Here is a 461,373-nt window from a genome sequence, read left to right as displayed (position 1 = left end):
CTGTCCACTTGTAATAAGATTCAACACAAGTGATGACTTCTCTATCCCAGTCATAACTGATGCCAAGTTTCTTGATCTGTCCCCTTATTGTGTTGATGTTCTTCATAGTCCAGTCCTGTGGATGGATCTTTCTTTCGATCGCAGCGTTTTCCGCAGGTAGACCAAAGGCATCATATCCAAAAGGATGCAATACGTTGTAGCCGCACATTCTCTTATAACGAGCTACAGCATCACCGATGACGTAATTCTTCACATGACCTACGTGCATTGTCCCTGAAGGGTATGGGAACATCACAAGCATGTAGTATTTTGGCAGCTCTGAATACTGCGGTGTTTTGAACATGCCTTTTTCTTCCCAAAAACTCTGCCACCTTGGCTCTATTTCCGCTGGATCATATTTAGGCACAAAACCACCTCCGGTTACTTGAAAGAGATTATAGCACTTAATTTCTCAAAAAGTTTGCTAAAAGCTTTATATCTATGACTGATTTTGTGCTTTTCTTCACCCATTTCACCAAAGGTCATCTCGTATCCATCTGGTACGAAAATCGGATCATAGCCAAAGCCGCTTGTTCCTCTTATTGCCTCAGCTATCGAGCCTTCGACAACACCTTCACAGCAAAGTGAGAGCTTTTCCACCGGATCATGATAAGCAGCTACACAGACAAATCTTGCCTTTCTGTCAGATTTTCCTTGAAGCATCCTTAGAATGAACCTCATCTTCTCTTCATAAGATTGACCTTCCATGAATCTAGCTGAGTGCACACCTGGAAAGCCATCAAGTGAGTCGATCATCAGTCCTGAATCATCGGCTATAGTCTGTGTTCTGGTGAGGTTCGCATAGAAGATAGCTTTTTTCAGAGCATTTTCAACAAATGTGTTGCCATCTTCGGTTGGTTGCACCTTCAAGTTGAAATCATCGAGAGACAGCACCTGAACTCCGTCGGGTAAGAATCTTTTTATTTCTTCAACCTTGTGTTTGTTCATCGTGGCGATCAGAAACATTTTATCTCCTCCAGCTTTTTCTTGAAAGAAGCCGGGTCATTTTTGAAGATTCCATACCCCATCACCAATATTTCTGCACCGTTGCAAACTACCTTTTGGACGGTTTCTTCGTTTATGCCACCGTCGACCATTATCTTCGTCTTCAACTGTCTTTCTTTTATCATCTTCGAAAGCTTACGCAACTTTCCAACTGTTGTCTCGATGAACCTTTGCCCAGAGAAACCAGGATTAACCGTCATCACCAGAACACCGTCTATATCACTCAGTATTTCAGAAAGGAGTTCTATAGGAGTGTGTGGGTTCAACGCAACGTACGCTTGCGCCCCTTTATCTTTGATCTGATAGATCGTTCTGTGAAGGTGTAGACATGCTTCATAATGGATGGTTACAATCGAGGCACCTGCCTCGACAAATCTTTCAACATACTTCTGAGGTTCAACGATCATCAAGTGGGCGTCTATGGGCAGGTTAGTAGACCGCTTCACCGCTTCGAGTAGTGGTAATCCAAAGGTTATGTTCGGTACGAAGACGCCATCCATGACGTCCAAGTGAACCATGTCTATGTATGGTTCAACCCTTTTGATTTCATCGTTGAGTCTAGAAAGGTCACATGCCAATATAGAGGCTGAAATCATTGTCATCGTTCCATCACTTCCCTAAAAATCTGCAAATAGTTTTCATACCTGCTCTTAGCAATTTTGCCTTCTTGTACTAACTCCTTCACCTTACATCCTGGTTCGTCTATGTGGTTGCAATCCTTGAAGAGGCAACTGTTGTTTTCTGCGATCTCAGGAAAATAAAACTTCAAATTCTCTGGCTTTATGTGATCTATTTCGATCAGAGAAAATCCAGGTGTGTCTACCACGAGTCCGCCAAAAGGCAATCGAATAAGCTCTGCACTCGTCGTTGTATGTTTTCCTCTGTCTGTTCTCTGAGATATATCTTGCGTTCTCAAGTTTATCCCTGGACTGATGCAGTTCAACAAGCTGCTTTTGCCAACACCGGAAAGCCCAGCGAAAACAGACAATCTATCCTTGAAATGATCTTTCAGTTCTTCTATGCCTTCTTTAGTTTTGACACTTGTACATATCACTGGATAAATTTTTGAATAGACATCAACGAAATATCGCTTGATTTCTCTTTCGGGTCCTTCGAGGAGATCTATCTTGTTCAGAACGATCAGGGCGTTGAGCTTTGCTTCTTCTACAAGAACAAGAAGCTTGTCGAAAACAAGTAGTGGCACCTCGGGCTTCTTGATCGTGTAGACACACACCACCTGATCAACGTTGGCGACTCTCGGTTTTGCCAGCTCATTCTTCCTTTTCAGAATCGATTCCACCACACCTTTGTCTTGCACCTTTGTGTATTCAACTATATCACCCACAATGGGACGCACCTCTTGGACTCTGAAACGACCCCTCAGATAACAACTGATTCGTTCTCCGGTTTTGATATCCTCGACGATCAAGGCATTTGACATGAATTTCACAACGATACCCCTATTTCTCAGAAATGATCAACTCCTCTGGTTCACCTGAATCTACTAAAATCGAAATCTCTTCACCTCGTTTCAGTGATTTCCCAACAGGTGGATAGATACCCATCACCCTACCATCGGTGCCTTTGAAGGGCATCTCCACTACCCTGACCTGAAAACCAATCTTCGAAAGTATCTGAACTGCGCTCTCCTTTGGTGCTCCGATGAGATCTGGAATCACAAACAACTCCGGTTCGCCAAGAAACAGTATTATTGCCCTGTTCTTTCTAACTGTCTGACCAGCGTTGGGAAAAGTGTGATCAACGACACCAGTACCGAAGGTCTTATCGACCTTCAGTCCAATCTCTTTTAACACTTCGATTGCTTGATCGACCTTCAATCCTTTAACATCTGGTATCTTCACTACTTCAGGGCGTATCGAAAAGCAAACTAAGAATATAGCTGCTCCAACAATGATACCGAGGATGAAATAAAAAGCGAATGAAAGGATTCTCTTCATCAATGAAGATTTCTTATTCTCAGTTGCCCGCATGCAGCTTCGATGTCCGCCCCTTTCTCGTACCTCACTTCTGCCTCAATGCCGTGATCGATTAAGAGTTCCTTGAATCTGTTTATCTTCCACTGAGTTGGTTTTTCCAACCCAGTGACAACTGGGTTTATAGGTATCAAGTTGACAAAAACTTTCATGCCGCTGAGTAATCTCGCAAGTCTTCTCGCATCTTCATCGAAGTCATTGAATTCCTTGATGAGGATATACTCTATCGTTACTCTGCGATCTGATTTTTCTTGATATAATCTCGCGGCGTGAAGGATCTCTTCGATAGAGTACTTTTTGTTCATGGGAATAATCTTGTCTCTCTTCTCATCGCTAGCAGCGTGCAAAGATATCGCTAAATTCAAATCCAACCCTTCTCCGGCAAGCTGCAAGATCTTATCTGGAATTCCTACAGTGCTTATGGTTATTCTTCTCACACCTAAGTTCTTAGTCCTTTCGTGTATCAGTATCCTGATACTCTTCAGCACATTCTCGTAATTCAAGAGCGGTTCTCCCATACCCATGTACACGATATTTCTCACAGTCTGTTTTGAATCTGCTTCAATCGCTAGAACCTGAGAGACTATCTCGGCAGCCGATAGATTTCTCACAAAACCACTTTGACCTGTCGCACAAAAGGCGCACTTGACAGGACATCCTACCTGTGTCGATATGCAAGCTGTTGCATATCCTTCGTGAAACAGAAGAACAGATTCTATAGTGTTGCCGTCTTCGAGTTGGTACAGATACTTTGTAGTGCTATCCAGAGACGAGACTCTTTTAGTGATAATCTGAGGCAGTGGAACAGAAAAGTTTTCTTTCAGCAACTGCCTGTGTTGCTTGGAGATGTTCGTCATTTCTTCAAAGACAAAGACGTGTTTTTTATAGAGCCAATCCAATATCTGATCTGCTCGATATCTTTCCACACCGAGCTTTCTTATCACTTCCACCAACTCTTCGTATGTCATCCCGAGAATATTCAGAAGAACTCACCTCACGGATTCAATTATAAGACCAAAATTTCACAATTTGTTGAGAGTTTCAAGATCTTAAAGTTATCGAGACGCAGGAGTTCTGAACCACCACACGGTGATATGTGCTCTTAGCGGTATAGATGGAGTGGCTTTGCGCAATCTTCTGTTGTACTATTCTCTGAATAGAGTATAATGCAACAGGAGGTGTAAACCTTGACGGTAGAAGAAGCCAAATTGCTCAGTAGAAAGATTATGGAGGCAGGGGAATCACCGCTCTTAGTTGGCCATTTCGGCGTAGGCAAGACAGATATCGCGAGAGAAATAGCCCAAGAGACCAACAGAAAGCTCATCATCTTAGTCCTTTCGCAAATGGAACCAGGGGATTTAATAGGACTTCCATCCCGGCAGAACGACCAAACGGTCTTCCTTAGGCCAGATTGGTGGCCCGAAGATGGTAATGCGATAATTCTCCTTGATGAGATAAATCGTGCTCACAGGTCCATCAGAAACGCCATCATGCAACTTGTAATAGATAAGAGAATTCATAACCACATTCTCCCTGAGGGAATTTGGATCATGGCTACGATGAACCCACCAGACGATGAATACGATCAGGCTGATCTCATAACCGATCCTGCCTTCATCTCACGCTTTTTCGTATTGGATATCTCGCCATCTTTGCAGGAATGGCAAAGATGGGCAAGACAAAATCACGTTGAGGAGAACATAATTCGCTTTGTACAAGAATATCCTGAGTTTCTCTACACACACTCTCCGATGTCGCTGAGAGTTGAGCTCAGACCAAGTCCCAGAAGTTGGTACAAACTCAGCAATGTCCTCAGGACATTGAACGAGGATGAGCGAAGAAAATACGGCTATACCATAGCAAGTGGAATACTCGGTCCTGAAGCAGCCAAGGCATTTGTGAGTTTCGGCTACGATAAATCGGTGCCTGCGCCCCAACGTGTTTTGTTGGAAGGAATACAAAATGCTTTGAAGGACAATTTTGATCAGGCAAATTCGCTGACATTGCGTTTGATAGATTACTTCTCCAAATTGGATGAACAGACCGTTGAATTGCTTCAATCTCAGATCAGCACAGTTGCAAAGAATATAAGTGAACTCGTGTCGATCCTCCCGAGGGATTCATTCTATGCGATAATGAGGTACATCACCGACAGAGCTCAAAGTAGTGACAACAACTCTGGATTCTTCGAAAAGCTCGTAGAGAAACTTGCAACCTTTGAGCAAGTGAGGTCAGTTCTCGATGAAATCTGATTTTGAAAGCATTGCATTGGATTTAGGAAGAAGATCGCCCTTTTACCTCTATCTTTTGCTCAACATCTCGCGCGTACCATCAAGAGATGTCAGAAACGTCGAGCTATCTTTCTCACAAGATTCGAGGACGGTTCTTTATTACAACCCAGAGTGGGTCTTGAGCAGAGATCCCGATTTTGTCCAAGCAATGTTGGTTCATCAATTGATGCATCTGATAAACCTCCATTTTCTCATAAAGCCGAAGAGCAACGCAGATAGGATGATATGGGACTTAGCAATGGATGCGGCAATCAACCAGTATATACCACAGCTTTCAGCCTTTGGGGTGCCTTTGAATCTTTTGATTGAGGAAGGACACGGTGTTGATAATGAGAGACTGTTTGTCTTACCACCAGATTGGATGCCGGATAAAAGTGCTGAAGAGTACCATAAGTGGATATTACAGAGAATGGAAGAACTCAAGAGATTTGACATCGTTCCCGTGGCAGAACTCAGAGAACAGTTCTCTGACAACCACGAAGGACTCTTCAAATCAGAGAACATAGACATGATTCTCGAGTTGAACAGGAGTAACTTGAGTAAAGCCTTCAACATCTATGGTTCCGAATTACCTTCAGGGGTGAAAAGATTGGTCGAACTTTCGATATCAAGGCCTCTTTTGAATTGGCGAGATAGGATAAGGAATTTCGCAGGCGTTTCGGAGTATGGAGAAAGGTATGCAACTGTCCTCAAACCCAACAGAAGGTATGAAGGACAACCCGGTTGGAAAACCTCACACACAGCGAAGATAGCCATAGTGGTCGATACAAGTGGCAGCATAATAAACGAAGAACTGGACGATTTTTTCTCAGAAATAGAGGCACTTTCAAGGTATGTCGATACAGATCTTGTATTAGTTCAAGTAGATCGTGCCGTGAATCTTGAGATCAGATACTCAAAGGGCACTTATAAGAATATGGAAATTGTGGGTGGTGGTGAAACAGATCTTCAACCTGCCATTGACTATCTTCAAGATCAACACCGTCCAGAAGGTGTGATAATCTTCACAGATGGTTACACCAACCTTCCTTCTGTGAAAAGACGTGTTTTGTTTGTGCTGTCAAAACATCACAGCGAAGAGTTCGTCAACGAAGCTCGAAAGATTTACGGTCGATCGAGTGTGGTGATCTTGCAATGAAAGCAATTGGTCCAGATCACATAATCAAAACCCTCAAGGAAAACATAAAAGAACTGCCAGTTGAAGAAGCTGTCTTCGAACTTGAGAGCTACAGAGAAAGGTTAGATCAATACCAAAGACATGTCTTTCTTTCAGTCGCTTCCTCACAGGAAAACTTTTCTCTCTTTTCGATAATCGACACAGAGGGTAGATACGCTCTGGGTTTGTCAATAGTCGATCCTTTTGAAAAAAACCTGATGATCTACAGCTCGACGGTAGATTGTGAGCTTCTCGAAAAACTCTATCAGCATCTTTTCAGTGTCAAACCAGACCCTGTGAAGTCTGGTATCATCAGACTTCCATTTCAGAGCAAAGTACTCGCCGTCGTTGGTGTTGAAGAACTTCTGCACAGAGAAATCTTAAAAGAAAAGGTCTACGGGACAGAGAACTTCTCATTTGCCGAACGAATAGACCAAGAAGATTTTGAGAACCTCAGAACGTTGAATGGAAAGAAAATAGACTTTTGCACGGTTCATCTGTTAAACGATCACATCGTCTGTGTTCTCACACTGCCAGAGGACTTCAATCCAGATCATGCTCCGTTACTTGCAGAGATATCAAGAATGTACAGAAAAAGATATGGCGTGCCCTATCAGGGCAATGTTGGGAAATTAAAAAGGTTTTCATCGATCCTCACGGCGTTTTTGGTTTCGTACGAGAGTTTTTTGAATGGCTATGATGTGGAGCAAAGTTGTGCTGAGTTATGCATCAGGGTCAGAAAGGCTTACAAGTGTATCATTGATCTCGAAAATTCCTCACAATGACAAATCTACCCTTTTGGTCCTCTATTCTCACGAATTCATCAAAGACTGAGAGAAACAACTTCGCACTCATTCTTGATAAAGCCGAGCGAAGCCTATGTGGAGAAACTTCCACCTGAAATGGTTTACTGACACCCATTTGGAGTTCTGCTTTGTACTGAACGGTGCCATAAGAGCCATAGAAATCGATCTGTTTGCCACTTCCAGTTATTCTCAAAGGCGTGTCTTTGGGTAGAAGCCAAGCAGCCTTCGATACAAACTTTCCAAAGGCTGAGTACAGCTGTTCAGGTTTCTGTTGAGTTGTGACTATCTGTTGAATCTCCTTTTGATGCGTGCTGTTTTCACCGCATATCTGCATTGCAAAGTCTTCAGATATCAAACTGAGCCACGCATCACCTACTGCCAGAGTCATTGGACCATCTCTTTGATAAACCTTGAGTGCTTTTACGACATGTCTGCTGCTCATGTAGGGAATCGAAAAAGCAAAATCGCCTTTGACGCTGTTTTGAATCTTGCACAAGCTCACTATTGTTTTCGAAGAAGCGATCAGCAAAAGAGAATCGTCGAATGATTCTATCTGTGTCATATCCCCTTCTTCCAGCGCTGCTGTAACAAAATCGAGAAATATCATGAACTCTCTGATCTTCATCGTTGCAACTTCTTTGAACGGTTTCATATGCTCTCTTTCCTTCGGCTGAGAGACCCTTATTCGAAGGGTTTCTTGGTAACCGTGTAAAACAATCTGATCGCCCAAAACTTGGATTTCGACTTCCTCAGCCTTTTCACCGACCAAAAAACCCTTCAAAAGCTTCAGTGGAACCTGAACCTCACCGTAAAAAGGTTCACAATTGGTGATCTTCATCCACGCGGTGACACACCCATCGGTAACCTTCAGGACAAGACCGTTTTTGTAAGATAGAAAGACATTTCCAAAACTGTACTCCGAAGAGCCCATGATCTTGTCACAAAATCTCAGCCAGTGAGCCAACGAAGCTGTTCTGACAAGTACTTTCAATCACTTCACCACCGTGCGAATTATAACATCTATCAGTTCTTCAAAATTCATCCCTGCTGCCTTTGCAGAAGCCGGAAGATCACTCAGATCTGTGAGACCTGGTATGGTGTTCAGTTCAAGCACGTAGAAAACGTTGTCCTTGAGTATGCCATCAACTCTGGCGAATCCTTCGCATTCACACATTTCATATGCCTTGAGTGCAGACTTTGTCACCCGATCTTCTTCTTGCTTGGACAAAGGTGCCGGTAGGATAAACTCTGTCATCTGTGGGGTGTACTTTGCAATGTAATCGTAAAATCTCCTTTTCGGCTTCAGTTCGAGAATTGGTAATACCTGTGGTTTTCCATCCATCTCCAGTATGGAAACAGTCAATTCCCTGCCCTGTATATATCTCTGCACTATCATTTCTCCGTATCTCGAGAGCTCTTCAAATAATGCTTGGTAAAGTTCTTCTCCATCATCGCATATGTGGACACCTATACTTGAACCTTCTCTCCTGGGTTTGACGACACACGGATAGCCAAAGGGTGATTCTCTAAGGGGTGTAGTTGTGAGAGTGTACTCGGGATATTCAACGGCGCCATTCAAAGTGCGATATGTCATGACTTTGTCGAAACAAATAGCGCTCGAAAGCACCTTTGATCCTGTATACTTTATGCCAAGCCAATCAAGAATGGCCTGGATCACGCCATCTTCTCCAAACTGCCCATGAAGGGCATTGAAAACGAGATCGAATTTCTTGAGCTCTGGGGCAATCTGAAGAAAATCTCCGTTCACATCAACTGCAACTGCTTCATGACCGAGTTTTCTCAGCGCTTTGAGCACATTTTCTCCACTCTTCAACGATATCGGTCTTTCACGTGATACTCCACCGAGTAATACAGCTATTTTCACATGAGATGCTCCTTTCCCTATAGAGTATTTTACAAAACTTCCGCCAGAATGCCTTCGATTTCAATCGAATGATGAATGGTGGTTTAATTTCTTCCCGTTTGTGCTATGATTTAAGCAAACCGGAGGAGATGTTAGGTGCAGACAGTAGCTATCAAAATAAAGCTTCTACCTCCTAATAAAGGCAAGCTTGAGAAGCTGGTACGTATGCTGGACACGTATCATTAAGCTTGCTCTTGGTTCTTGGAGCAGGCTGAAAAAATAAAGACTACTAGTCGGGCACATTTGAACCGAGCGACCTACAAAGAGGCATGCAAACTGTTCGATCTCAACCGAGCTACGCTCCAATGTGCTATGCTTAAAGCACTGTCTGTCTACCGATCTTACATTTCTCAAAAGAAAAAGGGCAAAAAAGCCAGCTTTCCTGATTTCAAAAAAGCGGTTCCGGTAATGGTGCGACAGGATTGCTACTCACTTGACCAGCTTCCTTCTGGCACGTGGGTCATCAAATTTCCAGTTTCCTCAGGCAGAAGTCAGATAACTGTACCTTTCTTTGCTTCTGCATACCACGTTAAAAAGCTTCAGGACCTGGCAGGAGGTTCCTGCCGTCAAGGATCCATGGAGATATGGCAAAACAAAAAGGTGAGTGGTACGTCTCTGTATCACTGATTTATGAAACACATATGGAAGAGCCAGGCGGTATAATTGGGGTCGATTTTGGCATAGTAAAGCTTGCCGTATTGTCCAACAACGTGTTCTTCAATGGTCGTCAAATCAGGTGGCGAAAAGAACGTTGGGCAGAGCGACGCAAAGCACTCCAAAAAGCAGGTCGGCTTGCTCGTGTTAAAAAGGAAGCAGGGCATGAGCGCAGGTGGATGCAGTATATCAACCACTGTATCTCCAAACGTATTGTAGGAATTGCAAAAGCCGAAAGTAAAGCCATTGCTTTGGAGAACTTGCGTGGAATCCGTGAACGAGTTAAAGGTTCCAAGAAATTCAACCGTATGATGTCGGGTTGGAATTTTCGAGAGTTAGCTTCATTCATCGAGTACAAAGCTGCTTTTGCTGGAATACCAGTAATCTACGTCGACCCCAAGGAAACTTCCAGAACCTGCCCAAAATGTAGGAATGTTTCCAGGTACAATCGAAAGACACAGGGCTGGTTCAAATGCACAAAATGTGGCTACCAGTCAGATGCTGACAGGGTGGGAGCATTGAACATAGTCGCCAAAGCGCTCGATGCTCTTGGAGCAAGACTCTGGGAGAAAGGGGAGTGTGACACCCCCAAAGGCCAAGGTGATGATCCGGATCATCCGGGGAATGCTGGCCAACCTGTGGCAAAAGCTACCATCCTACGAGTGGATGCCTCCTAATTAATTAGGAGGAGGATGTCACAGCCCTTGGGAATGTTATACAATACACTGTGTGATGAAGTACATAAAGACATTCGTTCTCATCGTGATGATTTTCTTTCTTCTATACGCGTGCGTAACATATGAGCCCACAGATCTGCCAGGCGATCTACAGATCAGGTATATCGCCATAATGTACAAATATGGTCCATTTCTCGATATGCAGAGAATCGAAGCACTTTTGGAGCAGGATAGTTACGATGACGATGTCTTGGCGTATTACCAATACTTCAAAAGCTCAGTTGAACTATCAGATCTCAAAGTCATTGAAAAAGCAGAAATATATGATACCAGGATAAAAGATTACATCAGAGAGCACTTGCCATCAAATCATTCAGAGGAAGTTCTGTTCTTAGACAATTTTGACGACTCTGTACCAGTAACGATCGAACTCTTAGAGTCTCAGAAAGACGAGAAACTTTCAGAAAGAATCTGCAATCTCTTGATGAGAGATTGGCAGAGAAAAGGCTTGTTCAGAGTTTGGTATGAAGAATTCTACGAAGATCAGCTTTCTGAAGAGCAGATGAAAAGATACGCCGAATTGTTGACGCGAGTAGCCTATGGCTATTCATCGACGACAGTTGAAAGAGTTCATGAAACTTCATCGACCTTCTATCGAGATTCTGTTGATCTATCAAAGATTCCACCTGAACTCTTGTTGGCGATCGCTTACAAAGAATCGAGACTCTTTCCAGCTTCTTTCAGAGCAGAGATATATCAGGATAACATACAGGCTGTTTCGTGGGGTTTGTGTCATATTCTGATCGATGCCGACACATTAGCTCTGAGTTACGCTGACATAGGTGACCAGAAGATTGACAAGAGAACCTTTGAACTGATCAATTATTACTATTTCAGTGGTGCTTTGAACGAAATCGACTTGATCCAGCTGAAGGGAAATCTCTTGGTCAGTTTGATACAGCTTGCTTTGATATACGAAAATCTCGAGCAGAAAATGACTTTTTGATCATAAGCTATTGATTGGTAAAGAACTCTGTGATATCATGAAATTGCGAGCAACGAGAAAAAGCATCTTGAAAAATCCTTAGGTTTGTGGTATAATATAATTTGTCTGGCCCCATAGGATAATGGCTAGTCCATCGGATTCTCAGTCCGAAGGTCCGGGTTCGATTCCCGGTGGGGCTGCCAGAGTTCAAAAAGCGGCTGAAAAAGCCGCTTTTTTCTTTGAAGCAACCTTCGAGGCAAATCTTTCTTGACATGATATAATTCAGATAGAACAGATCTACTTTTCGGGAGGTGGTTAGATGAGTCAGGGTATATCGAATCAAGGAAAAAAACAGATGATAAAGGACATAATAAGAGAACTTCACAAGGGAATGACGCCTCAAGAGGCAAAAGAGAAGTTTGTAAAAGAAATAGGTTCCATTACATCTTTTGAGATCGCCCAGATAGAACAAGAGCTGATAAATGAAGGAGTTCCTGTTGATGAAATCAAGCGATTCTGTAACGTTCACGCCTTGCTCTTTGAAAGCATACTCTCTGAAAGTCTCAAAAATGTAGACTATCCTGTTCATCCCGTAAACCTTTTGAAACAAGAAAACCAACAGATCAAAGGGCTTACTGAAAGAATCAAGCGAGTAATCCAAGAAAATGATATTGACAAGTTGAAAGATTTACTCGAGCAACTGAGTAAAGTTGATCTCCACTATGCCGCAAAAGAACACTTGCTTTTCCCTTATCTTGAAAAACATGGATTCATGGGACCATCAAAGGTCGTGTGGGGAAAACACAACGATATAAGATCGATGATGAAAGAAGCAATTGCGAATTTCAAAGAGACTGAATTAGAGGATTATCTGAAAAAATACCTCGAGCCACTGATTGAGGAGATCGATTCGATGATCTTCAAAGAAGAAAACATACTCTTCCCAACGGCTCTCGAGATGCTCTCACCTCAAGAGTGGGTTGATATCTTGAAGGAGATGAAAGAGACTGGTTTTGCCTTTGTAAAACTGCCAGCCACGCTTGACAAATTGATCGATGAGTTTGAGAAGAGTCTCTCGATTAATCCAACGGTCGAAAACGATGAGGTGATTTTTGAAACCGGAAAGCTTTCACTCACCGAACTTGAATCGATACTCAACACGATGCCTGTGGATATAACTTTTGTCGATGTTGATGATAAAGTCAAATACTTTTCAAAATCAAAAGATCGGATTTTCTTAAGGACAAAAAGTGTAATTGGTCGCGAAGTACGCAACTGTCACCCACCGCAAAGTGTTGACAGGGTTATGCAGATAATAGAATGGTTCAAGAAGGGTGAAAAGGATTCAGTAGACTTCTGGATAAACTTCAAAGGTAGGTTCATCTACATAAGGTATTTCGCAGTGAGAGACAAAGACGGCAAGTACCTTGGTACTCTTGAAGTGACACAAGACATCACGCAGATAAGAGATCTGAAAGGAGAAAAAAGACTTGCAGATTAAAGAGATAGACCTTGATAAGAGTATCTTTGAACTGACAGATGAATATCCAGAATTAATAGATATACTTGCACAGATGGGTTTTGTCGGAGTAAAAAACCCACTGCTGAGAAACACAGTTGGGCGAGTGATGACCCTAAGGGAAGGTTGTAAGAAACAGAACAAAGACCTGAATTATGTTGTTCAAGAGTTGAAAAGAAAAGGTTTTTCTGTCAAAGGTTTATGAATTACAAACAGATCAAGGAGGTGTGTTTGTGAGGTATCTGTTACAGGTACCAGATATCTCCTGCAATCATTGCAAGATGAGGATATCGAGAAAACTTGAAGAAATGGGTATCAAAAACTATGAGATCGATCTATCGAAGAAGACAGTTTTGCTTGAAACAGAAGACGTTCAGAAGGTGATTGACGAACTGGCGAAGATAGACTATCCGGTGAAAGAATTTCATGAAGTATGACTATTGACAGAACGAATTTCTGCTGATATCATACTTGCTAAGAAACTCATGGGGGTATAAAGGTTGAAAAACAGTTTTTGCACAAAGAAATTCAATGAGAAGGTAGTTTTGAGCATTCTCAGACGGACTAAGGGCCGGTGGGTGTTAAACGGCACTTAGTCCGTCTTTGCTTTTACAGCACCCACACGGCCATATCAGAAATGATATGGCCGTTTTTTTTAGCAGAAAGGAGGAAAGATTGTGGAGAAGGAAAAAGTGATACTTGCCTACAGTGGTGGATTGGATACTTCTGTGATTCTCAAATGGCTTTGCGAGAGAAATTTCGAAGTAATCGCTTACGTGGCAAATGTGGGACAACAGGAAGACTTTCAGCAGATTGAGGAAAAGGCACTCAAAACAGGCGCAGTGAAGGTTTATGTTGAAGATCTCAGAAGAGAATTCGTAACCCAATTCATCTTTGTTGCTCTTATGGGCAACGCTGTGTACGAAGGAAGATACCTACTCGGCACATCGCTTGCCAGACCTCTGATCGCCAAGAGACAAGTCGAGATAGCTTTAATGGAGGAGGCACAATATCTCGCTCATGGTGCAACAGGAAAGGGGAATGACCAAGTCAGATTTGAATTAACCTATGCTGCACTTGCCCCTCAGCTCAAAGTGATTTCTCCATGGAAGGACCCAGAGTTTCTATCGCACTTCAAAGGAAGAACCGATCTGATAAATTACGCAAAAAAGAAAGGCATACCCGTGAAGGCGAGTGCAGAAAAACCTTACAGTGAAGATGAAAATCTAATGCACATATCTCACGAAGCAGGTATGCTTGAAGATCCATCGATGAAAGCCGATGAATCGATTTTCAACAGAACAGTCTCACCCAAAGAGGCGCCTGACCAAGAGACCGTTCTGCAGATTCATTTCAAAGATGGAGTACCAATTAAGATCTTAAATTTGAACGACTCTACAGAGAAAGAAGACCCGTTGGAGATCTTTGAGTATCTGAACAAAGTCGGTGCGCAAAATGGCGTTGGAAGAGTTGATATGGTGGAAAACAGATTCATCGGTATAAAGTCGCGCGGTGTCTATGAGACTCCTGGTGCTACGATTCTCTGGATTGCCCACAGAGATCTTGAAGGTATCGCTATGGACAAAGAGGTTATGCATCTGAGGGATATGCTCGCTCCTAAGTTCTCCGAACTGATTTACAACGGTTTTTGGTTTTCTCCAGAAATGGATTTCCTACTCAGTGCTTTCAAGAAATCCCAGGAAGGAATCGATGGTGTTGTAACGGTAAGCATTTACAAAGGAAATGTCATGCCGATCAGCAGGTATTCACCAACTTCTCTTTACAATCAGGCTCTGTCGAGTATGGATGTTGAAGGTGGTTTTGACTCAACGGATTCAAAAGGTTTCATAAATATTCATGCGATAAGGCTCAAAGCGCACAACGTGGTTTTGAGGGAAAAGGATCCATACGCTTGGAGAAAGGGGATAGTGAATGTCTGAAAAGTTGTGGCAAAAGGGTTATGAGATAGATAAACTCGTCGAAGGATTCACCGTTGGTAGAGACTACATCGTAGATATGGCGTTGATTCGTTATGACATCGTTGCTTCTACAGCACATGCGAAGATGCTTTTGAAGATGGGGTACATCACGCAAGAAGAATTTCATGGAATAGGAAGTGCGCTTGAGGAACTCTCAGATTTGATCGAGCAAGGAAAGTTCCAAATAAAACCTGAAGAAGAAGATTGTCACACCGCGATAGAGAACTTCTTAGTTCAAAAACTTGGTGACACCGGGAAAAAGATTCACATGGCAAGATCGAGGAACGACCAAGTTCTAACGGCACTGAGAATGCTTTACAAAGATCAGTTGAAACAGATCAAAGAGGCTGTTGAAGATTTGATGAAAGCTGTCGGGAATTTTTCAAAAAGGTACGCCAAGGTTACTTTTGCAGGTTTTACACATACCAGAAAGGCTATGCCGACGAACTTTCGAAGTTGGGCAACGGCACTTCGCGATGCACTGAAAGACGATTTGAAATTGCTCTCTGTGGTGTACGAGCTGATCGATCAATCTCCTTTGGGAACCGGTGCAGGTTACGGACTACCAATACCCACAGATAGGAAATTGACTGCCAAGGAACTCGGTTTTAAGAAAATTCAGCGAAATCCCATCTATACCCAACTGAGCCGAGGAAAGTTCGAGTACTTGATATTGCATCTTTTGTCTCAGATCACCTACGATCTGAACAGATTTGCGAGTGACATAATCTTCTTTTCCCTGCCTGACATAGGCTATATCGAACTACCGAAGGAACTGTGCACAGGTAGTTCAATAATGCCCCAGAAATTGAATCCAGATCCATTAGAACTGATCAGGGCATATCACAGTGTTATCGTCTCGAGAATGATTGAATGCTCAATGATCACATCGAATCTGATAACTGGTTATCACAGAGATCTTCAACTTCTCAAAGAGATAGTAATCGATAGCTTTCAAGACGTTAAAGACCTCCTTGCCGTCATGAAAAAAGTTTTCGAAAAACTTCGAGTCAACAGAATCAGTTGTTTCAACAGTCTGACAGACGAAGTCTTGGCTACACAAAGAGTATACGAATTAGTCAAACAAGGAGTACCTTTCAGGGACGCTTACAGGTTGATAGCCAAGGAATTAGGTGGTGGTGAAAAGTGAAGCTGAGAGTTGGGATCATAGGAGCCACTGGTTACACAGGCTTTGAGCTTTTGAGAATTTTGAAGAATCATCCCTACACACAGATTGCCTATCTTGGTTCAAGAAGCTATTCTGGCAAACTGACTGAAGAACTCTTTCCTTTCACCATAGATGAGAACTTGCTTGAGGAAATCGATGCCAACAAGGTTAGAGAAAGATGTGACATTCTTTTCACTGCACTGCCATCAGGTACGAGTTATGAATTCGTCAAAGAACTTGGAAATCTCAAAGTGATCGATCTTGGTGCGGATTTCAGATTCGAAGATGCTGCTGTCTATGAAAAGTGGTATTCAAAGAAGCTCGTCGATTATGATCCGGGCAAAAGAGCTTATGGATTGGTAGAGATCTTCAGAGATCGCATCAAACAAGTTAATGTAGTAGGAAACCCCGGTTGTTATCCAACCTGTGTGCTGCTTTCATTGGCTCCAATCTTGAAAGAAGGTTTAGTGCTGAAAGATGAGATCTACGTTGATGCGAAATCAGGTGTTTCGGGAGCTGGAAGAAAAGAGGAATCAGAATACTCCTTCTGTGAAATTGATGAAGGCACGAAAGCTTACAATCCTGCCAATCACAGACATGTTCCTGAAATGGAGGAACAGATCAAAAAAATCTGTGGTAAACGATACCACATCACTTTTGTACCTCACTTAGTTCCGATGGTCAGAGGCATCTTGAGCACGGTGTATTTGAAGACAGATCTGACATCGAAGGAAGCCTATGAACTCTACCTTGAGTTCTACAAGAACGAAAAATTCATTCATGTACTCAAACCAGGAGTCTACCCATCAACAAAATGGAGTTATGCATCAAACCACTTCTTCATCTCGTTTGCGAAAGACGATCGTACTAATACCTTGATCTTAATTGGCGTTTTGGACAATTTAGTCAAAGGTGCTTCTGGTCAAGCAGTACAGAACATGAACCTTCTTTTCTCCTTACCAGAAGACTCTGGAATTGATTACAACCCAATCTATCCATGAAAGGAGGAAGATAATGGTTCTGAGTGTACCGAAAGGCTTCAAGTTTGTAGGGATTTACTGCGGAATCAAGAAGTGTAAGAAAGACCTGGCAATTGCATTTTCACAAACAATGTGTACAGCGTGTGGTATGTTCACAACGAATACAGTCAAGGCTGCGCCTGTGATCTATGACAAAGAAGTATTAGAACAAAACCCAGAAGGTATAAGGGCTGTTGTTGTGAACAGTGGTAATGCTAACGCCTGTACAGGTGAGGAAGGAGCCAAAAATGTTGTAAGAATGGCTAAAAAGGTAGCAGAAGAACTTGGAATAGAACCACAGAGCGTTGTCGTTGCGTCTACGGGTGTAATCGGTGTGCAATTGCCTATCGAGAAGATAGAAAATGGCATGCAGAAGGCTGTCAGTTTGCTTCAAGATGATCCGATACAGTTTGCAGAAGCAATAATGACTACCGATACGGCAATCAAATTGAGTTACCGCGAAGTGGAATTGAAAGGGAAAACTGTTAGAATTCTTGGGATTGCAAAAGGTTCTGGAATGATTCACCCCAATCTTGCTACAATGCTCTCTTTCATTTTCACAGACGCGAAGATCTCACACAACGCCTTGAAAAAGATTCTGAAAAACTCCGTTGACAAGAGCTATAACATGATCGATGTCGACAGAGACACGAGTACGAACGACAGTGTCATAGTGCTTGCCAATGGCATGGCGCAAAATGAAGAAATAGTAGAAGGGACAGAACAGTACTGTCATTTTGAAAATGCTTTTGATGAGGTCAACATTGAGCTCGCAAGAAAGATAGTTGAAGACGGTGAAGGAGCCACTAAGTTGATTCAAGTTGAAGTGATCAACGCATCTGATGAAGAGAGTGCCAAAAAGATAGCAAGGAGCGTAGTTTCCTCAAACCTCGTGAAGACAGCGATCTATGGCGAAGATCCAAACTGGGGAAGGATTATTGCCGCAGCTGGTTACTCAGGCATGGTCTTCGATATCTCAAAGGTAGATCTTCATCTGTCCAATGGAAGAAAAAGTATAACTGTTTTTCAAAACGGTAAAGGTGTCTACTTCGACGAGCAAATTGCAAAACAGATACTCAGTTCCACAAAGATTTTCTTGAAGATTGATATGAACTGCGGGAATTCAAAAGCAACCGCTTGGGGTTGTGATTTGACTGAGAAATACATTCAAATCAACGGGAGGTATAGGACATGAGAGAAAAACTGCAGGTACTTTTTGAAATTCTGCCATTTCTGAGAGAGTTTCACAACAGAATTTTCGTGATAAAGATCGGTGGAAATGTGGTGAAAAATGAAGATTCAAAAAAGCTCTTTGCAAAGAGTGTAGTACTCCTGAAGTACATGGGCATAAAGCCCGTTGTGGTTCATGGTGGTGGACCTGAGATCACGCAGATGATGAATCAACTCGGAATGAAGGTGGCTTTCAGCAATGGTTACAGAGTAACAGATGAAAAAACTATGCATGTGGTTGAAATGGTTCTCGGAAAGATGAACAAAGAGATAGTTACGAGCCTGAACAATGAAGGAGCGAAAGCCGTTGGGATTTCTGGAAAGGACGCAAGTTTCTTGTTTACTTCAAAGGACTTGAGCAATGGTGACATAGGTTATGTTGGAAAAATCGAGAAGGTTGACACAGAACTTGTCGAGGTTCTCTTGAGCAAAGACTACATACCCGTGATAGCACCCATCGGCTTTGGTGAAGAAGGTAGATCTTACAACATAAATGCCGACACAGCAGCTGCCGAGATAGCAAAAAGTCTGTGCGCCGAGAAACTGTTGCTTCTCACAGACGTCGACGGTGTTCTTAAAGATGGAAAACTGATCAGCTATCTTACAGTTAGAGACGCACAGCTCTTGCTGGAAGAAAAGGTTGTGGAAGGTGGCATGATACCCAAGATACAATGTGCTATCGATGCCTTGAGATCGAATGTGAGAAGCGTACACATCATAAATGGAAATGATCATCTGTCGTTGCTCTTGGAAGTTTTTACACTCGAAGGTGTTGGAACGATGATCAAAAACGGCTGAGAGGGTGAAAAAAATGAATCATTTGATGAATACCTACAGTAGATTTCAGATCGTGCTCGAACATGGAAAGGGCACACTGGTGTGGGATAGAGAAGGCAAGCTGTATCTTGATTTCGCTGCGGGTATTGCCGTGAATATTCTGGGGCATTCACATCCAATAGTACTCAAAGCCCTCAAAGACCAAGCGAAGAAGCTAATACACTGCTCAAATCTATATTGGAATGAGCCACAGATGAAACTTGCGACTATCTTATCTGAAAACTCCATAGGTGGCAAAGTGTTCTTCGCAAACAGCGGTACAGAGGCAAACGAAGCTGCGATAAAACTTGCGAGAAAGTATGGAAGAAGGATCTCACCCGAGAAATATAGAATTCTCTCCGCAAAAGATTCTTTTCATGGTAGAACATATGGTTCTTTGAGTGCCACCGGTCAAGAAAAATATCAAAGAGATTTCACACCGCTTGTGAATGGCTTTGACTACTTTGAGTTCAACAACATCGATTCTCTGAGGTTGAAAATCTCCAAGGAAGTCTGTGCCGTGATAGTTGAACCCATACAAGGCGAAAGTGGTATTCAAGTTGCCACAAAGACCTTTCTACAGGAAGTTAGAAAACTGTGCGATGAATTTGACGCCTTGTTGATCTTTGATGAAGTTCAATCTGGTATGGGAAGAACGGGGAAACTCTTCGCTTTCGATCATTACGGTGTGAAACCAGATGTACTCACTTTGGCAAAGGGTCTTGGTGGCGGGATACCCATCGGTGCTGTGATTGCAAGCGAGAGAGCTGATGTCTTTGAGCCTGGCGATCATGGTTCAACCTTTGGTGGTAACCCACTTGCTTGCAGCGTCGGCATTGCTGTAATGGAAAGTCTCCTCACCGAGGGCTTTCTTGAGAGAGTCCAAGAACTTGGGAATTCTTTGAAGAAGGGACTGCAAGAGGTGAAAAAGCGATACCAGGAGAAAGTAAAGGATATAAGAGGAATTGGTTTGATGATTGGAATTGAGCTGAACAATATCTCAGCAAAGGATTTCGCAGAAAGGTGTGTTCAAAATGGGCTCTTAGTAGCTGTGGCGGGGAACAACACGATCAGATTATTACCGCCTCTCACAGTCAAAAAGAGTCAGATGAAGGAAGCTATTCAGGTCATCAGAAAAACCTTGGAGGAATTTTGAGATGAAGAGGGCTTTGTTAGTTCTCGAGGATGGAAGCTATTTCTACGGAAGTAGTTTCGCTGCTGAGGGTGAGGTCTTCGGTGAACTGGTTTTCAACACGGCCATGACGGGTTATCAAGAAGTGCTCACTGATCCCTCCTACACTGGACAAATTGTCATCATGTCCTATCCAGAGATTGGTATCTACGGAATAAACGATTCAGACATGGAATCAAATACTGTCAAGGTTGCAGGTTTTGTAGTCTACAGGAATGTCGAGAAACCTTCGAATCACAGAGCAACAAAGTCTCTTGTTGATTATCTGAGGGAAAATAAGATAGTAGCCATCGAAGGTATTGATACACGAATGCTCATAAGAAAGATAAGAGACAAAGGTGTGGTAAACGGTGCAATATCCACACAGGACTTAGACCCCATCTCTTTGGCTGGTAAGTTGAAGTTCATGCAGAAGATAGACGACATCGATCTTGTAAAGAATGTCTCCGTAGAGGTCGTTGAAGACAGTCATCATGAGTACGGTTGGAAAGTGGCAGTTGTAGATTGTGGTTGCAAGAAAGGCATAATAAGAGAGCTCGAGAGGCTTGGAGCCTCAGTTGTTTTGCTGCCGTATACAATCGATTTTGAAGATCTCAAAAGACTCAAAGTCAATGGGGTGTTGGTTTCGAATGGTCCTGGGAATCCTGCGGTTCTTGACAGAACTATAGTACTCATAAAGCAGATCCTCGCGCACAGAATGCCTCTTGCTGGAATATGTTTAGGGCATCAACTGTTGGCACTTGCAGTTGGAGCAAGCACTTACAAGATGAAATTTGGGCATCGAGGAACCAATCATCCTGTGAAAGATCTTGAAACACAAAAAGTCATGATAACAACTCAGAATCACGGTTTCGCAGTAGATCCAGAGAGTATTGGTATCGATGGAATAAAGAACAAAGATCAAGATCCTGGTTTTGTTTTTGAAAAAACACAGAGCCTCAAAGATCTTGTGGGCAAGAGCACGGAGGGATTCAGAGTCAAGATAACTCATCTGTCTTTGAACGACGGCACAGTTGAAGGGCTCAAGTTAGTTGATTACCCTGCCTTCTGTGTCCAATTTCATCCGGAAGCATCTGCTGGCCCGCATGATGCGAAAGATTTCTTTGTAGATTTCATGAGGCTTGTTCTTTCGAGGTGATCGAATGCCGAAGAGAAACGATATACACAGAATACTGGTAATAGGATCAGGTCCCATAACGATAGGACAGGCTGCGGAGTTCGATTACTCTGGTACTCAAGCTTTGAAGGCACTCAAGGAGGTTGGTTATGAGGTTGTTGTTGTCAATTCGAATTCCGCAACGATAATGACAGATCCAGATCTATCTGATGCAGTTTATATAGAACCTCTGACAGTTGAGTATGTAGAAAAAGTCATAGAAAAAGAAAAAGTGGATGCGCTTCTCGCTACACTCGGTGGTCAAACGGCTTTGAATCTTGCCGTTGAACTTCACGAAAAAGGTATTTTGGAAAAGCACAAAGTCAAATTGATCGGTGTGGATGTAGAAACAATACGCTTGGCAGAAGACAGAGAACTGTTCAAAGAGGCGATGAAAAAATCAGGCTTAGAAGTCCTGAAAAGTAGGGTGGTCTCAAAGATCACAGATGCTCTTGAGGTTGCACAAGAGTTGGGTTACCCAGTGGTCATCAGACCGAGTTTCACCCTCGGCGGAACAGGCGGAGGCATAGCTTACAACACAGAAGAACTCAAGACAATTGTGGCAAACGGGTTGATTGAAAGTCCGTCTCACACAGTGCTGATTGAAGAGTCTGTAATTGGATGGAAAGAATATGAACTTGAAGTGATGAGAGACAGTAAATCGAATTTCATCGTCGTCTGCCCTATAGAGAACTTTGATCCCATGGGAATTCACACCGGTGATTCAATCACCGTAGCTCCAATGCAGACCTTGAGCGATGTTGAATATCAGCAGATGAGAGATACGGCAAAGAAGGCTTTAGATGCGATTGGTATTAAAACAGGGGGATGTAATATCCAGTTTGCGGTAGAACCTGAGACCGGAAGAATGGTGGTCATAGAGATGAACCCAAGGGTTTCGAGATCTTCAGCTCTCGCTTCAAAGGCAACGGGATACCCTATTGCGAAACTCGCTGCTCTCACTGCAGTTGGCTTTAATCTCGATGAGATAATGAATTACATCACAACCAAGACAACGGCAGCCTTTGAACCTTCCATAGACTACGTTGTTGTCAAAATACCGAGATTTCAAGTGGAAAAGTTCCCAGGCGCAGATCCAAAATTGAACACACAGATGAAATCGGTAGGAGAGATAATGGCGATAGGTAGGACTTTCAAAGAGGCTTTGGGAAAGGCTATCAGATCCCTTGAATTAGACATCACACCAAAGCTCGATCTTGAACATCTGAGAGAGTATCTGGCAAATCCCACTGCAGATAGAATTTCGTACATCTTTGCTGCTTTTAGAAAAGGAATCTCTGTCGAAGAAGTCTATCGTCTAACGCGTATCGATAGATGGTTCTTGAATGAAATAAAGCAGATCATGGATTTTGAGAAAGATCTCAGAAAAGATGGCATGAAAGATCCCTCTTTGTTGAAAAAAGCAAAACAGTGGGGGTTTTCAGACAGAGAACTTGCTGAGATCTTCAACTGTGACGAAAAAGATGTCCGTCAGTTCAGAAAAATTCATGGCATCAGGCCTGTCTACAAGATGGTTGACACCTGTGCAGGTGAATTTGAGGCGAGTACTGCTTATTTCTATTCAACGTACAACGGTTCTGAGAATGAAATGGTTCTCAGTGAGAGGAAAAAGATTATTGTTCTGGGTTCGGGGCCAAACAGAATAGGGCAAGGAATAGAATTTGATTACGCGAATGTCCACGCCGTTTGGGCTTTTCAAGAAGAAGGCTATGAAGTCGTAATGATCAATTCGAATCCAGAGACTGTATCCACTGATTACGACATCTCAGATAGACTCTATTTTGAACCGTTAACCGTTGAGGATATTCTTGAAATAATTGACAATGAAAGACCTCAAGGCGTTGTCATTTCCTTTGGAGGACAGACTCCGCTGAAGATAGCCAGTGAACTGGTAAGAGAGGGAGTTAAACTCATAGGAACAACCTTTGAGCTCGTTGAGGTCACTGAAAACAGAGAGAGGTTTGCCAAGCTACTCGAAGAACTGCATTTGAAAACGCCGCCCTTTGCCGTTGTCACATGCGTTGAAGATGCTTTGAGATCAGCAAAGACGATAAACTACCCTGTGCTTGTCAGACCGAGCTATGTACTTGGTGGCAGAGCTATGGCAGTCGTAGATTCTGAGCAAGAACTGATCAAGTACGTAACACAAGCCGCTCTTGTCTCACCTGGATATCCCCTGATAATAGACAAATTTTTGGAAGATGCCACCGAACTCGATGTGGATCTGCTGTCCGATGGTGAGAATGTCTGGATAGCGGGTTTGATGGAACAAATAGAAGAGGCTGGTGTACACTCAGGTGATTCGGCCTGTGTCCTGCCTCCTGTTAGTCTATCCGAAGATATGATTTCGTCGATAGAGTCGACAATCTATAGATTGGTGAAAGCGTTGAAGCTCATTGGACCAGCAAATGTTCAACTGGCTATCAAGAACGAGCAGATATACATACTCGAATTAAATCCAAGGGCTTCGAGAACTTTTCCTTTCGTGAGTAAGGCAATAGGGATACCAATAGCAAAACTGGCAGCGAAAGTGTTACTTGGGAGAAAGTTGATCGATTTGTTGTCAGAGTACTGGCCCTATCCCACAAGATATAGATACGCAGACCTCTTGGATGGTAGTGGGATCTTGCCCACACCTTGGCCCAGATATTATTCGGTCAAGGAAGTGGTCATTCCGTTCAACAGATTCCCTGGAACTGATACGCTACTTGGACCCGAGATGCGTTCCACTGGTGAAGTCATGGGAATTGGTGAAGATTTTGCTGAAGCCTTCGCAAAGGCTCAGATATCTGCTTTCAGTCCTCTACCCAAAAAGGCAATTCTTGTGACCGTGAGGGATAGAGACAAGAGAGAGATCATACCGCTGGTGTCATACCTCTACGATCTTGGATTCGAAATCTATGCAACCAATGGTACTTCAAGATCGCTGAATTCTGCAGGAATACCGGCTAAGTATGTGCCAAAGGTTGGGGAAGGTAGGCCAGATGTCATTGACCTCATCGAACAGAGAAAAGTGGATTTAGTTTTGATAACTCAATCGCCTAACAGAACTCGAGATAGTTTACAAGACAAGATAGGCTTAAGAGCCTCATTGAACTTTGAGGACAAGCGTAGCCTGGGATACAAAATAAGAACTTGTGCAGTGAAAAACAAAGTGCCATACCTCACAACAATAGAAGCTTTTAGGGCGGAGATCTCTGCTATCAGAAAATCCAAAGTCAACGGTATTTTCGAGGTGAGAGAACTGAAAAAGTTGTACGGGAAATAGCTCAGCCGACTGTTTTTAGTTCTGAATGTCAACGGAAACGAAAAATGTGGTTTAATATAATTAATACTATAAAAAGGCAGTTGGCGATTGTGAGGTGGATAGTAAAGCAGGTTGATCAGCAACAAATTGAGTTGCTGTGTAACAGTCTAACGATAAGTCCATTTCTTGCCAGATTACTCATCAACAGAGGTTTTAAGGAACCCCAGCAGGTTTTTGAGTTTCTGAACCCGAATATAGCTCATCTGCACGATCCTTTCTTACTCAAAGATATGGACCGTGCCGTTCTTCTTTTGCTGAAAGCCAAGAGTGAAGATTTGCCCGTGCTGGTCTACGGAGACTACGACGTGGATGGAATAACAGGAGTGGCAGTCCTGAAGGAATTTCTCGAACGATTCGGCTGGAGAACGGAGTATTACATCCCAAAAAGGATGGATGAAGGTTACGGGATACAACCCTCTGTTATAGATCAATTTTGTAGAAAATCTAAAGGAATAATTGTTACTGTAGATTGTGGTATCACAGCTTTTGAAGCTATCGATTTTGCGAACTCACTCGGATGTCCTGTAATTGTGACCGACCACCATGAAGTGGGTGAAGAACTCCCAAGAGCCGCAGCGATCATAGATCCAAAAAGGCCAGATGATCCTTATCCCTTCAAAGATCTCGCTGGTGTGAGTGTAGCTTTCAAATTGATATGTGCGCTTGCACAAGAGCTTGGGATTGAAAGAGAACAATTCTTCGATCTCCTTGAGTTAGTTGCACTTGGTACTGTGGCAGATATGGTCAAATTAGTCGATGAGAACCGTTTCATAGTGAAGGAAGGTTTACGCAGGCTCAGAAATACTAAGAGACCTGGCTTATCTTTGCTTTTTGCGAGGCTTGGTATTGTTGAACCAGACTCACGTGATATAGGCTATAGAGTAGCACCTAAACTGAACGCAGCTGGGAGGTTAGACTCAGCCGACGACGCTTTTCAACTGCTCATAGCTCAAGATATAACAGTTGCAGAGAGGTTAGTAGACCTACTTTTCGAGTACAACACCGCACGTCAGGAAATAGAGGCAGATATCTTTGCGCACGCTGTTGAACAGATAGAGGAATATGAATTACAAAAGGATCCATTGATCGTCGTCAGGGGCAGTGGTTGGCATGTAGGGGTTATTGGCATCGTCGCAACGAGACTGGTTCATCGGTATGGTAGGCCTGTGATGGTCATCTCGGAATCTGAAGATATTGCTCGTGGTTCTGCAAGGAGTGTACCGGAAATCAATTTGATCGAACTGCTACAGCCTCTGTCGTCTCATTTCAAAGAATTCGGTGGTCATCCTTTGGCAGTTGGTTTCAGCTTGAGCAGTGACAGTATAGACAGCTTCATTGAAGCTTTGAGGAGTTGCAAGATACCAGTCAGAGAAACCTTTGACGTGATAGAGGTTGATCATGAAATCCAGTTAGAGCAAATAAACGATCAGATGTTGTTAGACATGCAGATGCTCGAGCCTTTTGGGCACGGTAACCCCGAACCGATCTTTCTATCTAAGAACATATCTGCAGAATTTTTGAGAACTTTTGGACAGAGTCATTCAAATGTGAAGATGGGATTTGTCATCAACGGTCGGAAGATTGAGGCTCTCGGTTTTGGATTGGGTTATTTGTTGGAAAAACCGAGCTATGAATCGACGAATTTGGATATAGTCTTCAGCATAAGGAATGGCAGAGGTTCCTTATCGCTGAACGTCATAGATCTCTCTCTTCCCAAGAAGAGCTGTCAATCTACTGAAGAGAATGAAATCGCGCAGAGATGGCTGCACTTTGATCGTCTCTTTTCTGAACTGAAGCCTGGAAGATTCTTTATACTCGATCTGAGAACAAGAAACGCTTTTCTCTTATGGCTGAAAGAAAAAGTCGATCTTAAGTGTGCTGTGATTTCAATAAACAACATCGTTTCATCACACGTTCACCAGAGTCTTTTGAGACATGTTCAAGGTAAGTTATCTTATGCGAATTCACTCAACAGGAATAGTCTTGAGAGATTCACCTTCATGACAGTTTCATATTTCTTGGATGAAAAGGACAGAATAATGAGTCAGTATGATTTGTTTGTCGTGAATGAATTAGCGCATTTCAAAGTTTTTCAGCAGAACCGCCAAATTTCCGAATTTCTACAACTTGTGAGGGAAAATATCGACAAGTTCGTCGCACTGAGTGTTAAGAACCCAGACGATCTGCTCAACTTTGCCACTGCAGTTGGTTTCGAAACAGCCTATGAGAAGTCTTTGAAGCCGAATTACGGGCTTACTGACCTTTCTGGAGACATTGATTCGGTTATCAACGATGCTTCTTGTTTCTTATTCTCCGACCAACGCAAGCTCGCAGAGTTTTTCAAGAGATTCAAAGACAGATGGAAGGACAAAGAAGTGATCATATACTCACACACATTGAGACCAGGTCAACGTCTCAATGTTGTTAACTGTCTCAAGAAGAAGAAATTCGGAAAACTAATAAGTTCGACGAATACCGACGGTTTACCAACCATGCTTGGTCAAGAAGCAGAGATCGCGATTATTGATGCGCCGTTCACCTTGTTTGAAATACTCGATGTCCTTTCTACCGATGGTGACAATCAGCTTCTCGATCTGTGCTTTACGAGCGAAAGTGTGAAAGAAAGAGAAGCAGACTTGGAGGAACTCTTTCCCTCTGAAAAGATACTCGATGAAATATTGACCAAGATCAGAGGCGAAAGAATAAACCAACGTGATCTGAATGAAATACTCGTTGAGTCTGGTTATCTCAAAACTCAGTCTTATGCGAAGATAATTATGAGCATTCTCAGAGACTTGGGTGCAACATTTGTTGGTGAAGAAATAATACTGAGTCATCTGCGTTTTTCAAGAAAGCCCGTGAGGATAATGGAAAGAGAACTTGAATTTGCCTATTTTGAAGGCATAACAAAACCTTTGCTGACTCAGCGTGTTAAAGGTATCTACAGAGCCTTGGCAAATGTGAAAACGGTGATCTGATGTTTCTGGCAATAGATTATGGTGAGGCAAGGTGTGGCTTAGCCTTAGGCGAAAAACTAGTTGCAAAGCTATGGACTGTCCAAAGAGAAAAGCTTTTTTCGGAGCTCTCTAAGTTCCCAGATGTTGAAGCCTATGTGGTTGGACTACCGTTCTCAATGAGTGGAAGATATTCAAAGCAGACATTCAGAGTCATAGCTTTCGCAGAGAAACTCCACAAGAAGTATGGTAAGTCTGTCTACATGATCGATGAAAGATTGAGCAGCAAGATCTTCAAGGGTAGTAAGGATGTTGACCGTCTGAGTGCGGCGGAAATCTTTGATAGGTTCATCTCTTCGGATCGCAATCGATACGAGATAAAACCACCGTCAAGGTTGAACGATGAAAAGATCGCTGAGTTGAAAAGCTTGGTTGGGAAGATCTTGATAGCCAATCTTTCCGACACCAGAGTTGCCAGAGATGAAGATTGCGTTGTCTATCAGGTTGATCCATATTACGCATACTTGTTTTACAAGCGTGGTTTTCACGTGGAGAGAGACCGCACACAGTTGGAAAACTCAGCACCATTTGATATCATCGTTGCAGGAGGGGATTGCGAGGAGTTCAGAGTTTTTCTAAGACCCTCTGGTAAAATTCTGTGCCTGTAGCTCAAACGGATAGAGCGCTGGACTCCGGATCCAGAGGTTGCGGGTTCAACTCCCGCCAGGCACACCAAAGTATCTCCTCAAATGATGCAGGAGAGTTCAAGGAGGTCGTTCTGATGCCAAAAGGTGACTTGGGCATAGATCTTGGTACGGCAAGTTTCATCGTTTATCAAAGAGGGAAAGGCATAGTGATCTTCGAACCATCTGTCGTTGCAATTTCTGAAAAAACAGGCGAGATAGTCGCGATCGGTGAAGAGGCTAAAAAGATGCTCGGCAAGACTCCAGATTACTATAGAGCAGTTAAGCCGATGAAAGATGGAGTCATTGCCGATTATAAGACTATTGAAGCTGTAATCAAAGAATTCATAAATCGCACTGTGAAGAAGTCATTTCTTTTCAAACCAGAACTTGTGATAGGAATTCCCACAAAAGCCACGAGTGTCGAAAAGAGGGCTGTCTTCGAGGCTGCATTGAATGCTGGAGCAAGAAAGGTACATGTCATTTCCGAGCCGCTTGCTGCAGCGATTGGTGCTGGGATCGAGGTGACGAAATCAGAAGGAAGTATGGTCGTCGACATTGGTGGTGGAACGACAGATATTGCAGTGATAAGTCTTGGTGGTGTTGTCGTTGGTGACTCGATAAAAATAGCCGGTGATGCAATGGATGAAGCAATCGTCAGGCATGTGAGAAGAAAATATGGTTTGGTGATAGGTGAACCCACCGCAGAGAGTGTGAAGATAAAAATAGGAAAAGTTCATCATTCCATGGAAACATATGAAATGGAAATCAAAGGAAGAGATGCGGTAACGGGTCTGCCGAGAACGGACAAGATAAATTCAGAGGACGTAATGGAGACACTCAAGCCGCTCATTGAAACGATCATAGGAAGGATAAAGATGGTCTTGGAGAAAACTCCACCGGAACTGGCAGCCGACATCATAAACCAAGGAATCATTCTAACAGGTGGAGGTGCGCTTACAAGAGGTCTTGACTTGCTGATGTCTGAGGAACTCGGAGTCAAGACAATCATAGCCGAGGATCCAATAACATGTGTGGCAAAAGGCACTGGAATATTGCTTGATGATCCTGAACTTTTGAAGGTTGTTGCGACTTCTTATACGAGGTGATTTGGTGATAAGGGGTATCTATTCTGCAGCAATGGGGATGTTACTCGACGTGGCAAAGCTCGATACGACGGCAAACAATCTTGCGAATATCGAGACCACTGGTTACAAGAAGGACAGAACCACCTTCAGAGCTTACGATGATAGAGCGATTTACGCATTGCCTAACAGAAATCAACCTATTGGCAACTTAACCTATAGCGCCGTTCTGGATGATGTTTACCTTGATACCTCTCGTGGGATATTTCAGCAGACGTCCAATCCACTTGACCTTGCAATAGACTCTGATGGTTATTTTGGGTTAATTGGACAGAATGCTATCTACTACACTCGAGCTGGGAACTTCAAGTTAGACACTGAAGGATATCTTGTGAACGCCGATGGACTGAGGTTGATGGACCAAGACGGTCAGCCAATAAGGTTTTCAGACGGTTTCAACATCGATCAGGATGGTTATGTCAAAGACAGGTTCAACAATGTTGTGACAAGAGTTGCTGTATTCATCTTTGAAGATCCTTCGAATCTCAGAAAGGTTGGCTACACACTTTTTGAACCAACTGAGGAGAGTGGCGAGCCAGTTGCCGCACAAGATTTTAGGATTTTGTCCGGCTATGTGGAACTATCAAATGTAAACGCCCTTATGGAGATGACAAAACTGATCGAAGCTCAGAGACATCTTGAAATATCGCAGAAGGTTGTTGTAGCAGAAGATGAGATGCTGTCCAAGCTGATGAACCAAGTAGGTTCTTTGAGATAACAGGAGGTGCTCTAAGATGATGGTTTCACTGTACTCAGCGGCAACTGGAATGTGGGCACAACAGTACAAACTTGATACAGTCTCGAACAATCTTGCCAACGTTGATACAACGAGTTACAAAAAAGTTCGTGCGGAGTTTCAAGATCTTGTGTACCAATACTACAAGAACGCTGGTACTCCCACAGCTGTCAACTCAACTATACCAACAGGTATCTACTTTGGTCATGGTGCGAGATTAGCAGCGACAACAAGGATCTTTTCCTTGGGCAGCATGGAACACACTGGAAACGCACTCGATGTTGCGATAACTGGTGATGGTTTCTTCCGCATACAGTTGCAAGATGGTAGGACTGCCTATACCAGAGATGGTTCTTTCAAGATAGACAGTCAGGGTACAGTTGTTACTGCTAATGGATTGGCATTGATTCCGAATATCGTTGTACCGGCTGATGCAGTGGCGATCAACATCTCTCCTGATGGAATTTTCTCAGTGGAAATGCAAGATGGAACCATACAGAACCTTGGTACGATAACACTTGTGAGATTTGTGAATCCTTCTGGTTTGAAATCGATTGGTGACAACCTCTTTATGGATACAACAGCTTCCGGTGAAGCGATAGAAGGTACGCCTAATCAAGATGGTTTTGGAGCCCTCCAGCAAGGTTATCTTGAGAAATCAAACGTAGACGTGGTCAAGGAAATGGTGGACATGATCACAGCTCAGAGGGCTTATGAGCTGAATGCAAGAACGATACAAACTGCTGACAGTATGCTCCAAACCGTTTCCACACTCAAGAGGTAGTTCTTTCTTTTTGCGGATGCGCATCCGCCTTTCTCTGATTGAGAAAGGGTGGAAGAAGTGAAAAAGTTTATATTGGTCTTTTTGATTGTTGCATCATTGGTTTTTGGTAACGATCTCTCTCAAAGTTTGAAGAAGTCCATTGAAAGCTATTTGTTATTGCAACTTGGCAAAGATGCGACCGTTACCAACGTTCAATTCAAGAGCAACCCTCCTCAAGCTGATAATTTTGAGATACTTTCTTGGAGCCTTTCCAACGGCAAAGCAAGTCTTCTCATCAAACTGTTTCACAATGAATCTTTTTCAGGATATCTTCAAGCTACCGCTGAAGTCATGATCTTAAGGAATATTGTCGTCGCTTGTAGAACGATAAAGAGCGGTGAAATGATATCCCAAAACGATGTAGTTTTAGCACTGGTCAATGTCCTGAACTTGAGAGCACAGTTTACCGAGAAAGAAGAACTGGTCGTTGGAAAGATTGCTAAGAAGATGTTCAGAGAAGGCGAGCCAATAGACCTGACCTACACGGCAAAGGCGCCAGATGTCAAGGCAGGTCAGACATTATTGGCAACGGCGCAGATTGGCTCGGTTGCCGTAACAACATTCGTCAGGCTTCTTCACGATGCAAACTTTGGTGATCTAATAAAGGCGAGAAATATATCGACCGGACTACTGATACAGGGTGTACTGAAGGAAGATATGACTGTACATGTCATGGGGAGTTGAAAAGATGAAGAAATTTCTGATCGTTTTTCTCCTATTGCAAGTCATGGTTAGTTTAGGTAGTTCTCTGTGGAATACTTCAACGAATAATCAATTCAAAAACATCATTGCTGATCGCAAGGCAAGCAGAATTGGGGATATAGTAACGATTGTTGTGAAAGAGACACCAAAGATAAATTCTGCCAGCCAAGACACAGCTTTTGAAAACGCCTTGCTGAACCTTTTCACTGGTGCGGTGAAGAACATAACTCAGTTTGATCTTTCTAAATTCATACCCATAAACAACAACTCAACGAAAGAAAGATCAGCTGAGATGAGTTCGACGGTTACACTCACAATTTCTGCCGTTGTTGTTGATCTTCAGAATGGTAACCTCGTTGTGGAAGGCAACAAGAAGCTCAAAGTTGGCGAACAATTGAGTGAGATAATGATAAGGGGAACTATAAGACCAGACGACATAGCTTCAAATAACACCGTTGATTCCTCGAAGATTGCGAACTGCCAGATATGGGTGAACGGTCAACTGGTCTTCAGACAGAACCCAGATCAAGAATCCTGGCTTGATTACATACTTTCAGCGATAGCTAAGTGGTTCTTGTGAGGTGAGATGATGAGGAAGATCTCGCTGATTTTCATTGTTCTTGCTTTCACACAGATCTTTGGTGCTACTCGCATAAAAGACATAGCGATTTTTAGAGGGGCACGCGATAACCAACTCTTCGGAGTTGGTGTAGTAGTTGGCTTGAATGGCAGTGGTGATTCTGGTAAGGTTAACTCAACGCTGTTGTCAAATATGGCAAGGACATTCAACATAAGCATAGAATCAACCGATCTGAAAACGAGAAATAGCGCTCTTGTCATGGTTTTGGCAGATATCCCGCCTTTTTACAAAGAGGGTATGAGATTGGATGTGATTGTGGCTTCGATCGGGGATGCGAAGTCCTTGGAAGGAGGCTTCTTGGTTCAAACGCCATTGTACGGTGCGGATGGGAACGTCTATGCAGTAGCTCAAGGAAATGTTGGTCTTGGTGGAGTCGATGTGAAGGTCTCTGCAAACTTGCAAAACAAGTACAAAGTTGTGGGCTATATTCCAAATGGTGCAATAGTCGAAAAAGAGATTCCCTTTGATTTTGTTGACTCAAACACCGTGACCATTTTGCTGAGAAGACCTGATTTTACCACAGCCGCGAGAGTAGCTCAGGCTATAAACACAACCTTCGACAGAAAGATCGCTAAGGCAATCGATGCTTCTTCGATAAAAACACAGGTTCCCTCTGGCTTCGAGGACGATGTCGTTACCTTTTTGTCTCTCGTCGAAGAGATAGAGGTTTCAGTTGATCAACCGGCAAAGGTTGTCATTAACGAGAAGACTGGAACCGTTGTTTTTGGTGGTAATGTCAAGGTATTGGACTTCACACTTTCATATGGCATTTTCAACATAAGCGTGAAGAATGGGAAAGTAGTCTCAGAGGGACAAACCGATGCAACGATATCGTCGTTGGTGGAGGCTCTCAAAAGTCTTGGTGCGAAACCGCAGGATATCATAGCCATTCTACAGACGATGCACAATGCCGGTGTACTGCTTGCTGATTTGGTGGTGATGTGATGGTTTCCCCTGTGAATCTGCAACGGAAAGATCCTCTGTGGAATGCCTGTTCTGAGTTCGTTGGATCGATCTTCTACGACGTTTTCAAGAAAATGTACAACTCAATCCCACAATCTGACTTGATACACAAGAGTTCGGCAGAGAAATGGTACACTGATATGCTGCTGTACGAGTATTCGAAAGAGGCTGCGAAAAGTGATCTCAAACCACTTGTGGATATGATTTACAAGAAACTTGCGGTGAACACCTATCGCTGAGAAGTCAAACTCTTTTCAGTCAATTGTTTGACCAGTTCATTTTCGAGTAGTTTCGTGATCAACTCATCGAGATCACCGTCTAAAACGTCTTTTAATCTGTAGATTGTGTAGTTTATTCGATGGTCGGTTACTCGATTCTGAGGGAAATTGTAGGTCCTTATTTTTTCACTTCTTTCTGCATTGCCTATCTGGTTTTTTCTCTGTTGAGACAGTTCTGTGGAAATTTTTTCTTGTTCAATCTCATACAGCTTTGCACGGAGTATTGATAGAGCCTTTTCGCGATTCTGATGTTGCGATCTCTCACTTTGGCACGAGACAATCAAACCAGTCGGAAGGTGAGTAATTCTCACCGCGGACTCAGTTTTGTTGACATATTGTCCGCCATGACCAGAGGCTTTGAAAGTATCAACTCTTATTTCCTTTGGATCTATGTGAATTTCGACATCTGAAACTTCAGGCAGAACAGCGACTGTCGCCGTCGAGGTGTGGATTCTTCCAGAAGATTCAGTCACAGGAATTCTCTGCACTCTGTGAACACCACTCTCAAGCCGGAGAAGTTTGTAAGCCGATCTCCCCTTTATCAGAAAGACGATTTCCTTGAAGCCGCCAAGTCCAGTGTCATGAAAATCATAAAGCTCAACTTCCCAACCCTTTCTTTCTGCAAATCTTGTGTACATACGGTACAAGTCAGAGGCAAACAAAGCCGCCTCCTCTCCGCCTGTACCAGCCCTAATCTCTACGATCACATTGTTGTAGTCTTTGGTTGGAAGAAGTTGCGAGATCAGTTGAGCCATCTTTCTTTCGTACTCTCTTTTTGCCTTTTCAAGTTCACCTTCAAGAGTGGGATCTTCTTGGAGAGCTTGTTGCCAGAAATCGATTTCTTCAGATGCAGATTGCAATTGTTGATAGGTATAGAGTATTTCTTTCAGATTTGAATACTCAACAGACAGGGATTTTATCTGCTCAGGCTGAAGGTGTGAGTTTGCCAGTTCCTTTTCAAGCTCGCTCACTCTCTCTACGATCCTCTTAACAGCTGAATCTATTATGTCTATCATCCTATCCTTCTCCTCATTTCCTCTGGATTTCTCGCATACTCGTAGATCTGTTCTTTGCTGATGAAACCGTTTGCATACGCTCTGAAAAGTGCGTCATCAAAGAGAACCATTCCTTGTTTTGCACTGGTTTGCATAATGGACTCTATCTGGTGGAGTTTGTTTTCTCTTATCAAGTTTTTGACTGCAGCAGTGCCAACGAGAATTTCCAGAAGGGGAACCATTCCTTTGCCATCAGCACGGGGCAGTAGTCTTTGATAGATTATTGCAACGAGCGTGTTCGCAAGCTGAAGTGCAATCTGTTTTTGTTGATGCGCCGGAAAGACATCTATGACCCTTTCCGGTGCACTTGCTGCACTGTTTGTGTGAATTGTGCTGAAAACCAAATGACCCGTTTCTGCCGCAGTGAGTGCAAGTGCCATCGTTTCAAGATCTCTCATTTCACCAACGAGTATCACATCGGGATCTTGCCTCAAGGCGTATTTCAGACCATCGTAAAAGCTGTTCGTATCCTGACCAAGTTCTCTTTGGTGTATAAACGATTTTTTATTGGTGAAAAGGTATTCGATAGGATCTTCTATTGTGATGATGTGATACGGATGATTCTCGTTAATGTAGTCTATCATCGCTGCAAGAGTGGTTGATTTTCCACTACCAGTTGGTCCAGCAACGAGTATTAAACCAGAATCCCTTTCGGTGAAATCTTTCAATATTTCTGGTAAGCCAAGTTCTCCGAAAGTTCTGATCTTTCTGGTTATCAACCTCAAAGCGAGCGCGGGTTTACGCCTTTCGTAATACAAATTGCCGCGTACCCTAACTTGATCTCCAACACTGAAAGCAAAATCGATTTCTCTCTTGCTGAAGTCCGGTTTGAAGTCAATCTTTTCAAACAGTGACTCTATTGCTGACATGAGATCGATTTCACTGACAACACCGAAATTTTCTTGGGCGATCAGAAGTCCATTTATTCTGTACACAGGAGGACTGTCTGCACACAGATGAATATCAGATGCCTTCTTGCTGAAGGCATCTGTTACTAAACCAGAAAGCTCTATCATTCGCTTTCATCCTTTCTGCGATCTCAAAATGCTCGCACACCTTGGACAGGTGGTTGGGAACTCTTGATCATGCCCAGTCAGTGGGTGGTACTTCCAGCATCTATCGCATTTTTCACCCAAAGCCTTCTGCACTTCAACTTCAAGTTCACCGTCAGCATCGTGAACCTCTACCTGTGATACAATGAAAAGTTCCTCCAAGTGCTGGGCATACTTTTCAAGCAACGTGCGGATTTTCTCGGAATTTGACCTTATCACAACTTTTGCATCTAATGAATGACCGATCACACCAGATTGCCTCACTTCTTCAAGCGCTTTCAATACGTGGTCACGAACCTTCATGAGCTCTTCAAAGTCATTCATCACTTCCTGATCAATCCATTTTTCTTGATATTCTGGCCATCTCTCAACCTGAACGGTCAAAAACTTTTCTCGCTGGCACTTGAAGTGTTCATAGGCTTCTTCACAGGTGAAAGCGAGAATAGGTGAGAGCATGACCAAGAGTGACTTCAATATGTGGTACAGAACCGTCTGAGCTGACCTTCTTGCCAAAGAATTCTTTGATTCTACATAGAGTCTGTCTTTTATTATGTCCAGATAAACGGCACTCAGCTCAACAGAACAATACTTCACCAGAATGTTGTAAACCTTGGAAAACTCATAACTTTCATAGGACTCAGTTACGTTTTTGATGATCTCCTGAAGTCTGCCCATTGCCCATTTGTCTATCGGCAACAACTGATCGAATGAAACCAGATCCATCTGCGAAAAGTCGTCCAGATTGCCTAAAAGATATCTGAATGTGTTCCTGATCTTTTTGTAGACCTCAACCTGCTGCATTATTATGTTTTGAGATATTCGTATATCGTTGAAATAGTCACTGCTCGCAAGCCAAAGTCTGAGCACATCGGCACCGTATTTCGAGCAGACTTCAAGCGGATCAACCACATTACCGAGCGACTTACTCATCTTTTTTCCTTCTTCATCTTTTATGAAGCCGTGTGTCAAGACTGTTTTGTACGGGGGCGTATCGTGTTTGACTACCGACAAAACTAACGATGAGTTAAACCAACCTCTGTGCTGATCACTTCCCTCAAGGTACATATCAGCTGGGAAGGTAAGTTCTGGCCGAGTTGTCAAAACTGCCTCAAAGGATGAACCAGAGTCTATCCACACATCAAGGGTGTCGAAAGTCTTCTTGAGTTTCGTTGAGCCACATCTTGGACAGACATATCCTTCTGGCAAGAGTTCTCTTTCTTCCATCTCGAACCAGGCATTTGTGCCCTTTTCTTTGACTATCTGTGCAAAGTGGTGAATGATCTTCACATCGAGAATTGCTTCTTGGCAATCTTCACATTTGAAAGCCGGAATGGGAGTACCCCAAACACGTTGTCTTGAGATACACCAGTCTGGTCTTTCTTCCATCATTGCGGTGATTCTGTTCTTTCCCCAGGCTGGAATCCACCTCACCTTGTCTATGTTTTTGATAACCTCATTTCTCAGATTATTCTTCTCGACCGAGACAAACCACTGTTCCGTTGCTCTAAAGATAACGGGCTTCTTGCATCTCCAGCAGTGCGGGTAAGAGTGTGTTATCCTGGTCTCTTTCAACAGAGAACCGTTTTTCTTCAAGTCTTCCGTTATTATCTTATTTGCCTTTTCGATGTGCATTCCGGCATATTTTCCAGCCTCTTGAGTGAAAACGCCGTTCTCATCAACTGGTGATATGACATCAAGCCCATGGACGAGATGGCCGTACTGATAGTCTTCCTCACCATGACCTGGTGCAATGTGAACACAACCAGTGCCAGTCTCCATGTCCACGAAATCAGCAACGATTATACGAGAAACTCTGTCAAACAGAGGATGAACAGCCAGCTTCCCTTCAAGTGAACTGCCATCAAAACTCTGTATTACCTCGTAATTCTCAACGTTCATCTCGCTCATCGCGCTGCCTAAAAGCTTTTCTGCCAAGATCCAAACTTCGTTGCCAACACGAACCTTCACGTATCTGTGATCTGGGTGAACTGCGATGCCAGTGTTTCCAGGAAGTGTCCAAGGTGTAGTTGTCCAAATCACTATATACTCGTCAGAGTCTTTCATCTTGAACTTCACATATATCGATGGAGATGAATGATCATGGTATTCTATCTCGGCTTGAGCCAGCGCCGTACGACAGTTGTGACACCACAAGACGGGTTTTCTTGCCCTGTAGACATAACCTTCAGCGACAAGTTTCTCAAAGACCTCGTAGATCTTGTACTCGTACTCCGGTGTGAGTGTTGCGTAGTAGTTCTTCCAGTCACCGATAACTCCAAGTCTCTGAAATTGCTTTTTCTGTATTTCTATTTGCTCTCGTGCGAACTTTTCACACGCCTTTCTGATTTCCGTCGGCGTCATTGATCTAACCTTTTCACCGAGTTTCGTTGTTACTTTGTGCTCGATGGGCAAACCATGAGTGTCCCATCCTGGGACATAAGGTGATCTGAAACCTCTCAAAACTTTGTATCTCACAACGACATCTTTCAAAATCTTGTTCATAGCCGTTCCAATGTGGATATCTCCGTTGGCGTAGGGTGGTCCATCGTGAAGAACAAAGGTGGGACTGTTCTCTCTTTGTCTTTGCACGTACTCATATACATTCATCTTTTCCCATCTTTCAAGAATGCTCGGCTCCTTCTCAACAAGATTTGCACGCATTGGAAAATTGGTATTTGGAAGATTCAGAGTTTGTCTGTATTCCAAAACAGCACCTCCTCACATCTGCAACAACTTTGCTATCGTCTCTTTCAATTCTGTCATATCTGCCGATTTGATCACATAGGCATCGGCTGCCCAAGAGGCAAGGTCGTATTTGTAATGTGAATATGCTGTCAGAAGTACTATTCTCAAGCCTGGAAACTTCTGCCTCAATGTGCCAGCAAGCTCGATACCACTTTTCCCAGGCATCTCTACGTCTATCGTTGCCAATTCAAAGTTATCTTTTTCGAACTTTTCAAGTGCCTCGTCAGCGTTCGAAGCGGTTTCAACATCATACCCAAGATCTTTGAGTTCTTCGCTGATCAACAGTCTTATGTTCTCTTCATCATCGACTACCAGAATTCGCGTTTTGCTCACCTTTATCCCTCCTTTTCAAAGGTAACTCAAAACAGAAGACAGTACCATCGGGCTTCGGCTCAGCCCAGATTCTCCCAGAATGTTCATCTTCAATGATCTTCTTACAGATCGCCAAACCAAGCCCGGTACCATAAGTCTTTGTGGTATAAAACGGCACGAAGATCTTTCTGAGCACATCTTCTGATATTGGTTCACCTGTATTGAAGACAGACACTATGACCTTGTCATTGTCATGTTGAGTCCTCAAGACAATCTTACCATTTTGTGGAGTAGCTTCTAAGGCATTTTGCACAAGGTTTACTAGAACCCTCTTTATTCTATTTCTATCGGCTTCAACCTCCGGTACGATAGATAGATGAGTTTCTATTGATACATTGGCTTTATTCGCCTTTTCCTGCATGAGCAAAACTACTTCCTCTAAGAGATCGTTGATCTGAAATGTGCTCAGATCTATCTTCCTGATGTTTCTACTGAACTCGAGTATCTCAGAAACTATATTCTCCAGGTTTTCTACTTCACTGGTGAGTATGCTCACATATTTCTCGCGTGCTTTGGGATCGTCAATGTTTTTCTTCAGTCTGTTGAGAAAACCGCCTATGACTGTTATTGGGTTGCGGAGTTCATGTGCAACCCTTGCAGACATCTCCCCAAGAAGAGCCAACTTTTCCTTGTCTTTTCTCTCTTGTTCGAGTTTGTACTGTTGAGTCATATCCTCAAGAGTGACTATTACGCCGTTCATAGTAGAGTTGTTCAAATCCCACAATGGAGAATACTTAGTATCGAAAAACCTTTCACCACTCGGTGTCTCTACTCTGTACCTTGCAAGCGTTATTGTTTCTCCTTTTTCGAAGACCTTCATTGCCACTTCAAAGATGTTTTCAAAAGCCTCTCCAAAATCAAGGTAAGAACTTCCAATAACTCTTTCCTTCGGTAAGCCCAACAACTGCTCCACCCTCTTGTTGCACTCTATCACTCGTCCAGACCTATCCAGAACGATAACGGCTGTTGTGAGGTTCTGCAGGATACTCTCGCTGAACTTTCTGAGATAATCGATCATATTCTTCTGTTGTTCGAGGCTTTCTGTTTTTCTTCTCAGTTCCTCATAGTTCATGGCATTCTCTATTGCAAGTCCTGCACTGTCAGCTACAACTCTCAGAACTTCGATATCTGCATCATTTATCGGTGATCTGGTATATCTGTTGTCCAGAATCAGGACTCCGATTGTGTCCCATCGTCCCACCAACGGAACGACAACAAACTCATCGACTTCGAGCACGTTCAGAAGGTCTTTGATAGAATCTTCCATACTCTTTGCGAGAGCTGGTGTGATATGGATGAGTCTTCTTCTCAGGACAGCTCTCTCGAACACAGGATGATCTTTGTATGTGAAAACCTTCCCTTCGATTTTCTTAGTCAAGCCTTTGCTTGTGTCAAGCATGAGTGCCTCTTCTCTTAGAAATTGGGAAAAATCACCGTAATTCATTGCTCTTCTCTCAGCTTCTTTCCAGATCTCAGTGATGTTGTCACTGCTGTCAGGACCAAGCCACATTCTTCCGAGGAGAGATTCTGTCTTTCTATCTCTAAGCAAGAGCAGAGCTCTGTTAAAGCCAAGACCTCTTCCAGATGTCAGTCCAAGGAGGAGGGTTTTGTAGACATTGTTCGGATCGTAGTTGGCTCTCATAGCGTTGCTGATGCCGTGGACCAAATCCATCTTCTTAAGGTACGTCTGTTGTTGTTGAATGAGTTCTTCGTAGCTTTTTGTGTAATTTCTCAATCTCTCGATCTCTCTCTTGAGATTCTCCTGATATTCGAGTCTCGTATAAGCAAGGGCTATACGACGTGAAAATTCATGGAGCACCGACAAGTCAAGTTCATCAAAACTGTACTGAGTTCTGTAACCTTCCACTGCTGTCTTATTGATGGCTATGAGAACACCTATTATTCTCTCTTTGAGCTTCACGGACGCGGCGACAAATGATTTTACAGTTGTGCTCAGAAAATCTATTTGGACCTTTACATCGAGGACACCGCTTTCGGCTCTCTCTACCCTGCTGAAAAACGGATGTGATTGGGGAGCTTTTTCAAAGAGTAGCTGATCCTTACTGATGCCAGAAGCCCCACGAAAGACATAGTTGTCATCAGTTTTTTCGAAAAAAATTACAATATCTGCGCCCAAGACCCTTGCCACCGTTCGCACCATTTCATCGGTGAATTCTTCACGAGTCTCAAAACTATAGAACACGTTTGTAAGCTCGCTCATTGCGTGATATCTTTGGCTGATGTTCTGTAACTCTATAAGCTTACCAACCCACCAAAGAGAAAAACCTAACTCGTCTACAAGAGAATTCACCTTCTGAAGACTCTGTGGCTCTTCCAAAAGAACTGCACCCAAAAGGTTTTCGTTGTACAAGACCTTTATGACATGGCCATGTTCATGCAGGGCTTTTAAAGAAACCTTCGCAAGGCCAACCTTTTCTTTTTTATCTGTTGTTCCAACAAGTCTGAAGTGGTCTTTCTGTCTTTCGTAAATCAAGATATCGCATTTTCTTGCCTCGGCAGTTGAGCAGATCACCTGTGCGATTTGGTTCATACTATCTGTGTTGTAACCCTTTTGATAGAACTCATAAACCAACTCGAAAATCCTCAAAGCATCAGCCTCCTGAACTCTTCAAGAAGATGTTCCACATGTGAACCAGCCCAATAGACCCTACCACAAACAGGACAGCTGTAGAACTCGTTCTGTGTTTGTTGAACATAAAGTGGCACTCTGTCTTTCACTCGCTCAAGATTAACCGGCTCAAGTACTGCGTTACACAAGCTGCATCTTGACATCTTAGCACCTTGATTCAAATCGTAGTACAACAAAAGCTCTGACAATTGATCACGCCAGTTGTCAGACTTTATGAGGACAGTCCTCAGAGATCTTTTCGACGCAGCAGAGTGTAAAGATCTATCCCTTGTTATTAGAATTCTACCTGTTTGTTTACACAGAATCAAGATTTCTCGTTCATCAACATCCGAGAGATAGATCGTATCAAAACCCAACAGTCTCAACTTCTTTGCGAGTTTTCCTAACATCCTGTCAGCGAAAAACATGTGCCTTTCATCCCCAAATCTTTGCAAGGTAATTATACTCGAAAGATTTAGAAAAAGTTTGCCGTTGAGAGTTGCGTTTCAGACCAATTATATGATCAGTTGTACGATCATTTGAACTGTAGCAGTTATCAAGTCAATTCTTCTTGTTGCTGAACATAGGACACATATTGTATAATCATTTAGACTCTTACACAAGGAGGGAAGGTCTATGAGAAGTAAGCTCTTAGTGGTTGCGTTGGTGGCTTTAGCTTTTGTTGTCTTTGCCGGCGAAGTTACTATCTGGAGTTGGAGAGCCCAAGATGCCGAGGTCTGGAAACAAGTTGAAGCAGAGCTCAGAAAGATGGGGAAGGACATCAAGATCAATTTCATGGCATTTGCGCCAACTGAATATGACGCAAAGGTCAACCTCTCTTTGCAGACAAACACAGGTCCGGATATTGTCTATTCAAGAAGGATCACCCCAGGTGGCACCTATCCTCTGATCGACAACGGTTTGTATCTTCCAATCGATGAAGTAGTGGATTTTGCCAATTTTCCAGCAGAGGTTTTGAAGTTTGTTACTTACAAAGGCAAGAAGTACGGTATACCTTTTGCGGTACAAGTGATTGGTATCTTCTACAACAAAGAGTACTACGACAAATTCAAACTTAAAGAACCAGAGACTTGGGACGAACTTGTTGAAAACGCAAAGGTTCTCAAGAAAAACGGCATAACTCCTTTCTTTGTCTCTGGTAAGGAAGCGTGGTCACTGGCTATGCAGCATGCAATGTGTGGTGTCAGTGTGCTTGGACCAGAATGGATAAAGAAGTTGACAGATGGCGAGACGAACTTCCTCGATCCGAAATTCACCGACTTGAACAAGAGATTGAATGACCTGAAGGTTTATTACCAAGATGGATTTCTTGCCAATTCAACTACTGACCAAGACGCGGCTTTCGCCTTCGGTCAAGCAGCGATGGTTTTCTACGGGATCTGGGGCTACCAAAACTGGAGAAATCTCAATCCAGACATCAAAGTTGGTTACTTCATGGTGCCCCCAGTTAGTAAGGACCAGAGACCTTATGCTTATATTTATATGGATGGAGCAATCACACTCACTTCGAATGTGAAGAACAAAGCCGATGCCATCGAGGTTCTTAAGTTCTGTGCTACTCCAAAGTTCGGTACGATCTTTTCCAATGTGACTTACAACATACCTGCTGTTTCTGGCGCAACGTTGCCGAAAGATCCTTTGTTTGAGGAAATAATGGACACCTATGTCAATCATGCCTCACCTTACGTCTACTGGGTAGGTTCTGTCTTTATCACAAAGAAGCCAGATCTGTACAACGATGTTCTGAGCCCTGGCATGCAAGAACTCTACGCAGGAAAGATCACACCTGAAGAACTCTCTAAGAAAGCACAAGATGCTATATCTCAGTGGTACGAACCTTTGATGAAAAAGTAATCTGAGCCCCAGCCGAGGCTGGGGCTTTCTCAAGGGGTGCTCGTGATGAAGGTCAAACTCAAGTACATCTTGCTCTTTGTGATCCCAGCAATGTTCTTTTACACACTCTTTGTGATCTATCCGCTTTTCGACAGTTTGCGTCTGAGTTTCTACAGTTGGCGTGGTGTTGGACCCAAGCTGTTCGTTGGTTTCAAAAACTACAAGGACATGTTCTCGGGAGGTTTCTCCAAAGAAGTTTTCAACGCCTTGGGTCATAACATCTATTTCTTTTTCCTCGTATCTGCCTTTGAATTGGGACTCGGTTTTCTGATTGCCTTGCTTCTTGCAAGTAAGATAAAAGGAACGAAGATTTTCAGAACCGTTGTTTATCTGCCGAACATGATTCCTCTTGTCATGGTCGGTTTCATGTGGAGTCTGTTCTTACATCCGCAGATAGGACTTGTCAATCAATTTCTCAAGGCAGTTGGCCTTGGTTCTCTCGCTCGTCCTTGGTTGGGTGACCCGAATCTGGCTTTGACTACGATTATCATGGTTAACGTGTGGAGGAATCTTGGCTTTTATGTCTTGGTGATCTTGGCTTCGATCTTGAACATATCTCCAGATTTGATCGAGGCAGCATACATCGATGGTGCGAGTAACTGGAAGATCAGCTGGAAGATAATCTTTCCGCTAACAGTCCCAACTTTCAGAACACTCTTGATTTTGCTTTTCATAGGTAGTTTCAACGTCTTTGACATGATCTACGCACTCGAAGGAGTTCAAGCGGGTCCTTTCAGATCGACGGATGTACTTGGAACAGTCTTTTACAGAACGGCTTTTGGTGGTCTTGGGAGTGCTTACACAGACATGGGACTCGGTGCAGCCGTTACTGTTTTCATCTTTATGATAGTGATGCCGATGTCTATTCTCTATGTTTATCTTGTTGAAAGAAGGGATCGAAGATGATGAGATTCAGCAGATTCTACAAATTTCTTGCATATCTCGTTCTGTCTATCTATGCGTTCATAATTGCTGGTCCCTTTTTCATGATTATCATGAACTCTCTCAAATCGATGAGGGAGTTGTTCTTAAGACCTTTCTCTCTGCCCACGAAATTCATGTATCAGAACTACATTCAGGCTTGGCAAAGGGCTTCAATTGCTCGAGGCTATCTCAACAGTGCCATAATTGCTGTAGTTTCAGTGATCACCGTTGTGATTTTGGCTTCTATGTTTGCTTATATGATCTCAAAATATGAGTTTAAGGGCAGAAGATATCTTTTCTTGTATTCCATGCTTGGTCTGGCTCTGCCAGCAAGGCTTGCTGTTATACCTATCTTTCTTTTGCTCAGGTCTTTGGGTCTAACCAACTCGCTGCTCGGATTGATAGTGGTTTACAGCTCTGTCAACATTCCTTTCTCTGCCTTCATACTCAAGAACTTCATGGATTCGGTTCCAAACGAACTGTGCGAAGCTGCCAGAATAGACGGCGCTTCCGTTGCAAAGATCTACAGCAAGGTAGTTCTTCCACTCGTAAAACCCGCTCTATCGATCGTTGCGATCGTTACCTTTGTGAACGTGTGGAACGACTTTTTCTTTCCACTGATACTTATAAACGACAAATCAAAGGCGACTATCACACTTGCTGTGTCGATATTCTTTGGTGAATACTCCACTCAATGGCACCTTCTGTTTTCTGGATTAGCACTCTCGATCGCACCCACTGTAATTCTGTTTTTGATATTCTCTCAGTATTTCATCGCTGGGATGACGCAAGGAGCCATAAAGTGAGGTGGGCGTGTGAAGTTGGGATTGGAAGTCTTTCTTGAAGAGTACTGTGAAAACTATAAAAATGCCAGGATAGGACTTGTTACTAATTCAACAGGTATAGACAGCTCTTTGAGAAGAAACATCGATCTCCTTCTCGAGAAGGGCTTGAAAGTTGTAAGACTTTTTGGACCAGAACATGGAGTCTTCGGAGCAGCTCCAGATGGTGTGAAGGTGAGTGATTTTGTTGAACCAAGGTACAAAATACCAGTTCACTCACTCTATGGTGAGAATCTCAGACCCACTCCAGAGATGCTCAAAGATTTGGATATTATGATCTACGACATTCAAGATGTCGGGCTGAGGTTTTACACCTACATCTACACGATGGCATACTGCATGGAAGAATGTGCAAAGCAAGGCATAAAGTTCATAGTTCTGGACAGACCAAACCCTATTTCCTGTAAAATAGAAGGTCCTGCTATCAAGAAAGACCTTGAGAGCTTCGTTGGTGGTTACAATCTTGTACTGCGATATGGACTGACAGTTGGAGAACTTGCAATCTATTTGAACCAGACCTTCCAGATGAATGCAGATCTTCTCGTAGTACCCATGAAAGGCTATCTTAGATCTCTTTACTACGACGAGACTGGCTTGCTTTGGAACACACCTTCTCCGAATCTTCCATCTCTTGAACACACTATTCTCTACGCCGGTTTTTGTCTTTTTGAAGGAGTTAATGTATCTGTGGGAAGAGGAACCGTTCATCCTTTCAAATACATTGGTGCCCCATGGATAGATTCTCAGAGGTTATACAAAGAGATCAAAAAGTTTGGTCATGAAGGTGTTGCCTTCAGAGAAAGGATCTTTGTACCAGCTGCCTTCAAACTGCAAAATCAAGTGTGCAATGGCTTGGAGTTCTTCGTCACCGACAAGAACAGAATAAAACCTTTGAGTATTGCTGTCGATCTCATATCTGTGCTCAAGCGAATTCACCGTGAAGAGTTTTCATGGGACACTTACTATCATGACGAGACAGAGAGATATTATTTTGATCTTCTACTCGGTGATGATCTCTACAGGAACGCAATCGAAGATGGTGCAACATCGAAAGACTTCGAGCCTCTCTGGGAGAAGGCGGCTCAACAGTTCTACAGCAGCAGTAAAAGGTACTATTTGTACTAAAAAAGGAATAGGAAAACTTGGACTGGGAACTGCTGAAAGATCGGTTCCCTTTTTTCTTTTTGGACAAAACCATAGGGATGGTAAGCCTTGCAAACGATCTATCTGTGTGATAACATACAATAAACAACCTTAAAAAGCTAAGAAACGGAGGTATGCCTATGTCTGTTGTCTACTTTACCGATCTTACAACCAATGGGAAGATGAACTTGCTGAAGAAACTTGAAGTACTCTTAGAGAAGGTAGAACTCCACAAAACTGTCAGACAGAACAACTTTGTTGCTGTAAAACTGCACTTTGGTGAGTATGGAAACCTTGCCTTCATAAGACCTCAGTATGTCAAGGTTGTGGTTGATCAAATAAAGAAGTACGGTGGCAAACCATTCCTAACAGATTCAAATACGCTTTACAGAGGTCGTAGATCGAATGCCGTTGATCATCTGCTCAATGCATATTTGAATGGTTTCACGCTCGATGTCACTGGTGCACCAGTCGTCATAGCCGACGGTTTAAGAGGCTCAGACGAAGTGAAGATCAATATCAACAAAACTTACGTGAAAGAAGCAAAGATCGGTTCTGCAATAGCTTTGGCAGACTCGCTCGTTGTGCTGACACATTTTAAGGGACACGAACAGACAGGTTTTGGAGGAACCATAAAAAACGTGGGAATGGGAAGTGCATCGAGGGCAGGTAAGCTTGAACAGCATTCGGAGTCAAAGCCTTATGTTGAGTCAGAAAACTGTATAGCGTGCCGAATGTGTGAAAGAAACTGTCCTGTTGGAGCGATAACTGTCTCAAAGGTCGCCGTTATAGATTACACCAGGTGTATCGGCTGTGGTCAGTGCATAGCGATGTGCAATTACGGCGCGATCTTGCCAAAGTGGGACAATTCTTCCGAACTCTTGAGCAAGAAAATGGTTGAATACACTTACGCAGTTCTCAAAGACAAGCCGGCTGTTTTCGTATCTTTCATCACCGACATCTCTCCTGATTGCGATTGCTGGAATACGAACAGACCTGCTGTCGCTCCAAACATAGGTATCGCAGCGAGTACAGATCCGGTAGCTCTCGATCAAGCCTGCATTGATCTTGTACTTAAGGTTACTGGGAAGGACCCATTTCTTGAAGTTCATCCAAAGGTCTCTTGGGAAACACAACTCGAGTACGCCGAAGAAATAGGCTTGGGCAGCAGAAAATATGAACTTATAAAAGTGGCTTGCAACGTACTTTGATGTGAACTACCACCACTTATAGAAGTAGTGGCTTCGTGGTCAAGGCAACTACTGTTACCGAATTCCACACGCTCAAAGGGCTTCCCCGAAATATCAATTCATCTTAGCCAAACTCTTTACTTGGATAGTGTTATCATAACCGAAACTGAGTATCTATCAGCGGCAATTCATCTCCATCTTACAGAAGATGGAGATTTCTTGCCGAGGTACCGTTAAACTCTTGAGCCGCTGGCTGGGTCAAAAAAGAGTAGATTCTCTTCTTTGATCTTTAGAAAAACCTTTTGCTTGTAGCTGAATCTTTCTGCTTGCGAACAGATTGTTTTGACAATCCTACCTGATACCAGTACAGTTATGAAAACCTCTCTACCCATTGGCTCAATTGTGTAAATCTCTGCTGGTATGCTGATAGCTCCATCAGCAAGCCTGTCTGTGATTTCGACATGTTCTGGTCTGAAACCAATTATGACTTCGCTGAGATTCTTTAATCTTTTGTGGAGTCTTTCTGTAATTTGAATTTGCAGTTCGTCGATTCTCAAAGATGCCTCTCCGTTCTTCCTTTGCAACAATGCATTCAGGAGGTTCATTGGGGGATTACCCAAAAAGGACGCAACAAAGGTGTGTGCAGGGTTGTTGTAGACCTCCTCTGGTGATCCCAGCTGTACCAACTTGCCGTTGTTTATTATTGCGATTCTGTCAGCGATGGCAAGTGCTTCTGCTTGGTCGTGAGTAACATAGATCGACGTGATCTGAAGATCCTTCTGAAGTCTCTTTATCTCGGCGCGCACGTTCAATCTGAGCAGGGCGTCTAAGTTGCTAAGTGGTTCATCGAAGAGCAAAACTCTTGGCTCTTTGATCAAAGCCCTTGCGATCGCAACGCGCTGCTGCTGTCCACCTGAGAGCTGCCAAGGGTACCTGTCCAAAAGAGCATCGATCTTGAGCATAGTTGCGACTTGTCGAACCTTCTCATCTACATGAACTTTGTTGATCTTTTTCAGTGTGAGCGGAAAGGCTATATTCTCATAGACCTTCATGTGTGGATACAACGCCCAATTTTGAAAGACTAAACCTATGTTTCGATCTTTGGGATTTGTCTTTGTAACCTCAAGATCGTCAAAGAAGATTCTGCCAGCAGTAGGCTTGTATATACCAGCTATTAAGTACATCAGGGTGGTCTTTCCACTGCCAGAAGGACCCAAGAGAACCAAAAACTCTCCATCTTCAATTTGTAAAGATATTTCATCGAGTGCTGTGAATTTACCAAATCTCTTACTGATCTTTTCCAAAACAACGCGAGCCAAAGAGTTTCACCTCCTAATTCCACCTGCATAAACTTTGAACAGCAACTGTTGTGAAAAAACATAAAACAAAACGGTGGGAAGAAGATAAAAAGTCGCAGCGGCAGCGAGTAAGGGCATGTACGCGACCTCTGTTTCAAGATTGGACTCTATAAAGGTTGCCAAGGTCTTGTCTATCAAGAAGGTTCTCACATATATTATGTCCTGCCAACCTGCGAGTAAACTCAAAGGGACTGTCTTGGCTTTGGAGAACACCCACCAACTGGTCGATGAAGTTTTGGAGGTTGTAGAAGCTGTGTCCAGCGAAAAGATCAGGCTACTCATCGATCTTGGACATCTTTACCTCAGATGCAATGGTGATCGATTCAGATTTCTCGAGCAGATCGAACTGGGTCTTAAAAAGTCAGTCGAAATACACGTACACGACAACTTTGGTAAGCAAGCAGAGGATCTTGATGAGAAAATCACACAAAACCTCCATTTTGCTTATCTGTACGGTGTTGGTGACTTGCATCTGCCTTTGGGACTTGGAACGATACCATACGACGAAGTCTTTACTGTGCTCAGAAAAAGCTTTGATGGCTTTGCTGTTTTGGAGATCAACGATTTGAACAGATTCAAGATGGATATACCAAACTCACTTTCTTTGTTGCGGGAGAAGCTTTGTCTTTCGAAAAGCAGTTAATTCATTCAAATGTACCTTTGACAAGAATCTCTTTATCTTTCATCAAAAGCTTTCCCTTTGCGATCACTGTGTCGATCCTTAGGTCTTTGTCAAGCAACAGGATATCTGCGTCTTTTCCTGGGGAGATAGAACCTTTCGTATGAAGTTTCAATATTCGTGCCGGGTTCTCAGTGATCGACTTGAGTGCCTTTTCAAGAGCAACACCATTCTCCACAGCGGCTTTGAAGTTCTCGTAAACAGATACAACACGTCCTACATCGAGTCCAACAAACTCTTTCTTCTCGTTGAATCTGGGTAGACTTCCTTGTCCATCAGAGCTCATCGTGACTTGATCTTCAAAACCTTGTTCTATGTACTCTTTCAATGCCTTCGACGCCTGAAGATCTTCCTCAAGCAACGCCCCCGTGCTGGTTGTAAAGTCGACAAATCCTCCTTTTTCAACCCATTTCATTGCCTCTCTCAAGAGTTTGTTGTTTCTGTTTATATGTGTTGGAAGAAACTGAGTGATTGGGATTTCTGTTTTATCAACGATTTCACAGATTAGATCGAGCATCGAACTGCCGTCGCCAAGATGAAGATTCACTATTCCAGCCTTACCAGACAAAATACCACCAACTCGTGAATCTGCTGCCAATCTTTTGAGTTCTTCAAAGGTTGGTTGCGATGATCTGTGATCAGAGATGGCTATTTCACCAGCACCAATGACTTTATCGATCAAGATCAAGTCTTGCAACAGACTACCCGTGAAAGTCACAATTGGAACTCTGTATGAACCAGAATAAATATAGCTGGTCACACCTTCTTCTTCAAGTGCCTTTGCCTTTGCGTACAGAGAGTTCAAATTCCTTGTGACGCCGTCAGTACCAAGGCATCCAACAACGGTGGTTATTCCGCCTTTGACAAGATCAGAAAAGGGTAGTTCAGGTGTCCTGGTTCTAAAGCCTCCCTCTCCGCCGCCACCGATGATGTGAACATGTGAGTCTATAAAACCAGGAACAGCAATTTTGTCAGAACCATCCAAGATCTCAACATAGATTCCAGCGAGGACTATATCTTTTTCGATTGCAACTATTTTATCGTGAGCAAGCAAAATATCCTTCTTGCCCAACGGTTTTGGAGAGAAAACTTGCACATCTTTGATGATCTTTATCACGCTATCACCTAAGCCATAAGGTTCATCTGGGCTTTGAGAAAGTTCTCAGTGGCTATTCTCACAAGCTTAAGACTCAGCCCACTCTGTTGGTAGAGCATGAAATTCAGTATCTGCACCATTTGATCTTTACTCATAGCTTGAGCAACTTCACCCTTCACTTGACTGACGACTTGAGGATAGGTCACAGTTCCTGTGGAACCAACACGGCTTACTTCCAACAAAACCACCTCATTATCATATCGGAAGATTCTTCAACCTTCTTGAGTTATTCTACCCTTTGAGTGCCCCTTGGGTCAAACCTTGAACGATATACTTCTGTGCCACAGCGAAGATTAAGACAGTCGGTATCAATCCAACGACAATACCAGCCGCCATGACATTCCATTGAATGCCAGCCTTTGAAACGAAAGAATACAGAGCTACTGGCACCGTCATTTTGCTGTCGCTGTGCAAGAACAAAACGGCTGTGAAGACCTCATTCCAACTGTTGACAAAACAGAAACTGAATAACGCACTGATATTCGGTACGAAAACAGGAACTATCACTTTCATCAGAGCACCAAAACGCGTGCAACCATCTATCCAAGCAGCTTCTTCTATTTCTCTTGGTAGTGATTTGAAAAAAGCACGCGCCATAATCGTTCCAAAAGCCACACCGAAACCGGTGTAGATAATTACAATACTCAGAAGAGTGTTCGTCAGTTTCAACCTTGAAAACATTGTGAACTGAGGAATCATCAAAAGATATGTTGGGAGCATCTGAACAAAGAAAAGCATCAGCAACAGAAAATGTTTCATTCTGAATTGATATCTTGAAAGAACATAACCACTCATGAGAGAAAAGAATGTTGAAAACATTGCTGAAAACGAGGCTACAAGAAAGCTGTTCTTGAAGTACACATGAAATCTTGCGAAACTGAAAAGATACCTGTACGCATCAAAGGTAATTCTTGAAGGCAGATACTTTATCGGGAAGGTGTAGACTTCATCGACTGGCTTAACAGATGTGAGCACAATCCACGAAAGTGGAAAAAGCGCCACAAGCAGATAGATCAGGAGTCCGATAACCCTGAGTGTACGCATAACCTTGTTGATCTTCACAGCTCGAATGCTCCTTTTTCAGTTGTTGTCAGATACACAATTGAGAAAACGAGTAAAATCGACGTGATTATCATTCCCAATGCAGATGCTTTACCGAAATTGTTCTGATAATAAACGATGTTTATCATTTGCACCGAGAGTATGTTCGTGGCGCCAGCTGGACCACCCCTTGTTGTCCCATAGATGATATCTGGAAAGTTCATCACCCAGATGATTCTGAGCAAAACGGTACTGAATATTGTAGGTTTCACATAGGGTATAGTTATCCTTATCAATTTGCTCCATACTCCTGCACCATCTATCTGGGCTGCTTCGTAGAGTTCCTTTGGTATCGATTGCAACGCTGCGAGAAGCATTATTGCAAAAAAAGGTATTCCGTACCAGACATTTATCGCAATCACAGAAAACATGGCAAACTTTGGATCTGAAAGAAAACTTATCGGTTTGTTGATCAGATGGAGTCTCATCAGAATATCATTCAGTATACCAAATTGCCCATTCAAGATCCAGGACCACAGCAAACCGATTGCGAAACCGGATAGTGCCCATGGGTAGAAAACAAGACCCATGTACAATCCTCTTCCTCTGAAGGGTTTTGTCAGGAGTAAAGCCAAAATGAAACCAAACAGGAGTTGGAAGAATACCGAAAATGCTATCCAGATGATTGTGTTGAACAAGAGATTCCAGAAGCTTGGATCGCCCAAAACAGATCGGTAATTATCCAAGCCAACAAATCTCGGTCTGTTAAGGTTGAAGACTGTCAATCTCTGAAATGAAATTACCCCCCCACGCACGAGGGGGTAAAGGTTTATGAATAGAATCAATACAAGAGTTGGCAACAACATCAAGAAGATCCAGAACTTCAGCGTTTTCACTACTTACCAAGCCCTGCCTTTTTCCAAAAATCAGCCCACTGTTTCAACGCTGCTTCTGGTTTCATCTTGCCAAGCAAAACCTGCTGCATTGTTGTTTCATGAAGTTCATTCCACTCACTCCAAGCTTCATTATCGAGTGGATACTTGGTGAACTGATAGTGTAAGTTGTCCTCAAACATTACCTTCCAACCATTGAAAGTCTCACTCTTGAAGTAGGGATCTATTTCATAGACCCTCTTATCTACAGGCAGGGCGCCATAATCTCTGCACCAGAAAGCGTTGATTTCAGGAGAGTTGAAGAATTCGAGAAACTTCCAAGCCAAATCTTTGTTCTTCGAGTAACTTGTGATACCCCATCCGGCAAAACCAATCGTTGGGTAAGCCTTTCCACCCTTTCCAACTGGCAGAGGGGCTGTACTGTATTTCTCTCTGCCGAGGAGTTCGTTGAGCAAGCCGACGGTGTCTGGATCTTGGAACAAGTATGGTGTAATGCCAGAGACGAAAGAGTTCACTTGCTCGTCAAATCCCCAGTTTATTGAATCCTTTGGAGCTGTCTTGAAGAGTTCCAAGTAGAAATTCATTCCATCAAGGGCTCTTCTGTCTTCAAAGATGAGTTTGCCGTCTCTTGTCAAATACATGCAGTCTGGGTCTATATCGTTGAAGAAGGAAGTCATAACAATGTCGATGAATGCTGTTGGATAACCCTTGCCTCGAAAATCAAAACCGTACTGGTTCTGTTCAGGCTTAGTGATAGTCTTACAATAATTCAAGAGTTCATCCATTGTCTTCGGTGCATCGACCAAGTTGTACCTCGAAGTAATGTCTGGTCTGTAAAAAAGCGTTTTGACGTAGATGGCATTTGGCAGTAGGTAGGCGGTGTTCTTATAAGTACGAGCTGCTTCCAAAACTCCAGATACAAGGTTTTTTGTCAGTTCAGAATTTGCCAGATATGCTTCCAGAGAGAGCAACTTTCCCATACTTGCGAGAGCGCTCAAAGACCAGTCTCCCACCTCAACAATGTCGAGTGGTTCCTCCGCACTCACCATCAGATAGATCTTCTGATAGGCAGTCTCGTACGGTGGTGATATCAATTCGATCTTCACACCGGGGTTCTTTGATTCAAATTGAGAAATGATCTGCTCCAAAACCTTTGTACGAAGAGGACTTGTGAAAACTTGGATCACTCTCAGCGTGACCGCTTCACCGAACAAGAATGAGATACTGACAATGCAAGTTATGAAAATCACCCAAAATCTGCGCACCGAAATCACCTCCAACAATGCATATTATAAGACATTCAGCCGTTCATTCTAAATGAAAATCATGAGCGCGAGAAGATACTCTGATCTTAAGACGTTGTTGAACATAAATACATACGTTGTTCACTGAAAGATACACAGAGTCTGTTACTATGGTAGTGCTGTTGAAAGGAAGTAAAGCTTTGAACGTTCCAAAGAAAGTGATTTCAAAGGCGACGATAACGATCTTTTTGCTTACAGCGTTCCATGGTGTGGTATTGTTGCTGGAACTTAAGACAAATCTTTATGTTCTTATAGCTGGTGTACTACTGCTTTTGCCAATAGTCCACGGTGCGGCTGCTTGGAAATTGATTGGCGGAATCATCTTATCGGCTGCAAGTTTCTTTGTGTTTTTCGTTGGATATTCCTACGTTCTATCCTTTCATGAATTTCTCATCAGTGTGATTGGCTATTCAATCGTTGGTTTGAGCTTGGGCTCAGTCTTTAGATATGTACAAGGTCAAAAGATACTTCTTGAACAGGGCGAAGAGAAATACAGAAAACTCTCAGAGCTACTGAAAGTCTATTTTGACTCGGTACAAATTGCTGTTGTTGTGCTTGACAGCGAGGGAAGAGTGAACTTCATCAACACAAAAGGCTGCCAGTTACTTGGATACCCACAGCAACAGATTTTGGGTAAAGATTGGTGTGAGAACTTTGTTCCGAAAGAAACAGCTAAGGAATTGAAAGATTACTTGAACAGGCTGACAGTTAACAAACAACAATTCTGTGATTATCACGAAAATCCCATAATGACTAAGGGCGGCGAAGAAAGACTCATTCTCTGGCACAACACAGTACTTCGAGATGATGCGAATAATTCAGTTAGCTTGTTGAGCAGTGGGCAGGACATCACAGAACTGAAGCAAACAAAATGGCAGCTTGAAGAACAGCTGAGAATTGCAAAAGTGTTGTATTTAGCAGCAGAAGAATTGATAACAGAAGAATTCGATACAGAGAAGAGAGCTCAAAGGCTTTCAAGAATATGTGTTGAAGAACTCGGAGCGTCTCTCGCGTGGGTTGGTTATGCAGCGGCAGACAGAAGTGTGAGAATAGTTGGGCATTTTCCAAAAGATCATCCGTATCTTGAAAACATGAAGGTCCGTTGGGACGATAGCCCATATGCAAATACTGCGGCAGGTAGATCGATAAAGACACGAAAGAGTCAAGTTGTGGAGGATATTTTCAGCGAGTTCAGAGATGAGACTCTCGAAACTTGGCGAGAAAAGGGAGCTTTCTTTGGCTTCAAAAGGATTGGAGCTTTCCCACTGATGACCCCAGAAGGAGTGCTTGGCACTTTGGTTCTCTACAGTGATGAAGATGATTTTTTCAGTTCTCAGAAGATGGATCAGTTCCAAACACTTGCACACGTTGCTGCGGCGTCGTTGGAAAATGTCAAACTCTTTGAGCAGTTGCAAAGAAGATTCTCCAGAATGGAAGCACTACACAGAATAGACAGAGCGATCAGTACAAGCTCTGATTTGAATGTGACGCTCTCTGTGGTGTTGGATCAAGTTATCAGCGAGCTCAGAGCAGACGCTTCAGAGATTTTCTTGTTCAATCCGCATACATTGAAACTCGAACTGATTGCCTCAAAGGGGTTTCATGCTCCACCAGCTGTCGGGTTTACTTTGAAACTCGGTGAAGCCTTAGCGGGTGAGGTAGCGTTACGAGCTTCCATACTGAGAAAAGAGGAGCTAAGAACTATACAGGAGAGGTTGCAGAACTCTCCATTGGGAAGGCTCATAGTGCAGGAAGATTTTAGATATTACATTGGAGTTCCTCTGATAGCAAAAGAGCAACTGCTTGGAGTTCTTGAAATATTCAACCGCTCGATTTTGCAAGATGATCCCGAATGGTTTGAATACTTGCAGATACTTTCTCAACAGGCAGCCATTGCGATAGAAAACGCAAAATTATTTGAGAAAATCCGTGAGACTAACTTGGAACTTCTTCAAGCGTACGAGACGACGATTGAAGGATGGGTGTATGCACTCGATATGAGGGACAAGGAAACAGAAGGGCACACCGAAAGAGTTAGCGAATTGACTTTGAGGTTGGCAAAAGAAATGAGACTACAAGATGAGAAAATTGTGCATATAAAGCGTGGAGCACTGCTGCACGATATAGGCAAGATGGCTATACCAGACCACATATTACTGAAGCCAGGAAAGCTGACCGACGAAGAATGGGAGATAATGAAAAAGCATCCCGTTTATGCACACGAAATGTTGTCAAAGATAGATTACTTGAGACCGGCTCTCGAGATACCGTATTGTCATCACGAAAGATTCAATGGTACAGGATATCCAAGAGGATTGAAAGGCGAAGAGATACCGCTTTCTGCGAGGATCTTCGCGGTCGTTGACGTCTACGATGCGCTCACCAGCGATAGACCCTATCGAAAGGCTTGGAGCAAAGAAGCGGCCATCGAGTACATAAGGAAGGAAAGTGGAAAGCAGTTCGATCCCAAGGTCGTCGAAGTGTTCTTGAAGGTAATCGAAGAAACCTAAAGCACGATCCTTTTCACAGAAAAACAACCGCGCGCGACGAGGTCATTCTTTGGAGTCTCTCATTCTCGTTCGAGCAGTGCGAAGAGCAACCAAGCGGGAACAGCCACGATGGTTTCATCCTTGAAGAGTGTTTCTTGAGTGACTATCAAGCCTTTGTTGAAGACCTTCCTCATGCCCAGATAATCGGACCGAGTTATTCTGCTTTGGTACTTCACTTCGATCGGTACCAGCTCGCCGTTGCATTCGCAGACGAAGTCAACCTCGTTGCCGCGCTCCGAGTACCAATAGTAAGGTCCGTTATAAAGGTTCAGACCTTCTTGGGACAAATCGCTGTCTCTCAGAATGTGTCTGAGCGTGAACATCTCTATCAAGTGGGGAAGGGGGATCTCTCTGTTGCTGATCTCAGTTACGATCTCGGCGACTATTCTGTCACTCGGATAGACCTTTTTCTGCTTTTTCACTCTGAGAACTTTTTCCGACACGTCGACAAAGAAGACATTGGCGACGATGAAGCTGTATCCAAGGTACTCAAAGTACTTCTGAACGGTATCGACGCTGTCTATACGACCAGAGAAGATGTCAACCAACGAATTCCAAGAGAACCTTTGTCCCACGATGTCTGGAAGTTTTCTGAGTATCTCGAGCACTCTCGTGCGGGACTTCAAGTACTTCTCGGCGTCTCCGAGCACGAAATCTCGGTACACGCTCTTGGTACTTTCACTGATCCTGCCCTCTTTAAAGAAGTCGTCTATGACCTTCGGAAAGCCGCCCGTTTGCAGATACTTCGAGAAGTACTCCTTGACGAACGCATATCTCGACAGATACGTCTTCAACTCTTCTTCTGCTAGAGACAGTATCTCCAGCAAAGACTTGGCTTCGACGTCCACTTTCAAGCTTCTAAGAAATTCTCTGAAGGTGATCGGCATGTAGACCAAATTTTTTCCCAACCCTCTTCTACCTGGGAGTCTCTCACTCGATTTCTTCAAGTCGTACGACGACGAACCAGTGAGGATGATCAAGCAGTTGTCCAACAGCCCGATATCCGTAAGATATTTGATCGACGACTGCCAGTCTTCGATCGCTGTCACCTCATCGATGAAGAGATATCTGATCTGTCCAGGACTCGTGCTGAAAATCTGAAAATACGCCTTTATCGTTTCTATGAGCTCGAATCTGTCTTTGATGCCATCGCACGTGAGGAAGAAGATCCTCGACGGATCAACACCGTTCTCGATGAGCTGTCTCATGTAGAGCTTCAAAAAGGTGGTTTTTCCAACCTGTCGGGGACCTCTCAGCACGTAGATACCGAGGTTGTTCGAGGCTATCTCACGAAACAACTTCTCCGGATAATAGCGAAAGATGCCCTTTTCGAACGACACAATGTGACGATCTGAAAAGATCGCCTTTGGATCTCGCCACCAGGGATTCATCAAATACAGCTCGTCACTTCGCATCCAGATTCCCCCACAGTGATTTTACCCCACGACGTTCGAATTTGTCAATTTCATTCGATAAAACCGTACGAGTTTATCGAGTGAAATCGACAAAAATCAACAGTTGTCAAAACATCATGGCAATTTGAAAGCAGAAGATACGAGCATTTTTCAAGATTAGTATCTTCCCACTGAAAATCTCGACGCTGTGTGTTCAATACCTTCTTGTACAATGTCTTTGTATCACCAAAGATGAATTGCTCATACCATTTTTCCAAACAAAAAAGCTTGCGGTGTGTCTTTCAGTACTATTCGAATATGAACGGTCCATCTGTGAGTACATACTGTTTGAACTTCTTCATCAATATCTTTGTTGTTGGACCTGGCTTGCCGTCGTTTATGATCCTTCCATCCACCTTAACAACAGGCATTATCTCCGCCGCGGTGCCTGTCAAGAAGCATTCGTCTGCGTTGTAAAGATCAAACTGTGTGAACAGGCTTTCTTGCACAACGATGTTTTCTTCTCTTGCCAGATCCATCACGGTGTTGCGTGTAATGCCTTCCAAGATACCTATGTGGGCAGGTGGAGTGATCAATCTGTTCTTCTTGACGATAAAGATGTTTTCCCCAGTAGCCTCAGTCACATAACCGTCTTGACTGAGCATGATCGCCTCTGGAACATTGCACAGGTTTGCTTCTATCTTCGCCAGCACGTTGTTGAGATAGTTCAAAGACTTGATCCTCGGGCTGGTGGCTTCGTTCAAGTTGCGCCTCGTAGATGCAGTGACAGCTTCGATGCCATCTTCATAGAGCGAACTGGGAAACAGAGCGAGTGGAGCAGCTATACAAAAGATCGTAGGTTTTGGGCACTTTCTTGGATCCAAACTCAGATCGGTTCCTTCTCCTCTCGTGACCACTAATCGGATGTAGGCTTCTCTTAGGTTGTTTCTCCTCAATGTCTCAAGGACGATCTGCGCCATCTCTTTCTTGTCGATGGGAATCTTCAGCAGAATCGCCTTTGCCGATTCGTACAATCTGTCGATGTGCTGCTCCAATTTGAAGACGCGATTATTGTAAGCCCTAATACCTTCGAAGACACCATCACCGTAAAGAACGCCCCTGTCGAAGACCGAAATGCGCGCCTCTTCCTTTTTGAGGAATTGTCCATCCAGATAGGCGACCAGAGACATTTCTGCACCTCCACATGCGAGAGTAATTGCTGAAATTCTATACAAAAAGTGTGTATCTGTCAAGGATTGACTGCGAGTTTGCTCGTGGTATAATGTTTTTAAAATTTAGCTCAGCACAAATGTGTGGGGGAATCCGCATGGATACGGTGAAAATAGCCCTTCTTGGTTTTGGAACCGTCGGCAGGGGAGTTCACAAAGTTTTGGAAAGCCAGAGGCAGAAGATCGCCAAGAGCTGTGGTGCGAACATCGAAATAAAGAAAATTCTCGTGAGAAACGTGCAGAAATATCGGTCCACGTTTTCGAACATTTCGAATCTTTTCACCGACGATCCACACCAGATTCTTGAAGATCCCGAAACAGCGATCGTTGTAGAAGTGATGGGTGGCATCAAACCAGCGTTTGATTACGTGATCGAAGCGATGAAGAACGGTAAGAGTGTCGTCACAGCCAACAAAGATATGATCGCAGAGTGTGGCAGAGCGTTGTTTGAGACTCAGAGAAAGTTCACAGTAGATCTTTTCTTCGAAGCGAGTGTCGCCGGTGCGATACCCATCGTGAAGGTCTTGAAGGAAAGCTTGGCTGGTGATGAGATAAGAGAAATCATCGGCATTGTGAACGGCACGACGAACTACATACTCTCTAAGATGTCTTTTCATTCAGTGGATTACCAAGATGCCCTGAAAGAGGCTCAGCAAAATGGTTACGCTGAAGCAGATCCAACGTCGGATGTGGAAGGTTACGATGCCGCAAGGAAGTTGGCTATTCTGTCGTCCATAGCCTTCAACTCGCGGATCGTGTTCAAAGACGTCTACGTTGAGGGAATAAGCAAGATCACACCGATCGACATAAGATACGCGCACGAATTTGGAGGGGTCATAAAGCTTCTGGCGATCGCCAAACGAAACGAAGAAGGCATAGAACTTCGAGTGCATCCGACGATCATTCCCTCCTCTCATCCTCTGGCTGCGGTGAACGACGTTTTCAACGCCATTTTTGTTGAAGCGAATGCCGCAGGTGAGCTAATGTTCTATGGTAAAGGTGCAGGACAGCTGCCGACAGCGAGTGCGGTGGTTGGCAACATCGTCGAAGCAATCAACAACCTTCTGCACAAAGACAGAGGAAGGATCGGCTGCACGTGTTACAAGCAAGAACCCTTGATATCCATTGAAGAGATCGTGACGAAGTACTACATCAGACTGCTCGTGGATGATAAACCCGGAGTCTTGGCATCGGTTGCGGGTGCTTTTGGTAGAAATTCTGTCAGCATCGAGTCTGTGATACAGAAGCGCCGCTTGGGTGAGCTTGCCGAAGTGGTCATCATCACGCACCGAGCGAAAGAGAAAGATCTTCAAAACACAGTCTCATTGCTCAAAACTTTGCCAATCGTAAGGCAGATCGGAAACGTGATCCGAGTCGAGGGGGATTTCTGATGCGCTGGGAAGGTGTTTTGAAAGCATATAAAGAATACTTACCGATCACTGAAAAAACACCCATACTGACGCTCAACGAAGGCAATACACCTTTGATCTATGCAAAACACATTTCACAGCTCGTTGGAGCGATGGTCTATCTGAAGTTCGAAGGCACGAACCCTACAGGTTCTTTCAAAGACCGTGGTATGGTGTTTGCCGTAGCCAAAGCGCTGGAAGAAGGGGCACGAGCTGTTATATGCGCTTCAACGGGTAACACCTCGGCATCTGCCGCCGCCTACGCGGCTCGAGCGAACTTGAAGTGCATCGTTTTGATCCCACAGGGCAAGATCGCTCTGGGAAAACTGGCGCAGGCGTTGTTCTACGGTGCGAAGGTCGTAGCGATAAAGGGCAACTTCGATGAAGCTTTAAAGCTCGTTAGAGAGATAGGCAAGAACTTTCCCATAGCGATCGTGAACTCGATCAACCCTTACAGAATAGAAGGACAAAAAACAGCTGCCTTTGAGGTCTGCGATGCACTCGAAAGATCACCGGACTATCTCTTCATACCTGTGGGAAATGCTGGCAACATCACAGCATATTGGAAGGGATTCAAAGAGTATTTCGAACTGAAGAAGATCAAAGAGTTACCAAAGATGATGGGTTTTGAAGCCGAAGGTGCAGCTGCAATAGTCAAAGGTGAACCAATACCAAATCCTGAAACGATAGCCACAGCGATTAGGATAGGAAATCCTGCGAGCTGGCAGCAGGCAGTGGCAGCAGCCAACGAATCCAACGGCGAGATTTCCTGTGTGAGCGACGATGAAATCATAGATGCGTACCGTTTGATAGCCCAAAAAGAAGGCATCATGGCTGAACCGGCATCTGCGGCGAGTGTGGCAGGTTTGCTGAAATACCACCGAAAGAATGGTTTCAAACCAACTGACGTCGTTGTCGCAGTTTTGACGGGTCATGGTTTGAAAGATCCAGACAACGCCTTGAAGTTCACCTTAAACGAGCCGATCGAGGTTGAGCCTTCTTACGAAGAAGTTCTGAGGGTGATCCAATGATAAAGGTCCGTGTGCCGGCAACGTCAGCCAACCTTGGTTCTGGGTTCGATACGATCGGTATGGCGCTCTCCATCTTTAACGAGGTGTGTGTCGAAGAATCGAAGAGATTGGAAATCGAAGTCATCGGCGAAGGTGAAGACAAGATATCCAAGGATGAAGACAACTTGGTCTATTGTGCGTTTTATAAGGTATTCGAAAAAGTTAAAAAGAAGCCCGAGGGTGTCAAATTCACTTTGAAGAACGAAATTCCACTTGCACGCGGTCTTGGGAGCAGTTCGGCGGCGATCGTGGCTGGCTTGGTGGCTGCGAATGTCTGCCTTGGTTTCCCACTGAGCCCAGAGGAACTCTTGAAATTGGCGGTGGCTTTGGAAGGTCATCCGGACAACGTCGCAGCGGCGCTCTTTGGGGGTGTAACCATATGCACCCAACATCCAGAGCTTCGGTGCGTGAAGCTGCCGATTCCTGATCTCGACGTGGTGCTTGCTATTCCAGACTTTGAAGTAAAGACTTCAGAAGCTCGAAAGATTCTGCCAAAGAAGATACCGTTCGAAGACGCAAAAACAAATATTGCGAGCGTTGCTTTTCTCGTCACAGCCCTTTTCACAGAGCAATACGAACTTTTGAGAATCGGAATGCAAGACAGAGTTCATCAGCCGTATCGAAGCAAGCTCGTACCAGGTTTTTACGAGATCTTAGAGTGTGCAAGGCAAGCCGGTGCTTTGGGTGTAGCTTTGAGTGGCAGTGGTTCAACAATCATAGCTTTCACAAGATCTGCTCGAACCGTTGCACAAGCGATGGAAGAGATTTTTAAAAGTTATGGAATCAACGCAAGAACACTTACAGCTCGACCACAAGATAGAGGTGCGCTCGAGTTGATAGAACTTCAAGAATGAGAAAGATCGATTTGCTGAACAAAGGCAAGGTACAATCTCGCAAAGAAAACATGAATTGATGAAGCAAACCAGCGATTCAGAATCTGTAATTGATCTTCAGAGAAATCGGTACACTCAGAGACCTAAGAGATAGATCTCGTGTCAAGATGCTCAGATCGTGAAATCTGACGTTTATTCCCATTCCCACCGAAAACTGCTCGCTCAGCTGCCAGAGAAAATCTAACTTTCCAGTGTAGATCCATCCTTGAAAGTTGCTCGTTCCTGAGATACCAAATCCTGCAAGACTACCTGTCGGGCCAACGAGCACATATTGTACACCACCGCTCAACTTGCAAACAACGTCAAGAAAATCAAATGCAAAACTCGGAGCTATCCCAACACAGAGCAGACTCGAATCCACCGAACCAAGGTCTGTCTTGATACTCATATTCAAATACGCAAAACTCACGCCCATTCTTAAGCCTCTTTGCAATCCATAATCAAAGCCAATCTGCATGCCGTAATCTGTCATAGCACTTATGGGTTTGTTCTCGGGAGTGTAAAGTTCACTGTATAGAGAAAAACCCAGTGATGAATCAAACCAAAAATGAATCTCTGCAACAGACAGCGTGGACAAGATCATTAAAGAAATCACTAAGATCTTTTTCACAGTTCATACCCCCTACAGAAGATATTACCACCCCACGGTCTATTTTTCTACACCGTTTTTCCCTTTTGAGGGGGTTATGCCAAGTCATGAAAGATCTCTGAAGTATACTGGTTGTGCAGAACTTCCTACTAAGAAACATATGACTTTCGTATTCATTTGAATCTAAGCTGGAAAACTGAAGATTAAAGCCTCCCTTTCGGGAGGCTCACTCTTCAGAAAATGGGCTGGAGCTTAGGATAGTGAAGCAGCTCCGTTGCAGATCCCGTACCACCTATGAATACAGTGAAGAAATAAGCCTTTGTTTCGTTGACTATCGTTATCATAGGCAAAGATATGCTCGTTATCGTTGAATCTTCTGTTTGTAGCTGGGCAATTATCCTGTAAACCTTGTCAACAAATGCTGGCGGATCATTGATGATGTAAGGAGGGATCGATTTCACGTCGTGTTCGACAACCGAAAGAACTGTAAAATCAACAGCCGTCGCTGGCTTAGAAAAATTTAACACTAAGACAAGGCCACCAATATCTAGAGCACCTTCAATCACTTCCGAGTCATTTTCATCACCCTCAGGAATGTAGATGAATCTTTTTACCAACTCCAAGAGCTCCGTTGGACTGCTGTCTGGATCTGGAAGCTCCTCACCCAGGATATCTATCACGGACTCTAACAAGTCTTTTGCCAAATTCTCTTTAGTAGCACCCGATGGAAGAAAGGGTTGACAACCTGCCAAGATCAACAGTCCAGCAATCACAGCTACTAACAGGACAGCCTTCATCCTATCACCCCCTTGCACAGATTGTGCCTATTATATACCAAAAGATGCGGCGTGTGAATATCAAATGATAACTATGAAAGTACTGTCTTGCTAAGTTGAAGTCTTTCTACTTCTTGTCTTCGGGATATCGAAGAGAAAGCTTTCATGACGGTCAGAATGATCTCACTGCACACCAGAGCAAAAGCGATCGATATCTTTTCAATGAACTTCCCCTGATCACAACGATTCACTTTGGCTTGAGCGATTTCTTTATGACTGAGCTCATTCACGAAATCTGCCTATTTTGAGGATCTTTGCGATATTTGCGTCTGGATCGATGAGTGGTTTTAATCTTGGCTGGGCGCAGGTCATAACGGTGGTCACTCCAGGTCCGTGACCTGCATACTTGCAGTCGCTGTGAATCACCACACCTATCGTTGCTGCACCCCTTCTGTAGCATCTGCCAAAGGCGTTGTCATGGTCTTGAATGTAGACTATATCTCCGAACCTTAACTTATCCAGACCATACTCCTTCAGAGTCTTTTCATCGGCAGTCATTATGTCGTAGTCACCTGTGCCCATACTCGTTGAACCTATACCCGAACCCATCAAGAACGATGGTACAACGGCTACAACTGGTATCTGCAAATTTCCGTCGCTCTCTGTGATTCCCATTTTCTCCAACAGATTTGGATCGATGTTGTAAACAAAGACGTCAGGATAATCAAGAAGTTTTAAGCCCTGTCCAAAGGCTTTGATCAAGATCTTGTCATCGAGCGTGAGTTTCTCAAGTACTTCATCGGCAAAGTCTACAAGAACATGCTCTGCCCCGCCGTGATGACCTGTCACGACGCCTTTTGCGCCCTTGGCATCACCTGTGACTATTCTTGCTTCATTTCCAATGCATGCATAAAAGTTGTAACCTCTGTTTGGTCCAGAATCTCTCTTGTCTTGATCCAAGATCGTAGAAACTCCAGGCTCCACGTGGTCCACTTCCCAACCGAAGGCACAGTCTCCGACCTTCACATTGTAGGTGATGCCCCCAGTCCCTGGCAACATGAAAGGCTTTCCATCGTGTGAGACACTGTGCCTGCCAGAATGCTCGGGTTTGACGATTGTACCTTGAACCGAGATCATTACGAGTCTATCTTTGTTCGTTCTCATATGAACACCTCCATTGATATACTACCAGATTTGTTCGAAGATCGAAGCATTCTCTTTGGTATGATCTGTACTGGAGGGAGATAGTTGACCGATCTGTTGCTGCAGATATACCGTACTCTTTTTGATATGTACGGACCTCAAGGCTGGTGGCCTGCGGAGAGTTGGTTTGAAGTTGTGGTCGGAGCCATTCTGACTCAGAACACCTCTTGGAAGAACGTTGAAAAGGTGATATCGAATCTGAAGCGAAATGGATTACTGAAACCTGAAAGACTCTTTTCGCTCTCAAAAGAAGAGATAGCAGCTTTAATAAAACCAGCGGGTTTCTACAATCTGAAAGCTAATAGACTAAAGAACTTGATGGATCTCTTGAACAAGTACAACTTTGATTTTGACAATCTTTCAAAGAAGCTCACGAGAGAAGAACTGCTCTCTGTGAAAGGTGTTGGAAAAGAGAGCTGTGATTCAATTTTGCTCTACGCATTCAACAGACCCATCTTTGTTGTCGACAGCTACACAAGACGAATCTTCAGCAGACTGGCGGTTGTGAAACCAGAAGATGATTACGACGAGATTCAAAAGCTCTTTCAGCTAATACCTCAAAATGTTGAAATCTACAAAGAATACCACGCCTTGATAGTCAAGCATGCAAAGGAGCTATGCACCAAAAACAAACCAAAGTGCCCATCATGTCCTATCAAGAACCACTGCAGATACCTCATTCAGCCTCTATAGACCTATGTTTTTAGAATCCAAAGTTTCGAGCAAATGAAAAGAGGCACTCGCGTGCCCCCAGGATTTCACATTTTGAAAACAGACACTATCTCTGCCAGTCTCTGTGCAATTTGAGCCATCTGCTCACCAGTAGCGCTCAACTGCGATGCGCCTTTTGCTTGATCCTTCATCGCCGTATCTATCTCACTCAAACCAGTCGCTATCTGAGTGACAGACTTTGTCGCGGTGTCCATTGCACTACTCATCTCTTCTGCCGCCGCACTCATTTCCTGTGAACTTGCTGCCAGATTTTCTATCATTCCAGTGATCTCTTTGACTTCTCTCAGGATATTCACCAACTCATCGCTGACCACAACGGCTTGGTCAGAGACCTGCGCAACCCTGTCGACGGTCTTACGGCTTTCTTCGTCTGCGTGTAGCGAGCCTTGTTGTATCTGATTCAAGATCTGTCCTATCTTGTCTGTTGCCTTTTTACTCTCCTCTGCAAGCTTTCTTATCTCGTCTGCTACTACAGCAAAGCCTCTTCCTGCCTCTCCTGCTCTGGCTGCCTCTATCGCTGCGTTCAACGCCAATAGATTCGTCTGCTCTGCTATGGAGTTTATCGTCTGTACTATCTCACCTATGTTCTTTGCATCTTCTGCCAGCTGAGCCACGGTCTTCTGTGTCAGAGCGACACTGTCTTTGGCTTGGTTTATCATGCTCGTTATCAGTTTCACAGCCTGTTCACCTTTGTCTGCTGCAGATTTCACCGAAGAGGCCTTTTCAGTGAGGTTCTGCGCCGCTTTTGATACGTTCTGTGCGCTGGCTGCCACTTCTTCCACACCGCTGGTGACTTGCTCTATCGAAGCGGATGTGTTCTGCGCAGACTTGTTGATGTCATCAACTTTCGCTGAGATTTCTTCCACAGAGGCAGAGAATTCTTCCGCGGTTGAAGCAAGAGTCTGAGACATCTTGGTTGCACTCATAGAATCTTCTCTGATCTTCAGCATCGACTCTCTCAGAGAGTGTTTCATCTTTCTCAGTGATTCTGAGATCATTCCTATTTCATCTTTCGAGTTGATCTCAAAATCAACGGTCAGATCACCCGCTGCAAACTTGTCTATACCAGATGCCAAAGACACGAGCGGTTTTGAAAGGTAGTTCCTCGAGATGAGGATGCCAAAGACAAGTCCACCGACGATCGCTGCAGCAGATATTATTAAAAGTAGTTGAACCAACCTGTTCGAAGAGGCATAGAGGATGCTCTCGTACACGCCTGCGTTCAAAATCCAGCCGTTGCTCAGTTTCGTGAAGACCACAGCCCTTTTGATTTTGTCAATCTCGTAGGTCAAGAAGATCGTTTTTTGTGTAGAATCTCTCGCTGTTTTGAACCAGCTCTCCGCGGAGAAATCCCTTCCAAGAAGTTCCTTGAGTGTGTGAAACAGAGTTTTTCCCTGCGGATTGAAGATGCCAACGAAATAACCTTCTTCGAGTCCCTTTCGGATGAGATCAACGACCTTGTCGGTCTTCACAACCAGCGCAGCTGCACCGACGACTTTGCCGTCGACTTTCACGGCCTTGGTGAAGGCAAAGACGTCTGAACCTGTGTCTGAATGTTTGTAAGGTTCTGTAATCGAGACTCGATCTGGATTCGTCATCGCCAGTTTGTACCAATCGCGCGTTCTTGGATCGTAGTTTGCTTCTCTGGTCTGAACATTCCTGAAGAACCTGCCGTCCTCGAATCCAACTTGAGCGAATTCGACATCTTCAAAGTCTTTCTTGAGCTCAACGAGGAACTGCAACAGTTCTTTCTCGTTCTCTTGACTCGGATTTCTGTAATACTTTGCAATCGCCTCTTCTTCGGCGAGAAGCTCAGTCACCTCTATGTGTTGAGTGAAGAAGGCTTCGACAGCGTCTGCTTTGCTCACGCACACAGCTTCTAAGTTTCCTCTTGCCAGGTTGTTGACGATGTTGCGGGATTGTAGGATCGAGACCAATGACAGTATAGCCATTGGTGCTACTGCACTGATGAGGATGAGAACCAAGATCTTGCCTGAGATTTTCAGATTTTTCATCTACATCCCTCCAAAAAGTAGTATTATATGTAGTATTACATGTTGCAATTTATAATTTATCACATTATAGATCGTCAAGGATCTTCAGGAAACAAGTGAAAAGAAACTAACGAGTATGAAGAAAGATCTCATCGAAACATCTTTTGTGCGCATATATCTACAACAACGATAATGACTCTGTTTACCATAACAAACTTCATTTTTGGTCACAGATGCGATGATGTTTCTGATCTTGGTTTTGATAGATCTACTGAGCTACTTTATTGTCTTTGCTGTGTGTTGCAGAGCGGTGTAGAACGTAACACTCAAGCTGGTACTTGCGAATCTTTCTCATTTGTGGTATAAATAATGTTGCAGATCCAAGATTCAGGAGAGGTGGCCGAGCGGTCTAAGGCGCACGCCTGGAGAGCGTGTGGTGGGCAAAACCCACCCGTGGGTTCAAATCCCACCCTCTCCGCCAAGGTACCGGGACAGATGTCCCGGTTTTTCAGTAGAGGTGATCTTTATGCAAGAGGTCATTGAGAAGCTTAAGCCTGTTGTGGAAGAGATGCTCAGGAACATGGGACTTGAGCTGTTTGATATCTCTTTTAGACGCCAGAAGGGTAGCTGGGTGCTGAAGGTTGTGATTGACAATCTGGAAGGTTATGTGAGCATTCAACAATGTGAGCAAGTTTCAAAGCGGTTGGGTGATTATCTTGATCTTTACGATCTGATAGAGCACAGTTATCTTTTAGAGGTCTCTTCACCTGGACTCGATAGACCCATGAGAGGTATTCAAGACTACAAAAGATTCGTTGGGAGATTAGCGAAATTTTGGCTCAATGACGGTAGATTCGTGATGGGACACATAAAAGAAGCAGATGAATCAAAGATTGTCGTACAGACTCAACAAGAAGAGATCTCTTTTGAGCCAGGAGAAGTGAAAAGGAGTAAGCTCGAGGTTGAATTTTAGGGAGGTGAAGCTATGAACCTTGGACTTTTGGATGCACTTGACCAGCTTGAAGAGGAAAAGGGCATATCTAAGGATGAGATCATACAGATACTCGAAAAGGCTCTTGTCAGTGCGTACAAGAAGAACTTTGGCAGTGCGAGAAACGTCGATGTCAGGATAGATCGGATGACCGGTGATATTCAGCTCTTTCAGGTTTTCGATATCGTTGAAAAGGTGGAAGATCCTCTGACACAGATAACTCTTGACGAAGCCAGAAAGCAAGATCCTCTTGCTGAGATCGGAAAGAAGATCTACAAGAAGATGAGCGTGAAGAACTTTGGCAGGATCGCTGCTCAGACCGCAAAGCAAGTACTCATTCAAAGGATTAGAGAACTGGAAAAGGAAAGACAGTACGAACACTACTCAGGACTTGCTGGCAGTGTTATCACCGCTGAGGTCATAAGAGTTACTGCAGATTGGGCTGATGTCAGGGTAGGAAAGATAGAAACAAGACTTCCAAAAAAGGAATGGATTGACAACGAGAATATTAAACCAGGTGACTTGATAAAAGTTTATGTGGGAAGCGTTTTGAAAGACAAGAAGGGGCCGAAGATCCTCGTGAGCAGGGCATTACCGGAGTTTGTAGCAGGTCTGTTAAAGCTTGAGGTACCCGAGGTTGAAAATGGTATAGTACAGATTAAGGCGATTGCGAGGGAACCTGGTGTGAGAACAAAGATCGCGGTGATCTCTACAAACCCACAGGTCGATCCTGTCGGAGCTTGTATCGGAGAAGGAGGCAGTCGCATAGTTGCAATTCTCAAAGAACTCAAAGGAGAAAAGGTCGACATCTTCAGATGGTCTGAAGATCCAAGACAACTCATTGCCAACGCACTTGCTCCAGCTTCGGCGACCAATGTGGAGATACTTGATTACGAGAGAAAAGCCGCTCGCGTCTTGGTACCACCAACGCAACTGTCGTTGGCGATAGGTAAAGGTGGTCAGAATGCCCGACTCGCAGTCAAATTGACTGGGTGGAAGATAGACATAAAGCCAGTAATGAATTTGTGAGAGGAGGATTTAGGTGATCTACGAATCTTTGAGAAAAGAGCTTCGTTCGAAGAAGTATAGAATGACCGCTCAAAGAGAGATAGTTTTGAAGATCTTTGCAGAATCTGGTGAAAAACACCTTGGTGCTGAGGATGTGTACAGAAGACTGATGGAAAAAAGGTACAGAATCAGTAAAGCCACCGTCTACAGAACTGTAGAACTTCTCTCAAAACTTGGCTTTCTTCGAAGACTCGAGTTTGGTGAAGGGGTTTACAGGTATGAGTTGGCAGCACCTGACTCTGAAACACTCCACCAACACATAATTTGTAAGACATGCGGAGAGATTGTGGAAATTGATGAAAGAACTGTGAAGGATCTTGTCAAGAGTGTTGAGGAAAAGACAGGCTATTTGATAAACGACTACGATATAAAGTTCTACGGCTTATGTCCGAAGTGCCAGAAAAGAAAGAGCATTAGCGCTGAGAACAGGGCATAACCGAATAGCCCTAAGGACAAGGTAGGAAGATTGGCAGTAAGCTCTATCATCTTGTTCAAGATGAAAATGAAGGGTGTTGCGCCAATCAGAGCAACCTGACCGAGTTTCTCGAATCCCATACCTCTGAACAATATCGATACAAAACCTGCCCAAAGTGTAGGGATCACGAGAAAGGTGGCTGGGATACTGGTGAGCGGTGCGAGCAGGTTGATTGTCGAGAAAAGGCTTAGGAACGGTGCAACACCCATGAAAGCTGCCGACGAAACGAGTAAACCCTGTAAGAGCGTCTTCTTAGTTTTGATTCTTTCATGAAAGATCAATATCGAAGTTGTAGCAGAGTAGCTCATCAGAAATGACGGTGAGAGGATCGAATACGGTTCAAGAAGAAGGTTTATCGTTCCCACCAACCCAATCACGTTGAGTGGTTCTATTGGGTAATCAACGATCTTAAAGAAATTCCAGATGATCAGCATGATCGATGCCCTGAAGGCTGAAGGAGTTGGACCAGTGGAAAGGGCAAAGAGTAAGGCGATCAGAGTGCTTATACTTCTTCTGAAGAAAAATCTGTAGGTGAAGAAACTCACCAGAAGTTCACAAAAGGTGTAGATTATACCCACATGAAGACCAGAAACGGCAAATAAATGTGCAAGACCGCTGTTTCTGAGTTGTTCAGAGTCTGCTGCATCGAACTCCCCATCGCTGAATAAGAGACCGTTCATGATCTTTCCAGTGCTGCCAAGTGTTTGAACTGTGAATTGTTTGTTGGCTTCTTTCATCTCTTGAAGTAACGAGAGAACTTTTGTAAAACCGCTTAGGGTTTGTTCGACACCTGCACAGAAGATGGGTTCAACTGTATAAACTGGATAACGAAAGGCTTTTGAGAGCCTACCAAAGATGTAGACCTGTTGTCCTGCTTTCAATTCCTTTGAATTCACCCTAACTTGGTGGTTTGAAGACCGCCAACCATCTTTCGTGAGAACTCTTACATTCGTGATGATCACGTAATTTGACTTCTTTATACTGACCAATCCAACGAGTTCCACTTGCTTGTTCTCGATCGTTGCCGTTCCAAGAAGCGCGCCTAAGATAACACAAAAACCGTAGATTTTGAAATGAGTGCCTTTGAGAAAAAGAAAGGGTAGAAAAAAGATGACGACTAAAAAGACTGGGGTGAACAAAACCCCAGTCGAAAAGCCCAAAAAAGTAATGAGCCAGAAATATTTCATGCACCGAATTTTTCAAGTCTCAGAGCGTGTGCGAGCATTAAGGACATAGCATCTACTGCGTAGATGGTGCCTATACTTCCTTTTGCACATTCGAATTCATCAAATGACTTGCTTAGACCCTTTCTGGTGAAGGGTGAATAGATCATGAATGGAACAGGATGCCAGCTGTGAGATTTCAACACTGCAGGTGTAGAATGATCACCTGTGACGGCGAGTACATCTGGTTTTAGCGATAGTATCTGCGGTATGATTTTGTCTACTTCTTCGATGACATGAACCTTTGAATCGAAGTCTCCATCTTCTCCGTATGAATCGGTCTTTTTAACGTGGAAATAGAAGAAATCATAGTCTTTCCAGATCTCTTCAAGAGTTTTGACCTCGTCTTGAATCGTTGACCCAGTTTCTACAACCTCCATACCAACCAACTTCGCAATGCCTTTGTACATTGGGTATGTGGCGATTGCCGCTGCACGCAGTTTGTACACCTGCGGAAATTGAGGCAACCTTGGGTACTTGGAAAAGCCTCTGATCAGGGCAAAGTTCATCTTTGGTTCATCCTGAAGAACTTTGGCGATCTCTTTCATCAATTGGTTTACTACCTCGGAGGTTCTTTTTGCTTCAGAAACCAATGGCTCGGTGAAAAGAATTGGCTTTCCTTCCTTCTGAGGGTCGGCATCACTCAGTCGATCATCGAGTCCTTCACCAGTCAGCTTGACTACAAATCGATGTTCCTTGCCTGCATAGAAGGTTATCTTGACACCGTTTATCTCTTTTATGGAACCAGCGAGTTTTTCAACGACCTTTGAACTTTCTTCTGTAGATGGTCTGCCAGCCCTTCTGTCGACTACGATGCCGTCCTTGACGGTTGCAAAGTTGGCTCTCGCAACGACATCTTTTGCCTCCACAGGCACGTTTGAACCAAGTGCTTCGAGAATACCTCTACCAATCTGGTATTTCACAGGATCGTAACCGAAGAGTGCCAAATGTCCTGGTCCGCTCCCTGGAGTAATACCTGCCAGAACGGGGATTGTCTGTCCAAGATCAGATTGGGTGGCGAGGTTATCGAGGTTAAAGGTCTGTGCTTGCTGTAATGGAGTTTTGCCATCTTTCGGCAAATCACCTATTCCATCCATCACCAGAAGAACGATCTTCGTCTGCGCAGGCTGTACGATCTCCTTGAGAAGTTCTTGTCTGTCGTAATTCACCTATATCACCTCCACTGCATGCGGAAGATTGTATACAGATCTTTCAAAAGACCATCTTCGATCTCTTTTGGAACTTCCATCGATAGGGCTTTCAGAAGTTCTATGAAAAGATCACTCCCTTTTTCTGGTTTCAAATTCAAATCTTCAAAGGAAAAACTCTCCTCTTCGATTCGAGAGACTCTCTTTGCAAATTCCCAGTGATATTCTTGTAGGTCTGAAACAACCTCTTGCAGAAAAACAGACAGATCGAAATAACCATTTGACTTTATGTGAAACAGAACCCTCGTCAAGCCAATCGCTACTGCGAGCATTATGCCACTTCCGTAGAGCGCAACGGCAGTTTTTGTCACATTCTTTTCGATCTCTATAGGATCTCTTGGAGTTGCGAGCATCACGGCTACTAAGATTTCTAACCAACGAACCGTGTCGATTGAAGTATCTTGTGAAGGTATAAGACCTTGCCGCAAAACCTCAATTCGTTCACCATCACGAATAAAATGAGCCAATCTTTGAACGTCTATCTGAGAACCAATCATAGATGATCTTACAGTTTTCACTTTTTCTTCCATGAAATGCGGCACGACTATGGAACCATCCCATTGTCTCAAGAATGAAATCAGATCGTCTATTCTGGCTCTGTAATCCTGTGAGAGATCTTTTGAAAGGGACAACGCTTCGTCTTTATCAACAAAGAAGGTTAGAAGAACTTGGTTGAAGAGCACAGATTGTTCGTCGCTGAGTTCTTTGGTTTTGTCTATGATTTCCTTTGCTTCTTCATAAAAACCAAGTCTTCTAAGCATGAGTGCGTATTCATTCAAAAAAGAGGGATTCTCTGGCTCTTTATCGACAAGCTTTTTCAGAAGATTCATTGCCTCGAAGTGCTTTCCGAGTTTGGAAAGAGTGTAGCTCAAGTTAAAGGCAACAGCAGAATCATTTGGTGTAAGGTTCAAGGCTTTTCTCAGAGCTTTCTCTGCGTGTTCGAATCTCTGCAAGATATTACAAGCAACGCCAAGTCTTGAATAGGCTTGAGAGAACTCAGAATCCAGCTGTGTGATCACTTGGTAAAAATCGCAGGCTTGACGTATCTCTCCCATCTCCATATAACAATCACCTATTCTCAAAAGCGGCAAGAGAAAGGTTTTCTCAAGCTCGAAGGCTCTTTGATACTGCATTATGGCATCTTCAAACTCTTTCTTAGCCATCAGAATGTTTCCAAGTTCATAGTAGCCGAGTACAAAGTTCTGATTCTTTGCCACGCTCGATCTGATCAAGATTTCAGCGGCTTCGTAGTCCTTCAGCTTCGCTGCGATCAAACCTCTGAAAAAGTCATATCTGTAGTCCTTGATCAATCTACCTGCCTTTTCTAACCATTCTTCTGCGCCCTTCAGATCGTCGTTGTTCAGTGCCACCTTCACCTTTTCATAGTAGAAGTAGACCAAATAGGATTCATAGTAAGGATCCTTTGAGATTTCATATTGCGCTTCAAGTCCACGAATGACAACATCAATAGGTATTTGGTTCGTATCGACGATGGTTGGGAAATCATCTACGAGCACCGGTAGCTTGACTGGAAGATTTGATTTCTTCGCTTTTTCTGGATCAAGTGGTAGATAAACTATCGCTTTGATGCTCTTCGACCTCCTCGGGAACTTCAAAGCTGAGTCTTCCAAACTTTCCCTGGGCTATCGAGTTGAAGAAATTCACCAATGCCCTCTCGGTATCGGGTAAACCACCTTTGGCAAGCATCTTTCTTTCCAATGCGTATCCTTCCAGAAATCTCTGCAGATCACTTTCTTGGATCTTCACGAGGTGAGCGTATATTTCAAAAGCCTTTTGCACAATCTGTGGTGGAACCATATCCACCGTCAAACTTCCAACCAAAAGCAGTTTTGCTGCTAACTCTTTACTCCAAAGCTTTGGTAAAAGAAGCCCAGGGGTATCGAGAACTCTGAATCTATCGGTGACGGAAAACCATTGTAGTCCTTTTGTTATACCTGGCATCGCACCAACTCGAGCAGATCGGCTACCTTTGAGTTTGTTTATCAAAGTTGATTTCCCAACATTTGGAACACCAACTACCATGATTAAACCATTTTTCTGAACGTGCTCACCAACAAACTCAACAATTTCATCGGTGGTAGTACTCTTGTCAAGGACAAAAACGTGCTGTCCCAATCTTTCAAAGAAATCTTTCCATCGGCTTGTTACTTCGCCAGCAGCCAAATCCGATTTTCCCATGACGATAACGTTTTTCTTTGCCTTTATGGGCTGATGGGTGTAAGCATGTGTAGCCATAGGGGCTCTCGCATCCAAGAGCTCGACAACCAAATCTATGTGCTTCTTGATCTCTTCAATCGTCCTCGACGCCTTAGCCATGTGCCCTGGGTACCACACAGACAAACCTCCTTAAAGATTGTATACCAACATCTGTTTTTTCACACTCAGATGATAGAATCGAAACGGAGGGATTGGTTTGAGAGTCTTGGGGTTGATCTTGGCTGGTGGGCAAAGTGAGGCGCTCGGTCCTTTAGTTTCAAAAAGGGCAAGTGCAGCATTACCAGTCTTCGGTAAATACCGCGCAATCGATTTCACTTTGAGCAACATGGTCAATGCCGGCATCAGAAAAGTTGGGGTTCTGACGCAGTACAACCCCAGAAGTTTGATGGATCATCTTGGTTCCGGCAAAGAATGGGACTTAGATAGAAAAAACGGAGGTTTGTTCATGTTGCAGCCATATGTCAGTCAGGAGGGTTATTACTGGTACAAGGGAACAGCAGATGCCATCTTTCAGAACATGACATTACTCAGAAGAGGCGAAGAAGATTACGTACTCATAGGTTCAGGTGATCACATATACAAGATAGACTTTTCAGAGGTCTTTGACTTTCATCTGTCAAATGGAGCGGACATAACGCTTTTAGTGAAAGAGATGGATGAAAGCTACAACCTATCGCAGTATGGAATTGTCGAGTTGGCGGGCAATAGAATCGTGAGCATCGTAGAGAAACCTCAACAGCCGAAGACGAAGATTGGTTTTCTCGGAATTTACTTCATGAACAAATATCTGCTCATGGAACTCCTGTACAACTATGCCACAAAAGGTGAAACAGATCTTCTGAACATCGTTATCTCACAACTCGATAGACTCAAGGTTTGTGGTTACCTCTTTGATGGTTACTGGAGAAATGTGAAAAAGGGTGTCTCAGAGTACTATCGCACAAACATGGATGGTTTGAAGAAAGAGATACGTGAAGAACTTTTCTACAGGCATGGTAAGATCTATACAAAACTGAAGGACTTCCCACCTCCTAAGATTGGAGGAACCGCTCTCGTCAAGAACTGCATAGTCTCAGACGGCTGTGTCGTCAACGGTACAGTTGAGAACTCTATACTGTTCAGGGGAGTCTTTGTGAAGGCAGGAGCCATTGTGGAAAACTCTGTCATCATGCAGGACACAGTTATTGAAGAGGGTGCGGTCGTGAAGAATGCCATACTCGACAAAGAGGTTTTGATAAGACAAGAATCTCGCTTGGTTGGAAGAGATTCGATAGCTGTTCTTGAAAAAAGAGCAGTCCTGTGAGGTGGTCTGAATGAGACAGGTACTCGCTCTGATCTTGGCTGGAGGTCATGGCAAGAGGTTGGGAGTTCTGACAGAAAAGATTGCAAAGCCGGCGGTTCCATTCGGTGGAAAGTACAGGTTGATCGACTTCACTCTGAGTAACTGCGTCAACTCTGGGATATATCAAGTAGGAGTTCTAACGCAGTATCGTCCACATTTGCTGAACAATCACATCAACATAGGAAGACCATGGGATTTGGACAGAAAGAAGGGAGGAATAACGATACTACCTCCCTATCTCGGTGGTGTCTCAGGTTGGTACAAAGGCACTGCAAATGCGGTCTATCAGAATATTGAGTACGTGGATTCAGCCAATCCTGATTTTGTTCTGATCCTGTCAGGTGATCATGTCTACGCAATGGATTACAACGACATCATAGATTTTCACATACTCAAAGGTGCGGAGGGCACTATAGCTTGTATGGAAGTTCCCATAGAAGAGGCGAGCAGATTTGGCATCATGATAACGGATTTGGAGGCGAAAATAATCGATTTTGAAGAAAAACCGGCAAAACCACGTTCCAATCTGGCTTCACTTGGCATCTATGTCTTCAACTGGAATTTTCTGAAAGAATACCTGATGAAAGACGAAAACGATGGATCGAGTACTCATGACTTTGGTCACGATGTTATACCAAGAATGATAGATGAAGGCAGGAGGATATACGCCTACAGATTCAGTGGATACTGGCGAGATGTTGGTACGATAAGATCTTACTGGGAGAGCAATTTGGAGCTCACCAGACCTATTCCTCCCTTGAATCTCTACGATCGACATTGGCGTTTTTATACGCAAACCGAGGAGATGCCACCTGCTTATTGTGCACCAACATCGAAGATTGTCAATTCAATCGTCAGTGAAGGTTGTGAGATTCATGGAACAGTTGAGAACAGTGTGATCTTTCAAGGTGTACGCATAGGTGAAAATACCGTTGTCAGAAACAGCGTTGTCATGACTAGCACCAATATCGGTAGAGATTGTCTGATCTCTGAGAGCGTCATCGCAGAACGTGTTAACATAGGTGATCAAGTGATGATAGGTCAAGGCGAGCCTGCTCCAAGTGAGCTAGACAAAGAAGTGTACAACGACCAAATAACTGTTGTGGGTATGTACTCAAGGATACCGAGTGGTCTTTCTATTGGGAAAAACTGTGTCATCGGGATTGGTGTCTCTGAAAGAGATTTCACTTCCAACGTTCTCCATTCAGGTGGTTATGTGCTCAGTAGGGAGTGAATGGCTTTGGACTTCTACTTTGTCAAGTATCGCCTTAAGAGTCGTGTGACGGCTGAGGAAGGTATAGGCTTCTTTTTTGGAAAAGCCAATGAAGAACCCGAATACGACCTTGTGATCGTGCCAAGTAGGCATGCAAATTATCTGAGCGTAGATCTTTCTTTGGAGTACACCAGCTTCATGAAGTTATTCAACGAGGTTAAGAACAGGGTGTTTGCACAGATTCCGGAAAGCTCTGACCTGTCTCGGGAGTTTCTCACTTATCTGAGGAACTATGTTACCAGAAAAGGTTCTCAAATCTTTGGGGCAGAAATAACTGCGGCAGTAAGGGATAACGATGCAGATCTTGTTCAGTACATCATCTCGGAAATCTTCAAAGAATGGGCACCGAAGATCGAGATTACTGTTGACTTCAAGCAAGTGAACTATGAGGAAATATCTGCCGAGAATTTCATGCAACTGTGGGAAGAATTCGACGATGAAGGATTAGCCGAGGTGATAAAAAGACCTGACGTAGCAGATCTACCAGAGATCTTCCCACTCGTTGATCCCGTCAGAGGAAGAACACTTGCAGAATTCGATCTTGGTGATCAGTTGTTCTTTGTTGTGCTGAATGTTAGAAAACCAGAGAACCTTGAGAGGTTGAAAACCCTTTATCCCAAACACTTCACAGAGAGAGGGAATGTACTGCCGCTTGCAGGAACTCTCTTAGGGAAAGAATTGCTGAAGGGAAAGAGAAGGGAGTATTTTTTGGTAAAGGTCGACATAGGCGAGGGGATGATAGGAAGAGGCATTATACCAAAGTCTGTAAAGATAATGTCAGAGATGAACAGATATCAAGAGAAAGTCGATTCAGTTCAGCAAAGAAAATGGGATGAGAAAATTGCTGAGATGGTCAAAGAGGGTAGTCAAGAGAAAGAAAAGAAGTTGGAACAGCACCAGACAAGAGTACCAAAGGAAAGTCACAAATCTGATTTTCTCTTGGCTTTTTTGATGAGTTTGTTGCTTCTGGGAATTGTACTGATTGTCTCATATTTCTTCATGGAATTTTAGATATTCTCTGTGAAAATCATGTCAACTAAGGTATATGGGACTATGAAAGGATTTCTGATACTCGATGTAGTGGTTGGTTTATTTTTGATCAGTCTTGTTGCTGCCTTGGCTTTTTGGTTTGTATCGAATCAGAAGAATCTTTTGAACAAGGCATACGAGATGGATTTGGCGAGACGTACCGCCGTGAATCTCTTGGCGAGAAGGTTGGTCAAAGCGGAAGAAGATGTTTTACAGATGAATGGTTTTGAAATAGAATGCACAAATGATACAATCGATTTGAGGTCAAGCGAAAAGGTCTACAGATATCGAGTCGGAGATGATACGAATTGATACTCAGAGCATCAGTTGGTACCCTGTGCAAGCTGGGGATGCACGCGGGAAGTAAGCTGGAACTTTCGACAGCATATTTGATGCTCGATGGAAGGTGTCAGTTCAACTGTCTGTACTGCACTCATGCCCTCTCTTCGCAGAGCGACCAAAGGTTCTTGAGTCGCGTAACTTGGAAGGAGATCGATCCTGACAGATTGATTGAATCACTGAAAAACAGCGATTTCAAGAGAATATGCGTCCAAACTGTTTCCTACAAAGGTTATCGAAAGGATCTTTGCGACCTCATGGTTTTGTTATCCAAAATCAACAAGCCAATATCTGTTTCGGTGAGACCAACTGATTTTGAAGAAGTCAAAGGTTGTTTTGATTTAGGTGCTGACAGAGTTGGAATAGCTATCGACGTTCCAACAGAGAGGCTTTTCACAAGGATCAGAGGTGGCAATTTCCGAAAATTCATAGAGCTCATAGAAAACTCTTCAAGAGTCTTTGAAGGAAGAATATCGACACACATAATCGTTGGTCTGGGCGAGACCGACTTTGAAATAGTCAGTACGATGAAGAAAATGTATGACCTCAACGTTCAAGTCGGTCTTTTTGCCTTCACTCCGATCAGAGGTACGGCACTTTACGGCATACAGAAGCCATCCCTTCAAAGATACAGGAAGATACAGTTGGCTCGCTATTTCATATTCTCTGGTAGATCTGATCTGATTGTCTTAGATGGAGACTGGATTGTTGGCTTTAAGGAAATCCCTCATGATGCGCTCAAAGCCTTTCTGACGAGTGGTTGTCCAGACTGTTCACGCCCGTATTACAGTGAACAACCTGGTCAACCGCTTTACAACATACATTCTGCAGAACTGCTTTCAAATGTTGATTTGATGCGGGAGGTGAAATAGTGAGGTTGCTGAGTTTCAGAGGTGGTATTCACCCACCAGAGAAGAAGGAACTTGCCAAAGAATCAAAGTTGATCTACATCGATCCACCGGAGATCGTCTATGTTTTTCTGTCCAATCACGCTGGAGCACCTGCAAAGTGTTTGGTCAAGGAGAACGACTCGGTGAAAACAGGGCAGGTTATTGGGGAACCAGGAGGTTTTATCTCGGCATACCTTCATTCCCCCGTGACCGGTGTTGTGAAAAAGATCGACAAGATCTACCATCCAATACAAGGTCGTCCGATGGAAACGGTGGTGATCGAGAGAACCTCACAAGACGAATGGCAGTACTTAGAGCATCCAGATTGGGAGAACCTTTCGAAAGAACAGTTGCTCGAGGTCGTTAAGAAGGCAGGTATAGTCGGACTTGGCGGTGCGATGTTCCCGACTCACGTTAAGCTGAACCCACCGGCGAACAAGAAGATCGACACCTTCATAGTGAATGCAGCTGAGTGTGAGCCTTATCTGACGGTGGATTACAGACTGATGCTTGAAAGATACCATGATCTCATACTTGGAATAAAGATAGTGATGAAAATACTTCAGGTTCAAAAGGCTTACATAGGCATCGAATCAAATAAAACAGATGTCTTTAACCAGCTGAAATCTGCTCTGGACTCTGAGGAAATAGAGCTCAAACTCCTCAAGACCAAGTATCCACAAGGTGCTGAAAAACAGTTGATATACGCTATCACTGGTAGGAAGGTACCAGTTGGAGGCCTTCCTATGGATGTTGGCGTGGTAGTTCAAAATGTTCAGACTGTCATTGCCATAAAGGAAGCTGTCGTCGATAGAAAACCTCTCATTCAGAGAGCGATAACGATAAGCGGTGAAGGTGTGAATAAGCCGGTAAATCTGATTGCGAGAATCGGCACGAAGATCGAAGAGCTGCTGCAATATGCTGGTGGACTGAAAGAAGAAACAGAGAGAGTGATCCTTGGTGGACCAATGACGGGCATATCGGTAAACAGAGTGGATATACCCATAATGAAAGGAACAAGTGGCATAACGGCTTTACTGAAAGAAAAAGAGTACACCCAGAAAGCCTGTATAAGGTGTACGAAATGTGTCATTGCCTGTCCTATGGACTTACAGCCTTATCTTCTCTATCTGCTCGCAAACAAGAGAAAATACGACGAAGCAGTTGAAGAGGGACTTTTGAGTTGCATCGAATGTGGTTCATGTGCTTACGTGTGTCCGTCGAAGATAGATCATGTGAGGGCTATAAAACTTGCCAAGAAGGTCTATCAAGCATTGAGAGGTGGTAAGAAATGAAACTCGTCGTCAAAGATGCTCCACACCTTCGAAGCGATGATTCTGTGAGAAAGATAATGATCGATGTTCTGATCGCATTGGCTCCAGCCATTGCAGGTGCTGCACTGTTCTTTGGTTGGTATGCTTTGTTTCTGTGTGTCTTTGGTGCTGTTGTTGCTGAACTAATCGAGTGGTTCATAGTGAGAGTTCTGAGAAACCAGAAAGAGTTCAAGCCAGATTTCAGTGCCGCGGTGACAGGAGCTCTGCTTGCAATGAATCTCCCCCCAACGGCACCGTGGTGGCTTTTGCTCATAGGTTTGCTGGTTGCCATAGGTGTTGCAAAACACGCTTTCGGTGGAATTGGTCAAAATATCTTCAATCCCGCACTCGTTGGCAGGGTCTTTCTCTTGATCTCTTTCCCAGCTCTCATGACTAAGTGGATTAATCCGGTGATGAGTTTTTCTCGTTCTCCTTGGGATGTAATGACTTCGGCGACACCTCTTGGTGTTCTGAAACAGCAAGGATTTTCAAGAGCCATAGACACCTTCAGTTACACTGATCTGTTCATGGGTAACATTGGCGGATGCATAGGCGAAACGAGTGCACTGCTCTTAATAATAGGTTTCATCTATTTGCTGTACAAAGGAAGAGTCAATCCTATCATTCCTCTGTCGTACATAGGTACTGTTTTTCTGTTCTCTGGTTTGTTCTATTTTGTGAACGCTCAGAGATTTGGAACACCTCTTTATCACATTCTCAGTGGGGGTTTGTTCCTTGGAGCTCTGTTCATGGCAACCGATATGGTTACAAGTCCTATGACTTTGAAAGGTCAAGCTGTCTTTGGTGTTGGATGTGGTCTTGTGACAATGATAATCAGATATTTTGCGGGTTATCCAGAGGGGGTTTCTTTGGCAATACTTCTGATGAATTCAGTGACTCCACTCATAGATCGCGTCTTCAAGCCTAAGGTCTTCGGAGAGGTGAAAACATGAGAGAGCACATCAAAATGGGTTTCATACTGCTGATATATTGTGCGGTAGCCGGTTTCTCACTCGGTTTGGTCTATACGATAACAAAAGACAGAATAGCGATTACCGAACTTGGAAAGAAATTCGAGGCGATAGAGAGAGTACTCAAAGATGAAAACGGTCGCTATATAGTACCAATCGAAACAGTTAAGAGTACTGTTGCAAAGGCTAAAGATGGATCTCAGGTTATCTTTGAAGATCGAAATGGTAAGGTTTACTCACCGGTATATCAATTTGAATCCGATATGGGCAACGTCTATGTCTTGAGTGGTTCTGCCATAGGTTACGGTGGAGCTGTCTCTGTTGTTGCAAGCTTTGTCAAAAAGCCGGAAGGTTTCATGTTGTTCTCGATCAGCGTGACAGATTTTTCTCAAGAAACACCTGGTCTTGGTGCGAAGATACAGGAGGAGGAAATTCAGAAAAGATTCTACCCAATGGAACCGTCTTCACTTGAAAACGGTGTGAGAGTTGATAAAGATGCCAACATGACTGGCGCAACCGTTGAAGAAGCAAAGGCGAAAGGCGTGGCTAAGGTGAGCGACGTGATGACCGGTGCAACAATCACACCAAGGGCAGTCGCAAATGCGATCAACGCGATGCTTTCCTATTTGAAGTCGGGGGTGAAATGAAATGAGTTCACTAAAGGAATTCACAAAAGGTTTCTTCAAGGAAAACCCCACCTATGTGCAAGTACTCGGGATGTGTCCAACATTGGCAGTTACGACTAATGCCATAAATGGACTTGGAATGGGTCTTGCAGCCACGAGTGTTTTAGCACTTTCAAATATCGCGATCTCTTCGATTAGAAAAAGTGTGCCAAAAAACTTGAGAATACCAATCTTCATAACCCTCATAGCAACCTTTGTCACAATACTCGATCTTTTGATGCACGCCTTTATCTATGATCTGTGGAAGACACTTGGACTTTTCATCCCTCTCATTGTGGTGAACTGTATAATAATGGGACGCGCCGAGGCTTTCGCTTCGAAGAATGGTATATGGGCTTCATTCTTGGATGGTCTTGGAGTTGGACTTGGTTTCACTGGTTCTTTGGTGCTCTTGGGGAGTATCAGAGAACTATTGGGAAACGGGACTATCTTTGGCATTCAGCTTTGGGGTAAAGCCTTCAATGTTTTCGTTATGATACTACCACCTGGTGGGTACATGACACTTGGACTTCTGGCTGCATTGTTCGCTTTCATAGGCTTGAAGCGTAAGCAGAGGGGTGAGCAGAAATGAGAGTCTTCCTCATACTCTTTTCTGCACTACTGGTGAACAACTATGTTTTCATAAGATTTCTTGGGATCTGTCCATTCCTCGGCGTTTCAAAAAAGATGGACACTGCCGTTGGAATGGGCTTTGCCGCTACCTTTGTGCTTGTGATGTCTTCAGTGATCACCTGGTTTGTCAACAAATTGCTCATCGCTTTGGGCGTACAGTTTCTGCAGATTGTCACCTTCATACTCGTCATAGCGACCTTTGTTCAGTTTGTCGAATTCTTTCTCAAAAAGAACAGCCCTGGTCTGTACGAAGCACTCGGAATATACCTACCTCTCATCACGACCAACTGTATTATTCTCGGTGTTGCAATCTTGAACGCACAGGCAAATTACTCTTTGCTTGAAGCAGTTTTTCATGCACTTGGTGCTGGAATAGGATTTCTCCTTGCTTTAGTCATCTTTGCAGGCATTAGAGAGAGGCTTGAACTTTATGATGTACCAAAACCGTTCGAAGGACTTCCCATGGCTTTGATACTCGCTTCGATTATCTCGATGGCGTTCATGGGTTTCCAAGGCTTGATAAAGATGTGAGGTGATAGAATGCTCGTTCTGTACTCGACAGTTTTGCTGAGCATCCTCGGTTTTGCCTTTGGTACATTTCTCGCTTACTCTGCCAAGAAATTCGAAGTGAAAGAAGATCCAAGGGTGGAGATGATAAAAGAAGTTCTTTCAGGTGCTAACTGTGGTGCATGTGGCTATGCCGGTTGTGAAGCCTATGCAAAAGCAGTAGTCGCCGGCAAGGCAACCTATGACATGTGTATACCCGGAAGGCCCTCTGGTGTGGCAGACAAGATAAAGGAGATCATGCAAAAGAATGCTCCCAATTGAGATCTTTGCGCTTTCTTATTTTGGTAGATTCTCATTAGAGGAGATTGAGAATCTCACAAAGTCGTACGGTTCGATCTCGGAGCTTTTAGAATCTGAATTCATGGGATTCAACGAGCGCTTCAAAGCACGCTATGATGAGAAGTTCGTTGAAGAGCAGGAAAGAAAGGTTGAACAGCTCGGTGTAAAGCTCGTGACTTTCTGGGATGAGGATTATCCAAAGTTGCTGAGGAGCTCTATTGCGCCACCTGCCGTCCTTTTTTGCTTAGGCGATATTAAACTTCTAAACGAAAACTGTGTGGCTGTTGTCGGAACTAGAAGGCTAACAAGTTATGGAAAGGTTGTGACAAAGAGAATTGTGACTGATCTTGTGAAAGCAAATCTTGTTGTTGTGAGTGGAATGGCTTTGGGCGTTGACAGTGAGGTACATAGAGTAGTTCTTGAAAACGATGGAAAGACCGTTGCGGTACTCGGCACTGGTGTCGATGTGTGTTATCCGTCCTCTAACAGACTCATCTACCAGAGGATACTGAGAAATGGATGTGTGGTCAGTGAGTATCCACTTGGTACAAAGGCTGCAAAACAAAACTTCCCTGCTCGAAACAGAATTATCGCAGGCATCTGCAGAGCAACGATAGTCACCGAAGCTCCTGTGGACAGCGGTGCTTTGATCACAGCAAGAATGGCTGCTGAGATTGGCAGGGACGTCTTTGCGGTACCAGGAGATATAGACAGAGTCATGAGTGAAGGCTGTAATTGGCTTTTGAAGATGGGTGCAATTCCTTTGACAGATTCTTCTCAGATATTGGAGTACTACGGTGTGAATCTTCGAAAAGATCAGACAAGAGACGAATTTCTTCAACTTTTCACAGATGGTCCTCTTCTTGCTGAAGAGATAGCCGAGAGATTGAAGATGGATCTCTCGCAAGTTCTTTCGAAGTTGACAGAGTACGAACTGAGTGGTTCCGTGGTGAAGTTACCCTCGGGACATTATAATAAACTTTGAGGAGGGAGTTCCGTGAAGATACTCGTTGTGAACTGTGGAAGTTCATCGGTGAAGTATCAATTCATCGATATGCAAGGTGAAAAGGTGCTCTGCAAAGGTCTTGCCGAGAGAGTTGGCATTGAGGGTAGCAGGCTTGTTCATCGCGTCAACGCGGATAAACACGTGATTGAAAAGCCTATGAAGGACCACGAGGAAGCTTTGAAGTTGATATTGGAAGTCTTGCTTGATCCTGAAATTGGTGTGATAAAGGATCTCTCTGAAATCTCTGCTGTTGGTCACAGGGTTGTCCACGGCGCCGAACGTTTTGCAAGTTCTGTTCTGATCGACGACGAAGTCATGAAGGTCTTAGAAGATAACGTCCATCTTGCACCGTTACACAACCCGCCGAACATCATGGGAATTCGTGCTGTGCAAAAACTCTTGCCAAATGTCCCCAACGTTGGAGTCTTCGACACCGCTTTTCACCAATCGATGCCCAAGAAAGCTTTCTTGTACCCAATACCTTATGAATTCTATGAAAAATACAGAATAAGAAGATACGGTTTCCATGGCACGAGCCACAGATATGTCTCCAGAAGGGCAGCCGAGATACTGGGAAGAGATTATTATGACTTCAAAGTGATCACCTGCCACTTGGGTAACGGTGCGTCGATAGCAGCGGTCAGGCACGGCAGATCTGTTGACACCTCGATGGGCTTTACACCACTTGAAGGTGTAGTAATGGGAACGAGATCTGGAGACATAGATCCGGCAATTGTGATCTACATGCAGCAAAATCTTGGCATGCCGGTGGATAAGGTCTATGATCTTCTGAACAAAAAGAGTGGAATGCTTGGTTTAGCAGAGCTCAGCTCCGACATGAGAGATATCGAAGATGCAGCTTGCGCTGGAAATGAAAAGGCTCAGATGGCTCTGGATATATACGTTTACAGAATAGCCAAGTACATCGGTGCCTACGCGGCGGCAATGAACGGCGTTGATGCCATAGTTTTCACCGCCGGTGTGGGAGAAAACTCACCGTACGTACGCGAAAAGGTGTGTACGTACCTTGGTTTCTTGGGTGTGAAAATCGACAGGACGTTGAACGATGTCAAAGGAGTTGAAAGAATCATCAGCACACCAGATTCGAAAGTCGCCGTTGTGGTAGTTCCCACCGACGAAGAACTCGTAATAGCAAGGGATACGAAGAAGATCGTCGAAAGTGGTATAAAGGAACTCAAACTCTTTTGAGAACGATTGGGGGCTCGACGAGTAATTCGATGCCCCCATTTTTCACTCCTTTGAGTAGAAAAAATTGTGCGTTTTTCTGCGGATTTCCATAGATTGGTAACAGTCTTTTCGGTTGGAGCTTTCTTTCGAGAAACTCACTCAACCAGAAAACTATATGAGTTGGCGGCAGTATATAGACGAATGTGCCTTTGTTTCTGAGCAGATATCCCGTTGCATCTATGAACTGCCTTGCGGTTTGAATGTCACAGCTTCTTGTACTACTTCTCAGAAGATCTGGGCTCGGTATGCTCGTCAGGTGATGCGGTGGGTTTGCGACGACCATGTCGAAAGATTCTGCCTTGAAAACACTCGTCACTTCTGAACAAGAGAGGTTGTAGACGATCATCTTTTCTCGCAAGTTGTTCATTTCAACTGTTCTCTGTGCCAGACTGGCAAGAAATCTGTCCTTTTCGAGAGCTACCACGTTTCGCTTGTACGTCAAGGCAATATAGGCTGAGACAACGCCTGTTGCTGCACCAAGCTCGATGACCATCTTCTGGGCTTTGGTGGGCTTAGCGTACCAAGCCAAAAGTGCGGTTGCGTGAGTTGGACGGTATGATCTGCCTGCATCGGGTAACTTGATCGCTTTCAAAAGGTTTTCGTCGAAGTCACATGGCAAGGATCTCTGACCTTCCAACTTTGATTACCTCTCCTCGAAATTCAGTCTTGGAAAGTCTGACCCTCGAGTCTTTCACATACATCGCCGTGGTGGAAGTGATCTTATTTGCAAAACTGTTGAAAACAGAATAGCCAGAGATCGTTACTGCAATATCACCACTGAATTCGGTACTACGGGCTCTCAATATCGAGTAGTCTTGAACTTGGACACATCTGCTTCCAGAGATCCAGCTATCGATGAGTTCAACAACCGAAAGATTGCTGACGAAGAGTGGAAGATCTTGTGAGTAGACTGAAGTTGAATAAAGCCTACCTTTTGAAAGACTCGAGACGTTCAAGTGATTCAGCTTTGAGTCTTTCACCACGAACTGTGAAGTGTTTTTGATCAAGAGTTTTCCAATATTACATGAGTTGATCCAAAGTTTCCCGACATTTGTCATCTCGATCATCTGTGCTCGTACATCTTTCAGAGATATCGCTGCTGCTCTGGTGATTGAGACAGTTGCCTTTGAAAGATCGGTATTTGAAATCCATACCATGGAAGACCCTGCGATTACCACATTCGTCTCTATTCTTGCTCCGATGAACGCAACTCTTCCTTCATCGGCTATGGTCAACTTGCCGTAGCCGGCTATCTTCGAACCGCTTTCGGCTATGAGTGTGCCTTTGAGTATCAATTCGCACCCTTGAGGTATCTTCAGTGTGGCATTCTGTTTTAGCAGTACTGTCTCAGATGATGGAATGACTACCTTGCCAAAGACATTGTACTCACCAGATTCAAAGATGCCACTGCTGAAGGTTATGAGATTTCCAGCCGAGATTCTCGCAGTAGTTTTCACTGAATAGTGCAGAGCAGGAAAGCTTTCATTACCAGCAGTATCTAAGTCACAGACAAAGGAAAAATCTCTCTCTAACTGGTTCTTCTTGAGGTCTTCTTGTTTCATTTCACTGTTCGTCATGTAATAAACACGATGCGTACGATCGGAGAATATCTTACCTGATTGAATACTCGGTGTTGGTGGTATCTGCGGAACGACGGTGAATCTGTAGGTTTTATCAATTACATTCGAACCGCTATCTCTACAAACCACCCTGAGTCTGTGTTCGCCGGAATGCAGCAAAAAGGTATCTATCACAATCGATCTGTTTTCCAGAACATCAGTTCTCTTACCATCTACATAAGCTCTTATTGTCAACTTGGAAAGATCGTCCCAGTCGTCTATTAGTGACAGAGGAAGAACTACTCTATCTGCAGGCAGATATGCCGGAACACTCAGTGACAGCTTTGGAGGTTGATCTTTTATCGCACTGATTTTCATTTCGATTTGAGTTTGTTCTTTGCCATCTTTCACTGGTGTTAACTTTATGTCCGTCTCTGATCCTTTTTGCCATGGTATTCTGATGTTTTGGGCATCCACCTCGAAGGTAATCTGGTCGATCGTTATCTTAAGTGAATCGTAAGATTCAACTCCTGTTATGATCAAATGAGATTGTTCGAAATAATAGCCCACCGAGAACAACGAGGAAGAAATCAACAGTATCGCCAAAAGCAACTTATTCACACTCAAGCTCCTCCTCAATCATCTGTTTTCTGTACATTCGTGAATACATTTGCTCATTTGCCATCAATTCCTCGTGAGTTCCCATCTCAACGATCTTGCCATCGTCTAAAACCACTATTAGATCGGCATCTCTGAGTACCTTAAGCCTATGAGTTATGACGATCATTGTCTTTTCTCTGTAATTCTCTCTCAAGGCGCTTATGATCTTTTCTTCTGTCTCTGGATCAACCGCAGAAAGACAGTCATCGAAGATCAAGAGGTCTCTTTCTGTGTAAAGCGCTCTGGCTATCGTGACTCTCTGTTTCTGCCCACCGGAAAGCGTGACACCTCTTTCACCTACAATGGTGTCGTAACCTTCTGGAAATTTCTCTATTTCACTGTGAACGGAAGCAAGTTTTGCATAGTTAACGACCTTGTCCAGTTCGATATTCTGCTGTGCAAAGGCAATATTTTTCTTGATCTGGTCTGAGAAAAGGAAAGATTCTTGAGGTACAAAGGCGATCAAGCTTCTAAGATTCGTTGATGATATATCGTTGATATCGACACCGTTGATGAAAACCTTTCCTCTTTCAACGGGATACAACTTTGCAAGAACTCTCACCAAAGTGGATTTTCCACTTCCAACGGTGCCTACTATGCCAACCATATCTCCCTTTCTAAAGGAAAGGTTAATCTCTTTGAGCACATCTCTGTTTGTCCCTGGGTAACGGTATGTGAGGTCTCTGAACTCTATCTTTTCGATCGCGCTTATTCTCACGGGAATTTCAGGCTCATCAATTTGAGGTTTCTGTTTGACTATCTCCATCAGCCTTTCATGAGAAGCGCGGCCACGCTGAATCATGTTCAAAACCCAACCAAGTGCCATCATGGGCCATGTGAGCATACCCAGATAGGAATTGAAAGCGACGAATTCTCCGAGTGTCACCAAGCCGTTTATAACCATTTTCCCACCAAAACTCAAGGCGAGAACTTGCGACATAGCTGCAAAAAAGGTCATTAATGGGAAAAAGAGCGAAGAAACCCTTGCAAGGGACATCGCGCTCTCGTAATTCCTCATAGATCTGTCGTTGAACATCTGGTGGATTCGATCGTTGGCTGAGAAGCTTTTGATGATCCTGACACCTAAAATGGTTTCCTCGGTCAATTCGCTGAGCGATGAATATTCTTTCTGCACTTGCATGAACCTTCTGTGTATCATTCTGCCGAAAAACAGTGCTATGAAAGCGAGACCTGGCAAGGGGATAGTCGACAGCCATGTGAGGCGCCAGTTGACTGTTCTTCCCATGAAGATCAAGGTCATTATTGCCATGAAGGTCGCATCAACAGACAGCACAACACCTTGTGCTAATGCCATTCTCACAGCCTGTAGATCGTTGGTGAGTTTTGCCATCAGATCTCCACTACGGTTTTGGTCGAAATAACCCGGTGTGAGAGATAACAGCTTTTCGAACAGAAAGTTTCTCGAGATGTACTCAAATCGCCTCGAGGCACCTATGATGAAATATCTCCAGAAAAACCTCAAGATCGCCATGCCCAACGCAATGCCCATTATCCAAGATATCATCAAAGAGATCATACTCTGATCTGGTTGAGGTTGTTTCAGCTGATCTACTACACGCCCTATCAACCTTGGGATGAAAAGCTGAGACAAATCAACCAGCACCAGAACGAAGATTCCGATCACATAGTGGTGCCAGTACCTTTTCAAGAAACTCTTTATCATTTCAGTGTCACCTTCCAATGAAATTGCCTATTCGTTTGATGCCCTCTTTGAGAAGTTCTTCGCTGGTTGCAAAAGACAGTCTCACAAAACCTGGGGCATTGAAAGCAGAACCAGGCACCAGTGCAACATGCTCTTTGTTCAAAAGATTCATGCAGAAATTCACATCATCCTCGTCAAACTCCCTGACATCAACCAGTACGTAGAAAGCACCCTCCGGTCTGCGATACTTCAATCGAAAGTCAGAAAGTAGCGAGCATACCAGATCCCTTCGTTCTTTGAATCGCGCCTTCATGTAAGAAGTGTCGACCTCAAAAGCCTTCAAAGCAGCATACTGGGTAATGCTGTTTATATTCGAAGTCAAGTGAGCTTGTACCTTTGCTGCTGCCTTTGCAATCTGCGTTGGCGCGACAAGATAACCTATTCTCCAACCGGTCATTGAATGAGATTTGGAAAAGGCATTGACCAAAACAGTTCTGTCGCCTTTGGTTATTGCGAACAAAGAAAGATGTTCTTGATCGTAAACCAACGGCTCGTAGACTTCATCACTTATGATCAACAGATCGTGTTCTTTCGCTATCTCATAAATTCCAAGAAGGGTCTTTTCATCGTAGACAGCCCCTGTCGGGTTGTTCGGGCTATTGATGATTATCGCCCTTGTTTGCTTTCTAACAGCTTTTTCGATCTCATCAGGCTTGGGTATAAAACCCTCTTCGAAATCTGTCTGCACGTGCACCGCTTTACCACCCAGCAACAAAACCATTGGTTCATAGCTAACCCAACATGGATCGATCAAGATCACTTCATCTGACTGGTTCACAACAGTTGCCAGTACGTTGAATATCGCTTGTTTCCCACCATTGCAAACTACCACCTGTTCTGGCGTACAGCTCACACCAAATCTCCGAGCTACATGATCTGCTATAGCCTTGCGAAGTTCAGGTATTCCAGAAGAATCGGTGTACTTGGTCAGTCCCATATTGAGTGCTTCGATTGCAGCCTCCACTATGGGTTGAGGGGTTGGAAAGTCTGGTTCACCCGCTGTAAGGTTTACCACATTCACACCCTTCTTTTTGAGCTCTTGAGCAAGTGCGTTGACCTCAAGGGTTTTTGAGGTAGGCATGGAAGAAACATTTGTTGAAATGCGCATCTCTAAAACCTCCTGGTTTTTCATTCATCAACAAGTGATATTATAACACTATGGGGGTGAATTGACTTGTTACCCTTCGAAGAACTGATCAACAATGCAAATCAACATTTATGGCTTTTGTTGGACAGCTGGTATGTTGTGATACCGATCTGTGTTTTCTTGATCTTCGCTGCAAAGTTCGTTGAGAGAGTTGCTGTTAGCCTTTTTGGTTTTCTGCTGGGCGGTTTTGTAGTCTATCCAATCCTTTATGATCGATTCGAAGTTTTCAGAAATTGGGTTAACGACTCTCAGATTGCGCAATATGTAGCTTTTTTCGTCATTGGAATCGCTTGTGCGATCGCGCTCTATGTGCTCTTCAAAGTCTTTGTGTTCTTAGTGGGTTTCTTTGCAGCTGCAGGTGTAGTTTACTATCTTGCAGACTTTCTGGTGAAAAGATTTGAGATCCTGCCGAAGATGAACGACTTTGTTCAGCAAAACTGGTTTCCAATATTGTTGGGCATATGTGCGATCTTTGGAGTTATAGCAGGACTATTCGCCATGAGGAGAAGCTCCTCGATCATAGCAATACTGAGTCTTTTGGCAGCATCGATAATTCTCGCAGTAGAAGCAATCGGTTGGGTCTATTATCTCGCCTCAAAAGACGTGGAAAAAACCGTTGAACTCTTTTCCACAGTCTATGGTTTGGCAGTCTTGATTGTTATCTGCCTTGTTTTCTTTTCTTTTGGAATATATCTGAACTTTGCCAAAAAGAGAAAGAAAATCGAAAAGAACTCTGATTAATCTTGCTTTATCACCAAGACCCTGAATACACCAGCCTTTGAAAGTTCTTCACCGAGGTCTTTCTTTCTCGTCACATAGACTTTGTACGGGTCAACACTTTGTGGAAGTGCCTCCACACTGATCGAGTTTGGATCGTTTTTCAGCACAAAGTTCGCCTCTTCATCTGTAACGAACAAGATCATTCTTTCCCCTTGAAAATCATCTTTTCTTTTCAAATACTGTTGGAAATCTTCTTCGACTTCTTGATAGACATACCGCAGAACCTGTGCAAAGGTACTCGCCGGAAGATATCCAGGCAGATAAACCAAAGGAGATGCTTCGGCTGTAAAAAACCATGTTACTGGAACGCTGTTTACTTGAAAGGCTGAGAAGAGTTCAGAATAACTCATTGGCTTTCCAAAAGCCGATGTCTTCTTTCCATAATCGAAAAGCGCTTCTGCAAAGATGTAGTTTGCATATATCAATTGTTTGACTGTTTTGTCTGTAAGGGTTTCGTCCTTCAATTTCTTGCAGTATGGGCAGGTTGATGTGGTGAAGAGTATTGCAAATTTCTTCTGTTCGATTCTCGCCAGACGTACTGCCACGTCTAAGTCTGAAAACAGAATCGATTGACTGAGTAATACAGTTGCAACCACCAGAATTAAGAAAACCGATTTACTTCTCATGTGATCACCTCTTTCATATGAAGAATCTGCCGAGCAGTATCATCGTGCCAATGAAAAACAACAAAGCCGATGCTGCATACTTTAGAAGTTTCTCCCAAACAGGTGTTTTCAGAGTGACCTTCGTGAACAACTTCGAGATGAGACCACCGATACTGAGAAATGGAATCGAGATTCCAAGCGAATAAATGAACAACATGAAAGCACCTTTGAGAGCACTTGCTTTAATAGAGGCTATTATCAAGATAGAAGCAAGCACAGGACTTGCACAGGGTATCCACACAAGACCGATTCCAACACCTATGCCGACTCCAGCCAGAAAGCCTCCAGATTTGAAGCGATAAAGGTTTAGCCCTTTGAATTTGAGAAATTGAATTTGAAACAAGAAAAGCACAGCCATCAGCAAGATCACAGAGCCAGCAAGGTATCTCATGATTGTGCGATCGATCAGCAAACCAAAGGATCCGCTGAGCGCACCTAAGGCTGAAAAAGTTGCTGAAAGGCCTACAAAGAAACCAACTATTCTCAGAAAGGACTTGACCCCTTTTTCAGAGATCAACAGAGCGATGAAAGTTGGTATCAACGGTATTGCACAAGGGCTGAAGAATGACAGAAAACCATGTACAAAAGCAGTGAGTATATCTACTTGAGTGATAGAGATTGCCATACTATTCCTCCAAATTCAGACTGTATTTGTCTAAATTATACCATAACGTTTTTGTTCAACGCAAGGAGAATTTTGGTTGTCTAAAGAATGATCAACGTGGTAAGATATAACAAGAAAAGCATTCAGTGGAGGTGAAAGTTCATGAAGAAGGTTCTCTTAGCAGTTACACTGCTTGTTGCGGCTCTTGTTTATGCGCAGAGTTTCTCTGATGTTCCGGTCAATCACTGGGCATACGAGGCTGTGACGACACTCTCTAAGTTAGGGATAGTTTCGGGGATGCCAGATGGTACTTTCCAAGGTAACAACCCAATGACACGCTATCAAGTTGCTGTGGCTTTGAAAAAACTTCTCGATTACCTCACTCAACAGATGGAGAAGACAACATCTGCTGCAGATCTACAGACTTTGATCAAGAGAATCTCTGCTGTTGAAGACCTTGTCAGTACAGCTCTCAACAGAGCACAAAAAAGCTCCGAACAGATTGCAGCAACAGATCAGACACTTCAAACAGTTCTAGCAGAGATCTCGAATCTCAAATCGACGGTCGTTGAGATTGCACAGGTAAAGAAAGATATGCCCACGATGATTGCGGCATCTGAAAACAAGATGCTGACGATGTACAATCAACTTTCTTCAAAGGTTTCACAGGTTGAAAAGAGTGTTTCGGATCTACAAGCACAGATTTCTTCACAAGTCATGGCACAGCTCAAAGGGAACATAGATTCGATCAACGCAAATCTCTCTTCACTCAGCAGCAAAGTAGATTCGCTCTCTGCCAGAATAGACAGTGTTGCAAAATCCATCGATCCAGTCAAAACAGATCTCGCAACACTTGGCAAGAGAATCGATGCAGTTGAAAGCAATATTCAGGTGCTTCTGACACTCAGAAAGAGCTTCAGTGATCTTGAATCAAGGGTTGCAGCGCTCGAAACAAAGGTAGCCAGCGACATTGACTCTCTCAAGAAGGCACTAAACACAACGACGAATCAGTACGACGCAAGACTCTCGCTCCTCGAGGGGCAGGTCGCATCACTTGCAACAGATGTCGAAAAAATCAAGAAAGATGTTCAGGATGCCGCACAAGCCGCTAAGAAGGTCTCGGTACTCGAAGGCAACGTCAGTACAATCGCAGGACAGGTTGTCTCTTTGAACCAGAAGACCTCTCAGCACGATCAAGACATAGCGGCACTCAAGAAGACGGTAGACAGCAAACCGTGGAAGAGCGATATTGATTCAGCCACTGTGCAGCTTTCAAAGAAGATCGATGATGTCTACAACATGGCTTTGATAGGCGTTATTGCTGGTGCTGCTGGTGCTGTTCTCGGGTTGCTCGGTATGTTCATGGGTCAGTAGTTTGAAACTCTTGTGAGAAAGGACCCTTCGGGGTCCTTTTTTCATGGAAATAAGGTAAACTCATCACAAGGGGGTGTTTCTGTGTTCGTCAAAGATGTTATGACTACAGAGGTGATAACGATTTCACCAGAGGCAACTTTCTCTGAAGCGATGGATTTGATAAGACAGAAGGGAATAAGGAGATTGCCGGTGGTGAAAAACAACAAAGTCGTTGGCATCATCACAGAGAAAGATCTGCTGTCTGCCTCGCCTTCACAGGCAACAACCTTAGATGTGTGGGAACTCACGAATCTTTTGAGCAGACTTAAGGTGAAACAGATCATGAAAAGTGATGTAGTACACGTACATCCCAATACACCAATCGAAGATGCCGCAAAGCTCATGAGTGATAGAAAGATAGGTTCATTGGTCGTGCTGCAAGAAGAAAAACTCGTGGGAATCATTACAGAATCTGATATCTTCAAAGTTTTCATCAACATGCTTGGAGCAAGAGAGCAAGGTTTAAGGTATGTCTTGAGAGTTCAGAACGTTCCTGGCATTTTGTCCAGAATACTTTATTTGATGTACCAATGCGGAGGGGATTTGATCTCTGTCACAACTTATGAAAAATCGCAGGAAGAGTACAACGTGGTCATAAAGGTTCGTAACATGAATAGGCAAGATTTTGAACGAAGGTTCTTAGAGGGTATACCGTCTGCTTCAATACTCGACGTGAAAGAAAGCTAAAGGGGGCAGACGCCCCCTTTGTTCACTGAATGGGCCTAAGCGTTGTGCTCACCGAAACACTCTTTCTGTCCACTTTCAACGTGATGAGCTCTGCATAATACCCACCTTTGATCAACACCAATTGGTAGGTTCCATAGTCAAGATCCAGTTTGAGTGGTGTCATACCTTTGAGATAGCCGTTGATGTAAACAAGAGCATTACTCGGTGAACTGTTGATCGAGACCGTTCCAACCTTTTGTATAGGCTCGAGTGTGAGCGTCACATTCTTCGTTTCATTCGGTGCAACCCGAAGTTCGGTTTTGGCATCTTCGTAATCTGGTAAGCTTGCAACGACAGTGTGAGTGACATTTGCATCAACCTCAACTCTCAAACCATTCGGACCGGCTACACCCGCATATCTGCCGTTCACATAGACAGAGGCGTTCACTGGATTGGTGAAGATGTTTAGAAAACCAGTTCTTGGTATGGGTACGAGTGTGATATCAACCCTTCTTGTCTCTCCAGAGGAAAGATTCACATTAACGGCCGCTTCCTGGTAATTTGCGAGCTGTGCGATGATCGTATGCAGTCCTGGATCGACTTCAACACTCAAGCCTGTAGAGCGTGTCACTCCAACGTAGTTGCCATCAACGTAGATCGCTGCCCCTGTGGGTGTGCTGAAGATGTTCAAAACACCTTTTCTGATAATTGGCACTAATGTCAAATCGATCCTTCTGACCTCACCTGGGTCAACGGTCACTATAGAGCTGGCATCTTGGTAGTTTGTGAGCCTTGCTGTGATTGTGTAGGTGCCAGGTGCCACGCTGATGCTCAAACCAGCTGGTCCTGCCGTACCTCTCAGCTGGTTGTTCACGTAGATCGAAGCACCACTTGGAGAAGTGAAGATATTCAAAGTGGCTTGCTCAGCCCTCAATGTGAGGTTGATCGTTTTTGTTTCACCTGGTGCTATCGAAAAGCTCTGCTGAGCTGCCGTATAACCTGCCATCGTTGCAAGAACTGTGTGCTGTCCTGGTTGAACCTCCACTTGAAGTGGACTGACACCGATGTAAGCACCATCGAGGAATACTTGAGCTCCAGCTGGCGTGGTGTTTATGTTGAGTATCGTCTTCTGAATGAAATTGCCTGTGACAACAACAGTCCTTCCGGCTGTGACGAAGAAGGTCTCCGTTATAACATTGTTCTGCCAGTAGAAGGTTGCAAAGTGCTGACCTTCATCGAGTTCAACTCGTGCTGGAGTTCTGCCAATGTACTTTCCATCCACATAGACGTAGGCACCAGTTGGATTGGATTCAAGCTGTGCAATGCCAGTCCTTGCGGCTCTTCCGACGTAGAAGTATGTGATGTCGCTTGCCCACTCACCAGTCAGATAAGGGATGATCTGTCTTTGGACATAACTCTCTGCATCCTGTGAAAGCATGGGGAATGACTGAGTCGTGCCAAGGTTCTTCAGCTGTTGAATGATTGGAAGAAAGGTTGTCGAAGCTATGATCTGAATGAACTCCTTGCCTTCTGGTGGTGAGACCTTGAAAGAGTAAAGATTCGATATGGGAAGTTTGTAAGTTACGTTCGGAGCGATGTAGTTGTTCGAATCGTACTTGTTCGGGAACAAAAGCGTGATCTTTCCATCAGTGCGAATGTCGTAGATGAGAACATAACAGCTCTTGTTTGCTTTGAAGAAGATGTTCAGCGACTCGTTCTCTTGATAGACAGAGCCTTCCGGTTTGTTCAGCCACACCTTGACCTCAAGCTCGCTCGGCTGTGGAACGATTATGATGTTTTTGAGTTGCATATCTGCAAAGACAAAGCTTGCGATCAGCAAAGCTAAGAGTACCACAAATGCCTTCTTCATCTATATCCCCCCTTCATGGGTGTATAGGGTATATGACTCGTGCATCGACAACTTTGTCATCATCGATTCTAAAGAACGCAAAGCCCTTGTTTGTGATCGAAGACATATTCTTGGGAACGACGAAAGCATTCCAGTCACGATCAACTTGAACCTTTGTGACTTTGTAGACTTGATTTGTAGTGTCCTTTTCGAATTCAACAAGGACATAATTAGTTTTAGTTACTTTCGCCTGTCTATCCTCACCTATGTACAAGTCCCAGTTGAGCGATTCATCGAGCCGCAGATACATGATCAAGGTGCCTGAGAAGGTCGTTTTACTCGCGCTGATCGTATTTTTAATTTGGTCTAATTGGTCTAACCCAGTGCCATAATTTCCAATATACTCATTGTTTAGATAAACATTCTTGTCAGCTACTGGTGGATATTCAGGAGATTCAAAAACAGTCATTCTTTCATTAAAGTCCTCTGGCTCATTATCAAAATCATACCAAAGCATCAATATATCCTGTGAATCACACCAGCTGGCGAGATTTCTTAGAGTGGTATCTACATTATTCGCCGTGACTTCTACGATGTTGTGAGCAACGCTCGCTATGGTTGTTAGTATTGATCCACACGAACTGAGTATTAAGATGCCAATCAATGCGGCTATGAGTAAAAGCCATTTTAAACCTTTCATTGAACCACCCCCTCGAGGTTTTCACCTCATCTGTAGGTGAAAGAGTAAATCATCTTTGCTCCTTTTCGATAGACGAAGATCGCTACAAAATCTCCTTGTTTGATCTTGCTGACGATTCCATTCCAGTCACTCACGGAGTTGATCGGATAGTTCTTGCCGTTGACAGCAAGTTGATAGATCACATCTGCCTTCTGAATCTGTGAAAGGGTTTTTGATTCTCTTACAATGACACCGCTGAGCGAAGCAGGCAGTGAATAGCTTTCTCTGTCAGAATCGGTGATTTCATCTATGACTATTCCAACGAATTCCTGAGCCGCCTGTGTTGTCTGAGTGCTTTCGTCTGTAGATGCACCGAGTGTGACCTTCAAGGTGATCTCTTTGCCAGATCTGTTGACAACTATTGTTACGACATCACCAGGTACATGGCTGTGTATCAACGAAACGAGTTCTGAGTCGCTTGCCACCGAAATGTTGTCAAACTTCACAACCACGTCGTTCTCCCTCAGCCCTGCCTTTTCAGCCGGAGAGTTTTCGAGCACCTGAACTATCAACACACCTTGGTTTGTTTTCAAACCCATTGCCTTTGCGAGGTTTTCCGTCACAGTCATCAACCTGACTCCAAGGTACGCCTTTTGTGTCTTTCCCGTCTCAATGAGCTGGTTTACAAATCTCTTGACTGTGTTTATTGGTATTGCAAAACCGAGGTTCACCGCTTCCGTTGGATTGATGATCGCTGTGTTAATGCCGATCACCTGACCATGAATGTTCAGCAGAGGTCCACCGCTGTTGCCAGGGTTGATCGCAGCATCCGTTTGTATCAAATTCGTGTAATATCCAGAGCCGTCTGGTTTTGGAATGCGCCTACCGGTTGCGCTCACAACACCTATGGTAACGGTGTGCTGAAAACCAAGTGGGTTTCCAATCGCAATCGCCCATTCACCGATCTTCAGGGTATCGGAGTCACCGAATTCCAACACCGGCAATTCTCTGTCGGGTTTGATTTTCAAAACGGCGATGTCGAGTTCTGTATCTCCACCTATGTACTCTGCTTTGTAGTTCTTACCATCCAGCAAGGTGATTGTTATCTCCTTAGCGCCATTTACGACGTGTTCGTTGGTCAATATGTAGCCATTCTTGTCAAAGATGAAGCCAGAACCCAGGCTTGTACTCTGCTGTGTGCCACCGAACGGGTTGTAGCCAAACCAACGCTTGAAGAACTCCTCCATGAATGGATCGAAGTAAGGCGATGTGGTGTACTTGACTGCTTCTACCTTCACCACAGCTGGAGCACACTGTTCAACCACCGCTACCACTGGACTCTGATAATCTGGATTCAGATAAGCAAAAGTCACCAGAGTGGTCAGCAAGATCACAAAGACCATCAAAGATTTTCTCATGTGCAACACCTCCTACTCTGACTGTCTTCAATCCATTCGACTACCTCATTGTTACATCCGTTCATTAGAAAAGTATTAAAGAACTCCTCGATCATCTCTCTGGCTTGACTCTCTGTGTTTGCTTTTGTGAACCTCTCCCTAAACTCTCTGGCTCCTTTTATTCCGTGCGTGTACCCGGCTACAAATTGGCGCATCTTGTACACAGATCTTTCACCTTCTTCCTCAACTTGCATCTTCAAGTGCTTCAAAAACATCTGTTCTATCTCTGGCACAGAAGGTGTTCTGCCTTGAACAATCTGTGCAAAGATCCAAGGTTTTCTCAGAGCACCGCGGGCTATCAGAACAGCTTGGGCACCAGATCTCTCAATGGCTTCTCTTACATCTTCTGGCTCGTAGATATCTCCGCTTATTGCCGTTGGTAGAGTGTATTTTGAGAGCTTCAAGTCCCAGTAAGCTTCTCCTGAATACTGTTGCACGACGGTTCTTCCATGAACTTCGACTGCATCTGCGCCTGCTTTTATGCAGGTGTTGAGTATTGCATCCAGTTCATTTTCTTCAAAGCCAACTCTGACTTTAACAGTAACAGGAACCTTCACCGCTGTCTTGACACTCTGTATGATCCTCTCAAGTCTTTGCAGATCCCTCAGAAGGGCGCCACCTGAACCTTTTTTGATCACCTTTTTCACGGGACATGCGGCGTTTATATCGATCCATTTTGCGTATGGTTCGACTATCTGTGCCGCTTGAGCCATCTTAAAAGGGTCGTTACCAAAAAGCTGCACGGCGACGTTAATCTCATCCTTAGGAAGCATCTTTTCAACTACTTTGAAGTTTCTCAGTACACTCTCGGCACTGATCATCTCCGTAAAGGAGAACTCTGCACCCCACATGGTGCAGATCTTCCTGAAGGCTCTATTCGTGATGCCAGACATCGGAGCGATACCTACGATTCCAGGGTAACTAAAACTGGTAATATTCGATCACCTGCTTTTCTATTCTTGAATCCACCATACCTTTTATCGATTTTCTCTCTCTGACTCTCTTTCTTATCTCTGTCGAAGACAACTGAATTAGAGGTGCTTGTAGGAAAATGATCTGTTCGTAGAACTCTTTGAGTACCTCTCTTGCATGCATTTCATGAGGTCTATTGCAATATCTCGGGTAGACCACAAAATGACAGATCTTCAGCAGTTCTTCGTAGTTGTACCACTTTTCGATGTAAGACAATGTGTCTTCACCTGTTACGAAATATGGTTTTGTGTTGTGAATCTGAGAGAAATGCAAAACGGTGTAGAAAGAATAAGAGATATCCTGGCGGGTTTTTTCGTAATCGCTGACGATTATTCGCTGGTCTTCAAAGATGATTTTACACCATTCAAACCTCAAATCATAGGGAGCGAGGTCGTTCGGTTTGTGTGGTGGAATATAGGTTGGTATAATGTAGAGCCTCTGCAGATTCAGAAGTTCTACGGCGAACTGTGCAACGATAAGATGTCCTGTGTGTGGTGGGTTGAAAGAACCACCAAAGATCCCTATTCTATTCTCTGTATTCAAAACTGTGGTTCCCAATCCAGACAGTATCACCATCTTTTGCCCCCATCTCTCTAAGTTTCTCGCTTAAACCGTTTTTCTCGAGTATCTCCAAAAACCTTGCAACTGCGTCTCTCTGGTCCAAAGAGTATCTGCTCAACCAGTTTTCAACTTGCTGCGAGTAGATCTCGTAACCGTCGGTTGTCTTTCTTATCTGAAAATCGAATTTCTCTTCTATCTTCCTGTGAACGGGTTTTGGCTTTTCAAAGGCTGGAATGAACTCCTTTTCGAGCGACAGTTTACTTTTGCCAACCATTTCAAAGATCCTCTTTTTCAAAACCTCGATGTTCAATCTGAGCAAAGCAGAGACAGGATATACCTTTTGATTGGCGTGTTTCTCGAGGGCTGAGATTCTCTCCTGCAACTGCTTTTCATCTAAAAGATCGATCTTGTTTGCCACTAAGATCTGTGGTTTCTCGCTCAGCTTCTGACTGTACTTGTGCAGTTCATCGATGATGGTGTCGTAGTCTTTCAGAAAATCTCTGCCTTCAGAGCACGAGATGTCCACCACGTGAACCAAGACACCGCATCGCTCGATATGCCTCAAAAAAAGATTTCCAAGTCCAGCACCCTCACTGGCTTTTTCTATTAAGCCGGGGATATCAGCCAAGAGGAATTCATGCGTTTGATCTATCTTCACCACTCCCAAGTTTGGTATCAAGGTGGTGAAAGGATAATCTGCGATTTTGGGTTTTGCGTTGCTCATTGCCGCTATCAAAGAGGACTTGCCAACATTTGGAAAACCTATCAACCCTGCGTCTGCCAACAATTTGAGTTCGAGTTCAAGCCATCTGGATTCTCCTTCGTCTCCTTTTTCTGCTATCCGCGGTGCCCTTAGAACACTCGTTGTGAAATGGAGATTTCCGCGTCCTCCTTTTCCACCACGTGCAACACAGACCATCATGCCCGGTTTATCGAGATCTGCCAGAATTTCACCACTTTCAGCATCTTTCACCACTGTGCCAACCGGCACGTCTATGATGAGATCCTTACCGCTCTTGCCCGATTGCTTTTTTCCTTTACCGTTTTGTCCATCCTCCGCCACGAACTTCTTCTGGTGTTTGAAGTTCAGCAATGTCGAGAGATTGAGATTGGCACGCAAGATGACAAACCCACCATCTCCACCATCTCCACCATCTGGTCCTCCCTTTGGAACATATTTTTCTCTTCTGAAACTCACCACGCCATCTCCGCCGTCGCCGGCTTTGACGAATATTCTAACCTTGTCGACGAAATCTTCCCTCTGCAAGAAGATCACCTCTTTTGCGATCTGATTTTACTACACAACCCGGCAAATGGTCGTCTAAAGGGAGGGTGATATAATTCTACCGATGGGTGAAGACAGAGAACTCTGCGAATACAGATTTGATGAACCATTGAACAAACATACGAGTTTCAAAATCGGTGGCTGTGCGAGAATCTTTGTTCAGCCAAAGACGACGCAAGCTCTTCTTTGTGCTTTGCAGAACTTTCAACAGGCAAGACTCCTTGCAAAAGGTACCAACGTTTTACCTCCTGATGAAGGTGTTGAATCGGTTGTGAGTACACTTGGGCTGAGCAGATACCAGCTGAACGGTGATCTGATCGAGAGTGAGCCGGGCGTTCTGCTCTCTACACTGTGCAAGGCAGCTGCACGAGAGGGATTGTCTGGACTGGAGTTTGCCTATGGGATACCTGGCACAATCGGTGGTGCCGTATACATGAACGCCGGCGCCTATGGTGGTGAGATTGGCGAAATCGTTGAATATGTCGAGGCTTATAACGGCAACGAGGTTTTCAGACTCGACAGATCGCAGATGGAGTTTTCATACAGATCGAGTGTCTTCAAGAAAACGGGCTGGGTCATCTTGAAGGTTGTATTGAGATTACGTCGCGCAGATCGTGAAAAGATCGAAAAGACGATGGAAGAGATTATGAGAAAACGAATTTCGACACAACCATTGGATCTACCGAGTGCCGGTAGTGTTTTCAAAAGACCAAGACAGGATTTCTACGTTGGCAAGGTCATCGAACAGCTTGGGTTGAAAGGCTTTCGAATCGGTGATGCGCAGATTTCTACCAAACATGCCGGGTTTATCGTCAATCTTGGTAATGCCAAGGCAAGTGATGTTAAGCAGCTCATAGGTGTTGTTCAAAAAAGGGTCTATGAGAACTATGCGGTACACCTTGAACCAGAGGTGGAGATCTGGTGAAGCAACCTTTTGGTATATTGGAAGAATCAACAGCAAAGTTGAATGTGCAACGTTCTCAGTTTTATTCCCATATCTTTGAGATCGACACCGTGATGCAGGCGAAGGAGAAGATAAAAAGGCTTTCAAAGTCATACAGCGATGCGACGCACCTCTGCTGGGCTCTCAGGGTCCTTGAAAAAGAACTGGTGGAACTTTGTTCAGATGGTGGAGAGCCCAAAGGCACAGCGGGTTTTCCTATTCTGAACGTGCTGAAAGAACATGACCTGATAAACGTTTGCTGCGTTGTGATAAGGTACTTTGGTGGTGTCAAGCTCGGTGTTCGCGGTCTTATCGATGCCTACTCTGAAGCGGCACGCCTTGCCGTGAGAAGCGTCAAGATAGTGCCTTTGACGAAACTTTTTGAACACACCTTTTTCTGCAAATACGATCAGCTCGGTGAAGTACTCAGGATCATCAGACAAGCAGATGGCAAGATTGAGAGAATAGAGCAAGGTGAAATAGTCACAGTGCAAGCCCTTCTGAATGAGAAGATCGAGCGGTTTGATCCGCAAATCGTTGAGAAGCTGGTGAAGATGTTGTGAGAATTGAAAAGTTTTTGCTGATAACATTGACTGTCTTTGCCTTTCTGTTCTTGATGAGTTTTCAAGCCTATCGTTCAGTTCAACAAAGATTAAACAGGTATGAGAAGCTTACTAAAGCTTACGAGCTGTATTGCCTTGGAAAGTACGAGGAATTTTCTAAGTACGTCGATCAGCACAGGCTCAAAGAGCTGTCATACCTTCTCGGCTCGATCAAAGATCAAAGCTTTCAAAAAGATTACCTTACAGCGCTGAAGGAGTTCAACCTTGGTAACTTTGCCTCTGCGGCAGAACTTTTCAAAAAGGCATTGGCTCAGATAGATCGAAAGGACACGCGCTATGGTGAAGTACTCTATTATCTGTCTCTATCTTTGGCAAACGGCAATAGGTTTCAAGAAGCCAAGATCGAACTTGCAAATTTTCTGGATCTCGAAGCTTCGGTTTACAGAGAAAGAGCTTTGTTACTTTTGATCGATCTTTACAAAAAGACAGGTGAGTTATCGAAAGCCCAGCAGGTGGAGAAAATACTTCAGGAGGTGAAGAAATGAGAGAGCTCTTTGGAACCGATGGGATAAGGGGCATTTTCAACGAAGACTTGACAGAAGATTTAGCCTACAAGGTGGGATTGACGATCGGTGAAATGCACTCAGATGGCAAGTTCTTGGTTGTACGCGACACGCGTGAATCAGGTGTTGCCTTAGAACAAGCAATCGCCAAGGGAATTGCGAAAAAGGGGGCAACAGTACTTTTGGGGGGAGTTCTTCCAACACCTGCGGCGGCACTGATAACAAAGGTAAAGAATTGGTTTGGCGTTGTGATATCTGCTTCACACAATCCCTATTACTACAACGGTATAAAACTGATGAAGGCGGGCTTCAAACTCGCAGATGAAGAAGAAGCACAAATTGAAAGTAGACTTACACAAATAACTGATTCTGCACTTTACAGTTCGGGCGAGATCGTTGAATTCCCTGAGGCCGAGGAACTCTATGTGCAGATGATCAGCCAACTCTTCGCAGATCTTGATTTCAGTGGTGTTTCAGTAGCAGTAGATGCTTCCAACGGCGCTGCCTATAGAACAACACCAACTGTCTTAGAAAAACTTGGCATGAGGGTTGTCTGCTATTACAACGAACCAGACGGAAGGAATATAAATGAAAACTGTGGTTCATTGCATCCAGAATCTTTAGCACAGAAGATCTCTGGATTCGACATCGGTGTACTTCACGACGGTGATGCAGATAGATGTATTCTTCTGAGTAAAGATGCTAAAGAGATCAGCGGTGACAAGATCATGGGCGTTGTTGCTCTATCGATGAAAAAGGAAGGTAGGTTGCAAAACGATCTTCTCGTTGCAACGATCATGAGCAATTTGGGTCTTGAGTTGTTTTTGAAAGAACACGGCATCGGAATGATCAGAACAAAGGTGGGAGATCGTTATGTGCTCGAAGAGATGCTCAAATCCAAAGCAAATATCGGTGGTGAAAGATCTGGGCACATAATCTTTTTGGACAGATCGACTACGGGAGATGGTTTGATAACGGCTTTGGAGTTCATCAAGGTGATGATCCTATCTGGGAAGGATTCTTCCGAATTAGAAGCCCAGGTTGTCGACCTACCTCAACACATGGTGAACGTTGAAGTCGATGACAAAAGGATCGCAGATCATCCGAAATTAAAAGAAAAGGTTTCTCAGTTGCAACAAAGCGGTTTTAGAATCGTTGTAAGGGCATCGGGGACAGAACGGGTCGTAAGGGTTATGGCAGAGGGACAAGATCTTCTGAAAACCAAAATGATCGCAGAAGAGATAGCCGACATGGTGAGGTCCTTAGGAGGTGCTCAAAGAAGGTGAAGACACATGAAGGTTGGTATCTGTGTCGGTTCGAGCAGTGTATCTGTTTACTCCGATGTGAACTCACCACTTTGGATACAGCACAACGGAGATCCAATAAGTGCCGTACGCAAGATTCTTGAAGAACTGCCAGATCGACTGCAGATTGCCTTCACAGGAAGAAAGCTCCGGAAGTCTTTCAATGCACCTTCGATCTCTGAATCTGAGGCATGTGAGATAGCCTATTCTCAATTGAAGAACAAATACACAGGTTATGACGCCATTGTCTCAGCCGGTGGAGAAAACTTCGTTCTGTACAAACTCGACAAAGATGGGCACATAAACGGTGTTTACACTGGTAACAAGTGTGCTTCTGGAACAGGAGAATTCTTTCTTCAACAACTCAAGCGAATGGGTATAAGTTTAGAAGAGATACCCTTGATGAGTTACGATGGACTCTACAAGCTCTCGTCGAGATGTACAGTCTTTTGCAAAAGTGATTGCACACATGCGTTGAATAAAGGAGTTCCCAAGCAGATGGTTTTGAACGGCTTGGGGAAGGTTATGGCTGACAAAATACTCCAGCTGGTTCATTCAGCACACGTCAGAAAGATACTGCTCATTGGAGGCACAACAAAGAACCTTTTGATGTTGAAGAATCTCGAAGGACAGATCGAGTTCACAGTGCCAGAAGAGTCCACTTACTTTGAGGCATTTGGAGCCTACGCGTGGATCAGTAGAAAAAAGTCATGGCTTTTGGAAAAATCGCGTATACTCTCGGCAAAGATCCCGTCTGCTTTCTCAAGACACTTGCCGCTGTTACATTTTGCTTCGATGGTCGAGTTCAAAAGGACGGAGAGAGCAGAAGCAAGGGCAAGTGACGAATGTATTCTGGGTGTTGATGCCGGTTCAACGACAACCAAAGCTGTTTTGATGAGAATCAGCGATAAGAAAATACTTGCGAGTAGTTACTTGAGAACGCTCGGTGATCCTGTGAATGCCTCAAGAAAGTGTTATACAGAGCTCCTTCAGCAGTTATCGGTTCCGGTGAAGATCGTTGCTGTTGGTGTTACTGGTTCAGGTAGAAAGGTCGTTGGGCTCCATGTTGGGACAACTGCCGTTTACAACGAAATCATGGCACACGCAAAGGCAGCGGCATTTTTTGATCCACAAGTGGACACAATCTTTGAGATAGGAGGGCAAGATGCCAAGTACACATATCTGAATGAGGGTGTACCGTACGACTATGCGATGAACGAAGCTTGTTCGGCTGGCACCGGTTCATTCTTGGAAGAAGCTGCGCGTGAATCTTTGGGGATCGAGTACACACAGATCGCTGATTACGCACTGAACGGTAAGAACCCTCCTAATTTCAGTGATCAATGTGCCGCCTTCATAAACAGTGACATCAAAACAGCAATTCAAGAGCAGATTTCGGCAGAGGATATCTGTGCGGGACTTGTCTATTCTGTCTGTATGAATTACATCAATCGAGTGAAAGGGAACAGACCAGTTGGCAAGAAACTGTTTGTTCAAGGTGGAACTTGCTACAACAAAGCCATTCCTTACGCAATGGCGGCACTAACAGGCAAGAAGGTGATCGTGCCTCCAGAACCGGGTTTGATGGGTGCTTATGGTGTTGCACTGATGACGCTCGAAAATCTCGAGAAACAGATCATAAAACCAAAAGATTACGATCTCAAAGAACTTGCAGATCGTCAGGTGAAGTATCTAAAGCCGTTCATCTGTTCTGGAGGAAAGAACAGATGTGATAGGAAATGCACGATAAGCGTTGTACAAATAAATGATAAGAGACTGTTCTTTGGCGGAGCTTGCAATATGTACGAAAACATCAGAGAAAAGAAAGAGGATACAGACGAATTGGACTTTTTGAGAAAAAGAGAAGAGTCGCTTTACAGACTCCCCCAAGCAGCCGCTTCAGGTAAAAAAATTGGTATGAGCAAATCTTTTGCAATGAACAGCCTGTTCCCGTTTTTCTCTCAGTTCTTTGCATGGCTCGGTTTTCAGGTAGTATTACCTGATGAACCAGATGAAAAAGGCAGTGAAAGGATGGGAGCAGAGTTCTGCTTTCCTGTTGAACAATCGCATGGTTTTGTGCTCTCTCTACTCAAGAAAAAGCCGGATTTCATCTTTATACCAAGGATAAGGGCAATCAAAGTGAGAAATTCTCGCAGCAATGGTGTTTTCTGCCCATTTGTTCAAAGTGAGGTCGACTGGCTGAAGGCTGATCTTCAAGAACTCAGAGATTACAATTTGCTTACATGCAATATCGATTTCAGTGAATCACAACAAAAGATTTTGACTTCCCTTCGTGAAATGCTAAAGCCGCTTGGTGTTTCAAAAGCAGATGTTAAGAAGGCTTTTGACAGCGCAATGAAATCGCAGACTAACTTCGAACAAGGGTTAAAAGAGATGGGTAAGGCTTTTCTTGAAGAAGTAGCAAAAAGAAAGATCGGCATCGTTATCTTCGGCAGGCCCTATAACGCCTTTCTCAGCTATGCCAACCTTGGTGTTCCCAGAAAGATATCCAGCTACGGTTATCCAGTTGCAAGCTTTGATCTCTTGCCCTTTGAGGAGAAGCCTGGTTACGAAAATATGTATTGGGCTTGGGGCGAGATGATCCTCAAGGCGGCACAGTTTGTCAGAGAACATCCTAATCTCTATGCGGTTTATATAACGAATTTTAGCTGTGGTCCGGATTCCTTTGTGCTCTCTTACTTCAAAGATGTGATGAAAGACAAACCAGCTCTGATACTCGAGCTGGATAGCCATACGGCAGATGCTGGCATAGAAACGCGAATTGAAGCATTTCTCGATGTCATCAGGTACAGAAAGGAAAAGGCGTACTCAGAGTTGGCGTATCAACCTTTGGGTGTTGAGATAGGCAAAAAAGGTGTTTACATACGAAAGGATGGTGAGAAAATCCCATGGACAAACAGTCGTGTTCGGCTCGTTTTCCCAACGATGGGTGCATTTGGAGCTTCTTGCTTGGCTGCGGCAATCGAACATTTTGGCGTGAGGACGCATGTCTGTCCACCAATTGGTGAAATGGAGTACAAATTGGGCAGAGGAAATTCCCTTTCGAAAGAGTGCCTACCGCTACAGCTAACGCTCGGCAGTTTGATCAGATACCTCTCTGAGAGAAAATCACAGGACGAGATAACGCTGTATTTCATGCCACAAACCTCTGGACCTTGTCGTTTTGGTCAGTACAACGTTTACATGAAGCTGTGGCTGAGGCAGAACGAGATCTCCAACACGGCACTATTGTCTTTGAACTCTGAGAACGCCTACGGTGGTCTGGGAATATCTTTCACTTTGAGAGCTTGGATTGCGGTCTTGATATCAGATCTCTACTCTAACATAGAAAAGTCTTTATTAACGCTTCATCCAGATAAGAGTGCGTCGATGGAAATGGTCAGAAGCCACGAACAACGGATAATCGACGCGCTCAGAAAGTACCCTTTGAGTGGTATCTTCAAAGTTTTGAGAGAAATATCAGACGAACTTGCGGCGCTCAGTTTGTCCGAAAGATATCTTCGCTCGCCCAAGGTTTTGTTGACTGGTGAGATATACGTCAGATGGGATGAATTCAGCAGAAGGAGACTTGAAGAGATCTTTGCTTCAGAAGAAATTGTCCTTCAGATATCGCCAATTCATGAATGGATCTATTACACAGATTACATATTTCTCAAAAGACTGACGAGCAAAAACTCAACTGCCTTTGATCGTGTTAAGAAGAGAATCGAGATATCTGTGAAAAGGTACTTCGAGAGAAAGTTGAAAGCCATCTTCTCAAAGGCGGGATTGTGCGATACGAGAATCTTGAATGTGAGGCAAATCGTGGAAAATGCTTCTTCATCCTTGAACCCGAGATTGACTGGAGAGGCGATTTTGACTGTGGGGAGCACTTTGACAGAGATTGGTGAGCATTACGACGGAGTTATATCGATAGGACCGTTTGGATGCATGCCTAGTCGGATAGCCGAGTCTATAATAAAGAGTGAGCTTGAAAGGAGAAAAACAGCTTCCTCAGAGATCTTGCCTTTTGTTTCATTGGAAGTAGATGGTAATCCATTCACACCTTCTGTAGAAGCGAAGGTTGATTCTTTCATAGCACAGGTCAAGGCAGCCAAGGGTAGAATATGAACTGTAGGTGGTTGAATTGAGCACAATAGTGCTTTCCGGCGATGCAACGGTTTTGAAAGATGAACACGTTAAGAGAATGGCTCTCGAGCGAGGGCTGACGAGAATAAGATTGGACATCGAAGACGCAGCAAGATCAACTGAAATCTTCAACCAGAACAATTTGTTCTCTCAGAATTTTCTTATAGACGTCGTTGATTTCGATGACTGGAAAAAAGATGACCAAAAGCAGTTGATAGAGAGGATAGAGAATACCACGATGCCAGTGATTTTGAGATCTCTGAAGACGATAAAGGGCTTTGAGTCTTTAGATTTCTCGTTGCCCAAACCTTGGGAACGCGAAAGGTGGATTGAGTACGTCGAAGAAAGACTTCGTGCGCATTCTATGTCTTTTGAAAAATGTGCTGCTGAAGAAATCTTCCAAATGGTCGGTCCAGATGATTTGTTGATCGAAAGAGAGATAGAAAAGCTCGCATGTATAGGGGAAAAGGTGACGCTGAATTTGGTCAAGGAGATAGTCTTTAATCATTCAAAGATTCAGATGGACGAGCTCTGTTTTGCGATTTCATCGGCAGACAAAAGCTCAGCTCACAAGATTTTGTCGAAGATTCTTTCCCACGTAGAACCTGTTTTGATACTGAACAGCTTGATCAGGTACTTCATCGACCTTTACAAGATAGTCGTCTTCGCCGACAAGCGATCTTCATATTCGTGGGTTTACATAAAAGACCTCTCACAGAGACTCGATGTACCAGTAGTGAGAGCTGCAAAGATGATGGGTTTTGTTTTCAAAGGTCAACCACCAACTGTGAATCATCTTCAGCTCTACGATGTGGAGAAAGTTGAATCGATACTCAACCAACTTCAGCTCTTAGACAAAGAACTGAAGTCCTCTGAAAACAAAACAATCCCCATCTATCTCTTCGTTGACTCTGTTGCTCAGTTGACAGGTGGTCAGAATTGAAAAAGATAATCTTCCGAATGCGGCGAAACAATCGTTACAGTCTGATACCACTCGTCGCTGCTGTGCACGATCGACTTGGAAATGTTCAGATCTTCTTAGCAGAAGATTTGCAAGAAATCTTAAAAATAGAACCTCCCGCTGTTGTTGCTTATTCTTTCATGAGCTTTGATCTCGATGAGATGAAGAATGAGATAGAACTTCTGCACTCGAGGAACTACACTCTGATTGCCGGTGGTCCACATGTCACGGCGAGATCATCGGAACTTCTGAAACTCGGTTTCGATCACCTTTTCATTGGTGATGGCGAACAGAATCTCATAAGATTCCTTGAAGGCGAGGAACAACCAGTCTTTGACGGTGTGAGTGAAAGAGTATCGCTTGACGACTATCCTCCTTTTTGCGCAGAACTTGATCTCTTCATGCCAATCGAGATAACCAGAGGATGCGCGTTCAATTGTGCTTATTGTCAGACACCTTTTATCGGTGGTCACAAGCCGAGGCATAGGAGTGTTGAGCAGATAGTTTACTACTGTCAGATAGGACTTAAGAAACACAGAGTTGTGGCACGATTCATCTCACCTAATTCCTTTGGTTATGGATCGATCGATGGAATAAGACCAAGTGCAGAACTCATAGATACCCTACTCTTTGAGCTGAAGAAGATCGGTATGAGAGAGATATATTTTGGCACCTTTCCTTCTGATGTTAGGCCCGAGTCGGTCAACGGTGAGGTCTTGAAAGTGATCAAGAAGTATGTTAACAACAGATCGATAATCGTCGGAGCTCAGAGTGGCAGTGAAGAGATACTCAAAAAGATTCACAGAGGCCATTCTGCTGAAGAGCTTCTTAGGGCAGTTGAACTCATTCTGGAACATGGTTTCACACCTCATGTTGACTTCATATTTGGTTTTCCTTTTGAAACAGACGACGACAGGCAAAAGACTCTCTCGTTGATAGAAAAACTCATCGAAATGGGTTGCAAGATCCATGCACACACCTTTATGCCACTCCCTGGAACAGAACTCGAAAAGGTTGGCAGTGCCATCATGCCAGAGTGGTTCAGAAAAAGAATAGCCCAACTTTCAGCAAAAGGCAAACTCGATGGCTATTGGCAGAAACAACAGCAGCTTTCACAAAAGATGGCAAATCGATGATCTTTTGCTCAAGATTTTGTGAACTCTTATTAACTATGAATCTCTTTCATCGTGTTACAATCACAACGGAGGGAGAGAAAGTTGGCAGAGAAATTTTGTTCTTTTTGCGGAAGACCTGCAAGTCAAGTGAACAAACTCATCGCTGGACCAAATGCTTACATCTGTGATGAGTGTGTAGAGCTCTTTCACGATCTTCTCGTAACAGATAAGAGAGTGAAAAGAGAGAAAAAGCGGCAGTTGCCTAAGCCAGCTGAAATAAAAGCTGAGCTTGATAAATACGTGATCGGGCAAGAAAGGGCAAAGAGGGTTATATCCGTTGCTGTTTATAACCACTATAAGAGAGTGTTCTTTGGTGTTAATGGTGATGATGTTGAGATAGAGAAATCCAACATAATGTTGATTGGACCTACAGGCAGCGGCAAGACGCTCATTGCAAGAGTATTAGCCAAGATACTCGACGTACCCTTCGCCATAGCAGATGCGACACCGTTGACGGAGGCGGGTTATGTGGGTGAAGACGTTGAAAACGTGATACTCAGACTTTTGGAGGTTGCACACTTCGACATAGAGAGAACTCAGTACGGCATCATTTACATAGATGAAATCGACAAAATTGCGCGCAAATCTCCTAACCCTTCTATCACAAGAGACGTCTCGGGTGAGGGCGTTCAACAGGCTTTGCTGAAGATCGTAGAAGGAACTATTGCAAATGTGCCGCCTCAGGGAGGTAGAAAGCACCCCTATCAGGAGTTCATAAAGGTGGACACTACGAACATTCTTTTCATCGTTGGTGGTGCCTTTAATGGCCTCGAGGAGATAGTCAAGCGAAGGATTCAGGATTCATCGATGGGTTTTGGTGCTCAGATAAAGAGCAAAAAGAAGATGAGACTTGGTGAAATTATTTCACATGTAACTCCTGATGACCTTGTGCAGTATGGAATGATACCGGAGTTTGTAGGACGATTCCCGGTGATAGCAACGCTTGATGACCTTGATGAGGAAGATTTGGTGAGAATACTCAATGAGCCAAAGAATGCAATCATAAAACAGTACAAAAAACTGTTGGAACTTGAAAACATAGAGTTGGAGATAACAAATGATGCATTGTACGCAATAGCTCGTAAAGCGCTTCAGAAGGGTACTGGGGCAAGGGCTTTGAAGAGCGTCTTTGAAGAAGTGATGATAGATGTGATGTTTGAACTTCCTTCCTCTAAGGATGTCGAGAAGGTCATAGTGACTCGCGAAGCGGTTGAAGGGATTGAAAAACCGAGGTTAATCATGAGGGAGATAGCTTGAAGTGCCTTTAGTCTTAGCGATCGAAACATCTTGTGACGAAACATCTGTTGCAATTTTGGAAAATGGCACGATTCTCTCAAATATTGTTCTATCACAAGTGCAGATTCACCAAAGATTCGGTGGAGTCGTTCCGGAGATCGCAGCCAGACATCATCTGAAGAACCTTCCGATCATCTACGATCAGGCTGTTGAAGAGGCTCGTGTGAATGTCAATGAGTTGGACGCTGTGGCGGTGACGGTAGGTCCTGGTCTAATAGGTGCCCTGCTCGTTGGACTATCTTTCGCCAAAGGATTAGCTGTTTCTCTAAGCAAACCGTTGGTCGGTGTGAATCATCTGCTTGGTCACGTTCATGCAGCACACTTGGCTTTTGAACAGCTGAAACCTCCATACGTTGCGTTGCTTGTCTCTGGGGGTCATACGGAGCTTTTGGTTTTTGAGAAATCATCACTTGAACCAAAAGTGCTTGGTAAGACCTTGGACGATGCGGCTGGTGAAGCCTTTGACAAGGTTGCAAGACTTCTGAAAATAGGTTATCCTGGTGGTCCCGCGATCGAAAGAATCTCAAAAGATGCAAACCCAGACAGGTATCGCTTTCCAAGGGCAATGACCGAGGCAAAGAACTTTGATTTCAGTTTTTCTGGTTTGAAGACTTCCGTTTTATATTTGATGCAAAAAGAGAGAATTGTCGACATCGCAGATCTCGCTGCCTCTTTTCAAGAAGCGGTCGTTGATATTTTAGTGGAGAAGACCATTAGAGCTTTACAGAGAACTGAAATTCGAAAACTCGTTGTCACTGGAGGGGTTGCTTCCAATTCGAGGCTCAGAGAGAAACTCACTCAAAAGGCTCAAGAGATCGGCTTTGAACTCTATATTCCACCAAAGAATCTGTGTACCGATAACGCGGCGATGATAGCAAAAGCCGCAACAGAAATGCTGAACAAAGGAATCTTTTCTTCGCTCAGCGCGAATGCTGACCCTGCTCTTTCTTTTTGAAGAGCTTCTGCTTGACTCTGCTCGCTTTTTCACCCAAGAGCAATGTGTGACCACTGTCGATGATTATTGCACTCTTTGCTTGAGCACCGTAAGTTAGATTCAGCATCTTGTTTGAGAAACTTGCTGTTTCGCGCATTTGTTTCGCCATCAAGTTGTTGATCGGTATGACTGCCTTGATTCTGTCTTTGTTCACGTAAACTCCTCTGGTTACTTGGACGAACATTTTATCCCTCTTCTCAGAACCAATCTCTCATCACAAAATGCATTGGCTTCCCATCTTGTTTGAGCATCTTGTGATTGACTATTCTGCCGTTATAAATGAAATGGTCTCCGGACTCAAACCTTCCGACCAGTTCACATTCGAAATAAGCAAGAACTCCATCGATCACTGGCAGTTGAAGCTTTTCACTTCTTGACCAGAGAACTTTCGAGAACTTATCAAAACTTCTACTCGAATTGTAACCGAAAATCTCTGCGACCTGACGCTGGGTTTCGTCCAAAACCTGAACGATGAATTTCCCACTTTTGTTGATCAACTGTGCTGTTTGTCTGCTTGGTCCAAGTGACACCGCAAGCATGGGTGGATCAAAAGAAGATTGCATAACCCATGCAGCTGTCAAGCCTGCCATCTGATTTTCAAACTGTGTTGACACAATGTAAACACCCTGTACCAAATAGTCAAAGGCATTCTTAGCCACCAGATCACCTTCTTAATATATATTAGCATCAAAGGGGGTGGTTTCAGTGAATGTTGTCATCAGTGTCAGAAATCTGAAGAAATATTACGGCACGACAAAAGCTGTAGATGGTATCGATTTCGATGTAGCAGAAGGAGAAGTCGTTGCTCTTCTTGGACCAAACGGTGCAGGAAAAACAACTACCGTTGAAATAATAGAGGGGCTCAGAAAAAAGGACGGTGGGGAGATCTACTACTTTGGAAAGAAGGTCGATCGAGTCGATCAGAGTATCAAGTCACAAATAGGAGTACAGCTTCAGAAAACGGCGTTTTTCGAGTATCTCACTGTGCGTGAGACGATAGAACTTTTCGCTGGACTGTACAACGTTAAGACACAGAAAGATCAAGTAGAGAGATTGATGGATCTTGTTTCACTGAAAGAAAAGGCAAAGAGCAGAGTTAAAAATCTCTCAGGAGGGCAACTTCAAAGATTAGCACTTGTTGTGGCATTGGTTAACGATCCAAAGGTTTTGTTTTTGGACGAACCAACGACTGGGTTAGACCCACAGGCGCGAAGGCATGTATGGGAGTTAGTCGAAGAATTGAAACAAAAAGGAAAGACTATCTTTTTGACCACCCACTACATGGAAGAAGCCGAGAAACTTGCAGACAGAGTGCTCATAATGGATCATGGAAAGGTTATAGCTCAGGGAACGGTGAAGGAACTCGTCAGATCGCTTTCGATGGATAGTTACGTGGAGTTCACGACCGATAATTCATCGATTCTTATCAAGGAGATTCCGAATATCAAAGAAATTGACCACGACAAACTGATTCTCCCAACGACAGATGTCGAAGAGACCATTCACATGCTATTGGTGAGAGCAAGATCACTCAATGTGCTGATCGACAATATCGCCATTAGGAGACCAAATCTAGAGGATGTCTTTCTGAATCTAACAGGTCGCCGCCTCAGAGATTGAGGTGATTGAAGATGAAGATCATAAAACTCTCGAGAGCATTGCTGTTGAACGATATTCGCGAATTCAATGGTTTTTTCTGGCCCTTTGTGTTCCCTTTGATTCTCTTTTTCATACTCACATCTGTCTTTTCTGGTGCCTATTCAGATGGCGGAGTGACTTTCAAGTTGGGTGTTGTAAAAGAGGTAGAGCTTTCTGGCTTTGGAAAAATCTTGGATCAAGTGCTTGGTTCGATAAGCCCAGATCCTTTTCAAATAACGTATTTTGAAGACCTTGAAGAAGCAAGGAAAAACCTTCAAACGAAAAAGATCGATTTGATACTGAAAATTCCCAAAGATTTCAACATGGCTTTGGCGAGGGTTATGTTGTTTTCACAGGGTGTCGCCAATCTGGAATTCTATGCACGCGCAAACTCGGTGGAATCAGAGATGGCAAAAAGAATATTGCAATCGATCTTGGGAACCATAGACCTTGAGATCTCAAAACAAAAAATCGCCCGAAGTGGAGGTAACTATACACAGGTGAACTTCGAATTGATTCCCGTCCAAAAACAGACTCAAAACGAGAAATTTCACTATCCAACCTATATCTTTCCGGCTGTGATACTGATGTCTGTTCTATCGCTGGGATTTTTCAATCTGCCCCTTGGTTTGATTTACAACCGTGAGTCAGGCATTAACAAGCGACTTTACTCTACTCCAGTGAGATCGCTTGAATATCTTTCATCATTCGGTTTGAGTGTTTTCTTCTCAATGGTACTCTCAAGTGTAATCATCTATGCAATGGGCTTGGCAATCTACAAAGTGAGTAACCTTGTTTTGTCTGCAGGCTTTATCTTAAAGTTGCTCTTTTCAATCGTGGTCTCTTTCAGCATTGGAATTACGGTTGTGTCAGTTTGCAGACGGTTTTCAACTGCTATAGTTACTGTACAGATCCTATACCAACTGATGATGTTCTTGGGAGGGTTTTACTTTCCAGTCTTGAACCTCAACATGCCAGTTTTCATAAGGGCTATAGCCTATGTACTCCCAACGACCTACCTCGCTGAGAATCTCAGGTATTCATTGCATCAAGGTGTTTATACTTTCTCACAGTTTCAGCTTTGGGCAGTCCCACTGGCGTGGGTTGCAGTTTCGATCGTTGCTTTTGCATTCAGTTTCAAGAAGGTGATGGGGTATGAATAGGCAGTTATTCGCGTTCTTAAAGGCTTATTCCGCAGAGTCAGTCAGAAATCTCCTTTCCCTGTTCTTCACAGTCTTTTTTCCTGTTGTTTTTCTTCTCATCTTCGGCTTTCTCTTCAGTGAAGAATCTTCTTACAGAAGAACGATGGGTATCTGTGCAGATGATGAAAGAATTACTTCTGCTCTACAAGAGATTGGCAGCTGGGATTTGGTTATCTACGATGATGAACAAAACCTGCAGAAGCAGATAAAGGATGGCAAACTTTCAATGGGGATAGTTGTTACAGGAGAGAAGGCAATTCTTTACTACCAAAAAAGCCCATCTCTGATGGGCGAAGTAAAGATGATTGAAATGTCGGCGAGAAACATTATAGAAAAAACCATGAACAATTCGGTGAATTTCATTCAAATTGATACAATCGAGGTGAAGGAAACAAAAAAAGAGATATCTGATTTTGATTACATGATGATGGGCGTTATCGCTCTGTCGCTCTTTTCCAACGGAATGTTCTCGATGATAACTGTCTTCGGTAATTACAGAAAGAAAGGTGTCCTCAGGAGAGTTTCACTGACTTGTGCAAAACCTATCACTGTTGTGCTAAGCGTTTCGGTGATAAGAATGCTTTTGAGTTTTCTTTCTCTTGTCGTCGTTCTCTTGCTTTGCCGAGTAGTCTTTAATAGCGAGATAGAGTTCAATTGGCTCTTGTTGATTCCAACAGTTGTTTCTGTCACTCTCGGCATGATGGCTATCGGCATAATAATTGTGTCCTTGTTCAGAAATCCGAATGCTGCTTCCAATGTTGGTTCAGTTCTCAACACAGTTATGGTCTTTTTCTCGGGTGTTTATTTTCCAATAACTTTCATGCCAGATTACATAAGGTGGATTGCGTACATCTTGCCTGTCAAATATGCCGCAGATCTTGTTCGTTATAGTGCAGACGCTCAGAATATGAATTTGGGACTCTTTCTGATCGCAAATACCATCTTCTTTTTTTGTGGGATTTTGGCTCTGTGGTTCTCAGCTAAAAAACTTGTAGAATCTGAATGAAGGAGGTTGAACTGCTGTGAACTGTGTGAACAAAGAGAGAAATCTTAAGAATTGCAACTGTTCCTATCCTGGATGTCCCAGGAAGGGTATTTGTTGTGAATGTCTCGCCTATCACAGGGCACATGGTGAATTGCCTGCTTGCTACTTTTCGAAAGAAGATGAGAAAAGTTGGGATAGATCGATTGAGAACTTCATTTCTAAGCACAGATGAAAAGTGGGAGCTTCTTCTACCTTATTCATTGCATACATATGCGACAGGTCAAAATCTTTCGAAAGAGTAGAATAACCCCAAGGATATGATGCTACATGGCGTGTACACGCAAGCCCAGGCTTTCTTTCCATTATATAATTTACGGACCCAAAGATGCTAAGAAACAGAGGAAGGCTCGATCAAAAGAGCAAAAGCGGATTTTTCGTGAGATGGATTTTGATCACAAGCACTTAGGCGTTCAATTCACCTGTTTGTTACATTTTGTTATTGCCGATGAAATGGCTGTGAGTACTTGACTTTTCTTCGATTTTCTGTCAAAATACAAAAGTGTTGGGGACGTGGTGCAGTCTGGTCAGCATGCCGGTCTGTCACACCGGTGGCCGCGGGTTCAAGTCCCGTCGTCCCCGCCAGAGGGAGGCAAATGCCTCCCTTTTGTGCTATAATTGTTGAAGAGGTGGGCTGGTGAGGTTTCTTCTTGGAAGACAGATTGTTCTGAAGGAATTCTATTACACCGATCTGGTAATATCTTGGGTTGAAGAGCCTGTCGCTGGAGCATCCAATTACCTCATAGGAAATGACAGAGGATATATGTACGTGGCTGCGAACTCTGATGAATTGCATTACGGCGGAGATTTTGATTTCCTGACAACACCCTTTGGTAAGATTGCAGTCATCTGTTGCACAAAACCAGTCCATTGGCAAATGATACACGATGCGAAAAAGGCTGAAGTTATCCTGACTGTTGTCTTTCAGAATGCGAGTACTGTATCTGATCTGCTCTTGTCCAAAGCGATATGTTGGGGATCAAGTAGGGAATTCAATCTGCCAATTGCACTTTTGGTGAACCGCGCAGACACATTGCAGTATCAGTTTTCAGTACCTGGTCAGGGAAAGGATCACTCGGGTCTGGTCATTGATTCCACAGCAAGTTGTATGATAGACATGAATGTCTCTAAAACTGAAAGTGGGCTTTTCTTCAGCGTTAGAAGCTTCGCTGAGGGTTGACTTAGATGGGCCTAACCAGATTTTTGCTCTCGCTTTTACTTCCAAACTTTCAGCTTCAAAAATCACTCAGAAACCTTGTACAGCCAGGCGCGGTGAAAAGAGCTAAAGGCGTTGTAAAAGCCGCGGTTATCCAGATGGAATACTCTCCTGTTTCCAACGTCAGTGGATTCATAGCGCTGATTAATCGATTTCTCATAAAGATGACCGACTTTGGCCCTGATATCGTTGTTTTTCCACATCTGATGGACAGTTTTCTCTTTCGCGTTTTTCCACTCTTTCTGCTCATCGGAACACGTCACCATGCCAAAGCGATAAGGGAGACATCAAGAACGACAAGCGAAATATGTGAGAGAACAATGGCTGAGTTTTCGAAAATCTGGAACTGCACAGTTGTCTTTGGAACTACTCAAGGTCACAAGGTCTATCACGTTGGAAATAGACAAAGCCATATTTTGGAAACCAAGGAATACAAAATGGCAGTGGTCTCACATAGAACTCTCAACAACAGCATCCAATTGGATCGCTTGGTATCAAGCGGGGTGAGAATAATAGCGACTCCAGGCTTTGGTGTGGCTGATTACAGTGATTGGGATGAGAGATATCACATGTGGGCTCATTCGCAGATGGTGGGTTTCTATGGTCTTTGGTCAGCTGTGTCTGGCAGATTTCTTGGTAAAGATTTGAAGGCTCGAGCCTGTGTCACCGCACCGATACCTATAACGAATTCACTTGATGGCTACATAGTGAAGAATAGCTCTACAACTGGTGATACAGTGTTATTGGCTGAACTCGATATGAACAAGATTGAATCCTTTGTGCAATCAAGGAAGTTCCCAACTCTTCATTATTCTAAGGACTAATGGTTGAGTAGAAATTCATCCCAAAGGGTATCCTCTGCAAACTGTGTTGAACTGTACTGTAATCTTGTGACGTCTTCTTTATTCGCTGGAAAAAAGACACTCATCCCAAGAGATGTTGGCAACTCCTCTGACAGATACCTGTACACAACAACTTCATTGAACTTCTCTAAGGTTTCTGTAGCTTGCATCTTTTCGAGTACTTGGCCAAGGTCATATAAATGAAAGTAGCTACTGTATGTCGTGATGCTTGACAGATTCGGCAAATCTTGTGGCAGCGGGCTTAAGAAAGTGTTTAAGGAGTTTATCGCCTCATCGACTCTGGATGTCTCATAAACTGCCAGAGATGTTGCATAGCTCTTTGAGTAATAATAATTCTTGTAATAATCAATTGCCGCTTTTGAAAAATCCACCGGCGATTTGTTGCTCACATCGGCGAGAAATCCATAGTCAAAACCATCAGCTGGAATATCATTAGGCGAAGCCAAGATGAAATCCGCTATCTCTTTGAGAGCGTATATCACTTCGACTGATCCCATCAAGCAGGCGTCCATACCAAAGACGTCCCAGCTGCCTTTGACGTTTTTTGCTATCTCATCGATTGTGAGAAAATCTTTACTCTGATCGTCATAGGAGATTCCTTTTGTTGAATAATCGCTCGGAGGAATGTCTATCCAAGACAGTCCATGATTCCAAATGATCAATGCCTTACGATCTGAATCGAGTGAACTGAATCTTTCGGTGAATGACTTGAGAAGATCACCATCTCCGCTGTTGATTTCACCACTGGGTTCTATCTTATAAATCGTTCTTAAGTCCGTTAAGATGTACAAGCCGTCCTTTGAAGGTTCACGACTGTCCCACAGAATCGCCACCGAGACATCATCTGCAGCCTTAACTATTTCCTGCAAATCTGTTTGAACGTATGTATCAAGATTGTTGTCAGAACAGATCCACAGAAAGATGAACCACGAAGGTTTTTTCAGTTGCAACTGTTTTGTCTCTTCTACTAACCCACTCTGTACTGTGATCTGCTTTGTACCACTTTCTGCAAAGTAAATCGGAACCGTTGCATAGCCAGAATCATCGGTCGTGTAATCTACATCATTCACCTTTATAGTTGTATTGGCTATCAAGAAACCAAAGGCGTTCTTAACACCTATCTTCACAAAATGAACCTTTCCGGCGTAGAGGTTTTCCGGGAAACGGTATACAAAAGCAGAGGGCACAGAGATATTCGTACAACCGTGAAGAAATGGTAAGAGCACTACGAAAAGAATAATGATCCTCTTCATGGCTCTACGAACCTATACGCCTGAGCGAAAAGTCCAAAGAGACCACCGGTATGAATGAACAGTACTCTTTGTCCTTTTTTCGAGAGCTGCAACATACCTCTGAAAGTTTTGGCTGTGTAGACTGGGTCTAATATTAGACCTTCATTTGCCGCGACGATTCTTATGCAGTCCAAATCTGGTTCTGTTGGAACAGCATATGCAGGTCCACTGAATTCATCCACTATTTTTATCTGATCTGTGGGAAGATCAATCTTTATACTGTATTCCTTTAGCTGTTCGACGGTCTGTCTGACTTTCTCGACGAATTTTTCAGAAGAGGTCTTGGTGACATTTATGCCTATGACTGGTATATCATAGCCCATGTAACGAAGCCCTGCGATCAGTCCAGCATAGGTACCACCACTTCCAACGGCACAGTAGATTGCATCGAAATTTCTCAGATCAAGCTGAGTTGCTATTTCTCCGGCTGCATAGACATATCCCATAGCACCGAGTGCATTGGAACCACCTTCGGGTATTGTGTAAACTCTGAGACCTCTCCTTTCGAAGTCTTCTTTGTACTTTTCATAAACCTCTTCGATCTGTGCGTACTGTTGGACCGTTACTGTTATCAACTCAGCACCAAGGAGTTTATCGATTAAGAGATTTCCTTCAGGAACTCTTTGGTTGTAAACTTTTAGAAATTCCATATCATCTATCGAAAGAGCCTTAATGATCCTCTCGCTCAACGAACTCCTCGGTTCTGCCTGGGTTTCTCTGAGAAACAGAACAGGTTTCAAACCACATTTCACAGCCAGGTGAGCCGTTGCTCTGGCGTGGTTTGACTGCATGCCACCGCAAGTGAAGACGACATCACATCTCTTTTTCAAAGCGTCTGCGAGTAAGAACTCAAGTTTTCTGATCTTATTACCGCTCGAAATGAGCTCAGTCATATCATCTCTCTTGACAAAAATCTCTCTCTCGTACTGGCGGCTGATCTTTGGCAGAAATTCAACAGGTGTTGGTAGCTTTGCAAAATTCAACTTCATCTCACATCACCTCTAATTCTTTCTGAAGTAGCAGAAGCAATTCATTCCAGCTCACATTACTCTTGAGCATACCTCGTTTCACACCACCTCCGCCTGAGCAAGACAGACTTTCCTTTAATTTGGATATGAGTTTTGAGCAGTCAAAGTCCTTCGAGGCAAATTGATAACCTTCAGATGTTTTGCAGATCAAAAGATCGGTTGTAAAATACTTTGCCAACGCATTGGCTACTTCGTCAAATCCTTCATAAAAAGAGATTCTGTATCTTCCCATCTGTTGTGTAGGTAAGGTATTACAGATATTCTTCGCCAACTCTTCAGCAAGACGGTTTATCAGGGAAGCTTGATCTTTTATCTTTTCGAGCAAGCCGAAGACTCTTTCTTTCATTTCGTCTACAGAACTTGTCAGTAACTTCGATAGTTCTCTGAGAACGAGGACCCTTTTGGCATAGTCTGACAACGCTCTATTTCCTGCCAAGAAATAGACTCTGGTTAACGTGCCCTTGGCTTTTTCCCAGGCGACTACCTTCACTATGCCTATCTCACCAGTGTTCTTCACGTGAAAACCACCACAAGCTGAAAGATCAAAATCACCTATTTTCACAACTCTGACCAGTTCACCAATCTTATCACTCAATGATTTCCTAAGATCCATCTTTTCTGCTGTTTCCCTGTCGGTGTGGATTATCTGAACTTCGATACACGATCTTACAACCTTGTTCGCGAGTGACTCTGACTCTTCAAGGGCTTCAATGGTCAGCTGAGGAAGGTCAAGATCGATCGTAGAGAACTCTTCACCCATGTGGAAACTAATTGTTCTTGCCTGAATAGTTTTCAAAAACGCTGCAGATAATATGTGTTGTGCTGTGTGTTGTATGGCTATATCCAACCTTCTTGACTCATCAACGCTGTATTCGTACTCTCCCGGTTCTATGGGTCTGTCCAACAGGTGAACTATCTCAGTTCCCCTTTCTTCTACCTTGAAGACCTTTGCAGAGCCTATCTTTCCACGATCACCCAGTTGACCGCCTTTACCGTCTGGGTAAAACGGACTCTCATCACTCAATGCATAGAAATTCCCATTTTCTTCATATACTCTTTTGACATTGATCACAACCCAAAGCCTCCTTTAGCTGTAGAATATGTTCAGATCGCGAACAAAGGAGGTCGTTCTGTGACTGTACTCTCAGTACTGACTTCACTTGCATCGGTAGTCTTATTTCAGCGTTTAACAAAACAACTGATCATTTCTATGATAGCAGGTTTTTTGGTCTTTGCGTTCGTCAACTGGCAGGTAATCTTGCATCTTCCTATGATCTTTCTGAACTCCGTCAGGGATCCTTCTTTCATAACACTTCTACCCAGTGTTTTTCTCATATATTTTCTCGGTGAACTCATGGCTGCCTCACAGGATGCAGAAAGATTTTCACAGTCAGTTCAGAGGTTATTTCAAAGCTCCAAATCTGCAGCGGCTTTCATGCCGGCAGTAGTAGGGCTTATGCCAATGCCTGCTGGAGCGATGTTTACAGCGCCGATCGTCGACCAAATTGGTTTGCAGATGAATGCCTTAGACAAGACTGCTGTTAACTATTGGTTCCGTCATTCTCTTGAGTTCTTTTGGCCCGTCTATCCGGCTATGTACCTTCTTGCGAGTTTGACCGGTACACCCTTGGGAATGATCTCAGTCAAGTTGTTTCCCCTATTTTTGGTCTCCTTTCTCATAGGCTGGGTCTATCTGAACGGTTTTACTCTGCCAAAGGTCAGAAATATCTCTGCGCAGGATTGGAAAAATCTCTGGCCTCTTCTTGTGATCCTATCAACTGGTTTCATGATACTTGTGTTCAAATTAGAAGGCTGGCTTTCTCTGTTGATAGCCTGTACTTTTTACGCGTTGGTCCGTGTCCAAGTTATTCTAAAAGCGCTTGCGAACTCTGTGAGGAAACTCGATATCTTTCCCATACTTCTTGTCGTCTTTCTCTACAAACATTCGATGATCGATCTTGGAATTGGGCAGAGAATGAGTGAAGAACTTTCCAAGTCTGGTTTTAGTGTTTTACTGATCGCCATCTCACTGCCTTTGGTTATCGGAATGTCCACGGGAATAACCAGTGCCGCTCTTGGTGTTTGTCTTCCCATTGTGCTCGCAATGCAAGCTGACCATCTGGCTATGATCACCTATATTTTCTCGGTGATAGGCGTTCTTCTTTCACCCGTTCATCTTTGCTTAGTCTTGACTTGCCAGTATTTCAAAGTGGACTTTCTGCGAGTGCTACGAAGGGTTTTTGTACCGATTGTAGTTACATCGATCGCTGGTCTTCTGCTGTATTCTTGGTAGGGAGGTGCAGAACTTGACTCGGTTTGTCGGGAAGATGTTTCCAAAACAATCGCCGTTAAAGCTTTTGTTCGAACATGCTTTGGTCACTAAGAAGGCTGCAGAGTTCATACTGCCAGCTTTGAGAAATTACTTTGAAAATCATCCGATTGACGAGATATGTAGAGAAGTTGATGTACTTGAAGACAAGGCAGATGAACTCAAGATACAGATCAGAGAAAGTTACTCAAAATTGAAATTCGTCTACTTTGACAGAACTGATATGTTGATCATTCTTCACGAAGAAGATGCTGTGATAGACGCGGTTGACGATTTTCTCAAGTCTTTGACACTCAACAAGTTTGAGAAACCGCTTACCAAGGAAATCAAAGACTTGATCTTTGAACTTGCAGAGAGCACTCGTGACAGCGTTCAGATGATGGTTAAAGCCGTAGGAGATTTGCAGAATTTGGTAGAATCATCATTCGCTCCTTCCATAGCTTTGGCCGAAGACAAGCTCGCGACGAAGGTTGAAACGAATGAGTCACAGACAGACAAACTGTCTCTCGAACTGGGCAGGAAGATCTTCTCGATGAAAAACACAATTCACCCTGTAGATTTGTATTTCCTTGAGAAGCTCGTTAGACTCCTTGCACGAGTGGCAGATCACGCCGAGAATGTGGCAGAGAGAATTCGTATGATAACTCACATTTGAGGAGGTAAGATCATGTCGATCTTACTTGCTTTTGCAAGTGGTTTCGCTATGGCATTTGCCATAGGGGCAAACGATGTCGCGAATTCAATGGCAACGGCTGTGGGTGCCAAAGCGATCAGTCCAAAACAAGCGGTTATAATCGCCTCCTTCTTGGAGTTTCTTGGAGCAGTTCTGTTTGGTTCTCATGTTACTTCCACCATCACTAAGGGCATCGTCAAGCCAGAAGTCGTGGCAGATCCCAAAGTGCTGTTGATCGGTGCCTTTGCTGCACTGCTCTCTTCTTCAGTATGGATTCTGGCTGCGACTATCTGGGGGATGCCCGTTTCAACAACGCATTCTATCGTCGGTGGCATGGCAGGCTTTGGTATAGCGGCGGCAGGATGGCAAGCTGTGAACTGGAAGGTGATGGTATCGATAGTCTCAAGTTGGGTGCTCTCGCCGCTCGCCGGAGGATTACTCGCTTACTCAATCTTCAAGTTGATATCGTTTTTCGTGCTCAGGAGACCTTCACCGTCTAATGCCGTCAAGAAGGCTGGACCAGTGGTAATATGGTGTACTTTTTTCATCATAATATACCTTTTGAACGTGAAAACAATTAAATTGAATCAAAGAAACAGTCTCATTCTCGGTCTAATCTTTGCAACTTGTGCAGGGATAATCGGTTATTTGATTTTGAAGAGATACTACAAGAGAAGAACGAGTGATTATGAATTTGTGGAATACATCTTCAAACGCCTTCAAGTCATGACCAGTTGCTATGTGAGTTTTTCGCATGGAGCTAACGATGTGGCAAATGCCGTTGGTCCAATCGCAGTGATCTACTGGGTAATCAAGACAAACAGCATCTCTTCAAAGGTGGAAGTCCCAATTTGGATACTGATGTTCGGAGGCTTAGGCATTTCGTTAGGTGTTCTTTTTCTTGGCTACAGGGTTATGAAGACAATAGGAACTGACATTACAGAGTTGAACAACACAAGAGGATTTTGCATAGACTTTTCAACTGCGTCTACTGTACTACTCTCTTCGATCTTTGGACTTCCTGTCTCAACCACTCATATAGTTGTAGGTTCTGTAGTTGGCGTCGGCATGGCTCGTGGCATAGAGGTGGTCAATGTGGGTGTGCTTAAGAACATAGTTTTTTCTTGGATAATGACTGTGCCGCTTGCCGCGGGATTGTCTGCCCTTCTGTTCAAGGTGTTTGAAAGGATCATTTAAAACTTCTCCTGAAGACTACCATTTGTATAAAACCAATCGAGCCAGTCAAGATGACCATCATCTGGGCTAATGAAAGCTCAATTTGACCTTTTAGAAGCACAAAGCAAAGAACGAGAAAAAACATCGTTCCACCGACCATCAAGTGTGCATCTATCCTTTGAGGGTTTTTCTTAGAATCAATTATGCCAAAAAGGTATATCAGCGTGAAGATGAGAATGCACAAGGAAAGCATCCAGTCAATTTTTAGAAAGAGCGAGAAAGAAATCAATCCCAAAGCAGTGTCAATAATCAGCATAAATCTTCTCACAGTAAAAGACCTCCCAAGACCTTAGTAATGTAGGCTAAAAGATAGGCAACTGAGAAACTGTAGAGAATTGAAATCAAAAGGTACTTCTTACCAGCTTCGGCAGATATTGTTCCTAAAGTTGCAAAACAAGGTATGTAAGCCATCACGAAAACTATCAGAGCTAAAGCAGTGGCTGGGCTGAAAGAATTAGCCAAAGTAGTTGTGAAAGATTCTTCTCCTCCAAAACCAAAGAACATACCCAAGGCAGAGACTACAACCTCCTTGGCTGCAACTCCAAAGACCAGCGCAGTACTGATTCGCCAATCAAAACCAAGAGGTTTCATGACCCACGATATGGTCCTGCCAACGTAAGATGCAAGGGATTTCGAAGGCTCTCCATTCGCAGGAAAGTAACTTGCAGCCCAAAGAGCAACGGAAGCTAAAAAGATTATCGTACCGGCCTTCACTAAGAAGTGTTTACCCCTGTGCCAGACATAGAGTAAGAGATTTCTTGGTTTGGGCATACGATACCTCGGGAGTTCAAGTGTCAGAAACCCTGGCTCACCTTTGAAGAGAATCTTGTTCAGAAAGACTGCACTGAGGAGTGCCACAGCAGCGCTCAGCAAGTAAACAAAGAAGACGACCAAACCTTTGTTTTTCTCGAAGAAAACACTTGCGATCAAGAGGTAAACTGGAAGTCTCGCGCTACATGAGATGAACGGAACCGTCAGAACTGCAACAGTTCTCTCACGCTGGTCTGATATGCCTCTTGTTGACATTATCGCCGGAACAGAACAACCAAATCCGAGCAAGAAGGACATAAAAGACCTGCCAGAAAGTTTGAGTTTGTACATTATTCTGTCAACTACAAAAGCTGCTCTGGGCAGGTAACCTGACTCCTCCATGATACCAAGCATCAGAAAGAGAGCAAAGATATTCGGAACAAAGACCAATATTGCTCCAACACCAGAGATGATTCCATCGGCAATCAAAGAAGCAAGCATTTCATTCTTCAAAAAACCCCTCGTGAGGTCAGCAAAACTGCCAAGGAGGGCTTCAATGAGATCTGAGATTGGTTGAACGATCTCAAAGGATACCGTGAATGTCATGTACATCAAGGCAAGGAATATAGGTATCCCTATGTATTTGTGTGTCAGCACGTGATCTAAAGCCTCACTCATCGTCAACTCTGAACCTGGAGCTTTGAAAGTCTCTTTGAGGATCAAATCGATGTGCTTGTATCTCTCTTGAGCAATCTTCTCTCTAAGAATGCCGTTCGGCAGGTTATCTTGTCCAATTAATTTCACAGTCTCTGGATCACCTTCAAGATACTTTTCAGAGAGCCACCTCAGCGGAAATGTCTTCAAAGAAGGTTTTGTTTGGAGGATCAACTGCATTTCATTTATCTTCTCTTCTATTTCTGGATCGTAGACGAAGTGAAAGTTTTTCTTTTCAGAAGATGCGGTTTTCAAAATTGTATCGAAAAGTTCCTCGATTCCTTCACCAGTCACAGCACTTGTTAGAATAACAGGAACACCAGTGTGTTTTGCCAGTTCTTGTTTATCGATATGAACACCTTGTTTTCGAGCCTCGTCTATCGCGTTCACCACCAAGATTATCTTCGTATCGAGTCCTGCAGCCTCAAGAAACAGATATAGTCCTTGTTTCATAGCCAGGGCATCTACAACAACTATCAAAACATCCGGTGTCCTGTACAGAAGGTAGTCTCTTGCTATCTTTTCATCCATACTGAAAGAGGACAAGCTGTACGTGCCTGGCAGATCGATGAATTCCATTTTCACGCCTCGCCAGTTTCTGATTCCTTCCTTTACCTCAACTGTGACACCTGCCCAGTTCGCAACGTACTGTCTCATTCCAGTCAAAGCATTGAAAAGACTGGTTTTGCCAACATTTGGGTTTCCACACAAGGCTACACGAAGAGCCATCTTACAACCTCCTCAACAACACGCGAGCTGCGATGCCAAAACCAACTGTGAACTGTCCTCTTTCTGTCCTTATTTTCATCGGAGCCACAACCTGCACAGTCTTACCTTCCACTACGCCCATCTTGGACAGTTTATTCTGAAAGGCTGCTCCACCAAATAGATCGATTACCTCGTAAATGCCTTCGGTGGCAGAAGAGAGAGTGATTAAGTTGTTATCGAGCTCCACCTCTATCTCTCTTGCACTGTCATTTCGCAGTGTTATGAGCTTGTCCATGACCAAATAGACCCTGGGATCACCCAGTGGAGCACTTCTGACGACCTTCACATAAGTACCTGGGATGAAACCAAGAGAGACAAGCCTTGAACCTATTGGAGTCTCTGGCACAGATTGTACCTTTGCAGAAAATCCAACTGGAACCTCCAACAGAGACACAGAGCCACCCCCTTATTGAGATTCATTCTCAATAAGAATAATATCAATTTGCATGAGAAAATTCAAGTGGTGAGTGTGTTAAAGATTTTAGTATCTTGCGATATGCGACAGCTCGGTACAGTAGAATTATCTGAGGAGGTATTGGGTTTGGATCTCTCGCTTAAAGCAAAGCTGGCACCCAACAGACCAGGTGTATATGTTTTCTACGGTTGTGGCGGCGAATATCTATACGTGGGGAAAGCAAAAAAACTTCGCAACAGACTGCTTTCTTATTTCAGGGAATCAACACACAGAGAAAACAAGAAAGTTGAAAGACTGATTCACGAAGCTCATGAACTGGATTACACACTCGTTTCTAATGAAAGAGAGGCTCTATTGCTCGAAGCTACTCTTATCTTTGAACACAAACCGAAGTACAACGTCATGCTTAAGGAAACGGAATTCTATCCGTACATAGAAATAACAAAAGAAGAGTTCCCAACTTTGAGAATTGTGCGCAGAAGGCTTTCAAATGGTGAATACTACGGACCATACACCAATGTGAGGTTTGTCAGAGATCTATTGGACTTTCTTCAACAAGTCTATCATTTCAGAACCTGCCAGAGAGATTTGACAAAACAATCCAAGCCATGCATGGATTTCTACATGCATCGATGTGAAGCACCATGTGCAGATCAGATTTCCAAAGAAGACTATGAGAAAATGGCGATTGAACCGATAAGAGAGTTCCTCAAAGGCGATGTTTCTCCAACGATGGAACTCATCGAGCAAAAGATGAAAAGACATGCACAGATGATGGATTTCGAGAACGCAGCGAAGTACAGAGATCTTCTTTTCAAATTCGAAAAAGTGATGGAAAAACAAGGAGTGGTGCTTGAACAATTTAGAAATTTAGATGTCATTGGCAGGGTAAAAGATCTATATGTTCTTTTCAGAATTCGTAGCGGTCACATGCTTGCCAAGCTTGTTTACGAAATGGATTCCGCAGATATCAAGGACTTCGTCTTCAATTATTACATGGTGAACAAGAACGATCTTCCACCTGCCATAATACTGCAGAGAAAGATCGATTTAGACCTACCAGTTTACTGTGGTAGACCACGAGACGAAGCCGAGCAGAATCTGTTGAACAAAGCCATTGAAAACGCGAAGAGTGAGTTGACGGTTAGAAGCATAAGGAAAGATTCATTGGATTCACTCATGAAAATTCTATCTCTTTCGAAATACCCGCATCGAATAGAGGGCTTCGATGTTGCACATCTTCAAGGTGGAACAACTGTAGCATCAGTTGTCGTCTTTCTTGACGGAACCCCATACAAAAGAGACTACAGACACTACAATTTTGGAAACAAAAGGATAGATGATTTTGGAACTATCAGAGAGCTTGTAAAAAGGAGATACTCGAAATATCCATTGCCTGATTTGATATTTGTCGACGGGGGAGTGGGGCAGGTCAGGGCAGTGAAGATGGCGCTTCAAGAGATTGGTAAGGATTGTGATGTTGTGGGGCTTGCCAAAGAGCATGAGATCGTTTGTACAGCAGAAGGTGAACTGTTTCTGAGTTTAGACAGTCCTATTTTGAGGATATTGGTTTCAATAAGAGATGAAGCACACAGATTCGCAAACACCTTTCACAGAAGATTGAGAACGAAAGATGCTCTCATTTCAATTCTCGATGAAATACCGGGTGTAGGTCCAAAAAGAAAGAAAAAACTCATTGAAGTCTTTAAAAGTATTGATCGATTAAAATCTTCAACTGTTGAAGAAATTGCAGAGGTTTTGGGTAGTAGAAAACTCGCAGAAGTGATACTCTCAAAGATATGAGGTGGTACTATGAGAACTGCTTTGTACCTCTTGTTATTACTCGGTGTTTTCTGTGCAGCCATAGGCATAGTCATGGCTTTGGCATATGGTCTGTTCCTGTATGTCGCTCCCATTTTCAAAGACGCCTTTGGCTTGAGTTTTCACACCTCAAGGTGGTTTTTCTTTGTTGTCTTATTGACGATTTCTTCGGGTCTATGTACCAGTTTTTACAGTCTAGCAAAGGCAAACGACGACAACTACATGATATTTCTATCCTTTGCCTTGATATCAAATGGTTTTTCGCTCGCAGTGCAACTCTTCAGAATGATCGTTCACGGTTTTGCGTGGATTGGTGTTGAGTTAGCTGGCAAATCTGGAGATATCAGGGCTGTGCAGCTTCTGTCGATGGGCTTTCTCGTTTTCACGTTGCTCAACTTTGTGCTCTGTTTGAGCATCCTTAGAGAGGAGAAGTTGTCTCGTTGAGGGTTCTGGGAATAATCGTCGAATACAATCCATTTCACAACGGACACTTGCACCATCTGAAGGCTGCTAAGGAGCTCGTCAAGCCAGATTACACTGTTGCGGTAATGAGTGGGAACTTCTGTCAAAGAGGAGAGCCGGCGATCATAGATAAGTTCTCAAGAGCTCAAATAGCACTTCTCAACGGTGTAGATGTTGTTTTTGAACTGCCGTTTGTTTTTGCGATTCAAGATGCTGGTGGTTTTGCAAAAGGAGCAGTCTGGCTCTTAGAACGCACAAAGGTCGTAACAGATATCGTCTTCGGTAGTGAGTCGGCAAACCTTGATTTTCTCACCAAGATTGCAACGGTAATGATTCAACAACCTGAGCCATTTCCTGCGTTGATGAGGGAAGAACTGAAGAAAGGAAATTCTTTCCCGAATGCCAGAAAATATGCGTTGTTAAGGTATTTTGAAGTGACGAAAGAGATGGACCCCAAGGAAGTTCTCAAGATAGAGAAATCTAATGATATCCTTGGTATCGAATACATCAGATCTTTGATGGAACTGAGAAGTGAGATAAAAGTTCGCGTGGTAAAGAGAGTAGGTGCAGAGGATCACGACATATCATTTAAGGGAAAGTTTTCGAGCGCAACTGCGATAAGGAAAATGATAGTTGACGGCCAGTGGGAGAAAGTTTCACAAGCCGTCCCCGAGACAAGTTTGAAGATAATCTACAAGGAACTCAACGAAGGCAGAGGACCTGTGACATTAGACCAGTTAGAACAGGTGATACTCGCCCAAGTGAGACTCTCTAACAGAGACAAATTACAGCAACTCTATGGATTCAGCGAAGGTATTGATCTGAGATTCGTAGAATGCGCCATGAAATCTGGTGAATTGCAGCAGTTCTTTGAATGTGTCAAAGCTAAACGTTTTACCATGAGTAAAATCAGAAGATTGGCACTTTATGCACTCTTTGAGGTTTCTCAAGAGTTCCTAGATCGATGCAACGAAGTTGGACCACAGTATCTAAGAGTTCTTGGCTTCACTACCAAAGGTAGAGAGCTGTTGTCTTTCATAAAGAAAAAATCAACTGTTCCGGTCCTTTCTGTCTGTTCAATGTACAAGAAGGTTATAGAAAAGGCTCTCAAGGACAAATCGGGTAGATTCATTATCGATCCTCGTTTATTTGAAAATCAGTTGCTCATGGATGTGAAGTCGACATCAATTCATTCTCTGTTGTTTCCAAACAAATCCGAAAGGTCCGCAGAGAGAGACTTTCGTGTACCACCCGTGATCGTCACATGATAGGAGGGTAGTGACATGATAGGTTACGTACAGGTCTACACTGGTAACGGTAAGGGCAAAACAACGGCAGCCCTGGGATTGACACTCAGGGCGGTTGGTAGCGGTTTGAAGGTTTACATTGCACAGTTTATGAAGGGAATGGACTATGGGGAACTGCATTCTTTGAAACTTTTGCCGAATGTGACGATCGAGAGATTCGGCAAGCCATCATTCATTCATGGAAAGCCTGATGAAGAAGACATCAGAATCGCTGCTGAAGGTCTGAAAAGGGTGAAAGAAATTCTCACCACTGGTGAGTACGACATAGTGATCTTAGACGAGGCAAACGTTGCATGCTATCTTGGACTGTTTTCTGCCGAGCAACTCGTTGAGGTTGTTCAATCGAGAACCCCATCAACTGAGGTGATCGTCACCGGTAGATATGCACCTGAGGAACTTCTGGAAATTGCAGACCTTGTGACAGAAATGAAAGAGGTCAAACATTACTACCAAAAGGGAGTTTTGGCAAGGAAAGGCATTGAGTACTGAGTTTTGTGAAAACTTTGAGTTGCTGTTTTTATGAGATCTATCTTTTGATATAAAATTCCATTAGGTGAGATTGTGTATTTGTTGATCACGCTCTTCGGTAGGATGACGATACTCGGAGTGACTATCTTCTTTGCTCTACAGTTCTACAAGACGAAGAAGTCCTTTGTCAAATTGTTTGAAGGAAATAAACCGATTGTTCTGGGTGTCTTTGGTGGTCTTTTCGGAGTTCTGGGGACTATCTTGGGACTGCCGTACAAGGGTGCGATCATAAACTATCGAGATATAGGAGTCATAGTCGCCTCACTTTACGGCGGTCTGCCGGCATCTCTGCTCAGCAGCTCTATTGCCTCCTCTCACAGATTCTTCTTGGGAGGTCCATCTGGCTTTGCGTGCGCTGTTGGCACACTCTGTGCTGGTCTCTTCTCAACCAGTCTCAGAGGCTGGTACCTGCGTTCTAAGGAGAAAGTTATTCTCGGCAGTCTCATATCTGCCTTTTCGGAGCTTGTTCATCTTTTTGTCGCATATTTCCTTATTATACCGCGCTCACTGGCAGCAGACATCGTTTTGAATGCATTGGCACCGATGGTGATAACCAACGCTTTTGGTGTGGCACTGATATTGGCACTCACGAAATTCACTGAGCAGGCTGTCAAAGATGCTTCATCGAAGGTATTTTCAACAACCCTTGCCGTGGCAGAAGACGCAGTGAAGACCATTGAGGAGCCGAGTACGGCAAACATACAAAGGTTCGCCGAGAAGCTTTCAACTATTCTTGGAGTTGAGAAGTTGATAATTGATTTTGATGAAAGAACTTCACGGCAGGAAAGCAACTGTCCTGTTAGGGCATGCATTGCGTTGAAAAGCAGAGGTAGGACAATAGGTAGGTTGATGGTTCTGAACAATACGGAACTACAGGAAGAACAGACTTTAATGTTGAGGGAGATAGCAAAATTCATCGAAATGGTTGTCGTGGCGGCAAGAGCAGTTAAAGAGTCGATACTCGCACGCGAAGCACAGATGAGAGATTTTGCTTCAAAGCTTGGTCCTCACTTTTTGTTCAATACCCTTGCGAGCATAAGATATCTCATAAGAAATGATGATGAAAATGCAGTGAAGATGGTTGACGAATTATCTGAACTGCTCAGGTATTACTTCAAAAACAAAGAATCTCTCGTAACACTCAGCGAAGAGCTGAGAATGATTGAATATTACCTTTCGATAATGAAGCTCAGATACGGAGATTCATTGGTTTATGAAATAGATATTCCAGAAGATTTGAAAGATCAACAGGTTCCAACAATGATTCTGCAACCGATCGTGGAAAATGCTGTAGAGTATGGAGCGAGGGATGGTAAGATCTCAGTAAAAGTCAAAGTGAGTTCAAAAGATAGTGAACTGATACTGAGGGTTTCTGACAAGGGTATGGGCATGAAGTCTGCGCAGAAAGGTATTGGAATGACTCTTGTAGAAGCACGGCTACGCAATCTGTACGGGGACAGGGCAAGAGTGGAATACAAGAATAAAGATGGATTAACTGTCACGATAACTATACCAATGGAGGGGGCTCATGATAAGAGTCGCTATATTAGAAGACGAGCAATTAGCTCGTGAGAGTATCGTTCAGATGGTGTCGAAATATCCTGAACTTAAGCTCGTTGGTGTCTTTGCCTCGCCAAGGGAATTCTTGAGACGTCTGACAGAGTTTGATGTTGCGTTCGTCGATATAAAACTACCTTCAGAATCTGGAATAAACATCGCCAAGAAAATCAATAAGATAGGTATAGTTTTTGTAACCGCATACGAAGAATACGCCGCACAAGCTTTTGAAATAGGAGCAATAGATTATCTTGTCAAACCTGTTAGAGAAGAAAGGTTCAAACTTTGTGTTGAAAGAATACTTCAAGCCTATTCACGTCCTCTCTTAAAGTTGCCCGTGCGTGACGGTAAAGATGTTCTCATGCTCGATTTTGAAAAGCTCTTTTACATCGAAGCCTTTGGTAAAAAATGTGTTGTCATGACCCTCGATGGGGAATATGAAGTGTATCACTGGGGTATTAGTGAACTTGAAAGAAGACTACCCAAGAACTTTCTAAGAGTTCATAAATCGTACATATGTAATTTGAACAAGGTTAAGAGGCTAATTCGCCTTCCGAATATGCAAATAGAACTCGAAAATGGTTATGTGATACCTGTTTCAAGAATGTATCAAAGAGTTGTCAAGTCTTCTCTCTTCGTGTGAGGTTCGTTTTTTTGCCATTCATTCCCTACAGTTGCCTTTCGATCCTTCGAATATCCTCCACCTTCATACAATGATAGTTGAATTCTTTAAAAAAACGGAGGTGATCTTTAATGAACTCGTTGGTCCTCGCAATAATAGCTTTCATAGGCTACATAGTTGCGTACAACACCTATGGTAAATGGCTTGCACAGAAGCTTTTTGGTTTGAAGGACACAAACCGCGTACCTTCTAAGGAATTCAAAGACGGTGTCGATTACGTTCCAACCAGGAGGCACATCTTGCTCGGACACCATTTCACTACGATTGCTGGAACCGGTCCCATAGTTGGTCCAGCAATAGGTGTTATATGGGGATGGCTACCAGCATTTTTGTGGGTCTTTCTGGGTCCTATATTTGCCGGTGGAGTGCATGACTTTGTCTCACTGGTCATCTCATCAAGACACGGTGGCAAGACCATAGGAGAGATGACAAAAGGCATCGTCTCGAACAGGGTTGGAATAATCTTTCTGATCCTGATACAGTTCCTGCTGTGGATCGTTCTGGCGGTATTTGCTATGATAATGGGTATTTTGTTCAATATGTATCCACAAAGTGTCCTGTCAATTTGGATGGAGATACCAATTGCCATGTGGATAGGTTACATGGTTTATAAGAAGGGCAAGAAAGATACCGTCTACTCGATCATAGGTCTCATTCTGCTTTATGTCTTTGCAGTGATAGGAATTTACTTGCCGTTGAAAATGCCGCAGATCGGTGGTGTTTCTCCGATCGTCTCGTGGATAGTCATTCTTCTGGCTTACAGTTACTTTGCATCCGTTCTACCAGTGCAGACGCTGCTGCAGCCTCGTGATTACATAAACTCTCACGAGCTGTTAGTATTGATGGCTGCGTTGTTCTTAGGTACACTCGTTGCAAGGCCACAAGTCGTTGCACCTGCTTATCAACAAGCGGCTGGTGCACCAAATCTATGGCCACTCTTGTTTGTCACAATTGCCTGTGGCGCCATAAGTGGTTTTCACAGCCTTGCCTCTTCAGGGACAACGGTCAAACAGCTTGAAAAAGAGACAGATGCGCAGTTCGTTGGTTATGGAGGAATGCTTCTTGAAGGTTCGTTGTCTATTCTGATAATAATTGCGGTAACAGCGGGAATCGGAATGTACGGTGCGGGGAGTGCAGGGTACCTGAAATACTATTCTTCTTGGTCGACGACTGCTGGCGCAGGGCTGGCTGCTCAATTGAAGGCCATTGTTGAAGGAGCTTCTAATTTGATGAATGCAATAGGCATTCCAAAGCAATTGGGAGCAACGCTGATGGCTATCTTTGTGGTTTCTTTTGCTGGGACAACATTAGACTCTGCTACAAGAATACAACGTTTCGGACTCGAGGAATTGTTTAAAGGCAAAGACATGAAACCAATTGGTCCTTTTAAGAACAGGTATTTCACAACCTTCATTGTGGTTCTGGCAGCTTTCGCGCTTTGTATGGTTTCGCCAGATGGCAGGGGCGCCATGAAACTTTGGCCAGTCTTCGGAGCTTTGAACCAACTTTTAGCAGGTCTTGCATTGATGATTGCAACTGTTTATCTCGCCAAGAAGAGAAAACCGATCTGGCCAACCTTGCTTCCGATGATTTTCATGTTGACGGCTACTATCTGGGCAACGGTACTGAATATCAAGACCTATTATTTGGCGAAAAACTGGTTACTTGTGTTCATAGCCACAGTGACACTGATCATAGCTGTATGGATGATAGTAGAAGCCTTCATCTCCACGGTAATGGCTTACAAGAAAAAATACGTTTACCAAGAAGAGTTCACAAAGAGTGGTGTAGCAGGTCAACATGTTCATATAGACTAACATAGAATTGCTGTCGCGGGCAGGCTCTTGCCTGCCCTTATTTTTCGAGATGAGAGAAAAGGTTTCTTTAGATGAATTTCATGGATTTCGTGAAACTACTTTGATTGGGAAAATATTTCATCACCTTGAATGCCTGCTGGGACTATTTGAAATCGAAATAATAATTTCAATTCTTTGTTGCTCTTGCCTTTCAGAGTGGTAGTATAATGAATTTTGCTGAGCTTTGACGAATAGAAGTTGACAAATTGCCGTTTTTATTATAGAATCGGCATTTGGTGTGTCGTTGAAGGGAGGATACAGATGCCGACAATAAATCAGTTGATCAGGCTTCGAAGATCTCAGAAAATTGAAAAGTCGAAGGCACCAGCTTTACAGGGCAATCCCCAGAAGCGTGGTGTGTGTATTCGTGTCACAACCATGACGCCAAAGAAACCAAACTCAGCTCTGAGAAAGATCGCAAGAGTCAGACTGTCTAATGGTACAGAAGTAACTGCGTACATACCTGGTATTGGGCATAACCTGCAGGAACATTCTGTTGTTCTTGTTAGAGGCGGAAGGGTTAAGGATCTTCCGGGTATCAGGTACAAGATTATACGCGGTACTCTCGACACCGCAGGTGTCGAAAACAGAAAACAGTCACGTAGCAAATATGGTGCAAAGAGATCAAAGAAGTAGTTTTGGGAGGATGATCTAATGAGAAGGCGAAGAGCAGAAGTCAGAGAGGCATCTCCTGACCCCGTGTACAAAGATGTGCTTGTTGCAAAACTCATAAACAAGATCATGTGGGATGGTAAGAAAGCAGTTGCTCAGAAAATAGTTTACGACGCTCTGGATTACGTAAAGGAAAAATCTGGCAAAGATCCTCTGGAGGTATTCCAAAAGGCAATGGAGAATGTCAAACCTGTTTTGGAGGTCAGACCAAGACGTGTTGGTGGAGCGACTTACCAAGTTCCCGTTGAGGTTCAGGAGCCCAGAAAAACCTCTTTGGCACTCAGATGGGTGATCAACGCCGCCAGATCGAAAAGAGGAAAACCGATGTATATAAGACTTGGCGATGAGATTCTTGCTTCTTATCAAGGTACTGGTGTTGCAGTGAAGAAGAGAGAAGACACACATAAAATGGCGGAGGCGAACAGGGCATTTGCCCACTTACGGTGGTGAAAGGAAAGATCATGATAGAAGTCGATGCGCTTTATGTTTCGCTGGACAGGTTACGCAATATCGGAATAATGGCTCATATAGATGCCGGTAAGACGACGACAACAGAGCGTATTCTGTACTATACTGGCCGTAAACATGCGCTTGGTAGCGTTGATGAAGGTACCGCCACGATGGATTGGATGGAGCAGGAAAAGGAACGTGGAATAACGATTACCGCTGCGGCTACCACTTGTTTCTGGAAAGATCATCGAATCAATATAATTGATACGCCCGGCCATGTGGATTTTACCATTGAAGTGGAAAGAGCTCTAAGAGTTCTCGATGGAGCAGTTGCTGTTTTCGACGCAACAGCTGGTGTGGAGCCACAGACAGAAACTGTGTGGCGCCAGGCGCAGAAGTATGGTGTACCGCGAATAGCTTTTATGAACAAAATGGATAAAACCGGAGCAGATTTCTTCATGGCAATGAAGACAATGGTTGATAGACTTCATGCAAGGCCGATAGCTATACAGATTCCCATAGGTAGTGAAAGAGATTTCGCGGGTGTTGTAGATCTCGTTAGAATGAAAGCAATCACTTGGCTGAGTGAAGATGGTAGCGAACTGTCGATCTCAGAAATACCAGATGATATGTTTGATTTTGCTGAAGAAATGCGAGAAGAGATGATTTCTTTACTCGCCGAAGAAGATGAAGAGCTGATGGAGTTGTACCTTGAAGAAAAAGATATATCTGTAGAAAAGATAAAACGTGCTCTGAGAAAGGCAACGATAAACAACAGACTCGTTCCAGTTTTGTGCGGAGCTGCAGCTAGAAACAAGGGAATACAGCCTTTACTTGATGCAATAGTAGACTATTTGCCTTCACCATTGGACATTCCGCCTGCAAAGGGATTGACTCTCACAGGAGAGGAAGTGGAAGTCCTACCTACAGTAGAAGGCGACTTTGCAGGGCTTGCATTCAAAATACAGACAGATCCATATGTTGGTAAGCTCACATATGTTAGGGTGTATTCAGGAAAACTGGAGAAAGGAACTTATATCTACAACTCAACAAAACAAGTTCGCGAGCGTGTTGCCCGACTGATGTTCATGCACGCGGACAAGAGGGAGGATGTCAACTACGCAAGAGCTGGAGACATAGTCGCGTTGATAGGTTTGAGAAGCACAACTACGGGTGACACTCTCTGCACACAGGAAAAGCCAATTCTGCTTGAAAAGATAGATTTCCCAGATCCAGTGATCTCAATCGCAATAGAGCCGGTTACTCACGATGATGAAGAAAAGATGGTAAAAGCAGTAAGTGCGTTATCTGAAGAAGATCCGACTCTCAAAGTTAACGTTGACAAAGAGACTGGACAAGTTGTGTTGTCGGGTATGGGAGAACTTCATCTTGAGATCATCACAGATCGACTCAAGAGGGAGTTCGGCGTAAATGTTAGAATAGGTAGACCTCAAGTCGCGTACAAGGAAACCATAAGACAAGCAGCAGAAGCTGAGGGAAAGTACATCAGACAAACAGGTGGTAGAGGACAATACGGACATGTTATAATGAGATTCGAGCCGTTGCCCTTAGACGGTGAAAAGCATTTTGAATTCGTTAACAAAACGGTTGGAGGTGTGATACCTAAGGAGTATATCCCGGCTGTTGAAGAAGGTGTAAGGGAAGCAATGGAGACTGGTGTCTTGGCAGGTTATCCGATGATCTGTGTCAGAGCGGTTTTACTGGATGGTTCGTATCACGAGGTTGATTCATCGGAAATTGCCTTCAAGATAGCAGCAAGTCTTGCTTTCAAGAATGCCATGAGAGCTTGTCAGCTGATTTTGTTAGAGCCGGTGATGCGACTCGAGATAATCACACCTGAAGAATACCTCGGTGGGATCATAGCGGACCTGAATGCAAGAAGGGCACAGGTTGAATCTTTGGAAAGTCGAGTCAATCATAGGGTTGTGAGAGCATTTGTACCTCTGTCTGAGTTGTTTGGCTATGCCACAACACTCAGATCTCTGAGCCAAGGAAGGGCAACTCACATAGCTCAGTTTTCTCATTACAAAGAGGTACCTGATAGAGTTATCGAAAAGATACTGAAGGCTGTTTAGGTGTGAAGGAGGGAGAATGAATGGCAAAGGAAAAATTCGTGAGAACAAAGCCACATGTCAACGTTGGTACCATTGGACACATAGACCATGGAAAGACCACGCTGACAGCGGCGATTACAAAGTATCTCTCGTTCAAGAATCTTGCTTACTATGTTCCGTACGATCAAATCGACAAAGCACCTGAAGAAAAGGCTAGAGGAATCACTATTAACATCACGCACGTTGAGTACCAAACAGAAAAAAGACATTACGCACACATTGACTGTCCTGGTCACGCAGACTACATAAAGAACATGATCACTGGTGCGGCTCAGATGGACGGAGCAATCCTTGTTGTTGCAGCAACAGATGGACCAATGCCTCAGACACGCGAGCACGTTCTGTTGGCAAGACAGGTTAACGTTCCAGCTATGGTTGTCTTTCTGAACAAGGTTGATGCTGTTGATGATAAGGAATTGGTTGATTTGGTCGAAATGGAAGTTAGAGATCTTCTCACGAAGTACGAATTCCCAGGCGATGAGGTTCCAGTCATAAGAGGTTCTGCCTTGCTCGCTATGGAAGGACCAATGAATCCAAACGATCCTGTTTACAAACCTATTCAAGAACTCTTGGACGCGCTTGACAACTACATACCTGATCCACTCCGTGAAGTTGATAAACCATTCCTAATGGCTGTTGAGGACATCTTCTCAATCACCGGAAGAGGAACGGTGGCAACGGGTAGAATCGAGCGCGGAAGAATTAGACCTGGCGAGGAAGTGGAGATCGTTGGACAGAGTTACGAGATCAAGAAGACAGTTGTCACGAGTGTTGAGATGTTCAGAAAAGAACTCGACGAGGGAATTGCTGGTGACAACGTTGGTTGTCTTTTGAGAGGTGTTGACAAAGACGAAATCGAACGCGGACAAGTTCTCGCTGCTCCTGGTTCAATCACACCTCATACAACCTTCAAAGCCAACGTGTACGTTCTGAAGAAAGAAGAAGGTGGAAGACACACACCATTCATGAAAGGTTACAGACCACAGTTCTTCATCAGAACAGCTGATGTCACTGGTGAAATCGTTGAACTTGGGAACAACGCAGAAATGGTCATGCCTGGTGATAACGCTATTTTGACGATCAAACTCATATACCCAATAGCGATTGAAAAAGGTATGCGCTTCGCAATAAGAGAAGGCGGTAAGACAGTTGGAGCAGGTGTTGTCGCTGAGATCATAGAGTAGTTGCCGGGTAGGGAGCTATGCTCCCTACCCTTTTCGCAAAGAAGGAGGGAACGAAATTTATGCCTGGACAGAAAATCAGGATAAAACTTAAAGCTTACGACCATGAAGTTCTCGACGAATCTGCTAAGAAGATTGTTGAGGTGGCAAAATCAACGAACGCAAAGATATCAGGGCCAATACCGTTGCCCACGGAGAGGTCTTTGTACGTTGTCTTGAGATCGCCTCATAAACACAAAGACTCCAGAGAACAGTTTGAAAAACGCGTTCACAAAAGATTGATAGACATAATTGAACCATCTCCGAAAACAATCGACGCCTTGATGAAGATAAACCTCCCAGCAGGGGTCGACGTGGAGATCAAACTCTAATCGTCGGAGGTGTACTAAGATGAAGATGCTCCTTGGTAGAAAGATAGGAATGACTCGTTTATTCAACAACAACACAGTCGTGCCAGTTACAGTAATTCAGGCTGGACCGTGCTATGTTGTTCAGAAGAAAACCGTTCAAGTTGATGGCTACTGTGCAGTTCAACTTGGTTTTGAAGAGACCAAAAACTTGAACAAACCACTTGAAGGACACTTTAAAAAAGTTCAGTTGAAACCCATGAGGTTCCTCAGAGAAATGAGATTGACAGATGAAAAGGAGCTTGGATCGTATGAAATCGGTCAACAGATAAAGGTTGATCAATTCCAAGTTGGCGAGAAAGTTGATGTGATTGGCTGGACAAAAGGAAGAGGGTTCTCAGGAGCAATGAAGCGTTGGGGATTCTCTGGTGGTCCATCTGCACACGGTTCGAAATTTCACAGAGAACTTGGCTCACTTGGACAGCATACAGAACCAGCAAAGATTTTCAAAGGTAAGAAAATGCCTGGAAGGTATGGCAACGAGCGTGTCACCACACACAATCTTGAAGTAGTCAAACTCGATGCTGACAACAATCTAATAGTACTCAAAGGCTCAGTCCCAGGTGCGAGGGGAAGTCTGGTACTCATCAGGAGTCCCAGGAAAACCCGAAAATGAACCATGAGGAGGAATAAAAGATGGCTCTTGTAGATCTTTACAACATGAAGGGTCAAAAGATAGGGACCCAAGAATTGAAAGACGAAGTCTTCAACATTGAGCCCAACCTTGATGTTATCTGGAGATATGTAGATTATCAACTATCTTTACGAAGATCGGGGACTGCTTCGACTAAGACTCGCGCAGAAGTAAGCGGTGGTGGAAGAAAACCTTGGGCACAGAAACACACAGGGCGCGCAAGACACGGTTCGATAAGATCACCCATTTGGAGACATGGTGGAGTTGCTCACGGTCCTAAACCGAGAGATTGGTCAAAGAGTCTGCCTAAGAAAATGAAGAAGCTTGCTTTGAGATCTGCTCTATCACAGAGATTTAGAGAGGGCAACATAATTGTTGTCGATGACATAAAGTTTGATACACCCAAAGCCAAGAACATGAGGCAGCTGATTGAGAACTTGCAGTTGAAAGATAAGAAGGTTTTGTTTGTCTTGCCATGGAAGAAACCAGAGTATGAACATGTGAAGCTGTCTTGTCGAAACATATCTGGCTTGAAGGCAATCATCGCGGACAATCCTGGAGCAACACGCGAAGATGAAACGGCAGTTAGAATAGATGGATTGAATGTTTATGATATCGTGAATCACGAGAAAATAGTTCTCACTCGAGATATGGTTACCAAGATCGAGGAGGTGCTGGGATGAACCAGCAAAAACTCACACCTTATGACGTGTTGATAAGGCCCTTATTGACTGAGAAGACTACAGCTGCAAGAGAGGATAGAAAGTACGCCTTTGAGATCAACCCACTGGCGAATAGAGTCCTTGTCAAGAATGCAGTTGAAACATTGTTCAAGGTTAAAGTGGAGAAGGTGAACATATCTGTTTGCAAACCCAAACCTAAGAGAAGAGGCAGGTTTGAAGGCAGAACGAGGGAATGGAAAAAAGCGATAGTCACCTTAAAAGAAGGATACACCATAAAAGAGCTCGAGGGTCAGCAGTGAGAGAGGTGAAAAACCATGGGTTTGAAGAAGTATAAACCAACGTCGCCTGGTATTCGTTTCATGTTGACGCCAGATTTTTCAGAGGTTACTAAGAAACAACCAGAGAAGTCTTTGCTCTCACCATTGAAGAAGAGTGGTGGACGTAATCATTATGGAAGAATCACCGTGAGATTTAGAGGTGGAGGGCATAAGAGAAAATATCGTGTGATAGACTTCAAAAGGGATAAGACAGGAGTACCTGCGAAGGTTGCTTCTATTGAGTACGATCCGAATAGATCTGCTAGAATTGCTTTGCTTGTGTATGCTGATGGTGAAAAGCGTTACATCTTGGCACCAAATGGCCTTCAGGTCGGAGATATGCTCATGAGTGGTCCCGATGCGGAAATCAGAGTTGGGAACGCTCTGCCTTTAGAGAACATTCCATTGGGAACTATGATTCACAACATTGAGGTGAGGCCAGGCTCTGGAGGTAAGATCGCGAGATCTGCTGGTGTTTCCTGTCAGCTCATGGCAAGAGAGGGCAACTACGCCCTTCTGAAGATGCCATCTGGCGAACTGAGAAAGATACACGTGAAATGTTATGCAACGATTGGCATTGTCAGCAATGAAGATCACAAGAACGAAGTCTCTGGTAAGGCAGGTAGAACGCGTTGGCTTGGCAGAAAACCACATGTTCGCGCCATGGTTATGAACCCCGTTGACCATCCAATGGGTGGTGGTGAAGGAAGAGGTAAGGGACAACACCCAGTCACACCTTGGGGTGTACCAACTAAAGGATACAAGACCAGACGTGGTCGAAGACCTTCAGACAGGTTTATCGTAAGAAGACGCAATCAGGCATGAGGAGGTGTGACGGATGGCACGTTCTCAGAAAAAGGGACCGTATGTTGATATCAAGTTGCTGAAAAAGATCAGATTGCTCAACGAGAGTGGAGAAAAGAAGATCATAAAGACTTGGAGCAGAGCTTCAACAATAGTTCCTGAGATGGTTGGTCACACGATAGCCGTTCACAACGGTCTGAAACATGTGCCGATATACATAACTGAGAACATGGTCGGACACAGGCTTGGAGAATTCGCACCAACGAGGAGATTTGGTGGCCATGCTGAGAAAAAAGCTGCAACAAAGGGTCAGGTGAAATGAGGAGGGAACTGTAATGAGTGCAGAAGCCGGCACAAAAAGGCCCAAGAGGTCTGTGCAGTACAGACAGAGAGCGGAAGAGAATAAGTCTGTTGAAGTAAAAGCCAAGGGTCGCTATCTGAAATCCTCTCCGAGAAAGGTGAGGACCGTGATCAATGCGATTCGCGGTAAGGATGTTGGCGAGGCTTTCCAGATACTTGAAATGTCTCCCAAAAAGGCAGCAAGGCTTGTGGAAAAGGTTCTCAAGTCTGCTGTTGCAAATGCTGAAAACAACGCGAAACTCAGCAGCGATACGCTTTATGTTTCACACTGCGTTGTCGATGATGGACCAAGATTCAAGAGAATTTGGCCACGCGGTAGAGGAAGGGCTGACATCATTCAGAGAAGAATGTGTCATATTACCATAGCGGTTAAGAGTAAAGAGACGAAAGCTTAGAGAGGTGATACGGTGGGTCAGAAAGTACATCCCAGAGGTTTTAGGCTTGGAGTTAGCGCTGACTGGCAGGCAAAGTGGTTCAACGAAAAGAATTACGCTATATGGCTAAAGGAAGATGAGCAGATCAGAAAGATAGTCAAGGATGTCTACAATCAAGCTGGTATCAGTGAAGTCTTCATAGAAAGACCTGATAACGAGAGTGTCACAGTAACGATCAAAACGGCAAGGCCCGGTGTCATAATAGGGAAAAAGGGTACTGAAATAGGAAAGCTTCGAGAAGATCTTGAGAGATCTCTTAACAGGAGAGTCGTTGTCAATGTAGAAGAAATAAAAACGCCCGAGACTGATGCAAAACTCGTTGCCGAGAACATTGCAAGTAGGATAGAAAAAAGAGCCTCGTACAAGAGGGCGATGAAGCGTGCCCTTTCAGACGCCTTCAGAAAAGGTGCCGTCGGTATGAAAGTGATGGTATCAGGTAGACTCGCAGGTGCGGAAATTGCACGACGTGAATGGTACCTGAGTGGTAGATTACCACTTCAGACAGTCAAAGCCGTTGTTGACTACGGCGTTGCTACCGCAAGAACGAAGTACGGAACGATAGGAATAAAAGTTTGGATATACAGAGGAGACGTGCAGATTTAGTACAAGGAGGTTTTCAAGATGTTGATGCCCAAGAGAGTGAAATACAGGAAACAACAACGTGGACGAATGCGAGGAACAGCAAAGGGTGGTGCAACTGTAACTTTCGGTGATTGGGGACTGAAAGCACTCGCTCCAGCATGGATAACCTCGCAACAGATAGAGGCAGGTCGTATAGCCATAATGAGAGTCATGAAAAAGAGCGGAAAACTGTGGATCAGAGTTTTTCCCGATAAACCATACACAAAGAAGCCTGCAGAGACAAGACAGGGTAAGGGAAAGGGCAACGTAGAAGGATGGGTTAGCGTTGTCAAGCCAGGCAAGATACTCTTCGAAATAGCTGGTGTCGAAGAAAATGTCGCGAAAGAAGCTCTTATGTATGCGGCGAGTAAGCTGCCAATACCTACGAAGATAGTCTCTCGTTCACATATCGGAGGTGAGGCTGTATGAAGGCAGCCGAGATCCGAAATTACACCGACGAGGAATTGAGGAAGCTCTTAGAGGAAAAGAAGAAACAGTTAATGGATCTGAGATTTCAGCACGCAATGGGCCAACTGCGAAATACCGCACAGATTAGCGAATTGAGACGAGATATAGCAAGAATCAAGACAATTCTTCGCGAAAGAGAACTTGGAGTAAGGAGGTAGTTGACTTATGCCAAAGAAGAGACTCACAGGTATTGTCGTGAGCGATAAAATGAATAAAACAGTTGTTGTTAGAGTGACAAGAAAATTCGAACACCCGAAATACAAGAAAGCCATTGAAAGATCGAAAAAATACCATGCTCACGATGAAAATAATGAGTGCAAGATAGGTGACATGGTTGTCATTGAAGAAACAAGACCACTCAGCAAAACAAAGAGTTGGCGAGTTGTCGAGATATTGAAAAAACAAATCGTTACTGGTGAGATACCCAGTTCCGAGGAGAGTGAAGGAATATGATCCAAGTCGAAAGCTATCTCGATGTTGCAGACAACTCAGGTGCCAAGAAACTTCGGGTCATAAGGGTTATGGGTGGTTTTCATAAAAAGTATGGAACTGTAGGTGATGTAGTGGTTTGTTCCGTGAGAGATGTTGTACCGAACACTGCTATCAAGAAGGGTGAAGTAGTTAAGGCTGTGATCGTGAGAACGAGGAAGCCAGTGAGAAGACCTGATGGTACCTACATCAGATTCGATGATAACGCAGCTGTTTTGATCGATAAATTCAACGAACCACGAGGTACTCGAGTTTTTGGTCCTGTGGCAAGAGAGATTCGTGAGAAGGGATACATGAAGATAATCTCGCTTGCCCCCGAAGTACTGTGAGAGGTGAGCTGGCATGAGAATAAAGAAAGATGATCTTGTACAAGTGATATTGGGAAAGGACAAAGGTAAAAGAGGAAAGGTACTCAAAGTAATCCCCAGAGAGAAAAAAGTGCTTGTCCAGGGTGTAAACATAATGAAAAGGCATCAGAGACCGATACCACAACTCAGAGAAGGTGGAATCATAGAGCGTGAGGGAGCAATCTATGCTTCCAAGGTGATGCTTGTCTGTCCCAGTTGTGATAAACCTACACGTGTTGGTCTGAAACTCTTAGAAGACGGTACAAAGGTCAGATTCTGCAAGAAGTGCGGTGAAGTCATAGATAAGGCGTGAGGAGGAATCCAAAGATGGGTACTCAGTACATCCCACTGAAGGAGAAGTACGAAAAGGAAGTTGTACCGAAACTCATCAAAGAGTTCAATTACAGGAATATACACCAGGTTCCGAGATTGGAGAAAATAGTTATAAATATGGGAATTGGTGAAGGCTCAAGGAATGCCGAAATTCTGAACAGGCATATGAAAGAACTCGCAGCGATAACTGGCCAGAAACCGGTTATTACAAAGGCGAAGAAGAGTATTTCAAACTTCAAAGTGAGAAAAGGTATGAATGTTGGGCTGAAGGTGACACTCCGTGGATTGAGGATGTGGAATTTCCTGTACAAACTTGGAAACATAGTGCTACCGAAAGTGAGAGATTTCAGAGGGTTGAATCCGAACTCCTTTGATGGTCGAGGTAATTACAGCTTTGGACTCACAGAGCAGTTTGTTTTTCCAGAGATAACACCAGATCAAGCCCCGAGAACACAGGGAATGGATATCATAATAGTGACGACTGCAAAGACAGATCCTGAAGCTTTGAGATTGCTCGAGCTTCTTGGTTTGCCTTTCAAGCATTGAGAGGAGGTATAAGATGCCAAGAAAAGGGATCATAGAGAGGTGGAAAAGGCCGAAAAAATTCAAAGTTCGCGAATATACAAGATGTTCAATGTGTGGCAGACCTAAAGCAGTTTATCGTGAATTTGGTTTGTGCAGAGTTTGCTTCAGAAAGATGGTTCTTGAAGGCAAACTCCCTGGTGTCAAAAAGGCAAGCTGGTAAAGGGAGGGAGAAAGATGTGGAGTGACCCGATAGCTGACATGCTCACGAGAATAAGGAACGCAAATGTAGTTTTTAAAGATTATGTGGACGTTCCTGCTTCGAATATGAAGAAAGCGATATGCGAGATTTTGAAGAAGGAAGGGTTTATCCAAGATTATAAATACATAGAAGACGGAAAACAAGGAATCCTGAGAATACACATGAAATACAAGGGTCAAAGAAGGAGCAGAGAGAGAGTCATTAAAGGGATCGTCAGGGTTTCCAAACCTGGTAGACGACTCTATGTAGCAAAGGATGAGATACCAAAGGTGAAGAACGGTATAGGTATAGCTATTCTCACAACTTCAAAAGGCATCTTGACCGACAAGGAAGCGCGAAGCCTTGGAGTTGGAGGAGAGATCATCGCTTACGTCTGGTAAGGAGGTGATTGGTATGTCGAGACTTGGAAAGAAACCCATAATAGTACCAACAGGTGTGCAGGTTCAAATAGAAGGAAACACCATAACCGTAAAGGGACCGAAGGGTACTCTTCAACGTAGCTTCCCCGAGTACGTAAAGGTTACTTTAGAGGACAAGAAAATTCACGTCGATCAGAATGAAGAAGTTATAGTTCGCAAGTCCCAGAGAAAGATCCTTAAGACATATCAAGGCACGTACTGGTCTTTGATAAGAAGTATGGTTGATGGAGTGACGAAAGGTTTTGAAAAACAACTCGAGATTGTTGGCGTTGGATACAGAGCACAAACACAGGGAAACAAACTCTCTTTGCAGGTTGGTTATACACATCCCGTTGTTCTTGAACCACCAGTGAATGTAACTGTTGAAACACCTGCTCCGAACGTGATACTGGTCAAAGGTATAGACAAAGAAAAAGTAGGACACTTTGCAGCACAGATCAGGTCGTTCAGAAAGGTCAACGTCTACACAGGAAAGGGTATCAAGTACAAGGATGAAGTGGTAATTCGTAAAGAAGGTAAGAAAAAATAAAGGGGGCATATAGTGTGATAAAGAAACTGGACAGAAGAACACAAAGATTAAGGAGACACTTGAGAATAAGGAAAAAGGTCTTTGGCACACCAGAAAAACCAAGGCTTTCAATCTTTAGGAGTGAAAAACATATCTATGCTCAGTTGATAGACGATACAAAGGGGCACACGATTCTTTCGGCATCTACACTTGACCCAGAGTTGAAGCAGAAGATAACTAAGACTTACAATAGAGAAGCTGCGAGAGAGGTTGGAAAGCTGATCGCTCAGCGTGCCCTTGCAAAAGGTATAGATCAAGTGGTCTTCGATCGTGGAGGATTCAAATTTCACGGACGAGTTAAAGAGCTTGCCGATGCTGCCAGAGAAACCGGCCTGAAGTTCTGAGGAGGTGCAGGGATAGATGGATGAAATACTCGAAGAAGAATTGATAAAGAGAGAATCGGAGGAATTTGAAGAACGAATAGTTGAAATAAAGCGCACTGCCAAGGTTACGAAGGGTGGCAAAACGCTGAGTTTTCGAGTTCTCGCAGTTGTTGGAAACAGGAAGGGTAAGGTTGGAGTAGGACTAGGGAAAGCGAGAGAGGTTCCAGAGGCGATCAGAAAAGCGATTAGTGCGGCACGCGCATCTATAGTCGATGTTCCACTTTACAAGAGCACAATACCTCATGAGGTTGTTGGAAAACAAGATGCATCGAAAGTACTGCTGAAACCTGCCGCACCCGGTACTGGTATCATCGCAGGCAGCACTGTGAGAGCAGTTGTTGAGTTGGCTGGTATACAGAATATATTGACCAAATCACTCGGCTCGTCTACAGCTGTCAATTTGGCTCTCGCTACACTGAATGGTCTGAAAGCCTTAGTTTCTCCAGATAAGGCTGCCAAAATGCGCGACGTGACGATAAGTCAAATCTTGCGCGGGGCAAGAAAGGAGGTCTGAGGATGTCCAAGATTTCGATTGAGTTGATCAGAAGCCCAGTTGGATACAAATACGATCAAAGAGAGACTGTGAAAGCGCTCGGTTTAAGAAAACTTCACGACGTAGTTGTAAAGGAAGACAATCCTCAGATCAGAGGAATGATAAGTAAGATCAAGCACTTGGTTTGTGTGAAAGAGTTAGAAGAGAAGGAGGAATAAGCTATGCTAAAACTTGAAGATCTCAAGCCAACTCCGGGTTCGGTGAGAAAACCCAAGAGAGTTGGGCGTGGAATTGGCTCAGGGCTTGGCAAAACTGGTGGAAGAGGACACAAGGGTCAGAAATCCAGGGGTTCTGGAAAGGTTCATCTGTGGTTAGAAGGTGGACAGACCCCACTTCATAGAAGACTGCCAAAGGTAGGTTTCAAGAGCTTCACACACAAAAATTATGCTGTGGTGAATCTCAGAATGCTCGAAGAGAGATTCGAAACAAATGAAGAAGTCACCCCAGAGACACTTGTCAGAAAAGGTTTAGTCAAAGACATAAAAGACGGGATAAAAATACTCGGTAATGGTGAACTGACAAAACCACTTACGGTCAAAGCTCACGCATTCAGCAAGACCGCCAAGAAGGCAATAGAGATGGTTGGTGGTAAGGCAGAGGTGATATAGCGTGTGGAAAGCGCTGCAGAACGCCTTCAGGATACCTGAATTGCGGGATAGGATTTTGTTCACGATTGCTACTTTGATCGTTTTCAGGCTTGGTATCTATATTCCCATTCCAGGGATAAACATCCAGGCTTGGGGCGAAGCCTTTAAGAGATTCGGTGAAACAGCTGCAGGAGGTATACTGAGTTTCTACGATGTTTTCACAGGCGGTGCTTTGGAAAACTTTTCTATCTTTGCCATGAGCGTGACTCCATATATCAACGCATCGATCGTGTTACAACTTCTGTCTTCTGTGATACCGAAACTTCGTGACATGCTCAGAGAGGGCGAAGAGGGAAGAAAGAAATTTGCCCAGTACACACGTAACTTAACGGTTTTGTTGGGTGCTTTTCAGTCATTCATAGTTTCCTTCAGCCTTGTCAGGCAAAATCCAGATATAGTTTCTTACGGTATCAATCCCTTTGCGTTCGTGATGATTTCGACTGTCTCGATGCTTGCTGGAACAATGTTTTTGCTGTGGCTTGGTGACAGAATTACCGAGAAGGGCATAGGCAATGGTATTTCTATATTGATCTTTGCTGGTATAGTGGCAAGATACCCAAATTACTTTGCCAGAATCTTGCTTGGAAGGCTCAACATCTTTGGATGGATTTTCCTCGTCGCGATTGCTTTGGTAACAGTTGCCGGTGTGATATACGTGCAGCAAGCCGAAAGACGTATTACCATACAGTATGCAACTCGAGTGACTGGTAGAAGGGTTTACGGTGGTGCATCCACCTATATACCTGTGAAGGTCAACCAAGGTGGAGTGATACCCATAATCTTTGCAAGTGCAATACTGATGATCCCAGCTGCAATAGCACAGATGGCAAACTGGGATTTTCTGAGGCGCTTACTTGGACCTGGTAGTGCTATGTACATCATATTGTATGGTGTCCTGGTTTTCTTCTTCACATACTTTTACAGTGTTGTTGTGTTCGATCCACATGATGTCTCAGAAAACGTGAGAAAATATGGAGGATTCATACCCGGTATAAGACCAGGGAAACCAACAGAAGAGTACATACAGAAGATAGTCAACAGAGTAACCTTCATGGGTGCTGTTTTCTTGGTTGTCATTGCCTTACTGCCCCATTTGGTTGAAGGTGTCACCAAAGTTGACATAGTAATAGGAGGTACGTCGACTCTGATCGCAGTTGGTGTGGCATTGGATGTTTTGCAACAGATGGAAGCCCACCTGATCATGAGGCATTATGAGGGTTTCATCAAGAAGGGGAGGATAAAAGGAAGATGAGATTGGTCTTGCTTGGGGCACCAGGAGCAGGAAAGGGTACGCTCGCCAAGGATTTGGTAAATCATCTGAACATACCTCACATTTCAACAGGAGATATGTTCAGAGAAGCTGTGGCTGCTGGCACGGAGTTGGGGCGAAAGGTTCAAAGTATCATTCAGTCTGGTGCACTTGTTCCGGATGAAATCGTTAACCAAGTTGTGGAGGAAAGATTGAAAAAAGATGACTGCCGAAGTGGATTCATATTCGACGGTTATCCAAGAACAGTTCCGCAGGCTGTCACACTGGACGAAATTCTATCTAAGATATCTGCAAAACTCGATGCAGTGATTTCATTAGAAATAAGTGAAGAGGTTGTTGTCAAAAGACTTACGAACAGAAGAGTTTGTCCGAAATGCGGCAGAATATACAACATGATTTCGATGCCACCCAAAAACGATGAACTTTGTGACGATTGCCAGGTCAAAGTTGTGGTTCGGGACGATGATAGAGAGGAGGTAGTAAGAAGGAGATATCGTCTCTATCATGAGTTGACCGAACCTTTAGTTGATTACTACCGCAAGAAAGGGATCTTAATTCAAGTGAATTCAGAGGTCGATCATCAGGACCTGGTCAAGAAGGTACTTGATAGATTAGAAAAGGTGAGAACTTGATAAGGGTTAAATCCGAAGCAGAGCTTCAAAATATGTCAGTTGCTTGTCGTGCGGTTGCTGCTGTACTAAACGAAGTCAAAGATATCGTGCGCGAAGGTGCTAATGCCCGTGATATTGAGGATTTTGTTCTCGCCAAATTCAGGGAAATGAATGTAAAACCTGCTTTCAAGGGATACAGAGGTTATAAGTATGCAACTTGTGTCTCGGTGAACGAGGAAGTTTTACACGGTGCACCGTTGAGGAGTAAAGTCTTCGCAAGAGGAGATTTGGTTTCGATCGACGTTGGTGCTGTGTATGACAGTTATTACGGTGATGGTGCCATTACATACGTGGTAGGAGATGTGGATGAAGTTGGTAAAAGATTGATGGAAACAGGACAAAAGGCACTTGAAAGGGCAATATCCGTTGTGAAAGATGGAGTTAGAGTAGGCGATATCTCTTATGCGATACAGAGTTTCGTCGAGTCAAATGGTTTTAACGTCATCAGAGACTACGTAGGGCATGGCATAGGAAGGCAACTTCATGAAGAGCCGGAGATACCGAATTACGGAAAGCCAGGGACTGGTGTGAAACTCTCATCGGGTATGACTTTGGCAATAGAAGTAATGATCTGTGAAGGAGATTGGCAGGTATCAACGCTCGATGATGGATGGACTGTTGTAATGACAGATGGGAAGAGAAGCGTGCACTTTGAACACACTATCCTTGTTACCGATGACGGTGTGCGTGTTCTAACACAGTTCTAAGAGGTGGTGAAATGCCGAAGGAAGATGTTATAAAAATGGAAGGAACGATAACAGAAGCACGAAGAAACGCAACTTTTTTGGTGGAACTTGACAACGGACACAAGATTCTTGCCCAAGTCTCGGGAAGAATGCGCAAGAATTTCATAAGACTTTTTCCAGGTGATAGGGTTGTAGTCGAACTTTCGATATATGATCTTTCAAAAGGACGGATTGTCTATAGAAAGAAGCTGGACAAAAAAGGAGAGGAAGATGAAGAAAGGAGCTGATGAAATATGAAAGTGAGATCTTCCGTGAAGAAGAGATGTGAACATTGTCAAATCGTTCGTCGTAGAGGTCGTGTTCTGATCGTATGCAAGGCAAACCCGAAGCACAATCAGAAGCAAGGCTGAAGGCAAGGAGGGAAATGAATGGCGCGTGTCATGGGTGTGGAGTTACCTGGAAATAAAAAATGTTTTGTCGCCCTGACTTATCTCTACGGTGTCGGTAAGACAAGAGCCTTTGAAATCCTGAAGAACACAGGTGTTGATCCAGACAAGAGAGTCAAAGATCTCACTGACGAAGAGGTCAGCAAGATAACCAAGTTCATTCAGGATCATTACAAGGTTGAGGGCGAACTCAAGACAGAAGTGAACAGAAACATAAAGAGATTGATCGACATCGGCTGTTACAGAGGATTGAGACACAAACTTGGATTGCCAGTCAGGGGTCAGAGGACTCGTTCCAACGCCAGGACTAGAAAAGGGCCGAGACCAAGTAGGATAAAGACGAAGAAGAAGGAACAAGCAGTCTGATACAGGAGGGTTGATTATGGCGAAGAGATCAGAAGGAAAGAAAAAGAGGAAGATCTTAACTGACAAGGGAATCGTTCACATAAAGTCTACTTTTAACAACACTATAGTGACTCTGTCTGACGCTGACGGTTCGACTATACTTTGGGCAAGCAGTGGTACAGTAGGTTTTGAGGGTACCCGAAAGGGAACGCCTTATGCTGCTCAGCTTGCTGCTGACAAAGTTGCTAAGGAAGCCTTGAGACTTGGCATTAAGCGTGTTGATGTCTTGGTTAAGGGTCCCGGCTCTGGTCGTGAAGCGGCTATCAGGACGCTTCAAGCAGCCGGTCTTGAAGTGGACAACATAAAAGATGTAACGCCTATACCTTTCAACGGCTGCAGACCGAAGAAGAAACGCAGAGTTTAAGGGAGGGAATGCAATGGCAAGATACACTGGACCAGCTTGCAGGTTGTGTCGTAGAGAAGCGATGAAACTCTATTTGAAAGGCGAAAGATGTTTTACTGATCACTGTCCTTTCGATAGAAGATCTTATGCACCAGGTGATCACGGACGTCAACGTGGAAAACTCTCGCAGTACGGGACACAGTTACGTGCAAAGCAGGTTATGAAAAGAATATACGGTATTGTGGAAAGACAGTTCGAGCGCTACTTTGAAAAAGCTTTGAGAATGTCAGGTGACACTCGAGAGAATCTTGTGAGACTTGTAGAATCACGCGTGGACAATGTCGTTTACAGAATGGGATTTGCCATTAACAGAAAACAAGCCAGGCAGCTAGTCACTCATGGGCACTTCTTGATAAACGGTGTGAAGGTGGATGTTCCTTCTTACAGATTGAAACCAGGTGATGTAGTTGAAGTCAGTGAGAAGAGCAGATCGTTGAACGTTATCAAAGAAGCCTTGGAGACATCCAAAGACAGGACAAAGGTACCATGGGTCGAAGTAGAAACTGAATCGTACAGAGGCACATTTGTAAGATTTCCGAATCTTGAGGAAGTAACAGATCTGCCAGTAGATGTTCAAGCAATAGTGGAATTCTACTCGAGGTGATCTGTGTGATCGGATACGTGGTTCCTAAGAAACTGAAGATAGAAGAAGAAAGGGCAGAGGCTGAATATTATTATGCCAGGTATGCATTTGGACCAATGGAAAAGGGGTTTGGTACGACTATTGGAAATGCACTAAGGCGTGTTTTGCTTTCCTCAATCCCATCTATTGCTATTGTGGGAATTAAATTCATAAAGCCAGAAAAATACCACGAATTCGACACGATTTCTGGCGTGAAGGAAGATATTTTAGAGATAACGATGAACCTGAAAAGGGTTCAACTAAGAGCAGAGATTCCCATAAAAGAAAAGGTAAAGCTTGTCGTCGAGAAAAAAGGACCCGGTTTACTAACCGCAGGTGATATCAAAGTTCCAGCTGGAATCGAGGTGGCAAACCCATCTCTAAAGATAGCTACTCTCGATGAAGAGGCTGATCTCTTCTTTGAACTGTATGCCCAAGCTGGGAAAGGATTTGTACCAGCCAATGAACTGGAAGAACATCCCGATATTGGTTGGATTCCAATTGATGGAGTCTTTTCACCCGTGATGAAAGTGAATTTCAAAGTGGAAAGTGCAAGGGTAGAGAAACGGACCGATTACGACAAGATGATTCTGGAAATATGGACAAAGAAGACTATATTCCCAAACGAAGCTTTGAAGAGAGCCGTAGAGGTTTTAACAAATCATCTGCAGATCATCACAGAGTCCTTGCCGGGAGATTTTGTACCGCTTACAGCAGAGTTCGTCACTGTTTCTCATGAGGAAGCAAAACCTGAACAAGAGGTGAGCGAAGAGGAAGCAGTTTACTCAAGAAAGATCGATGAACTTGATCTGACCATAAGATCACTGAACTGTTTGAGAAGAGACAAAATCGAAACTATTGGAGATCTGATGAAACGAACTGAGCAAGATCTCCTGAAGATCAAGAATTTCGGTCCAAAGTCGCTTGAAGAAATAAAGCAGAAGCTTATGGAGAAATTTGGTCTCACGCTCAAAAAAGGAGGCTGAGTTATGAGACACAGAATGCTGAAGAACAAGATAGGAACATATGGCAGTCATACTCGCTCTCTTTTGAAAAACCAGATGAGAGAGTTGGTTGAACACAAGAGTATTGTGACTACCATCACCAAAGCAAAAGTAGTCCAAAGGGCTTTTGAGAAAATCATGACGAAGGCTGTTAAAGCATCGAAACTCGAAAAGAAAGATAGCGTTTCCCTCAGAAGGCAGATAGATTACTATCTCAGCGATAGAAGATTGACAAACAAACTTGTTGATGAAATAGCAAAACCTCTTGAGAAAACGAGTGGTTTCACGAGAATCGTACGCATTGGAAAGAGACGTGGCGATGCAGCCGAAATGGTCTTGCTTCAAATTGTAGAAAAACAGTGAGGAAGATCCCCCCACCGAGGGGGTTTCCTTTTTTCAAATCACTTGACTAAATGATGTTTATCTGGTAAATTCTATGTGTAACCCTTTCGTGTGAAATCCAGCCCTTTTGAGTGTTTTAATCTTCGTTTTGAACTGACGAAAACATTTAGCATGGAGGTGTTTTTCCTTGGTAAACAGCAACGATCAAGAGAAAGGCGAAAGCATTACTGTCAAAATTGATGACCTCGAACGGATGACAATCAAGGAACTGTACGATCTAGCCAAGAAGTACGACATACCTAGATACACAAGTATGAGGAAACGTGACTTGATCTTCTCGATACTCGAAGCTCAAGCAAAATCACACGGATTGTTCTTTGGCACGGGTGTCTTGGAGATTCATCCTGATGGCTACGGTTTCCTCAGAAGTGGGGACAACTTGCTGCCTAGTGCAAATGATATTTATATATCTCAGTCTCAGATCAGAAAATTCAATCTCAACACCGGAGATATCATATCGGGGATCATAAGACCACCAAAAGAAAGTGAGAAGTTCTTCGCAATGATAAAGATTGAAGCAGTCAACTTCAGACCACCAGAAGCAACGAGCGAAAGAGTGAACTTCGAGAACCTCACTCCCGATTACCCAAAAGAGAGATTCGTACTTGAGACCTCAAGAGATATCGTCTCAACAAGACTGATCGACATCTTCGCACCAACAGGTAAGGGCCAACGCGCAATGATAGTCGCTCCTCCAAAGGCTGGTAAAACAACTTTGCTCAAGGAGATAGCCAATGGCATTGCAGCAAACCACCCAGAAACACACAGAATAGTCCTACTGATAGATGAGCGACCAGAAGAAGTCACAGACATACGAGAGTCTGTTAACGCACAGGTTATCGCGGCACCATTCGACATGGCACCCGACAAACAAATAAAGGTTGCCGAACTCACCCTTGAGATGGCAAAGAGATTGGTTGAGTACGGCCACGATGTTGTGATCTTGCTTGACAGTTTGACCAGACTTGCAAGGGTCTACAACATACATGTGCCGCCCAGTGGAAAGTTACTCAGCGGTGGAGTGGACCCAGCGGCTCTTTACAAGCCTAAGCACTTTTTCGGCGCAGCAAGAAACACACGTGAAGGTGGAAGTTTGACGATCATCGCAACAACTCTGATCGAAACTGGTTCGAAGATGGATGAGGTGATCTTTGAAGAATTCAAAGGCACTGGTAACATGGAACTCGTTCTCTCAAGACAGCTTGCCAACAAGAGAATCTTTCCTGCCATAAATCTCCAGCTTTCAGGAACACGAAAAGAAGAGCTGTTGTTAAGTGAAGATGTTCTCAAGAAAATGTGGATACTCAGAAGAGTTTTAAGTGGTATGACAGAAGAAGAGGGGCTGAACTTTATTTTAAGAAAACTTCAAGAAACAGAATCGAATGAAGACTTCCTTGCTCTAATCGACCAGCAGAAGGTAAAATATTAGTCGGAGGTAGAGCCCTTGAAGGTCATAGGAATAGATCTTGGTGGGACCAACTTTGCAGTTGGATTGGTAAATGAGACTGGAGAAATTCTTGATCGCATCGAAGGCAAAACAAAGGTTCAAGAAGGACCTGAAGCAGTTGCAAAAAGATTAGCAGAGGCGGTAGTCAAAGTACGTGGCTCTGCAGATGTTTCTGCTGTGGGTGTAGGTTCTCCTGGTAGTGTGGATCACAAAAGAGGCGTTGTGAAGTTTTCTCCCAACTTCCCTGGTTGGCACGATTTTCCCTTGGCTGATGAAATCAAAAAATACACCAACTTAGAAGTTTTTGTTGAAAACGATGCTAATGCGTATGCACTTGGCGAAAATACCTTTGGTGTTGGCAAGGGCTTCGAACATCTCGTGTGTCTAACGCTTGGGACAGGTATTGGTGGCGGTGTGATCACACATGGAGTGCTTTTGAGAGGGAGCACGGGTATCGGTGCCGAGTTGGGACATATGAATGTGATCCCCAACGGTCCAAAGTGCGGTTGCGGCTCAAATGGTTGTCTTGAAGCGCTTGCCTCTGCCACTGCGATGAAAAAATTCGTACTCGACGGTTATGAAAGACACACCAATTCATCGTTGTTTAGAGATAAAAATCCAGATCAAGTTACACCAAAGGATATCTTCGAACATGCCAGGAGTGGTGATCAATTTGCTCTGAGTATATTCAACACCGTTACGGAAGCTTTGGCAGTGGCGATAGGTACTTTGGTGAACATCTTCAATCCACAACTTGTGATTCTTGGTGGAGGCATAGCGAATGCAGGCGATTTCTTATTGAATCCTGTGCTTGAGAGATCAAAAAACTATGTTCTGCCAACGATGCTGGGTACTTATCAAGTGAAGTTGAGTCAACTCGGTAAGGATGCAGGCATCTTGGGCGCTGCCTCGATTGTTATCGAAAGGAAGGCAAAAGGTTGAGGATTCTGCTTGTTTCTGATTTACATGTGCCTGTTAGACTATCGACCTTACCCAACTCACTGCTGAATTTACTACAAGAGGCTGATATGACAATAGCTTGTGGTGATTTTGTTGATCTCGATACGGTTTTGACTCTGAAAACGTATTCCAGGCAATTCCACGGCGTTCACGGCAATATGGATTATGCAGATGTGAAAGAATACCTGCCTTCACAAACCCTGGTTCAGATTGATTCATTGATGATAGGTATCTGTCATGGTTGGGGTGCACCACATCAGATACGTGAGAGAATTCTTTCCACCTTCAAAAACAAGCCACAGATAGTCTTTTATGGTCATACTCATTCCGCAGATGATTCCTTCGTTGAATCTGTGAGATTCATAAACCCTGGTGCGCTTTGCGATGGAAGTTTTGCATTAGTTGATATATGCGTGGACCAATTGAGAGTAAATTTCAACAGATTGTAGACAACATAGTATCGGAAATCAGAGCTTTTGTCCCAGAAAGACTAGTGGTTGCTTTCTCAGCTGGAGAGGATAGCTCACTCGTCGCTGCTCTTGCAAAAATAGCACTTGGCAGTGAGAAAGTTGAACTAATCACAGTAGATTGGGGTCCGTTCATGTACGACAACGCAAGATCTGGAGCGATGAAGGTGGCTCAAGAACTTGGGCTGAGACACACCTTTATAAACGGTCAGCGAAGACAATCGGAGGTCTGGCGTCATGGTCCAAGTTGTAACATGTGTACTCGCTATGCCAAACTTGATCTCATCCTTTCCATTAGAGGAGACTTTGTGGTTGCGACAGGCTCAAATCTCTCAGACAGTTGGGGCAAGAACGGCGTGAAAATGAACGGCAGAGTCTATTCGCCTTTGAAAGATTTAGACAAAGATACGATCAGACTCTTGATCGATTATCTTGGTATCAAGCCGATGAAAATAGGTGAGTCTACACAACGCGAAGGGTGTAAACTCAAGCATCTTCTGAAGATGCTTGTAAGTACTTCCTATCATGGTGATGCCGTTGATCGATCGAACGAAGTGTTGCTCAAATTTCTGAGGGAAATCGATTACAGACATACAGTAGCAAATGTTAAGATAATCGGACCTCTCTCTAAGAATATCGCTTTGGTGAATGTCTTACCACATCTGAATGATTCACAATCAAATGAGTTGATCCGAAGAATGAAAGATGTGAAAACGATAGAAGAGATAGAGATCTTGAAAAAGCCAGTGAAACTTAAAGTTCTTCTCAATCCATCTTTGTACAACAATCCGGTAGCAAGAACAAGTGTTTTTCATGGTTTCATCGAAAAAGATTTCGCTGTTCCTGTGAGAACAGAATGGATCAAATCCGAAAACTCACGTTTGAGAACCTTTCAAGTAGTGGGATTTGAATATGACCATCGATGATCTTCTCAAAAGACTGAAAGACAGAGATGTCTTGATAATTGTTCCAACTGAACACGATGCTCATCTGTTGGCATCGAAATACAATTTTCTGTACTTTCCATCGCACGACGTCTTTCCATTTGAAGAGATTTCTGTGTCCTTTTCGGTGAGAAGAAATCGAATAGAGGTTCTGTGGGGACTGCTGAACGGTTCGCGCGAGGTAATAGTCAGTACACTTCATGCAATCAGTAGAAAAACGTTTTCTCCAGAGCAACTCAGAAAGTTTTCGAGAACTTTGAAAATTGGGGACAGGTTGTACGATTTTGGAAAATACCTCTATGAACTTGGTTATGAAAGAGCTTTCCTTGTAAGGACTCAGGGGGAATTCTCAGTTCGCGGTGATATCATCGACTTCTTTGGTCCACTGTATGACAAACCAGTTCGCGTAGAGTTGTTCGGAGACATGATAGAGAGCCTCAGGTTCTTCGATGCTGTTTCGCAACGTTCTATCATGCCAGTCGACGAAATCACCTTGCTTCCCGCACGTGAGTACGTTGGTGATCTTCATTCCTTCGACACAGTACCTGGTAAGGCAGGCTCGAATTCCACGATCTTCGAATATGCTGATTTTCGTGTTCTAGTAGCAGACTTTGACAGATGCCAAGAGGAGTTCGTTAAAAGAGAAAAAGAAAGCCGTGAAATCCTTGATAAGGAATTACTCGATGATTACGTCGAAAACTCGCAGATAAGGCTGTCAGAGTTGGTGAAATTCATCGGCAGTTTCACGCCAATCGAAATAGATTTGGGTGAACTTAAAGTAGCTGGGAAGATCTCACAAGTAGAACAAGCGCCAATTTTGAGTGAAGAAGATCTCAACATTGGTGACTACGTTGTTCACAAAGATTATGGGATAGGCGTTTACCGAGGAGTCGAGAGGATACACAATGCCCTTGGTATTAAGGAATACGTTGTGATAAAGTACGAAGATTCGATGATCTATGTACCCGTTGAAACCCTTGACAGAGTGCACAAATATCTTGGAGATACTGAAAGCGTTAAGATAGATAGACTGAATTCTCACAGTTGGAAAAGACGAGTTGACAAGGTGAGAAAAAACCTCAAAGAGAAAATCCAACAGCTGGTTCAGATATACACGAAGAGACAAGAAGTGTGGGGCTTAGGACTGGCTGGTGATGAAATGCTTGAAAGAGAGTTTGCTCGCACCTTTCCTTACATTGAAACGCAAGACCAACTCGTCGCAGTTGAAGAGGTACTGAGCGATTTGGTAAGTGATAAACCCATGGACAGGTTACTCTGTGGTGATGCGGGCTACGGAAAGACCGAGGTAGCAATGAGAGCTGCGTTCAGGTGTGTTGTTTCTGGCAAGCAAGTTGCAATCTTGGTACCTACTACAGTCTTGGCTAAACAACACTACAAGACTTTTAGAGAAAGAATGGAACCCTTTGGAATCGTAGTTGAGATTATGGAACGTTCGACGAGCAAATCTCAGAGGGCAAGGATTTTGGAAAAATTGCGTAATGGTGATATAGACGTCATTGTTGGAACTCACTCACTCTTATCAGATGAGCTGCAATTTTCAGATTTGGGGCTTGTCATCATAGATGAGGAACAGAACTTTGGGGTAGAGCAGAAGGAGAAATTCAAAAAGCTGAGAATAAATGTCAATGTTTTGACCCTCAGCGCCACGCCTATTCCGAGAACTCTTCACATGGCTCTGACTGGTATGAAAGACATGAGCGTTCTACAGACACCGCCACTTGGCAGACAGCCGGTTATAACCTATGTTGCGAGATACAGTGATCAACTCGTCAGGGCTGCCATACTCAGAGAAATCAACAGAGGAGGTCAAGTGATCTATGTACACAACAGAATAAACGATATACAGGACGTTTATGAGAAAGTGAAGAAGATTGTGCCACAGGTAAGAATTGTTGTTGCTCACGGGCGAATGAGTTCAAAGAAACTGTCGGAAGCTGTGAGATCCTTCTATGAGAACAGATCTGATGTGATAGTCTGCACTTCTATTCTCGAGAACGGGATCGATATACCAAATGCCAATACCTTAATAGTTGATGATTCTCACCGGTATGGTCTGGCACAGCTCTACCAACTCAGAGGCAGAGTCGGACGCAGTGACAGGAGGGCTTTTGCCTATTTCCTCTATGATTCTGAAGTTGAGGACAAAGCTACAAGGAGACTGCAAGTGATAAGGCAGTTCTCAGGGCCAGGGAGTGGTCTACAGCTTGCGATAAAGGATATGCAAATGAGAGGGATAGGTTCTGTTTTTGGCCTTGAACAGCATGGGATGATCAACGAAATAGGTCTCAATCTGTACACCGAAATCCTGCAAGAACAGCTGAGAGAAGCAAGAAAAGAAAGATCTGAAGATGACAACGAAAGAGTTGAAACACAGATCGAAGGTATCCCAGGCGAGTTGATCATTCCTTCGTATTACGTGGAAAACCCTATGGAACGCATGAGAATATACAGAAGACTGGCATCATGCAGAAATCTTGAAGAACTCGATGATATTTCTCTCGAGATGAGAGATAGATTCGGTGAGTACCCAGAACAGGTAACCTCTTTGTTAGACCTTTTTAAGATAAGGATAATCGCATCGAAGAGAGGAATAAGGAGCATAAAATACACCGACAACACATTACAACTACAGAGCGAGAAACAACTCGAAATAGATATTTGCCGAAAATATCTGTACAACGAAAGGCTCAAGTCATACTTTTTCTACGACATAGAACCAGAGGATGTGTTCTCATTTCTAAAAGCCCTACTTTCGAGAGACTGACACAAGTATATACTCATCCTCGCACTTGAAAACAAACAGATCTAATCTTTTCGATTTTTTTTGAGACAGCTCTAAGACAAGATCTCTTTCTACGATCAAGTACCTTTTTGCACTCTCTAATGGAACGGACCTGTAGTATCCAATGAACTGCAGTCTGTCAATTTCCCTTTTATTTCGAATCAAGAAATTCTCAAGGGCTTGTAAAGCCTGTTCCGTTTTGGGAAAAGGTGTGGGTTTGAATCTCGTGATTTTCAAAACTGGAAGGTTTTTCTCTTTGACCTCGGTTTCGATCAGACTGAGGTTCTGCGGCTGTGTACCTTCAAAGTTTAGGTTTTCTTCTCGAAGGTCTTCTTTCAAAGAACTACTCTGAAAAAATACTTCGGTGCAGATTCTTGGGTTGATACTTCCCTCCTTCACAGAAACCAATTTGTTCAAATTCACCTGGTTTGTTCTGACGACATCTTGATTTTGGGAGAAAGATCTGATTCTCAATTCTTTTGATGGTAACAAAAGCTCTCTGATAGAACTATGAAAGACTTCCCAATCCGTGCGGACTATTATCGAAATTGGTGGCTCATGAACGCCAGCTTCTATAGAGAGTTCTTGAGAACTGTTCACTTTGATTATCCCAAGTTCCATCTTCAAAGACTCTATCAACTGCTGGAAGATCTGCATATGTATTCAAGTGCCTTTTGAAGTCTTTGAAAAGGTTCAAGAAGATCGATTTCTTCTGCTATCTGCTTGAGTTTCTCCAATTTGTCCTGAGGAATTTCCTTTGCCGAGGCAAAACGTATAGCTCCTATAGATGTGGGAATTATGCACTCATCAGGTGATGGTTGCTCAATCTGCCCGGTTGAAGATACTGAAGCAACGGCGAAGAAAACGTTTTCAGCAGCATCTACTAAAACTGAGCTGTCTGTGAAAACTACTTCTGGTTTGTTGTCCAACTTTTTCAAGAGTGACTTGGCGATCACTTCTGTATTCAAGTATCCCTCCAAAGACTTTCCGTAAAGGATCTTCTGCAGTGTTGTTGGAACAATTGGGTCTGTGTATTTGAATTCATGGGGTATCCCTGATTCATCAACAACCAGTATGCCACCAACATACTTTTCGTCGATTCTCCTAACCGACAGATAGCCTATCACAATCTCACGTCCAGCATAAAACCTTTTCTTTCCTCTTTCTGATTCTGCCCACGTCTTTTGCCAAAATAGTAACCACCTGCAGAGCCTCCGCCTTCTTCTGTGGAGGATTTGACGATCTTCTCCTCGATTTTATTTTCTGGGTTAACCATTCTCAGTTGTTGCTCAGACTTAGACACTATCTCAGATTTCAACAATTGACTTGCCGCAATTTGAACATTTATGGCTTGTGCGGCAGCACCAGATATATCGGGCCCTCTAACAATGACTGTCTGAAGGTCCACCGGAGTTATCATTCTCTTCACCCAAAACCCGTCTCTTGATTTTCAAGAGAGCGGCTGATAAAATCTGAGACACTCTTGATTCACTCACACCAATAGTTAGACCGATCTCCTTCAAAGAAAGATCTTGTTCAAATCTGAGTGATAACACAAGCTGTTCCCGTGGTGTTAGAGTCTTGATGGCTTCGGCTAACTTCTCAGCTACAATCTCCTTAAAAGCACTCTCCGAAGGCTCACTCGGTTCACTCAAATTATCGGCGAAGGAATCGAAATCTTCATACAGAAACTCATCGAGTCTTAGAAGTTGTTTTCTGACAGTCTCATCGAGTGCCCTCTTCACCTCGTTGTTTGTCAGTCCAGTGTGAAGTGATATTTCTTCTATCGTTGGGTATCTGTTCAACTGCGACTCCAGCTCGTACACCGCCCTCTCGACTTCCTTGACGTTGTGTCGCAAGTTTCTCGGCATCCAATCTATCTTTCTCAGATAATCATACATCGCACCTTTGACCCTTTTCACAACAAAGGCATGCAAATTAGCACCTTTCTTTGGATCATATCTCCTGATAGCTGATAAGAGAGCTAAAACACCTTCTTGAACCAAATCGTCCAGCTCTACATTTTTCGGTAGATTATGGAGCAAGTCCAGTGCTATTCTCTTTACGACAGGGAGCATTTCTTTGACTATTTCTTCTTCGCTTGTCTTGTACACGTAATCATCCTCTCTATATTTCGAGGATTTGCACAGTCTCTCCTCCACCGACCTTCCTCACGAGTAATTTGCCCGTTTCGATATTGTATTCAATGCTTCTTGCTCTATTACCACCTGTATCTTCTCCCTTGATTGGTATGTCGAAATATTTGAGCCAGTACTTGACTGAATCAACGTTCTTTTTACCAATATTCATACCACTGGACTCAAACATCGCAGCACCTCCGGCTATTTTAGCTTCGATGCGCGATTTGACAGCACCCATCTCGATTAGCTTGTCGACGAGATATCGCACAGCTGTATCGGCGTACTTTCCAGGGCTCTTGACATCTCTGTCACCACTTTCTGGCAGCATCACGTGTGCCATACCACCCAGCCGAGCAACAGGATCTCTCATGCAAACACCCACACAAGATCCCAATCCAAGGGTTACAATGATCGCGGGGTTCCTTTCAATTGCGGCTTCGCCAATTCCAATTATCGTTTTCTTAACCATTACGCTCCCACCCTTGAAAACACTTTTTCAAGACTTCCTCGTCCTGGTATGAGAAACATCTGTGAAGTGGCAGATTTGACATCTTCAACACTCAATTCAGTCTCGACGAATATGGCATCGTCTTCATAATCTGCCCTTGAAAGAACTGCTTCGGAAACGATTGCTACAAGCATATCAATACTCAGTTCGGGTGGTAGAGGATCGAGGTAGAGTTGGGTGAATTCCGCAAGGGCGGTGATGTAAGAACCACACATGATATTACCTATCTCTCTGAGCGCAGAAGAAGACATCTCGTCCAGCTGTGTGATGTCCTCGCATGGACTACCCAATAAGTCTGTGAGAATCTTCTTACCGGCTTTCCTGTCCAAAACAAGTAGCACATCAAGGTCTATATCACCTTTCACAGTCATTCTTATTCCTATGACTATGTCCTCTGGTTGCTCGAACATGAAGATTATTCTTTCGATTGGAACCATCTTCGCACTTGGTACAGTTATTTCGATCCTCTTTCCTGTCAGAGTTGACAAAGCTGTTGCTGCATTCCCAGTACCGATATTGCCTATCTCTTTGAGAAGATCTAATTGTTTTTCGGTCAGTTGCATCCTAAACCTCCTCTCCTTGTGATGCTTTTCTCATCTTCAGTTCTTGCTGGAATACAAAAACAACCAGCGATCTTTCAAGTTCTGGTGATAGATCCAGAAATTGTACACCGTATTCGTAAAAACCGGTTGCTTCGTTCTTACCAACTGTTCTAACAATCTGAGCTTTCTGTTGAAGTAGCTTTATGCTACCAAGATCGAGATTTACGAAGATCGGTTGACCTACGGAAAGAACGTTCTTTGTGCACATCAACATTCCACCGGCGCTGAAGTCACGTGTCATGAATTTGTACTCTCTAAGATCACCAGGCAGTGTATATACACCATTTAGAACAAGTGGTATTCTCACAAACCTTCTTCTTTGAACTCTCTTAACCACCGATGGTATGCTCACGTACATGACCAGAAAATTGTTTTCATCTCGTCCATAATCGATTACACGACTTGAAAAGGTATAGACCACCTTGTTCGACAGTGCCGTGACGTAGATGAAATCTCCTCGAGGCAATGCAACAAACCTTCCTTTGAAGCTAGGCATCGCAATCTTCAAAGTGCCCTTCTCAAAGTAGGTTTCGTGTACGGTGCTCTTCAAAGTAGTTTTCTCGCCATCCTTGGATTCGACCTCTATTAGCAAAGGCATACCGGGTCTGATGACCAACGGAGCTTCAACATAGTTCACTTGCTCGACCATCGTGGCACCTCAACCAACTCCGAAGAGTGCTTTGACTTTGTCGATAAAAGACAATTTCTTAACAGGTTGTCTCTTGCTAACCACATCTGCAATTCCATAAACTGCCAAAGCTGGCTGTGAGATTCTCCTTGTTGTCACAAAAGGCAACTGTTTGTTGACGCTGTCTTTTACAAGAGAGTCATAGCGAATCAAATGAGTTGAGGTAATCGGAACACCTGCGAATCTCGTTATGACAGAAACGAATCTTTCCATAACCTTTCTACCATCTCGCATGTCCTTAACCATATTCATGACGATATGAAACCCATCTGGATCCACGCCCTTCACAGTCATCAATTTTACAAAAGTATACGCGTTTACAAGCGATGTGGGCTCAGATGCAGTAACCATTATCAGATGATCTGAACTCGCGTAGAATCTCTCGAGTTCAGTGTTAAAACCTGGTGGAAAATCAAAAACCATGTATTCATAATTTGAAGCGACACGCTGTAAGTGGTTGTAGAGTTCTGCTTTATCCTCCAAATTGAAGGTGATCAGATCATCCACATCCATCCCGGTGCTTATCAGGTCGACTTGGTATGGAGTCTGAAAGATTACCTTCTCTAAACTTGTACGCTTCTGCAAGAAGTCCTTCAACGTGTTTCTCGGGGTTACGCCCATGAGGATTTCAGCATTTGCAAAACCAGCATCTGCGTCAAAGAGGAGTACTCTTTCACCTCGCTGTGCGAGCACTATAGACAAATTCACAGCGACTATCGTCTTGCCGACTCCTCCTTTTCCGCTCGCGACGCTTATCACTTTTGGTTGGTTTCTCAATAAACCCTCAGCTTGATTGCGCAACTTTCAGCACCTCTTTAGAAAACATGTATGAAAACTCTCTTGAATTGGCTTCAACTATATCCTCTGGAACCCTTTGCCCATTTGTGACAAAGGCGATAGGGGCATCGCACAGCTGCGGTATGTTGATCAGATGACCATATGACTTTGTCTCGTCCATTTTGGTGAGTATGACATGTGTGTACTTGGCGACTGAAAAATGTCTTGTTATGTCTTTCAAATCAGAGTACTTGCAATTCATACTCGTGACCAAAAAACATATGTATGGAGAAACAGTCTCTGCAAGAGCTTTGAGTTCACTCATCTGTATCTCGTTGTTTTGACTCCTGCCAGCAGTGTCTATCAAAATTGTGTCAAAGTCTTGCATAGCGTCAAGTTCCAATCTGGCCTCTCTTGGTGTATAAGCTACTCTCATAGGTATATCCATAATAGTTGCGTAAGTTTTCAGTTGTTCGGTTGCGGCTATTCGGTAGGTATCAAGGGTTAAAATAGCTACTTGTCTTTTCTCTACAAGTTTCAGTCTTGCTGCGAGTTTTGCAAGCGTCGTTGTCTTGCCGACGCCAGTTGGACCCACAAAGAGTACGGTATTCTTAAGCTCTGGAACCTCCGTTCTCATGAAAGGTAACAGGTACTCGGCAAGTTTTTGCCGAAAGTTCTCATCGATCGTTATGTCGCCGTACGCTATTCTTATGTACTCCACAACTCTGTTCATCACAGTGGGATCAACTTCGTGAACTTGAAGTGCCCTGAGCAACCTTTGAATACTTTGTGGTAGATCATTTTGTTTGCTTAAACTGAGCATGGATCTCATTTCTTGAATCATTTGTTTCAGTTCTCTCATTTCCTCTTCTTGGCGCTTTTCCTTGTTCTTCACGAGAAGCTCTTGGAACTTATAGACTTCACTGTTTTCACTCTTAACCTGATTCTTGTCTTCACAAACTGCGGTGACCTCCAGATACCTCTTAGCTCCTATACCTAAAAAACCACCTTTTTTGATACTCCGAGTACTCAGTATCACTGCGTCTTCGCCGAGATCTCTTTTTATTTGTTCAAGAGCTTCTTTTATATCGTTCACCATGTACTTCTTTACCTTCACAGTTTGACCACACCCTCTATTTGAACTGTTACATCATCAGGTAGTTCCTCGTAAGCAATCACCGGCACATTCGGTAGAAATCTCCTGACTGTGGACGAAAGATATGGCCTTATGGCACCAGAGCAAATAAGGACAGGCGAAAAACCTTTCTTCATCAGAGTCTCAAGTTGCTTTGAGGTCTTTTCCATCAGTTCTCTTAGTATCTGCGGGTTAAGAGCGATCCTCTTTTCACCATTCATGTCCTGCAGAGAATCGAGTATTCTCTTTTCAAGGTCGTGATCGAAGGCTACTGCGTGAACCTTGCCGTCCTCAGAGAGAATCGATTGAACTATTTGACGTCTCAAAGCCCTTCGAATCTGCTCGGTGAGATAGACTATATCGGTTGATTTCTCACCGTACTCCAGTAGTGTCTCGAAGATCAAAGGTAGGTTTCTCACCGAGATGCCCTCACTCAGAAGCCTTTGAAGAATCTTTTTCACATCTGTTGACTTCAGAACGCCCGGAATCAAATCGCTCACCAGCTGTGGGAACCTTTCTCTGAGACCGTCGATCAACATGTTGAACTCTCTGGCACCGAGCAATTCAGCTGCATTTCTCTTGAGTACCTCGGTCAGATGAGTGGCAAAAACCGTAGGTGGGTCAACGACAGTATAGCCGAGCCTCGTAGCTTCTTCCTTGCGAGTCGGTTCAATCCAGAAGGCACTAAGGCCAAAAGCTGGTTCCTTAACGGGGATACCTGGTATTTTGTCTACAGCGGTACCAGGGTTTATAGCCAACAGTCTGCTGGGCATCAGCTCATACCTGGCGACTTCTGCACCTCGAATCTTTATCAGGTACTCATTCGGTTTTAAAAGGACGCTATCACGCATCCTGACGGGCGATATGACTAATCCAAGGTCAAAGGCGATTTGTTTCCTGATCATTGTCACTCGTTCTAAGAGATCTCCTCCTTGGGAAGGGTCAGCAAGTGGGAGTAATCCATAGCCTATTTCTACCTCTACTGTGTCCGTCTGGAGCACCTCAGCAACCTCTTGCGGTGTCGTCAAAACAGGTTTCGTGACAGGGGTGGGGGCAGGACCGGCTGGTGCTGGTACAGCCTTTTGTGGGACCGCACGTGCAGTGTAAATGGCGAGTGCGATGAAAACTACACCTATAATGGTACTCGTCAAGGGGATTGGCGTGACGATGCCAAGAAAGGCTAAGATAGCACCGGTGATTACTATCACCCTTCTTTCAGAGGTTAGTTCTCTCACGAGGTCTTGACCGAAATTCTCCTTAGATGCTGCTCGCGAAACGAGAATACCTGTGGCTGTTGAAACGAGTAAAGCTGGTATCTGAGAGACCAATCCATCTCCCACAGTTAGAAGAGTGTAGACCTTGGCAGCATCGGCAATTGAAAGTTGATGTTTCAAGATACCTATGAGTATACCGCCTAATATGTTCACAAGAACAATGATAATGCTCGCGATTGCATCGCCTCTTACAAACTTGGTTGCACCATCCATAGCGCCATAAAAGTCGGCTTCTCTTCTTATCGTTTCACGCCTTTGCCTTGCTTCCTGTTCGGTTATCAAGCCAGCGTTGAGATCTGCATCAACGCTCATCTGTTTTCCTGGCATTGCGTCGAGTGTGAATCTTGCAGCCACCTCGGCAATTCTTTCAGCACCACGTGTTATGACTATGAACTGAACGATCACAAGAATTATGAAAACCACAAGTCCAACTATGTAATCACCCTTGACAACGAATTCACCGAAGGTTCTTATGACCCTACCTTGAAAGTTCTCGCCTTCCAAGAGGATCAATCGAGTTGAAGCGACATTCAATCCCAACCTGAAAAGAGTGATAATCAACAACAGAGTTGGAAAAGATGACATATCAAGGGTATGTCTTATGTACATGGTGGAAAGCAGAATGACAAGGGAAAGTGCTATGTTGAGCAACTGAAAGAAATCCAGCAAGAAGTCTGGAATGGGTAAGATCATTATGAAAACTATAGCGACAACGAGAACGGCAACAAAGATGTCAACGTTCTTCACAAGAACACTCCCTTAACTCTAAATTATACCAAAATACTCGCTATCTCAAAGAGTAAACATAGGCTAAGATTTCAGCAACAGCATGATAAAGTCCTGGCGGAATTTGCTCTCCTACATCTATCATTCTGTAAAGCTGGCGGGCAACTTCGGGGTTTTGCACAATCGGTACACCGTTCTGCCTTGCTATCTCAACGATCTTATGAGCAACTTCATCAGCACCTTTTGCCACGACAACTGGTGCTTCCATTTCTGCAGAATCATACTTTATTGCGACTGCTATGTGTGTTGGGTTTGTTATAACCACATCTGCTTGCGGAACTTGCTGAAGCATTCTTCCTCTCGCAAGTCTTGCCATGATCTCTCTCTGTCTTCTCTTCACCTCTGGACTACCTTCGACCTCACGGTATTCTTCCTTCAACTCCTGCTTAGTCATTCGCAGACTCTTTTCGAATTCCCATCTTTGGTAAAAATAATCTACTATAGCGAGGACCAACAAAGCGATTGAACACTTGAACATCACTTCATACGCAAGATTGAAGACAATCTTCATCGAATCTGCTGTTTCCATATCGCTGTAGAGTGCAAATGAAGCGAACTTCGGCTTTATCACTGAATAAGCTACATAGCCAACGATGATCATCTTCAACACTGACTTGAACAATTCAAAGAGGCTTCTGAGGGAAAACATTCTCTTGAAACCTTCAACTGGGTTTATTCTCTTCAGATCGAACTTCAAAGGCTTAAAGGAAAACAGGAAACGTGTTTGTATCGCCCCAATCACAATTGCCGATATAGCAATGGAAAAAAACAGAACCACGAGAACCAAAAGAGGGTCCCTGAATGCATAGAGAACACGTGATGAGATCTTTTCAAGATCGTCGAAATCATCCAAACCCAAAAAGGTGGTACTTGCAGCAATAGAGAGATCGATTAATCTCTGCAGGACGAACCTCATGACAACAGTCGCAACCAAGAAAGCCACTGCCATGTTAAGCTCTCTGGAAAGTGCGACCTGACCTTCTTCACGTGCTTTTCTCTGCCTTCTGGGAGTTGGCTTCTCGGTTCTTTCTGGGTCAGCGAAGAGTTGCAGATCTATTTTGAAAAGATCTCCGTGAAGTAAGCCAAGAAATTCACCGTTTTTGCAGCAATCTGAGAAAAAACCTCTGCCCATACAGGTATCATCCCTACAAAGAGTATAAAGCCAACCAAGACCTTCAGTGGCATTCCAACCATGAACACGTTCATCTGTGGTACCAGTCTTGAGATTATCCCGAGCGCTATTGAAACAACTAGCATGAAGCCTATCATTGGTAAACCAATCTTCATCGCTATGACAAACATCTCCGTTGTTTTCTGAGTCAAAATCCCGACGAAATCGAAATTCGTAATGGTCTTGGATAAAGGAACCAGTTTCAGAGAGTCAACAACGGCCTGGTAAATCAGCAGATGACCCTTCAAAGCGACAAAGACAACAAGGCCCAAGGTGTACAAGATTTCGCCAGGTAATGGTACTTCTTCTCTCTGAGGATCGAAAACCGATGACATCGCAAAACCCATTTGGGTACCAAAGATCTCTCCTGCAACACTAAGCGCAACTATCGGCAGTACCGCTAGGAAGCCTATAGCAAGTCCAAAGGTGTAATTACCAAAGAGTGCGAGCGCGATTTCAGTTGGAGGTGTCTGCAAAGGGATGATCTCCTTTGACATGGGTAAGGATAACCATCCCAGCAAGACCACCAGCAGAATCTTCGCCTGCAGCGGTAGAAACCAATCGGCAAAGAACGGTGCTATTGTGAACATACCTGCTGTGCGTGTAACTATCAAAACCCAGCATAAAAACCTGTTCTCCAAGAACTCTCTGAATTCCAAATCAGATCATTCCCATGAATTTCTCCCACATCTCTTGTGCATACTCTATAAGCTTTTCAAACATCCAAGATCCCAAGAACATTATTGTGATGAGCATGAGTATTATCTTAGGTGCAAAGGTTAAGGTTTGTTCGTGTATTTGAGTAACGGCTTGAAAGATACTTATCACGAGGCCAACGATCAAGCTCACCAGCAAAACAGGTGTTATCACAACTATGACTGTTTGAATACCGTCCTTGAAGACATCTATGAACAAATCTAAGGTCATATTCGATCACCTCGCAAAACTCTTTACCAAGCCAGACACCAGTAGATCCCAACCGTTTACTGCGATGAAGAGCAGAACTTTGAATGGCAGTGAGATCAACACAGGAGGAATCATGATCATTCCCATACCGAGCAAAACACTTGCCACGACCATGTCGACAACAATGAACGGGATGTAAAGCAATACGCCCATTTTGAAACCTAACTCAAGCTCTCCGAGCACAAAGGCAGGTATAACAATGCTGTTTGGAACATCTTCGATCTTGTCGTACTTCTGCCCGAGACTCGAAGCGAGTAAGAAAACGTTGTCTTCGTTGTGATGATTCACCAATTCGTTAACCATGAAAACACGAACTCTCTGCATCATCCTTGAGAAAAGTTCCTGATAGCCTATCTCCGCTCTCATGTATGGTGAGATCGCGTTGTTGTAAATATCGTTCCACACAGGTTGCATTATAAAAAAGGTCAGAAAGAGAGCTAAACCGACGAGAACTTGCGCAGGTGGGGTTTGTCTTGTACCGAGTGCGTTTCTCAGAAAGGAGAACACAACGACAATTCTGGTGAAAGATGTAAACAAGATGATGATGCTCGGTGCTAAGGTGAGAACGGTCAAAATCAGAAGTATTTCAAGAGTAACCACCAAATCTCTTTGATTTTGCGCCGGTGAAATTCCAATACTAATCGAGGGGAAAGGTAATTCTTCCTGTGGTAGGATCATCGTCGGCATAAAGACAAGTATCAGAACTAATAACTTTCTCACTTCTCTTCATCCCTTTTCTCTCGTCTTCCAAGCTTTTTGAAGAGAAGGCGCGAAAAACTTTCAGACTGCTCAAGTTGACCTATTTCATCTTCTGTCAGTTGTTTTAGAACAGTTCCTCCATTTGGAGTGACGAGGAGAAAAAAGTAACTGTTCATGATTTGAACCAAAACTACCGAGCAATTTCTGTCTATGAAATATCTCTCGAGTACCTTAATGTTTCTCGAGGTAAGGAAAGGATTTCTTCTTCTGACAAAGAAATACACAACGGCGAGAAAACCTATTAAGAAAACAAATGCCAGCAACACTTGCCAAAAGAGCGATCCTATCCATCCCACCCCACTCAGTTGATTTTTTGAAGAGCCTCGACAACTCTGGTGTGTTGAAATGGCTTGACGATGAAATCTTTTGCACCTGCTTGAATCGCTTCTATAACCATCGCTTGTTGGCCCATCGCGCTGCAAACAATAATCTTAGCATCAGGAGCGAATTCACGGATTTTCTTTATAGCTTCTATTCCGTTCATCTCAGGCATAGTGATATCCATTGTCACAACATCGGGTTTCAATTCCTTGTACTTTTCAACAGCTTCAACACCGTTTGCGGCTTCCCCAACTACCTCGTAGCCAGCCTTTGTAATTATGTCCTTCAAAAGCATTCTCATGAACGCAGCATCATCAACTATGAGCACTCGTTTTGCCATCACCATACCCCCTCAGTACTGTACTCTGAAACGGTGATCAACTCACCCAGTATTTTTCCTATGTTCAAGTAGACAATCAACTCGTTGCCTTTCTTAATTATCCCTTTACACTTTTCACCAAATTTGGCGAGTTCTTGCAACTTCTCAACCTCGCCTTCATTGCATCTCAAAACACCTTTGACTTTGTTTACCAGGAAACTGACTTCCATCTCTTCCCAATTCACAACTACAACCTTCTCATCATCTGTCTTGCCGAATTCAACACCAAGTGACATGGCAAGATTTACGACTGGGACAATTCTACCACGTAGATTCATAACACCTAACACTGTGCTCTTCGATTTTGGCACAGGTGTTATCTCAGGCCTTTCTATAACCATGCTAACATGGTCTACATCAAATGCCATTTCTTGTTCGCCAACACTGAAGACGAATACCTCGAATTCGCTCTCGTTTTGCATCGGATCCCTCCTCAAGAATTCAAGCGATGTTGGCAACATCCAGTATCAAAGCTATACTACCATCTCCGAGTATCGCACCACCACTGAATATTCTGACATCACTGAAGATCTTTCCAAGGGATTTTATCACAATGTCCTCTTGACCAATCAGTGTATCAACAGTCAGACCGTACTTTCTGTTCCCGACCCTGACTATCACAGTGTTGTAAATGGTATCATCACCTTCGTGTTTCAGCTCCAGTATGTCCCATAATTTGACAATAGGGATGATTTCTCCCCTAATAACCGACACTTGTCTATCTTGGATCTTCTGAATTTGTTCCTTTGATATGCTCAGAGTACTATCAATATTCGCTATTGGAACAGCATACACAAGGTTATTCACTTTGACCAAAAGTGCTTGAATTATAGCTAAAGTCAGCGGCAAGCGCATTGTTATTGTAGTGCCTTTGTTCTTGGCGCTCTCTATACTGACAGTGCCATTGAGTGATTCGACAACATTCTTTACCACATCCAAGCCTACACCTCGACCAGAAAGCTCTGTAGTTTCTGCCTTTGTTGAAAAACCGGGCATGAAGAGAAATTCATAGACTTTTTCATCTGGCAATGTCTCTGCCTGAGCCTCAGTGACTAACCCTTTCTCAATTGCTTTCTTTAGAACTGCCGATCTCTCTATGCCACGACCATCGTCTCTGACCTCGATTACCACATTGTTACCCTCATGCCTTGCAGAAAGTACAACAGTACCAATTGGTGGTTTCCCTTTTGCCAGTCTCTCTTCCTTAGATTCTATACCATGATCGATGGCATTTCTGAGCATATGAAGCAGAGGTTCACCTATATCTTCAACGAAGGTTCTATCGAGCTCCGTATCTTCTCCTTCGACCACGAAGTTGATCTCCTTGCCAAGTTGTTTTGCGACGTCTCTAACCATCCTGGGAAATCTGTTGAAAACAAAGGCGATCGGAACCATCCTGATCTTCATCACCACATTCTGCAGGTCCAAACTTATCCTGTTCAACTGCGAGAGGCTTTCATCTACCTCTTTGATGCTGTACTTTCTCAGAGTATCGCCTATTCTGCTCCTGGATATGACCAACTCTCCCATCAAATTCATCAGATTATCGAGTTTGTCGATATCAACACGGACTGTCTGGGTGAGTCTTCTTTTCTCTTTTGAGATTTCAGCCCTTGTCCCTTCAACGATCTTTTTTTCCTCGTTTTCACCTATCACAGCAGTTTGGACTTGGACTTCTTTTTGTGAAATGTCTTTGATCGTAACTCTCTCAATTTCCGATATAGACATGATCATGTTTCGTAGAGATTCCTTATCCTCTCTTATCACGATTATCAGTTCTACATCTCGATCGAACTTTTCCTGTTCGATGTCTTCCACGGATGGCTTGGAACTCAAGATCTGTCCACCGTGTTCCTCTATAGCTTTGAAAACCATGTACATCCTGACGGCTTTGAACTGAGTGCCGCTGGCGAGTGTGATGCTCAACTGATAGGCGTTGTAGCCTTCTCTTTCTGCCTCGGCGATCACCTTTTGAACCGATTCGGTGATTTCTGCTTTCTCAGCTGATTCCTTTTTCTCTTTTGTTGGTTCAACAGTCTCAACAACTGATGAAAGAACTTCAAAATTCTGGGCAAAAGCCACGACGTCGAAATCTGGTAAATGATCAGTTCCACTCTTAACTATCGATGCAATCATTTTGTCAAGAACGTCTACGCCAATGAAAAGTTGGTCTAACATCTTAGAGTCAAGTTTGATTTTCTTGCTTCTTATCTTATCGAGTAACTGCTCCATTTTGTGACACAGCTTTGACATCGTTTCAAAGCCCATTGTACCAGACATACCCTTGAGCGTGTGGAGGGCCCTAAAGGTTTCATTTATGGCTTCTGCATCTTGATAGTCCTTTTCTAGCTTGAGTAGAGAATCGTTCAACGTTTGAATGTATTCCTTACTTTCATCAACGAAAACACTCAAGTATTGTTCATTCATGAGGATTCCTCCCATCGCTTTGAAAAATATTATATCATGTTGTGCAGATATCTCCAAATCAAATACAGTCCATGAGCAGCGATTCTTGCTCTGAAAATATTGCGCTCCTGCGGGTAAAAAAACTTGGTGGATTTGTTTTCTCTTTCATCGCTGATAGCGAAGTAAACCGTCCCAACTGGCTTTTCACTACTGCCACCACTTGGTCCTGCAATGCCAGAGACTGCTAAAGCTATATCACTACTGAGCAACCTTCTGACACCATTTGCCATCTCGATTACACATTCCTCACTGACCGCACCATGTATTTCAATCGTTTCGCTCTTCACACCGAGCAGATTCACTTTTACTGAATTGTCGTATGCAACTACTCCACCGAGAAAAACCTCTGAAGCACCTGGGACATTCACAATCTTAGAGCTCACCATACCTCCAGTACACGATTCTGCGATCGCAACTGTCTTTTTCTTCTCTCTTAGAACTTTGACCAATACTTCTTCCAGAGTGGTATTCTCCGTGGCGATCAGATGACCATGGGTTTGTTGAGAAAGTTTGCTGACAAATTCCTGAAGCTCTTTCTCACAATCTGTAGCTGCAGTGAGTCGAACACATACACCCTCGCTGAATGAAGCCTGGGTAGCAATTCTTATACATGGTTCTGGTGAAAGTTTCGTCATGATCTCGTCCAAAGTGGCTTCGGCTATTCCGAAGAACAACAGGGAAACAGTCTTTGTCTCAGATTCAACATGGAGTTGTCTCAAAAAACTTTCAAACATAGGTTGTAGTTCTTGAGGAGGTCCGGGAAGCAATACAATGATCCTTTCATCGACGTCTATTCGCTGGCCAGGAGCGCTTCCAACTGTGTTCGGCAAAATTGAAGCACCTTCAATGACCATTGCCTGCCTATCGATGTTTTCTGGCAGGTATTTGTGATATCTTGAAACTCTTTCTCTTATAGCTCTTTTGAGGGTTTCATCAACAGTGATTTTTCTGTTGAGAGCTGTTGCAACAGCTTCGCGAGTTTTGTCATCCTCCGTTGGTCCTAACCCACCGCTGATGACAACTATCGTTGAATCTACTAATGCATCTTTTACAGCTTTGGTTATCAGATCAGTATCATCATCCACTGAAATGTTGCGCAAAACCTTGATACCGATTTCGGTCAGTCTACTGGAAATAAACTTAGCGTTTGTGTTCAAAATGATTCCTTCAACCAATTCACTTCCAGTTGTGATGACCGTGGCAGTTTTCAAGATACTACCTCCAGGGTAAATTATACAAGAAAAGCAGCCTAATGGCTGCTCAAGATGATTTTCTCTTGAAGATCGTTGAAAACAACTGGGGTCCAATCAAAACCAAGATGGTGAGAACCAAAATGGTCAAACTGATGGGTCTCGTAATGAATGGCAAGAAGTTACCCTTCGTTTTTATCAGCCCTATCCTGAGATTATCTTCGATCATCCTACCGAGGATCAGCCCAAGAATCATGGGTGGCAATGGGATACCCAATTTCTCCAATGCATAACCGATGATTCCAAAAGCGATCATCACGTAGATATCGAAGAAGCTGTTCCTTAAAGCATAAGAACCAATAACTGAGAAAACTACGACGGCTGTCATGACAATGCTCGTTTGCAGTTTCAAGAACAACGAGAATGCCTTTATGCCGATCCAACCCACTGGAATTAAAAGGAATTGGATCACTATGGCGATTATGAACAACTGGTTGACCAACTGTCGTGACTCAGTAAAGATCATCGGACCGGGTCGGAGTCCGTACATGAGCATTGCACCAAGGACTATTGCAGTTATGGAATCTCCAGGTACACCAAAGACAAGAGCAGGGATCCAAGTACCTCCTATGGCTGCGTTGTTCGCGCTTGTGGGAGCTATGACGCCTTTTGTAGATCCCTTTCCTATTTGAGCATCGCCAGAGATATTCTTTTCAGCACCATAGGCAACCCAAGCAGCGATATCGGCACCTGCACCTGGTAGAGCTCCGATAAAGGTACCTATCAAAGAGCTGCGCAAAACTGTGAATTTGTTCTTCCAAACCTCCCTCAGTGCTTCGATAAATCTCAGCTTAGTCGTTTCTCTTATCGCAGGAACTTTCAAAGCCTGCAAACCGAACCCAACTCTCTTCAGAACTTCTGACAATCCGAAAAGTCCAATCATCGCCGGAATGAAACTCACTCCATCCATCAGTTCAATAACGCCAAAGGTAAACCTCGGATAGCCAGTTGTGACGTCGATTCCAATAGTTGATATCAACAACCCCAGAATTGCCGATGTGAGTCCTTTGATGGTATTTCCTTTGCTAAGCACAGCCGCCATGCTCAGGCCAAAGACTCCAAGCCAGAAATACTCGAAGTGGGTGAATTTCAGAGCAAGATTCGCTAAAGGTGGTGCGATAAGGATAAGCAAGATCACACCGATCAACCCACCAAAGGCAGAGCACAACAAATCAAGTGTCAGAGCGAGTGCTCCTTTGCCCTTTTTTGAGAGTTCAAAACCATCTAAAGTTGCAGCACCAGATGCTGGTGTTCCAGGTATTCTCAAGAATGTAGCGGGGATATCTCCGGCAAAGATAGCAGTAAATGATACCCCAAGGACCATGGCAAGACCAGCCAATGGGCGCATGTAATAGGTGATGGGTATTATCAGAGCAACTGCCATCGTCGCAGTTAAACCGGGTATCGCTCCCACGAAGATGCCGAAAGTCATAGATAAGAAAAGAGGAAGAAGAATATTGAAACTCAGAATCTCTGACAGGTTAGTCATCCAAGCCACCTCACAGTGGTATCAGAGTACCTTCTGGCAGAGGAACTTTGAACAGAACTTCGAAGACAAGTCGAATCAACAATGCGAGCGTTACTGAAATGACCGCAGAATAATACCACTTGACACGAAAGAAAACCATCATCGAAAAAGTTATCGCAATTACTCCAACAGTTGTACCGACCAGCTGGACGACAGGTACGAAGAGAATTGAGGATGTCAAAACTACCAACAATGGTGAGAGTTGACCTTTAGAAGATTTGTCTATTTGATTTTTCTCTCTCTTTCTCAACTTGAAAATACTTGAAACAATGTAGAATACCCCAAGGAGGATCATCAAAATAGACAACAAAGAGGGGAAATATTTCGGTCCTGGCAATTTCTCGCCTCTGACTACAAGGTTTGGAAAACTCGAGGAAGAAATCAGCACAAAGATTGCCAGAGCAATTAGAAAAACGCCCAAGATAGTGTCTGACATTTTCTCACCTCAAAAAATGGTAGCCCCTGAAGGGCTACCATTCATTTGGTGTATCCACCAAGCTCAAGGACGTGTTTCCAAGCTTGATCTTGTTGCCTCGCAAATTCATAGAATTCCTGAGCGTTACGTACCTTTATGCCGAAACCGTTTGTACTCATGAAGTTTTTGAAAGCATCTGTTTCCACAATTTCCAATATAGCTTTTTCGAGTGTTGACTTTATCTCTACTGGTGTTTTTCTCGGAACAGCGATCCCTCGCCATGTACCTGCAGACCAATTGATGCCCATTTCCTTAAGTGTTGGCACATCTGGAAATCTCGGGTCTCTTTCGTCTGCCATCACGGCTAAAGCGCGAGCTTGACCGCTCTGTATCTGGGTAATTGCTTCTGCCAAAGAACAGGTCACAACGTGTACGTGCCCACCTAACAATTCAACAAGCCCTTGGGCAGCTCCGGTTGAAGGCACCCATGTTACGTAATCAACTGGAATACCTGCTGCATCGAGCATACCAATTCTCGCAAGATCCCATATACCACCTGCAGCCGTTCCTGAGAAAAGGTACTTCCCGGGATTTGCCTTAATATCCTGCAAAAGATCATTCAAAGTCTTCCACGGTGCATCGGCCTTGACCATGACTCCGGCAGAATCTTCGTTGAACTGGGCGATGTACTCGAAATCCTCGTAAGTAAGTGTTGTCAGACCCATCCAGTGCATCGAGGCAATTTCCATTGTTACAAGGGTGAGAGTGTAGCCATCCGGTGCGGCATAAGCACCAGCACTGTGCCCGACTGCACCTCCTCCACCCGTTTTGTTTACAACTGTGAATGGTTGTCCAAACTTTTTGCTGAGTTCATCAGCTAAAAATCTTGCAATTCTGTCTGTGCCACCACCAGCACCCCACGGACAGATGATCGTGACAGCTTTTCTTGGATAGTCGGCAGCAAGAACTGTTGTGAAAAAGACTGCCAAGAATGTCACTAAAAGCGCTTTTTTCACAACCTTCACCTCCCTTTCATCTCAGCACGAGCTTCTTTGACGAGTTCAACGAACCTTCTCGCTTTTTGAACTATCTCTTCCTTGGTTCCTTTGGTCAGACCTCCACCTACTCCAACAGCCGCAGCACCTGCTTTTATCCAGTCTTTCACATTTTCAAGTTCGACACCACCTGTTGGCATGATCTTTGCTTGGGGTAGTGGTCCATGAATTGCCTTGATGTAAGATGGACCAACCGCGGAAGCTGGGAAAAGCTTCATCAAAGGTACTCCCAGCTCGAGCGCCTTAACTATCTCAGTTGGTGTGAGAACACCGGGAATGTAAGGAACTCTGTGTTTATTACACAGAAGAGCTGTTTCTTCAGAGAGATTTGGTGCAACGATGTACTTTGCCCCAGCTTCGATGGCGATCTTGGCAGTGTAAGGATCGAGAACGGTTCCAGCACCAAGCAAGATCTCATTGCCTATTTCTCTGTCTATTTGCTGAATCACTTCAACAGCATGTGGTACACTGAAAGTAACCTCGATTGCAACAATACCACCATCTCTGCATGCCCTGCACATCTCTACAGCCCGCGATGGAGAATCGGCTCTGATGACCGCAACGATACCATATTCAATCAGCTTCTCAACTACCGTCAACTGTTTCACCTCCTTCAAAGAACAGTTTTATTATATCTTCATTTTGCAGAATGGTAAAGATTATTAACCTTAAGGAAAAAAGATTCTCTCGATTACTTCTCTGATCATTCTCAAGCATCAAAGTCTTGAGACCGAGCAGAGTGTGCAAATGAACCCTTTGTTAAACTGTTCTTCGCAATACAGGAGAAGATCTGTTCTATAATCTTCAAGGAGGTAGCAATCTTGTATTACGCATTGGTTGGTTATGGTGTAGGGAACAGAGCATTGGCGACCAAATTGAAAAAGATTGGACACAGAGTTTTTGTCAGTGAGTCGAGATATTTGAGCGATGATGAGAAATCGTCTCTTTTGTCAATGGACATAGAATTTGAAGAGGGTCAAAATACAGAGAGAATATGCGAAGCAGACCTTGTTGTCGTCAGTCCCTCTGTGAAACCTGATCATCCTGTGATCTCGAAATGTCCTGAAAAGACGGTTACAGACATAGATGTGGTCTTGAACATGAAAAAACCTCGTGTTGTAATAGGTGTTACAGGTTCTAATGGCAAGACAACTACGTGTAGTATGATCTTCCATGTTTTGAAGGCAATGGGTTTGAGCAGTTATCTGTGTGGCAATATCGGTGAGCCAGTTGCAAATCTCTTGGGGTTAGACCCAGAGTATGTTGTTCTGGAACTCAGTAGTTTTCAGCTTTTCTGGTCTAAGCAGTTGCCAATCGATCTTGGAGTGATACTGAACATTAAGCAGAATCATCTGGATTGGCATCCTACCTTTGAACACTACGTGAAATCAAAGCTCAAGATTTTTGAGTTCGCAAAGTTGAAAATTTTCAATGTCTCTGATCAATCACTGATTAATGTTGATCAGAATGATGATACTTTTCACAGCTTTGAACCTTTGGTTGTCGAAGAGCCCCTTTCGCAAATTACTTACGACGGTAGAAGTTATCATTTTAAGAATGATCTTCTTTGGACCTTCCAGAACCTCGAAAACCTCTCGGCCGTTCTGAAGGTATTCTCATTGTTAAATGTTGAACCAAGCGTGGTTCTGAAAGCTTTAGAAGATTTCAGACCTCCAAGGCATAGAATGGAATTCGTGAGAAAGATAAATGGAATAACTTTTATCGATGATTCAAAGGCAACCAGTGCCGCTGCTACTGTATCAGCCCTTCAAAACTTCACGAGTAGGAACGTCATTTTGATCTTGTCTGGCAAAGGTAAGAACGAGAACTATGCCATGCTGGTTGAGGAAATGAAAAGGAAGGTCAAGCACGCATTCATCTTTGGTGAGATTGTGAATGCTATCGAAGTCTTTCTCAAGAAAGAGGATTTTCCGTTCACGATTGTAAATGACATGGAACAAGCCGTCTACAATGCGATGAAGATCGCCAGAGACGGTGATGTTGTTCTCCTGAGTCCAGCTGGTGCCAGCTTTGATCTGTACGAAGACTACTCCAAAAGGGGAGATCACTTCGTTCGTGTGGTACAATCATTGCAAGAGGGTGAGGGCTAATTGACAGATGCTGTGCCGATTCTCCTCGTGGTTTCAATACTCATATCGGTTGGCATCATTCTTATTGCAAGTGTTGATATCGGCGCACAGATGAATATCTTTGGTAATCTTGCCAGAAATCTCTTGTATTCTCATATCTTGAGATTGGCAATTGGTACATTCCTAATGGCCGCGGCAATGTTGGTTGACTACAGGATACACATGAAGCTTGCTCAGTTTTACTATTTCACGGTCATAGGGCTTCTATTGATCCCCCTTTTTTTTCCTGAGATAAATGGTTCAAAAAGGTGGATCAACTTACCTGGCTTCAGCATTCAACCTTCTGAAATTGCTAAAATCGCTTTACTGTTATGTCTTTCAGCCTATATTGCTCAGAATAGGGAACACATGAGAGAGTTTTATCGAGGGTTTTTCAAACCTCTGTTGATGAGTTTGCCAATTCTCGGGTTGATTCTGATAGAGCCCGATTTGAGCACATCTCTTATTCTTTTCTTAGTCGTGATTTTGATGCTTTATTCTCATGGCACGCGAGCCATCTATATCTCTATGACTCTGATACTGCTGTTCATATTGTTCTTCAGTGCGTTGAAGACAGGTTTGTTTCTGAAGGACTATCAATTGTGGAGACTGAGGACCTTTCTTGAGGGCAATTTTCCAGATCAAGTCTCTAAGGCAGTGCAGGCTTTAAGAGAGGGGGGGCTAGCGGGAAAGGGAGTTGGACTTGGTGAGGTTAAGCTGGCTATACCAGCTGTAGTGTCAGATTTCATCTTGGCTGCAATGGGTGAAGAATTCGGAATGATCGGCATTATTGTGATTGTTGTGTTGTTTTTCATTCTAATTGCCGTGCTTCTCAAGCTGACTCAGCGATTAGAAGATGCCTTTGCAACATCGTACATAGTTGGCTTTTCTTTTCTGATAATGCTTCAGGTGCTTGTCAATCTTGGCGTCGTCACCGGGACTTTGCCTGTAACTGGTGTTACTCTACCTTTCATCAGTTATGGTGGCACTTCTATCATCACCATGTTACTGGGTCTCGGAGTCGTGATCAACATGGTCACACATGGAAGTGATGAGAAATGAGAGTTGCAGCCGCAGGTGGAGGAACAGGTGGACACCTTTATCCTGCGCTCGCTGTCCTTGAAGCCCTTGCTTTAAAGGAGAAGATCGACGTAACCTATTTCTGCCTGGAGAGAGGTCTCGAGAGTAGAATCATTCCTGTAGAGCATCCAGAATACAAGTTCGTGGCTGTTGATCTAAAGGGACTGGAAAGACCTATCTTCAACCCAGTCAATTTGGGTAGACTATTGAAAATCTTTCGAATTGAGAGTATGATAGCCTCGGAAGTGAAAGATTGTGATTTTGGATTCGTCACTGGTGGGTATGTTTCCTATCCAGTGGCGAAGATGTGCAAGAAAAGTGGAAAACCTTTTTTTGTTCAAGAACAGAATGTCTTACCAGGTCTGGCGAACAAGGTTCTCAGCAAGAGTGCGAGGAAAATTCTTGTCGCCTTTGAAGAGAGTATAAAGTATTTTCCTGATTCGGCAAAAAAGAAGATCGTTGTCACGGGTAATCCAATAAGAGTTAAGGTGTGTAGTTCATCGCAGTTCGGTGAAGGTTATGTATTGGTAATTGGAGGAAGCAAAGGAAGTGAATTCATAAACAGACTGATGGAAGAGGTATACAAGATTGAGAAAGGTATGAAATTCGTGCACAGCACAGGGGATAGCTCCTGGACGAAGAGATTGTCGCAGTATAAAAACGTTCAAGCTTTTGACTATATACACGATATGTCTTGCGCGTGGAAAGGAGCAGAGGCAGTTGTAACTCGTGCTGGTGCAATAGCAGTAAGTGAGATGCTCTATTACGGTGTACCTGGTGTGTTGATACCGTGGGAGGGGTCTGCAGGAAATCATCAAATTTTCAACGCGATGTACGTTGAAGAGATCGGTAGAGGCGTTGTTGTTAGAGAGAAAGATTTGACGCCAAAGCTGCTTTTAGAGAAATTGCTGAGTGCTATCAAGCTTGGCAGAAAAGATGAAAAGAGAGACAATCCAGCAGAGACGATTGCTAAAATTGTGTTGGAGGAATTGAGATGAAAATTCATTTTGTGGGAATTGGCGGAATTGGTATGAGTTCGTTGGCTTTGCATTGTCGTCTTAGAGGAGATGATGTCTACGGTTCTGATATATGTGGTAATGAGCAAATAGATATTCTCAGGAGTGCGGGTATACACGTCTTTATTGGCCACAGCTATGAGAACTGGCTCCATCCAGATGTTGTAGTACACACACCTGCTGTTCATTCTGACAACCCAGAGATTCTCAGGGCGAGAGCAGAAGGAGTCAAAGTTATGAGTAGGTCTGAGTTTCTAAGGAGCATTCTGGATGGCGTAACCCAGTTCGCGATCACCGGTTCAGATGGTAAAACCACAACTACAGCTATGGTTGCGCATTGTCTCAAATCTCTTGGTGAAGATCCTACGGTCTTCCTCGGAGGTATGCACAAGTCTTTGGAGTTCTACAACTATCGTTCTGGAAAAGGTCCATACGTCTATGAGCTCGATGAAAGTCAGCCAGAGTTTTCCGCTTTTTCTCCAGACTTTCTGATAATCACGAATGCTCGCCAAGATCATCTTGAAAATTATGACAACAACGAGAACTTCTACAGATCCTGTTTTGAAAATCTGGCGAGAAAGACTCGGAGAGCAGTAATAACCTTCTCAGAGGACAAAAACACCTCTAACCTTGGTACTCATACCTTCGGCAGATCTTCAGGAACATGCAAACTGTTGAGCAGAGAAAGAAAAGGACTGTTGCAGATCGCTTCGATAGAGTTGGCTGGAAGACAATACGAGTTGAAATTGAAAGTTCCTGGAGAACACAACGTTTTGAACGCTATGGCTGTACTCACATTGCTCTGGTCGATTGGTTATAATGTCGACGCAGTGCTTACAGCCTTGGAGGACTTCGTCAGCACACACAGACGTTTTGACGTGACCGTTTTGAATGAAAGAGATAGAACTTATGTCGTTGATGATTATGCTCACACACCCGATGAAATAAGATCGCTCATCGCCGCTGCGAAGGAAGTTTTTCCAGAGGAGAAGAAAGTTGTGATCTTTCAACCTCACAGATACACACGTTTATTGCGTGAAGATGGTAATTTTGCGAAAGCTCTCAAAGATGCCGATGAGATTTACGTCACTGAAGTCTACGGAGCCTTCGAAAAGGCTATTCCGCAGATCTCAGCCAAGATGATAGTCGATGGCTTGATATCGCATGGCAAACAAGCAAGATACTTTCCAAAACTTGAAGAGCTACTCGAAGCCTTCAAACCACAGGAGAAAACGGTATACCTCTTTGTAGGTGCAGGAGACATCATCAAAGTCTCTCAGAGGTTTGTTCAAAATTACTCACAAAAGAGAAGGTGACCCAAACGGGTCACCATTTTTCATCACCCTAACGATCTTGGATCAAGAGCGTCTCTCAAAGCGTCACCGACGAAGTTGAAAGAGATAACAGTCACAAAGATGAATATGCCAGGGATCAAAAGCCAAGGTGCACGCGTCATGATGTAAACATCTTGTGCTTGGGCAAGCATCAGCCCCCATGATGCTTGAGGTTCGCGAATTCCCAAACCCAAGAAACTCAAGCCAGCCTCACCGAGGATGTAACCAGGTATTCTGAGTGTGGCATTCACTATCAAATAGGTCGCTGTATTTGGAAGCACATGCCTCGCCAGAACTTTACTGTTCGGTAAACCGATGGCGATAGCCGCTTCGACGAACTCCCTTTGCCTTATCGACAAAACCATTCCTCGAATCACACGAGAAGTACCAGCCCAACCTATGAACGAGAGTATGAACACCAACAAGATGTATATCTGTGTTGATGGCAGGTCCAATGGCAACATGGCGCGCAACATTATCAGCAGATAAAAGCCGGGTATCGACATGATTATTTCGGCGAACCTCATCAAGCCTTCATCTATCAATCCTCCGTAGTAACCTGAGATTCCACCAAAGAGAAGGGCAAAGGCAAAGGTGATGATCATGCCAATTATGCCGATTGAGAGTGATATTCTCGATGCGAAAACTATCCTCGACCAAACATCCCTACCAAAGAGATCTGCACCCATGATGAAGAACTTCACATACTGGTTGTTGTCGTAGTTGTCAACGCCGAAAAGATGAAGATTCATAGGAAAGATCCAGAAAAGCTTGCCAGTCCAGCTCTTTACAAACCACTTTATCGGATAAGTCTTGTATTCGTAGTCGATTACCTTTGCTTTCAGCATTTCAAATTTGCCGTCCTTTTTCACGACAATTGTATCGAGTGTTTCTTGCACGGCAACGGCTTGAATGTCGTCTTCACTCTTCAAATCGAATTTCGTTGAGTAGCTCTTGAAATACATCTCTTGAGCCACAGCCGAAGTGGTTTCAACTCTACTAACGCCTTTTGTCAGTGTCTCATCGTTGTACCCAAAGAGAAAGTAATCAGTTGTTCTTGGTGACTTTTTGACATCGACCCACTCGTTGTTTATCTTGATGCTTTCAATCGAATTCACAGAGAACTTGAAACTTTCCACACCCTCTTTACCGAGCTCGTAAGTCACGATCGAGCCATCTGGTTTCTCTAAAACCAATTTACTTGGAAAGAGCATATCCCTGTAAGTTCTCTCATATGTCACTTTGTCTACGTACGAGATCATCGGTAGAACGTAAGGTTTTGATCTGGCACCTTTGTAAGTTCTGTAAATTTTAGTTGGTGGTGCATAGGTGTGTTTTAGAGATTGCTCTATGGGGTTGTACGGCGAGAAAAAATCAGCGAACAAGGCCAATAAGTAGAGGGCTATTAATATACAGAGTGCGATCACCCCTGGCCTGTGCCTCAGAAATGCCCTCACTATGAGTTGACCTCTGGTCATATATTTTTCTTCAAATTCCACCTTTTTGTTGTTCTTCACCTCTGGCATCAACAAGACCTCCTAACTAACCGAGTCTGACTCTTGGATCAACCAATGCGAGCAGGATATCTGCCACCAAATTGCCTGCCACAAGGAGAATCGCACTGATCAATCCACTAGCCATTACGATGTACATATCTTGTTGAATCAAAGCTTGGTATATGAGTCTTCCCATGCCAGGCCAACCGAAAACATTTTCTATGAAGAGTGCTCCACCAAGAAGTCCAGATATACTGAACCCGAGGAAAGTTATCATGGGGTTTATCGCGTTTCTCATTGCATGTTTGAATATCACAACTCTTTCCGGCATTCCCTTGGCGCGGGCAAAGACCACATAGTCTTCATTCAAAACATCTAACAAAGACCCTCTCATATATCTCATTAGTCCGGCAAAAGATCCCAAACTCAAAGCCGTTGCCGGAAGAATCAAATGCCAAAGAATGTCTTTAAACCTTTCCCAAGTTGTCAGAGAAGAATAGTACACAGATTTCATACCCGATATGGGGAACCAACCAGTTTTGGCTGCGAAATACAACAAGACGAGTCCAAGGAAGAACTCAGGAATCGCAACGAATCCAAAAGCCAGGAAAGTCAAGAATCTGTCACCAAATGAATACTTTCTGAGTGCAGAGAAGACACCCAACGCAATTCCGAGAATCCAGGAGCTTGCCAAAGAGATGAGTGACAAAATCAATGTTGCACCAACCCTCTCCCAAATTAGGGTGGACACAGGTCTTCTGTAATAGAAAGAATATCCCAGATTACCTTTCAAAATATTTTTCAACCAAGTCAGATACTGTACAATTGCAGGCTTGTTGAGCCCAAACTCTTCTTCCATCGCTTTCAATCTCTCCGGAGAAACAGATGGATCGAGCCTGTACTGATCGAGGAAATCTCCAGGTGCCGCATACATTATCAGGAAAATCATCAGGGAAATCACTAAAAGTTCTGGTAAAGCTATCACAAGTCTTCTACCAATGTACTTGAGCAAGCACATCACCTCAGATCAAAAGGGGGCTGGGCAGCCCCCTAAAGATTACTTTTCTTTCCAGATCCAATCGATGTTCCAGAGCATGCCACCGAAAGCGGTGGGTTCGAGATTGTGCAGTTTGTTGACATATGCATAGAGGTATTTCTGCTGAATAGTATAGATGAGAGGTAGATGTTCAGAGACGAGTTCTTGATATCTTGAGAACATCTGGAAAACCTTCTTCTGATCAAGTATTCTTACGTTCTCTCTGAAGATCTTATCGATTTCAACTTCCCAATCTGGTGCCTCATACACATCTGGGCTTACAAAATCCTTAACCTCCGGACTGTAGTTCCAGAAATGGAGAGCTCCGTCGAGTTTCCATACATTTGCACCACCTTGTGGTTCATCTGAACCAGTCAGACCTATAACGATTGCCTCCCAATCACCTGTAGCTGTCATCTTCTGTACGAGGGTGTTGAAATCAATGGGTGTGAAGATCATTTCAATACCGAGTTTTGCAAGTTCATCTCTGAGAATGTTGCAGATACCTTCGCGCTGAATGTTGCCTGCGTTGGTCATTATTATGAAACTAACCCTGTTACCATTTGAATCGATGAGTTTACCGTCTTTATCCCAGCTGAATCCACCCATCTGAAGCATCATGCGGGCGTAATCCAAATCATATGGATATTTTCTGAGAGCATTGTCATCGTAGAATGCAGCGGCTGCTGCGCTTATTGGACCCCACTGAGCATCACCAAGACCTGCCATGAGTGTGTCGATCATCGCATCTTTGTCCATTGAATAGGCTATAGCCTTTCTGAAGAACTCATTTCTAAACCAATTTCTCTTGACGGGATCTGAGCAGTTGAAGTTCAGGGTGACGAAGGTTGTACCAAAGGTTGGACCTCCTGTACCGACTACCCAACCTTTGTCCTTTGCTTTGTTCTTTATCTCTGGGTAGAACTGTGCCGTCACACCGTAGACATCGATCTCACCGTTTTCAAAGGCAAGCCTGATCGCATTCAGATCTGGTATGATCTTGCGAACATATTCATCGAGATATGGGAGGTTTTGCCCATTGGCGTCTTTCTTGAAATAATATGGGTTCTTGACCATTCTTACAAATTGGTCAGGGACGTACTCCACTGGAATAAAAGGTCCAAGCCCTACCAATTCCTTCTTGTTGATCGCGTCTACTGTCCACATTTCTTTGAACTTACCCTGTTTTACCCAGGGTTCTGCTATGTGCTTTGGAAAGATCCGAATACCTGCAGCATACCTTACAGCAAGTCTGTATGGCTCAAGATAGGTAATCTTGACGGTGTAGTCGTCGACTTTCTCGGCAACAGGAAGTCTTCCTTGTGAGTCTTCGAGCAAGTTGGCCATATCATTCGGGATATCTGGGTTACAGTAGATATCATTGAGACTGAAAACAAAGTCATCTGCTGTGAATGGAGTTCCGTCTGACCACTTTACACCTGCTCTGATCTTGAGTGTGATGATCATTTTTTCATCATCTGTGACCTCTACTTCACATCTCTCTGCAAGAGCTGGATACATTCTCGCGTAGTTGTCCATTTCAATTAGAGACCACATGAAAACGTTGATAATGTCTGTAGAGCTCGTTTCCTGTGCAACAACGGCATTCATCGTCTTTGGACCGCTACCAAGTTGTGGAGCAATCAATGTTCCACCAGGCTTCCCTGTTGCTTTGGCACCCAGATACGGTGTCTTTTCATCGAAGTAAACGTACTTCTCTGCGGCAATGCTTAGAACCACAAAGGTGAGAACCAATGCAACTACCAAGAACTTCTTCATGCCAATACACCCCCTATTTCACCAGGTGGCATGCCACCCAGCGGTTTTGTGATACCTTTCTGAATTCTGGATACTCCTTTTCACAAATCTCCATCTTGAAAGGACATCTGGGATTGAAGAAACAGCCATTCGGTCTTGAAATAGGACTCGGGACACCTCCTCTGAGTATGATTCTCTGCCTGGCTCTCTCGACTTCCGGATCAGGGATAGGCGTTGCCGAGAGCAATGCCTTACTGTAAGGATGCAGAGGTTCTTCGAAGACGTCGTCGGTTTCACCCATCTCGACTATCTTTCCTAAATACATTATACCAACATCATGGCTGATAAATCTAACTAACCCCAAGTTGTGAGAGATGAACAGATAACTGAATCTGAACTGCTGCTGAAAATCGAGGAACAAGTTGATTATCTGTGCCTGCACAGAGACATCAAGTGATGAAGTTGGTTCGTCCAGTATCAAGAATTCTGGTTCAATGGAAATGGCTCTTGCAATCGCTATTCTCTGTCTTTGCCCTCCACTGAACTGATGCGGATACCTATCAAGGTGGAAGGTTTTCAAGCCAACCATTTCCATGAGCTTCTTTGCCTTTTCGTATGCTTCGTTTTTGGTCTTAGCAACTTTATGAAAGAGCATTGGCTCTGTGACTATTTGACCTACTGTCATTCTCGGATTGAGCGAGCTCATTGGATCTTGAAAGACAATTTGCATTCTTCTTCTGAAAGGTAACAATTCTTTGTAGCGCAGTTTGGAGATCTCTTTACCTTCGAAAAATATCTCTCCAGCCGTGGGATCAGTAAGCCTTAGAACAGTTCTTGCAACCGTCGTCTTGCCGCAACCAGATTCACCAACCAATGCAAAGGTCTTACCTTTTTTTATCTCAAAACTCACATCGTCAACGGCTTTGATCTCTGCGACTACACGCTTTATCAAGAAACCTTGTTTGACTGGGAAATACTTTTTCAGATTCTTCACGCTTAATAAGATTTCGGTCACCTTATTTGCCACCTCCAACTGGGTTGAAACAGCGTACGAAGTGACCAGGAGAGATTTCGACAAACTCGGGAATTCTTTGATTGCATTCCTCTACGTTCCTGGGACATCTTGGCAAAAAGGGACATACCTTTGGTATGTCTATCATTCTGGGTGGCTGGCCAGGTATTGGTTCCAGTCTATCGATCTTTCTGTCGATCCTTGGTATGCTCCTGAGTAACATGTGAGTGTAGGGATGTGTTGGATTGTAAAAGACATCGTTCGCACTACCCATCTCCATCTGTTTACCACCGTACATGACGATGATTCGATGAGCCATAGACGCTATGACACCAAGATCGTGTGTGATGAATATCATAGCGGTTCCAAGCTTCTGCTGAAGACTCTTCATCAAATCGAGTATCTGGGCTTGGATCGTCACATCGAGGGCTGTTGTTGGCTCATCGGCTATCAGAATCGATGGATTACAGCTCAAAGCAATGGCAATGACTACACGCTGGCGCATACCACCACTGAACTCAAACGGGTAAGATCTCATTCTCTTTTCAGGTTCTGGTATTTGAACCAGGCTGAGCATCTCGACAGCTCTCTTGAATGCTTCTTCTTTGCTCACTTTCTGGTGCTGAATAATGGTTTCGATCAACTGATCTCCAATTGTATACAGTGGATTCAAAGAGGTCATGGGATCTTGAAATACCATGCTGATTTCCTTGCCACGTATCTTGTACATGTCCTTTTCATCGAGTTTGAGTATATCTTGTCCTTTGTAGATTATCTCGCCATTGACAATCTTTCCGGGAAACTTTATCAATCTCATTATCGATTTGACTGTCACACTCTTTCCAGAACCTGTCTCTCCAACTATGCCTAAGACTTCTCTTGGCGCAAGATCGAAACTCACATCATCAACGGCAGCAACGACGCCCTCGTCCATATAGAAATATGTTGAAAGGTTTCTCACAGAAAGAATATTCTCCAAACTCAACTACCTCCCAACTCTAAGAGAAGATGTACTTGACCGCTCTTCGTGTCAAAAAGAATTATATCGTCGCCGTTATGTTCCACGATCAATGGCAGTTTCAAATAACCGTTTTCAAAGATTCCTTCTTTACCTGTTAGAACATCCTTTAGAATACTACAAATCATTTGTTCTATGTCTTCTGCAATCTGTGGTCTTACAATGTATAAAAGTTCATTTCCATCTTGCTGTGGTATTCTTATGGTTTGTTCGAATTCCCTCAACTGTGATTTTATCACATCGGTATTCACTTTGATATAGAATGATACCACATTCAAGATTTCTTTTTCAAGATCCTCATCCCAATAAAACCTGAAAATGTTGCTTCGATAGATTGCTCGATCGTTGTACAAGATCAACGTTGCCCTGTCTGGACTCACTTCCCTATAGGCAACCTTCAGTTTACTGAGAGCATTTTCGAAGGTTTGCTTCAAATCCTGACCACACTCGAATCTTACGCCTATCTCATCAGAGTGCGAAAATCTGTAAAAAAGCAAAACTATCAATAAAACTGTCAGTAAACCAAGCCAACCAACCCTATAACCTTTCATCTTCCAACCAGATGGCAGGCGACAAAGTGACCTGGACTGATCTCTCTGAGAGCAGGTTCTATCTTGCTACATTCCTCTACAGCCATGAAACATCTCGTGTGGAATCGACAACCACTGGGCGGGTTTATCGGACTTGGCACATCACCCTTGAGTATGATCCTCTCCTTTTTGATGTTCGGGTTTGGTATAGGTATGGCACTCATGAGCGCTCTTGTGTATGGATGCAACGGGTTCTCAAACAATTCTTTCTTAGAGGCTGATTCTACAACCTTGCCAAGGTACATGACGATGACTCTGTCGCTGACGTATTTTATCACCGAAAGATCGTGGGATATGAAAAGATATGTGAGCTTGTGTTCTTTCTGCAGATCTTTCATGAGATTTATAACCTGCGATCTTATCGAAACGTCAAGTGCTGCAACAGCCTCATCGGCGATTATCAGCTTTGGTGATAGAGCCAAGGCTCTGGCTATACCAATTCGCTGTCTTTGCCCTCCGGAAAACTCATGCGGAAACCTGTATATGTAATCGCCACTGATTCCTACATCCTCTAAAACTGACTTAACTCTTTCGATGGCTTCTTTCTCTCCCTTCACCAGTTTGTGGGTAACCGGACCTTCTCCAACGATGGTTTTGATCCGCAATCTCGGATTGAGGGAACTGTATGGATCTTGAAAGACTATCTGAAGATCCCGTCGAAATTTTTTTCTCTTTTCATCTATGTTAGAAAGCAACGCTGAGAGGAATTTCGCAGTGGAACCTTCTGCTTCACGAAAGAAGATTTCTGCGTATCGTCGATCTACACCTTCAAGAAACTCTATGACCGAGTCAACAGATTTCTTCTCATTCAGCAATTTTCTGAATCTTTCTATGTAATTTCTTTTCAGGTAAGCTCTTGCCTTTAGAGACGGTAAGAAATAGTATGTGGTATCTTCATCGGCGACAATGATTCTACCTGAAGTAGGCTCGTAAAGGCGAAGCAATGTCATGCCGATCGTTGTCTTACCACAACCTGATTCTCCTACGAGTCCGACGGTTTCACCCTCATAGATGTCAAATGAAACATCATCGACGGCTTTAACCCATGCAACAATTCTTCTGAAGACTCCTGCTCGAATTGGGAAGAACTTGACCAGGTGTTCTATTCTTACGATTGGATTCATCTTCCATCACCAACCTCTTTGCTTTTTGCTTCTTCTACCTTTTCCCAGTAGAAACATCTCACGAAATGTCCCTCGGCAACTTCTTCAAGATTTGGTTCCTCAATTCTACATTTTTCTTGGGCAAATTCGCATCTTGGATGGAACTTGCATCCACTTGGGAACTTCAACGGATTTGGCACGATACCTGGAATATTGTACAGTCGAGTTTGTTCTACGTCGAGTCTTGGTATTGCGTGCAATAACCCCCAGGTGTAAGGATGTTTGGGGTCGTTGAAAAGTGTTTTTACATCTGTGTATTCAACCGCTTTTCCTGCATACATCACAACAACACGATCTGCATTCTCTGCTATCACTCCCATGTCATGTGTGATCAAAATTATCGCCATTCCGTATTCTTTCTGCAACTGTTTCATCAGTTCCATAATCTGAGCTTGAATGGTCACATCAAGAGCTGTTGTTGGCTCATCGGCGATGAGAATCTTTGGCTTACAAGACAAAGCCATTGCTATCATAGCCCTCTGACGCATCCCGCCGGACAGTTCGTGTGGATATTCATCTACTCTTTTCTCAGGCTCAGGTATCCCAACCTTCCTCAGAAGATCAATTGCTATCTTTCGTGCAGTCGTCTCGTCAACTTTCTGGTGCAAGACGATCGCTTCAACTATCTGTTCACCTATGGTGAAAACGGGATTCAATGCGACCATCGGTTCTTGAAAGATCATCGCTATATCTTTTCCTCTGATCTTTCTCATTGCTTCTTCGGAGATTTTAGTCAGATCAACTCCACTAAAAAGAATCGATCCCTCGACAATCTTTCCCTTCTCATCGAGTATTCGCAGAATAGAGAGTGAAGTGACGCTCTTGCCACATCCTGACTCACCCACGATTCCAAGTGTTTCACTTTCAAAGACATCGAAATCTACACCATCTACAGCCTTAACGATGCCATCTTCGGTATAAAAATATGTCTTTAGATTTTTCACACTGAGCACTGACTTTTCCACGGTACCACTCCTCATCCTCTAAGTCTCGGGTCAAAGACGTCTCTCAAGGCATCACCAACAAGGTTCCAAGCGAGCACGAAAAGCACCATAGCAACACCTGGATAGACAATCGCGTACCAGTACTTAAAGGCTTCACCTGAAGACCCAAGTAACCAATTTCTTGCAAAATTGAGCAAAGAACCCCAGTCGGCATACCCAATTGGTGCACCCAACCCAAGAAAACTCAAAGCCGCTGCCGTTATGACAAGCGATCCTATCCTCATCGTTGCCTGTATGATCACAGGGAAAATAGTGTTGGGCAGTACGTGTCTGAGTATCACCAAGTAATCGTTGACTCCAAGAGCTCTTGCCGCTAAAACATATTGTTCTTCCCTAACCTGCAAAATGTTTCCTCTTATCAGTCTTGCTGTTGCCATCCAACCAAACATGACCAAAGAGATCATCACCTTGTTCAGACCCATTCCCAGGAAGGCGGTGACTACGATCGCGGCGAGTATATATGGTATTGAGAGGAATATGTCTGTTATTCTCATGAGAACCTCATCGAGCCAGCCTCCAAAATAACCTGCAACGGAACCTATCAACAGACCAATTAAGGTCGAAATGAGCGTCACGATCAATCCTACCTTGAAAGCGGTTCTCGTACCCCAAACGACCCCGTAGAAGATGTCTCTTCCATCTATAATTCCAAAGGGGTGTTCTGTTGTCGGTGGTTGAGGTGTCTTGTCCCAGGTAGCTATTGGTATCATATACGGATTGTAAGACTGTGGTGGGCATATGATCGGTGCAAAGATCGCGATTAATGTGAAGAAGATGAGCAGCGAAAAGCCCAGAACAGCCGAAGGATTCCTCAGCAATCTCTTTATGATTCTCTTGGTTTCCGTCCTCACAGTCGTAACCTCCTCAGCTGAAACGTATTCTTGGATCTACTGCGGCGTACAATATGTCGATTACAAGATTACCTATAACGAGAATCAAAGAATAGAAGAGCGTAGAAGCCATGATCGACGCATAATCAAGCTGGGTGGCTGCCACCGCTGTGAAACTACCCATTCCGGTTCTGTTGAAGACCATTTCAACGATGACTGTACCGGCAAAAAGTTGTATTACCATACCACCGCCGACTGTGATAACCGGTATCATCGCATTCTTTCGAGCGTGTTTGTGTATGACAACATTCTCAGCTAAACCCTTTGCCCTCGCTGTACGAATGTACTCCTTTGTGAGTACCTCGAGCATGCTCGAACGCGTGATTCTCAGCAAGTAAGCCCACCAGAGCCAAGAGAGTGTCAATATGGGTGCGATCATGTGTTGCAAGGCATCAACAAAGATATCAAATCTACCGTTCAAAAGTGCGTCTATCGTCACCAAAGAAGTGAATCTCTTGAACTCAGGTGATTTTACGACCACGTCAGCCCAGAAGCTCAGATTTCCTGGTGGAAACCAACCAAGCATACTGTAGAAAATCATCAGCACGATTAGGCCAAAAACGAAATCTGGAAAACTCCAACCTACTACGGCGAAGATGCGTACAAAATGATCGACAAATTTGTCGCGGTTTACTGCTGCTACTATTCCCAACCACACCCCAACGAAGACTACTGGGATGATTGAGTAAAGTGCAAGTTCAACTGTCCATGGAAGTCTGTTGAGTATGGCGTTCTTAACAGGCTCTTTACCCACCACAGACCATCCCAGATCACCCGTTAGAGTATTCTTCAACCATTTGGCATATCTGACAACCATCGGGTCTTTCAATCCATACTTTTCCTTTATCTTCTCCAACTGATTCGGCGTTAACTTGTCCAACAATCCAGGGTTCACATAAGCCGCTAAGAGTCTGTCAGAACCGAGACTCTGAATCATTCCAAAAACAATCAGAGATATGCCAAACAAAATCAGTGGTAAGAGCAAAAATCTTCTGATGATATAAGCAGCCAAAGATTTCACCTCCTACTGAGTTTTGAAACGATCAGAAAGGGTTTTCAATTCAAGTACCATGCTCGACAATTCGTCAACCTTTGTGGAAAGCCCTTTGATCTGTTTGGTCCCTTCCAAAACAGATTTCGAGACCATACCAGTTATCTCAGAAACTCCTTCAACGTTCTTAGTGATCCTGTCCAAAGCTGTACTGATCTCCTCCACTGCCCCGCTCTGCTCTTGACTTGTTGCTGCCAAGTCGTTGGTCATTGATGCGAGCTCCTCTGTGTCCTTCACCATACTCTCGGTTTGCAAAACAGCTTCTTTGACTGCTTTCAACGACCTGTCTACATGTTGGACCACCTCGGCTCCACCTTGAGCTACCAAAGTGATCTGAGATCTTATTTGTCTCAAGATCTCTGTAACTTCCTCTGTTGCCCTTCTGCTCTCTTCTGCAAGTTTTCTTATCTCATCTGCAACTACTGCAAACCCCCTTCCTGCCTCGCCAGCCCGGGCAGCCTCTATCGCAGCATTCAGTGCCAACAAGTTTGTCTGCTCGGCTATTTTGTAAATTGCATTTGTTATTTCACCAATGCGATTTGACAGATCGACCAATTTCTGGACAACTTCCATTGACATCTCGCCACGACCCACGGCCTGTTGCATGATGGATGCCAGTTCTTTCATCGAATTTTGAGTAAAGAGAGCTTTGCTTTTGAGCTTTTCAGAACTTTCAGCGAGTTTTGAAGCATCTCTTGCTGTGTTGTCAGCACCAGATGAGATCTCTTCCATACCTGAACTCACTTGTGCAATCGACGAGACAATTTCCTCAACACTCTTTCCAACTTGCTCAGATGATGCTTGAGCCTGATCTGACAAAGCGGTTGCATCTCTCACACTTGTGGATATCTCTGCCGAAAAGTCCTCCATTCGGTTGCCAAGCTCTTTGATCTTGATCACGCTTTCTTTTAGGCTTTCGGAGAGCAATTGGAAGGTTTTGGAAAGTTTGCCGATTTCGTCATTTCGCTCGGTCAGATTCATTGCGCTTTTCGTCAGATCACCTTGGGCAACACGCTCAGCTTCTATGACTAACATTCGTAATGGTTTGGTGATTCTCCTACCGAAGAACATCCCTACGATTATACTGGTCAGTACGACAACACTCGAAGCGATCAAGGTCTTCCAGAGTGTTTCAACGAATATTTCCTCTATTTCTTTGTAGGGCATCGTCAAAACGAAAGCCCACCTTGTTGACGAAAGGTTTGAGATCGCTGCAATCTTTCTTTCACCATCAAAGTCGTATATCACAGAACCAACCATTCCTTTGCGAATTTGATCTTCGAGCACTCTTAGAGACTCACTGATCTGGCTCAAAGTCTTCGAAACATATTCTTTCTTCGGATGTGCCAGGACAGTTCCCTGTGAGTTCGTCAGAAAGCTGTATCCAGATTTGCCATATGTGACAGATTTCAACATCTCCCAGAATTTCTCTTGAGATATCACTGCGGCGAAAACACCTGAAGTACTCCCATCGTATCCGACTATTCTGGATGCGAGAACTACCGATTTAACTCCTTGCCATTCGACGTTATCTTGAACAGAATTCTCTTTACCTTCAGATACTATAGCACGAAAGAATTCATAGTTCGAGATTTCTATTTCCTGTTCCTTGTATGTGAAAGCCTTGCCATTTGTCTTTGCCAACAGATAATCTTCGAAACCGAATTTCCCGAGTGTGTCAGAATGAGATTTCAATGCCAAGACAATCATCGATTTTTCGAAGATCATCAGATAACTTTCGAAGTTCGAAGCAATACTGTTCATCTCGGAAAACCTTTGTGAGAACCAGTGATCGATAGTCATCGATTCTTTTTCAGCCTTTTGTTCCATCGCACTGATGGCAAAACTAGTTAACCTGCCTCTGATTGTTACAATATTTAGAAAGGTCACCACCACCACTGCCAGAACCACAAAGACAACAACCAGAAGAACGATCTTTGAACGCACAGACACCAGATACACCTCCCTTAAGCCCTTGCGATGCAATAGACTGTGATAGATCTTGCACCGGCTTCCTTCAATACCTTAGCACATTCCTTGACGGTAGATCCAGTGGTGAAAACATCGTCGATGAGCGCGATGTCCTCGTTTACTCCTCTGAAGGCGAGAAAAGATCCCTTGACAGAATTCCGTCTCTCTTGGCGTGTCATACCTCTTTTGTTGGATCGAGAAGAGGATTGCAAGACTGACTTGATGGGGATATGAATCTTCCTTGAGACTGCTTGTGCTATCAACAGCATTGTATCAAAACCACGTTCTTCAAGTGAAAACAAACTGGAAGGGACCCACGTTATGCTCTGGGCAACGGAAGGATATCGCTCGATAGTCTTCACAATAAAAAGGGCGAGAATTTCATGTAGTCTCCAATGGTGGGCATTCTTGTAAAGGAGAATCAACTCTCTGAGTTTGGATTCATACCTTCCGTAGAAGTATGCTTCAAAGAACTCATCTTTCTCGCGCAAGGTTATAGGTCCGTTTGATAACTCTGCCATGCATTTTTCACAGATGAGCTCAGTCATCTTTATCGTACATCCACATAGCGAACATCTGTTTGGAAAAAGCAAATCTAAAATCTTCAAAGTCTTTGCACCTTCGAGTATTAAATGTTGGATCGATGAATCGACTTTCAAATTGAATTCTACCACCTTTATGACTCGATCGCAAAGAGGTCACTGAGCACTTTGTAAATTGCTAAATCGTATTCACCACAGACGAAAAACGCCTTGGCGCACAACCTTCTTCTCTCTTGAAGGACTATATCTCCACATTGATCTATCGAATCGATTACAAACGCATAATCCTTTTGATCACAAATAGGTACAACATCTCTGTAATTCTTCGCCGCGGCTCTGAGCAAAGCGACTCCACCTATATCGATTGATTCGAGCAAACTTTTTTCATCTGACACCTTTGGAATTGGCCTGAGATTAACAACTACCATGTCGATGGGTTCAATTCCGAGCTGAGAAAGTTGTTTAAGATGGTTTTGATCTGAGATTCTTGCAAGCACAGCTGCGAAGATCTTTGGGTGCATCGTTTTTACCCTTCCATCGAGCAATTGAGGAAAACCCGTGAATTGATCGATCTCAACAACATCTATACCGTGTTCTTTTAGGAACAACGATGTCCCATGGGTTGCCAGTATCGAAATATCTCGATTCTTCAACTGCAAGGCAAAATCCACAATACCTGTCTTATCCCAAACACTTATAAGCGCTCTGTGTATATTCAAAGGGTCACTCTCCTTTGATGATTATTCTAACAGAAAAGGTGACCTCATCAAAAGGTCACCTTGACATCTAAGATCAGATCTGAACTATTCTTCTTTTCTCTCAACGATCAACAAATTGGCAAGGATACCTACTATCGCCGCAAGGCTGAGACCTTTCAGCTCAACGGGACCGATTTTTAGTGATGCACCCCCGATACCTATGGTCAATATGAGAGATGCTACCAAGAGGTTTTTGGCTTTTGAGAAATCAACTTTGGCGTTTACCAGTGTTCTGATTCCAACGGAAGCGATCATACCAAAAAGTATCAAGCTGATACCGCCTATGACACAACTTGGAATAGTTCTGAGCAAAGCACCAAACTTCGAAACAAATGCCACAACCATAGCAAGAAATGCGGCTCCCCTGAGAACTCTTGGATCGTAAACTTTAGTCAACGCCAAAACACCCGTGTTTTCACTGTAAGTGGTATTTGCTGGTCCGCCCAGAAGACCAGCCAAGGACGTTGCCAAACCATCACCTATTAGTGTTCTGTGAAGCCCAGGGTGCTTGAAGAAATTCTTCCCGACGACTGCTCCATTAGTTGTTATATCACCTATGTGTTCCATGAAAGTCGCAATTGAGACCGGTGCAATTATTGTGACAGCCGCCCAGTCAAACTTTGGCAATATGAACTTCGGCAAGCTCAACCAAGCTGTCTGTTGTAATGGAGAGATGTCAACTTGTCCTGAGATCAGTGCGATTATGTATCCAACCACCACTCCGGTTAAGACGGGTATCAAACTCCAGAAGCCTTTCAGGAAGGCCGAGACCAATATGACCGTTATGATCACTGCGATTGCGATTGACCAGTTGGTACTCGCCATCTGGATCGCCACGGGACTCAGAGTGAGACCTATAACGATGATCATGGGACCTGTTACAACCGGTGGAAAGAGCTTGTTTACCTTTTCAACGCCAAGAGCCCACACGACAAGTGCAAACAAAAGATACACAAGCCCTGCTACGAAGATACCACCCGTTGCGTAGGACAAATCGTTGAACTTTTCCTTGACCAACAGAACTGGCGCGATAAAGGCGAAGCTCGAACCGAGAAAGACTGGTACAATACCTGAAGTGGTCGCATGAAACAAAAGCGTCCCTGCACCGGCTGTGAATAGAGCAACAAGTGGATCAAGTCCTGTTAAAAGAGGAACCAAAACCGTTGCACCAAACATTGCGATGAAGTGTTGAAGGGAAAGAACAAAATGACGCCAGCCAGTCACACGTTGCTGAACCAGGGAAATCTGTGTTTCCATTCTCTTTCCTCCTTCCTGCCCTCACTGGGGCAAATTAAAGGATTCTTGGTAAAGTCTACCACCGTTGTTCATCTATGTCAACAGCTTTCTTGTTCAAATGGGTATGATATAATTTCACAGCAGTATTTAATCTATGAGACAGTAGATTTCCTAATGGAAAATGGAGGTGGAAATATGGCAAAGGTGGTTACCTTTGGAGAGATAATGATGAGACTTGCAACACCAGGGTACTTGCGGTTGGTTCAAGCCAATCAGTTTGAAGTCACGTATGCCGGAGCAGAGGCAAATGTGGCAGTATCACTTGCGAACTTCGGTATTGATGTCAGCTTTGTGACAAAACTACCGAGCAACGAATTGGGTCAGGCTGTCTTGAGAACTCTCAGGCAGTATGGTGTTGATCTATCTCACATCTGTTTTGGAGAGGGCCGCCTTGGACTGTACTTTCTGGAAACAGGTTTTTCTCAAAGACCATCAAAGGTGATATACGACAGAGCCAACTCAGTCTTTGCACTCTCCAAACCGCAAGATTTCAACTGGGATGAAATTCTTAAAGACGCGACTTGGCTTCATTTTACTGGTATTACCCCCGCTCTTGGAGACAATCTTGTAGAATCTTGCAGGAATGCTTTAAACAAAGCTAAGGAGAAAAACATAACAGTTTCCTGTGATCTCAACTACCGCGCAAAACTGTGGAGCGAGGAAAAGGCACGAGGTGTGATGAGTGAACTTGTCCAGTATGTCGATGTGCTCTTTGCCAACGAAGAAGACACAGAGAAGGTTTTTGGAATACATGCAGATGATTCAAACATCGTAGAAGGTAAACTCAGCTTGGCTGGTTATGAACAAGTTTGTCGCAGACTGAGGGAGAGATTTGGTTTTAAGAAAGTGGCGATCAGTCTTAGAGAAAGTATTGTGGCGAATTTGAACGGTTGGTCTGCTGTCTTACTCGATGATGATGATTTCTACCACAGCAGACAATACACCGTTCACATAGTTGATAGAGTTGGCGCAGGTGATTCATTTGCAGCTGGTGTGATCTACGGCACGATTATGGGAATGAAGCCACAGGAAACTTTGGATTTTGCAGTTGCGGCTTCTTGCTTGAAACATACTATAATTGGTGACTTCAACCAAGTCACTTTGGAAGAAGTCAAGAAAGTTGCAAAAGGAGAAGGCTCGGGGCGAGTGGTGAGATAAATGGCGATAGGATCTGTTGAAAAAGCTTTGAAGATCTTGGAGTTCGTGATAACAAAAAAGACCGGTTCAAGAATTCAGGATATCGCACAGTATATGAAGATGTCTCCACCGGCAGTCTATAAGCACCTTGAGACCTTGGTAAGGTCTGGATATCTGTGCAAAGAGCCTTACAGTCATAGATACATGCCGTCTTACAAAGTTGTCGAACTCGGAAGCATTATCTTGAGAAATGTTCAAGCCAGAGAAATAGCGCATCCTTTCTTGGTTGATCTCATGGAAAGAACAGGTATGACTGTCCATTTTGCCATAGTAGACGGTTTTGAAGGTGTCTATGTTGACAAGATCGAAAGCGCTCGAACGATACCGACTATTTCCAGAATAGGTATGAGAATGAGACTCTATTCAACTGCTTTTGGAAAAGCCATTCTAGCATTTCTTTCTACCGAAGAACTCAAAAAATATACTTCGAATGTGAAATTGGAGAAGCAGACTCCAAAAACCATCACAGATGTAAACCGTTTATTTGAGGAACTCTCTCGAACAAAACAAAGAGGTTATGCTATCGATGACGAAGAAAATGAAGCCGGAGTGAAGTGCATTGGTGCGCCTGTTTTCGATTACACTGGAAACGTGATTGGCGGCATTAGTGTCACGGCAGCAGCTGGTTCCTTCAGCGAACAGCTCACAGCCGTCGTCGCGAATGAAGTTCTCAAAACTGCACGCGAGATCTCCAGAAGGCTTGGGGCAACTCTGTGATTCACTGAGAAAGGCGGTTCGATGAGGTTGAAGTTCGTCTTTCTGAAGGAAATCAAGAACGGTACGAAGGAGGTAGTACAGATCGACTGACAATTCTTCCTGTGGTACTATAGAGAGCAGAAGGGAGGAGGATGTGTGAATCAGAAAACACTTTTCTACATACTCATTGCATTCATAGTCTTTTTCATCGTGACACAACTTGTTACGACACTTACACAGAGACCGCCTTTTGAGATAGCGTACTATAGAAGCAGAATGGAATACGATTACACAGGCCAGGCAACCTTCACAGCGACGGCTGGCCTTTTTTTCAAAGATAAGTCCAAGCAGCAGCAGTACATAAATCAGTATCAACAAGCGTCGTTGTCGACCTTCAAGGGCTATTTCGACGATGTCAGCAAGAAGATTGGTAGACAGATAGATGTGATATCGATGAACTCGACGATTACCGAAAGATCTGGGATTCTTGAAGTACTTGAGATTGCAAGACTTTCCAACGCAGCCTCTGTAGAAAATGGTGTAGTTGATACATCTCTCAAAGACATCACGATCTACTCCGTCGGCGATTCTGAAATCGTAGTAGTTGTCCCAGAGGATGCTCAGATACTGACAGCAGAACCTACGCCGACAAAGGTGGTACTCAACCAGATATACTGGCAACCAGACAAGGCATCTATGGTCTTTCCAAAGGTTGTCTTCAAGAAGGGTGAACAGAATTGACCGATCAATTCCTTGAACTTCTGAGGTCTTCCAAATATGTCGTTGCTTTGACAGGCGCGGGTATCAGCACAGCCAGTGGTATACCAGATTTTAGAAGTCCAACGGGGCTTTACTCTAAATACCCAGAGAGTATCTTTGACATAGATTACTTTTTTGAATATCCCGAGGTGTTTTACGAATTCTGCAAAGAAGCATTGATACCGATGACTGAAGCAAAGCCAAATTCCGCACATCTCATGTTGGCAAAGCTTGAACAGAAAGGCCTTTTGAAAGCTGTGATCACACAGAACATAGATGGGTTGCATCAGAAAGCAGGCAACAGGAAGGTCATAGAACTACATGGGACGGTTTTTGAGTATTACTGCACTCGGTGTTTCAAGAGATTTGAACCTTCGCAGATCAAAGAGATGCTTGATGTTGCACAGATTCCAGTCTGTAGTTGTTCGGGATTGATACGACCCAACATAGTTTTCTTCAAAGAGAGTCTACCTCAGGAAGCGATCAGCGATGCTTATTTACATGCATCTAAGTGTGATTTGATGATCGTCTTAGGGAGCTCTTTGGTCGTCTATCCTGCCGCGCAGATTCCAATAGTTGCGAAATCAGCCAAAGCAAAACTCGTCATAGTGAACAGAGGAGAAACAGGTCTAGATCACATATGTGATCTGAAGATTCAGGAAGATCTCTCTGTTTTCGCGCAAGAATGTTTTTCTGCTGCCCCAGATCTTTTCAACTGAAAGACTTTGTTTTATACTACACAAGGATGAGTAGAAAAAAATCAGGGAGAGAAGAACGATGAACGAGAAGGTAGCAGTCTTTGGGAAAGTCAACGTTGATACTATCTTGTACATCGATCAACTTCGTATTGGTGAAAACCACCACTGCGAGAAAACGTTGGTTGATGTCGGCGGGAAAGGTGCAAACACTGCGATAGCTTTGGCAAAACTCGGTGTGAACTGTCATCTAATAGCCTGTGTTGGCAACGATGGGATCTCTCAAAGTGTTGTGAAGAAGATAGAGAAATACGGTGTTGATACTTCTTTTGTCAAGAGTTGCAACGCTCAAACGGGTAAGACTTTCGTCGTCGTGGAGTCGAAGGGTAGAAACACTATGTTTCACGTCATGGGAGCCAACAGTTATCTCACTCCGGAGATGATAGATTGGACCTTCATGGAAAAGTGCTCGGCGGTTTTCATTCAGTTCGGTATACCAATCGAAACCGTACGTGAGATCGTGTTGATGTCGAAGAGAAATGGCAAGTATGTGTACATCGATCCAGCGGGATTTGCAGATGAATCAGTTTTGGAAATCATAGCTTACGCAGATACAGTTGCTCCAAACGAAGTGGAACTGTTCAAAATCACTAAGGAAGTGGAATTGGAAAGAGCAGTGAAAAAACTTCTCTCAACTGGGGTTGAAGAAGTAGCGGTTAAACTGGGTGCAAGAGGAGCAAGTCTTTTCTCTGAAAAAACCTCCTTACATATCGACTCATACCCTGTGGAGGTAGTGGACACAACAGGTGCTGGAGATGTGTTCAACGCAGCTTTCATCATGGGGAAGTTGAGAAAGCTCCCGTCGAAAGACCTTTTGAAAGTCGCAGTCGCGGCATCTGCTCTTGCAGTGACAAGACAAGGGACATCGAGTTCAAGCCCTATCAAAGAAGAGCTGGTTAGCTTTCTAGAAGAAGTCGGTGAGAAAATGCTGATTTCAGAGCTCTCATGAGAAGGTGATCTTGTGAAGAAGTACATCGTTGTGACTGGTGGTGTTCTCAGCGGAGTTGGGAAAGGCATCTTCTCCGCTTCTTTAGCGAGGTTGCTCAAAGAGTGTGGCATAAAGGTGAGTGTCTTGAAGATCGATCCTTATCTGAATGTCGATGCTGGTACGATGAATCCAAATCAGCACGGAGAGGTTTTCGTGACAGAAGATGGGTACGAAGCAGATCTCGATCTGGGCCACTATGAAAGGTTCTTAGGGGAAAACATGAGCAAGAAGAACAACATAACCGCAGGACAGGTGTATTCATCGGTTGTTCAAAGGGAAAGAGAAGGAGGATACCTTGGTTCGACTGTTCAGATAGTTCCGCACGTGACGGCTGAAATCAAAAGGAGAATTGAATCGCTTGAGGGAGATGTGAATGTCGTTGAAATAGGTGGCACAGTCGGAGACATCGAGAGTGAAGTCTTTCTCGAGAGCGTTAGAGAATTAGCTCTGGAAAAGTCGGCCGATGACTTTCTTTTCATACACGTAACCTACGTGCCTTATCTAAAGGCATCGAATGAATTCAAGACGAAACCAACACAACAGTCTGTTCAACTTCTGAGAAGATCAGGAATAAATCCGGACATGATAGTTGTTAGAAGCGAAAGTCCGATAAATGGAGACAGTGTCAAGAAAGTGGCTCTCTTCGGTGGTGTACCACTGGAGATGGTGATCAATCTTCCAGATGTACCCAACGTCTATTCTGTGGTCGAGATGCTCAAGAACTACGAAGTACACAAGAAGATCGCTCAGAGGTTGAAAATCGTGCTCGATGAATCTCATTTTCGCTGGGATTATCCAAAGACCTTCAAACCGTACAAAATAGCCTTGGTAGCGAAGTATCTCGGTACCGATGATGCGTACAAGAGTATCAACGAATCTGTTTTTCTATCAGGTTGTACAAAGCCATCGATCGTAGATTCCCAAGCACTTGAGGAGATGAGTTGGCAGCAAGTTTGTGAACTTCTGTCAGAATACGACGGTTTCATCATACCGGGGGGCTTTGGCAAAAGAGGTATAGAGGGTAAAATAAGAGCTATTCGCTACGCGAGAGAACACAAAAAACCCATTTTGGGAATCTGTCTTGGGCTGCAGCTGATGGTGATAGAATTCGCCAGAAACGTTGCTGGATACGAATCGGCAAACTCGACTGAATTCGATCCGACCACACCCCATCCCGTGATAACTTTGATGGAAGAACAGAAGAAAGTCTTACAACTCGGAGGGACGATGAGACTTGGAGCGCAGCCAATGCGAATTCTGAGAAATACAAAGCTTTGGCAGATTTATGGTGAAATCGAAGACGTCTCAGAAAGACACAGACACCGTTACGAGATCAACCATGAAGAATACGCCGATCTTTTCAAACTTCCGGGAGAAGATGGCTACAGACTTGTCATCAGCGCCCGATCGAATTTCGTTGAAGCCGTTGAACTGGAAGATCATCCGTTTTTCATAGGCATACAGTATCACCCTGAACTGAAAACAAAAGTGGGAAATCCCCACCCACTTTTCACAGCATTAGTAGATTCAATCAGCAACAATCGATAGATCGAAAGCGATTTTGTGCGGTTTTTGGGCTATCAGATTTTGACAGGTACTTGAAAAGCAAAGAGTTGTGTGATAGGATATTTGATGGTTTGTCAAGGTGGGTGCGTAGCTCAGAGGGAGAGCGTCTGCCTTACGAGCAGAAGGTCGTAGGTTCGAGTCCTGCCGCACCCACCAAAGGGAGTGGCCAGGTAGCTCAGATGGTAGAGCACTGGACTGAAAATCCAGGTGTCGACGGTTCGATTCCGTCCCTGGCCACCATCTTTTAGAGTGGTTCCAAGGCTTCGTTTGAATCTTCTTGCAACTCAGATACTGCGTGTGAACAGAGTTATTGGGGCCGTAGCTCAGCTTGGGAGAGCGCTACCATGGCACGGTAGAGGTCGTGGGTTCAAGTCCCATCGGCTCCACCAGAGGGCTTAAGCCCTCTTTTTGTTTCACAAAAGCCTACCGAAATCAAATCTACCACAATGAATACCACTCAGGAAGTTTTTTGAGAAGGTTGTTCTGAAATTAACTTCACAAACCAGATGATTCGATGAAGATGAGATAGTAAGCTAGTTTTGTATAGAGCAAAAATTCATTCACCTTAGTAGAAGTTCTAAGCATTTACAGCGATGATTAAAGTCTGAGAGATCTTAGTTGAGGATAAGTTCCAAGATGCCCCTGAATTGTAAGATTGAGCGAATGATGATATTACTTTTCAGTCTTAGTCGGGCTTTCAGAAACTTTTGTTACACCGATAGATCGTATATTATATTGTGGGAAGACTTCCTGGGAATTTTGATAAAGGCGCCTTCGTAAGATTGGGATAGGTCTAAGTTGTTGGTAAGTATCAAGACAGCGTTATAAAAGGGAAATACCCGTGAAAAACATAGATCGTTGATGAAAACCCCATGAACAAAATCACCTACCCACATTGGAAAGGCTGCAAAATCAGATTCATAAGTTTTCGAAAAGATCCAAACAGCTGAGAATCTCAGAGATAGAGAAGTTAAGTTGTATCGGTATCAACGGTGCGAAACTCAAAAAACTCGCAGAGAATTGTCAGAAGGCAGGAAAGTTAATAAAGATGAGAACCACACAACTGAAGAACAAGTTTTCAGAGTGAAAATGAGGAAAGAAATTGACAGTTGCATTCCTACACCAAGAAAGATGTTCTGGACTTAACCTTCATTTGAACACTATTCCTTTTATTTCTGCACCTTGCATACCCCCCTCGAAAGTTCCTCCTACCATCTTCATGGATTCATCTCCTATTAGCTCTCATCATTTCAGCATCTCTCAACCTTTTAACATTTCTTTGGGCGCGATTTTGCTTCATCATTTGTAGAGAATACCAATGTCGGTATTCTTCTTAAACTGGTTTTATCAGAATACACCTTTTATGATAATTTTTATTTAGTGATCTTTCAGCAATCACACTTTTTCGCATGGGGGTGTTTTGATGAGCAAGTCTTTCAAGGTGATCGCAGTACTACTGGCGATCTTCTCGATCTGGGGGTGTTTGAAACTTCCCGATAACAAAGGTAGACTCGTTGTGAATTTACATCAATTGAAATCCATTCCAAACACACAGCTAGTTGCAGGAACAATCAGCATACAGAGAACAGGTAGAGTTTTGCAAAAGAGTTTTTCCTGCCCCGTATCTGAGATTGTCTTTGAAGGTATCGAAGAAGGACTTTGGTTGGTAAGTGTTCAGTTGATGGACGACAAAGGATATGTCATATACATTGGTTCACAGTCTGTCACGGTTGAGGCAAACAAAAACAACTATTGTGACTTGATTCTTGAGCTGAACAGTGCAGATCTTCTTTTGAACGTCACGGTACAATCTGACAACGTGGACAGTCTTCTGATCGATCTGATCTGTGGAGATATCACGCATAGTGAGCAAGAAGATCTTCAAGACAATGTAGCGATCTTTGATTTCAACGATTTGAAAAGCGCTGTCTGGGATGTGAAGTTCACGCTCTTTTCACAACAGGCAACGGTTCTAACAGTACCACAAAGTGGCTTTTACGGCTTGGAATTGCAGCCTGGAAGGACAAATTCTTTCAACGTTACAATAGATCGCTTTGGAAACTTGAATGTTGAGGTATCTTTGTCAGTGTTAAACCCCGTTAGTGATGCAACGCTCACAAATCTTGAAGAAGGCATAAAGATAGATTGGCAACCCGTTGAAGGTGCTGTGGCTTATGATCTTTACAGAAAGAGCGGCAACTTTTGGCTAAAACTCAACTCAGAATCACTTACACAGTGCACGTTCACAGACACAGATGTGGTCGAAGGTGAGACGTACGATTACGTGATAAACGCAAAGTCCACCGATGGTCTTCACAGCGGTTTTTCAAAGATTTTCAGCATAAGAAGAGATACCAAGAGGATCTTCGTTGGAATTGATGCCAAGAAACTCTATCGCCTAAGAGCAACATCAACAGGCTTCGAGGTTGTTAAACAGACGACCTTTCTCGATGATCCAGGTAGTTTGATCACCATTGGTGATGAACTCTACGTCTCTGCTCGTAATTATCTGAAGATGACAAAACTCGACTCCACTGACTTCGATGTTATCAGCACAATGAACAGCAGTACATTTGTGGCAAGAGTAGACTTCAACAACGAGTATCTGTTGGCAGTGAATTCAAATGCCTTGTACAGAGTGAAACTGAGCGATTTTCAAATAGAGCAGTTCGATGCCTCAGGTTTGAACTCAGTCTCGGCAGATGAACTTCTTTGCACTAACACATCGACAGTGGTTCAGCTGCGAGAAGTAGAAAACCCGGCTGTAGTAATAGCGGAATTACCTGGTAGTATAGGCTATACAGTGAAAGATCTGCTTTTCGTGTACAGCAACCAAACTATGAGTTTCTACAGATACACAGGCACACTTACTCACTTAGGTTCTGTGACGCTGCCTGACGATCCAAAATGCGTTTCACTGGACAGCGAAGGAAAATACGCATATGTTGGGACCTTTAGCGGTTTTTCTGTGATCGATCTTCAGACTATGACAAAGGCAGATTTTTCAATGTCTTTGTTGAGAGCTCTGATGGTTTTCGACAAAGAGCTTTTCGTAACTGCTGGCAAGACTCTCTATCTCTACGATTTGACCAATCCCATCTCTCCAGCTCTCAAAGTTTCATATTCCTTTTCTGAAAACTGCTCAGAATCAATGCTCTTCATCGACTGAATTACTTTGAAGGCGGGTACATACCCGCCTTTTTTCACAACACATTTTTCTTCTGCCATTCTTTCCACTCTTTGCCTTGGAAGGTATCTTCCTTGACGAGTTCTTTTTCTATTCGTTCGACTATTTCGATCTTTGACATGCCCCAATTTCCAGCAACTGTCATATCTTTAGGAGGATCTGAAGCAAGACGATGGATTACGATCTTTGGTGATAGGTTTTCTAAGAATCTAACGACCCGTTCTTTGTACTCGTCAAAGTCCAGCAACTTAATCTGCCCTGTCTTGAAGAGATTTTCGAGTTCTGTTCCTCTGACAACGTAGAGAGAGTGTACCTTTACCCCATCAACATCGAGCACAGACAAGATTCGAGCAGTCTCTATGACATCCTGTATGCGATCCCAAGGAAGGTCTACGATGACGTGAACAACGATCTCAAGTTTGTGTTTCTTCGCCCTTAGAACCGCGTCGATGAACTCAGCTAGTCCATGACCCCTGCTGATTCTTCTCAGTGTCTCGATATTCGTCGTTTGAAGCCCTAACTCAAGCGAGACATCAACTTTTCTGCGAAACTCTTCAAGTAATTCGAGTACGGGTTCTCTAACACAATCAGGTCTTGTCGAGACAGCGAGTTGAACGATACTTTCATCTATGAGTGCCTCTTCATATCTATCTCTCAAGATCTCAACTGGTGCATACGTGTTGGTGAAGGCTTGAAAGTACACGATGAATTTCTCGGCTTTATATTTTGCCATTGCCCACTCTCTTTGTTTGATCACTTGTTCTCTTATTCGGAGGTTATGAAGGGTGTTAAAGCCACTACCGGTAGGATCACAGAATATGCACGGTGTTCCTTGTTCACGGTTGGGACATGTGAAACCAGCATCTATGACGAGCCTATGGACCTTTGTACCGTACCTTTCTTTGAGATACTGACTCAGTTTCCTGTATCTATCAATCTTCTCATCACCTCGATAGCTTTCCTTTGAATTTCTGATTGGTCGATCGTCGGATAAGTGCCATCCAAATATACCCACTTACCTTTCACCATCGTTCCAAAGATATCCATTGAACTTGCCGAATGAACCAGATGTGCCTTGAGAAACTCTCGCGGCAAGTACCAAGGCTTCTCTATATCCAAGACAACCAGGTCTGCGTCTGCACCCACCTCGATCCTACCAGCCGTTAATCCAGTTGCTCTTGCGCCGTTTATTGTCGCCATCGCCAAAGATTGATCCAGCGAAAGATTGGTTGGATCATCCATTTTCTGCAAGAGAGCTGCCAATCTCATCTCGTAGAAGATATCTAAAGTGTTATTGCTTGCAGCTCCATCACTGCCAAGACACACCTGAACTCCCTGGTTTAACATTTGCTGAACAGGAGAGATACCGTTTCCCAATTTCAGATTACTCGCTGGATTATGTGCCACAAAGAAATTCCCTGCTGCCAACAACTTTATGTCTTGTTGTTTTATATGAACACAATGCGCAAAGATGACATTACACTCAGACAACGTGGTGCTGAGTATCTGTGAAAGGGAATAATCTTCCTCTTTTGATTCATAAAGGTGCATCGTGACGGGTGCTTTCAGATCGCGTGCCACCTTTGCCACCTGATCTATGTACTGAAGAGAACAGCTGTATGGAGCATGTGGCCCAAATCCGATCTTTATCATACCATTCTTGTTATTCCACCTTTGGTGGTATTCGACATTCTGATCCAGTTTGGCTTTGCCAGTACCTTTGGCATCTGTTAGACCACGAGTTATCAAGGCTTTCATGCCAAAGTCGAGTGCTGCCTGTGCTATTGCATCGCAGTGGAAATACATATCAACGTAGGCAACAACACCCTTGCGAGCCATTTCCATCTGAGCGAGCATTGTGCCGTAATAGACGTCTTCTTCAGTCAATCTGTCCTCTATTGGGAAGATCTTTTTGAAAAGCCAATCTTGCAAGTGCGTATCTTCGGCAAGACCGCGCATCAAGGTCATCGGAGCATGAGTGTGTGCGTTGATTAAACCGGGCATGATCAGTTTACCAGAAAGATCATATCTCTGGTCTGCCTCTTCTTGTCTGTAATTATCTATCTGGTAGATCTGTCCATTCTCGATCAGAATCTTCGAGAAAGTTGGTTGAGAAAAGGCATCTTTGAGGACCAAGGCGTTTTCAAGTGAGATTCTCAATCTCTCTCAATCCCCCTTCCAATTTCTCGATCTTTCTCTTCGCCCTCTGTTGATTTTCATCAACAACCTTTATGTACACCTTCAACTTGGGTTCGGTACCAGATGGTCTGATATAGATCTTTGCACCTTCCACTTCCATGAGCAGAGTTTCATTGGGTATCTTTTCATCGTTACAGTAATCATACACCTTCTTCACAGGAAACTCTCCTATCCTGCTCAAAGGGAACTTGGAGAGATTTTCGTACAAATATCTTGCCTGTTCGGCAGTCTTAACCTCGATAGAGACTAATTTTTCAAAGTGATAACCGTATTTTTCATACAGATGATTCAGTCTTTCAACTGGATCAAAGTGCATGCACATGGTAGATATAAAAGCTGAACCAAGTACGCCATCCTTGTCCCTGACTAGATCACCTGTCAGATAACCACAACTTTCTTCAAAGGCCAGAAAGTAATGAAAGTTTGGTTGCAAGCTTCTTTTCTCTATTTCGGCACCGATGAACTTAAACCCTGTTGGTGTCTCCTCGATCATTTGGTTTCGTTCTTTGCAGATTTCGTTGACCATATCTGTGGTGACGATCGTTTTGAAAAGAAAACTGTTCGGAGGACTTGTCTTTCCCAGAAGGTCGGTGAGTAGGACGCCGACCTGATTACCCGTCAACCTTACACCACGAGCCATGAATCCGACTCTGTCACAATCTGGATCTGTCACAATTGCGAAAGGTATTTGATATTTGTCCATGTAGTGCTTCGTGCGTTCAAAAGAACTCTCTTCTTCTGGATTTGGAACTGCCACACTTGTGAAATTGGGATCTGGCAGCATCTGTTCTTCGACACAGATCACATCGAAACCGAGCATTCTCAGAACAGTCGGCACAAACTGTGCACCAGTTCCATGAAGTGGTGAGTACGCTATAGTGAATCCTTTTGAATTCGCAATGAAAGGCTTTACAAGCTCAACTACCGAGTTGATGTAAAGATCGATCAACGTATTTGGTACCATCTCGATCTTTGAGGTTGTAGAAGGTGTGAGGGGTTTGTCGATGAATGAAGAGATCTTGTCAGTATAAAGTGGAATGGCTTGAACACCATCTTGAGTGTAGACTTTGAAACCGTTGTACTCTGGAGGATTGTGGCTTGCAGTTATGACGATCCCAGCCTTCAACTTCATCTGTCTTATTGCAAAGGACAAAACTGGTGTGGGTACGGGTCTGTCGAACAAATAGCTTTTGATGCCATAGGTTGAGATAGCCTCAGCCGCGAGTAAGGCATACTGTGCCGAATTCTTTCTCGTGTCATATGCAATCGCAACACTTTCCAGTCCTTCGCTGATCATCCAACTGGCAACGGCTTTACTTGCCCTAAGGATCAAATCTTCGTCGAATTCACCCCTTCTCATGATGCCTCTTATGCCACCTGTGCCAAAAAGCACCACATCGCTCACCTACCGAAGATTTCTTCTCCGCCAACCATCCTCAGCAGTTCACTTTTTCTTTCTTCATTTGTCAGGCATCTCAGGACCATCCTGTCATTCGCTCTCTCTACGACAAAATGCCTGTCAGCTTGAACTGCAATTTGGGGCAGATGTGTGACAACAATTGTCTGAAAGTTCTCCGATACCTCTTTAAGTTTCCTTCCAAGAATGTTACCCACCATACCACCAATACCAGCATCCACTTCATCAAAAACCAAAATTTGAGATGAGAACTTTGAGGCACATACGAGCTCCAAGGAGAGTAAGAGTCTTGACAGTTCACCACCAGAGAGAATACCCCTTACAGGCAATCTTTCACCATTTGGAAGACTCACCGAGAACTCGACTTCATCGATCCCATTTGAAGTCAGATCTGAGAGCTTGTCTATCTTCACAAAGAATTCGATCTTCATCGCCAGATCTTTGAGATGTTTCTTGACTTCTCTCGATATTTGATCTGCTGCTCGAAGACGATTCTCGTGGATCTTTTCGGCTAAACTAAATGCACGAGCTTTTAGTTGGACCATTTTCTCTTTGGCACGAGAAAACTCCTTGAGTTTTTCTTCGAGTTCTCTTGCTTTACGTTTTATGTTCTCAAAATGCTCTATGACATCTTTGATTTCCGGACCGTATCGCCGTTTCAAATCGTTGTAAGCCCAGATTCTTTCCTCGATCTCTTTGGCATCCTCGATTTCTGTCTCTTGAAGAATAGATTTTGCCATTCTGTTCAATTCTTCTGATTTTTCAATGATTTCCTTGAGAAGCTCTAAAAACCCTGCCGGGAACACAGAGGCGATTTTCTCAACACTGTGTAGTACATCCCATAAAGATACGAAGCCGTTTGGAGAATCATTTTCCATTACCAAGTTGATCTTAGAGACTATCTCTGCTATCTGCTGTTGCTTTAGTATCCTTTGATACCTTTCCCTTAAAAGTGTTTCCTCCTCTTGAGATGGATCTATCTTTTGAAAATAATCGATCTGTGTCTGGAGATCTTCCAGCTGTTTCTGTGTTTCCTCAACATCGAAGTCAGTCATAAGTTTTTCGAGTTCCTTCAATCTTTTGTACGTTTCTTGGTATTCTTGGAAAAGATCTTGATCGTTTTGAAAGACATCGAGAAAGGCAAGTTGATTCTTAGGTTTCAACAGACCTGTTTGTGAGTTTTGCTGATGGAAATGCACCAAATCTTCAAAAATGGCTTCGACCATCCCCTGCGTGATCATTCTTCCGTTGAGTCTATAGATCCACCTTCTTCCCAAAGAGAGACTCACTACTATCTGATCTTCACCAATATCAAACTGCGAAAGCCTCTCCTGTGGCAGACTAACCAAAGCTTCTATATAAGAGTCGTCGCTAACTGGCAGATCCACTTTCCTTCCAAAAAGTGCTTGCAAAGCCCTCAACAAAATTGATTTTCCAGCACCTGTTTCACCCGTGATCACGTTCAATCCATCTGATAGATCGAATTCAAATTCATCGAAATACAGCAAATTCCTCCCGGCAAAACGTATGACCATAACTTCCTCCTCAGAAGGACAGATCTATTTGTTCCACCAAGTTCTGCGGTATTCTTTTCACAAAATCAACTCCGTTCGCCCAGTACATGTACGGCACCGATGAAAATCTTTGTTTCAAGATGTACAGTAACTTTCTCGGGCGGGTGATTGCCACGTAAAAAACTCGCTCTTCTTCATCGAGATTTCCATCGGCGAGCGCATAATAGCTTGGAAAATCACCTGGATTCACACTAAGAATGAAGACTACATCCCATTCGAGTCCCTTTGCCTGATGTACTGTTGTCAATGTGACTTTGTTTTTCGAGTTGCGCTCTTCCTCTTGCGATTCACTCAAGGTCAAATCTGACAGAAAACGTTCCAAAGATTTGTATCTCTCAGCGATCTGCACCAATCTCTCTATGTCCATCTGCCTATCTCGATAATCTTGATAAGTATCTTCAAGGTACTGCTCGTAGAAATCTTCCAAGATCACAGTTATTTTTTCACTCACACTCTCTCTTTCACAGATCTTGGTCAAGAGTTCAGCCAGTTCTCTAAACTGCGTCTTCTTTGAAGAGAATTCCTCAACGATCTGCGTGGGGTTTTTATCTGCTGGCGACTGGCTTGCGAATTCTGCAAGAGCTGCTGCTGTCTTTGCACCAATCCGAGGGAAAAGTCTTGCTATTCTACTCCAGGAAATCTTATCGCGAATGTTCAAGAGAACTTTGAGAAAGGCAAGAATATCCTTTACATGTGCTGTTTCGGTGAAGCGAATGCCAGAGAGTATCTTGAAATCGATCTGATTTCTTGAAAGCTCTAACTGAAGATCGAGCGAATGCGAATGACTTCGATACAGCACGGCTATCTCACCGGGTTCAAAACCTTCTTCGATCAGCCTGAGTATCTCGCGTGCTACAAAACGCGCTTCTTCTTCTTTGTCGTTTGTTTCAACCAAGAGAGGTTTTCTCCCGTTCGGCTTGACAGCTCGCAAAGTCTTAGGAACGGAGTTTCTTGGCAGAACTTTGTTTATCAACCTAACTATGCTCTCATCACTTCTGTAGTTCGTTTGGATTTTGAAAAGCTTTGTGTTTTTCACCCTCATGAAATCCTGCACGTTCTCATACCGCGCACCACGGAATGAATAGATGCTCTGCGAATCATCGGCCACTACCAGGAGATTTCCGTGCACCGTTGCGAGTAATTCAACGAGTTGCAACTGTAAGATATTGGTATCTTGAAACTCGTCGACCAAGATCCATTTGTACTTCGAGGCTTCTTTCATACGCAACGAACTGTTTTGTTGCAGAATCTGGACTGCGAAGATCAACAGATCATCGTAATCCACACAGTTTTGATTTCTCTTCTCCAAGGTGTACTCGCTGTAGATCTTTTCGATGATCTGTTCATAGTCAATGAAGTTGGGATTGATCTTCAAGATAGCCTCTCGCAGAGATGTCAGCGTGTTGGCACAGTAGGAAAAGATCTTTTGAAGAACGTTGTGGCTCGGAAAGTGCTCTATCTCACCTTCTCTTTCAAGAACAACGGTTCTGAGATGCTTGATAAGACTCTTTGAGTCTTCCTCGTCCAAGATCGAGAAGTTCGGAGAAAGCCCCACCCTTGGAGCATACTTTCTGAGCAACAGATTGCAGATATGGTGAAAGGTGCCGGCTGTGAGTTCATCGAGGTCCATGCCGGTAAGGATCTTAGCACGCTGGATCATCTCATTTGATGCTGCCCTTGTAAAGGTCACTAACAAGATCTCAGAAGGCTTCACTCCATTGCTCAACAGATGGAGCAATTTGTACGTTATAACCCTTGTCTTGCCAGATCCTGGACCGGCTATGACCAAAGATCTGCCCTGTGATTGTAGAACAGCCTGTCGTTGTTCCTCGTCGAGTTCGTTGAGATAATCAGACAAATCATATACCTCCGTTCGAATTTTAACATCAAAAAACATTTGCATCAAAGGCACCTGTGACAGGATCGACCGTGAAGGCTTTCTTTGGAAATTCCTTTATGTAAAACTTGAAACTGAGCTTCTGAATTGAGAAGGTGGGGTCTGTTGAAAACTGACTCTCGAAGACAAGTCCCCAGCAATGGAGATCTTTCTCTAAGCTTATTCTCAGATCGCTGATCCTTAACGTCTCTGTGTTCATGTTTATGTGAAAGCCAATCGTTGGATCAAATCCAGAGAGGTTATACGAGAATCTCAATCTGGAAGATCCTTTGAGGTAATAACCTGAAAACTCATGATATGTTTTAGCGACATAGAAAGTTCCCTTCGTCTCGATCGATAAAAGATCGAATGGCTGTGCGCTGAGTTTGTAGACGAATCTCACATTTGGGTTGCTCATAAAGAAAAAATCTACACCTTTAATGGTGAGGGTGTTCGTAATAATGTCAACAGGTTGTTCCCTATTGTAATAGTAGGTGAACTCAGTCACATGTCTTAATGACCTGTAGGATATATCTATGTCGTAATCTGTTCTGTAGAAGATCTTCTCTTCTGTTTTGTAAACGGTATTTGTGTAAAAACCTATTCCAAGCTGCCATACCTTGAATGCACTACTGCTCTTGATCGTGAGATCGTCCCATTTTGATGTGAGCAAATTGTAGGAGGTCGAAAATTCAAAAAGAGTGGTCGGTATATTCAGCTTCGTCAGAAAACCAACCTCTGATTTTTCGGAAGCGTTGCTAAAAGAGGAATAGACATCGTTCTTTATGACACCGACTCTCGAGTAGGAAACAGAAGTATTCAAGAAATCAAACGGTTTAAAAGTCAGTCTAGTACTGAACAGTTGCGCGAACCTAAAGCCAATCTCTTCAACACCAAAACCTGACCACACGCCTGCTACGATCGAATTATCAACCATCCACTCAAGAGGACCAAGATTTGTTCTGACTGTCTTGAACGGAAGTGTAGAGTCTATAAGCAGGTTTGTTCTCTTAGTGGGTTCGTAGTCGTTTAGTTCATAGAAACCGAAGAGATTGACCTGTAAGTTCTTGAAAACAGCGGGTAATTTCACAGATAGAGTTGAATTCAATCTACCAGTCATGTCGAACTCTTGAAGATGGTTAAAGAGTGAACCTTCGGTGTAATCGACAGAACCGCGATGGTAGAAAGAATTGATTGTGAGAGTAAAGGGGTCGAAGGCTAATGTCGTTTTTCTGAGTTCCACATAAGGCAAGATCCAGGAAACTCTGTTCGAACTGTCGAGTCTCGAGAACTGTATAGATAGTTCTTTCACAGGAGAGAGTTGATACTGATAGTAAGTTCTATCGTTAGCAAAGAGAACTCTGAGCCTTGAAGAAAAAGGTTTTGTTGAAGAAAGCGTTGTGTCAATTTGGTAAAGATCTCCTTCTTCAGGTGGCTGACGTATGTAGTAACTTGAGTTCAGCTGCACGGAATTCCAGTTTTTCTCCAGATCAAATTGTGCATACCTGCCAAGGCTATCGCCTTTCTCTTGCCAGCCTATCCTGGCCCCGATCGAACCGTCCTCGAAGGTGACGTTGTAAGAGCTTTCAAAAGAAAAGCCGTTTGATTTCGAGTATCCTGCCTTCACTGCAAAAGGTTGGGGACCCTCCCTGAGTGAAGTGAAGTAAACTGGAAGATACACTGTTGGCACACTGAATATGAAAAGAACGGCATCATAGGCGGCCAGATATTCGTTTTCCTTTATTTCAACCTTTATAGCTTGCATTCTGTAATGAGGTTGATCCAGCTCACATGTGGTCAGATAACCTCTTTCGATGAAGGATTCTTTTTGCAGTCCTTCAAAGGTTTTGCCACCGAAATAGATCGTGTGCTTCTTTTTCTCTTCGTCTGAATACACTGTCTTTCCGCGTATCTGTGCCATCAGAGAGCGCTTCTCGGCGAAGGTATACACAAAGTTCTGGCATTTAATCGATGTATCTTTTTTTGTGTACGTCACGTTCTCTTCTGCAATAATCTTTTCGGCATCGCCCGAAGAACTCAGCAGAACTGTGAGCTTTTGACATTCGATTCTCGAATCTTCAAAAGACGCCACGATCTCTCCAATGAAAACTACCGATGTCGCGTCGTACGTGGCAGAACTCGCACTCACTGTTAGTTTCTCTGCGCCCATCACATTGGAAATCGTGAGCAACAATAGAATCACAAAGAACTTTGACAGACTTTCTCTGAGTCTATAACTCAGCGGAGTATCTAAGAGCAGAAAGAGAAAGATGCCGGTGATCCCAAAGAACAGATTTGGTAGCCACGCAGAGAGCACGGGGTCGATTAACCTCTCTTTACCCATAGCACCAAGCCATGCACCAGAACCTTGGTAGAGAACGACGATGACGAAGGTCAGGATAACACCCCAAGACTTACTCTTCAAGTTGAACATCAGTGAGAGTGGTATACCGACCAGAACAATGATCAAAGGTCCAAGCGAGATAGAGTAACGGTTGTGAAATTCAACGACCCACGGAGCAGGGTCTATCCCAAGTTTTTTAAAGGTTGCGATTCTGTCTCTCAGTTCCTCACTTTTCATGTCTTTTGGTGTTTTGCCAACTCTCATGATCGCTTCAAGATCTTGCTTCAGATCGAGTTCAACTTTACTGAACTTTACGTCAAACCTGAGCATACCTTCTCTGTCAACTCTGTATAGTCTGCCGTCGTACATGTACCATTTTTCTTGTTCTTTGACTACCTTTTTGGCTGTGATTATCTCTTCCTCATTCGGTTCATTTCTGAAAAGAACCACGTTTTCCAGTATGCCGTTCTGCCTGTCATATTTCTTTACGTAGAAATATTGACTTTCGTCGATCTTAGTCAAAACATTCTCACTGATGAAAACCTCTGGTCTCTTGTAGACGAATCTTGAAAGCACTTGATTTGCCTTTTGGTTGTATTCCGGTACAACTCGATCACTCAACCAGTAGGTCAGCAAGCTCAGAAAGACCGACAACAGCAGAAAAGGTACGATGAGGACCTTGAGGGATATACCGTGAACTTGAAGAGCCATCAGTTCATGATCTGTGGAGAGTTGTGAGAGTACCCAAAAGATTGCGAGCAAAACACCAACAGGTATTCCAAGCGCGACGAAATACGGCATGTAGTAATAAAGAACTCTGAGTAAGACCACAATCCCAACCCTGTGCCTGACTATCAAATCTGACAACTGGTAGAGAACCTCAACACTGACAAAGACTACAAATCCAGCCAAACCTATCAGTATAGGTCCTACGGAAAGCTTGGAAATGTACTTAGTCAGGATTGTCAAACAGAACACCTTCGCTTCGCTTGAAAAGCTTCATCTCGTCTTTGAAACATTTGTACGATTCGCCTGTCACTATGTATAGTATGATCTCGACTATGTTTGTCGAAAGATCTGCTATTTCCTCCATCTTTTGTGCTATCTCGATGAGCAGAGAGCTGCGATCGACTGTTTCAGGTTTGTTTCGTGCCGAGTTGAGGAGTTCATTTCTGATATCCAGATAGAGTTCGTCAACTTCGGCGTCCTTTGAACAGATCTCAAATGAACCTTCAATCTGCAAGTCTGCAAGAACTCTAAGACTTTCTTTGAGCAAGTTTGAGGTCAATTTGCCGAGTTTCAAGAGATCTGGGTTGAAAGTCTGTTGCTCTCTGAGGATGGTAATCGTTATCTGTGAAATCCTTCTTGCGTTGTCACCGATTCTCTCGAAAATATTCGCAAGTTGCATACTGCCCACAATGAAACGCAGTTGGATGCCTGTGAGGTTGTGAATGCCGAGCATTACGGCAGCCTCTTCCCTCAGTTCTACTTCCATCTGGTCGAGGACGTTGTCGTCTTCTATGACTTGCTTGGCTAATTTTGTGTCCCTACTTTCGAGTGCTTCTATGGAACGCAGAAACATCTTCTCGGTGTACCATCCCATTTTCATCAATGCTTTCTTGAATCTCTCAGTTCTTTCATCGATTATCCATTTCATGTCGGACACCTCTTCCATAACCAACCTTTTCCTTCAAGACCATGAAGAAGTCATAATAATCTGGTCTTAGAAGGGTGAAGTAATGCTCAGATTTGGTAATCACTATCTCTTTCGATCTGCCAATCGCCGTTCCATCTGCGAGGATCTCGCAATCCTTGTTAGTGCGGACTGTTGTTGATCTCTGATTTGGTACGACAATGCTCCTGTTCTGCAAATAATACGGGGCTATCGGCAGAAGCTGAAGAACATCACAATTAGGCGTAACTATGGCTCCACCGAGTGAAAGGTTGTACGCCGTTGAACCTGTAGGTGTTGAAATCAAAATCCCATCAGCGAAAAAGGAAAGTTTGGAACATCCGTCGAAGAAAATCTCATATTCACTCATCTGACGAGATGGTGTGTGGAAAACTACATCATTGACGGCATCGGCGTCTTGACCTTCGAAGTACACCTTGATCATCCATCTCTTTTCCTCGACGAGTCTGCCTTCTCTGAGATCACTTAGGAAACGATCTGCTTCTTCTATTTTGTAATATGCCAAGAAACCTATTCTGCCTGCTTTGAAGCCAACGATAGGGACTTTCAAATGCTTTATAGCTTTCAAAACAGTGCCATCTCCGCCTACGACGATCGCAAAATCACAACTCTCTTCCAAGTTCTCACTTTTCGCTTCGATTATCTGTTTTATGCAGATCTGTGAACCAATTCTTCTTGCCAGTTCTTCAGCTTCTTCTTTTTTATCACTTCTGAAGACGATCGCTGCTGAACTCTTCAACGTATCACCACCGCCAGATCGAGCAGAGTGTTCACCGCGAATACATCGAGAAAGGTCAGAATCAAGATCGCAATCATCGGGGTTATATCTACAGGTCCAATTGGAGGTATTATCTTTCTCAAAGGTCTCAGAATGATCGCAGAAACGCCGTCGACAAACTGTCTGAGTGGATAATAGTGATAGGGTGTGACCCAACTCAAAATCGCCGAAAATATAACGCAGACCATTTCAAAGTATATGAATATCCGGAATACCTTGGCTATAGCGATGAGAAAGTTTGAGATCACAAACACTTTGCTCACTCCCCTTTGAAGATAGCCCTGCCAACTCTTATCATCGTTGCACCTTCTTCGATCGCGATCTCAAAATCATTGGTCATGCCCATAGACAGATGTATGATTGAAGGATACCGTTCTTGGTAAAAATCTCTCAGTCTCCGTAGTTCTCTGAAGATAGATCGAATTTGCGTGAGATCTTCTGTAAACGGAGCCATCGTCATCAGCCCAATGACTTTTACATGTTCAAGCGTATTTGCAAAATCGAGCACTTCTTCAAGCTGAGATTCATCTAAACCTGATTTTGTTTTTTCGTGAGATATGTTCACTTCGATGAGAATCTTCTGGATTTTCCGGTGCCTTGAGGCCACTTTTTCTATCTGCAAGAGTTCTTCTTTTCTACACACCGAGTGGATGTACTCACAAATGGGAACGATGTACTTGATCTTGTTCGTCTGTATTCTGCCGATGAAATGCCAGTTCACACCTTCAAGAACTCGAGATTTCTGAACCAGTTGTTGGGCATAGTTCTCAGCTAAGTCTTTGACTCCAAGATGAACGATCTGTTGAACTGCATCTAAATCTGCTTCTTTGACAACCGCAATCAACTGTACAGAATTTGGATCTCGTCTTGCCCGCCTTGCGGCATCTTCAATTCTCGCTTTGATCTTCTTCAAGTTCTCCGAAAGATCCATCGAAAAGTCCTCCTCTGATTCGTGATGAATATCCAAGATGTGAATAAGCAAGATCTGTCGCAACTCTACCCCTTGAGGTGCGAACTATCAAACCCTTTTGGAGCAGATAAGGTTCATGGACCTCTTTGAGTGTGTCGATCTCCAAGTTGAGTGTCGCAGCAAGTGACTCGATTCCAACCGGTCCGCCGTCGTAGATCTCGATTATGGTTTTTAAAATCCTTCTATCCAACTCGTCTAAGCCAAGTTTATCGATTTCGAGAATATCCATTGTCTTCTCCACGAGGATTCTGTCTATCTCAGTCTTTGCCTTGACTGTAGCCACATCCCTTGCCCTTCTGAGTAATCTCAGCGCAATCCTCGGGGTACCTCTTGATCGTTCGGCAATAAAATGAGCTGCTTCTTCTTCAATTTCAATTTTCAGAATCTTGCATGCCCTCTTGATTATCTCGACCAGCTCTTCTATGTTGTAGAACTGCAACTCCAAAATCATGCCAAAACGACTCCGAAGTGGTGAACTGAGCAAACCACTTCTGGTCGTTGCACCGATCAACGTAAAAGGTTTCAAAGAGATTCTAACAGAACGTGCTGTTGGACCTTTTCCTATCATTACATCGACTTTGTAGTCCTCCAAGGCTGTGTAGAAGATCTCTTCGACTGTCTTGTTGATTCTATGAATCTCATCGATGAACAGAATATCTCCGTCATTGAGTGTTGACAGTATCGCGGCGATATCACCTTGTCTTTCGAGCACGGGACCGCTTGTTATATAGATATTTGTTCCCATTTCTCTTGCGATCACCAAAGCAAGGGTTGTCTTGCCCAAACCAGGAGGACCTGCGAAAAGAATGTGATCTAAGGGTTCGTTTCTCATCTTTGCTGCCTGAATAGCTATTTTGAGTTTTTTCTTGACCTCTGCCTGTCCTATGTAGTCATCCAAACTCTGAGGTCTGAGTGAAGACAGTATCTCACCGTTCATAGCTGAGTTGATCGTATCCACTGTGTAACTCCTCTCATGGATATATCCTGTAAAGGGTTCTAGCAAAGGGTATAGCCTCTCTTATGTGTTCCAAACCACAGATCCAAGCGACAGTCCTTTCGATACCCAATCCAAAACCACTGTGTGGAACACTTCCCCATCTCCTCAGATCGAGATACCACTGGTACTTCTCCTTTGGCAGATTGAATTCTTCAAGTCTTTCGAGTAAGAGTTTGTAGTCGTGAATTCTCTGAGAGCCACCTATGATCTCGCCATAACCTTCAGGTGCTAAAAGATCAGCACAAAGGACTACCTCTGGTCTCTGAGGATCTGGTTGCATGTAGAAAGCCTTGACCTTCCTTGGATAATGCGTCACAAAGACAGGTTTGTTGAAATTCGACGCGATGATGGTTTCTTCATCGCCACCAAAATCATCACCCCAAGTGACGTTCAGACCATTTTTCTGAAGCAGCTTGATTGCATCGTCATATCTGATTCTTTCAAACGGAGGTTCTACCTTTTCGAGTTTTGAAGTATCCCTTCCCAAAGCCCTCAGATGCTCGCTCGCATTCTCAAGAACGTACTTGACAATATGAGAAACCAGTTGTTCTTGCAACTTCAGATTGTCTTCGAATTCGTAATAAGCCACTTCAGCTTCGTGCATCCAAAACTCTATTAGATGTCTTCGTGTTTTGGATTTTTCTGCTCTGAAGGTTGGACCAAGATTGTAAACCTTACCAAAAGCCATGCAGGCAGCCTCCAGATATAGTTGGCCTGTCTGCGTTAGATAAACCTTTCCGTAGTCAAAATAATCGAGTTCAAAGAGGTTGCCAGCCGTCTCGCCAATAGCACCTGTGAAGATGGGTGTATCGATCAACGTAAAGTTCCTCGCTTTGTAGAACTCTCTTATGGCTCGAAGGATTGCATCCCTAACCTTCAAGATGTGGAACTGTCTTCTCGAGCGCAGCCACAGATGTCTGTAACTCATCAAAAAGTCTATACCATGATCCTTTTTCGAAATGGGATAGGCTTCCTCTGGTATCTGAATTGGTATCACATCAGTTGCATGAATCTCTACTCCGTAAGGCGATCTCTGATCCTCGACAACCTTTCCTCTTACAACAGCACTCGATTCGATTCTAAGCTTTGATGCTCTATCAAAAGCATCTTGACCGCTAAAAGAGCTTTCGACAACTACTTGCACAAAACCAGTGCCATCTCTGAACTGAATGAAGTGAATTTTGCCACTTGAACGGATATTCCACACCCAGCCACGCAGCTCTACTTCCTCACCTATGTGCTCTCTTAATTGCTCGATGTAAAACCAATTCACTGTAGATCCCTCCTCGTTATCTTTCTTTTTTAATGATAACACCTCATGCGATACTTGAACATTCGAAGTATCATGGTATAATATCACTGCAAGGCGACGTAGCCAAGTGGTTAAGGCGGGGGTCTGCAAAATCCCTACGCGTGGGTTCGAATCCCACCGTCGCCTCCAGAGGGGAAGTGATTTCCCCTCTTTTTTTATCCTACTTGACTATTTCTCTGGCAGTTGCATAATCATCTTAGAGGTGATTCGATGGACATCAAGCGCCTCGATCGTTTTGTATTCCGAATAAAAGGGATCAACGTCGATGCAATTGTTTTCACAGATAATGAAACTATCAACGACCCTGAGTTCAAGGAGGCTCTACAACAGATTGTGAATGTCACTCACATGCCTGGTGTGATTGCGGCAATTGCTATGCCAGATATCCACTGGGGTTATGGTTTTCCAATAGGTGGTGTTGGAGTTTTTCCAGTCAAAGGTGGCGTTATCTCTCCTGGTGGCATAGGATTTGACATAAACTGTGGCGTAAGAGTACTGCTTACTTCTGTGACTGAGAACGAGGTCAGACCATTTTTGGAAAGATTTCTTCAGCAAATCTACAAAGAAGTTCCCGTTGGTGTTGGAGCAAGTGGTGCAATTAAGGCTGATGAAAAAACCTTGAAAAGAGTTTGCATTGATGGTGCTCACTGGGCTGTTGAAAAGGGATACGGGACCAAGCAAGACTTGCAGAGGATTGAGGATACAGGAAAATTGAAGCCAGCTGATCCGGAACACGTGTCAGAAAAGGCATTCAAAAGAGGTCTCGATGAGTTGGGTACGCTTGGTGCGGGCAATCATTTCATAGAAGTGCAGACGGTTGATCAAATTTTCAGCAAAGAGATCGCAAAAGCATTTGCAATTTTCGAAAAGCAGGTGGCGATTTCAATACACTGCGGTAGTCGTGGTTTTGGCCACCAGATTGCAACTGATTACATCCAGATAATGCGCGACAAGCTATCAGAACACAACAAAGACCTACCGGACAAACAACTGATAAACGCACCATTCGATCATCTCATAGGTCAAAGGTACTTCAGCGCTATGAATTGTGCTGCGAATTACGCATTTGCGAACAGACAGATCATATCTCATGCTATAGAGAGAGTTTTTGAAAGACTTTTTCCCTCTCACAGAGTCTGGCTTCTCTACGATGTGGCTCACAATATAGCGAAGGTAGAGAACTATGAGAAGCAAGTGATCGTGCATAGGAAGGGAGCGACAAGATCTCTTGGACCTGGCAACTCTCTACTCACAGAAGAGTTCATCGATACAGGACAACCAGTTCTCATACCGGGAAGCATGGGCAGTTCATCGTACATCTTGGTTGGCACCAAGAAGGCTGAAGAGATTTCTTACGGCAGTACTGCTCATGGTGCGGGAAGAGTTCTGGGGCGAAGGGCTGCTCTGAGAGGTTTGAATTATGAACAGATCTTGAAACAGCTCAGAGACAGAGGTATAGTCGCTCTGAGTAAAGAGAAAAAGACATTGATCGAAGAGGCACCGAGTACATACAAGGACGTAGACAGAGTAGTAGAAATAGTTGATCAGATAGGTATATCAAAAAAAGTAGCACGATTGGTACCAATGGGCGTGGTAAAAGGATGAGATTTTATCTCAATTTAGAGGGCATCGCTTCAACACTTTACATATTGCTCACACAAGGCGCAGTTTTCACAGGACTTGCTTTGGCATTTGGATTAGATGAGTTCCTTATAGGTGTGAGTGCTGCATTTCCAATGATCGCTCAGGTTTTTCAGGTGTTATCACCCTTAGTCATGAGAAAGTTCCCAAAGCGGAGATTCTTGACGAATCTCTTCAACTTGCTCTCAAGGTCTCCTTGGATGTTGCTGATGATCTTTTTACTCTTGCCCAACAGGAGTCCAAGCGTTTTTGTGATTGTTTTTGCCTTTTCACAGATCTTTGGAACCTTGGCTGGCAATGCTTGGACATCCTTGGTTAGAGATCTCATACCCGAGGAAGAAAGAGGTAATTTCTTCGGCAGACGGAACATCTACATCTCTCTTGTAACCCTTGTTGCTTTTTATGGCTATTCGCTGATCATTGAGAGATTCAAAGATCCTCTTGGTTACGAGATTGTCATAGGCATAGGAATGCTCGGAATGCTTCTCTCGTTGTGGTCGCTGAAGAAGGTACCTGAAGTCCCATTTAAGAGTTCAGGTGCACTCATCGAGACAAAAGTGGTTTTCCAAGATTACAACTTCATGAGACTGTGTACTTTTTACTTTTTTTGGAATGCAGTGATAGCTTTCACATCACCTTTTTATAGTTACCACTTGCTGAAAAATCTAAATGTACCCTTCTCGTATATAGGTGTCTCAACGGTGATCAACAGCCTTGTCGCGATGGCGTTTTACAGTATCTGGGGTAAGTTGTCCGACCGGTACGGTCACAAGACGATAGCTGTTTTAGGCATTATTATGGCATGTTATGTCTCGCCCCTGTGGATACTGATGAACCAGTACACTTGGAAGTATATGATGATCGTCGATGTAGTCATGTCTGGTATCGCGTGGTCTGCGATAAACTTGACTTTCTTGACCTTACCAATGGAAGTAGCGCGAAGTTCTTCTCCAGCCTATTTTGCGATCTATTCCACCTTCGGTGGAATAGGCGGTCTAATAGGAGCTGTTCTCGGTGGTGTGACCGCGAAGCTACTTTCGTCAGTGAGTTTCTCTATATTGGGCATCCCAATAGTCGGGATACAGATAATGTTTTTCACGGCAAGTTTCTTAAGGGCTTTAACTTTGAAATTCATCCTCAGGGTCAAAACAAAGAGATATGTGCCAGTCCGAAGACTCATTGTCAGCGCCTTGTCTCATATTCCCCGCAACGACATGGCAAGGACCAATGGCACAGATCTCTCAGATCTCGGTAGGATGATAAAAGAAAAGGTTGAGGACACCAGACTCATGGAGGCGAAAAAATGGCGAGTGAAAAGATGGTGGTAGTGCAGATAAGAGATTCGACAGTGGTACTTGAAAGGGAAAGAACCTCTATGTGTGGTAAATGCCCTGCGAATATGTTTTGTACTGGTGAAGCACAAAGGATAAGATTAGAAATTGAAAAGGGCGATTTTCAACTCAGTGTTGGTGATCGCGTTGTAGTAAAAACGCCAGCAACAAGCGGTACAAAAATTGCTTTCCTCGTCTATACAATGCCCACAATCATTTTTGTCGTACTGCTCGTGCTGGCGATGAACTTTTTTTCAGAAATACTTTCTTTCACCATAGCAGCTGCAGCTGTTGGTCTTTACTATTTCTTCCTGAAGCTCTATGATCGAAAGTTTAAAAAGAAATTCAAGCCACAGATCATTCAAATCGACCGCGATTGATTTATTAGATCCAACAGATGTTTCTTCTCTTCAACGATTATGGCTTCTACGGACTTTCTTTCGTCACCAGTGTACGGTAAGAGTTCAGAATAGAAAATTATGCTGTCCTTTTCCACGTCTATTGCTAGACTAAAGGCTTCCTGTAGTGTCAGGCTGCGTTTTGATCTCTCGATCTTCGGAAAGATAGAAACGTCGGCAAGACTTTTCAGATAACCACTAACTTCCTCATCGATCCAGGTTGAGAGCGAGGGTGAATCTTTCGTGTGGCTTATCAAGTTTCTAAAAATCTGTTGATGCGCTCTTTCTTGTTCTGCTAAATGCGTGAAAAGCTCCTCGAGTTTCTTATCTGACTGAGTTTTCGCAAGTGAGATGTAGAAATCGTAGCCATTTGCCTCAATCTGAACAGCAATTGACAGAAGATCTGACAAGGATACCATCACTCCACCTCCAATCTTTTCAGAGATTCTCAGAATTCCGATATCTCAGCCTGAAGTGAATTGATACCTTCCAAGATCTCTTCAGGAGTTATCAGTCTTCCACCTACCTTGGTGACCAGTTTGACTCTGATGTTCTTCTTTGTCAAAGCCAAAAGCTCCTTTGCGTACTGACCCAGGTTCATTTCTGCGAAGACAACGCCCTCAACTTGAGACAAGAGCTTTTTCAAACGTGTTGTGGCGACTGGCCATATCGTTATTGGTCTGAAAAGACCAACCTTCAACTTGTCCTGTCTTGCGATCTTGATTGCTTTTATCGCACTTCTTGCCACTGAACCGTATGCTACAACGAGTATTTCCGCATCTTCAGTCATATATTCTTCATACATGGCTATTTGATCGGCATGGATGCGAATCTTGTTCGACAACCTTCGTACCAATTTGTCACTTATCTCGAAACTTGCCTGCGGGAAACCAGATTCGTCGTGCACAAGACCAGAGACATGAAAGCGAGCCTTACCCATCTCTATGAGCGGAGTAGGTGTTGGTTCAGCGAAATCCTGTTCTGAAAACGGTGTGTAGATTTCTTCTTCCCCTAATTCGCTTTCGGTTAGCCTTGGAACGATCTTAATCTCCTTTTCGCTTGGGAGTTCAAAGGTTTCTCTCATGTGGCCCAAAACTTCGTCCATCAAAAAGATAACTGGTGTACGATAATACTCAGCATAGTTGAAAGCCTTTATGATGAGCCTGTAGGTCTCACCAACGCTCCATGGATAAACGGCTATGATCTCGTGATCACCGTGAGTTCCCCATCTGGCTTGCATTATGTCTCCCTGCGCAGGCTGAGTTGGAAGGCCAGTAGAAGGACCACCTCGCATGACGTTTACGAAAACACACGGTGTCTCTGTCATCACCGCATAGCCCAATGCCTCCTGCATCAGACTAAAACCCGGTCCACTCGTAGCAGTCATCGATTTGACTCCTGCGAGCGAAGCACCTATTATAGCGGCAGCACTGGCTATCTCGTCCTCCATTTGTATGAAGACTCCTCCAACCTTTGGCAGTTCTCTCGCCATCGTTTCTGCGATCTCAGAAGAAGGGGTTATCGGGTACCCTGCGTAGAATCTGCATCCACCTTTGATCGCACCAAGGGCGCATGCCTCATTACCCTGCATCAAAACTCTTTCACCCATTCTGAACACTCTCCTGTACAGATTTCTTTTCGTTGACGGTAACCGCAAAGTCTGGGCACAGATTTTCACACATCAGACAGCCAATACACTTTGCTGCATCTGAAACGATCGGCTTCAGCAATTCACCCTTTGTGATCGCACCAGTCGGGCAGAAGTGATAGCAAATACCACACCGCTTACACCAAGAGTAATTTATCGTTACTTCGTACTGTTTTTTCATCACCACAGCCTCCTCACTTGATCAATGACAAGAAGACACCTGCAGCAACTGCTGAACCGATGACTCCAGCGACATTGGGACTCATTGCGTGCATCAGTATGAAGTTCGTTGGGTCAACTTCCTGCGCGAGTTTTTGAGCGACTCTTGCCGAATCGGGAACAGCAGAGACTCCAGCAGCGCCTATGAGTGGATTGATCTTCTGTTTGAGGAAAAGATTCATGAACTTCGCAAACAGGATACCACCAGCGAGTGAGCATATAAAAGCGAAGGCACCAAGACCGAAGATCATTAAACTCTGTGGTTTGAGAAACACATCTGCTCGAGCCGAGGCACCGACACAGACCATCAGAATGATCGTTACCGTATCGAGAATGTACCTGCTGGCTGCTTCGACCAACCTTTTGACATTCCCCGCTTCTCTTAGAATATTTCCAAGCATGAGCATGCCCACTAATGAAAGTGATTGCGGCACCAGCAATGCCGAAACCACTGTGACAATTATCGGGAACAACAATCGCTCGATCTTAGAAACCTTTCTCGGTGGACCCATTCTGATCTTTCTTTCTTCTTTTGTGACCAAGATCTTCGAGACAATAGGTTGCAAGATCGGTATCAAAGCGATGTATGAATAAGCGGCAATCGCTATAGCTGAAAGAAGCTCTGGAGAAAATCTGCTTGATATGTAAATCGATGTAGGACCATCGGCACCACCTATGACGCCTATCGAAGCCGCTTGCTTCAGCGTAAAGCCGAAATACTTTGCCAGTACAAAGGTGATGAAAATACCTATCTGTGCTGCTCCACCGAGAAATATAGTTATGGGGTAAGAGATCATGAAAGAAAAATCAGTCAAAGCACCTATTCCAAGAAAGATCAGAGGGGGGTAAATACCTTTTATGACCCCTATGTTCAGATACCAAAAGAGGCCTCCTTCATTGAAGATTTGCGTTAACTGCGGTGGGATATTTCCCAAGATTATTCCAAAAGCGATTGGTACAAGCAGCAATGGCTCAGCATCTTTCTTGATCGCTACATACAGAAGTGCCAATGCGACGAGATACATGATCACATTTCCAAATGTGACATAACCAAAAGCCGATTGCTTGAAAAAGCTCTCCAGACCTTCGAGCATTCTATAACCTCCTACTCATTCCATCATCGGGTAGTGAAGCTTCTTTTTCTTCGCAGTTTCGCGGGCAATTTCATAACCTGCATCCAGATGTCTGATAACCCCCAATCCTGAGTCATTTGTCAGAACTCTCTCGAGTTTTTGCCTTGCAAGATCGGTTCCATCTGCAACGACAACCATGCCTGCATGGATCGAATAACCTATCCCCACACCTCCACCGTGGTGAACAGACACCCATGTTGCCCCGCTTGAAGTGTTCAACAAGGCGTTGAGGATAGGCCAATCAGCAATAGCGTCACTGCCATCCTTCATTGCCTCTGTCTCCCTGTATGGCGATGCCACCGATCCCGTGTCGTGATGATCGCGGCCGATGACGATTGGAGCTTTCAGTTGACCTTTCTTGACCATTTCGTTCATCGCGATGCCCATCTCGGTTCTTTCACCTTGACCTAACCAGCAGATACGAGCTGGTAGACCTTGCCAATGTACCTTTCTCTGTGCCATTTCAATCCATTTTCTCAGATGTTCATCATGTGGAAAGAGCTCGAGAACCTTTTGATCAGTTGCATAGATGTCTTGTGGATCACCTGACAGCGCAGCCCAACGGAATGGACCACTTCCTTGAGCGAAGAGATCTCTTATGTACTCGGGCACATACCCTGGTATCTCAAAGGCGTCCTTTACACCGTGATCGTATGCTAACCTACGAATGTTGTTGCCGTACTCGAAAACCTTAGCACCTTGTCTTTTCATCTGCAGGATGGCATTTATGTGTTCGGTCACAGATGAGTAGACTTTTTCAAGGTACTCCTGAGGATTTGTTCTTCTAAGTTCTGTTGCCTCTTCAACGGTCAAACCTTTTGGTATATAACCGTTCAGTGGATCATGAGCAGCCGTCTGATCTGTGACGACATCTGGTATCATCCCCATTTTAACCAACTTCGGATGTATCTCAGCTGCATTACCAAGCAGGGCAATAGAAAGAGGCTTCTTGTTCTTCTTCGCTTCGTCGACCATCTTCAGTGCTTCATCCAAGTTATCTGTCCAAGTGTCGAGATAGCCTTTTTCCAACCTTCGTTCGATCATTCTCTTGTCGACTTCAACTGCAAGAATTACGCCATCGTTCATCGTGACTGCGAGAGGCTGAGCACCACCCATTTCACCCAGCCCGGCAGTCAACACCCATTTTCCTGCGAGAGTACCATTGAAATATTTCTTTGCCACAGCGTAGAAAGTCTCATATGTACCTTGGAGTATTCCCTGAGTACCTATGTAGATCCAGCTGCCAGCAGTCATTTGGCCAAACATTATCAAACCCCGTTGTTCGAGTTCTCTGAAATATTCCCAAGTCGCCCATTTTGGCACCAGTAGAGAGTTTGCTATCAAAACACGAGGTGCCCACTCGTGAGTCTTGAAAACTGCAACTGGTTTGCCACTCTGCACTAAAAGGGTCTCGTCATTCTCCAATCTTTTCAGCGTTTCAACTATTTTGTAAAAACATTCCCAATTTCTCGCAGCTTTTCCAGTTCCTCCATATACGATCAGGTTGGCAGGATCCCTCGCAACCTCTGGATCCAGATTGTTCATCAGCATCCTCATGGCTGCTTCGGTTTGCCAGCTCTTACATGAGAGTGTTGTTCCTCGTGGAGCTCTAATCGTTTCCATATCATTCAACCTCCCTTCATTTGCCCCACAAATTATTGTATCATTTTCACAGAGTCTGTCTGTTATAGGAGGAGAAAGATGAAAATAGCGATCGTTGATGCAAAGAGATTAGAAGAGAAATTAATTCAGCAGTTGCAGCGAGCAAATACTAAGACGAACGATTTTGTAACAACCCAGGTTAATACCTATGAGGGTCCCTTTTCCGACGTCTTGAAAAGAAACATCACGGTGGCCGAGCAAACAGGCCTTCCTCTTTGTCAAGATACCGGTATGGTGGAGTTCTTTGCCTTCGTGGGTTACAACATCGTTTTCACTGAACCACTTGATGAGTTATTGAACAACGCGGTGAAAAAAGTCTATTCCAGTAATCCGTTTCGATATTCTGTTGTGAGTGATCCAATCTATGAGAGAAAAAACACCCATGACAACACTCCAGCAGTTGTCCACCTCTTTCACACTCAAAGAAAGGATGTAGAAGTACGCTTTCTTGTAAAAGGTGGAGGCAGCGAGAATCTGACTAAACTGTTTATGGCAAATCCTTCTGCTGATGTTCACGAGATAATTGAACTGGTTGTAAACCATATAAAGGAGCACGGAGCGAAGGGATGTCCACCACTGAATGTTGGAATTGGGATCGGTGGCAGCGCTGACAAAGCAGTAGTTCTGTCCAAACTGGCTTTGACCAAATGCTTCAATGAGACAAATGCAGATTCACGTTATGCACAGCTGGAGAATGAGATATGCCGTAGACTGAACGAGTTGAAGATAGGTTTTCAAGGTCTCTTCGCTGGTCCAACAGTGTACTCAGTACATGTGGAATATGCGCCAACGCATATAGCCAATCTGCCCATTGCCATTTCTGTTGATTGTTACTTGTGTCGGAAAGGAGTTGTTCGAATTGAACCCCACGCAACTCAAGATCTTTGAAAGAGTTGACTACACTGGAGAATTCTTGATAATGAGAGATGCCGCACAGAAGAGAATCGAAACTCTTTTGAGAAAAAACCAAAACTTGCCGTTCAGCCTTTCAAACCAAATAGTGTTCTACGCTGGACCGACAAAATCCTCAAACAACAGAGTTGCAATAGGGCCTACGACAAGTGAGAGAATGGACAGATATCTGAAGATGCTCTTCGAACTTGGTGTCATAGCAACGGTTGGAAAGGGCAAAAGGACTGAAATTGCCAGAGAGTTGTGCCGTCAATACAGAAGATTGTATTTTGTTGCACCAAGTGGTGCAGCAGCTGCACTCTCTGAACATGTCAGGAATTTGGAAATAGTTGCTTTCGAAGACCTTGGTCCTGAAGCAGTCTACAGAATACAAGTTGAGAACTTTCCACTGATAGTTGCTACAGACTGTGATGGCAACGACATATTCTCAGTGGGCTCATATAGGTTTTGAAGTATTTTCATTTCATGCAAAATCACCTTTGATTGTGAGTATAATTCTGAATAGAAGTACTTTCAGGATATCATTTAGGAGGGCTGAGTATGAACTTATTTGGAGTTCTTGCTGGTATTTGTGGTCTTCTTTTCTACTTAGTGGAGGTTCCCTACTGGAAGATCGTTGTTCCAGTTTCGATGATCGCTATGGTTGTAATATTTGTTTTGAAGGTCTTTCGATTGAGAGAGTCCGTCAAGGACTCTGCGCAGGCAGAAGATAGAGAGACAGTCAATCTTTTTAGAGAACTGTTTGTCTCATCAGATGGACTTCGCGGTGATGCACAGAATTTAACAGAGATCTCAAAACGTGTCAATGAAGTGTCTGAATTGACGGCAGAAAAAGCTAAGAGGATCTCAGAATTAGTTCAATCTTTGACAGCGGCTTTGGAAGAAACTTCTTCTGGGACTACTGAAATAGCCAACTTCGCGCGAATGATAGGAGATAACTCTGAAAAGATGCATCAGAAGTTTGAACAGATCGAGCAAGATGTTTCAAATCTGAGAAGTAATTTGGAAGGGCTATACAGTGAGAATCTTCTTGCCAAGGATAGGTTGAATGATCTGGTGAAAACCATGGACCAACTGCGAAAAGTTTCAGACGGCATAAAACAAATGGTTCAAACCATACAACAGATATCAGAACAAACAAATCTTCTTGCCTTGAATGCAGCGATTGAGGCAGCACGAGCTGGGGAACACGGTAGAGGCTTTGCCGTTGTCGCTGATGAAGTTCGAAAGCTTGCTGAGCAATCACGTCAATCGGCTGATCAGATCTCCGTCCAGGTATTGGGAATAGAGAGTGCGATCAAAGAATCTATAGAAAAGGGTAATGCAGTTGCGGAATCAGTTGAAAAGACAGTCAAGACAAATGAACAATTTTCAGGCAGCCTTCTCTCGCTCAGAGAAACGGTTAACAATTTCAAGAAGGTCCTCGATGAGATTGTTTCTTCAATAGAGTCTCAGATACGATCAACCCAGGAGATTGAATCTGCAGTAAATGCCAACGCAAACAGTGCAACAGATATTCTGAGCTTTGTGGAAGAAACCAATAAAACCGTTCAGGACCTTCGTGGTCTATCACAAGATCTGTTCAAGAACGGTGAAGTTCTTTCCATAAAGTCCTTGAAGTTGAGGAGTTTAACTGGTGCGAGAAAGTGGTTACTTGATCAGCTGCACGATCTGGCAAGATTGATTCAAATTCCCGAGTGCCAGAGGTTAGACTGGGCAGGTTTTGAACCCCATGCAAAGGAATTTCTGAAAACAAAAGGCGATGTTTATGAAGCTATATTCATAGCAGATGCTTCGGGGAATTTCATCACAACTACCGGTGCAAAGGGCACGATCTCTGATAGAGCTTACTTCAAGTACTTAAAGGAGAACAACATCGCTTGGACGATCTCCGATCCTCTTCAGTCACGTGCAACTGGCAATATGGTACTCACCGTGGCTTTTGCGTTAAGGGATGGTTCAGTCTTCAAAGGAGTTGCCGGTGCGAACCTCATCTTGAAAAGGCTCGAACAACAAGTGCAAAAGGAGAAGATATGAAATCCTTAGGCGCAGAAATGACATCTACAGTAATGTCCTGGTGATACCTCAAGAAAAGCTGGTTCCTGTTCTTGACAGATTTTCTGTGCCTTTGGACATCTGGTATGAAAGACACAACCACTCGGTGGTTTGGTGGGATTTGGTATCTCACCACGAGGAACCGATCTGATCTTTCTTCCGGTTCCAACCGTCGGTACGCAGTCAAGAAGCGCGAGCGTATAAGGGTGAGATGCCCTTAGAAAGATATCATCTTTTGTACCCATTTCCATCACTTTACCAAGGTACATCACCGCCACATGCGTTGCCATGTAATCAACAACAGCCAAATTGTGTGTAATGAAAAGATACGTCAATGAGAATCTTTCTCTGAGATCTCTCAGAAGGGCGAGTGCTCTTGCTTGTACTGAAACATCAAGTGCTGAGGTGGGTTCATCCAAGACTACGAACTTAGGCTTGAGGACTAACGCGCGAGCTATGGCTATTCTCTGTCTCTGACCTCCTGAAAACTCATGTGGGTACCTAAACATGTGTTCTTCTCGAAGTCCAACCAATTCCAGAATATCCTTTATGCGCGTGTAAACTTCATCTGGCTTCATTTTGAGGTGTATTCTTAAACCTTCTCCAACTATGTCTTTGACGAGTTTTCGAGGATGCAACGAATTATACGGATCTTGTTGAACTATCTGCATCTGCCTGCGGTACTCGACCATTTCTCTGCCACTCAGGTTTGTTATGTCCTTTCCATCATAGATCAGCTTGCCAGAAGTTGGTTCGATCAACTTCAGAATAGTTCTGCCAAGTGTGCTCTTACCTGAGCCTGACTCTCCAACGACTGCAAAGATAGAACCTTTCTGAATTTGGAAGCTAACATCGTCAACGGCCTTAACATAAACAGGTCTGGCAAAAAGTGATTTTCTTATCTCGAAATACTTCTTGAGATTCTTGACGTCAACAAGCACTTCCACGCTCGATCCCCCTATTGATACAAGTGGCAGGCAACATAATGATTCGGTTTCACCTGCGACAAAGATGGCAACTCAGCGTGACACTTATCAAAGACTTTTTTGCATCTGGGATGAAAACGACATCCCGACGGCGGGTCAACTAAGTCTGGAACGACACCTGGAATACCGACCAGTTCTTTGCTCCTGCCCACGACTGGTATCGAATCAATCAGCCCTTTGGTGTACGGATGAAGCGGTTGGCTGAAGATCTCCTCGCTTGTCGCAATTTCCACAACATTGCCCGCATACATAACAGCAACTCTATCACAGAATTCGGAGGCTATTCCCAAATCGTGTGTGATCAGTACCACTGCGCTTTGACTGACCGTTACCAATTTATCAAGTAATTCGAGTATCTGAGCTTGAATGGTCACATCAAGAGCTGAAGTGGGCTCGTCTGCTATCAATAACTTTGGCTTCACAGCCAACGCCATTGCGATCATAACTCTTTGAGCCATCCCACCACTCAGTTCATGGGCATACAGATCGATCGTTCTCTGCCAGTCCAAACCAACCATCTCAAGGGCTTCGCGAACCTGAGGATAAGCATCTTTGATGGTTACTCCCTGACTGTGCGCGATTGCTTCGGCTACTTGAAAGCCGACTTTGAAAACAGGATTCAACGCTGCAATTGGCTCTTGAAAGATCATCGAGATATGCTTTCCCCTGATTCTATCCATCTCTTCTTCGCTGATCTTCAGAAGATCCTTATCGTTGAACCATATTGAGCCTTCTGTGATTTCTCCAGGCTGTTCTATGAGTCTCATAACAGAGAGTGCTGTAACAGATTTGCCACAACCTGTTTCGCCAACTACTCCAAGTCTTTCCTCTTCATTTAACCAAAGCTCAACACCATTCAAAGCCTTTATAGTTCCACGATATGTGTGGAAGATCACGCGAAGTCCGCTTATATCGAGAAGCGATCCACGTCTCATAGTTTACCTCCTGAGTCTTGGATCAAGAATGTCTCTGATACCGTCTCCAAGCAGATTGAAGCCAAGGACAACTACTGCTATGAACAATCCAGGAAAGGTAGAAATCCACCACTGTTGAACCAAATAGCTTCTGCCATCACTTACAATTGCTCCCCATTCTGGTGTAGGCGGCTGGGCACCGAGTCCGAGAAAACCAAGGCCTGCTGCTGTCAAAATGATAGTACCCATTCTCAATGTCAATTGGACCAGCACTGGTGATAAACACATTGGTAGGACGTGCAAAAACAATATACGGAAATTGCTCGCTCCAACTGCCCTGATTGCTTCTATATAGGGTTGAGACTTGATTTTCATTGCTTCTGCGCGCGCCAATCTGGCTATCACAGTCCACTCCACAAGTGAGATGGCTAAAATAGCGTTAGTCAAGCCTCTGCCGAGCATCGCAGAAAGAGCCATTGCGAGAATCAGTCTCGGGAAGGCAAGAAAGATATCGGTGATGCGCATCAAAATCTCGTCAACCAAGCCCCCGAAATACCCCGCCGTTACGCCTACGCCGATACCTATTGCTCCACTTATAACGGTTACGAGGAAGATTATCCATACTTCTATCCTGGCACCGTAGATCACCCTGCTGAGAATGTCTCTACCGAATTGATCTGTACCAAAGAGATGTTCTTTACTCGGAGGTCTCAATCGTTCAGGCAAATTAGTCTTGATGGGATCATAGGGTGACAACAAAGGCGCAAAGATCGCCAACAATATAAATCCCAACACGATAAAGGTTCCAACCATTGCAAGTTTTGTTCTTTTCCACAGATAGAAAGTGTGTTTCCAGTCCTCTATGATCGGTTTCCAACGCGAGACAGTGGTTTCTGATCTATCAACCAAAAGGCTCACCCCTAAGCGCGCATTCTCGGGTCTAATGCAGCATAGATAATATCAACAACGAGGTTGACAACGGAATAAACAACCGCCACGAACAGAGTACCACCCATGATCGCCGGATAGTCGAGCAACAGCAGTGAATTGACTATGTACCTGCCAAGACCGGGCCAGCCAAAGATTGTCTCTGTCAGCACTGCTCCTTCGAGCAAGCCACCAAAGGTTAAACCGATTATTGTGATGACAGGTATCAACGCATTTCTGAGCGCATGACGGTATATGATGAGTCGCTTACCAATACCCTTTGCTTTCGCAGTTCTTATATAGTCTTGTCTTAGAACGTCCAACATGCTCGAGCGAGTTATTCTGGCTATGGACGCGGCAGCTGAATAACCCAGAACTATTGAAGGTAAGACCAGATGTGCCAAGGCATCTTTGAAGGCTTCGAAGTTCAGTGACAACAAAGAATCGAGTAAGTACAAACCCGTATACTTGGTTGGTGGAGTAACAAAGAGACCAAGTCTGCCAGTTCCTGGAAGCCATCCGAGACGAAAATAAAAAAGTAATAACAACAACAAACCAGTCCAGAAAACTGGCATCGAAACGCCAAGTATCGAAAAAACCCTTGCAAAGTGATCTATGAATTTGTTCCTATGAACAGCAGAGAGTATGCCAAGAAACATACCTATCACGACTGCCAAAAGAGTTGCACAAATGGATAGTTCCAAAGTCGCAGGAAAGAAATTCGCTATATCTATTGCAACGGGTCTATTGCTCTTCAAGGAAATTCCCAGATTTCCCCTTACAAGCCCAAAGATGTAGTCAGTGAACTGTTGAATAAGAGGTTTATCAAGTCCAAGACGCCTTTTCATGTCTTCAACAAGATCTATAGGTGCATTTCCACCGAGTATCGCTCCAACTGGATCGGCTGGTATGACCTTTGCTATGACGAAAACTAAGACAGAGACACCAAAGAGAACCAACAACATCAAAAGGAGCCTTCGAATTATAAAAGAACCAAGCTTCATCTATGAACACATCCTCCTCAGTTGTCAAATAAATAGTAAGGGTGGTCAGCTTCACCGACCACCCTTTTGAAAAATCACTTCTTTGAGATCTTTGTGAAATCGAAGGTCAACGTGTAACCCTCAACAGCTCTTTCAAAACCAACTACGTCGTTACTAACAGCCCAGAAGCCAACTGGTTGATAGAGCATGGCGAATGCGCTTCTCGTTATCCAGTATTCTTGCAATTCTTTGTACATTTGTTCACGCTTTTGATTATTCAACTCGACACCAGCCTTCTCTGCAATGTCAGCTGCGTAATCGTCATACCACATATTTCTCCAAGCAAGTTGCTTCACTCTGTAATTCGCAAAAGGTTTTGCAAGTGCATCGGGGTCTGGATAATCAATACCCCAACCTGCGATGATCATTTGATGACCTTGCTGGCGATACTTCGCATACATCTCAGATGAAGGCATCTGCACAATGCTTGCCTTGATACCGATGTCGGCAAGGTTTGCTTGAACGACTATTGCCTCGTTCCTTCTTATCTCTGTCGTACTGGTTATGATCTCAACTTCAAAGCCATTTGGATAACCTGCTTCTGCCAGCAACTTCTTTGCCTTTTCAACATCGCGCTTGAATGGGTTGAGTTCGATGTATCCAAAGTATCCTATGGGCATAAAGTTCTGGTTCAAAATAGCGAAGCCTCTCATAACAGAATTGATTATCGCATCGTAGTCTATAGCGTACTTGATAGCGAGTCTAACTCTCTCGTCTTTGAAAGGTCCCCAGCCTACGTTCATTGCAACATACTCATTCGATTGTTCTGGTGTTGTTACCAACCTTATGTTTCCACCTTTTGTCTCTCTGAGTTGAGCTGCCTGTTCGGTTGTTATGTTCCACGCAATGTCAACATCGCCTTTTTGGACGAGTAAAAACTGTGTCGTTTCTTCCGGAACGTCTTTGATGATAACTCTCTTCAGCGGTGGTTCACCAGCCCAATACTTGGGGTTAGACTGAAGTATAACCTGTTCTTTGCGCTTCCACTCAACAATTATGAATGGACCTGCTCCTGCAGATTTGTCTGTCAGGTATGCTTCTCCCAAATCGTTGTTCACTTGATTTGCCATTGCAACCTTCTTGTTGACGACTCCACCCCATGGTGGTGCGATGATGGAAAGTACGATGTTTCTCGCCAAAGGTTTTGTCTTTAGAACAACGGTGTTGGCATCTTTGGCGAAAATGGTTTCGTTCATATTTTCTTTCGTCAGTCCAAGCTCGTTGAAAAGCCATGCTGGTGATTTATTGATTGCGAGTACTCTTTGGAATGAGAAAACCACGTCTTCTGCAGTCAATGGATCACCATTAGCGAAGACTAAGCCTTTTCTCAAGTGGAAGGTCCAAGTGGTGCCATCTTCTGAAACCTCCCAGCTTTCTGCCAGATCTGGAACGGGAGTTAGAACACCATTGACCGGTTCAATCTTTGTCAAACCTGAGTATGCTGAGGTCACTACAGCTGCTGCGAAGGTTTCGTAACACACTGCTGGATCAAGAGTTATAAAAATCTCGGTGTTTGCGGCAATGACAAGCGTGTCTTTTGGAGTCTTTGCAAACCCAATGACTGCGGCTAATGCAAGAACGACTAAAAGCACTTTCTTCCACATACTTCTTCCCCCCTACAATAGGTTTAATGAAACTATATCACAGTTCTTTCTTTTTTTCAAGCATGATGAACTCAACTAATTCGTGACACCTATGTGTTAATTTTTTTCTAATCTCCAAGTGTAACAATTCTTTGCATAGCATCTTCGAAGATCGGGGGTGATCACTATGAGAAGTTTCTTCTGGATTACTCTTATGATGATCAGTTTTGGTCTGCTTCTTGGAGAAAACCTTGTGATAATCGACGACCATACATTTGTTAAGTTAACTGCAGTTGAGAATTCTGCTCACAATCTATGGTGGTCTACTGATTTCGTTCTGGAAATCTATGCGTACAATTCATTGATGCCCGTTGAAGTCTCATATTTGATACTCGACGGTACTGGCACACCTCAAAGCCCAAGTGTTGGTGTAGATGTTAAGGGCAATAACTTCGTAGAAGGTTGGGAGAGAACATCCTTCTTTCAGACCGAAGTTGGTGGTTGGGCGGCTTCTGGATATGAGCAAAACCCAAAATATCTACCGCTGCCCCACTATAGAACCTGCATATTGATGCTTGCGCGTTATGAAAATATCTACGCTGTCTTCCTGAGAGAAAACGATGGTAAGATCAGTAGCAAAGTGCTTAAAGGAGGCAGATTCACTGGCTTGGAAATACCAAATGTGGCTCGAGTAACCAGAGAAGGTTCAAACTTTGTTATTACATCGCTTGGTCAACCGGTTGAAGTAGGGCTGTGGGCTAAGGGTAGTTATACTCACGACGAAGTTGGCGGTTGGGCAGTCAGTGGTTATGCTGCGAAAACGAAACAATACAACATCCCTCACTATGGAATGTTCATGCTCATGGTAGGTAGATACGATAAGCTTGGATTGATAATCGGCAACGAAAACGATGGAAGACTTGGAACGATCGTGCTGACAGGTTCAACCAGTTCTGCTGTGGCAAAGGTAGTACCAGAGTTGTGTGAGGTTTCCTTTTCTGGGAACAGATTCACAGTTAGTTCCACATCATCAATGCCAGTTGAAATAACACATTTCGGTTTTGATAACACCTGTTGGCAGTGGGAAGTGAATGGATGTGGAAGACCAGAATTTGCACCATCGGTTCAAAGTTTTAGTCTGAAGCATTACACACCATCTTTAATCTTTGTTAATAGATATGACAGAGTTGGAGTATTTTTTTACAACGAAAACGACGGTATTGTGGGGATCTTAGAGGCAAAATGAAAAAGATGCCCCTGAAGGGGCATCTCTTAGATCTTTTCAAAAGCCAATTTCACCGGCGTTGGATTAGCAATGTTGTCTGAAACAGGACATCTTTGCTCTACAGCTTTCAGCCATCTTTCGAGTGTCTGCTGGTCAGCATCGCTCTTGACTTTCATGGAAACGTGTATCTCTTTGTAACCGGCTCTTTCAGTGGTTTGTTTGCCCTGGAACTTCGCAGGATTCAATGTTCCCTCTATCTCTATTTTGAGTTCATCAAGCTTTATACCCATCTCCTGTGCCACAAGGTTTCCAACCACGTTCAAACAACCTGCCAAAGCAGCCAAAAGGTACTCAACTGGATTTGCTCCCTTGTCTTCGCCACCGAGCTGAGGTGGTTCATCAATGTACATTGTGAAATTCCTTGCTTTTACTAAAACCCTTGTTGGGCTTTCAGATTTTGCATTCACTGAAAACTTTATATCCATAATTGTCACCTCCAAGACAATGATAATCTGTGTTTATTCCGACAGCATTACTCTACATTTACGTTTTTCTGCTTCTTCTTTTATCACACAGAGGAGTTCTGTGAAGATGTTTTCTGCTGATAAAGTTTTGACTATCTGCCCATTCTTGAACAGGACAGCTCCATTTTTCGTCCCTGCAATTCCGATATCTGCGTGTTTTCCTTCACCAATCCCGTTGACAACGCACCCCATCACCGCTACTACAAGATCTGTTTTCTCAACGAAAGGTTCGATCTGCGTTGCCACCTTTTCCACATCGAGTTCGCTTCTAGCACAAGTAGGACACGCGATGACTTGACCTCCTTTTCTCAAGTGAAGTGAGATCAAAATCTTACGTGCTATGGAAACTTCCTTCACCGGATCTCCTGCCGTTGAGACTCTGATGGTATCACCAATGCCACGTAACAAGAGATAACCAATACCAATAGAAGACTTGACAATCGAGGTTTCGTAGGTTCCAGCTTCAGTTATACCGAGATGAATTGGATAACTCACTTTTTGGGCAATGTATTCATTTGCCTTGATCGTCTCGAGCACATCGCTGCTTTTAACAGAAACTACGATCTCAGAAAAGCCACACTCTTCAAGTATACGAACTTCATTTAGAGCTGATTCAGCCAATGCTGTTGCACGATCGTATTTGGACTCGAATTCCTTTTTGAGCGAGCCGGCATTTGATCCAACTCTTATCGGTATTCGGTGGTCTTTTGCCACCTTGGCGAGTTCTTCTACTTTCCAGCTCTCTCCTATGTTGCCGGGATTTATTCTGATCTTGTCTGCACCCATTTTGATCGACTCGATTGCCAATCGGTAATCGAAGTGTATGTCAGCGACCAAAGGTATGTTGATACCTTTCTTTATCTTTTTGATCGCCTTCGCACTCTCGAAATCTGGAACGGCAACTCTGACGATCTCACAGCCGGCTTCTTCAAGTCTCTTGATCTGATCAACAGTTGCGGCGATATCACTCGTCTTGGTATTTGTCATTGACTGAATGGTTATCGGATGACCGCCACCTATGAAAAGATTGCCAACCTTCACAACCCTACTCATCTTGCGATCAACCTTCCAATATCAGAAAAGGTCACAAAAACCATGAGCACAATGAGAATCACAAATCCAACCAGATGTATCAAACCTTCTATCTTGGGATCGATCTTTCTTCTGAACACTATTTCCAAGAAAGAAAACACGATCCTGCCACCATCGAGTGCAGGTAATGGTAGCAGATTGAACAGTCCTATGCTCATGGTGATAAAGGCGACCAACGTCAAAACTTGTTCAAGTCCAACCTTTGCCGCTTCACCGACAAGCCCCACCAAACCCAAAGGTCCCACGACTCCGCCTTGATCGGCTGCTCTGAAGATTCCAAAAAGTGATTTGTACATCATGAAAAGCAAATTGTTGCATCTGTCGACAGCCACGAGGATCATTTCACCGAGATTCTTGAATTTGAGGTTCTGTGATCTGGGCTCAAAAATACCTGCACTCTCCAAAATCTCTCTTAAAAGAACACTGCTCACAGCGAGGGAGAGCTTCTGGTTTTCTCTCTGAACTTCGACGACTATCTGTTCACCAAAACCAGCATGTGACCAGACAACTTTGTCACCAGAAGCCTCGAGATAGATACCGCCTTCGCCTGCCAGTATCAGTTGATACACTCTTGACAGGTCAACGTTGTTCTGAATCTGTAATCCATCAACTGAGATCAGACGATCACCTTTCAGGAATGGACCGATATCCTTTCTAAAAACCGTTGAAACAGTTGCAAAGTAAAACCCCAGCGCATACCTTGGAGGATCATACTGATATTGTTTTAGAAGGCCCTTCAATGAAACAGAACCAAAATCGATTGAAATGTATTGGTTGATCATCGAACTGAGATAACTTGGTTCAAAAGGTTTGCCAGAAACTTCCTTTACTGATTCGCCTACCTCACCAGAGACATCTCTGAGCATCAAAAAGTGGCTTTCTTTGAAGATTTGAGGCGTGGCGAGCAGATTCACCTTTTTACCATCTCGCAAGACCACCAATTTGACCGGTTTGCCCTCTCTTATGATCTGGCTCACCGTATAAGTATCATAGACACGCTTACCGTTGATCGAAAGTATAATGTCGTCGGCGGCCAAACCAGCTTCAAAGGCTGGTGAGTTTCTCTCGACTAATGCAATAGAGACTGAAGGGACACCCCAGGCAGAGACTATCACGGTAAAAAGTAGATATCCGGCGAGAATGGAGAAGAGAGGACCAGCGAAAAAGATCAACAGTCTCTGCCAAGCCGGTTTGCTGTAAAGGCCGATTAAGCCTTCTCTTTGCTCTTCGGTAGGATCCTCCCCTGCCAATTTGACATAACCACCAATGGGTATCAAATTCACACGGAAAGAAGTTTTCTTGCCCTTCTTTTCATACAACTTTGGTCCAAAACCAAGTGCGAATTCCAAGACATCTACACCAAAAAGTCTTGCAAAAACAAAATGACCAAGTTCATGCACGGAGATTATTCCAATGAGTATTACTAAAAAGTACACTACAGACATTCGATCACCTCTAATGTCGCTTTTCTGGCGGATTTGTCTATCTCTGCAAGATCTTTGAGATCTCTTGCTTGACCATTGATCTTACTTACAGTCTTTTCGATTACCTTGGGTATGTCTGTGAACTTTATCTTTTCTTTCAAGAACCATTCCACAGCGATTTCATCTGCAGCGTTGTATGCCGTTCTCTTTGCGTAATCTTCCCATATCTCGTAAGCGATATGAAATGCTGGGTATCTGTTTTGGTCAACTTCACAGAAAGATAGATCACTTTTTGACAGATCAGGCCACTCGAGTTTTGCATATTCTCTTTTCGGATAGGTCAGAGCATAGGCTATTGGTACCCTCATGTCAGCAAAGCCCATGTGCATCTTCACCGTTCCATCTTTCAAAAATACAGCAGCGTGTACAAGACCTTCTTTGTGTATCAGCACTTGGATCTTAGAGACCTCTAAACCAAACAACTCATAAGCCTCGAGCACCTCAAAACCTTTGTTGACCATTGTGGCAGAATCAACGGTAATCCGTTTTCCCATCTTCCAGACTGGATGCTTGAGAACATCCTCAGGCTTTGCATTTTGAAGTTGTTCGAGTTTCCAATCTCTTAAAGCCCCTCCAGAAGAAGTGAGAAGAACTTTCTGCACACTTTCTTCGTATAACTGCATTAGAGCGCTGTGCTCACTGTCGATGGGTAATAGCTGCTTTGATTTCTCTGCCAATGCCTTTCTCACAAGCCAGCCACCACAAACAAGTGCCTCTTTGCTGGCTAAGAGAACTCTGTTAGAAAGATCTATCGCTTTCAAAGTCACAGGTAGGCTAACGAAGCCTGGAATTGCAACGATCGTTATCTCTGGTTTGAGTCTTTCGAGTTCCTCAAAGATCTCTTCATAGTTCTCTTGCATTTTCAGAAGTTTTCTTATGTTGAAATTCCTGGACAAATGATCAGCCATCTCTTTGTTGGAGTGATACGTACCAGCGAGGATTTCATATCCACCTATTTTGTTGATCACTTCGACCGCTTGAATTCCAATAGAACCGGTTATTCCCAATATCACGACGGTTGTCTTATCCATCTGAAATAAACCACCGATCCTTTCTCGACTGTTATCCTCACCTTACTGGTTATGGCAACGTTACTTACGCCGAAAGGTTTATGACAAGGCATAGATCCTTTGTGCAGTGGATACTTGAAGCCTTCCAAAGTTACTCCAGCTGCATCTCCACAAATCGGCAAGATCGACCATTTTTCACCTTCAACTGAATCGAGTTCAACGTGACCTGTGATCACACCCATCTCAAGATTGTCATCCTTAGCGATCATCTTCACATCATGGTATTTGTGCATCAGATAGATGAGGGCAAGTATCATGTCCAGACGTTCGCCTTGCCAACCACGTATTATTATCTCATCTACACCGAGCTGTAGAACTCTTTCGATGGCAAGCTGCGCATCAATTTCATCTTTGTCCTCTGGGTACAGATATACCTCACACCCCAGTTTCAACAGCTCTTCCAGAACACTTTTTTCAACGGAATCGGCGTCTCCAACAAAGATTCTGGGTGTGATCCTTCTTTTGAGCAAGTACTTTGCTCCGCCATCAACGGCAACGACGATATCATTTTCCATCAAACTGCCAACTTGTTGTTCTGTGTAATCACCGTTCAAAAAGACAATTGCCCTCAGTTCAATCATTCCCTTTTGAAAGTTTGTAGAATATCTGTCTGTACTTGTTCACCGTTCTCCTGCTAATGTATATACCCTTTGGTCTCAATCGTTCAGCGATCTCTTTGTCTGTTAATTTGCAATCTTCGGCAACGATCTTAGAAAGTTCCTTCAGTAGGTAATCTTTTTCCACATTTCGTCCGAAAAAAGACCTCATCTGAAAGATGCCTATCGGTGTTTTTACGTACTTCCCACTGATCGCTCTGGACACAGTTGAAACACTCACATTCGAAGATTTGGCAGCCTGACTCATTGTGATCTTCTGAGGATATTCGATCTTCTTCGACAAAAAGAGTGTGTTTTCTCTTACGAGCATTTGACCAAGAGTCAAAAGCAGCTGTCTTCTGTAGTTGATTGCTTCGTTTAGAAAAATGAAGATCTTCAATTCCAGTTTCGTGAAATGGCGAGGCTGCCTCACGCCTATCTCTTTAACCGAGATACTCAAATCTTCGTTCACAATTACATCCGGTTCAATGTAATGTGATTTCACTCCAAAGCCAACAACCTTACCTTCGAGTATTCCGTCCGGGCCAACTTCTTTTATGGCATTGATAGCCCTGTTGACAACTGAGGCATCGGTCTTCAGTTTTTCACAAACTTCCTCAATGGAAACCATCATATTACCATGATCGTCTATGTTGTAAGCGATGTATTCGGCAATCCTTTCAGTTTCTTCATCTAGTCTGGCGAAGACGAGGTTTTCAACGATTTCTTCTGACAAACTTTTCTCATCACTTGAGATTCGTTCCAATCTTGTTTCATTCTCGTTCAGCAACTCAGCATCGAGACTCAAGCCAATGGGTACTTCTTTCAAATACTCAACCAATGCCGAAAAAGGCAGTTCGAGTATTCTGAAAAAGGTCTTTCGATTGTTTGAAAAAATTGGTTCTAATGTCAGACCTTGTTTCACAGAATCACCTTTCTACAGTATCAACATCGCATCACCAAAGGAGTAAAAACGGTATCTCTCTTTGATGGCCTCTTGATAGGCTCTCACAATAAGATCATAACCTGCAAAAGCACTGACCAACATTAACAAAGTCGATTTGGGTAAATGGAAATTCGTCACCAGAGCATCCACTATCCTGAACTCAAAGGGTGGGTATATGAACAGTGATGTGTGTCCTTTAACCTTACCACTCCTTGCATATTCTTCTAATGCACGTACTACAGTAGTTCCTACCGCTATCACTCTCCCACCAATTGCTTTTGACTGGCTTATGAGACTGAGAGTTTCGGAAGATATCTCGTAGCTCTCCGAATGGATTTTGTGCTCAGCAATATTCTCCGTTTTGACAGGTCTAAAGGTTCCAATCCCAACGTGAAGTGTTATCTCGGTGATTTGAACTCCACGCTCCTTTATTCTCTGAATGAGTTGTTCGGTGAAATGTAAGCCAGCTGTCGGTGCAGCAACAGCACCATCCACTTTCGCATAGACTGTCTGGTATCTTTCCAGAGAGACCTTGTTGTGAACATAAGGTGGCAACGGGGCTTCACCATAGGTGAGAAGTTTATCGTCTGGTATGTCGAACCTTAAGATCCTCGTGCCGTCATCGGTTCTGTCCAAACACCTTGCCGTGAATCCTTCGAAAGTGAGAAGATCTCCAGGTTTGACCTTTTTCCCAGGTTTTACCATACATTCCCACACATCATTTTCTGCCTTTTTGAGCAAGAAAACTTCAATCGTTGAAGTGCCTTTCTTGGCGAAGAATCTGGCTGGAATAACGCGCGTGTTGTTCAGCACTAAGAGATCTTTCGGCTGAAGGTATTCGATAATCTGTCTAAAGATCCTGTGCTCGATTGAACCCTTATCTCGGTGTAAAACCATCAGTCTTGAGCTATCGCGCGGTTCGGCTGGTATCTGAGCTATCAGCTCTTCAGGCAATTGGTAATCGAAATCTGACAACTTCATGCAAAGAACCTCCTTGGGTCAATTCTTGGTAGGTCTGTACCCCACTGTCTGAATCTATCACTGCTCAAAATGACTGCGTTTTCCTCTTTTGCGATCTTCAAAATCAGCTCATCTGCAGGTGAATGCAAATAGACGAGAGGACTTTTAAACCATGGAGAAGTGATTTCATCTTTGACAAGATGAATGATATTTCTGTCGAAGACCACCCAGAATGGATAGAAAAAATGATCGCCTCGTGCGATCTCTTCGAGAACGAATTCGAGGTCTGAAAGTCTTCTTCTGAGCATGAAGATATTGCTGCCGTCCAAGACCATGGGTTGCTTTGCCTTACGCTTCAACGCTCCTTTGACATACGGATGACATCTCAGTTTTGAGTCAACCTCGGTTTGGATGACCTGATCGAGTTCTTTATAGAGTTGTCTATAAGGTTCGATCTTCACACAGTCATAGACTGTTATGTGGTTGATCTCATCGATGAACCAAGCAACTTCACTTGTTTCACTCTTAGTCAATGCGGCTTGGAATTCTATGAAATCCTTCAGCATCGATTCTCTGAGTAATTTTCGTGATATCGAAACAAAGGAAAACAGCTCCTCGGTATCAACCAAAGCAAGCATTTCTTCACTTGGCGGTGGATACAATGATGGTTTCAACCAAAAGAGTGGCTCAAGACAAGCCACTGTTGATATCGAAAGCTTCTTGGACAAAATCTTCAATCTTTCAGCTAAAGGGCGACCTTTCACAAACAATTCGGTGAGGCAAGACTGAAAGAACTCAGCTGTTTCATCTTTCACTATCTTTCTCATTGGACCGAGTAAGTTGTTGGAAAGAATCTGAAGATCCTCTTGTGACCAAGGCTCAACTCTCTTCAAGACCTGAACAACTCTCTCTCTTTTGATCTGTAGCTTTCTCATTCTGATCAAGTAGTCAAAATCATAGATGTTTAGAACCATTTTGAACGCCTCATGAAGAAATAGGTGAGATAGCCGAAAAAGATTGTGAAAAGAGATCTATAGAGCGAAACGATCATGGGAGTTTTTATGTGGCAAAAGGTGTTGAAGGTTGAGATAAGTGCTATCGAGCCGATTATTTCAAATGCAAAGGACCACTTGAACTTCTTCAAACAAATTGAAAGGAAATAGACCGGGTAGAAAACCAATTCCTTGAACCTGGGTCTGATCCAAAGGATGCCCTCGATGAAATCTCTCAGTTTCCTCTCAGCATCTACGACAAACGCTATGTTTCCAGATCTTGAGATGTAGTAGAAACCAAAGATTACGCCAGCGACAACTACAAGAGGGAGGTACTTCTTGAGCCACTTCCATTCTCTGAGAAGAGAGATCGTTGCCAGAGTCATCGGCAATGCCACAAGCGAGATTTTAACACCTCTGAACTGGCTTAGGTCATTCATGTGACTGAAATCTGAGAGTGCGGCATAGGTCAACATCCCGAGTAGAAGATAGACCAAGGGTAGAAACTGTTTTTTGCGAATGGAAAAGTATAATACCACAGTTGCAGTTATCGAAGCAACTGAGACAGCGATCGAGAAATCAAAAGGCAAGATCAGCAAAGCCGGAAAGATCGTGATCAATTTGAAGGATGCCAAACCAAAGAGAATAGCCAAGAAAGGTATCAAACCAGTCTTTGGGAAACTTTGCTGGGGAATGGGTAAGGATGTAGGTTTTCCAAACTCCTTTTCAATTTTCTTCAAAATCTCCTGTGTGTCGATGTTCTCAAGAGGTTGTATCCACAAAAGATCGATACTTCTTTCGAGAATCGCCCTGCGGAGTCGATAGTATATCATTTTCTCGTCCAATTTAAGTTTTTCAACTTCCTCTTGTCTCACCGTGTGCACGCGGAAAACGAGGTCTTTCAATGCCCTCTCTGAAGCTATTTTCTTGGCAAAAGGGAGGCTTTCGTTGAATTCGAGTACACCGGTGTGGATTCTGTATTTGTCTAGAACCTCTATATATCCTTTTGCGTCTAAGCCAGTGAAATCACCCTTGAAGATCACATACCTCATATATGGCTGAATCGCGTCACCTGGTTCTACTACCCAAAGGATTTCACCGTTTTCAAGACTGATTCTCTTGTCATCGATGGTAAAGCCAACGGAATAAGCCAGTGCTCTTTTGTCGCTCACAATTCTCATTGGTGTAAAAAAGGAAAGATAGATGAGAGTTGTCAGAAAGAATAACCAGCTACTGAGTCGCTTCAATGAGATACCTTTTGTCACTCGTCATCACCTTTGCATTCACATCTTTATCCAACCACCATTTGACATACGGAGAGTAGAAGCTGAAACCAAAGATGTCAAAAACCACTTCTCGATCTCTACTGATCATCCCATCTCTCTCAAGCTGTGTATTCTGAATGATCTGCCGAATCGCATATGATCTGTTTTCAAAAGCATCCCGGGCGGTTACAACTATCACAGTGTTTGGCTTTTCGAGATTTATTACACCTCTGGTTAACTGAATCCTTTCTCCATTCACAAAGACCTCTATTGTACACGCTGTCATGTCTTCAACATCTGTCGACAACTCGAAGATCCCTGGGGATAATTCCGTAAGATTCAGTTCGAGAACAGGTGATGTTGAATCAACTGAGTTCACTTTTTGCACTTCCATTCCACCATCAAGCTGTTTCAAGAAGACGAAGGTTCCGGGAATTGTCAACTTTCCGATGTCCAACCCGCTTATTGAAAGAATCCTTTCCTCCAAATTGCTACCCATTTCGACTGCTCTTTCTTCGAAGGAATATCTCCATTCATCAACAGAAAGACTGAAATGCCAAAGGTTGGCATTCACTTTAGCTTCAACCGAGTGTTGCCCTGTTGGAAAAACCACGCAGGGACCTTTCAGATCAGTGCCATCTACACTCCAAAGAACAGTGTAGATCTGATCTTTGAAAATCGGTATGATCGCTCCACCAAAACCCTCGTACTGAACTACAGCCCATTCGATCTGCACGCTGGTTGGTTCTAAGGGATACTTCCCAGCCTTTGTAATCTTCGACAGATCATAAGCGATAAAATGCGGTAAGAATTCTTCGATCTTTTGCCTGTCGTATTCAACTACCGTTATGTGATCTCGATAGATCTCTATTGGGTATCTATCTACGGTCACATAAACCATCGTACCAGTCTGAAAGAGCTCTACTACCTTTTTGTACACCGATTCGGGCAGAATGATATCTGTCATCGCTGTACCTATTGTTTTGCCGGCTGCCGTTATGAAGAACTCTTGCTTTGGTAGAGGTATATAGTCGACGAGAGTCTTTGGTGGGGAATACCAATCGATGATGTAGCTTCTGAAAGAGCTTTCTTGGCTGTACTGAAAGTGGAAATTCATCACCACTTGATCGTTTAGCAGTAAGTAGCCACTGTTGTCATAGGTGTTCAGAAGTAGCTGTTGTGAAAAACACATGGATGTGACTAACAAAATCATCAGCGTTTTCATCTTCGTAGCCCCCTGAGAACATCCTCAAGATCTTCACTGAGAGGGGCTTTGATCTGTAACCTTCGAGGCTGAGAAGGATCTGCAAAGCTGATACGAATGCAGTGCAAGAACTGTCTTCTCAGACCATACCGTTCTCTGTAAAACTTGTTTATCATTTTGTCTCCGTAAAGTATGTCGCCGATCACTGGCTTTCCAATGGAGGCGAAATGCCTTCTTATCTGGTGAGTACGACCGGTATGCAAAAGAACACTCACAAGTGTTGAGTTTTGAAAGTTTTCGATTACGGTGTATTCAGTGAGCGATTCAAGACCATCGAGTGGTGTATCTATTACTCCATGTCCTTGCAAACTTCCAGATATGAGCGCTATATATTCTTTCTCAACAAATCTTTCTTTAAACATTCTACTCAATACTCTGCAGACGCGCAGGTTTTTCGCCACCACTAAAACCCCTGAGGTATCTCTATCAAGCCTGTGAACAAGATAGGGTTGGAAACCATGTCTGTCACCATAAAACAGTAAACCTTGAATCAGAGTTGTGCCCTTGGTTCGTTCTGAAGGGTGTAGCGATATACCAGGTTTCTTGTTCAGGACCAAAAGATTGTCATCCTCGTAGAGAATGTCGAGTTTTAGCGGAACAGCAGACAGTTCTTTTCTCTTCTTCTTGTAAAGCGAAAGATCAACTAAGAGATCGATCTTGTCACCGGGATCGATTTCATAACTCGCTTTCTTGACTGGTCTGTCATTCACAAGAACTTTACCTGTGCGTATGAACTTGTAGATCTCAGACAATGGAACAGTGGTCAACTGATTTCTGAGAAATTTGTCAAGTCTTCTGTACTGATTTTCTCGATCAACGATCAATTGCAAGCTTCTATCTTCCTCCATGTTTAAGGTACATCTTAATTTTTTTGTCCATCTCTTGCTTCTTTATTTCCTCTCGCTTGTCGTATTGTTTTCTTCCTTTTGCTAAAGCTATTTCAACCTTTGCAATGCCGTTCTGATTGAAATAGATCTTGGTCGGTATAATCGTCAAACCGGTTGATGTCAACTTACCTATCAGCCTCTTGATCTCTCTTTTGTGCAAGAGCAACTTTCTTGGTCTTTCAGGATCGTGGTTAAACCGATTTGCAAATTTGTATGGACTTATGTGCAGATTTAGTAGATAAATTTCACCATCCTTCGCACGGCAAAAAGAGTCCTTGAAAGAAACATTTTTCTCCCTTAAAGATTTAACCTCTGTGCCCTTCAACTCGATTCCAGCCTCGTATGTTTCTATTATCTCATAGTCACGTGCCTTCTTGTTGATGGCAACAATCTGCAAAGTGATTCCTCCTTACAACGATATGCCTTCAAAATGCTCTATACCCTTCTCTGTCACTTCAACTACATCTATTCTATACCCAAGGCAACTACACGGATTCTTCATGAGGTAGTCGTTCGCGGCAAGCTGAATGTGTTCTATCTTCTTGTGATCTACCCTTGTTCTGGGGAAAAACTCCTGAAGACCGCTCTTGACCTCAACAAAAACGAGGTATTTTCTATACCTCGCTATGATATCTATCTCACCGTATTTCGTTCGGTAGTTTCTTTCGAGTATCTTAAAACCTTTCTTACGCAGGAACTTAGCTGCCCTTTCTTCTGCTTCTTTCCAATTCAAGCGTGGATCCCTGGCACGACGATTTGCCCCGAACGTTCTTTTGGAAAATTGGCTTTGATGAGCTCAACACACCCTGATTCTTTAACGACATCATCACGAAGCTCAACAAAGTCTTCGATAGGTGTGTACATTGGTTCCACTCGACCCACATCGACTTCGTTCAACAATTCCATATAACCAAGTATCTCGTGCATATCTTTTTGTATCGATTTTCTCTGGTCACTGGTCAATTCAAGTGCTGCCAATGTCTCAAGATGCCTAATGAGAGATTCGTTTATCTCAATCACTCGGTATCACTCCTTTAAGGCTTCCAACATCCACTTGCGCTGCTGTTTTGTTCTCTTCGACGATTCTTTGGTAGATCTCTGACCGATATATTTTAACATACAAGGGGGCTGTGATACCAATCTTGACCTCGTTGCCCTCGATTTTCAAGATTTTGACTTCTATCTCATTGCCTATCAGAAAACTCTCCCCAGCCTTTCTCGATATGACTAACAGACTCATTCACTCCCTGTCTTACTGCTTTTCATGATCTGTTTGCTTCTCTCTATCTCGTCTCTCACGAGGTGTTTAACCGAGTACGGACTCTCTTCCTGAATCACTTGTTTTGCTTTGTTGTTCTTTAAGTTTATCACAATTGGTGCCAAAAGATTAACTGTTGTCTCGCTAGGCTTCTCCCGCGGAATAGTCAAGATCGCCACGATCTTCAGATCTGCTTGATTCTCTATACTCAGTTCTTGTAAATCATTCTGTGAAAGATTCAGCGAATAATCTATACACACAAACCATGGATTGATCACTGGCAGTGCCACCAGTTCATTCTCAAGTGACACAAGCCACTGAATTGGATCATCATTTTCACGTGAAATCAACGCGAATTTTCTCAGCTTATCAAAACCAGGTATGCCATTCTCAAAGTTCAAAATCTCGTTCTCTTGCACATCTATTTCGCCAACTCTCGTTTTGTAGACCATTGTCAAACTCACCTCTTGCATTATTCAACGAAATCGACCAAGGTCGCAGTCAGAATATTCGCGGCTGATTTCAACGCCGCAGTTAACGCGGCTTGATTGGTAGAAAGTTCCATCAAAGTTTTTGGTAAATCGGTATCTACTTCTTTGGAGATATATTCGTTCATGAAGTTGTTCAAATCTTCTATTCTCAAACTGACCATCTCAACCATTCGCTGTGTTCCTCCCACTCGGGCTAAACTCTTTGCAACTGAATCTTCGAGTGAGTCCAAACTGAGTAAAGAGGCTTTGAGAAGCATAGCTTGGTCGTTACTTTCGAGTGCGCCTAAACTCATGTCTATCAGTTTGAAGACACTCACTCCTGTCTTTGTCATGAAGATGTCGTTGACGGTCAAGCCATACTCTATTTTGTAACCAAGGGCATTTATAAAACGTGGTTTTGATGCATTTGGATCCATCACGATATCTCCGTCATCGTCGACAGGTGCTTTGTCACTCTCGTAACCGGCGAAAACATAATCTGTTCCAACCTGAGTATTGGCGATCTGAATGAGGTGTGCTTTTATTTCTTTTATCTCGTCCTTTATTACCTGCCTTTGATCTGCTGTCAGAACACCATTTGCAGCCTGAACGAGTAACTCTCTGAGCCTTTGATAAACACTGCTCACTTCTTGAAGCGAAGTATCATAAGAGTTGAGTATGTTCTGCGCGTAGTCAACATTACCCTTGTATTGCTCTATCTCGCGCAGTCGACTTTGAATCTTAGCAGCCCTGGTTGCCACAACCGCATTGTCACTGGGGTATCTCACCATCACTCCTGATGAAATCTGATCGTGCAACTTTGCGATCTTTGCAATACTGCTTTGAATATTGCCCAATACCCTATCACGTATCATCTTGTCTGTGATTCTCATTCAAATCACCTTCCCACCACACCGAGTTTGTCTATAACCCTGCCTATCATTTCATCAACTGCAGTTATCACACGAGCCGCAGCGCTGAAAGCGTGTTGATATTTGATCATATTCGCCATTTCTTCGTCGAGTGAAACACCTTTAACGCTCTCTCTGGCTTGTTCTATCTCACTTCTAAGAAGCTCTGTGTTGTCCTTCATCTTTGAAGCTGTTTCGGACTCGACGCCAAGCTCAGCGATGATACCAGTCATGAATTCGTAGAAGTTCTCTTTTCCATCTGCTAACAAAGTATCATACCTCGATGAAGATATGAGGTTCATTATTTCAACGTTACTCGCACCGGTTGGTACGAAGTTTATAGCGTTCCAAGTCGTGTTCAAAAGGGTTTTACCTATGTCAATGGCAAGAGATTCAGCGTTGCTCAATAAGGCATTTGTCACAGCCCACTGATCGACAAAAAAGTATGGCTCATAACTCTCGCGTCTATCGACCGTCAACAGTTCGCTCAAAGAAAGCCTATCTCTCACCGTTTCAAAATCTTCGTTTCTCGAGATGAGTGTGTACAAAGTATTCCAGTCTGCATCGAAGTTTGTTGGATCATTGTTTGTATCAACAAAGCCGAGAGCTTCAAAAAGACCCTGAGGTCCGCTTATGTTGAAGGACCTGAGATCAAAATCATAACTCCTACTGGCTCTCAACACGAACCCTCCATGTGGAGTCAAATCTGCAACGACACCTGTGTTCGCTGAGTTTATTTTTTTCACAAAATCGGTAAGTGTATCAGTAGTGGGATCAACATGAATCGATGTGTTGTTTATCAGAAGGTCAAAACCGTTCTCTGGATCAAAATTTGTTGTAGATGCAAAGACATTCTCCAGCGTGTCAGCCAAAGCCAGCGCAGAGTAAGTCACCTTTGTAGTCTTTGCTTGTACTAAGAACCCTCCACTGTCTGTGATACTCACCCTATCATTGTTGAACTCGAGGTTGCTTTTTGGAATCAACACTAATGAATTGTTGACAACAGCTGCTCTGATGTTCGTCAACTGAGAGTTAATCTGATTCATCAGATCGGGCAATAGATCGGGCCATTCTAGACCTTCTGTGATAACCAGATTGAGAGTTTCTGAAAACTCAGTGCCATCGCTCAGCTTTTCTTGAAAGGTGAGTGTATAATCACCAGGTGTAACAATCGGAAGATCTGAATCTGAATCTGAAATCGTTCGAAAACCTGAAATCGTTAGAAGTTGTACTTCTTTCGTTGCAAAGCCCATTCTGGTCAGAATGTTCCCAGTGTCGATTATCAAAGCATCCCTGAGATTGATTGAACTGTCAAAGTACAGCCTGTAGGAAGTGCTTCCTGCGGTTGGGCTATGTTCACCTATCTGAAGAGAAAACCATGTGGTCGATAGCGAAGATATCAAGTCGTTCACCGTGCTTCCATTTGCAACGTCAACCGTTTGATAATCTGTTCCATCAAATAGTGTGAGCGAACCACCGCTGACAAAGGTGATGCTTTCGAGTTGGGATTGGTTTGAATACCCAGTTAAACCTGTTGTGTAATAGATCGGGCCGTTCATGATCTTTCGACTTGAGAGTATTCGATACAAAGCAGGATCTTCTGCAGAGCGAAGCGGTGTTATGGGATTGAAAAGATTCAGACCAGAGATCTTACCAGAAGCGTCGAAACCTTCTCTGTGTATCAGATTCAGCTTGTCGGTCAATGTCAAAGCAAACTCATCCAAATAACTCATATACTTGACCACTGTATTATCTCTTAGGTCGAGCAATGCTTTCAATTTGCCATCTGCGATGCTCACCCTGGAATCTCCAACGAAGAGTTCATAGAAACCCTTAGCATAAGGTCTTTCAAGTGCCCTAATCTGTGTCTGCACTGAACCGGATAGTACCACTTGATCCCCAAGCATCAAGATCGTTTGTCCATCCTTTGTCTCGTAGTGAGAGATGTTTGCATACTGTGAAAGCTCATCCAATATGCGATCACGTTCATCGAGTAAGTCGTTCGGAGTTGATTTCAGAGCCAAAGCTATTCGAATTTGTTCATTAAGCTTGGCAAGTCTTTCGACTAGTGAATTGATCTTATCGACTGTTTGATTGATTTCCTGGTTGATGTCCTCTCTGAGTTCTTGAAGCCTTTTATAGAGATCTTTCATATTCGTTACCATCTGTTGTGCTGAGGTGATGAACTCTCTTTTCGCGGCAACATTTGTTGGATCGGTTATGACCTCCTCAGCGGTTGAAAGAAAGTTGTCGTACAGACTTGTGATTCCCGAATCAGTTGTACCTGTCAGAAGCTGCTCAATGTAATGCAGGTTTGAAAAGGTTGTATCGAAATAGCTGTATCTGTTCGTAACTTGCCTGTACTGCAGATCGAGAAAGAGATCTCTCACTCTCTGAATATCCTTTACCATCGAGCCAGTACCGATTGTCAACACATTTCCCAACTGAATTGTTAAAGGATGAGTTGTCACGATCATCGGTCTTTGCCTTGAGTATCCTTCGGTGCTGGCATTTGCAATGTTGTGACCAACAACATTCATCGCCAATTTGTGAGTGTATACTCCCATAAGGGCGGTATTCAGAGAACCAAAAAGGCTCAGATTAGCCAATCATTTCCCTCCTCATCATATGATCTTTCTATCGAGATGAGTTCAAGTCCTAATTGATTATCGTCAGAGAAGAAAAATGAATTAGCTCTGGACTTCAAAGCGATGAGATGAATCACGCCTTATAGAGGCTTTTTCATCATAGGTAGGAGAATCCTGGGGGTTCAAGATCTTCATCATCACATCTATGTATCTAAGCTGAAATTGTGAAAGCTCCTTGAGTTTTTCAACCTCTAATGCCATCTGGTTTAACTGTTCTGTCACTTTGAAGAGTTTTTCGACTAAGTTACCTCCAGAACTTCTTGCGAATTCATAAAAAGACAGATCTTCTGATAGACCAAGTTCTGATTTCATCCTGAGAAAACAAAGTCTTCTGCGATCTTCTGTCTTTTCGAAAGAAGTCAACAATCTTTCAAGCTCATATACCGTTGTGGATATGCCGTCCAAATTCTTTGATAAAAGTGCTTCTTCGTGTTGTCTTAATATATCATTTATTTGCAACAACAAACTTTCCTCTTCTGAGAGGATATCAATCAATTCGTCCATATTTCAAAGTTCCCTGAGTATGTGTTTAGCGATTCTTTCTGGGTCGATATTATAGATATTTTGATCGAGCGCCTTTTTGATCTCCTCGACGAGTTTTTCCCTGACTTCTGGTGTTTCCCTTGCTTCTCTGATCAATTCGATCACATTTATCGGCGAACCCGATCTTTCTGCAGATGCAGATGCATCAGAAGATTTTGTCTTCTTTTCCGTTTTCTCTACATTCAACGGTTGTTGAGATGGTGGTAATCCACCAACCCTACCGATTTCCTGCACCGGTAACCCTCCTTGTGTATAATCGTCTAAGTATTGAAAAACTTTAATGGAGGTGTCTCATTGTCTGTCGGAACTACTGGTAGATATCTCTACAAAAACTCAATTCTGCACAACAGCAACTGTGCTTCTAAGATCTCCTTTGTAATCTGTGCATCGATCGGTGTTTTTCTCAGCAGTAGCCATCTCTATTATATCATAGCTACACTCTTAGTGTGTGTTCTATCAATTCTTTCGAAGGTTCCTCCAAGATATTTTCTCAAGGACATCAAAAGTGCTTGGCTTTTGATTTCACTTGCATTTCTGGTTCAACTTGTTAACGGCATCTCGATTGTTACATTCCAAAAAGGCATAATAGGAGCACTAAGGATTTTCATAATTGTTCTCAGCGTCTCTGTTTTCACGAGAACTACAAAAGTAATGGAAATCTCACATTTCATTGAGAAGTCTCTCAGACTGCTTGGAATATCAAAGCAAAAAACCAAGGATATTTCCTTGACATTTTCTCTATCAATGAGGTTCTTCCCCATATTGGTAGATGAGATAGATCGCATTAGAACTTCGCAGAAGTTGAGGGGTGTTGACCTATCAAGGGGTAAGATTTTGAGTCGATTATCAAGTTCTTTAAGGATCATCGTTCCTGTTATAATTGCTTCATTCAGACGCGCTGAACAACTGGCAACGGCAATCGAAGCCAGAAAGTATGGGTTGAGTGAATTTACAACTGAATATTACCAAAACAAGTTGAAAATGTCGGATATTTTCATACTCAGCTTTACAACGGTATTGATCTTATTTTTGATATCTCTGTCTTGATCTCAGAGATATCTTGTGGAAGAATTAAACAGGAGGTGATTTGATGAGGAAGTTCTTGGTTGTAAGTCTTATTATTATTGCAGTCTTGATAATTGGAGCGCCCAAGAGAGTGGCATACGTCATCAACGGTTCGCTTGGTGATCAATCTTTCTATGACTCTGGTTACAGTGGAATCAAACAGCTTGAGAAAGATTTTGGAGTGCAGACGAGAGTTATCGAGTGCAACTTCGACCCGTCGCTCTATTATCCAAGCCTGACCACAGCAGCTCAGTGGGCTGATGTGATCTTCGTAATTTCTTACGGCTTTGAGGAAGAACTCAAAGAGGTTGCGATGAGATTCCCAAACAAGATATGGGTGAACATCGACACCGTTGTGCAAGACGAGAAAAACATTATCTCCAGTGTCGATTACAGGGAGGAAGAAGGGGCCTTTCTTGCTGGTGTGGTTGCCGCGATGGTGACAACTATGACGCAGTTACCAGGTATTAACCCACAGAAGATCATAGGCGCTGTTGGCGGCGATGACGACATAGTGATAAGGTCCTTTGTATATGGGTATGAACAAGGTGCAAAGTACATAGATCCTGAGATCCAGGTCAAAGTCATATACGTCGGCACATGGGATGATCCTGCCAAAGGAAAACAAGCTGCTCTCCAGCTCTACGCACAAGGAGCCGATGTAGTCTTTCAGATAGCTGCGTTGACTGGCTATGGTGTTCTACAGGCTGCTCAAGAAGTTGGAAAATATGCAATAGGAGTTGATTCAAATCAGAATCCTTTGGTACCAGGTCATGTGGTAACAAGCGATCTAAAGGAAGTAGGCAAATCCATATACGACATTTACAAGATGATCGTAGATGGAACTTTCGAGAAAGGGAAGATCTACAGTCTTGGTGTGAGAGAAGGTGCTGTTGGCTTGGCAGTTGATGAATACACACGAAAGATTCTCCCATCGGAGGTAGTTGAGAAGATCATTCAGTTACAGCAGATGATCGCAGAAGGTAGAATAGAGGTTAAGCCATATAATCCATGAAAGGTGAGAATTGACCTTGGCATTTGTTGAAATGGTAAAGATCTTCAAAGTTTATCCACCAGACGTAGTTGCCCTCAGTGGAGTGGATCTTTCCCTTGAAAGGGGAGAGATCCACTCTGTCGTTGGTGAGAACGGTGCCGGAAAATCAACATTGATGAGAATACTTTACGGGATGGTGAAGCCCTCCGCAGGTTTCATATTCATAGACGGAAAAAGGGTTAGCATAAATAGTCCATCAAAGGCGATGGAGCTGGGCATAGGCATGGTCCACCAGGAGTTCATGTTGGTACCGTCTTTCACGGTCTATGAGAACGTTATCTTGGGACAGGAAAGGACTGTGGCTGGATTTATAAGCAAAGCAGAAGTCAAAGTTCAAGTTCAGAAGATAATCGATGCTTATGGATTTGACATAGACTCCAATGCGCAGGTCTCACAGCTCTCAGTAGCAGCTCAGCAAAAGGTGGAGATAATCAAACAACTTTATCGAAGGATCGAGCTTCTGATTTTGGATGAACCAACGGCTGTCTTAACTCCACAGGAAAGCGATGAGCTCTTTGAAAGAATCCTCGAACTCAAACGCAGAGGAAAGACGATCGTTTTCATAAGTCACAAACTCGATGAGGTCCTCAAAATCTCAGACAGGATAACCGTTCTGAGGAAAGGTGAAAAGATCGCGACCGTTGAGAACAAGAGCATCACAGCAAGTGAACTTGCCAAGATGATGGTGGGCAAGTCCGTGGCTTTTCAAATCGATAAGAAGCCATATAATCCCAAAGAAGAAGTACTGCTCATAAGAGATCTTCATCTCAGATCAGAAAAAACGGGTAAAGCACTTTTGGATGGTGTAGAAATATCAGCTCGCGCTGGTGAGATAGTTGGTATCGCCGGTGTGGAAGGCAATGGACAGTATGAATTGGTTCAGACAATCATTGGTACCATCAAGCCAGATAAGGGAAAGATTCTCGTAAACAACATCGATGTTACAGCAATGTCTATCAGAGATAGGCGAAAACTCATCTGCTATGTTCCACAGGACAGGAAATATGTGGCTCTTGCACTCAAGGCGAGTATATTGGAAAATCTGATCATGACACATCATTTGAAGAAAGATTTTCAAAAGGGTTTGTTCTCCATAAACTGGAAAAAAGCGAGACAAAGTGCATCAGAAATGACCAAGAGATTTGAGATCGTTCACAGAAACTTAGAAGAACAGCCACAGGTGCTGTCTGGTGGCAACCAACAGAAGGTAGTAGTAGCAAGAGAATTCTCGTTGGATCACAATTTGATATTGCTCGATCAACCAACTCGTGGCTTGGATATTGCTTCGACTGAGTACATTCACAAATTGATAATACAGATGAGAGATTCACTCAAAGCCGTCTTACTCATTTCAGCTGATCTCGATGAACTGATGCAACTTTCGGACCGACTTTATGTCATGAGAAACGGTAGAATCGTGGCTCATCTTGTACCTACTGAGGTAGATCTTCACACGGTGGGAAAATACATGTTGGGGGCGGTAGACTGAGAAAACTCAAAAGAATAGTATTATCACTTATCTCGATATCTGTTGCACTGCTGGTGAGCAGTGTTTTCATAAAGATGCAGAAGAACTCCCCTTTAGAGGTTTACAAAGCCTTGTATGTCTATGGTTTAGGCTCTTGGCATTCAATTTGTTCGTCGCTGAATGCAGCGACGCCCTTGATCTTAACAGGCGTTTCAGCGGCAATTGCCTTCGCGTCTGGTGTGGTAAACCTTGGACAACATGGTCAGTTGCTCACAGGAGCTATTGTGACTGCCATCTTAGGGGTTTATTTAGACACATGGCGTTGGATCGGCATACCACTGTTAGCCATAACCGGTGGAGTTGCTGGTGCATTGTGGGCTGGTATCGTAGCTGCAATGAGAAGATTTTACAGAATGAATGAGTTCATATCTACTCTCATGATGAACTTCGTTGCCGAATATTTCACGATTTATTTGGTGACCTATCCATTTCTTGACAAAAAAGCCTACGTTCCTGCAACCAAATTGATAAAGAGACTCTATTTCATGCCAGATATCAATGGCTTGAGCGTGGCTTTTCTGGTTGCCCTCGTTGTAGCGGTATTCTGTCATTGGTATATGAGGATGACAAAGCGCGGTTATGAGTTTCGAATGATGGGACACAACGTTAATTTTGCGAAAATCGGTGGTTGTTCGATCGAATCGAATGCAACACTCGTTCTTCTTTATACAGGGTTTCTATCTGGACTTGCCGGCTCTCTTCTCATTCTGGGTGGAACACAGCATCGATTCATGAAGGGCATAGGTGCCAATTTCGGTTGGGATGGTGTGATGGTAGCGATAATTGCGAACAACAGCGTGATTGAGACTATTCTTTATGCTCTTTTCTTTGGCATTCTGAAGAACGGTGGTATAGGAATGGAGTTTGAAACATCGGTGCCATCGGAGTTCATAATCTTTCTGCAAGCAGTTATCGTTCTAACGGTTGTTGCTACAAGAAGTGCCATTGAGTTCTATGGTCAAAGGATAAAATCTTTTGTGAAACTCAGGAAGGTTGTGACAAAGGGATGACTGACCTGGTTTTCCACATCCTTGGTGCGACTCTGAACAGTGCAACTCCGATAATGCTCGCAGCCCTTGGAGGAATGTTTACCTATTATGCAAACATCTTCAACATCGCTATGGAAGGCATGATGCTAATGGGAGCGTTTTTTGCTGTCTATGGAAGCTACTTCTTTGGAAGCTGGGCTGTGGGAATTCTCTTTGCCGTTCTCAGTGGTGTATCGATGGCTTTACTTTTTGCTCTGTTCGCCATATACTTGCACTGTGATGAGTTCATAACCGGCATTGGAATAAACATGGTGGCTCTAGGCTGGACCACTTATGCGCTTCGCAGCACCTTCAAGGTAAAAGGAGCTCTCATATCACCGAGGATCATTGGCTTACCAAGATGGCAAATGCCATTTTTTCACAAAATGCCCTTTCTTGAGACGGTCTTCTCAAATCATCCATTTGTTCTCTACTTGGCTTTCGGTTTGGCTTTTGTGCTTGATCTACTGATTTTCAGCACAAAGTTTGGTTTGCGCTTGCGGGCTACTGGTGAAGATCCAGAGACGGCAAAGTCGGCGGGTATCAATCCAGCTGGTGTGAAGCTTCTTTCAACTGTATTCTGTGGAATACTCTCCGCAATGGCTGGTGTCTATCTCTCTCTTGGTTATGTCACTCTCTTCAGCGAGAATATGTCAAACGGCAGAGGCTGGATCTCTCTGGCTATAATCATACTCGTAAAAGGAAGACCTTTATCCATACTCGGACTTTCTTTGGTCTTTGGTTTCTTTGAGAGCGTCGGTCTCATACTCCAGCATTACAAGTTGGCACCACAATTTGCTTCAATGATTCCTTACTTAGCTACACTGTTTGTACTGTACGTCTATGGAAAACAAAGGCATAGAACGGAGTGGTGAACCTTGAAAGCTTGGGAATATGAAGCACGAATCAGAAGAAATGCAGAGCCAAGAACAGAACAGGAAGGATCATGGTCACAGGTAACTCAACTCGAGATCTTTCCTGCTCAGATTGTCAAAGCCTTTTGGCAGAGTAATGTTCCCGGTTCAGATGCACCAGAATGCTTGATCGCTGGAGCAATACAATCTGTTGAAAACATGGGTAAAGATGTATCCGAAGCGGAGTCTTTGTTCGAGACTGGGCTCAGGCTGTTGAACAGTGGCGAAGCAGCGAAATTGAAAACTATTACCAGTCTTATATTCAAAGTGCTGAGAGAGGCAAAAACTCTTACAGATCACCCATACCATACTTATGAAAGACCTCTTGAATGGACGGAAATATCGGCTGATTTCCCAGACGATCGAGTGCGCATAGATTCAGACCTTTATGACAAGATTCTCGGGGGATGGCTTGGACAGATCGCGGGTGCTTCGATGGGAACTAAACTCGAGGGATACACCGGAGAGGCTCTTGAAAGATCTTTTGGAAAGAATCTTGGCTATTACATCGGTCAACCGGACACTTTCAACGATGACATAACTTATGAGATAGCTTTCTTAGAAGCATTGAGGGAAAATGAGAAAATTACCTCCGTTGAGATAGCACTGAAATGGCTTGAATTGATACCATTCGGTTGGAGTGCTGAATACATAGCACTGGAGAATCTGAAAATGGGTATCTTCCCGCCTGAATCTGGCGTCTTCAACAACCCATTTCAGGAGTGGATAGGTGCCCAAATGCGTTGCATGGTACATGGCTTATTACGACCAGCTCGGCCAAAGGAGGCAGCTTATCTTGCTTATCTTGATTCACAGATCTCGCATTCTGGCAACGGAGTCTACGGTGGAATACACAGTGCTGTTATGACATCGTTAGCCTTCGTTCATAACGATATTCGCAAGATCATTGAAGAATCCACAAAATATGTACCCGAGGGTAGTGAATTCTCACATGTTCTGAACGAAATCATTGTGGCGTGTGAGAAAAATACCGATTGGAGACAAGTCAGAAAGACTATTCAGAGGAGATTCGAAAAGTACAACTGGATTCACGTCTATCCAAATCTCTGTTGCGTGATAGCCTCTCTATGGTATGGTGAAGGAGACTTCGATGAGACTATGAAGTTGGTTTCTGCTATGGGATACGATGTCGATTGCAATGCTGGTGAAGTCGGAACGATTCTCGGGGTGATGAAGGGATCAAAGGAACTTTCAGAAAAGTGGGTTTCACCCCTGAAAGATTGCCTTCAGACTTATCTGCCAGGTTTTGAGAAGATCAGAATCAGCGAGCTCGCCAAGACCACAACGCAGATGGTGAAGAAGGCTGATTTGCTCTTTCTCACAGGGGCTTGATTTACGACTCATCGAATTATCACTCATTTGGAGAATCTGTACAGAAATCACAGAAGCAACTTGACAGGTGTCGAGCAGTATAGTTTATAATATTCCGACTCAAGATGTTGGGAGGGAAAGATATGGACAAAGAAGAACTCATGGAAAGGATTAAAGAACTTGTCGCAGAAAAACTCGGAGTTGACATTGATGAGGTGACAGCGGACGCAGATCTCATTGAAGATTTAGATGCGGACTCCTTAGACCTTGTTGACCTCGTGATGGCTTTTGAAGACGAGTTTGGAGTCTCTATACCAGACGAGCAATTGGAAAAAATAAGGACCGTTAGGGATATCTTCAAAGTCCTGTATGCAAACATCAAATTGGAAGAAGAAAGGGAAGAAAAAGAAGAAGAGAACGACGAAGAAGATTGATCTTCTCAACTGTCGCTGGCATAGCCAGCGACATTTCCCAAGTGCCACCACTTCCAACCGAGTTTTACTACCAAAATATCTCCATTTACGCGAACAGGTTTTTCACCAGTGATTAGATATGTTTCATATTCTTTTGTTGCAAAGTCATCTATCTCGCCGTTTGTGAGCGTCACAATAATTGAGTTGGGAAAGACATGTGTGCTACCATAACATCTGTATACCTTGAAATAATCACACTCAAAGTGTTCTACCGACGGGAAGATTAGATCCTCGGCACAGACCTTCTTGACCACCTTTAAAGCTTTCTCAACGTGTAGTTCGCGTCCTCTTCCCCAGTCATGAACTCTGTAGGTCAGATCAGAGGATTGCTGAATCTCTACGAGCATAGATCCCGGACCTATCGCATGAAGTGTTCCGGCAGGAATGTAAACCAAATCGCCCGCGTGAGGATATACGATCTTCAATGCCTTTGAAAAGGAATTGTTCTGAAGGCACTCTTGCAAATCAGTACCTGTATCAGAAAGAGCTATAACACTGTCTTTGAGAAAAAACCAGCACTCACTCTTACCCCAGGGTTCATTTTCAAGTTCCTGAGCTGATTGATCATCTGGATGAACCTGCACAGAGAGCCATTGCTCAGAGGCGATTAATTTTATCAATATGGGGAATCGCACCAATTTCAGATCAAAGATATCGTTGAGTGAATGTGAGTCAAAGTTCTCTTTTGAAACAGCCTGAAGCTCTGTCAGAATCATGGGAAATTCCGACAAAAGCCAGACTTCGCCGACAGGTCTTGTGCAGGACTTGCAAAAGCTCTGGTTAAGACTGAAACTTCCCCAAATCATCTCTCTCGCTTTAGGTACCGACTTGAGAATCACTTGAGTAGCCTCCGAGTCTTATTTCTTGGTTTTCCACCAGGACTATAACCTTTTCAAGAGTTCGGTCTGCATAGAATCTTTTTTCGAATATTGTCACCTCAACGCCTGGATGCAAAATCTTCCTCGCGATTACTTTGGCACGTGTCAATTTTTCTTTAATCTGTGCCTCGAGTTCTTGTAATTGCTTTTCATTCATCTCAATGGTATTTCTGAGATTTATCATGCTCTGTCCTACTTTCTTGTATATCTCCATCTTATCTGGAGGAAGCTGCCCTTGGTTCTTTTCCATGAGAGCCTTCAAGGTTCTGTATATGTTAACCAGTTTTGTCAAATTTTCCTTGTCTAGTTCCAGTTTCGCTCTTATAACCTTGATTTCTTCACGAGTTTGTGGATCGAAACCTATCTCTATGGTCGTTCTAATTCCGAGTGGCGAGCCTATCTCCTCAGCTTCAACAGCAAAGCCAGCGACAATCATTCCTCCTGCTATCATTCCTTTGTTTCCCGTTGCTTTGACCTCAACCGCAGATTTAATCTGAGAATTGGTTATCGGACCATTTACAATGACACTCTGTCCTGCTTCAACAATTGCGTTTTCGAGAAATTTGGCAACGACATCCTCTTTTGCTTTCACGATGCCCTTCTCTCTACCTTTTATTCCTAAGGCGCTAACCGACCCTTCATAGGATATTACCGTAGCAGCTTCAATGACACCAGATATGGATATGTTCCCTTTAGCTTTGACTGAAAAACCTGGCTTCACGTCTCCAGAAATCTGTACTTCACCGGGAAAATCGATATTCCCCGTCGCGTAATCTACATCACCCTTTATGATGAGCACTTCATTTACATCGATTAACCCATCGGCTTTCGCGATGAGCATACCATCGACTGCCGCGATGATCTTTTTTCCGTCTTCTGAGAGTTTCACATTTTTTCCAAGTTTCAACTGTGGTGGTTTGCCAGGCTTCGGGTTCAGAGACCTTCCGAATACGTTCTTGCCTTCTGTGCCTGGTGAGGGAGGAATGATCTCTGCTATCTCTTGGCCTGCTTTTACTATTTGTCTCGCGCGACTGGGAAGTTCACGCAAATCAACTCTGTTTTTCACTTGCTCTGTTAGATCTTGTTTCTCCTGCTGGATCATAACAACCTGGCCATCTTCACCATTGATTGGTTCTTTACCAAGAGCTACTAAAACAGGTATACTGAATGTTTTTTTCTTTATGAGATCGTCGATAGCCTCTTCCAAAATGCCATAGACTATGCCATTTGCTTGAAGTTGAGAGATTATTTGATCTCTTGTTATCTCCTCATTTTCATCCGCTGAAACAGTAACATATGCCTCCAGTCCATTGCTCGAAACTTTAACCTGTGCCTTCACAGAGATCCTCCCTTTCCCCCGCCAGTTGCGTGAGAAAACATTTCAAATCTTCAATAGATTTCTCGGCGATCTCACCACGGTCTCTCTTTTGTGAAGTGAGCAACCCATAGTTTGCATACATCGGTTGTAACTCCTTATCCAGTTCATTTGTGACATAATCAAAAAGAGCCCCCATCATCGTCGTCGTTGGTAACTTCACTGGGTGCAGGCCTCTGATCACCCTACTTGCATTCAGAGCAACGTACAATCCGCTTGCTGCTGATTCTAAGTAACCTTCCACTCCAGTTATCTGCCCGGCAAAAAAGATTTTCTCGTTAAGTTTCAACCTCATGTATGCATCGAGCACCTTTCGCGAGTTGATATAAACGTTTCTGTGCATCACACCATATCTAACGATCTCTGCGTTTTGTAAACCCGGGATCAGTCTGATGATTCTCTTTTGTTCAGACCACTTAAGCCTCGTTTGGAACCCTACTATATTGTACAACGTACCGTCTCTGTTATCCTTACGAAGCTGGACAACAGCATAAGGTTGCTTGCCAGTCCTGGGATCACTGATCCCAACGGGTCTCAATGGACCATAAAGTAATGACATTTTTCCTGTTCTAGCGATTTCTTCGACGGGTTTACAACGTTCAAAGAGCAATCCCTTGTCGAAACCTTCTATCGGAATGACCTCGGCGTTAATAAGTGCCTCGTAGAATCTTTCATATTCTTCTCTATCCATGGGACAGTTTAGATAATCCTTCGTCCCAACACCATAGCGGTCAGCTGTAAAAGCAATGGAGTAATCTATACTTTCTGCAGTGATTATCGGGGCAACTGCGTCAAAAAAGTACAAGTTTTCGCCGGTTATCTTCTTTAACCAAGAACACAGGTTGATACTTGTAACAGGCCCTGTGGCGATTATCCATAGATCCGGAGAATCCTGCGGTATTTGTGTTATCTCCTCGTTGATGATTTGAACACCAACGTTTTTGATCTTCTCTGTCACAAACTGTGAAAATCTCTCGCGGTCTACGGCAAGAGCTTTCCCAGCAGGAACTCTTGAAAGTAGAGCGGCCTCTATGACCAGAGAACCAAAGAGTTCCATCTCCTTTTTCAGCAGTCCAGATGCGTTGTGAAGATCACAAGACTTAAAAGAGTTGCTGCAGACAAGTTCAGCAAGTAACCCTGTTTTGTGAACTGGTGTCATCTTGGATGGGCGCATTTCGTGTAGAACAACTTCTATATTTCTTTTTGCGAGCTGATATGCTGCCTCTGAACCGGCTAAACCGCCTCCGACAACGTGCACTTTCAGCAATGATCACCTACTCTATTTTTCAAAAACCTTTATCACTTTCAGAAGATTTCCGTTTTCAAGATTCTTCAGTTCCACCGTATCAAAGATTTTGTGAATTATATACAAACCAAAACCACCCTCTCTTTCAGGAGAAGGTACTTTGGGGATCATAACAGAAGCATCAATGGGTTCTCCAAAGTCTCTCAACAAGATCTGCAGTTCTTTCTCCGGTTCGTTCCAAATCAAAGTCATAGTGATGTATCTTCGCTCGTCATTCTTATAGGTGTGACGTATTATGTTCGTAAGTGCTTCGTTGACTCCAAGTTCTGTATCCCATATCGCCTCATCTGGGAGATTTCTGTTTGTTAGAAAAGATCTTATAACCGCTCTTGCAAGTCGGGTGTTGACAGATTTGGAAGAAAAGGAAATGGTCACAATTTCTTTCATTTTGACACCTTCCCTTGCCAATTTCTCAGGCCCACTGCGTACAGATAGCTGTCGATGCCAATGTCAAACAAAAGCCAGTACTTCTCCTCAAGAGATCTCTGTACCTTGTAAGCATCGTGCAAAGGCAACTTCATTCTCTCAGCAAACTCCTTTACGCTCTGAGAACTCAGCCTGCTGGATATAAGACCTGCATCGTCATCATCGAGTTCCACAGACAATTCTACATTGTAAAGATCTCTGTAACTGCACAAGCCAGTGAAATCACCGTACCTATCGACAACAAAGGCTTCTCTTATGGCTTGCAAAGTCTTTGAACACTTACTGGACATAGCCAATTTGACGTTTTTACCAACTGAGATCTCTTCAGTTGCAAAGACATACAAATCTTTATCGTCAAGAGAGAGGATTTTAATGGTGACTTTGCTGAGTTTTTCTCTGTACTCGAATCTGACCTCTTGTCGATCTGTAGAAAGCAAACCCAGTGAGATCTTTCCTCTCCATTCACCAATCGACTTTGATAGCTGTACCATGAAGTTGGGTAAGAGATCGGACTGCAGGATTATTCCATTCAAATACTCTATGATCGGTTCAGCGAAGAATTCTTCCCTGATAAAACCGACGACCGTTGGACCTAAAATTGTATCGACACAGCTCAGCGATAGGATTTCATCGCCTACCTTCAAGGCTATAGGTACCTTTGATTGCAACACGAGTTCTACGTACTTGGACAAATCTTCTTTCAATTCAAGACTATCGACAATTACTCTGTCACTCGTCGCTGCATATATTCTCATCACTTATCCCTTTCTCTCTTTTGGGGGTTTTCAGCGAATAAATACACCCACAGTAATTCTGTCTGTAGAGCTGCAACTCTTTACTCAATTGCACACTTCTCAAAAACCCATTCTTCTTTTTGAAATCTCTGTGCAAATATTGTATTTGAAATTCATGTGCAGCCTTTGTTCCAATTTCCAGAATGAGTTGTGAATTTTTCTTGGGACTGGTAGTCAACGTATTAGAGAAGATCTCAAAACCATTTGCTCTCGCATATTCTGCCGTTCTTCTCAGACGAAATTCGATGCATTTTTGACATCTGATTGAGCCTTCTTTAAGTTCTTCAAGACCCTTGATTTCTTCTCTCCACAAATCTTCGCCAGAACCATCGACGATCAATCTCAACTTCCAAAGTTCTGCCAACTTCTTTGTTGCCTCCAAACGCCTCAGATACTCCTCTTGTGGTTGGATATTTGGATTGTAGAAAAAAAGTACTGGTTCGTAGTTCTCTTGGCGTAACCTTTCAACCGCAGTTGTGGCATCCGGTGCACAGCACACGTGAAGAAGTATCGTCATCAGAATCTCCTCTCGCTGTCTAATAGCAATGTCACCGGTCCGTCGTTCAAAGCCTCGATTTCCATATGAGCACCGAAGACACCTTCCGAGACCTTCTGAGTTTTGATCTTCATCAACTGGACGAACGCACGGTACAACTTTTCTCCGATTTCAGGAGGTGCGGCATCGCTGAAAGATGGTCTTCTACCGTGTCTACAATCACCGTAGAGGGTGAACTGAGAGATCACCAATAGACCACCATCTATCTGTGCCACGCTGAGATTCATCTTTCCGTTTTCATCTTCGAAGATCCTCAAATTCAAGATTTTTTCACACATCCACTCAACGTCCTCAGCAGTGTCATTTTTTCCCACACCGAGGAAAACGAGCAAACCTTTTTCTATTGCCCCGACAATGTCACCATTCACAGAAACTCTCGCATAATGCACGCGCTGAACGACAGCTCTCAGCTGAGTTTCCCCCTTTCAACCAGCATGACAGTGTTAACGCCTTCGAGCGTTTTTTTCGCTTCCTCCAATTGTCTGAGATCGCTCACCAAAATGTTAAGAGAGATTATCGAATAGGTTTTCCTCGAGGTCATGAATGGCACTCCCAAAACTGATATTCCCTTGTTTTCGAGCAACTGTACGAACATACCGACATCGGCTTTTTCTCTTGTCGTTACTCGCAAAGTAGTTTCGTACTTGCTTTGAACGTCTTTATTCCATCGAGCTTCGAAGATTCTATCAGTTTCTACGTGTTTAATGTTCGAACAGTTCACCCTGTGTATTGTCAGTCCTCTTTTTCCAATCACTCCGATTATCTCATCACCAAATACAGGTCCGCAACATTTTCCCATGTGTATCTCGATGTTCTTTAACCCAGAAACTTCGATTGTCGATAATGGACTTCGCGGTTTTCTTTTCTCTTCTTGTGCCTTTGGTTGAGTTTTTTCAACCAAAGGCGTGAGCAAGTTGATCAATTCACCGTAGGTAATGGTGCCTTCACCGATGCGACTGTAAAACTCTTCTTCGGAGATTCCTTGATTCTGGAGGTATTTCTTTACTAACTCGGAGTCCATGATCTCTTCCATGGACTTTGAAAGCCTCTTACTGACACGTCTGAAAACATCCTTTCCTCTTTCCATCAGCTCATTCTGCAACTGTTCACGAAAATATTTTCTTATCTTTGCTTTTGTACGAGGTGATTTGGCATACTTAAGCCAATCAAGACTCGGTTTTGCAGTTTTTCCAATGATTATTTCAACCAAGTCACCATTTTTGAGCAAATAGCTGATTGGCACCAGTTTTCCATTCACCTTCGCCCCCGTGAATCTATGCCCAACATCTGTGTGAATAGAATAAGCAAAATCTATCGGTGTAGCACCAGCCGGTAGGTGTTTCACTTCACCCTTGGGAGTGAAGACAAAGACTTCGTCCAACTGAAGCTCTTTCTTGAATTCCTCTAAACCCGAAAAATCTCTGGTCAGTTCCTTTCTCCACTCGAGAAGCTGACTAACCCATTTTTGCATTGTTTTGACATTAACGCCGTTCTTGTAAATCCAGTGGGCAATCAAGCCATATTCTGCTTCAGCGTGCATCTCTTTGTCTCTGATTTGAACTTCAAGAGGTTCTCCGTATCCTGTGATCACCGTGGTGTGCAAAGACCTGTAACCATTGGATTTTGGCGAAGCGATATAGTCCTTTATTCTGCCCGGTAGTGGTTTCCATATACTGTGAACAACTCCCAGAACGCTATAACAAGTGGGAACATCGTTGACAATAGCGCGAATTCCAAATAGATCATAGATTTCGTTGAAGCTCTTTCCCTTTTCTCTCAACTTTTGCCATATTCCGTAGTAGTGTTTGAACCGCCCTTCAACGTATCCGTCAATCTCGTTATCGCGAAGAGCTTTTTCGAGAGTCTGTACATATTCCTTTATCCTCTGTTCTCTCTCCTTCTTTTTTTCTGCAACGAGGGATTTCATCCTGTTGTATTCATTTCTGTTGAGCACTTTGAAGGCAAGGTCTTCGAGTTCCCATTTTATCGAGTATATGCCCATCTTGTGTGCAATAGGTGCATATATTTCAAGAGTCTCTTTGGCTTTGTAGATCTTCTTTGCTTCATCTTTGACGAACTCAATAGTTCTCATATTGTGTAATCTGTCTGCCAGCTTAACAAAGATAACTCTGATGTCTTCAGCCATCGCGAAAAGCATTTTCTGAATGGTTTCCAACTTGAGTTTTGAGTCAGTTGTGCCAACAGGGGCATTCAGTCTGCTAACCTTTGTAACTCCGTCTACAATTCTGGCAATCTGCTTGCCAAATTCTCTCTCGACATCTTCGATTTTGACCTTCCCGTCACTGTCTTCCACGGCATCGTGTAGCATTGCAGACACGAGTGTTTGAATATCCACATTCATTTGAGCCAAGATCCTGCAGACTTCGACGGGGTGAGCGATAAAAGGCTCACCTGAGTCACGATAATAATTCTCGTGAGCATACAAAGCGACATTATATGCTTTCGCGAGAAGTTTGACATCTTCTTCGGAGAATTTGCCTGCCAAGGAGAGTATCTGTTTAGCGACCTCAATTGAATCTGCCATCTTGCCTTCGCCTCTTTAGTGATATTGTATCATTCAGAGCGAAACGACTCTAAGTATGTCACGAGTGCCGTGACATCCGCTGGGGTTATTCCGGGAATACGAGAAACCTCGAGGATGTTTGAGGGACGAACGCGGCTTAATTTCTCAGCTGCTTCTGTAGACAAGTTTACTATTTTTCTATAGTCGAGATCCTTTGGAATAGTTACTGCTTGCAGATTCTGTAAGACTCTTATCTCTTCAAGCATTCGTTCAATATAATCCTCATATTTTGCGTTCAACTCAATCTGCTCTATCACCTCAGGATCATCAATAGGAGTTGGATCGAAGATCTTCAGCTGCGCATAAGTAATCTGGGGCCTTTTGAGCAACTGAATGAGATTGGTTGGCTGACGCAGAGGCTGTGTTCCCATGGCAACAAGCAAGTCGTTGACCTGTCCGGTGGGTCTGATAACCAGAGATTTCAACCTATCTGTATGCACTTTGATGCTGTTTTCCAATGAAAGGACTCTTTCGTAGAACCATTTTGGTATTAATCCGACTTGATACCCCTTCTTAGAAAGTCTCAGATGAGCGTTGTCGTGTCTGAGCAATAACCTGTATTCTGCACGAGAAGTCAACAATCTGTAAGGCTCATCGACTCCTTTGGTCACCAGATCATCGATCATGACTCCTATATAAGCTTCTGATCTGCCAAGAACTATTTGGTTTTCACCCTTGAGCTTTAAGGCGGCATTTATACCAGCCAGTAGTCCTTGCCCAGCAGCCTCTTCATAACCACTGGTGCCGTTGATCTGCCCTGCAAAGTACAGATTTTCCACAACTTTACTCTCCAATGTGTGATAGAGCTGAGTTGGGTCAACATAATCGTACTCTATTGCGTACGCAGGTCGTGTGATCTGTGCGTCTTCAAGACCTACAATCGATCTGATGATTTTTATCTGTACCTCGTAGGGTAGACTGGTACTCAAACCGTTCAAATAGTATTCGGTTGTCGTTTTTCCCTCGGGTTCGACAAAGATCTGATGGGCGTTTCGGTCCGGAAATTTGACTACCTTGTCTTCTATCGAAGGACAATAACGTGGACCCTTGCCGACGATGAGTCTTACATCTCCATACAGCGGTGAGAAGGAAAGATTTTCATTGATTATGCGATGAGTCTTTTCATTTGTGTAAGTTAACCAACACGGATAATCTTTTGAAAGCACGACAGGTTCATGAAAATGAGAGAAACACAGCGGCTCATCTGCGGTATCTTGCCTTTTCATCTTGGAAAAATCTATTGATCTACCCAGTATCCTTGCTGGTGTGCCTGTCTTGAACCTGCCGAGTCTTACTCCACACTTAGTCAAAGACTCTGATAGGCCCTTGGAAGGAAAATCACCAAGCCTACCTGCTTCAAAGACGTCTCTCCCGATGAAGATCTTGCCGTTGAGGAAGGTACCTGTGGTGATTATAACTGCTTTGGCGTTGTAGCAGATCTTAAGTGTGTCAACAACACCCTTAACTTTCCCATCTTCAACGATTATCTCATGAACCTGAGAGTATTTCAGATAGAGATTCTCTGTTTCTTCTAACGTTTTCTTCATCATCTGAGTGTAAGCATACTTATCAATTTGAGCGCGAAGAGCCCTCACAGAAGCTCCTTTGCTCGTGTTGAGCATTCTGATGTTTATCATCGTTTTGTCGGTTATCTTCGCGATTTCACCACCAAGGGCATCTACTTCTCTTGCAACAATGCCTTTTGCAGGTCCTCCCATCGCAGGGTTACAGGGTGTCCACGCGATTCTGTCGGGATTTGATGTGAGTAAAATTGTCTTAAAGCCAAGTCGCGCTGTTGCCAATGCCGCTTCTACACCAGCGTGCCCACCACCTACGACGACTACATCGAAATCTTCATAGACCAGGACAGATCACCTCTCACACAAAGTCACGAAAGTCCCATCGACTTCTTTGCTTATGAATCTTTACTATTTTGATTCCCAATTCTATGAGAGCAACACCGACCACTATCGCGACAGATCTCCATAAACCAAGAGAACAGATCCGAAAAGCGTTAAGCAAGATCAAAGATGCTATGCTCAAAGATATCAATCCCGAAGGAAAACCTCTTCTAATAATTGCACTGACACCAGAATAAAGGAATATGACCGCGAAAAGTATCGAGAAAAACCTTCCGAAAGTGATCTGCAGATATCCAAGGGCACTCACGACAAAGATTGCCCCGATTGCTATCAAAAAGATGGCAAAGTTGAAGACAATCAGCACCTCCTAAAAGATTGTAACACAATCAGAAACAATCTCCCTTCCGCTCTTTCTTTCCAACAAGCGTGGTAAAATGAAAAAGAGGTGAAGTTGTGAGAATACTGTTGACGAACGATGATGGTGTGACTTCTCCTGGTCTGTTAACACTCGCACAGGTTTTGCACAAAAAACATGACATTCTCGTGGTTGCACCAGAATCTGAACAAAGCGCAACAGGACATGCAATAACAGTTCGAATGCCAATATGGGCTAAGAGGATAAAAGTCGTCGAGGACTTCCCAGTTTACGCAACAACTGGGACTCCCGCAGACTGCGTGAAAATAGGCGTTGAAGTTCTCTCAAAAGAACAAATCAACCTGGTCATAAGTGGTATAAATATCGGTCACAACCTCGGTACTGACGTCATCTACTCAGGTACCGTTTCGGGTGCTTTGGAGGGTGCATTATTAGGTATACCTTCTATCGCGGTCTCTGCACCAATGGAGAAGAATTATGATTATCATGATGCGGCATTTTTTGTGGAAAGGTTCATAAGTGATTTTGATTTTGCCATCCTTGAACCCTTCACAGCCTTGAACATAAACTTTCCAAAAGGTATCATAAAAGGATGGAGAGCAACAAGACAGAGCACGAGAAGGTACGCAGACAGGTTTGAAGCGAGGACCGATCCTGCTGGCAACACCTATTACTGGATGTACGGGGATATCATAGAAGACGATCCAACATCTGATTGTGATTACAAAGCAATCAAAGAAGGCTATGTCTCAATCACACCGATAACTGTTTTCATGAACAGTGAAAGAGTTCTGTTGAAGTTAAAGGAGGTTGAAAATGAGAAAAATAAGACTTTTGGGTGATCCCGTTTTGAGAAAAAGGGCAAAGGAAGTTGAGCTTATAGATGACAACGTGAAAGCTTTGGTCAAAGAACTCTTCGACGTGATGTACGCAACGGACGGTATAGGTCTTGCTGCTCCTCAACTGGGAGTTTCTTTGCGCATCTTCGTGATGGATGATGGTACACCAAGGACATTTATAAACCCAGTGATAGTCTTCAAAAGCGAACAGACCAATACAGCTGAAGAAGGGTGCTTGAGTATACCGGAGGTCTTCGAGGATGTTGAGAGGAGCAATGGAATCGTCATCAGATATCTTGACTTGAACGGAAAGGAAATCGAAGAAAGACTGACTGATTACAGCGCCAGAGTTGCACAACATGAGTACGATCATCTGGATGGTGTGCTTTTTATAGATTTAATCCCAGCGGCAAGGAGATTTGCCATAAGAGAGAAATTGTCCAGCATTATAAAACAATCTAAGAAAGCTTGTTCGACCAACAAACCATGAGAATAATCTTCTTTGGCACACCAGAATACGCTTCAAAGCATTTGGAAGCCATTTTGGAGCACGGATACAACGTCGTAGGAGTTGTCACACAACCAGACAAACCTTCTGGTAGAGGTCGAAAGACTGTGCACAGCCCCACTAAAGAACTGGCTATCAAAAGAGGCTTGGCTGTTTTCGAAAGACTCAAAGACGTGCCCATCGATCTGCTGAAGCCAGACATAGGTATAGTTGTGGCTTACGGTGCATTGATTAAAGAGAAGTACCTGAATCTGTTGCCACTTGGTTTTTACAACGTGCATCCATCACTGTTGCCAAAGTACAGAGGGGCAGCCCCGATTCAGCGTGCATTGGAAAATGGCGAAAAGGTGACTGGAATAACCATCTTCAAGCTTTCAAGAGAGCTTGATGCCGGTCCTGTTGCTGTACAGATTCCAGTCACCGTGGAAGAGTATGAAAACTTCGATCTGCTTGAGTCAAGATTGATTGAGATTGGGAAAAATGCCTTGGTAGACTTTTTGAGTAGGCCAGAGTCATTTCCACTAGAACCACAAGATGAATCACGGGCAACGTACGCACCCAAGATAACTTCCCAAGATCTTGTGGTCGATTTCTCCAGGAGTGCCAAAGAGGTTAAGGACAAGGTCAGAGCTTATGACTCATATCCTGGTGCTCGAACCCTCTTCAACGGTGAACCCGTCAAGATCTTCGGGGTAAAGCGTATCGAGAACGTTGAAACCAAAGAAGAGCCTGGAACAGTTTTGCACGTTGATGGAGACGGTGGCTATATTTCCACGGCAGATGGAATAGTGGTCGTCTCAGAACTACAGTTTCCTTCCAGAAGAAGGATAACATTCTTATCGGCGTTGAACGGTAGGCTGATAAAGATCAAAGATCGTTTTGGATAGTCTGTGGAGAGGGGCGGGTGGTCGCAGGCAAATCTGCTTGAGGAAAGTCCGGACTCCAAGGGACGGAGTGCTGGGTAACACCCAGGAGGAGTGATCCTCGGTAAGGGCCATAGAGACTTCAAACCGCCTTCCATAGAAGGCAAGGGTGGAAAGGTGAGGTAAGAGCTCACCAGCATCGGAGTAATCCGATGGCTCGGTAACCCCCACTCGGAGCAAGGCCAAGCAGGGTTTGGGTGGTCCCGCCCTATAAACCCGGGTAGGCCGCTCGAGAGGGACCGAAAGGTTCCTCCTAGATAGATGACCGCCCATGACAGAATCCGGCTTACAGCTCCTCTCCACTTTGAAGAGAGTGATGAGAAAGTGAAGAAGTTTCTGGCAGTTGTTTCGTACGATGGAACCATGTTCTACGGTTTTCAAATTCAGCGAGAGGTGAGGACTGTTCAGGGCGTTCTTGAAGAGGCGTTACAGAGAATCTTCAAGGAAAAGGTCGTCACGGCTGCGGCTGGCAGAACTGACACAGGTGTTCATTCGGTTGGACAAATCATTATGTTTAACTGTCCGATAGAGATTGATGCAACAAGTATGAAAAACGCTTTGAATGCCAATTTACCTGACGATGTTTATGTGCGCAGGGTTATCGAAGTGGATGAGAGTTTTCATCCGAGATTTGATGCAAAAAGAAGGATCTATCACTACTACATATACAACTCAAAGGAACCAAATCTGTTCATCAGGAACTATGCGTGGTGGTTCCCATATGATCTGAGTGTTGAAAGGATGAGAATGGCGGCGAAATTCCTCGAAGGTGAACACGACTTCACATCTTTTGCAAAGAGCGACAGTATAGAGCGCTCAACGGTACGAACTATTTATCGTATACGAATAGTCAAATTAAGGGGTAAGATTCTGCTGATCAGAGTCGAAGGCAGATCATACTTGAGAAGAATGGTCAGAAATATGGTGGGAGCACTTGTGAAGGTGGGAGTTGGCGAATGGGAACCAGAGAGAATCAAAGAGATACTCGAGCTAAAAGATCGTTCACAGGCTCCAGCTACGGCGCCGCCACATGGTTTGTACTTGTACTCTGTGGAGTTCTGATCGCCGCAGATTTGAATTTGAAGAAGGTGAACCTGAATAATCAAGAATTCTTCCAATACGACCAGTTTGGTGTTGTCTACTATTTTGGGTTCGCAGAACCAACCGAAGAAGATCTTCAGATTATCTCTCGGTGGTTGCAATTGCCAGTTGTGCAACTCTTGTACTATGGAGCCGTCGAATACAGAGAAATCTTAGAGAAAAAACTCAGCGATCTCGGTGTGCTCGTTGGCATAGGAGATGTTTTGTTGGTGAGGGTCGAAGCATTGCAGAATCTCTGTCATTACGAAATTTCGTACAGAGAATATCATCACAGTGAAACAGTGGCTGTTGAGAGTTTTTCCGAATCCCTACAGGGGGCTCTTGCCGTTATTTTTGGGAACATTCAAAAGCCAACAGAAGGTTATCTGGTTGAGATCGCAGATCAGATTCTGATAAGAAAGGCGTCCGTTCCAAAGCCAGTACAGTTCGTCTTTCAAAAGAGAGTTCATTCGGTGGTCATGAGGGGCAAAGCTCTGTTACTCGAGGAAGGCTTTCACAACTTCTATGGTAGAACGGTCTATGTGGACAGAGACATGGAAATAGAGGAACCTGTTTTCTTTGTCGAGAACGCCTCGATGGTTTACAAAACAAGCAACGGTTTTGTAACTTATGAAAACGGCAAGATACTTTTCCCGGACGGGCGTTCGTTCTACACGGATGAACCTTTCGACGTAATAGATGACAAATTAGTTGCTAAAGTGATCAACGTGAAAGTTGACGGGTTACCGATAAATGCTACAGTTCTTGGAAGGCATAATGAGTTGCTCGTTTTAGCGAACGGAGTGATCGTACCTTTAGATCAGTCTTGGGCAATGAAAGTTTCGGGACCTGTTCTTGAGTGGTCTGTTGAAGGAGATAGACTTTATGTACTTGATATTTCAGGCTATCTGAGGACAATAGATTTGAAAAGGAGAAAACTATTATGGGAAAAACGTTTTGCAGGTGCATGGGGCATAAGTGCGAGGCTAAACAGGGTTTATCTTGGTGTTGAGAACAAGCTTCTGATCATGGACGAGAGCGGGCAGATTATTTCAGAGGAACCATGTAGTGATTTTGGAGTGTGGAAAGAAGGTATAATTACCTTGAAATCACCTCAAGAAGGTTACGTGATAAGATCTCATATTGGTCTTGCCGTTTGGGATAGCGGTCGGGTGATCCTCTACATCGATGAACCGCGTTCCTTTGAAGATGTTCTCAGAATCAGATTTTTTGACTGGGGTTGTGTCGTGGCAACTGCAAAGGGGTGTTGGGTGATAGAAAGATGAAAGAAAGACTCGATCTCTTACTCGTCAGGAAAGGATTGGTAAGGAGCAGGTCTCAGGCAAGAGATTTGATAAAACTTCGTAGAGTGATTGTCAACGGGAAGATCTGTGACAAACCTGGGGTGATCATTGAGGAAGAAAGTCATATCCAGTTCTTGAAGGACAGAAAATATGTGAGTAGAGCTGCCGAAAAATTAGAACGTGCATACGAAGTCTTCAGTTTGGATTTTGAGGGAAAAATCGTATGTGATGTGGGGGCTTCAAAAGGCGGTTTCACGCAATTTGCAATTGAGCACGGTGCAAGAAGGGTTTACGCTGTTGATGTAGGCAGCAATCAACTCGATGAATCTTTGCGAACAGATCCAAGGGTTATCTGTCTTGAGAATTTCAATGCAAAGCAGTTAAGTCTTGATGTGCTTGGTGAAGCCGTTGATATGGTTCTCTGTGATGTCTCGTTCATATCTGTGAAACTACTCATAAAACCGATAAGTTCTATTCTGAGAAAAGCGGGTCAGCTCGTTCTGCTCGTAAAACCACAGTTTGAGATGGGTTTGAGTAAAAACAGATCAAAGACATCACACATAGGTGCCATAGAAGGTGTTCTTTCTGAGGCGGCAAAATTCGGTCTTGTTGCATTAGATTTGGCATATTCACCGATAACCGGCTGTGAAGGTGATATCGAATATCTGGCTTTCTTTGTTAAAGATGAAGGAAATAACCTGAGAAATCAAATAGATGAGATGAAGATCGAGTATTCTGTAGATGAAGCTTGGAGAATATTCAGAGGTGGGAAATGATATGCGCTACGTGCTTTCAACCATTTTGCTGACGCTTTTGTCGGTTTGTCTTTTGGGCGATTTGTTGGATTTCATACCAGCTGACTACGATTTCTTTTTGCTCTTTAAGGACAACGGTACGTATTATTCCAAGATCTCTTCAGTCCCTTTTTTCAACTTTCTCTTAAGTGAACAAGGCCTTGGTCTTGAATACGTAACGAAGTCACTGCTCGAAAACATCGGTTACAGTGCAAGAGTGTCGCCGCAAGTGATATACGATGCTCTCAGTAAAAGTGTGCTCTTTGCTTCCAAAGGCATTGTTTTCGAAGTCCAGTCACTTTTCTCAATCGATATAAATTACTACATCGAGGCTCTCAGAAATATCGGAACAGCTTCCATATTGGTTTTCGAAAGTGAAGAACCGGAAAAACTGCTCAAGATGATTGCGGGTATAACAAATTTGAAACTCACCTATAGCGAAAAAACGTGGGTTCTTCAAGACACAGATGTTGCGATCTTCGCCCGTTACTATAGAGGTTATTTGGTCATGAGTGGCAGTAAGAACGCCTTGGAAAGAGCCATAGATGTCTATGACAGACCCACCGATCAGTTTGTCACCAAGTATTCGGTGAGAGAGTTGGTGAACCAATCGGCATGGATCAGTGGTTTTTTCAGGGGCGGCTCTTTTGGCATCAACATAGCTGGTGTCGGCGACAATTCTTTTGAGACTGATTATTTCACAGTTGACGGAATACTCACAGAAGAATCTTTAAGATTGGAAATTAAGCAGCACCTGAAAAAAGGCGTCGACTTGAACAAATATCTGTCAAGTTCTTTGACTATGAGGAACATGCCATTTATTGGAAACTTTGCGTTTTCATCGACTGTTTCGGGTCCTTCAGATATTGCGCAGGGTATTTCCTGGTGGTTCCAAGGTGCACAGGAAGAAATCAGGAAGATGTATCAGATAATCTCTTCGATACTCGATATCAGCAAGGACAGAGTGTATTTGACAGGTGATCTGACCGGTGAATATGTGCGTTTTGCGGCGATCTTTAACTTGACAGCCGATTTCGACGTCAATCTGATAAGATCCTATGGTGCACGTGAGTTCGGTGATGAATTGAGACTGCCTATAATGAACGGCTTTGTATCGTTCTTTAAGCAAGGCAAAGATCTAATAGTGACGAACTTGACCAAAGATGAATATCTAAAGCTTTCGAACAGAAGAAGGTTGAGAGATGACAGCGCCTATCAATATGTATCGAAGGGCTTCCCCGAAAAGGACATCATAAGAATCTACATTGACTTGGGTAACTTGGTTGAATCAATGTTGGGTTTAAAGGCACGTGGCAGGCTTTTGTTCTCTCAGTTTGTTGAAAGTGGTGTAATTGTTTACAAAGTGGAGGTCATGTGAGATGAAAATAGCTCTCTTTGACAGGAATAAGATGCTTTTGAAAAAATACTTCAAAACAGTCGAGAGGATAAAGGAAGTTGAAAAAACCTTGTCGAAGGCAACCAATCATGAACTGATTGATCTTTCAGAAGAGTTGAAAAAAACTGAAGATCACCAAGAAAGCCTTTTCACTGCATTTGCACTTGCGAGGGTTGTGGCAAAGAGAGTTCTCGGAATGTATCCCTTTGATGTACAAGTTGTTGGAGGACTTGCCTTGAATGAAGGCAAAGTGGCTGAGATGAAAACCGGTGAAGGTAAAACTCTTGCTGCAACGATGCCACTGTTTTTCAACGCTTTAGCAGGCAGAGGAGTTCATCTTGTCACAGTGAACGATTACCTCGCACGTCGAGATGCTCTGTGGATGGGACCGCTGTATCTCTTCTTGGGACTCAGAGTTGGTGTGATAAATCAACTTGGAAAATCCTACGAAGTTGTCTGGAAAGACAAACAGCTTTTCGAGGAAGCGATTAGAAGAAACCTATCAATCTGGCCCGATGGTTATGTGGAAGAATTTTTGAAAGATACTGCGAAAGACCAAGATGCTGTCGAAGCGTTTGCGGTTGAATTGGTTGAGATTGACAGAAAACAAGCTTACCAATGCGACATAATTTATGGAACTAACAATGAATTTGGATTCGATTATCTTCGCGATAACTTAATTCTCGATCTTGCAGATAAGGTACAGAGAGGGCATTTCTACGCGATAATCGACGAAGTCGATAGCATTCTAATCGATGAAGCCCGTACTCCTCTGATAATCTCTGGTCCTTCTCGTGAGGGTGCTTCCATCTACAAACGCTTTGCCTCTCTTGCAAAAAGACTGACCAAGGATACTGACTTCACAGTTGATGAGAAATCGAGAACGGTCGTTCTCACGGAAAATGGCATTGAAAAAGCGGAGAAATTGCTTGGTGTGGGTAATTTGTACGACCCGTCAAACGTGAACAACATCTACCATTTGACCAATGCGCTTAAAGCACTGCATTTGTTCAAAAAGGATGTTGATTATGTCATCATGAACCAAGAGATCATAATAGTGGATGAATTCACCGGCAGACTGTTGCCTGGTAGACGATACAGTGGTGGTCTACACCAAGCGATAGAGGCGAAGGAAGGAGTGCCAATAAAAGAAGAGTCGATCACTTACGCTACGATAACCTTCCAAAACTACTTCAAGATGTATGAGAAATTGGCCGGTATGACAGGGACCGCTAAGACCGAAGAAGAAGAGTTCAAGCAACTCTACGATATGGAAGTAGTTGTTATCCCAACTCATAAACCCATGATACGCAAAGATCACGATGATCTGATCTACCGAACACAAGCTGAAAAGTACACAGCCGTTGTTAATGATGTTGTCGAAAGATACAAGAAGGGGCAACCCGTGCTCATAGGCACGACCTCTATAGAAAAAAGCGAACTACTCAGTTCTATGCTCAAAAAGATGAACATTCCTCACCAAGTTTTGAACGCGAAGTACCACGAAAAAGAAGCGCAGATAATAGCACTTGCCGGGCAAAAAGGTGCTGTTACGATCGCGACGAATATGGCGGGACGAGGTACAGACATAAAGTTGGGTGAGGGAGTCACAGAACTCGGTGGTTTGTGCATCATAGGAACAGAGCGCCACGAGAGCAGGCGCATAGACAATCAGCTCAGAGGCCGCTCTGGAAGGCAAGGTGATCCGGGAGAATCCAGATTCTATCTGTCACTCGAAGATGATTTGCTGAGAATATTCGGTAAAGAGCAACTAGAGAAAGTCATGAATGTCTTGAAGATAAAACCTGGTGAACCAATAGAGCATCCGTTGTTGACGAGGTTGATCGAGACAGTTCAGAAGCGTGTAGAGGGCATCAATTTCTCCATAAGAAAGCATTTGATGGAAATGGACACCGTTCTCGATGCTCAGAGGAGGTCGATCTATTCTTACAGAGACTGGATCTTGTCTGGAAAGATAGAACAGTATGTGGATGAAGCTGTACAAGACTTTGTCGAAAGAAGATTGGAAGAGTTTTGTAATTCCTCTGAGTGGAATGTGGAAGGTTTGAAGAACTCTCTGTCAGTCTTGCCAAAAGGAGTTGTTGAACTCGATGGCATAAAGGAAGATTCCGTAGAGAAATTAAAGGAATTTCTGATCAGTTCGATAAGAAAAGCTTATGAGAGAAAGAGAGAGGAAATAGGAGAAGAATACTCACAGTTCCTCAAATTTCTGGTACTGCGCATAATTGACGACAACTGGAGACAGTACTTAGAAGAGGTCGAGCATGTCAAAGAAGCTGTCAACCTGAGAGCCTATGGGCAAAGGGATCCCATAGTAGAGTTTAAGAGAGAGACTTACGCACTGTTCGATGAAATGATGGCAAGAGTCAATGAACTGGTTGTTTCTTGGATGCTGAGAGTTGTGAAGGTTGACAAGCAACAGGCTGAACAGGAAGCGAAGAAAGATCTGGCGAGGCTCCAGTTGGTTCACGAAGAGTTCGACATTGTAAACAGATCTGAGAAGAGAAAGTTACAGAAAGGCGAGAAAATAAAAAAGAGATTCAAAATAAAGAGGTGAAGTACAAGGATGATAGCCTATGAGACTCGTGTAAAAATAGACGAGATGAGGGAAAAGTTCAGCAATTTCTTGAAGCTCATTGATTTGGACAAATTGAAAACAGAGTTGCAGAGCTTGGAACAGCAATTGGCAGACCCAGAAATATGGAAGGACCAGAAGAAGGCAAGTGAACTTTCAAGAAAGGCGCAACGCTCAAAGGAACTGCTCAGTGATATGAAAAGGATAGAACGCATCTTCGAGGAGATAGAGATTGGAATAGAGCTTGCAGAAGAAGATCCACAGATCGCTCAAAATGTGGAAGATCTTGTGAGAAATGTCGAAAAGGAACTGCGCCGTTTTCAGATGGAATTGATCTTGAACGATCCACTTGATCCAAGCAACGCCTATCTATCTGTGCATCCGGGCGCAGGAGGTACTGAATCACACGATTGGGCTCAAATGCTTTTGAGAATGTACATGAGATGGGCGGAGAACAAAGGTTTCAGTGTTGAGATTTTAGACTTCCAACCCGGTGAAGAAGCCGGTGTGAAGAGCGCAACGATCCTGTTAAGGGGAGAGTACGCCTATGGTTATCTGAAGCACGAGCGAGGTGTCCACAGACTCGTTAGAATCTCGCCATTTGATGCCGCAAAACGAAGGCACACCTCCTTTGCTTCTGTGAACGTAATTCCCGAGATCTCCGATGATATAGAAGTAGATATCAAGGCAGAAGATCTACGGATTGACACCTTCAGGGCATCAGGTCACGGCGGTCAATACGTGAATCGAACTGATTCTGCTGTAAGAATTACGCACCTTCCCACAGGTATCGTAGTGTCGTGCCAGAGTGAAAGATCTCAACATCAAAACAAAGCCCAGGCACTCAAAATGTTAAAGGCGAAGCTGTACCAACTTGAGTTGGCAAAAAGAAAAGAACAGCTCGAAGAAATTCAAGGTGAACTGAAGGAAATTGCATGGGGTAACCAAATAAGGTCTTATGTTCTTCAACCTTACACAATGGTTAAGGATCACAGAACTGGTGTCGAAACCGGCAACTTTGAAGCTGTGCTCGATGGTGACCTTGATCAGTTCATTGAAGCTGAACTACTTTTCTTTGCAAACCAGAAGGGTTAATTTCTGGTTATTCCGTACTTCTTCATCTTGTAGCAAAAGGTCTTGTAGTTCATCTTGATGATCGCAGAAGCCTTCTTCCTGTTCCAAGAAGTACTCTGGAGTGCTTTGTGTATGAACTGCTTTTCGATTTTTGCAACTAAGTTGTCCACATACTCTTTGAGATCTATTTCTGCTGTACTGTGTAGAGTATTGTTAGATTCTACCAGATAGTTTGTTATATCATGACCCGTTGCGTAGAGATGAACTATTTCAATCAATTCGTCGGTGTTTCCAGGCCAGTCGTACGATGTGAACATCTTCAGCGTCTGCTCATCTGGGAACTGTACGGGCAAGTGTTTGTAACGGTGATGCAGTGAAGAAAGCAAATGGTCTATCATATAGGGAATGTCCTCTTTTCTCTTTCTCAGTGGTGGGATCTCTATGTTTGTGCAACCATTCAGAGGAAGATTCGAGCTATGGAGAATGATCTTTCTGTCATCAACTATCGCTTCATAACTGAATGGTGAAAGCTGAGAGTACTTCCCTTCACACAAGAAATCGATGTATGCTTCTATCCTTATTCCCATTTCTGCAACAATAGCCAGTTCCTCGATATGGCTGACCTTCAGTTTCTGAAGTTGTCTGAGGATTGGTAATATTCTAATGCCCTGCAGTTCGACAGAAGAGTTCATTATATCATTCATCTTTCTGCATTTCTCAAGCGCTCTCTTAGCCTCAAGGTATTTGATAGCTAAGATTAGGGCAGACAAGTTATCCACAAAGATTGCAGATGGTTGCTTTTTAACCCGTGCACCGTAGACGATGTCCCAAAAATCATCGAGAATCTTCTGCTCGTAGTCACCTTTGTCTTCGTAATACTGAAAATGAATTTTCTCACTTGTTATTGGGAGTACAACCTTTTCTGCAAGCTCGTAAGGAAGAAGAACTCTTATCAACGCTTTCACCTCTTATCCAGCGCAAGCAGCCATAGCAAGAGAAAGCAACTTTGATTGAGCACTATCTGCCCTCGAAACTACAACCACAGGAGCTTTTGCACCAACTACAAGACCCGCAATGCTGCCACCAGCTAGATAAACTGCAGCCTTACCCAAGAAGTTGCCCGAGTGAATATCCGGAACTACCAGAAGATCAGCCTTTCCTGCTACCTCACTCTTTATTCCTTTTATCTTTGCTGCCTCTTGACTCAGTGCGTTGTCTAAACCAAGTGGACCATCGACAACACAGTTTTTTAGTTCACCTCTCTGTGCCATCTTCGATATCACAGCCGCTTCAACTGTCTCAGGCATCTGTTGATTCACCGTCTCGACGGCACATATAAGTGCGACCTTTGGCTCAGAGTATCCCAGGCGGTGTAGTAGATCAACAGCATTTCTTATGATTGTCACCTTATCCTCCAGTGTTGGTCTGATGATCATCCCACCATCTGTTACAAAGACAACTCTCTCCAGCGCAGGAACTTCAAGAGCTGCAACGTGACTCAGTACACCAGTCCCTCTCAATCCCCATTCTTTGTTGAGCACTGCCTTGAGCAAGATCGAAGTCTTGACGAGCCCTTTGAGGATTATCTCTGCTTTACCGGAGGAAACCAGCTTCACACCTATTTCCGAAGCTTCTTGTTCTGAATCAGCGTGTATGATTTCCAGATTCTTGCCCGGCTCTGGCACACTCACATTCCCAACAAGAATGACTTTCTCAACCACTCCATTTTCTTGGGCTATAATTGCCGCTCTCACCGCTTCTTCATCTTCTGCTCCAACTACCACAACGGTTTTTCGTTTTAAGTTGCGAGCGCGTTCGATCAGCTCTGTGAGCGATTTCATCTTATCACACCCCAATGTTTTTTACAGCCGCTGCGATGTACACAATTGCCATCAGTGCGTTAAAGACCACACCATAGTCTTCGTGGCGAAATAGGATCGTTCTGGCATCAATTCTGTTCACACCTGGCATGAGTTCCGCGGCATCTGCAAAAGATGTATCCTTCAATTCCACTTTCAATTCAATCGGCGGTTTAAATCTCACAACTGCCAATTCCTCTCTCTTGATTGATAATGCACACTTAGCAGCTTCTCTTATCTCTCTCATCACGGTTGCCTTCGGTCTCATGATCGCCGAGAATCTCCCAACGGCTTGCTTTGTAATAACATAAAGATATTCTCCAACCAAAGTTCCTTCCAATTCTTCCCTGAGTGCGTTGTCGCCTACAATCAGCGCGAGAGGGACATCATGGTATCCTGCAAAAGCCGCATTGATGAGAGTTTCATTCATTCGAACTCCATTGATCCACATGTTGTGGACAACTGAACTTGAATAAGTGTGGTCCATGATTCCATATTTCGTGCCCACGCCAGCATGATATCCCAGAAAGATAACCCTGTCAAAAGTGTTGTCAAGACCAGTCATCATGAAATCTTGTCTGAGTGGTCCATGGACAATCTCTACTTTCTCAAATTCCTGAGTTATCCTGTAAGGTATGTTATCACCAGTACCGTGAGAATCAGAGATCATAACGTACTCTACCTTGTCTGTTTCGAAGAGTCCTTCAAGCAGTGATCTCAAATGTTCATACAAAAGCTCAGAAGATTCTCTGTTTTGCTTGGGAGTTACTTCACTCCAGGTAGATATCCCAGCAAGTCCTTCCATATCAACGGAAACGTAGATTTTCACGGATTTTTCCCCCTTTTCATATTGTACATGTTTTTGTCTGCTATCTTAAGGATCTCATCAAGTGTCGTAGAACCATCATAGACTGCCATTCCATAGCTGAGAGTTATCTCTTCATCAAGATCTGGGATCTTCAATTCTGACAACTTCTTCGACACCCTCTCCATAACTTTTTTACCACTTTTGAGGTCCATATCCAAAAGCATCAACAAGAATTCGTCTCCACCGTACCTCACAACGAGGTCCATTTTTCTTGTGCTCTGCAAGAGCAGGTGTCCAAGCTCTTTGAGAACCTTGTCACCAACAGCGTGCCCATACCGGTCATTGATCTGTTTGAAGTTGTCAACGTCGATCATCACAAAGCAAATCTTTCCACCCTTTCTCTCTATGATACCTTGAAACTTGGCAAAGTATTCTGCAAGATAGTATCTGGTGTAACATTCGGTGAGAGAGTCTCTTATAGCGATCTCTCTGTATTTAGATCGTTCATTCTTCAGTTCATCCACAAGCATCTTCATCCTCAGTGCTATTGTGATCTGTTTACCAATCAGTTCGAAAAGTGCCAAATGTGTTACAGAAAAAGCGTTTGCACCCTGCCTTTGGAAACTGATTGTTCCAACAATCTTTTCGTCGACTCTTAGAGGTATGCCTACATAACTCCACACTCGTTTGGTTTCTCCAAAGACTAAAGCCTTCGCTCTATAAGGAGCAATGCGCATAGTCCTTGTGTTTGGAATGTAGGTGAATTTGCCAGTGTCTATGACATAGTTGGAAAGTCCGGTGTATCCTCTTTTGATCTTAATATCAGTGACCTTTTCACCATAATAAACTCCATATCTAATGATTAATTCATCACCCTCAATCAGTGCAAGATAGAAAACATCGATCGGAACAATATTTTTCACCTCTTCATAGATCTGCGCGCCAATTCTCTCAAGGTCTGTCTCACCTCTGCCAAGGAGATCGAGAATATTTTCCATCAGAGTAAATCTCGTACCAGCTACTCTCAGCTGTTCGTACCTGTCTTGTGCTAATTTTTCAACTGTCTTGTCTCTTAAAATCATCACAACTTCGTCATTCTGTGGCTTTGCCGTCACTCTTAGAACTCTTCCATCGATTGACAAATCGTCCTGACACACACATTGACTTTCTATGCTTGTTTTTGCAATCTTCAAGAGCTTTTGCCATTCTTGTGGGTGAGTTTCAGGCAGCTGTCTGAACTCCACTTTGTTGCAATACAGTACTGTCATCTGTTTGCTGAGGATTACAACTGGAGAAACCGACATATCCTGCATTATCGTCTGAGCATGCCTTACAACGGCACGATTAGGTTCGACCACAAGAAGCGTGTACACTGACTTGCCATCTTTCATGGATATCGATGTGAGGCTTTGCCATAGATCGCATTGATCAACAAAGTGTGTTATCGTTGCTCCAAGCCTTCTCATGCTTTGCTTAACAACTGAGTTGATCTCTTCTTGGAGCGTTATCTGCTGAGATGAGATGTAACTCTTGAACAGCTGATTCACTTGAATTTCCAGACCATTCTCAAAGACGGCACACGGCAGAATGTTTTCTTTGGACAACCATATGAAGGCGTCTTTCATCAAAATCACCTGATAAATAATAACATCGCTTTGCACTTATCTTCAATAAATGTTATGATTTCTTCGGTGATGTTCAATTGTTGTACGTGAATCCACAGACAACCGTTTCGATTTCTTTGACTGGGCAGTGGTGTGCGCTGAATTGTGCTCATTGCGGAAAGCATTATCTGAGAGGTATGAAGACCTTCGAAGAAATGGAAAAATTCATACAGCTGGGTTATCGTTCCTTTCTCATCAGCGGTGGATTGAATTCTGACGGTGAAATACCTTACAGTAAGGCTGTTCTTGATAAACTTCTGTTCTTGAAAGAAAAGTACGACTTACAGTACAACTTTCACATAGGTTTTCCAAATCGATTGGCAGCTGAGCTTCAAGAAATTGCAGATGTGATCAGCTTTGACTTCTTTTCCGACCGTGAAATCATGAAGAAAATCTATGGTTTATATCGCGAGCCGATGGATCAAATAAACGTTCTCACCTCAACCCAGATTAGTGCTATTCCACATATAACGATCGGCGTTGATTGTGGAAAGATAACACATGAACTTGAATCTCTGCACATACTCTCTGAATACTTTTCTGTGATTGTCTTGAATGTCTTCATACCAACTCTTGGTACGCATTACGCGAACTGCTTACCACCAAAGTTGGACGATGTCAGAAGAGTTTTCGAGTATGCGAAAGGTCGCTTCAAAGTTGTCACACTTGGTTGTATGCAACCCAGAGGAGTTTACAGATTGCACCTGCAAAATGAACTGAGAGAGCTTGCCGATGTTATAGTCAAACCCGTCAAAGGTTGTCAGGAGAGCTTTGAAGGGTGCTGTGCCTTTCTTCTGAAACAAATTTCACAGGGGGTGTTTAGCAATGTACGATAAAGACTTTCTGGAGAAACTCTCTGAAAAACTCGAGCAATGGCAAGAACAGGTTGAATCCGAACTGAAGAAATTTCCCGAGAGGCGCAAAAATTTCACTACTCAGTCAAATCTGGAACTCAAGAGAGTTTATACACCCTTAGATTTATGCGAAGCTGACTACTTGAAGAACCTTGGTCTACCAGGAGAGTATCCCTACACCAGAGGCGTTCAAAGAACTATGTACCGCGGCAGATTTTGGACCATGAGGCAATACGCAGGATTTGGTACAGCAGAAGAAACCAACAAGAGATTTAGATATTTGCTTGAACAAGGACAAACTGGTCTGTCGGTTGCCTTTGATCTCCCAACGCAGATGGGTTATGACTCAGATCACCCACTGGCACAAGGAGAGGTTGGGCGTGTAGGTGTAGCAGTAGATTCTTTGAAAGATATAGAAACACTCTTTGATGGTATACCTTTGAAAGAAGTCAGTACCTCCATGACTATTAACTCAACAGCTGTAATTCTGCTGAGTATGTATGCTGTGACGGCACAAAAACAGGGTGCGCAAATAGCAGAACTGAGAGGCACGATACAGAACGATGTTCTCAAAGAATACATAGCAAGAGGAACTTATATCTTTCCACCACAACCATCGATGAAGATCATAACTGATATCTTTGAGTTTTGCTCTTCCAAGATGCCAAAATGGAACACTATCAGCATCAGTGGCTACCATATAAGGGAAGCAGGAGCAAATGCTATTCAGGAGCTGGCATTCACCTTTGGTGATGCGATTGCATACGTCGAGGCGGCTATCAAATCCGGTTTGGATCCGAATGTCTTTGGCAAACAACTCTCGTTCTTCTTCGCAGCTCACAACAATATCCTTGAAGAAATAGCAAAGTTTAGGGCGGCACGTCGAATTTGGGCAAAGATCATGAGCGAGAGGTTCAAAGTTACAAACCAAGAGGCTTTGAAGCTCAGGTTCCACACGCAAACTGGTGGTTCAACACTCACCGCTCAACAACCTTTGAACAACATCATCCGTGTTACTCTGCAAGCGCTCGCAGCCGTTTTGGGGGGTACACAGTCATTACACACCAACTCCTTTGACGAAGCACTCGGTCTGCCAACGGAAGAATCAGTCCAAGTGGCACTCAGAACTCAGCAGATAATCGCTTATGAATCTGGCGTTGCCGATGTCGTAGATCCGCTTGGAGGATCTTATGTAATTGAAAACTTGACAGACCAAATCGAAGAAAAGGTTTGGCAGTACATAGAGAAGATAGATTCGCTCGGAGGAATGGTCAGGGCAATTGAAACAGGTTATGTGCAAAAGGAGATTCACAACAGCGCTTACGAACAGCAACTCGCAATTGAGAAAAAAGAACAGATCGTCGTAGGTGTGAATGCCTTTCAGACAGCCCAAGAACAACAGATGCGAAGTATACTGAAGGTGGATCCTTCTGTTGAAGAGAGACAGGTTTGTGCATTGAAAGAACTGAGAAAGAATCGAGACAACAATGCAGTGAGGACAGCTCTGAAAGAACTGAAAGAAGCCGCAAAAGAGAATAAGAATATTGTGCCTTATGTTTTCGAAGCTATCAAGAGTTATGCGACACTTGGTGAAGTCTCTGATGCTTTAAGAGAGGTCTACGGCGAATATGTTGAATCAACAGTTTTATAAACGAGGTGATGTAGATGAAGGTTTACAGAATCTTGATTGCCAAACCTGGGCTCGATGGTCATGATCGTGGTGCCAAAGTTGTGGCGCATGCTTTGAGAGATGCAGGATTTGAGGTGATCTACACAGGACTTCGACAGACACCAGAACAGATCGTCAGGACTGCTTTACAAGAAGACGTTGATCTGATAGGTCTTTCAGTACTTTCTGGTGCTCATCTGCAGTTGTCGCAGAAAGTAATTGAACTCATGAAAAAGGAAGGAATTGAAAACATCCCAGTCTTCGTTGGTGGAATCATACCACCAGACGATGTGCCGCAACTTCTGCAGATGGGAGTAAAAAGAGTCTTTGGTCCAGGTACGTCGTTGTCAAAGATCGTTGAAGAGATAAAAGCCATTCTGCAACAAGGGGTGGCAAGTGCGGGTGAATCATAAGGAGATTGCAAGACTCATAACTGAGGTAGAGAACAATCCAAGATTAGCCCCGAGAATTTTGAACCAATTTCCCACGCGCCGTTCAAAGATCATAGGTTTCACCGGAAGTCCAGGTGTTGGTAAGAGCAGTCTAATCGATCGTGTTGTAAAACAGATAAGAACTAACGATTTCTCAGTTGCCGTAGTTGCAATCGATCCATCTAGTCCCTTCTCAATGGGCGCTTTTCTGGGAGATCGCATAAGGATGAGACAACATTTTCTTGACGAGAAGGTTTTCATAAGGAGTATGGCATCACGAGGGGCATTGGGTGGACTCAGTGATGCCGTTTTTGACGTCGTCAAACTGTTGGAAGCTGTTGGGTTTGATTACATCTTGATAGAAACGGTGGGTGTTGGGCAATCGGAAACGGAGATCTCAAAATTAGCTGATATAACTGTTCTGATTCTTTCTCCAGGCTTTGGCGATGATGTACAGATGATGAAGGCTGGTGTCATGGAGATAGCAGACATCTACGTTGTGAACAAAAGTGATTTGCCAGACACCGACACTGTTTATGGTCAACTTGTCGCTTTCGTATCACTCGCAGGAAAGGATGAATCGTGTATCTGCAAAACCAGTGCACACCTTCAGCAAGGGATCGAAGAACTCGTCAGTAAGATAGAGAATCTTTGGAAAGAGTTCGACAAGAATGGAATCCTTGAAGCCAGAAGAAAAGAGAGAACAAGACACCACGCAGAGCACATTCTCAGAAAGATTGTTCAAGAAGCGATGAACAGTGCGAAGATTGACAGCACAGATCCCTATGATTTCGTCGGAGAATCATTATCCAAATTGTGCAAAAACTTAGCAACAACTGGTCAGGGGGGAGGGACTTGAACCCTCGACCTCCGGACCCCGATTCCGGCGTTCTTCCATCTGAACTACCCCCTGATTTGCCCAAATAAATGATATCACACTGTCGAAATTCTTCAACTGCGTATTTCATATCTCAGCCTTTAACATGATAAAATTTTTTAAGGGTGAGAAACTTTGATCGCTGTTGTAGGTGTCCTACCACAGGAGATAAAACCTTTAATGGAAGCTTTGTCTCACAAGTTGGAAGTTACAGAAGTGATAAGACGCCCCTTAGTCAGAGGAATTATTGGCCAGAATGAAATCGTTCTCACAAGTGGATGCGTCGGAAAGATCGAGACAGCAGCCTTAGTTCAGTGTCTAATAGATCGTTACAAACCAATGGCGGTGATCTGCATTGGAGCTGCCGGTGCACTCAAAAGCAACATCTCGATTGGTTCAGTCATTGCTGGGACAGGATATATGGAATACGATTTCTATCCGAGAGTGAACGTCGATTTGATACTGGAACCAAAGCAAAGGTGTTTTTCGGATTTCTTTGAAAAAAACGATTTCATCTACGGTATTGTTGCCTCTGGCGATAAGTTCATTTCGACAGATTTAGAGGCGAAAAAGATCTTCGAGTCAACTTCGGCATTATGTGTAGACATGGACTCTGCTGCAGGGGCAAAGGTGTGTATCGAAAATGAAGTTGAATTCCTTTCACTCAAAGTAGTTGTCGACTTCGCTGGCTCGAAAGCAGTAGAACAGTACATCGAAAACCATCAAAAGTATGGAACAAAACCTGCCATTTTGCTTGCCGAATACCTTTCAGGGAATCTTCTCATCTGTGGGGGATAAGAGTGAAAGAGATTCCTGAGGAGATAAGAAGAAGGATTGAAGAACTCAGAGAGGAGATAGAGTACCACAATTACAGGTATTATGTTTTGGCGGCTCCAGTGATCAGCGATCAAGAATATGACAAATTGGTTCAGGAATTGATAGAACTTGAAAGGGCATATCCAGAACTTGTGACAGCCGACTCGCCAACTCAAAGGATTGGAGACAAAGTCTTGGATGAGTTCAAGAGCGTCGAACATTCTGAGCCAATGTTGAGTCTTGACAACACCTATGATGAAGAACAGATAAGAGAATTCGACAACCGAGTGAAGAGATCCTTAGAGTTGCATTCTGTTGAGTATGTTGCCGAATTGAAGATAGACGGCGTCTCTGTCGCTCTGAGGTACGAAGAAGGCAGATTAGTCTTGGGATTGACCAGAGGCGATGGCACGCGCGGTGAAGATATCACTGAAAACCTGAAAAAGATTCGCACCATTCCTTTGAGGTTGAGACAGCCTGTAGATGTCGAGGTTCGTGGTGAGATCTACATGCCTACCGAAGTATTTGAAAGGCTCAACAGCGATAGGATTGAGCGAGGGGAACCACCCTTTGCCAACCCGCGCAACGCGGCGGCTGGGACTCTCAGACAGTTGGACACTCGCATAACGAGAGAAAGACACCTTGATTCCTTCATATACTATGTAGTCCATCCAGAAAGATATGACTTGAAGACTCAGTGGGATGCACTCAGCTGGCTCAAAACAGTTGGTTTTAAGGTCAACCCAAACTCCAAACTGTGTTCGAATGTGCAGGAGGTAATCGAATATTGGAAAGAATGGACAAAACGGAAAGACCAACTGCCGTATTGGGTGGATGGAGTAGTTGTAAAGGTGAATCAATTTGAACTACAAAGCACATTAGGTATGACGGCAAAGGCACCAAGGTGGGCGATAGCCTTCAAGTTCCCTGCCGAAAGAGTTGAGACGAGGTTGATCGGTGTAACGATCCAAGTGGGTAGAACAGGCGTTTTGACTCCTGTTGCTGAACTACAACCTGTGCAACTTGCGGGCACGATTGTCAAAAGAGCCTCACTTCACAACTTCGATTACATACAAGAAAAAGACATCAAGATTGGCGATTGGGTGTACGTTGAAAAAGCTGGGGGGATCATTCCACAAGTCGTTTCTGTTGATGTGAATAGACGGTCGGGAGAGGAACAACAGATACAGATACCAAGGGTATGTCCTGTTTGTTCTGGAAGGGTTGGTAAGTTAAACGATGAAGACGTGGCACTGAGGTGTCTCAACCCGCATTGTCCTGCCAAACTCAAAAGGTCATTGGAAACCTTCGCCGCAAGAAGCGCGTTAGACATCAAAGGGTTAGGCGAGAAGATCATCGAGAAACTTGTAGATTCGGGGTTGGTCAAGGACTTGGCTGATATTTTCTATCTCACACCTTTTGAACTCACACAGCTTGGTTCGGGCATAGGACACAAAACGATTGCGAATCTGCTTTCGGAAATTGAGAAGGCTAAAACTGCACCACTGCACAAAATCATCACAGGTCTTGGCATACCAATGGTTGGTGAAAAGACCGCACGTGTCTTGGTACAGAATTTCAGAAGTATCAAGAAGCTTTCGAATGCCTCATTTGAGGAATTAACTCAAATACAGAGTATAGGACCTGAAGTTGCAAGAAGTATCAGAGAATACTTTGAAGATCCGAAGACCAAAGAGCTCATCGAAAAACTGGAAAAAGCGGGGGTAAGGCTTGAATCTGAAGAAGAGTCAAAGCAGCAGACTTTGAGTGGGTTGAACTTTGTGATCACAGGAGTCTTGAAAAACTTCACGAGAAATCAAATAGAAGAACTCATTCAATCGCTTGGCGGCAAAGTTAGTGACAGTATTTCGAGAAACACAGACTACCTAATTGTAGGGGAAAAACCAGGCTCAAAGCTGGAAAAGGCAACGAGCCTGGGTGTGAAAACAATAACGGAATCTGAGTTTCTCAAGCTTGCGAAGGTCGATATCAAAAATCTCCGACAACAAAAGTTATTCTAAAACCGTACAAATTGATTAGTGCAGACGGCAAGCTCTGTGTCCAGGACAGATTGATCATATAGCCGACCTTTACACTCACCTTGGGTGAATCTCCAAGATCGAATTTCACCGACGGCTGAAGCAGTACACCCATCGATTCAAGTTCAATGGGCGGAATCACGAAAGACAAATCTCTGTTTGAGTCAGTGTAGAAGCCGAGTAATGTCTTTTGTGCAGTCAGCTCAAAGCCTATGATGTTCACTTGATACGATGTTTTCAAATACAGATCGACATTTCCTCTTTTGATGAATCTTGTACCACCTTCTTGATCAGAGAGGATTGAAACCATTGTTCCTGTTTCCACATGAAATGAAGCTGGTTCGACATAGACTCCACCAAAAAGGTACCCAGATTGTGAAAACGGATCGATCGCAGCGCCCATCTTAGTTGATAAATTCCAGACCGGGTATGTCACTTCGAAACCACTGTACCTATAACCTACAAAAAGGTCGAAATTGCCAACCGGAAGATGTAATGCCACTCCATCGTTGGTGTCAAAGCTCAAATATGAAGCGAAAATAACCGTAGAGAACAAAACAGTCAACAACAGTACAGTCCTTCTCATATTCACCACTCCACAAGAATTTTGTAGAAAAGCTGAGCATATATTCTTGCCACCAGCAGAAGATCATCCAAAGCTATTCTTTCGTCTGGTTGATGTTCTGTTTCTGGTCTGCCTGGTAGCAGTGGTCCAAACGCAACACCACATGGTACGGCTCTGGCATAAGTTCCTCCACCTGTTGTCAGAAGTTTTGCTTCTTGACCAGTTACCTCTGTGTACACTTCACTCAAAATTCCTATCAACTCGCTATCAGGAGAGACAAAGAGCGGTGGTAGATGATTCTTAGCCTCGACCTGTATTGGTTTCAGAGCTTCCTTGATCTGTCTGGTGAGCATCGATTCTGAATAGTATATCGGATAGCGCACGTTTATCACCGCTTTTATCTTACCTTCAGTCAGTTCGATAGTACCTAAGTTAACCGTTAGCGGCCCTGCTACACAGTCTGTGCCTGCAACCTTCAAGGAGAGACCATCTGTTTCATAATTAATCTTCGCAAAAACAGTTCGCACGAAGTCACTCAGATCTACGTTCTGCAATTCGATGTCTTTGAGAAAATCGAGTAAAGCTGCGATTGCATTTACACCATTTTCTGGTTTTGAACCGTGGGCTGATTTGCCCCTGAACTCTACTTTTATCCTGTCACCGTCAAGATGCCAGAGGACCTTAGCACCATTGGAAGGTCTGAACTTCTCCAGGATGCTGAGCACTCTTGCTAGAGCTGGTTTCAAAACAACCATCGCGTACTGTGGAACGACATTAGATGCCTCTCCGCCTTTAAGGTAATCAACTTCAACACCTTCAGAACGAGATTCTCCAAGGGGCATTGTTAACTCGTAATTGATTATCCCCTTTTCAGCATATATAATCGGGAAATTGGCATCTGGTGTTACGGCATAGATCGGTTTTTCCTCCTTTTCGAAGTAGTACTTCACACCTTGCCAACCTGATTCTTCATCGGTTCCAAGTATAATCCTGACGCGATTTTTGATCTTCAGTCCTGCGTCCTTGATCGCTTTCAGAGCGAATATGGTAGCCACAGTTGGTCCTTTGTTGTCCGATGCCCCTCTGCCGTACAGATAGCCATCCTTTATCACGCCTCCATATGGTTCGACCGACCAACCATCGCCCTCAGGGACCACATCTAAATGCCCCAAAACCGCGAAAAGCTTTCCATCATTTCCGTACTCTATGTGACCTCCATAGCCATCGACATTCTTGACAGAGAATCCAAGACGTCTACCGATCCCAATAGCATACTCTAAAGCCGCTGCTATACCGTCTCCAAAGGGCTTGTCTGGTCCTGTTGGATTGGATTTCACCGATTTGATCTTTATCAGATTTGAAGCTTCACGAAAGATTTCTTCAGCATTCTGTAAAACAAGCCTGTCGATTTCCTTGTTCACCTTTTCACCCCCACATTCAAATGATACAATAAGAAAGGGGATTTTTGAAAATGAAGGTTGCTCTTTGGTTCACGGTGTTGTGTTTTGCCTGTGTTTGTTCTTTTGGAAGTATTCTCTATACAGATGATTTCTGCTATACACTCTATGATGTGCATGGTTTTTTACTTTGGTCTTCCACTGGTTTGAGATTCAGTTTCTCGCCTATTGAGAATCTTTCTGTTTTTGTTGAAAACAACGACGCAGGTTTCTCTGCAAGAATCTTGAGGTTTTCTCGGCTCGAAATCGTCACAAGAATAACCAGTGATAGTTTTGGCATTTATCTGCAAGACAGAAAACCTTTTCTTGCTTTCAACCACTTCACAATTGGTTTTGACTTTTCGAGGCAGAAAAGCCTGCTTTTTTCCACACTCATAGAGAGTTATGGGATTTTACCGGACGAGTTTGTAAACCTTGGAGCTTCGCTCAAGATTTATGAGGATGGAACCAGGGTTTTGAAACTTCTCGCTCATCTTCGTTTGTGGCAAGCGGGTATGATTGCTTCGATGAACTACGGAGGTGATGCTTTCTGCAGCGTTTCGTTTTATTTCTCTTTCTGATCTGCGCCATTTTCTCAAACTGTTTGGCTTTCAAAATAGTTCTTACCAGTGATCTACACGAAAGACTCAGTGAAAAAGATCTTGGACCTGCAGGTTTAATAGAATGGCTTACAACTTTTGATAGAAAAGACGTGCTGCTTTTCGACGCAGGAGATCTCTTTGATTCAAAACTACAACTTCCTTTTTTCGGTGACAGCAGGCAACAAGTCATGGAGTACATAGAGACGGTAAAATATGATGCAATGGTTTTGGGTAATCACGAGTACTATTTTTCACGCGAATGGTTTGAATTTTATAAGAAATCCAACAGATCATTGATAGGAGCAAATGTCGATGGTTTGGATCCATATCGAGTATTTGAGATCGGTGGGACGAAGATAGCTGTTATTGGTCTAACGACGGTACAACATCTCGCCAACAGGGTTGAACATTGTGGTAACTTGCCAAGAGATCCTTTTGAATCTTTGAGGAAAACTCTTGAAAACCTCCCGAAGGTTGACTACGTTATCTGTTTGAACCATCTTCCACATGAACACGATAAGAAGATACTCGAAACCTTTCCGGAGGTTGATCTGGTTCTGAGTGGTCATGACCACATGGGTCCAAGACTTGAGAAAATAGGCAGTGGCTATCTCTTTGAGGCTGGTTCTGGTGCCAGCTCCTTGTATCTGATAGAGGTTGATCCACTTGGAAAGGCTGTCATATACGAACAGCTCAAAGTATCAGCAGACTACAAGATGCAGTCGAATATCACTCAAATGGCCGTTCTTATCGGCACGATTCTTGGCATTCTTTCCGTGGTGTGGATCTTCTTCTAACCCAAAAGAAGGTCAAGGACTGACATCGTCGTAAAGCCAATAAGTACCCAGTAAGTGGTTAATCTCTCCTTGCCTCTGAGGTGTGTTTCCGGAATTATCTCATCGCTGATGACGAAGACCATAGCTCCTGCGGCAAGAGCCATAAGATATGGTAGTAGCTGCGTTGAGATTTTTATCAAGAGTGCTCCTAATAGACCACCGATGATTTCCACCAAGCCAGTCAAAAAGCTGATCCAAAAGGCTTTCAAAGGAGCGTATTTTGCATTTATCAAAGAAGCAACAACGGCTGCGCCTTCTGGAATGTTCTGCACACCTATCGCGAGTGCAACGGAGAAAGCATGGGGGGTAAAACCAGAAACACCAACAGCCATCCCTTCTGGAAAGTTGTGAATCGTTATAGCTATGACGAACAGCCATATGCCCTTCAATCTCTTAGATTCGATACCTTCATGCCCTTTGGTAAAGTGTTCGTGCGGGATGAACTTATCCACGAGATCGACTAAGATTCCACCTAAGATGAATCCAATGGAGAACCTAACTGGTCCACCGAGTTCCATCGCAGGGACTACAAGACTAAACGCACTTGCAGCAAGCATCACCCCTGCCGCAAACCCAAGTGAACTGTCGATGAACCTGTCGTTCATCTGCCTTTTGAGAAACAAAAATGGCAAAGCGCCCAAGCCTGTTGCCATGCCGGCTACAGCGCTATAAAGAATTCCCCTTGAAAATCCGTTCATGACTCTATCTTGGTAAGTGCCTTCTTGATGGCTTCGAGTGGTGCTCTAATGCAATCAAAACCTTTGTCAAAGAACTCCATCTCTTGTCTTATGTGTTCCTCGTTCAAAGACTTTACATAATCCACGTGCTTACCGTTCGCCAATCTGCAGAGCGCTTCAGATGCCGCAATGACCCTCGGACAACCAATGGCTTTGAAAGCCACATCTTTCACCACGTAGTTCTCTATTTTGAGAAAGATTCGAACCCTATCACCATGATCGGGGTAAACAACCTCAGCTGTATGTGTGTACTCGATCTCTTGAGCGTGTCTGGGATACATGAACAGTTCCTTGAACTTCTGCGAATACGCCATTGAACCACTCCTAAATCTTTCTCAGACGTTTCACTTCCTGTGAAAGTATTTCTGTGAAATATTGTACTTCTTCTTCACTGTTGTCATAACCGACTGAAATCCTGATAGCCCCATCTATCATCCACTCTTCCAGGTCCATCGCTTTTAGAACATGTGACTTACTGACTTTGTGATGTGAAGAACAGGCAGAGACTGTTGAGACAGACACACCGTGCATATCAAGGGCGGTAGCAAGCGCTTCACCGTGAACTCCCTTGAAGGAGAGATTGATGTGTGAAGAGACGGTGTTCCTTCCATTGATATGGTAATCGGTTAGCTGTGTTAGGCTTTCGAGAATCTTTTTCTTGAGCTTTTCCAGCCTCTTGGACCACTCGTTGAAGTTCTCTTCGATCATCTTCAGTGCCACTGCCATTCCGTGAGCACCAGGGACATTCTCCGTGCCACTGCGCAAGCCTCTCTCATGACCTCCGCCGTAGGTGATTGGAGCAACTTTCAACTTGCTGTTTACGTAAAGAAAGCCACATCCCTTTGGAGCATAAAACTTGTGACCAGAAGCAGAAAGCATATCAACTAATTTCCCATCGATTGGTATCTTTCCAACAGCTTGAACAGCATCACTGTGAAGAACTATTCCATATTCCTTGCTGATCTTTGAAATCTCCTCTATCGGTTGAATGACACCTGTTTCGTTGTTGACCCACATTATTGATGCGAGGACTGTGTTTTTTCTGATTGCCCTCTTAAAGTCCTCGGGTGTCACATAACCATCGACTGTCGGCTTCAAATAGGTCACATCGTATCCTCTTTGCTCAAGATACCTTGCAACTTCCAACACGGCAGGGTGTTCGATTTGCGTCGTTATCACGTGCCCACCTTCGGGGAAGTTTGCCTTAAGAAAACCCATTATGGCTATGTTGTCAGATTCAGTACCACCAGATGTAAAATAGATCTCTTGAGGTTGAACCTTCAGATACTCAGCAATGGTTAACCTTGCTTTTTCGTAGATCTGTTTTGCCTCTTCACCATGAGAGTGCAAACTCGAGGCATTGCCGAAGTTTTCCGTGAAAACTCTGTATACTTCCTGTGCGACCTGTGGAAAAACTCTCGTTGTTGCCGCGTGATCGAGATAGACTCTCATGTCGAACACTCCCTTTTATTGCCTTTTTCCCTCGTAAGCTTCGATCGCTTTTTTCAGTGTGTCGACTGCAAGGTTACTGCAATGATACTTGATCTGTGGTAAGCCACCAAGTCTTTCGACTATCTCCTTCCAACTCAGCTTCTTCGCCTCTTCGATCGAAAGACCCTTTACAACTTCGGTCATCATCGAAGCAGTTGCTATGTTTGCAGCACAACCATAAGATTCGAATTTAATGTCTGCGATCTTGCCATCTTCAACTTTCAGATAGACTGTCATCATATCACCACAGGCAATGCTTCCTTCTGTAGCTTGAGCATCTGCATCGTCAATTCTCCCAAGGTTTCTTGGATTCTTGAAGTGATCCATGACTAATTCGGTGTATTTGAGCATAAGATCACCTGCCTACCCTTTGAACGGACTGATCTTTCTCAGCCAACTGACCACGGACTTCAACTTCTCGACAGTGTAGTCTATCTGCTCCCTGGTAGTGAATCTGTCAAAAGTAAATCTAATAGATCCATGTGCCCTTTCGTGATCTCCACCTATTGCCAGAATAGCGTAGTTGGGTTCGAGTTTCTCTGAAGCACAAGCTGATCCGGTAGCCACCTCTACGCCTTCCATACTCAGCCCAAGGCTTATTGCTTCACCTTCGATGAACCTAAAACTGAAGTTCACGTTATACGGTGTTCTCTTCATACCCCTTGGTCCGTTCAGAATAACACTGTCTATCTCAGATTCCACTCTGTCGATAAAGTACTCCTGAAGCTCTCGGAGCCTTTTAAGAGCCTGATCCATATCTGCAAGTGAAAGTTCTGCAGCCTTCTTCATTCCCATTATAGCTGGGACATTCTCTCCACCTGGACGGCGTTTGTCAAAGGAATCTGCGCCGTAGAGAATTGGCTCAATTCTTGTACCTTTCCTCACGTAGAGAAAACCTACGCCCTTCGGTCCATGAAACTTGTGGCCACTGACACTCAGCAGGTCAACTCTCAGTTTTTTTACATCAGCTGGGAATTTTGCGTACATCTCTGCAGCATCGGTATGAAAGTATATCTTATGATCTTGCCTACTCAAGATTTCTCCTATTTCTTCAAGAGGCATAATAGATCCTACAAAGTGACCTATGGCTATGACGCTCACAAGTATCGTAGTTGGTTTGATAGCTTTTTCAAGTTCGTTCAATCTTATTATTCCTTCGTTATCAACTGGTACTACAGTAACTTCGAACCCTTCTTCTTTCAACCGAGAAGCAATACTCATTACTGAACCGTGTTCAAGCGCAGAGATGATTATGTGATTACCATTCTTCCTGTTAGCCCTCGCTACACCCAAGATGGCAAGGTTATTCGACTCCGTTGCGCCCGATGTGAAGACTATTTCTTCTGGAAAATCGGCATTTATCGATCTTGCAAAGAATTCTCTCGCAGTTATCAGATCATCATAGACCTGCTGAGCAGATTCGTAAAGACCATCTGGTCTTGCAAAGTTCTCAGCCATGTAACTTTGAACAACCTGTAATACCTCTGGGAGCACCCTTGTGGTCCGACAATTGTCCAAAAAGACTTTCATTTACCTCCTCCTCATAGATGTTCTATCACCCGCAAAATTATCCGAGCCATCTTTTCTCCAGTCTTTTCAGCCACTTCGAGAACTTCCTCCGCGCTCAATGGTTTGAGATCCTCTGGGACGGCTCTATCTGTTATTGCCGACAAACCGAGAACCTTTATACCTGCATGTCTTGCCACGATGACTTCTGGTACAGTCGACATGCCAACTGCGTCTGCTCCAAGATTTCTGAACATCTTCAGCTCGGCAGGTGTTTCGAAATTCGGTCCAGTAACTGCAACGTAGACACCTGCGTACACATCTATCTTTTCTTCCTGTGCTGCCATCTTTGCGAGTTTGATCAACTCTCTGTCGTAGGGAACACTCATATCTGGAAATCTTGGTCCCCACTCCTCAACGTTTGGACCTCTCAGTGGATTGTCGTGCATGAAATTTATGTGGTCTGTTATGATCATGGGTTTTCCAACATCAAAGACTGGGTTGAGTCCTCCCGATGCGTTGGTAACAAAAAGATACTTCACACCAAGCAATTGCATGACTCTGATTGGAAAGGTAACCTCCTGCATGGAATATCCCTCGTAATAATGAAAGCGGCCGTTCATCAAAACGACATTCTTCTTGCCCAACTTACCAAAGATCAACTCTCCCTTATGCCCCGGTGCCGTTGACACAGGGAAGCCCGGTATTTCTGAATAATGAAATCTCTGAGGTTCTTGCAGTACATCGGCAATCTTCCCCAAGCCAGAGCCAAGAACCACACCAACTTCTGGAAGATTACCCACCTTCGCTTTGAGAAATTCAGCCGCAGCTTTCACCTTTTGAACGTACTCGTTCATCTTCACACCCCCTGTTTTTGTCTCAACCTATGAGACCTTTTATGATCAATTCAGTTGCCTCTTCCTCTGTCAATCCTTTTGCCATGAGTGTTTGAAGTTGATTTGCGTTGACACGACCAATTGATGCTTCGTGTGTGAGCTCAGCCAACTCGTTGAGAACCTTCAACACCGGAATGGTACTGACATCCACGCCTTCTCCCTTTGTCACTTCTTCGCACTTTATGTGCCCCTTGGAGTAGGCTCCAACACCATAAGCTTCATTCACGACTCTCGCTTTCGATTGATCTAAAGCGATAACGGTCGTCTTTGCTATTCCGCTTGCATAATCGCCAAAAAGATTGAGTTTTTCTCTTATAGCTACTTCATCTGTTTTGCTTGCTTTCACTTTCACTGAAAGATCTGCCTTTGCATTTGTGTGCAACTCCACTGATGCATCCAGATGAAGCTTACCAATTCGTGTCTTGGTCAAAGTGAAGTTGTTTATAAAGACTCCGCCTTCCTCTACGGTTGCTCTCGTTGTCGTTTTCAGGTGTATAGAACCTGTGTTGGAATGATAGTGCTCATCAGCGTAGTACATCTTTGCGTTTTTTCCTACATGCACGATCGCAAGAGCATCGTGCGTGAATTGTTCAGCCCATGGAAAAGTACAATGTGCAACAAACTTCACCTGAGCATTTTCTTGCACCTCTATCTCGAAGATCACTCTCTGTAACCCATGTTTCTCGAGAAATCCGGTACAGATATGTATAGGTGTTGTGAGCACAGTGTCTTTCTTTATCAACACCTTTGCCTTCACGCCATCTTGTATTTGTTCTGGTTGAATCTCCACACCATTTAACCCGTTTAAACCTATCACCTTATTGCCACTAATAATCAATGACGCGACCCTTTTATCTAAGAATTTGGAAGCATCCCCGCCAGCCTTTTCGTATGCCTTTTTCAAAAGTTCGAACTCTTTCTTTTGATCAACGATACTTATCATATTTTCACTTCCTCTACTGCAGGTAGATTCGCGTGAGAACAGTTGTCACACTTATTCTTGTAATACTCGATGATCTTATCAGGTGAACCGTGTGCGAGTATTGAACCATTGCACAGCAGATACGCTTCGTGTGCTATTCGCGCGATTTCCTCACGGTGTGTTATGAGTATAACCGACCCGTTGCCTTTTACTATGTGTTCCATCACTTTCTCTATCATCGACAAAGACATTATATCGATACCCGAATCCGGCTCGTCAAGGATTGCATACCTCGGCTTCAACAAGAGCACCGAGGCGAGTTCTACTCTCTTTCTTTCACCACCGCTCAGTAGCCCATCGACCATCCGATGAAGATAGAGTTTTCCAGACAATCCTACCGATTCGAGAATCGATTCAAGTTCATCCCTCGATGCTCTTATTTTTCCACCCAGTGTCAAGTATTGCTCTACACTGAGACCTTGAAATCTAACCGGTTCTTGCCACAGCAGCGTAATTCCTCTCTTCGCCCTTTCAGTCACCGACAAATCTGTTATATCTTCGCCGTCTAAGAGGATCTTCCCCGAAGTTGGTTTGTAATCATTTACACCCATTAGCACATACGCTAAGGAAGACTTGCCCGCACCATTTGTGCCAAGAATTGCATATACTTTCCCGGCATCGAAGGCAACGTTTATGTCTCTGAGAATCTCTTTTTCATTCTTCTTAAGGCTCAGGTTCTTCAACACAAACAACCACACCATCTCCCTTCTACTGAGATTTTACATGGTGTGGTTTACGTTTATATTAGACTTTTTAAGTCTAATTTGTTGCAGTCCTCAATCTAAAAGAATAAAGGGACCTTCTTGTATGAAGTCTCCTCTGAACTTTTCTTCTTTAAGAGATAGATGTGCGTCCAGATCGTAATACGTAAATGCTCCTGTACCTGCAGCAAAATGAACGCTCTGCCTGATACCAAGGCTACTTTCACCCATACAGCCAATCATGAGTTTCACGTTTGCGGCTTGAGCGATCTGAACTATCGCCAGTGCGTCACTCAGGCCTGATTTCATCAACTTGATATTTATCACATCAACTGCGTCTTCTTTAATCACTCTCAGTGCGTCATATTTTGTGAAAACACTCTCATCTGCCGCAACTGGGTAAGGACTGTTCCATCGCACAAATCTCAAACCATCTATGTCATATCTGAAAACGGGTTGCTCGAAGACGTCAACATTCACAGACTCATCGGCGAGTGCCTTGATGAAATAGACTGCTTCCTTTGGCGTGAAACCTTGATTGGCATCGACAACAAAACTTGCGTCTGGTGCAATCTCGTTTGATCTGACAACTCTCTCTATGTCACCTTTGACATCCCTACCGACCTTTATCTTTATCTTTTTGAAGCCTTCGTTGTAGATTCGCTTTACCTTAGACAAAGTAGTCTGAAGGTCTTCTATTCCAACGGTCTTGTCTGTTTCAAGTTTGTTCTTGGCTCCACCAAAAAACTGATATGGCTTAATACAGTTAATCTTGCAAAATGCGTCGATGATTGCGAATTCCACTGCTGCCTTTATAGATGGAGTTGCACGAAGGTTCTGTGTTATGCTGAACAGGTTCATATATCCTTCGACATCTTTTCCAACTATCATTTCTTTTACTGTCTCTTCCATCTTCTCAAGCATCTGCGGTGTTTCACCTGAAATTACAAACAATGCCGACGCCTCTCCCCAGCCTTCAGTACCATCTTCGAGTCTCACAGCCACCTCAATGTTTTCCTGCTCTTCATGTGTTCCCAGCGAGATCGTGAATGGCTCAAAGTACTGATACAGAACTCTTCTGAAGCAAACTGATTGTATCTTCACAAAACCACCTCCAGTTTCGATATGATCTTTGAGATTTGTTTTTCATCAAAAGGATTGAATACAGTATAACCCTCACATTCATAGCCTTCCTCTAAACAAGAAATCCCAAGAACCTCTGTGTTGATCAATCTCTTGAGCAATTCGATCTCCTTGTGAGGATCGGGTGAGCTATGGAATTGCTCAAAGAATTCAAAATTTTTCCGCTTCGGCTCGTGCACCATGACGACGTACTGAGGCATACAACCGTAGATCAAACCAAGGGCGACTTGACCGTAAGCAGGATGTCTGAGCGCACCTTGGCCTTCCACAAAGATAAGACGTTTCCCCATCTGCTCGAGTTTGAGAACAAGTCCTTCAACAACACCAGGTACGAAATCTGCTATTATTGCATCCACGGCAACACCTTCATCAGCACCAATCATAATGCCTGTTTGTCCTGTTGCCAAAAAGGCTGCAGGAAGTCCCCTTTTCATTGCACTCTCCCAAAGCTGTACAGCTGTGGTCCTCTTTCCAGTTGCACAGTCCGTTCCAAGAACACAAACTCGTATCGTTTTCGATCTGAGTATATCACCACTGAAGATTCTCAATCTCTCGTTGGAGTGACGTAGATCAATTATTCTGCATTTTGCCATCTTTGAAAGCGTTGAGAATGGTTCTGTCTCGGATAACTTGATGTGCAGTCCTGAAACGATATCCAAACCGTACTCAATGGCTTTGAGAAGATGAGTCACCAGATCTTGGGGAAGATATCCTCCGACATTGGATATTCCGATCAACAACACCTTCGCCCCAAGACGGACCGCCTTATCGACACTGTCAACTATCGGTACATCGAATCTAACAGGCGACACAAAATCGGTGATTCTTCTTCCCTCTTGTTGAGCTATCACACACACTGGTTTGAAGACTCTACTGTGTCTGAGGATGCCATAGGTTGTCTTTGCCAGGGAACTTCCGAGTTGTCCCCATGCGAGTATAGCTGCAGGTGTTCCTGGCTCAAAGAACTGAGTTATTTGCAAAATCTCACCTCCTTTTTAGGAAAATCATATCACTTGTCGATGTGTTATTGTTTTTTCGGAGAGCTGACGATATTAATAACGGAGGATTTAGATGGAAGGCGTAGTAATTGATAGGTTCGGTAAGTGGATAAAGATAAGGACGCAAGATGGTGAAACCATTCTCAAGGTGCGGAAGAGACCACCAGAGGTTGGTGAGATAGTCAGAATAACCGATCAACCGACGAGCCAGAAGGTTTACCTGGCAGAGAGACTCTTCAATGCTCCGGAGCCTCTGCCACCACTTGAGGAGCTAAAACCTTTACTGCAGAACATTGGTAAACCTCTGAACGACTATGACATTCCATTCTTGGTAAAGCTCATCGAACAGATTGAAAGACGTTTAGGGCAGTTACCAAAATGGTTTTTTGAAGAGTTGGGTGCTTATTACAAGAACGGTGAGACAAGCGAGAAGATGGAAGCCTTCGGCTTGTGGGTCTTGACAGTTTCACATCCCTATGTTTTCAGAAGTTTGGTCGGTGATGGTGGACTTCATCACCTTTTCATCGATAGAAAGAGAATGACTTTCAGGATACATTGTATCAAACAATCTAAAACTCTATGCATCGATGGGATAGTCTTAGCCGACTCTATTACGGTGAAGGTGAACGACTACAAACTGAACTTTGAACAGATACAGAGTCTAAGAGAATTACTCAGCAAGCATTTTAGAAATGTTTTCATCAATACGGGAGGTTTGAAAGATGGATTATACGCATAGACTTGCCGTGGCACTTGGATACGACCCACAAAAGGCTGATGCACCGTTTGTGATAGCAAAGGGCAAAGATGATCTTGCTAAGAGAATCATCGAAGAGGCAGAGAAAGCAGGTATCCCAATAGTCTCATCACCTGAGCTGGTGAGGAGATTGTACAAGCTCGAGATTCTCCAAGAAATACCAGACGATCTGTATGTCGCTGTGGCACAGATATTAGTCTTTGTTCAAAACTTATGATTCCTTCTGCTTGATTTTTTCCAGAACTTCCTTCAATTTCATGAGCTCTTCGACTGTCTTTTTCAGGAGTTCATCCTTCTTCAGCAACTTCTGCCTAAGTTCGTTGATGAACTGCGGTGATCGCTTATCTTTCACTGCAAAACTGTCCTCAGAGCCATTCAATAGTTGCTGGATGTCTCTTTCGAGTGCGAGCAACTTCTTCTTATGATGATCTAAGACTGTGACCAGGATCACCGTGAAGGTCAAAGAAATGCAAATCAAGATTGGTAAGATAACAGAACTCATATCTCTCGAAGGTGTCAGTACAACGACAGTAAAACCGTAAGAGAGATTTTTCTTTGCGAGTGCCAAATGGTTCAGTCCTCTATACCTTGCTTCAAAAATCTCTCCGGTTTTCTCAATCTTCACCACACCGATTGATCTTTCCCCTACTAATACTCTGTTGGATGATGCTACAATCCTTCCAGCAGTGTCTGTTACAAAATACATAAGGTCATCAAACTGAATATCGAAAGAAATTGCAACAGTTCTTACGCTGTTGTCCTGCCGAAGGGAGACGATAGTCTTTTTCAGTTCTTCATCGTATAAAAACACTCCGCCCAGTCGCTGTGCGAGCTCCGCATATTTGGCTAAGATTCTATCTGCCTGTGTGGGAGCACTTTCGATCTGTCTTTCGATCGACATCTCGATGAAGGCTGCAGAACTTTTCAGCAATGATGTATTCACTTGGTTAAAGTCAGCTCTGATCTGTCTTTGGAGCAAGATCGTCGGTATCAGTCCAGAAAAAAGCAAAACCACAAAGAGAACAGAGTTCTTGATCAATCTCCCAACCATCTTCCCATCATCACCAAATCGATGTATTCACCATCGACACAGACTGCTCTTTTCATGACTCCTTCAACTTCAAAACCAAACTTCTTGTAGAGTCGTATAGCCCTTTCGTTATTTGCCATTACTTCAAGCTGGATCTTTTTAAAGCCTTTCTGTTTTGCAATTGCCAGACAGTTGTGCATCAGTGAAGTACCAATGCCTTTTCCCCAAAAGTCTCTTCTGACAGTTATGCCTAACTCACCTCTGTGCACGATTCTTCGCCTATTAGAACCGTAAAGCGTTATCATTCCAACAATTTCACCGAAATATTCAGCCACCAAGAAGATTCTCCTTGGATCGCCCAGGTAAAGCGTTATCATCCTCCGTTGGTCTATCAAGTCCTCCACTTCATCAGGGCAGGTCAGAAGAAACTTGGATTCCTGTGAAACCATTTTTTTGAAATTGACAATCTGTACAGCATCAGACAATCTTACCTCTCGAATGATCAGCCCTTCCACAAAATCATATCCTTTCAAAGAATTTGTCCAGTTCAGTGAACTTCATGGCAAAGATCAGCGGTCTGCCATGAGGACATGTACTGATTTTCTTTTCAAGAATCTTCTTCACCAAAAAGAATGCCTGATCGTTATCAAGTTTATCTCTTGTTCTCAGTGCGCTCTTACAAGCAAGGTTTGCAATGACCTTTTTGATAACCTCGCTTAGACCTATGATGTCTATCAACTTCATTTCGTCGATGCTTTCAACGACAAAATCCTTGATATCTCGTTGATCCAACCATTTGGGAATACCGGTTACGATGATCTTCTGTCCCTTCAGCTGATAGTCAAAACCTATGTTCTTCAACAGCTCCGTACTTTGAAGTAGATCAACTTCGCTCTCTTTAAGGTCGAATTCGTAGTTTACAAGCAAAGAAACCGAATGCATCTTTTCGATTGACTCAATCATCTCTTCGTATATCAACCTTTCATGAGCTGCGTGAAAGTCAACTATGAGCAATTGGTCTGAAGATTCAGCAATTATATACCTTCCTCTGACTGTTCCGACGATCCTGAAGTCAATCGGTTCCAAAATGCGTTGATCCTTAATCTGAATTGGTTCGACGTATTCTCTTTCGTTCGTCTTGTAAACAACAGTTGGCTCAAAGATCTTTTGTGCGGGTTGGGTTATCGGAACCTGATGTACGATGACCTTTTCAAATGATTTCTTGATTGTATCGCGAACGAATTTGAATACCTTATCTTCGTCCGAAAACTTCACTTCGATCTTCTGTGGGTGAATATTCACATCAATCTCTCTTGCAGGTATCGAAAGATTCATGATGACCACTGGATGTTCTTTTTGATGAATGAAATCACTATAAGCAGCGTAGATAGCACTTGAAAGTAAATTGTTCACAACATACCGTCCATTCACATAAGTATAAATTGACCTTCTCTTCCTGAAAAAAGTGGGCAGGGTTAAACAGGCATCGATTTTCATATCGTTCCAACTCATTTCTATGTATTTCAACGAGTTTTTTGGAAGATCTTTGAAAAGTGTTGTGGTGCGCTCAGGCAAATCTGATGGCATAAGGTTGTAAACGACTTCTTGATCTCTCACCAATACAAAGTGAATCTGAGGATGAGATAGACAGAACCTCTCAAAGGCTTCGGTTGCCATTCTTGCCTCTACAGCAGCGGATTTCAAGAACTTTCTCCTGGCAGGTACGTTGAAGAACAAGTCCTTTACAATAACAGTTGTCCCCTTTTGACAGACCGTTGGTCTTTCGTACGCCAAATTGCCTGCGACCACTTCGATTTCGTGTCCAACTGAAGATTCTTCTGGTCTCGAGATTATCCTTGTTTTGCTCACCTGACAGACAGAGTAAAGTGCTTCTCCACGAAAACCAAAGGACGTCAACTGATAGATGTCTTCGAAAGATGAGATCTTGCTTGTTGTGTGGGGTTGAAAACAGTTGAGCAAGTCTTCTTTATCCATGCCGTCACCGTTGTCCTGAACTTTTATCTCGCTTTTTCCACCGTTCAACAATTCAACGACTATCTTTTTTGCACCAGCATCGATTGAGTTTTCTACCAATTCCTTCACCACAGAGTGTGTTCCCACAACCACTTCTCCAGCCGCGATTCTCGACACAACTGAGGGATCAAGTTTTTTGATCTTCATCCAAAATACACCTCACCTATGACAATAATAAACTATATTGTAAAGCGTTGTGTTCCCGCCGGTGCTATTATGTGCACAGAGGTGAGTGTCTTGAAAACCAAACGTGCAATGCAGTTCATAATTCTTATGGGTTTTGTCAGCCTCTTCTCAGACATTGTCTACGAGACAGCAAGAAGCATTTCAGGACCATACCTTGGCCTTCTCGGTGCCAGTGCAACGATCATCTCTGTTACAGCCGGTTTGGGAGAGTTCATAGGCTATGCGCTTAGACTTGTTACAGGATACTTTGCCGACAGAACAAGACGCTATTGGTTGCTGACATTTTTGGGGTATCTGGTCAACTTGTTTGCGATTCCGACATTAGCTGTCGTTGGAAAATGGCAGATGGCGGTCTTACTCTTGATAGCCGAAAGAGTTGGTAAGGCTATTAGAAAACCTGCAAAAGACACGATGACCTCTTTCGCAGCAAAACAGGTGGGTGCAGGTTGGGGGTTTGGGCTCGAAGAGGCTCTCGATCAAATAGGTGCTGTCGCAGGTCCCCTGATGCTATCGATTGTCCTGGTACTGAAAACAGGAGATGAGCTATCGAGATACAGATTCTCTTTTTCTTTGTTGTTGATACCAGCCATTGTCGTACTCGTGCTTTTGACAATTGGTCGAATTCTATTCCCGAAGCCGAGTGATTTTGAAAAACCAGTTTCAGCAAAGTCGAACAAGCCTATAACAAAGCGTTTTTTGTGGTATCTCATAGCGATCTCTTTCATCGCCGCTGGTTTTTCAGACTTTGCCTTGGTTGGATATCACCTTTCAAAAACCAATCTGTTGAGTGCTTCTTTAATTCCGCTGTTCTACTCAGTTGCGATGGGAATAGACGCCGTGGCAGCAGTAGTCTTCGGCAGACTCTTTGACAAAAAAGGTATGACAGCTTTGATAATCTCCTCATCGGTTGCGGCATTTTTCGCACCGTTTATCTTTCTGTCGAAGAACATAGCTCTCTTAGTACTGGGCGTTAGTCTGTGGGGTGTTGGTATGGGTGCGCAAGAGTCTATACTGAAAGCAGTTGTGGCACAGATAGTGCCTATAGAGAAGCGTGGCACAGCTTATGGGGTTTTCAACACAGTCTTTGGTTTTTCGTGGTTTCTCGGTAGCTTCTTGATGGGTGTTCTGTACGAAAGATCGCTTTATCTTTTAGTGAGTTTTTCTATGCTGATGGAACTTTCCTCGGTTGTCACAATATTCATTATGATGAAAGCCAAATCAACGATCAAATAACACTATCTTTATGAATTTAAGGACATCTCGTGGCACGTTTTTCTTCTGAAGCGGTGACTGCAAGAACCTGTAAAGCCACTCTAAATGCAGCTTTTGAATGAGTTTTGGAGCTCTCTTCTTGTAGCCTGAAATCACGTCAAAGGATCCTCCAACTCCCATTGCAAAAACGGCATTCAGTTTTGGAAGGTTTTCACTTATCCATAGTTCTTGTCTTGGCACTCCCATGCCGACAAAGATGAGTTCTGGATTCTCTTTGTTGATGATCTCAAGTGGTTCATCTCCAGTGAAGTAACCGTGATAGAAACCACATACGATGTTGTTGAATTGTCTGTTGAGATTCTCTGCAGCTCTGGCAACAATTTCAGATTTTGCACCGAGCAAGAAGATACGCCATCCTTTTTGCTGTGCGATCCTGCAAAGCTCTATCATAGTGTCTATTCCGGTTATCCTCTGCGAATTTTTGCCGTGAATTTTCTTAATTGCCCAAACTACTCCTACGCCATCGGGGAAGATCAGATCTGCTCTTTGAAGGGCTTTTCTGTATAGAGTATCTTCAAATGCTTTTACTACGATAGAGGCATTTGCCGTAACCACAAAGGTCTTTGTTTTGTTGCAGATCCGCTGGGCAAGCAACTGAAGAAGTTCCTGTCTTTCCACTATTGTGATTGGCAGATCAAAGAGTTGAACAACTTCCAACAGATGACCTCCATTATAAAACTTCGAGGCCGACTCTGCGGCCTCTGCTGGTGCCGAGGGCGGGAGTTGAACCCGCACGGGAGAAACCCACATGATCCTGAGTCATGCGCGTCTGCCATTTCCGCCACCTCGGCAACGCTACCGATAACTATCATAACACATGAATCATCTTAGATCAAGAGAATTCCCGTGTCTGAAAAGGGTGGTAGTACTTGATCGTTACAGAACAGTAATCATACAGACATGTATATCTCTCATGATTAGTGTTATATATAAGTAGAACACTATAACATTGGAGGTGTTAAGATGGAGTGGATCAAAGAATCAAAGTTCTTGCGGGCAACTCTCTTGATAGTCCTGCTGGGTCTTTTGGGATGGCTGTCACCCTTTTTTCCACTGAAGGTGATCGTGGCTTTCTTGGGCATCTTGATCTTTGCCTTTGTCTTGAGAGAGTACGCTAAACACCTCGCCGGATTTATTGTTCTGGGTATCATTCTTTTCCTGATTCCCTCGAGTGCAAATTACTACTCTCACATCATTCTGGAGAACTTTCAAAATTGGCTGCACTTGCCGTTTGTTTCTGAAGTGCTCAGAGAGGTGAAACCATCTAAAACTTTACAGCTCCCACCGAAGCTCTCAATTGAGCGGGTGACAAACGTAGAACTTCGCTTCGTAGATGCAAAGGAAATCAGAGTACCCGAGGAGCTGACTGTTTCGTCATTTGATGAAGAGATCAGAATCAGTGGAGGTCTTACCAACAGAAAGTATGTTATCGAAATTGGAAATCAAGGGCTGAAAGAACTCAGGGTGGATGGGACAGCTATCTCCCTAACGGGTGATTGCAGTATTGAGCTACTCGATATCAACGGATCTGCCATCAACTTGAAGGGGAAGATGGTTGTTCAAAGACTGTATCTGGATGGAACAGGTGTGAACGCAAGCGGTAGTTTTGAAGGAGACACACTGTATGCAGATGGGACTGGCGTGAATCTCAAAGGAGAGATCGCATTCGAGACTGTGAGGATCAAAGGTACAGGAATTTCCTTTGATCTGACATTGATCAACTGCAAGAGTTTCAACGTGGATGGAACAGGAGTGAATGGAAAAGTAACTCATACTGGTCAGGGAAATCTGTTTGTGAGGGCAAATGGTACAGGAGGAAAGATCACGGTGAGGAATCAATCGAATGCCGAAATATTCGTTGAAAGTTCTGGCATAAGAGTTGTGAGAGAGTGATTGATATGTTCAGAAAAATCGATAAACACAGCGGCGTACCTGCCTATATTCAAATCATGAATCAGATAAAATCGGAGATCTTGCTTGGCAATCTCAAAACTGAGTCACAACTGCCAACGGTCAGGGAACTTGAAAGTGTTTTTGATGTGAACATCAACACAATTCTCAAGGCTCTTGACAAGTTGAAAATGGAGGGATTTCTCGTGTCTGAACAGGGTGTGGGATACTTTGTTGCAAAGAATCTGTCAGTAGACATGTCGGTTGTCGATGACATCAAATCTCTGGTAAACGAGCTCAAATCCAAGGGACTTGATCTGTACACTTGTCTTTTGTTGATAGAGGAGGTGTGGAAAAATGAAAAAATTTGATGTCTACCTTAGAAAGCAACTGCTCGAGAAATACCCCAGTATGCTCTTTTTCATGGTTGTAATGCTGTATCCTAACTTTGGTGTGAAGGCTTTTGGTTCTTTTTTCATACTGCTTTTCTCACTTGCTTCAGACATCAGACAGAAAAGACTCGACTTGATGACCTTTCTACCTTTTACCAAGAGCGAAATATTCTGGATGGAATATGCATTTCTTTCAACAATAGTATTGACGACCTTTTTCATAGGTCTTCCATTTGCCGAGTCAACTCTTTACAGTTGGATGATTCTACTCAGAACTATGATCTTTCTTTCAGCCTATTTTGGAGTGGTGATAAGTGCCGTTAGTGTTGGATTCGATCCTTTCGGTGCAGCCTTTCTCTTCCTGTTGGCAGATTTGGTGCTTGGAGGGCTTGGCTCGAGTAAGATTGGTCCAACCTTCAACCCGTACAAACTGATCAGCCCAATCTATCAAAGGAATCTTCTGGCTTCCTTAGCAATGGCTTTGGTTCTCCTTTATGTGGCGTACAGACTTTTTGCTCAAAGAGGTGGTGAGAGATGATTCGCATCGAACATCTGAGAAAACAACTGGGAAACAAACAAATACTCAGCGATGTCACTTTCAGTATTGAAGAATCAGCTGTCTTTGCACTGGTTGGACCAAACGGTGCTGGAAAGACAACCACAATAAGGTGTGTCACGGGAGCCTTGGAACCAGATGGTGGAGATATATCTTTGTTCACAGAGAAGATCAAGAGAACTCACAGTGCAACTTTGAAACAGAGAATCGCTGTTGTGCCTGAAGAACGAATTGTCTTTCGCAACTTCACAGCCAGTGATTATGCGAGAATGTGGTCAAAGCTCTATCCAAGCTGGAACGATACAGTCTTTTCCAATTTCATTGCAAGGTACAACTTCGATCTGTCACAGAAAGTTGAATCTTACTCGATAGGTATGAAGACACTTTTCTTTGTTGGGCTTTGTGTGGCAAGTCAAGCCGATCTTCTGGTGCTCGACGAGCCCACTCAGCATCTCGATCCAACTGTCAGACTTGAGATAATGAACATGCTCAAGGAATGTGCAAACTCTGCAAGAACAATCTTCATATCGTCGCACGAAATCTTCGAAATCGAAGAATACGCAACTCACTTTGGAATCATAAAGGAAGGCAGGATTATCTACACAGATTCGATAGACAATGCCAAAGAAACTCACAGAATTGTTGAAAGAGGAGAAAATCTTGAAGCGTCACAGGTGATCGGTCTGGTGGGTTCAACGGTTCTTGTCAAAACCAACTCACAAATCGGTAGATTCCCAAAACTCAATGAGATAGTTGTTGGCTATCTGACAGGCCGTACAGAAAGAACACTGTCACTCAAATAAAAGGGGCATAAGCCCCTTTTATTCCCTTAGAAAGATCAAGTACAGGACAAAGAGGACAGCCAAAATCCAGGTTAACCAATGTACTTGTTTTGCCTTTCCACTGAATACTTTAACGATAGGATAGGTGATTATTCCCAGGGCTATACCATTAGCTATTGAGTACGTCAAAGGCATCATCAAAAGAGTTATGAAAGCCGGCACAGCTTCGCTGATGTCGTCCCAGTTGATCTTCTTTAGGGTCTTGATCATGAGAACACCGACGAAAATCAGAGCCGGTGCCGTTGCAGCAGTTGGAACGGTCATGGCAAGTGGTGAAAAGAAAAGCATTAGAAGCATCAGAACTGCCACAACTAATGCCGTTAAGCCTGTCCTACCTCCCTCGGCGATACCTGCACTACTTTCTATGTACGTGGTCACAGTTGATGTCCCAAAGGCAGCACCAACAGAAGTACCAACAGCATCTGCAAGGTATGCCCTCGATGATCTGGGTAGATCACCATTCTTCATGAATCCTGCCGATTCGGCTAATCCCGTTAATGTACCGAGTGTATCAAAGAAGTCCACGAAGAAGAAAGTGAAGACGACCATCCAGAAAGCTGCACTACCGAGAGCTTGGAGGTTGAAGTTCATTTTCATAAATGTTGGAGCAATACTCGGAATAGCACCAACTATACCTTGATAATGTGTCACGTTGAAGATCGGTAGAGCCCCAATGAGAGTACTGACAAGAATACCAATCATTATCGCTCCAGGTACCTTCAGGGCAAATAGAACAGTTATTATGAAGAAACCGATGATCGCAACTACAACATTTGGATCACTCAGATGCCCCAGACTTACAAAGGTTGCAGGATCAGATACGACGATCCCTGCTCCTTTTAATCCTATGAAAGCGATGAACAAACCGATACCGGCACCCGTTGCAAGTTTGACTGAATCCGGTACTGCTTTCACGACAAAGCCACGAGCACCGGTGATCGTCAAGAGGATGAATATGAGACCTTCCACAAAGACAGCCGTTAAGGCTACCCTCCAGTCAATACCCATCTTCAAACACACAGTGAAGGTGAAATAGGCATTCAATCCCATTCCCGGTGCGAGTGCAAAGGGATAATTTGCGTACAACGCCATGATGAGAGTTGCTGCTACGGAACCAAAGATCGTTGCAACCATAAAGGCACCAAAGAACTGCGTGTAAAGATCACTACCAGGTGTGGCACCAGGGATGACGTTGATGAGGATCGATGGGTTTACAAAGACGATATAAGCCATGGTGAGAAAGGTGGTGATACCTGCAACTACTTCTTTTCGCACTGTAGTACCATTCTCTTTCAAATGAAAGAGCTTCTCCACTGTTCTCCCTCCCACGAGAAGAGTAAAAACACACTAAGATGCTACAGAAAGTCTTTTAACTGTCAAGCGTAGATATGAAACAATTTCTTGAACTGTCAAGAATCTAACCGCCAGAAAGTGGGTCTATGAAAAGATCTATCCAAGGCTTTGAGAACGAGAATCTCACATAGAATATCACAGACATTACAAATAGCACAAGAATAATCATTCTTACAGGTGAACTTAGAGAAACTCGCTCGACTGTTTTCTCCAGCATGATCCCAACAATTCCAGAGACGATGACTACAGTAAAAGCCCACATCAGCTCAAGGGTAATTGATTCCACGTGACCGAAAAAGGCTGGTGCCATGTACCAAACGATGACAATCGACCATGGAACTAAGATGGTAGAAAAGAGTCGTGAATACCAGAATATCTGCGCTTCTACCCTCTTTCTTGAAAAGAAATACTCGATTATGCTGGTGATTAAGTAAGCCCAAAATCCCATCTTGATGTGTTCAAAGACAGATTCATCTATTCCACAAAAGGGTTTCAAGAAAGGCAATTCAGTGAACTCGTAACCAAAGTGAAGAACAGAAAAAAACACTACATAAAGCAATGCTTTTGAAAGGTATCGCACAATGACACCTCCTATCTTCTAAAGGTTAACACAACCCTTTGACGGCTTGATCACATCTTTTAAAGAAATTTTCAGTTCTATTTAGTTAAACTACAATTGCCGTGTTATAATGTTGCTTAAGATTTATGTAGGGGGTGAAAACTGTGAGAAAGGTTTTGGTAGCTTTGTTAGTGGTTTTTGCGGTCCTTTCCTTTGCGGTGAAGTACGGTGGCACACTCAGATTCGTCATGGGGTCAGACGCTGTGAGTTTGTTGCCAGCCAACCAGACAGACAACATCAGTGGAACTGTGTGCCGACATATCTTCGACGGACTTGTTGAGTTCGACGAAAAGCTCAACCTAAACCCCGCTCTGGCGGAAAGATGGGAGATCTCGTCAGATGGAACCGTCTATACTTTCTATCTTAGAAAAGGCGTCAAGTTTCATGATGGCACTGACTTCAACGCCGCTGCTGTGAAGAAGTACTACGATTACGTTATCTCTGGAAGCTTGAGAAGAACTGGATTGTTCAAAGGGATCGTCAGTGAAGTTCAAATTGTTGACAATTACACCGTCAAGTTCGTGCTTGCAAAGCCGTTTTCACCGTTCCTGTACAGACTTGCCCACGAAGCCGCATTGATAGTTTCACCAAAGGCAATAGACGAGTATGGTTCAGATCCTGCCAAGCTTGGTAGAAATCCAGTTGGTACGGGACCGTTCATGCTCAAAGAATGGAAGATAGGTGAAAAGATTGAGCTCGTTAAGAACCCAAATTATTGGCGTGAAGGTCAACCATATTTGGATGGATTGACTTTCACGATAATACCAGAAGACGTAACAAGAGTTACCCAGCTTAGAGCAGGCGATGCAGATGTGATGTTCAATCCACCACCGGCACTTGTCCCAACATTGCAGAAAGATGAAAAGCTCAACGTGAGAATAGAACCAAGCCTGAGAGTCATATACATTGGTTTCAATCTGAGAAAACCACCTTTGAATGACATCAGGGTCAGACAAGCACTTAACTATGCAATAGACAAAAGCAAACTGTGCTCTGTAATCATGAAGGGACTTGCTATACCTTCAGATTCTCCGTTGGCAAAATACACCGTTGGATACAGTTCCACAGGTGGATATCCGTATGATCCAGCAAAGGCAAAACAACTCTTGAAAGAAGCTGGTCTTGAAAATCTCAAACTCGAATTGCTGACACCAAAGGGAAGATATCTGAACGATTACGAGGTGGCAGTTGCTGTTCAAGGCATGCTCAAAGAGATAGGGGTTACCGTGGACGTCAAACCCATGGAATGGGCTACCTATATTAATCGTCTTTTCTCTACAAACCCCGAAGATTGGAATTACGAGTTATTTTTACTCGGTTGGGCACCTTCAACGGGTGAAGGTCATTGGGTTTTGTATCCACTTTTCCATTCTGACAATGTGAATCCAAATGGTACAGGTGACAACAACACCTTCTACAGTAACCCACAAGTTGACGATTTGATAAACAAGATCGGTTTTGAAACAGACAGAAACAAGATTTTGAGCTATTACGCCGAAGTCCAAAAGATGATTGTGCAAGATGCACCCTGGATTTTCCTTTACAATATGGCGAATGTAGTTGTTCACAGAAAAGAGCTTAAAGATCTCTGGATCTTACCAACTGAATTCGTGATTGTCAAATACGCATGGTTTGATAAATGATTTCAACTGGGTGTGGCTGATGCCACACCCTTTGTGCAACTTTATTTCTCCAGCATATGATATTTTGAAGATTCATGTTTTTCGTAAGACTAAATGCTGTTAATTAGTCCACAACGTCCATTTGATATAAAAGATAGTTATTTTGCTCTTAATCACCCAATGCCTGCATATAATAAACCTCCTTGACAAGCTCTTTCCATCATGATAAAATGACAGCTAAATATACCGCAAAAAGGAGGTGAACTTAGGTGAGAAAGGCTCTTGTGATCTTTTTTTTGGTTTTCACCGTGTTGTTTTTCGCGGCAAAGTTTGGTGGAACGCTGAGATTCTTGATAGGAGTTGACGCCACAACACTGCTCGGTCCAAACATCCCAGATTCGATCAGCAACATAATCACGAGCCACATTTGTGAAGGACTGATCGATGTAGATGAGAACTTGAAGATCATACCGGCTCTTGCCGAGCGGTGGGAAGTTATGGAAAACGGGACCAGCTATGTGTTTTATCTGAGAAAAGGTGTCAAATTCCACGATGGTGAAGATTTCAACGCCTACGCAGTTAAGAAACATTTCGATTACGTTCTGAATTCTTCTTTGAGAAACGTTGGGATGTTCAAAGGTGTTGTGAAAGAAGTACAAGCTCTGGATGAGTACACAGTTAAATTCAAGCTTTTCCAACCCTATACACCAATACTATATCGATTGGCAACCTCATCTGCGGCATGGATTCTTTCACCGAAAGCGATCGAAAAGTACGGTAACGATCCTGCTTTATTCGGCAGAAACCCTGTTGGAACTGGTCCTTTCATTTTCAAAGAATGGAAGGTAGGCGAGAGAATCGAGCTTGTGAGAAATCCAAATTATTGGCGTGAAGGTTTGCCGTATCTCGATGGTATAACCTTCCTTGTTGTCCCTGAGGATGTCTCTCGTGTCAACCAAGTTAGAGCAGGCGATGCCGATATCATGTACAATCCACCACCAGCGTTGATTCCAGCTTTGGACCAAGATTCAAGATTGGTTGTCAAAACAATTTCAACGGTTAGGGTAATCTACATAGGCATCAATACTCGCAATGCTCCTCTCAACGATGCCAGAGTCAGGCAGGCACTCAACTATGCCGTTGACAGAGAAAAGCTCTGCAAGGTCATAATGAGGGAGATGGCTAAGCCGTCAGATTCACCGTTGTCCAGCATTACTTATGGTTATGTTCCCACTGGATTGTACCCATACGATCCACAAAAAGCAAAACAATTGCTGAAAGAGGCTGGGTACAACAACCTTAAGCTTGAACTTATCACACCGAAGGGAAGATATCTGAACGATTACGAAACCGCAGTTGCACTTCAAGGTATGTTCAAAGAGATAGGTGTGACACTCGATGTCAAGCCGATGGAGTGGGGTACGTACGTTGCCAAAATTCTATCTTCCAAGCCAGAAGATTGGGACTACCAGCTTTTCTTACTCGGCTGGGCTCCAGGGACTGCCGAAGGACATTGGGTTCTGTTCCCACTCTTCCATTCGACAAATCAGATGAGCAATCCACAAGGCACAGCAAAATACAACAACTTTTTCTACAGCAATCCTAAGGTTGATGAACTAATAGACAAAATCGGCACTGAACTCGATGAGAAGAAACTAATGGAACACTATGCCCAAGCGCAAAAATTGATAGTCCAAGATGCTCCTGCAATGTTCTTGTACGAGATGAAGATAGCAACAATCATGAGAAAAGAGATAAGAGATCTGAAGATCTACCCCACCGAACGTTTTAACATGACATACGCTTGGATTGATCGGTGAATCTTTTGGGGTGTGCCAACACACCCCAATCTTAAGTGGGGTGTTGCGAGTGATCAAATTTATCACAAGAAGGTTATTGCTCTTAGTGCCAGTGATAATTGGAGTTTCGATAATATCCTTTTCAATAATGCACATGATACCAGGAGATCCAGCCCGCATTATAGCTGGTGAAGGCGCAACGAAACAAGATATAGAGGCAATTCGCCTTAAATATGGTTTGGACAAGCCGTTGGTCGAGCAGTATTTCAGATTCATGAAAGGCATCATAACCAATGATTTGAGATCGATCAAGACAGAAAGGCCAATTCTCCGAGAGATCTTGCCTCGTTTCTCCAACACAATTCAACTCGCTTTGGTCAGCATAGTAATTTCATCGTTCATTGGAATCTCACTTGGAATTATCTCTTCTGTTCGTCGTAATACGTGGGTAGACAGCTTTGCGATGGTTTTCTCACTCATAGGTGTTTCGATGCCAATTTTCTGGCTTGGAATCCTTCTAATAATTATCTTTGCCGTCGTGCTTGGATGGCTTCCATCTGGTGGTAAAGGTGGTGTTGAACACATCATCTTACCTGCCATAACACTCGGTCTTGCCACCTCAGCGATCATAGCCAGGATGACACGCGCGAGTATGCTCGAAGTACTCAACCAAGATTATGTCAGAACGGCACGCGCTTTTGGTATTAACAGAAGAAAGGTCATATACAAGTACGTTTTGAGAAATGCGCTCATTCCCATCGTCACGGTCATTGGACTGCAGTTTGGTTATCTGCTCGGTGGAGCTGTGTTGACTGAAAGTGTCTTCGGCTGGCCCGGATTGGGCAGATATGTTGTCGATTCGATCTTCAGTCGTGATTACATAGCCGTGCAAGTTGGAATCATGATCATTGCGATCAGTTTTGTTTTGGTGAACTTGGCTGTTGATATTGTCTATGCACTTGTTGATCCGAGATTGAGGCGGGGTTGATATGCCTGGAAAAACTTCACTGACGATCACTTTCAAGCGAATCAGCAGGAACAAAGGTGCTTTGATAGGAATGATTATCGTGATAGTTTTTGTGGCAGTTGCCATCTTGGCTCCACTGATTGCACCGAAGGATCCTTACAAGCAAGACCTTCTTTCGAGCCTTGAAGCCCCATCGTTCAGACATCTCTTCGGAACGGACATCTTCGGCAGAGATGTACTCAGCAGGGTAATCTACGGAGCCCGCACTTCGTTGTCCATATCTCTTGCTGCGGTCCTTTTCGCCATCTTGTTGGGGGTCGTGGTTGGAACACTTGCCGGTTACTTCGGTGGTGTAATCGACGAAGTTTTGATGAGATTTCTCGATATACTCATGGCGTTTCCAGATATACTCCTTGCAATCGCAATCGTTGCCGCATTGGGTCCTGGGAAAGCCAATCTGATAATAGCGATTGCCATCTATTCTTTTCCACAGTTTGCAAGGGTCATGAGGGCTTCTGTTCTGACGATCAAAACAAACGAATATATTGAAGCTGCAAGAGCAATCGGAGAATCACATTTGTCTATAATGATTAGGTACATTGTTCCCAATGCCCTCGCACCGATAATAGTACAGGCAACACTGAGAATGGCAACTGCGATCCTGACGATATCGGGGTTGAGTTTCTTGGGGCTTGGGGTTAAACCACCCGAGGCTGAATGGGGCACAGACTTAGCGATGGCACGGGTTTACTTGGAAATTGCACCTCATCTGGGCATCTTTCCTGGATTGGCATTGTTCTTAACGGTCATGGGGTTCAACCTGTTTGGAGATGGTCTTAACGATGCTCTCAACCCAAGATTGAAGGACAGGTGAGAAACAAGATGAGTGAGCTGCTCAGAATAGAGAATCTGCGGCTTTACTTTGACACAGAGGAAGGTACAGTTAAAGCCATAGAGAATGTGAATCTAACTGTGGACGAAAAGGAGATAGTTGGAATCGTTGGTGAGACTGGAAGTGGTAAATCGATCACCGCGATGAGCATACTGAAATTGATTCCATCGCCGCCTGCAAGATACCTCGATGGTAAGATCTGGTTTGAAGGTGAAGAAATCAGCCGCTTTTCCGAAGAGGAAATGAGCAAGATCCGCGGCAAGAAGATAGCGATGATCTTTCAAGAACCGATGACTTCACTAAATCCAACCTTCACCATCGGCGAACAGATATGTGATGTGATCATGACGCACACAAAGGTAAGCAGAGAAGAGGCTTTAAAAAGAGTTATTGAAACTTTCAAGTTGATCCGAATGCAGGATCCGGAGTCTTTGCTCGATAAGTATCCTCACCAACTCTCAGGTGGTATGAGGCAGAGAGTGATGATTGCGATGGCTTTGGTCTGTAATCCCAAACTGTTGATTGCCGACGAAGCAACCACTGCACTGGATGTCACAATTCAGGCGCAGATACTTGGTTTACTCAAAAACATGAATGAACAGCTGGGATTGAGCGTGCTGGTTATCACTCACAACTTCGGTGTTGTTGCGCAGTTGTGTGATAAAGTAGCGGTCATGTATGCAGGTTATGTGGTCGAGTTTGCCAAAGTGAGTGAAATCTTTGAAAGACCTTTGCATCCATATACAAGAGGGTTGTTGAGTGCAATTCCCCCCGTAAACCGTATGGTCGAAAACTTGAGGGTGATCGAAGGCAGCGTCCCGAATCTGGTCGATCCACCGAACGGTTGTCGATTTCACCCGCGCTGTGAAAGATTTGTCAAAGGTCTTTGTGACCAGAAGGTACCCGAGCTTTCTGGCACCGCTCATAAGGTCGCCTGTTTCAATCCATTCAACGGGGGTGAAAGATGATGGAGCTTCTGCAGGTGAAGAAACTTGTTAAAACCTTTGCTGTGAAGAGAGGGATCTTTGGAAAGCAATTTGTTATCAAACCGCTCAACGAAGTCTCTTTCACACTGAAAGAAGGAGAAACACTCGGTGTTGTGGGAGAATCAGGTTGTGGCAAGACAACCTTGGGCAGAACTGTTATAAGACTTCAGAAACCAGATGGCGGTGCGATATTCTTCAACGGGGTCGATCTGACCAACTTGCCAGAAAAGGAATTTCGAAAACTCAGAAGAAATATGCAGATCGTTTTTCAAGACCCCTTTTCTTCTCTGAATCCTCGCATGACTGTGTACGATATACTGGCTCGTCCAATAAGAATTCACAACATGCTCTCAAGGTCTCAAGAACGAGATCTCATACTGAGTACTTTGGAGAGTGTTGGGTTGAAATCAGAGCATGTCGGTAGGTTCCCACACGAATTCTCTGGTGGGCAGAGACAAAGAATAGCCATAGCCAGAGCGATAATAACAAGACCAAGGTTCATAGTCTTGGACGAACCAACATCAGCGCTCGATGTCTCGGTTCAAGCTCAAATAATGAACTTGCTCAAAAAACTGAAACAAGAGTTCAAGCTCACATATCTGTTCATATCTCATGACTTGTCCGTCATTAAGTTTTTGAGCGATACTATAGCAGTCATGTATTTAGGACAAATTGTTGAAATTGGCAAAACTGAGTCGATACTCAGCCAGATGCTCCATCCTTACACTCAGATGCTCTTCAGTTCTATTCCTCTGCCAGATCCCAAGACCAAGATGAAATTCACCGTTGATGTCAGCGAAATACCATCCTTGATCAATCTACCGCCCGGTTGTCCATTCTTTGAACGGTGCCAGTACAGGATGCCTGAATGTGACAGAAATAGACCCGCACTCGCTGAGGTGAAAGAAAATCATTCAGTCGCCTGTTTTTTACACCACAGCAAGGTTTACACCTAAGAATTTCTTTCCGATTCTGATGTGATACAATAAAGTTAGGTGTCGTCAAACTTCTATAGTATTCTTGCTGGGAGGCTAAGTAAGTGTTCAAGAACTTTCTTTTAGTGACAATTGTCTTAGCTCTGGCAATTGTTTTTGCTTCTTTCCTGATCAGCCGGAACTTCCAGCAACGTTTTTCCTTGGTCAAATCAATCTACCAAATGAAGGTTGAGGAACTTGCAAAGGCTATTAGCCTTGGCTACTTTCAATGGGATTACATGTACTCAGCCGTGATAGAGAACGACATCAAGGAGATTGAGGAACAGTTCCATAATATCAAGAAACGCTTTCCACAGGTAAAAGATGTCCAACTTGTTGAAGAATCTTCTCTTGATCTTCCACTGTACAGAATAGAATCACACAAGACAGAGTTACTCATCAGCTTCAAAATCTATGATGATAGTATGACAAGGTTCATTGAAGACAAGGTTGCGCTGGCTGTGGTGGATGCTCAAGAGATTTTGAACACCCTGGAGGTTAAGGAGATCAAGATTGCTGAAAAGGGTAGAGAGTTCGTCTATGGGCTGACTGTTCAAAGAGTTAAATTAACCTTTGTTGATCTACTCATTGCTATGTTCTGTATCGTTGGTGCATTTTTCTCGTTCTCCGGTGCGCTGTTGTTGAAAGCTCGAACAAAGATCAAAGTGGAACAACATCTGAAGAAAGAGCTTGAAAAACAGCATAGGATCACACAGACACTTTTGGAAGTAACGATGGAATTTTTGCACAGACAAGCCGAAGACGAGTACGATTACTGGCTAAAAAAGGCTATAGAGATCGTTCCTGGTTCACAAGGTGGCAGTGTTTTGGTGAAAGACAACGATCGGTATATCTACGTAGCGGCAGTCGGGTTCGATTTGAAAGAACTTAGGAAGATTTCCTTTTCGAGTCAAGAGATCTCTGATTGGATTGCTAAATCCTTCTCTGTGAGAACAAAGTTGAAAGAGTACGACGAAGCAAGGATCCCTCGTGAAAAGTTAGAGATTCTAAAAAAAGCTGCCAGAATAGATGAAATAAAATCGACTCTCATAGTACCAGTGAAGCTGAAGAACGAAGTTGTTTTGCTTTTGAATCTTGACAACTTTGAGAGTGAGGAAGCTTTTACAGAAGAATCAGTAGAACTTGCCAAGATTTTTGCCAATCATCTCGGGATTGTCTTGCAGCGAAAGAATCTTGAAAAAACGATACTGGAACAACGAGAATTGATGGAATATCTTTCATACCATGACGCACTCACGGGGCTTGCAAACAGAAGAATGTTCGAAGAATACAGCCAAAAGATCATCTCCTTAGCCCAGAGGGAAGGTAAGAAAGTAACTGTCCTGTTCATGGACTTGAAACATTTCAAGCAGATAAATGATATTCATGGACATCAAGTGGGAGATGAAGTATTAAGAATCATAGGCAGCAGATTGGAAAAATCTCTCAGAGAAAGCGATCTCATCTCTCGCTTTGGCGGCGATGAATTTGTGATCATCTTGTATGATTGCTCGTCTGAAGATTTGAATCGTCTATTAGAACGAATAATTAGAGTTGTTGAGGAACCAGTAGAGATAGCTGGTGAAATCTTCAGGATATCTTGCAACATAGGTGTTGCAAGGTATCCCGATGATGGCACTGAGATAGACCAACTTATAAGAAAAGCCGACATGGCCATGTACAGAGCAAAGAGTAAATCTCTCAAAGCTCTGCAGTTTGAAGACATTCAAGAGTGTGAACTTCAATGAAAGGATTTTCATTTCACTTTCAATTTTTAATATCTTGTTGAATCAGGTACAACTGGATATCCGTTGAACTGTGAGGGTTGTCTGACGCTGCGAGTATCAGCATTCTTTTGCTTTCAAGTGGTACGATTTCCACAACGCGCTGATCATTTGGCTCTCTCAGAGTGCGTTGTGTGATCAATATTCCATTCTGGTCTAATAACAGATAGGATATGTCTCTTCGTGTGTCGTTCTGCCAAAGTTCACCGTAAACGAGCACGATATCTTCATGTGTCAAAGCACCCTTAGTTGTGAAGTCATTTCCCAGATCAATCGTCTTTTGCCACACAGTTCGACCATAGGGATCAACTTTTACAACAAACAGTGCGTTGTAAGGCGTAAAGGAGTTCGATGAACCAACTAATACTATTGAGTCTTGCGTCCTTGCACAACCGACAGCCCTTTCCCACCTCTGACCGCCAAAGGTTGTACACCAATACCTGTTGCCATTTTCTGAGAACAAGCAACCCCAGAAATCCGCCTGTCCGTTGCCATAACTCTCGGTAGAACCAAAGCACAGATATTTGCCATTCAGCTTGCAAACTCCGCTGAACCATTCATCAGAAGAACCGCCAACCCGCTTGCTCCACAAGATCTCACCGTCATGATCAATTCTCATCACCAAGGCATCGTACCAGTTGCTACCAGTCGTGCGATGACCTCCAACGATTATGAGATCTTTTTCTTCACAAATCAGAGACTCTGCCCATTGGTCTGCGCCAGAAACAGGAACGGAATGTTGAAAAACAACACTGAGCTTTTCGTCCAAGATAGCTATTTTGATTCGAGATTGTTTGCTGATTATCTCATACCCAGCGAGGACAAAACCACCAAGGATATCCTGGGTAACATCGTTGAGTTTTGTGAAAGAAACTCTGTCGAGTGCGACAAGTTTCTTTAAATGAAGATCTGTGTCCAGTTCTATCGCCAATATCCTACCTTGTTCTTTTTCTTGTGCAAAGACGAGAAAACCACCCTCGGTCTCAAAACACTTTATAGGTTCTTGTGCGCCAGGAAGGTTCAAAGTGAAACTGTGGGCGATTGAACTTGACGCCCACAGCTCTGCGGTCAACAACAAGAGAATCAGGACTTCAATAGACCTTCTTCGAATACAACTAAAGAGATATGGTTTCATTGCCCAATGGGACTAAGGTTCACACATATCACTGCTAAGCTCATCAAAAACCTGCTTACATCCATTGTCTGAAAGATCCTCAACACTAAGATCAGTTCTACACAGATCAACTCCTCTTATTTTCCCATTTTGTAAACTATTCCGTGTTGAAATCCTCTCGTCTCAGTGATCACTAACCTTTGAGAGGATGTGCCTTTTGACTGTTTTCTGTAGCCTTTTCCTTGACTTGAATTGGTTCTGTGAGAACCTTTGATATCCGTTCGAGTGCCCAGTCTATTTCTTCACTCTTTATAACAAGAGGTGGGGCAAACCTCACAACTTGATCATGTGTTTCTTTGCAGAGTACTCCCAACTTGGCAAGTTTTTCACAGAATGGTCTGGCTGTGCCGTATTCCTTCTTTATTTCCACTCCGATGAGTAAACCTTTACCTCGGACCTCTTTTACATAGTCGCTCTCAATGCTTCTGAGTTGCTTCATGAAATACTCACCCAGTTCAAAGGCTCTGAGATCGAGTCTTTCATTTTCGAGAACCTCGATAGCTGCTATTCCAACTGCTGCTGCAAGTGGGTTTCCACCAAAGGTTGAACCGTGATCTCCTGGTTTCAAAACGTCCATGATCTGGTCATTGGCAAGCACGGCTGAAACCGGATAGACTCCTCCACCGAGTGCTTTGCCGAGTATCAAAATATCTGGCTTTGCGTCCTCCCAATGCCATGCGAAGATCTTACCAGTTCTTCCAAGGCCAGTCTGTATTTCATCAAAGAGCAACAAGGCACGGTGTTTTGAGCAGATCTCTCTCAGTTCTCTGAGATATCCCTCAGGTGGTACACGCACACCGCCTTCACCTTGAATTGGTTCGACCAAAACACCTATTGTTTCGTCATCAATCAGTTTTTCTACCGCTTTAGAATCACCGAACGGTGCCACTTTAAAGCCCGGTGTGTATGGCCCAAAGCCGTCTCGATATTGTTCTTCAGTAGAGAAGGAAACGATTGTGATCGTGCGACCATGGAAATTCCCCTCAGCCACTATGATATTTCCCTTGTTCATCGGTATTCCCTTCTTGTAATAAGCCCACTTTCGCGCAATCTTGAGGGCACTTTCGACAGCTTCAGCACCAGTGTTCATAGGTAAGACCTTTTCGTACCCACTGAAAAGTGCCAACTTCTCCTCAAACTGTCCGAGTAGATTGTTGTAGAAAGCCCTTGAAGTCAACGTGAGTTTCTCGGTTTGCCTTCTCAGAGCTTCAATGATCTTCGGGTGTCTATGTCCGTGGTTCAAGGCTGAATAGGCAGAAAGCATGTCCAAGTACTTGTTACCCTCAACATCCCAAACCCATACGCCTTCACCTTTTTCAATGACAACAGGGATTGGCTTGTAGTTGTGGGCTCCGTATCTGTACTCGAGTTCCATGAAATATGAACCGGTCATTCTAACCCTCCTTTATGGCGTTCATGTTACCTTCGATTTAATAATATCATCGAGTCCATTTTCGCCAAAATCTCGTAATCTACGGCTATCTGCGACAATGATTGCCAATCATGGACTATCATTCTTATTCTCACTCTTTCTTACGTATGCTTTCTTATGCTCAGGTATGCTAACTTTTGCGCAAAGATACTTGACTGAACACAGTTGCTCTGCCAGTGGCTGTTTGCGTTGAAGAAGTGCTGTTCTACTCAGGTGGCTTTCCGAGCGAAATGTGGGTGTTCGTTTCTTTTGGAGAACTCAAAATCTTGGATCTTTCAAGTTGTAGACATAGCCATTAGATACTTTTCTCACTTCTATTGAATCAAAAAAAGCATAAGCGCCGACGAGTTGGTAATTCAGAACTCTATCGAGAGTGTTGACCGATGTGCCAGAACTTTGCCCAGCAAAATTCGAACTCACTTCGTTGAAGAACGTCGCTTTCTTTGTCAAAACCTCACTGGACTTTGAGAAACTGCTAATCGCTTGGTTTGAAGACAAAATCAATATGATCATTGCAATTGAAATTATCGCTATGCCGATTATCAATTCAACCACTGTGTATCCTCTCATCTGAGCCTCAACCCCTCGAGCAGAATAGCCCCAGTCATAGGTGAAAAGCCTCTCTTAGCTGAATAAAGTCTGTTATCGAAGATGTTAAATTCTTTTAATCCCTTCATTCCATCCCACGTTGCAGTGACTGCCTCCGATGCAATAGAGCCGAACACAACTCTGTAACTCAGACCTTTAAAATCACTGTAATCAACCTTGAAAGTTGGAACCAAAATCTCGTTGCCTTTGCCTGGTTTTCGATCTCTATCCCAGTACATAGTGAAAATGCTCATATCCATGCGAAGGTTTCTAATGCTCGTTCCAGTCTTGTAACCGTTGTGCCAGGGTATCTCTATATCACCGGTTGTTATCAAGTTTATGTGATCTTTCGTTCCCGATTGAGCGAGTTTCTTGTACCATGCGTCCCAAAAGGTTTTGCCATCGATCATGTCAATCGACTGACTGCCGTCGATCAGCTTCAACCTTCCTTTGACATCTTTGTTGTTTGGTATTGGTGTTCCATCGGCAAAAAACGGATTCATGAAAACCTCGTAACTTCTGCCTTGAAAATCGATGACCATCGTGTTCGTATCGCGTGCACTGTAATATTCAATGTCACCGTAAATCCTCAGAATATCCCAGGGTGTTTGTTCCTGCTGTCTACCTCTATTTCCCATCACGAGTATCGTCCAATCACCCATAAAGACGTTTTTCGTCCAACTACCTTTCGTACCTATACCAACTACAGAGTTGGTCGTTTCACAAAATATGCCCAAGAAACCATTGAATGACGGTAAGGTTGCAGTGTATGTGTTCGATTCTTTTGAAGTTGTTTCCGTTGCGACAATCGTTGCCTGTACATTGGGTGGGCCAGGAAAAGGTATTCTTATCTCCACTTGATATCTTTTATTTTCATCTCTCTCAAAATATCCATCCTCACCGGAAAATCTTAGAATTTGGACATCTTGGTTGTTGATCTTGACTATCGAAGAAGTTATAACCAAATCATCTTTCTGGCTACCCGGAAGCTTTGAATAGCTCAGGATGAGTCCACTTGGATCTTGTGGCACACTGACTGTGCCCTTTGCGAGATCGATGATATCGACTTTGTTGAAGGTTGAAAGCTGTGCTTCCCAGTAGACTTTACCTTGATATGCGGACTTAAAGGCTTGTACATCGTTGTCATTCAGAGTTACTCTACCTCCAACGAAGACATCACTCTGTTTGGCAGGACTGATCAAATAACTCCTCAGCAATCTGTAAAAGGTTTTGCCGTAGAACCTCGGTCCGGGATTACCACCTATACCCAAACCCCCATGTCCGAAATCATCTACACCAAACCAGCTTGGGCCGTCTATAACCTCACCATTGCCGTAATAAGTCGAACCAGGTATTCCATTTGGCAGAAATACAGCGTAGTTGAAGAATCCCTCTGGACCGACGAGTGCCCATGCCCAAGAAGTGCCCACGTTTGCACACAAGAGTACGACCCACGAACGATCGCTATTCTCACAAAATGCGTAGACTCGAACTTTGGATAGGTCAATTTCCAGCAGTTCCTTTGCCTTGCTGTCGAGCAAAGCCCTTTTCAAGGGGGAATCACTACCATTTCCAAGCAATAGAAGATTCTTTACAAAAGAAAATTGGATATCATTCAAGGAGTTTTCGTCGAAGAAACTTTGCCAAATGCTTTTTTCAACTGGACCTGAACTATTGATAACAACGTCTCTTATTTTATCGAAATCGGTCGAGGCTGTAAGATGATCAGCAATATAAAAACCGTTGGCAACACTGTACTTGCTTCTCAGATATGCGCCAGCCGTTGCAATGACTTTCAGCGCATCTGATTTATCTGAAAGCCTCTGTATGGTCAAAGAAACTTTTCTCACAGTTGCTTCTATCTGCGTGAAGATTGCCACTGAAATTATCGCACAAACAGCGACAAGCAGTATGCTAACGACTATGACATACCCACTTCTCGCTCTCATACCTCTCACCTCACTCCAGGCGGATAAACTGTGAATTCCATACTCAGTGTTGAAGTTGCGTTGAACGGGTTTGGAGTGCTCACAATCACTCTCAGTGGAAGATCAATTTCAGATGCTGGAACAGCTTTTGCGAACCTTACCACAACATTTTCAACGGGGATTGTCTGGACTTGCTCATTCTCATAATATTTGAATTGCCTTGTATCCACAACTTCGACGGCTGCATTTATCTTCTGCCCATACAAAATTATATCAAAACTCACTTTTGTTGGCGATTCAACTTTCACAGAGGTTGTCGGACCAGCCGCCTTTGTTAGATATTCGATAACTCTGTCGGCAGTTTCGGAGAGCCTTCTGAAGGCGTCAAGTAGAAGGATATTCTTCTGTGCTTTGTCCAAATAGTTGTTCAGAACGAGGATTAACACGATCAGGAAACTGGTGAAAATCGCAATGGCAATTATGAGTTCTAAGAGTGTGAAGGCCTTCTTCACACAAATCCCTCCTCGGTGATGACTCATTATACCACTACACCTTCAGAGGATTGATGAACCTGCCAATCTATGTTACAATTTTCGAGGTTTCTGTTATAATGTTAACACGGTACGAGATCATCAGCGATTTTTGAAAAAAGGGAGGTGTACCCGAAGAGGGTGTGAATATGGCAAAGAAGAAGATTCTCGTTGTTGACGACGATCCATCGATCATCGAATTGGTGAGCTACAACTTAGCGCGCGAGGGCTACGATGTTCTGAAAGCCTACGAGGCAGAAGAAGCTTTGAAAGTAGCTGCAAATGAACCTGTAGACATGTTCATAGTCGACATTATGTTGCCTGGCATGGATGGTTTTGAGTTGGTTAGGCAGTTAAGAGGTATGGAGAAGTACAAGAACACACCTGTTGTCTTTCTCAGTGCGAAAGGCGAGGAGTTCGACAAGGTTCTTGGTCTGGAATTAGGCGCTGATGACTACATCACCAAGCCTTTCAGCATCAGGGAAATGATAGCGAGGATCAAGGCTGTTTTCAGGAGAATACAGCTGAGTGTCCAGGAGAGAGAAGAAAGACCCAAGAAGATAATCGCGAAAGGTTTAGAGATCGATGTCGAAAGATATGAAGTCAGGGTTCATGGACAGAAAGTTGGTCTCACACCACTTGAGTTCGAACTACTGAGATTCTTGGCAGAGAACGAAGGTAAGGTCTTCAGCAGGGATGTACTGCTTGACAAACTTTGGGGGTATGACTACTACGGTGATACCAGAACGGTCGATGTCCACATCAGAAGACTGAGGACGAAAATAGAAGAAGATCCATCGAACCCCAAGTACATCATGACTGTGAGAGGTAAGGGTTACAAGTTCAGAGACCCAGGGAAGGAAGAGTAATAGGTGCTTGTCTTCCTTGCAGCATTTTGTGGTTTTGCTGCCGGTCTGATCCTGTCCCTTGTCATCAGAGATAGAATCGTCAAGAACTTGAAGAGATTCTTTGTGAGGGTGGCGGAGTTGGTAAATGTTCCAGATGATTCGCCACCTCCTTATGTTTTGGAGACTATTAGAAAAACTATCAAGAATCTCGAAGATGAATTAGAAATGGCGCAGAAGAGCAGGCAGAACACGATGACTCTTTTAGACAACATTGTAGATCCAATTCTGTTTGTGGACAGCAACAGCGGTGAGATACTCTTTGCAAACGCTGCAGCACAAAAGATAGCCAGGCCTGTTGTCACCACGAGGAAGATCTACGAAGCAATTGAAGACTACTATCTCATAGAGATGTTCGATGAAACGGTCAAGAGCTGGCAAGTTCAGGAAGGAAATGTGATAATCTACATCGAAGGTAAGAAGAGATATTACTCTTGCAAAATGGTTCCTGTTCTACTGCCCAAAGGTGAAAAAAGAGTGGTCATCCTATTTCACGACATGACGAAAGAGTACGAACTCAACGAGATGAGGCGTGAATTCGTTTCAAATGTGTCTCATGAACTCAGAACCCCATTGACCTCTATTCATGGATATGCAGAAACGCTTTTGAGCGATCCAGATATGGATCCAGAGACAAGAAATAGATTTCTTACGGTGATAGAGAATGAATCTGCCAGGATGTCGAGGTTGATAAACGATCTGCTCGATCTTGAACGCCTTGAATCTGGTGAGGCAAGATTTGATTTTCAAGAAATTGATCTGTGTGCAACGGCAAATTACATAATCACCATAGTAGAACCTCTGTCAGCTGATTATGGTGTGAAGGTTGAGTGCGATTGTGAAAACATTTCAGTAGTTGGAGATCAAGACAGATTGGTACAAATGCTTTTGAATTTAGTTGACAACGCCATAAAGTATACATCACTGAAAGAGTCTGGTGAAAAGAAAGTCAAGATATCCATAAGCCGATCTGATTCCCATGCGATCATAAAAGTGATCGATACCGGTCCCGGAATGCCTGAAGATGCTCTGAAGAGAATCTTCGACAGGTTTTATCGTGTGGACAAAGGACGCAGCAGAAAGATGGGTGGGTCGGGCTTGGGTTTATCGATAGTCAAGACGATCGTAGAAAGACACAACGGAGAAATCTCAGTGGAGAGTGAACTTGGTGTTGGTACAACCTTCACAGTGAAGTTGCCTATCAGAAGGGTTGAGAGCGATGAGGATGTATGACATCATAAAGAGGAAGAGAGATGGGTTTGAACTGACTGAAGAGGAAATACAGTTCGTTGTCAACGGCTATGTCTCTGGCGCGATACCAGATTATCAGATGGCTGCTCTGTTGATGGCGATATTCTTTAAGGGAATGAACCAGAGGGAAACCTTTGATCTAACGATGAGCATGGCAAGATCTGGTGAAATGATTGATCTTTCGCCGATCGAGGGTATAAAGGTAGACAAACACTCTACAGGTGGTGTTGGCGACAAAACAACCTTTGTTGTCTTACCACTTGTAACTGGTTTTGACGTCAAATCGGCGAAGATGTCTGGTAGAGGCCTTGGACACACAGGTGGAACGATTGACAAGATAGAATCAGTGCCTGGAATGAGAACAGAATTGTCACAAGATGAGTTTTTCGAAATCGTCAGAAAGGTCGGTTTCGCGATAATCAGTCAAACAGGCAACCTTGTTCCTGCAGATAAGAAGATCTACGCACTTCGAGACACAACTGCCACCGTTGACAACATCTCTTTGATCGCTTCGAGTATCGTCAGCAAAAAACTCGCGGCAGGTGCCGATGCAATCATCTTTGATGTGAAGGTCGGATCGGGTGCATTTCTCAAGAGTGTTGATGAAGCTAAACAACTGGCGAAGCTCATGATAGAAATACTAAGAAAATCTGGCAAACTCGCCAGAGCGGTTTTGTCTGATATGAGCCAACCTTTGGGTAAGATGGTTGGGAACTCTCTTGAGGTCATAGAAGCAATCGAAACGCTGAAGGGCAAAGGACCAAGTGACTTGACAAAACTCTGCGTTCACATATCTCGGAAATTACTCGATTTGGTTGGTATAGTTGTTTCTGAAGAAGAGATCTACAAAGAGATTTCTTCCGGTAAGGCTTTAGAAAGATTTGCGAGATTTTTAGAAGCACAGGGAGGAAATCCAAAGGTAATCGAAGACTACTCGCTGCTGCCTGCGAGCGAGAAGATCGTTGAGGTAAAGGCTTCGAGAAGTGGTTATGTTTCGGCTATTGACACTGAGGCTGTTGGTGTTGCTTCAGTTGTGTTGGGGGCAGGAAGATCAAAAAAAGAAGACAGTATCGATCCAAGAGTTGGAATAGAAGTTCTGAAGAAAGTCGGTGACTCGGTGCATTTGAATGAACCACTCGTACGAATGTATGTCTCTGAGAAGAGTGATGTGCAACTCGCTATCAGGTTGATCACCCACGCCTACACTATTTCAGATGAGATCGCAAAACCACGTGAGATCATAATTGAGGTGATTGAATGAGAATCGTCTCGATTCTTGTGCTCTTACTTTCCTGTACGATAGTTTTGTCACAAGTTTTGGTGGGTGTGAACGGTAAGTTCACATCGTTACAAGAGAAGGATGGTTTTGTAGAAGTGAAACCTCTGGAAGCGATAGGTGCTTCACTTGTCATTTCTGAAAAGTCTGGCAGGGCTTATTTGATTTACGGTAAGAAGATAACGATCCTGGAGAAGAGCGGCACAGTATCGATTGACTTCTTGGACATCTTTCCCAACGGCGCCTTGTACACAGGCGATAAGATCATGATCAGAATCGATCTACTCTCGAAGATCTTCAACGTTGACAGGTACGAAACTGCCACTGGAAAGACGGTGCTTTTAGACAATCTTTGTGTCTTAAAGTCGATAGATCTCTCTCGAAACGAACTGAAGCTGAGCTTTCTTGGTTTTCCATTTGAAGACATGATGAAGATAACCACTGAAAAATCCAAAATTCGCATTGTTCTATCTCCATGTCTTTCCAGCTTCTCTTCAACAGATAGGATTAAGATTGATCAAGTTGGCAATAAGACTGACATAGAGATTAACTTTGATATCGAAGCAGAACCATCTGTTTCATTGAAAATGGAGGATAACTCCGCAATTCTCGCAGTGAGATTTCCACAGATCAGTAGAGAGATACTCGCCGAAGGAGTTTCTTGGGAGCAAAAGGTTGAAAAGATAGGTGGAAAAGATGTGCTGGTCAGCTACCTATGGATCGATCCAACGATTGTCGAGTTAAGGCCCCAGATCAGTGCGGGCGGCATCGGAACAGCTGAAAGTGTCGAAAGGATGGTTTCCAGAAATAACGCGATAGCAGGTATTAACGCCAGCTATTTCGATCCGAATACAGGACTTCCTATAGGTTTACTCATCGTTGATGGAAAGATACTCTCGCTGCCTTATGGGAACAGACCAGTTTTCGTCCAGACGAAATCAGGAGCAGTTGTTGTTGCCAGGATGTATTTCGATTTGAACGTGAGAATTGGTCAGCTGTTGTTCTTGGTTAAAGGAGTTAACACCATCGCTCAAGGAGAGGTACTCATCTTCACACCTGAATTTGGGCTTTCGATCCCACGACGCGATGGAATGATCTATTTCAGTGTTGTTGGTGGCAAGATCAGCGGTTTTGGATGGTCAGCGAAGGCACCGAAGGACGGTTATGTTCTGGCAATTTCATCGAATTACGAAAGATACCTGCAGAGTATTCAGATAGGTGATAAGGTGGATTATGTCGTAAACACCGATTTTCCTTACTCGATAAAACACGCCGTAGAAGCGGGACCACTGATTTTGTACAACGGCACTCCAATCCCAGACAGGAACGATGAAAAGAATCGTTACGGTGGTAACATAGCAAGGAGTAATGCCACGAGAACGTTGTTGGCAACGCTTGCAGATGGTAAGGTTGTTTTGGCAGTCATAAATGATCAAAATGGATCTGGTGGTGTCAATTACGACGATTTAGTTGAATTCTGTATGAACAAAGGATTCTATTCAGCGATGAATTTCGATGGCGGGAGTTCTTCGGTGATGGTTATCAGAGACCAAGTGGTGAGCAAAACATCGACTGCTTGGACGAGGGCAATTCCAGTATCGTTACTTGTCATCAAAAACAATAAATGAATTTCGGAGGTGGAGCCATGAACAAATCGGTCGAGAAGAAAAGAACAGTTGCACTCATAGGCCACAACGGATCAGGGAAGACTCTTCTGCTTTCTGCAATGCTCTACAACGTAGGTCTATCGGATCGAATCAGTCAAAGGTTGATCGACACAGATCCGATCGAAGAAGCAAAAGGTTCGAGTATCACTTCTCACATTTACTCTTTCGAATGGGCGGGATGCACCGTTACAACCATCGATACACCGGGTTTTGGAGACTTTATAGCCGATGTCATGAATGCGGTGTTCGTGAGTGAAAACGTTCTGAGTGTTATCAACGCGGTCTCGGGTGTCGAAATACAGACAGAGAGAACCTGGCAGATTGCCGAGAGCATGCACAAACCCATCATGGTTTTCATAAACCAGATGGACAAGGAACGTGCAAATTTTGACAGCGCGCTCCAAAGTCTTCAGTCAGCCTTTGGTAGAAAGATGGTCGCATTGACGATACCAATAGGAAGCGAAGCCAACTTTCAAGGTGTGGTTGACCTTGTTTCAGGGAAGGCGTATCTGAATGAAAATGGTAAGCCCAAGGAAGCATCTGTACCAGCTTCTTTGACAGCGAAGGTTGAAGAGATGAAACTGAAGGCAATTGAGGATATCGTTGAGTCAAACGATGCTCTGATGGAAAAGTACTTGGAGGGACAGCAGATTCAACCTGATGAGTTGATAGATGCGTTGCTGAAAGCGTACAGAGAAGGAACTGTGGTACCTGTTTTCTGTGGTTCTGCAGAAAAGAATATAGGCGTTAATCTTTTGCTTGACTACTTGGTCAGAGTTGGTACAAATCCACTCGAAGCTGCTGCTTACGAAGGGAAACTTGAGACCGGTGAGAAAGTCACCGTGAAAATGAGTGAGAGTGAGCCATTCTGTGCCTACAATTTCAAAACTGTCGTTGACCCATTCGTTGGTCGCGTGAGTTATATCAAGGTAATCGCGGGAGTCATAAAACCCCAAGACAGTTATTTCAACGTTAGCAGAGGCAGTTCAGATAAATTCGGACGCCTTTACTTTGCGCGAGGGAAAGAACAGATCGAAGTCGAGCAGGCTGGATGCGGTGATATAGTCGTTTTGCCGAAACTCAAAGAAGGTGCTGTCACGGACACTTTCACTCACAAAGACAGAAAATTGACAATCGTGCCACCGACCTTTCCGGAACCGATGTTCTCAAGATCTGTCAATCCAAAATCGAAAGCGGATATAGACAAAATCAGTAACGGTCTATCGCGCTTGGCTGAAACTGACCCAACATTTGAGTGGGAGTATGATCCAGAAACCGGTGAAACGGTGGTCTCTGGTCTGGGAACTATTCATTTGGACGTGATGATAGAGAGATTGAAGAGTACTTTTGGCGTTGACGTTGAAGTTGGTAAACCGAAGATCGCTTATAGAGAGACAGTGACCAAAAAAGCAGTCTCTGAATACAAACACAAGAAACAAACAGGTGGCCATGGACAGTATGGACATGTGAAGATAGAACTGGAGCCACTCCCAAGAGGTGCCGGCTTTGAGTTCGTCGACAAGATCTTTGGCGGTGTGATACCGAAGAACTTTATCCCATCTGTTGAAAAGGGTATAGTAGAAGCTATGAAGAAAGGATCTGTGGCTGGTTATCCAGTTGTTGATATACGCGTGACGCTCTTCGATGGTTCATATCATGAAGTGGATTCTTCTGATATCTCTTTCCAGATTGCTGCAATTCAAGCCTTCAGAAAAGGCATGGAAGAGGCAAAGCCTGTTCTGTTAGAACCCATAATGGAAGTCGAGATCTTCTGCCCAGATGAAGTGGCTGGAGATGTAATGGGAGAGGTCACGAGCAGAAGAGGCAGACCACAGGGCATGGAGTCGGCCGGCAGAGGCATGTCAAAGATAAAGGCTGAGGTCCCTCTCGCCGAAATGCTCGACTTCTCGGGAAGACTTTCTGGTATTACGAGCGGTCGAGGATATTTCACAATGAAGTTTGTGCGATATCAAGAGGTCCCACCAAACATTCAAGAGAAGATTGTTCAAGAAAGAAAACAGGAAAACCAGAATGCATGATCTTGGGGGCTCAGTCCCCCTTTCGAAATTTGGGTGAACTCTCATGCACGTTGCTGTTCTCAGCTACACAATAAGGCTTTTTGGAATAAACAGCCTCAAGGAAAAACGTTCTCTTATCAAGGGTTTGATAAATGAGATCAGGACAAAGTTCAACGTATCGATCTGCGAGCTGGATTTGAATGATTCAAAGAATTGGGCACAGATCGGTGTAGCCGTAATTTCGTCGGCACAGGATGTAGTCGATCGAGTGGTAGAAGGCATCACTTCGATAATAGAAAACACAGATGGTGTCCAGATAGCTGAGATCGAAAGGGAAGGCTGGTAGACTGTGCAGGAGATCGTGAGGTCTCTTGAAGAACTCTGTGATAGATTGCTGACCAAGAAACGTAAAGCTCATGTCAAATCGTGTGTGCGTTTTGCATCTGAACTTGCAGAAATTCATAACGTTGATGTTAATCGAGTGAAGATCGCAACTCTCGCCCACGACGCTTTTAGGGATCTTAAACCAACGGTTCTTCTGAAGATGGCAATTGCTTACAAGATACGAATCACTGATCTGGAAAGGTTGAACCCCATACTCTTACATGGGAAGATTGCTGCAGAGTACCTGCGCCGAAGATTCAACTTGACTGACAGAGAAGTCTTGCAAGCGGTTGCTTACCATACAACTGGCAAAGAAGGCCTTGGGAAGGTTGGTACAATCCTTTTCTTGGCAGACTCCTTGGAGGAAAACAGAGTGTACGATGACGTTGAAAGGCTCAGAAAAATCGCCAAAGAGAATCTGGACGAAGCCCTCTTGATGATTGCAGAGAACAAGATTCGCTATGCTCTCATGAGAAGGTTGCTTTTGATGCCAGAAACAGTTAAGATGTGGAATTGGCTCATAAGACAACGAAGGGATGATAAGAACTGGAACTGATTTGGATAGATGATCGCTGTGGTCTTCTGAGAGATAGAACTTCTTTGGGGCTGATAAGACTTTCAAAGGATGTCATTTTGATAGACTCTGGCATAGATGATTCGTATGGACGCAAGGCTTTGAAAGCCATTACGGAAAATGGTTTGAAACTTCGATGGCTGATCAACACACATTTTCATGCCGATCACATAGGCGGCAATGCCTTCATTCAAAGGAAGACAGAGTCAAAAACATATGCACACAAGTTGACAAAACCTTTCGTTGAGAATCCCATCTTGGAACCTGTTCTTCTCTTCAACGGAGCCGATCCAATAGAAGAGCTAACAGCGAAGTTTTTCAAGGCAGAACCTTCTAAGATCGATTCTGTTTTTGAAGAAGAATCTTTCTTTGAAGATGTGAAGATCATCGAATTACCAGGTCATGCAATTGGACAGATCGGCATAGCTCTGAATGGCATTGTATATGCTGCTGATTCCATCTTTGGAAATGAGGTCATTGAAAGACAACGGATGATCGTCTATAGTGATATCGATGCAGCTCTTCAATCAATAGAAAAGTTGAAAACCTTTGACATCTTTGTACCATCACATGGCTCACTTTCGAAAAGCCAAGAACTTCTCACTCAAAACAAGTTCCACATCGAAGAAACTGCAGGAAAGATCTATAAGCTCTTGTCAGAACCAAAGAGCGAAGAACAACTGCTCGCTGAAATCGTCAACAAACTCGGCATAGAGATAAAGGAGCTGGGTTTATACTATCTTCTGAGAATGACATTGCTCGCTTACTTGAAGTGGTTCAAAAAGCGTGGTTTGGTACAACCACAGATGATTGGCAACAGAGTCATTTGGCATAAACTGTGAAGGAGGAATGATGAGTGAAAAGGAAAAGAACTGGTCTGATGTGGAGTATTGTGATCGCCGTAATCTTAGTTGGGGCTTTTGTGCTCTGGTTCACGGTGAGCTCGGGAGCGATCAAAAACTCTGAAGAGTTCACTGCCTCAGTCCTTCATTTTGCTTTTGTTTGTAAGGATGACAATTACGCCTACTTCATAAGGATGGATGTCTCTAAGAGAATGGTCTACGTGATCAGATTTCCTCAATATTCTTTCAATCCTATGACAAACAGAGCGCTCGATGTCACAAATCCTTTGGAGGTCTTCAATTTCGCTGAAAACCTCATCGATTTCACCTCAAACAAAAGGTACTACGCTGTGGTTAGCAAGGAACAAATTGACAAATTCTCCAAAGAGGTTTTACACCGCCAAGAGGAAAACTTTGAAAAGCTTTTAAGAGCAATTTCAGAGAGAAAATCCAAGGCCTTCGACTTTCTGCTTTTCAAAAAATGGGTCTCGATCTTCAAGCCAGAGACGACCCTTACACCTGCGGCATTGGCTAAGCTCCTCTACGAGGTCCAGAGAAACGCCATGAGGTTTTACTACCCAGAAGCAGTCACTGAGAAACCACTGCAGATCCTCGTAGATGGCAAGACTTATCAGAGAGTCTATCTTGATGCGAACAGCGTGCAGTTCATAAGAGATGACATAAAGAAGTAAAGTTGAAATTCCGACAGAAATGGTATAATATTCTGTCGGAGGTGGTATTTTGTACAAAATCACAGTCTATACGGCGCCAGGATGTCCGTACTGTGTCAAAGCCAAGAACTATTTCAGACAGCTTGGCTTAAAGTTTGCTGAGATCGATGTTTCAAGAAGTCAAGAAGCTGCTGAGAGATTGGTGAAGAGAACTGGTCAAACAGGAGTACCCGTTATCGAAATAGGTAATCAAATCGTCATTGGTTTTGACAAAAACAAGATAGACAAACTCTTAGGAGTGTAGAATCGTTGGTCGATGTACTCTTTTTGCCCAAACGCATTGATGAAAAAGATGCCTGTGTTGTTGTCGTTGATGTTCTAAGAGCCACAAGCACAATCGTCACCGCGTTGGCGAATGGCGCGAGGGCAGTCATACCTGTCCGAACAGTTGCACAGGCGAAGAGGATGAAAAAGCAAGATGTCTTGATCTGTGGCGAGCGCCAAGGTATCAAGCCACAGCATTTTGATCTGGGCAATTCACCTCAGGAGTATTTGAATGTGGCAGACAAAGAGATAGTTCTCACAACCACCAATGGCACTAAAGCAATTTCGATGGTCAATTCTCGACGCGTCTACGCAGCTGCATTTTTGAATTTGACTGTGATATCAGATCTGATGAGAAGTTGCGAAAAGATAACGATCGTTTGTTCGGGCCAAGACAATGCCGTTGCTCTTGAAGATGTACTGTGTGCCGGTGCTCTTGTTTATCAAAGTGGTTTGAAGAAACTCACAGATGCCGCTCAGATTGCCCTAAGACTTTGGAAACAAGCAAAGAGAAAGGATCTATCGAAATTGCTTGCCATCTCACAGCATGGCAGAGAACTGAAAAAATACGGTTTTTCAGGAGATATTGAATTTTGCGCGCAAATCGACAAGTACAAAGTCATACCTGTATTGACCAAAGACGGCTTTGTAGTTGAAAAATAAGCCCCGCGAACGGGGCTTATTTTAAACGAACCACGAAAGTATTTTCGCCAGCTCGACGAACTGTTCATCGAGACTCGCGCCGCCAACCAATCCACCGTCTATATCTGGTTGTGCCATGAGTCCGAAGAAATTGTCTGGTTTTATGCTTCCACCATAGAGTATTGGTACCTTTTTCGACAGATTCTCATCATAAAGGGCTTTCAACAACTTTCTTATGAAGCCGTGAACTTCTTGAGCTTGCCATGGTTTTGCGACTATACCCGTGCCTATAGCCCAGACTGGTTCATATGCAATGACGATCCTTTCTATCTGGTCTCTGGTGAGACCAAACAAGCCTTGTCTGAGTTGTGATTCAACCACACAGAAAGTCAAACCCTTTTCTCTTTCTTCTTTTGTTTCTCCAACACACAGAATCGGTGTCATACCGTTATCCAGAATTGCCTTAACCTTTTTGTTGATAAACTCATCTGTCTCACCGAATATATGACGTCGCTCAGAATGTCCCACGATCACGTATTCAACACCGATCTCCTTCAGCATCACAGGTGAAATTTCACCAGTGAAGGCTCCTGCTTTCTCGTAATGGCAATTTTGAGCACCAAGGCACAGATTTGTCTCTCGGAGTACCTCGGCTAAATCAGATAGGCAAACAAAAGGCGGGCACAGAACTATTCTCAGTTTCATGCCCGCCAATCGCTGAATCAATGTATTTGCAAAGAGTTTTGCTTGTTGGTTGGTTTTATTCATTTTCCAGTTTCCAGCGACGATCAGTCTATCTATTTTTTTTTATCAGCTAAGCTGCTTATTCCGGGAAGTTCCTTGCCTTCAAGAAACTCCAAAGATGCTCCTCCTCCAGTCGAGACGTGGGAATAAGCTGCTTCCAAACCAAATTTAGCAACAGCTGCCGCCGAATCTCCTCCACCGATGACCGTCGTGCCTTTAACTTTTGCGATCATCTCGGCAACGGCCTTTGTGCCTGCTGCAAAATCGTCTATCTCAAAAACGCCCATAGGTCCGTTCCACACAACGGTTTTAGCATTTTGCAAAGCTTTTTCAAACAGCTTCACTGACTCAGGACCAATGTCCAAACCCATCCATCCTTCTGGTATGCCATCTTTCATATTGACGATCCTTTTTTCAACCCCAGCCTCGATCTTCTGGGCAATCACGGCATCTACCGGTAGTACGATTTCAACGTTCTTTTCCTTTGCTTGTTTCATTATCTGTTTTGCAAGCTCCAGTTTATCGTCTTCTACCAGAGAAGAGCCAATCGAAAAGCCCTGTGCTTTGAGGAATGTGAACATCATTGCTCCACCTATCAGGAGCTTGTCTGCTCTGTTCAAAAGATTGGTTATGACTCCTATCTTGTCGGACACCTTTGCGCCTCCGAGTACGACTACGTATGGATGCTCTGGTTCATAAGTGACTTTGTTGAGAAATTCGATCTCTTTTTCCATCAAGAAACCTGCAACACTTGGAATAAAGGTGGCAATACCAACATTAGAAGAGTGAGCCCTATGGGCTGTTCCAAATGCGTCGTTCACATGAATATCCGCAAGTTCCGCCCAAGCTTTTGCGAGCTCCAAATCATTCTTTTCCTCTCCAGGATGGAATCTGGTATTCTCGAGTACCAAAATCTCTCCTGACTTCATACTCTTAACGGCTTGTTTTACTTCTTCTCCTATAAGATGAGGAATGAACGTAACCTTCAAGTTCGATATTTTTGCAAGATGATCTGCTACAGGTTTCAGCGTGTATTTTGGATCTGGACCACCCTTAGGTCTGCCAAGATGAGATAGGAGAATGACCTTTGCCCCTTTGTCAACTGCGTACCTTATCGTTGGAAGTGCTGCCGTGATTCTTGTGTCATCTGAAACTTTGCCGTCCTTATCAACTGGTACGTTGAAATCAACCCTCATGATCACGGTTTTTCCCGAAAGATCAACATCTTTTATGGTTAGTTTCTTCATCCTTTCACCCCCAGAAAGAGGGAGGAGACCTCCCTCATCTCACATCAACTTTGCCACGAGTTCAACTGTGTCAACCACTCTGCAGCTGTAACCGTATTCGTTGTCATACCAAGAGAAGACTTTTATGAGATTGCCCTTCACATTCGTCAAAGTTGCATCGAAGATGCCGGAGTAGGTGGTACCTATGATGTCGCTGCTCACTATTGGATCAGTGTTGTACTTGACTATTCCTTTGAGAGTGGTTTCGCAGGCGTTCTTCATTATCTGGTTAATTTCTTCAACACTCGCCTGTTTTTCGACGACTGCAACGAAGTCAGAGATCGATCCATCGGGTACGGGCACTCTCAAGGCAACTCCGTCAAGTTTTCCTTTCAGTTCTGGTACAACCAATGCCACTGCCTTGGCTGCACCCGTGGTCGTTGGAATGGTGTTGATGGCAGCTGCTCTTGCTCTTCTCAAGTCTTTGTGTGGTAGATCCAAAACCCTCTGATCGTTGGTGTAAGCATGTACCGTTGTCAAGAAACCGCTGAGAATGTTGAATTTCTCATGAAGTACCTTTATTATTGGGGCAATAGAGTTGGTTGTGCACGATGCACAAGAGATAACTGTGTGCTCTGGTTTGAGATTCTTCTCGTTGCACCCAATGACAACTGTGATGTCTTCACCCTTTGCTGGAGCTGTGATTATAACCTTCTTGGCACCTGCTTGCAAATGCAAAGAGGCTTTTTCTTTGTCTGTGAAAACTCCTGAAGATTCGATTACTATATCCACACCCAGATCCTTCCATGGGAGTTTCGAAGGATCTTTTTCACTGAAGATCATGTAACTCTTACCGTCGATGACTATTTCCTTTTCTTTTGCTACGACTTCGTTCGGATAAATCTTATGTACAGAATCGTACTTAAAGAGATGGGCCAATGTTGCGGCATCGGTGACATCGTTAATTGCAACTACATCCAGATCCTTCCAGTTGCGTCTCAAGATTTCTCTGAGAACTACTCTTCCTACTCTTCCAAACCCGTTGATTGCAACTTTCATGTTTTTCCCTCCTCAAACTTAGTGTCTATGCAAATTCTACCCGGTAATGTTTACAACATTCACGAATTTGTGTAAAATCTCACAAATTTGGTAGACCACCCACTCCGACTATCTTTGAGATCTCTTCGTTCCTCTTTTCGGTGACCTTTCTCATCGTTTCGTTAATTGCTGCAATCAAAAGATCGTTGAACATCTCTCGATCGTCGAGCAATGATTCATCGTACTCAATCGACACTACCTCGTAGTTGCATTTCGCCGTTACCTTGACAGCACCACCTCCTGCCGAGGCTGAGACTTCGATCTTTTCAAATTCCTGTTCGACCTTTTCGAATTGTTCTTTCATCTGTTGTTGAAGTTTCTCGATGTTACCTGCTGGTTTCTCAGGCTTTCCATAATTTCTTCCACCAAATCCTTTGAGTTTTTTCACCTTTCTTCACTCCTCTATTCTTACTCTCCCCGGAAAGTTCTCCTGCAATTTCTGAAGAATCCTCTTCTCTCTTTCTTCATCGATGAAAAGATTGACAACGACGTCTTTCTGCATTTTTGTCTTGAACAAGTATTCAAGTTCCAACAGTTTTTCTCTCAGGTACTCATATTGAAAACGCTGAGAAGGCAGAAAGGATATATCTAAGATATGTCCTTTTTGCGTGATTCTCGATTGAGTTAGAGCAACGTATATAGACATGTCCTTCTCATCTTTAAGCCACTGTAATAACTCTTCGATCTGAGAAAGATTCGAATCGACCTTCTTCTCTCTGGGTTGTACAATCTCTTCAACCGGCTTCGATTTTTGCACTACCTCTTGTCTTGACTCTGAACTCTTGGCAGCAAGGTTCATTGCCAAGATCTTGCAGATTGTCTTTTTGTTCTCAGCAAACCTGAGTTCCTTGGATATCTCAAGTAAGTCCTTTGCCAACTGCAAGAGTTCTATGGTAGCATTTTGTGAGATTCTCTCTTCAATTCTTTCAACAGACAATGCAACAAGCTGAGCCAAATCGTAACCGTTCTCGAAAACGGTGTCAAGCAATCTTTCGATCTGTGAGATCTTACCGGTGATAATGTAATCGATGAACTGGTCAACGATCTCTGAAGGCACCAATCCGAGTGCCTTCTCAGCGAGAGAAAGAGAAATCACTTCACCAAGAGCGAAATTGGCAATTTGTTCTAAGTAAGAAAGCGCATCTCTCATACCACCGGCAGATCTTTTGGCTATCAGTTTAGCAGCATCCTCTTCCAGATTCAAGCCTTCCTTCTTGGCAACAACCATTAAGTTTTGGAAGATATCAGTTTCTGTGAAATTCTTGAATTCGATCACCTGGCAGCGGGAAACTATCGTTGGAGGAACCCTTTCAAGGTTAGTGGTTGCCAGTACAAAGGTGACACCAACAGGCGGTTCTTCGAGTGTTTTCAGAAACGCATTGAAAGCCTCCCGAGTGAGCATGTGAAATTCATCGACGATGTAGACCTTATATCTTCCCATCATTGGTCTGAATCCTACGGCATCTCTTATCCTGCGCATTTCATCGATACCTCTGTTTGAAGCTGCGTCCAGTTCTATCACATCAGGGTGAGTGCCTCGATCTATCGAAAGGCAACTTTCACACTCACAACAAGGTTCATAGGTAGATCTGTTTGGACAGTTCAGTGCCTTTGCCAGAATTCTTGCCACCGAAGTCTTTCCAGTTCCTCGAGGACCAGAAAAGATATAGGCATGAGAGACCCTATCTTTAGTTATGGCATTCTGAAGAACCAATTTTGCCTGCTTCTGGTCTATAATTTGGTCGAAGTTCTTTGGTCTGTACTTGCGATAAAGAGCTTCCACAGAGTTCCACCCTGTGAAATTATAACAGATTGACGCTTTGGAGGTGCAAATTTTGCTTGCTGAGAAGAGAAAGAAGATCTTAGTAGTGACCTTGCTGCTGATGTCAGCTCTAATGGTAGCTGAACCGGCGCCGACCTGGTTCAGCAAACTCGTAAGAGAGACTCGGTCAAAACATGATTTGATCGTTGATGCACAGATCATCGATGAGATGTACAGTGCTATAGTTGAAGTGAGCAAGAAGTATGACTTCGATCCACTCTTGATCATTGCCCTGATAAAGGTCGAGAGCGAGTTCAGAAATGTGGTTGGCATGTACGGTGAGTTGGGTTTGGTCCAGATAAAGAAAGAGACTGCTGAGTTTGTGGCGCAGAAGTACTCACTGTCTGAGCCAGAAGGTGGATGGTCAACGCTTCTTTGGGACTACCGGCTGAATATAGAGTATGGAGTTCTTTACCTCAAGTATTTGCTACAGAAAACCTCTGGTAATCTCTTGAAGGCTCTTGAAATGTACAACGGTGGTAACATGAAATCAGAGTATGCAAACAGAATAGTCAAAGAGTACAAGGAGCTGATGAAATATAAGGATACTAATAGTGGAAGATGACCAAAAGATAGCACGTCTTCTTCAACTCCTCTTTGAAAACCATGGTTACGAAGTTCTTATAGCGAGCACCGGAGAGGAAGGCTGGCGAATGTATTCGACTCATAATCCTGCTCTGGTGATCCTTGATCTCATGCTACCTGGGATGGATGGGTTTGAGGTTCTGGAGAAGATCAGATCTGTGGACGAAGAGGTCGGAGTAGTAGTTTTGACAGCCCGAGGTGAAGTCGAGAACAGAATAAGAGGCTTGAAGAAGGGTGCCGATGATTACATACCAAAACCCTTCCATCTTGATGAACTGCTCACGCGTGTGGAAGCCGTTGCAAGGAGAGTCAGAAAACCGGAGTTGTTGAAGATTGGGTCCATGGTGTTTGACGTCAATTCAAAGATACTCACCTTCCCAGATGGTTCGACAGTCGTACTTTCCGAAAGAGAGAGTAGTCTACTTTATCATCTTTTCATAAATGCCGGTAGGGTGGTTAGCAGGGAAGAACTCTTGAAAGAGGTATGGGGCGACAGTGAGTTCATAAGCAAGAACATCGTGGATGTTTACATAAAGTACTTACGAGACAAATTGAAGGATCACGGTAAAATAGTGAAAACAGTTAGGGGTATTGGCTATGTTCTCTACGCTTAAGTGGAAGATGGTTTTCTGGCAGACTGTACTCTTTTCAACCATACTCGGTCTGGGTTTGCTCACCGCATATTCTCTGGTAAAGAATATGCATCTATCTCGTTCGGCTGATAATCTGAGAAACGAAGTAATTACGGCCTTCAGAATACCTGGCAGGATTCTGGTGAACCTCAGACTGCCGCCAGGCGTTGCAGTTCTTGATGATTCTGGAAACGTGGTACTCGGTAGCGTGAATACAGAACACGAGCATTTCAAGAGATTTGTAGAACAAGTGATGAACACAAAACGACCAACTTACATAAAATTGGGTAAAGACGAGTATTTGGTGGTCAGAGCGAGATTCATAACTGCCTCAGGTGAAAGAGATTTCTTTTTGCTTTCACCAGCAGGTGGAATTGGCGATTTTCTGAAGATTCTCTCGCGTGCTTTTGTCGTTTTCTGGATTTTCTTCAGTGTGATTTCCTTGGCTTTGGGTAGCTATTTCGTTAGTAGATCACTCTCACCGATGAGTATGATCACTGAACAATTGAAGGATATCAACACGACTGATTTGAACAAAAGGGTTTATGATCCTGGTACGAACGACGAAGTTTCTCTGCTTGCAAAGACTATAAACAACATGCTCGACCGATTGAGAATTGGATTTGAAGCCCAGAACGACTTTGTCAATGATGTCTCTCATGAACTCAGAACACCGTTGACGACAATACAAGGTTATGCTGAACTAATTCAGCGTTTTACAGATAACAAGCAGATCGTTCTCGAATCCGCACAGACCATACACGAAACCTCAGCCAAACTCATATCGTTGTCTGAGACACTGCTCATGCTTTCAAAACCCATTACGAAACTCGAGATGAAGTTGATCGAACTGAAACCATTTTTACAAGAGCTTGCCGATGAGTTTCGTCACCAGTTCCCTGAGTTCCAAATAGAAGTAGAAGGAGAAGGTAAAGGATATGTGGACAGTAAAGTTCTACAGATAATCGTGAAAGCTTTAGCAGAGAACGCGATAAAGTTTTCAAAGGATAGAAAACAGATCATTCTGAAATGTGGTGAAGGTTGGCTGAGTGTGAAGGATTTCGGCATTGGGATAGACGACTCAGAAAAAGAGAAGATATTTCGGCGTTTCTACAAAGGTGATCGATCCAGGTCTACACCAGGATATGGCCTGGGGCTATCCTTAGTTGAGAAATTGGCAAAGATAATGGGTTGCACTATAGAACTTCAAAGTAAGCAGAATGAGGGTAGTGAATTCAAAGTCGTGTTACCACGATTTGAGGAGGAGAAGAGATGAAAATAGGAGGACAAGCGATAATCGAAGGTGTTCTCATGATGGGTAAGAATGTGGCAATCGCTGTTAGGAACAACAACGGAGAGATCGTTGTTGAAGAGATTGGCAAGAAGACTCCTTCAAGCTTGAAACTTTTCAAGGTACCGTTCCTGAGAGGTTTAATCAGTCTGTTTTATTCGCTCTATTATGGCATCTATGCTCTCGATAGATCGGCTGAAATAAGTTCTGGTCAGAAGATGAAAAAATCAGAGACCTTCTGGTCGATTTTTCTTGCCGTTGTATTGGCTGTGGGATTGTTCTTGGTTTTACCGGTTTTCTTGACCAGCCTCTTGACCTTTCTGCGGGGCAACGAATTCCTCTTTTCATTGGTTGAAGGTTTGATCAGACTCGGGTTGTTCTTACTCTATGTCTACATCATATCGCTGTTGAAAGATGTGAAAAGATTTTTCCAATACCATGGTGCTGAGCATATGGTGATTCATGCCTATGAGTCGAATGAACCACTGATTGATGAAAAGATAAGGAAATACAGTACCATTCATCCGAGATGCGGCACAAACTTTGTCATGATTTTCCTAATATTCTCCATAATATTTTTCAGCTTGCTCGGTTGGATTCTCCACTTGAATGTCTTTTGGAAGGTCATCAGCAGGGTGGCCTTCATACCCGTGATAGTAGGTTTTTCTTATGAGTTTCTAAGAATCTCAGCGCGAAACTCGAAAGCAATGCGCTTTTTGGCAGCACCGGGCCTCCTGCTCCAGAAGCTCACCACAGCGATTCCAGACGATTCACAGATTGAGGTTGCCATTGCGGCTTTGAAAAAGGCTGTAGGTGAAGAGAACAAGATAGATCATGCAAAAGAGCATGAAGGACCAGAGTTTTTCGGATAAGCCCAACAAATTGCAGACAAAGGAGAAGACGATAAGCATTATCAGAGAGCGCCATACACCAAATTTTCTCATCAGCAGATGATGAGTGTGATTTTTATCAGCACAGAAAGGATTTCTGTGACGAACTATGCGACGTGCGAAACTGCTTAGAACTTCGTAAGCCGGATAGCCAAGAAAGACTGTGGCATAGCACAGATCTCCCTTGAAGTACATCAGCGCATAAAATGGCAGCAGAATGCCGAGAACAGCCGATCCACTGTTTCCGAGAAAGGATTTAGCCTTCGGTAGATTGAAAGGTAGAAAACCAGCCAAGGCGAGGGCGAGGCGATCTTCTTTCAAGAAGAGAGCACTCAGCATTGAAGTAGAAGATGCAAGTGCGTCCATACCATCGATCATGTTGAGTGCGTTGAACATGGCAGCGAACCAAAAAACTTCCACAACCTTCCATAGCATTCCGTTCAGTGCTTGTCCCAGAAAATAGACTTGCTTGGGTCCTAAGCACACGGCAATGGTTGCGATCAGCATCTGAAATGGCAATTTGATTTTGTAAGAGAGATCTTCGATATCGTCCAAGACTCCCAGAAAAAAGGCTAAAGAGACAGGCAAGATGATCTTTATCTGAGTTTCTGTTGCAAGCAGAGCGACAAAGATCGCAATACCGCCACTCAGAGGAATTGGCATCTTGTGAATTTTTCTCGCATTTGGTATGTCCAAGGGGAATTTCTGCGAGAAGAATCTCACGAACAAGAGATTTAGAAGAAAAGATATGAGGAAACTCATCAAACACCTCTCATGTCTCGTTCAAGAACTGCTGTATCTTTTGAAAAACCTCTTGAGGTTGTTCCACTGCCATCTTCAAAAATGTGTCCACAGTATAACATAGCTTTTCAAAATCAACCTTCTTACCATTTCTGACCAGCAACACCTTTGGATGTGTCGTAGACTCCACCTTCTCATATTCGTAGAAAAGTTCCTCGGTGAGTTTCTCACCGTCTCGACTTCCTGTGTAGACTATTTTGATGTCTTGATCTGGAACAAGACCGTTCAGCATGATCATCGTTCGAGCTAATGTGTCTATCGAGATTGGTTTACCCATGTCCAAGACAAAGAGATCTTTGTCTGTGCCAAAACTACCCGCCTGCAGTACAAGCGAAACGGCTTCAGAGATACTCATGAAATATCTTGTCATTCTCGGATCAGTTACCGTCACAGGTCCTCCCTTCTGGATTTGATAGTTGAACTTCAAGATCACGCTGCCCCTGCTGCCAATCACGTTACCGAACCGCACTATCACAAAGTTCGTTTTGCATTTAGAATCGATGGAGAGCAAGAGTAGTTCTGCCAACCTTTTGCTCGCACCCATGATCGAAGAAGGCTTGACAGCCTTATCGGTGGAAACGAAGATCATCTTTTCGACATCAAACTCACAACACAGCTTTGCGACAATCTTTGTCCCAAGAGTATTGACACGCAGTGCTTCATATGGGTTTTCCTCCATCAACGGAACATGCTTGTGTGCGGCAGCGTGAAAGACAATCTCAGGTTTGGCAATCTCGAAGACTTGATGCATTCGCACGGAGTCTGAGACGTCTGCTATCACACGCATCCTGTTCAAAAGTGGGTAATCCACAGAAAGCTCTTCGTCTATCTGGTAGATGCTGTTTTCCCCCTTACCCAGCAGGACAAGCATTGAAGGTTCAAGTTTCGCCAACTGCCTACAAAGTTCACTGCCTATACTACCGCCTGCACCCGTTACGAGTATTCTCCTGCCTTTGACATAGGATCTTATCTGTTCAAGATCGACCTTGGTCTCTTCCCTACCCAGCAGATCTTCGACCGTAACCTCTCTGAGCTGACCTATCCTTGGCTGTGTATCAGTGAGCTCGTATATACCAGGCAGTGTACGAACTTTCACATGCTTCGGATTGATCAAAGACACGATTCTCCTCATCTGCTCAGCGCTTGCAGAAGGAATCGCTATTATGACTTCATCGACTTTCAACAAATCTATTACTCGCTGGGCTTCGTCGATAGGTCCATAGATTGGTATTCCGTGTATCTTTCGTCCAATCTTTCTCGGAGAATCGTCAAGAAACCCAACCACCCTTCCCAAGTTGGGGCGGTGTTCGAAATCTTCCAAAAGCATTGTCCCAGCACTTCCTGCACCAATTATCAACACCCTCTTGTTACTCGTTGGTGGAACGGTATTCAACCACTGCCAGAAGAAACGACTTGCGATCATCAGCATCGTTGAACCCAAAAAAGTCATCACACCGACAGAACGAGGCAGAACGATAGTCCTTACTAAATAGAAAAAGAGGATATTCAAAAGATACGCCACAGCAGAACCTCTCATCAGAGTGATCATATCTTTGAAGGAAGCGTACAACCAGACTATGTTGTAAGTACCGTTCAGAATATAGACTAACGCGCTGATCGAACAATAGATTGGTACACTGGGGAAATACTTTGCAAGTTCTGCCCAGTCGAACCCAAGCCTGATGAAGAGAGCGATGATGCCTGCGAACAATGTCAAACCAACGTCTATGAAGAAAAGTAAAAGCCTTCTGGACAACTTCACCACCTCGTTGTCAACTCAGTGCCAGCTCTCGGTACAACATTGTATTTCCTGAGTATCTGTCGAATGTCTTCAGTGACATAAATTCTGACTATCTGAACCAAGTTGTTCGCCATCAGTTGGTAGGCTGGGTATTTCCTGAGGTATTCTTCAAGGGAAAAGACTTCTTCTTTTGTGGGATCATACAGAAACACGTTGCTCCTGAGAAATTCATCTGGATGCATAAGGGACAACTTGTAGGGAGTATCGGTCTTAAAGATTTCGTCGAAGCTGTTCAGAATTCTCTGCAACTCTTTCTTGTCTTGTTCTACTACTTCTGTGCTCTCGATCAAAGTTCTCAGTCTCGCCTTCATTTTCTGCAGGGTATCCTCCACAACTCCCTTACTCATGATCGAAGGATCGACACCAACAGCAGAAAAGGTGATTTCAGCTATCAATTTCCAAAGATCTCTTCTTTCGATACGCCTCAACAATTCATAAGCCTTCATCAGAGAATACTCATCTTCTTTGAGTTGTACATTTCCTTCGAAGATCTCTTGCTCATTCATGCCATATTTCTCGAGCAGCCTTTTGAACTCGAGTTTTATCTGTGAGAAAACAAACTGATCTGTCATGTCGAGAAACTTCGTTGTGTCGCTCACTTGTTCAGGCAACTTGAGTGATTCGTAGATGAGCGATAGTATTTGCTGGATCATTAGATCGGCTGCTCTGGACGTCTTGTGAAAATAGACGTTCTTGTACATCATAAACCTGCCGAAGAGACTTGTGTATATCTGATCGAGGACTTTCGCATGATAGCACAAGATCTTTTTTCCATCTTTTTCCTTTACAAAAGAGTTCCTGATGATTCTATCAATCGCACCCACGCCGAACTGCGTTGTACCACTGTAATAGGAATCCCTCATGAGAAAATCAAGTCTGTCGGCACCCAGTGGTCCTTGCACGATGTTGAACTCAACGGTTCCAGCCTCTTCCCCCTCAAAGACTTCGTTCACCAAATTCATGAGTTTCAAAAAGCTATCTTCACTCACTTGATCTAATCCAAGAGTTTGGTACAGGTCCTCAGCAACTGCATCTTTCATTCTTGGATCAGATATTCTCTGGTAAGATTTCATCATCTCAGAAGGCATCAACTCAAGCAATATTCTCTTTCTGAATTCATCGTGACCTTCCGTCAATCCCATTCTCTTGTAGACAACATCGTCGAATTGGTGACTGAATGGACCATGACCAATGTCATGAAGCAACCCGGCAAGTCGGACAACTCGCCTTTTCGATTGGTCTTCGAAGAGCCTTGAAGCGTAGATACCACAGATGTGCATCACACCGAGTGAGTGAGAAAATCTATTGTGTGTCGCACCAGGGTAGACGAGCTCAGCACCAACTAACTGTGACAGATATCTCAGCCTTTGGATTGGCCTGGTATCTATTGAGAGTATTTCTAATGGATACATGAAGATCTCAAAGTGAATTGGATCACGAGATACTTTGTAGTACAATCAAAACCACCTCTTTCCAATTCTTAAATCATTATAGTATAATTTACCGGTCAACGGCATAGGAGGAAAGATGTACGCAATTATAAAATACAAAAAATATGGCTTGATGAGGTTTCTGTCGGCAATAGAAACGTCAAATGCTATAGAGAGGAACATTCGGCGCAGTGGATTGCCATTTGCGCTCACCGAAGGTTTCCACAAAAAACCAAAGATTTCGTATCTCGATCCAACACCCACTGGTGTGGTGAATCTCGCACTGTACACAAGGGTCGATTTCAGTGGCAGAGTTGAAGGGGTATTAAGCAAACTAAAGGAAACCTCACTCAAAGGCATTTCTCCTGAAAAGCTGTGGTGGACTGAACTGAATCCGAACAAATTGGTGACAGCTTATGCCTTTAGAATCCTCATACCTAAGAACTGTACCGATCTGTTGGCATATGACCCCGCAAGGCAGATTGTGATTGCGGAGAAATCAAAGTCAGGTCCCATTAGTTATTTCTTTGAAAACGTGCAATTCAGTTCTCAAGGTGAATTTCTTGTGATAAGATATGAACAGAAAAGGGACCGACTCATTCGTGCTCGATATCTGTACCAGCCCATCTTGAGAGAAGAGGAATGTTCTGTATTGGTTACGTGCACGGAGGCACTCTGTGACGGCAGAAAACTGTCAGAAATCTTGGAGGAATCATCATGGGCTATAGAGTCTTAGTGGTCGATGATTCTGAGGTCTTGAGAAAGATCGTTAGCTTCAATCTCACGAGAGAGGGGTATGCAGTTGACGAAGCAAAGGATGGAAAGGAAGCCCTCGAGAAGCTAAGACAGGCAAAACCAGATCTCGTGATCTTAGATATAATGATGCCTCACATCGATGGGTTTGAAGTTCTCAGGACAATGAGAAAAGATCCTGAGCTAAAGGACGTTCCCGTGATAATGTTGACGGCGAAGGGTGGGGAGGATGATCCAAAAGTAGCCTTGGAGATCGGTGCCAATGGTTTTCTCACAAAGCCCTTCAGCCCACTGAAATTGCTCGAAGAAGTTCGCAGGGTGATAGGCCGTGGAACATGAACTAAAGCAGGTCTATGAGAAAATCTCTAAAACGATGAACTTACCTCCATACCAAGGTTTGTCGAGTCTCAAAGACATATCCATGGCTATAGACAAAATAATGGCGGAACTGAATGAGCGGCGAAAGAACTACACGAAGTTGCTCGAAGAGCACATAGAAGAACTCTCCAGGACTTACCAAGAAATTGCAACTCTCTTTGAACTCAACAATGTTTTTGCGAATGTTGTGGACCCCGAAGAAGGTCTTGAGTCGTTGGTCGAGCTATTGAAACAAACGATACCTTTCTTAGCAGTGTGCATCGAGCTGAACGTGGCAGATCGACACGTTTATTACGAAAAACTTTTCGCACTTGATCGTGAAACCTTCGAAAAGGCAAAGCAGTTGATTGACACAAAGAGTGACAATGTTTTCTTGATCGAACCGACTCATAGTACAGAAGTTCGGAATCTGTTGTCAGTTCCCGTCAAGAGTGGCAAATCTCTTTGGGGAAGGATCACGCTCGTTGAAAGAGAACCAGATATCTTCACCGCGGTGGACAGGAAGATTCTCGAAGCCGCTGCTCAGCAGTTATCGTCGATATGTGAAAGGTATGTGAGGTTGAAAAGAGAGGTCGAGAGAGAAAGACTCAGAGAACAGCTCGAGATTGCAAGACAGATCCAAATGAGGCTCTACCCGAGAAAATTGCCAAATTTGAATTACGTCGAAATAAGCGCTGATACGATGCCTGCAATTCAAGTAGGTGGAGATTACTACGATATTCTTGTCAGAGAAAATCGCATTTTTGCAACAGTTGCAGACGTTTCAGGCAAAGGTATTCCAGCGGCTTTGATGATGACAGCATTGCGTAGTGCTTTGAGAACACTTTCCAGAAGTGCTGAAACAATCTCTCAACTTGCGGTGCAACTCAACAACGTGTTGTGCGAGGACTTGGAAGAAGACAGATTCGTCACCATGATACTGTTGTGCCTGACTCATGATGGTGAACTCCACATCGTGAACGCGGGACACAATCCTGTTTTACTGGTTAGCGGTGATGATATTACTACCGTAGAAGCACAAGATCTGCCACTTGGTATTCTGAGAGATACAAACTACAGAGAAGTGGTTACGAAGATCGGTACAGGAGATCTAATAGTGGCTTACACAGATGGCGTAACAGAAGCGAGGGACAGTTCTGGAAATGAATATGGACTTGAGAGATTTTGTGCAAAAATCAAGGAACTGAGGAATCACAGTGTTGTACAAATTGTTGAGCAACTGAAGAACGAGATTGAAAACTTTTCGAAGGGTACACAAAGACATGACGATACTACGATAACGGTGATAAAATATCTTGGAGATAACTCTGTTTAGGAGGGAAGAGAATGTCAGGACATAACAAATGGGCAAATATCAAACATCGAAAGATGGCACAGGACGCTAAGAGATCGCAGATGTTCACGAAATTGATACGTGAGTTGATAGTCGCTGCTCGTGAAGGTGGAGGAGATCCAGATACCAACCCACGGCTTAGAACGGCAATCGAAAAGGCGAAAGAAGCGAACATGCCAAAAGACAACATTGAAAAGGCTATCAAACGTGGTACTGGTGAACTTGAGGGTGTTGAGTATCAGGAGATCATATACGAAGCATATGGCCCTGCAGGTGTTGCGCTTTACATAAGGGCTTTGACCGACAACAAGAATAGAACAGCCCAAGAGTTGAGACACGTTTTGAGCAGACACGGTGGAAGTCTTGCCGATCTTGGAGCCGTTAGTTGGATCTTCGAGAGAAAGGGAATAATCAACGTGGCGCGCGATCAAGTGGCAAATGTTGAAGAATTGATGATGCTTGCAATTGACGCAGGAGCTGAAGATATCAACGATCAGGATGATCCGATTAGGATTGTTACATCTGCAGAGAACTTGACAGCAGTCAAAGAAACTCTTGAAAAGAACGGCTACAAGGTGGAGGCAAGTGTGTCGTATGTACCAAAGAACACAGTTCAAGTGACTGGAAAGGACGCAGAGAAAGTTTTGATGCTGATGAACGCACTCGAAGACATGGATGATGTACAAGACGTCTTCTCGAACTTTGAGATGGACGACGCAGAAATGGAAGCAATACTGTCACAGATGAATCAATGAGAGCTTCAATATTGTTCCTGCTGTTGCCTATTTCTGTTGCAGCTGCCGTAGTGAACTTTGACATAGCCATTGGCACCAGTCCTTGGTTTGGTGCCACGTTGTCTCCACACATTGAGTTTTGGCGCATCGAAGCTGATCTTTCTTTCAGTCTGCGTGTGGCTGTTGATCAAGGTCGCTTAAGTGTTTTGCCTCTTTATGAACCCTTTGAGAACTTGAAGTATCTGTCACTCGACTTAGGCACCGGTGGAGCCCTTTACCGCGTACCGTATGCGGGTTGGTTGAGCTTCAGTAACCTCAATTACGAAGCTAATACTTTGAGTTTATGGGGAATGAACGGCTCCATCGGAGCTGTCATTCAGGATAGTTATGCACTTTTCTTCAAGATCGATTACTTTTCGATCTGTGTCGACAACAACAGTGGTTATCACCTTTCAGTTCCAATAAATTTCAATGATTTCAAAATAGAACCGTTTATCTCCAATTTGGGCTATGGAGTTGGTCTTTCTCATAGAGGAATTGTTTTCTTCCTTGTGCCAAAGATGGGGTTACGAATTGGCTTTGCGGCAGACAGGTTGTTTTTCTTTGCGCAGCATCTCGCAAACAAGACAAACGTGGGTTTTGGCTGGGTGAACGAGGACGAGTGGGTTTTGGTGTCGAATGAATCGATAGATTTGAGGAAAAAGATTGACAAAATCTATGTGATCTTTCGTTCAGAAAAGGAGAGATGGTATGCAGGATTTTCTTTCCCAGTTTTCTGGTGATCTTCCCATGGAAGATTTCCAATGGTTCGTCAAAGAGGTTCACAGGTATTTTGGTTTGGATCTCTCTGGTTACAAACCACACAGAGTGAAAAGAAGAATAGAAATACTCATAAAAAAATATCGACTGTCTTCTTTTCAAGAGTACTTACGCTTCTTACTGTCAAATCCAGCGGCTAAAGAAGAGTTTCTCGACAAATTGACGATAAACGTCACAGAGTTTTTCAGAAACCCAGAAAAGTGGTGGGAGCTTAGAGATAAATATCTACCTGAGCTCTTGGTTTCGAGTAAGGGTAGATTCAAGGCATGGAGCGCAGGTTGTGCAAGTGGGGAAGAACCATACTCTTTGGCAATACTGCTTGAAGAACTGAATGCTCCTTCGACTGCCTCAGTGCTCGCCACAGATTTGGATGAAAGAGCACTCGAAGAGGCAAAAGCCGGTGTATATGAAGCAAGATCTATGGTGAGTACACCGAAGGCATATTTAGAGAAATATTTCGAGCTGCTTGATGGGAGTTACAAGGTAAAGGATTTTGTGAAAAAGAGAGTGGAGTTCAAAAAACACAATATGCTTCAAGATTCATTCCCTCAGTCACTTGACCTCATAATCTGTAGAAATGTGGTCATATACTTCGAAGCCTCTGCAAAAGACCAGCTTTACAGAAACTTCACCAAAGCTCTCAGGCTCGGTGGCATACTTTTCGTCGGCAGCACAGAGAGAATCTTCGATTACGCCGAGATAGGTCTGAAGATTATCAGTCCATTTTTCTACCAAAGGGTGAAGTGAGATGTTCTGGGTAACCTTTGTGATTTTGATGGACCAACTTTCAAAAATGTTGGTAGAAAACTTTCTCTTTCAGCCTTTCTTTGCTATTCCAGGTGTTTTGTGGTTCACCTATACGAGGAACACGGGTATCGTCTTTGGTCTTTTTTCAAAGTCTCCTTGGGTGCTCTGGGTTACCTTTGCCGTTACACTCGCACTCTCAGTTGTATCAAGCTTCACAAAAGGTTCGACTCTCACGAAAGCAGGGCTTCAGATGATCGTTGGCGGAGCAACTGGTAATATCATCGATCGTTTCAGATTTGGCTACGTTGTTGATTTCATAAACCTTCGCTATTTTCCTGCCATCTTCAATATTGCAGATTTGTTCATCACTATTGGCGGGGTATTGATAGTGCTAAGTCTCCTGATGGGAGAGAAAAAAGTTGAAAGTCACGGTGAACAAAGGTGAATCGGAACAAAGACTTGATCTCTACTTATTACAGAAGATCCCTGCGAAGATCTCCAGAAGTTTTGTACAGAAAGCCATCAAAGAGGGGAAGGTAACTGTCAACGGGAAACCTCAAAAGCCCAGTTACAAAGTCAAACCACAAGATGTGATAGTCATTCCAGACCCAGAACCTGCTATGCCGATCATGGTTGAACCACAACAGATAGAACTCAAGATTCTTTACGAAGATTCTGATATAGTTGTGATCAACAAACCAGCTGGTATGATTGTTCACCCAATTCCTTCACACACCAGTGGTACGCTTGTAAACGCACTGTTATACCACTGCAGAGATCTTCAGGGCATTGGAGGCCAGCTCAGACCAGGTATCGTTCACAGATTGGACAAGGACACCTCAGGAGTCATAGTCGTTGCGAAGAACGATCTGGCACACCAGAGTCTCTCACATCAATTCAAAGAGAGAAAGACTTTCAAAATGTACTTGGCACTTGTAGAGGGTTTCGTCGAGAGATCTCAAGGTGATGTCCAAATTGCAATAGCCAGACATCCTGTTCTGAGAACAAAGATGTCTGTGAATGAATCTGGTAGAGTTGCAATAACACATTACGAAGTCATAAAGCATTTCGGGAAGACTGCATCGCTTATCGCTGCTTATCCGAAAACCGGTCGTACCCATCAGATAAGAGTTCACATGAAGTACATAGGTCACCCCATTCTCGGTGACAAACTCTACGGTAAAGGATCACTCGCAGTAAGACAGATGCTCCACGCAACAAAACTTGGGTTTTATCATCCAAGAACTGAGAAATGGATGCAGTTCACTGCCCCAATACCAGATGATTTCAAATCGATGTTGGTGAAGTTATCAAACGAGGCAGTGACTCTCAAATGATACCGTGTGTTGTTTCCCCTTATTCTTTTGATGGTTCCATAATACGATTAGAGCAAGTTGTCGAGAAAACCAAATCGATCGGATTGAAATCGCTTCTTTTAGCAGATACAAACTTCCATGGCACAGTAACTTTCAACAACCTCTGTCGTCGAAATGGAATCATACCTGTTCACGGACTGAGAGTTGGTACAAAGGTTTTTTACGCAAGAAATCGCGAGGAATTTGAAGAACTGGTGAAGGCTTATAACAGATCAGAAGAACCGAAACTCGATTTTCTGAAAATCGATGAAATCAAGTTGATATACTACCTGAACGACTCTCAGCTCGATGGTCACATAGCTATGTGCCAAATTCAGCAAAGTCCCATCAAGTCTGGCTCATCATTTGATGGAGCCTTCGAAGATGCTGCTTTAATCCTTGGTTGTACATCCTACGATTTGCGAGTGGAAATGAAATTGCCACAACCAAAGAAGGATTGGCTGAAAGGCTGCGCAGAACTGGCAAGAACTCCTGAGCACAGAAAAAGGTTTGAAGAAGAACTCAAAGTGATCGAGAAACTCGGTTTTGAATCTTACTTTTACACCGTCAAGAGGATAGTTGATATTGCCAGATCGCTGAATGTGGAAATCGGTCCTGGAAGGGGAAGCGCCGTTGGCTCGGTAATAGCATACATACTGGGAATAACAAAGATAGATCCCATAAAATATGATCTGATCTTTGAAAGATTCCTCAACGAATTCAGAAAAGAAATGCCTGACATCGATATAGATGTTGAAGACGAAAAGCGACCTTTGCTGATCGAAAGTCTATCCCAACATTTTCCTTTTTTTGCACTGATCTCTACTTTTTCAACACTTTCAGAAAAATCAATTCTCAACGAAATGAATCGACTGAGACAAACTCCTTCCAACAAAGTGATCGAATTGCTCAAGGGTTTGCCAATCCACAGGAGTATACATGCTGCAGGTGTAGTTATAGCGGGTGAGCCAGTGAACCTGCCTTTTGTTCCGAGTTCAAAACCTTTCGTTCTCGAATACGATATGCAAAGTCTTGAAGAGATTGGTGTGACGAAGATAGACATTCTCGGCTTGACAACGCTCTCGCTGTTATCACAGATGAAAAAGAATCTTGAACTTCATGAAATACCAATGAGTGATCGATCGACCTATCACACCATATCAAGTGGAAGAACACTTGGGATCTTCCAACTTGAGCGAGAGTTTGCAAGAACACTGTGTAGGCAAATCAGACCAGAAAGCATTGAGGAACTCTCGGTGTTGCTTGCGATGAACAGACCTGGGCCACTACTGGCAAAACTCAATCATGTCTACGCTCGCAGAAAGAGATCTTGCGACAGTTCTGAAAGACTTAATCTGTTTCAAGACACTTTTGATGTGATCATATATCAGGAACAGATAATGAAACTCGCTATGAGTTTGGCTGGAATGTCACCAGCCGAATCTGATCTTTTCAGAATGGCGATCTCCCAAAAGGACAGAGAAGCCATGAGAGCTGCCATAGAACAGCTCAAAGCAAAGGTGATTCAGCGAGGTTTCGACATATCCTTCGCTGATCGCTTGTCCAGCACTATAGAGCAGTTCTCCGCATATGCCTTCAACAAATCTCACAGTATTGCCTACGCGACTATCAGTTATGAACTCGCGTATATCAAAACCCACTTTCCAAAGGTTTTCTTCAAGTACTACATAGACGAACAAGCCAGCGACAAGAAGAAGATATTTCAAGCGATTCAAGAACTTCGTCTGCGCGGTTTCGAGGTACTCTGCCCAAGTGTGAACACCGTTGAAGTGAAAGAAAACCAATTCCAACTACCTCTTTCAATTATAACGGGTGTGGGTCCATCGGTCGAACAGATGTGTGCCGCTAAATCACCATTCAGCAGTATCGATGATTTTGCGAGAAAGATCTCTCTGCCCATCTCCACCATTCAGAGATTGGTGAATGCAGGTGCCTTTGATTGTATCTATTCGTCACGAGCAGAATCTTTAAAGGCTTTCAACAGCTTTCAAAAAGGCTATGATCCTTCGTTGTCTGAAATATCAAAGGTCTTTGGAAAACTCAGTGAACAAAAGCCACTTCAGATAACTGAAGTTGATATAGCAAATCTTGAAGAACAAGTCTATGGCTTTCCTCTGACTCCTTTAGTAGTCTTCTTAGAAAAGAGATATGCTCCCCTCGGTGAAGTATTTTGTTCATCAAGAATTCTTCCTGTGGCAGTCAAAGTGCAGTCCGGTTATGCCAGCGATGGTATGACGATATGCAAGGTGGATGAAAAACTCTCAGATGGTGAGTATTTGATAATCTTTGGAATCAACGGCAAAGCCTTGAAGTTCTACAAACTCAGCGAAGCCAAATCAGTGCTCTACGAAGTCAGTGGTTGTTTCGACGAAAAAGACTTTGAAGAAGCTTCACCAAATGAGTCTGTAAAGGTTACCTTGATGGGCAAGAAGGTATTCATTGAATCTGCAAGACCCCTAACAGATACTTATAGAGTACTTGTTGTCAATTAAGTCCTTTGTCTTAGCGAACTGAAAAACCAAACAATACCGATCAGCGAGAGGACCAGCCCAACGTACTGAGCGGTAGTTGCAGATTCCGCGAAGATCATCCACGACCACAGTATACTCAGTACCGGTTCTCCAACCAGAGCCATTGATACAACCCCTGTTGGGAAATGCTTCAAAGAGTTGTTTATCATCACATAACCGAAAAAAGAACAACCAACACCAAGTCCAATGAACAACAACCAATCTCTTGGTGAAAACCTACTGAACACTTTGTCAGAGCTGAGTAAGAAGAGTATCACTGTTGCAACTGAATAACTTCTGAAATTGAATACGATCGTTCCAACTCTCGGTATCATGTACCTACCTATGAGCAGAAAACCGCATACGAACAACACACCTATGACCGAAAGGAGATCACCCTTTGAAAAACTCAGAGAACTCCTTGCATCGAGTACAGTCATCTGTACAACGCCAATGATCACCAATACAGTAGAGAGTATCTGCCGAAGATTTAGCCTTTCGTGGTAGATATAAGCGGCAAGAACAGAGGTAACAAAAGGTTGCAGCATCAACGGTACCACCGCACCTGCAAGTGTTGTGTGGCTGAAGGATTGAATCCAAAAATAGAAATGCATTGCGAGAAAAAAACCGGAGATTGAAAACAACAGTTCCTCTTTTATTCTGTATTTGACCATCCTTGCCTTCATTGCACACAAATAGCATAGAAAGGCGAAAAACACTCTGAAAAAAGATATCGCATTGGCTGAAGCAGTGCTGGCCTTTATCATGATGCCAGAGAACGAGACAACCACTATTCCTAAGAACAGAACCAGAGTGTGCAAGATGATTCCTCCTCTGAAAGAGATTCTATCTCAGTGATGGTCCGACTATCTCTTCAGTTATACTTTTCCAAGATAAATGGTAAACTTGAAAAATCAGAGGAGATAATATGACTATACTTTTGCAGAAACTGGTAGAATTGGAATGACAAAACCTTTTGTGGGAAAAGGAGGCATTCCTGTGCGCATTATACTCGATTGTGACCCTGGACATGACGACGCCTTTGCACTGCTTTTGGCTGCTGCATCGAAAGAGATCGAATTGCTCGGTGTTACCACGGTTGTTGGAAACTCTTACCTTGAAAACACCACAAGAAATGCCAGAACCGTCCTCGATCTGTTCGATATCGATCTTCCTGTCTTTGCTGGCTGTGACAAACCTCTCCTGAGAAACACAGTTGTAGCTCCAAACATTCATGGGAGCTCTGGACTTGATGGTGCAGACCTTCCTTCGGCAAAACGCCCGATCGAAAAACTTCACGCAGTTGAGTTCATGGCACAGACGTTGGAAAGATACTCTGATGTAACTCTCGTCCCCACCGGACCACTGACCAACATCGCACTCTTCATGTTACGTTATCCTCATTTGGTGAAGAGAATAAAGGAAATTGTGCTAATGGGTGGAGGAATCGCATTCGGAAATGTAACTCCTGCAGCGGAGTTCAACATATTCGCTGATCCAGAAGCGGCGAAGATAGTCTTCAAATCGGGTGTACCTATAGTCATGGCTCCACTCGATTTGACGCATCAGGTGATTGTCACCGATAAAGAGGTCAACAGAATGAGGCAGATGGGCGAAAAGTTCAACTTACTCGCTGATCTGCTGATCTTCTTCAAATCGACTTACAAAAAGGTCTTCGGCATTGAAGGAGTACCTCTGCATGATCCATGCACAGTGATGTACCTATTGCATCCAGAACTTTTCGAAGCGAAGGATTACTATGTTGACGTTGAAACAAAAGGAGAGTTGACCTACGGGCAAACCGTTGTTGACTTATGGCACAGTTCAGGTAGATCACCAAACGCCAAAGTGCTGTTGAAAGCCGATAAAGAAAGGTTTTTCAATATCTTCTTTGAAAAACTCCAAAACTTGAAGGAGGTTTGAACAATGGTCGATCCAAGGTATCACATAAGGGTTAATCCAGATGACGTAGGCAAATACGTCATCGTTGTAGGAGACAGAGGCAGGGTTGAAAGGGTGGCAAAGTACTTTGATAAACCAGTCAAAGTCGGGGATAATCGTGAGTATCTCACTTACACTGGTTATCTGAAGGGTGAAAAGGTCAGTGTAATGTCAACGGGTATGGGCGCACCGGCGATGGCAATTGGTATAGAAGAACTCGCTACAACAAATGCAAAGGTTGTAATACGCGTAGGCACTACTGGTGCACTTCAAAAGTCTTTGAAGCTCGGTGACAGCGTGATTGTAAACGCGGCTGTAAGGATGGATGGAACGACTTCTCAGTACATCATTCCTGAGTTTCCAGCCGTAGCGGACTTTCAAACAGTAGACGCTTTGGTCAAAGCCGCAAGGCAGATAAACAATCCCTTCCATGTAGGTACAGTTCTGTCGACAGATTCGTACTATGGACGAGCCTTTGATGTTGAAAGACACAGATATCTTGAGGGGCAGCTCATCAAAGCAGGAGTACTCGCCGTAGAGATGGAGATAGGGGCACTCTACATCACTGGCACGATAAAAGGGTTGAGGACTGGAGCAGTCCTGACTGTGCGCGAAGAACTGACTGAAGCCGGTGAGTATCTGCAGGCAGGGGAGAAGTTCGAAAGAGGCTTGGAAAACTCCATAAAGATAGCCGTAAAGGCTATAGAAATTCTCATTGAGGGAGGTGTTGTTGGATGAAAAAGCTTCTGGTGATTTTGTTGGTAACTCTCGCACTTTTGAGTTTTGCAAAACCGTTGAAGGTTGCTCTGCTGTTGAATGGAACTCTCGGCGACAAATCTTTCTTCGATTCCGCTGGTAGAGGAATCGAATTAGCGATCAAGCAGCTTGGGATTCAGGGGAAGATCATCGAGGCTTCTTACAAACAGGAGAACTGGAGACCTTATTTGGAAGACCTTTCAGATCAAGATTACGACATAATAGTAGTCGGAACTTGGCAGATGCAAGAGATACTTGAAGAGATCGCACCTATGAACCCTGATAAGAAATACTTCATCTTTGATACTTCTGTTGACTACAGTAAGCCGGGTTTGAAGAACGTCTATTCAATACTCTACAAGCAAAACGAAGGTTCATTCCTAATGGGAGCACTTGCCGCAATGGTTACAACCTCGGGTATGCCAAAGACGAACGCAGAACCAATCATTGGTTTCTTGGGCGGCATGGATATTCCTGTGATCAACGATTTCTTGGTTGGCTATATTGAGGGTGCAAAGTACATCAATCCTAACATCAAAGTTCTAATATCATACGTTGGATCTTTCAATGATCCTGCGAAGGGTAAAGAACTCAGTCTGGCGATGTACCGTCAGGGTGCCGACGTCATCTTCAACGTTGCTGGAAACACTGGTATAGGATTACTCGAAGCAGCCAAGGAAGCCGATCGCTGGGCAATTGGTGTGGACTCCGATCAGGCTCTGATATACGAAGAAACCGATAAAGAAATAGCAAAGCGCATTCTCACTTCTATGATGAAAAACGTTGACAACTCGATCTTGAGAGGCTTGAAGCTGCACCTCGAAGGTAAATTGGTCTACGGCAAAGCCGAAGCCCTTGGAATAGCAGAGGGTGGAGTCGGTGTTGCAGACAACAGATATTACAGAGAAAATGTCCCAGAGAACATCAGAAACAAGATAAAAGAGATCGAAGAGAAGATAATCAAAGGCGATATCAAAGTTGGTACAGTGTTCGGCATGTCTCAAGAAGATTTGAATAAACTCAGAGCGAGCGTGAGACCCTGAGGGAGCGCCTGCTCCCTCTTCTTAATGGGGGTTCAAGATGAAGGCGATCGAGGCTGTTGAAATAACAAAGGTCTACCCAAATGGAGTCGTAGCGAACAGGAATGTGAATCTGTCCGTCGAAGAGGGTGAAGTCCACGCAATCGTTGGAGAAAACGGCGCCGGTAAGACAACTCTGATGAAGATCTTCTTTGGTATGGAGAAACCAACGAGTGGTGAGATCAGAGTCTTTGGCAGACCAGTTCACATAAGTTCACCAAAAGAGGCAATAGCTCTTGGCATCGGAATGGTTCATCAGCATTTCATGCTCGTACCATCTTTCAGCGTTGCCGAGAACATCATGCTCGGTATCGAGCCGAAGAAAGGCTTTTTCTCCATCGATTTCAAGAAAATGGAAGAGATTATAGGTGATTACGCGAAACAATTGAACTTTGATGTACCGATTTGGGAGAAGGTTTTGGATCTTCCCGTCGGTGTGAAACAGAGAATAGAGATCTTAAAAGCCCTTGTGAGAGGTGCAAAGATACTGATACTCGACGAACCATCTTCGGTTCTCACACCTCAAGAGGTGGACGATCTCTTCGAGGTTCTCAGAAAACTTGTGAAGAATGGTCTAACGGTGATCTTCATAACCCACAAGCTAAATGAAGTGAAACAGATAGCCGACAGAATAACGGTCATGAGGAATGCCCAAGTTGTGGGAACATATGATAACAGAAACATCACAGAGATGCAGATAGTCGAATTGATGATCGGAAGAAAATTCGAGTATGACATAAAAAGAGAAAGAAGAGAGCCAGGAGAGGTCGTTCTAACTGTTAGAGATCTTGATTATTTTCGCGAAGACGGTGCACACGTACTGAAAGATGTGAGTTTTTCTCTCAGATCTGGTGAAATACTCGCGATAGCTGGCTTGGAAGGTAATGGTCAGAAAGAGCTCGTAGAGATACTAACAGGTCTCAGAGAGAAAGCCAAAGGTGAAATCTTGCTGAATGGTGAAAAGGTGCTGGGTCAACATCCTTGGCATTTGAGAAAAAAGGGCATCGCGCACATCCCAGAGGACAGAATCGAGGTAGGCTGTGCTCTTGACCTTTCTATAGCAGAGAATCTCATATCTGACAGATATCACTCTCAGCCATTCTCAGGCAAACTCGTTTACAGAAAGAGTCAGGTTATCGATTTTGGCAAGAAGGTGCTCAGAGAGTACAACATCAAGGCTAAGAGCCCACACACCATGGTCAGAATGCTTTCGGGTGGGAACATGCAAAAGGTTGTAGTCGCTCGTGAAATGACAAACCACGCTCAAGTGATAATAGCCAATCAGCCTACCCATGGAATCGATGTCGCTTCGAGCGAGTTCATAAGAAAGAAGTTGATTGAAGCTCGAGACAACGGCAGGGCGGTGCTTCTGATTTCCACTGACCTTCAAGAGGTTCTCCAAATCGCTGACAGAATACTCGTCCTATACAAAGGCGAGATAGTGGCTCATCTGAAAAATGAAGATCTCAATGAAACGGAACTTGGATACTACATGCTCGGTGTGAAACGTCAAGAGAAGATACAAGGGAGTCTGTGAGAGTATGAAGAGAACTCTTGCCATTCTCGAGTTAGTGAGGTTTGTCATAACCGTTGGCATAGCATTGCTGATCGGCTATCTCTTTCTTCTCTTCAGTACTGATGAACCTATGGAAGCTTTCAAACTGTTCCTGACAGGACCTTTGACAACGCAACGCAGATTTGTCGAGTTTCTGAACAACTCAGTGCCTTTGATGATGACTGGTCTTGCGCTGTCTTTGGTCTTCCAGGCTAAGATCTTCAATATCGGTGCCGAGGGGCAGTTGTTTTTTGGTGCCTTTGGTGCGATGATCTTTGCGCTGTACTTTCCACAGACACCATGGTTACATATCTTGGTTGTCTTGTTTGGCGCAGCGCTTTTTGGAGCTCTATGGGCTTTTGTCCCCGCTTTCTTGAAGACTAAGTGGAAGGCAAGCGAACTTGTTTCATCTCTTATGATGAACTACATCTCGTACTTTTTCGTTCTGTTCCTCGTGAACAATTTCTTTCGCGATAAAACAGCCGGTGCACTGGTATCGTACAGATTTCCCCAAAGTGCTTGGCTTTCAACACTAACTCGTTTCAGGTTGAACAGTGGCATCTTCATATCGGTTGCATTGGCGATCGTTGTTGGTCTGATCGTCTACAGGACCAAATGGGGTTACCAGATCAGAGCAACCGGAGCCAACAAGAAATTCAGTCTCTACAGTGGAATAAAGACGTCGATGGTCGGTTTCTGGGTACAACTTCTATCTGGTGCAGTAGCTGGTCTTGCAGGGGGAATTGAATTGACAGCGATGTACCGACGGTTTGTATGGCAGTCCTTACCTGGTTATGGCTTCGATGGTATCATAGTGGCTATACTCGCGAGGAACAATCCTTTCTTGGTCATACTTAGTGCGCTTTTCATTGCCTATCTGCGCATCGGTGCCAACATCATGGGTCGAACCACTGGTGTTGCACCTGAGATCGTCGTGGTTTTGCAGAGTCTGATGATTCTGTTGATAACTGCAGAAGCTCTACTTGAGAGATTCAAACAAAGAGCGATTACCAAAGAGGCGATGAAAAATGAGTGATTTCCTCAACCCACAGTTTTGGTACAGCGTCATAAGAGTTTCCACACCATTGCTGTTTGGAGTCATGGCGGCTCTGTTGAGTTCGATCACAGGAACGATCAATATAGGTATCGAAGGCATGATGCTCATGTCTGCTTTCTGGGGGACGATAATTGCTTCGCTCGCACAGAATCCTTGGTTGGGTCTTTTGGCAGGCATAGCCTCCTCAACGATGATGGCAGTAATACTTGCATACTTTCATCTGAAGCTGAAAACAGATTTGGTCATAGGTGGAGTTGCACTGAATTTGCTTTCCTCAGGTCTCACAGTTTTTCTGCTCTACCTCATCACCGGAGACAAAGGCTCATCTGCTTCACTCAAGAGTGCCGTGATCCCAAGGCTGGATATCCCGTTCCTGAAGGACTTACCCTTTGTTGGTAGGGTGTTGAGTGGTCATAACGTCTTGACTTATATAGCCATAATCTCTGTTTTTGTTGTTCATTATTTGGTGAAAAAGACTCCGCTTGGCATCAGAATGAGAGCCGTTGGAGAAAACCCCGGTGCCGCTGTATCGGTTGGTATCTCGGTCCACAGAATGAAGTTTCTCTCGCTGATTCTCAGTGGTATCTTCGCAGGTTTCGGTGGGGCATTTCTCTCGATGGGTTATGTTTCTTGGTTTGCAAGGGATATGACTTCTGGAAGAGGTTTCATAGCGATTGCCGCACAAGCTCTCGGTGGAAGTTCAGCACTCTTTGGAGCCTTTGGTGCCATATTGTTTGGTATTGCCGAAGCTTCTGGAATAACCCTGCAATCGCTGAGAATACCTTCAGAGATCACCAACATGTTGCCATTTATTCTAACACTGATCGTCCTCGTCATCTATGCAAGATCAAGGGTGCGATCTCATTCAAGGATTCAAGAACAATAGCTTTATTTCCTGTTCGGAGAGTTCTCGAAACTCTCCGAACCTCAGATTACCCAAAGTTATGTTGCCTATTCTGATCCTCTGTATCTTTGTGTATTTCAAATCCAAGGCTTTCATCATCTTCTTGACTTGGTGGTATTTACCTTCCCTGATTGTCAGACTGAGCAGACCAGGAGTTAGCAGCCTTATCTTCGCAGGTTTAAATCTTTCAACTCCAACTTCCAAACCCTCGCTCACAGCTTGTATCTTATGTGATGTCAACTCTCCTTCAAAGTGCACGAGGTATTCCTTTTCAACGTGCCACTTTGGACTTATGATTCTGTGAATGAAACTTCCGTCATTAGAAAGAATCAGCAGTCCTTCGACATCCTTGTCCAACCTTCCAGCTACCTGAAGTTCATCGGAGTATGGATGATCGATTAAGTCATAGATGGAAGCCTCATCTTCAGTTCTATCGCTCACATACCCAGCCGGCTTGTTGAAGACAAGGTAAACTTTTCTGTGTGGCTTAACGACTGTGCCTGAAAGTTGCACCAAGTCTTTATCACAAATGTGATATGCTTCATCCTTTACAACGATACCGTTCACCGTTACAGAACCAGACCTTATCAGCTTTTTCACTTCACTCCTTGTTCCCACCTTCGCGTTTGACAAGAACCTGTCCAGCCTCAACCCTCTTCACCAGCCTTTGCATGATGAGTGGCTCAGAGAATATAGTGAAAGACACACCAAAGGCTATTCCCAGAGCCAGCAATAGCGACACATCTCTGAATAAAGCAAGTTTTGAGAGAGACATCAGAGAAAACCCAGCAATTAAGCCAAGTGCATTTGTGAGAACAGGCATGCCGATGTTTGTAATCGTTTTTGATATGTCTCTCGTCAATCTCAAATCGTGTGCAAGGTGTATAGAATAGTCTACCACAAGACCAACTAAGATACTGGCTACAATCGAAGTTGCGATATCTAATCTGAGTTTCATCAAATACATGAATACAAAGTTGAACAACGCAGTCAGAAAGACCGGTACAGCCACGGTGACAGAAAGCGACATATTTCTAAAGGCAATTAGAATCGCGAGAAATATCAAGATCAAAGAGGTGAACAAACTTTGGAGCTGGCTTTTGAGAATCTGTGAATTTATTTGATCGACTATGAAAGATGTACTTGCCAAGGTGAAGCGATACTCTGTGAACTCTTTCAAGGCGTCGTTCATTCTCTCTTTCACCTTTCCAGCTTGTCTGTACGCATCATCGGTGATATTGGCGACTATTCTTACCGTCTTACCGTCGGCTATGAAATAACTTATCGCCGGCTGGACTCTTGAGAGCATCGCAAGAGTCGGAATCGGATATGAGATTGGAAATTGCACAGAAGTGACACCTTCTACTGCATCGATCCTTTGGAGTATTTGCCTAATTCTCTCACTGTCTTTCACGGTGAAAAAGCTCTCCTTTTCTATCATTATGTACACCGGCTCACGGTAAGAGAACTGTTCGGTGAGTATCTTCATAGCTCTGCCAATCTCGCTGTTCTTCGAAAAATAAGAAGCTTGATCCATGCCGATCTGTATGCGAGGCAAAAGGAATGGTGTCATCACAGCTACCAAAAGAACTGCAAAGATCAGTATTTTTCCAATAACCTGATTTTTCAGCTTGAAGGTGAAGGTGTTGGAATACTGTTTTTTCTCGTTGTAATAGAGTTCATAACCAGCCGTGAAAATCATGAGAAAGATCAAGCCAAGACCAGATGAAACCATCAGACCCAGTTGTCTGAACGCCGTTATCTTCACAAACAGAAAAGACAGAAAACCAATAGCTGTAGTGAACATAGAAAAGAATATCGGGCGAAACATTTTCTTGCGCACATCTTTTCCAAAGCGCACAACTCCGTTGTAAAAGTGTAGCCCATAAGCAGAACCTATTACGAGAAGAAAGCTGACGCACATCACAGTCATAACGTTGAGTTCTACACCCAACAGAGCCGAGAACCCATAGACTATGACTGTAGCGAGTAAGGGTATGAAAAGCGAAAGGAGACTCGCCTTTAAAGAACGTGTTTGCAGCCAGAAGACAACGAGTATTGCCAAGAACATCAACGCTGGGTAGACCAAAATCTGTTTTATGATCTCGCTGAAAAGACTGTCGTTTATGACAATTTGTCCAAAAACAAGCGGTGAGTATTTCTGATAGTTTTTCAGTACACTCTCTATTCTGCGCAAAATGGGTCTGGCATCCTCAGTTGGTTGAAGCATACAGTTCAACAGAATGTACTTTCCATCCTCTGAGATGAGTGATTTTGCTTCAGGATCTTTTGTTATTCTTTCATCGATCGTTCTTCCGTTGAAATAAGGTGTTCTAAAGGTGTAATTCAGAACACTCAGGACAGTTTTCAGACCTTCTAATTTGAGCAACTCTTCTTGAAGTTTCACAAGTTCACTGACATCTTCTTCCCGAAAGAAGGTATCCTCTGATTGCAGGATCAAAACAACCTGAGTGCCGTCTGAGAATCTTTCAGAAACCCTCAGCAAAGCCCTCAAATCTTCGTTGTCGATCTGTTGTATCGTTAGACCTGGCTCATAACCGGGAAGAAAAACGATGTAATCCGCGTTGATCTTACCTTTGAAAAAGGCAAATGCCCCAAAGATCAAAGAAAGAAGCAAGAACAAAACCGTTGCTCGATATCTTTTCATCTTTATCCTCCAGTTGTCAAAATAGAATCTTCGTGCAGATTATATCGTTAAATAATTTAACTGTCAAGGTATTTTATCAATAAGATATAGTAACGGTTTCAGAGCATAAGTACCTTTCATCATATACGAGCGCAACAGACCCCATCATCTGCATGATGGAACAACTCTACTTTGACTACCTTTCCATATCGCTTCGTCGGCATTACTCCTCAAGCAGTAAGCCTTCTTAGTGCTGTTTAAACCTGCACGAAAGATCCTGAAGTTTTAACAGCACTCCAGGATTTCATGATTTGTCTAAGGTAGCCCGATAGAGCTGTGGTTTTTAAACTGGGGTAGTCGACTTCAAGTGCTTGTCGAACCATTCTGTTATCTCTTTGAGCCTTCTGAGTCTGTGTTTTGGTTTTCCACTTCTGCTCAGTTCGTGGTTTTCTCCCTTGAAGATCACCAACTTTGATTCAACCCCATGGTACTTCAAAGCTGTGAACATCTGAATGGCTTCAACCAACCAGCACCTGTAATCTTCATCTGAATGAATGAAGAGGGTGGGTGTCTTCACTCTGTCGGCGTATTTCATCGGCGAATGCCACCACAGTTTTTCAAAATCACTCCAAGGTGTTGCAAGATGTTGGTCTTCTACGAAGAAATAGCCTATGTCTGTTGTGCCAAACTTTGAAATCCAGTTGGCTATACTTCTCTGCGAAACAGCCGCTCTGAAACGATCTGTGTGACCTATGATCCAGTTGGTCATATACCCGCCGTAAGAACCACCAGTCACACCAATTCTGCCCCTATCGATGAAAGGATATCTCTCAATCGCTTCGTCGACAAATCTCATAAGGTCATCGTAGTCAACGGTGCCGTACCTTCCCCTTATGTCCGCAAACTCATTTCCCCTGCCGTCACTACCACGCGGGTTTGTGTAAAGTACTACATACCCCTCGTTTGCCCACAACTGCATCTCGTGGAAGAAAACCTCACCATAGACTGTCTTTGGACCACCGTGGATATCCAGTATCGCTGGGTACTTCTTTGTCGAATCAAACTCAGCAGGTTTCATAATCCAACCTTCCAGGACTGTGCCGTCATTGGACAGAAAGGTGAATCTCTCGGGCTTTACAACACTCTTTTCTCTGCTAATCCGTTCGTTGAAAACACTCAATTGCTTTTCGCCACCTTCATGCAGTTCGTAGAGTTCTTGAAGTTTCATCTCTCTCAAACCAACAAAGATCACCCTGCCTTCGTGAACATCAAAGCCATCTATCGAACCTTTGTCCGCAGTGAGTCTTTCTATCTTTCCGTCAAGATCGATTCTGTTGAGATATGAACTGTGCCATTGAGTTGAGAGGAAGTACAGATACTTTCCATCGGTCTTGCTCGTTCGGTTAGCTCCGTACCGGCAGTCAGAGTTCACACTGTTGTGCAGGCTGAGATCAAGATCAGGAGTAAGAACTCTCACTTCGTGTGTCTCTGGATCAAGGGTGTAGAACTTTGGATTCTCGTTGATGCCGTATCTTTTCATATTCGTCCCAGCAAAAACAATAGATTCTCCCAGGAAATAACAGAAAACATAATCGAATGGATCTTCGTGTGTCAATTTAGAAAGTCTCTTTTTCTCGATATCGTAAATGTAAAGATCTGAACGTATCTCCATTTTGTCTTTGAAGGTATTACCCACGAACAACACTTGCTTAGTCGCTTTGTTCGCCGAAAAATGTTCGACATTTGTCAACTCATCGCTGATGGGTGTGAGTTCATTTTTGTCTAACTCAAACAAATACAATCTGATTCTCTTCTTGTTCGTGAATCCACTGCCATTGGACCAGAATGGTATTTCATCAACAACATGATAATCTTTTTCCTCTTTTTGCCTTTTCAAAAACTCTTCTCTCTTTTCACACTCAAAATTCATATCCTTCTCAAAGATCGCCGTTAAGACGAAAGAGTTTTCCGAAAGTGCCTCTATCTGTTTCACCAGCAATGGTACTTCAAAAGCTCTCTGTGCTTCACCACCTGAGATCTTTATTCTGTAGAAAACTGAGAGAGGTTCACCTGCTTCTTTACGTTCTTTGTCCTTCTTTTCTCTTATAGTCGGGAACAATACAGTTTCTTCATCAATCCAAATGAACGAACTCTCTTGAAAGCCAGTGGTGAGCTCTGTGAATCTACCGCTTGCCAGTTCGTAGGTCCAAATTGATGAAAGATATCGATTTTCTTCAAAATCGCTGCGATGAAGTACAAAGCCAAGATGCCTACCATCTGGAGAAAAGTTGAGGTTCGACAAATATTTGTAGCCGAAAAAATCATCGATCTTCAGTTTTTCCACAGTCTTTCCCCCTTTTGTTCGCATAGAGTAACATTTCAATTTTACCACTCTTATAGCCGCGATCGGATTGCAGGAAGATATTAGATACCACTAAGTTCCAAAAACCTCATCAGCAGCCTTGATGGTTTGGAAAATACACTCTTTTTCAGTTTCTAAATGATTTTTCATAACTCTTATTACTTGGAGGGATCGTATATTATATAGTGGAAAAACTCACCCGGGGAGTTCCACCAAAGGCACCTTCGTAAAGTTGGGATAGGTCTAAGGTGTTGGGAAAACCAAACTCGATGATCTATATATATAAGGAAATACCCGGGTAAGAACTTGATCGTCAGTGAGCTAAAAAGACTTTAATAAGTCAGACAGTTTCTCAAGATCAAAAGGTGATACACAAGAAGACCATCGAGTCTGTGTAAAGATTAAAACCAGTATTAGAGAGTTGAAGCTTGTTGAATCGATCCTCTTCAATGACAAATTCGAACTTTTCTTAACGTTCTCAAGTGAAATGGCAAAAGTATCCTTGAGAAAATCCTTTTACAAGGAAATTGAAGACCTTCTTGATCTGAAAGACTTCATTCTCATTGAACATCTTTCCAAAGGATAGTCGTTCCTGTGTTGTAGTTCTGAGCAGTGATTGTCCCAAAATAATCCCTACCGTCATAGATCATCAATCATTCCACAGTACCCAGTCTCTCTTCCAGTTCCTTTTCCCAGAGTGTTCTGAATGAAAACTTGACTTTGTTCTCCTTTGGGTGTACAATTCTGGCAAAGGAGTGTAATAAATTGTTAGTTGTGAAGGTACTTGAATTTGGCAACACGGTTGTGTGCAATCAATGGTGGTGGTACTGCCCCAGTCCGGTGGGGTAGTACCCTTTTGACGTACTGCACTGGATTGGGGCTCTCTTATTCAAGAGAGCCCCTTTTTTATTTCCAAACAATCAGGAGGTGGCTTTATGAGAATCAGGGTGGATTTAAAGGTTGAGGAGATTCCAAGGTACTGGTACAACGTTTTGGCAGACCTGCCTTTCAAACTCGATCCTCCGCTTGATCCAAGGACAAGACAGCCGATTTCACCAGATGCACTGTCTGCTATCTTTCCAATGCCACTGATCGAACAGGAAGTCAGTGACAAACGTGAGATCCCCATTCCAGAGCCAATCCTTGAAGAGTATGCCGTCTTTAGACCGACACCGTTGTTCAGAGCAACTTATCTTGAACAGTTTCTGCAAACGCCAGCGAGGATCTACTACAAGTATGAAGGCGCAAGTCCAACTGGAAGCCATAAGACCAACACAGCTCTCGCACAGGCTTACTACAACAAGATCTTTGGTACCGAAAGACTAGTCACCGAAACAGGTGCAGGTCAGTGGGGAAGTGCTCTGTGCTATTCTGGAATGAAATTCGGTTTAACTGTCAATGTTTTCATGGTGAAGATCAGTTATGAACAAAAACCCATGCGCAAGTATTTGATGAAGCTCTTCGGTGGCGATGTTGTTCCAAGCCCCAGCGATCGAACCAATTTTGGCAGGTCTTTGCTCGAAAAGAACGGCGAGATGCCCGGAAGCTTGGGAATAGCCATTAGTGAGGCAATCGAAGTTGCTCTGTCCGATACAAATACCAAGTACTCACTTGGAAGTGTGCTCAACCACGTGCTCTTGCATCAAACTGTCATAGGTTTGGAAATCAAAAAGCAGTTGAAAGTGCTCAACGAGCAACCAGATGTCGTAATCGGTTGTCACGGTGGAGGTTCAAATTTCGGCGGAACTATCTTGCCTTTCGTACCAGACAAATTGAGCGGAAGAGACATAAAGCTCTTGGCATGCGAACCGACCGCTTGTCCCTCATTGACTCAAGGAAGGTACGAATATGATTATGGTGATACCGCTGGCATGACACCACTCTTAAAGATGTACACACTTGGAAAGGATTTCATCCCTCCAAAGATCCACGCAGGAGGTCTTCGTTACCACGGTGCCGCACCGATCGTTTCGAAGTTGCTGAACGAAAAGCTGATAGAGGCAATCGCGCTTGATCAAGAGGAAGTTTTCGAAGCAGCGAGAGTGTTTGCAAGGTTGGAAGGCATCGTTCCAGCACCTGAAAGTTCCTATGCAATAGCTGGGGCTATCAGAGAAGCAAGAAAAGCAAAAGAAGAAAAAAGACAAAAAGTGATAGTCTTCAACCTCAGTGGTCATGGCTTATTTGATCTGACTGCCTACGTTTAATCTCTCCTTTTGGGTGGGCAGAAGCCCGCCCCTCACCTTTTCTTTCAGCATATTTTTAGCACATTTTTAGCAGATTGTCAGGGTTTTATCAATATTTTTTCAACGTCCTGAGTAGATTCTTAGCAGGAGGTTGTGAGAGTGCATGGATTTCTTAGAAGTAAGAACGATATCAGAAAGTTAATAATAGTTTTGTTCGCTCTCATGACCGCAGTTGCTGTTAGTTATTCGCCAAAGGTATACAAATATGATTCAGTTACGGGTCTTTGGAAAATTGCAAATAGCGATGAATCAGAAATAACGGTTTTCCCACTTTCACAGAATGGGCTCTCAAATGCCCCTGTGTCGTTTCAAATCGAAGGAACAATCGTCTTACAGCCAACCGAAGCTCTGCAAAAAACAGCGATCGATCAATTTGTCACAAAGGCGGGACAGTGGTACTACTATATAGAGTATTTGATAAACATTGCGAACAACAAAGGTTACTTTGGAGTGATCGCAGGTCAAAGGTACAACATAGGAACAACCACTGTCTGGAACGATGACGAAAAGATCTACGTCGAATTTGAGTTGGCTGGCGGTTGGCTTGCAGTTGAATCACAACTGAATATAAGTGACCAGCAGCCAACAGGCAATCAGAATCCAGGGCTCTTTCCCTACAAGATGACTCATAATCCACCAACGAACAGCTACAGATACAGTGTTCCTTACTCAGGCATCTATGAGGCTGGACAAAAGATCTACATCTTGTTTCATCTGTCGGTGAGGAAGAACGGTGATTCTGAAACAGCGTGGGCAGGTGGAGATCCTCCATCGGATATGTGTGTGGCGATATCGAACACTAAGGCACTCTGGTATCTGAGAAAACCCGGTGTCTATGCGACCAATGCATTTCAGATAACGGTGAACGCTTCGAGGCAAGTTGCGATCACCTTCAGCAATTTTGATAACCTTCAGCCACAAGGGGGGATAGGGCTTGAAAGAATAGGTGTTCAGTACGCCCTTGCAAGTGATTTTCCTGATCCTTCTGACTGGACAAACGCCTACGATCTGAACAACAAATCTGTGATCTTGGGTTCTGGTTCGTCTTCCTTGAATCTCTATCAGCTTGTGAATCTGCAGACTCAGTCGTCGGGTATTTACACAAATGTAGGCACGATAACCTTCACGCTCCAGAACACAAAAGTTTACATCGAATCTCGTTGAAGGGAAAAAATCGATAACTTCTACTACAATCTCACCCAAGAGGGTGAAAAGGAGGGAACTTTTATGAGGAAATTGCTTTTGGTGTTAGTGGCTTTACTCGTCGTTTCAGCATTTGCTGTTGAAAATGGACTCAGTCAACTCACGGTCTGGAAGGACGTAGAAGGTGAATGGGTAGCACTGAGCATGACAGATCCGTTTGCAGAGGCAAGAGCATTCAAATCTGGAGCAGCGAATGGATCGTGCAACAAGAAGAACTGGACAGTAGACATTGAGACCGAAGTTCAGGTGGCACAATGGATCAACTGGCAGCTCGATGGAAGAAAATGGACATGGTATGTAAGAAAACCTGGAACCTACATCACTGACTGCATCAGCTTCTTCATTCAGAGCAACGGAGAAATCGTCATCAGCTTCAGTGGTTTTGAAAGCCCAACCTATGCCTCGACTTTCACACACGTGAAAGACACCGTTGACGCATGGTATGGTTACGGTCTGGGCAATCTGCCAGAGGAAATTGAACAGATGGCAAGTGCAGAAGAACTGAATGAGCTTTCTGTTTTCATACCAGACAGTGCAGATTTGCACGAGGGGATCAGCAGAAAACTTTGGAATAAGATCATGGTTGTTGAATGCAACTCGGCATGCAACTACTATGCAAGTGGTACAGTAACTATCACACTGCAGAGGATCAAGCCTTGGATCAACCCAGACACTGGTGGATTCAATTTCTAAGACTCTGAGTTACGAAATTTGAGTTTGAAAGGTTTGCCAAAGTAGGGGGTTATCCCCCTACTGTTTTTAAGAAAAAGATAAGGGGTGAGCACTTTGAAAAAGATGGTTTTATCTTTGATGGTTTTTCTAATCGCAAACTTGGCATTCTCACAGGGAACATTCAACTTGAGACTCGATCCAATGATTCTCACAAAAACAGTCTCTCAGGGTGATAAGTTCAGTTACAACATCTTTCTTGAAAACAGCGATGACTTCAATGCGGTAGGTGTAGAAGTCCTGGTGGCAGACGTAGTGCAAGACATAGAGGGAAGTTACAGTGTCGCACAAGCTGGTAGCACAGCATACTCGGCTGCAAAGTGGATAAAGGTCTCTCCAGCGAAGTTCACCATACAACCGGCAAGTGGGCAGATTATCACCGTCGAAGTGACGGTGCCAAGGGGCACGGTCGGCGGAAGGTATGCAGCGATAGTCTTCAGAATAACGCCCCCATCTCAGAAACCTGAAGTGTTACCAGAGGCTATGGGCATCGCGGCACAGTTTCAGTTCCAACTGCCGAGTTTTCTGGAGCTGATAGTCGAGGCAGGTCGAAAGAGGATAGAAGCGTACGCAACAGAAATCGAAGTTCAGAAGATAAGTGATATCCCATCGCTGGTTGAGATCAAAGAAACGCTCGGCACAGATGCCAATGTCTTCAGTGTGACGGTAGTGAACAAGAGCAACATACACATCGAGGTGACCGGCGAACTCACAATAAAGACAATGGAAGGCAGAACTGTCAGCAAGATACCGCTCGGTGCAGGTAAAGGGATCATTCTACCCGAAGCAAAAGTGAAGATCAGAAGCATCACTCTCCAGCAACTCCCACCAGGAACCTACAGCGCAAAGGGCGTGATCTACTACGGCGGTCATAGACCTGCCATCATAGAGACACAATTTATGGTTGAGGAAGGTGGGGCAAAGATCTCACAGACCAAGGCATCTGAGGCACCAATGTTCTACATTGACCCGGGAAACATAGAGTTAAAGACTCTGCCAGGTACTTTTAGAAGTACTACGGTGGAGATCACCAACAGAGGAGAACAAGCAGCCAACATCACAACTTTCATTTACCCCCTTGAATACGACGCATATGGTGAGATAGTTCCAGTGGAAGAGAGAACAAAGGCTCCTGAATGGGTAGAAGTCAATCCTGGTTCTTTTCAGCTCAAGCCCAACCAAAGCAGGCGGATCAGAATAACAGCCAACCCACCGAAAGAAGCACTTGGAGGTTACTACTTCGATCTGATCTTTTCATCTGCTTCAGAGACGATCAAGACGGAATTTGGAGCAAATCTCTTGGTCTACGTTGGTTCCGACGATACGATTATCAGAAAACTCACGGCAGACTTTCATCTGATACAACTTGCCGAACAGGGACTCGATGTTGATTTAGTGGTTCAGAACACGGGCACTATACACCTGTTGCCTTCGATAACTATTGGCGTGGAGAGGAGAATACCTCCAAAGGAAGAAGAGAGTGGAATTATATTGCCCGCTACAACTCAAAGGCTTGCCAGCGCATCTTATACCGAGGAGACTCCGATCCTCCCGGGAACGGAAAGGTTTTTCGGAGTCACGATACCCATTAAGCTTGAGCCAGGTGAATACGATATCGTTGCCAGGATAGATTTTGGTGCAAATGAGCCAATCTTGCTCAAGAGCACTATTAAGATAGAAGGGGGAGAGGGGAAATGAAAAAACTCATCGCGATCGCCTGTTTTTTGATGGTTGCTGCTATGTTTTTCGCAGAGGAAGAACCACTTGTCTCGAATTTCTTTCAGGACACTTACATACTCGATGCACTCGCAGACATATCTGCTCAAACTGGAGTTCCGATCATTGCAGATACTACGGTCAGCGGCTTTGTAACTATGGAACTGAGTGATGTTCCTTTGGAAAAGGCACTGAAGATGATTTTGATGCCCGGTGGATACACCTTCATAAAGGTAGATGGCTTTTATTTTGTCGGTGCACCAGACCCAAAGAACCCAGCCTTTAGATATCTTGCGCAGACCAAAACCATCAAACCAAATTACATCAAGGTAGATTCGATCAAAAACCTGCTGCCATCTTTTTACGAACCATTCATCAAAATAGACACGCAGAATAATCTGATCACAATCACCGCGCCTGAGCAGATCATAGAAAGATTTGAAGAAGACCTCAAGAAAATGGATCTTCCGGCAAGGCAGGTGAAGATCAGTGTAGTTGTGACCGAAATATCGAAGGATGCCATGACAAACTTGGGATTGGATCAAGTGGGGTACACCTTTGGGGCAAATCAGCAACTCAACGAAGATTGGACGACCGCACTGGGGCTGGTTTCTGGAGTTCTGTCTGTTCAGACAAATGTCTTTGGAACGATTGTAGCCAGAATTCAAGCTCTCGAAGAACAACAAAAAGCCAAGATAAAGGCAGATCCTTGGATCATCGTCCAGGAGAACAAGCCTGCGAGACTCTTTGTAGGACAAAGGGAGATCATCATCATTCAACCAGCTGGAGGGACGGCAACAACCCAAACCATTGATGTGGGCGTTGGACTCGATATCACAGCGAGAGTGGTTGGGGAGAACCAACTGGAGATCTCCGTTGCACCGAATGTGAGTCATTTCACAACGGCTCAAACTACCAGTTCTCTTTCTACCAAGAGGAGCGAACTTTCAACCACACTCTGCATACAGAGTGGTCAAACGGTCGTGATCAGCGGACTGACTGTGGAAAAATCATCGGACTCCTACGTCGGATTTCCCTTTTTGAGTAGCATTCCTATTTTGAGATACTTATTTGGCGTCAAGTCTGACAGTGAGAGCAGCAGAGAACTTGTGATATTTCTGAGCGCAGAAGCACTGTGAGGAAGTGTTCAGATGGGAAGAACATTATTGCTCATCTTCATGTTTCTCACACTCTGTTTCTTAACTTTTTCACAGCAAACAGTTGTCTATCAACTTGAGGTTGTGCGTATGAGTGATGAAACTGTCACCAAACTTGGGTTAAAAGAGATAGAGATCAGTAAACCAGATCCCTCGGCATTTCAATTTAGAGTCACCTACGAGCCTGCGGTGATGGAACTTTTGCTGAAAATCCCCTTCATCACTGCAACAATAGAGGTTGGAACCAAACACGAGAAAACAGTAACATCGGCAAGACCGTGGGTTTCAACTTTGCTGGGAAGATCTGCTGTGATCTTTGCAAGGATCGATGAGTTGTCGCTGAGAACCGGTGTCACAACAGGAACAGGGTTGAGAATAGAACTAACCCCTTTGAGCATTGCTGACAGGAAGATTCAGACAAAGATCGTAATCTCAGACCCCTACAGTCCGACAACCTTTGACAGCGAACTGTGGATCAGTCCAGATTTTTCACCGGTCTCTTTGCTCACCTTGAAGACACATGATGGCATTGAGTACTTTGCGATCTATGCAAGAGCCTCTTTTATCAACGAATTGCCAAAGGAGAATCTCTACAAGGTAGCCAGTGTGGATGACTTTGTCAACCTCTTCACTCATTCACCCGCTCATCAGGACAGTGAGTTTTATGGTTTTCTTTTCACCGATTTTGCTCAGTACAGTGGAAAAGTAGGTACATCAATATGGCTGAATGATTCAGTCACAGTTCTTTCAAAGGTGTTGATCATGCCGTTGAATTTCATGACGGGGTTAGAGGCTCTTGTGAGCAAAGAAGGTCTGAGGGCAGGAGTAAGATTTCTGTACGATGGGGATTTTTATGTCGCGCTTGGCGTCTCCGATTATTCAGAGCTGTCAGAAGTATTAACGCTTTTTGCAGAATTCTATCCCTTTAAGCTCTCTGTATTAGATCTAAAGTTTGTTGAACCCACCTGGAAGGTTGGTGCAATCCTCGACTTCGACAGCCTTGTGCTGACTCTTGGTGCTTACAACGACTCAGAGATCAACTTCTGGATGGACGGTAAAATCAAGGTTTCAGAAAAATTCTATGTTCTCACCGGTTGTGAGTACTCTCTTAGTGGAAGAATATACCTTCTGATAGGCATTTCTATAAGATTCTAATCAAAACCCCTATAGCCAAGTTTGCGTTCCCACGTAGCTTTGTGTGTAAGAGCTACGTGGTCTTTTTGCTTATTCAAACACTCGATTCTATCCTAACAAGACGACGTCTTGTAGCTCTATCATGCTATAATTAAACAAATAAAGGGAGTGATAGAGCTGGAAGAACTCAAGCAGATACCACTCAAAGCATTTGTTGACATACTTGCAAGCTTCGATGTGTACGAGTACAGAAACATTATGTTGCATTCACTCCACGTTGCGAAATTTGCCAGGCATCTTGTGCGGTTGCTTGGTCTGCCGAAAGATGCTGATCAAGTTTATCTTGCAGGGCTCTTACACGATACGGGTCTTGTCATCAAGGCATCGATTGAAAACTACGAGCTTTTTGTTGACACTTTCAGAAATATCCCTGATTTAGAAAAATTGGTGATCGAGTTCGATAAGAAAGACCGACATTCCTTCATATCTTACCTCATAGCTTCTCACATAAATTTTCTGGATACTGATTGTTCAAAGGCTCTGATCTACCATCACACACCCTACGACGCCATTCTGGAAGATGATTTGGCACTTTTGGCTAATTGTATCAAAGCCGCCGATTTGGTCTCTTTGATCTTTCTAAAGCACAGTGATGGAATTCTTGCTCCAGAGCTGATAGAAATGATGATCAGTTCTGTCGAAAAAGATCGTAGCCTTAATAACGATGTCAAGAAAGCTACCCTCGATACTCTGAAAGACTACAAAATCTTAGCAGATCTCTTCGATGGTGAGACTAACTTTGAAGTCTGTACACAGCTCTCGTGTAAAGATTTTGAGCCAGCGGCAAAGCTTATCGCTGCTTTGCTTGATTTGAGAAGCCCTTACACGCGAAGTCACACCTTCTCGGTTGCGCGAACTGCTAAACAACTCACTGTTGAGCTGATGACAGAAAGAGATGCCAATTTTATGAACATTGCCGCTCTTTTGCACGACATAGGGAAGGTGACAACACCACTGGAGGTATTGCACAAGAAAGGTTCTCTAAATGAGAGTGAGCTCATCGTAATGCGCATGCACGTGGTTCAAACTAAGAAAGTGCTTTGTAAGAGTGGACTTAAAGATTTTTGGTTGGTCAGTTCATCTCATCACGAGCGTCTGGATGTGGATATCCTTACGGATTGAAGAAGGATCAGATAAATTTGTATATGAGAATTCTTCAGATGAGTGACGTTTTTTCAGCACTGATCGAGGAAAGACCTTATAGGAAAGCACTCAGTCAGACCGAAGCACTCGATATAATTGAGAAAGAGGTTGGCGCTGGTAGAATGGATGAAGTTGTCTTCGGGAAACTAAAGCAGTTGGTCAAAAACGGTTTTGTCTTTGGTAATTTCAGCCACTTGTTTGAAGATTTCTTTGGCAAAGAGACCAATATCTTTGATCAAATGAGCATCAAAGACTGAAGGGAGGGAGAACCTTGAAGGGCTTCGTTGTAAACGTTTGGATGCAAACTTGGTCAAAGCTTTACGGCAAAGATTTTGTTGAAAAGATCAAGAACTCTTTTGGTTTGAAGCCAGACCACGTTTACAGTCCACTCGACGATGTGCCAGACGATCTGCCAGTAAATATGTCAAAACAGATTGCCCAGTCGAAAGGTCTGAGCCTTGATGAACTTTGGTACAAGACCGGAAAGGAAAATCTGTACACCTTTTTCGATCACTATCCTGAGTTTTTCAAAAAGCCCAGTTTCCTCTCTTTCATGGCTGCCATGGATGCCGTGCATAGAGTCTTGACCAAAAGAATAAAAGGTGCAACGCCTCCACGTGTCTTCTTCAGTCTCAAGAGTGACAAAGAGGCAACCATAAGATATCAGTCTAAGAGGAGCTTTAAGAGGTATTTCTTGGGATTGATGGAGAGCGCATCGGAGTTTTTCAAAGATCCTATAGAATACAAGATAACATCTGAAGGTACTGTGGATGGGCAGAACTATCTTGAGGTTGAGGTTAGAGCGACGAAATCTTATGGTGTTTTCGAAAAGATGCTCAGTTTAACGATTCTTGGGTTGGGATTCCTGAGGTCTGTTTTTTCTGTGTACGGTTTTCTTTTACCAGTTTACGTTTTTGCCTTGAGTTATCTGGTCTTTTCCTTTCTGCCAGGCAGTATCTTCCTGAAGTCAGGAGTGGTAGCTGCAGCGAGTTTTGTTCTATCTCTTCTGGGAATGTTTGATTTCAGGAAGGGTAAGAGTGCTATTGAAAATGCTTTGAAGCGTGTCTCTCAGTCCGATTTAGATGCCCCGCTTGCCATGGCAGGGGCAACTGAGTTTTCTGAGCTGTCACAGGCTTTGATGAACTCCATTGACAAAATAAAAGAAGTCCTGCTGGGCATATCTGGAGATGTCCAAGAGATGAGTTCGTATTCCGAAAGAGTTGTCACGGCGGTGAATGCAATGAAAGAACAACTTGATACAATGGGAGCACTATCAAACGAGATTGCAAACACTGCAGTACAGATCAGCAACGATACAGAGAGGATCTCAAATGCGGTTAGCACGAATGTTGATACGATTACTTCTATAATCAATGAACAGACGCAGATAGTGAAATCATTGAACGAGGCAGTCTTGTTGATTGTCAATTCGGCACAGAACGTGGAGAACTCGGCAGACGGTATCGTCAAGATGAGTGAAAGGTTCTCTCAGCTTGTCGAAGAGGGAAGAAAACTCCAGGATCAGGCAAGTTTGATCATGCAGGTAGCAACAACTGTGTCGAGCATCGCAGAACAGACAAACTTACTTGCACTCAATGCCGCGATCGAAGCAGCGAGAAGTGGTGAGGCAGGACGTGGCTTTGCCGTCGTTGCCGACGAGATAAGAAAGCTCGCCGAAGAGAGCAGATCTTCGGCTGCAAAGATCTCTGAGTTTCTCAGTTCCATCACCTCAGGTATAGATCAGCTCGGTAAGAGTATTCAAGCTGAGTTCAACGAGATGAAAGAACAATCCAAGAAACTGCTTGAAAGCTCTGAGAGAAATAAACAGTCGAGTGATGTGATTTCGAAGATCTCTGACAAGCTCTCGATATTGATTGAAACGCTCAACTCTCAGGCTACGAACCTTCAAAACATCACCAGCAGCATACAGAACCTTTTGGCAATATCAGAGGAAAGTTCAGCTACGGCAGAGGAGATCAGTTCTTCCATTCAGAACTTCTTTGCACAACTCAAGGTAGTACTCGATAGTGTGAATGAAACCATAAGACTTCTGAATGTCATTAAAGAGAACTTTGAGGGCATAAAGATGTGATCTAAAAAAGGTGGGGACGTGCCCACCTTTTTATTTGAAAACCTCAGTTGAGTCAAAGGTTGTAGACCTCTGCAGAAGTTTTTGTTTGAAGAACTCTATGATCAATTTGTACCTCTTCAATCTGTGTTTGTAGCTACCTTGTACACTGTGACCGTGTGCACCTTTTTTGAAGATGGCTATGTAAACCTCCTTGCCAAGGTCTTTCAAAACTGTGTAGTACATGAGCGACTGATCTAACGGACATCTGTAATCTTCCAGGCTGTGTATCAGCAAGAGGGGTGTTTTGACGCTCTTGGCATGGAAGATTGGGCTGAGTTTTCGATAGTTTTCACAGCTCAGAGGGTCTTCTCCGATCAGCGCTTTGTCGAACCAAAATCCGATGTCAGAGAATGCATAGCTTGTGAACCAATAACTTATGCCATTTTCACTCACCGCGGCTTTGAAGAAATCCGTCTGCGTGATAGCCCAGTTTGTCATGAAACCACCATAGCTAATGCCAGTGATACCAGCGCAGGTGACTGGTTCTTTCTTCATTAACCATTCAACACCCGCCATGATGTCTTTGAAATCTTCTAAGCCAACCTTACCTCTGACAGCGGTTGCAAATTCTTCACTGTAATTGTCACTTCCACGAGGATTTGTGTAGAGAACATAGAAGCCTTCTTGAGCGAGTAGCTGACCAAGAAAGTAGAGGCACTCGCCATATGCACCCTTTGGACCACCGTGGACGAATACCACCATTGGCGCAGGTGTATTGTCAGGTTTTATGTACCAGCCGTCGATAGGCATCTTATCAAAACTCTCGTAGGTGAAATGTTCCAAGGGCTTAACTTTCAATTCTGAGATAACAGCATCATTCAAAGCGGTGATTTTTTGCAGTTGCCCAGAATTTAGCACGTAAACCTCGGCTGGTGTGAGTGAATCTACATAGACAAAAGCAACATCACCTTTCATGTTGACATCAAAGGTTGTTACGACACCGCTTCTTGAAAACAAAGTGCTGACTTGACCAGAAAAATCTGCCTTCTGCAGAAGAATTGTACCGTGAAAGCCACTCTTGAAGTAAATGCCGTCTTCTGCTATCACAGGGTTACTTTCACCTTCGGCTGTCCATATCTCAGCTCCAACGTGACCAGCGTTGTTCAAACCATACTTTTCAGTGATGGAATGCAATTGACCATCGTACAGATAGACGTATTCATGTTGAAAATGATCTTTGCTCTCTCTGCCAAGAAGGACTATCTTTCCGTCCCTTGCTGACGTTGGTATGAGCCCTTTCTTCTCCAACAAGTTCTTTTTTTCACCCTTGCTGTAAAGAAAGACATCAAACTTGATGAAAGGTTCTTTCTGATCTGCCACCGCGTACAAGATCGAATCATTAAAGAAAAATACATTGACAAGGTTATTCTCTTCAAACTGATCGACCACTTGATTGCTCTCAACATCGATGATTTGTATCAAATCTCTTGCGCTGTCCAAAAAACCTTTACCATCAAACCAGATCGGTACTGTCTCTTCGAAGAAAAGCTCTTCATCTCTGCGTTTCTTAGGTTGCGCAAGAACAAGCTTTCTTGAATCTTCTGACCAAGCCAGGAAAGAAATACCATCACAGGTCAATATCTCTTTTGTCGAAAGATGATCCAGCTCCAGAAGACACAAGCTCACCTTGTCGTCTTGCTTTTTCAGAAAAGCCATCTTTTTGCCATCCAAAGAGAATCTGGGTCTACTCGTGTTCTCGGGAAGATAGAATTTGCTCTTTGTCTGGAGGTTTTCAACGACAATCTGCCTGAGTGTTTTGTTCTCCTCTGGGACAATCCTCTTGATCGTGTAGGCTATCCATTCACCGGTTGCATTGATCTTAACCTCAACAGGAACGACAAACTTTGCAAAAGTTCCGATCTCGCATTTCAAAGAAAACCCCTCCTTGAGCTATATTCTAAGTGATTGAACGATAGAAAACAAGTATCTGTTCTAAAAAGGTTCCTGTGCACTTTCAGATTGTCACAAAATGGGATGATGAATTTCAAGGCAGATGACCAGTTACTGCAGATCACCAATCAATGGGCTGTGTGAAAGATTCATCTGGGTATGGAATCTGCGTAACCAAGCTTTTTTGAGATTTCACTGGCACAACTGATCACCGATGTTGCGTATTTTCTAATCAATTTCATGGTGAGTTTGTTCTTCGAACCCGCAATGCTCACAGCACCTATTGGTCTGCCTTCGTGGTTCAAGATGGCACAACCTATGCACCTAACTCCATACTCGTTTTCCTCGTCATCGATAGCGTAGCCTTTTTCTCTCACTTCTTTCAAGTGTTCGATCAATTTCTGTCGTTCAACGATCGTTTTATTAGTCTTTCTCAAAAGTTCAACTCGTGCAAAGTATTTCTCCAGCTCTTCTTCTGTGAAATGGGCAAGTATGGCTTTGCCGAAGCTGGTACTGTAAAGTGGCATTTGCATACCGATACGCGACATCAAAGGCATACTTTCAGCACACTCTATCTTATCTACATAGACCGCCATGTCACCATCACGCACAACCAGATTGACCGTTTGATGAGTCTTTGCTAACAGATCAAAGAGATAAGATCTTGCTATCTCTCTCAACTCTACTCTGCGCAGTACGACACTTCCAAAATCGACGAATTTGAAACCTGGAACGTACTTTTTTTCTTGGTTCTTGACGACAAAACCGTACTCCTCCAACAGCTTTAAGTACTTGAAGGCATTAGAGATACTCATCGAGAAATTTCTCGCCACATCTTTTGTGCTCACACTTGCAGGATTTCGAACAACGTATTCCATGATCTCGAGGAGTTTCTTGGGACTTTCCAGAAAGTTCTTATTATCTTTCAGTCTACTGACATGTGAGGACAACCTTCAGCGCCTGCCTTTCCTCTACCAATCTGAGTGCTTCATTTGCCTTCTCTAAAGGAAGTCTGTGCGTAACGAGCTTCTCAAAGACTTTTTCGTGTCGGATCACCAACTCGACTGCCTGTATTAAATGTCTCGCATCGCTCACCCATATGCCTTTAAGATCGATATTCTTGAAAACCAAGTCTTTATAGACATCGACCGGTATGGCCTGCTGAGGCACAGCAACACCTGTAACCAGATAGGTGCCACCACGCCTGAGCAAGTTGAAACCTTCGATCAATGCGTTGCTGCTACCACTTGCTTCTATCACCACATCCGCCCCACGATTGTGCGTGAGAGTCTTCAGAATTGCGATTCTCTCTTCTGAGGAACTCTCGTGACGGTTTAGAACCATATCTGCTCCTGCTTCCATAGCCAATTCGAGTCGTTGTTTGGTCCCGCTAATCATCACAACTGTGGAAGCGCCCAAAGACTTAGCCGCGACAACACAGAAGACACCTAAGGGTCCTGCACCTTGAACCACTACAGTCTTACCGAGCAACGGTTCTGAGAGTACATCAAAACCGTGCATCGCAGTCGCACCAGAACAACCAGCCAGCACAAGATTAGCCGGATCGATTGATTTGGGGATCTTCAGTATCTCCGTCTCCTTGAACAAAACCATGTATTCAGCGTATGCCCCGAGCAGATGTGGATAATCTCTGCACGAAAGGTTGATGCCGTAGGTCTTTCTGTTTGGACAGAGATATGGCTGTCTTGCCACCTTACACCAGAAGCATTCGTTGCAAACTATGCCTCGATTCCAGATAATCCAATCGCCCGAGTTAAGTTCTTCACCGTTGAGATCTTTCTTCTTGCCATCTATCTGCACTATCTCTCCAACGCCTTCGTGCCCAAGTATTATCGGTAGTGGCGTTCGAGGGTCTTCGCCCTCTGCCATATGAAGATCGCTTCCACAGACACCACTGGCAAGGATTTTCACCAACAGAGCACCTTCTGGCAACCTTGACAGCTCAAATTCTCTCTGTACAAGCGGTTGGTTGAATTGTTCGAGTACCATCGCTTTTGCTTTCATTCAATCACCTCTTGGTCTGGCTGGAATTCTTATCTCGTATCGTAATCTCTGATCTTCATCAATCCGGAAAACTATATATCTGTTCCAATCGTCTTTTCTCGGTAAGAAACTCATAATCGGTGGATCGAAATGCGAAAATCTCAGGTGAGGTCCTCTGCTTTCATCCCTCAACAGGATCGATGTCAAGATTACCTTTGCCAAAAGGAGCATGTTTTTCGTTTCCATCAAGTGGGCTAAACCATTTTCATCTTGGCAGATGCCTTCTCTCTCGATCATTTCAAGCTCGCTCATAGCCTTTACGATTTGCTCTTCTTGCCTGACCAAAAAGCCAGATTGCGAGAGGATATCTACGATCATCTTTCGTGCCCTTGAGGATGGTACTTCGCCTTCTGTAGACAGTTCTTCGTCTGCGCTTAGATTGATTTGGACTAAAGGAATCTGCCTTGCTTCGATAGCGGCATTTTGTCCGGCGATCTTTCCAAAGACCTGAGTGTCGAGTAGCGAGTTGCCACCAGGTCTGTTGGCACCGTGCTGACCTCCGGCGCACTCTCCAGCTGCGTACAAACCTTTGAGCGATGTTCTTGCATCTCTGTCGATCTTGATACCACCTTGAAAATGTTGTAAAGCATTCTGCACCTGAATTGGCTCTTTTGAAAGGTCTATGTGCTTTCTTTTCAGCCATTCAACAACAGTTGGATTGATCTTCGACAGCCTTTCATACGGTGTAGTCTTTGAGAACAATTCGCTTGAGACCTTTTCACTCCATCTGAGAATTTCCAGTGGGACCTTCTCTGCTGAAAGGTAACTTGGGTTTTTAGTGAAATCCAGGTACACCTTGTGCCCTTTCAAGGTGTGCGCATAGACGGCAAGGTCTATCACCTTCGTTGGAGATTCATAGGAAACAGGCCAGTGAGCACCCTTTTTGAACTCAAGGGTCGTCAATTCACTTCTGTCTGACTCGTTGAGATATTCTGCTATAAACTCCCTTTGTGATTCATCCACAATTCTTGGCAACGCCCTGAACATACTTCCTGAACTTGCAAAAAGTAGATGTGGATGACAGATACCAATCTGCATGAACTCCATGTTGACGAGTTCTGCCCCCGCTCTGAGTGCAGCGGCATAGCCATCTCCTGTCATTTCATTTGGAAAAACATTTTGTCGATAAAGTGCTCCAGCACCACCCGTTGCCAAAACAAAGGTCTTTCCTTGAATAGAAACTAATTCATCTGTCTGAAGGTCAATTGCCTTTGCCGCGACCACTCGATCTTCTCTGACGAGGAAGTCATAGACCATCAGATTTTCGATGACTTTCACCTTTGAACGAATCACTTCTCTGTGTAAAGCCTTTGCGATTTCTATCGCAGTCTCTGGTCCCACATAACATGCACGTGGGTAGACAGATCCGTCGGTGAGAAATTGATCGATCTTGCCATTGGCTGTCTTGACAAAAGGAACACCTATCTTCAGCAGATACTCGACAGCATCTGCGCTCTTCATCGCAAGAACCTCAGCCAAATCATAATCGGAGACCTCACCACCGATCTTGTATATGTCCATGGCATGTTCTTTGAAGTTGTCGTGAATGGGCAAGGTGTAAGGCAAGGTTGCGTGAAAAGCCATTCTATCAGAACATGCCAGAGCAGTTGTTCCACCTTTGCCCAGAGGTTTTTTACTGACCAACAAGATGTCCAATTCAGGTGCCGTTTCTTTAGCAGATAGAGCTGCCCTCATGCCAGCTCCACCGCCACCGATGACCACCACATCTGCGACGAACTTTTTCATTTTTTCTCCTCCCAAGGTGCCATATCAATAGCCTTCGTTGGACAAAGTTTTACACACAGTCCACAGCCATCACATAGATCTGTTATGAAATAGGCTTTCTCTTGGTTTATCGGTGCATCGTAGATGCAAACCCTCTTGCAGATGCCGCAAGAAGTGCACAGTTGTGGATCGATCACAGCCTTCAAGAGATGTCTTCTATCGATCTCTTCGTTACCCAGGATTGCTTTACCACTCACCTTACCTCTGAACTCTGAAAAGTCATTGTAGGACTTTCTTTTCATGAATTGCTCTATCTGTTCAAGCAAGTGATCTATGGCTTCATAGCCCAGAAGATATATCAAGCTACACACCTCAACCACATCTGCTCCAGCGTAAATGTACTTGATGACATCTTCACCACTTCCTACACCGCCTGAAGCCGCTATTGACAGAGAAAGGTGAGGGCTGCTTGTGGCAATCCATCTCAGTACATAGTTGAATGCCCATGGACCTCCATGACCAGCATATCCACCGTGCATGATCGGTCTTTCATTTTCAAGATCGATGTCAAGACCTGTCAATCTGTTGAACATGACAACACCATTTACACCAATCCTCTCGAGCATCTTCGCCATCGAAAGAGGAGAAGACAACTGCATGGGAAGTTTGACGATTATTGGAATTTTGACTGCATTGCGCACGATGTGAGCAACATTCAGGATCTTTTCTTCAACATCGCCTCCTCTAAAAGATATCGATCCGTGTGGGCATGAAACATTCAGTTCTATAGCTGGCGCACCGACTTGCTCTGCTATCTGTGAATACCTTTTCCAACCGTCGTCTGTGATGCAGTTTATGCTCGGTATCACCGGTATTGAAAGTGTGTTGACAGCTTTTCTGATCTCTTCGAAATAACTTTTGCCATCATAGGGACTGGCTTGCTCAAAGGAATAGAAGGTTTGAGATTTCAGTTTTCCCATCTTTCTTTCGATTATTTCAAACCTTGGAGTTGGTGAAAGGCGGCAAACCTCTTCTTCAAAGAAGGACTTCACCACCACGCATGCCGCACCGTGTTCTTCAGCTTTCTTCATGTTCCTCAAGTTCTCGGCAAGGCCAGATGAGGCAACTACGATAGGGTTTTTCAGTTTCAGTCCCACGTATTCGCAAGATAGATCCATTTGGCAAACCTCCGTTTTCAAAGATCCACTCTGATACCTTTTTCAGCCGAAAGATAGGCGGCGTAGATAACCTTTGTGGTTTCCTTAGCCAGTTCGAAGTCTGATTCTGGCTGCTTTTCTCCAAGCATCGCTAAGGCGAAGTCTCTCATCTCTTGTGGATAACCTCTGACCCAATCTTCGTCTGGCGAGGGGAAGGTCCAACCGGCTTTTGTCTCAATCTTTTCAGCTATGTATTCCTCGCCCCAGGTTTGCTCAGAAGGTGTGTAAGCTACCATCATGTTGTTCGGTGTGATGTTGCAGTATATCATCCCATTTGCCGTGTTGATCTGCACAAAGTTTTTAACTCCTCCAAGGCTTACGTCATTCGACATCACCACTGCCCTTGAGTCATCTTCAAAGGTTATGACCACACAAGCCCAGTCTTCCACATCGAACCAATCGGTGACCATATAAGACCTTTCGAACTCCTTGAAACTCTTCATCTTGGTCAGCTTTCCAACTTCTGCAAAGACTGACTTCGCATGGATCGGTTCACCACTTCTTTGCCTGCCTTCGAAGTGTTTCAGGTGTAATACCGCACCAACTGGATGAGATCCCATCCTCAGCAGACTTCCACCACCGGCGGTTTTCCATCTTCTTGAATAAGAGGCGTGTGATCCAGAATGACTTTCTTCAGCCCTCAGCTCGAGTATCGGTGCTTTCGAAACTGAAATGAGTCTTTTTGCTTTGTGAATTGCCGGTGCATACACAAAGTTCTCTGCATACATGAACTTTGATCTGCCGGATCGTAATGCATCTTCAATGCGCTTGATTTTCTCAAGAACCTTTTGGTACATGTGATCTTTCTCTATCTGCCCAACTCTATCAACATGGGGCATATCTTCACCGAAATATCCCGTGAGCGGCTTTTCACAGATGACATTCTTCCTATTTTCAATTGCAGCTAAGATTATTTCCTCGTGTACATTCGTTGGTACACAAACATCTACGACATCTATCAATTCACTTTTAACGAGTTGTTCGTAGTCTTTGAAAACCCTTGGAATACCATATTGTTTTGCTACTTTCTCGGCATTTTCTACGTGGAAAGCGCATATTCCGACGATATCGAAAAACTCCTTGTTTTCTCTGTAGGCATTTACATGTATGTGTGAAACAAAACCAGCACCGACGATACCAACTTTTATCTTATTCACTTTTCGCACCCCGCTTTTTAGGTATGTACTTTGAAATCATCACAAGAACCATCGCGATCAACAATACCAATGAAATTGGACGTGTGACAAAGGGCATTAAACTACCTTTTGAAAGCATCAGTGCGCGCCTTATATTTGTGTCTGCCATGGGTCCAAGGATGAAACCTAGTACAAAAGGAGCGGCAGGGAAATCGTTCAACCTCATAAAATAGCCTAGCAATCCAAACAGCAGCATTATCCACACGTCGAACATTCGCCCGTTCAAAACGTAAGTACCGACTATACAGAGCACAAAGATTATTGGCATGAGAATCTCTGTCGGCACAAGGAGAATCTTCAGAAATAATCTTGTTATGATCAATCCAAAGACTACCATCAATAGAGTTGCCACTGTGAACATGGCTGCCACGTTGCCAATCATCTCTGGATGTTCTATGGGCAGAAGTGGTCCAGCCCTAACGCCGTGTATCCACAGAGCTGCTAACAAAACCGCGGCAGGTGCACTGCCAGGCACAGCGAGGGTGAGCACCGGTATGATAGCACCTGCAACGCATGCGTTGTTTGCCGTCTCAGCTGCTGAGAGCCCTTCTATAGAACCACTACCAAATCTTTCTGGTTCTTTACTCGAACGTTTTGCAAGATCGTACGAAACCCAAGAAGCGACATCCTCACCCACACCAGGAATAACGCCTATAAAGACTCCAACGACGCCAGATCTGATTATGTTGATCCAATTCTTAACAATTGTTTTCCAGTAAGAGAGACCACCTGCGGTCTTTGAGAAATCTAAAGCCACCTCTGGCTTAGTAACTCTCTTCAGACTTGTGAGTATCTCAGGTATACCATACACACCTACGAGAACAGGCAGTAGAGCAATTCCTCCGTAGAGTTGGATATTTCCGAAAGTATACCGTGGATAGGAAGTGATCTCATCAAGACCTATCAGTGAGATCATCAATCCTAAGAATCCTGATATCCAGCCCTTGAGAGGATCCTTAGGTGCCGTCAGACTTCCGGCAATGATCGTTCCGAAGATCGCAAGGACTGCAAATTCCCACGATCCAAATTGCAGTGCGAGTTTTCCCAGCAGAGGTGCCAGCGTGACTATGAAAACCGCGCCAATGATCGATCCAATTCCAGACATTATAGTAGCAACATTCAAAGCAAAACCCGCATTGCCAGAACGGGCAAGAGGAAAGCCATCGACAGTAGTTGCGGCGTTTGCAGGTGTACCAGGTATGTTCAAAACAATGGCTGTCCTACTCCCTCCATAAATTGCACCTATGTAAACACCAACGAGCATGGCTATAGCAGTCTTTGCCGGAAAACCAAAGGTCAGCGTTGTCAGGATTGCAACGCCGAGGGTTGCAGTAAGTCCCGGAAGTACACCAACGAGGATACCCAACAGCGTCGCCCACATCATGTTGAACAAGAGGAGAGGATCAGTGAATATCTCAACGATGTACTGAATATAACTTGCGAGCACATTCATTCAAAAGCACTCCTTTAAGGCAAAGGTAAGAGAAAGAGTTTATCGAAGATATAATAAATGCCGTAGGTCACGAGTATCGATGCAACTACTATCAGAATCGGTTTCTTTCGATAAAAGATCAACGACAGAGTTGCAATGAATATACTACTGAGGACTATGAAATTGAGGTGCCCCAGCAAAAGCACGTAAGCAAGGCAAACGATTACTGAAACCAGTAATCTCTTGTTCTCCGTAGCGATTACCTTCTTTTCTTCAACGCGTTTTGTGCTGTCATCCTGCCTCTTTTTTCTAAGAAACATGACGAGATTCAACACTATCACAATCGTTGAGAAAACTACAGGAACGTTTCCTGGTGCTCCATATCTTCCATACTCTGTCTGCTTAGGCATCTGAAGAGCTCCAATCAAGAAAAACAGAGCCAGACCAATGAAAGCTAAAGCGGTTATCTTGTCCCTTTGCATCTTGCAGACCTCCTAAAAGGCGCCCACAAGGGGCGCCTTTAACTATTGTCCGATCCTTGGTATGTTGTATTTTTCAGGAGATATTTTCAAAACGCCTCTGTCGTACAGAAGCCACGTAACTCTTCTTGCGACTTGTTCTACTATGTTACTTGCTTCTTCACCATAGATACATACAGATACCAGACCTTGTTTGTCTGCCCAATCTTTCATCGCTTGACTGGTTGCTGCTTTTTGGAAGACTGATTCCACAGTCTCGAACACTTCTTGTGGAACATCTTTCGGAATGATCAACCCAAAGTACGCACCAACATCTGGAAAGTCTGGATACCACTGGCGAATGGAAGGTATAGTTCCATAGCCGGAGATAGTGAGCGGTTGAGCACTGAGAGTGCACAGAGCTCTCAACTTGCCCGCTCTGAGCATGTCTGCGACCTCCATTGAGAACTGCATATTTCCAACAACCTCACCGGAGACAACTGCAACGGTTGCAGGATTTCCACCAGCGTACGGAGTGTGTTTGTACTTCAAACCAAAGTATTCGGCAAAAATTTCCGCTGCAACGTGTCCACCACTACCAGTACCAGCTGAACCAATTGGAATCTCAGGATTGGCTTTCATCGCTTGAACCAACTCGTCTATAGTCTTGTACGGAGTGTTTGGGTTCACAACCACAACATTTGGTGCATAGATACAAAGCAAATACCTCCAATCTCTGTGGGTGAATGGAATCGTCTCTTCGAGCAACGCATACTTTGTTAGGTCCAAAATGGCGTTGGCGGTCCAGGTATAACCATCGTGTGGAGCATTCCATGTGTTAACTGTACCGATTGAACCTGCTCCGCCTGGCGTGTTCACGATCACGAACTTACGGCCGAGGAATGGTTCCATTTGGGCTGTGATCATTCTTGTGACTTGGTCGGTAGAACCACCTGCAGCCCAAGGAACGATCACAGTGATCGATTTGGTAGGTTTCCACTCCGCGAAAACAAAGACCAGTAATAAAGCCACCAGCGAGAGTGTCAACACTCTCTTCATCTGAATCCCTCCCATTCTAAGGATAGTGTATTTCACTTTATGAAATGTCTTTTCTTTATGATACGATAACCGCGTCAAGAGATCAAGTTGAAAATACGAGTACAATGTGCTATGATCATCGAAAAAGGTTGGGATTCTTTCTTTTGCTCTATTTCTCAAAGTATCTCTCGTCATGAGACCGTGTTTTGAAGAAAGGGGAAAGACAGATGATAGGGATTATAGGCGTCGGTAACATAGGTTCTATCATTGCAAAGAGATTGGTTGAATCCGGTCTGCTGAAGCCCGAGGAAATACTTCTGGCAAACAGATCTCAACATAAATTGATACCTTTTGTGGAAAAGGGTTACAGAACAGCAACACCTGCTGAAATTTCTCGTTCTTGTGATGTTGTATTTCTATGCGTAAAACCTCAAGACAGCGAAGAGATGTTTTCACAACTCGATACACTCACGAGCACTATCATTGTGAGTACCATGACTGCTGTGCCGATAGAGAGAATCGTTCAGAAGACGAACTGCCAGAAGGTGGTAAGGATCATGCCAAATGTTCCGGCGATGATCGGCAGAGGTGTAGTGGGTGTCAGCCGTTCCTCACAAGTCGATAAAGATGATTGGGAGAAATGCTGCACGCTCTTGTCGTCTTTGGGTACGATCGTAGAAGTTGAAGAAAAACATTTAGCCGCAGTCACTGCGCTCAGCGGCAGTGCTCCAGCCTTTATTTTCGTCATAATTGAAGCTTTGATAGACGCTGGCATTCGTATGGGGTTGTCATACGAAAGATCTCGTTTAATGGTGCTCGAAACACTGAGAGGTTCCTCTGAACTGTTGCTTAAATTAGGTGATCATCCTGGTGAGTTCAGACACGTGGTCACCTCTCCAGCAGGAACAACGATTGAAGGTGTGTACAGGATGGAAAGAGAAGGTGTTCGAGGCGCTCTGATGAAAACGATTCACGAGACTTATCTCAGAGCATTGCAACTTCAAAGGGAGCTCAACCAGAGGGGGGAAGGTGATGGGTAAAAGAATGGGAATTCTTGTTGGAATACTTTTTGTGTTACTCGGGTTTTTGATGATATTCAATCTCAGTGGAAACTATTTCTGGACGATCACTTTGTTGGTTCTTGGACTTATGTTTGAATTCGGTTTTTTCGGTAAGTCAACAGGTAATTTCATAGCAGGTGGTATTCTCACAACCATTGGGATGTTGTTCTTGCTGTGTTGTATCTTTGGTTTCTCCATTCTGACTCGGCTTTGGCCCATCTTTGTCGTTGCACCCGGCGTTGGTTTGTTGCAAGGATATGTTGTTTCCAAAAGAAAAGGAATGCTGATTTCGTCTATCATCATCTTTGCAGTTGCAGTTCTGCTCTTTCAAGTGAGTTTCTACAAAGCGACTTATCTTCGCATAGTATTTGGAATCATTCTAATCTCTGTAGGTATATTGCTTGCTTTGCCACGAAAAAAATAGAAATACCCTAAGTGGTTTGACCATAATTTTTTCTCAGAAATTCCATAGCTTCCTTAGCGTGAGCCTCATCTATTGTGTGAACCATTTTTCCAGTTGATAAGGCCAGTACATAGACCTGGGCATTTCTTTCAACGTTCTCACACATAGAAAAAGCTTCCTTCATGGTTTTTGCAGCACAGACGAGTCCATGATTTGCCATCAAGACAGCTCTGCTCTTTTTCATAGCCTCGACGACGTTTCTTGCCAACTCAAAGGTACCGGCGTTTGCATACGACGCAATGGGTATCTCTTCTGAGATCATCAGCACAGTCTCTGTGATCGCTGGTAGTGAGATCCGCAATGTTGAGAGAACTGACGCATAAATAGAATGTGTGTGAATCACCGCATCAACTTCTGGAAAGCTTTTGTAGATCTCTGTGTGTAGTTTGTGTTCTATTGAGGGTTTGTAGGAGCCATCGACAATTTTTCCGTTGAGATCGATAACAGGCACTTGTTCTGGCAGAAGTTCATCGTATGGAATACCACTTGGACTTATAGCGATCAAATTCTCAGAGATCTTCACACTCAGATTTCCGGAGCTTCCACTTACTTGATTCGACTTGAGCATCTTCAAACCGTATTCGACTATCATTGCCCTGTAGAGATCGTACATTCTATCACCTCAATCTGCTTGGTTTATTTGATCAACAAAAAGATATCCCAGATTTCTCTCTTTTGCTTTGTACATGGCTTTATCAGCCTTTTTCACCAGATCATCTATAGATGTACCATCCCTGGGAAACATGGCTATCCCGGCACTTACACCTACGCACAAGGCTAAGCCATCAAAAGACACAGGCCGACAGATCGAATCAACTATCCTTTTTACAACCTCTTGAGCAACCTTCTCACTGGCACCTACCAGTAAAATCACGAATTCATCTCCACCAAGGCGGCATAAAAGATCGCCTTCTCGCACGGAGTTTTTCATCCTCTTGCTGAGAATCTCGAGCATATGATCTCCAACATGATGACCATGAAGGTCGTTCACACTTTTGAACCTATCTAAATCGATGTAGATCAAAGCAGCAGTTCTTTGGTCTTTGGCAAGATTTCTCAAAATCTTTCGCGAACTGTTCAAAAAAGCTCCTCTGTTCAGCAACCCAGTCAGCGAATCCGAAAAAGCGAGCCGCCACAGCTCACCACCAAAGGTGTCTTTGAAAAGCAAAAAGAGACCTGTGGTTATCAGCAAAATAGAAGTTGTCTCGACAACCATCACCACGATGTTTATGGTTGCGATGGTGAAAAAATGACCTAAAAAATACAGATATTTGGCGTATACGAACATAGAACTGCCAGCCTTGAATATCTTGTGTCCAAATCCAAAGACGAAGTACATCAGCGCAAAACTACTCAAAAATTCAATTAACGCAACAACAGTTGGAAACAACTGCGGTTGACTCTCATCAAAGAAGATCTTCACAACAACTCCTGTCACGAGGAAAGCAAAAACTGATCTCAAAACGCCCCCACGCATCGAAGTCCTTTTCACACAACCACCTCAGACAGCACAGAGATTTTATCACTCGACTGTAAAAGTATCTTGTGAATTATTTCAAGATCATTTCATCATAAAATCTTTTTGGTTTTGTCAATTATCTGAACATGTGGACAGAATTCAGCGAGTAGCTCAACTACTTCACGACGCGAATCTGTTGAGGAAAAGCCCACGGTGTAAGATCGTCTGTCTTTGAGTCTGAACTTCAAGGCGTATCTCATATCAGATCTACCAGAGAGATTCTGAACGATCACCTTGTCGAGGTTCTGCGCGTTGATCTTATGCTGTCTCACCCCTGGTAGCATGATTTCAAAGTCACTCAGAAAGATCCCCTGCGAGTAATTTCTATACTGAGCTGTTAATAACACCGCTACAAAGCCTTCAATTGAGCAGACTACGATCACGAAATAATACTCAACACCTACAACCGCAAGGACCAACAAGAAGAATATCGCCATTGCCCAAGCTATTGTTGAAGAGATCTTCAAAGAATGTGCCATTCTTTCATCCTTCACCCACATCAGACCACGCCTCCAAAGATATTCTGCCACGTCTGAAAGATGATAAACTTTTGGGAACATTGAAAACAAAGGTTTTGTTTAGTTCAGTTGAATATGGTACAATAGTAAACAAGTTAATTCTGCTCGCATTTTGCGAGCATTTTTGGGGGGATCGAAGATGAGAAAAGCTTTGGTGCTTGTGGCGGTACTCCTTACGGCGATTTCTTTTGCAGCAGTAAAGATCGGGCTTTTCGTGCCTCTCACTGGGCCCGCTGCAGCCGATGGAGAGAGTGCACTTCATGGTGCCATGCTTGCTGCGGAGTATGTGAACTCACACGGTGGTATTCTGGGAGACAAGGTTGAACTGGTCTACTACGACGACAACTTCAAGGCTGACCAAGCTGTGAACATTGCGTACAAACTCGTTCAAAAGGATCAGGTAGCCGTTGTTGTCAGTGGATCTTACAGTGGCCCAACAAAGGCAGCAGCAGGGATTTACCAGCAGCTGAAGGTACCAATGATCTCTGCTTATGCGGTCCACCCGGATATCGTCGCGACTGGTGAATACATCTTCAGAGTTGGCACGCTCGCTACAGTCCAAGGCAAAGCAGGAGCCCACCTTGCAGTGCAAAAACTCGGGGCTAAGAAGATCGCAATTCTCACCGTTGACAACGATTTTGGTGTTTCTCTGACAAAGGGATTCAAAGATGAAGCCTTAAAGCTTGGCGCCGAAATAACTTTTGAACAGAAATATCCCCTTGGAGAAACTGATTTTAAACCCATTTTGCTGAAGATAAAGGCTAATCTACCTGATGTCATCTATGCTACGGGCTACTTTGCCGAAGCCGCGCGACTTGTTTCTCAGGCAAGACAGCTGGGTATTTTCATACCGATCATTGGTCAAGAAGGTTATGATTCACCTCAGTTCGCGAAACTTGCAGAGCAAAAGGCTGCAAACGGAGTAGTCATAACCACCGATCTGGACAGAGATAGCAAGAGTGAGATCACCCAGTGGTTCATAAAGGAGTACGCTGCCAGGTACAACTTAGACGCCGATATGGTCGCCGCATCTGCCTTCGATGCAGTAATGGTTGCTGCCAAAGCCGTACAGATCGCAGGTGTTTATGATCCACAAAAGATCAGAGATGCCTTGGGTACCATAATGACCTTCGAGAATTCCGTCACCGGATTTCGTGGTTTCACCGCAGCCAGAGAGGCTGTGAGAACAATTACTTGCCAGATCTACCTTGGCAACAGATTCCATTGGTTCTGGGAAATAAGCGACCCTGAGGTAGTCACACCTTAACTCAAGGGGGCTTCTGCCCCCTCTTGTTCAGAAGAGGGTGATCACTTTTGCTGTTGCAGAATTTGGTGAATGCAGCAGTTCTTGGAAGTAGTTACGTGCTGATTGCGATTGGTTTAACCTTAGTCTATGGCGTTTTGAAAATACTGCACATAGCACACGCTGGTATCTATGCCTTTGGTGCTCTTTTTGCCTTGTTTCTGTATGAAAGAGGTCTTTCTTTTCCACTGTCAGTTTTCCTCTCATTGCTCTTTGCTGGTTTGGTTGGTTCTCTTGTTTACGAAGGACTGTACAAAAAGGTTCTCAGTAGAGGGAGAATCGTTCCACTGGTGATGAGTATTGGTTTGTTCGCAGCTATGGAAGATCTATACCGTCTCCTATGGGGGCCTTACAAGAGACCGATAGATGTGTACGTGCCGCTACCTGACTTGATGAGTTCGTCGCTCTATCTGAGTTCAAGGGGTCTTTTGGTGATTCTCGTGACCGTGATAGCGCTGATCTCTGTCTACGTCATAGTCAGCCAAACGAAGTTTGGTAAGTGGTTGAGGGCTTGTGCAAATGACTTACAGCTTGCAGGTGCCTTTGGCATCAACACAGATAGAACTATCTTCTTTGGTTTCTTCCTTGGATCTCTTTTGGCTGCGCTTGGAGGGATCTTGGTTGGTCTGTACGAAAACACAGTGTATCCGACAATGGGTAGTATACCGTCTTACAAAGCTTTTGTGGTCGTTGTACTCGGTGGTTTTGGAAGTATTAGAGGTGCTGTGATAGCCGGTTATCTTCTGGGTATCATTGAGACTTTCATCGTGTATTATTTTGGATTTCTCTTACCCAGAGACGCGATTGCATTTTTGGCGATGATCGTTTTGCTGATGTTCAGACCTGAAGGTCTATTCGGGAAGGTGCAGAGATGAGTTTAGACTATCTCTTGACAATAACTGTCTTTATGTCGGTGAATGTCATACTTGCTACGAGCTTGAATGTCTTGATTGGTTTTGCGGGACAAGTATCATTGGGTCACGCAGCCTTTTTTGGCATAGGGGCATATACATCTGCGATTTTGACTGTGAAAGTTGGTGTTGACTATTGGTGGGCTCTGGTTTTGTCCATAATCATCGGAGGTTTGATCGGCTCATTGCTCGGTCTACCATCCCTGAGAGTTAGGGAAGATTTCTTGGTTCTCGCAACGATTGGAATGAATTTCGTTGTGGTTTCAATCTTTAATTACGTGCCGTTCTTCGGTGGCCCATACGGTATCATCTCCATACCTCGACCGAAGTTTTTTGGACACACCTTTGGCACAAGGGCGTATGCCATTTATGCCTTGATCTGGGCTGTTGCGGTTGTACTGTTTGTGATTTTCCTCTCTAAGAGATATGTGAGGATGGGCTTTGATGCTCTCAGAGAGAACGAAGATGCAGCAGAGTCTATAGGGGTGAGTAGTCCCAGATATAAGATCTATGCTTTCACCATTGCAGGTGCCTTAGCTGGACTTGCGGGAAACCTTTGGGCACACTACATGACTGTGATCTTTCCGGACAATTTTTCTTTTCCCGTCTCAATAAGCATAATAACGATGGTTGTGATAGGAGGACTTGGTACAATAACGGGTCCTATCATAGGTGCTGTACTCGTTACCATCCTGCCAGAGCTCTTGCGCTTCATCCAAGATTACAGAATGTTTGTCTACGGTATGATCATCGTCTTCACCATGTTGTTCATGCCAAGTGGAATAATGGGGTTCTTGAGAGGTGTTTCTAATGGTAGCACTTTCAGTAGAAAATATATCCAAAAGATTCGGCGGATTGCAGGCTCTTAAGGAGGTCAGCTTTCAGGTAGAAAAGGCAGAGATCAGAGCGATAATCGGTCCAAATGGAGCCGGCAAGACCACTCTTTTCAACATAATCAACGGTTTCCTGAAGCCTGATTCTGGAAGGGTACTTTTCAATGGGTTCAATCTGGTGGTTCTTCGTCCCAACAAGATATCGCAGCTGGGGATAGCACGAACCTTTCAGATTGTAAAGACTTTCTTGGGTATGACTGTGCTGGAGAATATCTTAGCTGGTTCTGGCTGTGAGATATATCATCAGATTACTTCTTTTTTTGAGAAGCCTTACGGCTCACGATATTTGAAGGATGCACTGAAGATCGCCGAAAGCTGTGAGTTACAAGAATACCTGTATTCACCCGCCGGAACATTGCCTTTGGGTATTCAGAGAAAGGTGGAGATCGCTCGTGCTTTAGCCACAAAACCGCAGTTGCTCTTGCTCGATGAACCCGTTTCGGGATTGAACGACCTTGAAACTCAAGAGATCGTAAAATTGGTGAAGAAGATAAATTCACAAGGTGTTACTGTGATCTTTGTTGAACATGACATGCATTTCACCAATGAGGTTGCGCACAGAATAACCGTTCTTGATTACGGTGTAAAGATAGCTGAAGGCACTCCAAGAGAAGTTATGAGCGATCCAAAGGTGATGGAAGCCTACTTGGGGAGTGAAGAAAGTGCTTGAAGTTAGAAATGTTGTGGTAAGGTACGGAAGAATAACAGCAGTGAATGGTGTATCTTTTACGTTGAATGAGGGAGAGTTACTTGCGTTGATAGGAGCAAATGGAGCTGGGAAGAGTTCTACACTGAATGCCGTTATGGGTTTAGTGAAAGTGGCTGAGGGAGAGATACTTTTCGAGGGTAAAAGGATCACACAGATGAACAGCTGGGAAAGGGCAAAACTTGGTATCTCAATGGTTCCAGAAACGGCTCGCCCTTTCGGAGACATGACAGTCATGGAGAACTTAGAGATAGGTGGTACTCTCTCAGACAAGATTACCTTCAAGAACAAGGTGAAAGAAGTTTTTGAGATATTCCCAAGATTAGCTGAGCGCAGGAAACAACTCGCCAAGACCCTGAGTGGTGGAGAGAAACAAATGCTCGCGATCGCCAGAGCATTAGTAGGACCAGTGAAATTACTTCTGCTTGATGAAGTCTCTCTTGGACTAATGCCATTACTGGTGAACGAAATTTTTAAAGTCATTGACAAACTCAAGGAAAGAAGGCTTACAATATTGTTGTCGGAGCAGAATACAAAGAAGTCGCTTCAGGTTGCAGATCGTGTTTGTGTGATGCAAAATGGTGTGATAGTTGCTGAAGGTAGTGTTGAACAACTTGTCAACAGTGAACAGCTGAGAAAGGCTTATTTGGGAGTCTGAGAGGAGGTACAAGATGGCGCCAGTGAAGATCAGTATCATAGGTGCGGGTAGTGCGGTGTTTTCGATGAGATTGGTAAACGATCTGTGTAAGACAAAAGGCTTGGCAGGGAGTTTGGTTTCACTGATGGACATCGATCAAACAAGGCTTGATGGTGTTCATGATCTTGCACTTAGGTACGTTAAGGAATTGGGGGGCGATCTGAGATTTGAGAAGACTACTCAGCTTGAAGACTCTCTGAGGGATGCCGACTTTGTCATAAACACCGCAATGGTAGGTGGACATTCGTACCTTGAAAGGGCACGAGCCATAGGGGAAAAACACGGTTATTATCGAGGGGTAGACACTCAGGAATTCAACATGGTTTCAGATTATTACACGATCAGCAACTTCAACCAATTGAAGTTCTTCGTCGATGTGGCAAGAAAGATGGAAGAGCTTTGTCCAAATGCATGGCTCCTGCAAACGGCAAATCCGGTCTTTGAGGGGACAAATTTGGTAAGGCGCTGTTCGAAGATCAAGGTAGTGGGTTTCTGTCACGGTCATTATGGTGTCCACGAAATGGTAGAAGCACTTGGTTTGGACATGAAAAGAGTAGATTGGCAAGTTGCCGGTTTCAACCACGCCATATGGTTGAACAGATTCAATTATGAAGACAAAAATGGTTATGAATTACTCGAAGAATGGATCAAAGAAAAGTCAGTATCGTGGAAGCCAAAGACGCCCTTTGATTTACAATTGAGTCCTGCTTCGATCGATATGTACAACTTCTATGGACAGTTGCCCATAGGTGATACTCCAAGAAATGGTTCTTGGAAGTACAACTACAACCTCGAGACGAAGAAAAAATGGTATGGTGAACCTTGGGGTGGTGCGGATTCCGAGCTCGGTTGGCAGTGGTACCAGGAGAGGTTGAAAACTATAACAGATGCGATCAACTATCTTTCAAACAACAAATCAATTAAGCTTCTTTCCCTGGAATCGTATCTCAAGTTCTTGCCAAAGGGTTCTGTACCAGAGGAACTCAAGCAAGAGATCAAGGTGTTCTCATCACCTACTGCATTGAGTGGAGAACAACACATACCATTCATTGATGCAATCGTCAACAACAACGCACAACGCTTTGTCATAAACGTTCCAAACGAAGATTCTATACCACAGATACCCAAGAACGTTGTTGTAGAGGTGCCGGCTATCGTAGATCGAAACGGTTGGCATGTTGAAAAGATAGATCCACCGTTGAGTGAAAAGGTGATAAAGATGTATTTGATTCCCAGGATGCTCAGAATGGAATGGGCACTGCATGCGATAATGAACGGCGATAAAGATGTGCTCATAGAAATGCTCATCAGAGATGTCAGGACAAAATCCTATGAACAAGCTGTTGGTGTTCTTGAGGAAATACTGTCCTTACCAGAGAATGAAAAGATGAGAAAACATTACAACGACCGCGAGAAGTTGTGATATACTCTTTTGCAGAATCTCTACAATTTGAAAGGAGGAATACAGATGAAGAAGTTAGCAGTCTTAGTAACACTTGTTCTTTCTGTAATTGCGTTTTCACAGGTAAACCTTGACGTCTTTGGTTCTTACAACTTTGTACTGGTCGCCACGCCAACGACAGCATCCCCAACTGCTTATGTGTCTTTTGGAGCCTTGGTGACCTACGAAGTATCTGAAGGTGTCGAAATAGGCGGGGGCATAGGTCTTGCATGGTTTGGGTTGAATGCAACCAGTACCATTGCGACTTTCCTTGGTGTTGATACTCAATACACACTCGATCTGTTGGTTGCAGCGAAGTACAATCTGCCGATCGATGATTTCTCAGCCATCGTGATCAAAGGTTACGGTGGACTTTCGATTCCAGGATTAACAAGCTTTAACGCGTTGGGGTACGTTGTGGGGATTGGCGTCTCATACACGTTCGATCTCTCTGACTTTTCTTTGGGAGTTGGAGCAGGCATAGAGATGAGAACCTATGGAACCAGCAACTGTACAGCAGTGCCTGTGGGAGGAAACTTCAGCATAAAGTTCTAAGCATATCAAAGCAAAAAGCCCCGCAAGATTGCGGGGCTTTAATTATGGTCAGGTCTTTGCTGTTACTGAAGAACCTTCACATGGGCTGCCTGAGGACCTTTTGGTCCATCTTGAATTTCGAATTCAACTTCCTGACCTTCCTTGAGGGTCTTGAAACCGTCCATTTCCAGTGCAGACCAGTGGACAAAGACGTCGCCACCCTCCTTCTTTGTGATAAATCCGTACCCCTTTTTGGGGTCAAACCACTTGACAGTACCTTTCATGACACAACTCCTCCTCGTAAAACGAAATAACCCATTACGGGCTTAAAAGATTATACGCCCTTGAACGAGAAAAGTCAAAATCATTTGAGTATTGAATGAACGACCAAGAAATACATTACTATCCCCGAGACATCGACTATTGTGGTCAACAATGGACCGGCCATTATGGCAGGGTCTATGTGTATCAAACGTGCTAAGAATGGCAAAATGGCACCTACTGTGTTGGCAAAGATCACAACGACGGCGAGAGCTAAAGAAACAGAAAAAGCAACTCTCAAGGAAGGACTTATCATCATCGATCTGAAGAACAAAGTGACACCCAATATGGCCGCGAGAACAGAACCGATGAGAATTTCGCGCAAAATGATTTTCCACCAATCTTTTGATCTTATCTCGCCGAGCGCCATACCTCTGATGATAAGTGCCGATATCTGTGATCCTATATTGCCGCCGGTGTCCATCATCGTGGGCATGAATGCGGCAACTATTGGCAGTGAAGCAAGGAAATGTTCGAATTTCGCTATCACATTGCCGTTGATAGATTCTAACAATAGCAGAGCCACAAGCCAAGGCAACCGTCTGAATATCAATTTCCAGCCACTCACATGAAGGTATGGTTCTTCAGTTGTGACCATTGAGCTCATTTTCTGAATGTCTTCTGTGGCTTCTTCGTCTATGACATCTACAACGTCGTCTATCGTTATAATTCCTATCAGGCGTTGTTCGCTGTCTACGACTGGCACTACAAAAAGGTCATATTTTCTCATTATCTGAGCCACTTCTTCTTGATCTGTCGTTGCGTAGACGAATATCGGTTCTGAATTCATGATTTGTTCCACAAAAGAATTAGGATCTGCGAAGATCAAATCTTGCAATTCAACGGTGCCAAGTAGTTTTCTGGATTTTTCTATCACGGGCATCAGATGAACCGTTTCTTTGTCCTTACCCTCCTTCCTGATCTTCTCGAGCGCTTCACTGACAGTCATTGTTGCATAGAGTTCCAAACATTTAGGTGTGGTAAGTCTGCCCGCAGAGTTCTCAGGATAGTTGAGCAAAGACAAAGTTATCTTTCTCTCATCTGGTGTCAGGTAAGACAGGAGCTTGTTGACAACATTGGCTGGCATTTCCTCGAGCAGTTCCGCCCTGTCATCTGGGTCCATAGAAGATATTATTTCTCTGAGTCGTTCTTCCTTAAACAATTCAATCAAAGCCATCTGGTCGTCTGTTTCGAGTTCGCTGAAGACCAACGCTGCTTGATCCTTAGGAAGCAAACGAAAAACTATGATTTTTTCATCTGGTGGGAGTTCTTCGATCATCTCTAAGATTTCGGCTGGTTCCTGCTGAGTCAAAATCGTTTTGAGGGTTCTGAAATCTCCATTTTCGATAAACCTCTTGATGTCAACCTGAACTCTTACCTTCATCGCTTCACCTCCTTGAAGGTTTATGGTGGAAGATTAAGCGAACTACTGGTACTTTCCAAGGCAACTCACCTCCCTCGAATGGTCTTACAATGTAATTTTACGCACTGGCAATTGATTTTGTCACCACAAATCTTTAAAAAACCACACACTTCTGAGTTACAACTATTCGACAATCTCAGTGGCGGCTCTTCTCAAGCGGTTCATAACTGAGAAAAGTATTCCCCTGGGCTCAAAACCAATCACTATTGCCACATCTGCAGTCAACGAATCTATTTGACGAAGTACACTGAACAACTGCTGAGCGATTGTAAATGGTTCTTTCAGCGTTCCAAGAACTATAGTTTTCCTACCGTAGAATCTCGATAGCATTTCTTGCGGGCATACAACGGGTGCATCGGGATACTTTGAGAGAACTTCGTCAAGCCTTTCCTCGTTGGCGACGAGAATCACTGGCTTTTCGGGTGCATAGTGTCTGTAACTCATTCCTGGTGACAGCGGCCTAACTGGTTCATCGGTCTTTTTCAAAAGAAACTCCGGTATCTGCAAATCTGACACAACACGTTGAATCTCTTCAACAGTGGCTGGACCGGGTCTCAGCAAGACAGGTTTTTCTCTTGAAAAATCTATTATAGTCGATTCGATGCCGAATGGAGTTTCTCCACCGTCTATTATCGCATCGACTGTTCCATAGAGATCGTCGATGACATGCTCTGCTCTCGTAGGACTTGGCTTGCCTGATAGATTAGCACTCGGTGCCGCAATTGGTGTACCACAGAGTTGTAGAAACTTAAATGCCACCGGATGACTTGGCATTCTGACGGCTACCGTTTCAAGCCCACCAGTTACCTCCTTTGGCACGGCTGGCTTTTTCCTGAATATGATCGTCACTGGTCCAGGCCAAAAGACATCGATAATCGCAGAAGCCCTTTCATAACTTTGATCAACTAACAGTGCGAGCTGATTCTTATCGTGAATATGAACGATCAACGGGTTATCAGCAGGCCTTTTCTTTATCTCGAAGATCTTCAAAACGGCAGTGGTGTTGAAACAGTCAGCGCCAAGGCCATAGACGGTCTCTGTTGGGAAGGCAACAACACCGCCTTCTTTTATCATCTCAGCAGCCTTGCGAAGAATCTCTTCATTTGGTTTGAGCGGGTCTACTCTTATGAGCATCGTCATCTGCATCTCCTCCTAATCTTACTTTATCATCACTGGTAGTTTTTGCGATGAAAATGGTATAATCGAGCTGAGCTTGTGAATTTATTAACAGGAGGTGGAACAGTTGCCAGATCTCTGCACTACAGGTGAGCGTTTGTTCAAAGAATTGGATGACTACATCGATTCAATTGGTGCAAAGCCAGACAAACTGATCTCTGTGCTACAAAAGGCTCAGGAGCTATTCGGTTACCTTTCAATCGAGGTACAACAACACATCGCAGATGCTTTGAACATCCCAGTTTCTCAGGTCTATGGTGTTGTAACCTTTTACAACTTCTTTTCCACAAAGCCAAAAGGCAAGGTTCAGATCAAGGTCTGTTTAGGTACGGCTTGCTATGTGAAAGGTGGCGACAGAGTACTTGAAAGATTTCTTGAGGAACTTGGAACAAAACCAGAAGAACCAACGAAGGATGGACAGTTTTCAGTTCATCCAGTGAGATGTCTTGGAGCCTGCAGTATGGCGCCTGTTGTTTTAGTGGGCGAGAAGGATTTCTACGGCAGAATAAAGCCTGATATGGTTCCGAGAATCATCGAAAAGTACAGGGAGGTGAAGGAAAGGTGAGTAAGATAAAGTCTCTTGAGGATCTGATGAAAATCAAAGAAAAGGCAGTCAAAGACCTTCAACTCAGAGACACAGGCAAAAGGGGAAAGATTACGGTAGCGATGGGTACTTGTGGAATTGCGGCAGGTGCGAAGGACACACTGAAAGCCATAGTAGAAGCCTTGAATGAGAACAACATCAACGATATCTCGGTTGTACAATCTGGGTGCATGGGCTTGTGCGAAGTGGAGCCAACCGTTGAAGTTAGGCTGGAAAACCAAGAACCTGTTGTTTATGGTCATGTGACTCCCGAGAATGCAAGGAGAATAGTGAAGTTACATATACTTTCCAACCAAGTTGTGACAGATTTATTGGTTCGCAAAGGGGAAATCTAAGAAGAGGTGATCTGAGTGCCATTGACAGCTACTACAATCTTGGTGTGTGCTGGAGGTGCTTGTATCTCGGCTGGTGAAGAGACTGTAAAACAAGCACTTGAGGCAGAGATAGAAAAGTATGCATTGAAAGATGTTGTGAGAGTAGTTGAAACTGGTTGTATGGGTGCCTGCAGTCTGGGACCTCTGATGGTGGTTTATCCAGAAGGTGTCTTTTACCAAAAACTCACGCCACAGGCTGCCAGAAAGATCGTTGAGGAACACGTTCTAAAAGGCAGGATCGTGACTGAGTACCTGTACAAAATGCCCACTGGTGAAGCCGTGCCAGAGGCCGTTGAGAAACTGCCATTCTTCTCAAGACAGGTCAAGATTGCGACCAGAAATGTTGGTTATATAGATCCATCAAATATAGAAGAATACATCGCCCGAGATGGCTATTTTGCCTTGGCGAAGGTTTTGAAAGAGATGACACCCGAAGAAGTGATCGATGAGATCAAGAAGAGTGGTCTTCGCGGCAGAGGCGGGGCAGGCTTTCCAACAGGTCTAAAATGGGAACTCACGAGAAAATCGAAAGGCGAGAAAAAGTACATCGTCTGCAACGCTGACGAAGGTGATCCAGGAGCCTTCATGGATCGTTCGGTTCTCGAAGGCGATCCTCACACAATTCTTGAGGCTATGACAATCGGTGGATACGCCATAGGTGCAAATCAGGGTTATATATACGTAAGGGCAGAGTACCCACTTGCAATTGAAAGATTGAACATCGCAATTGCACAAGCAAAAGAATATGGTTTTCTCGGCAAGAACATTCTCAACAGCGGTTTTGATTTCGATGTTGAAATAAGGATAGGCGCCGGTGCCTTCGTTTGTGGTGAAGAGACCGCGTTGATTGCCTCCATAGAGGGAAGAAGAGGACAACCGCGTGTGAAACCTCCATATCCTGCACAGAGTGGTGTGTGGGGGCTTCCCACGGTGATCAACAACGTTGAGACCTTTGCTTGCATTCCGCCGATAATAATCAAGGGTGCCCAATGGTTCAAGAGCATAGGCACAGAAAAATCCCCTGGTACGAAGGTCTTTGCACTGGCTGGAAAGATCACCAACACGGGTCTTGTTGAAGTGCCGATGGGTATAACCTTGAGAGAACTTCTCTATGAAATAGGTGGAGGTTCTTCAACGGGTAAAAAGATCAAAGCGGTGCAAACAGGAGGACCAAGTGGTGGTTGCATACCTTCGGAGTACTTCGACACACCAGTTGACTATGAATCTCTGCAGAAATTAGGTGCCATCATGGGATCGGGTGGCATGATAGTCATGGATGAAGACGATTGTATGGTCGATGTCGCAAGATTTTTCCTCGAGTTCACCGTCGATGAATCTTGTGGTAAGTGTACTCCCTGTAGAGAAGGTACAAGACAGATGCTTCAAATCCTCAACAAGATAACCGCAGGAGAAGGGACAGAAGAAGATCTGCAACAACTTGAGACTTTGGCGAATGTCATAAAGGACACATCGCTCTGCGGACTGGGACAGACCGCACCAAATCCCGTTCTCAGTACATTGAAGTACTATCGCCATGAGTACGAAGCACATGTGAAAGAGAAGCGCTGTCCTTCCTTGAAATGCAAATCACTCATCAGATATGTGATAGATCCGACAAAGTGTGTTGGTTGTACCGCATGTGCAAGGGTCTGTCCAGTAAAAGCGATCTCTGGCGAGGTCAGAAAAACCCACAATATTGACAACGAGATCTGCATTAGGTGCGGAAGTTGTATTGAAGTCTGCAGATTTGGTGCAATAAGCAAAGTTTCACCGTGAGAAGGGGGAATCAGTCGTGGTCGACCGCGAGAAGGTTAGTGCTCTTGTTGAAGAAGCAAAAAGAGAACGCTTGGAAGAAAGAGACGTATTGATTAACGCACTGCATAAGGTTCAGGACTATTTTGGTAATTACATACCAATCGAGGCAGCCGAAGTGGTTGCCGAAGAGCTTGGAGTACCAGAATCAAAGGTCTATGAGGTTCTCACTTTCTACACGATGTTCTCGACAGAACCAAGGGGTAAGTACGTAATACGTGTTTGTGTTAATCTGCCCTGTCATGTAACCGGTGGAAGAGAAATCGTTCAGACGCTGCAAGAAACACTTGGTGTGAAATTTGGACAAACCACCAAGGATGGTCTCTTCACTTTAGAAACGACAAGTTGCCTTGGTTTGTGTGGGGTTGCTCCAGTGATAATGGTCAACGATCAATATTATGGTGATCTGACACCAAAAAAAATCATAGAATTGATCGATAGCCTCCGAAATGGAGGTGATACAAAATGAAACCGATGGTGGTACTCGTTTCAGTGGATTCGAATAGCGTACTTTTGGGTGCAAGACATTTCGTGAACTACTTGAAAGAGTTAATCGAAAGATTCAGTCTTCAAGACACAGTTGATATCCTTGAGACAGGTACAATGGGTGTCTACACGCAAGGCATTATGATGGCAGTCTTTCCAGACGATGTTTATTACTCTGTTCGCTCAGTCGATGACGTTGAAAAGATTGTAACCGAGCATCTGTTGAAAGGTAGACCGGTACTATCACTGGAGATCCCAAAAGATAAGCTGAAATTGACCGTTGAAAGAGAAAAGGTAACGGCAGAAACGAGAATTGTTCTACGAAACGTTGGAAGCATTGATCCTAAGAACATAGACGAATATATAGCGCGCAATGGATACTTCGCACTACACAAGGTGCTTTTCGAGATGAAACCACAAGAGGTACTCAACTGTGTAAAGGCATCTGGTCTGAGAGGAAGAGGTGGAGCAGGTTTCCCAACTGGTTTGAAGTGGGAGTTCACAGCCAAAGTTCAAGCTGACCAGAAGTACGTTATCTGCAACGCCGACGAAGGGGAACCGGGCACCTTCAAAGATAGGCTCATCATGGAGGGTGACCCACACTCTGTAGTTGAATCTATGATCATCTGCGGTTATGCAGTTGGTGCTACGAAAGGTTATATATACATACGCGGTGAGTATTACGGTTCGGTGGAGAACATACAGAAGGCTATAAAGGATGCTTATGAATACGGCTTACTTGGAAAGAACATAATGGGTAGTGGCTTTAGCTTTGATCTCACAGTCAGACTTGGTGCAGGAGCTTACATATGCGGTGAGGAAACAGCTTTGCTCGAGTCGATAGAAGGGAAAGCCGGCAGGCCCAGGCTGAAACCACCGTATCCACCGACAAACGGTCTTTTCAACAAACCAACCGTTATCAACAACGTGGAAACCTTTGTAAACGTTCCGCCGATAATTCTAAATGGTCCAGAGTGGTTCAAATCCTTTGGCACTGCTGGATCACCTGGAACAAAGGTCTTCTCGTTGGTCGGTAATGTCGTCAGACGTGGCATAGTCGAGGTTCCAATGGGTACAACGGTTCGTGACTTGATATACAGATTCGGTGGAGGCCTTGTTGGAGGCAAAGAACTGTACATGGTTCAAACCGGTGGAACGGCAGGCTCTTTCATCGGTGTAGATAAACTCGATGTTCCATTAGACTATGATTCTTTCAAGAATCACGGTGTCTCGATAGGCTCTGGAGTTATCTTGGCAATGTCAGAAGGTACCTGTCCAGTCGATGTTGCGCTCAACACAATGCAGTTCTTTGAGCATGAATCTTGTGGTAAGTGTACACCTTGCAGAGAGGGCACAAGGCTTGCGGTTCAGATACTCGAGAAAATCTCTAAAGGTCAAGGAAAATTTGAAGACCTCGAAACGCTGAAACAGATTGCCTACGTCACACAAGAAGCATCTCTCTGTGGTCTGGGACAGAGCATCAATGTTCCACTGCTTTCAATCCTCGAAAACTTCAAGGAGGACTTCATAAAACACATTGGTTCAATTTCTTGCCCACATGGTGTTTGCAAGTTTGTCAAGGCTCAGAAGCCGAAGATGAAGGTTTAGTACCTTCTGGGTGCTCGACTAACTGTTCGAGCACCCCTTCTACCATCAAGAAATTCTTGAAATTTTCACTCAACTGATAGATGTAGGTATTAGACTGCCTTTTTCTGGTCAACACTCCTGATTTGTGTAAAGACCTCACTATCGCCGAAGAATCCTTTCCTCTCAGATAGTTGAGCGCTTGTAGGGTAGAAGGACCATTCAGCAATATTGCCGCCACTATCTCCATTTGACTTGGAGAGAGTTTTGAGTAGAAGGTTTTCACAACTTTTCCAACAACCTGTGCATATTCAGACTTTGTGTAGAAACGGTACACATCACCGACCTTTTTCAATTCCACTCCATGATCCTCATCAGAGTACTCTTTGATGAGTTCTTCAACAACTTTTGCAACTGTGTCTAAATCAGTCTCGGTTATCTTTGAGAGTCTTTCTAAGGTCATACCGCGAGCAGCAAATATCAAAGCTTCTACCGAAGCTTTAAGGTTCAAGGTCATTCCTCCTCAATACGAAATCGTCTTTCGTTTCAAGTAAGAGGATCTTCTTGAAAAAGATCAGCTCCAGTACCGCAAGAAGATAGACTATAATCTGATAACGGCTCTCGCCTGTGCTGAGCAGACTGTATAGGGTGAGTTCGCCGTTGCTTGTCAATAGATCGAGAATTTTGTTCATAGCCTCTTCAACGGTCATCGCCTGTCTGTGAATTCTGTAGACCGCCTTACGAATATCGAGGTCTTGAAGGGCTGCCTGCAAAATCTTTTTTATCTTCTCCTGTTCGATCTGTGGCAGCGAGGGCAATTTGATGAGCTGCCTTGAACCAAGATCTTTAACTCTTTGTGAAATCTCAGAACTCAGTTGTTTTATCTTTTCATACATTTCGATTCTTCTATAAAGATCTTCTTCTTGCTGAGTCAATTGTTTTGCTTCTTTTTCAGTCAATGAGGGCAACATGTACTTCGATTTGATTTCCATCAATTGGGTTGCCATTGCAATGAAATCAGAGGTGATGTTCAGGTCTAATTTCTTCATCTGCTCGATGTAAGAAATGAATTCGTCGGCGAGTTGTGAAAGCGAGACAGAGCGTACACTTATTTTACGCCTTTTGACCAGGTACAACAACAAGTCCAGCGGACCTTCGAACTGCTCAAGGCGAAATACAATCTCCAAAAGATCACCTCAGAACATCAAATGCATTTTTTCTCTAACTCGGCGCATAGTCTCTTGGGCAAAGGTTCTCGCCTTCATGTTGCCCATTTCAATAACGTCATCCACATAGTGTGGATCAGAATCTATTTTGGCATATCTCTCCCATATCGGCTCAAGTTCGTTCAACATGTTTTTCAGAAGAAGCCTCTTGCAATCAATACACCCTATCTTTGCCTTAGTACATCCTTCGATAACCCACTGACTTTCTTCTTCATTTATCCCGAAGGCGTTGTGATAGCTCCACACCGGGCACTTTTCGGGGTCACCTGGGTCTGTCCTTCTTTTTCTGGCAGGATCTGTCATCATTGGAAGAATTGCTTTTTCAAGGTCGGCGCGTGTGTTTTCGAGTACAATTATGTTGCCATAACTCTTGCTCATCTTTCGACCGTCTGTACCTGGAAGTTTTGGTACTATGGAAAGCAGAGACTGTGGCTCAGGAAAAACTTCACCGTACAAGAAGTTGAATCTCCTTGCAATCTCTCTCGTGAGTTCAACGTGGTAAACTTGGTCCTCACCGACGGGCACTCCCTCTGCAAGATAGATGAGTATGTCGGCCGCCTGCAACACTGGGTACAACAGAAATCCGGCATTCGAGAGATCTTTGTCCGAAAGTTGTTGCTTCATCTCCTTGTAAGTTGGAACCCTTTCAAGCCACGAAATAGGAACTATCATCGAAAAAAGAAGGGCAAGTTCCGAGTGTTCTTTTATGGCTGACTGAACAAAAAGAGTAGATCTCTCTGGATCAAGTCCGCAAGCCAAGAAAGATCTCATAACTTCTCTCGTGTGGAAGCTGAGTTGTGTTGTTTCATCGTAGGCAGTGGTCAAGGCATGCCAATCTGCTACAAAATAGAAACAGTTATGCCCTTCGTCCTGAAGTCTTTTCCAGTTCTTCAACGCACCGACGTAGTTTCCAATGTGAGGTTTTCCGGTCGGTCTTACACCACTCAATATCCTCAACTTTTCTCACCTCTCAGAGCACTCTTCACAACTCGGTTCATCAAGATCGAAGTCGTTACCACACCTACTCCACCGGGAACAGGGGTTACACGTACCTTTTCTTCAAGGCGTCTATCAACATCACCGACCACCTTGCCATCGATCACATTTATCCCTACATCGATGACAATGCAGTCGTCTTTCACCATCTCTGGGGTTAAAAAACCCGCCTTACCCACTGCAACAACCACGGCATCTGCATCTTTGGTTATTTCACCGAGATTCTTGGTCTTACTGTGACAGACTGTCACTGTTGCACTTCTGTCGCGCCTTAGAAGCATGATTGAAACGGGCAAGCCAACAGTAATACTCCTTCCAACAACTGCAACCTTCTTGCCTACCAAATCTGTTGTTGCAGTCAATATCTTAACTGCTGCGGCTGCGGTGCACGGTGAAAACTCTTCATAGCCGTATACGAGATAGCCCATGTTCAAAGGGTTTCTACCCTCTACATCTTTTCGTGGATCTATGAGCGCAGCGATCTCGGTTTCATCGATTTCCGGTGGTAGAGGATGTGACACAAATATGCCGTGAATAGATCCATTCTCTGAAGCTTCTACCAGTTTGTGCTTGAGTTCAGCAGCATTCTGCAGAAAAATCGTCTCGTATTCGATCCCAAGTGAATCAGCTTTTTTCTTTTGGCTCTTCAGATAAGATATAGTACCATCATCGGGTCTAACTGAGAGACTCAGTAATCTGGGCTTCACAGAAACCTTGTTCAGCAACGATACAGTTTCACCATCTATCGACTGTGCGATGGATTTGCAGTCAATCAACACAGGATCATCCCCTAAAAGAGGCCGGTGATGTTCCCGTCTTCATCGATGTCTATATTCACTGCGTTTGGTTTCTTGCCAAGTCCAGGCATCAGCATAATCTCGCCGCATATCGCAACGACAAATCCGGCACCGGCAGACAATTTTAAATCTCTCACTGTGAAAGAATAACCACTTGGAGCGCCAAGTTTCGAAGGATCATCGGAAAGTGAATACTGTGTCTTGGCGATGACAATCGGTAGGTTTGAAAAACCATCCTTCGTGAACTTTTTCAATGAATCAACTGCATCCTTAGAATAGACGACTTCTTTGGCACGGTAAATTTCTTTGGCGATCACTTCAATCTTCTTCTCAAGAGGTGAATCCCAATTGTACAGTGGTGTGAATTTCGATTCGTCTGCAATTTCGACAACTTCCTTTGCAAGATCAATTGCACCTTCACTCCCTTTTGCAAAGGCTTCATTGAGCGATACCTTGGCTCCAAGTTCTTCGATGCAGTTCATTGTGAAAGCAATCTCTTGCTGAGTATCTGAAGCAAATCTGTTTAGTGCTACTACTACGGGCAGACCAAATTTCTTGACGTTCTCTATGTGAACTCTCAGATTTTCGATTCCTTTTGCAAGAGCATCGATGTCTTCATTGCCCAGATCCTTCAGTGACATTCCACCATGGTATTTCATTGCCCTTATGGTTGCGACGATCACCACAGCGGCAGGTTTCAAATCTGCAAGTGGTGCGACAAAATCAAAGAACTTTTCGGCACCAAGGTCTGATCCGAACCCTGTTTCCGTTACCACATAATCTGCTAAACCGAGTGCCATTCTTGTGGCGATTATTGAATTAGTACCATGTGCGATGTTTGCAAATGGACCCCCATGTATGAGAGCAGGTGTGCTCTCGATAGTCTGAACAAGGTTTGGATCAATGGCATCTTTGAGTATTACTGCCGCAGCACCCTCGGCGTTCAGTTCTTTCACCTTGACTGGTTTACCTGTTCTCGACCAACCTATGACTACTTCTCCAATGCGTTTTTTAAGGTCTGATAGGTCTTTGGACAAACACAGAATAGCCATTATCTCTGAAGCAGCCGTGATCACGAATTGATCTTGCCTTGGATAGCCGTTTGCATGACCGCCAAGTCCAACCACGATCTCTCTCAGCGCTCTGTCGTTCATATCGATGGTCCTTGGCCAGGTTATGCGAGTCAAATCGATATCCAGTTCATTCCCAAATCTTATATGTGCATCGATCATAGCAGAGATTAAGTTGTGCGCAGCAGAGACCGCGTGTATATCTCCAGTGAAGTGAAGGTTTATCTCCTCCATAGGGAGCACTTGAGAGTAACCTCCACCAGCTGCACCGCCCTTCACACCGAATACAGGACCCAAGGAGGGTTCTCTCAAAGTTACAAAAGATCTGTACCCGAGTTTGTTCAACGCCATCGATAAGCCAATACTCGTTGTGGTCTTCCCTTCACCAGCGGGCGTGGGTGTCATAGCAGTTACTATGACCAACTTACCCTTCTTTGTATTCAAAGCATTCAGAAACTTGTGCGAGACCTTTGCAATGTAGTTACCGTAATTTCTCAGATACTCTTTCGGAATCGATAGATCGTCTGCTATGCATGTGATGGGTTTCAACTGAACGGACCGTGCTATCTGCAAATCGTTCAGCATGGTCTCTACCTCCCTGCTGATTCAAATGAAACGCTTGCTTTCAGGTGCAAAGGACTTAGCAATTCTGTCCAGCACACCATTTACAAACCTGCCACTGTTTTCTGTTCCATACCTTTTTGCAAGTTCAACTGCTTCGTCCAAAGTTACCTCAATTGGTACGTCTATCTCATACAACAACTCATATGTACCCAGTCGCAGGACTGATCTATCCACTGATGACAATCTGTTGAAGTCCCAGTTCTCAAGGCAGATTGAGATTCTTTCATCTATTTGCGCTAAGTTTTTGTAAATACCCTGGACATACCTAATAACATCGTTTTTGAATGAATTCTGTCTTTGCAAATTCGATGAAAGCTCATCCAGCAAGATATCTACCGGTTCGTTACGGAAATCATTCTGAAAGATGGTTCTGAAGACTAAGTCTCTCATCTTACTGCGACGTGTCACAGGTTTAACTCACTCCTTCTCTTCAGTTTTCTGTTCTTCACCCTCTTCGATATCTTCTATCGTGATGTTGACGGCTGAAACTTGAAGTTCAGTCATTCTTTCGATATCCATTTTCACCCTTTCCATTATCTTCTGTGACATTTCAACTAAGGATTTCCCAAAAGGCACACTTATCCTTAGGTTGATCGTTATATTGTCTTCCGGAGAGCGATCGATCTCGAGAGATTTTCTGATCTTTTTCTGTTTCCTCTCATCGGCAATTTCGAGTGCAGAGAATACACTTCTGAGTGCTATTTCTTTTATTGCATTATCAGAGATATCGATACTTCCCATGCCCTTCGTTTCCATTTTCTCACCTCCTAAGCACGTTCAACATATTCACCCGTTCTCGTGTCGACCTTCACCATTTCACCGCTCTCTACGAAAAAGGGCACCGTTATCCTCAAGCCAGTTTCCAGTACAGCTGGTTTGCCACCACCTGAGACAGTATCACCTTTGAAGGTCGGTTCTGTTTCAGCTATCTTCAAAACGACGACATTCGGTAGTTGAATACCAATCGGCTTGTCTTCCAGAAAAACGATGCTGACTTGAAGATTCTCGATCAAGTACCACTTGGCATCTTGAATCTCTTCCTCTGTAAGCGCATACTGTTCGTAGTCATCCATAGCCATGAAGTGATAGTGCTCGCCATCGCTGTAAAGGAATTGAGCTTCTTTGAAAGTGAGATTGGCTTCGTCAACACGTTCTCCGCTGCTGAAGTTGACGTCTTTGACCAAACCACTTTTGACACTTTTGAGCTTTGTTCTAATGATGCCGCGTCCCATCGCCATATGATGTTTGTTCACATCCACAACTCTGTACGGTTCACCGTCAACCATTATGACCATACCCTTTTTCAGATCACCAACTTCTATCACGTTTTCACCTCCACCAACTCTCTGGATAAGCTTGTCAGTCTTTCCAAAGAACTCTCTGAAACCACCACGTCTTCTTCTATTCTAACGCCATACTTACCCTCTATATAGATTCCTGGCTCGATCGTTACCACGGCGTTTTGTGGCAGCAACTCTTGGTTCGATTGATTCACCCGAGGTGATTCGTGAACTTCGATTCCCAAACCATGACCTAAACCATGTCCGAAGTAACGTCCATAACCCTTGCTTTCGATGTGATTTCTCGCTACACTATCAAGCATCTTACCACTCATTTTTGCACTGCCTTTCTCCAAAGCCAGTGTTTGTGCTTCATAGACTGTTTGGTAAATCCTTTTGAATTCATCGTCTGCCTTGCCGAAGACGATTGTTCTCGTTATGTCCGCACAATATCCATTCACCACAGCACCAAAATCAAAGGTGATCGGTTCGTTACGCTTGATTTTTTTGTTAGAAGGTCTGCCATGAGGCATGGAGGTTCGAGGACCACTTATCACGATTGTTTCGAAAGCTATACCCTGAGCGCCGAATTTCTTCATATTGTACTCAAATTCAGCGGCTAATTCCATCTCAGTCATGTCTTCCTTTATGCACTCAAGCGTTTTCAAATAGGCTTTCTCACTTACCGTTATTGCTTTCTTTATGTTATCGATCTCTTCTTGAGACTTCACCGTTCTCATTGTATCGATCACAGAATCGATCGATACAAAATTCGCCTTGATTTTCTCGTTCAGTTTTAGAAATACGTTGTGACTCACTCTCTGAAATTCCAGACCGATCGTCTTTGGTTTTAGATCGTCCACAACGGCTCTCACCGATTCAAAAATGTCGTTGCCCTTGTACTCTACAACCTCAAAGCTTGTTTGCTGTTTCACCTGCTCCAAATATCTTGAATCTGTTATGATAAACTGTTTTTCCCGGCTGATTACCAAAACGCTAAAGGAACCTGTGAAACCAGAAAGATAATAAGTTGAAGGCTTTGAAGAATATTCCACGTTGTAAATGATCGCTGCCTCAACACCCATTTTCTCAATCTTTTCTACAAATTGTTCTACTCTGTTCAAGCTTGGCACCTCCTTCAATCATTGTACAATAATAGCAGGAGGTATACCAAACGAAGAAAGAAATCATCGAAAAGATTGCCAGAGAAATCGTGAGGCTCTTTCCTCGTGACGGTTTCTCAAAAGATCCTTTCAAAATACTGATCTCGACAATCCTCAGCCAGCGAACAAGGGATGAAAATACCGAGTTAGCAACTGCGAGGTTGTTCAAGAAATTTCCTGATCTCGCCTCGCTTGCCACAGCAAGGCCAGAAGATCTCTACGATCTGATCAGACCATCTGGGATGTACAAGCAAAAAGCTTTGAGAATAATCCAGGTTGTTCAAAAGCTCTTGCACGAATACGACGCAAGAGTGCCAGACGATCTTGAAGAACTTCTGAAACTGCCCGGTGTTGGTAGAAAGACTGCAAATATAGTCTTGTATCACGCTTTTGGAAAAGATGCTCTTGCAGTTGATACACATGTTCACAGAATATCGAATAGACTTGGTTTTGTCAAAACATCCCGCCCTGAGCAGACTGAAGAACGGCTTTCCAAACTCATTCCCAAGGAACTTTGGGGTCCTCTGAACGGATCTATGGTGGAGTTCGGTAAGACCATCTGTCAACCTCGTAGACCAAAATGCCATCTGTGTCATTTCAAAGAAGAATGCAAATACTTTGCCGAGCACCATCTTAGATCTCTCAGTGATGGAAAAGACAGCTGAAAAAAAAGATGAAGGTTTCAAAAGATTTCCTGTGAACTCAGTAGTCTTCTCAAATTTGAAAAATTGGTCTTCGCTATCTTTTCCAGTTCCTTTATTCCAAAGTCAGCCAAGAAGTGCCTGGCAAATTCAACGGTATTTTGACCAGCACCAAGTGGTATCCTTCTACCGTATTTCTCAGAAGTCCTCTCGATCCAATTCAGAAACTCAGCTCTTGCGACGATCGATGCGGCGGCAACGGCTGGATTTCTTTCACCTTTCTTAAAACCAAAGACTCTAACTCCAGGATAAACTCTCAGTTTTTCTTCGATTCCCCTTGCTCCGAAATCATCGTAGACAACCACCAGCGATTTCGATCTCTCAAGTAAATGTTTTATGCAATGCAGATGTAACTCTTCCAAGAGATCGTTTAGGTTTCTCGATCCTATTTCGAAAGGTTCAACTTTTGATATGAAATGATCACAGCGAGATCTTATTCTCTCATTCACATAGAGTATCTTTTTCTTGCTCAAAGATTTACTGTCCTTCAGTTCACTTGCACCAATCTCTTGGTACTGCTCTAAAGTCAAGTAGACTGCCGCTACAACCAAAGGTCCGAAGAGATCCCCTTTACCAGATTCATCTGACCCAATCGCCGGCAAGTACATCTTCGGGTCAGCTGGAAGGTTTTGTAAGAGTTTTCTTTGAGCTTCGAGATCGTTTTGAAACGAAGCTGATAACTTCACATCTTCCACTTGAGCAAGCACATCGGCGAGAACTGGAAAGCAGTTCGATCGTATCTGCGAAAAATCAACGGTTCTGTCGTTGCTCTTTCGCCAGTAAATTCTCAGACAACCGCAACCCTTTATGCGCAGCTGCACACCATTTTGTATAAGTCTTTCTGATTCAATTTCGAATCCATTTTTCAAGAGTTTTTCCTTTATTTGCTCTAAATCTTTCATGGTTGCTCGAGGATTTTCTTCCCAAATTCGAATCCCAATCTTTCTGCTCGTTGCAGATCTTCCTGTGTTGGCCCTCCATTCACATCGAAGACCTCAGTCACCTGCCAGTTCAATGGCTCAACCATTTCTCTAATTCTCTTCGATGCACCACCACTCCAGCCATAGCTTCCAAAGATCGCCGCAGTTTTGTTCTGAACACGTTTTACAGTTGCCATCTGGAGAACATCTCCCATTGGAGGGAAAAGCGAACCTTCATAAGTCGGTGCGCCTATTATTACACCTCTATTTTTCCACAGAGAGGCGAGTATGTAGCTGACATGGGTCTGAGTGACGTTGAAAACTTCTGTCGGCACACCTGATGCCGAAAGACCTTTCAAGACCGAGCTCATGAGTTTCTCTGTATTGCCATACATTGACCCATACAGGAGCGTTACACCTTTTTCTGCAGGACTGTCCATATACTGTGCCCATTTCTTGTAAAGACTTACCACCTTCAATGGGTCCTTGCGCCAGATCAATCCGTGTGAAGGAGCGATGATATCGATAGGAAGCGATGAAAGTTTTTCAATGGCTTTCAACACCGGCTTGCTGAAGGTTGCCACTATGTTCGCATAATATCTGAGCATCTCTCTTTCATAGAATTCTTGCTCTTTGCATTCATCATCAAAGAGAGCCCCTCTTAAGGCACCATAACCTCCAAAACCATCACAAGAAAAGAGTATCTTATTTGTTGTCTCATAGGTCATCATCGTTTCAGGCCAATGTACGAATGGTGTGTAATAGAATTTCAACTTCTTTTCGCCTATATCCAACTCTTCAGTGTCTCTTACCACCTTCACGTTCTCAGTAAGATGATAGAAGGCTTGAAGCATCCTCTGACCCTTCTCACTAACCAATATCGTTATCTTGGGTGCTATCTTTCTCAACACCCCAAGAATTCCAGTGTGATCTGGTTCCATGTGATTCAACACTACGTAATCTATTTTCGATATCGGAATCAACTGATCTATTTGGCTGAAGAATTCATCTGTTTCTATAGACTTTGCAAGATCTATCAGAACACTTTTCTCATCAATCAATAAGTAGGAATTGTACGAAACGCCCTCTTCACCAATCGGCCAAAGTCCTTCAAAGAGCTGAGTAAAACGATCATTCACACCAACCCAATAGATCTTTGGTCTTATCTCAACTGGCCTCACAAAAACACCTCCTCACACTAGTTCTTAAACCCTCTTGGACAAAGTATCCTCATCTTTTTTGCAATAAGATCTTGCCGTATAGTCCTCGTTGTTGACAAGCAATCATCATACTGTGGGGATGCTCAAAGAACAATGAAATCTCCACCACGCTGAGACTAAATCTCTCATAGAGACCTTCTTTGTTCCACCTCCTCTTATTCATTATTTTATCATCCAAAAGTGTGTTCAGAAATAAAGGTAATTCATCTTTTCACACAAGAGTTTTCCTTTTCTTTCTCTTGATGTTTTATAATACGCTCTGTCTGTACACGATATAGGAGGTGAAAAAATGCTCGATGAATTGTTCTCGGGGATACTCAAGCTATCGTGGGGAAACCTGGTCATGATAGCCGTTGGTGCGTTATTGATTTATCTCGCGATAGTCAAGAAGTATGAACCAGCATTGCTGCTCCCTATAGGTTTTGGTACCATCTTGGTCAATATTCCACTCTCATCTGCGATTGATCAAATGATTGGTACACTTCAGCACAGAGGGATCTTGAGTATCTTTTTCGATGTTGGCATTGCGACCGAAATCTTTCCGTTACTCATCTTCATTGCAGTCGGTGCAATGATAGATTTCACGCCACTATTGGAAAATCCGGTTATGTTTCTCTTCGGAGCCGCCGCACAGTTTGGTATTTTCGGAACGATGATGGTTGCAACGCTGCTTGGTTTTGATTTGAAAGAGTCTGCCTCCATTGGAATCATTGGAGCTGCCGATGGACCTACCTCAATATACGTTGCATCACGATTCGCCCGACACATGCTTGGACCTATCTCAGTTGCAGCTTACTCTTATATGTCGTTGGTACCGATTATTCAGCCTCCTGTGATAAAAGCCTTGACGAGCAAGAAGGAGCGCATGATCAAAATGCAACCCAAGCCACGTAAGATACCGAGGATTGTGAAGATCATCTTTCCGATTTGTATCACTATAATGGCAAGCCTCTTAGCACCTACTTCAGCAGCATTGATAGGGTTTCTGATGTTTGGGAATCTTCTGAGAGAGTGCGGTGTCCTTGAAGGTTTGTCCAAGACAGCTCAAAGCGAGCTCGCAAATCTCGTGACCATCCTGTTGGGCTTGACGATAGCATCGACGATGACGGCTGATAAATTCTTGAAGCCTCAAACTCTGATGATACTCGGCTTGGGTTTGATTGCATTCGTGTTCGATACTGCTGCAGGTGTTTTGTTTGCAAAGTTTCTCAATCTCTTTTTGAAAAACAAGCTCAATCCAATGCTGGGAGCAGCAGGTATCTCTGCCTTTCCAATGTCCGCAAGGGTAATACACAAGATGGGTTTGCAGGAAGATCCAACAAACTTTCTCCTCATGTATGCAGCAGGCGCCAACACTGCTGGGCAGATTGGTTCGGTCCTCGCAGGAGGCATACTGATATCTTTGATAGGGGGAATTCGACTATGATCAAGACCTTTTTGATGGCTCTTAAGCTGGGATTGACTGGCTATTTCTTCCTTGTTGGTTTGCTCGTGATGTTCTTTCTATTTGTTAAACTCCTCTTGAAATTGTTCATGAGAGACAAATGATTTGGTGTAGAATTATCTTATGAGGGTCATTGACACCGAAAACCAAAGTCGAAAGGGGGAGTTCTACATGAAGAAATTTCTGACCTTCTTACTGGTAATGGTTTGTATCCTGAGCTATGCAGCCAAGCTCACTATTCTTCACATCAACGATACTCACGGACACGCCTGGTCCTTCAGTGAAACGAATAATCCGAATATCGGTGGCTTTGCTGCAATCGCTTCGATCGTCGAAGAAGTTAGACAAGAGGTAGAATCTCAAGGTGGACATCTCATCTTCTTACACGCAGGGGACATCAACACAGGTGTGCCCGAATCAGATCAACTCGACGCAGCACCTGACATCATCGCTTTGAACCTCATGAAGCTTGATGCCGCAACCTTTGGTAACCATGAATTTGACAAGCCAAAGACTGTTCTCGCCAAGCAGATGAAGCTCGCAGCCTTCCCATTCCTCTGTGCCAACTTCATCGATCCAGAAGGTGTTGTCAAACCGCAAGCTTATGTGATCAAAGAATTCGAAGACATCAAGATAGCCATCTTTGGCTTGATCACCGAAGAGACGGCAATACTTGAACCAATTCATCTCAACGGGGCGACCTTCAAAAACGCTGTGCAGACCAGCAAAGAATTGATACCTGAACTGAGATCAAAAGCTGATATCGTGATCGCACTTGCGCATCTTGGTTGGGAACCGGAAACGGAAGGCAAGACAACCAGTAAACAGCTTGCGCAGATGGTAGACGGTATAGATGTGATCATCGATGGCCATAGCCACACGAAATTTGAAAACGCTCAGTTGGTGAAAAACACAATCGTGGCTCAGGCTTGGGAATGGGGAAAGTACGTTGGCAGACTCGACTTGGAAATCGAAAACGGAAAGATCACTTCTTGGAAATGGCAAGCAATTCCGGTGAATCTCAAAGTTTACAAAGGCAAAAACGCTGAAGGAAAAGATATCTACGAATTTCTGGGCAAAGCTTACGAGGAAAACTTCTATGTCAAGACAGTTCTGACATACTTCAAGTTGCTCGGTGCAGAAAAGTTAGACACCGTAATAGGTGAGACGAAGATACTACTTGACGGCGAACGTACTAATGTGAGATCAAAAACGACCAACTTGGCTAACATGATATGTGATTCTATGATCTGGAAGGTAAACGCAGATGTGGCATTGACTAACGGCGGTGGTATCAGGGCATCGATCAAGCCAGGTAAGATCACGATCAGGGATGTGCTGACGGTCTTACCATTTGGTAATACACTCTATGTTCTTAGAATGACGGGAGAGCAACTCATGAAAACCCTTGAATATGCAGCAACCATCAAAGAAGGGCAAGGTGCATTCCTGCAAGTTGGCAATCTTTTCTACAAGAGTGTTGGTGGGAAGGTCGTTGAGGCAAAGGTGAAAGGTCAACCTATAGATCCAAACAAGGTGTATGTTGTTGTGACGAACAACTACATGGCTGGTGGCGGTGATGGTTACACGATGCTCACAGGCCTTCCAGGGTACGATACTGGTTTCACAATGGATAGCGTTTTGGCTGAATACATTCAGAAGGTTCTGAATGGTGTTGTGGAAACTTATGATTCATCGCCAAGATGCGTTAGAGAATAAGAAGGACACAGAAGAATCCTTGCCGGGGCGACAGCCCCGGTTTTTTCATTTCATTTTGTATAAAACAAAAAGCAATGATAAAATGAAAAATGTGGAGGGGTTTTTAGGTGGCGTTCTTTCAAAAGCAACCGCTGATGAGACGTGTACTTTACTCTTTGCTACCTATCTATCTTTTCGCTCTTAGTCTCTATGGTTTGAGACTGTTGTGGCTGAGTTTGTTCGTCTTCACAACAGGTATTTTGACTGAGTACGTTATGGAAAGGCAAAAGGGAAAAGCAGTCACTGAAGCCGTCTTGGTCACATGTTCTCTACTAACGCTCTCTCTGCCACCTTTGACACCTTGGTGGGTAGCAATCATCGCATCGTTTTTCGCAGTATTTTTTGCAAAAGAGGTCTATGGAGGCTTCGGCAGAAACATTTTCAATCCAGCGATTGTTGGGAGGCTCTTTGTCTACATTGCCTTCCCCATCGCGATGACAACTAACTGGTTGTTGCCAAGAACGGACTCAGTCACCGGCGCAACCCCTTTGGACTTGCTCAGAGCTGGTAGTACAGTTGATCTGAAAGATCTGTTTTTCGGCATAAGACCTGGTGCAATGGGTGAAAGCTCTGTGCTGTTGATAGTTGCTGCGGCAGTTTATTTGGTTTTGACAAAGACTGCAAGTTTTAGAATAATTCTGTCAACATTCACATCAGCTGCTGTATTGAGTTTCTTACTCGAGCAATTTGCGAATGCTCCCTCGACAGTTGCGATGTTGTTTTCTGGCAGCTTACTTTTTGTGACGGTCTTCATGGCGACAGATCCAGTCTCTGCACCCAAGAAAGCAAGTTCACAGTGGCTGTACGGAGTGATCATCGGTGTTTGCACTGTGCTGATACGCATGTACTCACTTTTTTCAGAAGGAACCAGCTTCGGTGTCTTGATGGGCAATACCTTTGCATCTCTACTGGATGAGGTGTTATCTAAGAAGAAGGTGAAAGCGTGAGAAAAGATTCCAAGAGTTACACTGTCCTTTTCGCCTTCCTTATAACCTTTGTATTCATATTCATTCTGTCAATTCTCAACGCTTCCACTGTGAAGCAGGTGACTGACAACGAGCGTTTGTTCAAAATCAAAGCCATCTTGAACGCCTTCGGTATAGATTTTAAAGATGACGGTGAGGCTTTAAGACTTTTTTCAGAAAAGATTGAGATTAAGCAGATAGACAAAGTTGAACTCTACACAACCTCTGCAGGTGACCAAAGATTCTACGGCATCGTTTTTCGGGGCAATGGGCTGTGGAGTACTATCACAGGCTTTCTCGCTGTTGATGAAAAGGTTGAGAGAATAACCGGGCTTGAGTTCATTTCTCAGGCAGAAACACCTGGCTTGGGAGGAAGAATTGAAGAAAGTTGGTTCAAAGATCAGTTTCGTTCTGAAAAAATAGTCGACGGTGTCATACGGGTGAAAAGTGGAACTGGTGATTTCGATCATGAAAACGGAGAGGTCGATGCGATAACTGGCGCAACACAGACGTCAAGATCTGTCGAAAAGATCATCAACGAGCACCTTGAGCTCTTGCGCAGAGTTGTGGAGGTGAACTAAATGGGCGACCTTTCAAATATCGCCAAAAAGAATATTCTCAAAGAGAATCAAATTTTGATTCAAGTACTTGGTATCTGTTCTACCTTGGCAGTCACGAACAACTTGAGAAATACACTCATTATGGGAGTTGGTGTCACTTTGGTGACGGCACTTTCAAGTATGACTGTCTCACTCATAAAAGATTATATTCCACGAACGATCAGAATGATGGTTGAAACGCTCATCATCGCCTTCTACGTCATCATAGTGGATATCATCTTGAGAGCATATCTTCCAGAGGTGAGCAAGGCTTTAGGCCCCTATGTTGGCTTGATCATAACGAATTGCATAATCATGGGACGAGCAGAGGCTTTTGCACAGGCGAATAAACCCATTCTCTCTTTTTGGGATGGTTTTACAGCCGGACTTGGTTACACGTTAGTTTTGTTGATAGTTGCCTTCATACGCGAATTACTCGGTTTTGGTACAGTTTTTGACATACGCATCATGCCGAGTTCATTTACACCGTGGACCATCATGGTGATGGCGCCGAGTGCATTTTTCGTGGTAGCAATCTTGATATGGATTGTCAAATCGAAGGTGATCAAAGGGAGTGAGAAAAAATGAAAATTGACCCCATAACGCTTCTCTTTGCCTCTATTTTCACCAGCAACATATTGTTGGCAAATTTCTTGGGCATGTGTTCGTACATCTCCATATCAAAAGATCTCAAGTCCTCAAATGGTCTTGGAATGGCTGTGACATTTGTAATGACGATAACAACCGTTGCAAACTGGTTCGTTTACCGCTACATAATAATTCCGTTGAAGATAGAGTACCTGAGGTACATAATCTTCATAGTTGTCATCGCTGCCGTTGTGCAGATTCTTGAAATGATCATCGATAGAATCTCACCCTCGCTGTACATAACCTTGGGTATCTTTTTACCGCTCATCACTGTGAACTGTGCCATACTCGGTGTAACACTCTTCATGCAGCTCAGAGATTACTCACTTGTGCAGTCACTTTTCTATGGTCTCGGTTCAGGACTTGGATGGTGGCTTGCGATAGTTCTCCTGGCAGCCATTAGAAAGAAGATCGACAACGCTCCTGCGCCAGCTGGTTTGAAAGGTACAGGCCTTACCTTCATAACTATCGGCATTATGGCAATGGCTTTCATTGGTTTTTCTGGGATGATAAGAGTGCAGTGAGGTGAAAAGATGAGAGTTCTCGTAGAACCACTGATCGTATCGTTGGTGAGTTTTTTACTCGCTTTAATCATTGTGATCGTTGATGCCGTGGTGAACAACTATGGAGAGGTCAAAATAACTGTTAACAAGAAAAAAACAATGACGGTCAAAGGTGGGGCTCCTTTGCTATTCACCCTTGCTTCACAAGGGATCTTCATTCCATCAGCCTGTGGTGGTCGAGGTAGTTGCGGAGTTTGTAAAGTCAAAGTACTCAGCGACGTGGGACCTTATCTTCCAACGGAGTTTGCATACATATCTAAAGAACAGATGAAAGAAAATGTGCGACTCTCCTGTCAAGTAAAGGTTAAGAAAGACATTGAAATAGAAATCCCTGAAGAACTACTCTACGCAAAGAAGTTCCAAGCAGTAGTTGAAAAGATCAACAACGTCACCTACGACATAAAAGAATTGACATTAAAGCTGATCGAACCGAAAACGATCGATTTCAAAGCCGGTCAGTACATTCAACTTTCAATACCACCTTATGGAAAGATCAACGAAGTGACTCAAAGGGCATATTCTATCTCCTCACCTCCCAGTGAAAATGAACGCATCCAGCTCTTGATCAGACTTGTTCCTGGGGGTGCTGCCACGACCTACGTGCACAATTATATGAAAGAAGGTGAAAAAGTACAATTCACTGGACCTTTTGGTGAATTCTATGTTCGCGAAACTGATGCTGTCATGATCTGTGTTGCCGGAGGTTCTGGTATGGCGCCTTTGCGTTCGATAATCATAGATCTCTATCAGAAGAATGTGGAAAGGGAGATATGGTATTTCTTCGGCGCAAGGGCTATGAAAGACTTGTTCTATGTTGATTTTTTCATGGAATTGGAGAAGAAGCGGAAGAACTTTCATTTCATCCCAGCCTTGTCAAGTCCTGATCCTCAGGATAGATGGAATGGCGAAATTGGTTTGATAACCGATGTCTTGGACAAATATCTAAAGGGCAGAATAGATCAGTCAAAACCAAAAGAAGGTTATCTATGTGGCAGCCCTGGTATGATCAACGCATGTGTTCAAGTAATGAAGAACAACGGTATCTCTGAAGAAAAGATTTATTTCGACAAATTCGCATAAGGGGTGAGAAAATGAAGATGTCACCCGAGTTCATCGAAGCTCAGAAAAACATGAAGCCAGGTGTCATAAGCTCTGTGGGCTTCCTTGGAGATGATGAGAGAGACCTGGCGCAGATCATTCAAGAAGACGAATTACTCATGAGTCGATTTCAGCTCGATTTTGATGAAGTTGCCAAGTGGATGGAGAGAATAATGGACGAAGCGGCAAAAGGTTTGGGTGAACCGATGATCATAGAGGGAAAATGGGAAGTTCAAATCTATGAAGCCCGTGGTTTCATACCATGTCCTTTTAAAGATGGAATCTTCAGAAAAAGAGTTGTTTCGGTGAGAAACCTTCAGAACGATGCCAAAATCAGTTTCAGCGATCTCTCCATTCATCTGTTGAAAAGACATCACTTTCTACAGGGAAGAGGTTCCCCGTTCAGAATTGAGCCAGAACAGTTGAAAAAACTGTTAGATTAACTATCTTTCTCCGACTATAGTGCCAGGAATTCGCAGTCTTCTTTCGAGCTTTGAAAAAATCTCAGCGGCTATCCATACAACAGCCAGATACACAAGGGCAGTCAAAAGGTAAACTCTAAAAAACTCGAAGTTTCTGCTTGCTATGAACTTAGCCTGTGCCATCATCTCAGGGGCACCGATGATGTAAGCCATAGAGGTATACTTCAACAAGTAAATGAACTCATTCGTCCAGGCAGGTATCACCCTTCTGAGTGCTTGGGGCAGTATGATCAGTCTGACAGCTTGCCATTTTGTCATTCCTATGGAATAAGCTGCTTTCATCTGTCCTATACCAATCGACTGTATCGCACCGCGTATGTATTCTGCTTGATAAGCACCGCTGTTTATGCAAAAACCAATCAAAGCAGCCACAAGTGGTGTGAGCCGAATGCCATAAACAGGTAGTCCGTAGTACAAGATGAACAGTTGTACGAGCATCGGTGTGCCACGAATCAATTCGATGAAACCGGTACTGAAAGTTTTTGCCAGTTTGTTTCCATAGACTCTTCCCAGGCAAAGCAATATTCCAATCAGCAAACCGATTGCCGCAGAAAAAACGGTCATGTAAAGGGTTACAGCCAAGCCATTTAAAAGTCTCGGCATTGATATGAGAACAATCTGCCCAAAGCTCATACTTTGTCCTCGCCATACAGTTCAGTGAGTCTTCTGAGAAACTGTCTGGTTCTTTCCTTTTCTGGATTTGTGAAGATCTTCGAAGGTGGTCCCTGTTCAACAATCACACCGTTTTCCATAAAGATGATCTCATCTGCAACAGTTCTTGCAAAACCAAGTTCGTGCGTGACAACCAGCATTGTCATACCAGATTTTGCGAGTTCTATCATGACCGAAAGCACTTCCCCTATCAGTTCCGGGTCGAGTGCAGACGTTGGTTCGTCAAAGAGCATGAGTTTTGGTCTCATCGCCAAAGCCCTTGCAATTGCAACTCTTTGTTTTTGTCCACCAGAAAGCTGAGATGGATAAAGGTTTGCCTTTTCGACCAAGCCGACTCTCTTCAATTGCTCCATTGCGATCTGTGTGGCTTCATCTTTCGAAAGCTTTTGAACCTTCACAAGTCCTATTCTGACATTGTCGAGTGCCGTGAGATGGTTGAAAAGGTTGAAGTCTTGAAAGACATAACCGATCTTCTGGCGCATTCTATGAATGTTGTGGGCAGTGATCAGTTCGCTTTCTAAGTAAACGTTACCTCCATCAGGTTCAACAAGCCTGTTGACGCAACCAAGCAATGTGCTCTTTCCAGTACCACTTGGTCCAATAATTACCTTTGTCTCACCTCTCTTCAACTGCAGTGAAACACCCTTTAAAACGGCATTGTCACCATAGCTCTTGTGCAAATCTTCTATTTTCAACACAATCTCTTCGCTCAATGTGAAACCTCCTTGATCTCAAAACCTGGGATCTGCAGTCTTCGTTCGAGTAATTGCATGATTTTGTTTGCAGAAATAGTCATCAGTAAGTATATTGCCGCACACGTCAAGAAGATTGTCATAGGTTCATAGGTTCTTGAAATGATATAACTTCCTTGTCTGAGCAGTTCAACAACACCGAGTGCATAAGCCATAGAGGAATCTTTCAAAACCACTGTGAATTCATTCGTCCACGGAGCTATAGAGTAACGAAGAGCTTGAGGAAAGATTATATATCGAAAGGCTTGTATTTTGTTCATTCCAATTGAAAAGGCTGCCAGCGTTTGCCCTTTTCCAATCGACAGTATAGCTCCTCTGAAGATCTGTGATTGGTATGCAGAGCTTCTTATACCCAAACCCAGAATACACGCAAGAAATGGAGCAGGTCTTACGCCGATCTCGGGTAACCCGTAAAAGATGAGCATCAACAAGACCAGGAGAGGTATACTTCTGAAAACTCTTTCGTAGATTGAACAAAGCAGACGGGCAACACGACCACCGTAGATCTGTCCAAAACTCACAGGTACAGCTATCACCAACCCCAAAACCAACCCCAGTATCGTCAGCTGTACGGTGACCCATGTGCCCTTCAAGAGAATCGGCAAAGAATCCAGGATAAGCGCGAATTTCTCTACGTTCTAACCCCCCACTGAGCTCAGAAATACTTGTCGATCAACTCTGCCATTTTGCCTGTTTCAATAAGAACTTCGAGTGCACTGTTGATCTTGTCAAGTAGCTCTTTGTTCCCCTTCTTCACGACTATTCCATACTGTTCTCCTGTAACTATTACACCAACTACTTTAACAGGTTTTACCGCGGCAAATCTGTTTCCAACCGGCGAATCAAGCACGATTGCATCGATGTTCCCATTCAACAGATCACTCAAAGCCAGCACGAAGGTGTCGTATCTCTTAAGATTTTTCTCTGGTAACAAACCTTTGCCTACTAAGTTATCAGTACACCAAAGATCACCAGTTGTGCCGGTTTGAACACCAATCTTACCCTTTTGGAACAACACCGTTATTGTCAGATCGCTGTCTGCTTTGACTATTATGCTTTGATCGGCAGTCCAGTATGGTTTTGAGAAGTCTACGACTTGCCTTCGTTCATCGGTGATCGTCATCGCCGCCGCAGCCACATCGATTTGGCCAGCTCTAAGTGCTGGTATCAAAGAATCAAAACTCATGTCGACAAACTTCAGCTCAAGATTAGCAAGCTTTGCAATCTCCCTCATCAAATCCATGTCGAAACCTACAAATTGTCCGTTTTCAATGTACTCAAATGGTGGAAAATCTGCACTCGTACCGACTGTAATCGTTTTAGCAAAAACAAAGGCTGCAAGGATTAACAAACACAGTGTAAAGAATCGAATCAATCTCATCAGCCTGCCTCCTCTCTACAAAAATGCATTATAGCACAATCCAACAATCAGTTTACAGAATCTTTTGACAGTCTGGTCAATCTGTACGATATAAAAGCTGCGGTGATTGTCAAAAAACCCACCATGATCGTTCCATACCCCGTAAAGGCTTGTTTGTCAAAAGGTTGTATCTTGATGAGGGATGCCAAAACAAGTCCAAAGACAATGTTTTTCGTTTGTGTTGGGAATTTTTCATAAAGGTATTTCATGAAGATTGCACACACAACTATACCGAAAACCATGCCTATACCAAAGGGTATCAAGATATTCAGTTTCATTTCGCTCACTGCCTCGACAACATCTTCATAAACACCCAAGATGAGCATTACAAGTGATCCACTCAGACCAGGCATGACCATTGCGAAGGCTGCTAAAAAACCAGCCACCGAAACAAATTCGTTTGAAAGATCAAGAGAGAGACCAGAGAACTCAATGAATATGAACAACACAATTCCGATTGAAAGGTGTAAAACCTTGATTTTGCCAAGTTGTTTGAACAAAAGTGGAAGTGTACCCAAGATCAGACCGAAGAAAATCGCATACGTGACACCACTTGCCTTTCTCAAAGAGATATCGATCAATTTTGAACCTGCGAAGATCGCTGCTACTACACCTACTCCAACATATAAAAGTAATTTCAGCTGCTCGTATGTGAGCTTGATTTTGAAAGCTGCTACAATGGCTTTGATCAGTTTTTCATAAATACCCAGCACAACGGCTATCGTTCCACCACTTATGCCCGGTATAAGGTTTGCCAAACCAATCAAGAATCCAGACAAGATAGTTTTCACAACTTCTTTCAACTCCTTTCCGGAAAATTCTACACCTTGTGTGAGACTCTTCATCTAATCTTATTTAACAACCATCTCTCTGAGAGTCAACTGAACTGCTTACTATTTCAATAAGATGATAATAACCTCTCTGTTTCTCTAATGCAGGTGCAAGTCTTCAAATTTGGTTCTGAGAGATAGAAAACTCATCTTCGATAGAGTCAGGAGAACCAAATTTGACTTGACTTAAAAATCAGCGTAAAATAATGTACGTACCTTACTTGGAGGTGAGCGATCATAGTTCCAAAATACAAATTCATAGAACAAGCGCTGATAAAAGAGCTGAAATCCGGGAGATACTCGGCTGGTGGGAGGCTACCCACTGAAAAAGAGTTAATGGAACAATACAACGCAAGTAGAGAAACCGTCCGCAAGGCTCTTGATAGACTTGCCGTTAGAGGTGTTATTGTCAGAAAACCTGGTGTCGGCACATTTGTGAACGCGGAGAGAGAAAACCAGACAATTGGCATAGTTGTCCAACAGATTACCAGTTACATCTTTCCTTATGTTGTGCTCGGGGCAGAAGATTACTTGTTCAGAAATGGTTACAAAATGCTACTTGGAAATGCTTCAGAAGATCCGAACAAAGAAAGACAGATAATCACCGAATGGGTTGAGTCGGGTGTGAGCGGTTTGATAGTCGATCCTGTTTACAGTGCCACGAAACGTTCAAACAAAGATTATCTTGAGTTGCTGGTAAGAGAGGGCATCAAGGTTGTTTTAGTGCACAGCGATTGGAAGATCAGCGACTGTGGAAGCGTGACATTAGATGATGCCTTTGGGGGAACAAGGGCTGCAGAGATCTTTCATGAACATGGGCACAAAAGAGTTGCCGTTTTGTACAAATCTATCCACTTGCCGAGCGTAACAAGGGCGATGAGTTTCATAGAAAGGGCAAGACAACTTGGCTTTGAGAAAATTTACGAAAAGTCTTTCAACGTATCTGAGTTCACGGGAGCTCCAATGCAAAATGCCTACGAGCTTTTGAGTATGCCCAACCAGATTCGTCCAACAGCCATTTTCTGCTATAACGACGCCACAGCGTTACAGCTTCAACTTGTCGCAAAGCGAATCGGATTGAAAATACCAGATGATCTATCGGTCATTGGTTTTGACGACGCACCAATAGGTGATTTCAGAGATGTTCTGACAACCTTTGCCCATCCAAAAGAAGAAGTGGGAAGAAAGGCTGTTGAAATCCTGCTGAAGATGCTTCATGGTGAAAAAGCAGAAAAATGTGTCTTGCAACCTGAGTTGATCGTGAGAAACTCAGTTGCTCTGATGAATCCTCAAAATTGAGGTGATGAAGATGTACGAGGCTGAAAAACAATTACTCTATGAAGCTCACATGACTCTTGAAAAATACGGCTTGGTTGCGTACACCAGTGGGAATGTGAGTTTGAGAATCGATGATAAAGTGATCATAAAGCCTTCGGGAGTTCCTTACTCTCTTCTGAAACCAGCGGATATGATTGTGGTTGATCTTCAAGGGGAAACCATTGAAGGGACCAAGAAACCATCGATTGATACCGCTACACATCTCTATTTGTACAAACACCTTGATTGGGCAAAAAGTATCATACACACGCATTCAACTTTTGCAACTGCTTTTGCAGTACTGGGGAGAACAATACCAGTTTTGTGCACCGCACATGCTGATGTTTTTGGTGAAGAGATACCAGTCAGCGAATATGCACCAGTTGGTTCAGAAGCTATCGGTAAAGCTGTTTTGAAGGTGATAGGAAAGTCAGGAACGGTCTTGCTAAAAAGACATGGAGTGATAGTTGTAGGTGAATCGTTGGATGATGCGCTAAAGAAAGCCATCTTTCTTGAAGAAGTCGCTAAGATGAGTTACTTCGTTCTTCTAAGGGAAAACGTTGAGCAACTCGATACGTCTGAGATCGATAGATTAAACCTTCAGTATCATACGAAATACGGGCAGAGGTAAGGGTTTTGTTCAAACCCATTGTGATCGTAGAACAGTTGTTTTACGACAGTTCAAGTATAGAAATCAAAAGTTTTTTGAATTCATTCATCTCGGTTCACGGTTAACTCGCCAACGATCTTCATCTTGAATTTGAATCAGTTATTGCTTCAAAGAGATATTTGAAGAAAAACACAGCAAAGCAGAGAGAACACAAGAAGATGGGAACTTTCTCCCGATTGCTTGAAATAATTCATACCATATCGGCTCATTTTGAGCTTTTGTCTTACCTGCATAGAAAAGTATAATCTAATTGGAATGTACGTATCAATACGTATGTTGGTTTTTGCCGTGTAATGGGGTTACAAGGGTGGTTTCATAAAAGTTCTTCGCACAAGCGAAAACTCATATATCATCTGGGGGAGGTGTTGCTATGAGGTCCAGGCTTCTAGTTGTATTGGTTTTGGCAGTCTTGAGTGCACTTGCCTTCGCAGAAGTTACCATCAGTGTGGTTGCTTGTTCTGACAATGCCGATTCACTGAAGTGGTTAGCCCAAGAGTTCATGAAGAAGAACCCCGATATCAAAGTCGATGTGACAACTCTGTCATGGGAAGTTCTGTATCCAAGAATTCTGGCAGATATCAGCGCAAAATCAGGTGCGTTCGATGTCTTCAACTGGGATGTCATGACTGCTGGTGCGGTCAGTCAAGGTTGCGTGGATCTGTTTGAGTTCATCAAACAGAATCCTGATCTTGTTGATCCAGAATATGACATGGATGATCTCCTCCCACTGGCGAAGAACTTGGGGATCTGGGATGGCAAGTTGGTTGGTTTTCCGTATTTTAACAACACCATGTTGTTCTATTACAGAAAAGATCTCTTTGAAAATCCAAAGCACAAAGAAGAGTTTGAAAAGATGTTCGGCAGACCTTTGAGAGTTCCCACGACATGGGCAGAGGCTGTGGATGTCGCAAGATATTTCACCAAGTCCTTTAACAAGAATTCTCCAACACAATACGGAATTGCGTTGATGTTCCCCACAACACACACCATGTTCTACATGTACTTGATCTTCTTCGGTCCTTACAGAAGAAGTGTTGAAGGCATAACGCGTTTTGGACCAGTCGACCTCGATTATGGAGACTATTTCACCAGCGACAGAAAGCCAGCCTTTGCGAGTGACCTAGGTCTGAAAGCTTTTGAAGACATGAAGGCTTTGATGCCTTATTCACCTGACCCACTTGGATCTGACTACGGTGAGACATTGGAGTATTTTGCAAAAGGTATAGTTGCCATGGTACCACAATGGACCAATCCATATCTGCAGTTTAAATCATCCCCAGCACTCCAACCTGCTGAGGAAAAGATTGGAATTGCCCCAATGCCGGGTCGCTCGGTAGCTGGTAACTGGGCTCTTGGCATAAACAAATTCATCTCACAGGAGAAACAAAGGGCAGCCTTCAAGTTCATTCAGTTTGCTACATCAAAGTGGGCAGATAAAGAAAAACTCATCAGATTTGCGATTGCACCTGTGAGAAAATCAACCCTTGCAGATGTAGAGGCACAAAAAGCGATTCCTTGGGTAAAGGTCCTCCCATCGATCTATGCCGATGAGACCTTCAGACCAAGAATACCAGAAGAACCAAGACTCGAGGACATCAGCAACATAAACTTTGCAAAGATTCTCTCTGGAGAACTTCCTTTGACAATTGATACACTGAACAAACTTGCCGCCGAATGGGAAAAGGTTCTCGGAAAGTGAGAACACCTCGGGGTGGGTGATCCTCGCCCACCCTCTTCACACCTGACTGAGGAGGGAACCATCTTGATATCTCAACAGAGGAAAAGAAAGGGCTTGTTCATGATATTGCCAGCAATTGTATTGTTTCTCGTTATGACCATCTATCCTTTTATATACATGATCTACAATTCCTTCACAAATCTCGATCTTTCAAAAAAAGGTACAGGGCAGTTCATCGGTCTGAAAAATTATTTTGAGATCTTTCAAGATAGATTGGCGATATCGTCGATCGAATTCACTATCTTGCTGGTTCTCATAGCCGTCCCACTGGAGATGATCTTTGGCTTGGGACTTTCCTATCTGTTGCGTGATCTGTTTGGCGAGAAGGTTCTCAGATCGTTGTTCCTTATCCCCATGATGGTACCTGCCGCAGTTGGAGGATTCGGTTGGAAGATGCTGTTTAATTTCATCTTTGGACCTATAAACTATTTTCTGGGGCTTCTTGGTTTTCAGCCGATAGAATGGTTTGGCAAGTTGAACAGTGCTCGAATGGCTGTTATGATAGTTGAAATCTGGCAGTGGACACCTTTTGTCTTTCTCATTCTGTACGCTGCGTTACAAGCACTGCCGAAGGACATTCTCGATGCCGGTAAGGTTGATGGAGCAAGTGGATGGAAACTTTTTATGTATATCGAGCTCCCACTTCTCAGACCAATCATATACGTAACACTATTGCTGAGGATCATCGATGTGCTGAGAGCTTTTGATACGGTCTACATGACTACATATGGTGGCCCTGGTTCGGCTACTTCGACATGGAGTTTCTACGCCTACAAAGTAACGGTCTCTTATGGGTGGAACATAGGCTATGGTTCTGCTTTGTGTGTCATTTTAGTAATCGTGAGCGCGATATTGATAAATACACTCACAAGAATCCTGAATATAGGTAAAGAGCTCGGCCTTTCCAAGGAGTGATGAAGATGACGCGCAAAAAGATTCTTCGAATCATCAGATTTCTTGTGGCAATTCTTGTTCTATCGATCTTTCTTTTCCCGATTTACTGGATTCTCATAACCGCTTTTAAACAAGAGTCTGAATGGTTCACTACACCTCCTGTCTTCTGGCCGACGAAATTCACTCTTTCGAACTTTTTGGGCACAGGTTCAACTACCTTTGGAACTACGACTACATCGATAGCTGGGATAATTCCTTTCTTGCGCAACAGCATAGTCGTTGCTACTACTACTTCCTTGGTTTCAACAGTTATTGCTGCTTTTGCAGCCTATGCGATTTCCAGAACAAAGATTGGTGGTACAAGCTTGGCTGGTTGGTTCATATCTATGAGATTTCTGCCTCCCATTGCGAGCGCTATACCTTTGTATGTTATCTTCTCGAAGATATCGCTTCTGAACACTTGGTGGGCACTGATCTTGCCGTATCTTGTACCCACAACGGCTCTCTCTATATGGTTACTGATATCCTTTTTCAACGAAATCCCACAGGAGATTGAAGAAGCAGCATACATTGATGGTGCATCGAGAACACAAGCATTCCTTCAAGTCGTGCTGCCGTTGAGTGCACCCGGTCTTGCTGCCGCAGCAATTCTGGCTTTCATACAAAGCTGGGGTGAGTTCTTACTCGCTTTGGTTTTGACGAGCAATGCTTCAGCTCAAACCTTACCCGTCTATCTTGGAAGATACATAACTGGCTGGCGTGTAGCCTGGGGACCGCTTTCAGCGGCTGGACTTGTAACAATGCTACCAGTGATAATCTTTGCACTCATAACACAGCGATATTTGATAAGAGGATTGACTCTGGGAGCTGTAAAATAGTCTTCATTGATTTCGCTGACAAAGACCCACTTTTGGATTGTTGAAAATTAATCTCTGGCGAAAATCAAAGAAATTAGGAGCAATAGTAAGAAATTGGATTTGAACGAGTACAGGATCAGTTATTTCGGTTTACTTTGGCTGCGAGTTGACCCTTGTCAACTTTGACTTGCAAGCATCATTTCTGTAAACTCACAGATGTACGTACATATACTAACATGCCTTTTGTAGTTTCTCAATCTCTTCCTTGTCTATTCACTTTTCGTGTACATACCTGTGCTCGAAAAGATGACTGAGAAGAGGGTACTAACACACTGAAAGGGGGTTAAGGTAATGAGGGTTTTGAGAATTTTCACTGTTTGTCTTGTCTTGCTTATGTTTTCAGTCAATGCTTTCGCAGCCAAAACAGTCGAGCTAATTTTCACCTTTTGGGGTACCGACCTGGAAGCAAAGGTCGTTAGTGAGGCTTGTGCGAGATTCAACAAAGCACATCCTGATATCAAGGTATCGCCGATGCACATTCCCACGAACTATATCGAAAAACTCACAGCAATGGTTGCTGCTGGTACTCCGCCACATATAGGATATTTGTACGAACCAAATGTTCTGGATTGGGCGTCGAAAGGTATTCTTTACGATCTAACAGAAGCTATCAGCCAAGATCCACTTCTTTCAAACAAATTGCCAGAATTGTACTGGAGATACGATGGTGGCAAGAAGGTGGCTGGAATCACGGTTGCAGCAGAATTCATGATTACCTACTACAACAAAGATTTGTTTGACAAAGCGAAGGTTCCATATCCTCCGACGAAACCTGAAGAGTGGACGTGGGACAAATTCGTTGAAACGGCGAGAAAGCTGACCTTCGACAACAAAGGTAGAAGACCGGGTGAGCCAGGATTTGATTCCAAAAATATTGTCCAGTACGGTGCCGTGATTCCACTTTGGTGGTGTCCACTCATTCCGTTGATTTGGTCAAATGGCGGTGACATTGCCGACGCAACTGGTACCAAACCGATGATTAACTCTCCAGAGACAATAGAAGCCCTTCAGAAGATTTACGATCTGATGTATAAAGACCACGCTGCTGCCCCACCAACTGTATCAGACGCATTTCCAAGCACGAACATAGCTTTGCAAACAGGTCAAGTTGCGATGGTCATAGATGGACAATGGGCTATGCAGGAAGCTGGAGAAATGGTTAAAGAGGGATCACTGAAGTTAGGGTTAGCACCACTTCCCTATTTCAAAAAACCGGTAACAGGTGTAATCGGAACTCCAATAGTCATTTTCAAAGATGCTGTTAAGGATCCCGAAGTTCTCAAAGCGGCTTTGGAGTTTCACAAGTTCATCCAGGATCCTGAGAATGTTCTAACCCTTATAAGATGCGGGTTGTGGCAACCTACAACTATTGAATGGTATACCAAGGACGAGTACATAAAAAAGTGGACGGATCCAAAACTGCATCCAGCTGAGTACAGAGCTGCCGTTATTGAGTATCATGCATATGCAAGAAAGTATCCTGTAGCATATCTGAAAAACTCTGCGGAGATCAACACGATCTTTGGTCAGGAGATGACAAGAATTTTCTACGGGAACGAAGACATCGAAAAGGTCTGCAATGAAGCTGCTGAAAAACTGAAACCTATACTTGCTGGAAGATATGACAAGTAACAATCAAGATCGTTATCTGAATGGATTTGAAGGTTCACAAACTGTCATAGGAAGGTAGGAGGTGGATATTGTGAAGTTGAGACTCGGTATAGTCATTTTTCTGACCCTTGCTATTCTCGCTTCAGCAAAAACAATTGAACTGAAATTTGCTTTCTGGGGTGATGAACTTGAAGCTCGTGTTGTCACACAAGCGTGTGAAAAATTCAACAAACTCCATCCAAACATCAAAGTTGTACCAATGCACATTCCACAATACCTTGAAAAGCTTTCTGCAATGATTGCCTCAGGTGAGCCACCTCATCTGGCTTATCTTGTTGAGAGTCGCGCCCTTAGTTGGGCTGCCCAAGGCATTCTTGTTGACTTGAACGAACTGCTTCAGAAAGATGCAGATCCCGTGATTGTGAACAAGTTACCACAGCTTTACTGGAAGTTTGATACAGGTAAGAAATTGGCAGGGGTAAGCTTTGCAGCAGAATTCATGATTACCTACTACAACAAAGATTTGTTTGACAAAGCGAAGGTTCCATATCCTCCGACGAAACCCGAAGAGTGGACGTGGGACAAATTCGTTGAAACGGCGAGAAAGCTGACCTTCGACAACAAAGGTAGAAGACCGGGTGAGCCAGGATTTGATTCCAAAAATATTGTCCAGTACGGCGCGGCAATTGGAGGAGGAGGCACAAGTCCGTGGGTTCTCTATCCTTTGCTGTGGTCGAATGGCGGAGATATTGTGAGTGAAGATGGAAAGCAAGTAATGCTGGATTCTCCTGCGACCGTTGAAGCTATTCAGAAAATATACAATTTGATCTACAAAGATTTTGCTGCTATAGCACCGGCAGCTGCAGACGCCTTCCCGAGCTTGAATGTTGCTCTACAGACAGGCCAGGTTGCGATGGTTCTTGACGGTCAGTGGGCTATGCAAGAGGCTGCTCAAATAGCAAAAGAAGAAGGTCTGAGGTTCGGTGTTGCTCCTCTGCCATACATGAAAGTACCAGTTACCGGTGTGGAAGGAACACCAATAGGAATATTCAAAGATGCTGTCAAGAATGACCCAGAAGTACTGCAGGCAGCATGGGAATTCTACAAATTCATCCAAAACCCAGATCAGGTAGTTGAGGTCATAAGAAGTGGATTGTGGCAACCTACTATACTCGATTGGTACACCAAAGAGGAATACATAAGCAAATGGTTGAATCCGGAGGTTCATCCAAAGGAATACAGAGATGCAGTTGTCAACTACTACAAGTATGCTAAACCATATCCCAATGCATATCTGAAGAACGTTGCTGAGATCAACACCATCGTAGTGCAAGAGATGAGCAGAATCTTTTACGGTCAGGAAGATATAACAAAAGTGTGTAAGGAAGCTGCAGCAAAGATCCAGCCGTTGGTTGCCGGAAGATATGACAAGTAATTCCAAGAGTTTTTCACTTCTAGCAGAGGGGATAAGATCCCCTCTGATTCTACACAAGGAGCGTGACATCTTTGAGAAAGTTTGAAACAAAATGGGGAATCGCACTCGCTCTACCTGGAATTGCAGGATATTTCCTGTGGGTTCTTGGACCAACAATTGCTGCGATATTTATGAGCTTCACAAATTGGTCTCTTGCAGGCAAGCCACAGTGGATAGGATGGGAAAATTACTCAAAACTCTTCAACGATTTCATATTCAAGAAATCACTGTTTGTAACCTTTTATTACGCGATTGGTAGTGTTGTTCTCAGTCTTCTTGTAAGTTTCTTTTGGGCACTATTGCTGAATGTGAAAGTTCCTGGAAGATCACTCTTTAGAACGCTTTTCTTCATACCATCAATTACCCCATCAGTTGCAGTTGCAATGGTCTGGTTAACACTGTACCATCCTCAATTCGGGTTGCTGAATCATATCTTCAAATCCTTAGGCTTACCGGCACTAAAATGGATATACGACGAGAAACAAGTGATACCGGCTTTTATTGTGATGAGTACCTGGACCATAGGTTACACAATAACCATTTTTCTTGCTGGATTGCAGGGCATACCAGAGTATCTTTATGAAGCGGCAATGCTCGACGGTGCAACATGGTGGCACAGACTGAGACATGTCACTGTTCCAATGATGACTCCCACGATATTTTTCAACTTGCTTATGGGTATAATCGGGGCACTTCAGGGTGGATTCACCCAAGCATATATCATGACAAGTGGTGGTCCGAATTACGCAAGCATGTTCTACACGTACTACATTTTTCTGACAGGTTTTCAATATGGGAAAATGGGTTATGCTTGCGCTTTGTCGGTGATTATCTTTGCAATAATAATAGTCTTGACCCTCGTCATATTTAGAACATCCCGATACTGGGTCTATTATGAAGCGTTACGCAAGTAGTGCATGGAGGTGCTCATAGTGAGAGTGGCTCACTCAAGAATAATGACTATTCTTACTGGAAAAACCATTACCTTTGTTGTTTTGATTTTCGGTTCTGTTGTCTACCTGATGCCTTTTCTCTGGCTTCTCAGAAGCTCTTTAATGTCGTCGGGCCAGATCTTTAGAATGCCACTTGAATGGATTCCGAAGCCTTTTAGATGGCAGAACTATCCACAAGCGCTCACAGCGATGCCTTTTTTCAGATATCTTCTGAACACCCTGCTTGTACTTGGATTCGTTGAAGCCGGCACACTCTTGACGGCTCCTATGGCTGCATTTGCGTTTTCTAGATTGCGTTGGCGAGGAAGAGATCTCTTGTTTTTCATAATTCTTACCTCTCTGATGATACCCTACGCTGTTACTCTGATTCCTACATTCATTTTGTGGAAGTCTTTGGGGTTTGTGAACACTTACTTACCGTTGACAGTTCCAGCCTGGTTTGGTGGCAGTGCTTACTACATCTTCATGCTTAGACAGTTTTTTGCGGGTCTTCCGATCGAACTTGATGAAGCCGCCTATCTGGATGGCGCAACACCCTGGCAAGTACTGTGGAGAATAGTTGTACCCCTTTCTAAACCTGCACTGATAACTGTAGCTGTCTTTACTTTTCTGGGTGTCTGGGGAGATCTCATGGGACCGATCATTTATTTGAACGATGCGAAGAAATACACATTGGCGGTTGGACTAACGATCTTCCGTGGGGCTTACAGTACAAAGTGGAATTTGCTGATGGCGGCTTCCACGGTCATTATGATTCCTCCAATCTTGATATATTTCGTCGGGCAGAACTACTTTCAGCGCGGCATAGTTATGACAGGAATGAAATAGCCTAAAAGGAGGTTGCGTGATGATGAGCAGAAAAGTACCTGTTGAGACGCAGAAAAGCCCTTATGCACTTTTGAAAGGTTTAGAGATATCTGATGTTCACATCTATGGCTTTCTCGGTGATTACCTTGATAGAGCAGCTAATGTAACACTACCCAGTATGTATGAAATGCTTGAAAAGGAAGGAAGAATAGACAACTTGAGATTTGCCTCTGGTAAGAAAAAGGGTACTTTCAAAGGATTTCGCTTCAATGATACTGATGTACACAAATGGGCTGAAGCTGTTTCCTTTCTCTTTGCAACAAAAGTGGATACAGAACTCGAAAAGGACCTCGACTGTGCTATTGAGGAAATCAGAGCAGCTCAAGATGAAGATGGCTATGTCGATAGTTATTATCCCAAAGATAAGAGAAATGAGAGATGGACAGATCTGGGATGGTCTCATGAAATGTATTGCGCAGGACATCTCATTCAGGCAGCCGTTGCACATAAGAGGGTCACTGGCAAAAATTCCTTACTCGAGATAGCCAAGAGATTCGCTGATCACATCGATAGTCTTTTTGGACCTAATAAGAAACCTGAGTTGGACGGGCATCCTGAAGTCGAAATGGCTCTTGTCGAGCTCTACAGAGAAACGGATGATCCTAAGTATTTGAAGCTGGCGGACTATTTTGTGCGTGCACGAGGAAAAGGTTATGCAAGTAGCTCAAAGTATCCTGGAATAACCCGCGAATATTTCGTGGACCATAAACCGTTTGTTGAACTGGATGAACTTGTTGGCCATGCTGTGAGAATGTTGTATTTGTGTTGTGGGGCTGCTGATTTGTATTTGGAAACCGGTGCAGAAGACCTTTGGCGAGCCCTTGAAAGACTGTGGCATGATTTGGTTGAAAAGAAGATGTACATCACTGGTGGATGTGGGGCTCGTGCAGAAGGGGAAGCCTTCGGCAAAGAGTACGAACTGCCAAACATGAAAGCATACACGGAAACTTGTGCAGCAATCGCCAGTTTCATGTGGAATTACAGGATGTTCTTAGCGACGAATGATGCAAAGTACGTAGACACAATGGAGCAAGTACTTTACAATGGATTACTTTCGGGCATTTCTCTGGACGGCAAGCATTACTTCTACGATAATCCACTTGAAAGCGATGGCACCCACACAAGAAAAGAATGGTTTGAATGTGCTTGTTGTCCGCCGAATATCGCCAGACTAATTACCTCACTACCTGGGTACATATATTCACTGAAAAAGGATGATTCTGCTGTTTTTGTCAATCTCTATGAGAAGAGCACAGCTAATATCAGTACACGTTTTGGAAGGATGACACTGCTCGTAGAAACAGATTATCCGTGGTCTGCTCAAATACAAGTTAGAGTGATCGATTCACGGATCACAGACCCGGTGGCGATCTACTTTAGAATACCAGGTTGGACAAGAGACTTCTCAGTCAGAATAAACGGTGAAGATATCAATGTCCAGCTGCAGAATGGTTATGCAGAGATAAAGAAGATTTGGAAAACAGGAGACTCTATAGATCTGTCATTTTCGATGCCTATAGAAACGATTCAAAGTCATCCATTTGTGGAAGAGAATAGAGGAAAGATTGCCATTAAGAGAGGTCCAATTGTTTACTGTGCAGAAGCTGCAGACAACGACTTTGAGGTACGAACATTGGGATTGCCGAAAGTTCCCCAACTGCAATTTCGCTGTGAAAGTATTCCTGTTTTGGGCAAGATTGTTTCAATCTCGGGTCATGGTTTTGCTCAGGATATGAAAAATTGGGAAGGTAAGCTCTACATACCCACAGAGAAGTTAAGAGAAGACAAACCAGTTGAGGCAAGATTTGTTCCTTACTTTTCTTGGGCAAACAGGACTCGTGGACCAATGATTGTATGGATTAGATCAGTTTGAATTAGAAAGGAGAAATTGGATGAAAAGAAGCCAGAAACTGATGAACTATGTCAAATCTAATATCCATAGAGATGTAGATACAGTGATGATATGGAACTATGAGAATTCGTCCACAGCAAACACCTTCTATTTGTCTGGTTTTCGAGGTTCATGCAGCGTTCTGATAATTCAGGATGGATCCAATTACGTTATCACTGACTCAAGGTACTTTGAACAGGTGGAACAAGAGAGTGACTTTGTTTTGGTGAAACACACCAGTGGTAAGCTGATCCAAACCGTGGCATCCTTTCTGAAAACACTATCTGCGCAATTCATAGGCTTCGAAGCAGAAAGACTTGACTGCAAGACTTATGGTGAATTACGTCACGAACTGAATGCTGAATTCATACCAATCGATGATGTGCTCTACAGGATGCGCTCTATTAAGAGTGAAGAAGAAGTGAGTAAGATACGTACTGCCAGCAGAATAGCTGAAAAAGCTTTTAAAGATACTCTCGGCTGTATCAAAGAGGGTGTGACTGAGCTTGAAATTTGTGCTGAACTGGAATACAGGATCAAGAAACTGGGTGGGCAAGTGGGATTCGAAACTCTTATCGGTTCTGGTCACAATACTTCAAAACCACATGTCAAACCCACAGCCAAGAAGGTAGAAAATGGGGAATTAATCCTGTTTGATTTTGGTGCACGCGTTGACGGTTACTGTTGTGATATAACAAGAATGGTGGTGCTGGGAAAACCATCTGCGGAAATAATTGAGTGCTATGACTTAGTCAAGCATTCTCTTAAGAGAGCAACAGATGAAGGCAGGGCTGGGCAGATTCCAAGTCAAATTGATAAAGTGGCAAGACATGTCATTCTACAGAGCAAATATGCTGAACATTGTTTCAAATACGGTTTGGGACACGGTATAGGACTCGAAGTTCATGAGCCACCGAGGATGGGTCCGATCTTCAATGACCCGCTGCCAGTTGGTGCGGTAATCACCGTAGAGCCGGGGATTTACATACCAGGGAAGTTCGGTATCAGGATTGAAAACGACGTAGTCGTTCGTGATGATTGTTTTGAGAAAATCACAGACTTGGACGAGGAGCTCATCACGATCTAAGGCATAGTTTAAGGAGGTGGGGATTTTGAAGGCAAATCTTGACAAGGAAATCGAACGAAGACGCTCAAGTATAAGGTCGGTGAGTAATCGAATCGAAAGACTGAGAGAAGAGAGTGTTCAAGCAAAAGAAAAGATATCAGTTGAGCGAGCAAGATTAATGACAGATTTTTATAGAACCAAAGCTCCTCAAAACATCTCATACCCAGTTCTACGTGCCATGGCTTTCAAGTATTTAATGGAGAACTGCAGCCTTCCAATGGAAGATGGTCAACTCATTGTCGGCATCAGAGGAACAGGACCTAAGGAAGTTCCGACCTACCCTGAAATATGTGTCCACACAATTGAGGACCTTCAGACCTTGGAAACAAGAAAAAACATGCCATTTCAAGTTGATGATCAAACACGTGAGATCTATGAAAAGAAAATCATACCCTTCTGGTGCGGGCGAGCAATGAGGGATATCATTTTTGAAAATATGCCTCAAGAATGGAAAGACGCGTACGAAGCAGGAGTCTGGACAGAGTTCATGGAACAAAGGGCGCCTGGGCACACCTCTGGCGGAGGAATGATTTTCAAGACCGGCGTCTTCGACATAAAGAGAAAGATAAGAGAAAAGATGGCGCAACTTTCGACTTGTGACCCAGAGTATCTCGAGAAACTTGAAGAGCTCAAGGCAATGGATATTGCTTGTGATGCAATTCTAATATATGCAAAACGATACAGCGAGAAATTGAAGACTCTTGCTGAGATTGAAGAAAACATTCAAAGGAAAAAGGAACTTCTGGAAATGGCAAGGATTTGCGAGAAAGTTCCCGCACATGCACCAGAGAGTTTCTGGGAGGCGCTTCAACACTATTGGTTCATCCATGTTGGCATCACTTATGAGACAAATCCATGGGATTCTTTCACACCGGGTAGACTTGACCAACACCTTTACAAGTTTTACAAAAGAGATGTTGAATCAGGCAAAATAACTCGGGAAATGGCAAAAGAATTGTTGCAAGCTTTCTGGCTGAAATTCAACAACCAACCGTCTGTCCCAAAGGTGAAAATAACCGCGGAAGAAAGTTTTACTTACAATGATTTTTCAAAGATCAACGTGGGTGGACTTGGAACAGACGGTTCAGATGCGGTGAACGAGCTTTCCTACTTGATTTTGGAAGTACTCTCCGAGATGAGAACACTTCAACCGAATACAGCCGCTCTCGTAAGTGACAAGAATCCTGATGCCTTTCTTTTGAAGGCTTTAGAAGTTATGGCGCCGGGTTTCGGAGAACCACCTCTTTTCAACTACGACAGAATTATCGTCAAAATGTTGCGTCAAGGGAAGACTCTTGAAGACGCAAGAGAATCGGGTGTGAGTGGTTGCGTTGAAACAGGTGCACTTGGTAAAGAAGCATATATCCTCACAGGTTATCTGAATCTGCCAAAGATCTTGGAAATAACACTCAATGGTGGTGTTGACCCCAGAACGGGTAAACGTATAGGCTTAGAAACGGTGGTTCCACAAAGTTTTGACGAATTATGGGATTCTTTTCTAAAGCAGCTCAAATACTTCATAGATACAAAGATAAAAGGTAATGATGTCATTGAAGCACTTTATGCCAGATACTTGCCTGTTCCATTTATGTCGTTGTGGATTCAAGATTGTGTCGAGAACGCAAGAGACTACAACTCTGGTGGTGCTCGGTACAACACACAGTACATTCAGTTTGTCGGTCTTGGGACTGTTACAGACTCACTTGCCTCGATGAGGTGGAACGTTTTTGACAAGAAACTTTTCACCTGTGAAGAAGTTCTAAAAGCTTTGCGTGAAGACTTTCAAGGTTATGAGCACATGAGGCAGATCTTCCTGAACAAAACCCCAAAGTACGGCAACGATGACGATTATGCTGACAACATTGCAAAGAAACTTGTGGACGAGATTGTTCGAGTTGTGGAAGACTATCGACCATCGCCGGTGAGGAAAGCATCACGAAGGGCTTATTTTCTACCGACCACAGTTCATGTTTATTTTGGCGCTGTCACTGGTGCAACTCCCGATGGCAGAAAAGCTGGTATGCCTGTTTCAGAAGGTATCTCACCAGCTCAAGGAGCAGACAGAAAAGGCATAGCAGCTGTATTCAACTCTGTCTGCAAGTGTGATTGGGACAAAACCGGCGGAGCACTACTCAACCAGAAGCTCACACCAGATTTGGTGCAAGACAGCACGAACCTGGTCAAACTGGGGAAGCTCATAAGGACCTTTTTCAGGATGGGTGGACACCATGTACAGTTCAACGTAGTGTCTTCAGAACTTCTGAGAGAGGCTCAAAAGAGACCAACTGACTTTCAAGATTTGATGGTCAGAGTAGCTGGTTACAGTGATTATTTTGTCAGTTTGCCAAAGGGTTTGCAAGAAGAGATCATAGCTCGAACAGAGCAGGGTGAACTGTGAAATGCAGGGACTCATCTTCAACATTCAAAGATTTGCAATTCATGATGGTCCAGGCATAAGAACAACTGTCTTCTTAAAAGGATGTCCCCTCTCTTGTTGGTGGTGTCACAACCCAGAAGGAATATCTCCAAATGCAGAGCTGATGTGGACAAAATACAAATGCATACACTGTCAGTCGTGTGTTGCATCATGTCCAAGCCACGCTCTGAGTTTTGAGAATGATCTGCTGACTTTGAAAAAAGACCAGTGCGTGTTGTGCGGAAAATGCACGCAATATTGTCCAACAGACGCTCTGAAGGTTGTAGGGCAGTGCATCGAACCCGAAGATCTGTTAAGGGAACTAAAAAAGGACACAATGTACTTTGATCAATCAGATGGCGGTGTTACCTTTTCTGGTGGTGAGCCATTGCTGCAGACTGAGTTTCTCTTGGAAGTATTACCCAAGATCAAGTCACACGGCATACACGTTACCATTGATACCTCCGGCTATGTGAATCAAGAAGACTTGGAAAAGATCGCTACATTTGTCGACCTATTCTTGTATGATTTGAAGGTCATCGACGAAAGAAAGCATATCAAATACACAGGAATCAGCAACGGTGTGATAAAGGATAACCTGAAATTTCTATCTAAGAGGAAGAAAGAATTCGTGATTCGTATCCCCGTTGTGCCAAACGTGAACGATTCACAGCAAGACTTAGAAGATCTGTGCAACTTCTTAGCCTCACTTGACAATAAACCAAAGATAGATCTGCTTCCCTATCATGATGTTTCGGAGAAATACACTGCACTCTGGAGAAGGTATAAAATGAACATCTCGAGCGATATAAGCAAGATAGTTAAATACATGGAAAATGAGCTAAGATCAAAGGGCTTTCAAGTCAAAATCGGTGGATGAATATGTTATGTTTTTCCGATACCAGGTGAACAAATCTTCGG

General features: G+C 43.7%; 459 protein-coding genes, 10 tRNA genes, 1 other RNA gene and 2 pseudogenes (1 of these 472 only partly in view). 260 read left to right on the top strand and 212 right to left on the bottom strand.

Annotation, left to right across the window (positions count from 1 at the left end):
* The 6 genes in view from leuS to rlmN are tightly spaced (at most 14 nt apart) and all read right to left on the bottom strand, a layout consistent with a single transcriptional unit that may run on beyond the window.
* Positions 1–406: the 5' end (the start) of a leucine--tRNA ligase gene (gene leuS / locus ACSFC1_RS07415; RefSeq protein WP_435565466.1), read on the bottom strand. The gene continues 2,042 nt to the left of window position 1, outside the view; the window shows 406 of its 2,448 coding nt (coding positions 1–406); it begins with the start codon at positions 404–406; its stop codon lies off the left edge, out of view.
* Positions 407–420: 14 nt separating this feature from the next.
* Entirely contained in the window at positions 421–1,005 is a 585-nt protein-coding gene (gene rdgB / locus ACSFC1_RS07410; protein ID WP_435565465.1) for an RdgB/HAM1 family non-canonical purine NTP pyrophosphatase, read from the bottom strand.
* Positions 996–1,646, bottom strand: coding sequence for a ribulose-phosphate 3-epimerase (gene rpe, locus ACSFC1_RS07405; protein WP_435565464.1), 651 nt, complete (start codon positions 1,644–1,646; stop codon positions 996–998). Before rpe ends, rdgB begins: the two co-directional genes overlap by 10 nt.
* Positions 1,643–2,515 (bottom strand): ribosome small subunit-dependent GTPase A, encoded by an 873-nt coding sequence (rsgA, locus tag ACSFC1_RS07400; protein WP_435566011.1) that lies wholly within the window; start codon positions 2,513–2,515, stop codon positions 1,643–1,645. Before rsgA ends, rpe begins: the two co-directional genes overlap by 4 nt.
* Positions 2,505–3,002 carry a PASTA domain-containing protein gene (locus tag ACSFC1_RS07395; RefSeq protein ID WP_435565463.1) on the bottom strand — a complete coding sequence of 166 codons (498 nt, stop codon included), beginning with the start codon at positions 3,000–3,002 and terminating at the stop codon, positions 2,505–2,507. The genes rsgA and ACSFC1_RS07395 overlap by 11 nt, the downstream gene beginning before the upstream one ends.
* A complete protein-coding gene (gene rlmN / locus ACSFC1_RS07390; protein WP_435565462.1) occupies positions 3,002–4,006 on the bottom strand; it encodes a 23S rRNA (adenine(2503)-C(2))-methyltransferase RlmN in 1,005 nt (334 codons plus the stop codon). Before rlmN ends, ACSFC1_RS07395 begins: the two co-directional genes overlap by 1 nt.
* A 219-nt stretch (positions 4,007–4,225) precedes the next feature.
* Between rlmN and ACSFC1_RS07385 the strand changes: the two genes are divergently transcribed.
* From ACSFC1_RS07385 to ACSFC1_RS07375, 3 genes are read left to right on the top strand one after another with little or no spacing between them, the layout of a single operon-like run.
* On the top strand, positions 4,226–5,290 hold the full coding sequence (locus ACSFC1_RS07385) for an AAA family ATPase (RefSeq protein ID WP_435565461.1): 1,065 nt from the start codon (positions 4,226–4,228) through the stop codon (positions 5,288–5,290).
* Positions 5,280–6,467, top strand: a complete 1,188-nt coding sequence (locus ACSFC1_RS07380; protein ID WP_435565460.1) for a vWA domain-containing protein — start codon at positions 5,280–5,282, stop codon at positions 6,465–6,467. Before ACSFC1_RS07385 ends, ACSFC1_RS07380 begins: the two co-directional genes overlap by 11 nt.
* Positions 6,464–7,270: a DUF4895 domain-containing protein gene (locus tag ACSFC1_RS07375; protein ID WP_435565459.1), complete on the top strand. Its 807-nt coding sequence runs from the start codon at positions 6,464–6,466 to the stop codon at positions 7,268–7,270. The genes ACSFC1_RS07380 and ACSFC1_RS07375 overlap by 4 nt, the downstream gene beginning before the upstream one ends.
* Here ACSFC1_RS07375 and ACSFC1_RS07370 read toward each other — a convergent pair.
* Together ACSFC1_RS07370 and ACSFC1_RS07365 are read right to left on the bottom strand one after the other, a co-directional pair.
* Entirely contained in the window at positions 7,242–8,282 is a 1,041-nt protein-coding gene (locus tag ACSFC1_RS07370; RefSeq protein ID WP_435565458.1) for a hypothetical protein, read from the bottom strand. The two genes, ACSFC1_RS07375 and ACSFC1_RS07370, sit on opposite strands and share 29 nt — an antisense overlap.
* Positions 8,283–9,176, bottom strand: a complete 894-nt coding sequence (locus tag ACSFC1_RS07365) for a D-alanine--D-alanine ligase (protein WP_435565457.1) — start codon at positions 9,174–9,176, stop codon at positions 8,283–8,285.
* A gap of 623 nt (positions 9,177–9,799) precedes the next feature.
* Between ACSFC1_RS07365 and ACSFC1_RS07360 the strand changes: the two genes are divergently transcribed.
* From ACSFC1_RS07360 to ACSFC1_RS07245, 24 genes are all read left to right on the top strand, one after another.
* The gene (locus tag ACSFC1_RS07360) at positions 9,800–10,546 is read left to right on the top strand and encodes an RNA-guided endonuclease InsQ/TnpB family protein (RefSeq protein ID WP_435565456.1); all 747 of its coding nucleotides are present in this window, start codon (positions 9,800–9,802) and stop codon (positions 10,544–10,546) included.
* Between the two features lie 55 nt (positions 10,547–10,601).
* Positions 10,602–11,552 carry a hypothetical protein gene (locus tag ACSFC1_RS07355; protein WP_435565455.1) on the top strand — a complete coding sequence of 317 codons (951 nt, stop codon included), beginning with the start codon at positions 10,602–10,604 and terminating at the stop codon, positions 11,550–11,552.
* Positions 11,553–11,659: 107 nt separating this feature from the next.
* Positions 11,660–11,734: transfer RNA gene (locus ACSFC1_RS07350), tRNA-Glu, on the top strand.
* 116 nt (positions 11,735–11,850) lie between these two features.
* Positions 11,851–13,032: a DUF438 domain-containing protein gene (locus ACSFC1_RS07345; RefSeq protein ID WP_435565454.1), complete on the top strand. Its 1,182-nt coding sequence runs from the start codon at positions 11,851–11,853 to the stop codon at positions 13,030–13,032.
* Positions 13,022–13,255, top strand: coding sequence for a DUF1858 domain-containing protein (locus ACSFC1_RS07340; protein WP_435565453.1), 234 nt, complete (start codon positions 13,022–13,024; stop codon positions 13,253–13,255). Before ACSFC1_RS07345 ends, ACSFC1_RS07340 begins: the two co-directional genes overlap by 11 nt.
* Before the next feature lie 28 nt (positions 13,256–13,283).
* Positions 13,284–13,487 (top strand): heavy-metal-associated domain-containing protein, encoded by a 204-nt coding sequence (locus tag ACSFC1_RS07335; protein WP_435565452.1) that lies wholly within the window; start codon positions 13,284–13,286, stop codon positions 13,485–13,487.
* Between the two features lie 240 nt (positions 13,488–13,727).
* Positions 13,728–14,990 carry an argininosuccinate synthase gene (locus tag ACSFC1_RS07330; protein ID WP_435565451.1) on the top strand — a complete coding sequence of 421 codons (1,263 nt, stop codon included), beginning with the start codon at positions 13,728–13,730 and terminating at the stop codon, positions 14,988–14,990.
* Positions 14,983–16,179, top strand: a complete 1,197-nt coding sequence (gene argH / locus ACSFC1_RS07325) for an argininosuccinate lyase (protein ID WP_435565450.1) — start codon at positions 14,983–14,985, stop codon at positions 16,177–16,179. The genes ACSFC1_RS07330 and argH overlap by 8 nt, the downstream gene beginning before the upstream one ends.
* A complete protein-coding gene (gene argC / locus ACSFC1_RS07320; RefSeq protein ID WP_435565449.1) occupies positions 16,176–17,198 on the top strand; it encodes an N-acetyl-gamma-glutamyl-phosphate reductase in 1,023 nt (340 codons plus the stop codon). Before argH ends, argC begins: the two co-directional genes overlap by 4 nt.
* A gap of 19 nt (positions 17,199–17,217) precedes the next feature.
* Positions 17,218–18,411, top strand: coding sequence for a bifunctional glutamate N-acetyltransferase/amino-acid acetyltransferase ArgJ (gene argJ / locus ACSFC1_RS07315; RefSeq protein ID WP_435566010.1), 1,194 nt, complete (start codon positions 17,218–17,220; stop codon positions 18,409–18,411).
* On the top strand, positions 18,408–19,244 hold the full coding sequence (gene argB / locus ACSFC1_RS07310) for an acetylglutamate kinase (protein WP_435565448.1): 837 nt from the start codon (positions 18,408–18,410) through the stop codon (positions 19,242–19,244). Before argJ ends, argB begins: the two co-directional genes overlap by 4 nt.
* Before the next feature lie 13 nt (positions 19,245–19,257).
* Entirely contained in the window at positions 19,258–20,418 is a 1,161-nt protein-coding gene (locus tag ACSFC1_RS07305) for an acetylornithine transaminase (protein WP_435565447.1), read from the top strand.
* Position 20,419: 1 nt separating this feature from the next.
* Positions 20,420–21,592 carry a glutamine-hydrolyzing carbamoyl-phosphate synthase small subunit gene (gene carA / locus ACSFC1_RS07300; RefSeq protein WP_435565446.1) on the top strand — a complete coding sequence of 391 codons (1,173 nt, stop codon included), beginning with the start codon at positions 20,420–20,422 and terminating at the stop codon, positions 21,590–21,592.
* 4 nt (positions 21,593–21,596) lie between these two features.
* On the top strand, positions 21,597–24,899 hold the full coding sequence (gene carB / locus ACSFC1_RS07295) for a carbamoyl-phosphate synthase large subunit (RefSeq protein WP_435565445.1): 3,303 nt from the start codon (positions 21,597–21,599) through the stop codon (positions 24,897–24,899).
* Positions 24,900–24,988: 89 nt separating this feature from the next.
* Positions 24,989–27,916: a single-stranded-DNA-specific exonuclease RecJ gene (gene recJ / locus ACSFC1_RS07290; protein ID WP_435565444.1), complete on the top strand. Its 2,928-nt coding sequence runs from the start codon at positions 24,989–24,991 to the stop codon at positions 27,914–27,916.
* On the top strand, positions 27,916–28,560 hold the full coding sequence (locus tag ACSFC1_RS07285; protein WP_435565443.1) for a RuvX/YqgF family protein: 645 nt from the start codon (positions 27,916–27,918) through the stop codon (positions 28,558–28,560). The genes recJ and ACSFC1_RS07285 overlap by 1 nt, the downstream gene beginning before the upstream one ends.
* A tRNA-Arg gene (locus tag ACSFC1_RS07280) sits at positions 28,551–28,627 on the top strand. The genes ACSFC1_RS07285 and ACSFC1_RS07280 overlap by 10 nt, the downstream gene beginning before the upstream one ends.
* A 46-nt stretch (positions 28,628–28,673) precedes the next feature.
* The gene (locus tag ACSFC1_RS07275; protein ID WP_435565442.1) at positions 28,674–29,684 is read left to right on the top strand and encodes a rod shape-determining protein; all 1,011 of its coding nucleotides are present in this window, start codon (positions 28,674–28,676) and stop codon (positions 29,682–29,684) included.
* A 4-nt stretch (positions 29,685–29,688) separates the two neighbouring features.
* Positions 29,689–30,438 carry a flagellar hook-basal body protein gene (locus ACSFC1_RS07270; protein ID WP_435565441.1) on the top strand — a complete coding sequence of 250 codons (750 nt, stop codon included), beginning with the start codon at positions 29,689–29,691 and terminating at the stop codon, positions 30,436–30,438.
* A 16-nt stretch (positions 30,439–30,454) separates the two neighbouring features.
* Positions 30,455–31,240, top strand: a complete 786-nt coding sequence (flgG, locus tag ACSFC1_RS07265; RefSeq protein WP_435565440.1) for a flagellar basal-body rod protein FlgG — start codon at positions 30,455–30,457, stop codon at positions 31,238–31,240.
* Positions 31,241–31,297: 57 nt separating this feature from the next.
* The gene (gene flgA / locus ACSFC1_RS07260; RefSeq protein ID WP_435565439.1) at positions 31,298–31,963 is read left to right on the top strand and encodes a flagellar basal body P-ring formation chaperone FlgA; all 666 of its coding nucleotides are present in this window, start codon (positions 31,298–31,300) and stop codon (positions 31,961–31,963) included.
* A 4-nt stretch (positions 31,964–31,967) separates the two neighbouring features.
* Positions 31,968–32,561: a flagellar basal body L-ring protein FlgH gene (locus ACSFC1_RS07255; protein WP_435565438.1), complete on the top strand. Its 594-nt coding sequence runs from the start codon at positions 31,968–31,970 to the stop codon at positions 32,559–32,561.
* Positions 32,562–32,567: 6 nt separating this feature from the next.
* The gene (locus tag ACSFC1_RS07250) at positions 32,568–33,566 is read left to right on the top strand and encodes a flagellar basal body P-ring protein FlgI (protein WP_435565437.1); all 999 of its coding nucleotides are present in this window, start codon (positions 32,568–32,570) and stop codon (positions 33,564–33,566) included.
* Positions 33,566–33,823, top strand: coding sequence for a rod-binding protein (locus tag ACSFC1_RS07245; RefSeq protein ID WP_435565436.1), 258 nt, complete (start codon positions 33,566–33,568; stop codon positions 33,821–33,823). The genes ACSFC1_RS07250 and ACSFC1_RS07245 overlap by 1 nt, the downstream gene beginning before the upstream one ends.
* Here ACSFC1_RS07245 and prfA read toward each other — a convergent pair.
* From prfA to ACSFC1_RS07215, 6 genes are read right to left on the bottom strand one after another with little or no spacing between them, the layout of a single operon-like run.
* The gene (gene prfA, locus ACSFC1_RS07240) at positions 33,814–34,878 is read right to left on the bottom strand and encodes a peptide chain release factor 1 (protein WP_435565435.1); all 1,065 of its coding nucleotides are present in this window, start codon (positions 34,876–34,878) and stop codon (positions 33,814–33,816) included. The genes ACSFC1_RS07245 and prfA overlap by 10 nt on opposite strands.
* Complete coding sequence (locus ACSFC1_RS07235; protein WP_435565434.1) at positions 34,875–35,933, bottom strand: type IV pilus twitching motility protein PilT; 1,059 nt, start codon at positions 35,931–35,933, stop codon at positions 34,875–34,877. Before ACSFC1_RS07235 ends, prfA begins: the two co-directional genes overlap by 4 nt.
* 6 nt (positions 35,934–35,939) lie before the next feature.
* Positions 35,940–38,675, bottom strand: coding sequence for an isoleucine--tRNA ligase (gene ileS, locus ACSFC1_RS07230; RefSeq protein ID WP_435565433.1), 2,736 nt, complete (start codon positions 38,673–38,675; stop codon positions 35,940–35,942).
* 12 nt (positions 38,676–38,687) lie between these two features.
* Positions 38,688–39,047, bottom strand: coding sequence for a response regulator (locus tag ACSFC1_RS07225; RefSeq protein WP_435565432.1), 360 nt, complete (start codon positions 39,045–39,047; stop codon positions 38,688–38,690).
* Positions 39,016–41,694: an ATP-binding protein gene (locus tag ACSFC1_RS07220; RefSeq protein WP_435565431.1), complete on the bottom strand. Its 2,679-nt coding sequence runs from the start codon at positions 41,692–41,694 to the stop codon at positions 39,016–39,018. The genes ACSFC1_RS07225 and ACSFC1_RS07220 overlap by 32 nt, the downstream gene beginning before the upstream one ends.
* A complete protein-coding gene (locus tag ACSFC1_RS07215; protein ID WP_435565430.1) occupies positions 41,691–42,143 on the bottom strand; it encodes a Mut7-C RNAse domain-containing protein in 453 nt (150 codons plus the stop codon). Before ACSFC1_RS07215 ends, ACSFC1_RS07220 begins: the two co-directional genes overlap by 4 nt.
* A gap of 208 nt (positions 42,144–42,351) precedes the next feature.
* On the opposite strand from ACSFC1_RS07215, the gene ACSFC1_RS07210 reads away from it, so the two are divergent.
* From ACSFC1_RS07210 to ACSFC1_RS07190, 5 genes are all read left to right on the top strand, one after another.
* Positions 42,352–43,590, top strand: coding sequence for an ABC transporter substrate-binding protein (locus tag ACSFC1_RS07210; protein WP_435565429.1), 1,239 nt, complete (start codon positions 42,352–42,354; stop codon positions 43,588–43,590).
* 45 nt (positions 43,591–43,635) lie between these two features.
* Positions 43,636–44,535 (top strand): carbohydrate ABC transporter permease, encoded by a 900-nt coding sequence (locus ACSFC1_RS07205; RefSeq protein WP_435565428.1) that lies wholly within the window; start codon positions 43,636–43,638, stop codon positions 44,533–44,535.
* The gene (locus tag ACSFC1_RS07200) at positions 44,532–45,359 is read left to right on the top strand and encodes a carbohydrate ABC transporter permease (RefSeq protein WP_435565427.1); all 828 of its coding nucleotides are present in this window, start codon (positions 44,532–44,534) and stop codon (positions 45,357–45,359) included. The genes ACSFC1_RS07205 and ACSFC1_RS07200 overlap by 4 nt, the downstream gene beginning before the upstream one ends.
* 9 nt (positions 45,360–45,368) lie before the next feature.
* Positions 45,369–46,520: an exo-beta-N-acetylmuramidase NamZ family protein gene (locus tag ACSFC1_RS07195; protein WP_435565426.1), complete on the top strand. Its 1,152-nt coding sequence runs from the start codon at positions 45,369–45,371 to the stop codon at positions 46,518–46,520.
* A gap of 158 nt (positions 46,521–46,678) precedes the next feature.
* Complete coding sequence (locus tag ACSFC1_RS07190) at positions 46,679–47,749, top strand: DUF362 domain-containing protein (protein ID WP_435565425.1); 1,071 nt, start codon at positions 46,679–46,681, stop codon at positions 47,747–47,749.
* Between the two features lie 212 nt (positions 47,750–47,961).
* Here ACSFC1_RS07190 and ACSFC1_RS07185 read toward each other — a convergent pair whose 3' ends face one another.
* Both ACSFC1_RS07185 and ACSFC1_RS07180 read right to left on the bottom strand, forming a co-directional pair.
* Positions 47,962–49,047, bottom strand: coding sequence for an ABC transporter ATP-binding protein (locus ACSFC1_RS07185; RefSeq protein WP_435565424.1), 1,086 nt, complete (start codon positions 49,045–49,047; stop codon positions 47,962–47,964).
* A 6-nt stretch (positions 49,048–49,053) separates the two neighbouring features.
* The gene (locus ACSFC1_RS07180) at positions 49,054–49,236 is read right to left on the bottom strand and encodes a hypothetical protein (protein WP_435565423.1); all 183 of its coding nucleotides are present in this window, start codon (positions 49,234–49,236) and stop codon (positions 49,054–49,056) included.
* Positions 49,237–49,243: 7 nt separating this feature from the next.
* Between ACSFC1_RS07180 and ACSFC1_RS07175 the strand changes: the two genes are divergently transcribed.
* Positions 49,244–49,729 carry a TIM barrel protein gene (locus ACSFC1_RS07175; RefSeq protein ID WP_435565422.1) on the top strand — a complete coding sequence of 162 codons (486 nt, stop codon included), beginning with the start codon at positions 49,244–49,246 and terminating at the stop codon, positions 49,727–49,729.
* Position 49,730: 1 nt separating this feature from the next.
* On the opposite strand, the gene iadA is transcribed toward ACSFC1_RS07175, so the two are convergent.
* Genes iadA through ACSFC1_RS07150 form a run of 5 tightly spaced genes read right to left on the bottom strand, consistent with a single transcriptional unit; the run spans position 49,731 to position 54,120 of the window.
* Positions 49,731–50,882, bottom strand: a complete 1,152-nt coding sequence (gene iadA / locus ACSFC1_RS07170) for a beta-aspartyl-peptidase (protein ID WP_435565421.1) — start codon at positions 50,880–50,882, stop codon at positions 49,731–49,733.
* Between the two features lie 8 nt (positions 50,883–50,890).
* Positions 50,891–51,100 (bottom strand): hypothetical protein, encoded by a 210-nt coding sequence (locus ACSFC1_RS07165; protein WP_435565420.1) that lies wholly within the window; start codon positions 51,098–51,100, stop codon positions 50,891–50,893.
* A gap of 52 nt (positions 51,101–51,152) precedes the next feature.
* Positions 51,153–51,983 (bottom strand): carbohydrate ABC transporter permease, encoded by an 831-nt coding sequence (locus ACSFC1_RS07160; RefSeq protein WP_435565419.1) that lies wholly within the window; start codon positions 51,981–51,983, stop codon positions 51,153–51,155.
* Entirely contained in the window at positions 51,980–52,858 is an 879-nt protein-coding gene (locus ACSFC1_RS07155; protein ID WP_435565418.1) for a carbohydrate ABC transporter permease, read from the bottom strand. Before ACSFC1_RS07155 ends, ACSFC1_RS07160 begins: the two co-directional genes overlap by 4 nt.
* On the bottom strand, positions 52,858–54,120 hold the full coding sequence (locus ACSFC1_RS07150) for an ABC transporter substrate-binding protein (RefSeq protein ID WP_435565417.1): 1,263 nt from the start codon (positions 54,118–54,120) through the stop codon (positions 52,858–52,860). The genes ACSFC1_RS07155 and ACSFC1_RS07150 overlap by 1 nt, the downstream gene beginning before the upstream one ends.
* A 149-nt stretch (positions 54,121–54,269) precedes the next feature.
* On the opposite strand from ACSFC1_RS07150, the gene ACSFC1_RS07145 reads away from it, so the two are divergent.
* On the top strand, positions 54,270–56,669 hold the full coding sequence (locus ACSFC1_RS07145) for an HD domain-containing phosphohydrolase (protein ID WP_435565416.1): 2,400 nt from the start codon (positions 54,270–54,272) through the stop codon (positions 56,667–56,669).
* Positions 56,670–56,728: 59 nt separating this feature from the next.
* Here the strand turns inward: ACSFC1_RS07145 and ACSFC1_RS07140 are convergent, their stop codons facing one another.
* Entirely contained in the window at positions 56,729–58,123 is a 1,395-nt protein-coding gene (locus ACSFC1_RS07140) for an ATP-binding protein (RefSeq protein WP_435565415.1), read from the bottom strand.
* A 287-nt stretch (positions 58,124–58,410) separates the two neighbouring features.
* Complete coding sequence (ilvE, locus tag ACSFC1_RS07135) at positions 58,411–59,292, bottom strand: branched-chain-amino-acid transaminase (RefSeq protein WP_435565414.1); 882 nt, start codon at positions 59,290–59,292, stop codon at positions 58,411–58,413.
* A 137-nt stretch (positions 59,293–59,429) separates the two neighbouring features.
* On the opposite strand from ilvE, the gene ACSFC1_RS07130 reads away from it, so the two are divergent.
* From ACSFC1_RS07130 to thrB, 3 genes are read left to right on the top strand one after another with little or no spacing between them, the layout of a single operon-like run.
* The gene (locus tag ACSFC1_RS07130; protein WP_435565413.1) at positions 59,430–60,722 is read left to right on the top strand and encodes a homoserine dehydrogenase; all 1,293 of its coding nucleotides are present in this window, start codon (positions 59,430–59,432) and stop codon (positions 60,720–60,722) included.
* Positions 60,722–61,771: a threonine synthase gene (thrC, locus tag ACSFC1_RS07125; protein WP_435565412.1), complete on the top strand. Its 1,050-nt coding sequence runs from the start codon at positions 60,722–60,724 to the stop codon at positions 61,769–61,771. The genes ACSFC1_RS07130 and thrC overlap by 1 nt, the downstream gene beginning before the upstream one ends.
* Complete coding sequence (gene thrB / locus ACSFC1_RS07120) at positions 61,768–62,664, top strand: homoserine kinase (RefSeq protein WP_435565411.1); 897 nt, start codon at positions 61,768–61,770, stop codon at positions 62,662–62,664. Before thrC ends, thrB begins: the two co-directional genes overlap by 4 nt.
* Before the next feature lie 76 nt (positions 62,665–62,740).
* Here thrB and ACSFC1_RS07115 read toward each other — a convergent pair whose 3' ends face one another.
* From ACSFC1_RS07115 to ACSFC1_RS07105, 3 genes are all read right to left on the bottom strand, one after another.
* Positions 62,741–63,313 carry a hypothetical protein gene (locus ACSFC1_RS07115; RefSeq protein WP_435565410.1) on the bottom strand — a complete coding sequence of 191 codons (573 nt, stop codon included), beginning with the start codon at positions 63,311–63,313 and terminating at the stop codon, positions 62,741–62,743.
* A gap of 212 nt (positions 63,314–63,525) precedes the next feature.
* Complete coding sequence (locus ACSFC1_RS07110; RefSeq protein WP_435565409.1) at positions 63,526–64,089, bottom strand: hypothetical protein; 564 nt, start codon at positions 64,087–64,089, stop codon at positions 63,526–63,528.
* Positions 64,090–64,350: 261 nt separating this feature from the next.
* Entirely contained in the window at positions 64,351–65,232 is an 882-nt protein-coding gene (locus tag ACSFC1_RS07105) for a DUF4438 domain-containing protein (protein WP_435565408.1), read from the bottom strand.
* Positions 65,233–65,316: 84 nt separating this feature from the next.
* Between ACSFC1_RS07105 and ACSFC1_RS07100 the strand changes: the two genes are divergently transcribed.
* Complete coding sequence (locus ACSFC1_RS07100) at positions 65,317–65,964, top strand: endonuclease III domain-containing protein (RefSeq protein ID WP_435565407.1); 648 nt, start codon at positions 65,317–65,319, stop codon at positions 65,962–65,964.
* Positions 65,965–66,029: 65 nt separating this feature from the next.
* Here the strand turns inward: ACSFC1_RS07100 and ACSFC1_RS07095 are convergent, their stop codons facing one another.
* Positions 66,030–68,018, bottom strand: a complete 1,989-nt coding sequence (locus ACSFC1_RS07095) for a methyl-accepting chemotaxis protein (RefSeq protein WP_435565406.1) — start codon at positions 68,016–68,018, stop codon at positions 66,030–66,032.
* Between the two features lie 369 nt (positions 68,019–68,387).
* Here ACSFC1_RS07095 and ACSFC1_RS07090 point away from each other — a divergent pair.
* From ACSFC1_RS07090 to ACSFC1_RS07075, 4 genes are all read left to right on the top strand, one after another.
* Positions 68,388–68,478 (top strand) — tRNA-Ser (locus ACSFC1_RS07090).
* Positions 68,479–68,523: 45 nt separating this feature from the next.
* Positions 68,524–68,970 carry a ribosome maturation factor RimP gene (locus ACSFC1_RS07085; RefSeq protein WP_435565405.1) on the top strand — a complete coding sequence of 149 codons (447 nt, stop codon included), beginning with the start codon at positions 68,524–68,526 and terminating at the stop codon, positions 68,968–68,970.
* 12 nt (positions 68,971–68,982) lie between these two features.
* Positions 68,983–70,017, top strand: coding sequence for a transcription termination factor NusA (gene nusA / locus ACSFC1_RS07080; RefSeq protein WP_435565404.1), 1,035 nt, complete (start codon positions 68,983–68,985; stop codon positions 70,015–70,017).
* A 16-nt stretch (positions 70,018–70,033) separates the two neighbouring features.
* Complete coding sequence (locus tag ACSFC1_RS07075) at positions 70,034–70,492, top strand: Fur family transcriptional regulator (RefSeq protein ID WP_435566009.1); 459 nt, start codon at positions 70,034–70,036, stop codon at positions 70,490–70,492.
* On the opposite strand, the gene ACSFC1_RS07070 is transcribed toward ACSFC1_RS07075, so the two are convergent.
* From ACSFC1_RS07070 to ACSFC1_RS07055, 4 genes are read right to left on the bottom strand one after another with little or no spacing between them, the layout of a single operon-like run.
* Positions 70,432–71,670 carry a ComEC/Rec2 family competence protein gene (locus ACSFC1_RS07070; RefSeq protein ID WP_435565403.1) on the bottom strand — a complete coding sequence of 413 codons (1,239 nt, stop codon included), beginning with the start codon at positions 71,668–71,670 and terminating at the stop codon, positions 70,432–70,434. The genes ACSFC1_RS07075 and ACSFC1_RS07070 overlap by 61 nt on opposite strands.
* Before the next feature lie 44 nt (positions 71,671–71,714).
* Entirely contained in the window at positions 71,715–72,923 is a 1,209-nt protein-coding gene (locus tag ACSFC1_RS07065) for a 2,3-bisphosphoglycerate-independent phosphoglycerate mutase (RefSeq protein WP_435565402.1), read from the bottom strand.
* Between the two features lie 5 nt (positions 72,924–72,928).
* Entirely contained in the window at positions 72,929–74,578 is a 1,650-nt protein-coding gene (locus ACSFC1_RS07060; RefSeq protein ID WP_435565401.1) for a tetratricopeptide repeat protein, read from the bottom strand.
* Positions 74,523–75,317, bottom strand: coding sequence for a GTPase (locus ACSFC1_RS07055; RefSeq protein ID WP_435565400.1), 795 nt, complete (start codon positions 75,315–75,317; stop codon positions 74,523–74,525). Before ACSFC1_RS07055 ends, ACSFC1_RS07060 begins: the two co-directional genes overlap by 56 nt.
* Before the next feature lie 79 nt (positions 75,318–75,396).
* Between ACSFC1_RS07055 and glgD the strand changes: the two genes are divergently transcribed.
* Genes glgD through ACSFC1_RS06990 form a run of 13 tightly spaced genes read left to right on the top strand, consistent with a single transcriptional unit; the run spans position 75,397 to position 86,716 of the window.
* Positions 75,397–76,503, top strand: a complete 1,107-nt coding sequence (gene glgD / locus ACSFC1_RS07050; RefSeq protein WP_435565399.1) for a glucose-1-phosphate adenylyltransferase subunit GlgD — start codon at positions 75,397–75,399, stop codon at positions 76,501–76,503.
* Between the two features lie 10 nt (positions 76,504–76,513).
* Entirely contained in the window at positions 76,514–77,776 is a 1,263-nt protein-coding gene (locus tag ACSFC1_RS07045) for a glucose-1-phosphate adenylyltransferase (RefSeq protein ID WP_435565398.1), read from the top strand.
* A gap of 6 nt (positions 77,777–77,782) precedes the next feature.
* Entirely contained in the window at positions 77,783–78,826 is a 1,044-nt protein-coding gene (locus tag ACSFC1_RS07040; protein WP_435565397.1) for a DUF4899 domain-containing protein, read from the top strand.
* A 42-nt stretch (positions 78,827–78,868) separates the two neighbouring features.
* On the top strand, positions 78,869–79,156 hold the full coding sequence (locus tag ACSFC1_RS07035) for a hypothetical protein (RefSeq protein WP_435565396.1): 288 nt from the start codon (positions 78,869–78,871) through the stop codon (positions 79,154–79,156).
* On the top strand, positions 79,153–80,055 hold the full coding sequence (locus tag ACSFC1_RS07030) for a radical SAM protein (protein ID WP_435565395.1): 903 nt from the start codon (positions 79,153–79,155) through the stop codon (positions 80,053–80,055). The genes ACSFC1_RS07035 and ACSFC1_RS07030 overlap by 4 nt, the downstream gene beginning before the upstream one ends.
* 5 nt (positions 80,056–80,060) lie before the next feature.
* Positions 80,061–81,368, top strand: a complete 1,308-nt coding sequence (gene rsxC, locus ACSFC1_RS07025; RefSeq protein WP_435566008.1) for an electron transport complex subunit RsxC — start codon at positions 80,061–80,063, stop codon at positions 81,366–81,368.
* A complete protein-coding gene (locus ACSFC1_RS07020) occupies positions 81,365–82,339 on the top strand; it encodes an RnfABCDGE type electron transport complex subunit D (RefSeq protein ID WP_435565394.1) in 975 nt (324 codons plus the stop codon). Before rsxC ends, ACSFC1_RS07020 begins: the two co-directional genes overlap by 4 nt.
* Positions 82,336–83,004, top strand: coding sequence for an RnfABCDGE type electron transport complex subunit G (locus ACSFC1_RS07015; protein WP_435565393.1), 669 nt, complete (start codon positions 82,336–82,338; stop codon positions 83,002–83,004). The genes ACSFC1_RS07020 and ACSFC1_RS07015 overlap by 4 nt, the downstream gene beginning before the upstream one ends.
* A gap of 1 nt (position 83,005) precedes the next feature.
* Positions 83,006–83,614: an electron transport complex subunit RsxE gene (gene rsxE / locus ACSFC1_RS07010; protein ID WP_435565392.1), complete on the top strand. Its 609-nt coding sequence runs from the start codon at positions 83,006–83,008 to the stop codon at positions 83,612–83,614.
* Positions 83,611–84,186 (top strand): electron transport complex subunit RsxA, encoded by a 576-nt coding sequence (gene rsxA / locus ACSFC1_RS07005; protein ID WP_435565391.1) that lies wholly within the window; start codon positions 83,611–83,613, stop codon positions 84,184–84,186. The genes rsxE and rsxA overlap by 4 nt, the downstream gene beginning before the upstream one ends.
* A gap of 9 nt (positions 84,187–84,195) precedes the next feature.
* Complete coding sequence (locus tag ACSFC1_RS07000) at positions 84,196–84,483, top strand: RnfABCDGE type electron transport complex subunit B (RefSeq protein ID WP_435565390.1); 288 nt, start codon at positions 84,196–84,198, stop codon at positions 84,481–84,483.
* Entirely contained in the window at positions 84,470–85,486 is a 1,017-nt protein-coding gene (gene dprA, locus ACSFC1_RS06995; RefSeq protein WP_435565389.1) for a DNA-processing protein DprA, read from the top strand. The genes ACSFC1_RS07000 and dprA overlap by 14 nt, the downstream gene beginning before the upstream one ends.
* A gap of 12 nt (positions 85,487–85,498) precedes the next feature.
* Positions 85,499–86,716 carry an acetate kinase gene (locus ACSFC1_RS06990; protein ID WP_435565388.1) on the top strand — a complete coding sequence of 406 codons (1,218 nt, stop codon included), beginning with the start codon at positions 85,499–85,501 and terminating at the stop codon, positions 86,714–86,716.
* On the opposite strand, the gene ACSFC1_RS06985 is transcribed toward ACSFC1_RS06990, so the two are convergent.
* The 4 genes from ACSFC1_RS06985 to aspC are packed head-to-tail and all read right to left on the bottom strand — an operon-like array spanning position 86,703 to position 91,805.
* A complete protein-coding gene (locus tag ACSFC1_RS06985; RefSeq protein WP_435565387.1) occupies positions 86,703–87,392 on the bottom strand; it encodes a tRNA1(Val) (adenine(37)-N6)-methyltransferase in 690 nt (229 codons plus the stop codon). The genes ACSFC1_RS06990 and ACSFC1_RS06985 overlap by 14 nt on opposite strands.
* Positions 87,364–88,935, bottom strand: a complete 1,572-nt coding sequence (locus tag ACSFC1_RS06980; RefSeq protein WP_435565386.1) for a hypothetical protein — start codon at positions 88,933–88,935, stop codon at positions 87,364–87,366. Before ACSFC1_RS06980 ends, ACSFC1_RS06985 begins: the two co-directional genes overlap by 29 nt.
* Positions 88,928–90,658 carry an ABC transporter ATP-binding protein gene (locus ACSFC1_RS06975; RefSeq protein WP_435565385.1) on the bottom strand — a complete coding sequence of 577 codons (1,731 nt, stop codon included), beginning with the start codon at positions 90,656–90,658 and terminating at the stop codon, positions 88,928–88,930. Before ACSFC1_RS06975 ends, ACSFC1_RS06980 begins: the two co-directional genes overlap by 8 nt.
* Before the next feature lie 7 nt (positions 90,659–90,665).
* Positions 90,666–91,805 (bottom strand): aspartate aminotransferase, encoded by a 1,140-nt coding sequence (gene aspC, locus ACSFC1_RS06970; protein ID WP_435565384.1) that lies wholly within the window; start codon positions 91,803–91,805, stop codon positions 90,666–90,668.
* A gap of 66 nt (positions 91,806–91,871) precedes the next feature.
* Between aspC and ACSFC1_RS06965 the strand changes: the two genes are divergently transcribed.
* On the top strand, positions 91,872–92,585 hold the full coding sequence (locus ACSFC1_RS06965; protein WP_435565383.1) for a hypothetical protein: 714 nt from the start codon (positions 91,872–91,874) through the stop codon (positions 92,583–92,585).
* Here ACSFC1_RS06965 and ACSFC1_RS06960 read toward each other — a convergent pair.
* Both ACSFC1_RS06960 and ACSFC1_RS06955 read right to left on the bottom strand, forming a co-directional pair.
* A complete protein-coding gene (locus tag ACSFC1_RS06960; protein WP_435565382.1) occupies positions 92,582–93,250 on the bottom strand; it encodes a thioredoxin family protein in 669 nt (222 codons plus the stop codon). The genes ACSFC1_RS06965 and ACSFC1_RS06960 overlap by 4 nt on opposite strands.
* A 13-nt stretch (positions 93,251–93,263) precedes the next feature.
* A complete protein-coding gene (locus ACSFC1_RS06955; protein WP_435565381.1) occupies positions 93,264–93,914 on the bottom strand; it encodes a cytochrome c biogenesis CcdA family protein in 651 nt (216 codons plus the stop codon).
* A 141-nt stretch (positions 93,915–94,055) separates the two neighbouring features.
* On the opposite strand from ACSFC1_RS06955, the gene ACSFC1_RS06950 reads away from it, so the two are divergent.
* The gene (locus tag ACSFC1_RS06950; protein WP_435565380.1) at positions 94,056–95,267 is read left to right on the top strand and encodes an S-layer homology domain-containing protein; all 1,212 of its coding nucleotides are present in this window, start codon (positions 94,056–94,058) and stop codon (positions 95,265–95,267) included.
* Positions 95,268–95,348: 81 nt separating this feature from the next.
* The gene (locus ACSFC1_RS06945) at positions 95,349–95,993 is read left to right on the top strand and encodes a CBS domain-containing protein (RefSeq protein ID WP_435565379.1); all 645 of its coding nucleotides are present in this window, start codon (positions 95,349–95,351) and stop codon (positions 95,991–95,993) included.
* A gap of 22 nt (positions 95,994–96,015) precedes the next feature.
* Here ACSFC1_RS06945 and ACSFC1_RS06940 read toward each other — a convergent pair whose 3' ends face one another.
* The 6 genes from ACSFC1_RS06940 to obgE are packed head-to-tail and all read right to left on the bottom strand — an operon-like array spanning position 96,016 to position 102,763.
* Entirely contained in the window at positions 96,016–97,842 is a 1,827-nt protein-coding gene (locus tag ACSFC1_RS06940) for a PEGA domain-containing protein (RefSeq protein ID WP_435565378.1), read from the bottom strand.
* A 13-nt stretch (positions 97,843–97,855) separates the two neighbouring features.
* Positions 97,856–98,521, bottom strand: coding sequence for a hypothetical protein (locus ACSFC1_RS06935; protein ID WP_435565377.1), 666 nt, complete (start codon positions 98,519–98,521; stop codon positions 97,856–97,858).
* Positions 98,522–98,547: 26 nt separating this feature from the next.
* Positions 98,548–99,918 (bottom strand): Do family serine endopeptidase, encoded by a 1,371-nt coding sequence (locus tag ACSFC1_RS06930; protein WP_435565376.1) that lies wholly within the window; start codon positions 99,916–99,918, stop codon positions 98,548–98,550.
* Positions 99,915–100,850: a tRNA dihydrouridine synthase gene (locus ACSFC1_RS06925; RefSeq protein WP_435565375.1), complete on the bottom strand. Its 936-nt coding sequence runs from the start codon at positions 100,848–100,850 to the stop codon at positions 99,915–99,917. The genes ACSFC1_RS06930 and ACSFC1_RS06925 overlap by 4 nt, the downstream gene beginning before the upstream one ends.
* 28 nt (positions 100,851–100,878) lie before the next feature.
* Positions 100,879–101,472, bottom strand: a complete 594-nt coding sequence (nadD, locus tag ACSFC1_RS06920) for a nicotinate (nicotinamide) nucleotide adenylyltransferase (protein WP_435566007.1) — start codon at positions 101,470–101,472, stop codon at positions 100,879–100,881.
* Positions 101,456–102,763: a GTPase ObgE gene (obgE, locus tag ACSFC1_RS06915; RefSeq protein WP_435566006.1), complete on the bottom strand. Its 1,308-nt coding sequence runs from the start codon at positions 102,761–102,763 to the stop codon at positions 101,456–101,458. Before obgE ends, nadD begins: the two co-directional genes overlap by 17 nt.
* Positions 102,764–102,839: 76 nt before the next feature.
* Between obgE and murB the strand changes: the two genes are divergently transcribed.
* The 9 genes from murB (at position 102,840) to tsaD (ending at position 114,684) form a co-directional block, all read left to right on the top strand.
* The gene (gene murB, locus ACSFC1_RS06910; protein WP_435565374.1) at positions 102,840–103,700 is read left to right on the top strand and encodes a UDP-N-acetylmuramate dehydrogenase; all 861 of its coding nucleotides are present in this window, start codon (positions 102,840–102,842) and stop codon (positions 103,698–103,700) included.
* The gene (locus ACSFC1_RS06905) at positions 103,697–104,281 is read left to right on the top strand and encodes an IMPACT family protein (RefSeq protein WP_435565373.1); all 585 of its coding nucleotides are present in this window, start codon (positions 103,697–103,699) and stop codon (positions 104,279–104,281) included. The genes murB and ACSFC1_RS06905 overlap by 4 nt, the downstream gene beginning before the upstream one ends.
* Positions 104,278–104,826, top strand: coding sequence for a hypothetical protein (locus ACSFC1_RS06900; protein WP_435565372.1), 549 nt, complete (start codon positions 104,278–104,280; stop codon positions 104,824–104,826). The genes ACSFC1_RS06905 and ACSFC1_RS06900 overlap by 4 nt, the downstream gene beginning before the upstream one ends.
* Positions 104,823–106,130, top strand: coding sequence for a phosphoglucosamine mutase (locus ACSFC1_RS06895; RefSeq protein WP_435565371.1), 1,308 nt, complete (start codon positions 104,823–104,825; stop codon positions 106,128–106,130). The genes ACSFC1_RS06900 and ACSFC1_RS06895 overlap by 4 nt, the downstream gene beginning before the upstream one ends.
* A 6-nt stretch (positions 106,131–106,136) precedes the next feature.
* Positions 106,137–110,279, top strand: a complete 4,143-nt coding sequence (locus ACSFC1_RS06890) for an acyl-CoA dehydratase activase (protein WP_435565370.1) — start codon at positions 106,137–106,139, stop codon at positions 110,277–110,279.
* A gap of 16 nt (positions 110,280–110,295) precedes the next feature.
* Complete coding sequence (locus ACSFC1_RS06885) at positions 110,296–111,240, top strand: DNA polymerase III subunit delta (RefSeq protein ID WP_435565369.1); 945 nt, start codon at positions 110,296–110,298, stop codon at positions 111,238–111,240.
* Between the two features lie 17 nt (positions 111,241–111,257).
* Entirely contained in the window at positions 111,258–112,394 is a 1,137-nt protein-coding gene (locus tag ACSFC1_RS06880) for a TIGR04013 family B12-binding domain/radical SAM domain-containing protein (protein ID WP_435566005.1), read from the top strand.
* Positions 112,395–112,475: 81 nt separating this feature from the next.
* Complete coding sequence (clpX, locus tag ACSFC1_RS06875) at positions 112,476–113,690, top strand: ATP-dependent Clp protease ATP-binding subunit ClpX (RefSeq protein WP_435565368.1); 1,215 nt, start codon at positions 112,476–112,478, stop codon at positions 113,688–113,690.
* 1 nt (position 113,691) lies between these two features.
* Complete coding sequence (gene tsaD, locus ACSFC1_RS06870; RefSeq protein ID WP_435565367.1) at positions 113,692–114,684, top strand: tRNA (adenosine(37)-N6)-threonylcarbamoyltransferase complex transferase subunit TsaD; 993 nt, start codon at positions 113,692–113,694, stop codon at positions 114,682–114,684.
* Here tsaD and ACSFC1_RS06865 read toward each other — a convergent pair.
* Both ACSFC1_RS06865 and ACSFC1_RS06860 read right to left on the bottom strand, forming a co-directional pair.
* A complete protein-coding gene (locus ACSFC1_RS06865) occupies positions 114,650–114,907 on the bottom strand; it encodes an extracellular matrix/biofilm biosynthesis regulator RemA family protein (protein WP_435565366.1) in 258 nt (85 codons plus the stop codon). The two genes, tsaD and ACSFC1_RS06865, sit on opposite strands and share 35 nt — an antisense overlap.
* A gap of 13 nt (positions 114,908–114,920) precedes the next feature.
* A complete protein-coding gene (locus ACSFC1_RS06860; protein WP_435565365.1) occupies positions 114,921–115,382 on the bottom strand; it encodes a flavin reductase family protein in 462 nt (153 codons plus the stop codon).
* A gap of 46 nt (positions 115,383–115,428) precedes the next feature.
* On the opposite strand from ACSFC1_RS06860, the gene ACSFC1_RS06855 reads away from it, so the two are divergent.
* The 7 genes from ACSFC1_RS06855 (at position 115,429) to ACSFC1_RS06825 (ending at position 120,645) form a co-directional block, all read left to right on the top strand.
* A complete protein-coding gene (locus ACSFC1_RS06855) occupies positions 115,429–116,343 on the top strand; it encodes an ABC transporter ATP-binding protein (RefSeq protein WP_435565364.1) in 915 nt (304 codons plus the stop codon).
* Between the two features lie 11 nt (positions 116,344–116,354).
* A complete protein-coding gene (locus ACSFC1_RS06850) occupies positions 116,355–117,524 on the top strand; it encodes an ABC transporter permease (protein ID WP_435565363.1) in 1,170 nt (389 codons plus the stop codon).
* Positions 117,517–118,569, top strand: coding sequence for an ABC transporter permease (locus tag ACSFC1_RS06845; RefSeq protein ID WP_435565362.1), 1,053 nt, complete (start codon positions 117,517–117,519; stop codon positions 118,567–118,569). The genes ACSFC1_RS06850 and ACSFC1_RS06845 overlap by 8 nt, the downstream gene beginning before the upstream one ends.
* A 16-nt stretch (positions 118,570–118,585) precedes the next feature.
* Positions 118,586–118,780, top strand: coding sequence for a DUF6485 family protein (locus ACSFC1_RS06840; RefSeq protein WP_435565361.1), 195 nt, complete (start codon positions 118,586–118,588; stop codon positions 118,778–118,780).
* 332 nt (positions 118,781–119,112) lie between these two features.
* A tRNA-Asp gene (locus ACSFC1_RS06835) sits at positions 119,113–119,190 on the top strand.
* 52 nt (positions 119,191–119,242) lie between these two features.
* A complete protein-coding gene (locus ACSFC1_RS06830; RefSeq protein WP_435565360.1) occupies positions 119,243–119,785 on the top strand; it encodes a hypothetical protein in 543 nt (180 codons plus the stop codon).
* A 5-nt stretch (positions 119,786–119,790) separates the two neighbouring features.
* Complete coding sequence (locus tag ACSFC1_RS06825) at positions 119,791–120,645, top strand: hypothetical protein (RefSeq protein ID WP_435565359.1); 855 nt, start codon at positions 119,791–119,793, stop codon at positions 120,643–120,645.
* On the opposite strand, the gene ACSFC1_RS06820 is transcribed toward ACSFC1_RS06825, so the two are convergent.
* The 3 genes from ACSFC1_RS06820 to ACSFC1_RS06810 are packed head-to-tail and all read right to left on the bottom strand — an operon-like array spanning position 120,642 to position 124,076.
* Positions 120,642–121,937 carry a clostripain-related cysteine peptidase gene (locus ACSFC1_RS06820; RefSeq protein ID WP_435565358.1) on the bottom strand — a complete coding sequence of 432 codons (1,296 nt, stop codon included), beginning with the start codon at positions 121,935–121,937 and terminating at the stop codon, positions 120,642–120,644. The two genes, ACSFC1_RS06825 and ACSFC1_RS06820, sit on opposite strands and share 4 nt — an antisense overlap.
* Positions 121,934–122,965 (bottom strand): D-cysteine desulfhydrase family protein, encoded by a 1,032-nt coding sequence (locus ACSFC1_RS06815; protein WP_435565357.1) that lies wholly within the window; start codon positions 122,963–122,965, stop codon positions 121,934–121,936. Before ACSFC1_RS06815 ends, ACSFC1_RS06820 begins: the two co-directional genes overlap by 4 nt.
* A gap of 1 nt (position 122,966) precedes the next feature.
* Entirely contained in the window at positions 122,967–124,076 is a 1,110-nt protein-coding gene (locus ACSFC1_RS06810; protein ID WP_435565356.1) for an alanyl-tRNA editing protein, read from the bottom strand.
* A 60-nt stretch (positions 124,077–124,136) separates the two neighbouring features.
* Between ACSFC1_RS06810 and ACSFC1_RS06805 the strand changes: the two genes are divergently transcribed.
* From ACSFC1_RS06805 to ACSFC1_RS06795, 3 genes are read left to right on the top strand one after another with little or no spacing between them, the layout of a single operon-like run.
* Positions 124,137–125,297: a DUF401 family protein gene (locus ACSFC1_RS06805; RefSeq protein WP_435565355.1), complete on the top strand. Its 1,161-nt coding sequence runs from the start codon at positions 124,137–124,139 to the stop codon at positions 125,295–125,297.
* Positions 125,298–125,310: 13 nt separating this feature from the next.
* Positions 125,311–125,988: a DUF47 domain-containing protein gene (locus ACSFC1_RS06800; RefSeq protein ID WP_435565354.1), complete on the top strand. Its 678-nt coding sequence runs from the start codon at positions 125,311–125,313 to the stop codon at positions 125,986–125,988.
* Positions 125,989–126,000: 12 nt separating this feature from the next.
* The gene (locus ACSFC1_RS06795) at positions 126,001–127,203 is read left to right on the top strand and encodes an inorganic phosphate transporter (RefSeq protein WP_435565353.1); all 1,203 of its coding nucleotides are present in this window, start codon (positions 126,001–126,003) and stop codon (positions 127,201–127,203) included.
* On the opposite strand, the gene ACSFC1_RS06790 is transcribed toward ACSFC1_RS06795, so the two are convergent.
* Genes ACSFC1_RS06790 through ACSFC1_RS06780 form a run of 3 tightly spaced genes read right to left on the bottom strand, consistent with a single transcriptional unit; the run spans position 127,196 to position 129,868 of the window.
* Positions 127,196–127,510 (bottom strand): hypothetical protein, encoded by a 315-nt coding sequence (locus ACSFC1_RS06790; protein ID WP_435565352.1) that lies wholly within the window; start codon positions 127,508–127,510, stop codon positions 127,196–127,198. The genes ACSFC1_RS06795 and ACSFC1_RS06790 overlap by 8 nt on opposite strands.
* Positions 127,507–129,435 (bottom strand): ferrous iron transport protein B, encoded by a 1,929-nt coding sequence (gene feoB / locus ACSFC1_RS06785; RefSeq protein ID WP_435565351.1) that lies wholly within the window; start codon positions 129,433–129,435, stop codon positions 127,507–127,509. Before feoB ends, ACSFC1_RS06790 begins: the two co-directional genes overlap by 4 nt.
* 1 nt (position 129,436) lies before the next feature.
* Positions 129,437–129,868, bottom strand: a complete 432-nt coding sequence (locus tag ACSFC1_RS06780; RefSeq protein ID WP_435565350.1) for a FeoA domain-containing protein — start codon at positions 129,866–129,868, stop codon at positions 129,437–129,439.
* 147 nt (positions 129,869–130,015) lie between these two features.
* On the opposite strand from ACSFC1_RS06780, the gene uvrC reads away from it, so the two are divergent.
* The 47 genes from uvrC (at position 130,016) to mfd (ending at position 164,303) form a co-directional block, all read left to right on the top strand.
* Positions 130,016–131,692, top strand: coding sequence for an excinuclease ABC subunit UvrC (gene uvrC, locus ACSFC1_RS06775; RefSeq protein WP_435565349.1), 1,677 nt, complete (start codon positions 130,016–130,018; stop codon positions 131,690–131,692).
* Between the two features lie 9 nt (positions 131,693–131,701).
* On the top strand, positions 131,702–132,154 hold the full coding sequence (locus tag ACSFC1_RS06770) for a hypothetical protein (protein ID WP_435565348.1): 453 nt from the start codon (positions 131,702–131,704) through the stop codon (positions 132,152–132,154).
* On the top strand, positions 132,151–133,440 hold the full coding sequence (locus ACSFC1_RS06765; RefSeq protein WP_435565347.1) for a nucleotidyltransferase: 1,290 nt from the start codon (positions 132,151–132,153) through the stop codon (positions 133,438–133,440). Before ACSFC1_RS06770 ends, ACSFC1_RS06765 begins: the two co-directional genes overlap by 4 nt.
* Positions 133,441–133,455: 15 nt before the next feature.
* Positions 133,456–133,968: a cob(I)yrinic acid a,c-diamide adenosyltransferase gene (gene cobO / locus ACSFC1_RS06760; protein WP_435565346.1), complete on the top strand. Its 513-nt coding sequence runs from the start codon at positions 133,456–133,458 to the stop codon at positions 133,966–133,968.
* A gap of 72 nt (positions 133,969–134,040) precedes the next feature.
* Entirely contained in the window at positions 134,041–135,579 is a 1,539-nt protein-coding gene (locus ACSFC1_RS06755) for a LytS/YhcK type 5TM receptor domain-containing protein (protein ID WP_435565345.1), read from the top strand.
* A complete protein-coding gene (locus tag ACSFC1_RS06750; RefSeq protein WP_435565344.1) occupies positions 135,536–136,207 on the top strand; it encodes a LytR/AlgR family response regulator transcription factor in 672 nt (223 codons plus the stop codon). The genes ACSFC1_RS06755 and ACSFC1_RS06750 overlap by 44 nt, the downstream gene beginning before the upstream one ends.
* A 110-nt stretch (positions 136,208–136,317) precedes the next feature.
* Positions 136,318–138,063, top strand: a complete 1,746-nt coding sequence (locus ACSFC1_RS06745) for a carbon starvation CstA family protein (protein ID WP_435565343.1) — start codon at positions 136,318–136,320, stop codon at positions 138,061–138,063.
* 300 nt (positions 138,064–138,363) lie between these two features.
* Positions 138,364–138,738 (top strand): 30S ribosomal protein S12, encoded by a 375-nt coding sequence (gene rpsL / locus ACSFC1_RS06740; protein ID WP_435565342.1) that lies wholly within the window; start codon positions 138,364–138,366, stop codon positions 138,736–138,738.
* A gap of 18 nt (positions 138,739–138,756) precedes the next feature.
* Entirely contained in the window at positions 138,757–139,224 is a 468-nt protein-coding gene (gene rpsG, locus ACSFC1_RS06735) for a 30S ribosomal protein S7 (RefSeq protein WP_435565341.1), read from the top strand.
* Positions 139,225–139,235: 11 nt separating this feature from the next.
* Positions 139,236–141,320, top strand: a complete 2,085-nt coding sequence (gene fusA / locus ACSFC1_RS06730) for an elongation factor G (protein ID WP_435565340.1) — start codon at positions 139,236–139,238, stop codon at positions 141,318–141,320.
* 20 nt (positions 141,321–141,340) lie between these two features.
* Positions 141,341–142,543, top strand: coding sequence for an elongation factor Tu (tuf, locus tag ACSFC1_RS06725; RefSeq protein WP_435565339.1), 1,203 nt, complete (start codon positions 141,341–141,343; stop codon positions 142,541–142,543).
* Positions 142,544–142,602: 59 nt separating this feature from the next.
* Positions 142,603–142,911 carry a 30S ribosomal protein S10 gene (rpsJ, locus tag ACSFC1_RS06720; protein WP_041083329.1) on the top strand — a complete coding sequence of 103 codons (309 nt, stop codon included), beginning with the start codon at positions 142,603–142,605 and terminating at the stop codon, positions 142,909–142,911.
* 19 nt (positions 142,912–142,930) lie between these two features.
* The gene (gene rplC, locus ACSFC1_RS06715) at positions 142,931–143,563 is read left to right on the top strand and encodes a 50S ribosomal protein L3 (RefSeq protein WP_435565338.1); all 633 of its coding nucleotides are present in this window, start codon (positions 142,931–142,933) and stop codon (positions 143,561–143,563) included.
* A gap of 20 nt (positions 143,564–143,583) precedes the next feature.
* Positions 143,584–144,264, top strand: a complete 681-nt coding sequence (gene rplD, locus ACSFC1_RS06710; RefSeq protein WP_435565337.1) for a 50S ribosomal protein L4 — start codon at positions 143,584–143,586, stop codon at positions 144,262–144,264.
* Positions 144,261–144,563, top strand: a complete 303-nt coding sequence (gene rplW / locus ACSFC1_RS06705; protein WP_435565336.1) for a 50S ribosomal protein L23 — start codon at positions 144,261–144,263, stop codon at positions 144,561–144,563. The genes rplD and rplW overlap by 4 nt, the downstream gene beginning before the upstream one ends.
* Before the next feature lie 15 nt (positions 144,564–144,578).
* A complete protein-coding gene (gene rplB, locus ACSFC1_RS06700; RefSeq protein ID WP_435565335.1) occupies positions 144,579–145,406 on the top strand; it encodes a 50S ribosomal protein L2 in 828 nt (275 codons plus the stop codon).
* A gap of 13 nt (positions 145,407–145,419) precedes the next feature.
* The gene (rpsS, locus tag ACSFC1_RS06695; RefSeq protein WP_435565334.1) at positions 145,420–145,707 is read left to right on the top strand and encodes a 30S ribosomal protein S19; all 288 of its coding nucleotides are present in this window, start codon (positions 145,420–145,422) and stop codon (positions 145,705–145,707) included.
* A gap of 13 nt (positions 145,708–145,720) precedes the next feature.
* Positions 145,721–146,140 carry a 50S ribosomal protein L22 gene (gene rplV / locus ACSFC1_RS06690; RefSeq protein WP_435565333.1) on the top strand — a complete coding sequence of 140 codons (420 nt, stop codon included), beginning with the start codon at positions 145,721–145,723 and terminating at the stop codon, positions 146,138–146,140.
* A gap of 12 nt (positions 146,141–146,152) precedes the next feature.
* The gene (gene rpsC / locus ACSFC1_RS06685) at positions 146,153–146,782 is read left to right on the top strand and encodes a 30S ribosomal protein S3 (RefSeq protein WP_435565332.1); all 630 of its coding nucleotides are present in this window, start codon (positions 146,153–146,155) and stop codon (positions 146,780–146,782) included.
* Positions 146,783–146,800: 18 nt separating this feature from the next.
* Positions 146,801–147,229 (top strand): 50S ribosomal protein L16, encoded by a 429-nt coding sequence (gene rplP, locus ACSFC1_RS06680; RefSeq protein WP_435565331.1) that lies wholly within the window; start codon positions 146,801–146,803, stop codon positions 147,227–147,229.
* Complete coding sequence (rpmC, locus tag ACSFC1_RS06675; RefSeq protein WP_435565330.1) at positions 147,226–147,426, top strand: 50S ribosomal protein L29; 201 nt, start codon at positions 147,226–147,228, stop codon at positions 147,424–147,426. The genes rplP and rpmC overlap by 4 nt, the downstream gene beginning before the upstream one ends.
* A 7-nt stretch (positions 147,427–147,433) precedes the next feature.
* Entirely contained in the window at positions 147,434–147,721 is a 288-nt protein-coding gene (gene rpsQ, locus ACSFC1_RS06670) for a 30S ribosomal protein S17 (protein WP_435565329.1), read from the top strand.
* Positions 147,718–148,086 carry a 50S ribosomal protein L14 gene (rplN, locus tag ACSFC1_RS06665; protein ID WP_435565328.1) on the top strand — a complete coding sequence of 123 codons (369 nt, stop codon included), beginning with the start codon at positions 147,718–147,720 and terminating at the stop codon, positions 148,084–148,086. Before rpsQ ends, rplN begins: the two co-directional genes overlap by 4 nt.
* 13 nt (positions 148,087–148,099) lie before the next feature.
* A complete protein-coding gene (rplX, locus tag ACSFC1_RS06660) occupies positions 148,100–148,417 on the top strand; it encodes a 50S ribosomal protein L24 (RefSeq protein WP_435565327.1) in 318 nt (105 codons plus the stop codon).
* Positions 148,418–148,431: 14 nt separating this feature from the next.
* Complete coding sequence (gene rplE / locus ACSFC1_RS06655) at positions 148,432–148,983, top strand: 50S ribosomal protein L5 (RefSeq protein WP_435565326.1); 552 nt, start codon at positions 148,432–148,434, stop codon at positions 148,981–148,983.
* Positions 148,984–148,996: 13 nt separating this feature from the next.
* Complete coding sequence (locus ACSFC1_RS06650) at positions 148,997–149,182, top strand: type Z 30S ribosomal protein S14 (RefSeq protein WP_041083304.1); 186 nt, start codon at positions 148,997–148,999, stop codon at positions 149,180–149,182.
* Between the two features lie 14 nt (positions 149,183–149,196).
* The gene (gene rpsH / locus ACSFC1_RS06645; protein ID WP_435565325.1) at positions 149,197–149,601 is read left to right on the top strand and encodes a 30S ribosomal protein S8; all 405 of its coding nucleotides are present in this window, start codon (positions 149,197–149,199) and stop codon (positions 149,599–149,601) included.
* Positions 149,602–149,614: 13 nt separating this feature from the next.
* Positions 149,615–150,169, top strand: coding sequence for a 50S ribosomal protein L6 (gene rplF, locus ACSFC1_RS06640; RefSeq protein ID WP_435565324.1), 555 nt, complete (start codon positions 149,615–149,617; stop codon positions 150,167–150,169).
* Between the two features lie 14 nt (positions 150,170–150,183).
* Complete coding sequence (gene rplR / locus ACSFC1_RS06635) at positions 150,184–150,552, top strand: 50S ribosomal protein L18 (protein ID WP_435565323.1); 369 nt, start codon at positions 150,184–150,186, stop codon at positions 150,550–150,552.
* Positions 150,553–150,568: 16 nt separating this feature from the next.
* Positions 150,569–151,105, top strand: a complete 537-nt coding sequence (gene rpsE, locus ACSFC1_RS06630; protein ID WP_435565322.1) for a 30S ribosomal protein S5 — start codon at positions 150,569–150,571, stop codon at positions 151,103–151,105.
* A gap of 2 nt (positions 151,106–151,107) precedes the next feature.
* On the top strand, positions 151,108–151,302 hold the full coding sequence (gene rpmD / locus ACSFC1_RS06625; RefSeq protein ID WP_435565321.1) for a 50S ribosomal protein L30: 195 nt from the start codon (positions 151,108–151,110) through the stop codon (positions 151,300–151,302).
* Between the two features lie 3 nt (positions 151,303–151,305).
* Complete coding sequence (rplO, locus tag ACSFC1_RS06620) at positions 151,306–151,752, top strand: 50S ribosomal protein L15 (RefSeq protein WP_435565320.1); 447 nt, start codon at positions 151,306–151,308, stop codon at positions 151,750–151,752.
* A 1-nt stretch (position 151,753) separates the two neighbouring features.
* Positions 151,754–153,043, top strand: coding sequence for a preprotein translocase subunit SecY (gene secY, locus ACSFC1_RS06615; protein ID WP_435565319.1), 1,290 nt, complete (start codon positions 151,754–151,756; stop codon positions 153,041–153,043).
* Positions 153,040–153,693, top strand: a complete 654-nt coding sequence (locus tag ACSFC1_RS06610; RefSeq protein ID WP_435565318.1) for an adenylate kinase — start codon at positions 153,040–153,042, stop codon at positions 153,691–153,693. The genes secY and ACSFC1_RS06610 overlap by 4 nt, the downstream gene beginning before the upstream one ends.
* Positions 153,690–154,439, top strand: coding sequence for a type I methionyl aminopeptidase (map, locus tag ACSFC1_RS06605; RefSeq protein ID WP_435565317.1), 750 nt, complete (start codon positions 153,690–153,692; stop codon positions 154,437–154,439). Before ACSFC1_RS06610 ends, map begins: the two co-directional genes overlap by 4 nt.
* A gap of 11 nt (positions 154,440–154,450) precedes the next feature.
* Complete coding sequence (gene infA / locus ACSFC1_RS06600) at positions 154,451–154,705, top strand: translation initiation factor IF-1 (protein WP_435565316.1); 255 nt, start codon at positions 154,451–154,453, stop codon at positions 154,703–154,705.
* Between the two features lie 6 nt (positions 154,706–154,711).
* Positions 154,712–154,828, top strand: a complete 117-nt coding sequence (rpmJ, locus tag ACSFC1_RS06595) for a 50S ribosomal protein L36 (protein ID WP_435565315.1) — start codon at positions 154,712–154,714, stop codon at positions 154,826–154,828.
* 18 nt (positions 154,829–154,846) lie between these two features.
* The gene (rpsM, locus tag ACSFC1_RS06590) at positions 154,847–155,230 is read left to right on the top strand and encodes a 30S ribosomal protein S13 (RefSeq protein ID WP_435565314.1); all 384 of its coding nucleotides are present in this window, start codon (positions 154,847–154,849) and stop codon (positions 155,228–155,230) included.
* Positions 155,231–155,246: 16 nt separating this feature from the next.
* Positions 155,247–155,633 (top strand): 30S ribosomal protein S11, encoded by a 387-nt coding sequence (gene rpsK, locus ACSFC1_RS06585; protein WP_435565313.1) that lies wholly within the window; start codon positions 155,247–155,249, stop codon positions 155,631–155,633.
* Between the two features lie 13 nt (positions 155,634–155,646).
* Positions 155,647–156,276, top strand: coding sequence for a 30S ribosomal protein S4 (rpsD, locus tag ACSFC1_RS06580; protein ID WP_435565312.1), 630 nt, complete (start codon positions 155,647–155,649; stop codon positions 156,274–156,276).
* Between the two features lie 5 nt (positions 156,277–156,281).
* Positions 156,282–157,280 (top strand): DNA-directed RNA polymerase subunit alpha, encoded by a 999-nt coding sequence (locus ACSFC1_RS06575; RefSeq protein WP_435565311.1) that lies wholly within the window; start codon positions 156,282–156,284, stop codon positions 157,278–157,280.
* A 3-nt stretch (positions 157,281–157,283) separates the two neighbouring features.
* Positions 157,284–157,661 carry a 50S ribosomal protein L17 gene (rplQ, locus tag ACSFC1_RS06570; protein ID WP_435565310.1) on the top strand — a complete coding sequence of 126 codons (378 nt, stop codon included), beginning with the start codon at positions 157,284–157,286 and terminating at the stop codon, positions 157,659–157,661.
* Positions 157,662–157,863: 202 nt separating this feature from the next.
* Positions 157,864–159,129, top strand: a complete 1,266-nt coding sequence (gene rho, locus ACSFC1_RS06565; RefSeq protein ID WP_435566004.1) for a transcription termination factor Rho — start codon at positions 157,864–157,866, stop codon at positions 159,127–159,129.
* Positions 159,130–159,144: 15 nt separating this feature from the next.
* Entirely contained in the window at positions 159,145–160,089 is a 945-nt protein-coding gene (locus ACSFC1_RS06560; RefSeq protein ID WP_435565309.1) for an ROK family glucokinase, read from the top strand.
* Entirely contained in the window at positions 160,086–160,556 is a 471-nt protein-coding gene (locus ACSFC1_RS06555) for a metallophosphoesterase family protein (protein WP_435565308.1), read from the top strand. Before ACSFC1_RS06560 ends, ACSFC1_RS06555 begins: the two co-directional genes overlap by 4 nt.
* Entirely contained in the window at positions 160,517–161,500 is a 984-nt protein-coding gene (locus ACSFC1_RS06550) for an ExsB family protein (RefSeq protein WP_435565307.1), read from the top strand. The genes ACSFC1_RS06555 and ACSFC1_RS06550 overlap by 40 nt, the downstream gene beginning before the upstream one ends.
* Complete coding sequence (gene mfd / locus ACSFC1_RS06545; protein ID WP_435565306.1) at positions 161,487–164,303, top strand: transcription-repair coupling factor; 2,817 nt, start codon at positions 161,487–161,489, stop codon at positions 164,301–164,303. The genes ACSFC1_RS06550 and mfd overlap by 14 nt, the downstream gene beginning before the upstream one ends.
* Here mfd and ACSFC1_RS06540 read toward each other — a convergent pair.
* The 23 genes from ACSFC1_RS06540 to ACSFC1_RS06430 form a co-directional block, all read right to left on the bottom strand.
* The gene (locus ACSFC1_RS06540) at positions 164,286–164,942 is read right to left on the bottom strand and encodes a hypothetical protein (protein ID WP_435565305.1); all 657 of its coding nucleotides are present in this window, start codon (positions 164,940–164,942) and stop codon (positions 164,286–164,288) included. The genes mfd and ACSFC1_RS06540 overlap by 18 nt on opposite strands.
* Positions 164,943–164,956: 14 nt before the next feature.
* Entirely contained in the window at positions 164,957–165,448 is a 492-nt protein-coding gene (locus tag ACSFC1_RS06535; RefSeq protein WP_435565304.1) for a hypothetical protein, read from the bottom strand.
* Complete coding sequence (locus ACSFC1_RS06530) at positions 165,445–165,741, bottom strand: hypothetical protein (RefSeq protein WP_435565303.1); 297 nt, start codon at positions 165,739–165,741, stop codon at positions 165,445–165,447. The genes ACSFC1_RS06535 and ACSFC1_RS06530 overlap by 4 nt, the downstream gene beginning before the upstream one ends.
* Positions 165,704–166,435: a FliA/WhiG family RNA polymerase sigma factor gene (locus ACSFC1_RS06525; protein WP_435566003.1), complete on the bottom strand. Its 732-nt coding sequence runs from the start codon at positions 166,433–166,435 to the stop codon at positions 165,704–165,706. The genes ACSFC1_RS06530 and ACSFC1_RS06525 overlap by 38 nt, the downstream gene beginning before the upstream one ends.
* A 13-nt stretch (positions 166,436–166,448) precedes the next feature.
* On the bottom strand, positions 166,449–166,931 hold the full coding sequence (gene cheD, locus ACSFC1_RS06520; RefSeq protein ID WP_435565302.1) for a chemoreceptor glutamine deamidase/glutamate methylesterase CheD: 483 nt from the start codon (positions 166,929–166,931) through the stop codon (positions 166,449–166,451).
* Positions 166,931–167,533, bottom strand: coding sequence for a CheY-P phosphatase CheC (gene cheC / locus ACSFC1_RS06515; protein WP_435565301.1), 603 nt, complete (start codon positions 167,531–167,533; stop codon positions 166,931–166,933). Before cheC ends, cheD begins: the two co-directional genes overlap by 1 nt.
* 1 nt (position 167,534) lies before the next feature.
* Complete coding sequence (locus ACSFC1_RS06510; RefSeq protein ID WP_435565300.1) at positions 167,535–168,221, bottom strand: flagellar brake protein; 687 nt, start codon at positions 168,219–168,221, stop codon at positions 167,535–167,537.
* A gap of 9 nt (positions 168,222–168,230) precedes the next feature.
* Positions 168,231–169,061: an AAA family ATPase gene (locus ACSFC1_RS06505; protein WP_435565299.1), complete on the bottom strand. Its 831-nt coding sequence runs from the start codon at positions 169,059–169,061 to the stop codon at positions 168,231–168,233.
* On the bottom strand, positions 169,045–170,154 hold the full coding sequence (gene flhF / locus ACSFC1_RS06500) for a flagellar biosynthesis protein FlhF (RefSeq protein WP_435565298.1): 1,110 nt from the start codon (positions 170,152–170,154) through the stop codon (positions 169,045–169,047). The genes ACSFC1_RS06505 and flhF overlap by 17 nt, the downstream gene beginning before the upstream one ends.
* Complete coding sequence (gene flhA, locus ACSFC1_RS06495; protein WP_435565297.1) at positions 170,151–172,193, bottom strand: flagellar biosynthesis protein FlhA; 2,043 nt, start codon at positions 172,191–172,193, stop codon at positions 170,151–170,153. The genes flhF and flhA overlap by 4 nt, the downstream gene beginning before the upstream one ends.
* A 40-nt stretch (positions 172,194–172,233) precedes the next feature.
* Positions 172,234–173,364, bottom strand: a complete 1,131-nt coding sequence (gene flhB / locus ACSFC1_RS06490) for a flagellar biosynthesis protein FlhB (RefSeq protein WP_435565296.1) — start codon at positions 173,362–173,364, stop codon at positions 172,234–172,236.
* Entirely contained in the window at positions 173,286–173,993 is a 708-nt protein-coding gene (gene fliR, locus ACSFC1_RS06485; RefSeq protein ID WP_435565295.1) for a flagellar biosynthetic protein FliR, read from the bottom strand. Before fliR ends, flhB begins: the two co-directional genes overlap by 79 nt.
* Positions 173,994–174,063: 70 nt before the next feature.
* Positions 174,064–174,330: a flagellar biosynthesis protein FliQ gene (fliQ, locus tag ACSFC1_RS06480; protein ID WP_435565294.1), complete on the bottom strand. Its 267-nt coding sequence runs from the start codon at positions 174,328–174,330 to the stop codon at positions 174,064–174,066.
* A gap of 6 nt (positions 174,331–174,336) precedes the next feature.
* Positions 174,337–175,089, bottom strand: a complete 753-nt coding sequence (gene fliP, locus ACSFC1_RS06475; RefSeq protein WP_435565293.1) for a flagellar type III secretion system pore protein FliP — start codon at positions 175,087–175,089, stop codon at positions 174,337–174,339.
* Complete coding sequence (locus tag ACSFC1_RS06470; RefSeq protein WP_435565292.1) at positions 175,086–175,424, bottom strand: FliO/MopB family protein; 339 nt, start codon at positions 175,422–175,424, stop codon at positions 175,086–175,088. Before ACSFC1_RS06470 ends, fliP begins: the two co-directional genes overlap by 4 nt.
* Before the next feature lie 5 nt (positions 175,425–175,429).
* Entirely contained in the window at positions 175,430–175,789 is a 360-nt protein-coding gene (cheY, locus tag ACSFC1_RS06465; protein ID WP_435565291.1) for a chemotaxis protein CheY, read from the bottom strand.
* Positions 175,789–176,250: a chemotaxis protein CheW gene (locus tag ACSFC1_RS06460; protein WP_435565290.1), complete on the bottom strand. Its 462-nt coding sequence runs from the start codon at positions 176,248–176,250 to the stop codon at positions 175,789–175,791. The genes cheY and ACSFC1_RS06460 overlap by 1 nt, the downstream gene beginning before the upstream one ends.
* A gap of 19 nt (positions 176,251–176,269) precedes the next feature.
* The gene (locus ACSFC1_RS06455) at positions 176,270–178,255 is read right to left on the bottom strand and encodes a chemotaxis protein CheW (RefSeq protein WP_435565289.1); all 1,986 of its coding nucleotides are present in this window, start codon (positions 178,253–178,255) and stop codon (positions 176,270–176,272) included.
* A 29-nt stretch (positions 178,256–178,284) separates the two neighbouring features.
* The gene (locus ACSFC1_RS06450) at positions 178,285–179,505 is read right to left on the bottom strand and encodes a competence/damage-inducible protein A (protein ID WP_435565288.1); all 1,221 of its coding nucleotides are present in this window, start codon (positions 179,503–179,505) and stop codon (positions 178,285–178,287) included.
* A gap of 49 nt (positions 179,506–179,554) precedes the next feature.
* On the bottom strand, positions 179,555–181,033 hold the full coding sequence (locus tag ACSFC1_RS06445) for a tripartite tricarboxylate transporter permease (protein WP_435565287.1): 1,479 nt from the start codon (positions 181,031–181,033) through the stop codon (positions 179,555–179,557).
* A gap of 10 nt (positions 181,034–181,043) precedes the next feature.
* Complete coding sequence (locus tag ACSFC1_RS06440) at positions 181,044–181,508, bottom strand: tripartite tricarboxylate transporter TctB family protein (RefSeq protein ID WP_435565286.1); 465 nt, start codon at positions 181,506–181,508, stop codon at positions 181,044–181,046.
* Between the two features lie 41 nt (positions 181,509–181,549).
* Entirely contained in the window at positions 181,550–182,503 is a 954-nt protein-coding gene (locus ACSFC1_RS06435; RefSeq protein ID WP_435565285.1) for a tripartite tricarboxylate transporter substrate binding protein, read from the bottom strand.
* Between the two features lie 5 nt (positions 182,504–182,508).
* On the bottom strand, positions 182,509–183,141 hold the full coding sequence (locus tag ACSFC1_RS06430; RefSeq protein ID WP_435565284.1) for a bifunctional 4-hydroxy-2-oxoglutarate aldolase/2-dehydro-3-deoxy-phosphogluconate aldolase: 633 nt from the start codon (positions 183,139–183,141) through the stop codon (positions 182,509–182,511).
* Positions 183,142–183,363: 222 nt separating this feature from the next.
* On the opposite strand from ACSFC1_RS06430, the gene murD reads away from it, so the two are divergent.
* Genes murD through murC form a run of 4 tightly spaced genes read left to right on the top strand, consistent with a single transcriptional unit; the run spans position 183,364 to position 188,083 of the window.
* Positions 183,364–184,653, top strand: a complete 1,290-nt coding sequence (murD, locus tag ACSFC1_RS06425) for a UDP-N-acetylmuramoyl-L-alanine--D-glutamate ligase (protein WP_435565283.1) — start codon at positions 183,364–183,366, stop codon at positions 184,651–184,653.
* Entirely contained in the window at positions 184,654–185,733 is a 1,080-nt protein-coding gene (locus ACSFC1_RS06420; RefSeq protein WP_435565282.1) for an FtsW/RodA/SpoVE family cell cycle protein, read from the top strand.
* Positions 185,730–186,749, top strand: a complete 1,020-nt coding sequence (locus ACSFC1_RS06415) for a UDP-N-acetylglucosamine--N-acetylmuramyl-(pentapeptide) pyrophosphoryl-undecaprenol N-acetylglucosamine transferase (protein ID WP_435565281.1) — start codon at positions 185,730–185,732, stop codon at positions 186,747–186,749. The genes ACSFC1_RS06420 and ACSFC1_RS06415 overlap by 4 nt, the downstream gene beginning before the upstream one ends.
* Positions 186,746–188,083, top strand: coding sequence for a UDP-N-acetylmuramate--L-alanine ligase (gene murC, locus ACSFC1_RS06410; RefSeq protein WP_435565280.1), 1,338 nt, complete (start codon positions 186,746–186,748; stop codon positions 188,081–188,083). The genes ACSFC1_RS06415 and murC overlap by 4 nt, the downstream gene beginning before the upstream one ends.
* 23 nt (positions 188,084–188,106) lie before the next feature.
* On the opposite strand, the gene ACSFC1_RS06405 is transcribed toward murC, so the two are convergent.
* The 14 genes from ACSFC1_RS06405 to ACSFC1_RS06340 form a co-directional block, all read right to left on the bottom strand.
* Positions 188,107–189,627 carry an ABC transporter permease gene (locus ACSFC1_RS06405; protein ID WP_435565279.1) on the bottom strand — a complete coding sequence of 507 codons (1,521 nt, stop codon included), beginning with the start codon at positions 189,625–189,627 and terminating at the stop codon, positions 188,107–188,109.
* Between the two features lie 16 nt (positions 189,628–189,643).
* Entirely contained in the window at positions 189,644–190,609 is a 966-nt protein-coding gene (locus ACSFC1_RS06400; RefSeq protein ID WP_435565278.1) for an ABC transporter permease, read from the bottom strand.
* A 45-nt stretch (positions 190,610–190,654) separates the two neighbouring features.
* Positions 190,655–192,412 carry an ABC transporter substrate-binding protein gene (locus ACSFC1_RS06395; RefSeq protein ID WP_435565277.1) on the bottom strand — a complete coding sequence of 586 codons (1,758 nt, stop codon included), beginning with the start codon at positions 192,410–192,412 and terminating at the stop codon, positions 190,655–190,657.
* Between the two features lie 13 nt (positions 192,413–192,425).
* Positions 192,426–193,406 (bottom strand): ABC transporter ATP-binding protein, encoded by a 981-nt coding sequence (locus tag ACSFC1_RS06390; protein WP_435565276.1) that lies wholly within the window; start codon positions 193,404–193,406, stop codon positions 192,426–192,428.
* Position 193,407: 1 nt separating this feature from the next.
* A complete protein-coding gene (locus tag ACSFC1_RS06385) occupies positions 193,408–194,382 on the bottom strand; it encodes an ABC transporter ATP-binding protein (RefSeq protein ID WP_435565275.1) in 975 nt (324 codons plus the stop codon).
* A 2-nt stretch (positions 194,383–194,384) separates the two neighbouring features.
* Positions 194,385–194,972 (bottom strand): hypothetical protein, encoded by a 588-nt coding sequence (locus ACSFC1_RS06380; protein ID WP_435565274.1) that lies wholly within the window; start codon positions 194,970–194,972, stop codon positions 194,385–194,387.
* Positions 194,969–196,135: an oligopeptide/dipeptide ABC transporter ATP-binding protein gene (locus ACSFC1_RS06375; protein ID WP_435565273.1), complete on the bottom strand. Its 1,167-nt coding sequence runs from the start codon at positions 196,133–196,135 to the stop codon at positions 194,969–194,971. Before ACSFC1_RS06375 ends, ACSFC1_RS06380 begins: the two co-directional genes overlap by 4 nt.
* Positions 196,132–197,139, bottom strand: coding sequence for an ABC transporter ATP-binding protein (locus ACSFC1_RS06370; protein ID WP_435565272.1), 1,008 nt, complete (start codon positions 197,137–197,139; stop codon positions 196,132–196,134). The genes ACSFC1_RS06375 and ACSFC1_RS06370 overlap by 4 nt, the downstream gene beginning before the upstream one ends.
* A gap of 11 nt (positions 197,140–197,150) precedes the next feature.
* A complete protein-coding gene (locus tag ACSFC1_RS06365) occupies positions 197,151–198,029 on the bottom strand; it encodes an ABC transporter permease (protein WP_435565271.1) in 879 nt (292 codons plus the stop codon).
* Positions 198,030–198,042: 13 nt separating this feature from the next.
* Positions 198,043–199,080: an ABC transporter permease gene (locus ACSFC1_RS06360; RefSeq protein WP_435565270.1), complete on the bottom strand. Its 1,038-nt coding sequence runs from the start codon at positions 199,078–199,080 to the stop codon at positions 198,043–198,045.
* A gap of 12 nt (positions 199,081–199,092) precedes the next feature.
* Positions 199,093–201,072: a methyl-accepting chemotaxis protein gene (locus ACSFC1_RS06355; RefSeq protein WP_435565269.1), complete on the bottom strand. Its 1,980-nt coding sequence runs from the start codon at positions 201,070–201,072 to the stop codon at positions 199,093–199,095.
* Positions 201,073–201,086: 14 nt separating this feature from the next.
* Positions 201,087–201,764, bottom strand: a complete 678-nt coding sequence (locus tag ACSFC1_RS06350; RefSeq protein WP_435565268.1) for a ComF family protein — start codon at positions 201,762–201,764, stop codon at positions 201,087–201,089.
* Between the two features lie 2 nt (positions 201,765–201,766).
* Positions 201,767–202,351, bottom strand: a complete 585-nt coding sequence (locus ACSFC1_RS06345; RefSeq protein ID WP_435565267.1) for an IMP cyclohydrolase — start codon at positions 202,349–202,351, stop codon at positions 201,767–201,769.
* A gap of 84 nt (positions 202,352–202,435) precedes the next feature.
* Complete coding sequence (locus ACSFC1_RS06340) at positions 202,436–203,647, bottom strand: uracil-xanthine permease family protein (protein WP_435565266.1); 1,212 nt, start codon at positions 203,645–203,647, stop codon at positions 202,436–202,438.
* Between the two features lie 174 nt (positions 203,648–203,821).
* Between ACSFC1_RS06340 and ACSFC1_RS06335 the strand changes: the two genes are divergently transcribed.
* The 10 genes from ACSFC1_RS06335 to ACSFC1_RS06290 all read left to right on the top strand — a co-directional run bounded on the left by ACSFC1_RS06335 (position 203,822) and on the right by ACSFC1_RS06290 (position 212,816).
* Positions 203,822–204,844, top strand: a complete 1,023-nt coding sequence (locus ACSFC1_RS06335; RefSeq protein WP_435565265.1) for a PfkB family carbohydrate kinase — start codon at positions 203,822–203,824, stop codon at positions 204,842–204,844.
* Positions 204,845–205,600, top strand: coding sequence for an IclR family transcriptional regulator (locus ACSFC1_RS06330; RefSeq protein ID WP_435565264.1), 756 nt, complete (start codon positions 204,845–204,847; stop codon positions 205,598–205,600). It begins immediately after the preceding gene.
* Positions 205,601–205,735: 135 nt separating this feature from the next.
* Positions 205,736–206,320 carry a DUF4897 domain-containing protein gene (locus ACSFC1_RS06325; RefSeq protein WP_435565263.1) on the top strand — a complete coding sequence of 195 codons (585 nt, stop codon included), beginning with the start codon at positions 205,736–205,738 and terminating at the stop codon, positions 206,318–206,320.
* The gene (locus ACSFC1_RS06320; protein WP_435565262.1) at positions 206,317–207,057 is read left to right on the top strand and encodes an NAD-dependent protein deacylase; all 741 of its coding nucleotides are present in this window, start codon (positions 206,317–206,319) and stop codon (positions 207,055–207,057) included. The genes ACSFC1_RS06325 and ACSFC1_RS06320 overlap by 4 nt, the downstream gene beginning before the upstream one ends.
* A gap of 58 nt (positions 207,058–207,115) precedes the next feature.
* Positions 207,116–208,042, top strand: a complete 927-nt coding sequence (locus tag ACSFC1_RS06315; protein WP_435565261.1) for a carbohydrate kinase family protein — start codon at positions 207,116–207,118, stop codon at positions 208,040–208,042.
* A 12-nt stretch (positions 208,043–208,054) separates the two neighbouring features.
* Complete coding sequence (locus ACSFC1_RS06310; RefSeq protein WP_435565260.1) at positions 208,055–209,629, top strand: CTP synthase; 1,575 nt, start codon at positions 208,055–208,057, stop codon at positions 209,627–209,629.
* Between the two features lie 99 nt (positions 209,630–209,728).
* Positions 209,729–209,803, top strand: a tRNA-Val gene (locus ACSFC1_RS06305).
* An 8-nt stretch (positions 209,804–209,811) separates the two neighbouring features.
* Positions 209,812–209,887, top strand: a tRNA-Phe gene (locus tag ACSFC1_RS06300).
* Between the two features lie 72 nt (positions 209,888–209,959).
* Positions 209,960–210,036, top strand: a tRNA-Ala gene (locus tag ACSFC1_RS06295).
* 1,034 nt (positions 210,037–211,070) lie between these two features.
* Positions 211,071–212,816: a hypothetical protein gene (locus tag ACSFC1_RS06290; RefSeq protein WP_435565259.1), complete on the top strand. Its 1,746-nt coding sequence runs from the start codon at positions 211,071–211,073 to the stop codon at positions 212,814–212,816.
* A gap of 34 nt (positions 212,817–212,850) precedes the next feature.
* Here ACSFC1_RS06290 and ACSFC1_RS06285 read toward each other — a convergent pair whose 3' ends face one another.
* From ACSFC1_RS06285 to asnS, 12 genes are read right to left on the bottom strand one after another with little or no spacing between them, the layout of a single operon-like run.
* Positions 212,851–213,849, bottom strand: a complete 999-nt coding sequence (locus ACSFC1_RS06285; protein ID WP_435565258.1) for a TIGR01212 family radical SAM protein — start codon at positions 213,847–213,849, stop codon at positions 212,851–212,853.
* Positions 213,750–214,994: an amidohydrolase gene (locus ACSFC1_RS06280; protein ID WP_435565257.1), complete on the bottom strand. Its 1,245-nt coding sequence runs from the start codon at positions 214,992–214,994 to the stop codon at positions 213,750–213,752. Before ACSFC1_RS06280 ends, ACSFC1_RS06285 begins: the two co-directional genes overlap by 100 nt.
* On the bottom strand, positions 214,978–216,438 hold the full coding sequence (locus ACSFC1_RS06275) for a phospho-sugar mutase (protein WP_435565256.1): 1,461 nt from the start codon (positions 216,436–216,438) through the stop codon (positions 214,978–214,980). The genes ACSFC1_RS06280 and ACSFC1_RS06275 overlap by 17 nt, the downstream gene beginning before the upstream one ends.
* Positions 216,435–217,985: an AAA family ATPase gene (locus ACSFC1_RS06270; RefSeq protein WP_435565255.1), complete on the bottom strand. Its 1,551-nt coding sequence runs from the start codon at positions 217,983–217,985 to the stop codon at positions 216,435–216,437. The genes ACSFC1_RS06275 and ACSFC1_RS06270 overlap by 4 nt, the downstream gene beginning before the upstream one ends.
* Positions 217,986–217,995: 10 nt before the next feature.
* Positions 217,996–219,921, bottom strand: a complete 1,926-nt coding sequence (locus tag ACSFC1_RS06265) for an ATP-dependent helicase (protein WP_435566002.1) — start codon at positions 219,919–219,921, stop codon at positions 217,996–217,998.
* Complete coding sequence (locus tag ACSFC1_RS06260; protein ID WP_435565254.1) at positions 219,911–223,222, bottom strand: LptF/LptG family permease; 3,312 nt, start codon at positions 223,220–223,222, stop codon at positions 219,911–219,913. The genes ACSFC1_RS06265 and ACSFC1_RS06260 overlap by 11 nt, the downstream gene beginning before the upstream one ends.
* Positions 223,197–223,901 carry a phosphate signaling complex protein PhoU gene (gene phoU / locus ACSFC1_RS06255; protein WP_435565253.1) on the bottom strand — a complete coding sequence of 235 codons (705 nt, stop codon included), beginning with the start codon at positions 223,899–223,901 and terminating at the stop codon, positions 223,197–223,199. The genes ACSFC1_RS06260 and phoU overlap by 26 nt, the downstream gene beginning before the upstream one ends.
* The gene (locus ACSFC1_RS06250; RefSeq protein ID WP_435565252.1) at positions 223,882–224,676 is read right to left on the bottom strand and encodes an NAD(+) kinase; all 795 of its coding nucleotides are present in this window, start codon (positions 224,674–224,676) and stop codon (positions 223,882–223,884) included. The genes phoU and ACSFC1_RS06250 overlap by 20 nt, the downstream gene beginning before the upstream one ends.
* Complete coding sequence (locus ACSFC1_RS06245; protein ID WP_435565251.1) at positions 224,673–224,969, bottom strand: YggT family protein; 297 nt, start codon at positions 224,967–224,969, stop codon at positions 224,673–224,675. The genes ACSFC1_RS06250 and ACSFC1_RS06245 overlap by 4 nt, the downstream gene beginning before the upstream one ends.
* 5 nt (positions 224,970–224,974) lie before the next feature.
* Positions 224,975–225,646 carry a YggS family pyridoxal phosphate-dependent enzyme gene (locus ACSFC1_RS06240; RefSeq protein WP_435565250.1) on the bottom strand — a complete coding sequence of 224 codons (672 nt, stop codon included), beginning with the start codon at positions 225,644–225,646 and terminating at the stop codon, positions 224,975–224,977.
* On the bottom strand, positions 225,603–226,622 hold the full coding sequence (gene ruvB / locus ACSFC1_RS06235; RefSeq protein WP_435566001.1) for a Holliday junction branch migration DNA helicase RuvB: 1,020 nt from the start codon (positions 226,620–226,622) through the stop codon (positions 225,603–225,605). The genes ACSFC1_RS06240 and ruvB overlap by 44 nt, the downstream gene beginning before the upstream one ends.
* Before the next feature lie 34 nt (positions 226,623–226,656).
* Positions 226,657–227,955, bottom strand: a complete 1,299-nt coding sequence (gene asnS, locus ACSFC1_RS06230; RefSeq protein ID WP_435565249.1) for an asparagine--tRNA ligase — start codon at positions 227,953–227,955, stop codon at positions 226,657–226,659.
* 92 nt (positions 227,956–228,047) lie between these two features.
* On the opposite strand from asnS, the gene ACSFC1_RS06225 reads away from it, so the two are divergent.
* From ACSFC1_RS06225 to ACSFC1_RS06210, 4 genes are all read left to right on the top strand, one after another.
* Positions 228,048–228,123 (top strand) — tRNA-Cys (locus ACSFC1_RS06225).
* A gap of 81 nt (positions 228,124–228,204) precedes the next feature.
* A complete protein-coding gene (locus ACSFC1_RS06220) occupies positions 228,205–229,599 on the top strand; it encodes an RtcB family protein (protein ID WP_435565248.1) in 1,395 nt (464 codons plus the stop codon).
* A complete protein-coding gene (locus ACSFC1_RS06215; protein ID WP_435565247.1) occupies positions 229,596–230,963 on the top strand; it encodes an MFS transporter in 1,368 nt (455 codons plus the stop codon). The genes ACSFC1_RS06220 and ACSFC1_RS06215 overlap by 4 nt, the downstream gene beginning before the upstream one ends.
* Positions 230,939–231,346, top strand: coding sequence for a SoxR reducing system RseC family protein (locus tag ACSFC1_RS06210; RefSeq protein ID WP_435565246.1), 408 nt, complete (start codon positions 230,939–230,941; stop codon positions 231,344–231,346). Before ACSFC1_RS06215 ends, ACSFC1_RS06210 begins: the two co-directional genes overlap by 25 nt.
* Here ACSFC1_RS06210 and ACSFC1_RS06205 read toward each other — a convergent pair.
* The 5 genes from ACSFC1_RS06205 to hutU are packed head-to-tail and all read right to left on the bottom strand — an operon-like array spanning position 231,328 to position 235,987.
* Positions 231,328–231,783 carry a ferritin family protein gene (locus ACSFC1_RS06205; protein WP_435565245.1) on the bottom strand — a complete coding sequence of 152 codons (456 nt, stop codon included), beginning with the start codon at positions 231,781–231,783 and terminating at the stop codon, positions 231,328–231,330. The two genes, ACSFC1_RS06210 and ACSFC1_RS06205, sit on opposite strands and share 19 nt — an antisense overlap.
* Positions 231,784–231,812: 29 nt before the next feature.
* Positions 231,813–232,973, bottom strand: a complete 1,161-nt coding sequence (locus ACSFC1_RS06200) for a 2-oxoacid:acceptor oxidoreductase subunit alpha (RefSeq protein ID WP_435565244.1) — start codon at positions 232,971–232,973, stop codon at positions 231,813–231,815.
* Entirely contained in the window at positions 232,966–233,193 is a 228-nt protein-coding gene (locus tag ACSFC1_RS06195) for a 4Fe-4S dicluster domain-containing protein (RefSeq protein ID WP_435565243.1), read from the bottom strand. The genes ACSFC1_RS06200 and ACSFC1_RS06195 overlap by 8 nt, the downstream gene beginning before the upstream one ends.
* 13 nt (positions 233,194–233,206) lie before the next feature.
* Positions 233,207–234,325 carry a sodium ion-translocating decarboxylase subunit beta gene (locus tag ACSFC1_RS06190; protein WP_435565242.1) on the bottom strand — a complete coding sequence of 373 codons (1,119 nt, stop codon included), beginning with the start codon at positions 234,323–234,325 and terminating at the stop codon, positions 233,207–233,209.
* A gap of 15 nt (positions 234,326–234,340) precedes the next feature.
* A complete protein-coding gene (gene hutU / locus ACSFC1_RS06185) occupies positions 234,341–235,987 on the bottom strand; it encodes a urocanate hydratase (protein WP_435565241.1) in 1,647 nt (548 codons plus the stop codon).
* Positions 235,988–236,065: 78 nt separating this feature from the next.
* Here hutU and ACSFC1_RS06180 point away from each other — a divergent pair, with 78 nt between their 5' ends.
* The 3 genes and pseudogenes from ACSFC1_RS06180 to ACSFC1_RS06170 all read left to right on the top strand — a co-directional run.
* Positions 236,066–236,914 carry a fumarate hydratase gene (locus ACSFC1_RS06180; protein WP_435565240.1) on the top strand — a complete coding sequence of 283 codons (849 nt, stop codon included), beginning with the start codon at positions 236,066–236,068 and terminating at the stop codon, positions 236,912–236,914.
* Positions 236,886–237,389, top strand: a complete 504-nt coding sequence (locus tag ACSFC1_RS06175) for a FumA C-terminus/TtdB family hydratase beta subunit (protein WP_435565239.1) — start codon at positions 236,886–236,888, stop codon at positions 237,387–237,389. The genes ACSFC1_RS06180 and ACSFC1_RS06175 overlap by 29 nt, the downstream gene beginning before the upstream one ends.
* Positions 237,390–238,039: 650 nt before the next feature.
* Positions 238,040–238,378, top strand: a pseudogene (locus ACSFC1_RS06170) (methyl-accepting chemotaxis protein); the annotation flags it as partial.
* A 602-nt stretch (positions 238,379–238,980) separates the two neighbouring features.
* Here the strand turns inward: ACSFC1_RS06170 and ACSFC1_RS06165 are convergent.
* The 5 genes from ACSFC1_RS06165 to ACSFC1_RS06145 form a co-directional block, all read right to left on the bottom strand.
* Positions 238,981–239,940 (bottom strand): ABC transporter ATP-binding protein, encoded by a 960-nt coding sequence (locus ACSFC1_RS06165; RefSeq protein WP_435565238.1) that lies wholly within the window; start codon positions 239,938–239,940, stop codon positions 238,981–238,983.
* 11 nt (positions 239,941–239,951) lie between these two features.
* Positions 239,952–240,914: an ABC transporter ATP-binding protein gene (locus tag ACSFC1_RS06160; protein ID WP_435565237.1), complete on the bottom strand. Its 963-nt coding sequence runs from the start codon at positions 240,912–240,914 to the stop codon at positions 239,952–239,954.
* A 3-nt stretch (positions 240,915–240,917) separates the two neighbouring features.
* Positions 240,918–241,802 carry a nickel transporter permease gene (gene nikC, locus ACSFC1_RS06155; protein WP_435565236.1) on the bottom strand — a complete coding sequence of 295 codons (885 nt, stop codon included), beginning with the start codon at positions 241,800–241,802 and terminating at the stop codon, positions 240,918–240,920.
* An 11-nt stretch (positions 241,803–241,813) separates the two neighbouring features.
* The gene (locus ACSFC1_RS06150; RefSeq protein ID WP_435565235.1) at positions 241,814–242,824 is read right to left on the bottom strand and encodes an ABC transporter permease; all 1,011 of its coding nucleotides are present in this window, start codon (positions 242,822–242,824) and stop codon (positions 241,814–241,816) included.
* 74 nt (positions 242,825–242,898) lie between these two features.
* Complete coding sequence (locus ACSFC1_RS06145) at positions 242,899–244,467, bottom strand: ABC transporter substrate-binding protein (protein WP_435565234.1); 1,569 nt, start codon at positions 244,465–244,467, stop codon at positions 242,899–242,901.
* Positions 244,468–244,633: 166 nt separating this feature from the next.
* Here ACSFC1_RS06145 and ACSFC1_RS06140 point away from each other — a divergent pair, with 166 nt between their 5' ends.
* Positions 244,634–245,692: a hypothetical protein gene (locus tag ACSFC1_RS06140; protein ID WP_435565233.1), complete on the top strand. Its 1,059-nt coding sequence runs from the start codon at positions 244,634–244,636 to the stop codon at positions 245,690–245,692.
* A 26-nt stretch (positions 245,693–245,718) separates the two neighbouring features.
* Here the strand turns inward: ACSFC1_RS06140 and ACSFC1_RS06135 are convergent, their stop codons facing one another.
* The 20 genes from ACSFC1_RS06135 to ACSFC1_RS06040 all read right to left on the bottom strand — a co-directional run bounded on the left by ACSFC1_RS06135 (position 245,719) and on the right by ACSFC1_RS06040 (position 262,815).
* Positions 245,719–246,156, bottom strand: coding sequence for an OsmC family protein (locus ACSFC1_RS06135; protein ID WP_435565232.1), 438 nt, complete (start codon positions 246,154–246,156; stop codon positions 245,719–245,721).
* 33 nt (positions 246,157–246,189) lie between these two features.
* Positions 246,190–247,248: a flavodoxin-dependent (E)-4-hydroxy-3-methylbut-2-enyl-diphosphate synthase gene (gene ispG / locus ACSFC1_RS06130; protein WP_435565231.1), complete on the bottom strand. Its 1,059-nt coding sequence runs from the start codon at positions 247,246–247,248 to the stop codon at positions 246,190–246,192.
* Positions 247,245–248,732 (bottom strand): M50 family metallopeptidase, encoded by a 1,488-nt coding sequence (locus ACSFC1_RS06125; protein ID WP_435565230.1) that lies wholly within the window; start codon positions 248,730–248,732, stop codon positions 247,245–247,247. The genes ispG and ACSFC1_RS06125 overlap by 4 nt, the downstream gene beginning before the upstream one ends.
* The gene (locus tag ACSFC1_RS06120; RefSeq protein WP_435565229.1) at positions 248,723–249,802 is read right to left on the bottom strand and encodes a 1-deoxy-D-xylulose-5-phosphate reductoisomerase; all 1,080 of its coding nucleotides are present in this window, start codon (positions 249,800–249,802) and stop codon (positions 248,723–248,725) included. The genes ACSFC1_RS06125 and ACSFC1_RS06120 overlap by 10 nt, the downstream gene beginning before the upstream one ends.
* Complete coding sequence (locus ACSFC1_RS06115; RefSeq protein WP_435565228.1) at positions 249,781–250,422, bottom strand: thiamine diphosphokinase; 642 nt, start codon at positions 250,420–250,422, stop codon at positions 249,781–249,783. Before ACSFC1_RS06115 ends, ACSFC1_RS06120 begins: the two co-directional genes overlap by 22 nt.
* Positions 250,415–251,362, bottom strand: coding sequence for a hypothetical protein (locus ACSFC1_RS06110; protein ID WP_435565227.1), 948 nt, complete (start codon positions 251,360–251,362; stop codon positions 250,415–250,417). The genes ACSFC1_RS06115 and ACSFC1_RS06110 overlap by 8 nt, the downstream gene beginning before the upstream one ends.
* Positions 251,363–251,374: 12 nt before the next feature.
* Positions 251,375–252,364: a tRNA preQ1(34) S-adenosylmethionine ribosyltransferase-isomerase QueA gene (gene queA / locus ACSFC1_RS06105; RefSeq protein WP_435565226.1), complete on the bottom strand. Its 990-nt coding sequence runs from the start codon at positions 252,362–252,364 to the stop codon at positions 251,375–251,377.
* Entirely contained in the window at positions 252,361–253,317 is a 957-nt protein-coding gene (locus ACSFC1_RS06100; RefSeq protein ID WP_435565225.1) for a hypothetical protein, read from the bottom strand. Before ACSFC1_RS06100 ends, queA begins: the two co-directional genes overlap by 4 nt.
* The gene (locus ACSFC1_RS06095; protein WP_435565224.1) at positions 253,308–254,582 is read right to left on the bottom strand and encodes a DUF5693 family protein; all 1,275 of its coding nucleotides are present in this window, start codon (positions 254,580–254,582) and stop codon (positions 253,308–253,310) included. Before ACSFC1_RS06095 ends, ACSFC1_RS06100 begins: the two co-directional genes overlap by 10 nt.
* Entirely contained in the window at positions 254,566–255,825 is a 1,260-nt protein-coding gene (locus ACSFC1_RS06090; RefSeq protein WP_435565223.1) for a hypothetical protein, read from the bottom strand. The genes ACSFC1_RS06095 and ACSFC1_RS06090 overlap by 17 nt, the downstream gene beginning before the upstream one ends.
* Positions 255,822–256,694 carry an RluA family pseudouridine synthase gene (locus ACSFC1_RS06085; protein ID WP_435565222.1) on the bottom strand — a complete coding sequence of 291 codons (873 nt, stop codon included), beginning with the start codon at positions 256,692–256,694 and terminating at the stop codon, positions 255,822–255,824. Before ACSFC1_RS06085 ends, ACSFC1_RS06090 begins: the two co-directional genes overlap by 4 nt.
* A 4-nt stretch (positions 256,695–256,698) precedes the next feature.
* Entirely contained in the window at positions 256,699–257,148 is a 450-nt protein-coding gene (smpB, locus tag ACSFC1_RS06080) for an SsrA-binding protein SmpB (RefSeq protein WP_435565221.1), read from the bottom strand.
* 12 nt (positions 257,149–257,160) lie between these two features.
* On the bottom strand, positions 257,161–257,484 hold the full coding sequence (locus tag ACSFC1_RS06075) for a YraN family protein (RefSeq protein WP_435565220.1): 324 nt from the start codon (positions 257,482–257,484) through the stop codon (positions 257,161–257,163).
* The gene (gene gatC, locus ACSFC1_RS06070) at positions 257,481–257,771 is read right to left on the bottom strand and encodes an Asp-tRNA(Asn)/Glu-tRNA(Gln) amidotransferase subunit GatC (protein ID WP_435565219.1); all 291 of its coding nucleotides are present in this window, start codon (positions 257,769–257,771) and stop codon (positions 257,481–257,483) included. Before gatC ends, ACSFC1_RS06075 begins: the two co-directional genes overlap by 4 nt.
* Positions 257,764–257,985 (bottom strand): carbon storage regulator CsrA, encoded by a 222-nt coding sequence (gene csrA / locus ACSFC1_RS06065; RefSeq protein ID WP_435566000.1) that lies wholly within the window; start codon positions 257,983–257,985, stop codon positions 257,764–257,766. Before csrA ends, gatC begins: the two co-directional genes overlap by 8 nt.
* A 2-nt stretch (positions 257,986–257,987) precedes the next feature.
* Complete coding sequence (gene fliW, locus ACSFC1_RS06060) at positions 257,988–258,461, bottom strand: flagellar assembly protein FliW (protein WP_435565218.1); 474 nt, start codon at positions 258,459–258,461, stop codon at positions 257,988–257,990.
* A gap of 20 nt (positions 258,462–258,481) precedes the next feature.
* Entirely contained in the window at positions 258,482–259,372 is an 891-nt protein-coding gene (flgL, locus tag ACSFC1_RS06055; protein WP_435565217.1) for a flagellar hook-associated protein FlgL, read from the bottom strand.
* Positions 259,373–259,377: 5 nt separating this feature from the next.
* The gene (gene flgK, locus ACSFC1_RS06050; protein ID WP_435565216.1) at positions 259,378–261,999 is read right to left on the bottom strand and encodes a flagellar hook-associated protein FlgK; all 2,622 of its coding nucleotides are present in this window, start codon (positions 261,997–261,999) and stop codon (positions 259,378–259,380) included.
* Positions 262,000–262,080: 81 nt separating this feature from the next.
* Positions 262,081–262,542: a flagellar export chaperone FlgN gene (flgN, locus tag ACSFC1_RS06045; RefSeq protein ID WP_435565215.1), complete on the bottom strand. Its 462-nt coding sequence runs from the start codon at positions 262,540–262,542 to the stop codon at positions 262,081–262,083.
* A 3-nt stretch (positions 262,543–262,545) separates the two neighbouring features.
* Entirely contained in the window at positions 262,546–262,815 is a 270-nt protein-coding gene (locus ACSFC1_RS06040) for a flagellar biosynthesis anti-sigma factor FlgM (RefSeq protein ID WP_435565214.1), read from the bottom strand.
* 60 nt (positions 262,816–262,875) lie between these two features.
* On the opposite strand from ACSFC1_RS06040, the gene ACSFC1_RS06035 reads away from it, so the two are divergent.
* The 7 genes from ACSFC1_RS06035 to acpP all read left to right on the top strand — a co-directional run bounded on the left by ACSFC1_RS06035 (position 262,876) and on the right by acpP (position 269,936).
* On the top strand, positions 262,876–263,628 hold the full coding sequence (locus tag ACSFC1_RS06035; RefSeq protein WP_435565213.1) for an energy-coupling factor transporter transmembrane component T family protein: 753 nt from the start codon (positions 262,876–262,878) through the stop codon (positions 263,626–263,628).
* A gap of 43 nt (positions 263,629–263,671) precedes the next feature.
* Positions 263,672–264,661 carry a BMP family lipoprotein gene (locus ACSFC1_RS06030; protein WP_435565212.1) on the top strand — a complete coding sequence of 330 codons (990 nt, stop codon included), beginning with the start codon at positions 263,672–263,674 and terminating at the stop codon, positions 264,659–264,661.
* A gap of 16 nt (positions 264,662–264,677) precedes the next feature.
* A complete protein-coding gene (locus ACSFC1_RS06025; RefSeq protein ID WP_435565211.1) occupies positions 264,678–266,189 on the top strand; it encodes an ABC transporter ATP-binding protein in 1,512 nt (503 codons plus the stop codon).
* A gap of 74 nt (positions 266,190–266,263) precedes the next feature.
* On the top strand, positions 266,264–267,238 hold the full coding sequence (locus ACSFC1_RS06020; protein WP_435565210.1) for an ABC transporter permease: 975 nt from the start codon (positions 266,264–266,266) through the stop codon (positions 267,236–267,238).
* On the top strand, positions 267,235–268,131 hold the full coding sequence (locus tag ACSFC1_RS06015; protein ID WP_435565209.1) for an ABC transporter permease: 897 nt from the start codon (positions 267,235–267,237) through the stop codon (positions 268,129–268,131). Before ACSFC1_RS06020 ends, ACSFC1_RS06015 begins: the two co-directional genes overlap by 4 nt.
* Before the next feature lie 3 nt (positions 268,132–268,134).
* Positions 268,135–269,523 (top strand): ADP-ribosylglycohydrolase family protein, encoded by a 1,389-nt coding sequence (locus ACSFC1_RS06010; protein ID WP_435565208.1) that lies wholly within the window; start codon positions 268,135–268,137, stop codon positions 269,521–269,523.
* Between the two features lie 104 nt (positions 269,524–269,627).
* Positions 269,628–269,936 (top strand): acyl carrier protein, encoded by a 309-nt coding sequence (acpP, locus tag ACSFC1_RS06005; protein WP_435565207.1) that lies wholly within the window; start codon positions 269,628–269,630, stop codon positions 269,934–269,936.
* Between the two features lie 5 nt (positions 269,937–269,941).
* Here the strand turns inward: acpP and ACSFC1_RS06000 are convergent, their stop codons facing one another.
* From ACSFC1_RS06000 to ACSFC1_RS05955, 10 genes are read right to left on the bottom strand one after another with little or no spacing between them, the layout of a single operon-like run.
* On the bottom strand, positions 269,942–270,814 hold the full coding sequence (locus tag ACSFC1_RS06000) for a type I phosphomannose isomerase catalytic subunit (protein ID WP_435565206.1): 873 nt from the start codon (positions 270,812–270,814) through the stop codon (positions 269,942–269,944).
* On the bottom strand, positions 270,792–272,192 hold the full coding sequence (locus tag ACSFC1_RS05995) for a DUF342 domain-containing protein (protein WP_435565205.1): 1,401 nt from the start codon (positions 272,190–272,192) through the stop codon (positions 270,792–270,794). The genes ACSFC1_RS06000 and ACSFC1_RS05995 overlap by 23 nt, the downstream gene beginning before the upstream one ends.
* Positions 272,176–273,492: a methylenetetrahydrofolate--tRNA-(uracil(54)-C(5))-methyltransferase (FADH(2)-oxidizing) TrmFO gene (gene trmFO, locus ACSFC1_RS05990; RefSeq protein WP_435565999.1), complete on the bottom strand. Its 1,317-nt coding sequence runs from the start codon at positions 273,490–273,492 to the stop codon at positions 272,176–272,178. The genes ACSFC1_RS05995 and trmFO overlap by 17 nt, the downstream gene beginning before the upstream one ends.
* Before the next feature lie 15 nt (positions 273,493–273,507).
* Positions 273,508–273,921: an ATP-binding protein gene (locus tag ACSFC1_RS05985; protein ID WP_435565204.1), complete on the bottom strand. Its 414-nt coding sequence runs from the start codon at positions 273,919–273,921 to the stop codon at positions 273,508–273,510.
* Positions 273,918–274,715 (bottom strand): DUF4940 domain-containing protein, encoded by a 798-nt coding sequence (locus ACSFC1_RS05980; RefSeq protein ID WP_435565203.1) that lies wholly within the window; start codon positions 274,713–274,715, stop codon positions 273,918–273,920. Before ACSFC1_RS05980 ends, ACSFC1_RS05985 begins: the two co-directional genes overlap by 4 nt.
* Positions 274,690–275,271: an epoxyqueuosine reductase QueH gene (locus tag ACSFC1_RS05975; protein WP_435565202.1), complete on the bottom strand. Its 582-nt coding sequence runs from the start codon at positions 275,269–275,271 to the stop codon at positions 274,690–274,692. Before ACSFC1_RS05975 ends, ACSFC1_RS05980 begins: the two co-directional genes overlap by 26 nt.
* Positions 275,271–275,720 carry a D-aminoacyl-tRNA deacylase gene (dtd, locus tag ACSFC1_RS05970; protein WP_435565998.1) on the bottom strand — a complete coding sequence of 150 codons (450 nt, stop codon included), beginning with the start codon at positions 275,718–275,720 and terminating at the stop codon, positions 275,271–275,273. The genes ACSFC1_RS05975 and dtd overlap by 1 nt, the downstream gene beginning before the upstream one ends.
* Positions 275,717–277,855, bottom strand: coding sequence for a RelA/SpoT family protein (locus tag ACSFC1_RS05965; RefSeq protein WP_435565201.1), 2,139 nt, complete (start codon positions 277,853–277,855; stop codon positions 275,717–275,719). The genes dtd and ACSFC1_RS05965 overlap by 4 nt, the downstream gene beginning before the upstream one ends.
* Positions 277,856–277,884: 29 nt before the next feature.
* Positions 277,885–279,759, bottom strand: a complete 1,875-nt coding sequence (gene mnmG / locus ACSFC1_RS05960; protein ID WP_435565997.1) for a tRNA uridine-5-carboxymethylaminomethyl(34) synthesis enzyme MnmG — start codon at positions 279,757–279,759, stop codon at positions 277,885–277,887.
* A gap of 13 nt (positions 279,760–279,772) precedes the next feature.
* Positions 279,773–280,120: a LiaF transmembrane domain-containing protein gene (locus ACSFC1_RS05955; RefSeq protein ID WP_435565200.1), complete on the bottom strand. Its 348-nt coding sequence runs from the start codon at positions 280,118–280,120 to the stop codon at positions 279,773–279,775.
* A gap of 89 nt (positions 280,121–280,209) precedes the next feature.
* On the opposite strand from ACSFC1_RS05955, the gene surE reads away from it, so the two are divergent.
* The 10 genes from surE (at position 280,210) to prfB (ending at position 290,667) form a co-directional block, all read left to right on the top strand.
* Positions 280,210–280,974 carry a 5'/3'-nucleotidase SurE gene (surE, locus tag ACSFC1_RS05950; protein ID WP_435565199.1) on the top strand — a complete coding sequence of 255 codons (765 nt, stop codon included), beginning with the start codon at positions 280,210–280,212 and terminating at the stop codon, positions 280,972–280,974.
* Complete coding sequence (gene def / locus ACSFC1_RS05945) at positions 280,949–281,461, top strand: peptide deformylase (protein ID WP_435565198.1); 513 nt, start codon at positions 280,949–280,951, stop codon at positions 281,459–281,461. Before surE ends, def begins: the two co-directional genes overlap by 26 nt.
* Entirely contained in the window at positions 281,458–282,366 is a 909-nt protein-coding gene (gene fmt, locus ACSFC1_RS05940; protein ID WP_435565197.1) for a methionyl-tRNA formyltransferase, read from the top strand. The genes def and fmt overlap by 4 nt, the downstream gene beginning before the upstream one ends.
* Before the next feature lie 5 nt (positions 282,367–282,371).
* Positions 282,372–282,707: RNase P RNA component class A (gene rnpB, locus ACSFC1_RS05935), an RNA gene on the top strand.
* A gap of 19 nt (positions 282,708–282,726) precedes the next feature.
* On the top strand, positions 282,727–283,464 hold the full coding sequence (gene truA, locus ACSFC1_RS05930) for a tRNA pseudouridine(38-40) synthase TruA (RefSeq protein WP_435565196.1): 738 nt from the start codon (positions 282,727–282,729) through the stop codon (positions 283,462–283,464).
* The gene (locus ACSFC1_RS05925; protein ID WP_435565195.1) at positions 283,359–284,768 is read left to right on the top strand and encodes a hypothetical protein; all 1,410 of its coding nucleotides are present in this window, start codon (positions 283,359–283,361) and stop codon (positions 284,766–284,768) included. The genes truA and ACSFC1_RS05925 overlap by 106 nt, the downstream gene beginning before the upstream one ends.
* Positions 284,765–285,562, top strand: a complete 798-nt coding sequence (locus tag ACSFC1_RS05920) for a TlyA family RNA methyltransferase (RefSeq protein ID WP_435565194.1) — start codon at positions 284,765–284,767, stop codon at positions 285,560–285,562. Before ACSFC1_RS05925 ends, ACSFC1_RS05920 begins: the two co-directional genes overlap by 4 nt.
* A 1-nt stretch (position 285,563) precedes the next feature.
* Positions 285,564–286,958, top strand: coding sequence for a hypothetical protein (locus ACSFC1_RS05915; RefSeq protein ID WP_435565193.1), 1,395 nt, complete (start codon positions 285,564–285,566; stop codon positions 286,956–286,958).
* Positions 286,959–286,965: 7 nt separating this feature from the next.
* A complete protein-coding gene (secA, locus tag ACSFC1_RS05910) occupies positions 286,966–289,554 on the top strand; it encodes a preprotein translocase subunit SecA (protein ID WP_435565996.1) in 2,589 nt (862 codons plus the stop codon).
* A 9-nt stretch (positions 289,555–289,563) separates the two neighbouring features.
* Entirely contained in the window at positions 289,564–290,667 is a 1,104-nt protein-coding gene (prfB, locus tag ACSFC1_RS05905; protein ID WP_435565192.1) for a peptide chain release factor 2, read from the top strand.
* Here the strand turns inward: prfB and ACSFC1_RS05900 are convergent.
* The 4 genes from ACSFC1_RS05900 to ACSFC1_RS05885 are packed head-to-tail and all read right to left on the bottom strand — an operon-like array spanning position 290,664 to position 294,938.
* Positions 290,664–291,602, bottom strand: coding sequence for a helix-turn-helix domain-containing protein (locus tag ACSFC1_RS05900; protein ID WP_435565191.1), 939 nt, complete (start codon positions 291,600–291,602; stop codon positions 290,664–290,666). The genes prfB and ACSFC1_RS05900 overlap by 4 nt on opposite strands.
* 12 nt (positions 291,603–291,614) lie before the next feature.
* Positions 291,615–292,487 (bottom strand): bifunctional enoyl-CoA hydratase/phosphate acetyltransferase, encoded by an 873-nt coding sequence (locus ACSFC1_RS05895; RefSeq protein WP_435565190.1) that lies wholly within the window; start codon positions 292,485–292,487, stop codon positions 291,615–291,617.
* Between the two features lie 4 nt (positions 292,488–292,491).
* Positions 292,492–293,334: a M55 family metallopeptidase gene (locus tag ACSFC1_RS05890; RefSeq protein ID WP_435565189.1), complete on the bottom strand. Its 843-nt coding sequence runs from the start codon at positions 293,332–293,334 to the stop codon at positions 292,492–292,494.
* Entirely contained in the window at positions 293,331–294,938 is a 1,608-nt protein-coding gene (locus tag ACSFC1_RS05885) for a sensor domain-containing diguanylate cyclase (RefSeq protein WP_435565188.1), read from the bottom strand. The genes ACSFC1_RS05890 and ACSFC1_RS05885 overlap by 4 nt, the downstream gene beginning before the upstream one ends.
* 176 nt (positions 294,939–295,114) lie before the next feature.
* Between ACSFC1_RS05885 and ACSFC1_RS05880 the strand changes: the two genes are divergently transcribed.
* The 4 genes from ACSFC1_RS05880 to meaB are packed head-to-tail and all read left to right on the top strand — an operon-like array spanning position 295,115 to position 298,790.
* Positions 295,115–295,813, top strand: coding sequence for a radical SAM protein (locus tag ACSFC1_RS05880; protein WP_435565187.1), 699 nt, complete (start codon positions 295,115–295,117; stop codon positions 295,811–295,813).
* Positions 295,803–297,482 (top strand): acyl-CoA mutase large subunit family protein, encoded by a 1,680-nt coding sequence (locus ACSFC1_RS05875; RefSeq protein ID WP_435565186.1) that lies wholly within the window; start codon positions 295,803–295,805, stop codon positions 297,480–297,482. The genes ACSFC1_RS05880 and ACSFC1_RS05875 overlap by 11 nt, the downstream gene beginning before the upstream one ends.
* Before the next feature lie 14 nt (positions 297,483–297,496).
* Positions 297,497–297,913 carry a cobalamin B12-binding domain-containing protein gene (locus ACSFC1_RS05870; protein WP_435565185.1) on the top strand — a complete coding sequence of 139 codons (417 nt, stop codon included), beginning with the start codon at positions 297,497–297,499 and terminating at the stop codon, positions 297,911–297,913.
* Positions 297,903–298,790: a methylmalonyl Co-A mutase-associated GTPase MeaB gene (gene meaB, locus ACSFC1_RS05865; RefSeq protein ID WP_435565184.1), complete on the top strand. Its 888-nt coding sequence runs from the start codon at positions 297,903–297,905 to the stop codon at positions 298,788–298,790. Before ACSFC1_RS05870 ends, meaB begins: the two co-directional genes overlap by 11 nt.
* Here meaB and ACSFC1_RS05860 read toward each other — a convergent pair.
* Positions 298,769–298,844, bottom strand: a tRNA-Pro gene (locus tag ACSFC1_RS05860). The two genes, meaB and ACSFC1_RS05860, sit on opposite strands and share 22 nt — an antisense overlap.
* Before the next feature lie 99 nt (positions 298,845–298,943).
* On the opposite strand from ACSFC1_RS05860, the gene ACSFC1_RS05855 reads away from it, so the two are divergent.
* Positions 298,944–299,606, top strand: coding sequence for a 5'-methylthioadenosine/S-adenosylhomocysteine nucleosidase (locus tag ACSFC1_RS05855; protein WP_435565183.1), 663 nt, complete (start codon positions 298,944–298,946; stop codon positions 299,604–299,606).
* Entirely contained in the window at positions 299,603–301,645 is a 2,043-nt protein-coding gene (ligA, locus tag ACSFC1_RS05850; protein WP_435565995.1) for an NAD-dependent DNA ligase LigA, read from the top strand. The genes ACSFC1_RS05855 and ligA overlap by 4 nt, the downstream gene beginning before the upstream one ends.
* On the opposite strand, the gene ACSFC1_RS05845 is transcribed toward ligA, so the two are convergent.
* Together ACSFC1_RS05845 and pepV are read right to left on the bottom strand one after the other, a co-directional pair.
* Positions 301,614–302,249 (bottom strand): hypothetical protein, encoded by a 636-nt coding sequence (locus tag ACSFC1_RS05845; RefSeq protein WP_435565182.1) that lies wholly within the window; start codon positions 302,247–302,249, stop codon positions 301,614–301,616. The two genes, ligA and ACSFC1_RS05845, sit on opposite strands and share 32 nt — an antisense overlap.
* A 2-nt stretch (positions 302,250–302,251) precedes the next feature.
* Positions 302,252–303,649, bottom strand: coding sequence for a dipeptidase PepV (gene pepV, locus ACSFC1_RS05840; RefSeq protein ID WP_435565181.1), 1,398 nt, complete (start codon positions 303,647–303,649; stop codon positions 302,252–302,254).
* A gap of 50 nt (positions 303,650–303,699) precedes the next feature.
* Between pepV and ACSFC1_RS05835 the strand changes: the two genes are divergently transcribed.
* Positions 303,700–304,245: a hypothetical protein gene (locus ACSFC1_RS05835; RefSeq protein ID WP_435565180.1), complete on the top strand. Its 546-nt coding sequence runs from the start codon at positions 303,700–303,702 to the stop codon at positions 304,243–304,245.
* Between the two features lie 23 nt (positions 304,246–304,268).
* Positions 304,269–305,063 carry a metallophosphoesterase gene (locus ACSFC1_RS05830; protein WP_435565179.1) on the top strand — a complete coding sequence of 265 codons (795 nt, stop codon included), beginning with the start codon at positions 304,269–304,271 and terminating at the stop codon, positions 305,061–305,063.
* On the opposite strand, the gene ACSFC1_RS05825 is transcribed toward ACSFC1_RS05830, so the two are convergent.
* The 10 genes from ACSFC1_RS05825 to ACSFC1_RS05780 form a co-directional block, all read right to left on the bottom strand.
* Positions 305,060–305,800: a ZIP family metal transporter gene (locus tag ACSFC1_RS05825; RefSeq protein ID WP_435565178.1), complete on the bottom strand. Its 741-nt coding sequence runs from the start codon at positions 305,798–305,800 to the stop codon at positions 305,060–305,062. The two genes, ACSFC1_RS05830 and ACSFC1_RS05825, sit on opposite strands and share 4 nt — an antisense overlap.
* Entirely contained in the window at positions 305,797–306,153 is a 357-nt protein-coding gene (locus ACSFC1_RS05820; RefSeq protein WP_435565177.1) for an iron-sulfur cluster assembly scaffold protein, read from the bottom strand. The genes ACSFC1_RS05825 and ACSFC1_RS05820 overlap by 4 nt, the downstream gene beginning before the upstream one ends.
* Positions 306,154–306,163: 10 nt before the next feature.
* Complete coding sequence (locus ACSFC1_RS05815) at positions 306,164–307,291, bottom strand: cysteine desulfurase family protein (RefSeq protein ID WP_435565176.1); 1,128 nt, start codon at positions 307,289–307,291, stop codon at positions 306,164–306,166.
* Positions 307,292–307,306: 15 nt separating this feature from the next.
* Positions 307,307–307,681 carry an iron-sulfur cluster assembly scaffold protein gene (locus ACSFC1_RS05810; RefSeq protein ID WP_435565175.1) on the bottom strand — a complete coding sequence of 125 codons (375 nt, stop codon included), beginning with the start codon at positions 307,679–307,681 and terminating at the stop codon, positions 307,307–307,309.
* Between the two features lie 12 nt (positions 307,682–307,693).
* Positions 307,694–308,860: a cysteine desulfurase family protein gene (locus ACSFC1_RS05805; protein ID WP_435565174.1), complete on the bottom strand. Its 1,167-nt coding sequence runs from the start codon at positions 308,858–308,860 to the stop codon at positions 307,694–307,696.
* An 11-nt stretch (positions 308,861–308,871) separates the two neighbouring features.
* Entirely contained in the window at positions 308,872–309,693 is an 822-nt protein-coding gene (locus ACSFC1_RS05800) for a purine-nucleoside phosphorylase (protein WP_435565173.1), read from the bottom strand.
* Positions 309,694–309,715: 22 nt separating this feature from the next.
* Positions 309,716–310,675 carry a SufB/SufD family protein gene (locus ACSFC1_RS05795; RefSeq protein WP_435565172.1) on the bottom strand — a complete coding sequence of 320 codons (960 nt, stop codon included), beginning with the start codon at positions 310,673–310,675 and terminating at the stop codon, positions 309,716–309,718.
* Positions 310,672–311,415 (bottom strand): ATP-binding cassette domain-containing protein, encoded by a 744-nt coding sequence (locus tag ACSFC1_RS05790; RefSeq protein ID WP_435565171.1) that lies wholly within the window; start codon positions 311,413–311,415, stop codon positions 310,672–310,674. Before ACSFC1_RS05790 ends, ACSFC1_RS05795 begins: the two co-directional genes overlap by 4 nt.
* Before the next feature lie 75 nt (positions 311,416–311,490).
* Complete coding sequence (locus ACSFC1_RS05785) at positions 311,491–312,519, bottom strand: L-Ala-D/L-Glu epimerase (protein WP_435565170.1); 1,029 nt, start codon at positions 312,517–312,519, stop codon at positions 311,491–311,493.
* Positions 312,516–313,538 carry a DUF1611 domain-containing protein gene (locus ACSFC1_RS05780; RefSeq protein ID WP_435565169.1) on the bottom strand — a complete coding sequence of 341 codons (1,023 nt, stop codon included), beginning with the start codon at positions 313,536–313,538 and terminating at the stop codon, positions 312,516–312,518. Before ACSFC1_RS05780 ends, ACSFC1_RS05785 begins: the two co-directional genes overlap by 4 nt.
* 91 nt (positions 313,539–313,629) lie before the next feature.
* On the opposite strand from ACSFC1_RS05780, the gene ACSFC1_RS05775 reads away from it, so the two are divergent.
* The gene (locus ACSFC1_RS05775) at positions 313,630–314,295 is read left to right on the top strand and encodes a hypothetical protein (protein ID WP_435565168.1); all 666 of its coding nucleotides are present in this window, start codon (positions 313,630–313,632) and stop codon (positions 314,293–314,295) included.
* Positions 314,279–314,530, top strand: a complete 252-nt coding sequence (locus ACSFC1_RS05770) for an EscU/YscU/HrcU family type III secretion system export apparatus switch protein (protein ID WP_435565167.1) — start codon at positions 314,279–314,281, stop codon at positions 314,528–314,530. The genes ACSFC1_RS05775 and ACSFC1_RS05770 overlap by 17 nt, the downstream gene beginning before the upstream one ends.
* Here ACSFC1_RS05770 and ACSFC1_RS05765 read toward each other — a convergent pair.
* From ACSFC1_RS05765 to mutL, 3 genes are read right to left on the bottom strand one after another with little or no spacing between them, the layout of a single operon-like run.
* Complete coding sequence (locus tag ACSFC1_RS05765; protein WP_435565166.1) at positions 314,525–315,364, bottom strand: hypothetical protein; 840 nt, start codon at positions 315,362–315,364, stop codon at positions 314,525–314,527. The genes ACSFC1_RS05770 and ACSFC1_RS05765 overlap by 6 nt on opposite strands.
* Positions 315,349–315,858 carry an N-acetyltransferase family protein gene (locus tag ACSFC1_RS05760; RefSeq protein WP_435565165.1) on the bottom strand — a complete coding sequence of 170 codons (510 nt, stop codon included), beginning with the start codon at positions 315,856–315,858 and terminating at the stop codon, positions 315,349–315,351. Before ACSFC1_RS05760 ends, ACSFC1_RS05765 begins: the two co-directional genes overlap by 16 nt.
* 4 nt (positions 315,859–315,862) lie before the next feature.
* Positions 315,863–317,524: a DNA mismatch repair endonuclease MutL gene (gene mutL / locus ACSFC1_RS05755; RefSeq protein WP_435565164.1), complete on the bottom strand. Its 1,662-nt coding sequence runs from the start codon at positions 317,522–317,524 to the stop codon at positions 315,863–315,865.
* Positions 317,525–317,614: 90 nt separating this feature from the next.
* On the opposite strand from mutL, the gene ACSFC1_RS05750 reads away from it, so the two are divergent.
* Positions 317,615–318,796, top strand: a complete 1,182-nt coding sequence (locus ACSFC1_RS05750) for an MFS transporter (protein WP_435565163.1) — start codon at positions 317,615–317,617, stop codon at positions 318,794–318,796.
* On the opposite strand, the gene ACSFC1_RS05745 is transcribed toward ACSFC1_RS05750, so the two are convergent.
* Positions 318,782–319,492: a WecB/TagA/CpsF family glycosyltransferase gene (locus ACSFC1_RS05745; protein WP_435565162.1), complete on the bottom strand. Its 711-nt coding sequence runs from the start codon at positions 319,490–319,492 to the stop codon at positions 318,782–318,784. The two genes, ACSFC1_RS05750 and ACSFC1_RS05745, sit on opposite strands and share 15 nt — an antisense overlap.
* A gap of 48 nt (positions 319,493–319,540) precedes the next feature.
* Positions 319,541–319,626, bottom strand: a tRNA-Leu gene (locus tag ACSFC1_RS05740).
* Positions 319,627–319,798: 172 nt separating this feature from the next.
* Between ACSFC1_RS05740 and ACSFC1_RS05735 the strand changes: the two genes are divergently transcribed.
* From ACSFC1_RS05735 to ACSFC1_RS05720, 4 genes are read left to right on the top strand one after another with little or no spacing between them, the layout of a single operon-like run.
* Positions 319,799–320,728: a hypothetical protein gene (locus tag ACSFC1_RS05735; RefSeq protein ID WP_435565161.1), complete on the top strand. Its 930-nt coding sequence runs from the start codon at positions 319,799–319,801 to the stop codon at positions 320,726–320,728.
* Positions 320,729–320,733: 5 nt separating this feature from the next.
* On the top strand, positions 320,734–321,096 hold the full coding sequence (locus ACSFC1_RS05730) for a GntR family transcriptional regulator (protein ID WP_435565160.1): 363 nt from the start codon (positions 320,734–320,736) through the stop codon (positions 321,094–321,096).
* The gene (locus ACSFC1_RS05725; protein WP_435565159.1) at positions 321,083–321,655 is read left to right on the top strand and encodes a hypothetical protein; all 573 of its coding nucleotides are present in this window, start codon (positions 321,083–321,085) and stop codon (positions 321,653–321,655) included. Before ACSFC1_RS05730 ends, ACSFC1_RS05725 begins: the two co-directional genes overlap by 14 nt.
* On the top strand, positions 321,652–322,476 hold the full coding sequence (locus ACSFC1_RS05720; RefSeq protein WP_435565158.1) for an ABC transporter ATP-binding protein: 825 nt from the start codon (positions 321,652–321,654) through the stop codon (positions 322,474–322,476). The genes ACSFC1_RS05725 and ACSFC1_RS05720 overlap by 4 nt, the downstream gene beginning before the upstream one ends.
* 18 nt (positions 322,477–322,494) lie before the next feature.
* Here the strand turns inward: ACSFC1_RS05720 and ACSFC1_RS05715 are convergent, their stop codons facing one another.
* Positions 322,495–323,829 carry an NCS2 family permease gene (locus tag ACSFC1_RS05715; RefSeq protein ID WP_435565157.1) on the bottom strand — a complete coding sequence of 445 codons (1,335 nt, stop codon included), beginning with the start codon at positions 323,827–323,829 and terminating at the stop codon, positions 322,495–322,497.
* Between the two features lie 103 nt (positions 323,830–323,932).
* Entirely contained in the window at positions 323,933–324,448 is a 516-nt protein-coding gene (locus ACSFC1_RS05710; protein WP_435565156.1) for a DUF6512 family protein, read from the bottom strand.
* A 143-nt stretch (positions 324,449–324,591) separates the two neighbouring features.
* Between ACSFC1_RS05710 and ACSFC1_RS05705 the strand changes: the two genes are divergently transcribed.
* The 7 genes from ACSFC1_RS05705 (at position 324,592) to ACSFC1_RS05675 (ending at position 333,475) form a co-directional block, all read left to right on the top strand.
* The gene (locus ACSFC1_RS05705) at positions 324,592–326,130 is read left to right on the top strand and encodes a glutathione ABC transporter substrate-binding protein (protein ID WP_435565155.1); all 1,539 of its coding nucleotides are present in this window, start codon (positions 324,592–324,594) and stop codon (positions 326,128–326,130) included.
* A gap of 248 nt (positions 326,131–326,378) precedes the next feature.
* Positions 326,379–327,929: a glutathione ABC transporter substrate-binding protein gene (locus ACSFC1_RS05700; protein WP_435565154.1), complete on the top strand. Its 1,551-nt coding sequence runs from the start codon at positions 326,379–326,381 to the stop codon at positions 327,927–327,929.
* Positions 327,930–327,978: 49 nt separating this feature from the next.
* Positions 327,979–328,896 carry an ABC transporter permease gene (locus ACSFC1_RS05695; protein ID WP_435565153.1) on the top strand — a complete coding sequence of 306 codons (918 nt, stop codon included), beginning with the start codon at positions 327,979–327,981 and terminating at the stop codon, positions 328,894–328,896.
* Between the two features lies 1 nt (position 328,897).
* Positions 328,898–329,749, top strand: a complete 852-nt coding sequence (locus tag ACSFC1_RS05690) for an ABC transporter permease (RefSeq protein WP_435565152.1) — start codon at positions 328,898–328,900, stop codon at positions 329,747–329,749.
* A gap of 8 nt (positions 329,750–329,757) precedes the next feature.
* Positions 329,758–330,735, top strand: coding sequence for an ABC transporter ATP-binding protein (locus ACSFC1_RS05685; protein ID WP_435565151.1), 978 nt, complete (start codon positions 329,758–329,760; stop codon positions 330,733–330,735).
* Positions 330,736–330,749: 14 nt separating this feature from the next.
* A complete protein-coding gene (locus ACSFC1_RS05680) occupies positions 330,750–331,709 on the top strand; it encodes an ABC transporter ATP-binding protein (protein WP_435565150.1) in 960 nt (319 codons plus the stop codon).
* 83 nt (positions 331,710–331,792) lie between these two features.
* The gene (locus tag ACSFC1_RS05675; RefSeq protein WP_435565149.1) at positions 331,793–333,475 is read left to right on the top strand and encodes a diguanylate cyclase domain-containing protein; all 1,683 of its coding nucleotides are present in this window, start codon (positions 331,793–331,795) and stop codon (positions 333,473–333,475) included.
* Between the two features lie 19 nt (positions 333,476–333,494).
* On the opposite strand, the gene ACSFC1_RS05670 is transcribed toward ACSFC1_RS05675, so the two are convergent.
* From ACSFC1_RS05670 to ACSFC1_RS05650, 5 genes are all read right to left on the bottom strand, one after another.
* Positions 333,495–334,589: a hypothetical protein gene (locus ACSFC1_RS05670; RefSeq protein ID WP_435565148.1), complete on the bottom strand. Its 1,095-nt coding sequence runs from the start codon at positions 334,587–334,589 to the stop codon at positions 333,495–333,497.
* Between the two features lie 229 nt (positions 334,590–334,818).
* Positions 334,819–336,078 carry an ornithine--oxo-acid transaminase gene (gene rocD / locus ACSFC1_RS05665; protein ID WP_435565147.1) on the bottom strand — a complete coding sequence of 420 codons (1,260 nt, stop codon included), beginning with the start codon at positions 336,076–336,078 and terminating at the stop codon, positions 334,819–334,821.
* A gap of 297 nt (positions 336,079–336,375) precedes the next feature.
* Positions 336,376–336,687, bottom strand: coding sequence for a prepilin-type N-terminal cleavage/methylation domain-containing protein (locus ACSFC1_RS05660; RefSeq protein WP_435565146.1), 312 nt, complete (start codon positions 336,685–336,687; stop codon positions 336,376–336,378).
* Positions 336,684–338,654, bottom strand: coding sequence for a hypothetical protein (locus tag ACSFC1_RS05655; RefSeq protein ID WP_435565145.1), 1,971 nt, complete (start codon positions 338,652–338,654; stop codon positions 336,684–336,686). The genes ACSFC1_RS05660 and ACSFC1_RS05655 overlap by 4 nt, the downstream gene beginning before the upstream one ends.
* 5 nt (positions 338,655–338,659) lie before the next feature.
* On the bottom strand, positions 338,660–339,145 hold the full coding sequence (locus ACSFC1_RS05650; protein WP_435565144.1) for a type II secretion system protein: 486 nt from the start codon (positions 339,143–339,145) through the stop codon (positions 338,660–338,662).
* Positions 339,146–339,312: 167 nt separating this feature from the next.
* On the opposite strand from ACSFC1_RS05650, the gene ACSFC1_RS05645 reads away from it, so the two are divergent.
* The 11 genes from ACSFC1_RS05645 to ACSFC1_RS05595 are packed head-to-tail and all read left to right on the top strand — an operon-like array spanning position 339,313 to position 349,738.
* Positions 339,313–340,032, top strand: coding sequence for a response regulator transcription factor (locus ACSFC1_RS05645; protein WP_435565143.1), 720 nt, complete (start codon positions 339,313–339,315; stop codon positions 340,030–340,032).
* A 3-nt stretch (positions 340,033–340,035) separates the two neighbouring features.
* Positions 340,036–341,301, top strand: a complete 1,266-nt coding sequence (locus tag ACSFC1_RS05640; RefSeq protein WP_435565142.1) for a sensor histidine kinase — start codon at positions 340,036–340,038, stop codon at positions 341,299–341,301.
* The gene (locus ACSFC1_RS05635; RefSeq protein ID WP_435565141.1) at positions 341,288–342,580 is read left to right on the top strand and encodes a pyrimidine-nucleoside phosphorylase; all 1,293 of its coding nucleotides are present in this window, start codon (positions 341,288–341,290) and stop codon (positions 342,578–342,580) included. The genes ACSFC1_RS05640 and ACSFC1_RS05635 overlap by 14 nt, the downstream gene beginning before the upstream one ends.
* Positions 342,577–344,223: a phosphodiester glycosidase family protein gene (locus tag ACSFC1_RS05630; protein ID WP_435565140.1), complete on the top strand. Its 1,647-nt coding sequence runs from the start codon at positions 342,577–342,579 to the stop codon at positions 344,221–344,223. The genes ACSFC1_RS05635 and ACSFC1_RS05630 overlap by 4 nt, the downstream gene beginning before the upstream one ends.
* A 17-nt stretch (positions 344,224–344,240) precedes the next feature.
* Positions 344,241–346,301: an elongation factor G gene (fusA, locus tag ACSFC1_RS05625; RefSeq protein WP_435565139.1), complete on the top strand. Its 2,061-nt coding sequence runs from the start codon at positions 344,241–344,243 to the stop codon at positions 346,299–346,301.
* 43 nt (positions 346,302–346,344) lie between these two features.
* Positions 346,345–346,626 (top strand): DUF503 domain-containing protein, encoded by a 282-nt coding sequence (locus ACSFC1_RS05620; protein ID WP_435565138.1) that lies wholly within the window; start codon positions 346,345–346,347, stop codon positions 346,624–346,626.
* Between the two features lie 15 nt (positions 346,627–346,641).
* Complete coding sequence (yqeK, locus tag ACSFC1_RS05615; protein ID WP_435565137.1) at positions 346,642–347,220, top strand: bis(5'-nucleosyl)-tetraphosphatase (symmetrical) YqeK; 579 nt, start codon at positions 346,642–346,644, stop codon at positions 347,218–347,220.
* A 44-nt stretch (positions 347,221–347,264) separates the two neighbouring features.
* Entirely contained in the window at positions 347,265–348,080 is an 816-nt protein-coding gene (locus tag ACSFC1_RS05610) for an MBL fold metallo-hydrolase (RefSeq protein ID WP_435565136.1), read from the top strand.
* Positions 348,081–348,094: 14 nt separating this feature from the next.
* The gene (locus ACSFC1_RS05605) at positions 348,095–348,772 is read left to right on the top strand and encodes a hypothetical protein (protein ID WP_435565135.1); all 678 of its coding nucleotides are present in this window, start codon (positions 348,095–348,097) and stop codon (positions 348,770–348,772) included.
* A 49-nt stretch (positions 348,773–348,821) separates the two neighbouring features.
* Positions 348,822–349,055, top strand: coding sequence for a glutaredoxin family protein (locus tag ACSFC1_RS05600; protein ID WP_435565134.1), 234 nt, complete (start codon positions 348,822–348,824; stop codon positions 349,053–349,055).
* Between the two features lie 5 nt (positions 349,056–349,060).
* Positions 349,061–349,738, top strand: a complete 678-nt coding sequence (locus ACSFC1_RS05595; protein ID WP_435565133.1) for a 2-phosphosulfolactate phosphatase family protein — start codon at positions 349,061–349,063, stop codon at positions 349,736–349,738.
* 21 nt (positions 349,739–349,759) lie between these two features.
* On the opposite strand, the gene tpiA is transcribed toward ACSFC1_RS05595, so the two are convergent.
* From tpiA to dnaX, 5 genes are all read right to left on the bottom strand, one after another.
* The gene (tpiA, locus tag ACSFC1_RS05590; protein WP_435565994.1) at positions 349,760–350,509 is read right to left on the bottom strand and encodes a triose-phosphate isomerase; all 750 of its coding nucleotides are present in this window, start codon (positions 350,507–350,509) and stop codon (positions 349,760–349,762) included.
* A 5-nt stretch (positions 350,510–350,514) separates the two neighbouring features.
* Positions 350,515–351,708 (bottom strand): phosphoglycerate kinase, encoded by a 1,194-nt coding sequence (locus tag ACSFC1_RS05585; RefSeq protein WP_435565132.1) that lies wholly within the window; start codon positions 351,706–351,708, stop codon positions 350,515–350,517.
* A 39-nt stretch (positions 351,709–351,747) separates the two neighbouring features.
* On the bottom strand, positions 351,748–352,746 hold the full coding sequence (gene gap / locus ACSFC1_RS05580; protein ID WP_435565131.1) for a type I glyceraldehyde-3-phosphate dehydrogenase: 999 nt from the start codon (positions 352,744–352,746) through the stop codon (positions 351,748–351,750).
* Positions 352,747–352,825: 79 nt separating this feature from the next.
* Positions 352,826–353,173, bottom strand: a complete 348-nt coding sequence (locus ACSFC1_RS05575) for a YbaB/EbfC family nucleoid-associated protein (protein ID WP_435565130.1) — start codon at positions 353,171–353,173, stop codon at positions 352,826–352,828.
* Positions 353,174–353,179: 6 nt separating this feature from the next.
* Positions 353,180–354,568, bottom strand: coding sequence for a DNA polymerase III subunit gamma/tau (dnaX, locus tag ACSFC1_RS05570; protein ID WP_435565129.1), 1,389 nt, complete (start codon positions 354,566–354,568; stop codon positions 353,180–353,182).
* Positions 354,569–354,620: 52 nt separating this feature from the next.
* Between dnaX and ACSFC1_RS05565 the strand changes: the two genes are divergently transcribed.
* Genes ACSFC1_RS05565 through ACSFC1_RS05550 form a run of 4 tightly spaced genes read left to right on the top strand, consistent with a single transcriptional unit; the run spans position 354,621 to position 357,987 of the window.
* Positions 354,621–355,172, top strand: a complete 552-nt coding sequence (locus ACSFC1_RS05565; protein WP_435565128.1) for a transglycosylase SLT domain-containing protein — start codon at positions 354,621–354,623, stop codon at positions 355,170–355,172.
* Positions 355,162–355,806 carry a response regulator transcription factor gene (locus ACSFC1_RS05560; RefSeq protein WP_435565127.1) on the top strand — a complete coding sequence of 215 codons (645 nt, stop codon included), beginning with the start codon at positions 355,162–355,164 and terminating at the stop codon, positions 355,804–355,806. Before ACSFC1_RS05565 ends, ACSFC1_RS05560 begins: the two co-directional genes overlap by 11 nt.
* On the top strand, positions 355,790–357,100 hold the full coding sequence (locus ACSFC1_RS05555; protein WP_435565126.1) for a sensor histidine kinase: 1,311 nt from the start codon (positions 355,790–355,792) through the stop codon (positions 357,098–357,100). The genes ACSFC1_RS05560 and ACSFC1_RS05555 overlap by 17 nt, the downstream gene beginning before the upstream one ends.
* Positions 357,097–357,987 (top strand): DUF1385 domain-containing protein, encoded by an 891-nt coding sequence (locus ACSFC1_RS05550; RefSeq protein ID WP_435565125.1) that lies wholly within the window; start codon positions 357,097–357,099, stop codon positions 357,985–357,987. Before ACSFC1_RS05555 ends, ACSFC1_RS05550 begins: the two co-directional genes overlap by 4 nt.
* Here the strand turns inward: ACSFC1_RS05550 and ACSFC1_RS05545 are convergent.
* Genes ACSFC1_RS05545 through ACSFC1_RS05535 form a run of 3 tightly spaced genes read right to left on the bottom strand, consistent with a single transcriptional unit; the run spans position 357,886 to position 362,064 of the window.
* The gene (locus ACSFC1_RS05545; protein ID WP_435565124.1) at positions 357,886–358,767 is read right to left on the bottom strand and encodes a glycosyltransferase family 4 protein; all 882 of its coding nucleotides are present in this window, start codon (positions 358,765–358,767) and stop codon (positions 357,886–357,888) included. The genes ACSFC1_RS05550 and ACSFC1_RS05545 overlap by 102 nt on opposite strands.
* Positions 358,768–358,777: 10 nt before the next feature.
* A complete protein-coding gene (locus ACSFC1_RS05540; protein ID WP_435565123.1) occupies positions 358,778–360,562 on the bottom strand; it encodes a polysaccharide biosynthesis protein in 1,785 nt (594 codons plus the stop codon).
* A 2-nt stretch (positions 360,563–360,564) separates the two neighbouring features.
* On the bottom strand, positions 360,565–362,064 hold the full coding sequence (locus tag ACSFC1_RS05535) for an HD domain-containing protein (protein ID WP_435565122.1): 1,500 nt from the start codon (positions 362,062–362,064) through the stop codon (positions 360,565–360,567).
* 70 nt (positions 362,065–362,134) lie between these two features.
* On the opposite strand from ACSFC1_RS05535, the gene ACSFC1_RS05530 reads away from it, so the two are divergent.
* The 9 genes from ACSFC1_RS05530 to ACSFC1_RS05490 are packed head-to-tail and all read left to right on the top strand — an operon-like array spanning position 362,135 to position 370,669.
* Entirely contained in the window at positions 362,135–362,773 is a 639-nt protein-coding gene (locus tag ACSFC1_RS05530) for a TIGR03936 family radical SAM-associated protein (RefSeq protein WP_435565121.1), read from the top strand.
* Positions 362,755–363,129, top strand: coding sequence for a response regulator transcription factor (locus ACSFC1_RS05525; RefSeq protein WP_435565120.1), 375 nt, complete (start codon positions 362,755–362,757; stop codon positions 363,127–363,129). Before ACSFC1_RS05530 ends, ACSFC1_RS05525 begins: the two co-directional genes overlap by 19 nt.
* The gene (locus ACSFC1_RS05520; protein ID WP_435565119.1) at positions 363,119–364,483 is read left to right on the top strand and encodes a PP2C family protein-serine/threonine phosphatase; all 1,365 of its coding nucleotides are present in this window, start codon (positions 363,119–363,121) and stop codon (positions 364,481–364,483) included. The genes ACSFC1_RS05525 and ACSFC1_RS05520 overlap by 11 nt, the downstream gene beginning before the upstream one ends.
* Before the next feature lie 11 nt (positions 364,484–364,494).
* Complete coding sequence (locus tag ACSFC1_RS05515; protein ID WP_435565118.1) at positions 364,495–365,256, top strand: YebC/PmpR family DNA-binding transcriptional regulator; 762 nt, start codon at positions 364,495–364,497, stop codon at positions 365,254–365,256.
* Positions 365,257–365,267: 11 nt separating this feature from the next.
* Complete coding sequence (locus ACSFC1_RS05510; RefSeq protein ID WP_435565117.1) at positions 365,268–366,017, top strand: hypothetical protein; 750 nt, start codon at positions 365,268–365,270, stop codon at positions 366,015–366,017.
* Positions 365,986–366,801: a CheR family methyltransferase gene (locus ACSFC1_RS05505; RefSeq protein WP_435565116.1), complete on the top strand. Its 816-nt coding sequence runs from the start codon at positions 365,986–365,988 to the stop codon at positions 366,799–366,801. Before ACSFC1_RS05510 ends, ACSFC1_RS05505 begins: the two co-directional genes overlap by 32 nt.
* A 1-nt stretch (position 366,802) precedes the next feature.
* Complete coding sequence (lspA, locus tag ACSFC1_RS05500; RefSeq protein WP_435565115.1) at positions 366,803–367,246, top strand: signal peptidase II; 444 nt, start codon at positions 366,803–366,805, stop codon at positions 367,244–367,246.
* A complete protein-coding gene (locus tag ACSFC1_RS05495; RefSeq protein ID WP_435565114.1) occupies positions 367,221–368,138 on the top strand; it encodes an RluA family pseudouridine synthase in 918 nt (305 codons plus the stop codon). The genes lspA and ACSFC1_RS05495 overlap by 26 nt, the downstream gene beginning before the upstream one ends.
* Positions 368,135–370,669 carry a PHP domain-containing protein gene (locus ACSFC1_RS05490; protein ID WP_435565113.1) on the top strand — a complete coding sequence of 845 codons (2,535 nt, stop codon included), beginning with the start codon at positions 368,135–368,137 and terminating at the stop codon, positions 370,667–370,669. The genes ACSFC1_RS05495 and ACSFC1_RS05490 overlap by 4 nt, the downstream gene beginning before the upstream one ends.
* On the opposite strand, the gene ACSFC1_RS05485 is transcribed toward ACSFC1_RS05490, so the two are convergent.
* On the bottom strand, positions 370,666–371,508 hold the full coding sequence (locus ACSFC1_RS05485) for a DMT family transporter (RefSeq protein WP_435565112.1): 843 nt from the start codon (positions 371,506–371,508) through the stop codon (positions 370,666–370,668). The two genes, ACSFC1_RS05490 and ACSFC1_RS05485, sit on opposite strands and share 4 nt — an antisense overlap.
* 178 nt (positions 371,509–371,686) lie before the next feature.
* Between ACSFC1_RS05485 and ACSFC1_RS05480 the strand changes: the two genes are divergently transcribed.
* From ACSFC1_RS05480 to ACSFC1_RS05455, 6 genes are read left to right on the top strand one after another with little or no spacing between them, the layout of a single operon-like run.
* Positions 371,687–372,610 carry a nucleoside hydrolase gene (locus ACSFC1_RS05480; RefSeq protein WP_435565111.1) on the top strand — a complete coding sequence of 308 codons (924 nt, stop codon included), beginning with the start codon at positions 371,687–371,689 and terminating at the stop codon, positions 372,608–372,610.
* Positions 372,611–372,613: 3 nt separating this feature from the next.
* On the top strand, positions 372,614–373,366 hold the full coding sequence (locus tag ACSFC1_RS05475; protein ID WP_435565110.1) for a nucleoside phosphorylase: 753 nt from the start codon (positions 372,614–372,616) through the stop codon (positions 373,364–373,366).
* Positions 373,363–374,427, top strand: a complete 1,065-nt coding sequence (locus ACSFC1_RS05470; RefSeq protein ID WP_435565109.1) for a BMP family ABC transporter substrate-binding protein — start codon at positions 373,363–373,365, stop codon at positions 374,425–374,427. Before ACSFC1_RS05475 ends, ACSFC1_RS05470 begins: the two co-directional genes overlap by 4 nt.
* Before the next feature lie 37 nt (positions 374,428–374,464).
* Positions 374,465–376,000: an ABC transporter ATP-binding protein gene (locus ACSFC1_RS05465; RefSeq protein WP_435565108.1), complete on the top strand. Its 1,536-nt coding sequence runs from the start codon at positions 374,465–374,467 to the stop codon at positions 375,998–376,000.
* A 4-nt stretch (positions 376,001–376,004) separates the two neighbouring features.
* Positions 376,005–377,054, top strand: a complete 1,050-nt coding sequence (locus tag ACSFC1_RS05460) for an ABC transporter permease (protein WP_435565107.1) — start codon at positions 376,005–376,007, stop codon at positions 377,052–377,054.
* On the top strand, positions 377,047–377,961 hold the full coding sequence (locus tag ACSFC1_RS05455) for an ABC transporter permease (RefSeq protein ID WP_435565106.1): 915 nt from the start codon (positions 377,047–377,049) through the stop codon (positions 377,959–377,961). The genes ACSFC1_RS05460 and ACSFC1_RS05455 overlap by 8 nt, the downstream gene beginning before the upstream one ends.
* On the opposite strand, the gene ACSFC1_RS05450 is transcribed toward ACSFC1_RS05455, so the two are convergent.
* The 3 genes from ACSFC1_RS05450 to ACSFC1_RS05440 form a co-directional block, all read right to left on the bottom strand.
* On the bottom strand, positions 377,941–378,579 hold the full coding sequence (locus ACSFC1_RS05450; protein ID WP_435565105.1) for a pseudouridine synthase: 639 nt from the start codon (positions 378,577–378,579) through the stop codon (positions 377,941–377,943). The genes ACSFC1_RS05455 and ACSFC1_RS05450 overlap by 21 nt on opposite strands.
* Before the next feature lies 1 nt (position 378,580).
* On the bottom strand, positions 378,581–380,647 hold the full coding sequence (locus ACSFC1_RS05445) for an efflux RND transporter permease subunit (RefSeq protein ID WP_435565104.1): 2,067 nt from the start codon (positions 380,645–380,647) through the stop codon (positions 378,581–378,583).
* Between the two features lie 322 nt (positions 380,648–380,969).
* A complete protein-coding gene (locus ACSFC1_RS05440) occupies positions 380,970–382,970 on the bottom strand; it encodes a prolyl oligopeptidase family serine peptidase (RefSeq protein WP_435565103.1) in 2,001 nt (666 codons plus the stop codon).
* A gap of 953 nt (positions 382,971–383,923) precedes the next feature.
* Between ACSFC1_RS05440 and ACSFC1_RS05435 the strand changes: the two genes are divergently transcribed.
* From ACSFC1_RS05435 to ACSFC1_RS05400, 8 genes and pseudogenes are all read left to right on the top strand, one after another.
* Complete coding sequence (locus ACSFC1_RS05435) at positions 383,924–385,192, top strand: TrpB-like pyridoxal phosphate-dependent enzyme (RefSeq protein WP_435565102.1); 1,269 nt, start codon at positions 383,924–383,926, stop codon at positions 385,190–385,192.
* Positions 385,193–385,330: 138 nt separating this feature from the next.
* On the top strand, positions 385,331–386,395 hold the full coding sequence (locus tag ACSFC1_RS05430; protein WP_435565101.1) for a hypothetical protein: 1,065 nt from the start codon (positions 385,331–385,333) through the stop codon (positions 386,393–386,395).
* A gap of 63 nt (positions 386,396–386,458) precedes the next feature.
* Positions 386,459–387,127, top strand: coding sequence for a hypothetical protein (locus ACSFC1_RS05425; RefSeq protein WP_435565100.1), 669 nt, complete (start codon positions 386,459–386,461; stop codon positions 387,125–387,127).
* A gap of 102 nt (positions 387,128–387,229) precedes the next feature.
* Positions 387,230–388,861, top strand: coding sequence for a BACON domain-containing protein (locus ACSFC1_RS05420; protein ID WP_435565993.1), 1,632 nt, complete (start codon positions 387,230–387,232; stop codon positions 388,859–388,861).
* Complete coding sequence (locus tag ACSFC1_RS05415) at positions 388,858–390,018, top strand: type II secretion system protein GspD (protein ID WP_435565099.1); 1,161 nt, start codon at positions 388,858–388,860, stop codon at positions 390,016–390,018. Before ACSFC1_RS05420 ends, ACSFC1_RS05415 begins: the two co-directional genes overlap by 4 nt.
* A 12-nt stretch (positions 390,019–390,030) precedes the next feature.
* Positions 390,031–391,191: a hypothetical protein gene (locus ACSFC1_RS05410; RefSeq protein ID WP_435565098.1), complete on the top strand. Its 1,161-nt coding sequence runs from the start codon at positions 390,031–390,033 to the stop codon at positions 391,189–391,191.
* A gap of 237 nt (positions 391,192–391,428) precedes the next feature.
* Positions 391,429–392,630: pseudogene (locus tag ACSFC1_RS05405) on the top strand (HD domain-containing phosphohydrolase).
* 14 nt (positions 392,631–392,644) lie between these two features.
* On the top strand, positions 392,645–394,465 hold the full coding sequence (locus ACSFC1_RS05400; RefSeq protein ID WP_435565097.1) for a heme NO-binding domain-containing protein: 1,821 nt from the start codon (positions 392,645–392,647) through the stop codon (positions 394,463–394,465).
* Between the two features lie 30 nt (positions 394,466–394,495).
* Here ACSFC1_RS05400 and ACSFC1_RS05395 read toward each other — a convergent pair whose 3' ends face one another.
* The 9 genes from ACSFC1_RS05395 to ACSFC1_RS05355 form a co-directional block, all read right to left on the bottom strand.
* Positions 394,496–396,376 (bottom strand): prolyl oligopeptidase family serine peptidase, encoded by a 1,881-nt coding sequence (locus tag ACSFC1_RS05395; RefSeq protein ID WP_435565096.1) that lies wholly within the window; start codon positions 396,374–396,376, stop codon positions 394,496–394,498.
* A gap of 167 nt (positions 396,377–396,543) precedes the next feature.
* A complete protein-coding gene (locus ACSFC1_RS05390; RefSeq protein ID WP_435565095.1) occupies positions 396,544–397,344 on the bottom strand; it encodes an IclR family transcriptional regulator in 801 nt (266 codons plus the stop codon).
* Positions 397,325–398,419 carry a zinc-binding dehydrogenase gene (locus tag ACSFC1_RS05385; protein WP_435565094.1) on the bottom strand — a complete coding sequence of 365 codons (1,095 nt, stop codon included), beginning with the start codon at positions 398,417–398,419 and terminating at the stop codon, positions 397,325–397,327. The genes ACSFC1_RS05390 and ACSFC1_RS05385 overlap by 20 nt, the downstream gene beginning before the upstream one ends.
* Entirely contained in the window at positions 398,420–400,204 is a 1,785-nt protein-coding gene (locus tag ACSFC1_RS05380) for an FAD-binding protein (RefSeq protein ID WP_435565093.1), read from the bottom strand. It abuts the gene before it with no gap.
* Positions 400,201–401,361, bottom strand: coding sequence for a 4Fe-4S binding protein (locus tag ACSFC1_RS05375; RefSeq protein WP_435565092.1), 1,161 nt, complete (start codon positions 401,359–401,361; stop codon positions 400,201–400,203). The genes ACSFC1_RS05380 and ACSFC1_RS05375 overlap by 4 nt, the downstream gene beginning before the upstream one ends.
* A 17-nt stretch (positions 401,362–401,378) precedes the next feature.
* Positions 401,379–402,557, bottom strand: coding sequence for a Gfo/Idh/MocA family protein (locus ACSFC1_RS05370; protein WP_435565091.1), 1,179 nt, complete (start codon positions 402,555–402,557; stop codon positions 401,379–401,381).
* A complete protein-coding gene (locus ACSFC1_RS05365; RefSeq protein WP_435565090.1) occupies positions 402,550–404,049 on the bottom strand; it encodes a tripartite tricarboxylate transporter permease in 1,500 nt (499 codons plus the stop codon). The genes ACSFC1_RS05370 and ACSFC1_RS05365 overlap by 8 nt, the downstream gene beginning before the upstream one ends.
* A gap of 14 nt (positions 404,050–404,063) precedes the next feature.
* Positions 404,064–404,510 carry a tripartite tricarboxylate transporter TctB family protein gene (locus ACSFC1_RS05360; RefSeq protein WP_435565089.1) on the bottom strand — a complete coding sequence of 149 codons (447 nt, stop codon included), beginning with the start codon at positions 404,508–404,510 and terminating at the stop codon, positions 404,064–404,066.
* Positions 404,511–404,552: 42 nt separating this feature from the next.
* Positions 404,553–405,545: a tripartite tricarboxylate transporter substrate binding protein gene (locus ACSFC1_RS05355; RefSeq protein WP_435565088.1), complete on the bottom strand. Its 993-nt coding sequence runs from the start codon at positions 405,543–405,545 to the stop codon at positions 404,553–404,555.
* Between the two features lie 206 nt (positions 405,546–405,751).
* Between ACSFC1_RS05355 and proC the strand changes: the two genes are divergently transcribed.
* Both proC and ACSFC1_RS05345 read left to right on the top strand, forming a co-directional pair.
* Positions 405,752–406,564: a pyrroline-5-carboxylate reductase gene (gene proC / locus ACSFC1_RS05350; protein WP_435565087.1), complete on the top strand. Its 813-nt coding sequence runs from the start codon at positions 405,752–405,754 to the stop codon at positions 406,562–406,564.
* Positions 406,557–407,009, top strand: a complete 453-nt coding sequence (locus ACSFC1_RS05345; protein WP_435565086.1) for a hypothetical protein — start codon at positions 406,557–406,559, stop codon at positions 407,007–407,009. Before proC ends, ACSFC1_RS05345 begins: the two co-directional genes overlap by 8 nt.
* Before the next feature lie 7 nt (positions 407,010–407,016).
* Here ACSFC1_RS05345 and ACSFC1_RS05340 read toward each other — a convergent pair whose 3' ends face one another.
* The 3 genes from ACSFC1_RS05340 to ACSFC1_RS05330 form a co-directional block, all read right to left on the bottom strand.
* Positions 407,017–407,661 carry a class II aldolase/adducin family protein gene (locus ACSFC1_RS05340; protein ID WP_435565085.1) on the bottom strand — a complete coding sequence of 215 codons (645 nt, stop codon included), beginning with the start codon at positions 407,659–407,661 and terminating at the stop codon, positions 407,017–407,019.
* A gap of 9 nt (positions 407,662–407,670) precedes the next feature.
* Positions 407,671–408,540 (bottom strand): diguanylate cyclase domain-containing protein, encoded by an 870-nt coding sequence (locus ACSFC1_RS05335; protein ID WP_435565084.1) that lies wholly within the window; start codon positions 408,538–408,540, stop codon positions 407,671–407,673.
* 77 nt (positions 408,541–408,617) lie between these two features.
* A complete protein-coding gene (locus ACSFC1_RS05330; RefSeq protein ID WP_435565083.1) occupies positions 408,618–409,067 on the bottom strand; it encodes a hypothetical protein in 450 nt (149 codons plus the stop codon).
* Positions 409,068–409,224: 157 nt separating this feature from the next.
* Here ACSFC1_RS05330 and ACSFC1_RS05325 point away from each other — a divergent pair, with 157 nt between their 5' ends.
* Genes ACSFC1_RS05325 through ACSFC1_RS05295 form a run of 7 tightly spaced genes read left to right on the top strand, consistent with a single transcriptional unit; the run spans position 409,225 to position 415,591 of the window.
* Positions 409,225–410,352, top strand: a complete 1,128-nt coding sequence (locus ACSFC1_RS05325; protein ID WP_435565082.1) for an ABC transporter substrate-binding protein — start codon at positions 409,225–409,227, stop codon at positions 410,350–410,352.
* Between the two features lie 47 nt (positions 410,353–410,399).
* A complete protein-coding gene (locus ACSFC1_RS05320) occupies positions 410,400–411,263 on the top strand; it encodes a branched-chain amino acid ABC transporter permease (RefSeq protein WP_435565081.1) in 864 nt (287 codons plus the stop codon).
* Entirely contained in the window at positions 411,260–412,168 is a 909-nt protein-coding gene (locus ACSFC1_RS05315) for a branched-chain amino acid ABC transporter permease (protein WP_435565080.1), read from the top strand. The genes ACSFC1_RS05320 and ACSFC1_RS05315 overlap by 4 nt, the downstream gene beginning before the upstream one ends.
* Positions 412,110–412,862 carry an ABC transporter ATP-binding protein gene (locus ACSFC1_RS05310; protein WP_435565079.1) on the top strand — a complete coding sequence of 251 codons (753 nt, stop codon included), beginning with the start codon at positions 412,110–412,112 and terminating at the stop codon, positions 412,860–412,862. Before ACSFC1_RS05315 ends, ACSFC1_RS05310 begins: the two co-directional genes overlap by 59 nt.
* Positions 412,855–413,556 (top strand): ABC transporter ATP-binding protein, encoded by a 702-nt coding sequence (locus ACSFC1_RS05305; protein ID WP_435565078.1) that lies wholly within the window; start codon positions 412,855–412,857, stop codon positions 413,554–413,556. Before ACSFC1_RS05310 ends, ACSFC1_RS05305 begins: the two co-directional genes overlap by 8 nt.
* Positions 413,557–413,569: 13 nt before the next feature.
* Positions 413,570–415,018: an alpha-glucosidase AglA gene (gene aglA, locus ACSFC1_RS05300; RefSeq protein WP_435565077.1), complete on the top strand. Its 1,449-nt coding sequence runs from the start codon at positions 413,570–413,572 to the stop codon at positions 415,016–415,018.
* 45 nt (positions 415,019–415,063) lie between these two features.
* A complete protein-coding gene (locus ACSFC1_RS05295; protein ID WP_435565076.1) occupies positions 415,064–415,591 on the top strand; it encodes a hypothetical protein in 528 nt (175 codons plus the stop codon).
* A 62-nt stretch (positions 415,592–415,653) separates the two neighbouring features.
* Here ACSFC1_RS05295 and ACSFC1_RS05290 read toward each other — a convergent pair whose 3' ends face one another.
* The 3 genes from ACSFC1_RS05290 to ACSFC1_RS05280 all read right to left on the bottom strand — a co-directional run bounded on the left by ACSFC1_RS05290 (position 415,654) and on the right by ACSFC1_RS05280 (position 418,454).
* On the bottom strand, positions 415,654–415,854 hold the full coding sequence (locus tag ACSFC1_RS05290) for a cold-shock protein (protein ID WP_435565075.1): 201 nt from the start codon (positions 415,852–415,854) through the stop codon (positions 415,654–415,656).
* Between the two features lie 80 nt (positions 415,855–415,934).
* Entirely contained in the window at positions 415,935–417,275 is a 1,341-nt protein-coding gene (gene mgtE / locus ACSFC1_RS05285; RefSeq protein ID WP_435565074.1) for a magnesium transporter, read from the bottom strand.
* Positions 417,276–417,437: 162 nt separating this feature from the next.
* Positions 417,438–418,454, bottom strand: coding sequence for an L-threonylcarbamoyladenylate synthase (locus ACSFC1_RS05280; protein ID WP_435565073.1), 1,017 nt, complete (start codon positions 418,452–418,454; stop codon positions 417,438–417,440).
* A gap of 103 nt (positions 418,455–418,557) precedes the next feature.
* On the opposite strand from ACSFC1_RS05280, the gene ACSFC1_RS05275 reads away from it, so the two are divergent.
* From ACSFC1_RS05275 to nuoF (ACSFC1_RS05255), 5 genes are read left to right on the top strand one after another with little or no spacing between them, the layout of a single operon-like run.
* The gene (locus ACSFC1_RS05275) at positions 418,558–419,055 is read left to right on the top strand and encodes an NAD(P)H-dependent oxidoreductase subunit E (RefSeq protein ID WP_435565072.1); all 498 of its coding nucleotides are present in this window, start codon (positions 418,558–418,560) and stop codon (positions 419,053–419,055) included.
* Entirely contained in the window at positions 419,052–419,429 is a 378-nt protein-coding gene (locus ACSFC1_RS05270) for a (2Fe-2S) ferredoxin domain-containing protein (RefSeq protein ID WP_435565071.1), read from the top strand. Before ACSFC1_RS05275 ends, ACSFC1_RS05270 begins: the two co-directional genes overlap by 4 nt.
* Before the next feature lie 15 nt (positions 419,430–419,444).
* Entirely contained in the window at positions 419,445–421,244 is a 1,800-nt protein-coding gene (gene nuoF, locus ACSFC1_RS05265; protein WP_435565070.1) for an NADH-quinone oxidoreductase subunit NuoF, read from the top strand.
* A gap of 16 nt (positions 421,245–421,260) precedes the next feature.
* Positions 421,261–421,749, top strand: coding sequence for an NADH-quinone oxidoreductase subunit NuoE (gene nuoE, locus ACSFC1_RS05260; RefSeq protein WP_435565069.1), 489 nt, complete (start codon positions 421,261–421,263; stop codon positions 421,747–421,749).
* Positions 421,746–423,374, top strand: a complete 1,629-nt coding sequence (nuoF, locus tag ACSFC1_RS05255; RefSeq protein WP_435565068.1) for an NADH-quinone oxidoreductase subunit NuoF — start codon at positions 421,746–421,748, stop codon at positions 423,372–423,374. Before nuoE ends, nuoF (ACSFC1_RS05255) begins: the two co-directional genes overlap by 4 nt.
* Here nuoF (ACSFC1_RS05255) and ACSFC1_RS05250 read toward each other — a convergent pair.
* Genes ACSFC1_RS05250 through ACSFC1_RS05210 form a run of 9 tightly spaced genes read right to left on the bottom strand, consistent with a single transcriptional unit; the run spans position 423,343 to position 430,467 of the window.
* Positions 423,343–423,867: an SMC-Scp complex subunit ScpB gene (locus tag ACSFC1_RS05250; protein ID WP_435565067.1), complete on the bottom strand. Its 525-nt coding sequence runs from the start codon at positions 423,865–423,867 to the stop codon at positions 423,343–423,345. The two genes, nuoF (ACSFC1_RS05255) and ACSFC1_RS05250, sit on opposite strands and share 32 nt — an antisense overlap.
* Complete coding sequence (locus ACSFC1_RS05245; protein ID WP_435565066.1) at positions 423,851–424,537, bottom strand: segregation and condensation protein A; 687 nt, start codon at positions 424,535–424,537, stop codon at positions 423,851–423,853. The genes ACSFC1_RS05250 and ACSFC1_RS05245 overlap by 17 nt, the downstream gene beginning before the upstream one ends.
* Positions 424,538–424,546: 9 nt before the next feature.
* Positions 424,547–425,533: a tryptophan--tRNA ligase gene (gene trpS, locus ACSFC1_RS05240; RefSeq protein WP_435565065.1), complete on the bottom strand. Its 987-nt coding sequence runs from the start codon at positions 425,531–425,533 to the stop codon at positions 424,547–424,549.
* Entirely contained in the window at positions 425,530–426,351 is an 822-nt protein-coding gene (locus ACSFC1_RS05235; protein WP_435565064.1) for a bifunctional 5,10-methylenetetrahydrofolate dehydrogenase/5,10-methenyltetrahydrofolate cyclohydrolase, read from the bottom strand. Before ACSFC1_RS05235 ends, trpS begins: the two co-directional genes overlap by 4 nt.
* 11 nt (positions 426,352–426,362) lie before the next feature.
* Complete coding sequence (locus tag ACSFC1_RS05230; protein ID WP_435565063.1) at positions 426,363–428,024, bottom strand: formate--tetrahydrofolate ligase; 1,662 nt, start codon at positions 428,022–428,024, stop codon at positions 426,363–426,365.
* Positions 428,025–428,045: 21 nt separating this feature from the next.
* Positions 428,046–428,453 carry a transcription antitermination factor NusB gene (gene nusB, locus ACSFC1_RS05225; RefSeq protein ID WP_435565992.1) on the bottom strand — a complete coding sequence of 136 codons (408 nt, stop codon included), beginning with the start codon at positions 428,451–428,453 and terminating at the stop codon, positions 428,046–428,048.
* 27 nt (positions 428,454–428,480) lie between these two features.
* Positions 428,481–428,819 carry an Asp23/Gls24 family envelope stress response protein gene (locus ACSFC1_RS05220; protein ID WP_435565062.1) on the bottom strand — a complete coding sequence of 113 codons (339 nt, stop codon included), beginning with the start codon at positions 428,817–428,819 and terminating at the stop codon, positions 428,481–428,483.
* Positions 428,820–428,830: 11 nt separating this feature from the next.
* Positions 428,831–429,388 (bottom strand): elongation factor P, encoded by a 558-nt coding sequence (gene efp / locus ACSFC1_RS05215; RefSeq protein ID WP_435565061.1) that lies wholly within the window; start codon positions 429,386–429,388, stop codon positions 428,831–428,833.
* Positions 429,385–430,467, bottom strand: a complete 1,083-nt coding sequence (locus ACSFC1_RS05210; protein WP_435565060.1) for a M24 family metallopeptidase — start codon at positions 430,465–430,467, stop codon at positions 429,385–429,387. Before ACSFC1_RS05210 ends, efp begins: the two co-directional genes overlap by 4 nt.
* 62 nt (positions 430,468–430,529) lie before the next feature.
* On the opposite strand from ACSFC1_RS05210, the gene nth reads away from it, so the two are divergent.
* A complete protein-coding gene (gene nth, locus ACSFC1_RS05205) occupies positions 430,530–431,171 on the top strand; it encodes an endonuclease III (protein ID WP_435565991.1) in 642 nt (213 codons plus the stop codon).
* Positions 431,172–431,188: 17 nt separating this feature from the next.
* On the opposite strand, the gene ACSFC1_RS05200 is transcribed toward nth, so the two are convergent.
* Positions 431,189–432,109, bottom strand: coding sequence for a hypothetical protein (locus ACSFC1_RS05200; protein WP_435565059.1), 921 nt, complete (start codon positions 432,107–432,109; stop codon positions 431,189–431,191).
* Positions 432,106–433,308, bottom strand: coding sequence for an FprA family A-type flavoprotein (locus tag ACSFC1_RS05195; RefSeq protein WP_435565058.1), 1,203 nt, complete (start codon positions 433,306–433,308; stop codon positions 432,106–432,108). The genes ACSFC1_RS05200 and ACSFC1_RS05195 overlap by 4 nt, the downstream gene beginning before the upstream one ends.
* Before the next feature lie 328 nt (positions 433,309–433,636).
* Here ACSFC1_RS05195 and ACSFC1_RS05190 point away from each other — a divergent pair, with 328 nt between their 5' ends.
* The 9 genes from ACSFC1_RS05190 (at position 433,637) to ACSFC1_RS05150 (ending at position 440,865) form a co-directional block, all read left to right on the top strand.
* Positions 433,637–434,773 (top strand): sodium ion-translocating decarboxylase subunit beta, encoded by a 1,137-nt coding sequence (locus tag ACSFC1_RS05190; protein WP_435565057.1) that lies wholly within the window; start codon positions 433,637–433,639, stop codon positions 434,771–434,773.
* The gene (locus ACSFC1_RS05185; protein WP_435565056.1) at positions 434,770–434,895 is read left to right on the top strand and encodes a hypothetical protein; all 126 of its coding nucleotides are present in this window, start codon (positions 434,770–434,772) and stop codon (positions 434,893–434,895) included. Before ACSFC1_RS05190 ends, ACSFC1_RS05185 begins: the two co-directional genes overlap by 4 nt.
* 67 nt (positions 434,896–434,962) lie before the next feature.
* Positions 434,963–436,510, top strand: coding sequence for a bifunctional UDP-sugar hydrolase/5'-nucleotidase (locus tag ACSFC1_RS05180; protein WP_435565055.1), 1,548 nt, complete (start codon positions 434,963–434,965; stop codon positions 436,508–436,510).
* A gap of 107 nt (positions 436,511–436,617) precedes the next feature.
* Positions 436,618–437,496: an RnfABCDGE type electron transport complex subunit D gene (locus ACSFC1_RS05175; protein WP_435565054.1), complete on the top strand. Its 879-nt coding sequence runs from the start codon at positions 436,618–436,620 to the stop codon at positions 437,494–437,496.
* Positions 437,493–438,095, top strand: a complete 603-nt coding sequence (locus tag ACSFC1_RS05170) for an FMN-binding protein (RefSeq protein ID WP_435565053.1) — start codon at positions 437,493–437,495, stop codon at positions 438,093–438,095. Before ACSFC1_RS05175 ends, ACSFC1_RS05170 begins: the two co-directional genes overlap by 4 nt.
* Positions 438,096–438,701 carry an NADH:ubiquinone reductase (Na(+)-transporting) subunit D gene (locus ACSFC1_RS05165; RefSeq protein WP_435565052.1) on the top strand — a complete coding sequence of 202 codons (606 nt, stop codon included), beginning with the start codon at positions 438,096–438,098 and terminating at the stop codon, positions 438,699–438,701.
* Positions 438,698–439,285, top strand: a complete 588-nt coding sequence (locus ACSFC1_RS05160; protein ID WP_435565051.1) for an NADH:ubiquinone reductase (Na(+)-transporting) subunit E — start codon at positions 438,698–438,700, stop codon at positions 439,283–439,285. Before ACSFC1_RS05165 ends, ACSFC1_RS05160 begins: the two co-directional genes overlap by 4 nt.
* 9 nt (positions 439,286–439,294) lie before the next feature.
* Entirely contained in the window at positions 439,295–440,404 is a 1,110-nt protein-coding gene (locus tag ACSFC1_RS05155; protein ID WP_435565050.1) for an NADH:ubiquinone reductase (Na(+)-transporting) subunit F, read from the top strand.
* 11 nt (positions 440,405–440,415) lie between these two features.
* The gene (locus ACSFC1_RS05150) at positions 440,416–440,865 is read left to right on the top strand and encodes a hypothetical protein (protein WP_435565049.1); all 450 of its coding nucleotides are present in this window, start codon (positions 440,416–440,418) and stop codon (positions 440,863–440,865) included.
* Here ACSFC1_RS05150 and ACSFC1_RS05145 read toward each other — a convergent pair whose 3' ends face one another.
* From ACSFC1_RS05145 to ACSFC1_RS05125, 5 genes are read right to left on the bottom strand one after another with little or no spacing between them, the layout of a single operon-like run.
* Complete coding sequence (locus tag ACSFC1_RS05145) at positions 440,866–441,537, bottom strand: amino acid ABC transporter permease (protein ID WP_435565048.1); 672 nt, start codon at positions 441,535–441,537, stop codon at positions 440,866–440,868.
* Positions 441,534–442,289: an amino acid ABC transporter ATP-binding protein gene (locus ACSFC1_RS05140; protein ID WP_435565047.1), complete on the bottom strand. Its 756-nt coding sequence runs from the start codon at positions 442,287–442,289 to the stop codon at positions 441,534–441,536. The genes ACSFC1_RS05145 and ACSFC1_RS05140 overlap by 4 nt, the downstream gene beginning before the upstream one ends.
* Positions 442,286–442,933 (bottom strand): amino acid ABC transporter permease, encoded by a 648-nt coding sequence (locus ACSFC1_RS05135; protein WP_435565046.1) that lies wholly within the window; start codon positions 442,931–442,933, stop codon positions 442,286–442,288. Before ACSFC1_RS05135 ends, ACSFC1_RS05140 begins: the two co-directional genes overlap by 4 nt.
* A gap of 50 nt (positions 442,934–442,983) precedes the next feature.
* Positions 442,984–443,709, bottom strand: a complete 726-nt coding sequence (locus ACSFC1_RS05130; protein ID WP_435565045.1) for a basic amino acid ABC transporter substrate-binding protein — start codon at positions 443,707–443,709, stop codon at positions 442,984–442,986.
* 47 nt (positions 443,710–443,756) lie between these two features.
* Positions 443,757–444,593 carry a DUF368 domain-containing protein gene (locus tag ACSFC1_RS05125; protein ID WP_435565044.1) on the bottom strand — a complete coding sequence of 279 codons (837 nt, stop codon included), beginning with the start codon at positions 444,591–444,593 and terminating at the stop codon, positions 443,757–443,759.
* 222 nt (positions 444,594–444,815) lie between these two features.
* On the opposite strand from ACSFC1_RS05125, the gene ACSFC1_RS05120 reads away from it, so the two are divergent.
* From ACSFC1_RS05120 to ACSFC1_RS05060, 13 genes are all read left to right on the top strand, one after another.
* A complete protein-coding gene (locus ACSFC1_RS05120; RefSeq protein WP_435565990.1) occupies positions 444,816–445,877 on the top strand; it encodes a GntR family transcriptional regulator in 1,062 nt (353 codons plus the stop codon).
* Positions 445,878–445,887: 10 nt separating this feature from the next.
* On the top strand, positions 445,888–446,526 hold the full coding sequence (locus tag ACSFC1_RS05115) for an L-ribulose-5-phosphate 4-epimerase (RefSeq protein WP_435565043.1): 639 nt from the start codon (positions 445,888–445,890) through the stop codon (positions 446,524–446,526).
* 409 nt (positions 446,527–446,935) lie between these two features.
* Positions 446,936–448,264 (top strand): ABC transporter substrate-binding protein, encoded by a 1,329-nt coding sequence (locus ACSFC1_RS05110; protein WP_435565042.1) that lies wholly within the window; start codon positions 446,936–446,938, stop codon positions 448,262–448,264.
* A gap of 63 nt (positions 448,265–448,327) precedes the next feature.
* Positions 448,328–449,218: a carbohydrate ABC transporter permease gene (locus tag ACSFC1_RS05105; RefSeq protein WP_435565041.1), complete on the top strand. Its 891-nt coding sequence runs from the start codon at positions 448,328–448,330 to the stop codon at positions 449,216–449,218.
* 5 nt (positions 449,219–449,223) lie between these two features.
* On the top strand, positions 449,224–450,075 hold the full coding sequence (locus ACSFC1_RS05100; RefSeq protein WP_435565040.1) for a carbohydrate ABC transporter permease: 852 nt from the start codon (positions 449,224–449,226) through the stop codon (positions 450,073–450,075).
* Positions 450,076–450,405: 330 nt separating this feature from the next.
* Entirely contained in the window at positions 450,406–451,746 is a 1,341-nt protein-coding gene (locus ACSFC1_RS05095) for an ABC transporter substrate-binding protein (RefSeq protein ID WP_435565039.1), read from the top strand.
* 70 nt (positions 451,747–451,816) lie between these two features.
* Positions 451,817–453,160 (top strand): ABC transporter substrate-binding protein, encoded by a 1,344-nt coding sequence (locus ACSFC1_RS05090; RefSeq protein WP_435565038.1) that lies wholly within the window; start codon positions 451,817–451,819, stop codon positions 453,158–453,160.
* Positions 453,161–453,231: 71 nt separating this feature from the next.
* Positions 453,232–454,113 carry a carbohydrate ABC transporter permease gene (locus ACSFC1_RS05085; protein WP_435565037.1) on the top strand — a complete coding sequence of 294 codons (882 nt, stop codon included), beginning with the start codon at positions 453,232–453,234 and terminating at the stop codon, positions 454,111–454,113.
* A gap of 18 nt (positions 454,114–454,131) precedes the next feature.
* Positions 454,132–454,980: a carbohydrate ABC transporter permease gene (locus ACSFC1_RS05080; RefSeq protein ID WP_435565036.1), complete on the top strand. Its 849-nt coding sequence runs from the start codon at positions 454,132–454,134 to the stop codon at positions 454,978–454,980.
* Positions 454,981–454,999: 19 nt separating this feature from the next.
* Entirely contained in the window at positions 455,000–456,892 is a 1,893-nt protein-coding gene (locus ACSFC1_RS05075; protein ID WP_435565035.1) for a glycoside hydrolase family 127 protein, read from the top strand.
* A 19-nt stretch (positions 456,893–456,911) separates the two neighbouring features.
* Positions 456,912–457,997 carry a M24 family metallopeptidase gene (locus ACSFC1_RS05070; RefSeq protein WP_435565034.1) on the top strand — a complete coding sequence of 362 codons (1,086 nt, stop codon included), beginning with the start codon at positions 456,912–456,914 and terminating at the stop codon, positions 457,995–457,997.
* 25 nt (positions 457,998–458,022) lie between these two features.
* Positions 458,023–460,434 carry a trans-4-hydroxy-L-proline dehydratase gene (gene hypD / locus ACSFC1_RS05065; RefSeq protein WP_435565033.1) on the top strand — a complete coding sequence of 804 codons (2,412 nt, stop codon included), beginning with the start codon at positions 458,023–458,025 and terminating at the stop codon, positions 460,432–460,434.
* A 1-nt stretch (position 460,435) separates the two neighbouring features.
* A complete protein-coding gene (locus ACSFC1_RS05060; protein WP_435565032.1) occupies positions 460,436–461,332 on the top strand; it encodes a glycyl-radical enzyme activating protein in 897 nt (298 codons plus the stop codon).
* Positions 461,333–461,373 lie beyond the last annotated feature (41 nt).

The sequence above is a fragment of the Pseudothermotoga sp. U03pept genome (genome assembly GCF_051235805.1).
Classification (GTDB): domain Bacteria; phylum Thermotogota; class Thermotogae; order Thermotogales; family DSM-5069; genus Pseudothermotoga_B.
The sequence above is the reverse complement of the archived record's forward strand: the minus strand, read 5'-3'. Positions and strand labels throughout refer to the sequence as shown.

Bases quoted from the DNA above. Each gene is read 5' to 3' on its own strand.
- rdgB (WP_435565465.1), bottom strand. From the start codon at position 1,005: ATGTTTCTGATCGCCACGATGAACAAACACAAGGTTGAAGAAATAAAA.
- rpe (WP_435565464.1), bottom strand. From the start codon at position 1,646: ATGACAATGATTTCAGCCTCTATATTGGCATGTGACCTTTCTAGACTC.
- ACSFC1_RS07395 (WP_435565463.1), bottom strand. From the start codon at position 3,002: ATGAAGAGAATCCTTTCATTCGCTTTTTATTTCATCCTCGGTATCATT.
- rlmN (WP_435565462.1), bottom strand. From the start codon at position 4,006: ATGACATACGAAGAGTTGGTGGAAGTGATAAGAAAGCTCGGTGTGGAA.
- ACSFC1_RS07380 (WP_435565460.1), top strand. From the start codon at position 5,280: ATGAAATCTGATTTTGAAAGCATTGCATTGGATTTAGGAAGAAGATCG.
- ACSFC1_RS07375 (WP_435565459.1), top strand. From the start codon at position 6,464: ATGAAAGCAATTGGTCCAGATCACATAATCAAAACCCTCAAGGAAAAC.
- ACSFC1_RS07360 (WP_435565456.1), top strand. From the start codon at position 9,800: ATGGCAAAACAAAAAGGTGAGTGGTACGTCTCTGTATCACTGATTTAT.
- ACSFC1_RS07355 (WP_435565455.1), top strand. From the start codon at position 10,602: ATGAAGTACATAAAGACATTCGTTCTCATCGTGATGATTTTCTTTCTT.
- ACSFC1_RS07345 (WP_435565454.1), top strand. From the start codon at position 11,851: ATGAGTCAGGGTATATCGAATCAAGGAAAAAAACAGATGATAAAGGAC.
- argH (WP_435565450.1), top strand. From the start codon at position 14,983: ATGTCTGAAAAGTTGTGGCAAAAGGGTTATGAGATAGATAAACTCGTC.
- argB (WP_435565448.1), top strand. From the start codon at position 18,408: ATGAGAGAAAAACTGCAGGTACTTTTTGAAATTCTGCCATTTCTGAGA.
- ACSFC1_RS07305 (WP_435565447.1), top strand. From the start codon at position 19,258: ATGAATCATTTGATGAATACCTACAGTAGATTTCAGATCGTGCTCGAA.
- carA (WP_435565446.1), top strand. From the start codon at position 20,420: ATGAAGAGGGCTTTGTTAGTTCTCGAGGATGGAAGCTATTTCTACGGA.
- carB (WP_435565445.1), top strand. From the start codon at position 21,597: ATGCCGAAGAGAAACGATATACACAGAATACTGGTAATAGGATCAGGT.
- ACSFC1_RS07285 (WP_435565443.1), top strand. From the start codon at position 27,916: ATGTTTCTGGCAATAGATTATGGTGAGGCAAGGTGTGGCTTAGCCTTA.
- ACSFC1_RS07275 (WP_435565442.1), top strand. From the start codon at position 28,674: ATGCCAAAAGGTGACTTGGGCATAGATCTTGGTACGGCAAGTTTCATC.
- flgG (WP_435565440.1), top strand. From the start codon at position 30,455: ATGATGGTTTCACTGTACTCAGCGGCAACTGGAATGTGGGCACAACAG.
- ACSFC1_RS07255 (WP_435565438.1), top strand. From the start codon at position 31,968: ATGAAGAAATTTCTGATCGTTTTTCTCCTATTGCAAGTCATGGTTAGT.
- ACSFC1_RS07250 (WP_435565437.1), top strand. From the start codon at position 32,568: ATGATGAGGAAGATCTCGCTGATTTTCATTGTTCTTGCTTTCACACAG.
- ACSFC1_RS07245 (WP_435565436.1), top strand. From the start codon at position 33,566: ATGGTTTCCCCTGTGAATCTGCAACGGAAAGATCCTCTGTGGAATGCC.
- prfA (WP_435565435.1), bottom strand. From the start codon at position 34,878: ATGATAGACATAATAGATTCAGCTGTTAAGAGGATCGTAGAGAGAGTG.
- ACSFC1_RS07235 (WP_435565434.1), bottom strand. From the start codon at position 35,933: ATGATAGAGCTTTCTGGTTTAGTAACAGATGCCTTCAGCAAGAAGGCA.
- ACSFC1_RS07215 (WP_435565430.1), bottom strand. From the start codon at position 42,143: ATGTTTTTCGCTGACAGGATGTTAGGAAAACTCGCAAAGAAGTTGAGA.
- ACSFC1_RS07210 (WP_435565429.1), top strand. From the start codon at position 42,352: ATGAGAAGTAAGCTCTTAGTGGTTGCGTTGGTGGCTTTAGCTTTTGTT.
- ACSFC1_RS07205 (WP_435565428.1), top strand. From the start codon at position 43,636: ATGAAGGTCAAACTCAAGTACATCTTGCTCTTTGTGATCCCAGCAATG.
- ACSFC1_RS07200 (WP_435565427.1), top strand. From the start codon at position 44,532: ATGATGAGATTCAGCAGATTCTACAAATTTCTTGCATATCTCGTTCTG.
- ACSFC1_RS07190 (WP_435565425.1), top strand. From the start codon at position 46,679: ATGTCTGTTGTCTACTTTACCGATCTTACAACCAATGGGAAGATGAAC.
- ACSFC1_RS07175 (WP_435565422.1), top strand. From the start codon at position 49,244: ATGTCCTGCCAACCTGCGAGTAAACTCAAAGGGACTGTCTTGGCTTTG.
- ACSFC1_RS07145 (WP_435565416.1), top strand. From the start codon at position 54,270: ATGGTAGTGCTGTTGAAAGGAAGTAAAGCTTTGAACGTTCCAAAGAAA.
- ACSFC1_RS07140 (WP_435565415.1), bottom strand. From the start codon at position 58,123: ATGCGAAGTGACGAGCTGTATTTGATGAATCCCTGGTGGCGAGATCCA.
- ilvE (WP_435565414.1), bottom strand. From the start codon at position 59,292: ATGTCTCTGGTCGCCTATCTGGATGGACAATTCCTCAAAAAGGAAGAG.
- ACSFC1_RS07130 (WP_435565413.1), top strand. From the start codon at position 59,430: ATGGATACGGTGAAAATAGCCCTTCTTGGTTTTGGAACCGTCGGCAGG.
- thrC (WP_435565412.1), top strand. From the start codon at position 60,722: ATGCGCTGGGAAGGTGTTTTGAAAGCATATAAAGAATACTTACCGATC.
- thrB (WP_435565411.1), top strand. From the start codon at position 61,768: ATGATAAAGGTCCGTGTGCCGGCAACGTCAGCCAACCTTGGTTCTGGG.
- ACSFC1_RS07110 (WP_435565409.1), bottom strand. From the start codon at position 64,089: ATGAAGGCTGTCCTGTTAGTAGCTGTGATTGCTGGACTGTTGATCTTG.
- ACSFC1_RS07105 (WP_435565408.1), bottom strand. From the start codon at position 65,232: ATGAGAACGAACAAAGATAGACTCGTAATGATCTCGGTTCAAGGTACA.
- ACSFC1_RS07095 (WP_435565406.1), bottom strand. From the start codon at position 68,018: ATGAAAAATCTGAAAATCTCAGGCAAGATCTTGGTTCTCATCCTCATC.
- ACSFC1_RS07085 (WP_435565405.1), top strand. From the start codon at position 68,524: ATGCAAGAGGTCATTGAGAAGCTTAAGCCTGTTGTGGAAGAGATGCTC.
- nusA (WP_435565404.1), top strand. From the start codon at position 68,983: ATGAACCTTGGACTTTTGGATGCACTTGACCAGCTTGAAGAGGAAAAG.
- ACSFC1_RS07045 (WP_435565398.1), top strand. From the start codon at position 76,514: ATGAGACAGGTACTCGCTCTGATCTTGGCTGGAGGTCATGGCAAGAGG.
- ACSFC1_RS07035 (WP_435565396.1), top strand. From the start codon at position 78,869: ATGAAAGGATTTCTGATACTCGATGTAGTGGTTGGTTTATTTTTGATC.
- ACSFC1_RS07020 (WP_435565394.1), top strand. From the start codon at position 81,365: ATGAAACTCGTCGTCAAAGATGCTCCACACCTTCGAAGCGATGATTCT.
- ACSFC1_RS07015 (WP_435565393.1), top strand. From the start codon at position 82,336: ATGAGAGAGCACATCAAAATGGGTTTCATACTGCTGATATATTGTGCG.
- rsxE (WP_435565392.1), top strand. From the start codon at position 83,006: ATGAGTTCACTAAAGGAATTCACAAAAGGTTTCTTCAAGGAAAACCCC.
- rsxA (WP_435565391.1), top strand. From the start codon at position 83,611: ATGAGAGTCTTCCTCATACTCTTTTCTGCACTACTGGTGAACAACTAT.
- ACSFC1_RS07000 (WP_435565390.1), top strand. From the start codon at position 84,196: ATGCTCGTTCTGTACTCGACAGTTTTGCTGAGCATCCTCGGTTTTGCC.
- dprA (WP_435565389.1), top strand. From the start codon at position 84,470: ATGCTCCCAATTGAGATCTTTGCGCTTTCTTATTTTGGTAGATTCTCA.
- ACSFC1_RS06975 (WP_435565385.1), bottom strand. From the start codon at position 90,658: ATGATAAAGAGTTTCTTGAAAAGGTACTGGCACCACTATGTGATCGGA.
- aspC (WP_435565384.1), bottom strand. From the start codon at position 91,805: ATGCGCATTTCAACAAATGTTTCTTCCATGCCTACCTCAAAAACCCTT.
- ACSFC1_RS06960 (WP_435565382.1), bottom strand. From the start codon at position 93,250: ATGAGAAGTAAATCGGTTTTCTTAATTCTGGTGGTTGCAACTGTATTA.
- ACSFC1_RS06955 (WP_435565381.1), bottom strand. From the start codon at position 93,914: ATGGCAATCTCTATCACTCAAGTAGATATACTCACTGCTTTTGTACAT.
- ACSFC1_RS06950 (WP_435565380.1), top strand. From the start codon at position 94,056: ATGAAGAAGGTTCTCTTAGCAGTTACACTGCTTGTTGCGGCTCTTGTT.
- ACSFC1_RS06940 (WP_435565378.1), bottom strand. From the start codon at position 97,842: ATGAAGAAGGCATTTGTGGTACTCTTAGCTTTGCTGATCGCAAGCTTT.
- ACSFC1_RS06935 (WP_435565377.1), bottom strand. From the start codon at position 98,521: ATGAAAGGTTTAAAATGGCTTTTACTCATAGCCGCATTGATTGGCATC.
- ACSFC1_RS06930 (WP_435565376.1), bottom strand. From the start codon at position 99,918: ATGAGAAAATCTTTGATGGTCTTTGTGATCTTGCTGACCACTCTGGTG.
- ACSFC1_RS06925 (WP_435565375.1), bottom strand. From the start codon at position 100,850: ATGTCTGGCATCACGAATAGAGCCTTCAGGAAGATCTGCACCATGTGG.
- murB (WP_435565374.1), top strand. From the start codon at position 102,840: ATGGGTGAAGACAGAGAACTCTGCGAATACAGATTTGATGAACCATTG.
- ACSFC1_RS06895 (WP_435565371.1), top strand. From the start codon at position 104,823: ATGAGAGAGCTCTTTGGAACCGATGGGATAAGGGGCATTTTCAACGAA.
- ACSFC1_RS06890 (WP_435565370.1), top strand. From the start codon at position 106,137: ATGAAGGTTGGTATCTGTGTCGGTTCGAGCAGTGTATCTGTTTACTCC.
- ACSFC1_RS06880 (WP_435566005.1), top strand. From the start codon at position 111,258: ATGCGGCGAAACAATCGTTACAGTCTGATACCACTCGTCGCTGCTGTG.
- ACSFC1_RS06865 (WP_435565366.1), bottom strand. From the start codon at position 114,907: ATGTTCGTCCAAGTAACCAGAGGAGTTTACGTGAACAAAGACAGAATC.
- ACSFC1_RS06850 (WP_435565363.1), top strand. From the start codon at position 116,355: ATGAAGATCATAAAACTCTCGAGAGCATTGCTGTTGAACGATATTCGC.
- ACSFC1_RS06845 (WP_435565362.1), top strand. From the start codon at position 117,517: ATGAATAGGCAGTTATTCGCGTTCTTAAAGGCTTATTCCGCAGAGTCA.
- ACSFC1_RS06825 (WP_435565359.1), top strand. From the start codon at position 119,791: ATGGGCCTAACCAGATTTTTGCTCTCGCTTTTACTTCCAAACTTTCAG.
- ACSFC1_RS06820 (WP_435565358.1), bottom strand. From the start codon at position 121,937: ATGAAGAGGATCATTATTCTTTTCGTAGTGCTCTTACCATTTCTTCAC.
- ACSFC1_RS06815 (WP_435565357.1), bottom strand. From the start codon at position 122,965: ATGAAGTTGAATTTTGCAAAGCTACCAACACCTGTTGAATTTCTGCCA.
- ACSFC1_RS06795 (WP_435565353.1), top strand. From the start codon at position 126,001: ATGTCGATCTTACTTGCTTTTGCAAGTGGTTTCGCTATGGCATTTGCC.
- feoB (WP_435565351.1), bottom strand. From the start codon at position 129,435: ATGGCTCTTCGTGTAGCCTTGTGTGGAAACCCAAATGTTGGCAAAACC.
- ACSFC1_RS06770 (WP_435565348.1), top strand. From the start codon at position 131,702: ATGAGAACTGCTTTGTACCTCTTGTTATTACTCGGTGTTTTCTGTGCA.
- cobO (WP_435565346.1), top strand. From the start codon at position 133,456: ATGATAGGTTACGTACAGGTCTACACTGGTAACGGTAAGGGCAAAACA.
- ACSFC1_RS06750 (WP_435565344.1), top strand. From the start codon at position 135,536: ATGATAAGAGTCGCTATATTAGAAGACGAGCAATTAGCTCGTGAGAGT.
- ACSFC1_RS06745 (WP_435565343.1), top strand. From the start codon at position 136,318: ATGAACTCGTTGGTCCTCGCAATAATAGCTTTCATAGGCTACATAGTT.
- rpsL (WP_435565342.1), top strand. From the start codon at position 138,364: ATGCCGACAATAAATCAGTTGATCAGGCTTCGAAGATCTCAGAAAATT.
- rpsG (WP_435565341.1), top strand. From the start codon at position 138,757: ATGAGAAGGCGAAGAGCAGAAGTCAGAGAGGCATCTCCTGACCCCGTG.
- fusA (WP_435565340.1), top strand. From the start codon at position 139,236: ATGATAGAAGTCGATGCGCTTTATGTTTCGCTGGACAGGTTACGCAAT.
- tuf (WP_435565339.1), top strand. From the start codon at position 141,341: ATGGCAAAGGAAAAATTCGTGAGAACAAAGCCACATGTCAACGTTGGT.
- rpsJ (WP_041083329.1), top strand. From the start codon at position 142,603: ATGCCTGGACAGAAAATCAGGATAAAACTTAAAGCTTACGACCATGAA.
- rplC (WP_435565338.1), top strand. From the start codon at position 142,931: ATGAAGATGCTCCTTGGTAGAAAGATAGGAATGACTCGTTTATTCAAC.
- rplD (WP_435565337.1), top strand. From the start codon at position 143,584: ATGGCTCTTGTAGATCTTTACAACATGAAGGGTCAAAAGATAGGGACC.
- rplW (WP_435565336.1), top strand. From the start codon at position 144,261: ATGAACCAGCAAAAACTCACACCTTATGACGTGTTGATAAGGCCCTTA.
- rplB (WP_435565335.1), top strand. From the start codon at position 144,579: ATGGGTTTGAAGAAGTATAAACCAACGTCGCCTGGTATTCGTTTCATG.
- rpsS (WP_435565334.1), top strand. From the start codon at position 145,420: ATGGCACGTTCTCAGAAAAAGGGACCGTATGTTGATATCAAGTTGCTG.
- rplV (WP_435565333.1), top strand. From the start codon at position 145,721: ATGAGTGCAGAAGCCGGCACAAAAAGGCCCAAGAGGTCTGTGCAGTAC.
- rplP (WP_435565331.1), top strand. From the start codon at position 146,801: ATGTTGATGCCCAAGAGAGTGAAATACAGGAAACAACAACGTGGACGA.
- rpmC (WP_435565330.1), top strand. From the start codon at position 147,226: ATGAAGGCAGCCGAGATCCGAAATTACACCGACGAGGAATTGAGGAAG.
- rpsQ (WP_435565329.1), top strand. From the start codon at position 147,434: ATGCCAAAGAAGAGACTCACAGGTATTGTCGTGAGCGATAAAATGAAT.
- rplN (WP_435565328.1), top strand. From the start codon at position 147,718: ATGATCCAAGTCGAAAGCTATCTCGATGTTGCAGACAACTCAGGTGCC.
- rplX (WP_435565327.1), top strand. From the start codon at position 148,100: ATGAGAATAAAGAAAGATGATCTTGTACAAGTGATATTGGGAAAGGAC.
- rplE (WP_435565326.1), top strand. From the start codon at position 148,432: ATGGGTACTCAGTACATCCCACTGAAGGAGAAGTACGAAAAGGAAGTT.
- ACSFC1_RS06650 (WP_041083304.1), top strand. From the start codon at position 148,997: ATGCCAAGAAAAGGGATCATAGAGAGGTGGAAAAGGCCGAAAAAATTC.
- rpsH (WP_435565325.1), top strand. From the start codon at position 149,197: ATGTGGAGTGACCCGATAGCTGACATGCTCACGAGAATAAGGAACGCA.
- rplF (WP_435565324.1), top strand. From the start codon at position 149,615: ATGTCGAGACTTGGAAAGAAACCCATAATAGTACCAACAGGTGTGCAG.
- rpsE (WP_435565322.1), top strand. From the start codon at position 150,569: ATGGATGAAATACTCGAAGAAGAATTGATAAAGAGAGAATCGGAGGAA.
- rpmD (WP_435565321.1), top strand. From the start codon at position 151,108: ATGTCCAAGATTTCGATTGAGTTGATCAGAAGCCCAGTTGGATACAAA.
- rplO (WP_435565320.1), top strand. From the start codon at position 151,306: ATGCTAAAACTTGAAGATCTCAAGCCAACTCCGGGTTCGGTGAGAAAA.
- ACSFC1_RS06610 (WP_435565318.1), top strand. From the start codon at position 153,040: ATGAGATTGGTCTTGCTTGGGGCACCAGGAGCAGGAAAGGGTACGCTC.
- infA (WP_435565316.1), top strand. From the start codon at position 154,451: ATGCCGAAGGAAGATGTTATAAAAATGGAAGGAACGATAACAGAAGCA.
- rpmJ (WP_435565315.1), top strand. From the start codon at position 154,712: ATGAAAGTGAGATCTTCCGTGAAGAAGAGATGTGAACATTGTCAAATC.
- rpsM (WP_435565314.1), top strand. From the start codon at position 154,847: ATGGCGCGTGTCATGGGTGTGGAGTTACCTGGAAATAAAAAATGTTTT.
- rpsK (WP_435565313.1), top strand. From the start codon at position 155,247: ATGGCGAAGAGATCAGAAGGAAAGAAAAAGAGGAAGATCTTAACTGAC.
- rpsD (WP_435565312.1), top strand. From the start codon at position 155,647: ATGGCAAGATACACTGGACCAGCTTGCAGGTTGTGTCGTAGAGAAGCG.
- rplQ (WP_435565310.1), top strand. From the start codon at position 157,284: ATGAGACACAGAATGCTGAAGAACAAGATAGGAACATATGGCAGTCAT.
- ACSFC1_RS06550 (WP_435565307.1), top strand. From the start codon at position 160,517: ATGCGTGGACCAATTGAGAGTAAATTTCAACAGATTGTAGACAACATA.
- mfd (WP_435565306.1), top strand. From the start codon at position 161,487: ATGACCATCGATGATCTTCTCAAAAGACTGAAAGACAGAGATGTCTTG.
- ACSFC1_RS06540 (WP_435565305.1), bottom strand. From the start codon at position 164,942: ATGGAACTTGGGATAATCAAAGTGAACAGTTCTCAAGAACTCTCTATA.
- ACSFC1_RS06530 (WP_435565303.1), bottom strand. From the start codon at position 165,741: ATGATAACTCCGGTGGACCTTCAGACAGTCATTGTTAGAGGGCCCGAT.
- cheD (WP_435565302.1), bottom strand. From the start codon at position 166,931: ATGGTTAAGAAAACGATAATTGGAATTGGCGAAGCCGCAATTGAAAGG.
- cheC (WP_435565301.1), bottom strand. From the start codon at position 167,533: ATGCAACTGACCGAAAAACAATTAGATCTTCTCAAAGAGATAGGCAAT.
- ACSFC1_RS06510 (WP_435565300.1), bottom strand. From the start codon at position 168,221: ATGGTCGAGCAAGTGAACTATGTTGAAGCTCCGTTGGTCATCAGACCC.
- flhB (WP_435565296.1), bottom strand. From the start codon at position 173,364: ATGGGCAGAGGTTTTTTCTCAGATTGCTGCAAAAACGGTGAATTTCTT.
- fliR (WP_435565295.1), bottom strand. From the start codon at position 173,993: ATGTTCACAATAGCACCGTTCTTTGCCGATTGGTTTCTACCGCTGCAG.
- fliQ (WP_435565294.1), bottom strand. From the start codon at position 174,330: ATGACCTTAGATTTGTTCATAGATGTCTTCAAGGACGGTATTCAAACA.
- cheY (WP_435565291.1), bottom strand. From the start codon at position 175,789: ATGGCAAAACGAGTGCTCATAGTTGATGATGCTGCGTTCATGAGAATG.
- ACSFC1_RS06460 (WP_435565290.1), bottom strand. From the start codon at position 176,250: ATGCAAAACGAGAGCGAATTCGAGGTATTCGTCTTCAGTGTTGGCGAA.
- ACSFC1_RS06455 (WP_435565289.1), bottom strand. From the start codon at position 178,255: ATGAATGAACAATACTTGAGTGTTTTCGTTGATGAAAGTAAGGAATAC.
- ACSFC1_RS06445 (WP_435565287.1), bottom strand. From the start codon at position 181,033: ATGACTAACCTGTCAGAGATTCTGAGTTTCAATATTCTTCTTCCTCTT.
- ACSFC1_RS06440 (WP_435565286.1), bottom strand. From the start codon at position 181,508: ATGTCAGACACTATCTTGGGCGTTTTTCTAATTGCTCTGGCAATCTTT.
- ACSFC1_RS06415 (WP_435565281.1), top strand. From the start codon at position 185,730: ATGAGAGTTGCAGCCGCAGGTGGAGGAACAGGTGGACACCTTTATCCT.
- murC (WP_435565280.1), top strand. From the start codon at position 186,746: ATGAAAATTCATTTTGTGGGAATTGGCGGAATTGGTATGAGTTCGTTG.
- ACSFC1_RS06405 (WP_435565279.1), bottom strand. From the start codon at position 189,627: ATGCCAGAGGTGAAGAACAACAAAAAGGTGGAATTTGAAGAAAAATAT.
- ACSFC1_RS06395 (WP_435565277.1), bottom strand. From the start codon at position 192,412: ATGAAGAAGTTCTTGGTAGTTGCATTGGTTCTCACCTTTGTGGTTCTA.
- ACSFC1_RS06380 (WP_435565274.1), bottom strand. From the start codon at position 194,972: ATGAAAGGTTATAGGGTTGGTTGGCTTGGTTTACTGACAGTTTTATTG.
- ACSFC1_RS06375 (WP_435565273.1), bottom strand. From the start codon at position 196,135: ATGAATCCAATCGTAAGAATAGAACACCTGGTCAAGTTCTTCCCAATT.
- ACSFC1_RS06340 (WP_435565266.1), bottom strand. From the start codon at position 203,647: ATGGAAACACAGATTTCCCTGGTTCAGCAACGTGTGACTGGCTGGCGT.
- ACSFC1_RS06335 (WP_435565265.1), top strand. From the start codon at position 203,822: ATGGCAAAGGTGGTTACCTTTGGAGAGATAATGATGAGACTTGCAACA.
- ACSFC1_RS06330 (WP_435565264.1), top strand. From the start codon at position 204,845: ATGGCGATAGGATCTGTTGAAAAAGCTTTGAAGATCTTGGAGTTCGTG.
- ACSFC1_RS06315 (WP_435565261.1), top strand. From the start codon at position 207,116: ATGAACGAGAAGGTAGCAGTCTTTGGGAAAGTCAACGTTGATACTATC.
- ACSFC1_RS06290 (WP_435565259.1), top strand. From the start codon at position 211,071: ATGAGCAAGTCTTTCAAGGTGATCGCAGTACTACTGGCGATCTTCTCG.
- ACSFC1_RS06270 (WP_435565255.1), bottom strand. From the start codon at position 217,985: ATGGTCATACGTTTTGCCGGGAGGAATTTGCTGTATTTCGATGAATTT.
- ACSFC1_RS06265 (WP_435566002.1), bottom strand. From the start codon at position 219,921: ATGTTTTTTGATGTTAAAATTCGAACGGAGGTATATGATTTGTCTGAT.
- phoU (WP_435565253.1), bottom strand. From the start codon at position 223,901: ATGAAATGGATAATCGATGAAAGAACTGAGAGATTCAAGAAAGCATTG.
- ACSFC1_RS06240 (WP_435565250.1), bottom strand. From the start codon at position 225,646: ATGGATCTTTCGGAGAACTTGAAGAAGATCAAAGCGAGAATTGAAGAT.
- ruvB (WP_435566001.1), bottom strand. From the start codon at position 226,622: ATGAACGGTGAGATACTGTCTTCACTCAGACCTCAGAGTTTGGATGAC.
- ACSFC1_RS06220 (WP_435565248.1), top strand. From the start codon at position 228,205: ATGGACATCAAGCGCCTCGATCGTTTTGTATTCCGAATAAAAGGGATC.
- ACSFC1_RS06215 (WP_435565247.1), top strand. From the start codon at position 229,596: ATGAGATTTTATCTCAATTTAGAGGGCATCGCTTCAACACTTTACATA.
- ACSFC1_RS06210 (WP_435565246.1), top strand. From the start codon at position 230,939: ATGGCGAGTGAAAAGATGGTGGTAGTGCAGATAAGAGATTCGACAGTG.
- ACSFC1_RS06205 (WP_435565245.1), bottom strand. From the start codon at position 231,783: ATGGTATCCTTGTCAGATCTTCTGTCAATTGCTGTTCAGATTGAGGCA.
- ACSFC1_RS06200 (WP_435565244.1), bottom strand. From the start codon at position 232,973: ATGGGTGAAAGAGTTTTGATGCAGGGTAATGAGGCATGCGCCCTTGGT.
- ACSFC1_RS06195 (WP_435565243.1), bottom strand. From the start codon at position 233,193: ATGAAAAAACAGTACGAAGTAACGATAAATTACTCTTGGTGTAAGCGG.
- ACSFC1_RS06190 (WP_435565242.1), bottom strand. From the start codon at position 234,325: ATGCTCGAAGGTCTGGAGAGCTTTTTCAAGCAATCGGCTTTTGGTTAT.
- hutU (WP_435565241.1), bottom strand. From the start codon at position 235,987: ATGGAAACGATTAGAGCTCCACGAGGAACAACACTCTCATGTAAGAGC.
- ACSFC1_RS06180 (WP_435565240.1), top strand. From the start codon at position 236,066: ATGAAAATAGCGATCGTTGATGCAAAGAGATTAGAAGAGAAATTAATT.
- ACSFC1_RS06160 (WP_435565237.1), bottom strand. From the start codon at position 240,914: ATGAGACGTGGATCGCTTCTCGATATAAGCGGACTTCGCGTGATCTTC.
- ACSFC1_RS06150 (WP_435565235.1), bottom strand. From the start codon at position 242,824: ATGAAGCTTGGTTCTTTTATAATTCGAAGGCTCCTTTTGATGTTGTTG.
- ACSFC1_RS06145 (WP_435565234.1), bottom strand. From the start codon at position 244,467: ATGTGGAAGAAAGTGCTTTTAGTCGTTCTTGCATTAGCCGCAGTCATT.
- ACSFC1_RS06140 (WP_435565233.1), top strand. From the start codon at position 244,634: ATGAGAAGTTTCTTCTGGATTACTCTTATGATGATCAGTTTTGGTCTG.
- ACSFC1_RS06135 (WP_435565232.1), bottom strand. From the start codon at position 246,156: ATGGATATAAAGTTTTCAGTGAATGCAAAATCTGAAAGCCCAACAAGG.
- ispG (WP_435565231.1), bottom strand. From the start codon at position 247,248: ATGAGTAGGGTTGTGAAGGTTGGCAATCTTTTCATAGGTGGCGGTCAT.
- ACSFC1_RS06125 (WP_435565230.1), bottom strand. From the start codon at position 248,732: ATGTCTGTAGTGTACTTTTTAGTAATACTCATTGGAATAATCTCCGTG.
- ACSFC1_RS06120 (WP_435565229.1), bottom strand. From the start codon at position 249,802: ATGGATAAGACAACCGTCGTGATATTGGGAATAACCGGTTCTATTGGA.
- ACSFC1_RS06115 (WP_435565228.1), bottom strand. From the start codon at position 250,422: ATGATTGAACTGAGGGCAATTGTCTTTTTGAACGGTGATTACACAGAA.
- queA (WP_435565226.1), bottom strand. From the start codon at position 252,364: ATGAAGTTGTCAGATTTCGATTACCAATTGCCTGAAGAGCTGATAGCT.
- ACSFC1_RS06100 (WP_435565225.1), bottom strand. From the start codon at position 253,317: ATGGTTCTAAACATCTATGATTTTGACTACTTGATCAGAATGAGAAAG.
- ACSFC1_RS06090 (WP_435565223.1), bottom strand. From the start codon at position 255,825: ATGAAAACGCTGATGATTTTGTTAGTCACATCCATGTGTTTTTCACAA.
- fliW (WP_435565218.1), bottom strand. From the start codon at position 258,461: ATGGTCTACAAAACGAGAGTTGGCGAAATAGATGTGCAAGAGAACGAG.
- flgL (WP_435565217.1), bottom strand. From the start codon at position 259,372: ATGAGAATCACAGACAAGATGATACGTGATAGGGTATTGGGCAATATT.
- flgN (WP_435565215.1), bottom strand. From the start codon at position 262,542: ATGGACGAATTGATTGATATCCTCTCAGAAGAGGAAAGTTTGTTGTTG.
- ACSFC1_RS06030 (WP_435565212.1), top strand. From the start codon at position 263,672: ATGAGGAAGTTCTTGGTTGTAAGTCTTATTATTATTGCAGTCTTGATA.
- ACSFC1_RS06020 (WP_435565210.1), top strand. From the start codon at position 266,264: ATGCAGAAGAACTCCCCTTTAGAGGTTTACAAAGCCTTGTATGTCTAT.
- ACSFC1_RS06015 (WP_435565209.1), top strand. From the start codon at position 267,235: ATGACTGACCTGGTTTTCCACATCCTTGGTGCGACTCTGAACAGTGCA.
- acpP (WP_435565207.1), top strand. From the start codon at position 269,628: ATGTTGGGAGGGAAAGATATGGACAAAGAAGAACTCATGGAAAGGATT.
- ACSFC1_RS05985 (WP_435565204.1), bottom strand. From the start codon at position 273,921: ATGAAAGAAATTGTGACCATTTCCTTTTCTTCCAAATCTGTCAACACC.
- ACSFC1_RS05980 (WP_435565203.1), bottom strand. From the start codon at position 274,715: ATGAGAATATATGCAGCGACGAGTGACAGAGTAATTGTCGATAGTCTT.
- ACSFC1_RS05975 (WP_435565202.1), bottom strand. From the start codon at position 275,271: ATGACGATACTTCTTCACGTGTGCTGTGCACCGGATGCCACAACTGCG.
- ACSFC1_RS05965 (WP_435565201.1), bottom strand. From the start codon at position 277,855: ATGGCAGATTCAATTGAGGTCGCTAAACAGATACTCTCCTTGGCAGGC.
- def (WP_435565198.1), top strand. From the start codon at position 280,949: ATGAGAAAAATAAGACTTTTGGGTGATCCCGTTTTGAGAAAAAGGGCA.
- fmt (WP_435565197.1), top strand. From the start codon at position 281,458: ATGAGAATAATCTTCTTTGGCACACCAGAATACGCTTCAAAGCATTTG.
- ACSFC1_RS05925 (WP_435565195.1), top strand. From the start codon at position 283,359: ATGGGAACCAGAGAGAATCAAAGAGATACTCGAGCTAAAAGATCGTTC.
- ACSFC1_RS05920 (WP_435565194.1), top strand. From the start codon at position 284,765: ATGAAAGAAAGACTCGATCTCTTACTCGTCAGGAAAGGATTGGTAAGG.
- ACSFC1_RS05915 (WP_435565193.1), top strand. From the start codon at position 285,564: ATGCGCTACGTGCTTTCAACCATTTTGCTGACGCTTTTGTCGGTTTGT.
- prfB (WP_435565192.1), top strand. From the start codon at position 289,564: ATGATAGCCTATGAGACTCGTGTAAAAATAGACGAGATGAGGGAAAAG.
- ACSFC1_RS05895 (WP_435565190.1), bottom strand. From the start codon at position 292,487: ATGAAATCGCTCACAGAGCTGATCGAACGCGCTCGCAACTTAAAACGA.
- ACSFC1_RS05885 (WP_435565188.1), bottom strand. From the start codon at position 294,938: ATGAAAGACGCCTTCATATGGTTGTCCAAAGAAAACATTCTGCCGTGT.
- ACSFC1_RS05880 (WP_435565187.1), top strand. From the start codon at position 295,115: ATGAAGACCTTCGAAGAAATGGAAAAATTCATACAGCTGGGTTATCGT.
- ACSFC1_RS05875 (WP_435565186.1), top strand. From the start codon at position 295,803: ATGTACGATAAAGACTTTCTGGAGAAACTCTCTGAAAAACTCGAGCAA.
- ACSFC1_RS05870 (WP_435565185.1), top strand. From the start codon at position 297,497: ATGAAGGTTTACAGAATCTTGATTGCCAAACCTGGGCTCGATGGTCAT.
- ACSFC1_RS05845 (WP_435565182.1), bottom strand. From the start codon at position 302,249: ATGAGAAGGACTGTACTGTTGTTGACTGTTTTGTTCTCTACGGTTATT.
- ACSFC1_RS05835 (WP_435565180.1), top strand. From the start codon at position 303,700: ATGAAGGTTGCTCTTTGGTTCACGGTGTTGTGTTTTGCCTGTGTTTGT.
- ACSFC1_RS05825 (WP_435565178.1), bottom strand. From the start codon at position 305,800: ATGAACGGATTTTCAAGGGGAATTCTTTATAGCGCTGTAGCCGGCATG.
- ACSFC1_RS05820 (WP_435565177.1), bottom strand. From the start codon at position 306,153: ATGGCGTATTCGCAGAAGTTCAAGGAACTGTTCATGTATCCCAGACAC.
- ACSFC1_RS05815 (WP_435565176.1), bottom strand. From the start codon at position 307,291: ATGAGAGTCTATCTCGATCACGCGGCAACAACGAGAGTTTTTCCACAG.
- ACSFC1_RS05810 (WP_435565175.1), bottom strand. From the start codon at position 307,681: ATGCTCAAATACACCGAATTAGTCATGGATCACTTCAAGAATCCAAGA.
- ACSFC1_RS05805 (WP_435565174.1), bottom strand. From the start codon at position 308,860: ATGAAAGTCTTTTTGGACAATTGTCGGACCACAAGGGTGCTCCCAGAG.
- ACSFC1_RS05800 (WP_435565173.1), bottom strand. From the start codon at position 309,693: ATGAACGAGTACGTTCAAAAGGTGAAAGCTGCGGCTGAATTTCTCAAA.
- ACSFC1_RS05795 (WP_435565172.1), bottom strand. From the start codon at position 310,675: ATGATAAGTATCGTTGATCAAAAGAAAGAGTTCGAACTTTTGAAAAAG.
- ACSFC1_RS05790 (WP_435565171.1), bottom strand. From the start codon at position 311,415: ATGGTGTGGTTGTTTGTGTTGAAGAACCTGAGCCTTAAGAAGAATGAA.
- ACSFC1_RS05775 (WP_435565168.1), top strand. From the start codon at position 313,630: ATGGAAGGCGTAGTAATTGATAGGTTCGGTAAGTGGATAAAGATAAGG.
- ACSFC1_RS05770 (WP_435565167.1), top strand. From the start codon at position 314,279: ATGGATTATACGCATAGACTTGCCGTGGCACTTGGATACGACCCACAA.
- ACSFC1_RS05765 (WP_435565166.1), bottom strand. From the start codon at position 315,364: ATGGTTGGGAGATTGATCAAGAACTCTGTTCTCTTTGTGGTTTTGCTT.
- mutL (WP_435565164.1), bottom strand. From the start codon at position 317,524: ATGAAGATCAAAAAACTTGATCCCTCAGTTGTGTCGAGAATCGCGGCT.
- ACSFC1_RS05735 (WP_435565161.1), top strand. From the start codon at position 319,799: ATGGAGTGGATCAAAGAATCAAAGTTCTTGCGGGCAACTCTCTTGATA.
- ACSFC1_RS05730 (WP_435565160.1), top strand. From the start codon at position 320,734: ATGTTCAGAAAAATCGATAAACACAGCGGCGTACCTGCCTATATTCAA.
- ACSFC1_RS05725 (WP_435565159.1), top strand. From the start codon at position 321,083: ATGAAAAAATTTGATGTCTACCTTAGAAAGCAACTGCTCGAGAAATAC.
- ACSFC1_RS05720 (WP_435565158.1), top strand. From the start codon at position 321,652: ATGATTCGCATCGAACATCTGAGAAAACAACTGGGAAACAAACAAATA.
- ACSFC1_RS05690 (WP_435565152.1), top strand. From the start codon at position 328,898: ATGCCTGGAAAAACTTCACTGACGATCACTTTCAAGCGAATCAGCAGG.
- ACSFC1_RS05685 (WP_435565151.1), top strand. From the start codon at position 329,758: ATGAGTGAGCTGCTCAGAATAGAGAATCTGCGGCTTTACTTTGACACA.
- rocD (WP_435565147.1), bottom strand. From the start codon at position 336,078: ATGACCGGTTCATATTTCATGGAACTCGAGTACAGATACGGAGCCCAC.
- ACSFC1_RS05660 (WP_435565146.1), bottom strand. From the start codon at position 336,687: ATGAGAGGATACACAGTGGTTGAATTGATAATCGGCATAGCGATAATT.
- ACSFC1_RS05655 (WP_435565145.1), bottom strand. From the start codon at position 338,654: ATGAGAGCGAGAAGTGGGTATGTCATAGTCGTTAGCATACTGCTTGTC.
- ACSFC1_RS05645 (WP_435565143.1), top strand. From the start codon at position 339,313: ATGGCAAAGAAGAAGATTCTCGTTGTTGACGACGATCCATCGATCATC.
- ACSFC1_RS05635 (WP_435565141.1), top strand. From the start codon at position 341,288: ATGAGGATGTATGACATCATAAAGAGGAAGAGAGATGGGTTTGAACTG.
- ACSFC1_RS05630 (WP_435565140.1), top strand. From the start codon at position 342,577: ATGAGAATCGTCTCGATTCTTGTGCTCTTACTTTCCTGTACGATAGTT.
- fusA (WP_435565139.1), top strand. From the start codon at position 344,241: ATGAACAAATCGGTCGAGAAGAAAAGAACAGTTGCACTCATAGGCCAC.
- ACSFC1_RS05620 (WP_435565138.1), top strand. From the start codon at position 346,345: ATGCACGTTGCTGTTCTCAGCTACACAATAAGGCTTTTTGGAATAAAC.
- ACSFC1_RS05585 (WP_435565132.1), bottom strand. From the start codon at position 351,708: ATGAAGAAACTAACCATAAAAGATGTTGATCTTTCGGGAAAAACCGTG.
- gap (WP_435565131.1), bottom strand. From the start codon at position 352,746: ATGAAAGTTGCAATCAACGGGTTTGGAAGAGTAGGAAGAGTAGTTCTC.
- ACSFC1_RS05555 (WP_435565126.1), top strand. From the start codon at position 355,790: ATGTTCTCTACGCTTAAGTGGAAGATGGTTTTCTGGCAGACTGTACTC.
- ACSFC1_RS05550 (WP_435565125.1), top strand. From the start codon at position 357,097: ATGAAAATAGGAGGACAAGCGATAATCGAAGGTGTTCTCATGATGGGT.
- ACSFC1_RS05545 (WP_435565124.1), bottom strand. From the start codon at position 358,767: ATGAGTTTCCTCATATCTTTTCTTCTAAATCTCTTGTTCGTGAGATTC.
- ACSFC1_RS05530 (WP_435565121.1), top strand. From the start codon at position 362,135: ATGTACGCAATTATAAAATACAAAAAATATGGCTTGATGAGGTTTCTG.
- ACSFC1_RS05525 (WP_435565120.1), top strand. From the start codon at position 362,755: ATGGGCTATAGAGTCTTAGTGGTCGATGATTCTGAGGTCTTGAGAAAG.
- ACSFC1_RS05515 (WP_435565118.1), top strand. From the start codon at position 364,495: ATGTCAGGACATAACAAATGGGCAAATATCAAACATCGAAAGATGGCA.
- ACSFC1_RS05505 (WP_435565116.1), top strand. From the start codon at position 365,986: ATGCAGGATTTTCTTTCCCAGTTTTCTGGTGATCTTCCCATGGAAGAT.
- lspA (WP_435565115.1), top strand. From the start codon at position 366,803: ATGTTCTGGGTAACCTTTGTGATTTTGATGGACCAACTTTCAAAAATG.
- ACSFC1_RS05490 (WP_435565113.1), top strand. From the start codon at position 368,135: ATGATACCGTGTGTTGTTTCCCCTTATTCTTTTGATGGTTCCATAATA.
- ACSFC1_RS05475 (WP_435565110.1), top strand. From the start codon at position 372,614: ATGGTCGATCCAAGGTATCACATAAGGGTTAATCCAGATGACGTAGGC.
- ACSFC1_RS05470 (WP_435565109.1), top strand. From the start codon at position 373,363: ATGAAAAAGCTTCTGGTGATTTTGTTGGTAACTCTCGCACTTTTGAGT.
- ACSFC1_RS05465 (WP_435565108.1), top strand. From the start codon at position 374,465: ATGAAGGCGATCGAGGCTGTTGAAATAACAAAGGTCTACCCAAATGGA.
- ACSFC1_RS05460 (WP_435565107.1), top strand. From the start codon at position 376,005: ATGAAGAGAACTCTTGCCATTCTCGAGTTAGTGAGGTTTGTCATAACC.
- ACSFC1_RS05455 (WP_435565106.1), top strand. From the start codon at position 377,047: ATGAGTGATTTCCTCAACCCACAGTTTTGGTACAGCGTCATAAGAGTT.
- ACSFC1_RS05445 (WP_435565104.1), bottom strand. From the start codon at position 380,647: ATGAAAAGATATCGAGCAACGGTTTTGTTCTTGCTTCTTTCTTTGATC.
- ACSFC1_RS05435 (WP_435565102.1), top strand. From the start codon at position 383,924: ATGAGAATCAGGGTGGATTTAAAGGTTGAGGAGATTCCAAGGTACTGG.
- ACSFC1_RS05425 (WP_435565100.1), top strand. From the start codon at position 386,459: ATGAGGAAATTGCTTTTGGTGTTAGTGGCTTTACTCGTCGTTTCAGCA.
- ACSFC1_RS05420 (WP_435565993.1), top strand. From the start codon at position 387,230: ATGGTTTTATCTTTGATGGTTTTTCTAATCGCAAACTTGGCATTCTCA.
- ACSFC1_RS05415 (WP_435565099.1), top strand. From the start codon at position 388,858: ATGAAAAAACTCATCGCGATCGCCTGTTTTTTGATGGTTGCTGCTATG.
- ACSFC1_RS05410 (WP_435565098.1), top strand. From the start codon at position 390,031: ATGGGAAGAACATTATTGCTCATCTTCATGTTTCTCACACTCTGTTTC.
- ACSFC1_RS05385 (WP_435565094.1), bottom strand. From the start codon at position 398,419: ATGAAAGCAAAAGCGATGGTACTCGAACAATTCAACCAACCGCTTGTA.
- ACSFC1_RS05380 (WP_435565093.1), bottom strand. From the start codon at position 400,204: ATGAAAAAGTTCGTCGCAGATGTGGTGGTCATCGGTGGCGGTGGAGCT.
- ACSFC1_RS05375 (WP_435565092.1), bottom strand. From the start codon at position 401,361: ATGGATCTATCTTGCGAATACGTGGGACTGAAACTGAAAAACCCTATC.
- ACSFC1_RS05365 (WP_435565090.1), bottom strand. From the start codon at position 404,049: ATGAATGTGCTCGCAAGTTATATTCAGTACATCGTTGAGATATTCACT.
- ACSFC1_RS05360 (WP_435565089.1), bottom strand. From the start codon at position 404,510: ATGCAAAGGGACAAGATAACCGCTTTAGCTTTCATTGGTCTGGCTCTG.
- ACSFC1_RS05355 (WP_435565088.1), bottom strand. From the start codon at position 405,545: ATGAAGAGAGTGTTGACACTCTCGCTGGTGGCTTTATTACTGGTCTTT.
- proC (WP_435565087.1), top strand. From the start codon at position 405,752: ATGATAGGGATTATAGGCGTCGGTAACATAGGTTCTATCATTGCAAAG.
- ACSFC1_RS05345 (WP_435565086.1), top strand. From the start codon at position 406,557: ATGGGTAAAAGAATGGGAATTCTTGTTGGAATACTTTTTGTGTTACTC.
- ACSFC1_RS05340 (WP_435565085.1), bottom strand. From the start codon at position 407,661: ATGTACGATCTCTACAGGGCAATGATAGTCGAATACGGTTTGAAGATG.
- ACSFC1_RS05330 (WP_435565083.1), bottom strand. From the start codon at position 409,067: ATGTGGGTGAAGGATGAAAGAATGGCACATTCTTTGAAGATCTCTTCA.
- ACSFC1_RS05325 (WP_435565082.1), top strand. From the start codon at position 409,225: ATGAGAAAAGCTTTGGTGCTTGTGGCGGTACTCCTTACGGCGATTTCT.
- ACSFC1_RS05315 (WP_435565080.1), top strand. From the start codon at position 411,260: ATGAGTTTAGACTATCTCTTGACAATAACTGTCTTTATGTCGGTGAAT.
- ACSFC1_RS05310 (WP_435565079.1), top strand. From the start codon at position 412,110: ATGGTAGCACTTTCAGTAGAAAATATATCCAAAAGATTCGGCGGATTG.
- aglA (WP_435565077.1), top strand. From the start codon at position 413,570: ATGGCGCCAGTGAAGATCAGTATCATAGGTGCGGGTAGTGCGGTGTTT.
- ACSFC1_RS05295 (WP_435565076.1), top strand. From the start codon at position 415,064: ATGAAGAAGTTAGCAGTCTTAGTAACACTTGTTCTTTCTGTAATTGCG.
- ACSFC1_RS05290 (WP_435565075.1), bottom strand. From the start codon at position 415,854: ATGAAAGGTACTGTCAAGTGGTTTGACCCCAAAAAGGGGTACGGATTT.
- mgtE (WP_435565074.1), bottom strand. From the start codon at position 417,275: ATGAAGGTAAGAGTTCAGGTTGACATCAAGAGGTTTATCGAAAATGGA.
- ACSFC1_RS05280 (WP_435565073.1), bottom strand. From the start codon at position 418,454: ATGACGATGCTCATAAGAGTAGACCCGCTCAAACCAAATGAAGAGATT.
- nuoF (WP_435565068.1), top strand. From the start codon at position 421,746: ATGAAACCGATGGTGGTACTCGTTTCAGTGGATTCGAATAGCGTACTT.
- ACSFC1_RS05250 (WP_435565067.1), bottom strand. From the start codon at position 423,867: ATGACCTTGAACCTTAAAGCTTCGGTAGAAGCTTTGATATTTGCTGCT.
- ACSFC1_RS05230 (WP_435565063.1), bottom strand. From the start codon at position 428,024: ATGCTGAACGATTTGCAGATAGCACGGTCCGTTCAGTTGAAACCCATC.
- nusB (WP_435565992.1), bottom strand. From the start codon at position 428,453: ATGAGAGACTTAGTCTTCAGAACCATCTTTCAGAATGATTTCCGTAAC.
- ACSFC1_RS05220 (WP_435565062.1), bottom strand. From the start codon at position 428,819: ATGGAAACGAAGGGCATGGGAAGTATCGATATCTCTGATAATGCAATA.
- ACSFC1_RS05200 (WP_435565059.1), bottom strand. From the start codon at position 432,109: ATGAAAGATTTAGAGCAAATAAAGGAAAAACTCTTGAAAAATGGATTC.
- ACSFC1_RS05190 (WP_435565057.1), top strand. From the start codon at position 433,637: ATGCTCGATGAATTGTTCTCGGGGATACTCAAGCTATCGTGGGGAAAC.
- ACSFC1_RS05185 (WP_435565056.1), top strand. From the start codon at position 434,770: ATGATCAAGACCTTTTTGATGGCTCTTAAGCTGGGATTGACTGGCTAT.
- ACSFC1_RS05180 (WP_435565055.1), top strand. From the start codon at position 434,963: ATGAAGAAATTTCTGACCTTCTTACTGGTAATGGTTTGTATCCTGAGC.
- ACSFC1_RS05165 (WP_435565052.1), top strand. From the start codon at position 438,096: ATGGGCGACCTTTCAAATATCGCCAAAAAGAATATTCTCAAAGAGAAT.
- ACSFC1_RS05160 (WP_435565051.1), top strand. From the start codon at position 438,698: ATGAAAATTGACCCCATAACGCTTCTCTTTGCCTCTATTTTCACCAGC.
- ACSFC1_RS05155 (WP_435565050.1), top strand. From the start codon at position 439,295: ATGAGAGTTCTCGTAGAACCACTGATCGTATCGTTGGTGAGTTTTTTA.
- ACSFC1_RS05150 (WP_435565049.1), top strand. From the start codon at position 440,416: ATGAAGATGTCACCCGAGTTCATCGAAGCTCAGAAAAACATGAAGCCA.
- ACSFC1_RS05145 (WP_435565048.1), bottom strand. From the start codon at position 441,537: ATGAGCTTTGGGCAGATTGTTCTCATATCAATGCCGAGACTTTTAAAT.
- ACSFC1_RS05130 (WP_435565045.1), bottom strand. From the start codon at position 443,709: ATGAGATTGATTCGATTCTTTACACTGTGTTTGTTAATCCTTGCAGCC.
- ACSFC1_RS05125 (WP_435565044.1), bottom strand. From the start codon at position 444,593: ATGAAGAGTCTCACACAAGGTGTAGAATTTTCCGGAAAGGAGTTGAAA.
- ACSFC1_RS05115 (WP_435565043.1), top strand. From the start codon at position 445,888: ATGTACGAGGCTGAAAAACAATTACTCTATGAAGCTCACATGACTCTT.
- ACSFC1_RS05110 (WP_435565042.1), top strand. From the start codon at position 446,936: ATGAGGTCCAGGCTTCTAGTTGTATTGGTTTTGGCAGTCTTGAGTGCA.
- ACSFC1_RS05100 (WP_435565040.1), top strand. From the start codon at position 449,224: ATGACGCGCAAAAAGATTCTTCGAATCATCAGATTTCTTGTGGCAATT.
- ACSFC1_RS05095 (WP_435565039.1), top strand. From the start codon at position 450,406: ATGAGGGTTTTGAGAATTTTCACTGTTTGTCTTGTCTTGCTTATGTTT.
- ACSFC1_RS05075 (WP_435565035.1), top strand. From the start codon at position 455,000: ATGATGAGCAGAAAAGTACCTGTTGAGACGCAGAAAAGCCCTTATGCA.
- ACSFC1_RS05070 (WP_435565034.1), top strand. From the start codon at position 456,912: ATGAAAAGAAGCCAGAAACTGATGAACTATGTCAAATCTAATATCCAT.
- ACSFC1_RS05060 (WP_435565032.1), top strand. From the start codon at position 460,436: ATGCAGGGACTCATCTTCAACATTCAAAGATTTGCAATTCATGATGGT.